The sequence below is a fragment of the Pseudomonas sp. FG-3G genome (genome assembly GCF_901007645.1).
GTDB lineage: Bacteria > Pseudomonadota > Gammaproteobacteria > Pseudomonadales > Pseudomonadaceae > Aquipseudomonas > Aquipseudomonas rhizophila.
This window is the reverse complement of the sequence record NZ_CAAKGZ010000021.1, coordinates 333,916-759,269: the sequence shown is the minus strand read 5'-3', so window position 1 is coordinate 759,269 and position 425,354 is coordinate 333,916. Positions and strand designations below refer to the sequence as shown.

Genomic DNA, 425,354 nt, shown 5'->3' with positions numbered 1-425,354 from the left:
AGAGCGGCCATCGTCAGAGCGCAGGATTGGCAGCACCGGCATCCATTCGCCCACTTTCAGCTCAGTTTTCGACACCTTGGCCTTGAGTGCGACACCCAGGCGACCGAAGTCATCGGCCGGACGGCCATCGTCATGCACCGGCAACAAGGCGGTATTGGCAGTGCCGCGACCACCGTCGAGCTTGAGCGAGTACATGCCCAGCACGTCTACACCGAAACCGACTGTGCCCTGGGTGAAGCCGGACTTGGCGTCGAGAATGAAACTCTGGGTCCATTCCTCGGCTTTGCCTTGGGCGTTAGCCGGGTTGGTGAAGTTGCGGTTGATGTAGAAGTTGCGCAGGTTGAGATTGACCTTGGCGTCATCGACGAAGCCTTCGGCGCTGGCGGTCATTGGCAGGAACGCGGCAAGGCTGCTGCAACCGAGAAGGACCAGGGCGGGGCTGGCGTTGAGAAAGGTACGGCGGTTTTGACGGGGGTTGGGCGAAAAACGGACACGTGTGCTCACTATGACGCTCCCTACTTTTTTGTTGTTTTTATTTGTCATACGTCGTCGTACAACATGAGGTGGATTATTTGGAAGCTGCTCCTCGTTGTCAACTGGCCATTATCGGAATTGTCCAACTCGGGTGTGCTCAAAATGAGACGTTTCAATGGCTGGCGCTGGCCGAGGGCAAGATTGCAGGCCGTGGCGCCGTGTCGAAGCGTGGTTTGAGAGTAGCGGGGAGGGTGCTTGGTTGTGCGATGACTGGTCTAAGACATTAGTCGAATGCGCACGATCCAACGGACGGTGAAGTCCCTTGTGGCGAGGGGATAAATCCCCTCGCCACAAGGGTGTGTTGTTTAACCCTATGCCGGGTCCAAACGGGTTTGTGTTTATCCAGATGTAGGATCGTTCGGGGTCGGGCTACGTTGTCTTGCGCCGTTGCCTACAACTGCGCCAGAATCCGCCGGCTTGTGCGTCTGGGGGGCAGGGCTCTATCGTTTCCGGGTCGCTGATTGAATCAGTGATCGGGTTTGGTAGCCCGGCTTTTGACTTGACGCATAGCCCCTGTCATACAGTCCGTTTTGGTATCTGTTTTATGGCGGTCATGCGCAGGGCGTTTTCGGACGCGCCGGTTCTCCAAGTCACCGGTCTACCAACCCGCGTATGGCCGCCACCCTTCGTTTGGTAGCGAGAGTGATGGCTCCATTTTTCGATTTGGAGATTCACCTATGTTCAAAGTAACCCCCAACCCACCCGGTACAGATCCATCCAATTCCAAGGCGTTCGACAAAGCCGCCGACCGCATCCTCGACCACTACCTCAAGCCCAAACCCAGCAAATCCGAGGCCGATCCCGGCCAACTGTTCACCGTCGCCAATGGCGTCGACACCGAAACCCTGCTCGCCAACCTCAGCGAAAACCTGGCCTCGGCCAATGCCATGGTCAGTGACTTGGCCTTCGACCTGGAAGGTCCCAGGCGCCACATCGCCCTGGGCATCCAGCAATTGATCGAATTGAGCGGATTGCTGGCGAACCGGGTGCTGGATAACGTCGAAGCGCACTAGCTGACTCACCCCTTGAAACTGGCCTTTGAAGAACACCCCCAGAGGCCAACCCGAACCTGCTTTTGTGGCCAGGGAGCTTGCTCCCGCTGGGCTGCGCAGCAGCCCCAAAATGAACTGGCGCGGTTTTCCAGGGATACCGCGCCAGCCGGTTTTACGACTGCTGCGCAGCCGAGCAGGAGCAAGCTCTCTCGCCACAGAAGCTTTCCCACAAGCAGCGCCGGTGTTTTCAGAAGTGGGTGAATGCTAGTCTTGACCAACGCTGTCGTCAGGGAGCCCTCATGGGCAATCACAAGATCGAGATTCGTCGCAGTAACGTCGAGAAAATCCTGCTGGCCGCCGAAAAGGTCTTTGCCGAAAAGGGCTTCGGCGGCACCGCCATGGCCGACATCGCCGCCGAGGTGCAACTGCCCCGATCCAACCTGCATTATTACTTCAGCACCAAGAGCGAGCTGTACAGCGCCGTGCTGTTCGATCTGCTGGAGGTCTGGAAGCAGGATGCCTTATGCTTCGAGATGTTCGATGACCCGCGGGTGGTGCTCAGCAGTTACATCCGCGCCAAGATGAACCACTCCCGTAGCCGGCCCTACGGCTCGAAGGTCTGGGCCAACGAAATCATCCACGGCGCCCCGACCCTGGGCCAGGCGCTGGATGCCAGCCTCTATGACTGGGCCAAGATGAAAGAGGCAAAAATCCGCCAGTGGGTGGAGGACAAACGCATCCTCCCCGTGGAGCCGTCAAGCCTGCTCTACATGATCTGGGCCTCGACCCAGCACTACGCCGACTTCGATCACCAGATCAACATCCTCAATGATCACCAGCCACTGTCCGACATGCAGTTTGAGCGGGCAGTGCAGACGGTGACCAGTGTGATCTTGCGGGGGATCGGGTTGGAGCCTTGAGAGGTATGTTGGGGCTGATGGCCCTATCGCGAGCAAGCTCGCTCCCACACTGGATCTCTGGCGTACACAACATCTGTGAACGACACGATCCTCTGTGGGAGCGAGCTTGCTCGCGATGGCGCCCGGCCAGACACCGCAAATTTCAAACCGCTACATGGTAGGGATTACGCGGATCATGGTTCCAATCCAGGAACGGCTTGCCCGTTTCCACCGTCACCATCTCGATGCAGTCCTGCACCGGGCAGGTGATCTGGCAGAGGTTGCAGCCCACGCACTCTTCATCGATCACTTCATATTTGTGCGTCCCGTCCGCTTGCTTGAGGCTGGCGATGGCCTGGTGGGACGTGTCTTCACAGGCGATGTGGCAGCGACCGCAGCCGATGCAGGCCGCTTGGTCGATCTTCGCGATGACTTGATAGTTGATGTCCAGGTACTTCCAGTCGGTGGTGTTGCCCACCGCGCGACCGGAAAATGCCTGCAGGTTGGCGTGGCCGTGATCGTCCATCCAGCGTGACAGACCGTCCTTCATCTCTTCGACAATACGAAAACCGTGGAGCATCGCCGCCGTGCACACTTGCACGGCGCCACTGCCCAGGGCGATGAATTCCGCCGCGTCGCGCCAACTGCCGATGCCACCGATGCCGCAAATCGGCAAGCCCTGGGTCTGCGGGTCGCGGGCGATTTCCGCGACCATGTTCAGCGCGATCGGCTTGACCGCCGAGCCGCAGTAGCCGCCGTGGGTGCTCTGACTGCCGACGATGGGCAGGGCGACCATGCGGTCCAGGTCGACGCTGGTGATGGAGTTGATGGTGTTGATCAACGACACTGCATCGGCGCCGCCCCGATGGGCCGCCCGGGCAGCGACGCGGATGTCGGTGATGTTCGGCGTCAGCTTGACGATCACTGGCAGCGAGCAATAGGTCTTGCACCAGCGCGTGACTTGCTCGACGTACTCCGGCACCTGGCCGACGGCCGCGCCCATGCCCCGCTCGGGCATGCCGTGGGGGCAGCCGAAGTTCAGCTCGATACCGTCGGCACCCGTGGCTTCAACCAGGGGCAGGATGCGTTTCCAGGATTCTTCCACGCACGGCACCATCAACGACACGATCAGCGCCCGGTCCGGCCAGTCCTTTTTCACCTGGGTGATTTCCCGCAGGTTGATCTCCAGCGAACGGTCGGTGATCAGCTCAATATTATTGATGCCCAGCACCTCGCGATTGGCGCCGAAGTGGGCCGAGTAACGCGACGACACGTTCACGGCCGCCGGATCCTCTCCAAGGGTTTTCCAGACCACGCCACCCCAACCGGCCTCGAAGGCACGTACCACGTTGTAGGCCTTGTCGGTCGGCGGCGCGGAGGCCAGCCAGAACGGATTGGGGGCTTTGATGCCGGCGAAGACAATCGACAGATCGGCCATTTACGCAGCCTCCACGTTGAGCATGAGTTGAGCGTTGATCGCCTCGGCGGCAAGCTTGCCGTGCTGCACGGCCTGCACCGTCAGGTCCTGGTCCAGGCTGGTGCAGTCACCGCCGGCATACACGCCGGCGATGCTGGTGCGCAAATGCTCGTCTACCAGGATCCGTCCATCCTGGCGTTTGAGTTCACGGGCCAGCGGGTCCGCCAGCGCGTGGTCATCGAAGGCCTGGCCAATGGCTTTGAAAATCCCGTCAGCGGGCAGGTCGAAGGTGTCGGCGCCGGTGACCAACCGACCGTTCTCCAGGTGGGTGCGGGAGAAACGCATGCCCCGCACATTCCCGGCCTCGTCCAGCAGCACTTGTTGCGGTTGGGCCCAGGTCAGCAGACGCACCTGATTGGCCTTGGCGATGTCTTGCTCATGGACGGTGGCGCCCATGTCCTCAAGGCCGCGCCGGTACACCAGGCTGACGTCCCGAGCACCGAGACGGGCCATCTGCACGGCCATGTCGATGGCGGTGTTGCCGGCACCGAGGACGATGCAGCGGTCGGCCAGCGGCAACTGGCTAAGGTCGTTAGCCTGGCGCAGTTCGCGGATGTACTCGGTGGCGGCCAGCAGCCCCGGCGCCTGTTCATCGCTCAGGCCCAGTTGTTTGCTGGCGGCCAGGCCGAGGCCGAGGAACACAGCGTCGAATTGCTGATGCAAGTCGCTCAAGCTGAGGTTCTCGCCCAGCTTTTGCCCATGGCGGATTTCGATGCCGCCGATGCCCAGCAGAAAGTCCAGTTCGCGCTGGGCATAATCGTCCACCAGCTTGTATTTGGCGATTCCGTATTCGTTGAGGCCGCCGGCCTTTTCCCGGGCTTCGAACACCACCACATCGTGGCCGTGCATCGCACTGCGGTGAGCGCAGGACAACCCCGCAGGACCCGCGCCGACCACGGCAATGCGCTTGCCGGTGGCGGCGGCACGTTTGAACGGGTGCTCGCTGAAGTGGGCGTTGTCCACGGCGTAGCGTTGCAACAGGCCGATCAGTACCGGCGCGCACTCTTGAGCGTTGTTGCGCACGCAGGCTTGCTGACAAAGGATCTCCGTGGGGCAGACCCGGGCACAACTGCCGCCGAGGATATTGGCCGAGAGAATCTTCTGCGCCGCGCCCTGAACGTTGTCCTGATGGATGTTGCGGATGAACGAAGGGATGTCGATCTCGCTCGGACAGGCGTTCACGCACGGCGCGTCGTAGCAGTACAGGCAACGGGATGCTTCCAGGTGCGCCTGTCGTGGGTTGAGCGGCGGCGCCAGGTCGCTGAAACGCGCGGCCAGGGTGGTCGGGTCTTCCTGGGAATGGGGGAGGTGACTCAAGGGCTGGATCATGGAATTGGCCTCACGGTGTTTGAGGTGCTGCCTCTGGTGGGCAGTGTTTTTTGTGTCCGGACTGGCCTCATCGCGAGCAGGCTCGCTCCCACAGGGATCTGCGGTGCACACAGATTTTGTATCCATTCAAAATCCAGTGTGGGAGCGAGCCTGCTCGCGATAGGCCGTAGGCCGCTATCAGCGTTTCACTGCAACCGGCCGGTGCAACTCCGCCCGCTTGCTCAACAAATCGAACACCGCCGGGTAAGCCGGTCGTTCGATGTAGCGTCCCGCTCCGCGTTCGGCCCGCAGGTCGCCATCGACCCAGACCAGCCGGCCCTGGCTGATGGTGTGGCTGGGCACGCCGCGCACGGTTTTGCCTTCGAAGATGTTGAAGTCCACCTGTTGATGGTGGGTCTTGGCCGAAATCGTGCGGCTGCCTTGCGGGTCCCAGAGCACCAGGTCGGCGTCGGCGCCGACGCGAATGGCGCCTTTGCGCGGGTAAAGGTTGAAGATCTTCGCCGTGTTGGTGGAGGTGAGGGCGACGAAATCATGCATCGACAATTTGCCGCTGTTGACCCCTTCATCCCACAGCACCGCCATACGGTCTTCGATACCAGCGGTGCCGTTGGGAATCTTGCTGAAGTCTTCGCGGCCGGCGGCTTTCTGTTCGGCGCAGAAACAGCAATGGTCGGTGGCGGTGGTGTGCAGGTTGCCTGATTGCAAGCCATGCCAGAGCGCTTCCTGATGCCCGCGAGGGCGGAAGGGCGGGCTCATCACGTAACCGGCGGCGGTCTGCCAGTCGGGGTGGCGATAAACGCTATCGTCGAGCAGCAGATGCCCGGCCAGTACTTCACCGTAGACCGGCTGACCCTGGCTGCGGGCATAGGTGATTTCATCCAGGGCTTCCTTGGTCGACACATGCACCAGGTACAGCGGCGTGCCCAGGGTCTGGGCAATACGGATGGCCCGACTCGCGGCTTCACCTTCCACTTGCGAGGGCCGCGACAGCGGATGGGCTTCGGGGCCGGTAATGCCCTGGGCCAGCAACTTGCGCTGCAGGTGATCAACCAGCTCGCCGTTCTCGGCATGCACCGTGGGCACGGCGCCCAGTTCCAGGCAGCGCTCGAAGCTTGCCACCAAGGTGTCGTCGGCCGCCATGATCGCGTTCTTGTAGGCCATGAAGTGCTTGAAGCTGTTCACCCCGTGATGGCTGACGAGCTCGGCCATCTCTTCACGAACCTGTTCACTCCACCAGGTGATCGCCACGTGAAAACCGTAATCACTGGCGCTTTTTTCCGCCCAGCCGCGCCACTGGTGGAAGGCTTCCATCAGCGATTGCTGGGGATTGGGAATGACAAAGTCGATGATCGAGGTCGTGCCTCCCGCCAGGCCTGCTGCCGTGCCACTGAAAAAATCTTCGCTGGCGACGGTGCCCATGAACGGCAACTGCATATGGGTATGCGGGTCGATGCCGCCCGGCATCAGGTATTGGCCGCTGCCATCGAGTACCTCGACATCGGCGGGCACATCCAGGTTTTCACCAATGGCCTTGATCACGCCCTCGGCACATAGCACATCGGCGCAATAGCGTTCGTCATGGGTTATTACGGTGGCGCCACGGATCAACAAAGACATTCCGAGTTCCTCGCAGGCATGACCGACTGATGCCGGTTCTTTATGTTGTATAGATCATGATGGGGAAGTGATGAAGTCGTGCAGAGTTCTAATCCTGTCACGGCTGTCAGGATTAGAAGCTAGCTGGAGTTTTACGAATCGGCAAGATTATTTTTAATGGGTTGTTTGAATGTATAACCAATTGAAAAATATCAATTTAATCTATAAATCACCAAAATGGTGAGCCGCCTCACCATTTTGACGCACTTGACAGGATCATTATTTGAGCGAGATTTATCATGCTAAATCAGCAGCTTGAAAGGCGTTAAAGTGCGGTTTAGACGCTTCGCAATATTGTGGGGTGCACCACTTTGAATCTCGGGCTCGACAGAACGTGCAGGTCATCTAGCCTCAAGGGCACTGGCGCGCAGTGCGAGCGGACAATGAAATTAAATTAAAGCGTTAAATATCATAAAGTTGTCGTTGTTATATCGTTCAACCGGTCAACCCGGCGAGGCAATCGGCACAGTTATTGAGTGCTGTCGCTGCCAGGCAGGGCCGCCGGTAGAACGCGCGCTTTACATGCAAGTACTCCGGCCATCGCCAGTCGATGAGCAAAAATAATGAAAACAGTGGAGCGGACATGACCAGATCAACAGTGACCGAGCGCGACGGGTTATTCGAGCTTGAAGCCGGCAGCGACGTTCTCGACAGCCCTCGTTACAACCATGACATCGCGCCAACCCAGGTGCATGAGCGAACCTGGAATAAATGGCACATCACCGCGTTATGGGTCGGCATGTCGATCTGTGTGCCGACCTACACCCTGGGCGGCGTGCTCACGGCCTATTTCGGGTTGTCGGTGGGTGAAGCGTTGCTGGCCATCCTGTTCGCCAACATCATCGTGCTGATTCCCCTGACCCTGAACGCCTTTGCCGGGACCAAATACGGCATTCCGTTCCCGGTGCTGTTGCGCTCGTCCTTCGGCGTCATCGGCTCCAACGTTCCCTGCCTGATCCGCGCACTGGTGGCGTGTGGCTGGTTCGGAATCCAGACGATGTTCGGTGGGTTGGCGATTCACCTGTTTCTCGGCGCGGTGTTCGAGGGCTGGAAGAGCCTGGGTGGCACCGGCGAAGTGATTGGTTTCATGGTGTTCTGGGTCCTGAACCTGTGGGTGGTGCTGCGCGGTGCCGAGTCGATCAAATGGCTGGAAACCCTGTCCGCGCCGCTGCTGGTGCTGGTGGGGGTCGGCCTGCTGATGTGGGCGTTGCCCAACGTCTCCCTGACCGAGCTGATGGCGCAGCCGGCCAAACGGCCCGAAGGTGCCGGCGTGACCAGTTATTTCCTGGCAGGGCTCACAGCGATGGTGGGTTTCTGGGCCACGCTGTCGCTGAACATTCCTGACTTCAGTCGTTATGCCAAGAGCCAGAAAGACCAGATCGTGGGGCAGATCATCGGCCTGCCGCTGACCATGTTCCTGTTCGCCGCCCTCGGCGTGGTGATGACGGCGGCCTCGGCGAAACTGGTGGGCGTGACCGTCTCTGACCCGGTGACCCTGATCGGACACATTCAGAGCCCGCTGTGGGTGGCCCTGGCCATGGTGCTGATCATCATCGCCACGCTCTCGACCAACACCGCCGCCAACATCGTCTCACCCACCAACGACTTCCAGAACCTGGCGCCAAAACTGATCGGCCGTACCAAGGCGGTGATGCTGACCGGGCTGGTAGGACTGGCGCTGATGGCCCACGAACTGCTGAAGAAACTCGGTCTGATCGTTTCCGAGGTCAGCCTTGAGTCGGTCTATTCCAACTGGCTGCTGGGCTATTCGAGCCTGCTGGGGCCGATTGCCGGAATCATGGTGGTGGACTATTTCCTGATCAAGAAACAACAACTGGACCTGGCCGGGCTGTACCGCGACGACGTCTACCCGGCCTGGAACTGGAACGGCTTCATCGCCTTTGGCGTGCCCGTGGTGCTGACGCTGCTGTCGCTGGGCAGCGACGCATTCAGCTGGTTCTACAGCTACGGCTGGTTCACCGGCTCGGCACTGGGCGGGGTGATTTATTACGGGTTGTGCAGTATGCGGGCTAGCCCGTCCATCGCTAAAACTGCGGTGTAAAGGAGGGCCTCATCGCGAGCAGGCTCGCTCCCACACTGGATTGGGGGGAATGCAAGCCTGTGTGCACAGCAGATCCCCTGTGGGAGCGAGCCTGCTCGCGATAGCGGCCTCAAGTACAACGAGAAAATGCCTGAAAAAACTGGAGATCCCCCATGAACGCAGCCGTCGACGTTCTACAGTCCACCCAGCAGCACATCAACCGCGACCGCTTGTGGCAGTCGCTCATGGACTTGGCGCAGCTCGGTGCCACGGTCAAGGGTGGGGTGTGCAGGCTGGCCCTGACCGATCTGGACCGCCAGGCCCGGGACTTGTTCGTGCAATGGACCGAGGCAGCCGGCTGCACCGTCAGCATTGACGCGGTGGGCAATATTTTCGCCCGTCGCCCGGGGCGCAATCCGAACCTGCCACCGGTGATGACCGGCAGCCACATCGACACCCAGCCGACCGGTGGCAAGTTCGACGGATGCTTCGGTGTGCTGTCCGGCCTGGAAGTGCTGCGCACCCTCAATGACTTGAAAATAGAGACCGAAGCACCGCTGGAGGTGGTGGTCTGGACCAACGAAGAAGGCTCGCGCTTCGCCCCGTGCATGATGGGTTCCGGCGTATTCGCCGAGAAGTTCACCCTCGAAGAAACCCTGGCCAAGACCGACGCCGAGGGCATTACCGTCGGCCAGGCACTCAATGCCATCGGCTACGCCGGGCCACGCCCGGTCAGCGGGCATCCGGTGGGGGCGTATTTCGAGGCGCATATCGAGCAGGGGCCGATCCTGGAGGACGAACGCAAGACCATCGGTGTGGTGATGGGGGCACTGGGGCAGAAGTGGTTCGATCTGACCTTGCGGGGCGTCGAAGCCCACGCCGGCCCGACCCCGATGCACCTGCGCAAGGACGCTTTGGTCGGTGCTTCGATCATCGTCGGTGCCGTCAACCGCGCGGCTCTCGGCCATCAACCCCATGCCTGCGGCACGGTTGGCTGCCTGCAAGCCTATCCCGGTTCGCGCAATGTCATCCCCGGCGAAGTGCGCATGACCCTGGATTTTCGTCACCTGGAGCCGGCACGCCTGGATTCGATGATCGCCGAGGTCAGGCAAGTCATTGATGACACCTGTCAGCAACACCGCCTGACGTATGAACTGACCCCTACGGCTGACTTTCCGCCACTGTACTTCGACAAGGGTTGTGTCGAAGCTGTGCGCGGTGCTGCCCAAGGGCTGGGCCTGTCCCATATGGACATCGTCAGCGGCGCAGGCCACGACGCGATCTTCCTCGCCGAACTGGGGCCGGCCGGGATGATCTTCGTGCCGTGCGAAGGCGGCATCAGCCACAACGAAATCGAAAACGCCGCCCCGGATGATCTGGCCGCCGGGTGTGCGGTGCTGCTGCGAGCGATGCTCGCCGCCTCACAGGCAATTGCCGAGGGACGCATGGCGGCTTGAAGCAGCTTGAGGATTAAAAGATCGCAGCCTCGTTGCACTCGACAGTTCCTATAGGGGAACGTGTCATCGCCGCGAATGGTCGTAATCTCCATGCTCCTCTGACCACATGGAGACCCGATGAGCCAGGATGTCCCGACTACCGATACCAATCGTCGTCAACTGCTGCAAATCATCGCCGGGCTGTCTGACGGGGTGATGCTGATCGAAGTCGATCAGACCATTGCCTGGGCCAACGAAGCGGCGTTGACCATGCACGGGGTCACTGACCTCAAGGAACTGGGGGCCAACGCCGAGGAATACGCCCAGCGGTTCAATTTGCGTTATCGCAACAACCACCCGCTGACCGCGGACAACTACCCCATTGCCCGGGTCGCCCGTGGCGATGAGTTCAGCGACGTATTGGTGGAGGTCACGCCCGAGGCCGATCCGGACCGCACCTGGGTTCATCGGATTCGCAGCATGGTGCTGACCGACCGTAGCGGCCAGGCGGAATTGCTGGTGCTGATTCTCAGCGATGCCACCGAGTGGGCCAGCGCCGAACAGCGTTTCGAGAGAACCTTCGCGGCCAACCCGGCGCCAGCGGTAATCTGCCGCCTCAGTGACTTGCGCTATATCAAGGTCAACCAGGGCTTTCTGGAAATGACCGGCTACAGCCGCGAGCAGGTGATCGGGCGTTCGGTGTATGAGCTGGACGTGCTCGAGGCCGCCGAGAAACGTGACTTGGCCATTGAGCGCCTGGGGCAGGGCGCGACCATTCCGCAAATGCAGGCTGAGTTGAAACTGCCAGGGGGCGGCAGCAAGCAAGTGATTGTCGCGGGCCAGCCGCTGGATGACCTGCATGACGAAGACTGCATGCTGTTTTCCTTCATGGACATGGAGCCGCGCCGCAAGGCCGAAACGGCGTTGCGCCAGAGTGAAGAGCGCTTTGCCAAATCTTTCCGTCTCACGCCCGTGCCAACCCTGGTGTGCAGCGCCGAACAGCAATTGCTGGAGATCAACGAAGCCTTTCTCCAGACCAGCGGTTACGCCAGTGAAGAACTGCTGGGTAAAACCGTGGAGGAAATCGGCTTTCTCGACCCGGATGCCTGCGCCGCACTGTTTGCCACGCTGGAAAAAACCGCAACCGTGTCCAGCGTCGACGTCAAGGTTCACAAAAAAGGTGGGGAGCAGATCGACTGCGAGATGGCAGCCGATACTGTCGTCATTCAGGACAAGCCGTGTTATTTGCTGGTGTTGATGAACATCACCGAACGCAAACGCTCGGAGCTGGAGCTGGTGGCGGCCATCGAAGAGGTGATGAAAGATGCCTCCTGGTTCAGTCGGACCCTGATCGAAAAACTGGCCAATGTGAAGAGCATCAACGCCCAGTTGCCCAGCACTTCATTTACCGAGCTCACAGCCCGGGAGCGTGATGTGCTGGGGCTGATCTGCCAGGGCCTGGCCGACAAGGAAATCGCCGCGCGCTTGAAGCTGGCCCCCAATACCGTGCGCAATCACGTGGCGACGCTGTACTCCAAACTCGATGTTCACAGCCGCAGCGAGGCAATCGTCTGGGCGCGCGAACGCGGCCTGTTCGCCAACGAGTGGCGAATGAAGGCACCATGATGGCCAGTGCAAATGCACCGGGCGTGCTGGTGCAAATTCGGGTTTTGCCCGCGCCGTTGGCTCCTTAGGCTGTGAGGGTGCGGCATTCTCTGCGCAATGCCGCGTCCCCCACGAAACAGTCAAGGAACACGCCACAATGAGCAGTGAACGAATCAATCGTGCAATCGCCAGGACGCTTGCCGGGCCTATGAGCCCGCAGTTGCCCGCCGGTCGCTCACGGCTACAGCGCTGAGGAGCAACGGATGACCCTACTGGCCCCCCTGCGCGCCCGACTCGAAGAAAGCTTCAAGCCACTGGCCTGCGAATGCAGCCTCAACGGCGACGGAACCCTTACCGTACGCCTGTATCACCGCGAAAGCGGGGAGGTGGATCTGGTGGTGAGCGGCATGAGCGTCGACAGCGTCCGCTCGGAAGAAAGCCTGGCAAAGCTGATCGATGAGTTGCGGTATGAGCTTGAAAACACCCCGCTGTATCGAAGTGACCCCGCCTGAATGATCCGCTGAACTTTTCCGCTGAACTTGGTAGCCGCCACCTACAGCAGCGTCGCCCGGCAATCGAGCGCCAACCGAGCGCCGCCTTGCTCGCTGCTGCCCACTTCCAGCGTGAACCCGTGCAAGTTGACAATCGCCGCGACGATCGACAGTCCCAGGCCAAAGCCGCTCTGCTGGCTGCTGCCCTCGGCGCGGTAGAAGCGGCGAAACACAGCCTTGCGCTCCGCCTCGGGGATTCCGGGCCCGGAGTCGAGTACTTCGATGCGGCTGCTGTCGCCCTGATCAACGCCACGCAGGATCACCTCACCGCCCGGCGGGGTGAATTTGATCGAGTTGCTCAGCAGGTTGGACACCGCCTCGAACAGCAATGCCCGGTCGCCGTTGAGCAAGGGCAGGGCATCGGGCACTTCGAGGGTGAAGGTCAGTTCCCGCTCCTCGGCCAACGGTAGATAAAAATCGTGCAGTTCCTGCAACAACTGCAACGGATCGAGGCGCACGAACCCTGAGCGTCGTTGCTGGTCTTCCAGCTCGGAAATCCGCAACAAGCCCCGAAACCTCGCCATCAGGGTGTCAGTCTCGGCAATCACCTGATCCATCTGCAACGCCTCGGACGAGCCGTCCGGGGCTTGCTGCTGGATGCGATAAAGCTGGGCGCGCAGGCGAGTCAGCGGGGTGCGCAGGTCATGGGCAATGTTGTCGCACACGCCCTTGACCTCGTTCATCAAGCGTTCGATACGATCGAGCATGGCGTTGACGATTGCCGCCAGCATGTCCAGCTCATCGCGACGGCTCGACAGCGGCAGGCGATGGGTCAGGTCACCGGCCACGATGGCCTCGGCACTGGCCTGCAGTTTGCGGATGCGTTGCAACGGTCGCCGACGCAACAGATGCCAGCCGGCAATGCCCGGCAAAATGGTCAGGGACACGCCCCAGAACAACGCGTGCAGAATGATGCGCGTGACAGCGAACAGCGAGCCGTTGTCCCGCGCCAGGACCAACCAGCGGCCGTCCTGGGTCCTGGTCGCCACCGCGTCGCAACTGTCGGAAGGAATACCTGGATCCCTGGAATCGACGCAGCCGCCGAGCATATGAATATTGCCGTCCAGCGGCAGATCGGGGGGGACGTGCCGGATCGGTCCGCTCAAGTGGCGCAATTGCGGATCGAACAGGCCGTAGGCGTCGACGCCGCGTTCATCCAGGGTCAGGCTGGCCATGAGAGCATCTTCCAACTGATCGCCATGAATACGTGCGAACAGGTGCTGACGCTGCATCAGGGAGTGCTTGGCAAGGCTGTCGAGGTAACCGAACACTTCGTAATACATCACCCCCATCAGGACCGCGCTCCAGAGCACGAACAGCGAACTGTACAGCGCCAGCAGGCGACTGCTGGAGGAGCGCCAGCCCTTAGCGGGGTTCAGCAATGACATAGCCGGAACCTCGTACCGTGCGAATCAGCGGTTCCAGGCCCGGCGGATCGATTTTCTTGCGCAGGCGGCCGATATGGACGTCGATCAGGTTGGTGCCGGGATCGAAGTGATAGCCCCAGACCTCTTCGAAAATCATCATGCGCGAGAGGATCTGGCCGCTGTTGCGCATCAGGAACTCCAGCAGCTTGTATTCGGTGGGCAGCAGGCTGAGCAGTTGCCCGTTGCGGCTGGCTTCGCGGCTGATCAGGTTGAGTTCCAGGTCGGCCACCCGCAGTGCGGTTTCCGGCTCGCGGGCACCGTTGTTGCGTCGTAGCAGGACTTCGACCCGGGCGGCCATTTCGTCGGTGGCGAACGGCTTGGTCAGATAATCGTCGCCACCGGCCCGCAGGCCGCGCACCCGCTCGTCCACATCGGAGAGGGCGCTGATCATCAGGATCGGCGTGGCCACGCCCATGGTGCGCAACGTCGTCACGATCACCAGCCCGTCGAGTTCGGGCAGCATGCGGTCCAGGGTGATCAGGTCGTAATCGCCGCTCACCGCCCGTTCCAGGCCCTCGCGGCCGTTGTCGACCCAGTCGACATCCAGGCCATTGCGGGTCAGTTCGGCGACGATTTCACGGGCGGTCACGGCGTCGTCTTCGATGGTCAAAATGCGGTTCATGGGCGGTACCGGGTGAGAAATTGAAGCCATTGCGCAGCATTCTGCCAAAAAATACCTGTCGGCTTTCTGAAAAAATGTTCATGGACGCCGACAGCGGTATTCACTGGCCTGGATCAACACTTGGTCACAAATAATCCCTAACATAAATTTAGTGCGCACCATCATGCTGCGTCCGTTGCCCTGCTTTGGCGCGCTGTCGCTGATGGGCACTGACACGAACCGGTGATGGTGTGCCGCAAGGAGCCGAGACCTCACTGAACCTTCAAGGAAGAGCAACATGATGCAACCTCAAGACCTTCTACGCCGAAAATTTGATATCCAGCCGCTGCGGCAAGCCGACATGACGGTGCACCTGGACGGGCAGTCCGTCAGCGCGGCCCAAGGTGAAACCGTCCTCAGCGTCATTCAGGCCCTGGGCCAGCGCCAGGTAGCACGCAACGATCACGACCAACTCAGTGGCGCATACTGTGGCATGGGCGTGTGCCAATGTTGCCTGGTCAAGATCGACGGCCGCCACAAGCGCCGCGCCTGCCAGACCCAAGTGCGTCCCGGCATGCAAATCGAAACCCGGGCCAATCGCATCGCCGAAAGGGAGGCACCATGAACCTCCATCCGGTGATTGTCGGCGGCGGGCCGGCGGGTATGGCCGCGGCCATCGAGCTGGCCACCCACGGGGTGCATTGCACCCTGCTCGAAGAAGCGCCGCGCCTGGGTGGCGTGGTCTACCGCGGGCCGCTGCGCGACGGGGTGAGCCTGGATTACCTCGGGCCGCGCTACAGCGAAGCCCTGAACAAACTCCACGGTGAGTTCCAGCGCTACGCCGGGCTGATCGATGTGCAACTCAACCACCGCGTCATCGGCGCCGAAGGGTTCAAGGCGCTGATGCTGCTGAACGCCGATGAACAACTGCGCGAGGTCAGCTATTCCCACCTGGTGCTGGCGGCCGGTTGTCACGAGCGCAGCGTGCCGTTCCCTGGCTGGACACTGCCGGGGGTGATGCTGCTCGGTGGTCTGCAATTGCAGATCAAGAGCGGAGCGGTCAAGCCGCCGGGGCCGGTGGTGATCGCCGGTACAGGCCCGTTGCTGCCGCTGGTGGCCTGTCAACTTCACGCTTCGGGCGTGGCCGTGGCGGGCGTCTATGAGGCTTGTGCCTTCGGCAAGATCGCCAGGGAAAGCCTGGCATTGCTGAACAAACCACAATTGTTCCTCGACGGCCTGAGCATGCTGGCTTATCTCAAACTGCATCGCATCCCCGTGCGTTATGGCTGGGGAGTGGTGCAGGCCAACGGCGAGGGCGAGCTGGACATCGTCACCGTCGCACCGTATTCCAGTACCTGGGAGCCCGACCTCGAACGAGCCGAACAGGTCCCGGCCCAGACGCTGGCGGTCGGCTATGGTTTCATCCCGCGCACCCAATTGAGCCAGCAGATGGGCCTGGAGCATGGCTTCAGCGATGACGGTTATTTGCGGGCGGTGTCCGATGCCTGGCAACAAAGCAGCGAGGCGCACATTCACCTGGCCGGCGACGTGGGCGGGATTCGCGGTGGTGAAGCCGCCATGTTGAGCGGGCGCATCGCCGCACTGTCGATCCTGATGCAGGCCGACCTGCTGGACTCGTCCACTGCCCTGGAGTACCGCGACCGGTATAGGGCGCAACTGGAGCGGATCATTCGCTTTCGCGCCGCCGTGGACCGCTACACGCAACGCGGCGCCGGACAAACCGCGTTGCCGACCGCCGACACGGTCATTTGTCGCTGCGAACACGCGACCCGCGCCGACATCGACCGCGCCCTGGAGCAGGGTGTGCAAGACATGGCCAGCCTGAAAATGCGCACCCGCGTGAGCATGGGTGACTGTCAGGGACGGATGTGCGTGGGCTATTGCAGTGATCGCCTGCGCCAGGCCACCGGGCGTGCCGACGTTGGCTGGCTGCGGCCGCGTTTCCCCATCGACCCGATTCCCTTTTCAGCCTTTCAGAGCGTCGGCACGGAGGCCCTCCGGCATGACTGAGCATTCAGACCTCAAGCACTATGATGTCGTTATCGTCGGCGGGGGCGTGATCGGTGCGTCCTGTGCCTATCAACTGTCCAAACGCAAGCATTTGAAGATCGCCTTGATCGACGCCAAGCGCCCCGGCAACGCCACCCGCGCTTCGGCCGGCGGCCTGTGGGCCATCGGTGAATCCGTGGGCCTGGGCTGCGGGGTGATTTTCTTTCGGATGATGTCGGCCAACCGCAAGCGCCAGGCCCAGGGTGCCGCCGTGGCGGTTGATGCCAGCACGCCGCACATCCTGCCCCAGTCGTTCTTCGATTTCGCCTTGCAGTCCAACGCGATGTATCCCCGACTGCACCGCGAGCTGATGGACAATCACGGCATGGACTTCAAGTTCGAGGAGACCGGACTCAAGTTCGTGATCTACGACGACGAAGACCGTTTGTACGCCGAGCACATCGTCGCTTGCATTCCCCACCTGGCCGATCAGGTACGCTGGCTCGACCAGGCCGCCCTGCGCGAGGCCGAGCCGAATGTCAGCCATGAGGCCCGGGGCGCGCTGGAGTTTCTGTGCGACCATCAGGTCAGCCCGTTCCGGCTGGCCGACGCCTACACCGAGGGTGCCCGGCAGAACGGCGTCGATATGTTCTTCAACACCAACGTGGCGCAGGTACTTCGAGACGGGACGCGGGTAACGGGGGTGAGAACCGCCGAAGCCGGGACGTTCAACTGCCGGACGCTGATCAACGCCGCCGGTGCCTGGGCGGCGGACCTGAGCGAGCAGGCCACCGGTGTGCGGATCCCGGTCAAGCCGGTCAAGGGGCAAATCCTGCTGACCGAGCGCATGCCGAAGATCCTCAACGGGTGCCTGACCACCAGCGACTGCTATGTCGCGCAAAAGGACAACGGCGAGATCCTCATCGGCAGTACCACCGAGGACAAGGGTTTCGACGTGACCACCACCTACCCGGAAATCGAGGGGCTGGTGCAGGGCGCGATGCGCTGCATACCGCAGTTGGCCGACATCAACCTGAAACGCACCTGGGCCGGTTTGCGCCCCGGCTCACCTGATGAGTTGCCCATCCTGGGCCCGATGCGCGGCGTGGAAGGGTACCTAAATGCCTGTGGGCACTTTCGCACCGGCATCCTGACCTCCGCCATCACCGGAGTGTTGCTGGACAAACTGGTGAACAACGAGCCCTTGCCGCTGGACATCACGCCGTTCCTGGCGGATCGCTTCGAGGTGGCGCCGGTGGTAAAGCCAAAGGAAATGGAGCTGACTTGAAGCAACTCTTTGTGCCGAACACAAATTTTGCAGTCCCCCGGCCCCAAACTGTGGGAGCGAGCCTGCTCGCGATGGCGTCGGATCAGTGCCATTGATGTTGATTGACCCACCGCTATCGCGAGCAGGCTCGCTCCCACATAGATCTGGGGGGGCCTCATCCGATGGTCACTCAGGAACCAACTGTGGGAGCGAGCCTGCTCGCGATAGCGGTCTATCTGAGACGATGATGTTGAGTCTGCCACCGTCTTCGCGAGCAAGCCCGCTCCCACACAAGCCGCGCTCGTCCGCTATACCATCGGCGTGCTGACAAACGCCTCCAACCCTTCGGCATAGGCGGTAAACGCGCTGATCGACGGAAATGACTTGCCCTGCACCTGATCCGGCACCACCAGGTTGGTGAAGCTCCAGGCCACTGCCACGGTGATGCCCGCCTGATCGAGGGTGCCATCGGTGGTCAGGGGCTGTTTCACCAGTTCCTGTTCGAGCATGTCATAGGCCGCCGCCAGTTGGCCTTCCACGCGTTCGACCCAGGGGGCGTGTTGGATTTCTGTCGGCCGAAGGTTGCGTTCGTAGTAGATCTGCACCGACTTCTCGCACGCCGCCAGGGCCAGGCCAATCACGCGCAATGCGCGCAGCCGTTGCCCACTGTCGACCGGCATCAGGCTTTTGCCCGGCGCGGCCAAGGCTTCGAGGTAGTCGATGATCAACGTGGAATCCATCAGCACGTTGCCATCGTTGAGCACCAGGGTCGGTGCCTTGACCACCGGGTTGATGCGCTGGAACTGTTCGAAATGCCTGAACACCGAAACGGACTCGTGTTCCAGGGCAACCCCCAGGCACTTGGCGGAAATGGCGACGCGTCGCACGTAGGGCGAGTCCAGCATGCCGATCAGTTTCATGACGTCTCCTTCAGAAGAATCTTGCGGGGTTAATCCTCGAACCCGACCTGTTCATGGATTTCATCGACCTTGAGTTCCAGTCGGTAAGCCACGGCGATGAACAACGCCTGGCACAGGCACAACGTGGCACTCAACGAGCGGAAGGCGAAAGAGCTGCCTTCGTTCACCAACAGTACCGCATTGGCCCGTTTGGCCAGGGGCGACAGGTTGCTGTCGGTGATGATCAGCGTCTTGGCCTGATGATGCTGGGCAATGCGCAGGCAGTGCTGGGTTTCCTTGCCGTAGGGCGTAAAGCTGATCGCGATCACCAGGTCGTTGGCCCGCACGCTGCGCATTTGCTCGCGATAACTGCCCCCCAGGCCGGACACCAGATGGATGCGCTTGTTGGTGTGTTGCAGGTTATAGACCAGGTAATCGGCCACCGCGAACGAGCGTCGCACGCCGACCACATAGATGTTGTCGGCGTTGACCACCAGGTCTACGGCTTTGTCGAAGGCTTGATCGTCCAGCTCCAGGCCCAGACGCTCGATGCCCGAGAGGGTGGCGTTGACGCATTCGCGCGCCAGGTCGCCGCCGCTGGCTTTCTGCGACTTGTTGGCGATCATGCTGCGGATGCGCTGCTGGTAGTTCTGCACCGGCGTGGTCTTGTGGGTATAGGCCTCGCGAAACAAGGCCTGCATTTCGCTGAACCCGCTGAAGCCGAAGCGCTGGGAAAACCGCACGATGGCCGAGGGATGCACTTCGCATTCGCGCGCAATGTCGCTGATGCGATCGACCATGATCCGGTCGCTTTGCTGGCTCATGTAGCTGGCGATGCGTTTGAGCTGTCGCGGCAGGCTTTCATACTCGTCGGTAATCAGTTGCAGCAGGCGCTCGGCATTGATCGGTGGGCTTGAAAGGGCGGGTTCGGACGCGCTCTCGGACGGCGCCGGCAGATCGGGGCGGGTCATAGAAAATCCTTCTGGCTTGTTCTTATAGGGCGGCCCGGGAAAAGGGCCTGCCCTCGACAATAGGTTGGCTGATCGCAGTCTACAGCGTAGGCGCGGGGAAAATCATGAGCAGACAACGTTGCGACACCTGCTGAAACGATGCACCGCGTCTGGCGCGCTTCAGTGATAGCGTATTGGAAAAAATATTCCACGTAAAAAATTTATAGAATAATTATTGATTATTGGCCGCTGCTCGTTTTAGTCTGCATCCACCAAGAGCGTTGGCGCCGGTTTCGGTGGCAAGCGCGGGCTGATAAAAATAACAGGAGCCAGCATGGGCCAGACTCGTTTTGCCAGTGGGCGTCAATTGGATGTGATCTGCCTGGGACGCCTGGGCGTCGACCTCTACGCGCAGCAAGTCGGAGCGCGCCTGGAAGATGTCGCAAGCTTCGCCAAATACCTGGGTGGCTCGTCGGCCAACATCGCCTTCGGCACCGCGCGGTTAGGGCTCAGGTCGGCGATGCTGAGCCGGGTAGGGGACGATCATATGGGCCGTTTCCTGGTGGAGTCCCTGGCCCGCGAAGGCTGCGACGTCAGCGGCATCAAGGTCGACCCTGAACGCCTGACGGCCATGGTCCTGCTGGGTATCAAGGACCGGGAAACCTTTCCCCTGGTGTTCTACCGGGAAAACTGCGCCGACATGGCGCTGCGCGCCGTGGACATCAATGAAACGTTCATTGCCTCCAGCAAGGCGCTGCTGATCACCGGCACGCATTTCTCTACCGAAAGTGTCTACAAGGCCAGCACCCAGGCGTTGGATTACGCCGAGAGACACAACGTCAAACGCGTCTTGGACATCGATTATCGCCCGGTGCTCTGGGGCCTGGCGGGCAAGGCCGATGGGGAAACCCGTTTCGTCGCCGACCAGAAAGTCAGCCAGCATGTGCAAAGCATCCTGCCGCGTTTCGACCTGATCGTCGGCACCGAAGAAGAATTCCTGATCGCCGGCGGCAGCGAAGATCTGCTGAGCGCGTTGCGTACCGTGCGCTCGCTGACGGCGGCGACCTTGGTGGTCAAGCTCGGCCCGCAAGGTTGCACGGTGATTCATGGCGCCATCCCGGCCCGGCTTGAAGACGGCGCGATTTATCCTGGTGTACGGGTCGAGGTCCTGAATGTATTGGGCGCAGGTGATGCGTTCATGTCGGGCTTTCTCGCCGGTTGGCTGGAGGACGCCAGTGATGAACGCTGCTGCCAGCTGGCCAATGCCTGCGGTGGCCTGGTGGTGTCGCGACATGCCTGTGCCCCAGCGATGCCGACCCGGGCTGAACTCGACTATCTGTTCAATAGCCCGGTGCCGATTACCCGGCCGGATCGAGACGCGGCATTGCAACGTCTGCATCAGGTCAGTGTGCCGCGCAAACAGTGGAAGCAACTGTTCATCTTTGCCTTCGATCATCGCTGGCAACTGGTGGAACTGGCCCATAAAGGCGGGCGTGAGCTGGGCGCTATCAGCGAACTCAAGCAACTGTTCATCCAGGCCGTGGAACGGGTCGAAGCCGACCTGAAACGTCAGGGCATCGAGGCCGATGTCGGTCTGCTGGCCGACCAACGTTTCGGCCAGGACTCGCTGAACGCCGCCACTGGACGTGACTGGTGGGTTGCCCGGCCAGTGGAGGTGCAGGGTTCACGGCCGCTGGCGTTCGAACATGGGCGCTCTATCGGCAGCAACCTGATCGCCTGGCCACAGGAACAGATCATCAAGTGCCTGGTGCAATTTCACCCCGACGACGAACCGCTGCTGCGCCTGGAACAGGAGGCGCAACTCATGGCGCTGTATCAGGCGTCCCAGGTCAGCGGCCATGAACTGCTGCTGGAAGTCATTCCACCCAAGGATCATCCGTCGCCGCACCCGGACGTGCTGTATCGCGCCCTCAAACGCCTCTACAACCTGGGCATCTTCCCGGCCTGGTGGAAAATCGAAGCCCAGACGGCAGACGAATGGAAGCAACTTGATGAGCTGATTCAACAGCGTGATCCCTATTGCCGAGGTGTGGTACTGCTGGGCCTCAACGCCCCGGCCGCCGTGCTGGCCGAGGGTTTCCGCCAGGCCAGCCAGAGCACAACCTGCCGTGGATTTGCCGTCGGACGGACGATCTTCCAGGAACCGAGTCGTGCCTGGCTGGCCGGGGAAGTCGACGATGAAACGTTGATCCGGCAGGTGCAGGGTAGGTTTGTGGAGTTGATCGAGGCGTGGCGTGCTGCGCGAAGTTAGACGCTGTGAACACTGATCCTGTGGGAGCGAGCCTGCTCGCGATAGCGGACTGATAGTCAACATTAAGTCGCCTGACACACCGCTATCGCGAGCAGGCTCGCTCCCACAGGGTTCATCGCCGCCTTCAATGGTTAGGTAAAAACAATAAAAGGTGCAGCCATGCCCGCAATTCGAATTGGCATCAACCCGATTTCCTGGAGCAACGACGATCTGCCATCGTTGGGTGGCGAGACGCCGTTGAGTACGGCGCTGAGCGAAGGCAAGGAAATCGGTTACGAAGGTTTCGAGCTCAACGGCAAATTTCCCAAGGATGCCAAGGGCGTTGGCGATGTGCTGCGGCCCTATGACCTGGCGCTGGTCTCCGGCTGGTATTCCAGCCGTCTGGCCCGGCGCTCGGCGGCCGAAGAAATCGATGCCATCGCCAGCCATGTCGAATTGCTGGCGCAAAACGGTGCGACGGTGCTGGTGTACGGCGAGGTGGCCGATTCCATTCAAGGCCAGCGCATCCCACTGATCGAGCGACCGCGTTTTCACACGGACGAGGCCTGGCAAGACTATGCCGAAAAACTCACCGAACTGGCGCGCTTCACCCTGTCCCGGGGTGTGCGCCTGGCGTATCACCATCATATGGGCGCCTATGTCGAATCGCCTTCGGACATCGACAAACTGATGGCCCTGACCGGCAGTGAGGTTGGCCTGCTGTTTGACTCGGGCCACTGTTACATGGGCGGCGGCGAACCCTTGCAGGTGTTACGCAAGCACATCGAGCGCATTTGCCATGTGCATTTCAAGGACGTGCGCAAGCCTGTGGTGCAACTGGCGCGCAACAACCTCTGGAGTTTCCCCGACTGCATCGTCAACGGCACCTTCACCGTACCGGGTGATGGTGACATCGACTTTGCCGCGTTGCTGGACGTGCTGCTGGCCGCCGACTATCACGGCTGGCTGGTGGTCGAAGCCGAACAGGACCCGGCCGTGGCACCGAGTTATGCCTACGCCAAGAAAGGCTACGACACCCTGCGCGCCTTGCTGCAAGAGAGGACTGCGTCATGAGCCTGTTGATCAAAAGCCAGCCAAGCGGCCAGACCATGGTCCAGCTACCCGCCGGCGAACTGGAGTATGTCGGGTTTGCCGCCTACCGCTTGAGCCTTGGTGAAAAGCTCCCGGTGGCTGCCGCCGACAAGGAACTGTGCCTGGTCTTGCTCAGCGGGCGCATCAGTCTCAAGGGTGAAGCACCGGGGCAGGGTGCCTTCGATTGGGACAACCTCGGTGATCGCCAGTCGGTGTTCGAGGATAAATCGCCCTACGCCGCGTACCTGCCCCCCGGCAGCCAGGCCCAGGTCACCGCCCTGAGCGATGTACAGATTGCCGTGTGTGCTGCGCCGGGTTCTGCGCAAAACAGTTACGGTCCACGGCTGATCCGCCCGGACAGCATGAAGCGCAGCGTGCGCGGCAAGGGCGCCAACACCCGCTATGTCTGTGACATCCTGCCCGACAGTGAGCCGGCCCACTCGCTGCTGGTGGTGGAAGTGCGCACGCCGTCGGGGCATTCGTCGAGCTACCCACCCCACAAGCACGACACCGACGACCTGCCGCACCAGAGCTTCCTGGAAGAAACCTATTACCACCAGGTCAACCCGTCCCAGGGCTTCGTGTTCCAGCGGGTCTATACCGACGACCGCAGCATCGACCAGGCCATGGCCGTGGAAAACAGCGACCTGGTGGTGGTGCCCAAGGGTTACCACCCGGTCAGCGTGCCCTACGGGTACGAGTCGTATTACCTGAACGTCATGGCCGGCCCGAAGCGGGTCTGGCAGTTCCATAACGATCCGCAGCACAGTTGGCTGCTTGATCTCTGATTTCCACCCTTTGCACGGAGAACAAGAACAATGAGCGATGCCCCGGTAGTAGGCCATTACATCAACGGTCGAGTGCAGGACAGCGACACGGTGCGGTTCAGCAACGTCTTCAACCCGGCCACCGGCGCGATACAGGCCCGGGTGGCGCTGGCCGAACCGGGCACCGTCGAGGCCGCGGTGACCTCGGCGCTGGCGGCATTCCCGGGCTGGTCCGAGCAATCGTCATTGCGCCGTTCGCGGGTGATGTTCAAGTTCAAGGAATTGCTCGACCGCCATCACGACGAACTGGCGCAGATCATCAGTCGCGAGCACGGCAAGGTGCTGTCCGACGCCCACGGCGAAGTCACCCGCGGCATCGAGATCGTCGAGTACGCCTGCGGCGCGCCGAACCTGCTCAAGACCGATTTCAGTGACAACATCGGCGGCGGCATCGACAACTGGAACCTGCGCCAGCCCTTGGGTGTGTGTGCCGGAGTCACGCCGTTCAATTTTCCGGTGATGGTGCCGCTGTGGATGATTCCCCTGGCACTGGTCGCCGGTAACTGTTTCATCCTCAAGCCTTCGGAGCGTGACCCGTCCGCCAGTTTGCTGATGGCTCGGCTGTTGACGGAGGCCGGGTTGCCGGACGGTGTGTTCAACGTGGTCCAGGGCGACAAAGTGGCGGTAGATGCGCTGTTGCAGCACCCGCACATCGAGGCGATTTCTTTCGTCGGCTCCACGCCGATTGCCGAGTACATCCACCAGCAGGGCACGGCGAACGGTAAGCGCGTGCAGGCGCTTGGCGGGGCGAAAAATCACATGATCGTCATGCCCGACGCCGACCTCGACCAGGCGGCGGACGCATTGATCGGCGCGGCCTACGGCTCGGCCGGTGAACGCTGCATGGCGATTTCCATTGCCGTGGCGGTGGGGGACGTGGGCGATGAATTGATTGCCAAACTGTTGCCGCGCATCGATCAGTTGAAGATCGGCAACGGCCAGCAACCCGGCACCGACATGGGGCCGCTGGTGACCGCCGAGCACAAGGCCAAGGTCGAAGGCTTCATCGACGCCGGGGTCGCCGAGGGCGCGCGCCTGATCGTCGACGGCCGTGGTTTCAAGGTGCCGGGGGCCGAGCAGGGGTTCTTTGTCGGCGCGACGCTGTTCGACCAGGTCAGCGCCCAGATGAGCATCTACCAGCAAGAGATCTTTGGCCCGGTGCTGGGCATCGTACGCGTGGCGGATTTCGCCAGCGCCGTGGCCTTGATCAATGCTCACGAGTTCGGCAACGGCGTGTCCTGCTTCACCCGTGACGGCGGCATTGCCCGGGCGTTTGCCCGCAGCATCAAGGTCGGTATGGTGGGCATCAACGTGCCGATTCCGGTGCCCATGGCCTGGCATTCCTTTGGCGGCTGGAAGCGCTCGCTGTTTGGCGATCACCATGCCTACGGTGAAGAAGGTTTGCGCTTCTACAGCCGCTACAAAAGCGTGATGCAGCGCTGGCCCGACAGCATCGCCAAGGGCCCCGAGTTCAGCATGCCGACTGCCCAATAACCGTTTATGAATGCCGGAGGGATAACAACAATGAACAAGCCCCTGCGTTTTGCCTTGAACCGAATGGTTGCTCCGCGCCTGTCACTGCCCGATTTCATTGACCTGGCGCTGGCGCTGAAAACCGATGCCATCGAGATCCGCAACGATCTGAAGGGCGTCGAGATCGAAAACGGCATGCCACCGACACAGGTGCGTGAGTTGTGCGAGGAGCGGGGCATCAAGGTGTTGTCGATCAACGCGTTGTATCCCTTCGACGTATGGAACGAGGAGCGCCGTGCCCAAGCCGTGCGGCTGGCCGACTATGCCCGCGAATGCGGCGCCGAGGGGCTGGTGATGTGCCCGCTCAACGAGCGCGACGACCCGCGCGGCGGGGCCGAACGCGCGGCGGGGCTGCGCACGGCCCTCAGTGAACTGGCGCCGATCCTGCGGGCTTTCGGCATCTACGGTTTCATCGAGCCGTTGGGGTTTGAAGAGTGTTCGCTGCGACGCAAGCGCACGGCAGTGGAAGCGATCAAGGCCATTGGCGGGCTGGATGTGTTCCGTCTGGTGCATGACACCTTTCATCATCACCTGGCCGGTGAGCAGGAATTTTTCCCCGAGCTGACCGGGCTGGTGCACATCTCCGGTGTCGAGGATGCCCAGGCTCCCTTGACGACCATCCGCGACGGCCACCGCGTGCTGGTGGGCGAGGCCGACATTCTCGGCAATGCCGCGCAGATCGAGGCGTTGCGGGCCGGTGGTTACGAGGGCTACCTGTCCTTCGAACCGTTTGCCGAGAGCGTCCATGAACTGGCCGACATTCGCCAGGCATTGGGGGCGAGCATGAACCATCTGCAAAGCTCCCAGGCCTGACCCGACTTTCAAGAATGACGAAGCCCCCCTGTGGGAGCGAGCCTGCTCGCGATGGCGGCAGCACATTCAACAGATAAGTCGCCTGAAATACTGTTATCGCGAGCAAGCTCGCTCCCACAGTGGACTGAGCCAGCCGCCAAATTTGCATTCCAGACAAGGTGCAAGCATGACCACAACACGACTGACCATGGCCCAGGCCCTGGTGAAATTCCTCGATAACCAGTACGTCGAAGTCGATGGCGTCCAGAGCAAATTCGTCGCCGGGGTCTTTACGATTTTTGGCCACGGCAATGTGCTGGGCCTGGGTCAGGCGCTGGAGCAGGACAGCGGTGACCTGGTGGTCCATCAGGGTCGCAACGAGCAGGGCATGGCCCATGCTGCCATCGGTTTCGCCAAGCAGCATCTGCGCCGCAAAATCTACGCCTGTACTTCCTCGGTCGGCCCCGGCGCGGCGAACATGCTGACCGCCGCCGCCACCGCGACGGCCAATCGCATCCCGTTGCTGCTGTTGCCTGGTGATGTCTACGCCAGTCGCCAGCCGGACCCGGTGCTGCAGCAGATCGAACAGTTCCATGACCTGAGCATCAGCACCAACGATGCGTTCAAGGCCGTGAGCAAATATTGGGATCGCATCAACCGCCCCGAGCAACTGATGAGCGCCGCGATCCACGCCATGCGCGTGCTCACCGACCCGGCCGAAACCGGCGCGGTGACCCTGGCGTTGCCCCAGGACGTGCAGGCCGAAGCCTACGATTACCCCGATTACTTTCTGCAAAAGCGCGTTCACCGCATCGACCGTCGCCCGGCCACCGAAGCCATGCTCGGCGATGCCCAGGCGCTGCTCAAGGGCAAGCGCAAGCCGCTGATCATCTGCGGCGGCGGGGTGAAATACGCCGGGGCCAACGCAGCGTTGCAGGCTTTTGCCGAGCGCTTCGAAATCCCCTTTGCCGAGACCCAGGCCGGCAAGAGCGCGGTGGTGTCCAGTCATCCACTGAACGTCGGAGGCGTCGGTGAAACCGGTTGCCTGGCGGCGAACCTGCTGGCCAAGGAAGCGGACCTGATCATTGGTATCGGCACCCGCTACAGCGATTTCACCACCGGGTCCAAATGGCTGTTCCAGTATCCGGATGTGCAGTTTCTCAACCTCAACATCAGCCCTTGCGATGCCTTGAAGCTTGACGGTGTGCAACTGCTGGCCGACGCGCGCTCGGGCCTGGAGGCTTTGTCCGCCGCGATGGGTGACTATCGTGCCGAATGGGGCGGGCAGATCGCCGATGCCAAAGCCCAACTGGATGCCGAAGTGGACCGGATCTATCAGGCTGACTTCCAGACCCAGGACTTCGTCCCAGAGATCAACGATCACCTGGACCCGGCGGTGTTTCGCGAATTCATCGAACTCACCGGTTCCTGCCTGACTCAGAGCCGCGTGCTGGGCACCCTCAACCAAACCCTGGCCGATGAGGCGATCATCGTTGCCGCCGCCGGCAGCCTGCCCGGCGACTTGCAGCGCAGCTGGCGCAGCAAGGGGGTCAACACCTATCACGTCGAATACGGCTATTCATGCATGGGCTATGAGGTAAACGCGGCGCTGGGCGTGAAGCTGGCCGAGCCCGACAAAGAGGTCTATGCCCTGGTGGGTGATGGCTCCTACATGATGCTGCATTCGGAGCTGGCGACCTCGATCCAGGAGCGTCGCAAGATCAATGTGGTGCTGCTGGACAACATGACGTTCGGTTGCATCAACAATTTACAGATGGGCAACGGCATGGACAGCTTCGGCACCGAGTTCCGCTTCCGCAACCCGGACACCGGCAAGCTCGATGGCGGCTTCGTGCCGGTGGACTTCGCCATGAGCGCGGCGGCCTACGGCTGCAAGACCTACAAGGTCAAGACCCTCGACGAACTCCACGCGGCCCTGGCCGATGCGCGGCTGCAAACGGTCTCGACGCTCATCGATATCAAGGTCTTGCCCAAGACCATGATCCACAGCTACCTGTCTTGGTGGCGGGTCGGCGTGGCGCAAGTCTCCACCAGCGCGCGCACCGATGCGGCCGCCAAAACCCTCAATGAACGACTGGCCGAGGCTCGCCAGTATTAACAGCCCCAACCCTACGAAAGGAGTTTTTCATGTCTTTGAAGCTGGGCGTCATCGGCACCGGGGCCATCGGCCAGGACCATATCCGTCGTTGCAGCCAGACCTTGCTCAACAGCCAGGTGGTGGCGGTGACCGACATCAACCTCGTCCAGGCGGCGAAGGTGCTGGCCGACTTGAAACTGACCGCCGAGGTGTATCCCGACGGCCATGCCTTGATCAATGCGCCGGACGTTGAGGCGGTCCTGGTCACTTCCTGGGGGCCGAGCCACGAAGAGTTCGTGCTGGCGGCAATCGCGGCGGGTAAACCGGTGTTCTGTGAAAAGCCCCTGGCGGTCACGGCCGAAGGCTGTCGCAAGATCGTCGAAGCCGAAGTCGCCCATGGCAAGCGGCTGGTTCAGGTCGGTTTCATGCGCCCTTACGATGAAGGCTATCGAGCGCTCAAGGCGGTGATCGACAGCGGTCAGATCGGCGAACCGCTGATGCTGCACTGCGCGCATCGCAATCCGAGTGTGGGGGAGAACTACAAGACCGACATGGCGATCACCGACACACTGATCCATGAGCTGGATGTGCTGCGCTGGCTGCTGGCCGATGACTACGTTTCGGTGCAGGTGGTATTCCCGCGCAAGACCAGCAAGGCGCTGGCGCACCTGCGCGATCCGCAGATCGTGTTACTGGAAACCGCCAAGGGCACGCGCATTGATGTGGAGGTTTTCGTCAATTGCCAATATGGCTACGACATCCAGTGCGAAGTGGTGGGGGAGACGGGCATCGCCAAACTCCCAGAGCCGTCCCAGGTGCAACTGCGCAGTGGCGCCAAGCTGTCCAATGCGATCCTGATGGATTGGAAGGATCGTTTCATCGCGGCCTATGACGTCGAATTGCAGGCTTTCATCGACGGCGTGCGCGCCGGACAGGTGGGCGGGCCGTCGGCCTGGGACGGGTTCGCCGCGGCAGTGGCGGCGGATGCCTGTGTTCAAGCGCAGCAGAGTGGGCAGATCGTCAAGGTCGAACTGCCCGAACGCCCGCGTTTCTACGGCTAACCACAATCCGCTGTGGGAGCGGATTGACCTGAAGGTACTCCCACAAGGATTCGGTGGCGGACGCCGAATCTGTGAGCAGCCAAGAGCGCCTGTGGGAGCCGAGCTTGCTCGCGATGACGGCGGCACACTCAGCATCAATGCAAGCTGATCCACCGCCATCGCGAGCAAGCTCAGCTCCCACAGGGGTTGCATTCATTCAGTGATTAACCAGGAGCTTTCATGCGAATCGGACTAGTAGGCTACGGCAAGGGCGGACGGTTTTTCCATGCGCCGCTGATCAGCAGTCTGCCCGGGGCTACGTTTGTCGGCGTGGTGACGCGGTCCGCTGAGCGGCGCCAGCAACTGGCGAACGAGCACCCCCACGCCCAAGCCTTCGATACCCTCGAACAGTTGGTGGCCGCAGGCGTCGATGCGGTGGTGGTGTCCACGCCGCTGGACGGTCGCCCGGCCGTGGTCATGCAGGCCATTGAACTGGGTATTGCAGTGGTCAGCGACAAACCTTTCGCCCTTGATGCCGCACAGGCCGAGGCGATGGTGCTGGCCGCCGAGCAGCACAACGTGCCGCTGACCGTGTATCAGAACCGCCGCTGGGATTCGGACTACCTGACTTTGCGCAAACTGCTGGAGTCCGGTGCGCTGGGGCAGGTCATTCGCTTTGAGTCCAGCGTCGAGCGTTATTCGCCAACATCGGTCGGCAAAGGTAGCGGCGGCGGGTTTCTGCGGGACCTGGGTAGCCATCTGGTGGACCAGGCGCTGCAACTGTTCGGCCCGGTGACCAGGGTTTACGCCGAGTTGGATTACCGGCAACCCGGGCAGGTGTTCGACAACGGCTTTTTTATCTCCCTGACCCATGCCAGCGGCGTGCTTTCCCACCTGAGCGGCAGTTGCCTGCAAAACGCACCGCGCCCGCGCTTTCGGGTCAGCGGCACCGGAGGCTGCTACACCGTCGAGGGCCTGGACGGCCAGGAGGCCCAGGCGCTGGCCGGGTTGAGCCCGGCGACCGAGGGTGAGCGCTGGGGGAGCGAAGAGCATCGGCGCTGGGGCTGGTTCGAGCAAGGCAGCGAGCGCGAGCGTGTGGCGTCGGAGCGCGGCTGCTGGATGGCGTTCTACCAGCGCCTGCAAACCGCGTTGCAAGGCGTTGGTCCTTTGCCGGTGGAGGCTCGTGATGCCCTGGCCACCACTCGCATCCTCGACGCTGCAAGGCTGAGCGCCGAGCAGGGCGAAGTGGTGGTTTTGGCCACGTCTGTCGGCCATGGAATAAAAAACGAATAAAATTCTAAAATGAGTTGATATGGAAAATATTTTCCAATAAAGTCGATTCCAGGTTACCGACACCCCTGTTCGTCTTTTGCCAAGTCAGCCTTGAGCAAATGACGGACAAAACAAAAACAAGAAACACAGCCAGGTACCGTCGATGAAAACCTTCAGCCGTTCTGCGTTTCACCTGCCAAGCTCGCTGCGCCTGTGCGCAATCCTTCCCCTGTTCGAATCCCTGTGCATTCAGCGCAACGGCACCGTGGTGTGTTGCATGCCCGGTGCGCCCATCGTGCGTTTGCCCCGTTCCTGAGATCCATCACGCCTTATCCATAAAACCAACAAAAAAGTGGAGAAAGACCGTTCATGAAGACCAAGACCCGTATCGCCTCGCTGGCCCTGTCGTTGATGCTCACCAGCGGCGCCGCCCTGGCGGACCTGAAGATCGGCGTCAGCATGTCCCAGTTCGATGACACCTGGCTGACGTACCTGCGTGAGTCGATGGACAGCAAAGCCAAGTCCCTGCCGGATGGCGTCACCTTGCAGTTCGAAGACGCACGCAGTGATGTGGTCAAGCAACTGAGCCAGGTGGAAAGCTTTATCAGCCAGAAGGTCGACGCAATCATCGTCAACCCGGTGGACACTGCCGCCACCCAGCGCATTACCAAGGCCGCGGTCGCCGCCGGGATCCCGTTGGTGTACGTCAATCGCCGTCCCGACGACCTGAAACTGCCCGCAGGCGTGGTGACCGTGGCGTCCGACGATCTGGAAGCCGGCCGGATGCAAATGCAATACCTGGCCGACAAAATGTCGGGCAAGGGCAACATCGTGATTCTGCTGGGTGACCTGGCGAACAACTCCACCACCAACCGCACCAAGGGTGTCAAGGAAGTGCTGGCCAAGTACCCCGACATCAAGATCGAACAAGAGCAGACCGGTATCTGGTCGCGGGATAAAGGCATGACACTGGTGAACGACTGGCTGACTCAGGGCCGCGAGTTCAATGCCGTGGTCTCCAACAATGACGAAATGGCCATCGGCGCGGCCATGGCACTCAAGGGTGTCGGCAAGGAGAAAGGCAGCGTACTGATCGCCGGGGTCGATGGCACGCCGGACGGCCTGAACGCCGTGAAGAAAGGCGAGATGGCGGTCTCGGTGTTCCAGGACGCCAAGGGCCAGGCCGACGGTTCGATCGACACGGCGGTGAAAATGGTCAAGAAACAGCCGGTCGAGCAGGCCGTATGGGTGCCGTATCGCCTGATCACGCCGGAAAACGTCGATCAGTTCAAGTGACGTTTAACGTACTGCTACCACAACAATAAACAGGCGAGGTCGCCCACTGACCTTGCCGAGGGAGTACCTGATCATGTTCGCTTCAGCGACTGCTTCGAGCGCCCCGGCGATGACTTTCCGGCCGGACGTAATGCCTGATGAACCGTATCTGCTGGAAGTCGTCAACGTCAGCAAAGGCTTTCCCGGCGTGGTGGCCCTGTCGGATGTGCAATTGCGGGTGCGCCCCGGTTCCGTGCTGGCTTTGATGGGCGAGAACGGTGCGGGCAAATCCACCCTGATGAAAATCGTGGCCGGCATCTACCAGCCGGACGCCGGTGAACTGCGCCTGCGGGGCAAGCCGGTGAAGTTCGACACACCTCTGGCAGCCCTGCAGGCCGGCATCGCGATGATCCACCAGGAACTGAACCTGATGCCCCACATGAGCATCGCTGAAAACATCTGGATCGGCCGCGAGCAGCTCAACGGCCTGCATATGGTCGATCACGGGGAAATGCACCGCTGCACCGCCAAGTTGCTGGAGCGCCTGCGTATCAACCTCGATCCTGAAGAGCAGGTGGGCAACCTGAGCATTGCCGAGCGGCAGATGGTCGAGATCGCCAAGGCGGTGTCCTACGACTCTGACATTCTGATCATGGACGAGCCGACCTCGGCCATCACCGAGACGGAGGTCGCCCATCTGTTTTCGATCATCGCCGACCTCAAGTCTCAGGGTAAGGGCATCATCTACATCACCCATAAAATGAACGAAGTGTTCGCCATCGCCGATGAAGTCGCGGTGTTTCGCGACGGCGCCTACATCGGCCTGCAACGGGCCGACAGCATGGACGGCGACAGCCTGATATCAATGATGGTCGGGCGCGAACTGAGCCAGTTGTTCCCGGAACGGGACAAACCCATCGGCGATCTGGTGCTGTCGGTGCGTGATTTGAGCCTGGAGGGCATTTTCAAGAATGTGTCCTTCGACTTGCATGCCGGAGAAATCCTGGGCATTGCCGGGCTGATGGGCTCGGGCCGGACCAACGTGGCCGAGGCGATCTTCGGCGTGACGCCCAGCACAGGCGGCGAGATCCTGCTCGACGGGCAACCGGTGCGCATCAGCGACCCGCACATGGCCATCGAGAAGGGGTTCGCGCTGTTGACCGAGGATCGCAAGCTCAGTGGCCTGTTCCCGTGCCTGTCGGTGCTGGAAAACATGGAAATGGCCGTGTTGCCCCATTACGTCGGCAACGGCTTCATCCAGCAGAAAGCCTTGCGCGCGTTGTGCGAAGACATGTGCAAGAAGTTGCGGGTCAAGACTCCGTCCCTGGAACAGTGCATCGACACCTTGTCCGGCGGCAACCAACAGAAGGCCCTGCTGGCCCGATGGCTGATGACCAACCCACGCATCCTGATCCTCGACGAGCCGACCCGTGGCATCGACGTTGGCGCCAAGGCCGAGATCTACCGGCTCATTTCCTACCTCGCCAGCGAAGGCATGGCGGTGATCATGATTTCTTCGGAGCTGCCGGAAGTACTGGGCATGAGCGACCGGGTGATGGTGATGCATGAAGGTGACCTGATGGGCACGCTGGACCGTAGCGAGGCGACCCAGGAGCGGGTGATGCAGTTGGCTTCTGGCCTGTCCTGATAATTGAGGGCGCAAGCTCGCCACAGAGAAAAAGGTGAATGCTATGAACGCGATACTGGAAAACAAACCCGCGGCCGCACCGGCCAGGACGCGTCGGCGGCTGCCGACGGAACTGAGTATCTTCTTGGTGCTGATCGGCATCGGCCTGGTGTTCGAAGTGTTTGGTTGGATCATGCGCGACCAGAGTTTCCTGATGAACTCCCAGCGCCTGGTGCTGATGATCCTGCAAGTGTCGATCATCGGTCTGCTGGCCATCGGTGTGACCCAGGTGATCATCACCACCGGTATCGACCTGTCGTCCGGCTCGGTGCTGGCGTTGTCGGCCATGATCGCCGCCAGCCTGGCCCAAACCTCGGATTTCACCCGGGCGGTGTTTCCTTCCCTGACTGACTTACCGGTGTGGATACCGGTGGTGGCGGGGTTGGGCGTTGGGCTGTTGGCCGGAGCGATCAACGGCAGCATCATCGCCATCACGGGTATCCCGCCCTTTATTGCCACCCTCGGCATGATGGTCTCGGCCCGCGGTCTGGCGCGTTACTACACCGAAGGCCAGCCGGTGAGCATGTTGTCCGATTCCTATACCGCCATCGGCCATGGCGCCATGCCGGTGATCATTTTCCTGGTGGTGGCGGTGATCTTCCATATTGCCCTGCGCTACACCAAGTACGGTAAGTACACCTACGCCATCGGCGGCAACATGCAGGCGGCACGCACCTCGGGCATTAACGTCAAACGCCATCTGGTGATCGTCTACAGCATCGCCGGGCTGCTAGCGGGGCTGGCCGGGGTGGTGGCCTCGGCGCGGGCCGCCACCGGGCAGGCCGGCATGGGCATGTCCTATGAGCTGGACGCGATTGCTGCGGCCGTGATCGGCGGCACTAGCCTGGCCGGTGGGGTGGGGCGCATCACCGGAACGGTGATCGGCGCGCTGATCCTCGGGGTCATGGCCAGTGGCTTCACGTTCGTCGGCGTGGATGCCTACATTCAGGACATCATCAAGGGCTTGATCATTGTGGTGGCGGTGGTCATCGACCAGTACCGCAATAAGCGCAAACTCAAACGCTGAAGGTCCCTACGCTGCGACAAAGCGCCACGCCTGACCCGCGTGGCGTTGCCATTTGTCTTCTTGATACAGCTATTGAATCGAATTTCTTGTTATAAACGCACTCCGATGACTGCCAAAAGCTTGTCAGAGAACATTTAGAAGGGTTGTCGGACATTTTCCCTATGTTTTCAGTTGCTGAGGCTTCGACTCGGCCTTAGACTGCCGCCCCTCGTAAATTGAGTGCCGGGTGGCGCTTGGAATAGACGGCGCCTTCCCGATGAGCGTGGCAGCGCGCTGCGGGACGCTTCATAATTCGCCTTAATGCACGTTTTTTTATAGAGAAATCAATGACAAAGGAAAAGTTGCTGGCCATGCCGGCGGATGACTACATGAATGCCGAGCAGCTGGCTTTCTTCACCAAGCTGTTGCAGAACATGAAAGTGGAAACCCACGAGCGCATCGAACAGAACCGAATCGCCATTGAGAGCCTGGATACCCCGGCTGACCCGGCGGACGCTGCTTCCGTAGAAGAAGAGCGGACCTGGTTGGTCAACGCCATCGATCGCGACCAGCGCATGCTGCCTCAGCTGGAGCAGGCCCTGGACCGTATCAACGACGACAGCTTCGGCTGGTGTGATGACAGCGGCGAGCCGATCGGCCTCAAGCGCCTGCTGATCAGCCCGACCACCAAGTACTGCATCGAAGCGCAGGAACGTCACGAGCAGATCGACAAGCACCAGCGTCAGGCCTGATCCGCGTTTCAGAAAAGATCGCAGCTTTCTTCGGGAAGCTGCGATCTTTTGCTTTTGTCTGCGCCTGTTCGTCTACTTCCGTTGACCCCCCGCAAGAACGCGACTAATGGACCATGGATAATGGCTCCGTAGTGGCGTTTAATGCAGGCATAACAACGAGAAATGTGGGTGATCAACATGGCGACAGACGGTTCCGTGGCGAATGCGGCGCAGGTGCAGGTGCCTGTAACCAACAGCATGGCGCGCTGGTTGACGCCGACCTTGCAGAGTCTGGCGCTGACATTGCTGCTGTGCGGCATGACGTTGGGCGGCTGGTCGTTGTATCTGGGCCTGCCCCTGGCGATGCTCATCGTCTGGCTGCCGCGCCTGCGCTCGCGCCTGGCCGCTGCGCCTGAGCCGGTAGCCGCGGACAAGTTGGCCGAGCTGACCCGTGATCTGTCCTACACCACCAGCCATAACGCGTTGTCGGCGGCCGGCGTCGCCTATTCGGTCAAACAACTGGCTGGCAAGGTCCAGTCGCAGCTCGACGCGGCGGCGCAGATCGTCGGTAATGCCGAATCGATGATCACCACTGAACAGGCCACCTCGCAACTCAGCCAGCAGGCCCTGAGTGCCGCCAGTGAGGCCCATCGCAGCAGCGTTGCCGGGCGCAGCGAACTGGTGGAGTCCATCAGCCGGATGCATCAGCTCAGCCAGCGCGCGAACGACAGCCGCGAGTTGATCGAGGCGCTGAGCGTGCGCAGCGATGAAATCCAGCGGGTCAGCCTGGTGATTCAGTCGATCGCCAGCCAGACCAACCTCCTGGCGCTCAACGCGGCCATCGAAGCTGCACGGGCCGGTGAGCACGGTCGCGGCTTCGCGGTGGTGGCGGACGAGGTCCGTGGACTGGCCGGGCGTACGGCCGCGGCCACCGGCGAGGTCGGGGTCATGGTTGCGGATATCCAGCAGCGCACCGCCCAGGTGGTGGAGCAGATCCGGCAACTGGCCAGCGACCTGGACAGTGGCGTGCAGCAGGTCGAGCACACCGGTCAGCACCTGGAAAACATAGCCCGGCTGGCGGCCGGCGTTGAAACCCAGGTCAGTGCCATCGCCCAAGGCACTGACACCAATCGCGAACAACTCGACAGCCTGTTTCACGCCATCGAACAGATGCGCAGTGACCTGTCCATCAGCGACCAGCAGACCCAGCGCCTGGCCCAAGCGGCAGTGCAAATGGAGGGCCAGGCCGAAACCATCAGCGAACGCCTGGCTGAGGTTGGCCTGGACGATTATCACCAACGGGTCTACGACCTGGCGCGGGAAGGGGCGAGCCAGATCGCGGCCCAGTTCGAGGCAGACATTGACCAGGGCCGTGTCAGCCTGGAGGACCTGTTCGACCGCAGCTACCAGCCCATCCCCAATACCCAGCCCGCCAAGTTCCAGACCCGTTTCGACCGCTACACCGATCAGGTCCTGCCAGCTATCCAGGAACCTTTGCTCGCCCGGCACGAAGGCCTGGTATTCGCCATTGCCTGTACCCAGGAAGGTTATGTACCGACCCACAACAAGGTCTTCAGCCAACCCCTGACCGGTGATCCGCAAGTGGATACGGTGAACAATCGCACTAAACGCAAGTTCTCCGACCGCACCGGGATTCGTTGCGGTAGCCACCAGCAGCCTGTGCTGTTGCAGACCTACACTCGAGACACGGGTGAGCTGATGCATGACCTTTCCGTGCCGATCATGCTCAAGGGGCGTCATTGGGGTGGTTTGCGGCTGGGTTATAAGCCCGAGAAGCCGCGCTAGGCTGGCCAGCGCTGGGGGGCCTGGGCACGGCTGCTGCGCAGCCGAGCGGAAGCAAGCTCCCTTGTCACAGGGGTTAAAGGGTTGAGGGTTATTTACCGTCGTGCAAGCGGACATTCAATTGATCCACCAGCACTGCCTCCTCGCCGTCAGCGAGCAGCCATTCGCGCAGTAGATCCTTCTGTTGCTCCGACCAGAAGCCGGCCTCCACCAGTTTGATCTCCGGCTCCAGCGGATGGGCCATGATGAAGTCATCAATGGCTTTGTCATCCGAAGGCAGGCCGAGTTGATCGAACAAGGTACTCAGTTCGTGCGAGGGCTGTTCCATGGGGTTCTCCTTTGGGCGGGCGCCGTCATGGCGCCTCGGTTGCTTCCCTTTATCTGAGGCAAACGCCCGTCAGGAGTTCGATCGGGTTCAGGCTTTCAACGCGCCTTCATCCACCGCGAGTTTCAGGGCTTTTGCCGCTGCCCGCGCAGCCTCGGCGGCGAGTTCGGGGGTTTTGAACCAGCGATCCTTTTCCACCTGATGATAACGGGTGGTGGTCAAGGGGGGCTTGGCGCGCATCACGATGACGGCCTGGAATTCGCCTTCGACCTCTCTGGCCTCACCCCGGATGAAAAACTCGCCAATATCAAATTCCGTCACGTCGCGCCTTTCCTTCACAAGTCATAGTATGGGTGCGCGATCGTCAATGGGGGACGGTCTTCGCTGGGCAGGCAGTATGGCAGCAGTTGCCTGTCGTGGCTGAGTTAAGTGATGGGCGTGTGGTATCTCAGGTCAAACGCTTCGTTCCAGACGCCTGGCCAGGTAACAGGCCTCGTTATGATCGGTACGGAAACCTCTTACACGGCCAGTCGAGGTTTCTTCAATATGGAAAAAGCACTTGCCGGCCAGAACCACCCGATAACGCGGTTGAAACAAAGAAACCGGCAGGTAATGGACTTGGTCAAACCCGTCAGGCTTGTCAGCGATGCAAGGGGTGAGGGGTTGGGTCAGGGTTGTGAAAGTGGCCATGTGAATTCCTTTTCTATGGTTTACCGACGAATTACCGAGTGTTTTGAGTAGTCTCCACGCCTGCGGCTGCTCTAGAATCGGCAGCACCGTGTGGATGGCTGTGCCTATCTAAAGCAATTTTTTTTGCCCTCGATGTCAGAAAAATGCTTTTCTAAGTGAGAAATTTCCCTAAAGTTAGTAGTCCCACCTTTTCCGATGCTCAGAGTGGCGTTTTCCTTCAGCCTCTGACGACCCCGCGGGAAAGACGGCGAGAGTGGCAATCCTTTAGTCTTCTCTCGCCCCGGGGCAGGGCACGCCGTTCACTTCGAATTTTCAGTTACAGGTCCACTGCGACACACACAGTCGGCACGGGTTCTCGTGGTCCGTCCTTTTCAGAGGGCGGGCCGTTTACAAAGATGGGGATGTTTCCTTGGCAGTAAGTAATCTCGACATGCATGCGTTATTCGTACTTGGTGATCTGCGGGCAAAGCTGGTCAAGCAGTTCCAGTCGCGCTTCGTCTACATCACCGAGCAAACCGCCGAAGGTATTTATGTTGCCGAAATCGATACTGAATCGGCCCTGGTGGTCGATGACAAACCCAGGCTTGAACTCAAAGTCGGTGATCATTTTCGTGCAGCGGTATTGCCCAGCCGTGAAGGTGGCAAGTTTGAAATCCGCTTTCGCGATATCAAGCTGACGGTCTATGGCCTTGGGGATTACGCCTTCGTGGCCACCCCCGGTGGCCACGCGATCCTGTTCAAGGAAGGGCACAGCGTGCTGACTGTTTTCGCCGCCAACGAGCAGTTGCACGAGGGCCTGACCAAGACCCTCAAGGCCGTGACCGCCAAAGCCGCCAAGTGGCGCAAAGGTGAACTCGTCACCTTCAAGGCCAGCGAGTGATGTGCACCTCGTCTGCCCGATGGATGTGATAGGCGGGCTGACACAGCGTTCGGGTTTTGCGCCCTGCTAACGGTTTTCGCAAGGTCTGCGTGGAACCTCGGCTACAGTGAGTTGACTGAACTAATCAGAGGCTTGCGTCCGGTTACGCAGGACCGTTGAGCTATCGCTGTGTCTGGTACGAGGTGCAACGCATGAAACGAGTTAGACAGTGGCTGGCTGCCTGGGCCACCTGTGCGGTGTTGGTTTCGTCACTTCCGGCATCGGCCGCGCAGGCGCCGATCCATTTTGCCGACCTGAATTGGGAAAGCGGCAGTCTGATCACCGATATCCTGCGGGTCATCGTCGAAAAGGGTTATGGGCTGCCGACCGACACATTGCCGGGCACCACCATTACCCTGGAAACGGCGCTGGCCAACAACGACATCCAGGTGATCGGGGAAGAATGGGCCGGTCGCAGCCCGGTGTGGGTCAAGGCCGAGGCCGAAGGCAAGGTGATCGCCTTGGGCGATACCGTCAAGGGTGCGACCGAAGGCTGGTGGGTCCCGGAGTATGTGATCAAGGGCGACCCGGCCCGGGGCATCAAGCCTCTGGCGCCGGATTTGCGCAGCGTCGAAGACCTGGCGCGCTACAAGCATGTCTTCAAAGACCCGGAAAGCCCCAGCAAGGGTCGCTTCCTCAACAGCCCCATCGGCTGGACCTCCGAAGTGGTCAACAAGCAGAAGCTCAAGGCCTATGGGTTGTCCGACAGCTATGTGAATTTCCGAAGTGGTTCGGGGGCGGCGCTGGATGCGGAGATCAGCTCGTCGATCCGCCGGGGCAAGCCGATCCTGTTTTACTACTGGTCGCCTACACCGCTGCTGGGACGTTTCAAGTTGGTGCAGTTGCAAGAGCCTGCGTTCGATGCCGAGGCCTGGAAAACCCTGACCGATGCCGACAACCCCAACCCCAAGCCAACCCGCTCCCTGGCCTCGAAGCTGTCGATTGGCGTATCCGCGCCGTTTCAGAAGCAACACCCGGACATTGCCGAGTTCTTCAGTAAAGTCGACCTGCCGATCGAGCCGTTGAACAAGGCCCTGGCCGACATGAGCGAAAAGCACACACCGCCGCGTGAAGCCGCCGAGGCGTTCCTCAAGGCCCATCCACAGGTCTGGCAGGCCTGGGTGCCCAAGGAGGTTGCCGACAAAGTCGCCGACGGTCTGTAGCGCGTCAGGTTGAACTCTTGATCTTGAGCAATGCGTCATTCGCCGAAAACCGGCAGTCTGCGCCCGTGCGGCGAAATGCCGAATTCGAGCTAGGATGATTGTTCAACCTTTCAAGGAGGCTGGCGAATGACGCTTTTAGTGGCTCGGTCGCTGGTCGCAGTATTTGCGACCATCAGCTTGATTCATTTGTATTGGGCCCTGGGCGGGCGATGGGCGGCCCTGGCGGTCGTGCCTCAGGTTCCGGTGAGGCAAGGAGAGTCGCTGCGTCCGGCGTTCAACCCATCGGGATGGCTGACGCTGCTGGTGGCCCTCGCGTTGCTGCTGATTGCAGTTCTGGTGTGCCTGCGGGTCGGCTTGCTGGCACCGCCCGTCACCCATCGGGCGTTGCAATGGCTGATCAGCGCGATCGCCTTGCTGATGTTCGCCCGCGCCATTGGCGAATCGAACCTGGTGGGTTTCTTCAAGGAGGTCAAGGGCTCGACGTTCGCCAAGCTCGACACCTGGGTCTATTCACCGTTATGTGTCGTGCTTGGCGCCGGCCTGTTGACGGTTGCCTGGGCCTGAGCGCAGGGCGCTTGTCGTGTCGATCAGGTCCCGGATCGAAGAGCCGTCCAGTGTTCCATCTCCTGGGCGATGAAGTGATTCACCAGGTCACTGTACATTTTCTCGATCGCATCCGGGCTAAGGCCCTCGGCCTCGGCCCACTGGCGCCGGGTCGCCAGCATGGCCTGGAAGCGCTCCGGCGCACGCACCGCCGTGGCTGAGGTCTTGAACTTCGACGCTGCCAGTACGTACTGAAAGCGTTGGCCCAGCAGTTTGATAACGGCCTGGTCAAGGGCATCGATCTCGCGTCGGATGTCTTCCATATTCGCGCAATCGCAGGGTTGTAGCTGAGTGTGGACTTCCATGCAGTCACTCCTTGTTGAAGTAGGAACGGCCCAATCCGAGCCGATCTTCGATAAGACAGGAAACACCTTGCGCAAGCAAGGTCCCGTCGCCACAGAGGTAAATTCCTACGAGATTTTCGGATCACCTCTTGCCGCACCGCTGTGAGTGCACGGCTTTCTGTGGGAGCAAAGCTTGCTCGCGATGCAGGCCCCTCGGCCCCCCGGAAGACCGCGTCATCTTCATCGCGGGCAAGCCTTGCTCCCACAGAAGGCTTGCGCTGAGATTTTTCGGAGTTTTTCTAGCGACAGCTGCGAAAACACAACTGTTCGTTTAGCCTTCGAGCCCGCGCTGTTCGATCACACCAAACACATCCGCCACGTCCTGTACCAGAATCCGGGCGACGTTGGTGAGGGTGTTGATGTCGCTCGTCGCTGAATCGCGCAGGCTGGAGCAGGCCACCAGCGTCAGATAGTCGAGCGTGGCGTGCAGGCGTTCGCTGGCGCAGGCATGGAGTTCGGGTAGTGGAGCGTGGGTGTCGATCAGCAGGACGGGGTGAGAGGTGGCGGTTTGGGTGAGTGGGGTGAAGCGTTGATCGTGTTTGCTCATGGCTTTAGTTACTCATCTTCGTATCAAAGAAAAAGCTACTACGATCCGCTGCGAAACGGTTGGGTGGTAGCTGCGCGCGGGTTCGCAGACCGAGGATACGAAGGAACCCGGCAGACCAGAAGGTCTCCCACGCACAGCCACCATAAAAATGACGTCGAACGCCAACGGCGCACATTGTTACTTTTATGATGCTTGGTTGCTACCGTATCCGTAGGGCTGCGAAACCCAACCACTGACCAAAGCCAGCGACGAGCCCAACTATAGGAGGCGATTCCGGCAGCAACAACCACCCTGTAGGACGCACATGACCCCTGTGGCGAGGGAGCTTGCTCCCGCTCGGCTGCGCAGCAGCCGCAAAACCGCTGCCTGCGGTGTACCTGGCGAAACGAGGTGGCCAGTTTGGGGCCGCTTCGCAGCCCTGCGGGGATAAATCCCCTCGCCACAGAGGTAAATTCCTACGAGATTTTCGGAAGGCCAGGTCACCGACACAGCGTTCCCAGAAAGCACTCTACATTCCCTCGCGACACATATCTGGCCGTTATCTGGAAACCGCCATCCAACTGGCACAACCGGTGATCAGGCCCGCCGATGTTCGATTCAAACGCCGCATGGCGCTGGGCGACTGAATGGCGCCCTTGATCCTGATGCCAGTGAACACATAGCCCAACTGAATGATCAGGTCGATCGCGATGCCCAGGGCGGTAATCATCAATGCTTGCCCTAGAGTAAGCGACGCCAGGTCGAAAGCATGTGGCAGCACCGCGCCAAAGAAGATAACCGCCTTCGGATTGCTGAGAGTCAGCAGCGCACCGGCAAGTAACCCGCGACTGGCTGAGCGTTCGGCTGGAGCTTCGATAGCATGGCCACTCGCCGACCACAATTTCCAGGCGATGAATAGCAGATAAGCCACGCCGGCCCATTTCACGGCGATAAAAACGTGCTCGTATCTCAGCGCCAGCGCCGACAGGCCAGTGGTCGCCAACAACAGCCACAAGGCATTGCCGCCCACCATGCCGGCCACGAACGGCAGGCAACTCCTGCCCCCACGCGAGACGACCTGACCAATAAGCGCACCCTGCGCCGGGCCAGGAATCGCAGCGGCGATGGCGAAAGGGATGATAAACAACCAGATTGAAGACATGGCAGACATGGTTCGGACGCTCCCGATTAGAATCGGATCAATATGGCATCAAGCCTATGGATGGTCGAGTCTGCATCGCCTTTGGTCCGTGCCCGGTCAACGCCGCCCAGTCCGCGTACTCACATTCACCCTTACCGCCAGCACCAGAAGGTGAGCGTTACCTGGCATCTACAAATGACATGACATGGGTCGCCGTATCATCCTCGACCTGCTGGAATCCGCAGCGCAGGTAAAATTCGGCACCCTGCGGTGTATCCGTGGACAGGCGCACGACTTGGAAATTCAGCGCCGCATAGGCCAGAAGGTGCTGTACCAGTGCCTTCCCTGCGTGCTGGCCTCTGGCGGCGGGCATGATGTATACCCTGCGCAGCCGGCCGATTTCCGCTCCGGCGTAAGGATCATAAGAAAGACCGCCGATGCCGATCAGTTGCCCATTACGGAAGGCGCCAAAAAGGCCTTCACCGGGTTGATTGAATCGGTTGTAACCGTTCTTCCATTCTTCAACCAAGCGCGTAAGAAACCTGAAGCCTTCTGTTATTGCCTGGGCTTCGAGCACCTGGATTTCCTGGGGGAGCGCTGAGATTTGGCGTATCGCCAGTTCGTCCGTTGAATCAATCACTGGGTCTCCTTGGGGCTGAGCCCTTCGGCCGAAAATCGGTCCGGCAGCATCAAGGGCAGGTATCCGTTTCTGGCGTCAGAGCCGTCGCATCCTGCCGGATATGAGAGAGCATCCAATCGACGAAAATCTGCGTTTCGGCCATGGCCTGCGGGGAGACGCCGTAATAGTAGCGGGTCAACGGCAGGCGCAAGGATGGCAGTGGACAGGCCAGGCGCCCGGTCAACAAGTCTTTACCCAGCAGCGACGCCGGACACAAGGCCACGCCCAGGCCATCGACGGCGGCTTGCAGCACCAGATGCATGTGATCGAACTGCAGGGTTGGCGGGTTGCCAAATCGTTTGATGCCGACGTGCTTTGCCCACGTCTGCCAGTCGCTGCTGCGGGTTCTTCCTGACAACAGCGTGTGCCGGGCCAGATCGTGGACGTTGTCCAGCGACACGCCTTGCAGCAGCGACGGAGCGGCGACCAGCAGCAGGTCATCCTCCAGCAATACCTGGGGTTGGACGGTGGCCGGCCAGCCGGAATGTCCGCGGCGGATGACCACATCAAACGTTTCTCCCGATTGATCCGGCGGCTGCGTGCGGGTGAGCACTTGGGGCTTGTTGTCCGGATGGAGCGTCATGAACTCAGGCAACCGCGGAATCAGCCAGCGCACCGCAAAGGATGGACGCACGTTAATGGTGACCTTGCGCAGGGCAGCACTGCGGCTCAGGGTTGTGGCGGCGTTGGCAATCTGTGTCAGTGCCACGTTGACCTGTTCGTAAAAGCTCTGGCCCGCCGGCGTGAGCACAGACTGCCGGGTTCGACGCTCGAACAGCAGCACGCCCAGGCGTTCTTCAAGCAGCTTGATGTGCCGGCTGACGGCACTGTGACTGACGTGCAGTTCTTCGGCTGCGCGACTGAAACTCTGGTGGCGAGCGGCAGCGGCGAAGGCACGGACGGCATTCAACGGGGGGAGGTCGGCAATCATGCGTCTAATTTAGTCACATCAGCGGTGCAATTAAAGCGTTTGTCAGCGTCGCATCGCCAAGCCAATCTGCAGGCCGGTTCAATGCGCCTTTCAACGTGGAGTGATTAATGGCCAGTTACGGGGTTTTTCTGATTCTGGCGACCCTGACCGTGCTCAGCCCAGGTCCGGGCGTGGTGTTGACGATTTCCAATGCCTTGCGCCATGGCTGGAGCGGTTCGCTGCCGGGTATCGTCGGGATCGCCTCCGGCGCTTTTATCGTGGCGGGCATTTGCGCCAGTAGCCTGGGGTTGATCCTGGCTGCCTCGGCGACAGCCTTCACGGTGCTCAAATACATCGGCGCGCTGTACTTGTTGTACCTGGGCATCAAGATGTGGCGTACCCAGCGTTTTATTCCCGAACTCAACGCCACGTCGCCACGTCCTTGGCGGCGTTTTATCGAAGCGTTGTCAATCCAGTTGCTCAACCCCAAGGCGGGTTTCTTTTTCCTGGCTGTATTTCCCCAATTCATCAAGCCGGCGGGTGACTACTACAGCCAGTTCTTCTTGCTGGTGTCGTCTTACAGTTTACTGGTTGTAGTGGTGCATTGCGGGTATGCCCTGATGGCCCAGGCCGCAAGAGGCTGGCTCTCCACAAACAAGGGCGCCAGGCTTGTCGGCAAGCTGTCGGGCGTCACTTTCCTGGGCTTTGGCGTGCTGATGGCTTCCGCCAGCAAGTGACGCATACAGGTCAACGCCGCCCCGTGCGTGTACTCACATCCACCCACACCGCCAGCACCAGAATGCTGCCCTTGACGATCATCTGCCAATAACTGTCGACGTCGAGCATGGACATGCCATTGTCCAGGCTGGTGATCACCAGCGCGCCGAGCAGGGCGCCGTAGACGGTGCCGGAGCCGCCGCGCATGGAGGTGCCGCCGATGAAGCAGGCGGCGATGGCGTCGAGTTCGCCCATGCTGCCGGCCGAGGGTGAGCCCGCGGCCAGGCGCGCGGTGTTGACCACGCCGGCGAGGGCGCACATCACGCCCATGATGCCGAAGATCCACAGCTTCACCGCCTGTACATTGATGCCGGACAGGCGCGTGGCTTCCATGTTGCTGCCCACCGAGTAGACCCGCCGTCCGAACACGGTCTGGCTGGTGACGTAGCTGAACACGCCGAGCAGCATCAGCAGAAGCAGCACGGGAACCGGAATACCGTCGTAGCTGTTGAGGGTATAGACGAACCCGGTCAGCACCGCGCCGATCAGCACCACGCGTAATACGTCACGCATCAGTGAGTGGGCCGCCAGGCCATGCAGGGCACGATTGCGCCGCTGTTTCCAGGTCAGGAACAGGGTCAAGGCAAACAGCAGCACGCCCAGGCCCGTGCCGACGGAGTGCGGCAAATAACCCTGGCCGATGTAGACCAGCTCCGGTGACACCGGGGCGATGGTGGTGCCGTCGGTAATCCCCAGCAGAATGCCGCGAAAGGCGAGCATGCCGCCCAGGCCGACAATGAACGACGGGATGCGCAGGTAGGCGGTCATGTAGCCGTTACCCAGGCCAATCACCAGGCCGCACAAGGCGACCAGGCTCAGGTTCGCCAGCAGCGGGATGTGATAGATCACGTCGAGAATCGCCGCCAGGCCACCGAGCAATCCAAGCAGTGAACCCACCGACAGATCGATCTCGCCGCTGATGATCACCAGCACCATGCCGCAGGCCAGAATCCCGGTGATGGACATCTGCCGCAGCAGGTTGGAGAGGTTGCGCGGGGTCAGGAACCCGCCCTCGGTCTGCCAACTGAAAAACAGCCAGATCACCGTCACGGCGATCACCAGCGCGAGCATTTTGTAGCGGCTGAAGAGTTGCTTGACCTGATTCATCTACGCGGACTTCCGATCATTATTGTTATGGTCTTCGGGGTGGCTGAGGGCGGCGGCGAGCACCTGTTCCTGGGTGAGTTCGTGGTTGATGAAATCGCCGCGCAATTGGCCTTCGCCGATCACTAGCACGCGGTCGGACACCCCCAGCACTTCGGCCAGTTCCGAGGACACCATGATGATCGACACGCCTTCGGCGGCCAGCGCGCCCATCAGCTTGTAGATCTCGTACTTGGCGCCGACATCCACGCCCCGGGTCGGCTCATCGAGAATCAGCACGCGCGGTTGGGTCAGCAGCATCTTGGCCAGCACGGCTTTTTGCTGGTTGCCGCCGGAGAGGCTGGTGATTGGCAGGAACGGGCTCGCGGTCTTAAGGTGCATGCGCGAGATTTCCCGGTCGATGCTGCCCAACTCCGCTTCGGTGTCGATACGGGTGATTTTCGAGTAGTTGTCCAGCACCGCCAGGGTGATGTTCTGGCCCACCCCCAGGTCGGGAATGATGCCCTGGCGCTTGCGGTCTTCAGGCACCATGCACAGGCCTGCGCGGATTGACTTGAGGGGCGTGCGCGTGTCGATCGGTTGGCCGTCGAGCCAGACTTCGCCTTCATGGCGGCCGGGGTAGGCGCCGAACAGTGCCGACACCAGTTCCGTGCGACCGGCGCCGACCAGCCCGGCGATGCCGAGTATTTCCCCACGCTTGAGGACGAACGAAATGTCGTCGACCCGTTTGCGTTTGGGGTTGTCGACGTCGTAGCAGGTGATATGGCGCGCCTCGAAAATCACCTCGCCGATGTCATGGGGTTCGGTGGGGTAGAGGTTGCTCATTTCTCGTCCGACCATCTGGGTGATGATCTTCGGGATGTCCATGTCGGTCATGGCGGTGGTGGCGATGTGTTTGCCGTCGCGGATCACCGAAATGGTGTCGCATACGGCGGCCACTTCATCGAGCTTGTGGGAGATATACACGCAGGCGACGCCCTTGGCCTTGAGGTCGCGGATAATGTCCAGCAGCACCTCGATTTCCGAGCGGGTCAGGGCCGAGGAGGGTTCATCGAGAATCAGCAGGCGCGCCTGTTTGTTCAGCGCCTTGGCGATTTCCACCAGTTGCTGGTAACCCCCGCCGTATTGTGAAACCGGCAGCGAGACGTTCATGTCCGGCACCTTGAGTTCACGCATCAGGGCTTCGGCACGGTGGATCATTGCCGGGTAGTTCATGCGTCCGCCGGGCAGCGTCAGCTCATGGCCCATGAAGATGTTTTCGGCCACCGACAGGTCGGGGACCAGGGTCAGTTCCTGATGAATGATGACGATCCCGGCGGCTTCGGTTTCGCTGATGGACTGCGCCTTGAGTGGCTGTCCGTCCCAGACAATTTCACCGTCCCAGGTGCCGTACGGGTAGACCGCCGACAGGACTTTCATCAGCGTGGATTTACCGGCGCCGTTCTCACCGCACAGGCCGACGCATTCACCCGGCCTGACCTTGATGTCGATGCCATTGAGGGCTTTGACACCGCCGAAGCTTTTGACGATGCCGTTCATTTGCAGCAGGTAGTCGGACATGGCGAGGGCTCATATGAAAAGGGCTCACACATAGGCAGAGGTGGTGACAGCCCTGGGGCCAGGCATCTCAGATGCAGCTAGCCAAGCAAAGCCCCTGTGGGAGCGAGCCTGCTCGCGATGGCGGCAGCACATACAACATCGATGCAAACTGAACACCGCTATCGCGAGCAGGCTCGCTCCCACAGGTCTCATCCAACCCAGGGTTGTCCCAGGATCACTGCCCAGCGATCTGCGCCTTGGTATAGAACCCATCTTTTTCCAGCAGGTCGATGTTGTCCTTGGTCAACGGGGTCGGGGTGAGCAGGATGGTGTCGACTTTCTTGCTGCCATTGTCGTATTGCGAGGTGTAGGTGGGTTTCTCGTTACGCGCCAGTTGCACCGAGAGCTTGGCCGCTTCGGTGGCGATCAGTTTCAGCGGCTTGTAGACGGTCATGGTCTGGGTGCCGTCGATCACTCGCTTGACCGCTGCCAGGTCGGCGTCCTGGCCCGAGATCGGCACCTTGCCGGCCATTTTCTGCGCGGCCAGTGCCTGGATGGCACCACCTGCGGTGGCGTCGTTGGAGGCGACGATGCCATCGATCTTGTTGTCGTTCCGGGTCAGGGCGTTTTCAACGATGCTCAAGGCTTCGGTGGGGTTCCATTCCTTGACCCACTGTTGCCCGACAATCTTGATATCGCCCTTGTCGATGGCCGGTTGCAGCACTTTCATCTGGCCTTCGCGCAGGACCTTGGCGTTGTTGTCCGTGGGCGCGCCGCCGAGCAAGAAGTAGTTGCCCTTGGGCGCGGCTTTCAACACGCCGCTGGCCTGCATCTCGCCGACTTTTTCGTTATCGAAGGAAATGTAGGCGTCGATGTCGGCATTGAGGATCAGTCGGTCATAGGACACCACCTTGATCCCGGCTTTCTTTGCTTCGGCCACGGCATTGGTCAACACGGTGGCGTTGAACGGCACGATGACGATCACATCGACGCCACGGGAGATGAGGTTTTCGATCTGGGAAATCTGTTTCTGCTCGTTGGCATCGGCCGACTGGACGAAGACTTTGGCGTCCATTTTTTCCGCCGCCGCGACGAAATAGTCACGGTCCCGCGACCAGCGTTCCAGGCGCAGATCATCGATGGAGAAACCGATTTTCGGGTTGGTGGCGTCGGCCATGACCGGAAGCGAGAGCAGGGCGAGGGCGCCGGCGAGCAGCGTGAGTTTCAGTTTTTTCATGGTGGTGCGTCCTTTTATTGTTGTTCGAAAGACACTGCCTGACGATGAACGTGATGCGGGTAGAACTGTAGAGACTCCCGGCGTGCCGCGAGCAGAGATTTGTCGCGAGAATGTAACAACCTCTGCGCAGCGAACGGGGCCTGGTGTCAGGGGTAGATGAACCGGTTGACCACGTTTTCGAGCATCTCTTGCCGACCACTCACAGCCTGTGGATTGAGCTCGTTGTCGAAGGCGTGTTCGGCCAGTGAAGCGAGGCTGAACTCACCCGCCAGCACCGCCTGACCGAACGGTTGCTGCCAGCCGGCGTAGCGTTGGTCCTTGAACTGCTGGAGGCGGTCGTTCTGCACCATCGCCGCTGCACGTTCCAGGGCCAGGGCGAGGACGTCCATGGCCGCGACGTGGCCGTGGAACAGGTCAATCTCGTCCAGGCTCTGACGACGGACCTTGGAGTCGAAGTTGAAGCCGCCATTGCTGAACCCGCCGGCCTTGAGGATTTCATAGGTGGCCAGGGTCATCTCTTCGACGCTGTTGGGGAACTGGTCAGTGTCCCAGCCGTTCTGCGGATCGCCACGGTTGGCGTCGATGCTGCCGAAGATCCCCAGGGAGACGGCTGTGGCGATCTCATGATGGAAACTGTGCCCGGCCAGGGTCGCGTGGTTGGCCTCGATGTTGACCTTGATCTCCTTTTCCAGGCCGAACTGTTGCAGGAAGCCGAACACCGTGGCGCTGTCGTAATCGTATTGGTGCTTGGTCGGTTCCTGCGGCTTGGGTTCGATCAGCAGATCGCCCTTGAAACCGATCTTGTGCTTGTGCTCGACCACCATGCCCATGAAGCGGCCCAGTTGCTCGCGCTCACGTTTCAGATCGGTATTGAGCAGGGTCTCGTAACCTTCACGACCGCCCCACAACACGTAGTTGGCCCCCTTGAGACGCAGGGTGGCGTTCATCGCGCTGAACACTTGGGCGGCGGCGCAGGCGAACACTTGCGGGTCCGGGTTGCTGGCGGCGCCTGCGGCAAAGCGCGGGTTGCTGAAGCAGTTGGCGGTGCCCCACAGCAGCTTGATCCCGGTTTGTTCCTGGTGACGCTCCAGGTGGTCGACCATCTGCGCGAAGTGGTTGCGATACTCCTTCAGCGAGTGGCCTTCCGGGGCGACATCGGTGTCATGAAAGCAGTAGTAGTCGATGCCCAGTTTGGAGAAGAACTCGAAGGCCGCTTCGGCCTTGCCGATGGCCAGTTCCATCGGGTCGCCGGCATGCTGCCACGGGCGTTGGAAGGTGCCGGCGCCGAACACATCGGATCCCGGCCAGACAAAGGTATGCCAGTAGCACACCGCCATGCGCAGGTGCTCGCGCATGGGCTTGCCGAGCACGAGTTTGTCGGCGTCGTAGTGGCGGAAGGCAAGAGGCGAGTCGCTGGCGGGGCCTTCGTAGCGAACCTTGTCGATGGCGGGAAAGTACGACATGGGCGATTTCCTTATTGTTCTTGGCGGTGTATCGATACTAACGCCGGCCCGGTGGCCGCTGATTATGAAAATCACCAAGGCACAGTGCGATTTTGAGTATTGAGATCCGACGGTCACGCGCCTAGTCTGTGGTCATCGGCCCAGGGTAAAAACCATGAAAACCGTCCCGCCCGTTCACCGCATTGCGTTGTTGTTCAACGGCAGCAAGATCTACGACCGAGGCATCATCAGCGGCATCGGCAACTACCTGAGCAGCACCCGCGCGTCCTGGGACCTGTTCCTTGAGGAAGATTTTCTCTGTCGGTTGAAAGGCATCGAACGCTGGCAGGGCGACGGGATCATTGCCGACTTCGATGACCCGCTGATCGGCGAAGCGCTGACCGGGATCGGCTTGCCGGTGGTGGCGGTGGGCGGCTCTTACCAGGATGAGCGCGCTTATCCGAAGGGCATTCCCTATGTCGCCACCGACAATGAGGCCTTGATGAAGCTGGCGTACGAGCACTTGATCGAGGCCGGGTTGACGCGCTTTGCCTGCTTCAGCTTGCCGCAAGCACAAGCCAATCGCTGGGCCCAGGAACGGGAAAACGCCTTTCGCCGGCTGCTGCAACGCGATGGTCTGCACGCCGAGGTCTATCGCGGCATGGGCACCAGCGCGCCGCTCTGGGACAGCGCCGTCGAACAACAGATCGCCTGGCTGCAAAGCCTGCCCAAACCCATCGGTATCATCGCCGTCAGTGACGCCCGTGCCCGGCAACTGCTGCAGGCCTGCCTGACCGCCGGAATCGCCGTGCCGGAGCAGGTGGCACTGATCGGCATCGACAACGACCCCCTGACCCGCACCCTGACGCGGGTGCCGCTGAGTTCGGTGATCCAGGGCACCGAAACCATGGGTCGGACCGCCGCGCGCCTGCTCCATCAGATGCTGCACGGCATGCCGTCCACGGGTACGCAGGTGCTGATACCCCCGGATGCGATCAACGTCCAGGCCTCGAGTCTGCACCAACCGTTAGGCAACCCTTACGTCATGCAAGCGCTGCTGTTCATTCGCCAATATGCCTGCCAGGGCATCAAGACCGCTCAGGTGGCGGCCTATGTGGGCGTGTCGCGTTCCTCCCTGGAAGCGCACTTTCGCAAGGCGCGGGGCTGCAGCGTGCACGACGAGATCCTGCGCTTCAAACTGGCCGCCGCCGCCCAGGGCTTGGAAAACACCGACTCGGCGATTGCCGACATCGCCCAGAACTGCGGCTTCAAATCGGCGCAGTACCTGCACACGGTGTTTCGTCGAGAGTTTGGCTGTACGCCCCGCGAATATCAGCAGGGGGGCGGCACAGGCCACTGAACCGGTCTTCACCGCCCGCAACTATTGCTGGAAGCAATAGTGATCATTACGAAACACAAGTTCTGTTTTGTCGGCAATGCCTGGAAAATCCCCCCCATCGAACAGGTAACTCAAGCAGTTGGGCGATGAGGTTTCACTCATCTGACCGCCACACACCAGATGCACTTGGCAGTGGCGGCAACCCGTAACGCAGTTCCGTTGCCTGATGAACCAACCTTTTATTTTCAGGACCAGACCAATGCGCCTTTTATTTGCGTCTTCCATGGCGTTTGCCTCCTTGTTGCTCGCCGGTTGTGCCAGCGCGCCGAACGACCCGACCCTGACCTTGCAGACCAGCAAGACGCCGGCCCAGTACGCCGACTGTGTCGTGCCGAAATTGCAGGACCACGCGATGAGCCCGACCGTCTCCCAGTCCCAACGCAGCTACCGGATCGTGGTGCCAAGCAAGGTGTCGGCGGACAACGTGCTGGAAGCCTACAAGACCGGGAACGGTGGCAAGGTATTCATCTACGAGCGGCGTCTGTTGGCTTCCAGCTTCCTGCCTTCGAGTTTTGAACGTGCCGCACAGGACTGCATCTGAGGCCGGCCCGTACAGGTTTTTCACCGTGCTCCTTTGGTTGGCCGCAACCAACCATTTTTTTACCCCGCACCGCATTCGGTGGCGGGGTTTTTTTTGCCTGTGGGGAAGAGGGGGCAGATTCACTTGGGTCCGCTGCCCCGGCGTTGAGGTTTGACGAGAGGCTCTGCAATCGGCATATTTGCTCGTTAGTGATAATTAGTGCTCGTTTATGAAGGTTATAGATGCCATGACTTCAACTCACGAAGTGTTCCCCGGTGAACGCCAGCAACGGATCAGCGAGCGTCTGGCCCTGTATGGTCGGGTGATTGCGGCCGATCTGGCCAGCGAATTCAATGTCTCCGAGCACTCGATACGGCGCGATCTTGGCGTATTGGCGGCGGCGGGGTTATGCAAGCGCGTCTATGGCGGCGCGATCCTGTTGCCGGCCGTGGAACGGCCGATGGCCGTTCGAGTACGGCAGAACGTCGAGCGCAAGGACAGTCTCGGCCTGGCGGCGGCCTCGTTGCTGAGGGCGGGCCAGCATGTGTTCATCGATGCCGGCTCGACCAACCTGGCGATTGCCGGCGCCATCGATCCACGCCTTAAGTTGACGCTGAGCACCAATTCGCCGTTGATTGCCGTGCAATTGATGAAGCTGCCCTGCGCCGAGGTGATCCTGTTGGGCGGACGCGTGAACACGGCGTCGGGCGGAGTGATCGGGCTGGCGGCTGTGCAGCAACTGCGGCAGTTCAATGTTGACCTGTGTTTTCTCGGCGCTTGCGCCATCGACCCGGACAATGGCATCACAGCGTTCGGCCTGGATGACGCGGAGTTCAAGCGCGCGGTCGTCGCGGCGAGCGGTCAGGTGGTGGTGGCCGTGACCAATGAAAAACTCTCCAGCATTGCCCACTATCAGGTGGCGTCGTGTGAAGAAGTCACCGCCCTGGTGGTGGAGCACGACGCGCCGGGTGAACGCCTGGAGCCGTTCTTGGGCAGGATTGCCAACGTCATGAGCGCGCCCTGCGAACCTCGGCAGGCGTGAAGCGTGTGCTGTAGCGCCCACGACAATCAAGCGCATGTGTGGCGAGCCATTGTCGGCCACGCGATTTACCGCTAGTTTGCTGGCCCATCAAAAGTACAAAAATAATCAGGAGTCATCGATGCAACCGATTCGTCTCGGTCTGGTGGGCTACGGCAAGATTGCCCAGGATCAACACGTTCCCGCTATCCTCGCCAACCCTGCGTTCCAGTTGGTGTCTGTCGCCACCCAAGGGCAGCCCTGCGCCGGTGTGGAGAATTTCCGGTCCCTGGGCGAGCTGCTTGAAAACGGCCCGCAGGTCGATGCGATTGCGTTTTGCACACCGCCGCAAGGGCGATTCGCATTGGTGCAACAAGCGCTGGCCGCGGGCAAACACGTGCTGGTAGAAAAGCCGCCCTGCGCCACGCTGGGTGAAGCGATGGCGTTGGTGGATCAGGTACGCGAGCAAGGTGTCAGTGGTCTGTTCGCCTGGCATTCACGCTACGCGCCCGGCATCGAGGCGGCCCGTGACTGGCTCGCCAGCCGCACCCTGCAAAGCGTCAAGATCGACTGGAAGGAAGACGTACGCAAGTGGCACCCCGGCCAAGCCTGGATCTGGCAGCCTGGAGGCCTGGGTGTTTTCGATCCCGGCATCAACGCGTTTTCAATCGTGACCCATCTGCTGGCGCTGCCGCTGTTCGTTGAGTCCGCCGAACTGCGCGTGCCGAGTAACTGCCAATCGCCGATCGCCGCCAGCATCAAGATGTCCGATGCGCAACACCTGGATGTCCGCGCGGAGTTCGATTTCGACCACGGTCACGACGAACTCTGGAGCATCGAGATTCGCTGCACCGAAGGCCTCCTGCGTCTGGACAACGGTGGGGCAGTGCTGAGCATCGACGGCGTTCGCCAGACCGTTTCCCAGGAAGGTGAATACGCGGCGGTGTATCGGCATTTCCAGCAGTTGATTGCTGACCAGGCCAGCGACCTGGACCTGCAGCCGTTGCGTCTGGTGGCGGACAGCTTTTTTCTTGGCAGTCGGACCTTGGTTGAGCCGTTTTACGACTAGCCACTGAGGGGGGAGGCGATTCTGGCCGTGCATACCCCATCCGGATCAGATCCCTCTGCCGCAAGTCATCCGAGCAAAATTCCGGCCGCTTCGCACCCGGCAGTCCCAGCTATCATTCACCGATACGAATACTCGGTGTGACCGACATGCCTACCCGCAGTTTTGCCGCAGCGCTCTGGTCGGGATCGATGCGGATGCGCACCGGCAAGCGTTGGACGATCTTGGTGAAGTTGCCCGTGGCATTGTGCGGTGCCACGGTCGAGTAGCTGACGCCGCTGGCCGGTCCCAGGCTTTGTACGGTGCCTTGCAGCGCCTCGCCCGGTAACGCATCCACCTCGATTTCCACGGTTTGACCTGTCTTGACGCGGGCCAGTTGTGTCTCGCGAAAGTTCGCGCTGATGTACACGGCCTCCAGCGGAACGATTGCCAGCAAAGGTTTTCCCGCGTTGACGAAAGCCCCGATGCGCACCGATTTTTGCCCGATCGTGCCGCTGATCGGTGCGGTGATTCGGGTATAGGACAGCTTCAGTCTCGCGAGGTCCAGCGCAGCCTGCGCGTGGGCGAGGGTTGCCTTGGCTTTTTCCAGGTCGGCCTTGAGAACGTCTACCTGCTGGCGAGCCGCCCGAAGACCCGCCTGGCTTTTATCCCGACTGGCCAGTTGCACGCTCAATTGCGCTTCGGCCTGTTGCTGCGCTTGCACGGTTCCCGAGCCGTCGGTGGCCAGGTTGCGATAACGGGCATGATTGACCTTGGCCAACTTGAGCGCAGCCTTGTCCGCGGCGACCGCTGCCTGTGCCTGGCGTATGACGGTGTCCTGTTGGATCAGGTGTGCTTGCAAGCTGGCGACTCCGGCACGGGCGCTGGCGAGCTGGGCTTTGGCGGCGTTCACGGCGGCAACGAAATCACGGTCATCGAGGGTTGCCAGCAGGTCGCCTTTGTTGACCGGCTGATTGTCTTCGACCAGCACCGTCTCAACCGTGCCCGATACCTGTGGCGCGACCGTGGTGAAGTCCGCGTGGACGTACGCATCGTCCGTGGACTGGATCGATGCACTGGATTCGGGACGATTGAAATACAGCACGCCGCCGATTGCCCCGACGAGCAACACGGCACTGATGATCTGGGCTTTCTTTGGTAAGGCCATGGTGGGTTACCCGTGTGAGGAGGAAGGTGACGGGGCTACTTGCGTGACAGGCGGGGGGATGCAGGTCAGCCGCAGCACGAGAGGAATCAGCAACAGCGCGAGCAAACCCAGTACGCGATAGGCGTCGGCGATCGACAGCACCAGCGCCTGCTGGCTGATGATGCCCATCAGCTGTGCCGGCTCAGGCGCAACCGCAGAGATGTTGCTGACCAGGGCGGTTTGGTCCAGCAACATTTCCCCATGGAAACGACTGCGCACGGTGATCAGTTGGGTGACCGCCGCCGCGCCGATCAGCGAGCCGAAGGCGCGTAGCGTATTGATGGTGCCGGACACATAAGGTCCTTCGGAGGGCTGTACCACGCTGGTGATCAGGAACAGCATCGACACCACCGCCATCGGTTGCCCAAGGGCTTGCAGTGTTTGCGCCAGGACGAACTGGTCGCGATTCCATTCGCTGGTCAACTGCGCGCCACACAGACACGCCAGCGCGATCAGCAGCAGCCCCAACGCGAATACCACGCGGGCATCAACCCACTTCTGGTACAGCAGCATTGCCACCAACGGCCCAAGGATCAGTTGTGGCAGCGCGACGATCAGGCCGATGGACGCCATCTGCAACGGTCGATACTGCTGAAGCGGGGTGAGATAGCTTGCCGGTAACAGTGAACTGGACATCAACACTACCAGCAGGGAAACGAACAGTGTGCAGCCCAGTCCCAGGTTGCGGCGTCCCAGGATTTGCAACTTGATGAACGGTGAAGGGTGATACCACTCGCTCACCAGGTAGATAGCCAACAGGGCCAGGCCAGCCACTAGCGATGAGATGATCAACGGCGAATGAAACCAGTCCAGCCGTACACCTTGATCCAGGGCGATGGCAATCAGGCCGAGCGCCGGTACACCGCAAGCCATGCCGAACCAGTTGGCCTGTGGAAAACGGTGCTGCTGGATGGATTCCTTCGGCAGGCCCCAGGCGATCAGGCATCCCGCGATGAGCGCCAGGGGAATGATTTGCCAATACACCCACCGCCAATCATTCAGACCATCGGTCCAGTGTCCGGTCAACCAGATGGACAGATTGGGCGCGAAGGTCGCGGTCATCGCATACAGCGCCAAACCATATAGGCGGATGGGCGGTGGCAGGAATTTCAGGGCCGCCATCATCAGCAACGGAATCGTCGTGCCGCTGGCAATGCCTTGCACAAAACGCAAGGCCAGCAGCAGGTCCAGGTTATGGATCAAGGGCAGGATTGCCGCCAGCAGTGCACAGATGCCGAGCATCCACAGTTCCAGGCGTCGTACTGAAAGGGTAATGGCGAACCAGGCTGAAAAGGGCATGGCAATCAACTCCCCGGCACTGTACGCCGTGGTTAACCACGAGCCGTCGTCGAAGCCCAGGCCCATGGCCCCCCTGATGTCAGCCAACGCCAATGCGCCGACCCGGATATTCAACCCAGCCATCATCGCGGCGATGAAAATCCCCAGCAGACCCACCAGCGGACGTTTTGAAGGCGTGGCCTGGGGGGCTATGCTGGCCGTGACGGTTGCTGGCAACAATGTGGCGCTATTCATGGGGCGGCCCTTGAGCGAGCTGAGCGAGGCGAGACACGGACCAGCGGGTCATCCGATGAAGACGCGGGCGACTCATCGATGCTCGCTTGCGGCGTGCTCTGCAGTGTCGCCGCCTCCCAACCACCCCCCAGCGACTTGTAGAGATTGACCACGGTGAGGGTGGCGTCGGTTGCGCTGGCATTGAGGCGGGTCTGACTGGCAAGCAGGTTGAGTTGCGCGGTCAGCACGCTCAGATAGTCGGCTGCACCTTGTTCATAGCCTCGTTCGGCGGCACGTAATGCCTGCCGGTTCTGTTCATAGGAAACCAGCAAATCCTCGTGCTGGCGCTGTTGGGCAGCCCAGGCATCCAGGGCATTGTCCACCTCGTGCCAGGCTCGCAATACGGTTTGCCGATAGGTGATCGCCGCCGTTCTTTGCCGTGATTCGTTCAAGGCCAGGCGTTGCGTCAATCGTCCGCCCTGGAAGATCGGCAAGTAGACCGTCGGGCCGATGGAAAAAACACGGGAGTCCCAACTGGAGAGATCACCGCTTTCGAAGGCTTCCACGCCGATTCGACCTTTGAGCCCGATACGCGGGTAAAAGTCAGCCTTGGCGACACCGATGGCTGCGGTAGCGGCATGCAGCTGCGCTTCGGCGCGCTGGATGTCGGGGCGTCGGTGAGCCAATTCGGAAGAGACGCCAACCGGAACGTGGGTTGGAAGCGACGGCAAGGGCATGGCTTGACGCAGTTGTACATCCAGTGCGCGGGGCTGCTCTCCCAGCAGCAACGCCAGTGCGTTCATCTGTGCATTGCGGTGTTGGGTCAGTTCGGGAACCGTGGCCTTGATTGTCGCCAATTGCGCGCGAGCGGACGAGGTTTCGAAGCGCGTGGCAACACCATTGCGCTCACGGCTTTCGGCAAGCCCCAGCGTGCGCTCGGCAATCGTCAGGTTTTGCTGGGCGATGTCCAGTTGCGCCTGGGTTCCGCGCAATTGCAAATAAGTTCTGGCCACTTCGGCGGACAAGGCTACCTGTGCGGCTTCGCGATCATGGATGGTGGCTTGCAGGGTCGCCGCAGCGCCCTCGCGCCCGCGTTGCGCTCGGCCCCAAAGGTCGATTTCCCAACTGGCATCGAAGCCTAGTTGCCAGAAATTGCCGGGGCCCACAGGCGCACCCAGCGCGGCGAACTTGCCATGTTCGCTGAGCCTCTCACGGGCGTAGCTGGCGTTGGCATCCACGCTGGGTAACAGGCGCGAAGAGGCGATGCCCAGTTGCGCTCGGCTTTGTTCAATGCGTTCGCCGGCTATCTGTAAATCAAGATTGCCCGCTTGGGCACGCGATTGCAGTTGGGCGAGTAACGTGTCGTTGAACAGCAACCACCATTGGGAGGGCACTGCCGCATCGGACATGGGGGCGACAATCGCGTGTTCTGGCCGCGGTGCCAGCTCTACGGCCCTCAGCCCGCTTTCCGGTTTCATGAAGTCGGGGCCTGCCGTACAACCGGCCAGGGACAACACGCCAAGCGTTGCGATTGCGCTCGTGAACTTCAGGATGCGTGGGGGTGACTCTCTGAAAGCCGACATTGCCTGTTCCTGAAAGGTTGCAGCGTTGCCCGGCGAGCGTGCGCCATGGCGTCGATAAATCTTCGGCAGCGACATGCTCGCTGTGAATTCATGTTATTGACGCGGGCGTGCAGGCGCACTTCTACATGGGTTCAGCAAAGCCATACCTCAGTGGCGGGGAGATATACGAAGGTATGGTGAGGCGAGGGGCTTACTGGGATCAGTGCCGTTGCAGCACAGCAGTTTCGATGCAGCCTAACAATCGGCCGGCTTCACAGGGTTTGGGCAGGCAGGCAACCAGTCCCGGTGTGTCGGCACCCAGGTGCGGGTAAGCGGTAATGAATATGGTGGGGATCTGAAAACCCATCGCGTTCAGTTTTTCGTGCAACTGCACACCGCTCATTCCCGGCATCTGGATATCGGAAATCAGGCAGTGCGTCTCTGCGAGGGTGTTGGCGTCGAGGAACGCCAGGGCGTTGCGATAGGTTTGGACTTGATAGCCGCTGGAGCGCAACAAGCCTTCCAGAGCTGTCCGAACGGATTCGTCATCATCCACGACGGCTATCGTCGCGGTATTGCGTTTTGGGGTGTCGTGCATAGTGGGTCGCTCGTGACAGCGCCTGTCGTCATTACACGATACGCGGTCTCGAAGGGCGCAAAAGTATACCTACGTATAGCGTGTTAAGACTAAAGGCTCGACGTTGGCCTGATTCGTTCACTCACGGTCGGCGGCGCGTAACCCAGGGGATACTTGCACTGTACCCGGGTACAACTGACCTCGGCTGGTTGCCTGCGTAGACTGGCGCCCATCGCCGGGTGCAGATTCGCCACCGCCGGTCTGCGCGCATTGCCGATTAATCCGCTGTCGCTCAATGAAATCACTTGAAGGGCTTTGATGAGGCGCTAATCTAGGCTTTGACAACACGACCCGTTCTGGATCCCGGTACAGCCTCATCAACGGTCCTCCAGCCAAGCCACGGAAGCCGCCCCACGCGACGACATCGGCACTTGCGATATGACACAGGACGACAGCCCAACGGCAGCGTGCGGCCTATAACACAACTGATTGATCCGTGCCGATGGATAACCACATGCAAGTATTATGGGACGATGGCGAGCGAATTTTCTGTCGCGAATCACGACTGGGCGTAGAGGGCGATCGCAACGTCCTGATAGCGCGGCCTGCCGCCGAACAACCGCCTCCCGGCTGTATTGACCGTCTGGCTCATGAGTTTAGTCTCAAGGATGAACTGAACAGTAGCTGGTCGGTGCGGCCTCTGGAAATGGTGCGCGACGGCACCCGAATGCAGTTGGTGCTCGAGGATCCAGGGGGCGAACCGCTTGTGCAGTTGCTCAACGTCCCCATGGACACGGCAATCTTTTTACCCCTCGCCGTGAGCATCGCCTCGGCGCTGGGCAAGCTCCACCAGTGCGGCCTCGTCCATAAGGACATCAAGCCCAGCCATATCCTGGTGAACTGCACCGACGGGCAAGCCCGGCTTACCGGCTTTGGTCTTGCCTCGCGGCTGCCGCGGGAGCGGCAGGCGCCCGAGACCCTGGCCGGTACGCTCGCCTATATGGCACCGGAGCAGACCGGCAGGATGAATCGCTCGATCGATTCGCGCTGTGATCTCTATTCTTTCGGCGTCACGCTGTACCAGATGTTGACCGCCTCGTTGCCGTTCACGGCAGCCGATCCGATGGAGTGGGTACACTGCCATATCGCCAAAAAGCCCTTGTCACCCCGCGAACGGGTCGCCTCTGTTCCCCAAATGCTTTCTCGGATCGTCATGAAGCTGCTCGCCAAGACCGCCGAGGAACGTTACCAGACGGCCGCCAGTGTCGAGCATGATCTGCGACGGTGCCTGGCAGACTGGCAGCAGTTGTGCCAGATCAATGTCTTCGTCCTGGGCGAGCAGGGGGCATCCGAGCGGCTGCTGATTCCGGAAAAGCTCTACGGGCGTGAGCGTGAGGTCGCTACCCTGGTTGCGGCGTTCTCCCGGGTCGTTGAAAGCAGTGCACCGGAGCTGGTGCTGGTCACGGGTTACTCCGGTATTGGCAAGTCCTCGGTGGTCAATGAGCTGCACAAGGTGCTGGTGCCGCCACGAGGGCTTTTTGCCAGTGGCAAGTTCGATCAGTATCGGCGTGACGTTCCCTATTCAACGCTGGTGCAGGCTTTTCAGAGCCTGGTGCGCACGCTGTTGGGCAAGAACGACACGGAACTGGCGAGCTGGCGTGACGCTTTGCTGCAAGCGCTGGCTGCCAATGCGCGGCTGATGACCGATCTCATTCCCGAGCTCAAGCTGATCATCGGTGAGCCACCGCCGGTGCCGCCGCTTGATCCTCAACAGGAGCAACGCCGTTTTCTTCTGGTGTTCCGGCATTTTATTGGTGTATTTGCCTGCCAGGAGCATCCGCTGGCGCTGTTTCTCGACGATCTGCAATGGCTCGACGCTGCCACGCTCGATCTGCTGGCGGATCTGTTGACCAGTTCGGACGTGCGGCATTTGATGCTGGTAGGGGCATACCGCAGCAACGAGGTGGACGCCTCGCATCCGTTGACTGCCAAACTCGAGGCCATTCGCCGCGCAGGTGGCAAGATCGGTGAGATCTCGCTGGCGCCGCTGGGCAAAGTTCATGTCGAGCAACTGATCGGCGATGCGCTTCATGACGAACCTGAACGCATCGAGCCCTTGGCGCAGTTGGTTCTGGATAAAACCGCCGGCAACCCGTTCTTTGTGATCCAGTTTCTGCAAGCATTGGCCGATGAGCAACTGCTGACTTTCGATCATGAAACTCGGCAGTGGTGGTGGGACCCCGATCGTATTCATGCCAAGGGCTACACGGACAACATTGTGGACTTGATGGTTGGCAAACTGGTTCGCTTGCCGAGCGAAACGCAAGATGCGTTGCAGCAGCTTGCCTGCCTGGGCAGCGTCGCCGGGTTCAAGGCGCTGTCCACCGCTCTGGGCGTGCCCAAGGCTCAGGTCCGCGCGCTTTTTTGGGAGGCGACTCGCCAGGAACTGGTCGAGCGGCGCGACGGTGGTTATGGGTTTGTTCACGATCGTATTCACGAGGCCGCTTACACACTGATCCCCGCCGACTTGCGCGCCGCTGCTCACTTGCGTATCGGTCGGCTGCTGGTGGCGCAAACGTCCGCTCAGGAGCGCGAGGAAGCGATTTTCGAGATCGTCGGCCAGCTTAATCGCGGCGCTGCGTTGCTCACTGACCAGGACGAGCGAGAGCAACTGGCGGCGTTCAACCTGATGGCCGGTCAACGGGCCAAGGCGTCGACAGCCTTTGCTTCAGCGCTCAACTACCTCACCGCCGGGGCGCAGATGCTGGGCGACGATGCCTGGGGGGCTCGCCATGAGTTGATCTTCGCCCTGGAACTCAACAGGGCCGAGTGCGAGTTTCTCTCCGGGCAACTGAGTGTCGCGGACGAGCGCCTGAGTGCGCTGGCCAAGCGTGCTGTGACGGTGATCGAACGCGCCAGCGTCGCTTGTCTGCTAATGGACGTCTACCTGCTTCTGGATCGCAGTGACGGTGCGGTCGCTGTCTGTCTCGACTACCTGCGACATGTGGGGATCGTATGGTCGGCCCATCCGAGCGACGATGACGTGCGCCACGAGTATGATCGAATCGGGACTTTGCTGGGAGAACGGACCATTGAGGAGCTTATCGATTTGCCTCTGATGGAAGACGCGACCGCCCTGGCGACCCTCGACGCGCTGGGCAAGCTCTTCGCGCCAGCCTTGCAGAGCGAAGCGAACCTGGCGGACCTGTTGATCTGCAAGGCGGTCAACCTGAGTCTTGAGCATGGCAACTGCGATGCGTCCTGTGTGCTCTATGCCAATTTGTTCAGGGTCGCTGGTAGACGTTTCGGTGATTACCAAGTGGGTTTGCGGTTTGGTCAGCTGGGCTGCGAACTCGTCGAAAAGCGCGGTCTGACGCGATTCGAGGCCAGCACGTACTTGTGCTTTTCCTGCTTTGCCGTGCGCTGGATGAAGCCTGTGGAGCAGTGCCGAGACCTGTTGCGCCGCTCGTTTGTGGCGGCGAACCGGATCGGTGATCTGCCCTATGGCGCCTACGCGGGCAACAACCTCACCGCTGATCTGCTCTTCGCCGGTGAGCCGCTGGCCGGTGTACAGGACGAGGCCGAACGCGGCCTGGCCTATGCCAGGAAGGTGCGCTTCGGGCTGGTGACCGATTTCATCCTCACGCAACTGGCGTTGATCCGGATGCTGCGAGGGTTGACCCGCGGCTTCGGCCGCCTGGATGGCGGCCCGTCAAACGAAATCGACACCGAAGCCCACTTGTCCAGCAACCCGGATCTGGTATTGGCTGAGTGTCTGTACTGGGTCCGAAAACTGCAGGCCCGCTATCTGGCCGACGATCCTGTATCGGCCCTTGAGGCGGCCACCAAAGCGCAGCGTTTGCTCTGGGTTTGCCAGGCGTTCTTCGAGGAAGCCGAATATCATTTCTATGGCGCCCTGGCGCGGGCCGCCTGCTGTGACAGCGCCCCAATGGATGAGCAGAGGCAGTATCTGGTCGCGATGGCCGCCGATCACCGCCAGCTCCAGACCTGGGCGCAGCAGTGCCCGGAGAACTTCGCGAGTCGCGCCGCGCTGGTCGGCGCCGAAATTGCCCGGGTCGAAGGGCGCGTGATCGACGCCGAGCTACTCTACGAGCAGGCCATCGACGCCGCGCAGCAGAGCGGTTTCGTGCATATCGAGGCGCTGGCCAATGAACTGGCGTCGCGCTTCTACGCGGCGCGCGGCTTTGCCAAGATCGCTCGCGTCTATCTGCAGGACGCCCGTTACGGTTACCTGCGCTGGGGGGCCGAGGGCAAGGTGCGACATCTGGAGAGCAAGTACCCGTCGTTGAGCACTGAAGAACCTGCGCTTGGGCCGACGACGATGACGACTCTCGTCGACCACCTTGATCTGGCCACGGTTCTCAAGGTCTCCCAAGCCGTGTCGGGAGAAATCGTCCTGGAGAAGCTGATCGACAGGATCATGTTCACGGCGATTGAACAGGCTGGTGCCGAGCGTGGGCTGCTGATTCTCCCGGATGGCGGTGAGTACCGGGTAGCGGCGCAGGTCACCACCGGCGGCGACACCACACAATTGCACGACGTTGCGGTGAGCGCGACGCTGTTGCCAGAGTCGATCCTTTATCACGTCCTGCGCACCCAAGAGACCGTTTTTCTTGATGATGCGCTGGTTGCCGGGACGTTTGCCGAAGATCCTTACATCCGTCAGCAACAAGCTCGTTCTATTCTCTGTCTGCCCTTGATGAATCAGGCCAAGCTCGTCGGCGCGCTCTACCTGGAAAACAACCTTGCCGCCCGCGTGTTCAGCCCGACCCGGATCGCCGTGTTGAAACTGGTGGCTTCCCGGGCGGCAATCTCGTTGGAAAATGCCCGGCTTTACCGCGAGGTCGCCGAACGCGAAGCGAAGATCCGGCGCCTGGTGGACGCCAATATCATCGGGATTCTGTTCTGGAATGCCGAGGGCGACATCATTGAGGCCAATGATGCGTTCCTGCGCATGGTGGGCTATGCGCGAGAGGACCTCACCTCGGGCCGTCTGCGCTGGAGAGACCTGACCGTACCGGAGTTTCTCGAACTCAGCGAGCGCTCGTTGGCCCAGGCGCTGCTGACCGGGCAAGCCAGTCCCTATGAGAAGGAATATTTCAGGAAGGATGGCAGCCGCGTGCCGGTCATCGTCGGGCTGGTGACGTTCGAAGCCAGCAGCAGGGAAGGGGTCGCCTTCGTGCTGGACCTGACCGAGCGCAAGCTGGCGGAGGAAAAAATCCGTGAGAGCGAGCGTCGCTATCGCGAGGTGCAAACCGAACTGGCCCACGCGAACCGCGTCGCGACTATGGGGCAGTTGGTTGCCTCGATCGCCCACGAAGTCAATCAGCCGATCGCTGCGGCCATTCTCAACGCTGATGCCGCGCTGCGCTGGTTGAACGCCCAACCACCGGAGATCGAGGAGGTCCGGCAGGTCCTTGGTCGCCTGATCGTCGATGCCAATCGAGCGGCGGATGTGCTTGGCCGCATTCGCGGGCATATCCGCAAGGCGCCGCCGCAGAAGGGGTTGGTGGATATTAACGCTGCGATCAGCGAGATGATCGAATTTACCCGCAGTCAGATCATCAAGAGCGGTGCTTCAATACAGACGCAATTGATGGACGGTATGCCTTTTATCGAAGGCGACCGTGTCGAGCTGCAGCAGGTGTTGCTCAACCTGATCATGAATGCGTTGGAGGCGATGAGTGCTGTCGGCGAAGGTGAACGGCAGTTGCTGATCCGCGCGGCGCCGGGCGATGGTGGAAACGTGGTCGTGAGTGTGAGCGATTCAGGGCCAGGTTTCGCCTCGCAGAGTACCGATCTGGTTTTCACTTCGTTCTATACCACCAAGCCCACCGGTCTGGGGTTGGGATTGTCAATCTGTCGTTCGATCATCGAGGCCCACGGCGGTTGCCTGCGGGCGCACGCAAACCAGCCTCGGGGCGCCACTGTGCAATTCACGCTGCCCATCGCTCAGCAATGAAGGCCATACCCAGCTTTGTCAGCGCCAACATTGGGCTGACAACGGCCTGCCTAACAGGTTATTCATACTTAGGTTTAAAGACCGTATATAAAGAGGTCACTTAAACCAATCGCATGTACAAATGAAGCGCCGCCAGCCCCGCGATAGAGTACCGGTCAAGGGTTGCGGAGTATTCAACATGAATCATTTAACGCTCAACACCGTTGATAAGTTGTCCTCGCTACGCTCGTTAGTACTGATTGGCATGGCACTGTTAACGACGAGCGTTTTCTACCGCTTGAGTGTGCCGCTGCCTGAACGTCATCTGTGTTCCGCAGCCCGTTACGGCAGCAATCTGCCTGGGCGCATGGTAGATGTCCCGTTGAAGCTGGTCGATATCGAGAGGTCCGCAGACAGCATACCCGTCGGTGCGCATTTGATCAGTCCGCGCCGATTCTATATCCACCATGGAATTTATCTGGGCGGCGGAGAGGTGGCTCATTACTCGGGTTTCAGCAGCTCGTTTAGATCGGGTCCTATCGAAGTGACTGATCTGGAACACTTCGCTCTGGGCAAGCCGGTCTGGCGGTTTCAAGAGCAATGCAACTATTCCAGCCGTGAGATCGTTGATCGGGCGCGTTCAAGACTCGGTGAAAACCGCTATCGGGTGTTCTCCAATAACTGCGAACACTTTTGCAGTTGGTGCATCAGTGGAGAAAGTTACAGCGCCCAAGTCAGTGCTTACTTGCGTCGACCCCGAGATGTATTGGCGTTGATTGATGCATTGAAACCACACTTTATTGCATAGTTTATTGCTCTCCGAGCGCACCCGCCGGGGCGAACTCTGCAAGCAAAAACGCTGTGCTACACTTTTTTCGTCCCCTCCCAAGAGGATCGTGCATGAATGGCAATCCCTCGTCAGATGAGCCGGGCAGCCAGGGTTCTGTTGTGTTTGTGGTGGATGACGATGCCTCCATGCGTGAGGCGTTAAGTAATCTTTTGCGCTCCGTCGGCATCCGTGTCGAGACGTTCGCCTCCACGACGGAGTTTCTGCGTCAACCCAGGACAGCGGGCCCCAGTTGCCTGGTGCTGGATGTCCGGCTCCAAGGCAGCAGTGGCCTGGATTTCCAGAGCCAGTTGGCCGCCTCCAACGCCAGTATCCCCATCATTTTCATTACCGGTCACGGTGACATCGAAATGTCGGTCAAGGCCATGAAGGCCGGCGCCGTGGATTTCCTGGCCAAACCCTTTCGCGAACAGGATCTGCTGGACGCTGTAACTGCCGCGCTTGAGGCCGACGTTCGGCGGCGCGAGATCGAACAGCAGTTTGCGGACCTGCACAGTCGCTATGCAACGTTGACCACCCGCGAAAAAGAGGTGATGGCCCTGGCCGCCAAGGGCCTGATGAACAAGCAGATTGCCGGGCAGATGAACCTCAGCGAAATCACCGTGAAAATCCACCGCGCCCATGCCATGAAAAAAATGCAAGCCAAGTCTTTCGCCGACCTCGTTCGGATGGCCGAGTCTTTGGGTACCGCGCAAGGTCATTGACCTGCGCCAGCGCATCCCCCCCTTCGGTGCCGGTTCAAGATCACACGCCGTCTGTCTTGAATGCCCCATCTTGCCCGTATTGAGGTGAAAACACCGGCCCCCACGCTGGCACTAACCCGTGGTTACGTTGTCAGTACTTGGCGTCTGTAGCGGCGAGGATCGACCCAGATAGCTGCACGTCAGCGACATGACGCACTTTTTTTTGACGCCTTCGGGCAAATAACTCGCGATGGATTGCGCCGGGACCGACTATTCCTTTTCGGGTTGATTCTCTATGCGCTTTCTACTCGATCCGCGTCATGACATTGATGCTGCCTTATTAAGTTACCGCCGGGTGTTCTGGTCGCTGGCGCTGTTCAGCGGCGTGATCAATCTGTTGGTGCTGGTGCCATCGCTGTACATGATGCAGGTGTACGACCGGGTCCTGACCAGCCGCAACGAAACCACCCTGTTCATGCTGACCTTGATCGCCCTGGCGCTGTTTCTGTTCAGCGCCCTGATCGAGTGGGTTCGCGGCGAGGTGATGATTCGCATGAGTGCGGGGCTGGACGACGCCTTGGGTGAGCGAATTTTCGACGCCGCCTTCGCCCGCAGCCTGCGCGAGCACAACGCCAACCCGGCCCAGGTGCTCACTGATTTGGCGACGTTGCGCCAGTTGATCACCGGCCAGGGTCTGATCGCTTTGCTGGACGCGCCGTGGTTGCCGATCTTCCTGCTGGTGGCGTTTATTTTTCACCCTTGGTTCGGGGTGCTGACCCTGGTGCTCGCCCTGGTGCTGATCGGCCTGGCGTTGTGGGGTGAGCTGGCGACTCGCGCCCGGTTGGGGGAAGCCAATCGCCTGGGGGTGCAGTCGTCTGTCTATGTCAACAGCACGCTCCACAATGCCGAGGTCATTCAGGCGCTGGGCATGCTCGGGCCGTTGCGCCAGCGCTGGAGCCTGCTGCAACAACGCATCATTGCCGCGCAGGCCCACGCCAGTGACCGTGGTGCCCGTATCACTTCTGCAACCCGTTTCGTGCGCATATCGGGACAGTCGCTGGCCCTGGGCCTGGGGGCGTTGCTGGTGCTCGAGGGGCAGATGTCGGCAGGCATGATGATCGCCATGTCGCTGCTGCTGGGCCGCGCCTTGGCACCGGTGGAAATTGCCATCGGCTCCTGGAAACAGTTCAACGCCGGGCGTCAGAGCTATCAGCGTCTGAGCCAGCTGCTTACCCAGCACCCCCGCGAGCGCCTGCGCATGCCCTTGCCGCCGCCCACCGGCGCGGTGCGCCTGGAGCAACTGTATGTCGGCCCGCCCGGCGCCTCGCAACCGATTGTGCGCGGGATCAATTTCAGTCTGGCCAAGGGCGAAGTGCTTGCCGTAGTCGGTCCCAGCGCCAGTGGCAAGTCGACGCTGGCCAGGGCGCTGGTCGGGGTATGGCCGGCCATGGGCGGTTCGGTGCGCCTGGATGACGCCGAGATCAGCCAGTGGTCCCATGATGCCCTGGGCCCGTACCTGGGTTACTTGCCCCAGGACATCGAGCTGTTCGATGGCAGCGTTGCCGACAACATCGCCCGCTTCGGCGAGCAGGATGCCGACAAAATCATTGCTGCCGCTCGTCACGCCGGCATTCACGAGATGATCCTCAGATTCCCCAAAGGTTATGACACACCACTGGGCCCCGGTGGGCTGGGTTTGTCTGGCGGGCAGAAGCAACGCCTGGGCCTGGCCCGGGCACTTTACGGGCGCCCGTCGCTGATTGTGCTCGACGAGCCCAACTCCAACCTCGATGAAGCAGGTGAGCTGGCGCTGGTACAAGCGATCAATGCGCTCAAGGCCGCCGGCAGTACCGTGGTGCTGATCACCCATCGACCCAATGTGCTGGCGGTGGTCGATCACATCCTGGTACTCAAGGACGGCGCCCAACAAGCCTTCGGCCCACGGGACCGGGTGCTCAAGGCATTGATGCCGGGGCCCAGGCCCGCTGCGGTGAGGGAGGCTGGCGAAGATGCGTGATCTGACCCCGGCTGCATCGGCGCACAGCGAGCAGCAACTGAGCGTGCTCGACGCCAATACCCTGCCCAGCGCCAGTACTGATGCCAGAGGTGCTGCGCGGTATGGTGTGGGCTTCCTGGTCCTGACGCTGGGAGGCTTTTTGCTCTGGGCCTTCCTGGCACCCCTCGACCAGGGTGTCGTGGGCAGTGGCACCGTGGTGGTGGCGGGCGAGCGCAAGGCAGTGCAGTCGTTGGTCGGCGGGGTAGTGGACCAACTGCTGGTCAGCGATGGCGATCGAGTCAGCCAGGGGCAGTTGCTGGTGCAGCTCAATACCGTGCAGGCGCAGTCGCAACTGGACGTGACCCTGGGCAAGTTGCTCAATGATCGCAGCATTGAAGCGCGGTTGATTGCCGAGCGCCTGGGCAGCGCCGAGATCCAATGGCCGGCTGAACTGCTGGCGCGCGCCGACGAGCCGCGGGTCAAGGCCGCCATGGCCTTGCAAAACCAGTTGTTTCTGACCCGCCGCGCGGAGCTGGGCAGCCGTTTGCAGATCATCGAACACGAGGTCGCGGCGCTGCAGCAGCAATTGCAGGGCTATGAAGGCGTCAAGCGTAACTACGACGCGCAGATGCGCTTTCAGCAACAGGAGCTCGAAGGCCTGCGCGAGCTGGCCCGTGAGGGTTATGTTCCGCGCAACAAACTCTTCGAGGCCGAGCGCAACGCCGCTCAACTGGCCGGCCAGATTGCCTCCGGCGTGGGTGATGTCGGGCGGACCCGCCAGGCCATCAACGAAAGCAGGCTCAAGGCGTTGCAAGTGCAGCAGGAGTTTCGTCGCGATGCTGAAACCCAGCTCAGCGAGGTCTCCGCCGAGGCGGCCGGTTATGCCGATCAGATGCGTGCCTTGCAATTTGAAGTCGACAACGGCGCTATCCGTGCGCCAGTGGCCGGGCAGGTCATGGACGTGAGCCTGCATACCGTTGGCGGCGTGGCCCAGGCCGGACAAACCCTGATGCAGGTGGTACCGCTGGATGCGCCAATGGCGATTACCGCGCGTTTCGAGCCGTTGATGGCCAACAAGTTGCGTCCGGGGTTGCCGGTGCATGTGCATTTCACCGCGCTGCAACGGGTGGATACGCCGACGGTAACCGGCACCGTAAGTACGGTGTCGGCCGACCAGTTGATCGATGAACAGACGCACTTGCCGTACTTCTCCGCCAAGGTCGAGATTCCCGCCGACACGGTCGCCTCGTTGCAGGCCGCCGGGTTGTGGGTGCGTCCGGGCATGCTGGCCGATGTGACGGTGGTCACGGGGGAGCGCACCTTCATGAATTACCTGATGAAACCGTTGCGCGAACGCTTGCTGGCAGCCTTCAAAGAGGAATGAGCATGATCGACCGATGCCGTTACAGCGCTCGCGTGCTGCTGAGCCTGTGCTCCAGTTGGGCGATGCTCAATGTCGCCTGGGCCGCCGGCGGTGGCCTGAGCCTGACCGCGGCGTACGATGCCTCCCGCCTCAACGACCCAACTTTGCAGTCAGCCACCCATGCTTATGATGCCTCGCGGCAGGAAGAAGCGATTGGCCGTGGCGGCCTCTATCCGCAAGTGTCGCTGACTTCGCGTTATGGCCGCGGTGGGCGGACCGATGGCGGTGACGACAGCGGCTACGTCAACAGCAACGATTACCAGGCCAACAACGTCACCCTGGCGGCGCAGCAAGCGCTCTACGACAAGGCGCGCTGGGCGGCGTATCAGGAAGGCAAGGCACGAGGGCAACTGGGCAGCCAGCTTTTCGACGTCGCCGGCCAGACGCTGTTCGACCGGGTTGCCAAGGGCTACTTCGATGTCGCCCGGGCGGAAAACGAGATCAAGTTGATCGCCCAGCAAAAAGCCGCCATCCACGGGTTGGTCATCCAGAGCAAAAAACTCTTCGAGGGTGGCCAGGGCGCGATCACCGATATCGATGAAGCCCAGGCGCGGCTTGATCTGGTCGAGGCCCAGGAGGCCGAAGCCGAGGCTCGTCGCGTGGCCGCGCTGCGGGCGTTGTCCGGTCGTGCCAATGTGCCCATCGATGACATTGCGCCGATGCGCGAGGAGCTTGCCGCCGGCAGCCCGATCCCACCCGAGCAGGATCTGCCGTACTGGACGGCGATTGCCCGCGAGGCCAGCCCCGAGCTGGCGGCCCGGCTGGCGGCGGTGAAAGTGGCCGAGGCCCAGGCCGACAGCCAGCGCGCCGGGCATTATCCGACCTTGGCACTGACCACTCAGTTGACTCGCCGGGAAACCCGCCAGTACCAGGAACTTGACCCGCGCCAGGACACCTATTACGTGGGGCTGCAGTTGGATATTCCGTTGTATCGCGGTGGGGCGGTGCGAGCGTCGGTGGCCAAGGCCCAGGCGCAACTGGCCGGTGCGCAGTCGGACTATGACGTGCAACGCCAGCAGTTGGCCGAGACGATCGAAACCGATTACCTGGGCGTGGTGGCCGGCTTCGCCAAAAGCAAGGCGATGCAGCGCGCAGTGGAGTCCAACCAGCGGGCACTGGCTTCGACGGAAAAAGGCTTCCAGGGCGGTGTGCGCTCAACGGTGGACATCCTTGATGCGCAACAACGGTTATTCCAGGCCCGTCGGGACCTGCTCAACACCAAGCTGGACATGCTGCAAAGCTATGTGAGCCTGCATACCCACACCGGCCAGATGAACCGCGCAGTCCTGGAGCAGGTGCAAAGCCTGTTTTGAGGTGCGTAGGGGCTGCACTTTTAACGTTGCAACGCACTCCTGCGGCCAGGGAGCAAGTTCCCTGGCCACAAACAGGGGTTATCTGGGCAGCGGCGAGGGGCTGGCCGGGACCGGCGGTCTCTGGGGCTTGACCGAGGTGCCAAACGTATTACCCATGCGCACGCTGGTGGCCGCTGGGGTCGCCAGGCCGATGCTGTTCGGCGCGCGTTTATTCACGGGCACATTCAAGGCCTCTTGCGTGCGTTGCGCGGCCGCCGCGGCCTGCGGATCATTGCCCATTTGCCGGCTCAGGCAGTTGTAGTCCGCAGTCCTGTAGCCACCCACGGTCACCTCGATACACGCCGGTACCTCTTCGCCATGGGCCCAAGGCTGGGCCATGAGCAGGCCGAGGCCCGCCATCATTTTCATCCACTGTTTCATTGTCGACCTCCTGGCCCGCCCAGAAGGCGGTTCGCTGTCAGAGCACGAGTTTAGTGGGGTCCGAGGGATTTGTATCAGTTGTCATACGACATTCATAAACAGCCCTCAGGATGACGGTTTTCAACGGATACGTCAGTCGTGCAGCAAGGCAGAGCCGGGGGCGGACGCAGGCGTGGATTGGCCAGGTCACCCTTGGGGGGGCTGATGGCGTTGTTGTGGTTGCTGGCCGCGCCGATCCAGGCGAACAGCCTGGTGGAGCTGGACATCGCCCCGCAGGAACTGACCACGGCGCTGGAGCAATTCAGTCGGGCGACGGGTATGGCGGTGCTGGTGGATCAGCAACTATCCAGCCAGCGCCATACGCTGGGCGTCCAGGGACTGTTCACCGCTTCTCAAGGGCTCAATGTGTTGCTTCGCGGCACCGGGCTCGCGGCGCATTACGCCCGAGCGGATGCGTTCACGTTGCAACCGGTGCGGGTCCGCGAGGTACCGCTGCCTTCCGGTGCGGCCCCGGGCTTGAGCGACAGCAACTATGCGGCGGCGATCCAAACGGTCATCCAGCGCAACTTGTGCCGTTCACCACTCACCCGCCCGGGAAGTTTTCGGGCGGTGCTGCAAGTGTGGATCGGCCGGGACGGCGTGGTTCAGCATAGCCGCCTGGTCAGTTCCACGGGCGATCCGATGCGTGACAAGGCCTTGGTCAACAGTTTGCAAAACCTCAGGATCGACCGCCCGGCGCCCAGTTCATTGCGCCAACCGGTAACCCTGCTTTTATTACCCGACTCATCAGGAACAAGCATGGAGTGCACAGCAGGGGAAGGGGTTTTGGGGCGATGAAACACTCTGGTCGCAGCCCGTTGGTCAAGTTGTTCCTCACCTCTTATGAGGATTTCAAGGTGCGCCTGCGCAAGCGCCTGGGCTCCGAGGAACTGGCCAACGATGTGCTGCATGAAACCTACTTGCGGGTCGATCGCATGGTCGAGACGCCGGACATCGCCCAGCCCAGTGCCTATCTCTATCGCATGGCGCTGAACATTGCCGCCGACCGTCGGCAGGCCGATGCTCGCCTGCTCACCGGCAGCGAAATCGAGGACTTGCTGCAGATTTCCGATGAAGCGCTGGATCCGGCCCGGGTGGTGGGGGGGCAGAAGGAATTGCAGACCCTGCTCAAGGCCCTGTATGAACTACCGGCGCGGCGTCGCAGGATTTTCATTGCCGCGCGTCTGGAGGAAGCGCCGCACCTGGAAATATCCCAACGTTTCGGCATCTCCACGCGCATGGTAGAGAAGGAAATCAAGGCCGCGCTGGGGCATTGCGCCCTGCGCCTGGAAAGAAAAGTGATTCAGCGGTTCGGTCCCGGCGCGGGAAAACAGTCTTGAGAGTAGAGACCAGACCAATTCGTGAGTATGTGTGCGCTTGAACATCTTCAGCATTGCTTCCCCTGATGCCACGCCTCAGGCCCGACTGGCCAGCGAGGCCCAAGACTGGTTGGTCCTGCTGACCTCGGGCCGCGCCACCGTGGCCGATGCCCGGGCCCTGCGCCAATGGTGCGGGCAAAGCCCCGAACACGCTCAGGCGTTCGAGCAAGCCAAGGCGCTGTGGCACGGGCTGCAACCGGCTGCCGAGGCGTTGCAGGCGCCGCGACATTTCGGACGACGGGCGTTGCTCGGCGGCGCGATCGCGGCGTCGGCAGGTTTTCTGTTGATCCGCGCCACGGTGCCCGGTGGGGTTTCCGGACTCGCTGCCGACTACGTCACCGAGGTTGGCGAACAGCGCCGGGTGGAACTGGCCAAGGGTGTCAGTCTTGAGCTGAATACCCAAACCCGCTTAAGCCGCCGTCAGTTGGCCGATGGAGGGGAAGGATTGGAGTTGCTCGGTGGCGAAGTTGAAGTGCTGGGAAGCAGTGCTTCGACGGTCAGCGTCCAGGCCGGCGCTGGCTGGATCAGCGCCGCTCGGGCTCGGTTCAATATCCGCTACATCGACCAGAGTGTCTGCGCGACCTGTCTGGAAGGTCTGGTGCAGGTCCAGGTGCGCGGCCAGAGTTTTCACCTGGAGTCGGGCATGCAACTGACCTACGACAGCGGCCGGGTGGGCACTCCAAAGAACGCAGATGTGTCGGCGGCCACTGCCTGGCGCGAGCAGGTGCTGGTGTTCAACGACGCGACCCTGGCCAGCGTCATCGACGAAATCAACCGCTACCGTCCTGGCATGTTGCTGTTACTCAATCGCGAATTGGGCCAGCGCAAGGTCCAGGCGCGGTTCCGTCTTGATCAACTGGCTGGCGTGGCGCTGTTGATCCGCGATGCCTATGGCGCCAAATGCACCGAATTGCCGGGCGGGGTGGTGGTGCTGAGCTGATTCAGCGCTATCCGGATGAGCCTCATCGCGAGCAGGCTCGCGGCCACACTGGGTTTGCTCTCACTCCAGCGGCCCCAACACCTGTCGATACTTTTCCATTCCTTGTGGCGTCTGCCGTGTCAGGCTGATTTCGATGCCCAGCGGGTTTTCCTGGCGATTGCCGCTGAGCTTGCGCCAACCTTTTTCCCTGTCCCAGTAACGCAGTCCGGCGTTGCTGACTTCGCTGAGCACCGTCACGCCCGCGCCGGGTGCCGGCAATGGGTAGCGGCTGCGGGCCTGGCCTTGGGCTCGGTAAAGCGTGTCACCCTCGAGCCACCAGCGCACCCTTTGCAGCGTGCCTTCTTGAGCGGCGGCCACCCGGATCACATCCAGGCGAAAACCCCGACCTTCGGTGCTGCGTACGGTGAGGGCGGGTGGCGCGGTCCAGGGCTGGTCATCGACTCCAGGGTTTAACGGTTCGCTCAACTCGATGCTGGCGCGTAATGCTACGTCGCGTTCCAGCTGATTCAACACTCGCAGCAAGGCTTCGGTCTGTTCGGTGCTGGCCTGCAAATGGCTGTCGGCCCGGGTGACGCTGTCCAGTCCGCGCCAGGCAATCAGGCTGACCACCGCCATCAGCAGAATCGCCACCATGACTTCAAGCAGGGTGAAGCCCGTCTCCCGGCCGTTCATTGAATCTGCACCCTGCCAGCGGCGCTGCGCTGGACGTTTATGCTGCTCTGGCCGTCCGACAAACGAATGTTCAGCGGGGCGCCGATCCACTCGGCGCTCAACACGACCCGCTGCCTGGGCTCCACATGAACCTCCATGGACGGGCTCTGCCACCGGCGTGGGTGCAATTGTGGATCCTCCTTGAAGCGATCCAGCCCTGGCCCTTGATCCTGCCGACGGCTGAAACCGAACCCCTTGGCATCCCAGCGCCAGCTAATCGGCCGGCCATCGACGCGGGCTTCGGTTTGGGCGAGCTGTAGCAGTTGCGCCAGCCGCTCGGCATCCTGGCGCAGCAACTTCAGCGGGTCGGGTTTGATGCTCAAACCTACCGCGGCACTGGCGATGCCGATGATCACCAGTACCACCATCAATTCGATCAGGGTGAAACCGCGTTGCTTGCCAAGGTTCATTCGCGCTCCTTTGCGTCGGTATTCATCCTGCACGGTGAAGATGATAAGGATGTGAAATAAAACGGAGAGAATCGAGGCGTACGCTGGAGACCGGATAAAAAAAGGAGAGCCAGACCATGGTGTTCATCGACCGAGTTTCCCCAGCGCAACTCCTCCAGGCACTCGGTCTGTTGGCGGCATTGGCCGGGGTGGCGACCTGGTCTTCGCTGCTACTGACATCGGCTGAATCCCGCACGCCGGATGTTGCCCCGCAACGATTGGCCGAGCGTTCCGATAATCCTGCACGGCAATGGTTCTCCAGCCAGCCGGCGCCGGTGGATATCAAGGTCAGCGGTGTGCTGGCCGGCGCTCGCGGGGCTGTGGCGATCCTCAGTCTCAACGACGGCCCACCTCGTAGTTTCCTGGCTGGAGAGCGGGTGGCTCATGGGGTGCGGCTGGTGTCGATCGAGGCGCAAGCGGTGGTGATCGAGCGGGGCAATCAGCAAACGCGGCTGGCCTTGGCCCGATTGCCGGATTCGGTGGCTTTACCCTCACTCACCCGTCCTTGAGATCACGACGAACCCTTGCGGCGAGGGAACAAGCTCCCTCGACAAAAGGGACCGTGTATAGCCGCTATTTTCCCCGGCTGACCAACGTCTCCAACCGCGCTAACGGCGGTGCTTCGTGGCTGCGATCCGACACGGTCAGTTCAACCCGCAACATCCGGCCATTTTCCGCCGGGCGCAGGTTTTGTTCGCAACGCAGCAGCAACCGTCCCTGATCGCATTCGATGACTTTTGAACCCTGCACAAAACGCCCCTCCAAGCGCAGTTGCGCCAGTTGGCTGCGGGCCGCCAGCAGTGCGATGGACTTGTCTCGCAGCAACCCATTGCTTTGGGTCATTACCGCAACCACGCGCACCGCCGCCGACATGGCCACGGCGATGATCGCCAGGGCGACCAGCACTTCGATCAGGGTGAAGCCGGCTTGTGGGGCGGGACGTGGCATCGCGCGAGCTCTATGGGCGGAGGCAGCCCCCGAGCTTAACCGCCATTGTTGACCGATTGACGACGTAAGCTCCTGAGCATTTTCAATATCACTGACATATTTTCTTGCAACACTGCGCCACGAATTGAATCCAGCGAAGGACCGTCGAGATGCAGATCGCCCGTTACAACGCCCGTCTCCAAGGCCCTCGCGGGCAGCAGGGTTTCACCCTGATCGAAATCATGGTTGTGGTGGTCATTCTTGGCATTCTGGCGGCGATGGTGGTGCCCAAGGTCCTCGACCGGCCGGACCAGGCTCGGGCGACGGCGGCGAAACAGGACATTGGCGGTTTGATGCAGGCGTTGAAACTCTATCGCCTGGACCACGGCAGCTATCCGAGCATGAACCAGGGGCTCAAGGTGCTGGTGGAACGGCCCGCTGACGCAAAAAACAGCACATGGCGTTCCTACCTGGAGCGCCTGCCCAACGATCCATGGGGCCGTCCCTACAACTACCTCAACCCGGGCGCCAATGGTGAAGTCGATATCTTTTCCCTGGGGGCCGACGGCCAGCCTGACGGCGATGGTGTAAATGCCGACATCGGCTCCTGGCAGTTATAAGGGCCGTGATGCGAACGGATTCGCCCTTCGCGGCGAAGCAGCGGGGCATGGCGGTCATCAGTGCCTTGCTGATCGCCGCCGTGGTGGCGGTCATCGCCGGGGGCATGCTCACCCGCCAAACCCTGTTTACCCGCAGCCTGGAGGCCGAGCAGTTGCGTATCCAGGGCACGGCGCGGTTGCAGGGTGGCCTGCAATTGAGCCGCCAATTGTTGTGGGATGCACGTCAGCGCGATCCGCTCACGCGCTTCGGTCAGGCTTGGGCCAACCCTTTCGTGATGGCCGGTTCCAGCCTGGCTGACATCCCCTTCGAAGGGCGACTGGAAGATGAGCAAGGCAAATTCAACCTGCGCAATCTGGTCGCCAATGAACGTGTGGATCAGGAACAGGTGCGCACCTTCGAACGGTTGTGCGAGCAACTGGGTATCGCCGCGACGGTACGTGCGCGCATCGTCGCGCGGGTGATTGCCGCGTACCCACGGCTGTTGAACCCAGAGTTGGCGGACAAGGCCGCGGTGAGCAGTACGTTCGACAGCGGTCGCAGCACCTCGCCGGATGCTTCCGGTACGCCGTTGGCGCCGACACGCCCCATGCTGCGCACGTTGCAGGATTTGCGCAGCATCAAGGGTGTCACCCCGCAAGTGCTAGAAACACTGGCGCCTTATGTGACGATTCTGCCGGCCAATACCTGGCTTAACGGCAACACCGCCAGCGCCCCGGTGCTGGCTGCTTACGTGCCGGGGTTGTCGCTGCAACGGGCCCAGGCGCTGATCGCTGAGCGAGACGGTGGCCACTGGTTTATCAACCGTGGGGATTTCGTCAATCGCCTGCGCATGCCTGAGCTGGAAATGGCCTCCGTCAAGGTCGGCATCACCAGCGACTGGTTCCGCCTGCGGGGTCAGGCGCGCAGTGGGCAGCGGCGGGTCGTGCTGGATGCTTTGCTGCAACGCAGCCAGGACCGGATGCCTCAGGTGATCTGGTCACGGGTGGGCGTATGACGCGCTTGCGCATAGCGTTGATGCCACTGGGCAGCTTGAGCCTCGACAGCCCGGTGGCATTCGCCTGGCTCGATCGCCAGGGCCAGGTCCGCGACCAGGGGCACAGCAACCTCCGGGACCTCGGCCAGGGTGCAAAGAAGCAGCGGGTCGAATGTTTTCTCCATCCGCGCGACAGCTTGCTCACCCGTCTGGAACTGCCGCAGTTGCCGGCAGCGAAAATCACCGCCGCGGTGAACTGCGCCGCCCAGGCGCTGATGCTCGGTGCCAGCGAGCGCATGCAGGTGGCTCACAGCGCGCGCGGTGCCGACGGGCAGGTGCACATTGCCTGGCTCGACCGAGAGTCACTCGATGCCCTGGGCCGGATGCTGCACCAGGCCGGCCTGCACCTGCACGGGCTGTACCCGGCGGCCTACGCCCTGCCAGTGTTGTCCGGGCCGGTGGCCTGCGTCGACGACGGCCACCTGCTGGTGCGTTACAGCGTGCAGCACGCGGTGGTGCAGCCGCTGCTGGAAGAGGCGTTGGATGAATGGTTATTGGAGGCAGGGGCCGGGCTGCAGTGGGTGGGCGATTCGCCGCCGCAGGTTTCGATCAAAACCTTGCCCGCCCCCCAGCGCTGGACTGGTGCCGCGCCGGGCTGGGGCTTGCATGCTGGCCTGACGCATGGCCCGGCCGAGCGTGGCGGTTGGGGCAGGGCGGCGACGCTTTGCGCGGTGGCGCTGGCGGTGTGGGTGGTCGGCCTCAATCTCTACGCCACCCGTGAGGCCACCCAGGGCCAACGACTCAAGGCGCAGATGAGCCAGCGGGTAAAGCAGGCGTTTCCCGAACTGCCGGTGATTCTCAACCCCTTGCAACAAGCCCGACAGCAAATCGCCGCGCGCCAAAGCGGCACAGCGGCGGACCCGGCGCAACGCTTCGCCAGCCTGGTGCAACAGGCGGGCAGCGCCATGCCGTTCATGAGCGGCAACGTGCAGGAACTGGTGTTTGAAAACGGTGAGTTACGCCTGACGCTCGTGGCCGAGGCACAAAAAGCATCCGCCGCAGACGACTGGAAAATCCCCCTGACCGAGGCCGGCATCGACGTTGCGGCCAATGACCAGGGCTGGACCTTGCGTGCTGCTTTGCCCGGACAGGGCGCGCAGGACACCTCCGAACACCCCCCGGAAGCCGACGATGAATAAGCAATTCCCGGCACGGCTATGGGCGCAGTGGCAAACCCTGCGCGCGCGTGGCCGGACGTCCTGGCAGGGCCTGGCGGTGCGCGAGCAGCGCGCCGTGTCGCTGGCGGCGCTGGTACTCGGCGGGCTGCTGGTCTGGTTGCTGTTGATCCAGCCACCGCTCCAAACCCTTGCGTATTGGCAGGTCGAAACGCCGAAGTTGCGCGCGCAGAACCAGGCCCTCGAAGTGTTGTTGCGGGACGTCGGCGGCCCGGCGCCAGGCCAGCCTCTGGAAGCGGCTCTGCGCCAGGCCCTGGATGCCGGCGGCTTGAGCGAGCACTACCAGTTGCAGGCCGTGGACGCGGCTTGGCAACTCACTTTCAACGACGCGCCGGCCGATGAGGTGATGGGCTGGCTGTTGAGCAGTCCACGGCAACTTTCCCTGCAAGTGCTTGAAGCCCGTTTGCGGCGCACGGCCCCGGCCAATACCGACAACGCCGACAACGCCGACAACATCGAAAACACTGAAAACACCGCCGGCACCCTGTCCGGAACCGTTCGCATGGATCAGGCGCAAGGCGCTAAGGAAGCTTCATGAAGGGGTCCCGATACCCGCGTCATTGGCGCAAGAGCGTGCCGTTTCTGTTGCTGGCATTGAGCGCCTGCAACAGCACACCGCCAGCGTCGCAGCCACCGTTGCTGGTGGACAGTGAACTGGGCATTCCGCTGGGCAGTACTCAGCGCAGCGGCGATGCGCTGCTGGACCGTCAGCGGGCCCAGACCTTGCGTGAACAGAAACCGCCAGTGCGACACCCGGTCGATCTCACCGCCCGCGCCCGCGAGCCCCGCAGCAGTACGCTGGCACGCAGCCCGCTGGGTGACCAACCGGTGACCCTGAACTTTGTCGAGGCCGACATTCAGGCGGTGGTGCGGGCCTTGTCCCGTTCCACCGGCCAACAGTTTCTGGTGGACCCGCGGGTCAAGGGCAACCTGACGCTGGTGTCCGAAGGTCAGGTGCCGGCGCACCAGGCCTATGACATGCTGCTGGCCGCGCTGCGCATGCAGGGCTTTAGCGTGGTGGATGTCGGCGGCGTGGCCCAGGTGGTGCCAGAGGCCGACGCCAAGCTGCTGGGCGGGCCGATCTACAGCGCCGACAGACCGGCCGGCAACGGCATGTTGACCCGCACCTTTCGCCTGCAATACGAAAACGCGGTGAACCTGATCCCGGTGTTACGCCCGATCGTGTCGCCGAACAACCCGATCAATGCCTACCCCGGCAACAACACCATCGTCATCACCGATTACGCCGAGAACCTGTCGCGGGTGGCGCAGCTCATCGAAGGCATCGATACCCCCAGTGCCATCGACACCGATGTGGTGCCGATACACAACGGCATCGCCGTGGACATCGCGCAGATGGTCTCCGAGTTGCTGGAAACCCAGGGCAGCGACCAGACCCAGAAGATCAACGTGATCGGCGACCCGCGCTCCAACGCCATCATCATCCGCGCCGGCAGCCCCGAGCGCACCGAGCTGGCGCGTAACCTGATCTACAAGCTCGACAACGCCCAGAACAACCCGAGCAACCTGCACGTGGTGTACCTGCGCAATGCCCAGGCCGGCAAACTGGCCCAATCCCTGCGCGGCTTGCTCACCGGGGAAAGCGAAGGTGAGGGCAGTGATAACTCGCGTTCGGTGCTCAGCAGCATGGGCGCCAGCACCAACGGCCAGAGCAGCGGCGATGGCGCCAGCACCAGCGGGACCACGGGCGGTAGCGCTTCGACCTCTGGCAATGGTTATGCCCAAGGCAGTAGCGGACAAAGCTCGGCTTCGCCGCAGGACGATCAGAGCACCGCCTTCAGTGCCGGCGGCGTGACCATCCAGGCCGACGCCACCACCAATACCCTGTTGATTTCCGCGCCGGACCCGCTGTACCGCAACCTGCGGGAGGTCATCGACTTGCTGGACCAGCGCCGCGCCCAGGTGGTGATCGAAAGCCTGATCGTCGAGGTCGGCGAGGACGATGCCAGCGAGTTCGGCGTGCAATGGCAGACCGGCAACCTGGGCGGCAGCGGCGTGATCGGCGGCGTCAACCTCGGCGGCACCGGGCTCAACCTCAACGGCAAGACCAGCATCGACGTGTTGCCCCAGGGCTTGAACCTGGGCCTGGTCAACGGCACGGTGGACATTCCCGGCATCGGCAAGATCCTCGACCTCAAGGTCCTGGCCCGGGCGTTGAAGAGCAAGGGCGGCACCAACGTGTTGTCGACGCCGAACCTGCTGACCCTGGACAACGAAGCGGCGAGCATTTTCGTCGGCCAGACCATTCCGTTTGTCAGCGGCAGTTACGTCACCGGCGGCGGTGGCACCAGCAACAACCCGTTCCAGACCGTGACCCGTGAAGAGGTGGGTCTGAAGCTCAACGTCCGCCCGCAGATTTCCGAAGGCGGGACGGTCAAGCTCGACATCTATCAAGAGGTCAGCAGCGTCGACAACCGCGCTTCGAGCGCCAGCGGGATTGTCACCAACAAGCGTGCCATCGACACCAGCATCCTGCTGGACGACGGGCAGATCATGGTCCTTGGCGGGTTGTTGCAGGACGGCTACAGCCAGAGCAACGACGCGGTGCCGTGGCTGTCGACCATCCCCGGTATTGGTGCGCTGTTTCGCAACGAGCGGCGGCAGATCACCAAGACCAACCTGATGGTGTTCCTGCGCCCCTACATCATCCGCGACACGGCGGCGGGGCGCGGCATCACCCTCAACCGCTACGACTTCATGCGCCGCGCCCAGGGCCTGCTGCAACCGGAACGCAGCTGGGCGCTGCCGGACATGCAAGCCCCGCAACTGCCGGCCTCGGCCAAGGCCATTCCGCAGGCCACCCCCGCCGGGCTGCAAACGCCCAGGGCGGTGATCAAGGCGGTTCCGGTTGAAGGAGGCACTCGCTGATGAACACCCAACCTATGGGAGTTCGCGGTATGCACAATACTGAGGCCACCCCAAGACACTGTGGGAGCGAGCTTGCTCGCGATGACGGCAGTTCGCTCAACATCATTGCAACTGACCCACCGCTATCGCGAGCAAGCTCGCTCCCACAGGGGACATGTGTGTTTCTTGGGTCTGAGGTGTCAGCATGAACACCCTCCCATACGCCTGGGCCAAGGCCCAGCGCCTGGTGCTGCGTGAGTCGGATGAAGGCGCGGTATTGATGGTCTGTCCCTCCACGCCAGGCTGGTCCATCAGTGAAGTGCGCCGCCAGTTCGGCGAGGTGCGGCTGGAGCGGGTGCGTGACGAGGAACTCGACGGGTTGCTCAACAGTGCCTACGCCGACACCGGCAGCGCCGCCGCCGTGGTGGGCGCGGCAGAGAACGAGGTGGACCTCGACCGACTGATGCAGGACATTCCCGAGATCACCGACCTGCTGGACACCCAGGACGGCGCGCCGGTGATCCGCATGATCAACGCCTTGCTGACCCAGGCCGCGCGGGATGAGGCCAGCGACATCCACATCGAGCCTTACGAAAGCCATTCGGTGGTGCGCTACCGGGTCGACGGCACCCTGCGTGACGTGGTTTCGCCACGCAAGGCCCTGCATGGCGCGCTGGTGTCGCGGATCAAGATCATGGCCCAGCTCGACATCGCCGAAAAACGCCTGCCCCAGGACGGCCGCATTGCCCTGCGCGTGGCCGGGCGCCCGATTGACATCCGGGTTTCGACGGTGCCCACCGGCCATGGCGAACGGGTGGTGATGCGCCTGCTGGATAAACAGGCCGGGCGCCTGCAACTGGAAACCCTGGGCATGGACCCGGACGTGCTGGGCAAACTCGATCACCTGATCCGCCAGCCCCACGGCATTGTGCTGGTCACCGGCCCCACCGGCAGCGGCAAGACCACCAGCCTCTACGCCGCCCTGGCTCGGCTCGACGCCAGCACCAGCAACATCCTCACCGTCGAAGACCCGGTGGAATACGACCTGCCGGGCATCAGCCAGATTCAGGTCAACGCCAAGATCGACATGACCTTCGCCCTAGCCCTGCGAGCGATTCTGCGCCAGGACCCGGACATCATCATGATCGGCGAAATCCGCGACCTGGAAACCGCACAAATTGCCGTGCAGGCGTCCCTCACCGGTCACCTGGTGCTGGCGACCCTGCACACCAACGACTCTGTGTCGGCCATCAACCGCCTGATCGACATGGGCGTCGAGCCGTTCCTGCTGGCCTCGTCGATGCTCGGCGTGCTCGCCCAGCGTCTGGTGCGCAGGCTCTGCCCGCAGTGCAAACAAGCTGACCCGGCAACCCCCGGCACCTGGCGCCCGGTGGGCTGCCCGAGCTGTAACCAGACCGGTTACAGCGGTCGCACCGGCATCCATGAATTGTTCTGCATCGACGATGATATCCGCACGCTCATTCACCAAGGGGCAGGGGAGCAGGCACTGCGCGCCGCCGCCCGCCAGGCCGGGATGTTCAGCATGCGCGAGGACGGTGAGCGCTGGGTCCGCAGTGGCGCCACCGCCCCTGAAGAAATCCTGCGCGTGACACGGGACGCCTGATGAATCGCTACCGTTATGAAGCCGCCGACGCCAACGGCAAAATCGAGGTCGGGCATCTGGAAGCCGACAGCCAGAGTGGCGCCTTCAACCTGCTGCGCAGTCGCGGGCTGACGGCGTTGCAGGTGCAGGTCGAGCGCAACACAACGCAAGCCCATGGCGGCGGCCTGTTCAGCGCCAAACTCTCGGACAACGACCTGGCCTGGGCCACCCGGCAACTGGCGAGCCTGCTGGGAGCCAGCCTGCCATTGGAGGCCGCATTGAGCGCCACGGTGGAACAGGCCGAGCGCAAACACATCGCTCAGACCCTCAGCGCAGTGCGCGCCGATGTGCGCAGCGGCATGCGCCTGGCCGAAGCCCTGGCGGCGCGACCCCGGGACTTTCCGGACATCTACCGGGCACTGATCGCCGCCGGTGAAGAGTCCGGCGACCTCGCCCAGGTGATGGAGCGGCTGGCGGACTACATCGAGGAGCGCAACAACCTGCGGGGCAAGATCCTCACCGCGTTTATCTATCCAGGTGTGGTGGGGCTGGTGTCGATCGCCATCGTGATTTTCCTCCTCAGCTATGTGGTACCCCAAGTGGTCAGCGCATTTTCCCAGGCCCGCCAGGACCTGCCTGGGCTGACCGTGGCAATGCTGACCGCCAGTGACTTCATCCGCGCCTGGGGTTGGTTGTGTTTTGGTATTTTGGCCGGTGGGTTCTGGGGCTGGCGGATGTACTTGCGCAACCCGGCCGCGCGGTTGAACTGGCATGCGCGGGTGTTGCGCCTGCCGCTGATCGGGCGTTTCGTGTTGGGCCTCAACACCGCGCGTTTTGCCTCGACCCTGGCGATTCTCGGCGGCGCCGGGGTGCCCTTGCTGCGAGCCCTGGAGGCGGCGCGCCAGACGCTCTCCAATGATCGCCTGAGCCTGAGCGTCAGCGATGCCACGGCCAAGGTCCGCGAAGGGGTCAACCTGGCGGCGGCGTTGCGGGTGGAAAAAGTCTTCCCGCCGGTGCTGATCCACCTGATCGCCAGCGGCGAAAAAACCGGCTGCCTGCCGCCGATGCTCGAACGCGCCGCGCAAACCCTGTCGCGCGACATCGAACGCCGGGCCATGGGCATGACCGCGCTGCTGGAACCGCTGATGATCGTGATCATGGGCGGCGTGGTGCTGGTGATCGTCATGGCGGTGTTGTTGCCGATTATCGAGATCAATCAGTTGGTTCAATAAACTGCTGGTGAATACCCACCTTGTGGCTAGCACGGCCCCTGTGGCGAGGGAGCTTGCTCCCGCTGGGTTGCGCAGCAGCCCCAAACCCTGCCACCTCGGTGTATCAGGCGGATCGCGTTCGACCTTTTGGGGTCGCTTCCCAACCCAGCGGGAGCAAGCTCCCTCGCCACATAGAGCAAGCATTTATTTTTGCAACGCCGCAACACCTCCCGACCCTCGCCAACGCCAAACTCGGGTTCCTCGTTCTGTCATCTTCCATCGTCAGACAACCACCCGTCGCCATCTCCACGCCCACCCTGCGCAGCACCGTCACAAAACCCGTTTGAAACCCCAACCCTGAGCCCTCGAACACCCGAGGAAAAACCCCAAAAAACAGCCTCCAGCTCCCGAGGTTTTTTCCTTTATCTGTCACCGGAAACTGCGAGTTTCTAACCCATGGCCTCACCCCATCGCCATCGGCACAGGACCGAGCGCCATGACGGCAAGCACGCGTCACCCAACCTACGTACGAACACGATGAAAGGAGATTCTTCATGTTTAAGCGCAACGTTCTCGCGGTATCCCTGACCCTCGCCGGCCTCTGCGCCGCTCAGGCCGCCATGGCTGATGTCAACGGTGGTGGCGCTACCTTGCCTCAGCCGCTGTACCAGACCCCCGGTGTATTGACTGCCGGCTTCGCCCCTTACCTCGGTGTGGGCAGCGGTAACGGCAAGTCTGCTTTCCTGACCAACGACTACACCAAGATCAAGCCGGGTGACACTAGCAACCCACCAAAGAACGTGCACTGGGCCGGTAGCGATTCGAAGCTCACCCAGGCTGAGTTGGACGCCTACGTCACCAACCACGGCACCGCCTGGGGTCCATTGATCCAGGCGCCTTCGGTCGCCACTTCGGTTGCCATTCCGTTCAACAAGACCGGCACTGCCAACGTCGATCTGAGCGTCAACCAGCTGTGCGGCGTGTTCTCTGGTCGTCTGACTGACTGGAGCCAGATCACCGGTTCTGGCCGTACTGGTGCGATCACTGTGGTTTACCGCAGCGACCTCAGTGGCACCACAGAATTGTTCACTCGCTTCTTGAACGCCAAGTGCGCTGAAACCGGCACCTTTGCCATCACCACCAACTTCGCTAACAGCTACAGCGGTGGCGTACCGGCCGGCGCCGTTTTCGCCTCCGGCAGTGCGAACGTCATGACTGCGCTCAACGCAGCCCAAGGCCGTATCACCTACATGAGCCCGGATTACGCGGCAACTACTCTGGCAGGTCTGGACGACGCCACCAAGGTTGCCCGCGTCGCCGGTGTTTCCCCTGCTCCAGCCAACGTGTCGGCCGCGATTGCAGCTGTTGCCGTGCCTGCTGCTGCCAACCGTGCCAACCCGAATGCCTGGGTACCGGTGTTCGCCGCTACCACCAACCCGAACGACCCAAGTGTCGTGGCTTACCCAACCAGCGGCTATCCAATCCTGGGCTTCACCAACGTGATCTTCAGCCAGTGCTACGCCAACGCCGCGCAGAGCACCCAGGTACGTGATTTCTTCACCCGTCACTACGGCGCTGTCGCTGCCAACAACAACGACGCGGCTATCACCGCCAACCGCTTCGTGCCGCTGCCAACGACCTGGAAAAATGCCATTCGTGGCAGCTTCCTGACCACTTCCAGCGCTCAAAGCATCGGCAACACCAACGTCTGCAACGGCATCGGTCGTCCGCTGTAACACCGCGCCTGAGCGACACGCAGCACCGATCAGCAACGGCGAAAGCCGTTGCTGATTTTTTGCTTTGATGCCGCGACGAACACAGCCACATGAAATTTTCATGACAACCGTTCGGTCCCGTCCCCCTGTAACCGCCTAACCCCTATAACCAACGCTGGCAGCTTGATACCACCGCGTTGCGACCCTTAAGAAGCGAACCCGAAAGGATGAGTAGGATGCTGCGCAGCAAACCCCAGACGAACCTGAATGCTCCACGTCGCGATGGCGAGTTGTCGATGTTGCGGCTCAAGCCGCTGGCCCAGGCCATTGCCCTGCTGATGGTTGCCGGCAATGCCCACGCGGCGACGGCGTTCAGTTCGGCCTGGTTTGCCGCCAAGGGCGCGTCTCAGGCCGGTGGCGCGGGGCGGCCCGCGACGGCGCAGCCAGGCATGCCGCCACCCTTAGCGCAACAGCAACGGGCCAATGCGCAGTTGCAGCGTTCGTTGACCAACCTCAACAATACTGTGGCCGCCATCGCGGCCCAGCAGGCGGCCCAGGCCGCGGGGCGGCAAGCCGCGTTCGGGCAGGTGCAGACCGTGCCCGACGGTTTGGGCGAGGGCGGGCTCAAGGTCGATAACAGCCTGACCCAGGGCTGGCTCAACGCCAAGGGACCGCAGCAGACCCAGGCCGGCGGCAAGACCACGGTGAAGATCGAGCAGACTGCCGACAAGGCGATTCTCAACTGGGAAACCTTCAACGTCGGCCGCAACACCACGGTGGATTTCCAGCAGCAATCGGACTGGGCCGTGCTCAACCGGGTCAATGATCCCCAGGCGCGACCGAGCCAGATCCAGGGCCAGATCAAGGGCAATGGCACGGTTATGCTGGTCAACCGCAACGGCATCATTTTCAGCGGCAGCAGCCAGGTCAACGTGCGCAACCTGGCGGCGGTGGCGGCCAACATCAGCGATGAGCAATTCGACAAGCGCGGCTTGTACGTCGATGCCACTGGCACCCAGCCGACCTTCACTGACGCCGCCGGCAAGATCGAAGTGCAGCGCGGTGCGCGGATCGAGACCCACCGCGCCGCCACCTCCACCGCCGGGGGCGGCTATGCCTTGCTGCTGGGTAGCGAAGTGGAGAACGCCGGTTCCATCATCACCGCCAAGGGCCAGACCACCCTGGCAGCGGGCGACAGTTTTTATATTCGCCGGGGTCAGGGCACCAGCGGCAACCCGCGTTCCACCACCCGTGGCAACGAGGTCGCGACGTCCCTCAAGCCGGGCAGCAGCGCCGGCACGGTGATCAACAGCGGCCTGATCCAGGCCAGCACCGGCGACATCACCCTTACCGGGCACAATGTGCAGCAGAACGGCGTGGCCGTGGCCAGCAGTTCGGTGGACACCCGCGGCACCGTGCACCTGCTCAACGCCTTCAGCGACAGCACCGGCAGCGTCACCCTGGGACAGGGCAGTGCCACGGCGGTGCTGCTTGACGCCGCGGGCGGCAGCGCCCTGGACAGCCAGCGCGATGCCGGACCCGCCGGCCTGGACGGTACGCCGAACAACCTGATCACCGGTCGGTTCAACAACCTCAGCAGTGTGGTCGACCGCACCGACCAGTCGCGGGTCGAGATCGTCAGTGGCGGCAGCGTCGACTTCCAGAACGGCTCCATCACCCTGGCCACCGGCGGTCAGGTCGCGGTCAGCGCCGCCGGTCGCAGTCTGGTGCGCGATGGTGCGGTGATCGACGTGTCCGGCGCCATCGGCGTCAAGGTGGCAATGGAATCCAATTCCATCAAGGTCAACGTGCAGGGCAACGAACAGCGTGATGCACCGGTCAACCGCGGGGGCGGCAAGCTGACCAACAACGATGTCTGGGTGGACGTGCGTGATTTGATCTACGTGCCGGCGGGCACCAACGGTTATGCCACCGACCGTTGGTACACGGCGGGTGGGCTGCTGGAAGTCGGCGGCTACCTGGGCACACGGGGCCACAGCATGGGTGAGTGGGCCGCCCAGGGCGGCACGCTGACGTTCACCGGCAACGATGTGGTGACCCAGCAGGCGGCGCAGCTGAATCTGTCCGGTGGCACCCTGGATGTGCAGAGCGGCTACCTGCGCCAGTCCTGGCTCAGGGGCCCCAATGGGCGCTTGTATGAATTGTCCAAGGCGCCGGGGGACATCCTCTACAGCGGCATTTACAAGGGTTACGAAGACCACAGCCAACGCTGGGGCCAGACCGATTACTACTACAACCCACTGATCGCCCCCCGCGAGCGCTTTGAGGCTGGCTACACCGTCGGTCGTGATGCCGGCAAGCTGGTGGTGTCGACCCGCAACGCGGTGCTGGAAGGCCAGATCGTTGGTGAGGTCTATCAGGGCGAACGCCAGACCCAGGCCCCCAATCTCAATCTCGACGGCTACCAGCAATCGCAAAACGCCGTGGCCCGACGGGCGCAATTGTGGGTGGGCAGCTACACGCCGATCTATGACAAGACCAGCGGTGTGATCAACAGCGCCTTGAACCCCACGCTTGATCAGGTCACCGTCGGCAAGGTGACCGAGAAAATTGCTGCGGGGCTGGACCTGACCTCGGTGGTTGGCACTGATCGGCAAGGCAAGCTGGTGCTGGATAACGAACTGATCAATGGGTTCCAGCTCGGTGCGGTCAAGGTGGCGGCGCTTGACGGCATCAAGGTCGATGGTGCGCTCAAGATGGCCGACGGCGGCGACATCACGCTTTATGCGCCGAAGGTGGAAGTGAACGCCAACCTGACGGCCCGCAGCGGTCGCATTGCCTTGGGTAACGTGCTTAAACAGATCAGAACCGATAATTTCCAGATGGGCGATGTCGTGCTTTCGCCTGCCACCGGTCAGCGTGCCGAGGTCACATTGGGCGAGGGCGTGACGTTGAACGCCGCTGGCCGCTGGAGCAATCTGTTGCTTGACGGCAACGACCGTCAGAACCTGCCGTTTATCAACGGCGGTGCCGTGGTCGTGCGCAGCGACAATATCGATGTACGCCAGGGCAGCCTGATCGACGTCAGCTCCGGCGCCGCGGTCATGGCCGATGGCAAGACCCGCGGCGCTAAGGGCGGGGACCTGACCCTGACGGCGGCTATCAATACGTCGTCAAGCAGCGGTGACTTGAACCTGGACGGTGAACTGCGCGGCACCGGGGTGAGCGGTGGCGGGACCTTGAAGCTGGCGGCCAATAAAGTGCTGATCGGCAACAGCAGCGCGCCCCTCGAGCCCGGCACCCTGCAACTGGGCGGCGATTTCTTCGACAAGGGCTTCTCGGCCTATGACATCACCGGCAACGAAGGCCTGACGGTGGCCGACGGGACCCGGGTCGATGTGACGATGCCGGTGTACCGTTTCGGCGAGCAGGCGTTGAGTACGGGCAGTGGCGCAGAGCCGGCGGACGCTTTGCAGCGCTGGACGCCGCAGCTGTACCAGGAAGATGCGATCAAAGGCGTCCTCACCCAGCGTCGCGGCGCGAGCCTGAGCCTCACTGCCGGTACCGCGAACTCCAGCGCCGCCGACATGGCGAGCACGGTGTTGAACCTGGGCAAGGGTAGCGTGATCAGCGTCGATCCGGGGCAGGGCATCGATGTGCGCAGCATTGGTCAACTGACTGCCAACGGCACCCTTAATGCGTGGGGTGGGCGGGTCAGTCTCACCGAGTTGAGCGTCACGGGTGCGGACGGCGAAGGGGTCAATGCCCAGGGCCACGGTCGTTCCATTTGGCTCGGCGAACAGGCGCTGATCGACGTCTCCAGTCGCGCCGTGACTGCCCAGGATATGCGCGGCCAGACCTACGGCCTGGTGCGCGACGGCGGCCAGATTGTCATCGGCGGCCAGATCGATGCCGCGAAAGGTTCTGCTTCCGCATCCGAACTGTTTGTGGTGGTGCGTGACGGCGCACGTCTGCAAGCGGATGGCAGCCAGGCGGTGCTGGATATCCCCGGCCAGGGACGCACGTCGGTGGCGAGTAATGGAGGCAGTATTTCCCTGGCATCGGCCAATGGTTTGTACCTGGACGGCGACTTCAGCGCTCGTTCGGGTGGCGCAGGGGCGGCAGGCGGCAGTTTGTCAGTAGCCCTGGAAACGCCCTATTACCGCAACGATGCGGTCAGTGATCGGGTCTTGCAAGTGCGTGAGCTGGTGCTGGGGCAAAACGCCCAGGCGACCCTACTGGGCGACTCAGCCGAAACCTCGGCGGATTCACTGGTCTACGGTCACGGTCGCTTAGGCGTGGATCAGGTGCAGTCGGGCGGCTTCCACAGCCTTGCCTTGTTGAGCAATGGCCTGTTGAGCGCCGATGGCGACGTGTCACTGTCTCTCGGCCAAAGCCTGAGTCTGTATGCCCGCAGCTTTGGGCCGAGTGCAAATGCGCCAGCCAATACCCGGGTCCAACTCAATGCCTCCCATGTGCTGCTGTCCGGGCCTGCGGCCGCGCGACCGAATATGGACGGGTATACTCGGCCCGCAGTCGAGGGCGGCGGTGTGTCGCTGTTGGCAAACAAGACAGTGTTTTCCGTTAACGCAGACCTGCTGGATGTACAGGGTAGTGTGATATTTAGCGGCAAAGGCACGCTGAGGCAGGCCGACGGTACTACCGTCGAGCTGGAGCGCGCCGGTTTCGACCGGGTCCAGCTAAGCAGTCGGGGTGATTTACGATTCCTGGCCGGGTTCTCTGGCGGCGGTATGCCTGAAGGCTTCACTACCCAATTGCTGACCCCTTCGGACATGATCTTGCAAGCGGCGCAGTTGTATCCCGCGACCGGGGTCGGCGCACGGATATTGGCAGGATATGGCTGGGGCACTGAACCCGGTAGCGGCATGATTCTCTATGATCCGGCGCGTAGCCTGGTCATCGGACGCACCACACAGGTAGCACCTCAAGTGCCTTATTCGGTGTTCGGTCGCTTGCAACTGGGTAGCGCCAAGATCGAACAAGGTGGTGTTGTCCGTGCACCTTTGGGGTTGCTTGAAATCGGTACAAACAACAGCTTGGCGGGTGTATCGGCTCGAGTAGACTTGTTGCCGGGCAGCCTGACCTCGGTCAGCGGCCTGGGGTTGGTGCTGCCTTATGGTGGCACTGTCGATGGGCAGAGCTATCAGTACGCTGGAAAGAAGGTTGTGTTGCTAGGGCAAGGAGCGGTGCCCTCCAACAACGGCGACCTCAACATCGGCGTGATTCTCGGCGGCAAGTCTGTGGAGGGCCAGGAAGGCTCGGTGCTCGATCTTTCGGGTGGTGGTGAATTGCTCGGCGCCGGTTTTATCTCTGGCCGAGGCGGTTCCACCGATGCGCGTTTCAACCCGCTGGTACAAATCGGTGCGAACGGCGGTTTCACCTTGCCGGGATTGTCCAGCAACCCGGTCTACGCCATCGTGCCGGGCAATCAGAGCCAATACGCGCCGGTCGCCGCCGAAGGTGGCGCGGTCGATCCGAGGGTAGGTCAGCAGATCACCATCGGTGCCGGTGTGCCCGGGCTGGTTGCCGGCACCTACACCCTGATGCCATCCACCTACGCCTTGTTGCCGGGGGCGTTCCGAGTCGAGGTCAATGGCTTGGCGGGGCAAGGTGTCACAACGGGCGCGCAACAGATGCGCAACGGTTCCTGGACCACTGCCGGCGTGCTGTCGGTGGCCAATACCGGGCAGCGCAACAGTTTGTCCAGCCAAGTCATCCTGACCTCGGGCGATGTGCTGCGTCGCTACTCGCAATACAACGAAACCAGCTACGCCCAGTTCGCCGTGGCCGACGCCGCGCGTTTGGGCGTTCCCAGGGCTTTGTTGCCGGTAGATGCCAAGACGTTGAAGTTGAACCTGGCCAAGGGCGCCGCAGATCAGGCATTCTCTTTCAAGGGGATCGGCAAGTTCGCGCCTCAGACCGGGGGGTTCGGCGGCACCGTCGCGGTGGTTGCCAGCAATGGCACTGCGCTCGAAGTGGTCGCCGAAGGACGGGGGGCTACGGCTGGCTTCGAAGGTGTGACCCTCAATGCCGAAAGCCTCAATGCTCTAAATGCCTCACGCCAAGTGATCGGCGGCCAGTTTTCAGTGCTCTATGGCCAGGGCGGTAACTACATCACGCCGCAACGCGTGTCCCGCAGTGTCGCGCTGCGTGAAGGTGCGACCCTGTCGGCGCCTGAGGTATTCCTCCTGGCCGACGGCGGCGAGCTCTTGGTGGAACAAGGTGCCGCCATCAACACCATTGGACGGGGCAAGGCCGCTTATGATGCCCGTGATGGTTTTATCTATAACCTCAATGTGACGTTCCAAAACTACAGCTTGCTGGCCGCCTCCAATGGCTTGCTCAATGTATTGGCCCCTGTGTCAGGCACCAGCGGCACGGTCAACATTGGCGGATGTAGCCTGACGCCGTGCAGCGGCGTGACCCGGATCCACTCCGAAGGCAGCATCGTTGCTGCCTCCGGCAGCAGCCTGGAGTTGGGCGACCAGGTGCGTTACGGCACCCGTCACCTGACCCTGGCCCTGAGTAACATCAACGTCGGTACCGCCCAGGCCCTGAGCAACGCGGCGACGCGCCAGGTCCTGCCAGCCGGTCTGACCCTGAGCCAGACCGTGCTCGATCGCCTGTTGCGCGGGGACACCGAATACGGTGCTCCGGCCCTGGAAACCCTCGAACTGTCGGCCAGTCAGGCGCTGAATTTCTACGGCACCGTCAGCCTGGACACCTATGACCCGACAACAGGCAAGTCGCGCCTGAATAACCTGATGCTCAGCACCCCGGCCATTTATGGCGCCGGCAGCGTCAACGACGTGGCGACCATCCGCACCGCCAACCTGATCTGGAACGGCGCCGTTGGCGCGCCGGGTTCGGTGATTGCCGGTGGGGCCGGCACCGGTGCCGGTCGCCTGGACATCCAGGCTCAGCGCATCGAATTCGGCTATGGCGATTTCGCCCAACCGAGCTCGATCACTACCCTGGACCGTCTTGCACTGGGCTTCGCCAACGTCAACCTTAGCGCCAGCGAACGCCTGACCGCCAACCACAAAGGCAGCCTGGCGGTGTATCAACGCCAGGGCGCCTATGACGCGAAAACGGGCTACGCCTACAGCGGCGGCAACCTGAATATCCTCACCCCGTTGCTGACCGGTGAAGCCGGCTCGGTCAACCGCATCACCGCAGGCGGCGCGGTCAACGTAGCGGGTACAAGCGCTAAGCCGGGCACTGTCTCCGGGCTTGGGGGCGAGTTGTCCATCAAAGGCGCGAGCCTAAACCTTGCCAGCGCGGTGATGCTGCCCAGCGGCAAGCTGACCCTGAGCGCAACGGATGACCTGACCCTGGCCGATGGGGCACTGATCGACGTGGCGGGCCGCACCTTCACCTTCAACGATGTGACACGCTACAGCGCCGGAGGCGAGGTGATCCTGCAAAGCCGCAACGGCAACATCCGCCAGGCTGATGGTTCAAGCATCGACCTCTCGGCCCGCAACAACCAGGCCGGTCGGCTCAGTGCGGTGGCTCTGGACGAGGCGGCCGGGATCGTTGATTTGCAGGGGCGGATTCTCGGCAGCAGCACAGGCGAATATGACGCCGGTGGCACCGCCATGCCGTACCTGGCCGGCGGCGTGGAGATTCAGGCCCAGCGCCTGGGCGGCAGCGGCAACCTCAGTGAACAGTTCGCGGCGTTGAACCAACGGTTGAACGACGGGCAGGTATTCGGCTCTCGCAGCTTCCAGCTCAAGCAAGGCGACCTGGTGATCGGCAATGAACTCAAAGCCTCGTCCATTAGCGTTTCCTTGGACAATGGCAGCCTGTTGGTCAACGGTAAGGTGGACGCTAGTGGTGAGCGGGTCGGCAGCATCCGGCTCGCGGCCGGGCGTTCCCTGACCCTGGGCAGTAATGCGGTGCTTGACGCTCACGGTAACCGTCTTCGCGTGGACAGTTACGGCAAGATCATCGACTCACCGAACCGCGCCATCGTCGACCTGACTTCCCGCGCCGGTGTGCTGACGCTGGCCGACGGTGCTCGCATCGATTTGCGCCATGGCACTGCGGCGCCTGCCGGGCAGCACGACGGTCGTGTCCGTGGCACGTTGGAACTCAATGCACACCGTGCCGGCTCGGATCCGACCCAGGGCGACATTGCCATTGATGCACGCGGTGGTCTGGATATCCAGGGCGCCCGGTCCATCGCGGTCAACGGTATGTGGCAGTACAACGATGCAACCTTTGGCAGCGATCCGGCGGCCAGCGGTCGTCCTTATCAGGTGATCGACCAGGCGTACCTGGATGGCAAAGATAGGGACAGCACTGCCTTCATCAAGGCGGCGCTGAACAACAGCGACCTGATGCAACGCAAGCTCGCCGGGCTCAATAACGCTCGTTATGCCGATGCCTTTCACCTGCGGCCCGGTGTGGAGATCGTCAGCGCCACCGCCGACGGTGATCTGGTGGTGCAGGGCGACTTGGACTTGTCCGGTTATCGCTACGCCAGTGTGAACCCGCACACGCAGAAAACCGACGTGTACGGTTCCGGCGAGGCCGGTGCGCTGACCCTGCGCGCCGGTGGCGACCTGAGCATCTACGGCAGCATCAACGACGGATTTGCTCCACCGCCCCCTACCCAAGACGACAAAGGCTGGGTGCTGCTGCCTGGCATCGACTTCACCGGTGGCGACATCGTTGTGCCCGGTGCCGGCGTGACCCTGGCCGACGGCACAGCGTTCCCGGCGGGAACCACCTTGAACTACGACTTGCCGATCAAGGGCGTGACCCTGGCGGCGGGTACTCGACTGCCAGTGGCCGCAGTCCTTGACCAACCGTTGCAACTGCCGGCCGGCATGGTGTTGGCAGCTGCGGTGCACGATGCGTCCGGCAACCTGTTGTTTGCCGCAGGTACCTTGCTGAGCCAGGCCCAGACACTGCAGGCTGGCTCGCAGTTGGGTGCCGGCAGCGTGTTGAGCGGCGCCACCGCACTGCGTGGCTTCACCTGGCCCAAGGGCGTTGCGCTGCCGAACGTGGCAAACGCGGGCAATGCGCAGACCAATATCCTCAAGCTCGAAGGCAGCCTGGTCTTGAACCGCGGTTCGCTGCTTCCGTCCGGCACCGACGTGAAGTTACCGGATGGCGTCGAATCGGTGCAGTTGCGTCCAGAGATTGCGGGCAGCGATGGCCGCATGTGGGCCATCGCCCCCATGCTCGCCGAGGGTTCTCAATCCTGGTCGTTGAGATTGGTGGCCGGGGCCGACACGACGGCTGCGGACAGCCGGATCGTCCAGCCTGAACCGGTCCATGGCGACTTGCGTCTCGCCGACAGCCACTACGGCATGTTCGGTGTGCTCGTACCCGGAAAGGGCAGCCTCATATGGACCGAGGCGGGCGTAGAGGACATGTTGAACAACGGGATCACGGTCGAACTGGGCCAGCCTGTCGACGAAACCATCTTTCGCGATATTTTCGGTTACGAATCGGCCGAAGCTTTTTGTGCTGATTTTGGTGGCAATTGCACGCTCCAGGCTTCTTACAAATGGACCAAGTCAGCAGAGGAACAGCTGGCAAACTCAGGCTTCGAGGTCAAGGCCGGTGAGCTGATCAGCCAGGCCGCGGCGCAATTTTTCAAATTCGATTCAGTCCAGTCGTTTTGCGACGCAGTACCGGAAATTTGTACACCCGCTGACGGGGAATACAATCCGGTTGCCGGCAGTGTCCGTCCAAGTGTCCTCCGTACCGGCACCGGCGACCTGGAACTGCTGAGCGGTGGCAGCCTGCGCATGGATTCGTTGTTCGGGATCTATACCGCCGGCACCTCGTCGGCGCCGACGTTCCCAGGCGATCCCTACAACCAGCCCAAGGCCTTGGGCGGCAACGACACGGTGCTCAACGACGAGGATGGCAACAATGAAAGGCTGGTCGATGGCGGCACTGAAAGTCTCTATCGCGCCTGGTATCCGGACGCGGGCGGTAACCTGTTGCTTAAGGTCGGCGGTGACCTCAGTGGTAATCTGACCGCGCCTGTCAACTCTAACGGGCGACCGAACCCTACCGACATGGGCCAGGATTCGGCCAATGTGGGCAATTGGCTTTGGCGCCAGGGCAATGGTGATTCAGCGAACAGCCAGCCGACCGCTTGGTGGATCAACTTCGGTAGCTATACCGCGTCGACGGTGTCGGGTGGCGCTGATCAAATGGCCGCTTTCACCGGATTCGGGACCTTGGGCGGCGGTGATCTGGATGTACAGGTGAAGGGTGACGCGGGCGTGTTGAACCGACTCGCCGGTAGCGACTTCAATTCAAACATCAACGCTCGTAGCCAGGGGCTGCTGCTGGCTGTGGGCAGCACCGGGCGCGTAGGCGCCGATGGCAGCCTGCAACTGACCGGTGGCGGTGATCTCAATCTGCGAGTGGGTGGCGCTTTGAATCCCGAGAGCCTGTTCGTGAACGGACATCTCAACGGCGCGGTCATCAACCTGCGGGGGCACGCGCAGATCGATAGCGGCGCCATCGGTCGAATCGACCTTCAATATGGCAATGCTGTCTCAGCACAGTCCCCTGGAGAAACGCGGGCCTACGATTCCTTTAAGTCCACACGAGGATCTGCAACGGGTGGGCTGACCCTCATGCCGGGCGACGCTACCTTTGATTTGACAACTTTGGGCGACCTTGTCGTGATGGACGTCGCCGACCCGGGCCGGGCGCCGATGATGAGTGTGTCGCCCTTCAAAAATGGTGCGACTAACGGATCGGGTGTGAGCTGGTTCACGCTGTGGACGGCCAATACCGCGATCGACTTGTGGTCGTCGGGAGGTAACCTGACACCTTTCACCTTCAGTACCGCAACGGATTTGGCGGTGGTCTACCCATCGATCCTGAGAGCTGTGGCGGCCAGTGGCAGCCTTTACTATGGGGAGTCCTCGGCATTGTATGGAACAGCCTACAACGGCAACAATCGCCCAGCCCTGCTGCTCGCTCCCGGCATCAACAGTGAGTTGCAATTCATGGCCGGCGACTCCATCTACGGCGGCGACATGTCGGTCAGTCGCTCCGGTGCTGCCTCCGTGGCCCTGGCCACACCGTTACGGCCAGCCTTTGTCGGTATCGTCGATGGTTTCGTCCTAAAGGCCAGCAACCTTTCAGCCGACGGCAATTTCGCACGTCCTGATGCGAACATATTGCCGCTGCTTGCCTTCGACACCAGCAGCGCCTCCAGTGAGTGGGCTCTCAATGTCGATCCTGCTCGCTTCTATGCGCTTGAAGGTGACTTGCTGGCAGTCACCACTGGACGGTCGATGACATCAGCCTCTACAGGCAGATGGCCGGGGCGAATCGCATACGAAGGCGCCGGGCCTGTACGGATGATGGCTGGGCGAGACATTGTCAGCAGCGGCATACCGCTGGGCGGGTCTCTGAATGAGAACCCCTACGCGGGTAACTACACCAGCAACGGCAACCTCTTCATCCACAACAACCCCACCGACATCTCCATTGTCTCGGCCGGTCGCGACATCCTTTACAGTAACTTCAACGTCGCCGGCCCCGGCCTGCTGGAGATCACCGCCGGGCGCAATCTGCTGATGGACGACAAGGTCAGCATCAACAGTATCGGCGCTGTGGTGCCGGGGGATTCGCGCCCTGGCGCGAGCCTGGTGCTGCAAGCCGGCGCGGGCCTCAACGGCGCGGATTACCAGCGCTTCGTCAAGGCGTACCTGGACCCGGCGAACCAGGCTTTGGCCGGTGTGCCCTTGGCAAATCAGGACGGTAAAGTTGCCAAGACCTACGAGGCGGAACTGGTGGACTGGCTGGAGAAACGCTTTGGCTTCAGCGGCGACACCGAGCAGGCCCGCAGCTACTTCGCGGCGCTACCGGCCGAGCAGCAGCGGGTGTTTGCCCGCGACGTGTACTTCGCCGAGCTCAAGGCCGGTGGTCGTGAGTACAACGAAGTGGGCGGCGTGCGCCAGGGCAGCTACCTGCGCGGGCGGGAGGCTATCGACTTGTTGTTCCCAAGCAAGGATGTGGCGGGTAACGCGATCACCTACAAGGGCGATATCACGATGTTCGGCGGGGCGGGGGTGCACACCGATTTTGGCGGCAGCATCCAGATGCTCACGCCGGGCGGCGGGCAGACGTTCGGCATCGAGGGCAACGCGCCGCCGTCCACCGCCGGGGTCATTACCCAGGGCGAGGGCGATATCCAGTTGTATGCGCAGAACAGCATTCTGCTGGGGCAGAGCCGGATCATGACCACCTTTGGCGGTTCGATTCTCGGCTGGTCGGCCCAGGGCGACATCAACGCCGGTCGCGGTTCGAAGACCACCGTGGTCTACACACCGCCCAAGCGCTTGTACGATACCTGGGGCAACGTGACCCTGTCGCCGTCGGTGCCGAGCACCGGCGCCGGTATCGCCACGCTCAACCCGATTGCCGAAGTGGCGCCGGGCGACATCGACCTGATCGCGCCATTGGGCACCATCGATGCGGGCGAGGCGGGGATCCGGGTGTCGGGCAACGTCAACATCGCGGCATTGACCGTGGTGAACGCGGCCAACATCCAGACCCAGGGCAAATCCTCTGGTGTGCCACTGGCGGCCACGGTGAACACCGGGGCCATCACCTCGGCCAGTTCGGCGGCGTCCTCGGCGACACAAGCGGCGGAAGACGTGGCCCGCCAGCAGCAGAACGCGGCGCGACAAAACCAGGCGTCGGTGTTCACCGTGCAGGTGGTGAGCTTCGGCTCCGAGCAACTGGCCCCGTCCCGCGACGGTGCCAGCCGCGACGCGCCACGGGCCTACGACCCGGCCAGCCCGGTGCAAGTGCTGGGCGCCGGCCCCCTGGATGAACAGACCCGGCAGCGCTTGACCGAGGAAGAGCGGGGGCGGTTGAGCTTGTAGCGATCGGCTGGCACCGAGTCGCCGGCATCGCGAGCAGGCTCGCTCCCACAGGGTTGCTGGACACCCAGTACCCGTGGCGAGGGAGCTTGCTCCCGCTGGGCTGCGCAGCAGCCCCAAGCCAATCACCGCGGTGTGTCAGATACTCCCCAGCAGCCTTTTTGGGGCCGCTTCGCAGCCCAGCGGAAGCAAGCTCCCTCGCCACGGGACCCGCGCTCAAGTTCCCATCGACGTCCATCCAAATGAAGCTTTCATGACAAAAGTTCGGTAGCACATCGCCATTCCCGTCAAGCCTGTGTGACGTGTTCGAGGGGACCTGCAAGGTCGTTTGGAACCGGGGCAGGCAGCCGGGAGTGAGGCGATGGGAACTATGGAACGTTATTCGAAAGTGGGCATGCAGGAGCTTGACCAGCGGTTGTCGAAGATCGTCGAGGCGGCGCGCAAGCAGCCGGTCTCGGTGTATCGCTACGGCGCACCGTGGGTCTGGATCGTTTCCCAGGATGACTGGCAGGGCGCACTCAAGGAAGTGTCCAGCTACATCCCGCAAGGCCATTCACTGGTGTTGCTGCGTCCGCAAATCGACGACCTGCTGGACGACCACCGCGACGTGCTGCAAGGCCTCACCGCAAGCGCCGAGATGCTGATCGCACCGCAGACCGTCATGCACATCCTTTTACTGCAACTGCTCTATTCGGTGCCCAGCGAGCAGCAACTCTACGAACAACTCAATTACAACCTGCTGTTCCGTTGGTTCGTCGGCCTGGACCTGAACCAGAAGGTCTGGCGCTTCGACGTTTTGAGCAAAGACCTCGCCACGCTGCTGGGCGATGCGCGGGCGGTGAGGCTCATCCAGAAAATAATCGGTGAAGTGTTCTGCGGTGCCTTGCTGCAAATGCCGGAGTTCTCCTTGAATTTCGCGCTGTTGCACACCTGGCTGGCGCGGCACGCCACGACATCGACTGCAAGCAATTGAGCGGTACTTTGAATTCAGGGGGTGGTGTGGAGCATTTCTTCAAATCGCGGCCAGCGCTGTGGGGCTGGTTGGTGTTGACGGTCGGGGGGCCGTCGGCGTTCGCCGCGCAAGCGCAGCAGGAGGCCGAATCGGCCCCGGCCCGCCTGGTGGACGTGAACGAGTATTTCGTGCGTGGCAACACCGTGCTCGATGCCCGGGCCATCGAGGAGGCGGTGTACCCGTTCCTCGGCCCGCAAAAGGCCTTGAGCGATATCGAGGGGGCCCGGGAGGCGCTGCAGAAGGCCTATCAGGCGCGCGGTTATCAATCGGTGTTCGTCGAGTTGCCGGAGCAGAAAGTCGAAGACGGCATCGTCTACCTGCAGGTCAGCGAGACCAAGGTCGGCCGAGTCCGTGTGGTGGGTGCCAAGCATTATTCGCCCGTGGAGATCCGCGAGGACGTGCCAGCGCTCAAGGAAGGCGAGGTGCCCGATTTCGCCCAGGTCCAGACCGAGTTGGCGCAGTTGAACAAGACCCCGGGGCGCCAGGTCATGCCGTTGGTACGCGAGGGCCAGCGGCCCGGCACCATGGATGTGGACTTGCAGGTCGAGGATCAGAACCCGTGGCAAGCCAGCCTGGGGCTCAATAACGATTACAGCGCCGACACCGAGAAGCTGCGCAGCGTCGCCAGCCTGGGCTACAACAACCTTTGGCAATTGGGTCACAGCCTCTCGCTGACCTTCTTCACCGCCCCCCAGGACACCGAAAACGCCAAGGTCTGGTCGGGCTCCTATACCGCACCGCTGGACGAGCACTGGAGTGTGCAGTTCTCCGGCTACCAGTCCGACAGCAACGTGGCGACCATCGGCGGCAGCAACGTCTTGGGCAGGGGCCATTCGTACGGTGTCTCGGCGATCTACACCTTGGCGTCCAGCGCCGCTTGGGCCAATACGTTTTCCGTTGGCGTGGATTTCAAAGACTTTGAGGAAGAGCTGAATCTGGGCGGCGCCAGCGACAAAGTGCCGCTCAAGTACGCGCCGTTCACCTTCGCCTACAACGGCTTTCGCTACAGCGAAAACAGCCAGTTGGGCCTTGGCCTGAGCCTGGTGGCGGGCACCCGCAGCCTGTTGGGCTATGGCAGTTCCGACGAAGACTTCGACTACAAGCGCTACCGCGCCAGCCCCAGTTTTGCGGTGCTCAAGGGTGACGGCAATTACACCTTCACCTTCGCCAACGACTGGCAGACCGCGTCCAAAGCCGCGTTCCAGCTGGCGTCCGGGCCGCTGGTTTCCAACGAGCAATTCTCTGCCGGTGGCGCGACATCGGTTCGCGGTTATCTGGCCGCCGAGCGTACCGGGGATGACGGCTACCTGCTGTCCCAGGAGTTGCGTACACCTTCCATTGCCAAGTTCCTCGGCAGTTATGTCCAGGAGTGGCGCTTCTACGCCTTCGCCGAAGGAGCGCAGTTGTACTTGCGCGACGAACTGCCCGATCAGGACGCGGATTACAGCCTGGCCAGTGTCGGCCTCGGCACTCGCGCGAGCCTGAGCAAATGGTTGTCCGGCAGCCTCGATTGGGGCTACCCGCTGCTCGAAGGGCCGAACACCTCGAAACAGGAATCGCGCCTGCATTTCAACCTGCAAGCGACGTTTTGAACCTAGGAGTCATGTCCATGCAACGCTTATTGTTATCCCTGTTTATCTGCCTGGGGCTGGTGCTTCCAGCCACGGCCAATGCTTGGTGGCAGGACGACTGGCACTACCGCAAACAGATTTCCGTGGACACCACGCCCCAAGGCGCGGCGATCAGCCAGGCCCTGGGCCGCACCGCATTGCTGGTACGCCTGCACACCGGCAATTTCACCTTCGATGGTGTCAAGGATGATGGCTCGGACCTGCGCTTTGTCAGTGCCGATGACAAGACCGTGCTCAATCACCAGATCGAAAGCTTCGACCCGTTGATGGGGATGGCCTTGATCTGGGTCGATGTACCGAACGTGGAGGGTGGCCAGCGTCAGGATCTGTGGATGTACTACGGCAACCAGAAGGCGCCGGCCACCGGCAGCGGCCAATTGACCTTCGACCCGGATTACACCGCTCTTTACCACTTCGATGGCACCACCGGTGTACCGCCCCGGGATGCCACGGCGTATGGCAACAATGCCCAGGGTGCCGCTGGAACCAGCATCGATGGCGTGATCGGTCGTGCCTTGCAATTAAACGGTCAGCCGCTGCTGTTGCCGGCCAGCCCTTCATTGCAGCACAGCGCCGGCGCGGCGTTCACATTCAGCGCCTGGCTGCGCCAGGATCAGGCCAGCGGTGAGCAGGTGATCCTGGCCCGCCGTGAGGCCGCCGCCAGCCTGTTGGTGGGGGTGAACCAGGGTGTGCCATTCCTGGACATTGACGGTCAGCGTGCTGTCTCGACTCAACCGTTGAACCCCGGCCAATGGCAACACCTGGCGTTGACCGCCTCGGGCGACCGGGTCGTGCTGTACGTCAACGGTCGTGAAACCGCGAGCCTGGCGGTGGCGATGCCGGCGTTCAATTCGCCGATCGCCCTGGGGGCCGATCTTTCTGCGGGGCTTGCCTCCGACCCTTCAACTGATCTCCCCACCGAGACTTTCGTGCCGTTCAGCGGGGCCATGGACGAGGTGCGTCTGTCCAAGGTCGCCCGTGCGGCGCCGCTGCTGTTGGCTGATGCCAATGCCCAGGGCGCCGAATCAAAACTGGTGGCCTACGGGGTCGATGAAGAGCAGTCCGGTTTCGGTTTCGGCAGCCTGGGTTTCCTGCTCAACGCCGTGCCGCTGGACGCCTGGGTGATCATCGCGGTGCTGGTGCTGATGATGTTCCAGTCGTGGGTCATCATGATCCGCAAGAACCGCATGGTCAGCCGCCTCAGTGCCGCCAACGAAGCCTTCCGTGAGCAGTTCGCCACGATCGGCACGCGCCTGGAAATGTTCGCCGACGACCAAGACCTCGCCCAGCGCCTGCAACATTCGTCCCTGTGGCGCTTGTACCTGGTGGCGGTCAAGGAGATCCGCACCCGTCGCGAGCAGGGCGCCGATACCTCGTCGGTGTCGGCCGCCACCATCGAAGCGATCCGCTGCTCCATGGACGGTGTGCGCACCCGGGAAAACCAGCAACTGAGCTCGAAACTCTCGACCCTCTCCAACGCCATCGCCGGCGGGCCGTACATCGGCCTGCTCGGCACGGTGCTGGGGATCATGGTGGTGTTCCTCGGCACGGCCATGGCCGGTGACGTGAACATCAACGCCATTGCCCCGGGCATGGCCGCGGCCTTGCTCGCCACTGCCATGGGCTTGTTCGTCGCGATCCCTGCGCTGTTTGGCTACAACCGGCTGATCACCCGCAACAAGGAAGTCAGCGCCGACATGCGGGTGTTCGTCGACGAGTTCATCACGCGCCTGGCGGAGATGCACGGCGAAGGTCAGTCCGGTGAAGCGGCGCATCGCCGTGACCATCACGTTCAATCGCCCGTACCGGCCTGAGGAGCGCAGTCATGGCTAGCGTAAACGCTTCACACGATGACGACGATGACGCCGCGGTGGACAGCATCAACGTCACTCCGTTGGTGGACGTGCTCATGGTGGTTTTGGTGATGTTCATCCTCACCGCTACGGCACAGGTGTCGGGTATTCAGATCAACCTGCCCAAGGCCAGCGCCTCGGTGTCGCTGTCCGAAGCCAAGACCAAGGCCATTTCGGTGAATGACGGCGGGCAGGTGTTCCTTGATGCCTACCCGGTGACCCTGGGCGAGCTGGAGGAGCGTCTGCGTATCGAAAAAGCCCAGAGCCCGGATTTTCCGGTGATCGTGCGCGGCGACGCCACGGTGCAGTACCAGAAAGTCATCGAAGTGCTGGATCTGTTGCGGCGCCTGGAACTGTCACAGGTCGGTCTCGTGACCGGCAAACCGAGCCAGGGCTGACCATGACCGCCAAACTTCCCATCAACCCGCCCCCGGTGAAGAACGCGCCGCTGCGCCTGCTCAAGTGGGCCGCCGCCCTGGTGCTGGGTGGCGTGGCGGCCTGGTTGCTGTGGCAATGGGCCAACGACATGAGTGGCGTGCGCCGTGAAGCGCCGAAGGTGCCAACCATTATTCCGCTGCCGCCGCCGCCCCCGCCGCCGCCGGAAAAACCCAAGGAACCGGAGCCCCAGGTCGAGGAGAAAGTGCTCGAGCCAGAACCGACCCCGGAGCCCGAGGAGATCAAGCCCGAAGAAGAAGCGCCGCCGTCACCGGTGGATGACCTGGAGAACCCCATGCAAATGGACGGTGATGCCCAGGCCGGCAACGACGCGTTCAACATCGGTGCGGGCAAGGGCGGTGGCATGGCCGGGGCTGGAGGGGGACGCCTGGGTAACGGCACCTACAGCCAGTTCCTGGCGTTCACCTTCCAGCGCCTGCTTCGGGAAAACCCCGAACTGCGCAGCCTGGCCTTCTCACTGCAGGCCGACGTCTGGCTGAGCGCCGTGGGCGAGATCACCCGGGTCGAGCTGGTCAAGTCCAGCGGCAACGGGCAAGTGGATGAACAAGTCATCACCGCCTTGCGCACCGCTCCCCCTCTGAGTGAACGGCCACCGGCCTCCCTGACTTTGCCCGTGCGCCTGTCCTTGCAGGGACGGCGTCCGGGTTAACCGAATATTTGAAAGTTTGCCAACAGGAGTTGTGTGCAGATGATTTCCAATGTGAATCGATTGTCTTGGGCAATCGGCCTGGTTGTATTGAGCCTGGCCGGGCACGCGGCGGCCGCCCCGGCGCCGTCGGAAAACGCCACGATCAATCTGATCCGCCTGCTGGTACAGCAGGGCGTCTTGAAACAGGACCAGGCCGATGGCTTGATCGCCCAGGCCGAACGGGAAGCCGTGCAGGCCCGCCAGGCGGCCACGGCGGTTGCCGCAGCGCCGACAGGTGCACCGGGGGATGTGCGGGTGCAATACGTGCCAAACATCGTGCGCGAGCAGATTCGCGATCAGGTCAAGGCTGAAGTGATGGCCACCGCCAAGCAGGAAAACTGGGCCCAGCCCAACACCTTTCCGGATTGGGTCTCGCGGATCAGTTTTGATGGCGACATTCGTCTGCGCGATGAGTCGCGCTACTACTCGGGTACCAACAGCAACGAAATCGTCGACTTCGCTCGGCTCAATGACCGAGGACCGTACGACGTCAACCCCAACAGCAGCTCCAGTCTGCCGCCGTTGCTCAATACGCGCGAAGACCGGGAAAACCTGTTCCGCCTGCGCGCACGCCTGGGCATGAAGGCGGTGATCGCTGCGCAATGGACCGCCGGCATTCGCATTGGTACCGGCTCGGACAACAACCCGGTGTCCACCACCCAGACCCTGGGCGGCGGTTTCGGCAAGAAGGACATCTGGCTCGACCAGGGTTACCTGACCTGGAAACCCTCGGACGAATTGACCCTGACCGGCGGGCGAATCGCCAATCCGTTTTACGCCACCGACCTGTTGTATTCCGGTGACCTGAACTTCGATGGCGTGGCGGCGATTTTCAACCGCAAGCTCAATCAGGACTGGGGCCTGTTCGGCACCGTCGGTGCGTTCCCAGTGGAGTACACCAACGACACCAGCACCAGCAACGGTTCCGACAAAGAGGAGAGCGACAACAAGTGGTTGTACGGGGCGCAGCTGGGGGCCAATTGGGCGATCAACGACAGCAACCGCGTCAAGGGCGCGCTGGCCTATTACCGCTTCGACGATATCGAAGGCCAGCGCTCCTCGCCATGCGAGCCGTGGGCCGGTGACCCGGGTTGCGACAGCGATGGCTCGCGCGTGGCGTTCATGCAGAAGGGCAACACGGTGTTCCTGCTGCGGGACATCACACCCAATCCTCTCAACCCGTCCACCACGCCACAGCCGCAGTATGTCGGCCTGGCCTCGGAGTTCAACCTGCTGGACCTGAATCTGCAGTGGGACACCGATCTGCCGCAAGACCTGAAACTGCGCAGCCAGGCCAACTACGTGCATAACCTGGGCTACGACGAAGGCGAGATGCGCAAGCGCTCCGAAGGGCAGTTCGCCAACAACCTGGACGAAAACGGTGAGGTGGAAAGCGGCGCCAACGCCTGGATGCTCCAGTTCACCTTGGGCAACTCACTGGAACTCAAGCGCCAGGGCGACTGGAACCTGTTCGCCGGCTACAAGTACATCCAGCCGGATGCCTTGCCGGACGGTTTCAACGATTCGTCGTTTCACCTGGGTGGCACCAATGCCAAAGGTTACTTCCTGGGCGGCAACTACGGTCTGGCGAGCAACGTCTTCGCCACCGGTCGCTGGCTGAGTTCCGAAGCGGTGTACGGCGCGCCGTATGACATCGATGTCTTGCAGCTTGAAATCAACACGCGCTTCTAAGCGCAGGGAGGCCTCATGAAAAGGCGAGCCATGAACCATTGTCCGGTAGCGTTGCTGGTGCTGGGCCTGCTGTTAAGCGGCACGGCCCACGGCGAAGGAATGGAAGAACGCCTGCGGGCGCAATTGCGCAGCACCACCGCGCAGTTGCAAACCTTGCAGAGTGAACAGGCCCAGGCCAGCGCCGCCCGGCAGGCGGCGCAAGACCAGGCCCGGCAAGCCCAGGAGCAGATCAAGCAATTGACCGCGCAGTTGAGCAAGGCCCAGGCTCTGAACGAGCAATTGGCCGGGCACGAGCAGAGCCTGCGCAGCCAGGCCCAGGCCCAGGTGGCGGCCAGCAACGACCAGATCGGCAAGTTCAAGAAAGCCTATGACGAATTGCTGGTCCTGGCCCGTGGCAAGGAAGCCGAACGTGCTCGTCTGGAAGCTCAACTGAGTGAGCGTGACACACAAGTGCAGCAATGTTCGGTCAAGAATCAGCAGATGTACGAAGTCGCCAAGACGCTGCTCCACGCCTACGAAACCATTGACGTCACCGACGTCATGAAAATCCGCCAGCCCTTCGCCGCCAAGACCCGGGTGCGTTTCGAAGAGCTGGCCCAGGGCTTTGGCGATGACCTCTACAAGAACCGTTTCGATGCGCCCCAGGCCTCGATCACCCATTGATAGCGCAAGGAAGAGTCGACCATGACTTCATTGATTGAACACGTCAGCCCAACGTCCCTGACCGAGCTGTTGCAAGCCGCCGGGTACCGGGTCAACGAAACGGAACAGAACGGCATCGTGCAACTGCTTAGCGCCAGCCAGGGCATCGGTTATGCGGTGCGCTTCGGCAACCTGTCGGCCGCGCCTGATCAGTATCTGGACTTCACCTTCAGTTGCGCCTTGCGGGTACAGGGTGAGTTGCCGGCCGGTCTGGCCGAGCTATGGAACGCTTCGCGGCGTTTTGCAAGGTTGTCGGTGCAGGGCGAGTTTCTGGTGATGGAAATGGATGTCGTGGTCGCCGCAGGTGTCAGCGCAGATCACTTGCGCAGCAACCTGGAATTGTGGGATCGCCTGTTGCAGGAGTTCATCGTTTATCTGCGCGAGTACAGCCAGAACGCGGCACGGATGCAGCCCCAGGTTGAACCCGCCGAGCCGCCGTTGGAGGAGGCCACCGCATCGTGAAAAAACCGACCTTTGTTATCAGCGCCGCCGCGTTGGGCCTGGTCGCCGTGGCTGTTGTGCTTGGCCTGAGGCCGGGCAGCGATCCGGTAGCGGCGGTGCAGACCGTCAGCGTTGCCTCGGCCGATTCGCCGAGTCTGGCCCGCTTGGGCAACCAGCAAGTCAGCCCGCAAGAGCTCAAAGTGTTGCTGTCAGCGCTGGCGCCGGAAGTTCGTCAGCAGATGCTCGGTAACCGAGCGGTCCTGGAGGGTTGGATCCGTACGCGGCTGGCGGAAAAAGCCGTGCTGGAACAGGCCGATGCCCAGGGCTGGCGTCAGCGCCCGGAGGTGGAACGCCAGACCCGGGCGGCGGCCGAGCAGATTGTGTTTCGTGATTACTTGCAGTCGGTTAGTCAGGTGCCGGCCGAGTATCCCAGTGAGGAGGAATTGCAGCAGGCTTACGAGGCAGGGAAAGCCAACTTGGCAGTGCCGGCGCTGTACCGGGTCAGCCAGATATTCCTGGCCGCGACCGAGCCGCAAACAGTGGAGGCGGCGCGCCGCAGAGCCGTCGAGTTGAGCCAGAAAGCCCAGGCGTCGCCGGCAGAGTTCGCCGCCCTGGCGACCCGGTTTTCCCAGGATCGCACCAGTGCCGAGCGCGGTGGCGACAGTGGCCTGCAACCGTTGCAGCAACTGGTGCCGCCAGTGCGTGAGGCTGTGGCGCGTTTGAAACTCGGTGCCGTATCGGACCCGGTGCAGAGCGCGGCGGGCTTCCATGTGATCAAACTCACTGAACAACAGCCGCCCCGGGAAGCAACCCTGGAGGAAGTACGCGAGCGCCTGACCCAGGCCTTGCGTGCCCAGCGCCAGGAACAGATTGCCAAGGCTTACCTGGACGGCATGCTTGACACCGCGACCCTGAGCATTGATGGCGCGCAGTTGAGCAAGGTGCTGGAGGAGGCGCGTTAACCAAGCCCGCACCGAGCTTTTGTGGCGAGGGAGCTTGCTCCCGCTGGGCTGCGAAGCGGCCCCAAAAAGCTATATCCAGATTCCCGCTGGAGGACCGCGGCAACCTCATTGGGGCTGCTGCGCAGCCCAGCGGGAGCAAGCTCCCTCGCCACGGGAATTATGCTTGGCTGGAATGTGCATCAACGCTTATCCCGTACAACCGACAGGGAGTCACCTATGTCATTCATCGAGCCCGCAGGACGCCAGGCTGTCACCGAGTATCGCTCACCGTCGCGCATCGCTGAGCCCTGGCTGGTCCAGGCATCCGGCATTTCGCCTCAGGTGGCGCAGTGTTTTCTGGTCAGTGCCCGTTGCGGCTGTTTCATGCAGGCGGCTCGCAGCCTGAACGTCAAAGCGACCTGGCTGCGCAAGCAGTTGGCGCAGCTGGAGGCGACGCTGCAACGCTCGTTGTTCAGTTTCCAGGGCAGCGCCTTGACCCTCAGTCGCGAGGGCCGGCAGCTGCAGGCGCGATTGATTGCACAGGTCCACGAAAGCTCAGTGCCGCACAATGATCAACCACGGGTCCGCCTGGCCGTGGCCGAGTCGATTCTGCACGACATCCTGGGCCGTGACCTGATCTCTTTGCTGCGGCGCAACGCCAGTGTGCGGTTGCAGATTATCACCCTGGACAGTGAGCTGGCGCTGCAAGCCATCAGTGCCGACCTGGTGCTGTGGTTGAGTGATTCGCACGCGTTGGGATCGGGGCCGAGTTTTCCCACGCAATCACCCGAACGACTGGCACGGCTGGACTATGTGCCACACATCGCCAAGCGCTACTCACGCCCGGCTACCCGCCCCGAGTGCCTGGACGACCTGAGCGACTACATGCTTGTGCAATGGCAGCCAGACGGTCAGGTGGACAGCTTCGCGCCGTGGAACGCTCTGATGGAGCAACGCCGCGCGGGCGTGGTGCAGGTGCAATCCTACGCGTTGATGCTGGAAATGATTCGTTGCAGCGCCTGCATCGGTCTGTTGCCTCAGTACATGAGTCGCTTGGACCGTGGCCTGATCGCGTTGCCGAGGGTATTCGAACACCCGATGCAGCGTCAGTTATGGATGGCCGTGGGCAGTCACGCCCTGGACATGCCGCAAGTGCAGATGCTTGTCGAATTGATTCGGCACACGCTGGATGAGCGCAAAGAGTGGTTTCAAGTCATCCAGAACGATGCCCTATAACCACCGGGGTGTTGTAAAGAACGAGGCCATTTCCGAGCGGGCCAGGGCCGAGCCGAAGTAGGGGCCTTGTACGTGGTCGCAGGCCACGCTGCGCAATTGGCTGAATTGCCGGGCGTTTTCGATGCCTTCGGCGGTGACCATGAGACCTACGCTGCGGCTGAGTCGGATCATCGCCAGCACGCCTTCGCGATCATGTTCCAGGCCCAGCTGCGACAGGATGTTGCGATCAAAGCGTATGCCATCGAACGGTTGGTTCAGTACTTCGCGAAGGGAGGCGATGCTGGTGCCGAACTTGTCGATATTGATGCGCACGCCCAGGTCCTTGAGCGCATGAAGGGTACTGGCGACCGCTTTGTGGTCGATCAGCAGAACCCCTTCGGCCACTTCCAGGGTCAGGCGCTGGGGGACCAGGCCACTTGTCTCAAGGGCCGTTCGCACCTGATTGAGCAAGAAGCTGCTGCTGAACCACTTGGGCGAAACCGCGACGGAAACGTTGACAGCGGTGGGCCAGGTCACTGCTTCTTCGCAGACGTTGATCAACATCCAGGTTCCCAGCTCTTCCAGTTGGCCAGACGCTTCGGCGATCGGGATGAAGTCCGCTCCACCCAGTTCACCTTTCTCGGGATGGTGCCAGAAAGTCTGGGCCTCGAAGCCGTGCAGTTGTTCGGCGCACACATCGAAGCGAGGCAAGTAACGCAGCTCCAGTTGTTCGCGTTGCATGGCGTCGCGCAGTTGCTGCTCATAGCGCCGACGGTCGCGGGCCATGTTGCCCATGGCCTCCTCATAGACCCGCCAGGTATTGCGGCCCGCCGCCTTGGCCGCATACAAAGCGATGTCCGCGTGACGCAACAATTCAGTGGCGCGCTCGTCACCGGGTTGCGACCAGGCCACACCGATGCTCACGCCCAGGTACAAGGTGTTGCCGTCCAGGTGCATGGGGCGCTGCATGCAATCGATCAGGCGCTCACAGAGTTGTTCCAGGTCCCGGGGACTGCCGGGATCGGGCATGACGATGACAAACTCATCACCGCCCAGACGGGCCACCAGGTCGGAACTGCGCACGTTCTGCTGAAGGATATGGGCCACTTCCCGCAGCACTTTGTCGCCTACGGCATGCCCCAGGGAATCGTTGACCGGCTTGAACCGGTCCATGTCCAGGTTCAGCACCGCCAGCGGTGCCCCGTCGGCCGGGTCCAGGTGTTCGCTGAGGCAATCGAACAACCGGTTTCGATTGGCCAGCCCGGTCAGCGGGTCGTGCAGCGAGAGGTGCTTGATCTGGGCCAGCGCCCGCAGCTCCTCGGTAATGTCGGTGGCGGTGCCCCGAAAGCCCAAGGTGCCGGCTTCGATGGCGCGGACCGAAAGTTTGCACGTGCGGATACGCTGATTGCGCGCGGTGTACTCGCATAACAACGGGGCCGACGAATCGCTGTTGGCCCCGCCGAGCAGCCATTGGGCAATCGAAATCGAGCCACCGTGGGGATGGAGCAACCGATGCAGGGGCTTGCCCAGCCATTGTGTGGGGTTGAAGCCGGTCACTTGTTCAAAACGTTCCGACAGGTAGGTCAGCGTCCCGGTCGAATCCACTTCCCATAACCAGTCGGAGGACACTTCGGCAATATCCCGAAAACGTTCTTCGCTACGTTCCAGTGCCTTGCGGTGGGCCAACAGGCTGGCGTATTGACGTTCCTGGGCGCGAAGCATGACCAGGGCATGGCGCAGCACCGCCAGCGCGAGGATGGCCAACACCAGCAGCGCCAGGACCAGCAAGGGCAGCAGGGCCTTGCGCAGGTCGTTGCCAGGGGTCTCCGGACGCCACGTCAAAGCCTCGCCGGTCTGGCCGTCAAGGGATATCCGGGCCGTGTCCATCTGCTCCGGCGCATGGGTGATGTGGGCATCCGGCAGGGCAAAGTCTCGCGCCAGGTTTTGCAAAGAGGCGGCATCAAGGACTTTCACGAACAGCAGCAAACTGGGCGGCCCCGGGATTTCGGGCACGCTGTCGTCGGTGCCGACAGTGAGGGCCGAGGCGGCGACGAACGCAGGTGCGCCGTCGTGATGCAGCAGCTCGACGATGACTTCATCGCGGTTCTGCGGGTCGCTGGCTTTCTTCGCCAGCCCTTGCAGGTCACCGGCCAGCCACGTGTCGGCGTCGACCTCACTCATATCGCCATTGATCACCGAATAGACGGTTTTGCCTGTCGGGGAAATGACAAACACCGCCTGGTAGCCGTAGAGCCCGAAAACGCTGCTGCCGACGTTTTCCTGGTCATAGGCCCAGTCTTTGTCCATTTCGACATGCAGATGCCGGTAGGCGTCGCTCCACTTGGAATAGTCACTCAGGTCCCGCCCGATGCCGGCGCGGATACCGTCGATGGCGCGCTGGGCGAAAAACAGGCTCTGTTCACGGGCGCGCCTATCCTGGGCCCCGGTAATGCTGAGCAACAATGCGATAGCCAGTGCTGACATGACGAACAGCAAAAGCATGATGGCCGGGAAGGTGCGACGGGTGAAGCTCTGGCTGGGCAGGCCTGGGGGCGAAACGGTGGAGTCGTTGCCAGCATCTTCAGTCATAAACAAGCCATCAGCTAAACGCGAAATATCCCGCACGTCCCTGTATCGGCTGTCGGCTCAATTAACTTAACCGTTCCGACAGTTGACACGGCGCAGAGGCGCTTGGCTATTGGCCTTCAGGCAAAACGGTCGTCGCAGAGGCCTGGCTCATTCCTTGTCCTGGCGATTCCCCGGCAGCTGTTTGGCGATCTGCACAACGATGCCGCGCTCGTTCGGATCGGCCGGCCGCGCGCGAATGGGCGTGTATCCCAGTGTGTAGCAGGGCGGCCTGGATACATTTGCTTGTTTTCACCTCGGCTGGCGACACAGCCCGGATACACATCGACGGTTAACTACGCCTGCCAGCCGACACCGATCCCCGGTGCTGGTGACTGGCGTATTTGATCTTTCGAGGAACACCCCATGCTCAACTTCTCCAGCAGTTCGTCTCTTGCACTCGGTCTGGCCCTGGTCGGCGGCCTTGGCCTTTCCACCGCAGCCTCGGCCCTGACCATGAACGATCTGGCCCAGGGCTACACCCTGGCGGCGGCCGATACGGTGAAGAAACCCGCTGAGGGCAAGTGCGGCGAAGATAAATTCGCCAAGACCGATACCAACCACGACGGCAAGGTTTCACGCGAGGAGTTCATTGCGGCGGCGCCGGAGCGCGCGGCTGAATACGACAAGATCGACGCCAACCATGATGGCGGCATCTCGTTGCCTGAGGCCGAGAAATACCTGGCGGGCCAGGCCAAGAGCGCCGAAGGCAAATGCGGCGAGGGCAAGTGCGGGGCGGCTATCGAGTCCTGACTTTCACCGGTGGGAAGCCTGACGGGGCAGGCGCCAGTGATGCCCTGTCGAGCGAACAACTGTGGCCAGGGAGCCGCTCCCTGGCCACAGGGTTTGGTTTTTACAGACTGATTGGCAATCGCCCTTCATGGCTTCCCATCTCTTACCCCAAGGAGATGTGCCATGCCTCAACATTCAGGCCTGAAAGGCCCCGCCGTACAGGTCACCCCCTCAATTACCAAACCCTCAGTAGGCCTGGGTCTGCGCCGCGCCTTGCTCGATGAACTGCGCGAGGCGCCCGCTGGGGATTTCGACTTTCTCGAAGTGGCCCCGGAGAACTGGATCGGCATTGGCGGCGCTCACGGCGCCGCTTTGCATGGGCTGGCCGAACTCTATCCGTTGTCGTGTCATGGCCTGTCGCTGTCTTTGGGCGGACCGGCGCCGCTGGACCTGGCGTTTCTGGCGCAGGTGCGCGACTTCCTGGAGCGCTTCAATGTACCGATGTACAGCGAGCACCTGAGTTACTGCGGCGATGAAGGGCACTTGTATGACTTGCTGCCGTTGCCCTTTACCGAGGAAGCGGTGCATCACGTAGCGGCACGGATCCGGCAGGCCCAGGACGTACTGGGGCGCCGCCTGGCCGTGGAGAACGTTTCCTATTACGCCGCCCCGCAACAAGACATGACGGAGCTGGAATTCACCCGCGCGGTATTGCACGAAGCCGATTGCGACCTGCTGCTGGACGTCAACAATGTCTACGTCAACTCGGTCAATCACGGCTTCGATCCCCAGGCATTCCTGACTGGCCTTGCGCCTGAGCGGGTGGTGGGCATGCACGTGGCCGGGCACTACGACGAGTCCGACACCTTGAAAATCGACAGCCATGGCGCGCCGGTCAAACCGCTGGTCTGGGCCTTGCTGGCCCAGGCCTACGCGCGTTTCGGCGTCCAGCCGACCTTGCTCGAGCGGGACTTCAATTTCCCGCCCTACGCCGTGCTGGCCGCCGAACTGCAGACTATTCGCCGATTGCAGGATCAGGCCGAGCCGGGGCAGGCGGTGGCCCATGGCTGAAATCATGCAGACACTGCAGCAACAGCAACAGGCGTTGACCCGCTACCTGCGCGATCCTGATCACTGCCCGATTCCGCCGGGCATGGACGTGGCTCGGGCGCAGGTGTATCGGGACCTGATTTTCGAAAACATGCGTGCGTTGCTCAGCGGCACATTCCCGGTACTGGTGAGCGTGCTGGGGCAGGAGGCGTGGCGGGCCTGCGTACGCCGTTTCTTGCGTGAGCATCGTTGCGTAGCCCCCCGCTTTGCAGACATTGCCGGAGAGTTCGTGGGCTATCTCGCGGCCCGGCAGTCGCCTGACGAACCGGCGTTCGTGGCCGAGCTGGCTCACTACGAGTGGGTCGAAATGGCACTGCTGCAAGCGCAAGCCGAGTCGCTGCCGGCCAGTGACGAGGCAGCATTGCTCGATCAGCCTTTGCGTGTTTCACCTTTGGCCTGGCCGCTGGCGTACCTTTGGCCGGTGCATCGCTTGGCGCCGGGCTACCAACCCACGACGCCACCGCCGCAACCGACGCTGCTGCTGGTGCGGCGAACGCCTGGGTTTGCGGTGCGCTTTTCCGAGCTCAGTCCGTTGGCCTGGCGGCTGTTGCAGCGTATCGAGCAGTTTCCCGGGTTGGCTGGGCGCGACCAGTTGTTTGCGCTGGCGCGGGAGGCGGGGGTGGATTCAAACGAATTCATGGATAACGCGGTGATGTTGTTGCGCCAGATGCACAGGGAAGGGGTGGTCGGCGTGCAAGCGCAATCCGGCGGTTAAGCGCAGAACCTCCTTGTGGGAGCGAGCCTGCTCGCGATAGCGGTATTCCAGCCAACTTCGATGTGACTGGTCCACCTCTATCGCGAGCAAGCTCGCTCCCACAGGAGTAGGGATCAGGCGATGTTATCGGCGGTATCCCCGAGTGAGCAGCGCATCGACACTCAACTTCCCGGCCCCCTGCAACAGCAGCGGCAACAACGCCACCAGATAGATCAACGGCAGTTTGAAGTTGCCGTGGCCTTTGTTGGTGATGGCGTACCCCTGGGCCAGTTCACTCAAGGTTGACCAATCCGCCGGCCAATGCACGGCGGCGGTGGCGACGACCGTGACGACCATCAACACCAGCGCCGAAAGGCGAGTGCCCAGGCCCATCAGCAGGGCGAGGGCGCAGAGCAGTTCGGCCCACATCGACAGTTCCCAGTTCCAACTGGCCGGCAAGTGGTTGAAGGGGAAGGGGAACGCGGCCTGGATTTGGGCAAACCAGTTGTCGCCCTGCCATTTCTCCCAACCGGATTCGAAAAACTCCCAGGCCAGGAACAGGCGCAGGCCCAATGGCCCGAGCCACGTTCCGGTCTGATCGAGTGTTGTGCGCAGGCCTTTCAAAACATCTGCAGACATGATCGATCTCCCAGGGGCTCAATTCGAGTGGTCAGTGGCAACCAGAGGGGCGGCTGCGCGGCCCGACGGCGATGAACTCCTTCGGCGCGCGTTGGCTTGGGCGAGCTTGCCCACCAGACGAATCGCGATGGCTGCGCAGGTCAGGCCGAAGGGCAGCACGTACCAGGCACTCATGGGAATGCGCTTGAAGTTGGAGTAGGCAAAGATCGCCACCAGCACCCACATGCCGCTGACGTGCAAGCGTTTCCAGGCTTTGCCGCCAATCAGGCGCGCGGTGCTTTTGAAGGAGGTCAGGGCCAGCAGCAGGATGAATACGTATCCGACGGAGCCGGGGATATTGCCAACGGTGGTGCGACCCGGCCAGAACTCGGGGTTGAGCTGCCCATAGCTGTAGATCAGCACGGCGTGCACCAGATGGGAAAACGCGAAGGCCAATCCGATGAAACGTCGCTCGCGGACCAGGGACCGGCTCAGGTGCGACGGCACCAGTACGGCAAACGCCGAGGCGGTAAAGGCCAGCAGAAACAAGGCGAAGGATGAGCGGGCTGTGGCGCGGATGGCGCTGCGCACGCCCTCGGTCAGGTCCGGGTTGAGCGCCAGGGTCAGTGCGGTCATCAACAGCACCAGGGCGGCAAGCAGGCTGAACAGCGACCAGCCCTGGAAACGAAACGTGGAAGCAGGCATGAGAAGGCTCCTTGGGTGTGGGGCCCGGTCGTGAATAGCGACCGGGAACACGAGGGAGTTTTTCAAACGGGTGTAAGTGGGGTGTGTCTGGAATTCGGGCGTTTGCATGCCTGTGTAACCGTGCCTGTGGCGGACACATTGGCATACAAAGCCCGAGTACATTAAAGCCTGGGCTGACCTTTGTGGGAGCGAGCCTGCTCGCGATAGCAGTGGTGCAGCTTGCAGAGATGTTGGCTATACCGACGCCATCGCGAGCAGGCTCGCTCCCACAGGTGGATCGGGGTTAAATTTCCCGGCTGAGCCGCAACTCGGCACACAACCCGCCGCCGTCACGATTGCTCAAGGTCAGCGAACCTCCCATGGCGATCGCCAGTTGCTGGGCGATGGCCAGCCCTAACCCGGTGCCACCGGTTTCCCGGTTGCGCGAGCTTTCCACCCGGTAGAACGGTTTGAGCACCTCGGCCAGCTCCTGCTCATTGATGCCGGGGCCACGGTCCAGCACTTGAATCGCCAGTTGTCCGCTGTCAGTGCGCTGCACCTGGATCTGCGCCGCGCCGCCGAACTTCAAGGCGTTGTCCACCAGATTGACCAGCACCCGGCGCAGGGCATGGGGCCGGGTGTCGATGACCGCGGCGTTTTTCCCGGATAGTTGCACGTCCTGGCCGATGTCCTGATAGTCGAACACCAGGCTGTCGAGAAACGCATCCAGGTTGATGCGACAGCTGGCTTCGGTGGCGCCATGGATGCTGCGGGCATAGGCCACACCTTCGCGTACCAGATGCTCCATTTCACTCAGGTCGTTCCACAGCTTGTCCTTTTCGATGCCGTCGTCCATGAGTTCGGCGCGCAGCTTCATGCGCGTGATGGGGGTTTGCAAGTCATGGGAAATCGCCGCCAGCAACTGCATGCGCTCCTTGAGGTAGGCGGCGATACGGTCCTGCATGGCATTGAACGCCTTGGCGGCATGCACCACTTCGGTCGGGCCTTTTTCGTCGAGGCGGACGCTGTGGGCATTCGGGTCCAGGGTTTCCACCGCCTGGGCCAGTCGGGTCAGCGGGCCGACGGCGATGCGCACGGCCAGCCAGGTGCAGCCGATCAACAGCGCCAGTTGCCCCAGCAACACCACCGGGAGCCAGGGGGAGAGGGGCATCATCGCCGGGCGCACGTCGATGGTCAGCGGGCTGCCGTCGGCCAGGCGCAGGTGCGCCTGGTAGTGCTGCTTGGGTCCGGGAATGTCGGTGAACGTCAGGGCGTAGGCCTGACCGATCGCCTCCTGGATTGAAGTCACCGACACCGGGGCGTTGTCAGGAAGCATTCGCTGGCCTGGCTGACCTTCATCGAGCAGGTAGCCATAGTTGCGTCGGGCGAGTTTCGGCAGCCAGGCCTGGCGCTCGGCAGCCGGCAGGCGGTCGAGAATGGCGACCGAGGTCGAGACGTCGGTTTCCAGGTTGCCGAGCATGGTGGTCTTGGCACTCTGGTAGCGCTCGTAGTACTGGGCGCCGAACGACAGGCCCTGGGCCAGGATCAGGCCGATCAGGAAGATCAGCGACAGGCGCGAGGCGAGGGTGCGCGGCCAGCGCAGCGGCAGGGTCATACCGACGCCTCAAGGATCTCCACCGGCAACGAGAACACATAGCCTTCGCTGCGCACGGTCTTGATGTAGGCCGGCTCCCGGGCATCATCCAGCAACCGTTGACGCAGGCGGCTGACCAGCAGATCGATGGAACGATCGAACAGATCGGCGTCCCGGCCCTGGGTCAGGTTCAGCAACTGATCGCGATTGAGCACCCGCTGCGGGTGGTCGAGGAACACCCGCAACAGGCGATATTCGGCGCCGCTCAAGGCGACCATGGTGCCGTCAGTGTCCAGCAGGTGCCGTGCAGTGGTGTCCAGGCGCCAGCGGCCGAACGCCAGCAGGCGACCGCTTTCGGTGACCACCAGGTTGGGCGGCAGCATGCGGGTACGCCGTAGCACCGCGTTGATCCGCGCCAGTAACTCCCGGGCGGCGAAGGGTTTGACCAGGTAATCGTCGGCGCCCATTTCCAGGCCGATGATGCGGTCGGTTTCATCGTTGCGGGCGGTGAGCATCAGCACCGGTGTGGCCTTGTGTTTGCCTGCGCGCAGTTCCCGGCACAGCACCAGGCCATCATCGCCCGGCATCATGATGTCCAGCACGATCAGGTCCACCGGGGTCGTTTCCAGAAAGGCACGCATCTGCCGGCCATCGGCAACCACGGTGGTACGCAGGCCGTTCTTTTTCAGGTAGTTGCCCACCAGTTCTCTGATTTCGCGATCGTCATCCACGATCAACACATGATCGACGTGATCCATGGTGTTCTGCCCCTTGGCGTTTCGTTGTGATCAGTCTACAGGCGCCGACCAGCCCGGCTCGCGGCGGTTTGTATTGCAGTGTATCTGGCGCGCGGCGGATACACAGGGATTCAAAAAGCCGCGTTGCCCGATACAGACGCGATACCTCACGGGCATTCAATGGCATCCATCGAGGCGGCACAACACGCCCCGGCCGAAAAACACACCCATTGAATGCATCGAGGATACCGCCATGAACACCAAAGCCGTCTACGCCGCCTGCCTTTTCGCCGCGCTGAACATCTGCACCTTGTCGGCTCGGGCCGAGAGTCACGTCCAGGCTCAGACCTACGCCTATGGCACCCACCTGGATATCCAGAAGGTCCTGTCCCTCAGCGAAGATCCGACCCCGGCCTGCGGCGTGGTGAATGCCCGCATGACCTACCTCGACTCAGCGGGCCACAAGCAGGCGCTGGACTATCGCAAGCTGGCTGACAACTGCAGCAACCAGAACTGACTCGCCGTGGCAGCCAACCTGTGGCAGTAAATCTGTGGGAGCAAAGCTTGCTCGCGATGCAGGCGCCTCGATTCCTGGCAATACCGCGTCATCGTTTATCGCGAGCAAGCTTTGCTCCCACAGAGGCGCCGCCCGATTTGGTGTGTTCAGTCTATCTACCTACCGTTGAGGTGTTGCCATGCTTTTGATCGCTTTTCTGGGCGGGATCCTGACGATCCTCAGTCCCTGCATCCTTCCGGTGGTGCCGTTTCTGTTTGCCCGGGCCAATCGCTCGCGGGGCTCGGTACTGCTGACGCTGGCCGGCATGGTGCTGACGTTTGCCCTGGTTTCGAGTCTGGCGGTGGTCAGCAGCGAGTGGGTGGTGCGAGCCAGCAGCGTTGGCCGGCAAATCGCTCTGTGGGTGATGGTGCTGTTCGCCTTGTCGCTGATGTTCAGCCGCGTCGGTATATGGCTGGCACGGCCGCTGGTGAGCCTGGGCAACCGTATCGATAACGGCGCCGGACGGATGGCCGGGCCTGTGGGCTCGGTGCTGATCGGGGTCGCCACCGGGCTGCTCTGGGCGCCGTGTGCCGGGCCGATACTCGGGGTGATTCTGACCGGGGCCATGTTGCAAGGCGCGAGCGCTGAAACCAGTCTGCTGCTGCTCGCTTACGGGCTGGGCAGTGCCTTGTCGCTGGGTGTGCTGATCCTGGCCGGGCGCGGATTGGCCGACCGCCTCAAGCTGTCGTTGCCGATCACCACCTGGCTGCGCCGGGGTACCGGTGTCGTGGTATTGCTGGCAGCCGTGGCGATTGGCACGGGTGCCGATGATCGCCTGTTGGCCAGTACCTCCTCCCAAGGGGCTGCGACCCTGGAGCAGGGGGTACTGAAGAATGTGCCCAAGGCCATCGATTACCTGGTCGAAAAGGCGAGCGCGGCCTCCCTGGAATCGCTTCAGCCTCAGGGCGAGATGCCGTCCCTGGAGGGCGCCGTGCAATGGTTGAACTCGCCAGCCTTGAGCAGCGAGTCACTGCGGGGCAAAGTGGTGCTGGTGGATTTCTGGACTTATGACTGCATCAACTGCCAGCGCACGCTGCCCTATGTGAACGATTGGGCGCGCAAGTACGAGAAGGAGGGGTTGGTGGTCATCGGCGTGCACACACCTGAGTACGGCTACGAGAAAATCATCGACAACGTGCGTGAGCAGGTTCGCAAGCTGGGGATCAACTACCCGGTGGCCATCGATAACCAATATGCAATCTGGCGCGCCTTCAACAATCAGTACTGGCCAGCCCACTACTTCATCGATGCCAAGGGGCAGGTGCGCTACAGCCACTTTGGCGAAGGGCGGTATGCCGAGCAGGAACGGGTGATTGGGCAATTGTTGGAGGAAGCCAAGGCCAGCCAGTAACCCGTGGCAAGGGAGCTTGCTTGAGGCGAAGGGATCTGTGGGAGCAAGGCTTGCCCGCGATGAACGATAACGCGGTTCAGTTGTTCGACCGCGGTGCGGCTATCGCGGGCAAGCCTTGTTCCCACAGATGAATCCCTCTCTACAAGGAATTGCGTAGCCGTGCTGGCCCCTTGCTCTTTCCAAGGTTGTCAAACTTCTTTTATTTCAGAAAGTTGGGCGACAAACCTATGCGGATTTCTATGTGGGTTGTGGTGACGTTTCTCCTGGTCGTTTCGCTTGAGGCTCAGGCAAAGGCCCTGACGAAAAACCAGCAGTCGGTGTGCCGTTGGGGTTCGGACATTGCCGCCGGCGCCCAGGCGTCGAAGCTTTCCGGGATCACCTTGTACGGCGCGCGCAAAAGGTTGCAGGTGCGCAAGTTTCCCCGGCCGTGGATGCGCATGACCGCCCTGGGCATCACCGAACAGACCTATAACAGCGCTTCACGTCTCAAGCCCGCGGCCATCAAGCAGACCTACTATGAACAGTGCGTGCGGCATGCGCTGGCGCGAAGATAAGCGTTGGTTCACGCCGGGCTTCTGCCGGGCATTTCGATGCCATGCAGGTGAACCCTTCGATACAGGGTCGCTCGGGAAATGCCCAGCGCCCGTGCAGCGGCGGTGGGCTTCCAGCGATGCCGCACCAGCGCATCGAGCAGCATCTGACGCTCCGGGCTGGCGCTGGGTTGTGGTGCGTCGACAGGCGCTTGTGTGCAGTGCAATGACTCGGGCAGGTGACTGAGCTGGATCACACTCGCCTCGCTCACCGCGCAGGCGTAGCGCAGCACATGACGCAACTGACGGATATTGCCCGGCCAGTGATAACCGAGCAGGCATTCCAGGGCTGCGCCGCTCAATTGCGCCATCCCCCCGCACTGCGCCGATTCCTCATCCAGAATGCGGTTGATCAACGCCAGCCGATCACTGCGCTCACGCAGCGGCGGCAGTTGGAAGCGGGCGCCGCCGAGGCGAAAGTACAGATCCTCGCGAAACCCGCCGGCGGCAACCAATGTCTCCAGGTCGCGGTGGGTGGCGCAGATCACCTGAATGTCCACGGCCCTGCGCCGTGACGCCCCCAGTGGCGCCACTTCACCTTCGGCCAATACCCGTAGCAGGCGCGTCTGCAAAGCCAGCGGCATGTCACCGATTTCATCCAGAAACAGTGTGCCGCCATCGGCTTGTTGCAGCAGGCCCTGCATACCTTTCGCCGAGGCCCCGGTGAAGGCCCCGGCAACGTAGCCGAACAACTCGCTTTCGATCAGGCTTTCGGGAATCGCCGCGCAGTTCAATGCCACGAACGGCCGGTCACGGCGCTGGCTGGCCTGATGCAGTTGGCGGGCAAATACCTCCTTGCCAGAGCCGGTTTCGCCTTGGATCAGCACCGGCAAGTTGCGATCCTTGACCCGTACCGCCAGACGCAGGCTGTCGGCCAATCGAGGATCCAGCTCCACCGGGGCCATGGCAACCCGGGGGCGCGGATTGGCCCGCTGTCGCGGCGCGCTCAAGCGACCATGCAAAGGCGACTCGATGCCGGGACTGGACAGCGGATACAGACGCTCGTCGCGGGCACGGTGCAGCAGTTGCTGGTCGAACACCTGGCTGATGTGCTGCGGCAGTTGGCCGTAGTGTTGCAGCAGGTACTGGCGGGCTGCGGGGTTCAGGGCTTGCAGGCAACCGTGGTCGTCCCAGGCGAACAGCAAGTCCGGCTGGCTGTCGACGTAGCCGGCGTTGCGATGGGCCCGCAGTACCCAGTAGCCCTGGGCGCTGCTCATGAAAAACGCCTGTTCGATTTCCCGAGCGCTCTGGACCACCATCTGCCGGATCAGGTGCTGTGAGCGTCGATCATCCGGTGAACGCACCGCCGAGACATCCAGAACCCCGAGCAACTGCCCTTGCGGGTCGAAAACCGGCGCGGCGGAGCAGGTCAGGCCGATGAACGCCGCCCGGAAATGATCGCGCTTGTGCACCGTCACCGGGGCTTTGGCCGTGAGCACCGCCGCCACGCCGCAGGTGCCTTCTTCCCCCTCCGACCAGCAGGTGCCCAAGTACAGCCCGGCCTTGCGGCAGTCATTGCGAATGGTGGTTTCCACCCGGTAATCGATGGTCTGGCCCTGGGCATCGGTGAGCAGCACGCAGTAGTCGGCATCCCGCACCCGACCATGCAGCCGGGCGACTTCTTCGCTGGCGATATTAAGGAACAGTTCCGAGCGCTCGCGGCATTGCTTGAGCACGTCCTGGGACAGGATGCGCGGGCCCTGCAGCGAACCGGGGTCCAGATGATGTTGCTCCATGGAGCGACGCCAGGAGTCGAGGATCAGGTCCGGGACGGGCAGCTGTGGCAGTTGCGCCGCGTTTTTCAGTACGCGGCTGACGCAATCCACATGCGCCCGGGAGTGAGCGGAAAGCATACGGGCCTCCGTTTCAGCTTCTTATCGTTGTGCGCTCATTAAGCGCCGTTCGTTGTGCGCAGACAAGCTCGGCGAGCCGCACCGGCAAGTGTGAGACGCCACGTCTCACGGTCTCGCCAGAACCTCGTGCAGGCTGACATGTCGCGTCTCACAGCGCGTGGGTGGATTCCCTCGGAGGAGGCGCTGCGAGGGCTCTGTTCCGGGCCTTTCGCCGGTTCTATCGGTATCTGGCACCGCCCTTGCTCTAGCGTCTGCAGCCGACCCGTTCGGACTGCCAATAATAAAAAATGAGGTGTCCCATGTCTCTGCACCGAGGGTTTTGCTGCCCAGGTCGTCCATCTACTCAACTGCCGGTGGCGCCATGAGTCGCCGTCCACTGACCGTGGGCATCATTGCCAACCCGGCGTCGGGGCGCGATGTGCGACGCCTGACCGCCAACGCCGGGTTGTTTTCCAGCACCGACAAGGTTTCGGTGATCCAGCGGCTGCTGGCCGCCTTTGGTGCCACCGGTATCGAGCAGGTCCTGATGCCGACCGACATGACCGGCATTGCCGCCGCCGTGCTGAAGAACAGCCACAGCCGCCAGGCGCGCAGCAGCCATTGGCCGGCCTTGGAGTTTCTCGACCTGACGCTGCGCCAGACCGTCGAAGATACGCGTCAGGCTGCGCGCCTGATGGCAGAACGCGAGGTGAGCCTGATCGCCGTGCTGGGCGGCGACGGCACCCACAAGGCCGTGGCCGCCGAAGTCGGTGATATCCCGCTGCTGACCCTCTCCACGGGCACCAATAACGCCTTCCCCGAACTGCGCGAAGCCACCAGTGCCGGATTGGCCGGTGGGTTGTACGCCAGCGGCCGGATACCTGCGCAGATCGGCCTGCGTCGCAACAAACGCCTGTTGGTCTGCGATGCCGGACGCGGTTTGCGCGAAGTCGCCCTGGTGGACGTCGCCGTGTCGCCGCTGCGCTTTGTCGGCGCCCGGGCCATCAGTCGGGCGCAGGACCTGGCCGAGGTGTTCGTGACCTTCGCCGAGCCGCAATCCATCGGCCTGTCGGCGCTGTGCGGCTTGTGGTTCCCGGTGTCACGCCAGGCAGCGGGTGGTGCCTGGATGCGCCTGGACCCGCAATCGCCCGAAGCGTTGCTGGTGCCGCTGGCCCCTGGTCTGTTGCAAGGCTGTGGCGTGCTCGCCGCCGGGCCCCTGGAGCCTGGCATCGCCCATGGCCTGTCGCTCTCCAGAGGCACCCTGGCCCTGGACGGCGAACGGGAAATCGAATTCAACGCGCAGGACCGGCCCACGGTCACCCTCGATGCCGGCGGCCCGCTGAGCATCGATGTCAACGCGGTGCTGGCCTACGCCGCGCAACAGCGTTTGCTGGCCATCGGCCGCGAACACCCGCAACACCCTCTGAATCTTCAAGAAGACACCCCAGGAGAATAAAAATGTCGACACCGCTCACCCACGATCAACTGCTGCACGCCTATCAGGTGATGCGCACCATCCGCGCCTTTGAAGAGCGCCTGCACGTGGAATTCGCCACTGGCGAGATTCCCGGTTTCGTCCACCTGTATGCCGGCGAAGAGGCGTCGGCCGCCGGCGTCATGGCCCATTTGGGCGATGACGATTGCATCGCCTCCAACCACCGTGGCCACGGTCATTGCATCGCCAAGGGCGTGGACGTGTACGGGATGATGGCCGAGATCTACGGCAAGAAGACCGGCGTCTGCCAAGGCAAGGGCGGCTCCATGCACATTGCCGATTTCGAGAAAGGCATGCTCGGCGCCAATGGCATTGTCGGGGCGGGCGCGCCCCTGGTGGTGGGCGCCGCGCTGGCCGCCCGGCTCAAGGGCACCGACAGCGTCGCCGTGGTGTTTTTCGGTGATGGTGGCTCCAACGAAGGCGCGGTATTCGAAGCCATGAACATGGCCTCGGTGTGGAACCTGCCGTGCCTGTTCATCGCTGAAAACAATGGCTACGCCGAAGCCACCGCGTCCAATTGGTCGGTGGCCTGCGATCACATTGCCGACCGTGCCGCCGGTTTCGGCATGCCCGGGGTGACGGTGGATGGCTTTGACTTCTTTGCCGTGCATGAAGCCGCCGGGGCCGCCGTCGAACGCGCCCGTGCCGGGGAGGGGCCTTCGCTGATCGAGGTCAAGCTGACCCGTTACTACGGCCACTTCGAGGGCGATGCCCAGACTTATCGGGCACCCGACGAGGTCAAGCATTTTCGCGAGAACCAGGATTGCCTGATGCAGTTTCGCGAGCGCACCACGCGGGCCGGATTGCTCACCGTCGAGCAGTTGGACCAGATCGACAAGGAGATCGAGTTGCTGATCGAAAACGCCGTGTACAAAGCCAAGTCCGATCCCAAGCCCACCGCGGCGGACCTGCTGACCGACGTCTACGTCTCCTATCCCTGAACGCTCTTCATAAAACAAGAACAGAGAATCCCATCATGGCGAGAAAAATCAGCTATCAGCAGGCAATCAACGAAGCCCTGGCCCAGGAAATGCGCCGCGATTCCAGCGTCTTCATCATGGGCGAGGACGTCGCCGGCGGTGCCGGCGCGCCCGGTGAAAACGACGCCTGGGGCGGTGTGCTCGGTGTCACCAAGGGGCTTTACGACCAGTTTCCCGGGCGTGTGCTGGATACGCCGCTGTCGGAAATCGGTTACGTCGGCGCGGCGGTCGGGGCGGCGACCTGTGGCGTGCGCCCGGTGTGCGAACTGATGTTCGTCGACTTCGCCGGGTGCTGCCTGGACCAGATCCTCAACCAGGCGGCGAAGTTTCGCTACATGTTCGGCGGCAAGGCCTCCACGCCGCTGGTGATCCGCACCATGGTCGGCGCCGGCTTGCGTGCCGCCGCCCAGCATTCCCAAATGCTCACCTCCTTGTGGACGCACATTCCGGGGCTGAAAGTGGTGTGTCCGTCATCGCCTTACGACGCCAAGGGCCTGCTGATCCAGGCGATCCGCGACAACGACCCGGTGATCTTCTGCGAGCACAAATTGCTCTACAGCATGCAGGGCGAGGTGCCGGAAGAGCTCTACACCATTCCCTTCGGCGAGGCCAATTTCCTACGCGACGGCAAAGACGTGACCCTGGTGTCGTACGGGCGCATGGTCAATACCGCCATGGACGCGGCCCGCAGCCTGGCCGGGCGCGGCATCGACTGCGAGGTCATCGACCTGCGCACCACCAGCCCGATGGACGAGGACAGCATCCTGGAAAGCGTCGAGAAAACCGGGCGCCTGGTGGTCATCGATGAGGCCAACCCACGCTGCTCAATGGCCACCGACATTTCCGCGCTGGTGGCGCAAAAAGCCTTTGGCGCGCTCAAGGCGCCGATTGAAATGGTCACCGCGCCCCATACCCCGGTGCCGTTCTCCGATGCCCTGGAAGACCTGTACATCCCTGACGCGGCGAAGATCGAACAAGCCGTGCTCAACGTGATCGAGTGGAGCAAGCGCTGATGAGCCAGATTCATACCCTGACCATGCCCAAGTGGGGCCTGTCGATGACCGAAGGCCGGGTCGATGCCTGGCTCAAGGAGGAGGGCCAGGCCATCACCAAGGGTGATGAAGTGATGGACGTGGAAACCGACAAGATTTCCAGCAGCGTCGAAGCGCCGTTCTCCGGGATCTTGCGGCGGCAGGTTGCCCGACAGGACGAAACCCTGGCGGTCGGCGCCTTGCTCGGGATTGTCGTCGACGGTGAAGCGAGCGATGCCGAGATCGATGCGGTCATCGAGCAGTTCCAGTCGTCCTTTGTGCCCGGCGACGCTGCCGACGAAGACAGCGGCCCGAAACCGCAGAAAGTCGAACTGGATGGCCGGGTGATCCGCTTTTTCGAGCGTGGCGAAGGCGGCACGCCGCTGCTGCTGGTGCATGGTTTCGGCGGCGACCTGAACAATTGGCTGTTCAACCACGAAGCACTGGCGGCCGGGCGTCGGGTCATCGCCCTGGACCTGCCGGGCCATGGCGAATCCGCCAAGACACTGCAACGCGGTGACCTGGACGAACTGAGCGGCGTGGTGCTGGCCTTGCTCGATCACCTGGACATCAACGCTGTGCATCTGGTGGGGCATTCCATGGGTGGGGCGGTGTCGCTGAACGCCGCGCGCCTGATGCCCCAGCGAGTGCGGTCGCTGACCTTGATCGGCAGTGCCGGGCTGGGCGCGCAGATCAATGGCAGCTACCTCAAAGGTTTTGTCGAAGCGGCCAACCGCAACGCCCTCAAGCCGCAACTGGTGCAACTGTTCTCCAATGCCGAGCTGGTCAATCGGCAGATGCTCGATGACATGCTCAAGTACAAGCGCCTGGAGGGCGTGGACGCTGCGCTGTTGCAACTGTCAGCGACGCTGTTCGCCGACGGCCGCCAGCAGGTGGATTTACGCGAAGTGGTGCAGGCCGGCCACGTGCCGACGCTGGTGATCTGGGGCAGCGACGACGCGATCATCCCGGCCACCCACAGCGATGGGCTGAGTGCCCAGGTCGAGGTGCTGCCCGGCCAGGGACACATGGTGCAAATGGAAGCGGCCGAGCAGGTCAACCGGTTGATCCTCGGGTTCATTGAGCAGCACTGATCAAGCGGGCGGCGCGGTGATTCGTCGCCCCTACAAAATTCTGGAGGCAACGCTATGAACGTTTCAATCAAGCCTACCCGCAGCATGCGCGCCGCTGTCTGGCATGGCCGCAACGACATCCGCGTCGAAGACGTGCCGCTGCCCGTAGCGCCGCCCGCCGGCTGGGTGCAGATCCGCGTGCAGTGGTGCGGCATCTGTGGCTCTGACCTGCATGAATATGTGGCCGGGCCGGTGTTCATTCCGGTGGACGCGCCGCATCCGCTGACCGGCATCAAGGGCCAGTGCATCCTCGGCCATGAGTTCTGCGGTGAAATCGTCGAATTGGGGGCTGGTGTCGAGGGCTTCAGCGTCGGCGAGCCGGTGGCGGCCGATGCCTGTCAGCACTGTGGCACCTGCTATTACTGCACCCACGGGCTCTACAACATCTGCGAAAACCTGGCGTTCACCGGGCTGATGAACAACGGTGCGTTCGCGGAGCTGGTCAATGTGCCGGCCAATCTGCTTTACAAACTGCCTGCCGATTTTCCCGCCGAAGCCGGCGCGCTGATCGAGCCGTTGGCGGTGGGCATGCATGCGGTGAAAAAGGCCGGCAGCCTGCTGGGCCAGAACGTAGTGGTGGTCGGCGCCGGTACGATCGGCCTGTGCACCATCATGTGCGCCAAGGCCGCCGGCGCGGCGCAGGTGATCGCCCTGGAAATGTCCGGTGCGCGCAAGGCCAAGGCCCTGGAAGTCGGGGCCAGTCATGTGATCGATCCGAACGAGTGCGACGCCCTGGCCGAAGTCCGTCGTTTGACCGCTGGTCTGGGGGCCGACGTCAGTTTCGAGTGCATCGGCAACAAGCACACCGCCAAACTCGCCATCGACCTGATCCGCAAGGCGGGCAAATGTGTGCTGGTGGGGATTTTCGAGGAACCGAGCGAGTTCAACTTCTTTGAACTGGTCTCCACCGAGAAGCAGGTACTTGGCGCGCTGGCCTACAACGGTGAATTCGCCGACGTGATTGCCTTCATCGCCGATGGGCGCCTGGACATCTCGCCGCTGGTGACCGGGCGCATCCAGCTGGAGCAGATCGTTGGCCAGGGGTTCGAGGAACTGGTCAACAACAAGGAGCACAACGTGAAAATCATCGTGTCACCCGCACGGATCTGAGCGCGCCTGAGGTGGGCGATTGGCGATGGCCGGCAAGGCCATCGCACTTTTTATCTCAGGTATAGGCCAGCAAGCGCCCACACAACACCACCGTGAACCATATCGCCACGGACAGCACCGCCTGCGCTTTTGCCAGTCCTGGTGCCGCGCTGGCGGTGTTCCATTGGCTGACCGTGCGATAAATCCCGAGGTGAAACGCCAGGGCGTTGAGGCCCGCCGCCGCAATCAGGCACAGCTTGAGGATAAACACGCCATTGCCGGCGAAGTCATGGGGATGGGCGCTGAACATCATCAAACCGGCGGGTACGATCAACAGCAGGGCCGCAAGGGCCCAGGGCAGTAGGTGGCGGGCCAGCGCCGTCACGGCAATGTCCTTGGACACCCCAAGCACCCGCAAATCGAACATCACCACCGCGCCCACCAACAGCGAAAACCCGATGATGTGCACCACCTCCACCAACGGGTAGAGCCACAGTTCGCCGCGCATGGCCAGCGCCAGGGACGAACCTTCCAGTTGGTCCAGCCAGCCCTGCGGGTCGTTGCCTGCCTCGATGGCCTGCATCAGCGCAACTCGACGGTCTTGTTGTCGACGGTGATGCGTTCTGCGCGCAACTCATCGGGTTTGTTGCGGTTTGCATAGCCGCCCACGCCCACCTGGTTGCCAGGCTTGAGCATGTCCTTGCTCAGGCCTCGGTTCTCCATGCGTGACGGCGGGGCGAGGACCACGGTCCAGGTTTTGTCCGCCGTTTTCAGGCGCACGAAGCCATGGGGATGCGAATAGCCGGATTCTTCTATCGTTCCGTTGAGTTGCAGGGTGTTGTCAGTGTCGTACTCGCTCCAGCCGTGATGGGCCAGGGCTGTCGTTGCCACCAGCATCAACGATAAGCCGATGCAACCGAGTATGTGTTTCATGGCAGGTCTCCTGTTGGATCATCGGTTCAGCCCGGCAGGTAGTTGCGCCAGACGCGGTCTTCGCCGAGCTGCAGTGACTGCTCGTCTTCTTCGCGAAACCTGCGGTCGCAGTCGAGGAAGAACTCATCGAGTTGCGGCGGCTTGACGTGGGTGGCACTGAGCATGGTGTGGACCTGTCCGCGATGATGGATCTGATGTTCGAACAGGTGCAACAGCAGTCGGTCGATTCGTTCGCGCACCACCTCGTCGACACGCACCAGATCGACGGAGCGGGCGAGGTCGGTTTCCCGCAGGGCTTCGCAGAATGCCACCAGTCGCTGGTCGGTTTGAGTCTGGTTGTGCAGCAATTGGGCAAAGGCCAGGGTCTCGGAAAAATCCTTTATCTGGCCGTCACGGTCGCCTTCCAGGGCGGTGAGGTAATAGCGGTCCACTTCCAGGATGTGGCAAAGCGTGGCCTGGATGGACGGGAAGAACCCCGTGCGCGGTGCCTGGTATTGGGCCTCGCTCAACGGCGCGCAGGCAGTGAGTAGTCGGTGATTGGCCCACTGATTGTTCAGGGCCTGGGCCAGGAAATAGTTCATGGGGCACCTTGTGTGCGAGCTGGCTCACGATGAGGGCGGCACATCCAGCATAGTCGATTCAGGCAGACCGCTATCGCGAGCAGGCTCGCTCCCACAGGGATTTGTGGTGAATGTGGGAGCGAGCCTGCTCGCGATGGCGGCGGCGCTATCACCGCCGGTCAGCGCCATGTCCTGCGGTCAAAGCCCCACATCCGGCAACACCGGCCGATTGGCCAGGGCCTTGGCCATGATCTGCTCGACGTACACGCGATCCTCCTCCGGCAGCGCCAGGCGTGGTGGGCGGGTGAGGGCGCTGCCGCGACCGGCGATGGCTTCGCACAGTTTGATGCACTGCACCAGGTCGGCGCGGGCGTCCAGGTGCAGGATCGGCATCAGCCATTCATAGATCGGCATCGCTTCGGCAAAACGTCCGGCGCGGGCCAGGCGGAAAATGGTTTCGCCTTCTTGGGGGAACACGTTGGACATCCCCGAGACCCAGCCTTCGGCACCCACGGCCAGGCTTTCCAGCACCACGTCGTCCAGGCCTGCAAACAACACAAAGCGGTCGCCCACTTCATTGCGCACGTCGATGAAGCGCCGGGTGTCGCCGGACGAATCCTTGAAGCACACCACGTTGTCGCAATCGGCCAGGGAAATCAGGATGTCCGGGGTCACGTCATTCTTGTAGATCGGCGGGTTGTTGTAGACCATCAACGGCACGTCGGCATGCCGGGCCACGTAGCGGAAATGCTCGGCGGTCTCGAACGGCTTGGAGCCATAGACCAGCGCTGGCATCAGCATCACGCCGTCGACGCCGACCCGGCGCACTGCGTTGGCGACCTTGGCCGCCTGCACGCTGGTGAACTCGGCCACGCCGCAGATCACCGGCACCCGGCCCCGGGCAGCATCCACCGCCACTTCGGTCACGGCAATTTTCTCCTCGGCGCTCAGGGAGGTGTTTTCCCCCACCGAGCCGCAGACCACCAGGCCTGACACGCCATCGCGGATGACGTTGGAAATCACTTGATGGGTTTTTTCCAGGTTGATGGAAAAGTCATCGTTGAACTGCGTGGTGACGGCGGGGAATACGCCGCTCCAGTTGATGCGTTTGCTCATGGTTGTCTCCGGTTATGGTGTTTCGTATGCGCAAAAATTTAATTCACTACAAATCCCCTGTGGCGAGGGAGCTTGCTCCCGCTGGGGCGCGAAGCGGCCCCAACAATGACCTGACAACTCGATGTGTCAGGCAATCCAAGAGGGCTGCTGCGCAGCCCAGCGGGAGCAAGCTCCCTCGCCACAGGGAGATGTGCAAAGTTCGAAAGTCATGCGCCAGGCCAGGTATCCGAAAGCCGATACCCCTGTGGCCAGGGATCTGCCGGGTCGAGCAGCAACTGATGCGTGCCGGTGATCCACGCGCGCCCAGCGATGCACGGATAAATTGCCGGGCGTCCGGCCACTTCGGTCAATGAATCGATACGACAGTGGAACTCGGAGCCGATGATCGAGCGGCCGATGAAGCGCTCTCCCACTTGCATCAACCCCTTGGCGTGCAACACCGCCATGCGCGCCGAGCAACCGGTGCCGGTGGGGGAGCGATCGATCTTGCCGGGCTGGATCACCACGGCGTTGGCACCGCTGGCGATGCCGTTCTCCAGGACGATGGGCGCGGCGATCTGGCAAAACGAGATATGCGACCAGTCCGGGTTCAACGGATGCACAAAGCCCAGTTGCTCGTTGGCGGCCCGGGTGATTTTCAACCCCACGGCCACCAATTCTGCCGCTTCATCAGGACGGATAGCAAAACCCAGGCGCTGGGCGTCGACGATGACGAAACTGTCGCCGCCGTAGGCAGTGTCCACCTGCAGCGACCCCAGCCCCTCGACTTCGATCCAGGCATCGAGGCGGTCGGCGAAGGAGGGCACGTTCTTGATTTCCACCCGTTGGACTTTGCCGTCGCGGCAGTCGGCCACCGCTTCGATCAGCCCGCCGGGCGCTTCGAGGACCAAGCGCGTCTGGGGCTCGGTCATGGGCAGGATGCCGCTATCGAGCAACACAGTGGCGACGCACAACGAGTTGGAACCGGACATTGGCGGTGTGTCGGCTGGTTCCATGATGATCCAGGCCATCTGCGCCCGCGGGTCCTTGGCCGGCACCAGCAGGTTGACGTGACGGAACACGCCGCCACGGGGCTCGTTGAGGACGAAGTTGCGCAGGGTCTGGTCCTGGGCGATCCAGCGTGACTGTTCCCATACGGTGGCGCCGGGCGGTGGTGCGACGCCGCCGACGATCACATCGCCGACTTCGCCTTCGGCGTGGCAGCTGACGACATGGATGATTTTTGATGAGCGCATTGGCTGCTCCTTGGGTTGTCTGGTCGGGCCTCATCGCGAGCAGGCTCGCTCCCACACTGTTTTGCGTACGCCACAGAACCTGTGGGAGCGAGCCTGCTCGCGAAAGGGCCGTCCGCTATTTCACCGACTTGAGAAACGCCGCCGTCTCCGGCTGCACAGGGTTGCCAATCACCTGATCCGGCGGCCCGATCTCATGGACCCGCCCGTCGCAGAAAAACGCCACGCGGTCGGACACGTCCCGGGCGAAGCGGATCTCGTGGGTCACCAGCACCATGGTCATGCCGTCTTCGGCGAGCATGCGCATGGTGTCCAGCACTTCGCCCACCAATTGCGGGTCCAGGGCCGAGGTGGCTTCGTCGAAGAGCATGTAGTCCGGCGACATCGCCAGGGCCCGGGCGATCGCCATGCGCTGTTGTTGACCACCGGAAAGCTTGCCGGGGAAGGCCTTGAGCTTGTCTCCCAGGCCCACATGTTCCAGCTGTCGCAGCGCCAGCGCTTCGGCCTCCTGCTTGCTTTTTCCCAGCACTTTGCGAGGCGCCAGCATCACGTTTTCCAGCACGGTCAGATGGGGGAAAGCGTTCCATTGCTGGAACACGATGCCGATCTTTTGCCGCAAGCGGTTGAGGTCGGTGGCGCGGTCGTGAACCTCGATGCCGTCCACGCGGATGCTGCCTTTGTGGATCGGCTCAAGGCCGTTGATGCACATCAGCAGGGTCGATTTGCCGGAGCCGGAGCCGCCGATGATCGACACCACTTCCCCTTTGTCCACCGTCAGGCTCACGCCCTTGACCACTTCCAGCTCGCCAAAGGATTTGTGTACGTTCTCGATCTCAATCATTTTCCTGCCACCTTCTTTCCAGACGTGCGCCAAGGCGGGCGACCACCAGGCTCATGACGTAGTAAATGAGGCCCGCAATGCACAGCACCAGCAGCGGTTCCTGGATGCGGGTGACGATGGTTTGCGAGGCGCGCAGCAGTTCGACGATGCCGATCCACATCACCAGCGCGGTGTCTTTCATCACGCCCAACACCAGGTTCAGCCAGCCAGGGAATGCGACCCGCGTGGCAATCGGCAGGACGATGTAGCGCAGATCCTGCAGGTAACTCAGGCCCAGGGAGCGACTGGCGCGCCGGGTACTCAACGGCACCGCCAGCACGCCACCGCGCACGATCTCGGTGAAGTAGGCGGCGGCGTAGACGCCGAGCACGATGCAACCGACCGCGAAGGCGCTCAGGTTCAGGCCGACGATGCTCTTGAGGGCGTTGAACAGCACGAACTGGATCAGCAGCGGAACGCTGCGAAACACGTCCAGTACCCACGCCAGTGGCAGGCTGGCCCGCGGCAGCAATGCCCGCAGCAGGCCGAACAGCAAGCCGGCCAGGGAGCCCAGCAGGATCGACCACGCGGTCAGTTGCAGCGTGACCCAGGCCCCGTCGAGCAAGAACAGCAGATCGTTAAGGGTGAGGCTGGTTTCAAACATGACGAGCCCTCAATAACGAAACACTCAATAACGGAATAGGCGCCAGGACAACAGCCGGGCCAGCCCGACGATCAGCTTGGCGATCAGGTAATACAGCACCGCCGCGAGGGCGAAGTATTCGAAGGTGCGGAAGGTCTTGACGTTGTATTCCTGGGTGACGCCGGTCAGGTCGTTGTTCAGGCCCACGACCACACCCAGGGAGGTCATCAGCACCGCCCAGACCATCTGGTTGGTCAGCGGGTAGAACACGATGCGCAGCAGTTGCGGCACGATGATCATCCGGTAGGCCTGCCAGGCGCTCATGCCCAGGGAGCGGGCGGCGCGCATCTGGGTACTCGGCACGGCCTTGAGGCCGCCGCGAAAGTTTTCCGCCAGGTAACCGGCGTTGTTGAAGGTGATACCGGCCAGCAACGCCAGCCAGGAACTGACGTGCAGCCCGAGAGAGCCGAGGCCGAAGTAAAGGATGTAGATCTGGAACAGCGAGGGCGTGTTGCGGGCGATCGACACCCAGCCATTGCCCACGCCGCGCAGCAGCGGATGGCGGGCCTGGCGCATCACCGTCAGCACCAGGGCGATCAGCACGCCGAAGATCATCGACAGCGCCGCGGTCTCGAAGGTGACCCAGGCCCCGGCGAGCATGTCGGGCAGGGCACGCAAGGCCGGGCGCCACTGGAAACTGTAGTCAAACATCGGTTAGGCCCCCCGTATGGACAGTCGGTTGCAGCCACGTCGGCGGTTGACCGCTGGCCGTTGCGCTGCACGCGGCTTCAACGCACTGCGCAAGGCTGGCGAAGTGCACGCCGCGACCGACCAGACCCGGTGCGTAATGGGCGTATTTGCCGGAGTTGGTCATCAGGGTGGTGGCCTCGGGCGGAATGACCGGCTCGCCCAACATGCACCAGCAGGTGTCGGTGACCAGGAGCGCGCCGAAGGCTTCGATAGCCTGCAGATGGCCCGCTTCGCGAGCCTGTTCCAGTACCGCTCGGCCACAGGTGATCGCCAGCACCACCTCCGGATGCTTGTGGCGGCCGGCGCACAGGGCCGCCAGGGCAGCGAATTCGCTGAGGGAAAAATGCGGGTTGCCCAGGGAGACCACGTCCACCTGGCGGTGCCGGGCGCTGTTGAGTTCGCGCCAACTGGCGAGCAGGCCGGCAGCGCTGACAGTGTCCTGCGGCAAACTGACTCCCGGTTCCAGGACATCGACCGGGTCGAGGGCCTCGGGCGTCACCCCGGCGATGTGGAACAGCGGCGCGGCGCTGGTGGTGGCGAACGCGGCGCCGAAGGCTTTCAAGTCATCCCGCGTCGGGGCGGCGTGCTCCAGGCCGCGGATCAGTGGGATGCGACGGCCCGTCAGGCTGCCGATGTGATAACCCAGCAGCGGATAGAAGCTGTCGTCCACGGACCCCAACGGCGGCACATCGATAATCAGCGCGGCTTTGCGCTGCGCGTCAAGATGGCAGCCGGTCAATGGCGCGCGGCCGCAGAGGGCGATGCAGATGTCCAGGAAGTCCGGGTACTTCTGCGTGCGGGCACCGAGCACGCTGTTGGCGTAGACCACGGCGTTGGATTCGGCCCAGACGATCTGCTCGCCAGGCTTGGGCGCGCTGTCGAGCAGGTAGGGGGCACAAGTGAAACTCAACTGCGCACCCATTGCCATGTAGGCATCCCCCAAGGCGCTGGCCGGCTCACCCAGGGCGGGATCGACGCCCAGTTCCCGCCAGCGCCGCTGGTCCACGGAGATCGAATTGAGCGTGGTGGGCACGCGCACCTTCGCGCCCCACTGCACCAGTTGTTCGGCAAAACGCAGGCTGGCCGGGCCGGTATAGATGCAGCCATCGATGTGGGCCTGGGTCACATCCAGCAGTTGTGTAGCGCCCTGGATCTGGGCCATGCGCAATACAATCTGCATTGCGACCTGGGCCGCCTTGCCGTGGCTGCCGTCCAGCAGCGCCTGGTCCTGTTGGCTGAGGCTGATGGTTGAACCGCTGAGCGCGGGGGTTGGAAAGTCCAGCCCATGCCAGCCATCGTTGGGGCGCTGACCTGACAAGGTCAGGCAAGCGCCTTCAATGCGCACAAAACCCTGGCCGCGCAACCGCTTGAAGGCCTCGTGCCCGACACACACCACCGGCAGGGAGCGCTGGAAAATCACCTGCGCCACCAGCACGCCCAGGGTCAGGATTTCATCGGCCTCGGCCAGCACCAGGGCCGCAGGGGCGTGGCCGTTGCTGATCAGCTCCATCAGCACGCTGCTGCCGGTGCAGGAGCCACGCCCGCTGGGAATCGCCAGCACGCGCCCGGCCAGGCGTTCGCCGCTCAACGGATGATGGCGGTCAATCACCTCGCCGCTGGCCGGGTCGACCCCGCCCCAGAAACTCAGGCCCACATCGGCGTACAGCAGGGCGCCCTGGGCGGCACCCTCCACCAGACTTCGGCCCGTCACACGGGTAGGCGTGCTTGGCATGCTCCAATCCTCAGTAGTAGACCTGCGGCACCACCAGGTCGGCCGGCGGGATATCGGTGCCCACCCATTTGACGAACAGCTCCTTGTAACGGCCAGTGCGTACCTGCTGGTTGACGAAGAGGTTGAGGTAGTTGATCAACCCGTACTCGTTGCGCTTGGCACCCAGGGACACGTAGTCGATGACATAGGGCGCGTTGCCCGCGATTTTCAGGTTCTTGTACTTGCCCGACTTGATGGTCGCGGCCGCCACGGTGTTGGTCACCACGGTCGCATCGATGTGGCCCTGGGCGACGGCCAGCAGCGTGTCGTTCTGCGACTGGTAGGCGCGGAAACTGCCGCTGCCCCAACTCTTCTGGTCTTTTTCCAGGGCGATGGCTTCGTAGGTGCCGCTGGTGTTACCCAGAGGTTTGCCCTTGAGGTCGTCGTAGCTGTTGATACCGGTATCGTCGCGGGTCAGCACCACCATCTGAAACGCGAAGTAGGGCACGGTCAGGCCCACGGTCTTGGCCCGTTCCAGGGTGTCGGAGGTGGAGGCAACGATCACGTCCGCACGGCCGGAAACCAGCGCCGGGATCCGGTCCGGGAACGGTGTTTCCACCACTTCGGGTTCCACGCCGAGGACTTTCGCCAGGTCGTGGCAATAGTCCACGTCAAAACCAGCGGGTTTATTGCCAGCGTCACGAAAACCCATGGGCGGGAAGTCCAGGGTCACGGCGCAGCGCAGTTTGCCGGAGCCGATGATGTCGTCGAGTTTGTCGGCGTGAGCGGGGGCGATGAAAAGGGGCGTGAGGGCAACGCTCAGGGCTACAGCCAATGCAGGGTTTTTCATAAATGCCTCGCTGTCGAATAAATGCGGATGAAATATCGTATTGAGGATTTCGTATACGATATTAAATAAAGCAAGCAGCGTGCCGGTTTGAGGTTAAGTCAGTGGTCATTGGTAAGGCTTTGATGTGCATGCATTAAAAGACGTGGAGCTGCGTCAGACGCCGAACAACGCTTGCTTGCGGTGTTACAGATAGGAGCAATCGCAGTCCCCATGCCCCACCAGGGAACACCGGTCAGCGCTGATTTTCGCGATACTGGCTGGGCGAAAGGCTGGTCAAGGCGCGGAACTGCCGGCTGAACGCGCTGTGATCGGTGTAGCCGCAGCGCAGGGCGATTTCGGTGATGGGCAGGTCGTGGTCCAGTAACAACCGCGAGGCTTCTTCCAGCCGTGCCTTGTGAATCATCTGCCGCGGCGTGAGCTGGAAGATGCGTTTGCAGTGGCGCTCCAACTGCGCCACCGACAACCCGGCGATGGCGGTCAGGTCGGCAAGGCTGATGGGGTGGGCGAAGTGCTGCTTGATATGGGCATCCACCGCCGCCAGTTTGTGGAACGCAGGGTGACTCGACTGCGGCAGTTGCAAGTCCCGGGAAATCCCGGCCAGGCCGACGATCTGGCCGTTGGGCGCATGCAGGGCGAGTTTATGGGTCAGGCACCACACCGGCTGGTTGCCGTAGTACAGGTGCAGTTCGAGCTGGTCGGCCAGTTCCCGGCCGCTGGCCAGCACCCGTCGGTCCTGCTCGGTGTACAGCGGGCCGAAACGCTCGGGAAAAACCTGCTCGGCAGTGAGGCCCAGCAGGTCAGCGCTTTGTTTGAAGCCGCAACGCCGGGCCAGGGTCTGGTTGACGAAGGCATAGCGGGCTTGCCTGTCCTTGATGAAAAACACCACGTCCGACAGGGTGTCGAGCAACGGCGCGATGGCTTGCAGGCTTTTGAGCAGGGTCGGCAAATCGCAGGGGGCGAAGGAAGTGAGCGAGGGGTACATGGCGTCAGGTTTCTGAGGGGACGCAGGGATCATAGGTGCAAAGTCATCGAGGCAGGAAGTCCAGGCCTGACGCGGTCCACTGTGGGAGCGAGCTTGCTCGCGAAAGCGGTGGGTCAGCTTGCATCGATGCTGGATGTGCCGACGCATTCGCGAGCAAGCTCGCTCCCACAGAAGGATCTGGTGTGGTCTCAGGTTGTCGGGGTTTCTTCCAGGTGCAGCAAAGTCTCGATCCGCGCCGGGCTAAAGGGCGGGCGCGGCGTGGGTGAGGGCCAGCCGAACAGATGTTCCAGCGCGGCAGCGCAGACCCGCCCCTGGCAGGCCCCCATGCCGCACCGGCTCGCCAGTTTCGCTGCGCGCCAGTCCGGCTGGCCGACCAGCTCGCCATACGGCACGTCTTCGCAGCGGCACACCAGGGTGTCGTCCCGAGCGAGGGTCTTGAGTCGCGCGTCCAAGGCGAAGGCCTTGTTCAACGCCCGGGCGAAACCTTGCCAGCGTGCCCGGCGAGGCCACAAACGTTGCGCGGCGACACTATTGCCGACGGCGCTGTGGCCGGCGATGGCGCCTTCCACCAGCGCCAGTTCGCTGCCACCGAAACCGGTGCATTCACCGGCGGCGTAATGGTCGTGGCGGGTGGTCGCTTGCCAGGCGTCAACAGCTAGCGCCTGGCCTTCAAGACCACAGCCCAAGGCCTGGCCGAGCTGAGTATTGGGAATGAGCCCGAACCCACAGGCAAGACGGTCGCAGGCCAGTTCAAGTGTCTTGCCCTGTTGCAGCAAGCGCACGCCCTCAAGCCGCTCGCGACCCAGGGCCTCCAGCACATGCGTGCCGGTGCGGTAGTGGGGATCGAAAAGGCTGAACGACTGCAAAAACTTGCCCGGCCAGCGCGGCAACTGCGCGGCGAAACCAGCGACGGCGCCACGACTGGCCTGCTCGGCGATCCGCAGTACCTGCGCCCCTTGATGTTTGGCGGTGGCGGCGCTGGCCAGCAGCAACGGACCGCTGCCGGCGATCACCAGCCGTTCGCCGCGCACTGGCAGGCCACTCTTGATCAATGCTTGTAAACCACCGACGGCGGTCACCCCCGGCAGCGTCCAGCCGGGGAAGGGCAGCAGCAGTTCGCGCGCGCCGGTGCACAGGATCAAGCGCTGGTAGGTGATCTGCCAGCCCCGCTCGGCATCTTCCACCAGCAGGGTTTTATCGGCGGCGCAGGCGATGACGCGGGTGCCGGCGTGGCAGCGCACATTGGCGCAGGCCTGTAATGAGTTGCGCAGACGTCGGGCCTCGGCGGGGAGGTGAGCTTGGGGGCCGTCGCGCCAGATCTGCCCGCCCGGCAATGGATTATCGTCCAGCAGCACAATGCGCATGCCGCTGCTTGCCGCGGCCAGGGCGGCGGCCATGCCGGCGGGGCCGGCGCCGATGATCAGCAGGTCGGTGGTTTCGTTCATGGTCGTGTTTGCACCTGCATGCCATCGCGGCATAGCGTCTGGCAGGCCAGGCGTCGATGGCCATCGATCATCACCCGGCATTCCTGGCAAATGCCCATGCCGCACAGAGGCGCGCGGCGCTGGCCGCTGACCGAAGTGCGGCTGCAACCGTCGGCTCCCAGGGCAAGGGCGGCGGCGACGCTGGTGCCGCTGACGACCGTGAGCGGGCGACCATCGAGAAACAGATCAGGCATGGGCCGGTTCTCCCAGAAAACGCTGTGGCAGGTACGGTTGTGCCGCCAGCGGTGAGGTTTCGTTGAACAGTTGCGCGGCCAACAGATCGGCCGTTGCGGGTGCCGTCGTCACGCCCAGGCCTTCGTGACCCACCGCCAGCCACAGGCCCGGGCGTTGCGGATGTTGCCCGACCAGCGGCAGGCCGTCGGGACTGGCGGCGCGAAAACCGGTCCAGGCGCGGATGCCGTTGAGGTGTGCCAAGCCTGGCATGTAGTCGACAGCACGCTTGAGCATCTTTGCCAGCATCCAGCCTTCCACCTGCGGGTCGACGGTGCCGAACTGTCGCGAGGCACCGATGAACAGCTGCCCGGTCGGACGCGGCTGGATATTGCACGCCACCGATGGACCGCTGGCGTTGTGAGCGCTAGTGACATACCCCAGCTCCACCAGGGTGTGGCAGACGGTGGCGGGGTAACGATCGGTGATCAACAAATGGCCCTTCTTGGCTTCGATCGGCAACTCCGGGCACAGCTCGGTGGCCTGGATGCCATTGGCGAGAATCACCGCTTCTGCGTTCAACCAGCGACCGTCCTCAAGACGCACTCGATGGCCGTCCACTTCAATGACCTGGGCGCGTTGCTGAGCAATATTGGCCTCGTCCAGCATCCAGCGCGCGGCAGCCGGGGCGTACAGGATCCCGTCGCCCTTGATCAGCAGGCCGCCCTCCAGGCCTTCGCGCAGTTGCGGCTCACGCTGCTGCAGGGCCGCACGCCCGATCAGCTCGCAGTCTTCGCCATGAGCCAGCAGGTTCAGGTACTTGCTATGGGCAACGGCCATTTCCTCGGCATTGGCCGCCAGCCACAGGGTGCCGTTGTTGCGCCACGCGCAGGCGTCGGGCAGGGCCGGGGCCAACTGGCGCCAGCGCTGCAGGGAATACTGACTGAGGGCCAGTTCCGCCGGGTTGTCGTCCAGCACCAGCAAGTGGCCCATGCCGGCGGCTGTGGCGCCGTGCCAACCGGCATCGAGTACCAGGACCTTCAAGCCTCGCCGGGCCAACGTTCGGGCGCAGGCGGCGCCGATGATGCCGGCACCGATGATGATCACATCGGCGACGTGGCCGGCGTTCACGGGACGATGCCCCAGGCGAACGGATCATCCGGCTCAATGACCAGCGTGGTTTCGGCGCTGATGTAGGCGCGGCCGCGAATGGTCGGCACGATGCGCTCGCCGTCGAACTCATAGGAGCCTTCGAATTCACTGCCAATGACACTGGCCTGGCGCCAGATCTGCCCGGGTTGCAGTTTTCCGTCAGCGGCCAGGCACGCCAGTTTGGCGCTGGTGCCGGTGCCGCATGGGGAGCGGTCATACGCCTTGCCGGGGCAGAGCACGAAGTTGCGGCTGTCGGCGTGCGGGTCATCGGCGAACAGTTCGATGTGATCGATCAGGCCACCGTCCTCACCCCGCAGACCTTGCCGTTCCAAGGCCTGCTGCACGGCGTAGGTATAGGCGGTCAGCGCGTCGAGGTTGTCGCCCGCCACGCGCTGGCCATGGTCAGCGATCAGGAAAAACCAGTTGCCGCCCCAGGCCACATCGCCCACCACCGGGCCGATACCGGGCACCTCCAGGCTCAGGGCCTTGCGGTAACGGTAGGCCGGCACATTGCGTACGCTGACCGAACGGTCCTCATGCAAGGTCGATTGCACCGTGCCCACCGGGGTTTCGACGGTGTGCACGCCAGGGCCGATCTTGCCCAGGTGTGCCAGTGACGTCACCAGGCCGATGGTGCCGTGGCCGCACATGCCCAGGTAGCCGCTGTTGTTGAAGAAGATCACCCCGGCACAGGCGCTCGGGTCCTGCGGCTCACAGAGCAGCGCCCCCACCAGCACATCGCTGCCCCGTGGTTCCAGCACGCAGGCGGTGCGCCAGGCGTCATGCTGTGTCGCTAGACGCTGGCGGCGCTCGGCCATGCTGCCTTGGCCCAGGTCGGGAAAACCGTCGGTGACCAGACGGGTCGGTTCGCCGCCGGTATGGGAATCGATCACGGTGATGCGTTTCATGGGGGGCCACGTCCGTTCAGATGAGTGACGGCAAGCGTGGCCCGCGCTGGGGGGTGACGGCTTGATGGATTTATCTGTCACTCATGACGAAATCGGCACAGCAGCGACGCATCAATGGCTGGAAGGCAGGAACTCGAACAGCGTCTTGCAAACGCCGGCGATGTGTTCGTCCAGTAACTTCACCGCCCGCTCCACATCACCGGCGCGGCAGGCCGCAAGAATTTCCCGGTGCTCGTGGTCGGCGCGTTCCTTGCCGGCCGAAAGGCTCATCTGCATGCGCAGGTAGCGCTCCAGCTTGTCGTGCACCGAGCGGATCAAACCCACCAGAAAGGGGCGCTGCGCCGGCTCGTAGAGACAGGCATGCAATTGCCAGTTCAGTTCAGCCCAACGACCCACGTCGTCTTCACCGATGAACTCACGGCAGATGCTCTCGGCGCGGGCGAAGGTCTCTTCAGTCATGTTGGGAATCGCCAGGCGCAGCACTTTGTCTTCCAGCAGCATCCGCACCTCGAACATCTGCGCCAGTTCCGCCTCGGAAATGCGCGTGACCATCGCCCCGCGATTGCGCTGGAACATCACCAGCCCCTCGGCTTCCAGGCGCTTGAGGGCTTCGCGCACGGGAATCTTGCTGACGTTGAACTGCCGGGCGATGTCGTCCTGGCGAATGGGCTCGTCCTCGGCAAAATGCCCGGCCACGATGGCTTCGCGCAGATGACGGGTGATGATTTCCGAAGTGGAAGGGGTGTTGCCCAGATCAGGCAGATTGAACTTGGATAAGGTCACGGCGGCGGTCGTTTGGCTTGGTTGGGGATATGGTATACGACTTTGCCAGCAGTCGCGTTGTGCAGTTGGCACGTGCCAGGAAGGGGCATTTTGCTGGGTTGTGAATGGGAATTTGTGTCAAACAATAATGAGTTGCTGTATCTTTCGCGACACATTCTTGTCGGCCTCTGGGGGGCTGACGTATTTTCGTTAGGATTGTGCATCGATGCGTCGGATTCTCGTTTCACTGTGTGTGCTCCAGGCTTATTCCGTATCCACGTGGGCAGACGAGCCCATGGCCGCAACCTCCGCACCGTTGGAACTGCAAGCCACGGACATCGTGGGTCTTTCGGAGATCGAGTCCGCGCAAGGGCCCGTCAAGGGATACCACGCGACCCGTTCGGCCAGCGCGACACGTACCGACACCGCGATTCATGAAACCCCACAGTCGATTTCCGTGGTTTCGCGCGACGTGGTGGAAGACCTCAGCGCCACCCGGCTGCAAGACGCGCTCGATTACGCCGGCGGGGTCGGCAGGGCGAACAACTTCGGTGGCCAGGGCCTGACCACGTTCACGGTCCGCGGCTTTACCACGGGCGAGTTCTACCGCAACGGTTTCCCGATCAACCGCGGTTACCCGAACATGCCAGATGCCAACACCATCGAGCGCCTGGAAGTGCTGCGCGGCCCGGCGACGATGTTGTACGGTCGCGGCGATCCAGGCGGCACCTTCAACGTGGTGTCCAAGCAGCCATTGGCCGAACGCACGGTGACCCTGGGCAGCCAGGTCAGCGACCAGGGCATGCGTCGCGGGACCCTGGATGCCTCGGGCCCGCTGGACGAAGAAGGGCGCCTGGCGTATCGCCTGAACGTGATCGGCGAGGGCGGCGATACGTTCCGCGACCACGTCGAGACCGAACGCTACGGCATTGCGCCGGTGGTGACCTGGCAGGTCAACGACACCACGCGCCTGACCTTCGAAGGCGACTTCATGCGCAACAATGCGCCGCTGGACCGTGGCTTGACCCATTACGCCGGCCAGCGCGGCACCGCCTCGCGCGATACGTTCTTCGGCGAGAAAGACGCCGGCAAGTTGCACAACGACAACAACATGCTGCAGGTGCGTTTCGAGCACATGCTCAACGACGACTGGACTTTGGCCGGCGGCACCCAATGGCTGGACGGCACCCTGCAGGGCAACGCGGTGGAAGGCAACGGCATCGCCGCCGACGGGCGTACCCTGGGGCGCAATTTCAACTATCGCAAGCTGGAGTGGACTGACCGGGACACCCAACTCAACCTCACCGGGCATTTTTCCACTGGCGGGTTCGAGCACACGCTGTTGACCGGCATCGAGTATGAAGACTACGACTACCAGTCCATCATCAAACGTTCCGCCGCGGGGAGCAGTGCTTATCCGATCGATATCTTCGATCCGGTGTATGGCCAGCCACGCCCGGCGCTGACACGCACGCCCACCGATGATCAGGAAAACCTCAAGACGTTTGGCGTATTCGTGCAGGATCAGGTGGCGCTGACTGAGCGCTTGAAGCTGTTGGCCGGGGCACGTTTTGAGCGGTTCGAGCATCAGTACGAGAGTTTCGTCCCTCAGACCCCGCCTGGTAGTCGGAACTGGGACGTCACCGACAGCGCGGTCACCCCGCGCCTGGGTGTGATCTACGATTTGACCGACACCTTGGCTGTCTATGCCAATACCGCGCGCTCGTTCAAACCCAACAACGGTGCCAGTCGCGAAGGCGGCGGGTTCAAGCCGGAAGAGGGCAAGTCTTATGAGATGGGGATCAAGTGGGAAGCCTTGGATCGTCAGTTGAGTGTCGATGCGGCGGTGTACCAGATCGAAAAACGTAACGTGCTCACCACTGACCCAGTGGATTCCACCTTCAGCGTGGCCGCTGGCGAAGTGCGCAGCCGTGGTTTTGACCTGAACGTGGCGGGCAATTTGACGCCGGAGTGGCGTGTGATTGGTGGTTACGCGTATGTGGATGCCGAAGTGACCAAGGACATCAATATCCCGTCCGGCACCCGCTTGCTCAACGTGCCCAAAAACACCTTCAGCCTGTTGAACGTCTATGAGTTCCAGGATGGCGGCCTCAAAGGGCTGGGCCTGGGACTAGGCGCCAAGTATGTGGATGAACGGGCCGGCCAGACGGCGGCGACTGCGTTCTCCATGGACAGCTACACGGTGGTGGACCTGCTCGGCTACTACAAGGTCAACGAGCGGATCCGCCTCAACCTGGACCTGAAGAACCTGTTCGACGCCGACTACGAAGAAGGCGCTTTCGGTAACGTCTATGCCTACCCAGGCGCACCGCGAACCGTGCAGGCCGGCATCTCCTATACGCTCTGAACTCCAGGCGTCATGAAAACCCCGGAGGTTGTGCCTGCGGGGTTTTTCTTTTTACCACTTGCCCGTGCTCATCCCGCCGTCTACCGGCAGTATCGCGCCGGTCGTGAAATCAGCGCCCGCCAGGTACAACACGGCCTCGGCAATTTCCTCGATGGTACCGACGCGACCGGACGGGGCCAGGTTGTTGAGGAAGTCGCGGTGCGCCGGGTCATGCATGGGCGTGTCGATGATGCCGGGGGCGACCGCGTTGACCTTGATGTTGTGCGGCGAAAGCTCCAGCGCCAGGGCACGGGTCATCTGGTTGACCCCGCCTTTGATCAACACCGGCAGCGCCGCCGGCACCTGGATGTTCGGTTGCAGGGCCACGGCGGCGGAGATGTTGATGATGAAACCCTGCTGACGACCGATCATGTGTGCGGCAGCCGCCTGGCTGGCGTAGACCAGACCCTTGAGGTTGGTGTCCAGCAGCGCTTCCAGGTCCTGGGGGCTGTATTCGATGAAAGGTTTTGGCAGGAAGAAGCCGGCGTTGTTCACCAGCCCGTCCACGGCCCCGAAGGTTTCGATGGCTTTGTTGATGAGACGGGTTGAAGTCGCCGGGTCAGCGATATCACCGGCCACGCCAATGAAGTTCGCCGGATGGCCGAGCTGTTGCGCCGCGCTGTCCAGGCCGGACTGGGAGCGGGCATTGCCCACCACGTTATAACCCCGATCCAGGAACGCCTGGACCAGACCCAGGCCGATGCCACTGGAGGCGCCGGTGATGATGACGGTTTTGTTGAGGCTCATGATTGAACTCCTGATCAATTGAATTGAAACCGTTGCGCCGATGTTGGCGGTGGTTGAGATCAGGGTATTGATGCGCTTGGGTTTGATAAATACGGGGGCTGGTACTTGAGTTGATACGTCATGTAACCAATTCAATGTGGGAGCGAGCCTGCTCGCGATGACGGTATTCCAGCCAACATCAATGTGACGGGTCCATCGCCATCGCGAGCAGGCTCGCTCCCACAGGGTTAATCACCAGGCACAAAAAAGCCCGGTCAGTTGGACCGGGCTCGGGAAGGTAGAACCGTCACTCTTTGGGCAAGCTTCGGTATTGCGTCGTCGTCATACCCGCGTAACCCCAGTTATCGGTGTCGACTTCCTCGATCACGATGTGGGTCAAGTGCGGGTCCTTGCCCAGCACCCGCTGCAGGGTTTCGGTGATCTCGGAAATGACCTGGGCTTTCTGTTCGCGAGTGACGCCGTCGCGGGTTATACGCACATTGACGAAAGGCATGATGCACTCCTGCTGATGAGAAATGAGCGCAGGAGGTTCCCGCGCCACGGGGGCCACTATATTTATACGCCTGCGGCTGATAAACAGGTGGCTGGAACTTTCAGTTGATACGCGGTGTAACGAATCATGAAGCGTCATTTCGAAGACTTGCAGTTGGGCAGCATAGAACTGTTCTGCCTGGCGGCGGAGGCAGGGAGTTTCACCGCGGCGGCCCAGCTTGCCGGTGTGACTCCGGCGGCGGTGAGTCGCTCGATTTTCCGTCTGGAGGAGCGCCTGGGTTCGCGTCTTTTCGTGCGCACCACACGCAGCATTCGGCTGACGGAAGCCGGCAGGACCTATTTCGAGCAATGCCGGCAAGCGCTGACGCAACTGGTGGAGGCGCAACAGGAAATGATGGGCGCGCAATCGGTGCCGTCCGGGCAACTGCGCATCAGCCTGCCCACCACCTACGGTCATCACCGCATCCTGCCCTTGCTGCCGGCCTTTCGGGCGCTATACCCGCAAGTGACGGTGGACCTGCACCTGAGCAATCGAAACATCGATTTCGTTGCCGAAGGTTATGACCTCGCCATCCGGGTGCGAGCGCAACCCGACTCATCGATGATCGCTCGGCTGCTGGAAGACGCGAAACTGGTGGTGGTTGCGTCCCCGGATTACTTGCGCAAGGCCGGCACGCCGCAGGTCCTTGAAGACTTGGACGATCACGAGTGCATCCAGTTCGAGCTGCCCAGCAGCGGGCGGCGGATTTCCTGGTTGTTCAATGTCGACGGCAAGGAAAAGGAGGTGTTCGGCGAAGGGGGTTATTGCTGTTCGGACGATGTGCTCGGCGGCGTGACGCTGGCCAAACATGGCGCCGGCTTGTTCCAGACCTACAAATTCATCGTGGAGCAGGAGCTGGCCAACGGGCAATTGGTGGAGGTACTTGCGCCTTTCGCGGGGCGCTCACGTCCGTTCACCTTGCTGTATCCCCACGGTCGGTACGTGCCGCAGCGGGTGCGCGCCTTTGTCGATTTCCTGCTGCAGTACCGGGAGCAGTGGGCGGCGGATTGAAGTAACGGTGACCTGTGGCGAGGGGATAAATCCCCTCGCCACATTGAATCCCTGCCGCTTCAAGTTAACTAACGGCGCCCACGGAGATTTTTAGCTCAGAACCGAAACGCCTGCCGCCCAATCAGCAGCCACTTGCCATTCTTCTGCTTCTGCCAGATCTGAAAGTTCTCAATTTCCGTCGGAACCACTTCGGTGCCTTTGAGCGCTTGCGCGGAGAAGTGGTGACGCACCAGGGCCACATCGCCTGACAGGGTGATTTTCTGATCCTTCATCTCCAGGGTCTTGAACGCGCTCTTGCCGGTTTCGATGTCGGCAATGAAGGCTTTCTTGTCCTGAATCTTCCCGCTGGAGTGCCCGTAGGTCAGGTTTTCGGCGGCCAGTGCCTGGAGTTGTGGGATGTCTTTGTGCAGCATGGCTTGGGTCAGATGGTCGACGGCCTGGGCCACTTCCTGCTCGGCCGATGAAGAGGCAGCCGCGACGTAGCCGCTGAACAGGCACAGAAAGCTGATGACCAATGTGGCTTTTTTCATGGGTATTTCCTTATTTTTGTAGGTATCGGAGCGGATTAGCGTTTTCGGCTGATCTCGTCTGTCATCGTACAACTTGTTTGGGGTGACGGGAATAGGTCGTCAAGTTTGGTCACTGCGGAGGGCGACATCGGTGGGCTTCAGATTCAGAGACCCTCGCGAACCGCCCCGCGAATGCCCTCCAGCAACATGGCAAACGCCGGGTTGTCATTGTCCTGGCGCCATACCAGGTGCAACTCGCTTTGTACCCCTTCACCCAGATCGATTTCACGAAACACCACCTGCCTGAACACCACGCTGGTGGCACACCGGGGCACCAGTGCCAGACCCATGCCGGCGTTGACCAGCGCCAGGATCGTCAGTGAGGAACCCAGCCATTGCACGAACTGCGGTGCAACGCGGGCCGAGCGCAGCATGCCGGTGAGCAGTTCGTTGAAAGGTGGGTAGGCGGAGTGGGAGTACATCAGGAAGGGTTCACCGTCGAGATCTTCGACGCCCACCGAATCGGCACTGGCCAGCGGATGCCCGACGGGCACGGCCAGGACGAACGGTTCGCGCACCAGGCACTCGGTGGCGTAGCCGGTTTCCAGCAGTGGCGAGCGGACGATCCCCAGGTCGATGCGGCGAGCGCGCAGGGCCTCGTGTTGCTGGTAGGTGTTCATCTCCGACAGAACGATTTTTACCTGGGGTTGCTTCAAGCGGGCTTCGGCGATGACTTTGGGTAGAAACTCATACACCGCGCTGCCGACGAAGCTGATGGTGACTGAACCGATGTCGCCCTGGGCAAACCGCTTGGCGGCCACGGCGGCTTGTTGCGCCTGCTCCAGCAGGTTCTGCGCTTCGATGAAAAACGCCCGTCCGGCGGCGGTGAGCGCCACGCTGCGAGTGCTGCGGGTGAACAGTTCGACACCCAGGTGATGTTCCAGCAACTGGATCTGCCGACTCAGCGGAGGCTGGGTCATGTTCAGACGTTCGGCGGCGCGACGGAAGTTGAGTTCGGTCGCCACCGTGGTGAAGCAGCGTAGCTGGGCCAGTTCAAACATTGATTCAATCCAGGTATCAATCAAGTGCCAAGTTAGATTAGACGGGAACAATACCCTCCGTCCATCATCGACCCGTCCTCTACAAAAACAATGATCGGAGCCGCTGCATGAAGATCACCCGCGTCACCGTCACACCCATCGCCTTTCGCGATCCGCCGTTGCTCAACGCCAGCGGCATTCATGAGCCCTACGCGTTGCGTTCGATCATCGAGATCGAGAGCGACAACGGTTACATCGGCCTGGGAGAGAGTTACGGCGATGCGCCGGCCCTGGCGATCCAGCAGCAACTGCAAAGCCAGTTGATCGGGCTCGACCCGTTCAACCTCAACCAGTTGCGGGCCATCGTCCAGGCCACCGTGGCCGCCCACCGGCCCGCCAGCGTTGCCGGTGCGGAGCTGGCGCCGGGTTCCCATGCGAGCAAGGCGGTGAGCAATGCTTACTCAGCGTTTGAAGTGGCCTGCCTGGACCTGCAAGCCCATTACCTGAACGTGCCGCTGGTGGATCTGCTGGGCGGGGCGATTCGGGATGAGATCCCGTTCAGCGCCTATCTGTTTTTCAAGTACGCCGAGCACGTCGATTCGCCGTATCCGCCGGACAGCTGGGGCGAGGCGCTCAACGAACAGCAGATCGTCGCCCAGGCCCGGCGCATGATCCAGGACTACGGCTTCAAGAGTATCAAGCTCAAGGCTGGCACCCTGGAGCCGGAGCACGAGGTTTCCTGCATCAAGGCGTTGAAGCAGGCGTTTCCCGGCTACCCGCTGCGCATCGATCCCAATGGCAACTGGTCGCTGGAAACTTCCATTCGCATGGCCGAGCTGCTGGGCGATGACCTGCAATATTACGAAGACCCTACACCAGGGCTCGAAGGCATGGCCGAACTGCACAAGCGCACGGGCCTGCCGCTGGCGACCAATATGGTGGTCACCGATTTCGACGAGTTCCGTCGCAGCGTGGCGCTCAACAGTGTGCAGATCGTCTTGGCCGACCATCATTACTGGGGCGGGCTGCGAGACACCCAGGCGCTGGCGAAAATGTGCGACACCTTTGGCCTGGGCGTGTCGATGCATTCGAACTCCCACCTGGGCATCAGCCTGATGGCCATGGCCCACGTCGCGGCTTCGGTGCCGAACCTGGATTACGCCTGTGACACCCATTACCCGTGGCAGGAACCGGATGAAGAGGTGATCAAGGGCGGCAAGCTGCCGATTGTCGATGGTTGCGTGAAAATCACCCGTGCGCCGGGGCTTGGACTGGAGCTGGACCGCGATCAACTGGGCAAGCTGCATGAGCAGTTCCTCAGTTGCGGCATCCGCCAGCGCGACGATGTGCGGCAGATGCAGCGCTACAAGCCGGACTGGAAAACCGTCAAACCGAGGTTCTGAGCCAAGGATCCTGTGGGAGCGAGCCTGCTCGCGATGGCGTTGGGTCAGCAGCATTTAGGGTGGCTGACACACCGCCATCGCGAGCAGGCTCGCTCCCACCTTAGTTTCAGGGTTAGGCCCTAAGTATTGCCCCTCCGTCACATCGCAGTCTTACACCCAAACTGCCGCGCCGGGCCGGCGCCTCCAAAGCATCCGCCAATTGCCTCCAAGGCAGCGTATGACGCGGCCTGTCGCCTTTCGATAATCGCCTCCGACATCCCGTCTCATGTTGCGGAGCGCGCCATGCACAACAATAAAAATACTCGCCACCGTTTTTTGCCTGCGGTCATCGCCGGCCTTTCGAGCCTTGGCCTGACGTCGTGGGCCCAGGCTGAAATCATGCTGTACGACAAGGACCAGACCACCTTTTCCACCGACGGCTATATCAATGCCTTTTACGTCAATAGCGATGTTGACCGGGCAGGGGAGCAGTTCGACCGTCGGCAGGCGCGGGTCAAGATGGGCTTCTTGCCCAACTACCTGGGCTTCAACATGGGCAAGCAGGTCGATGACCTCAAGCTTGGCGCCCGTGCCTCGTTCTGGGTGACCATCAACGACAGCGAAACCAACGGCACCGACACCGCCATCGACGTGCGGCAGTTCTACGGCACCGTCGCCAACCCGCAGTGGGGTGAAGTGCTGGTCGGCAAGGACTTCGGTCTGTTCGCTCGTTCCAACATTCTGCTGGACGAGTTACTGGCCGGTTACGGGCAGGTCAGCGACACCCTTGGGTTGGTGGACGGCGGCGGGGTGTCGTTCGGCAACATCGGCAGCGGCTACCCATATCCGTTCCCGACTTCGCAGATCACTTACCGCACGCCGGTGATGGATGGGCTTCGGGTGGCGGTGGGCATCATGGACCCGGTGGACACCAACGACAGCAGCGCCACCGGCAAGGCCTACCAGGAAAATCCGCGTACTGAAAGTGAGGTGACCTACCAGTTCGACCTGGGTGGGGCGAAGATCTACAGCTGGCTCAACGGCAGCTACCAGACCTCGGACAACACCGACACCACGGTCGATTCAGTGACCTCCAAAGGCCTGGGCTATGGCGTACAGGCGAAGATGGGCGGCCTGTCGCTCACCGGTTCCGGGTTCCAGGCCAAGGGTATCAACCCGTTCTTCACCAACAACGCTGGCGAAGCGACGTTGCGCAATGTCGACAGCACCGGCTACCTGTTGCAGGGCTCCTACAAACTGGGCAAGAACCGTCTGGCGCTGTCCTACGGCAAGACCGAGGACGACGGCAATGGCGTGGTGGGCAGCGGCGCCGACTATGAAACCCGCGGCATCGCACTGTTCCATGACGTCAACGACAACCTCAAGCTCGTGGCCGAATACAACCAGTTCGAAATCAACGGCCACGACACCAGCGCCCAGAACGAAGACACCGACACCTTTGCGGTGGGGGCGGTGTTGACCTGGTAAAGAGGATCCATCGGGAGCAATGCACAACCCTGTGGTGAGGGGATAAATCCCCTCACCACAGGAGCATTCCAGCCGAAGCCCGGGGTTTTTTGTGGTGGTCCCTGCCGTGCGCATCGCGGCAGGGGCCGCCATTGTTCTCCTCCCATGGAAGCGTCTACCCGCTACCCAAGTAGCATTCGTGAGTCGGGCGCCGCTTCGTACACTCAAGGTTCCTGTCACGCACCCGTCGGAGGCGAAGATGCTAAAGGCCCAGAGCGAAGGTGTGATAAGCGCCATGTCCCAGGCAACGAACGTCCAGCAGGTTGCCCAGGAGCTGGCGCGGCAGTTGCTGCACCCGCACTTGGGTTTCGTGCTGTTTTTCTGCTCCGCCGAATACGACTTGCCGGCTCTTGGCCAGGCACTCTCCCAGAGCTTCGGCGGGATTCGCCTGGTGGGCTGCACCAGCGCCGGAGAAATCACCAGTCAAGGCTATGGCCGCAACTGCGTCACAGCGGTGGGTTTCGATCATCGGCATTTTTCCATCGCTGCCGAGCTGATCGGGGAAATGGAGCACTTCAGCCTGATCGACGCCCAGCAAATGGTCGAACGACTGGCCAGCGGTTGCCGCAGCAATGCGCTGGCGCCGATCAAGGGCCACAGCTTTGCCCTGACCTTGCTCGATGGGTTGTCCAGTCGCGAGGAGATGGTGCTGGCGGCGTTGAGCGCGGCGCTGGGGGACATTCCGCATTTCGGCGGTTCGGCCGGCGACGACAACTACCTGACTCACACCCACGTGTACTACGAAGGTCAGTTCCACAGCGGCGCGGCCGTGGTGGTGCTGATCAACACTTGGCTGGATTTCGAGGTGTTCACCACCCATCACATCCTGCCTCGGGAGGAGAAGTTGGTCGTGACCGGGGCCGACAGCACCTCGCGGCGTGTCTACGAGCTCAATGCCGAGCCCGCCGCCGAGGAATATGCCCGGCACATCGGTGTGCCGGTGAACGCGTTGAACTACCGGGTCTTCGCCGCCCATCCGCTGGCGGTGCGTATCAACGACCAGTATTACGTGCGGGCGATCCAGCAGGTGCACCCGGACCTGAGCCTGAGTTTTTACTGCGCGGTGGAGAACGGCATCGTGCTCACGGCGATGACCCCGGGCCCTTTGCTGCACAACCTGCAAGAACTGTTCAGCGGCTTGCAGGGGCGTCTGGGTGACTTGCTGCTGACCATCGGCTGTGACTGTTTTCTCAGGCGCATGGAACTGGAAGATCGCGGTGGCCTGGAGCAGATCGGCCAGTTCCTGCGCGACCATCGCGTGATGGGCTTCAACACCTACGGAGAGCAGTTCAATGGCATGCACATCAACCAGACCTTCACCGGAGTTGCCATTGCCCGCCATCGCGTCCCCGGCCACCGCTGACCTGCAGGCGCAGATCGCCAGCCTGCAGCACGAAAACCGCAAACTGCGGCGGATCAACGACGCACTGATCGAACGGGTGGAGTCCGGCGTGACCCGGGGCAACGACCCGTATGCGGCGTTCCAGCATTCAGTGGTGCTGGCCGAGCAGGTTCGCGAGCGCACCGACGCCCTGAACCAGGCCATGGCCGAGCTCAAGGCCGGCAATCACCTGCTGGGCGAAGCGCGGCTGCGTGCGGAAACCGCCCACCGGCACCTGATCGATGCCATTGAGAGCATTTCCGATGCATTTGTGCTGTTCGACGAACAACAGCGCATCGTCCTGTTCAACAGCCGCTTCAAGGCGTTTTGGGCCCACAGCCGCGTGCGTATCATCGCCGGGATGCGCATTTCCGAGGTCAAGCGACTGATGACCGCCAACGGGTTGTTCAGCGAAGAACCGCGTGGCCAGGCCGACGAGCATGTGCTTTACCGCTTGCAGAACGGGCGCTGGCTGCAAGTCAGCGAACGACCAACCCAGGAAGGCGGTCGAGTGATTCTGTTTACCGACATCACCGACGTCAAACTCAGTGAAACCGTGCGTCGCGAACAGGCCATCGCGCAGAAATCGCACTTGTTGCAACGGGCCGTGGACAACCTTTCCCAGGGTGTGGCCATGGTCAATGCCCAGGGTGTGCTGGAGTTGTGGAACCGTCGCTTCCTGGAACTCAGCGGTCTGGCGCCAGTGGCGGCCCATCGGCCGTTTTCCGAGGTGATCGCCGACAGTGAACTGCAACTGCTGACCCCGGCCAGTCGCGACAGCAATGGCCGGCTCATCCACGAATGCGAGCAGCGCCTGTCGGATGGCCGGGTCCTGGAGATTCGGACCCATCCGCTACCCACCGGCGGCTACGTCAACACCTTCACCGACATCACCGAGCGCTACCAGCACGCCGAGGCCCTGAGTGAAAGCGAACGCTGGATCCGCCTGATCACCGACCATGTGCCGGCGCTGATCGCCTACCTCAATGCCGACTTGGTCTACGAATTTACCAACAAAGTCTACGAGCAATGGTATTGCTGGCCCCGTGGCGTGATGCTCGGCCAGAGCCTGCGCGAGGCCCACAGCGAACAGCATTACCAGCGCCTGGAGGCCTACGTGGCCCGGGCCTTGGCCGGTGAGAGTGTGACGTTCGAGTTTGCCGAGACCAATATCAACAACCAGGAACGCTATATGCTGCGTTCCTACGTGCCCAATCGGCTGGCCAATGGTGAAGTGGTGGGAATCTTCGTGCTGATCCGCGACATCACCGAGCGGCGTCGCACCGCCGAGGCGCTGCACCAGGCCTACCAGAACCTGGAACAGCGCGTCCAGGAACGCACCGCCGAACTGACCACCCTCAATGACCAGCTATTGCGCGAAATCGACGAGCGCAGCCGGGTGGAGTTGCGCTTGCGCGAGGCCAAGCGCGAGGCCGAGCAGGCCAACCTGTCGAAAACCAAATTCCTCGCGGCGGTCAGCCATGACCTGCTGCAACCGCTCAACGCCGCGCGGCTGTTCACCAGCGCTTTGCTCGAGCGCCGTGAGCCGGTAGCGAATGCGCAACTGGTGCGCAACGTCAGCCACTCGCTGCAGGACGTGGAAAACCTGTTGGGCACGCTGGTGGACATTTCCAAGCTCGATGCCGGGGTGATCAAGGCCGATATCGCGCCGTTCGCCCTCAGCGAGTTGCTCGACAACCTGGCCGCCGAATACGTCCAGGTGGCGCGCAGTGAGGGGCTGGAATTGCACTTTGTGCCGTGTTCGGCCCTGGTGCGCAGCGACATGCAGTTGCTGGCGCGGATCCTGCGCAATCTGCTGAGCAATGCCATTCGCTATACCCCCAGCGGGCGGGTGGTGCTGGGCTGTCGCCGGCACCGTCAGCGCTTGTCCATCCAGGTCTGGGACAGCGGCATCGGCATTGCCGAAAACCGCCTTGAAGAGATCTTCCAGGAGTTCAAGCGCGGCGATGTGCAGCGCCCGGATCAGGATCGAGGGTTGGGCCTGGGGCTGGCGATCGTCGAGAAAATCGCCGGGATCCTCGGGCACCGGATCCAGGTGCGTTCATGGCCGGGCAAGGGCTCGGTGTTCTCCATCGACGTGCCCCTGAGCGCCACCGCGCCCAAGCCGTTGCCGAGCCTGGAGATGAGCGAGCCGATGCTTGAGCGCTTGCGCGGGGCCCGGGTCTGGGTGCTGGATAACGACGCAGCCATCTGCGCCGGCATGCGTACGTTGCTCGAAGGTTGGGGGTGTCGGGTGGTGACTGCGCTGTCGGAGCAGGACCTGGCGCGTCAGGTGGACAATTACCATGCCGAGGCCGACCTGCTGATTGCCGACTATCACCTGGACAACGAGCAGAACGGCGTCGACGCCGTGGCCCGGATCAACGCCCGCCGGGCCTCGGCGATCCCGGCCATGATGATCACCGCCAACTACAGCAACGAACTCAAGCAGCAGATCCGCGAACGCGGCCACACCCTGATGCACAAGCCGGTGCGGCCAATGAAACTGAAGATTGCGATGAGTCATTTGTTGAGTGGGCCCAAGAGTCATTGAGTCGAACCGCCTCTGTGGCGAGGGAGCTTGCTCCCGCTGGGCTGCGAAGCAGCCCCATCCAGCTTACTGAGTAAGCCTGACTCACCGAGGTGCCTGGGTTTGGGGGCGCTTCGCGCCCCAGCGGGAGCAAGCTCCCTCGCCACAGGGATGTGTGTCAGCGGTTCAACGGCGCAGATAAGCCCCGAAATCAATATCCCCGGCACTGAGAATCGCCTGCACCCGATTGTGCACATTGAGCTTGCGCAGGATGGCCGAAACGTGAGCCTTGACCGTGGTTTCGGCGATCTCCAGCGTGTAGGCGATCTGTTTGTTCGACTCGCCCTTGGTCATGCGTTCCAGCACCAGCAATTGTTTACGGGTCAGTGCCTGCAGCAGTTCGGGCGCAAAGGCCGGGGTTTCGTTCAGGCGGCGGCCCATCGGGCTTTTCTGCGTGCGGATGATGTCCGGTGGCAGGTACACGTTGCCGTTGAGAATCTGCTCGATGGCGTCGGTCATCTGCGAGCGCGGCGAGGACTTGGTGATGAACCCCACCGCGCCGTAGGTAATGGCTTGCAACACCACTTGTTTGTCCTGTTCGGCGGAGACGATCACCACGGGGATGGTCGGCGCCTCGTTACGCAGGTTGATCAGACCATTGAGGCCGTGCATGCCGGGCATGTTCAGATCCAGCAGGATCAGGTCAAGGTCGTCGTGCTCGCGGGTCAACGCCAGGGCGCTGTCCAGGTCGGCGGTTTCCATCACCTCGCTGCCAGGAAAACCGTCGCTGATGACGTTGTGGATGGCTTCGCGAAACAGTGGGTGATCGTCGGCTATCAGGATCTTATACATGGCCATTCACCTCGTTATTGTCGTGTGGGTGGAGCGGGGGCACGCACTCATTGAAATCAGGGAAAGGGTTCGGGCCGGGCCGCTTGCAAGGGCAGGCGGGCCGCCTCCCAGGCGTCGAGGCCGTCGCGGTACCAATACAACTGTTTATAGCCCATGGCGGCGGCGCGTTTTACCGCGTTCCAGCTCAACCAGCAATCAGATCGGCAATAAAAGACCAGCGGTTGATCCGCTCGCCCGCCCGTGGCTTTCCCCAGGTGATGGTTGAAGTAATCCTGCCAGGTCGGGTCGAGTTCGCCGTCGCCGGTATTGGCCAGCCACAGGCTGCCGGGGAGGTTGGCGTGGGGCTCGTTGTCGATGAAGCGTCCCTGGAGCCAGGGGCGGCGATAGACGTCGATCAGGATCGCAGATGGCGTTTGCATCATCAGCTGTTGCAGTGCCTGGGTATCAAGCGTCTTGGCGCCATCGACGGTGGTGGGCGTCGGGCTGCGGTACTGGGCAATGCGATAGCCCTGCGCGGAGAACAGCGCAGTGTCAGCCTGGGCGACATTCAGCCACAGGCCCAGCAAGACGATCACCAGCAAACGGGGCATGGGAATTTATCCTTTTTGTTATGCGCCCATTACATGCCAGGGTCGAGGTCTTGTGAATGCGACCATAGACAGGAAAACCGGTACTAAAGTAGTAATTTCGGGCTCAAAGACAAGTGTCAAACCTAGGTCATGCTCTATCCCCTGTGGGAGCGAGCCTGCTCGCGATAGCGGTGCGTCAGTCACGTCTCTGCCAACTGAACCATCGCTATCGCGAGCAGGCTCGCTCCCACAAGGGTTATTCGTCGTGCAATCAGCCTGCTTTGCGCAACGCCGCATGCTGCGGATTGAAGGTCCACACCGCCAGTAGCGCGAACACCAGAGTCAAGCCCGCGCACACCACCATCGCCAGCAGATTGAACCGTTCATACAACGCATAACGCACCAGCTCCACCCCATGGGTGAACGGACTCACCGCGCACAGCCAGTACAGCCAAGGGCTGGCCTCCAGCATTTTCCACAACGGATACAGCGCCGAGGACAGGAAGAACATCGGGAAGATCACGAAATTCATCACCCCGGCAAAGTTCTCCAGTTGCCGGATGGCATTGGACAGCAGCAAGCCCAGGGCGCTGAGCATCAGGGCCACCAGCAGCAGCGCCGGAAACGCCAGCAGCAGGCCCATGGCCGGTGGCTGGATGCCGTACAGCCAGGCAATGGCGAGAAATGCGTAGACCTGCAACAACGAGATCAACGAGGTTGCCAGCAACTTGCTCGCCAGCAGGAAGGCCCGCGGCAGAGGGCTGGTGAGCAGCACGCGCATGCTGCCCATTTCCCGGTCATAGACCATCGACAGTGAACCCTGCATGCCATTGAACAACAGAATCATGCAGGCAAGCCCAGGCACGATGTACACCTCATAAGGGATGTAGGTGTCATAGGGGGCAATGATGGCGATGCCCAGTGCCGCACGAAAGCCGGCGGCGAACACCAGCAGCCACAGCAGCGGCCGCACCAGGGCACTGAGAAAGCGCGTGCGTTGCAGCACGAAACGCAGCCATTCACGCACCACGATGCCGCTGAAGCATTGCCAATACGCGTTCATGGGTGAACTCCCGCTGCGGTCAGGTGGGTGAAGGCCGAACCGAGGGTGCCGCCATGTGCCTGACTGACGGCGTCGGCGCGTGCGCTGGCGACGAGGCGGCCTTGATGCAGGATCAGCAGATCGTCGCTGGGCTGTACCTCGTCCAGCAGGTGCGTGGTCCACAGCACGCTGATGCCCTCGTGGCACAACTGGCGAACGTGTTGGTTCAGGGCCAGCCGGCTGGCCGGGTCAAGGCCAACGCTGGGTTCATCGAGCAGTAACAGGCGCGGTTCATGCAGCAGCGCCCGGGCGATTTCCACCCGGCGACGATGGCCGCCATTCAGGGCGCGCACCCGTTCGTGGCGCCGCTCGGTCAACTGCTGGCGGGCCAGTTCGGCGTCAATGCGCACACTGCCCTGGCGCCGCGACAGGCCATGCAGCGCGACGTGGTAACGCAGGTTCTGCTCGACACTCAGGTCCAGGTCCAGGGTGCTCTGTTGGAACACCACGCCCAACTGGCGCAAGGCCGGCCGCGGCGAGGTCTGCAACGAATGGCCGCCGACCCGGACCTCACCGCGCTGTACGTCGTACAGGCGCGTGAGCAAAGCAATCAGCGTCGATTTGCCGGCGCCATTGGGGCCCAGCAACGCGGCGAAGCGCCCGGCTGCGATGCTGAAACTCACCTGTCTGAGGGCTTCGCGCGCGCCGTAGGCGAAGCTCAGGTCGCTGACTTCCAGGGCGTTCATGGCGTCACCACTACACCCCAGGGGTAACGCCCGACTTTCACCGACTTGAGCACTTTGCGGCTCTGCACGTCGATCACCGACACATCGCCGCTGACGCCATTGGTTGCCAGCAGTTGGCGTTGATCGGGGGTGAATGCCAGTTGCCAGACGCGCCGCCCCACCAGCAGGTAATCCAGCACTTCGAAGGTCTTGGCATCGATGACGGCGACGTGATTGGCCGGGCCCAGGGCGACGAAGGCGAGTTTGCCGTCGGCGCTGAGCTTGATGCCCACCGGTTGTACCTTGTCGGGGTGAACGCCCTTGATCTGGAACGTCAGCGTCTTGAGCACCTGGCGACTGGCGACATCGAGAATCGTCAGCGTGCCGCCGATTTCCGCCGAGGCCCAGAGCTGCGAACCGTCACGACTGAACTCGACGAAACGCGGCCGTTGGTCCACCAGTGTGTTGTCGGCCAAGGTCTGGGTGCTGGTGTCGATCCAGTGCAGCATGTTGGTGGTTTCACTGGTGTTGACCGCCCATTTGCCATCGGGGCTGACGGCCATGCCTTCGGGCTCGACGCCGACGCCGATCTGTCCCAGCACCTCGGAAGTCTGGGTGTCGATCACGGTCACCAGGGCATCGTCTTCGTTGGACACGTAGAGCCAGCGGTCATTGGGGTGCAAGGCGAACTGTTCCGGGTCCTTGCCGGAGGGCAACTCCTTGATGATCTTGCGGGTGGCGACGTCCATCACCTGTACCCGGTCCGAATCGCTGGCGCAGATGTACAGCAGGCGGTTGTCGTGGGACAGCAACAGGCCTCGGGGGCGTTGGCCCACCGGCAGGGTCTCGATGACCTCCAGGCTCTGCATGTCGATCAGGCTCAGGCTGTTGTCTTTCTCATTGGAAACCCAGGCGATGCTGGCGGCGGCGGGGCCGGCGACCAACAACGCCGCCGCCAGGGTGAGGGTCTGGCAAAGCAGGGCAGGTTGGAACCGGGTCGGGTCAAGCAGGGGGCGGCGCATGGCGGTTTCCTTATTGTTGTTCTTGAAGGGATCAGGGGTAGCGGCAGCTCACTTCGGGCCGGTCGTAGCCCAGGCTGTCCATTTCGTTGGTAGGGTGCAGAAAACCGTCCTGGGGCGAGGTGCTCACCAGCGCCCGCGGCTGAACCAGGGGAATCGGCTGGCGCAGTTGCCCGTTCCACGGCCGGTAACTGAGCTTGCGCCCCTTGAAACCGTCCAGCGGCAATTGCTCGCTCAGCGCCAGTTGGCGGATGGCCAATGGATCGTCCTGGCGCAGTTTGCTCACGGCACTGGCGATGCTGCGCACGGCGATCCAGGCGGCGAAATCACGATCATTCATCCAGCGCCCGGCCAGGGCTTCGAAGCGTTTTTGCAGCTGTGCCGCACCGTAGGTTTCCACGGTCTTGTGCCAGGCGGTGGGGGTCAGGCCTTGCGTGCCGGCCACCGGACGCGGGTACCAGGTCTGGTAGGGCACGTATTCGCCGAAGTCGCCGCGCTCGTCGGCCACCAGCACCACGTCGTATTCGGCGGTCTGGGTGAACAAAGGCATGTCGGCCTGGGCGCTGCGGCGCTGGTCGTTGTCGAACTGCCAGTCTTTTTGCGCGACGACCTTCATGCCGAAACGCTTCATGGCTCGTCGTAGCGCGGCAGCATAGGCCTGGTCCTCGGCGGTCTGGCCGACGATCAGTAATGCCCGCTGCCATTTGCGTACGACGCTGAACTGCACCAAGGCATCGGCGAGCATCGCCCGGTCGGGCAGGCTGTGGAGCACGTTGCCCAGGCAATCGGTGGTGCGCAGGCTGTCGTCGGCGCTGCCGGCATTGAACAGCAGGCTGTCGGGCAGGGCGGCACTGAGTTGGCGCAGGCTGGCGGATGGTGCGTTGACCACAAACAACCGCAGACCCTGGTCATGCTGCGCTTGGGCGGCCTGGAGCAAGGCTTCGGGGCTGTCGACGCTGGCGCTTTGCAGCTGGTAATCGTGCTTGAGAAAACGCCCGGTACTGTTGCTGTCGACAATCGCCAACTGCGCCCCGCGCAGCCCGGCATCGGCGGGCTCTTCAATGACGTTGGACAGCAGCGGGCCCGGGTCGGGGCGGTAACCCAGGTAGCCGATGCGCACTTGCAGCGGCGCGCCGTCGCCAGCCTGGGCGGCGACCGGCAACCCGGCGCTGGCCGCTGCGAGCAAAGGGATCAAGGCGTAACTGACGAGCCGGCGCATAACACCTCCATTTGCGGGTAGCGCCAGCATAGGAAGCCTGTGTCCAGGGGGAAATATGCAGAAAGTACCGCCGGGCCAGTACCAAGGTAGTAACCCGCTGCCGACGCCGGGGTTTTAGGATGCCAGTCATCGTCATTCATCAGGAGCGGACAGACCGTGCGGATTCTCAAAGCCCTGCTGCTGCCGTTGTTGCTGATCTTGAGTCTGATTGGCGTGGATCGGTTGTCTGGCAAACCAAAGAGCTGCCGCGAACACAAAACCTGCGAGCACACAGGTCCCCCTGTGGGAGTGAGCCTGCTCGCGATAGCGGTGGTTCAGTCGACAGCGCTGTTGAATGTGCCGATCTCATCGCGAGCAGGCTCGCTCCCACAGGAGTACTGTGCCGGCCAGGGGTTGGGCCGCTAACCATGTCGGCCCTCTGGCGAATCAACCTCTGGGTGACGGCGTTTTTCGCCGTGGTCACCCTGGCTTGTGCGGTCCTGTTGCTGCATCAAGCCACGGCCGATGTGAAACGCGAGCTGCAATCGGCCGAGTCCGTGGTGCATTACCTGAGTGAAACCGCCGAGCGCAACCCGGCCAGTCTCCAGTCGCGGCTGACCGGCAGTCTGCGTCATGTGCGGGTGCACTGGTTGGCGGAGGGGCAGGTGCAGCCGGGGAACAGCGAGGGCGGGGTAACCGCCTGGCTTGGTCGCTGGTTACTGGGCGACGCTCCGGCTGCCGCGGTGGTGGATTTGCGCGACGGTCGCCGGGCCTGGATCGCGGTCGATCCTCGGGACGAAATCGAAGAAGTCCTCGATTCCCTGGTGCAACTGCTCGGCGTCTGTGCGCTGGCGCTGTTGGTCAGCCTGCTGGTGATCCGCTGGGCGGTGCGCCGGGGTATGGGATTGCTCGATGAATTGCTGCGGGCCTTGCGTCAGGTCTGCGCCGGCGATCTGCAGGTGCGGCTGGCCGCTGATGCTATCCCGGAGGCCCGGCAATTGGCGGTGCATTTCAATCGCATGACCGCTGCCCTGACTCAGGCGCAGGCCGATAACACCCGGCTTACTCAAGCCCTGCTGGCTGTGCAGGAGCAGGAACGCACGCAGCTGGCTCGGACCCTGCACGATGACCTGGGCCAATACGTGGCAGGGATCCGCGCCCGGGCATGCTTGCTGCGGCTGGTGATCGATCAGCCGCCGATGCTGGAGCAGACCGTCAGCCAGCTCGAGGGTCATTGCGAGCATCTGCAACAGGGATTCCGTGCGCTGGTGCAAGACCTGTATCCGGTGGTGCTTCAGCACCTGCCGCTGTCCGAGGCCATCGAGCTGCTGGTGGCTCAGTGGCAACAAAACCAGGGCATCGCCTGTCAGCTGCGGATCAACGCGCCGTTGCCGCCGTTGTCGGGCTCGAACAAGACCCACCTGTATCGCCTGTTGCAGGAAGCGCTGACCAATGTCGTCCGGCATGCCGGCGCCACGCAGGTGCGGATTCGCCTGCAGCATCGGGCCGGGCGTTTGCGAGTGCTGGTGCGTGACAACGGCCGGGGAGCGACCGGGCCCCATCGAGCGGGCGTTGGCCTGCACTCGATGTCCGAGCGCGCCCGCAGCCTGGGTGGCGAACTGCGCATCATCAGCCAGCCCGGTGCCGGTTGGGCGCTGGCCTTGAATATTCCCCTGGAGGCGTGATGAACATCTTGTTGGTCGACGATCATGCGGTGGTTCGGCAGGGCTATGCCAGCCTATTGCGGGCGCTGATGCCGGAGCTGCAAGTGCGCGAAGCCGCCACCGGTGAAGAGGCGTTGAGCCAAGTGCTGGAGCAGGTGCCTCATCTGGTGATCATGGACTTCGGCCTGCCCGGTATCAGCGGGCTGGAAACCACCCGGCGCCTGCGCCAGCGCCTGCCGCAACTGCGGGTGCTGTTCTTCAGCATGCACGATGAACTGCCATTGGTCCGTCAGGCGCTGGACGCCGGTGCTGCGGGCTACCTGACCAAGAATTCGGCACCTCAGATACTGGTGGAGGCCGTGCGCCGGGTGCTGGCCGGCCATGCCTACATCGAACAAGCCCTGGCCACCCAGTTGGCCTGCGCCAGTACCCGACACGACACCGACCCGCGCTTGCAATGCATGACCCAGCGCGAGCTGGAGATCTTCGTCATGCTCGCCAGGGGCACCCCGGCGCGCACCATTGCCGAACAGCTGTGCATCAGCGCCAAGACCGTGTCCAATCACTTGACGCTGCTCAAGAGCAAGCTGCAGGTCAGCTCCCATGCCGAACTGGTGCACCTGGGGATCGACATGGGCGTGGTGCGGGTGGCGGGGTGAATCCCATCCTTGAAAGCAATACACAACTGTGGCGAGGGAGCTTGCTCCCGCTGGGCTGCGAAGCAGCCCCAATACCAATCGCTTCGGTGCATCAGGAAGATTGAGTTGTCTGGATGGGGGCTGCTGCGCAGCCCAGCGGGAGCAAGCTCCCTCGCCACGGGATCTGTGTCGGTCCTTGAATGGGTACTAATCCCAAGTCGTCGGGCAACCCGTACACCCTTGCATATTCGCATCCTGAAAATTCCCGTAATGCTGGCGTGAACCACTCATGTTGGCGTCTTCCAGGTTGCTTTCGCCAAGCTTGGCTTCCTGCAGGTTGGCGTCGCGCAGGTCGGCGCCCTTGAGGTCTGCCTTGCTCAGCCAGGCCATTTCCAGGTCGGCGGCTTGCAGGTTGGTTTCGTGCATTCGGGCGCCGGACAGCCGGGCGAATTGAAGATACGCGGCGCTCAGGTCGGCTTTCTGGAACTGCGCGCCCTGGGCAAACAGGCCCCAGCCCTGGATAGCCTTGAGCGTGGCCCCACTGAAATCCGCCAGACGCAGGTTGCTTTGCTGCAAGCTGGCACGGGTCAGGTTGGCGCCTTGCAGACGGGCTTTTTCCAGATTGGCCAGGTCCAGCCGCGCATGGCGCAGATCGGCGCCCCGCAGGTCGGCACCGCTGAGGTTCATTTTGCGCAGGTCCTGGTTGGCCAGCCGGGCCCCGCGAAGGTCGGCGCCGGGGCATTGGCTGGACTCGGCGATGATGCAGCCGTTGATGGTCAGGGGCATGTCGGGGTCGGCGGCGCTGGCATTTGCGGCGAACACGATCAATAAAACCAGTGGATAGTTCATGGCAGGAACTCGAGTTAACTGTGGGAGCGAGCCTGCTCGCGATTGCGGCGGTACATTCAACATCACTGCCATCTGAACCACCGCCATCGCGAGCAGGCTCGCTCCCACAAGGGATCTTTGCTAGACACAGAATCTGTGTCCAATGAGATCAAGAGTGGGAGCGGGCTTGCTCGCGAAGCCGTCGGTACATTCAACATCACTGCCAACTGAACCACCGCTATCGCGAGCAGGCTCGCTCCCGCAAGGGTTATTGGCGGGCCACCTTGGTATCCCAACTCGGAATCTTGAACACCCAGAACGACCCGCCCTGGGCCACCGGCTTGGTCAGCTCGGCCATGTCGCCGCCCCACAACGGCACGGCGCCGCCGTAGCCGACGGTCACGCCGATGTACTGTTCGCCGTCCTGTTCCCAGGTGATGGGCGGGGAGACGATGCCGCTGCCGGTCTGGAACTTCCACAATTCCTGGCCGGTCTTGGCGTCGAAGGCCTTGAAGAAGCCGTCGCCGGTGCCGGTGAACACCAGATTGCCCTTGGTGGCGAGCACCCCGGCCCACAGCGGCAAGGCTTCCTTGTGTTCCCAGACCACCTTGCCGGTGGTGGGGTTCATCGCCCGCAGGCTGCCGACGTGATCGTCATACATGCGCTTGATGCGAAAGCCCATGCCCAGGTAGGCCGAGCCTTTCTTGTAGTTAACCTCTTCGGTCCAGTATTCCTCCTTCCACTGGTTGCCCGGCACGTAGAACAGCCCGGTGTCCTGGCTGTAGGCCATGGGATTCCAGTTCTTGCCACCCAGGAAAGGCGGTGAGACTTCCACCGGTTTGCCCTTGGTTTCACCCGGCAGTGGCTTGGCCGGACGCTGACCTGGATTTTCCACCGGGCGGCCGGTCTTCAGGTCGATGTGGCTGGCCCAGGTGATGTTGTCGACGAAAGGGAAGGCGTTCTGCAGCTTGCCGTTGTTGCGGTCCACGACGTAGAAAAAACCGTTGCGGTCGGCGTGAGCGGTGGCCTTGACCAGCTTGCCGTCCTTGTCTTTGTAGTCGAACAGCACCAGCTCGTTGTTGCCGGAGAAATCCCAGGCATCGTTGGGTGTGTGTTGGTAGAACCACTTCACCTCGCCGGTACTCGGGTCGACGCCCACCTGGCCGGAGGTGTAGAGGCTGTCGTAATCCTGCGGGTTGCCATCCTTGGCCGTGCGCGCCCAGGTGTTCCATGGCCCCGGGTTGCCGGCGCCGACGATGATGGTGTTGGTTTCGGGGTCGAAACTGGCGCTCTGCCAAGGTGCGCCGCCGCCGTGGCTCCAGGCCTCGACCTTGCCGGTTTCGGTGGTTTTGTCGTCGGGCCAGGACGGTGCTTTCACATCGCCGGTCGGCGTGCTGTCCTTGCCGTTGAGACGGCCCATGTGGCCTTCGACGAAAGGCCGCATCCAGACTTCTTCACCGGTGTCCGGGTCCCGGGCGAACAGTTGCCCGACCACGCCGAACTCATCCCCGGAACTGCCATGGATCAACAGCACCTTGCCGCTGGTCTTGTCCTTGATCAGTACCGGGGCTCCGGTCATGGTGTAGCCGGCCGCGTGATCGCCGAACTTCTTGTTCCACACCACTTTGCCGGTGTTCTTATTCAGGGCGACCACCCGCGCATCCAGCGTGCCGAAGTAGATCTTGTCGCCGTAAATGGCCGCGCCCCGATTGACCACGTCGCAGCACGGGCGAATGTTGTCCGGCAGCCGATGGCTGTAGGTCCACAGGCGTTTGCCGGTCTTGGCGTCGAGGGCGAATACCCGCGAGTAAGAGCCGGTGACGTACACCACGCCGTCGCTGACGATGGCCTGGGATTCCTGGCCGCGCTGCTTTTCGTCGCCGAATGAATAAGACCAGGCCGGCGTGAGCTTGAACACGTTCTTGTCATTGACCTGGGCCAGCGGGCTCCAGCGCTGGGCGTTGGTGCCCATGCCGTATTGCAATACGTCGCGGGTGGTCAGGTGGTCGTTGGCGATGTCTTCCCAGGTGACTGCGGCGTTCGCCTGCGGAGTCAGGGACAGGCTGCCGGCCAGCAGCAAGGCAACGGTCAGGGAAGAGAGGGCGGGGAGCGTTTTTATTGTCATGGTGGGCATTCCCAGTGAGGTTTTGGCCTGACTAGGTTGGGTCGCGTCAGGGCTCTACCGATACGGAAAAAGTCCCGCCCTTGCCGGGAAGACTTCCCGAACCGGCTGTCTTTGCGAACCGCGCCGGATGACCCGCTACCAAGGAACTAGAGTGCGGCCACCAAAGCAGCATTCGGCTGGGGTGCAGGCGTTCCTAAGATGACGGCACGGCCTCTGTAGAGAGGTCTTGCGTGCAAATTCGAGGGCATAACAATGACAACAAAACGCAACGCCATCATCGCTACCGCATTGCTGATAGGGCTGACCGGCGCAGGCTCCGTGTGGGCCCATGGCAACGTAGTGCCCCAGGCAGTGGAAACCAAAGGGCTGACCCCGATCAAGGACACTGGCCTGCCAACAGATGGCGATGGTTGGCTCGCGCAAAACCCTTACCGCAGCTCTCCCGAGCGGGATAAGGCGGTGGAAATCGGCGCCTCGGCCTACAACCAGAACTGCGCCGCGTGCCACGGCCTGGAAGCCAAGTCCGGCGGGATCGCGCCGGATCTGCGCATGCTGGATGCCGCCGAAGCCGGAGATGAGTGGTTTGTCGAGCGCGTGCGTCACGGCGCGGTGCGCGACGGCCGGGTCTACATGCCGAAAATGGCGGACTATTTGAGCCAGGAAGCCTTGTGGGCGGTGCGCACCTATCTCGACAGCGTGCACGTCGAGGAGTGATCGCCATGCGCCTGTTCGCGTGGATATTCTGCAGCCTGTTGCTGTGTGGCCAGACGGTTCAGGCACAGGTGCGCAACTACGACGAAATGATCGCCGCCGGCGAGCTGAAAGTGGCGGTGTACAAGGATTTTGCCCCCTATAGCTTCGAAGACCACGGCCAGCCTCGGGGCGTGGATGTGGAGCTGGCCCAGGCCCTCGCCAAAGCCCTTGGCGTGCGCCTGCGATTGATCTGGGCGCCGCCCGGCGAAAAGCTCGATGACGACCTGCGCGATTACATCTGGCGCAGCAGCGCCCTGCATGGTCGGCAACTGGCCGACCTGATGATGCGCGTGCCTTACGATCGCGACTACGTGCAAAAGCGCAACGACATCGGTGAACTGGAAAACGCCCAGGTCGCCATGTTCGGGCCTTATCAGCAGGAGTGCTGGCAAGTGGCGTACGACCTCCGCCGGCTTGAAAGTGTAGGCAGTGTCGCGGTATTCCAGCAGCACCCCATTGGCGTTGAAGTCGACAGCGTGCCGTCGTTCTACCTGACCTCGGTGTTCAACGGCATGCTCAGCGCCAGGACCCATCACTTCCCCGGCGTAGGCCAGGCGTTCAAGGCCATGCGGGCCGGGCAGGTCGACGCGGTCATGGCCATGCGCGGGGAGATCGACTGGCAACTGCATGAGGCGGCCGATCCGCAACTGGCATTGGCCGAAAATGCTTACCCGAACATGGGCAAGCAACGGTGGGAAATCGGTATGGCGGTGCATGAGAGCAACCGGCAGCTGGCTTATGCGGTAGAAGAAGCGCTGGAAGGGTTGATCCGCGACGGCAGTCTCAAAACCATCTATGCCCATTACGGCCTGCGTTACGAAGTGCCCGAGATGTATCAATAGGAGCGCAGGGATGAACTGGCGAGCGTGGGGTCTGCTGTTGTGCTGCCTGCCGTTGACGGCGACGGCGCTCGAGACCGGGAAGGACCCGGTGCCCTCGGTGATGTGGGCCTTCTATCACAAACAATTGCTGGGTGAGGCGCCGTTCGTGTTCGACGACCGGGTCCGGTTGCTGGCGCCGCCTTTTGCCGAAGACGCGCGCCAGGTGCCATTGCAGATCGATGCCCGCGCATTCACCGGCGACGTGGTGCGCATGCTGGTTTGGGCCGAACTGAACCCGCTGCCCAAGATCGTCGATTTCCAGCCGGGGGAGCGGGTGCTGCCCTGGCTGTCGATCCGCATTCGTATCGAGCAGGCCACGCCGTTGCGCGCTGCCGTGCAGACCCGTGACGGCCTGTGGCACGTCGGCTCGACGTTGATCGACGCGGCCGGTGGCGGCTGCACCGCGCCAAGCGTGGTGCGGACCCAGCCGGGCTGGGAAGAACACTTGGGCGAAGTGCTGGGAGCTCGTTACCCCCGAGGTGAAGACAGCCGCCTGCGCCTGCAAGTCGCCCACCCAATGGACAATGGGCTGGTGAGCGGCATCCCGGAGTTTTACCTCAACCAGGCGCAGTTGCTGGACGCCGACGGCCAGGTGCTGGCGCGCCTGGAGCTGTTCCCGGCCGTCAGCGAAAACCCCAACCTGAGCTTCGACATTCAAGGCCCCGGGCAGACCCGCCTGTTGTTGCGTGACAACAGCGGCAATGAATTCGAGGCTACGGTCCCCTGACCACAAGGAGCGCGCCATGCGTTGGTTGTTGCTGATCTGGCTGGGCCTGTGCCTGCCGACATGGGCCGCAGCGGACTATTCACTCAAGCCCTGGCAGATCGCCGAAGGCACCTGGCTGCTGGAAGGCAGCACGGACAATTTTGCCAAGGCCAACGGCGGCAACATCGTCAACACCGCTTTTATTGTCACCGAGGCCGGCGTGGTGGTCATCGACAGCGGCCCGTCCCGGCGCTACGGGCAGGCCTTGCGGCAGGCGATTGCCGCGATCACCGATAAGCCGGTAGTCCAGGTGTTGCTGACCCATCATCACCCCGACCATGTCTTGGGCAACCAGGCCTTCAGCGACGTCTCCATCGGCGCGCTGGCGGGGACCACGGATCTGTTGCGCCAGCAGGGCGATGCCATGGCCGAGAACATGTACCGGCTGGTCGGTGACTGGATGCGTGGCACCGAAGTGGTGTTGCCAAACCAAGTGCTGGTTCCCGGTCCGCTGAAGGTCGGCAACCATTCGTTGCGTCTGCTGGCATTGGCCGGGCACACCGGGGCGGACCTGGCGATCCTCGATGAAACCACCGGCGTGTTGTTTGCCGGCGATCTGGTGTTCTACGAACGAGCCCTGACCACCCCGAACAGCCCCGGTTTGGAGGTCTGGCTCAAGGACCTGGACACCCTGCAAAGCCTGCCGTGGAAGCAGATCGTACCCGGCCATGGTCCAGTGGCGAGCGATGCCCGGCCTTTCTTGCAAATGCGCGACTACCTCAGCTGGCTCGACCAACTGATGCGCGCCGGCGCGGCCCGGGGCGATGACATGGCCGAGATGATCCGCAGCCCCATCCCCGAGCGTTTTGCCGGGATCAGCTTGAGTCGGTATGAGCTGATTCGCAGTGTCAGTCATCTTTATCCGCGTTATGAGCGGGTAGGGATGAAGCGAGTAGATGCCAAGATTGAGTAGTCCCGGCAAATCCCCCGGCTAGCGCCAAAAATGAAAAAAGGCGGGCCTTGGTCTAAGGTCATTGTTAAGGACACAGCAGGGGTGTGGTGCCTGAAAAAATAGCCGAAGTCGCGGAACCGAAGATGTCATGGCCGCAGAGTGCTTTCTACGCAAGGCAGAACTCTGGAGCAGCGATGAAATGACCATCACAAAAATCCTCCACGACAAAATCCACGCCAATGGCATCGAAATGCACTATCGGTTTACCGGGCAAGGGGCACCGATCGTCCTTCTCCACGGCTGGCCACAACACTCTCTGATGTGGAATCGGGTCATGGCGGAACTCGCCGACCAGTATCTAATCATTGCCCCGGATCTGCGCGGAGCCGGAGGATCGTCGATTACGCCCGGGGGCTACGACAAGCGGACCATGGCGCGCGATCTACGAGCCCTCATCGAGAAGCTCAACCTGGGGCCGGTCTTCCTTGTGGGCTACGATCACGGTGTTGGCGTTGCTTACCAATATGCCGGCGCGCACCCCAACGACGTTCGACGGCTGGCCCTCGCCGAATATGCGCTGCCGGGTTTCGGCTACGAGGCCAAGCTGACGCCATCTCGAGACTGGGACGTCGCCAGCAGCTGGCAACTCAGCTTCTTCACCCAACCCGATGTTGCGGAACTGTTCATTCGCGGAAAGGAGCGCGAGCTGCTCTCCTGGTTCTTCTGGAAGATGTCCGCCAACCCTGAGGGCGTGAGCGGCGAGGACTTCGAGGAATATGTCCGGCAGATCATCAAACCAGGCGCGCTGCGAGCGGGCCTCAATTACTACGCTGCGGTCTGGCAGGACATGGACGATCATTCCGAAACCGCTCGGCGGGGTAAGCTGCAGATGCCCGTGCTCGGCATTGGTGGTCGATGGGGGTTCGCCGAGAAGACCAGCCTGCTCCTCGAACCGGTGGCGCAGCACCTGAGTGGGACCGTCATTGAAGGTGCCGGACACTGGCCGGCCGACGAACGTCCCGACGAGTTTGCCCGAATCTTGCGCGATTTTTTCCAAGCCGACTCGCCCTGAAGCCGGCATGCCGTTCACGTAAGGCTGGCGCCACCTTATCGGCGTCCTGAGTGCACAGCGTTGTAACGGTCCAATCCGGTCTTCACATGTACCAAGGAACTAGAAAACTCAACACAGCGGGCAATTGTTGACGACGGCCCCAAGGCCAAGAATCTGCGGCAGACCGGGAAAATTTCCCGGGTATAACAATAACCGCAGAGGTAGCCGTCATGACTCATCCCGCACGTCGCCAGCCCTTCGCCGTGAGCCTGCTGCTCAGTGCCATGCTGCTGTCCGGTTCGGCCTTGGCCGCCGTGACCGATCAGGAAATTCTCCAGGACCCGAAAAACCCGCAGCAGGTCGTGACCAACGGCCTCGGCGTGCAAGGCCAGCGCTATAGCCCGCTCGACACGCTGAACGTGAATAACGTCAAGGATCTGCGTCCGGTCTGGGCGTTCTCCTTCGGTGGCGAAAAGCAGCGCGGCCAGCAGGCCCAGCCGATGATCAAGGATGGGGTGATGTACCTCACCGGTTCCTACTCGCGGGTGTTCGCGGTGGATGCACGCACCGGCAAGAAACTCTGGCAGTACGACGCGCGCCTGCCCGATGACATCCGCCCTTGCTGCGACGTGATCAACCGTGGCGTGGCGCTGTATGGCGACCTGGTGTATTTCGGCACCCTGGACGCCAAGCTGGTGGCGTTGAACAAAGACACCGGCAAAGTGGTGTGGAGCAAGAAAGTCGCTGACCACAAGGAAGGTTATTCCATCAGTGCCGCGCCCATGGTCATCAACGGCAAGTTGATCACCGGCGTGGCGGGCGGCGAGTTTGGCGTGGTGGGCAAGATCAGCGCCTACGACCCGAAAAACGGCGAGCTGCTGTGGACCCGTCCGACCGTGGAAGGGCACATGGGTTATGTCTACAAGGACGGCAAGGCTATCGAGAATGGTATTTCCGGTGGCGAAGCCGGCAAGACCTGGCCGGGGGATCTCTGGAAGACCGGTGGTGCGGCGCCCTGGCTGGGCGGCTACTACGATCCGGAAACCAATCTGCTGCTGTTTGGCACCGGTAACCCGGCACCGTGGAACTCCCATCTGCGCCCCGGCGACAACCTCTATTCCTCGTCGCGCCTGGCCCTTAACCCGGACGACGGCAGCATCAAATGGCACTTCCAGAGCACCCCTCACGACGGCTGGGACTATGACGGCGTCAACGAACTGATCTCCTTCAACTACAAGGAAGGGGGCAAGGACATCAAGGCTGCGGCCACCGCCGACCGCAACGGCTTCTTCTACGTGCTCGATCGCACCAACGGCAAGTTCATCCGCGGCTTCCCGTTTGTCGACAAGATCACCTGGGCCAGCGGCCTGGACAAGGAAGGGCGGCCGATCTACAACGAGGCCGGCCGTCCGGGCGCGCCGGGCAGCGAAGCCAAGGGCAGCTCGGTGTTTGTCGCGCCGGCGTTCCTCGGGGCGAAGAACTGGATGCCGATGGCCTACAACCAGGACACCGGGTTGTTCTACGTGCCGTCCAACGAATGGGGCATGGACATCTGGAACGAAGGCATCGCCTACAAGAAGGGCGCGGCGTTCCTGGGGGCCGGTTTCACCATCAAGCCGCTGAACGAGGACTACATCGGTGTGCTGCGGGCCATCGACCCCAAGACTGGCAAGGAGGTCTGGCGTCACAAGAACTTCGCGCCGCTGTGGGGCGGAGTGCTTACCACCAAGGGCAACCTGGTGTTCACCGGCACGCCTGAAGGATTCCTGCAGGCCTTCAATGCCAAGACCGGGGAAAAGGTCTGGGAATTCCAGACCGGCTCCGGTGTGCTCGGTTCGCCCATCACTTGGGAAATGGATGGCGAGCAATACGTCTCCGTGCTCTCGGGCTGGGGTGGCGCGGTGCCGTTGTGGGGCGGCGAAGTGGCCAAGCGCGTGAAGGACTTCAACCAGGGCGGCATGCTCTGGACCTTCAAGTTGCCGAAAGAGTTGGTGGCCAAGCGCTGAGCCAACCTTGGCAAATGTAGAACCTGTGGGAGCGAGCTTGCTCGCGATGGGGCCAGAACATCTTGCATCGATGGTGACTGATCCGCCGCCATCGCGAGCAAGCTCGCTCCCACATAAAAGCTCCGATTCATCCTCGGATCGCGGCAAAACCTACGACCAAATAACGAGAGCCCCCCTGCCAATGACGCATTCGTCCAGCATGCGGGTCTCTCTACCATCGGCCTATCGCCTGTCCCGCGACAGGCATCGACCAGGCAGAGGCCCATTATGATCTATGCACAACCCGGAACCCCAGGCGCCGTCGTTACCTTCAAGCCGCGCTATGGCAATTTCATCGGCGGCGAATTCGTCGCGCCGGTTAACGGCGAGTATTTCACCAACACGTCCCCGGTCAACGGCGAGGTCATTGCCGAGTTCCCACGCTCCAACGCCGCTGACATTGACAAGGCCCTGGACGCAGCCCACGCCGCTGCCGATGCCTGGGGCAAGACTTCGGTGCAGGATCGCTCCCTGGTGCTGTTGAAAATCGCCGACCGCATCGAACAGAACCTGGAACGCCTGGCTGTCAGCGAGACTTGGGACAACGGCAAAGCCGTGCGCGAAACCCTCAATGCCGACGTACCGCTGTCGGCCGACCATTTCCGTTATTTTGCCGGCTGCATCCGCGCCCAAGAGGGTGGGGCCGCCGAGATCAATGAACTGACCACCGCCTATCATTTCCACGAACCGCTGGGCGTGGTCGGACAGATCATCCCGTGGAACTTCCCGCTGCTGATGGCCGCCTGGAAACTCGCCCCGGCCCTGGCCGCGGGTAACTGCATCGTGCTCAAGCCAGCGGAGCAGACGCCGTTGTCGATCACCGTGTTCGTCGAGCTGATCGCCGACCTGCTGCCGCCCGGTGTGTTGAACATCGTCCATGGCTTTGGCCGCGAAGCCGGTGAAGCCCTGGCCACCAGCAAGCGCATCGCCAAGATCGCCTTCACCGGCTCGACCCCGGTGGGCTCGCACATCATGAAATGCGCCGCCGAGAACATCATCCCGTCCACCGTGGAGCTGGGCGGCAAGTCGCCGAACATCTTCTTCGAAGACATCATGCAGGCCGAGCCGGCGTTCATCGAAAAGGCCGCCGAAGGCCTGGTGCTGGCGTTCTTCAACCAGGGCGAAGTCTGCACCTGCCCATCACGGGCGCTGGTGCAGGAGTCGATCTACGCGCCGTTCATGGCCGAGGTCATGAAGAAGATCGCCAAGATCAAGCGCGGCAATCCGCTGGATACCGAAACCATGGTCGGCGCCCAGGCGTCCCAGCAGCAGTACGACAAGATTCTTTCGTACCTGGACATCGCCCGGGAGGAGGGCGCCGAGCTGCTCACGGGCGGCGCGGCGGAACATCTTGAAGGGGATTTGTCGAGCGGCTATTACATCCAGCCGACCCTGCTCAAGGGCCACAACAAGATGCGCGTGTTCCAGGAAGAGATCTTCGGCCCGGTGGTGGGCGTGACCACGTTCAAGGATGAAGCCGAAGCCCTGGCGATCGCCAACGACACCGAGTTCGGTCTCGGCGCCGGTCTCTGGACCCGCGACATCAACCGCGCCTACCGCATGGGCCGGGCAATCAAGGCCGGGCGTGTCTGGACCAACTGCTACCACCTGTACCCGGCCCACGCCGCGTTCGGTGGCTACAAGAAGTCCGGCGTGGGTCGTGAAACCCACAAGATGATGCTCGACCATTACCAGCAGACCAAGAACCTGCTGGTGAGCTACGACGTTAATCCGTTGGGCTTCTTCTAACCCAGAAACACCCCCCTGTGGGAGCGAGCTTGCTCGCGATAGCGGTAGATCATTCAACCTCTATGTTGAATGTTCCGACGTCATCGCGAGCAGGCTCGCTCCCACATTTGGATTTGTGTGATTGCAGCATTGCTACCAACGCACCCCACCCACCGCTTCGAAAGTAGCATTCGAACGCCGGGTACAGCGTGCATTAATGACGTTGCCGGAATGGCCCGGTACAAGAAGAGGAAAGACCCATGTGGACTAAACCCGCGTACACCGACCTGCGTATAGGCTTTGAAGTGACGATGTACTTCGCCAACCGATGAGCGTTGGCCCGGCCTGAGATGTTCAGGCCGGGCTACCCATTTGGTCTGATTGCAATCACGGTGGGATGCTTTAGGCTCAGGGTATTCCCGGAACAATAAGAACAGGCTTACCGATGAGCCAGAGTCTCAGCCCGCTGCGCAAGTTCGTTTCACCTGAAATCATGTTTGGCGCCGGTTGCCGGCACAATGTCGGCAATTACGCCAAGACGTTCGGCGCACGCAAGGTGCTGATCGTCACCGATCCCGGCGTGATCGCCGCAGGATGGGTCGCCGATGTCGAGGCCAGTCTCCAGGCCCAGGCCATCGATTACTGCATCTACAGTGCCGTCTCGCCCAATCCCCGGGTCGAAGAAGTCATGCTCGGGGCCGAGCTGTACCGGGAAAACCACTGCGATGTCATCGTCGCGGTCGGTGGCGGCAGCCCCATGGATTGCGGTAAAGGCATCGGCATCGTCGTTGCCCATGGTCGCAATATCCTGGAATTCGAAGGCGTGGACACCTTGCACGTGCCCAGCCCACCGTTGATCCTGATTCCCACCACCGCCGGCACCTCGGCGGACGTGTCGCAGTTCGTGATCATTTCCAACCAGCAAGAGCGCATGAAGTTTTCCATTGTCAGCAAGGCCGCGGTGCCGGACGTGTCGCTGATCGACCCGGAAACGACCCTGAGCATGGACCCGTTTTTGTCCGCCTGCACCGGCATCGATGCGCTGGTGCATGCCATCGAGGCGTTTGTATCCACCGGCCACGGCCCGCTCACCGACCCCCATGCGCTGGAGGCCATGCGCCTGATCAACAGCAACCTGGTGCAGATGATCGCCAACCCGGCGGATGTCGCCCTGCGGGAAAAGATCATGCTGGGCAGCATGCAGGCCGGCCTGGCGTTCTCCAACGCGATTCTCGGTGCGGTGCACGCGATGTCCCACAGCCTGGGCGGGTTCCTGGATTTGCCCCATGGCTTGTGCAACGCGGTGCTGGTGGAGCATGTGGTGGCGTTCAACTACAACTCGGCGCCCGAACGTTTCAAGGTGATTGCCCAGACGCTGGGTATCGATTGCCGGGGCCTCAATCACCGGCAGATCCGCACCCGGCTGGTGGAACACCTGATTGCCCTCAAACGCACCATCGGCTTTCACGAAACCCTGGGGCTGCACGGGGTGAGCACTTCGGATATTCCGTTCCTGTCGCAACATGCGATGCATGATCCGTGCATTCTCACCAACCCTCGGGAGTCGAGCCAGCGGGATGTCGAGGTCGTCTATGGCGAAGCCCTCTGACGAACAGCAAAAAGCCCTGGCCGGGCTGCTGGGACTGGGCAATCACTCCACGCGCAAGAGCCACTATCCGGAACTGGCCGCGCGCCTCGATGAGCTGGAACAGGCTCGGCAACACCTGCAACAGCTCAACGATCAGTTGGAACAGCGGGTGGCCGAACGTACCGACGCACTGCTGGAGGCCAACCGCAACCTGCAACAACAGATCATCCAACGCGAGCTGATCGAACAACAACTGCGCGACGCTCGGGACGCTGCGCAGGCGGCCAACCGCAGCAAGGACAAATACCTGGCCGCCGCCAGCCATGACCTGCTGCAACCGCTCAACGCCGCACGCCTACTGATCGCCACATTACGCGAACGCTCGCTGCCCACCTCCGAACACGTGCTGGTGGAGCGTACCCACCAGGCGCTCGAAGGGGCGGAAGACCTGCTCACCGACCTGCTGGACATCTCCCGGCTGGACCAGGCTGCAGTCAGGCCGGACCTGGCGCCGTATCGGCTGGATGAGTTGCTCGCGCCGCTGGCTTCGGAGTTTCAATCGGTGGCTGGCGCTGCCGGCTTGGAGCTACGGGTACGTTTCGGCGACGAAACAGTGATGACCGACCTGCGGCTGATGACCCGGATCTTGCGCAACCTGCTCAGCAATGCCTGTCGCTACACCGCTCAGGGCGGCATCCTGTTGGCCGCGCGGCGTCGGGGCGAGCGGTTGAGCCTGGAGGTCTGGGACACGGGGCGCGGTATTGCTGCCGACTGCCTGGAGTCGATCTTCCTGGAGTTCAACCAGCTGGACGTAGGTCGCGCTGCTGATCGCAAGGGTGTCGGCCTGGGTTTGGCGATTGTCGAGCGTATCGCCCACATTCTCGGTTATCGGGTCCAGGTACGTTCCCGCCCGGGGCGCGGTTCGGTATTCAGCATCGAGGTGCCGTTGTCTGCTGAAAGACTGCTGCCCATGGCCCAGATGCCCGCCCAGGCCGTCGCCGGTAACCCGCTGCCTGGCCGCCGTCTGCTGGTCATCGACAATGAGCTGAGCATTTTGCAAAGCATGGCCGCGCTGCTGGGGCAGTGGGGGTGTGACGTGTTGACCGCCACGGACGAGGCGGGTGCCTTTGACGTGCTGCAAGGCCGCGCGCCGGAACTGATCCTGGCGGATTTCCACCTGGATCATGGCGTCGTCGGGTGCGAAGTGGTCAAGCACTTGCGCGAGCATTTCCAACAGACGATCCCGGCGGTGATCATCACCGCCGATCGCAGCGACCAGTGCCGCCGCGCCTTGCGCAAACTCAATGCGCCACTGCTCAACAAACCGGTCAAGCCCGGCAAATTGCGGGCGGTGTTGAGTCAGTTGCTCGGGTAGCGGGTGGAGAGGTGACGCCAGATTTCACCAACAATCCCTTGTGGGAGCGAGCCTGCTCGCGATAGCACTGGGTCAGCTTGCATCACTGTCTAATGCGCCACCGCCATCGCGAGCAGGCTCGTTCCCACATTTTTCAGCCAGTGCGCCATCAAAACGCCGTCATTTGGTCGGTGTTTATGCCTTGAATGAAAAAAGAGGCTTCGGTCTGTTTAGTTCATTCTGTAAACTCCCCCCGCTGCGACAATCGGGCGCGGCCATGTCTGGCCCGATTACAAGCGTTTTGCAGTGTCCCTCACCCAGCTGAAGCCAAGACCTACAAGAAGTCAGCGCCGGAGAGACATAAAAGCGAGGCCGACGATTCTCGGCCCCTGTAGGTCCATCCTCCAGTCTCGTCTCGACCCCAGTCATGCCGTATGCCGGCCATGGCGTGGTCTATCATTGCCGGACTGGTGGGCGGAATGGCGTTCTACCCTAGGGATACACACATGTTGAAGAAAACACACACGGCGCTGCTGGGCCTGGCGATGGCGATGGGTCTTGCGACCACGCACGCCGCCGAGGCAAAAAAAGTGGATGTCCTGCTCATTGGTGGCGGCATCATGAGCTCGACACTCGGCGTTTGGCTCAATGAGCTGGAACCGGACTGGACCATGGAAATGGTCGAGCGCCTGGACGGTGTTGCCCAAGAGAGCTCCAACGGCTGGAACAACGCCGGTACCGGTCACTCCGCGCTGGCCGAGCTGAACTACACGCCCGAAGACAAGAATGGCAAGGTCGAAATCGCTAAGGCCATCGAGATCAACGAAGCGTTCCAGGTTTCCCGTCAGTTCTGGGCCTGGCAGGTCAAGAACGGCGTGCTGAAGAACCCGCGCTCGTTCATCAACTCCACCCCGCACATGAGCTTTGTCTGGGGCGAGGACAACATCGCGTTCCTGAAGAAGCGCTACGAAGCCCTTCAGGCCAGCCCGTTGTTCGCCGGCATGCAGTACTCCGAAGATCGCGAGCAGATCAACAAGTGGGTACCGCTGATGATGCAAGGGCGTGATCCGAGCCAGAAAGTCGCGGCCACCTGGAGTCCCTTGGGCACCGACGTGAATTTCGGCGAAATCACCCGTCAGTTTGCTGCTCACCTGCAAACCAAACCGAACTTCTCCCTCAAGCTGTCCAGCGAAGTGCAGGACATCACCCGCAACGAAGATGGCACCTGGCGCGTTGCGTACAAGAACCTGAAGGACGGTAGCGAAACCGAGACCGACGCCAAGTTCGTGTTCATCGGCGCTGGCGGCGGTGCCTTGCACCTGCTGCAGGAAGCCGACATCCCCGAAGCCCGTGAATACGCCGGCTTCCCGGTAGGCGGCTCGTTCCTGGTGACCGAGAACCCGACTGTCGCCCAGATGCACCTGGCCAAGGCCTACGGTAAGGCTTCGGTTGGCGCACCGCCGATGTCGGTTCCGCACCTGGACACCCGCGTGCTCGACGGCAAGCGTGTGATTCTGTTTGGCCCGTTCGCCACTTTTTCCACCAAGTTCCTGAAGAACGGTTCGTACTTTGACCTGCTGACCAGCACCACCACCCACAACGTGTGGCCGATGACCAAGGTGGGTATCGAACAGTACCCGCTGGTCGAATACCTGGCCGGCCAGTTGATGCAGTCGGACGAAGATCGCTTCAACGCCCTGAAGGAATACTTCCCGGACGCCAAGCAAGAAGACTGGCGCCTGTGGCAGGCCGGCCAGCGCGTGCAGATCATCAAGCGTGATGAAGAGAAGGGCGGCGTCCTGAAACTGGGTACTGAAGTGGTCGCCTCCCAGGACGGCAGCATCGCCGCTCTGCTGGGTGCTTCGCCAGGTGCCTCGACCGCTGCGCCGATCATGCTGACGGTGCTTGAGAAGGTCTTCAAGGACAAGGTCGCCACCCCGGCCTGGCAGGAAAAACTGCATCAGATCGTGCCAAGCTACGGTACCAAGCTCAACGAGAGCCCTGAGCGTGTGGCTCAGGAGTGGGCTTACACCAGCGAAGTCCTGCAGCTGGACACGCCACCGACGATCGGCCAGCAGGGCACCGCGCCTGCACCGACTGCGCCGGCCGCTGCCCCGCAAAGCAACCCGGCGGCCGACATGGCGCTGTAAACCGGACGCTGTCTGGTGAATAAAAAACGCCGCTCATCGAGCGGCGTTTTTTTTCGTCTATGATTTTTCGATCCCCGAAGAGGATCAAACCATGACTCGCCTGACCGCCAAGGACTTTGCCCCCGAACTGCTCGAGCTTTACGATTTTTACGCCCACGGCCAGATATCCCGACGGATCTTCCTGGAGCGGGCCAGTCAATTCGCGGTGGGCGGGCTGACGGCCGGCGCACTGCTGGCGTCGTTGAGCCCCAACTATGCCCAGGCGATGCAGGTGAACTTCACCGACCCGGATATCGTGGCGCAGTACATCACTTATCCCTCTCCCAACGGTCACGGTCAGGTGCGCGGCTATCTGGTCCGGCCAGCCAAGGCCAGCGGCCCGGTGCCCGGTGTGGTGGTCGCCCATGAGAACCGTGGCTTGAACCCCTACATCGAAGACGTCGCCCGGCGTGTGGCCAAGGCCGGTTTCGTGGCGCTGGCGCCGGACGGCCTGACCTCGGTGGGCGGGTATCCGGGTAACGATGACAAGGGGCGCGAGCTTCAGCAGCAGGTTGATCCCGAGAAGCTGATGAACGATTTTTTCGCTGCTGTTGAGTTTCTGATGAAACACGACGCCATTGGCGGCAAGAAAGTCGGCATCACCGGTTTCTGCTACGGCGGCGGGGTGGCCAATGCCGCCGCCGTGGCGTATCCCGAGCTTGGCGCGGCGGTGCCATTCTACGGGCGCGGGCCCAAACCTGAGGACGTGCCGCGAATCAAAGCACCGTTGCTGATCCACTACGCCGAACTCGACACCCGCATCAACGAAGGCTGGCCGGCCTATGAAGCAGCGCTCAAGGCCGGGAAGAAGACCTATCAGGCCTATATCTATCCGGGCGTCAACCATGGCTTCCACAACGACTCGACCCCGCGCTATGACGAAGCGGCTGCCGAACTGGCGTGGGGGCGCACCCTTGAGTGGTTCAAGCGTTACCTGGGGTGAGCGCCACGTCGCGGCTCAGTAGCGAATCATCACGGACTTGAGTTCCGTGTAGTCGTCGATGAAGGCGCTGCCGAACTCCCGGCCCATCCCCGAAGACTTGCTGCCGCCAAAGGGCACGGCCGGGTCGAGCAGGGTGTGCATGTTCACCCATACGGTGCCAGCTTCGATGGCGGGCACCATGCGCAGGGCCTTGCCCAGGTCATTGGTCCAGAGGCTGGCACTCAGGCCGAACGGCGTGTCGTTCATCAACTCCAGCAGCTCTTCTTCACTGTCGTAAGGCAAGAACGTGGCGATCGGGCCGAAGGTCTCTTCGTGAAGCAAGGTATCGCTGCGACTGTTGGCAAGGATGATGGTCGGCTCGACATAACAGCCCGGTCCGTCGATCAACTTGCCGCCGTGAATGATGGTGTTGTCTTGCGCCCGGGCCTTGGCAAAGAACTCACCGAGTTTGCGCTGATGCTGGCGGTTGGTGACCGGGCCGAACTCGGTGGCTTCGTCCAGGGGCGAGCCGATATTGAGTTTGCTCAGGCGCTGGGCCAGTTTGTCCATGATCGGTTCAAGCTGCGAACGATGGACAAAGAACCGCTCGGCCGCCGCGCAGATTTGCCCTGAGTGCAGAAAACCCGCTTCGATGATGCCGTTGACCGCCACGTCCGCCGTCACGTCCGGCAGAAAACCCGCCGCATTCTTGCCGCCCAGTTCCAGTGTGGCACGGGTCAGCCCGGCGCCCATGGCGCTCTGGCCGACGGCGAGGCCGGTTGGCACGGAACCGGTGAACGAAACCTTGTTTGTGCCAGGGTGCTCGATCAACCCTTTGCCTACTTGACCACCGCCGGTCACCACGTTGAGGGCACCCGGTGGCAGGCCCGCGTCCATGGCCAGTTCGGCGATGCGCAGGATGGTCAGCGGCGTGAACTCGCTGGGTTTGATGATGATGCTGCAGCCGGTCACCAGTGCCGAGGCGAGTTTCCAGATGGCAATCATGGTGGAGAAGTTCCACGGCACGATGCCGACCACCACGCCCACCGGTTCGCGTAGCGTGAACGCGGTGTAGCGTTCACCGGCGAAGGAGGGCAGCGACGGGGTGATGGTCTGGCCGCTGATCTTGGTGGCCCAGCCGGCGTAATAACGCAAAAAATGCGCGGCCTGGTCGACCTCGAAAGCGCGGGATATCTGGATGATCTTGCCCGACTGGCAGGTTTCGATCTGCGCCAGTTCTTCGCGATGGCGCTCCAGTAGGTCCGCCAGCTTGAGCAGCACGTGACCGCGCACGGCCGGTGCCGCCGCAGACCACTGTTTGAATCCGCGCCGCGCCGACTCCACCGCCGCATCGATATCGCCTGGCGAGGCTTCGCTGACCTGTGCGATGACCTGGCCGGTGGCGGGGTTGACGACGTCCAGCGTCTGCGCGCTTTGGCTTTGGACATAACGACCGTCGATGAACAGCGCGTGGTGTCGGGCGAGAAAAGCTTCGACCTGAGGCAGCAGGGCAATATCGCTCATGAGGGTTTCCTGATCGCGGGCAAGGGAAAGTCTGGAGGTTAATCCCTGGGGGCCGATGCGGCTTGACTGTGCCTGCCGCGGGGTATGTCTGTGGCTGCCAGTTTCCGGGAGGGGCTGGCAGCCAGGAGCAAAAGCCATTGCAGCCATGTACAAGCCAGCGCGACCGGTTTGCGTTCAGATCAGTGTTTCGACTGACGGGCAAAGGGGCGGGCGATGTTTCTCCAGACCAACAAACAGAAGCTGGCGTTGATTGCGCAAATACAACGCGCATTGGCCGGAGAGGGCGGCGACGCCCCGATGCTGGAGGTGTATCCGTCACTGCGGGACTGTCTTGAGCAACACGCACGGCAGATGACGCAGGCAAGCGAAGACCTGCACAATGCCCAGGCACAGGTGAGCGAGCAGAGCGCGCGAGGCCGGCAACGTGAGCATGAACTTGAGGTGGCTCGCCAGCAGTTGGAACAGGCCCTGGAACGCGAGCATCGGCTTGAAGCACGCCTGGATGAACACCGCCAGCAGTTGCAGCAACTCCAGCAGCAAGCGCACATCTGGGAGCTGCTGCAATCGACCCTGACCGAAGGCTGCTGGGACATCACGGTGGTCAATGGCGATCTGCAACACCCCGCCAGCGCCATGCGTTTTTCCAGTCAGTTTCGCTCGCTGCTGGGCTACACCGCCGATGAGTTACCCGATGGCTGGGATGCCCAGGTCAGCATCACCCACCCTGACGACCTGCCAAAGATCATGGCGATTTTCGAGCGGGAAATCCTTGGCTCCCAGGGCAGCGGCGAGTACGTATTCGAATACCGGATGCGCCATAAGAGCCGGGATTACATCTGGTGTCGCGAGCGTGGTCGGGCGTTACGGGATTCGCACGCACGCCTGGTTCGGGTCATCGGTGCGGTGCGCGATATCAGCGATGAACGCTCGGCCCAATCCACCCACCAGCGCATGCTGGAGCAGAACCAAGTGACCTACGCCCAGATTGCCACCGTGGTGGGGGTGATCAAGGGCATCGCCGAGCAGACCAATCTGCTGGCCTTGAACGCCGCCATTGAAGCGGCCAGGGCGGGCGAGGTCGGGCGCGGTTTTTCCGTGGTGGCCGATGAGGTGCGCAAACTGGCAGAAAGCACTCGCCAGGCGACCCATCAGATCCAGACCATGTTGCATCAGCACAAACAATAATCCGCCCGGGAGCTGCCTTCGGGGCAGCTCCCGGTTGCTTCAGAATGGAACCGCTACCACCAGTTGGCTGTAGACATTGGTGCCGTTGCCACTCACTTGATTGCCGCCGTTGCTCGCGTCCTTTTCCGGCTTGTACAGACCCACCAGTGGCGTGACGATCAGGTGTTCGTTCACGGCCCATTCCACATACAGGTCCAGCTCCCGTCCATCGAGATTCAGCGCGTCGCGGGTGTGCAGGGTCTTGTAGTCGAAGAATAGCGCGCCGATAGTCACTGCCTCTGTTGGCTTGAGCTTGAGCCCCAGGTGCTGGACAGCGGTGTTGCTGTTGAACGGCCCGGAATAGTTGCCGGTGACTTCGCCCTGGAACCAGGTGCCATAGCCGCGACTCGTGCCGTTGAACATCGAGTCCCAGTCCTTGGAGTAGCGGCTGTAGCGATAGGTCAGGTCCGGGGACCAGGGCAGCTCAGCGAAGGTGTAGCCGGCTTCGGTGTACCAGGCTTTCTCCGGGCCGGCGTCCTTGTCCTGCCAGGCATATTCGAAGGCAAAGTGGGCATTGTCGATGCCGGCATTCCCCGCGCCCCGCAGGCTGTAGATGTCCATGCCTTCGCGCTGCTTCTGGAACTCGCTGGCGTAGCGATCATCGACGTCGATGCCATGGATGTAGGTCAGCCCCAGTGTGCCTGGTGCTGCGCTGTATTGCAGGGTACCGGCGGCCATTTCGGTATTGGCCTGGGCGCGGTTGTCGGACTTGATCCACATCAGGCTGCCGTGTACGCCTTCCTGGCCGCCCAGGCGCAGCACGGCGGTCTTGTCGAAGGCATGACGGGCCGCCAGGTAATAGGCGCCGCCGCGGTTGAACTCACCGTCGGCCACGCCTTTGCCCAGGTTCAGACCGTCGTCATTGATGATGAAACCATCGCCGAGGGTAATGACCTGGCGACCGTAGGACAGGTCGACGCCGTCCTTGCCCAGCGCCGGGAACAGATCCCCTGAACGCCAGCCGGCAAACGCTTCATCGAACTTGGTGGTGCGTTCGGATCCGTCGCTCAGGCCCGCGGCATCGCCGTCGCCCCAGGTGCCGGAGCTGACCAGATTGGCCGTCCCGTAGACGCTGCCCATGGCGCCGAGTGTCTGGTCGATACTCAGGCCATACTTGATAAAACCCTCACGCCAACTTGAGCCGCCGCGGGTGCCGTCATAGTTCTTGCGACTATTGAACATCCCGTAGACCGCCAGGAAGTTGCCGGTAACCGTGGTGTCGTCGTCGGTGTAAAGCTCATAGGCCTGGGCCGACGAGTCAGCCACCAGCAGGGCGATTCCAAGGCCGATGGCGTTGCGCAGCAAAGGTGTATTGCGGGTGTGCTCCATGGTGTTTTCCCCAGTGTGATAGGACATCAGAGCGCCCATTAAGGGGAGACCGGGGCAGGGAAGTCTTTTACCTGCCTGCCAGATAATTGATCCAGCCCGCCAAGGCGCGAGCGCTGGCAGGCAGCAACAAAACCGGCGGCAGACACGGGCAAGACGCTCGGGCCGAGGGCGGCGCACAGTGATCCTGCACGCGACGCCGTTTCGATCAGGGACTGGCTGGGGAAGGCTTGAGCGCCGGCTCCTGGACGGCAGTGGCATCCATACTAAAAATCCGCTTTCGAGGATCTTCACGATGTCGATCAATGACAGGCTCACCGAGCACTTGAACCGGGGTACGGTGGGCTTTCCCACCGCGTTGGCCAGCACCATTGGCCTGATCATGGCAAGCCCGGTGATTCTCACCGCCACCATGGGCTTCGGTATTGGCGGCAGCGCCTTTGCCGTGGCGATGTTGATCGCCGTGGTCATGATGCTGGCCCAGGCGACCACCTTCGCCGAAGCCGCCTCGATCCTGCCCACCACCGGCTCGGTCTACGACTACATCAACTGTGGCATGGGACGCTTTTTTGCAATCACCGGTACGCTGTCGGCCTACCTGATTGTCCATGTGTTCGCCGGGACTGCGGAAACGATCCTGGCCGGGGTCATGGCCCTGGTGAATTTCGAGCACCTCAACACCCTGGCCGAATCGGCGGGTGGCTCCTGGCTGTTGGGCGTAGGGTTCGTCGTGGTCTTCGGCGTGCTGAACGCGTTTGGTGTCAGCGCCTTCGGCCGGGCCGAGATCATCCTCACGTTCGGCATGTGGACGACCCTGATGGTGTTCGGCGTATTGGGCTTGATCGCCGCTCCGGCGGTGGAGCTGGAGGGGTGGTTTGGCGCATCCGTGGTGGGCACCGATCTGGTGACGGTGCTGTCGCTGGTGGGCATGGCCATGTTCATGTTTGTCGGTTGCGAGTTCGTCACGCCACTGGCGCCAGACCTGCGGCGCTCGGCCACGACCATGCCGCGGGCCATGATGCTGGGGTTGTTCGGCGTTGCCACGTGCATGTTCATTTATGGCGCGGCGATGAAGCGCCAGGTCGAAAACGTGCTGCTCGATGCCACCAGCGGCGTGCACTTGCTGGACACGCCCATGGCGATTCCGCGATTCGCCGAGCAGGTCATGGGCGATATCGGTCCGATGTGGCTGGGGATCGGCTTCCTGTTTGCCGGAGCAGCGACCATCAACACCCTGATGGCCGGTGTGCCGCGGATTCTGTATGGCATGGCGGTGGATGGTGCGCTGCCGCGGTTTTTCACCTATCTGCACCCGCGTTTCAAGACCCCCGTGCTGTGCATCCTTGTGGCGATGCTGATTCCCTGTCTGCACGCGTTGTGGCTCGGCGGCAATACCGACAACATCATGCACCTGGTGCTGGCTGCAGTGTGTGCCTGGAGTTTTGCCTACCTGTTGGTGACCGTGTCGGTGATCAGCCTGCGGATCCGTCGTCCGGATCTGCCACGGGCCTATCGCTCACCGTTTTTCCCGCTGCCTCAGATCCTGTCCAGTGTCGGCATCGTCATCGGCATGTGGTTCATCACTCCACCAGGCATGAATCCGGCAGACATTTACGTTCCATTCGCGGTGATGCTCGGTGGCACTGCGGCCTACGCCTTGTTCTGGACCCTGGTGGTGCAGAAGGTCAATCCATTCAAGCCCGCGTCGGTGGAAGACGTGCTGGCCAAGGAGTTTTCCCATGAGCCAGGGCAACCTGTCAGCGAGTTTGACGAACGTGCTGCGAAGACTGTCTGAGCTGTTCAGTGCCCACCGTGCCCCGGTCGGTTATCGTCCCGGGGTGACGCTGGAACACTTGCGGCGCAACCTCGGGCTGGCGCGATTCGAGATGTCCGGCCCGGTGACGGCGATGGCCGTCACCGATGATGGTTGCTTGCAGGTGGAGATCGTCGAGCGCACCGAGTCGCAGTTGTTGATGCACCTGGTGATGACCGAGTTCGTGCTGCGCGTGCCTGCGTCGAGAGAGGGCACGGCACGCGTGGAACTGCACCATGGCGGGGCCGTGCGTCGCCAGGGTATTCGTTGTCGGCTCAGGGAAGGGGACAATCAGCTGTCGGCTCGTTTGAAGACGGCGATAGAGGGCGATCCGGCGCTGTACCAAGCCCTCATGCCGCTGGACTTCAAACGCCTGCGCATCGATCTGCAAGACCACCAGTGGTGCGTGCGGCTGGAGCACATGGGCGGCAGTGAGGTGGTGAATCGGATGCCGGCCTTTCGGCGCTACATTGCTTTGAGCCGCGAGCAACGGATTGCCTTGTGGGCGGTCTTGAGCGGCTTGCAAAGGGTGCTGGGAACACTCTGATTTGTGGGCTTTGCCCTGGCATCAATTGTGCTACTGCTCTGGCGATCAGGTACTTGTTGCGTGCATATAGATAACATGTTAACTATTGCCGTACAAAAACAATAAGCCACTGCGGAGAGCGCCATGAGCATGCATCAGGTTGGGCAAGACGGGCTGGAGACCTGGAACCGGGATCTGCGCGCGACTTGCGGCCATTTCGAGACGGAACTGGCCTTTAATCGCGCGCTGTTTATCGGTGAGGTGTCGAATTTCTTCCGTGGCGGTCTTTCCCTCGCCAACTTGCGTACCAACGCTGGCTGTATCAAGCGTCACTCGCCAAATCCCGACCACGATGACGACCAGGATTGCTTCCTGGTCAGTCAGCGCAGTGGATATTCGCGCATTACTCAGAACGGCCTGAGCATCCAGCTGGCGCCCGGCGAACTGCTATTGATGGATTCGGTGGGCTCGCTCGAGATCAGCCCGTTCGGCCTGATTGAACACGCGGTGTTGTCTCTGTCCCGCCAGGATGTGTCCAGGAAACTGGGCGGGGAAACCCGGACTTTCGGCAAGATATCCTCGCGCAAGGCTTGTGGGCGCATGTTGCACGTCTTGATGGATCAGCTGTGCAAGGATACTCCCGACGGTGAGGGCGCCACAGGAGAAGGCGAAGCCTTGCAGAATGCGTTTGTTTCGCTGCTCGGTTCGGCCCTGGAGCAGGGCACCGGATCGGAGGATGACGGCGTTGCGTTGCAAGGCAGTCACTTGCGCAGTTATGTGCAGAAAGTCATCGACGAGTCCCTGGCCCAGCCCGGCTTGAGCCCGGTGGGCCTGGCCAACCGTCTGAACATTTCGGTGCGACATCTGTACCGTTTATTCGAAGAACAGGATGACAGCGTCTGCCGCTACATCCAGCGGGCCCGGCTCAAGCGCAGCGCCGATGACCTGACCAATCCGTTCCTGCGGGACGAATCCATCACTTCGATCGCCTACAAATGGGGCTTCACCGATTCGGCCCATTTCAGCCGTTCGTTCAAGAAACAGTTCGAGCTATCGCCCAAGGAATTTCGTGCCAGCCATCTGCAACAGGTACAGGGGGTGGTTTGAGTGGTGGGCGCATTCAGGGTCGGCTCAAGCTGACCCACGGCTATCGCGAGCAGGCTCGCTCCCACAGTGGATGGGTGGTGGATGGGGGCTGTGGGAGCAGGGCTGCCGGTGATGACGGCTGCGTCGACATCATCGCCAGCCGACGCACCGCTCCCACACGCTCAAACCTCGGGCAAGGTCGAGCCGCCGTCCACCACCAGGGTTTGTCCGGTCACATACGCGGCCAGGTCCGATGCCAGAAAGAGCATGGCGCCGGCAATGTCGGACGGGGTGCCCAGGTGTCCCAGCGGTACCCGACGGGCGATGTCTTGATTGACCGCATCATCCCCCAGGTTCGCCATGGCCGGTGTCGCGATCATCCCGGGTTCGACGCCGTTGACCCGGATATGCTCACTCGCCAGTTCCAGTGCCGCATTGCGGATGAACCCGTTGACTCCGGCTTTGGACGCCGCATAGTGACTGAGCCCTGGATAAGCCACCCGCGGGCCGGTGACCGAGGAGGTCACCAGCACGCAGCCCTGGCCCTGCCGACGGAACATCGGCAATGCTCCCTGAGTCAGCCAGAACAGCGCCGAAAGGTTGACTGCCAGCGTGCGCTCAAGCATCGCTGGTGTGATCCCGGCAAAGGGTGTCAGGGGAAAGTACCCGGCGTTGTGCACCAGAACATCCAGCCTCCCCAGACGCTGCTCCAGATCAGCCATCAGCGTACTGATCGCCGTTGCATCGGCCAGGTCCACGCCCACGGCCTGTACCTGACAACCTGCAGCGGTCAACTCGCTCGCCACCACCTCGGCCTGTGCCAGGTCCAGGTCAGCGATCACCACACGGCCCCCACGCCAGGCGAAGGCTTCGACGATGGCCCGGCCTATACCCTGGGCACCGCCTGTGACCAGCACCGTTTTTGCGCTGAAATCCAGATCATCAGGCATCCGTGACCTCCATCCGGCTGAAGGCCAGGGTTGGTACGTCTACGATGCTGGAGCCACCGTCGGCCACCAGTGCCGCGCCAGTGATGATCGAGGCTTGATTCGAGGCCAGGAAGCGACACACATGGGCAATCTCCAGCGCGCTGGCGGGCCTGCGCAATGGCACGTCCGCGCAGACCCTGTCGTAGGCCTGCTGCAGCGTTTCGCCGTGAAACTGCATCAAGACCTGCATTTCCTCATCAGCCATCGGCGTGCGCACCCAGCCCGGGCAGACGGCGTTGACCCGCACCCCGCGCGGGCCGTAATCGCGCGCCAGGGAGCGGTTCAGCCCCAGCAGCGCGTGCTTGGCGGTGGTATAGCCGCAGACTTGCGGACCTGCCGCCAACGACGCGATGGATGCGATCAGCACAATGTTGCCAGCGCTTTCCTGCAGCAGCGGCAGGCACGCCCGGGCGCTGTAGAAGGCGCTGTCGAGATTGCTGCGCATGGCCGCTTCCCAGGTCTGCGGGCTGGTCTGGGTGGCGCTGCCCAGGCCCATGCCGCCAGCGCAGGCCAGCAGCACATCGAGCCGGCCATAACGCTCGCGGATCTGTGCGACGAAGCCGTCCCAGGTCGTCGGGCATGCGGCATCGCCCAGCAGCACCAGGCCGCCTATTTCCTCGGCCAGTTGCGCCAGAGGTTCGCGGCGTCGGCCGATCAGCACCAGGTTGGCGCCCTCAGCGGCATACAACCGGGCGCAGGCGGCACCGATGCCAGTGCCCGCGCCCGTGATCACGATGGTGCGCAATTCAGGCATCGGGATATTCCGTCCGGTTGAGAACCTGGCAGTAGGAACTGACGGGGAAATTGGAAAACTCATCGAAAGACGCGCCGGCATAACCGAAAATCTTGCCGTCGCTGCGGTGCTGCTGCATGTCGATCAGCACCAGGCCCAGGGTCGGGATGATCTTTTCCCGCCAGACGAACAGGTACAACTGATCGGCGATCTTGTAGGTGTCACACCGGTCGGTATCGCACAGGCCCTGTTCGACACCCTTGAGGCACTGCCAGGAATAGAACTGGTCGTTGAGATAGATGTGTTCGTAGACTTCGCTGGGGCTGTAGCGATACAGGTTGCGCAGGCCCACCAGTTCGGTGGTCGGTGCATGTGGGCACAGGCCCTGCTGCCAGGGGCGGTCGAGACTGCCGTGAAGGAACTCCACATTCACGCCCGTCAGTGGCTGGCCGGCCAGCGCGCGGCTGTACAGACCTTCGCGAGTTTGTTCTTGCCCGGGCATGCTGCCGATCACTGCGGTGAACGCCGCGTGAGCGGTATCAAGTACCAGGCTGACCGACCAGGCTTGTGCGCCTTCGTGCTTGACGAAATCCACCAGGTAGAGGCCTGGCCGCACCGACGTGGCCCGATAAGGCGCGGTGCCGCTGGAATGACCATCGGCTGCGTTCCATGACAGGGTTTGCTGTTCGAAGCGGTGTTCGATCTGCCAGCCATTGGCGAAATTCAGCGTGAAGGTCTTACCGTTCAGGTCGGCCAGGTTCGGCAGGATGAACGCTTCAGGGGCAAAGCCGTCGGCCAGGGCGCCGACGGTGATCCAGTCTGTAGGTGTGGTCATTGCAAGACTCCGGTTGGATGAGATAGCCACCCGGATCATGGCGCCTTGCGCGGGGCTGGCCCATCAACCGAATGGTTGAACCGGCACAGGCAATGGCTTAGAGGAACAGGCTGCTGACCAGCTCGGTTCGATTGCTCACGCCGGTCTTGCGAAACAGGTTGATCAGATGCGTCTTGACCGTGGGCAGGCCGACGTCCAGCTCTCGGGCCAACTCTTTGTTACTGACGCCCTGGCGCAGCAGCAACGCTATCTGGCGTTCCTTGGGGGTCAGGCTACTGAACGAGTCGTCCTGCGGCGGCAGGTTGGCGACGGCCAGTTGCAGTAACGCTTGCAGCGCTGCGAGCTGCGTCAGTTGCTCGCTGGTGAAGGCGCCTTGCTCGGCGGTGCGCAACAAGGAAATAGCCGCTTGAGGCCGACTGCCCCGATGGGCGAAGACTTCCACCACATCCACCACGTCGTAGCGCTGTAAAAAATGGCGGTAGCGATGGCTGTCACGGATTGGCTGGCGGGCCATGGCCAGGCCAAGAGGCACCACGGCCAGGTCGCTGGAAACGTAGTTGCGCGGCTGCAACGGGTCGAACTGGCGATAGTTGTCCAGATAGTCGCGATGCATCTCGCCGCTCATGCCATGCAGGCTGAAGTCATGGGCTTGCAACTGTCGGTCGACGCAATAGAAGGCCGCTCGACTGGCGGGAACGAGCTGGGTGAACGCGTGCAGGCAATGGCCGGCGATGTCCTGGGAGGGGATGACGTACATGCTCGCAACCTTCGCCAAGAGGGCTGCCGGTGAATCCGGCAGCCGCGTCCGGTCAGACTACCGCGAAGTAGTGTTTGACAAAACTTTCGCTGACCACTTCCCACAATATCGGCGTACCTTTGGTCACGAACCAGCTGTCGCCGGCCTTGTAGCGGGTGCTCTGGCCGCTGGTTTCATCGGTCAGCACCACTTCGCCAGTGACCACGGTGGCCTGTTCGGCGAACGGATAAACCATTCGGAACTTGCCCTTGGTCGTGCCGAAGTAGGCGCTGCTGACCGCATCGGTGGGGGCGCCGAAGGTCATTTTGCCGAAGGCTTTGACTTCGCCTTCGAGAATCTGCGAACCGAGATCGGCGACGGTGCCCCAGGCGTCCAGGTCGGACAGCTGGATGTCTTTCTTGAGGTTGATAAGGGGCATGGCAGTGACTCCTGATGAGTGAAAAAAACAGCGGATATGTATGTCTAGTACCGGTCAGTGAAGGCGCTGAATCTGTGGGAGCGGGCTTGCTCCCACAGGGGTTTCGCTTAACTGACGGGCATCATGGCCATCAGCGACGGCCATTCCAGTAACCCGAGAGCTGGTGCCAGGACTTGCCGGCGGTCAGCAGCAGTGGACGGATGGCGTCCTTGCCGATGATGGTCGGGCGCCTGACGGAGCTGACCAGGTCGTAGCGCGCTGAGCCTTCGCTCATGCCTTCGGCCAGCACCTTGCAGATGATGTGGCTGGGGGTAACGCCAAAGCCTGAATAGCCCTGGACGAAAAACGCATTGCTGCGGCCGGGCAGGGTGCCGATCTGCGGAAACAGGTTTGGGCTGCACGCCATCGGGCCGCCCCAGGCCAGGTCGATCTTCACGTCCTTGAGGTACGGGAAAATCTTCAGCATCAGGCGCCGATTCCAGGCCTTGAGGTCCTGGGGGATGTGTTCTATCAACGGCGTCGCCGCACCGAACAGCAGGCGGTTTTCATTGGTGACGCGGTAGTAGTCGATCACCGGGCGAATATCGCTGTAGGCGCCGCGAATCGGGCTGATGCGCTGGATCAGCTCCTCCGACAATGGCTCGGTCATCATCTGGAAGGCATAGGTATTGATGGTCGAGCGATGCAGCTCCGGCTCCAGTTTGTTGAGGAAGCTGTCGCAGGCCCACAACAGCTTGCTGGCCTTGACCGAGCCACGCCCGGTGCGCACGGTGATGCGCTCGCCGTAGCTGACTTCCAGGGCCGGACTGTTCTCGAAAATCCGCACGCCGTGGCTGACCAGTGCCTTGGCTTCACCCAGCAACAGGTTCAGCGAATGCACGTGCCCGCCGCCCATGTGCAGCAGTGCACTGCTGTAGGCCTTGGACCCGATGATTTGCTGCACGTCGGAACCGCCGAGAAAGCGGATCTCATGCTTGCTGTTGATCGACTTGAAGTCTTTTTCCCAGGCCCGCAGGGTTTTTTCCTGGCGAGCGTTGAAGCCCATGTAGCCGTAGCCATGGCAGAAGTCGGCATCGATGTCGTACTTGGCGATGCGGTCCTTGATGATGTCCGCGCCCAGATCGCTGATCTCGAAGACCTGCCGCAGCCCGTCTTCTCCCACATCCTTCTTGATTTTTTCCAGGTCATGGCCGATGCCGGCCATGATCTGCCCGCCATTGCGCCCGGTGCCGCCGAACCCCAGGTAACGCGCCTCCAGCACCACGATATTGGTAATGCCTTTTTCAGCGAGTTCCAGCGCGGTATTGATGCCGGAGAAACCGCCGCCAATCACCACGACGTCGGCTTCCACGTCCTGTTCCAGGGTTGGGAAACTGAGGTTGTATTTCTTGGTAGCGGTGTAATAGGTGGGCGTTTCGATATTGATCATGACGCAACCTGACAAAGTGAAAAGAAACGCCGTGACAAGCGCCTTCGCAAGACACTGCACGCGATGGCCCTATTAAGAGCCCTGGTGCTGGCGCCTGTCTTGATCATCCGTGCCGGCGGATTTGATCGAGCGCGCCAAGGCAGTGAAGGTCGCACCGTGGAAAGTACAATCTTGGGTCTGGAAGGTGCATTTTTCAGTTGCCCCGGATTACCCATACTGAACGGGCCTTAATCACTGATTCCGCCATTTCTGCACCACCGGGTTGCCGGGCAAAGGCGGGATCGGCAGATGCCAATAATAAAAGAGCCCGTCCATGAAAAAGCCAAATCCGTTGCTCGAAGATCTCAAGCCTATCCTGCCGGTCATTGCCGCCAATGCCTTCCAGGCAGAGAAGGACCGTAGCGTTCCTGTCGAAAATATAGCCTTGCTCAAAGGTATCGGCATGCACCGGGCTTTCCAGCCGAAAAAGTACGGCGGCATGGAAATATCGCTACCGCAGTTCGCCGACTGCATCGCGTTGCTGGCCGGCTCCTGCGCCAGCACCGCCTGGGCCATGAGCCTGTTGTGCACCCACAGCCATCAATTGGCAATGTTCCCGGCCAAAACCCAGGAAGAAGTCTGGGGTGACGATCCCGATGCGACTGCCAGTAGCAGCATTGCACCTTTCGGTCGCACCGAGGAGGTCGAGGGCGGTGTGATGTTCAGCGGCGAAATGGGCTGGAGCAGCGGCTGTGACCATGCCGAGTGGGCGATCGTGGGATTTCGCCGCAAAAATGCCGAAGGAACCCAGGACTATTGCTTCGCGGTGCTGCCTCGCAGCGATTATGAAATCCGCGATGACTGGTACGCGGTAGGCATGCGCGGCAGTGGCAGCAAGACCTTGATCATCGACAACGCGTTTGTGCCGGAACACCGGATTCAGAAAGCCAAGGACATGATGGAAGGCAAATCCGCCGGGTTTGGCCTGTACCCCGACAGCAAGATTTTCTACTCGCCGTATCGCCCGTATTTCGCCAGCGGTTTCTCCACCGTGAGCCTGGGTGTGGCGGAACGCATGCTGGAGGTTTTTCGCGAGAAAACCCGAACCCGCGTGCGCGCCTACACCGGCGCGGCGGTCGGCGCCGCCACTCCAGCGCTGATGCGCCTGGCCGAGTCCACTCATCAGGTGGCGGCGGCCCGGGCGTTTCTGGAGAAAACCTGGCAAGAGCATGCCGAGCACAGTGAGCGCCACCAATACCCCAGCCGCGAAACCCTGGCGTTCTGGCGGACCAACCAGGGGTACGCCACCAAAATGTGCATTCAGGCAGTGGATCGCCTGATGGAAGCAGCCGGGGGTGGCGCCTGGTTCGAGACCAATGAACTGCAACGACTGTTCCGCGATGCCCATTTGACCGGTGCTCACGCCTACACCGACTACGACGTCTGCGCGCAGATTCTGGGCCGTGAACTGATGGGCCTGGAGCCCGACCCCACCATGGTTTGACCGCCTGCTCGCTGAGCCTGGCTCATATAAAAACAATTGAGGCCGTCGACTGAGGCGGCCGGGAGTCTTGTATGTCTGATGTGTGCGATAGCGCTTTCGACACCCGTGCGTTTCGCCGGGCCCTGGGTAACTTTGCCACTGGCGTGACCGTGGTCACCGCGGCCGCCGAAGATGGTCGCAAGGTCGGTGTGACGGCCAACAGTTTCAACTCGGTGTCCCTGGATCCGCCGCTGATTCTCTGGAGCATCGACAAGCGCTCCAGCAGTCACGGTGTGTTCGAGGCCGCCAGCCATTTTGCGGTGAACGTGCTGGCCGCCGATCAGATCGACCTGTCGAACAACTTCGCTCGGCCCAAGGAGGATCGGTTCGCCGAGATCCAGTTCGAGGCCGGGGAGGGAGGCGCTCCGGTGTTTGTCGATTGCTCGGCGCGTTTTCACTGTGAAAAATTCCAACAGGTCGATGGCGGTGATCACTGGATCATGATCGGTAAAGTCGTGGCGTTTGATGATTACGGCCGCTCACCGTTGCTCTATCACCAGGGCGCCTACTCGATGATCTTGCCCCACACCCGCATGACCAAACGGGAGGAGGGACAGTCCCCCAGCAGTCACTTCCAGGGCCGTTTGAGCCACAATCTGTATTACCTGATGACCCAGGCGCTGCGGGCCTATCAGGCCAGTTACCAGCCGCGCCAGCTGTCCACCGGGCTGCGCACCAGCGAAGCACGGATGTTGATGGTGCTGGAAAACGATGCAGGGCTGAACCTGTGCGACCTGCAACGGGAAGTGGCGATGCCGGCGCGTGAGATCGAAGAGGCCGTGGCTAACCTCAAGCGCAAGGGCCTGGTCACCGATGAGGGCGAGCGAGTGCGTCTGACCGTCAAGGGCGTGGACGAAACCGAAGGACTCTGGGCAATTGCCAAGGAGCAGCAGGACAAGGTATTCGGCCAGTTCAGCGAGCAACAGGTGGAGCATTTCAAGGCCGTGCTCAAAGGCGTCATCAAAGGCGCTTGAGTTGTTACAGGGGTTCAAGCGCGACACTCAGCCTTGTGGCGAGGAGAGAAATCCCTTCGCCCCAAGGTAACTTGGCGCCGAAGCTGTTAAGATTTAGTTAACTCATTAACTAAATTTCCTCGCGAACACACCTATGCCCAAACCGCGCCAATCCTTGACCCTCACCCTTCTACAGGCCCGTGAAGCGGCCATGGGTTTTTTCCGTCCCTCCCTCAACCAGCACGGTTTGACCGAACAGCAATGGCGAGTCATCCGTATCCTCAGCCAGCACGACGAGCTGGAGATCAATCGCCTCGCTGAACTGGCCTGCATTCTCAAACCGAGCATGACCGGCGTGCTGACGCGCATGGAAGCGGCGGGCATGGTGGAACGGCGCAAGGCCGAACAGGATCAGCGGCGGGTGCTGGTGCGCCTGGCGCCGCAGGGGCAGGCGAGCTTCGATTCGATGAGCCAGAGCATGGAAGAGAATTACCAGCGTTTGCAGGGCAAGTTGGGGGAGCAGAAGTTGCAGACGTTACTGGAGTTGCTCAATGACCTGAAAGCGATCAGGCGTTGAGATCCCGGGTTGGTTAACTTCTGTGGGAGCAAGGCTTGCCCGCGATGAAGGCACTGCGGTCTCTCAGAAACCGAGGTGCCGGTTTCGCGAGCAAGCTTTGCTCCCACAGGCCCCCTCGCCACAGAGGTTTGTGTTGCTATCAGTACACACCGCTAGCCGCAGGTTTTGGTGTGTCTTTGAACGTCGCCGCAAGGCTTTGCAAACCGCGCATCAACACGGTTGTATCCACCCCCACCGCGACAAACCCAGCGCCCAGCTCGATATAACGCCGGGCGAGCTTTTCATCGGCGCTGAGAATCCCGGCCGCTTTGCCGGCCTGGCGGATGCGGGCGATGGCGTCCTCGATGGCGGCTTGCACGGTCGGATGCCCGGGATTGCCACGAAAACCCATGGACGCGCTCAGGTCCGCCGGACCAATGAAGACCCCGTCAACACCTTCCACTGCGGCGATGGCATCCAGGTTGGCCAGGCCCTCGCGGCTTTCGATCTGCACCAGCAGGCACATCTGTTCGTCGGCCTTATCGAGGTAACCGGCAATACTGTTCCAGCGTGATGCACGGGCCAGCGCACTGCCGACGCCTCGGACGCCTTGGGGCGGGTAATGAATGGCGCGCACCAGTTCGCGAGCCTGGCCGGCGCTTTCGACCATCGGCACCAGCAAGGTTTGCACACCGATGTCGAGCACCTGCTTGATCAATGCGGTGTCGCCGACCACCGGGCGGATCACCGGTTGGCTGGGGTAGGGGGCCACGGCCTGGAGCTGGCCGAGCATCCCGCGCACATCATTGGGCGCGTGTTCGCCGTCGATCAGCAACCAGTCGAAGCCGGCGTTGGCCGCCAGTTCCGCACAGTAGGCGTCGGCCAGGCCCAGCCACAGGCCAATCTGCGCCTCACCGCTGCGCAGCCGTTGCTTGAAGGTATTGATGGGCATGTCCATGAGTCAGTCTCCGATCAGACGAAACGGCAAGCGATGGAACCGAGCATGTCGTAGTCGACATGGAAGGTATCCCCCGGGTTGGCCGCCACGGGACGGGTGAAGGAGCCACCTAGAATGATTTGCCCCGGCTGCAGGGTGACGTCGTAGGCCGCCAGTTTGTTCGCCAGCCAGGCCACGCCTTTGGCCGGGTGATTGAGCACCGCTGCCGAGACGCCGGATTCCTCGATCACGCCGTTGCGGTAGAGCACCGCAGGCACCTTGCGCAGGTCGATTTCAGTGGGGCGCACCGCGCGCCCGCCCATGACCACGCCGGCGTTGGCGGCATTGTCGGAGATGGTGTCGAAGACTTTGCGGGTGGCCTTGCTTTGTGGATCGATCTGCTGGATGCGGGCATCAATGATTTCCAGTGCCGGGATCACCCATTCGGTGGCGTCCAGCACGTCGAATACCGTCACGTTCGGACCTTTCAACGGCTTGCCGAGGATGAACGCCAGTTCCACTTCTACCCGGGGCACGATGAAGCGCTCGAACGGGATGTCGGTGCCCTCGTCGAAGAACATGTCATCGAGCAGGGCACCATAGTCCGGCTCAGTGATGTTCGACGAGACCTGCATGGCCCGGGAGGTCAGGCCGATCTTGTGGCCGACCAGCTTGCGACCGTCCTTGATCTTTTGCGCAACCCAGGCGCGCTGGATGGCGTAAGCGTCGTCCAGGGTGATATGCGGATGGTCGAGGGAAAACTGCCGAACCTGTTCGCGCGAACGTTCTGCGTGGTCGAGGCGGGCGGCGGCCTGCTGGATGAGGTTTTGATCGAGCATGAAGAGCATCTCTTATTGAGGGTTGACGATGGCGGCCTGGGTGCGAAGCACCAGCAGGCCCCCCACGGCGATGAGCAGCGCCAGCACATAAAGGGCCAGGCTGGCGCTCTGGGTGGTGTCGCGCATCCAGCCGATCAGATAGGGCGCCAGGAATGAGGCAATGCTGCCGAAGGAGCTGATCAGTGCGATGCCGGCGGCCTGGGTGCTGTTGGACAGGAAGGCCGGCGGCAGTTGCCAGAACATCGGCAACGCTGCACTGGCACCCATACCCGCGATGATCAGGCCACCCAGTACCAGGGTTGGGCTGGTGGGTGAGAGACCGGCGATGGCAATGCCTGCCGCCGCCATCAGCAGCGGTACGCAGAGGTGCCAGCGCCGTTCGCGATGGCGGTCTGACGAACGGCCGCAGCCGATCATGAAAAAGCAGCCGGCCAGATACGGCACGGCGCTGAGCAATCCAACCTGACCGTCGCTGCCGATTCCGGCGCCGTGAATCAACGTGGGCATCCAGAAAGCCAGGGTGTTCACCGCCAGCATCACGGCGAAATACACCGCCACCAGCAACCAGACCTGCGGGTTGTTGAGAATCGCCGAGAACGAGGTGATGGATTTGCGTTGTTCTTCGACGCTCAGTTGCGCGCGCAATTGCTGTTTGGCTTGCGGTGTCAGCCAGTTGACCGTCTCGAAACTGTCCGGCAGGCACTTGAGCACCACCAGGCCGAGCAGAATCACCGGCAGCCCTTCGATGACGAACATCCACTGCCAGCCGCGCAGGCCACCGAAGTCATGGAAGTGTTCAAGGATGCCGCCCGACAAGGGCCCGCCAATCACGCCGGCCATCGGCACGGCAATGGCAAACAGCGCGGTCACCTGGGCGCGGCGTCGTGCCGGGTACCAACGGTTGAGAAAGACCAGAATGCCCGGGAAGAACCCGGCTTCGGCCACCCCCAGCAGAAAGCGCAACACGTAGAACCCGGCGGCGCTTTCGATCAGGAACATGCCGGTGGACAAAGCCCCCCAGACCACCATCAGCGTGGCGATCCAGCGGCGCGGGCCGACCCGGTCCAGGGCGATGTTGCTCGGTACGCCGAACAGCGCGTAGGCGATGAAGAACAGGCCCGCGCCGAAGCCATAGACCGTGTCGCTGAACTGCAGGTCGGCGCTCATCTGCATCTTGGCAAAGCCAATGTTGATGCGGTCCAGGTGGGCGAAAAGGTAGCAGACCAACAGCAATGGCATCAGTCGCCAGGTGACGGTGGCATGGGTGCGGTCGTGGGCGATTGTGCCGGCAGTGTCGGCGGTATTGGCTGTGCTCATGATTTTGTACTTTTTGTCAGAGAGGCCGAAGGGCGAACGGGCAGGCGGGTTTAATGGGCCTGGGTGTTGAGGAAGGCGTGAACGTTGTTGGCCTTGAAGTTGAGCTGTTCGTGCAGCTCGATCATCTCGAACGACAGCGCCAGCAAGCGTTGGGCCTGGAGTTCGGCGAAGTGCGCGGTGATCACTTCAAAGAGCTTTTGCGCCACTTTCTGGCGGGTAACCAGGTCACGGCCATGGCCGACCTTCAAGGTCATGTGGACGAAGGCATAGTCGTGCTTGCCGTCGGCCATGCGCCAGGTATCCAGGCGCACACCACGGCTGCGGATACCACCCAGGGGAAACACACCGCTGTCACCCAGCAGGGTGTGAACCTTTTCAAACAGGCCGGGCAGATCGGCCTGTTGTTCGATGTTGTCGGTGTATTCGGCAATGAAGTGGGGCATGGAGGCCTCCTGCGTCGGCAGCTGTGAGTGGCAAGCTTCAAGCGGCAAGTCGAGGGTGGTCGGCTGCCGCTGTGGCTCAAACTGGAAAAATGGCGTTGATCTGGCCCGTACCGGAACTGCCGAAAGGTTCGGTGATGATTTCGGCGGGTTTGGCATAGTCCGGCCCACCGAGCAGCCCCAGAAGCATGGCGGTGTCATGCATCTTGCCCTCACCGAAACAGTGCTCGGCGTAATCGGGCAGCATGGCGCAGAACTCTTTCCAGCGACCCTGGCGCCACAGCTCCACGACATGCAGGTCGACCTGTTTGTCGAACTCGCGCGTCCAGTTGTGGATGTTGGCTTCGGCATTGCGATCATCGGAAAAGCGGTGCGACAGCGAGCCGGAAGCCAGCACCAGCACCTTGCGATCACTTTTTTCGATGGCCCGGCGCACGGCGGCACCGAAGGTGAAGCTGTCTTGCAGACGGTGCCAGGCGCACCAGGCGGCAACCGACACCACGTTGAATTTCTGGTCTTGCGGAACATCCATGTGCATGTAGCGCATGGGCACCAGCGTGCCGTATTCCAGCTCCAGGCTCGGGATGTTGTGGGCCAGGGTGCGCACGTCGGCGGCATTGGCCTCGGCGGCGATCAATTCGCCCAGTTCCGGAGCGCCGGAGTATTCGTACTCCATGTTCTTGATGAAGTGCGGCAACTCGTTGCTGGTGTAGATGCCTTTGAAGTGCGCGCCACTGTTGACGTGGTAGGCGCTGTTGACCAGCCAGTGCACGTCAAACACCACGGCGGTGTCGGCGCCCAGTTCACGGGCGCGGCGACCGATTTCCTTATGGCCGGCAATGGCCGCTGCGCGGCAGCCGTGGTGTTTGCCCGGCAGCTCCGACAGGTACATCGAGGGAACGTGGCAGATTTTCGCAGCCAGGACGACTTCGCCCATGATGATTCTCCTGAAAAATTGTTCTTGTTGAATCTCGGATAACGGGTGAATCGGGTCTTGATGCTCTGGGTGGATCACTGCACTTGTGGCGAGGGGATTTATCCCCGCTGGGGCGCGGAGCGGCCCCTCAATAGGCCTGACACACCGAGTCGTCGGGTGTAGGGCTGCTGCGCAGCCCAGCGGGGATAAAACCCCTCGCCACAAGGTTAATTACCCGATTTGTCTGTGATCATGCCCCCCAGCGCGGAATGTGATGCCCGCCCATGGAGATGCAGACGTTCTTGATCTCGGCGAAGACTTCAAAGCTGTACTGTCCACCTTCGCGGCCGGTTCCGGAACCCTTCACGCCGCCGAAAGGCTGGCGCAGGTCGCGCACGTTCTGGCTGTTGATGAACACCATGCCGGCCTCGATGCCATGGGCCAGGCGATGGGCCTTGCCGATGTCCTGGGTCCAGATGTACGAGGCCAGCCCATAGTCAGTCTCGTTGGCCAGTTGCAAGGCTTGTGCTTCGTCCTTGAACGGGATCAGGCACACCACTGGGCCGAAGATTTCTTCCTGGGCGATGCGCATGTTGTTGTCCACGTCGGCGAACACTGTCGGCTGGATGAACTGGCCGCGACTCAAGTGCGCCGGCAGGTTGGCCGGGCGCTCCAGACCGCCGGCCAGGAGCGTGGCGCCTTCTTCGAGGCCGATCTTGATGTAGCCGGTGACCTTGTCGTAGTGGGCCTGGGTGATCATCGAGCCGACCTGGGTTTTCGGGTCTTGCGGATCACCGACAATCAGGCGTTTGGCCCGGGCGGCGAACTCGGCCACGAACTGTGGGTAGACGCTTTCCTGGATGAAGATCCGGCTGCCGGCGGTGCAACGTTCGCCATTGAGCGAGAAGATGGTGAACAGCGCTGCGTCGAGGGCCCGTTCAAGGTCGGCGTCTTCGAAAATCAGTACCGGCGACTTGCCGCCCAGTTCCATCGAATACTTTTTCAGCCCGGCGGTCTGCATGATCTTCTTGCCGGTGGCGGTGCCGCCTGTGAAGGAAATCGCCCGCACATCCGGATGCCGCACCAATGCGTCGCCGGCCGTGGCACCGTAACCCTGGATCACGTTCAACACGCCGTTGGGAATGCCGGCTTCCACCGCCAGGCGCCCCAGCTCGTTCGCGGTCAGCGGCGACAGCTCGGACATTTTCAGCACGGCGGTGTTGCCCAGCGCCAGGCACGGCGCGGTCTTCCAGGTTGCGGTCATGAACGGCACGTTCCAGGGCGAGACCAATGCACAGACACCCACCGGTTGGTACAGGGTGTAGTTAAGCATCTGGTCGTCGACCGGATAGGTGTGGCCGTCCATCCGCGTGCAGACTTCGGCGAAAAAGTCGAAGTTGTGGGAGGCGCGCGGGATCAGCACGTTCTTGGTCTGATGAATCGGCAAGCCAGTGTCGAGGGTTTCCAGTTCGGCCAGTTTCGGCACGTTCTGCTCGATCAGTTCACCGAGCTTGCGCATCAGTCGGGCGCGCTCCTTGGCCGGCGTGTTGGCCCACTTCGGGAAAGCGTCCTTGGCCGCAGCCACGGCCTGGGCAACTTCTTCGGCGCCGCCGCTGGCAACTTCGCCAATGGCTTCACCGGTGGCCGGGTTGTAGTTGACGAACACATCTTTGCTTTCGACCTCACGGCCGTTGATCCAGTGCTTGATCATGCTGCTCACGCCTCTTTACGGGATGCGAAGAACTCGGCTTCGCTGACAATTCGATTGACCAGACGGCCGACGCCTTCCACTTCCACCACTACTTCATCACCGGGCACTACGTCCGCCAGGCCTTCGGGCGTGCCGGTGGCGATCATGTCGCCGGGTTGCAGGGTCATGAAGCTGGACAGGTATTCGATCAGGTAGGGGATGTCGAAAATCATGTCGCGGGTCGAGCCTTCCTGGCGCAGTTCGCCGTTGATCCAGGTACGCAATTTCAGGTTGCCGGGGTCCGGTACATCGGCCACATCGACCATCCACGGGCCGACAGGTGTGGTGGCATCACGGTTTTTCACCCACAGGTTGGGGCGGTAGTAGTTTTCCAGGTAGTCGCGGATCGCATAGTCGTTGCACACGGTGTAACCGGCCAGGTAACCCAGCGCGTCCTCGCGCTTGACGTTGCGCGCGGCTTTGCCGATGACCGCCACCAGCTCGCACTCGTAGTGCATGTAGGCGACGTTGTCGGGGCGCCAGGTCATCTGGTTGTGGCCGGTGTAGGTGCCCGGGGATTTGATGAACGCCAACGGTTCGGTTGGCGGCTTGAACGCCAGTTCGGCGGCGTGATCGGCGTAGTTCAGGCCCAGGGCGAACATGCTGCCGGTGGCCGGCGGCAACCACTGGACCTGATCCTCGGCCAGCAGCCTACCGTCGGCCAGGCGAACGGCGTTGTGAGCTTCAACGGTGACCGTGTGGACCTGGCCTTCAAAACCAATGCGCGCGTGTTTCATGAACGTGCTCCTGTGTGCTCGGCCACAACGCTATTGACGAGGCGGCCCAGGCCGCTGATCTCCACTTCGACGCGATCGCCAGGCACGACATCAACCCGGCCCTCGGGCGTGCCAGTGATCAGAACGTCGCCGGCATGCAACGTCATGAACTCGCTGATCTCGGCGATCAATTGGGGAATGTTGCGAACGAAATTGGCCGTGTTGTTGTGCTGGCGCACCTCGCCGTTGACGTACAGCCTGATTGTCAGGCTATGGGGGTCGGCAACGTTGGCCGTGGGCACCAGTTCAGGCCCGATGGCACAGAAGCCGTCCCGGCACTTGGCCTTGACGGCGGGGCGGTAATAGCTGTCTTCCGGCAGGCTGAATTCATTGACCACGGTATAGCCGGCCACATAGTCCAGTGCTTCGGCGGCGCTGACACGGCTGGCCGACTTGCCCATCACCACGCCAAGCGCGGGCCCCGGTTGCAGCCGCTGGCCGTGACCTGGATGAACCACGTCGGCGTCGTGCCGGTTGCGGGTGTTGGGTGTCTTGATGAACAACACCGGTTTGACCGGCGGCTTCTGGTAAGGCGGTTGCTCGAACTCGGCGAGGCGCTGTTTCAGCAGCCCCTGATAGTTCAGTGCAACCCCAAACAGGGTGCCGGTCGCGACGTCATGCAGGGCACGGCTCATGCTTGTCTCCTGGCAGCGGCAGAGATGAGGGCTCTGCAGATATTGTTAATGTATTAACAGTTATAATTAAGATGTTAACTATCGTCAAGCGTGGCAGAATCACCGGACACTGGTTGCCCTCGGGAAATCGGCGCAGGATGAATCCAAGCCGCTGCCTGAATCAGAATAAAAAACGAGAAATGCGTGATGACTGACCGTCAGCCAATCCCCAACATCAACATTGGCCAGGTGTACGACCAGCGTTACAGCGATGCCGAGGTTCACTACGATCGGCTTGCCAACCTGGCGGGTTTCTTCGGTCGCAATATGCCGGTGCATCGGCATGACCGTTTCTTTCAGGTTCACTACGTGAAAAGCGGCGCCGTGCGGGTGTATCTGGACGACCAGCAATACGTCGAATCCGGGCCTATGTTTTTCCTTACGCCACCCACCATTCCCCATTCTTTTGTGACCGAAGCCGACAGTGACGGGCATGTGTTGACCGTTCGTCAGCAATTGGTGTGGCAGTTGATCGACGCTGATCCGAGCCTGGCGCCGGCGGGTGTGCAAATGCCTGCGGCCTGCGTTGCGTTGGCGCAGTTGGGGCCGGAACAGGCGGGGGAGGTGCGGCGACTGGAGTACCTGTTCGAGGAGCTGAGCGAGGAGGTCTGTGCCGAGCGGCCGGGGCGCAGCGCGGCGCTGGACGGTTTGACGCGGCTGATCATGATCAGTCTGCTGCGTCTGTGTTCCAATTCTCTGCAGGCACGACCGGCCCGGCATGAGGACCTGAAGATTTTTCACCGCTTCAATGAGCTGATCGAAGCTCACTATCTGCAACATTGGCCGTTGTCGCGCTACGCCGAGGGCATCGGCGTCACCGAGGCGCGGCTCAACGATGTGTGCCGACGGATCGCCGACCTGCCTTCCAAGCAACTGATCATGGAACGGCTGATGCAGGAGGCCAAGCGGTTGCTGTTGTTTACCGGCAGTTCAGCCAATGAAATCTGCTACCAGCTCGGGTTCAAGGACCCGGCGTATTTCAGTCGCTTCTTCCAGCGCTACGCCCGGCTCACACCAGGGGAGTATCGCCAGCGGCAATCGGGGTTGCGTTGAGCGTTGTTGCTGGTGGAGCACTCGCCACCGGCGTCATGCAGCCGTCCAGTGCGCGGCGTTGTTTCTTGCAGCCGCTTGTCCGCAACACTAAGCTGCCAGCTCGTCCATCCAAACAGTCCGAACATGGCCAACCCCAGACCTTCATTGACACTGACCCTGTTGCAAGCGCGCGAAGCGGCCATGGCTTTTTTCCGCCCGGCGCTGAACCAGCATGACCTTACGGAACAACAATGGCGGGTGATCCGTATCCTGCATCAGCAAGGAGAGCTGGAGAGCCACCAGCTCGCTCATCAGGCCTGCATCCTCAAACCGAGCATGACCGGTGTGCTCAGCCGTCTGGAGCGTGATGGGCTGGTGCGTCGGCAGAAGTCGAGCCAGGATCAGCGTCGGGTTTTCGTAGGGCTGACCGAGCGTGGGCAGCAGTGCTTCGTGTCGATGAGTGAGGGGATGGAAAGCAACTATCGCCGCATCGAAGAACAGTTTGGTGAAGAAAAGATGCAGCAACTGTTGGCGCTGCTCAACGAGCTGAAGAACATCAAGCCGTGAGTCAGGCAAACATTCGGGGTGAGAGGGCAAGCTCCCTCACCCCGAATAATCCATTGCGCTGAGACTTCGATCCAAACTCGGCACGGCTATCGGCAACTCTTAAGCGTTGCGTTCGCGCAGTTCCTGAAGACGATCAGCGCCACCTTCAGCCACGCGGTTTTGAAGCAGACGATCGGAGCCACCTTCAGCCACGCGGTTCTGAAGCAGGCGATCGGAGCCTCCTTCGGCTACGCGGTTCTGGCTCAGACGATCGGAGCCGCCTTCAACCAACAACTGTGCAGCCTGACCCTTCGTCGCTGCACTCATGGCCGTGGCCGAAGCGACGTTCGACAGGCCAAGCCCGCCCATCATTGTCAGGGCGATTGCCAGGGACGAAACTTTCGAGAAAGTGAACATGGTGATTCTCCTTGCGCTTGATTGAGTGGGCCGGTGGCAGCGGGTGTGCTGCTGTCCGGTGATCACAGTTAAACGCGAAGGTGTATCGACGTTGTGTGTCGGCAAGGCTCGAAGTCAGCGATTTCGTATCAACTCGCCGTTCATATACACAGCGATACAAATCTATGGGGCCAGGCCAGGATGAAGGCCTCGAGCCATGATCACGGCTTGGCCAAGGATTGCTCCAGCTGCTCCACCAACTCAGGCGTCAGATAATGGGGGCCGTCGAACAGGTACAGCGGATAGCCGGCATAGGCGGCCAGTTGGGGTGTGAGTTCGGCAACCGTGGCCGAGCGAAAGCCGCCGCCGAACTTGGGGCGGAAGGCTTCGACGATGATCCGCACGCGATCCTTCCCGAGCCGGTCACGCAGGGTGTCGGCGTAGTCCCGGGCCACCGGGGCGGTGCGGGCGTAGACGCCGACGCCATCCTGGAAGAACACGCCAATATCGTCCGGCAACCATTGCTTGAGCCAGTCGGCAGTGGCGGCGGGGCCGATGTTGGCGCCGTCGTAGACGCTGATCCACAACGGGCGCGGCAGCTTGGCCAGCAAAGCGGGCAGTTCCTTGGCGCGAGACCAACTGGGATCGACCTCGGCCGGAAAGTACCACCCGGTCACGTGCAGTGGCGTCGGCAGTTGCGCAATGCGCTCCGACACCGTGGCCAGTTGCTCGATGTTGTCCCTGGAGCGGTTTTCACTGAAATGGCCGGCCAGCCCGAGGATGACATCCTGGGCCCAGGGCGCCTTGGCGATGCGCGCCCAGTCAGGCAGTAGCGGCACGCTGGGCAGGCCGGTGCCGGGCACGAAGGCCTGGTCATCCACCACCGTCCATTGCACCAGCAGCTCGCGCACCCCCAGCTTTTCCCAGTCGCCTTTGATGCCCACGGTCTGGTTGTCTGGCTGCCAGACGATGCCAACGATGTCCGGTGCAACCTCCTGGTTCATCATGTAATACGTCCCTGTGCCTGCGCCGAGGGCCGTGGCCAGCGAGAGCGCCGCCACAGCCGTGCGACTGATGATATGGCCGAAGATTTTCAAGCGAGCGTCGTCCTGCAATTGCACATCACATCAACGGCCTCAATAGGAGTAGGTCAAGCGAGCGAACACGCCTTTGGCGCGTTCCTCGCCAAATACCCTGGCCCTGTACTGCAGGGAAAAATCCACATAGGAGCGCGGGGCGTTGTAGGCGTCTTCGCGGAACCAGTAGCGTACGTTGTTGCCCACGCCGATCCCGCCGGCGTTGCCTGACGAGAAGTCACCGTCGGCGCCGCTGTTCATCTTGGAATCGTAGTCGACCGCCGCCACGACATGGGGGAAGGTCACCCAGCGCGAGCCGGTACCGCCGATGGCATAGCTGCGTCCCACTTGCCATTCGCTGTTGAAATAATTGCGTTCGTCGTTGATGTATCGACCGACTTCGGCGTACAGCTGCGAAGTCCACCAACTGGGCGCATCGACCCGCAGGTCGGTGCCGATACTCGAACCGTAGCCCAGGCGCGCGAGCCAGTCGCCCTCGACGTTCGAGGAGCCCAGGGGAAAGGTGCGTTCAAAGGCGGCCATGATGTTGATGGAGCTGAAGGGTTTGATCCGTACCCCCAGCGCCCCTTGCAAGGCATCCGCACCGGTGTCCGAGTCGCTGTTCTTGCTCCACAGGGTGTCGGTGACGCGCCCGTAGAGTTCGACGAAACGTGCATTGCGATACCCGAGCGGCCGCCAGGACAGCTCAGTGCTGTTCTGCAGTTGATCATTGCTTTGGCTGCCGCTGTTGCTGGTGCCCGGAGCAGCGCTCAGGCCACTGGAACTGTTGCCGCGATAGCTGGTGGTGCTGGTCAAGCCCATGGTGCGTGAAATGTCGCCCACGGCACGACGGGTATCGAACAGCTGTTGTGCAGACATGGGCGACTCAGCGGTTGCCTGGGCATCGATGACGCGCTTGAAATACGCCACCGCTTCGTCGTCTTCATGAACGCGCATGGCGTTGTAAGCTGCATCCTGAGCCGCTGCCGGGGCGAGCCGGGTGCTGGCATCGGCCCTGCGGAACGCGGCGTGGGCCGCCTCGTCGTCACCGGCCCGGACTGAATCATAGGCCAGCTGCAAATCACTGACCGGTGCCTGTCCTTCGGTATTCTCCGGCCGGGTGGCGCACGTCAGGCCGAAGGTACTTTCCTGGCACTCGAGAATCGGTGCGTCGCGATCCTCGGCCGTCAGCAGCGCGCTGTTGAGCAATTGTTGGTTGGCGGCGATTTCCGGAGCCCAAGCCACGGCTTGGCGAGCCTTGTCCACGGCCAGCACCGCATCGCCTTGCTGCAAGGCACGGTAGCCCTGGACCGCCAGCGGCGCCGCCAGTTGGCGACGAATCGCCGTTCGACGCATCAGGAGCGCGTCATCGTTGGCGAAGACCCTGAGCGCTTCGCCCACAGCCTGGTCGGCTTCGACCAGAAGATGCTGGCGCTGCAAGGCGTCGATCAGCAATAGCCGGTACTCCCGGCGACGGGGAGCCTGGGCAATCGCCTCGCGAGCCGATTGCGCAGCCAGACCGAACCGTTCGCGATCATAGGCCCTGTACCCTTGGGTGGCGGCCATGAAGCCCGGTGCCGCGGCCACGGCGGACGAAGCGGCGGTCCGGGGCTGGTCGCGCCGTTTCTTGTCACGTTCGGCCATGGCGATCAGGGTGTGCAGACGCGTCACGTCGGCGCGCAGTCGCAGGGCCTCGCGCGCCTTGGCGATGGCCAGGTCGTAGTCCTTGCGCTCGTAGGCGCTGTAGGCTTGGTTGGCGGCGGTGTAGGCCGGGCCGGACAACGGCAATGGCAAGGTTTCGGCAGCAGCCACGGCCGGTATCAGGCTCAGCCCCGTGGCCAAGAGGGTCAGAAGGGCGCGGTTCATGCCGGAAGCTCCATGGGGTAGACGCTGTGCTGACGCGCCACCACCTGTTCGATAGTGGCCCGGGGCAGCACACCGCTGTCGACCAGGTAATCGCCGATCCGACCGTGGTGCTGCGGTCGATACTGCAACATGGCGCGGCTGAACTGATCGCGATCGAGCAGGCCCATTTCGATCAGCAAGTCACCCAGTAGCGGTGCACTGGCATTCGGTACGGCGTGGCCGTTGCGTTCCGGCAATTGGCGCAACAGCGCGAGAATCTCACTTTCCCTGGCAATCAGTTGCACCGGCTCGCTGCCCAGTTCGGCGGCGATCTGTTGCAGGCCTTCGTCGGACAGGGGGTTGGCAACAGCGATCTGTTCGCAGCCGTCAGCGTTACGGCCCAGGGGAATGACCCGCCAGCGCAGGGCAAACTCGCCGGTCAATGACGAGGTGGAGGCGGCGGCTTTTTGCGCCACGTCGAAGACCCGGGGCAGGTCATTCTGGAACGCGATGGCTTCGGCCAGGGTTTCGTCATCCAGCCAGCCGTTGTTGAGCAAAATGCGCCCCAGGGGCATGTTGCGTGATTGTTGCTGGTCCAGGGCACTCTGCAGGTGGGTGTCGGTAATGGCCTGCCAGGACAGCAACACGCTGCCCAGGCGGCGGGGCGCGATGGCCACCAGGTCGGTGGAAGGGAAGTCGTGCATGGTCTTGTCCCAGACCAGTTTGCGATTCATCACCTTGCCCACCAGGAACATCCGCCAGGCTCTGGACGCGGCCATGAAGTTGACGAAGTTACCCACCAGCATGCGCGGGATCGACAGCAAGCCATGCTGCCAGCCGTACAGCACGGTGGTGAAATAACAACGGTGCAGGATCCGCCAGAGCAGGGCAATGCCATTGGCCACCAGCAGGTATTTGATCAGGTCGTTGGTTTCAAAGGGCGTCGGGAAGGTGACGTCCCACCAGCCGCTGTTGCGCAGAATGATCAAGCCCAGCAGCTGCACCAGAATCACGTAGGCGATGATGCTGACGAACGCCGTCACCACACCCTTGCGGTCGCGAAACAGCAGGTAGCGGTTGGCCAACGAGCCGCTCCAGCCCATCTGTTCCCAGCCTTGCAGGCCGATGCCCAGGGTCCAGCGGGCTTTTTGTCGGAACGCCGTGCGGAAGGTGTCCGGAAAGAACTCGCGCACGCACAGTGGCATTGTCAGGGTCGATTCGTAGGGCTTGCGGAACCAGGATTTGCGCAGCACCCGAAACTGCACCGGGAAACGCACGAAGATGGCGTTCATGCCGACCTTGGCCAGTCGCGCGCCGACGTCGTAGTCCTCGGTGAGGCTGTCGGTGTTGAACGGCTGGTTTTCGGTTTCGCCGGCCAGTACCCGCAACGCGCGATGGGAGAAACAGGTGCCGACGCCGGCCGAGGGCACGGTGTCGGTCATGCTTTCACGCACCACCAGGTCCTTGCCGTGCCATTCGGCGAACTCGTCCATGTAGACCCCGGCCACCCATTCGTACCAGTTGCGCTCCAGCGACACCACCGGCAACTGGATCATGTCCTTGCGCGGCAGCAGGTAGTTGAACAGCCGCAATTCCAATGGATGCAGCACGTCTTCGCTGTCGTGCAGCACCACCCCGGCGAAGGTCATGCCATGGGTTTTCTCGTGCAGGAAGATCGCCTGGATCACCCAGTTCAGGCAGTCGGCCTTGCAGGTCGGTCCGGCATGGGGCACTTCCACGCGGTGCAGTTGCTTGTAGCGCCGACGCATCCGCTCGACTTCGTCGATGGTGCGCTGGTCGTTGACATAGGTGCCGACGAAGACCACGTAGTTCTGGTAATCGAGCGTCGAGACCATGTTCTCGATCATCGGTGCGATGACGTCGTATTCCAGCCAGGCCGGCACCATGATCGCCAGGGGCTGTTCGTCCCGGGCCAGCAGTTGGTCGACGGTCAGCGACCGGTATTTGCGGTCCGCGGTGAGCTTGCGGTACAGGCGGCGAGACCAGTACCACAGGTCAATGATCAGGTCGTCCAGGCTGGAGATCAGGATCACCACCGCGACGACGATGGTCGCCGCTTCCAGGTAGTTGTAGTAGTGGGCCAGCCAATAGGGCCAATAAAGCGACGTCATCGAAGGGTACCGTTACTGGCGATTGCGACGGGCGCTACGGCCAGCCAGCAACAGGAGAAGGAACAACACAATGGCGCCAGGGATCAGCCAGAGCAGCGAGGGTTTACGCCAGGCATCCAGCCCTTTGGGTTCTTCACGGCCGAGCAACCGACTGCCGCTGGGGTCCTTGCTGTCGATGATCGTCACCGCGCCGCTGTCGCCGAGAATCGCCACATCGCCACGGGTCAGCACAATCGGCTGGGCGAAGTCGGGCGCTTGGCTGCCCAGGGTCCGATACACCAGGCCATGCTGTCCCGAGGCTTGCACCACTTGTAGCGAAGCCAGTTGGTTGAGGGGCTGCACATCCAGCAGCAAGTGATCTTCATGGTTGATGCGCAGACGTCCCTGTTCATCGACCAGGACCGATTCCTTGCTGTCCTCAAGCGGCAACTCGAACGCCAGGAAGGCTTTGTCCGGGCTGACCACGGCTTTGGGATCGGAGCTGACGTTCAACTGCGCGCGCAACGGTGAAACACCGGCGGCATCGGCCACCGAGATCACCCGGGCCAGACTGGCGGCCGGTCGGTCGAGGTATGCCTGGGGAACGAGGATCTGGGTCGCCACGGCGAAGCGCGCGGCCATGCCGGAGAAACCGTCGCCCAAGGCAATTTTGTCCAGCACGATATGGCTGCTCGGCAGCACCGCTACCGGGAAGGCCTGGGGTGTTTCCAGGCAGCGATCGCTGACAGGCTGGCGCTGGAACGAGACGCGCAATACGTTTTTTGAACCCAGGGCATAGCTGGGGATATGGGCCTGGATGCGTTGTGACTGACCATCGGTGGTCAACTGCTGGGCCCCGATCAGGAAATCGTTAAAAAACAGCGAGGCCACGGGCGGGGTGTGTGAAGCCCCCGGTGCTGCGGACAGGTCCACCACGGCTGTCACCGGCAAGCGACCGTCATACGCCACGCTGCCCAAGGGGAACGAAGTGCTCCAGTCGAATCGGGAGGCCACGTCATAGGTGCCAGGTGCGCCGCCCAGTCGCGACAGGGCCACGCGGCCATCGTTGCTCAAAGGCGTTTGCGCTTGGCTGATGGTCAACTGACGGCTGCGCGCCAGTTTGTTCCACGCTGAACCAAGCAGCGACAGGGCTTTGCCGGTGGCGTGCGGGGCGATCATCAGGACCGGGCGAGTACCCAGCAGCGCCAGGCGCACATCGTCCGGACCGGCGCCTGCCGTGGCTGCGTTGACGTGTTGTGCGCGCCATTGGGTCAATGCACTGGCCGCCGTTGGGTCGACGCTTTGGACCTGACTCTGCAACGCATCCAGGGACTGATTGATGGCCTGGAGCAATTGCGGGTCGTTGATGGCCAGATCGGCCTGTACATTCGGGGTTTGCCCCAGCATCAGCAGCGCGCCGATCTCAGCCGGGTTGGCCAGGCTGTGCTGACCCTTCGCGTTGAGGCTGGCGAAGGCGGGGAGGCTCAACAGTTCGGCCGGGATGCGCAGAGCGCTCAAATCCACACTGTCTTGTACGGCAGGGAACGGCAGGATGCGGCTGTGCTTGCCCATTCGCTCCAGGGCCACGCCCAATCGCCAGGCCGCGTCATAGCTGTCGGCGGACAACGAACCCGGTGCAACCAGGATCCCGGGTTGAGCAGGCAATGCCGTCCAGGCGGCACCGACATCCTGCAGTTGGCTGGCGTCGTAGCTGTAGTTCAGGCGTGTGTCGGGCTGGATGCGCAGCACGTTGCCGATGACCCGGTCGTCTTCGCACAACGGCCGGGAGACCACCGAAGACCAGGCAATGCCCAGCCGCACCAGACCGTTGTCGCGCGCAGCCTTGTCGACGCCCAGTGTGGCGCTGGCACTGCCTTGCGGCTCGCTGAGTCCTTCGGCGCGCACTGGGTAGCCATCGAGCGACAGCAGCAGGGTGTTGCGGCCCCCTTCGCCATTGAGATAGCTGGCGTCCAGTTGCAGGGTCGCCTCATTGAGGGCAACCCCGGCCGGCACGGGTAGGTACAGTTCCCGTCGGGAATCGCTGGCGCCCAGCAGGATCGGCGCACTGATGCCCAGGTCGCTCAAGCGGACTTCGCGCTCCTGGCGGGTATCGGCGTTGAGCCGATGGATTGCCTGGGTAAGCGGGCTATCGGCAGCCAAGGCAAAGGTTGGCATGAGCGCAAGCAGGCTCAGGCCACAGGCAAGGGCGCTGAGCGCACCCGTAGAGATGGCAACGGAAGGCTTCATTCAGGTAAATCTCGATTCTGATAAGGGGGAGCAGCGATTAGGAGGCGAGCAACTGGCGTGGCGCGTACATCGGTGGGTGAGCCCAGCCTTGGGGCAATTGCGACTGGCCCACGAGAAATTCGTCCATCGGGCGCCCCATCAGGGTATCGACGATGCGCTGGCTGGCCTTGCCATCACCATAGGGGTTGGCTGCCTGAGACGCGCGGCGCCACAAGGCCTTGTCGTCGAACAGTGCGTCCACGCCGGCAATGATCGAGGCCGGGGAGGTGCCGACCAGACGCACCGTGCCCGCCGCTACGGCTTCGGGGCGTTCGGTGACGTCGCGCATCACCAGCACCGGTTTGCCCAGGGACGGCGCTTCTTCCTGCACACCACCGGAGTCCGTGAGGATGACGTGGGCGTGTTGCATCAGGCGCACGAACGCCAGGTAATCCAGGGGCTTGATCAGGTGAACGTTGAGCAGGTCACCCAGTTGTTCCGTCACCGGGCCCAGTACGCTGGGATTGAGATGCACCGGGTATACGATCTGGATGTCGGGACGCTGGGCCAAGTGACGCAAGGCCTTGCAGATGTCCAGGAAGCCTTCGCCAAAGTTCTCCCGGCGGTGGCCGGTGACCAGCAGCAGCTTGCGTCCGGTTTGCAGGAACGGGAACTGTTGGTCCAGTGTTTGTCGCAGTTGTGCATCCTGCTCGATGCGCCGGGCGGTCATCTGCAACGCATCGATGACGGTATTGCCGGTCACCAGGCAGCGGCCCTGCAGACGTTCGTCCAGCAGGTTATCGCGAGATTGTGCGGTGGGGGCAAACAGCAGGTCGGCACTGAGGTCGATGCAACGACGGTTCATTTCTTCCGGCCATGGGCTGTAGATATCGCCGGTGCGCAGCCCGGCTTCCACATGGCCCACGGGAATGCGTCGATGAAAGGAGGCCATCGAAGCCACCATGGCAGAGGTGGTGTCGCCATGGACCAGCACCCGATCCGGCCGGGTCTGTTCCAGCACCGGGTCGATCGCGCCGTACAACGCAGCCGTCAGCGAGTTGAGCGTCTGGTGCGGCGTCATCACGTTGAGGGTGAAATGCGCCTTGAGATCGAACAGGTCCAGCACCTGCTCAAGCATGCTCTGATGCTGGCCGGTGACACAGATCAGCGACTCAATGCCCGGTTCGGCGGCGAGGGCCTTGACCAAAGGTGCCATCTTGATGGCTTCCGGACGGGTACCGAAGATCGAAAGAATCCTGATCCGTGACTGATGAGTAGCGATGACGCCCTTCCTCGCGCAGTTTGCTGCGCTGCACAGCCGTTCGCCCAAGCGCGATCATGCGTTTGAGTAAACAAGCAAGTTGAATTAAGTGGGATCCAATATCAGGCAGGCGCGTTACGCACGCGGAAAGTTGCGTAATGGCCTATTGCAGTTTGGAGCGGCGAAGTAATAACACCAAAGAACACGGGCGCAAAGTTTTATTTGAAAGGTATTTTGTTGTTTTGATTAAGAAGGGTTGAGGGGAGGTTGGAAAGTTGCGCTCTTATTCTCAAATAAAAATCGTGTAAGATTTTGAATCATAAGGTTTTTTCGTGATTTATTGAGTGCTGGAAAAGGCGTCTTGATCACGCCAAGTCCATCGAGGTCTTATTTCTGGCGCCGCTTTATATAAAGGTGCCTGGATGTTTGTCATTGAAATGACGCCTGTTTGTTGTCGAGCTTGGAAGTATTATCGAGTTGGCGGGTTGCCGGTGAAGTGCGGAAGTTAAATAAGGTTCAATTTTATTATTGGATTTTCAGATCGGCGGAGTTGAACAGTTTTGTGTGGCGCTAGTTCATAAATAAAGTTGTCTGTTGATAAATAAAAAAACGCACTCGGGCACGGGGTCGAACAGGAAAAAGACCGGATAAGCCGGCCCACACGCTTATCCGATAATCGCACGCTTTGTGTGGGCCTCCCGCCAAGGTGATTGACCGAACTAACCGGTTGGTACATTTTAGGCGCAACACCTCTTGCTCAGCTTGACCAAGACCATAATAAAAAATTGAGGAACCCCCATGCGTACCCGTCTGCAAGCGCTCAGCCCCTATCCCTCGCTTCGTTGCTCCGGACCCGGAACAACGCTCAGTCGCTGTGTCCTGACCCGATAGCTCCCCGCCCATCGTTGCGGTCCTATCGCGCCGGTTGCGAGATGCCGGTGCTCGACAAGTCCGGGAGGTCTTCAAGATGACAAAGGTCGTCGATCTGTATTTCAAACTGCTCAAACTGCTGATTGTGCTGTGCATGGTCGCAATGATCGTGCTGGTGTTCGGCAATGTGGTGCTGCGTTATGCCTTCAACTCAGGCATCAGCGTCTCGGAGGAACTGTCGCGCTGGTTCTTCGTCTGGATGATTTTTCTCGGCGCCTTGGTGGCGCTCAAGGACCGTGCCCATCTGGGGCTCGACAGTCTGGTCAAACGCCTGCCTCCGGCCGGCAAGCGCCTCTGCCTGGTCATCGGGCACCTGATGATGTTGTACATCTGCTGGCTGATCTTCAGCGGCAGCTGGCAGCAGGCGGTCATCAACCTGGATGTGGTCGCGCCAGCCTCGGGTATGTCGATGGCAGTGTTCTACGCTGCCGGCCTGGTGTTCGGCGCCAGCGCCGCCGCCATCCTGGTCTATGAGCTCTACCTGGCGCTGTTCGGCAAGCTCAGGGATGACGAAATGGTCATGGTCAAGGACAACGACGCCGCCGAAGTGATCGCCCATAACCCCATCAAGAGTACCCGCCCATGACACTGGTTATTTTCCTCGGGTCATTGATAGGCAGCATGGCGCTGGGCATTCCCATTGCCTTTGCCTTGCTGGTGGTCAGTGTGGCGTTGATGTTTTATCTGGATCTGTTTGACGCACAAATCATCGCCCAGAACCTGCTTAACGGTGCCGACAGTTTTCCGTTGATGGCTGTGCCGTTCTTCATGCTGGCCGGCGAAGTGATGAACTCCGGCGGCCTGTCCAAACGCATCGTCAACATCGCCATGGCGCTGGTTGGACACAAGCGTGGCGGCCTGGGTTACGTGGCGATCATCGCGTCCTGCCTGTTGGCATCGCTTTCGGGGTCGGCGGTGGCCGACGCGGCGGCGCTGGCGGCCTTGCTGGTGCCGATGATGGTGCTGGCGGGACACAACCGGGCGCGTTCGGCCGGCTTGATTGCCGCCGGAGGCATCATTGCCCCGGTCATTCCGCCGAGCATTGGCTTCATTGTGTTTGGCGTGGCGTCCGGGGTATCGATTTCCAAGCTGTTTTTGGCCGGGATCGTGCCGGGTCTGATGCTCGGTGTCGCCCTGGCCATCGCCTGGTGGTTCATCTCCCGCAGCGAGCATGTGCAGACACCACCCAAGCGCTCGCGGGCCGAAGTGATGCGGGCCCTGGTCGAGGGCAGTTGGGCCATGGGCCTGCCGCTGATCATCATCCTGGGTCTCAAGTTCGGCATTTTCACCCCGACGGAAGCAGCGGTGGTGGCAGCGGTCTATTCGTTGTTTGTGTCCTTGGTCATCTACCGGGAAATGAAAGTCAGCCAGCTGTACGAAGTGATCCTGTCCTCGGCCAAGACCACCTCGGTGGTGATGCTCCTGGTGGCGGCGGCCATGGTGTCCTCGTGGCTGGTGACCATTGCCGACTTGCCGGGCCAGTTGGCGGCAGTGCTCGAACCGTTCATGGACAGTCCGACCTTGCTCCTGGTGGTGATCATGCTGTTGATCATCATGGTCGGTACGGTCATGGACATGACGCCCACCATCCTCATCCTCACCCCGGTGCTGATGCCAGCGGTGACCCAGGCGGGTATCGATCCGGTTTATTTCGGCGTGCTGTTTCTCATCAACACTGCCATCGGCCTGATTACGCCACCGGTGGGTACCGTGCTCAATGTGGTGAGCGGGGTTTCGAAACTCAATATCGAAGAGATCGTTCGTGGCGTGTGGCCGTTCCTGCTCGCGCAACTGGCGGTGCTGTTCCTTCTGGTCCTGTTTCCGCAACTGGTTCTGGGACCTTTGAAATTCTTCACCGGTTGACGCCGGTGCAAGCGGTAGTAGCTCGACTTCTAAAACAATAATGATCGGAGAGTGACATGGGACAACTGATGAAAACCTTGTTGGCCGGGGCATGTGCAACGGGGCTGCTGCTGGGCAGCGTGGTCAGCCACGCGGACGAGATCCGCGAGCGTACCCTGCGATTTGCGTTCCAGAACGTCAAGGAGCACCCCCAAGGGCAAGGCGCACAGAAGTTCGCCGACCTGCTGAGCGAGAAGAGCGGCGGCAAGCTCAAGGTCCGTCTGTTCCCCGGCGGAACCCTGGGTGGTGACGTGCAGACGGTCTCGGCCCTGCAGGGCGGTACGCTGGACATCACCGTGCTCAACTCCGGCATCCTGGCCGCCCAGGCAGCGGATTTCGCGATGCTCGATTTCCCCTTCCTGTTCAACAACGCCGAAGAAGCCCACGCGGTGATCGACGGGCCGGTCGGCCAGAAGCTGGCGGCGCAATTGGACAGCAAAGGGCTGGTTGGCCTGGGCTACTGGGACCTGGGTTTCCGCAACCTGACCAACAGCAAGCATCCAGTGGCCAAGCTTGAAGACATGCAGGGCTTGAAGATTCGCGTGATCCAGTCACCGATCTACCTGGAAACCTTTACCGCCCTGGGCGCTAACCCGGTGCCGATGGCGTTTCCCGAGGTCTACACTGGCCTTGAGCAGCACACCATCGACGGCCAGGAGAACCCCTTCACGGTGATTGAGGGCAACAAGTTCTTCGAGGTGCAGAAGTACCTGTCGGTGACCGGCCACATCTTCAATCCCCAGTCGCTGATCATCAGTCAGAAAACCTGGAGCCGTCTGAATGAGGATGAAAAAAACCTGATCCGCCAGGCCGCCGCCGAGGCGCAGAAGTACCAGCGGGAAGTCACCGCTGCGAGCATGGACAAGGCCAAAGCAACACTGGCCGGTGCGATGACCGTGAACGAGATCACCCCGGCCGAGAAAGATCGCTTTCGCGAGCGTGTGCAACCGGTGATCGACAAGTTCGCCAAGTCCCTGGATGCCAATCTGGTGAAGATGATGTACGACGAAATTGCCAAGGTACGCGCCGCGCAGTGAGCTGAGCGACACACAGGCTGATCAAAGGGCGCCGGGGCAATCCCGGCGCCTTTTTTTTCTTTGCGATTCAGGCTTTTCCCAGCCGTGATGCCGGTCCCCTGAGGGCTCGCGCACGGGCCATTTTCCCAGCCGGGGAACGCTTGAACGGCTGCAATGTCCCAGACTGGCTCATAAGCTTGTTAAGATACATGCGCACACATCTCGTTTTTACCATAGGAACAGCGGGGCTTATCAGACCATGCGCGCCCAAGCGCGCGGATAACAAAAGGAGGTTCTCGTGGGAAAAAACCCTGTAGACGATCTATCAGGACAACCCCAGTCAACCGGCACAGAGGGGATACCAGCCCCCAGCGGCAAAGCCAATCTCATCGACACCGACTACGTGATCGGGCAAGACAATATCCGAGGTCAGTTCTCTTTCTCTCTGGATATCCACGGCAAAGTTTTCATCATCTCCGCGGCGACCATTCTGCTGTTCGTCATCGTGACACTTGCACTGCAGAATGAAGTCGAACCGCTTTTCAGCGCCATGCGCAGTTGGTTGACCAAGCATCTGGCCTGGTTCTTCATGAGCGTGGCCAACATCTTCGTAGTGCTGTGTCTGGCGCTGATCGTCTCGCCCTTGGGCAAGGTTCGGTTGGGCGGCCAGGATGCCACGCCGGACCACACCTATGTGGGCTGGTTCTCCATGTTGTTCGCCGCCGGGATGGGCATCGGCCTGATGTTCTACGGTGTGGCAGAACCCATGTCCCATTACGCTGCCTCTATGGGGGGTGTCACACTCGACGCCAGCGGGGCACGTACCGACTGGGCGCCTTTGGGTGGTGCGGCGGGCGATGTGAAAGCCTCCGCCGACCTGGCCATGGCCGCGACCATTTTCCACTGGGGTCTGCACCCTTGGGCCATCTACGCCATCGTCGCGTTGTCCCTGGCCCTGTTCTCCTTCAACAAAGGCTTGCCGCTGTCGATACGCTCGATCTTCTACCCGCTGCTGGGTGAGCGCGTTTGGGGATGGCCGGGCCATATCATCGACATCCTGGCGGTATTCGCCACGCTGTTCGGGCTGGCGACGTCGCTGGGCATCGGTGCCGAGCAGGCCGCTGCGGGGATTGAACACCTGTTTGGCATTCAATCGACCAGCGTGAGCAAAGTCGTGCTGATCATCGGCATCACCCTGATTGCCCTGTGGTCGGTGCTCGCCGGGTTGGAGAAGGGCGTCAAGCTGCTCTCCGAAATCAACATGGGCCTGGCCCTGTTGTTGCTTGTGTTCATTATCGTGGTGGGGCCAACCCTGGCGATCCTTACCGGCTTCTTCAAGAACCTGGTGACCTACGCCGAGTACCTGCCGGCGTTGTCCAACCCCTTCGGTCGCACAGACACTGAATTCACCCAAGGCTGGACGGCGTTCTACTGGGCCTGGTGGATCAGCTGGTCGCCGTTTGTGGGGATGTTCATTGCCCGCGTCAGTCGCGGCCGTACCGTTCGCGAGTTCCTGATCTCGGTGCTGTTGGTGCCTTCGCTGGTGTCGGTATTGTGGATGACCACCTTTGGCGGGACAGCCATCGACCAGGCCACCCTCCAGGGGCTGAGTGGGGTCAAGGATGCGGTGTTGGAGCTCAAGCTGTTTGCCATGCTCGAAGGGCTTCCGCTCAAGGAGATCACGTCACTGCTCGGTATCGTGCTGGTGATCGTGTTTTTCATCACCTCTTCGGATTCCGGTTCGCTGGTCATCGACACCATCACCGCTGGCGGCAAGGTCGATGCGCCCGTTCCACAGCGGGTGTTCTGGGCCATCATCGAAGGTGTGATCGCTATTGCGCTGTTGTTGGGCGGCGGTTTGATCGCGTTGCAAGCCATGGCGGTTTCCACCGGCTTACCGTTTGCCATTGTCCTGCTGCTGGGCTGTATTTCCCTGGTCAAGGGATTGATGTCGGAACCGCGCACCTGACCTTTTAATCCCACAGCTGGCCGATAGGGACGGACGGGCTGTAGTGAGTGGCTATTTGCGCTTGCAACAGCTCGGCCGTCGCCAGGGCATCGGTCAAGGCATGATGGGCGTGATAGGGCGGCAGGTGGTAGCGCAAGCGACTGTCCGCTAACCGGATGGACTCGGGTGGACGGCGTAACAGCCGGTCCAGCCAACGCCGCTGACCGCGCACCTGCCGCGCTTCCAGCTGCATCGTGTCAATCACCGGAAATTGCAGGCCCTCCCCAAGGTGATTGCGTAACGCCTGATCCAGGAAGTTGCGTTCGATGGCCCGGTAATGCACCACCATGATCTTCCCCGCCATGGCTTCCAGCACTTTCTCCATGACGTCCGGCAATCGGGGAGCATGACGGATGTCGGAGTGCGTGATGTGGTGAAACGTCACCGACTCATGACTGAGTTGCGAGGGCTTGATCACCCAGTACAGGGCTTCACCGCAGCGTATGCGCCTGAGGGTGAACGGCAGCAGGCCGATGCTGACGATACTGTCGGTGCGCGCGTTCAGACCGGTGGTTTCAAGGTCCATGGCCAGCAGTTCCACCTGCTCCAGCGCAGTCCCGGCGTCGATGACACCCTGTTGGTAGAAGCGTTGCAGCAGCGGGTGCCGGGCTTGCTGTTCCAGACGTTTGAAACGTGCCGCCCAATCCAGCGTTTCTTGCCCCTTCGGATTGTTCATCGGGATGGCCGAGCGTGACCGGGGTAGCGGAATCGCAGGAATTTCTGCGCATTGCTCAATACCTGAAACGCTTCCTTGAGGTTGTGCCGCTCAGTGGTGGAAAAGCGCTCCGGTTCGATGTAGTTATCCGGTTTCTGGCCCTGTTCGATGGCATCGACCTGGTGTCGGATGCGCACCATCGACAGGAACTCCAAGGCGTAGCGTAGATGCTCAATGGCCTGCGGTTGCACGAGCTGTGTGGTGCTGATGGCTTCGAGACGATCAAAGGAATTCTGCGCCGTGGTCCCGCAGGCCAGGGCGTGGATACGGATCAGATCGGTCAATGGCGCCGTGCCACGGCCCTTGAGGTTGATGATCTGTTTTTGCTTGCCGTCGGTTTCCATTACGAAGGTGCGAAAGAAACCCAAGGGGGGCGTGCGGTTCAAGGCATTCCGGGCCATCGCCGCCAGGAAGGCGGGGGTCACCCTGGATTTTTCAGCGCAGAGCACCTTGAGTTCGTTGACCATTTCCAGTTGCCCATAGACCCCGTCCAGGTCAAAGAAGATGCAACTGTTGAGCAGGGTGGCGGCATTGGGCTTCTCGATCCACTGGCTGAAATACTCGCGCCATACTCGCAACGGCTGCCGCCATTGCGCGTTGGTGGCCATGATGCCGCCCTTGCAGTAGCTGTAGCCGCACTCTGCCAGGCCGTCGCTGACGAAGGTGGCCAGGCTTTTGAAGTATTCGTCGTGCAGGGCCGGGTCGAAACGATCATCCAGCACCAGGGCGTTGTCCTGGTCGGTTACCAGCAGTTGTTCGTCCCGCGCCATCGATCCCAGCACCATGAAGCAGTACGGAACCGGCGGCGGCCCCAGTTCCCGCTCGGCCAATTCGAGCAACCGCTGGGTGAAGGCGCGGCCAATGCCCGAGATTGCGCTGCCGATCATGTGAGCCGTCGCACCGTCGCGCACCATGCGAATGTAGGTGCCGCGCAGATCTCGCAACAATGAGCGCAAGCCCTCGACAGAGGTCTGGTTGGAGATGCTGTTGACCAGGTACAGGCTGCTCTGGGACTCGTGCCGGATGATGTCCGACAGGTTGATCAACCCCAGCGTGCGTCCCTTGTGCACCACCGGTAGGTGGTGGATGTTGCTGCGAAGCATGCACAACATGGCTTCGAACAACGAGTCATCGGCCTGGATGACCACCGGATCGGTCGACATCACTTCACCGATGCAGGTATCGCCGCTGCGGTTGGCGGCCACTACCCGAGTGCGCAGGTCGCGGTCGGTGACGATGCCGAGCATTTTTTCCGGGTGATGCCCGGCAGGTTCCAGGACGACGACGCAGGAAACGCTTTCCTGGGACATCAACCGTGCCGCTTCGTGAACGCTGGTGTGCGGGGTGACCCAGACCAGGTCCCGGGAAATCAGCGCGCGGGATTTCAATTGGATCAGTTCGCTGGCGCGGCCCTGGGCCTCGACGGCGGATTTGAGCCTGGAGTGTCCTTCGGCCTCGACAAAGTCGGCGAAGCTGTCATGTTGCTCGCACAGCTGGGCAAACACATCCGCCGGGATGAAGTAGATCAGGCTGTCTTCAAGGGCCCGCGCCGGAAAACGCACTTTGTTGCTGCGCAGCAGGCTGGCCTGACCAAAGATGTCGCCTTCCACCAGCCGGTTGTACAACTGGCCGTTGCGCCGGTAGATCTCGACTGCGCCACTGCGCACATAATGCAGGTCGTGGACGATGGAGCCTGCCTCGAGAATATCGCTGCCGGCCTTGAAGTAGCTGACTTCGACGCGCTGGGCTATGGCCTCCAGGGTTTGCTGGGGCAGGGCATCGAAAGGGGGAAAACGATGCAGGTGCTCGCTGATTTCCAGTAACTCGATCTGCATGGAACCTCGTGGCTGATCAATTGAGAGACCAACATGCCAGTTCCAGGGGCCGCACACAAACCCTGGGTGAGTGAGTCGTGTGCGGCGCAGGCGTTGTCACTGTTGCTGGGGCACCGCCAGCCACTGGCCGATGACCTTCTGGTAGCTGCCATTTGCCTTGCTCAGGTGCAGCCACTGATCGACGTACATTTTCCAGGTGATGTCGTCCCGTGGCAGCAGGTAGGCCTTCTCGCCATACTGCAAGTAGCGGCTGGGGTTGACGGCGCAAAGACCGGGCTTGAGTTTCTGCTGGTAGAGCGCTTCCGAGGCATCGGTGATCATCACGTCTGCCCGCTTGTCCAGCAGTTCCTGGAAGATGGTCACGTTGTCGTGGAACTTGAGTTGCCCTTTGGGCAGGAACGCCCGGACGAAAGCTTCGTTGGTGCCGCCGGCCGGTTCCACCAGGCGCACCGAAGGCTGGTTGAGCTGCTCGATGGTCTGGTAGCGCGCCTGGTCCTCGCAACGCACCAGCGGGATTTTGCCATCCACATCCAGGGTGGTGCTGAAGTTGGCTTTTTTCTGACGCTCCAGGGTCACGGAAATCCCACCCATGCCGATATCGCATTTACCGGCGACCATGTCCGGCATCAGGGTTTTCCAGCTGGTCTGCACCCATTGAACCTTGACCCCTAGGCTGGCGGCCAGCGAACGGGCCATGTCAATGTCGATCCCCTCGTATTCACCTGTTTCGGCTTTGTAGGTGTAAGGCTTGTAGTCGCCCGTCGTACACACTTTCAGCTCGCCGCGTTGCAGGACCTGATCAAGGTGCGAAGGGGCTGGCTCGGCAAGGGCGCTGCCGCAGAACGCCAGCAGGCCACAGAACGTCATTGTGTTTGTTATGTTTTTCATAGGGATTGCACGTCTCGCAAGGGAGGGGACAAGACGGGCAGTGTAGTGAAAAGGTTGGCGGGCTGTCATTGGCGCCTCAAACTTCGCAGGTGTGCTGCCTTCGCCTCTGTCATCATGGGCGATGGCAGACTTGGGTCAGGGGAGAAACACGTTTCGGATGGACGCATCAGTCGTCAGAATTACGCTTATGTTGATGGTCCCAGGGATCCTGTCGGTCTTTGGGGTTGCGTTCGTCTGCGCCTGGTTTATCGACAAAAAACGCGACTATCTGCTGCTCCTGGCTGGTGGCTGTGGCCTGTTCGCGTGTGGCGCCACGTCGCAGCTTTTCGGCTGGCCTCCCGGGGTCGGGCCCAATGCCATTGTGTCCGGCGCGCTGTATACCTCGGCGGTCCTGGCGGTGGCCGAAGGCGTTTTGCTGCGCTCGCAAAAACGCCTCGGCTGGCGGCTGGACGTGGCCGTGGTATGCGTCATTTCCCTGGCACTGGCCTGGTTCTTTTATATCGACCGCAACCTGCTTGCGCGCATCTACATCCAGAACTTCGGCTATGGTGCGATTTTGCTTGTGGCGGCGGTCAAGCTCAGATCGCTGTTACGCGGGCGACTCGTTGACAAGGCGCTGTTCTGGGTGTTGCTGGTCTTCGCGTTGCATTTCTTTCCGCGGACCCTGTTGACTGTCGGGCTGTCGGTGCCGCTGGACCGGGTCGCTTTCGCCAACTCGGTGTTCTGGCAGGCGCTCCAATTGTCCCTGGCGGTGCTCGGTATCGGACTTGCCTTTGTGATTCTCGCCGCGGCCATTGCTGACGTGATCGATGACCTGCGTCGCGAACGCGATTTTGACCCGTTGACCGGTGTCTTGAACCGGCGCGGCTTCGAAGAACGGGTGTCGATGCTGCTGATGAAGAGCCAGGGCGGCACGACAGCGCTGGCACTGTGCGATATCGACAACTTCAAGAACATCAACGATAGCCATGGCCATGACGTGGGCGATAACGTCTTGCGCGAAGTTGGCCAACTGCTGCGTACTTCGGCGCGCAAACGGGATATCGTCGGGCGCCTCGGTGGTGAAGAGTTCGCTGTGCTCCTGCCGGATACCGATGCCCGGGAAGCTTACGAATGTGCCGAGCGCTTGCGGGCGGCTATCGAGAACGGTACGCCTGTCACGCGCGATACGGTCGGGCCGGTCACGGCGAGCTTCGGTGTCGGCAGTCTAGACGCCAGGGAGACCTGGCAGGATCTCTACAAGCGTGTAGATATCTTGCTTTACCAGGCGAAGCGAACCGGGCGCAATCGCACGGTGGCCGATGAAGTTCCGGGTCGGATCGATAGGCCCGCCGAGGTCCAGTCATAGGCGGCGAGCGCGAGCCGGGGTTGCTAGCGTGAAATGATCCCGTGATCGATGGCGTATTTCACCAGGGCCGCGGGTTTGTCGATGTTGAGCTTGCGGCGGATGCTCAGGCGATGGGTTTCGACGGTGCGCACGCTGATGTCCAGTTCCCGGGCCATTTCCTTGTTGTTCAGCCCCTGGACCATTTTGTACAACACCTGACTCTCGCGCGGCGTCAGCTCGTTGTCGGTGGTTGGGTCGGTGGCCAGCCGTTGGGCGATCTCGGCACTGTAGAAGGTGCCACCGCTGATGATGGCTTCAATGGCCGCAATGATTTCCCGCGAAGGGGCATTCTTGAGCACGTAGCCACTGGCGCCGCAGCGCACGGACTCACTCACATACTCATAATTGTCGTACATGCTCAGGATGAGGATCTTGAGGTTGGGGTATTGCTTGCCCAGCAGGCGGGTCAGTTCAAGCCCGTTCATGTCCTTGAGGCTGATGTCCATCAGCAACAGGTCCGGTTGGCAGCGCCCGACCATCTCGATGGCCTGTGCACCATTCTCGGCTTCGCCCACCACGTCCAGTTGGGGCATGACGGACAACAGGGCCCTGATGCCGTCGCGGACCAGGGAATGATCATCGACCAGCGCGACGCGGATCACAGAGGGCAGGTTCATCGGCAGGTGCTCTTTTCAGGTTGGGCGCGCATCAGCTTTGTGTCGCCAGCATGTTCATGGGCAGCAGGATATCCAGCTCGCTTCGTCCCGGCACCGAGGTCATTTCCAGCCGTCCGCCGAAATGCTCGACCCGCTCGCGGATATTGCGCAGGCCGATGCCGGCGTGGCCACGTTCGACCTGCGGTACGTTGAAACCCATCCCGTCGTCCACCACCGTCAGGCGCAAGGACTGGCCGGACCCGAACAGGGTGATGCCGACACTTTTCGCCCCGGCGTGACGCTCGATATTGGTCAAGGCTTCCTGAGCAATGCGAAACAGCGAAACCGGTGCTCCATTTTCCAGGCGGCAATCGAATTCGTTGCTTTTGTACGACACTTCAAGCCCGCTGCGTTGCTGGAATTCGGCCGCGAGCTGGCCGATGGCGGCGGACAGGCCCAGGGTGTCGAGCAGGGAGGAGCGCAAGTCGTGGGAGATGTTGCGGATCTCGCCAATGGCTTCCCCCAGCCGGTCTGTCGCGTTCTTCAGGATGCCCAGGCCGTTTTCCTGCCCCTTTTCGAGGACATGACTGGCCAGTTCAAACTGGAATTTTATCGACACCAGTAATTGGCTGATGCCGTCGTGCAGCTCGCGTGAAACTCGCGCGCGTTCCTCTTCCTGCAAGCTGACGATGCGCTGGTTCAGTCGTTGCAGCTTTTTGTCGGCCAAGCGATGTTCGCTGACGTTGAGGGTCATGCCGCCGGCAAACACCAGCAGGACCGCCACCAGCGCAATGGCGGCGATGGCCTGCATGGTGGTGTGGATGCCCTGGGCCACTTCAGCGCGGGCTTGCTGGGTGGCGCGCTCGACATCCTCCAGGTAAATCCCGGTCCCGAGCATCCAACCCCAGCGATCCAGCATCACCACATAGGCCAGCTTGTCGGTCACCTGGCCGGAGGAGGGCTTGTTCCAGGCGTAGCGCTGGAAACCTTCGCCGGATTCGGCGCTCTTGAGCAGTGCCTGGATCACCGGCAGCCCCTGGGGATCTTTCATGTCCCAGAGGTATTGGCCCACCAGTTCGGACTGTCGGGCATGCATCAGGCTGCGGCCCTGGCGGTCGTAGACGAAGAAATAGCCATTGATGCCGAAACTGAGCTTGCGCAGCTCCTCCAGCACCTGCTGCTGCGCGCGTGCGTCGCCCTGGCCGTTGTTATACAGCGGGGCGATCAGGCTTTGCGCCATTTCGACGTAGTTTTTCAGCTCCGCGCGCTTGCTGGCCAGGATGCTGTCTTCGATCAGTTGCGCCTGTTGATCACCCAACTGGCGATTAAGCGAGATCACCAAGGCGCAGATGACGGCAATCGCCAGGACCAGGGGCAGAATTCCCAAGGCGACGATTTTGTGTTTGAGCAGCATGTGTACTCCTGTCCGGACTCAACGGGGGGAGGCGAATGGTCAGCATCATAACGCTGTGGGAGCAAAGCTTGCTCGCGATCGCGACGGATCAGCCAGGACTGTTGCCAACAGACCCAGCGTTATCGCGAGCAAGCTTTGCTCCCACAGTCGTTAGCCTGCATTGGCTTTGCATGGGCTCACACAGAGGGATTCCACGAGAATCTACGTAGAACTACGTAGATGGCCCGTACGTAGTACTGCGGATTTATTTATTGACGGCTTCCACGGATATTGGGCCGGCTCCGAATAGTCGGGGCACACTATAAAAACAATCGCCGCAATCCACTGGATATCGGCAGGAGACACGCAATGACAACCCGTCTGGTTAAACACCTTGCCTGGTTTGCCGTGGCTGTTCTGGGAGCTTGTGCGTTGAGTGTCGTGGCCTTGCGCCGCGGCGAACCGATCAACGCCCTCTGGATCGTCGTCGCAGCCGTGGCCATCTACCTGGTCGCCTACCGCTACTACAGCCTGTTCATCGCCAATAACGTGATGCAACTCGATGCGCGCCGGGCTACCCCCGCCGTGCTCAACAACGATGGCCTGGACTATGTCCCGACCAACAAACACATCCTGTTCGGCCACCACTTCGCGGCCATTGCCGGTGCGGGGCCGCTGGTCGGGCCGGTACTGGCGGCGCAGATGGGCTACCTGCCCGGTACGCTCTGGCTGATCGCCGGGGTGGTGCTGGCCGGTGCCGTGCAGGACTTCATGGTCCTGTTCCTGTCCACTCGTCGCAACGGTCGCTCCCTGGGCGACATGGTCCGCGAAGAGATGGGCCGCGTTCCCGGCACCATCGCGCTGTTCGGCTGCTTCCTGATCATGATCATCATCCTCGCGGTGCTGGCGCTGATCGTGGTCAAGGCCCTGGCCGAGAGCCCGTGGGGGATCTTCACGGTGATGGCGACCATCCCGATCGCGATGTTCATGGGCATCTACATGCGCTACATCCGCCCGGGCCGCATTGGTGAAATCTCCCTCATCGGCGTGCTGTTGCTGCTGGGTTCGATCTGGCTCGGCGGGCAAGTGGCCGCAGACCCGGTCTGGGCCGAGGCCTTCACCTTCACCGGCGTGCAAATCACCTGGATGCTGATCGGCTACGGTTTTGTTGCCGCGGTGTTGCCGATCTGGCTGATCCTGGCGCCGCGCGACTACCTGTCCACCTTCTTGAAGATTGGCACCATCGTCGCCCTGGCGATCGGCATCCTGGTCACCATGCCCGAGCTGAAAATGCCGGCACTGACCCAGTTCACCGACGGCACGGGCCCGGTGTGGAAGGGCGGATTGTTCCCGTTCCTGTTCATCACCATCGCCTGTGGCGCGGTCTCGGGTTTCCACGCGCTGATCTCTTCGGGCACCACGCCGAAGATGCTCGATAACGAAGTCAACGCCCGCTACATCGGTTACGGCGGCATGCTGATGGAGTCGTTCGTGGCCATCATGGCAATGGTCGCCGCTTCGGTGATCGAGCCGGGTGTGTACTTCGCCATGAACAGCCCGGCGGCGATCGTCGGCGGTGATGTGGTGAGCGTGGCGCAGACTGTCAGCAGTTGGGGCTTTGCAATCACCCCCGAAGCGCTGCAGGCGGTGGCCAATGACATCGGCGAGACCACCATCCTGGCCCGTGCCGGCGGTGCGCCGACGCTGGCGGTGGGGATCGCGCAGATCCTGCACTCGGTGTTGCCGGGTGAGAACACCATGGCGTTCTGGTACCACTTCGCAATCCTGTTCGAGGCGCTGTTCATCCTCACGGCGGTAGACGCCGGCACCCGTGCCGGGCGCTTCATGCTGCAGGACCTGCTGGGCTCGTTCGTCCCGGCCCTCAAGCGGACCGAATCCTGGGTCGCCAACCTGATCGCCACCGCCGGCTGTGTGGCGCTGTGGGGCTACCTGTTGTACCAGGGCGTGATCGATCCGCTGGGCGGCATCAACACCTTGTGGCCGCTGTTCGGCATCTCCAACCAGATGCTGGCCGGTATCGCCCTGATGCTCGGCACCGTGGTACTGATCAAGATGAAGCGCCAGCGCTACGTCTGGGTGACCATGCTGCCGGCGGTCTGGCTGCTGATCTGCACCACCACGGCGGGCCTGATCAAGCTGTTCGACGCCAACCCGGCGATCGGCTTCCTGGCCCTGGCGCGCAAATACAACGATGCCCTGGCCGCCGGCCAGATCCTGGCCCCGGCCAAGAGCATCGAGCAGATGCAGCACGTGGTGTACAACGCTTACACCAACGCAACGCTGACGGTGTTGTTCCTGCTGGTGGTCTTCAGCATCCTGTTCTACGCGCTCAAGGTCGGCATCGCTGCCTGGGGTCACAAGGAACGCACGGATAAAGAAGCCCCCTTCCAGGCCGTGCCGGACGCCTGAATCGAGGATTGCAACGATGTTCAATGACTTGAGTCGCCTCGGTAAATACCTCGGTCAGGCCGCCCGCCTGATGGTCGGCATGCCCGACTACGACAACTACGTCGAGCACATGCAAAGCAAACACCCGGACAAACCGTTGATGGACTACGAGGCGTTCTTCCGCGAACGCCAGGAAGCCCGATACGGTGGCAAGGCGGGACCCAAGTGCTGTTGATCAACTGATTTCAGGTTGATGAGGTAACCCTGTGGGAGCGGGCTTGTTCGCGAAGGCGTAGGGTCAGTTACGATGATGTTGACTGACCCACCGCCATCGCGAGCAAGCTCGCTCGCACAGTTGTTTTGGGGTGGCCTTGGGTTCGCATACACCACAGACCCCTTGTGGGAGCGAGCCTGCTCGCGATGGCATCAGGTCAGCAGCATTGATGTTTGCTGATCCACCGCTTTCGCGAGCAGGCTCGCTCCCACAGTTGTTTTGGGGCGGCCTCGGGATTTGCATACACCACCGATCCCCTTGTGGGAGCGAGCCTGCTCGCGATGGCATCAGGTCAGCAGCATTGATGTTTGCTGATCCACCGCTTTCGCGAGCAAGCCCGCTCCCACAGTTATTTTGGGGCAGCCTCGGGATTTGCATACACCACCGCTCCCACAGTTGTTTTGGGGCGGCCTCGGGATTTGCATCACCACAGAACCCTTGTGGGAGCGAGCCTGCTCGCGATGGCGTCAGGTCAGCAGCATGTATGTTTGCTGACCCACCGCTTTCGCGAGCAGGCTTGCTCCCACCGTTGTTTTGGGGTGGTCTCGGGATGTGCATCAGCACCGAGCCAGGTGCAATGCATCACTCTGCCAACAGCACCGCTGCATCGAACCCGACCCGCAAATTGCCCCAATGGCGGCCGCCGAAGAAGAACGGTACGTCGATCTCGGTCATGATTTCCCCGGTATCGCGCAGGTAGGTCTGGAGCAGGAAGCGTTGGGTGTTGCCCGCCGCACGCAGGCCGATCGGGTCGTTGAAGATGCGCTTGTTGCGGCACACCGGCAGGTCGACGGTGCGGTCACCGGTCGGTTGTTTCGAAACCCAGCTGTTGTTCACTGGGCAATAACCCTTGGTGTCGACGATGAATGAGACTTTGCCGCCCGGGGTGCTGCGGGTGAGTTTGTCGCATTCTTCCTGGCAGACTTGGGCAAAACGCTCGGTGTAGCTGGTCATGTATTGCTTGGGATCGGTGCCGGGGATCAGTTGGTAGTTCTGATCGAACAGGTTGAGGCCATCCTGCTGCAGCGCCTCCAATTGGACCTGGAGGTTGTCGCGGCACTGGCTGGCCCGGGTGATGGCGGCATCCAGCTTGCCATGGCCGAGCACGAACCGGCCCAACAATGCCTGGACCTTTTCAGCGACACCGGACAAGTCACGGGTAGCCGTTGCCGAATGCTGCATGCGCTGATCAATCGACTGGCTGTCGGCATGGATCTGCGTAACCCGTTCGTTGATACCCGTGTTGGATTCGGCGAAAAGCTGGATATGGGACGCGATATCGGCCAACTTGCCATTGGTGGATTCGAAGTCGCCGATCATGCTTTCGAAATGGCCCGAGGCACGCTCCACGACTTTCTGGGTTTCCCGGGCGCTGTGGCTGATCTGGTTGGTCTGTTCATGTGTGGAACTGACTTCTTCGAGCATGGCGTCGATGTTTCGTGAGATGTCGTCGGTAGCCCGGCTGACATTCTGCGCCAAGGTGCGCACCTCATCGGCCACCACGGCAAACCCCCGACCGCTTTCACCGGCCCGGGCGGCTTCGATGGCCGCGTTGAGGGCCAGCAGGTTGGTTTGGGCAGAGATCTGCTGGATCAGCCCAACGATGGACTTGATGCTCGAAGAACGTTGGTTCAGGGCGCCTACCAGCGTGGCGAATTCATTGAGGCTGCTGGAGATTTCACTGATGTTGCCCGTCACTTCCAGCAGTTCTGCATAGGAGTCGCGGGCCATGCTCAGGTTCTGCGCAGTGGTGCTGGAAATGCCCTGAGTCTGGCGCGAGACTTCTTCGATGCGACCTACGGCGGTGTTGCTCTGGTCCATCACTTCCTTGGCGAAGCGTGCCTGGTGAGTAGCGCTGTCGCTGGAGTCGCTGATGTTTTTCAACGAACGCGCCGATTCGACCGCAATGTGCACGGTCAGCGCCTGGACATTACTGATGATCTCCCGCTGCTTGGCCAGGAAGCGGTTGCAAGTGTCGGCCAGCACGCGGATTTCGTCGTGGGTCACCAGAGGCAGGTCTTTGGACAGGTCGCCTTCGCCGCTGGCGATCTCCTCGAGCGCCTTGGTCATGGCCGTGACGGGGCGCACGATGAGGTGGCGAAAGTACCAGACCATGAAGCTGATCATGCACAGCGTCAGCAGCGCGCCGAAGAGCAGGGCATGGGTGAGGCTGTCGAGCCGGCCTTCGACTTGCCCCAGCAGCGCGGGGTCCAGTTGCGCAGTGTGCAACTGCAGCACAATGTCGGCGCGGGCACTGACTGCCACCCAGTAAAGCAAGCCACTGACCACGACCAGCAGGAAAAGGCTCGACAGCTTTTTGGTGAGCGTATCGAAAAACTGCATCTCGATAGACTCGTACAAGGCCTTTAGCGTCTGCATCCGTTGCTCCCGGGTAAAAAATCACTTTGATTGCATACATTCGACCGCGCACGGCAAAGCTTTAGGGAAATGGGCGATTTGATATCACTGCGGCGGTTTCCGCGATCTTTAACCCGTCCCAGTAGGTGAGGGAACGCGGATGTCAATATCCAGAGTGGCGAAGGTAGACGAAAGTCGTACTAGCGCTCTGCCCAGCGACTGCTACGGTTTGAGTGGAAAACAATAAAAACAACGGGAGTTGATTTCCATGTCCACTCAAAAGCAACAGGCTGCGCGTGCCTACTGGACGGAGAACCTGCGCTGGATGCTGGTATTGCTGGCAATCTGGTTCTTGGTGTCGTTCGGCTTTGGCATTTTGCTGGTTGACCAGCTCAACACCATCAGCTTCTTCGGTACGCCCCTGGGATTCTGGTTTGCCCAGCAGGGGTCCATCTATGTCTTTGTGCTCGAGATCTTCTTCTATGTCTGGAAGATGAATCAGCTCGATCGCAAATATGACGTCCACGAAGACTGAGGCCGACGAGCATGGATACCCAAACCCTGATCTACCTGTTCGTCGGTGCGTCCTTTGCGCTCTATATCGCCATTGCCATCTGGACGCGCGCCGGCTCCACCAGCGAGTACTACGTCGCCAGCAAAGGCGTGCACCCGGTACTCAACGGCATGGCCACCGGGGCCGACTGGATGTCGGCCGCCTCGTTCATCTCCATGGCCGGGATCATCGCCTTCGCCGGCTATGACGGCTCGGTCTACCTGATGGGCTGGACCGGCGGCTATGTGCTGCTGGCGATGTGTCTGGCGCCGTATCTGCGCAAGTTCGGCAAGTTCACCGTCCCAGAGTTCGTCGGCGCGCGTTACTACTCGCAGACGGCGCGGGTGGTGGCGGTGATCTGCGTGATCTTCATTTCCTTCACGTATGTGGCAGGGCAGATGCGCGGTGTGGGCATCGTGTTCTCCCGTTACCTGGAAGTGGATATCAATACCGGCGTGATGATCGGTATGGCCATCGTGTTCTTCTATTCCGTACTGGGCGGCATGAAGGGCATCACCTACACGCAGGTGGCGCAGTACTGCGTGATGATTTTTGCCTACATGGTGCCGGCGATCTACATCTCGATCATGATCACCGGTAATCCGATCCCGCAACTGGGCTTCATCAGCGAGGTCACCGGCTCCGGCCAGAGTGTGATCGAGCGGCTCAACGGGCTGGGTGCGGAACTCGGTTTCACGGCCTATACCGACGGCACCAAATCGACCACCGACGTGTTTTTCATCACCATGGCGCTGATGGTCGGTACTGCGGGCCTGCCTCATGTGATCGTGCGTTTCTTCACCACCCCGACAGTGCGTGATGCGCGCAAGTCAGCAGGTTACGCACTGCTGTTCATCGCCATCCTCTACACCACCGCACCGGCCGTGGCGGCTTTCGCGCGCACCAACCTGCTGACCTCGATCCCCAACGTCAGCTACGCCACCGCGCCAGCCTGGTTCAAGACCTGGGAAAATTCGGGGCTGATCGCCTGGGCGGACAAAAACAATGACGGCATCATCCAGTATGGCCCGGGGGCAGCCCTGGTCGGCGCGCCGAGCTTCACGGGTGAACGCGGAGCGAACGAGCAGCGGCTGCTGAGCAACCAGGTTTCACCAGTGGCCAACGAACTGTATGTCGACAACGACATCATGGTTCTGGCCAACCCGGAGATTGCCGGGTTGCCAGGCTGGGTCATCGCCCTGATTGCCGCCGGTGGCCTGGCGGCGGCGCTGTCGACGGCAGCGGGGTTGCTGCTGGTGATTTCCACATCGGTCTCCCATGACCTGCTCAAAAGCAACATCATGCCCAGGATTACTGAAAAGCAAGAGTTGCTGGCCGCCCGGATCGCCGCTGGCGTGGCGGTACTGATCGCCGGGTTGTTCGGCATCTACCCGCCGGCATTCGTGGCCCAGGTGGTGGCGTTCGCCTTTGGACTGGCGGCGTCCTCGTTCTTCCCGGTGATTGTCATGGGGATCTTCTCCAAACGCATGAACCGCGAAGGCGCGATCGCCGGGATGATTGTGGGGCTGACGTTTACATTCACCTACATCGTCTACTTCAAATTCATCAATCCGGCGATGAACACTGCCGAGCACTGGTGGCTGGGCGTATCGCCGGAAGGCATCGGCACCCTGGGGATGCTCTTCAACTTTGCGGCCGCGGTAGTGGTGTCACGCTTTACCGCGCCGCCGCCGGAGCACATTCAGCACCTGGTGGAAGATATCCGGGTTCCAAGGGGGGCGGGTGCGGCCATCGATCATTGATGTGCGGTAAGCCCTGATAACAGGGGTGGGAAACGAACAAAGGCGCCGGAGTGATCCGGCGTCTTTTTTTTGCGCGGGTCAAGCGGGAAAGCGTTAGAAATATTTACTGGGAATCATTCTCAAAGTATATTCTCTCTCATTAACATCCCTCTGTGAGTGCTGCGTCTTGAATCGTTCCACCCCTCTCGCTACCCGCAACGCCTTTTTCAAAGGCGTGTTGCCAACGCTGTCCTGCTGTTTCATCGCAAGCCCTTTGTGGGCGCAGGACATTCTCGAACTGCCAACCACGGACATCCAGGGCAGTCGCATCACTCAGGACGAAGGGTACACGGCGTCGCAAGCCAGCACCGCGAGCAAAAGCGATGTACCGATCAAGGAAGAGGCGCAGTCGATCAACGTGGTGACCCGGCAGACCCTGGCGGACTATCAGGTGCGCTCGCTGGGCGATGCGATGAAATTTGTCAGCGGCGTCAGCCAGGGCAATACCCTGGGCGGTTCGCGGGATTCGCTGGTCAAGCGCGGTTTCGGCACCAACGATGACGGCTCGATCCTGCGCGATGGTGTGCGTTCGAACCTGGGACGTAACTTCAGCGCCACCACCGAGCGGGTCGAAGTGCTCAAGGGCCCGGCCTCGATGTTATACGGCGCGCTGGAGCCCGGCGGCCTGGTCAACATCATCAGCAAGAAACCCGAATACACCCAGAGCACCACACTGAGCGGCTCGGCCTACAGCGAAGGTGGCGGCACCATGGCCCTGGATACCACCGGGCCGTTGGGCGATACCGGCCTGGCGTATCGGTTGATTGCCGAGCGTGGGCATGAGGATTATTGGCGCAACTATGGCGTCAACGAGAGCACGCTGGTGGCGCCGTCCCTGGCCTGGACGGGTGAGCGGGCCTCGTTGAACCTCAGTTATGAGTACAACGAATATTCCAATCCCTTCGACCGCGGCACTGTATTCACCGACGGGCATCCGGCCGACATTGACTACAACAAGCGCCTTGATGAGCCTTGGGCCAAAAGCGTGGGGATTCGCGAAACGGCGACAGCGCGGTTTGAGTATGAGCTGAGTGAAGCGTGGAAGACCCGCGTGACCTATGGCTGGAACAATGATCGGTATAGTCTTTCGATTGCGCAGCCGCGGCTGCCGAACGGAGTTTTCCAGCGTGCCGCCAACGGCGCGCACTATGACGATGAAACCCGCTACGCCAGTTGGGATTTCATGGGCAAGCAGGAACTGTTCGGCCAGCGTCATGACCTGTTGATCGGTGTCGACAATCAGGTGTCCGATCAATTCCGTGGCAAAACCTATCGCGGAGCTTATCAATCAGGCTTTGACCCTGCGGCACCGGTGTACGGTGGTCTGGGGGAGCCAAGCACGGTAAATGCGCCGCAAAGCAACTTGAGCAACAAGCTGACTTCCAGTTCGGTGTATCTCAAGGACAACTGGCATCTGGATGACCGCTGGATCCTGGTCTTTGGGGGCCGTTACCAGCATTACGATCAATACGCCGACCAAGGCATGCTCACGCGCGTCCACGTTCGTGACGATAACGGCGATGCCTTTGTCCCATTCCTGGGCCTCGTCTATAAAGCCACCGAGGAACTGTCGCTTTATGGCAACTACAGCCGGTCGTTCAAGCCTAACGATACCGTCGATAAAAACCTTGCCACCTTCAAACCGGAAGAGGGCCGCAGCTATGAAATCGGCGCCAAGTACGATCCATTGCCAGGCTTGAACATCAACCTCGCCCTGTTCGACATCGTTAAAAAGAACGTGGTGACCACTGTTGACGACGTCTCCGAAGCCGCCGGCAAAGTTGGCTCCCAAGGCCTGGAGTTGGACATCACCGGTCGCCTGGCCGACCGTTGGGACTTGATAGGCACTTACGCCTACACCCATACCGAGATATTGGATGACCCGAAAAACGAAGGTCATCGCCTGCCCGACGCACCCAAGCACACCGCCAGCCTGTACCTGACCCACCATCTGAACGTGCCCGCTGAATTCGGCGCGTGGCACGCCGGCGCCGGTGCGCGTTATGTTGGAGAGCGCGCCGCGAATGCCGCCAACGGTTTCTGGCTCAGCAGCTACACCGTGGCCGACGCCTTCCTGCGCTGGGAGTCACCGGTATTGGGGCACAAGACCTCGTTGCAGGTGAACGTGGACAACCTGTTCGATAAACACTACTACCCGTCTTCCACCGGCAGCGAAGTGCAGGTCAATGTCGGCGAACCGCGTACCGCCCGCCTGAGTGCCAGCGTGACGTTCTGAGTGCGCTGTTCTGAAAACAAAAAATGCCCGGAAACTAATCCGGGCATTTTTTTATTCGGGGTCAGCGGCTACGCCGGTGTGCGGCCCACGGGTATCTGTGCGATCTCACGTTTAGCGCCCGCCCTCAACGCGTGGCGCAGCTTCAGCGCCGGTCGCTCAACGCAGTAATACGACAAGCCACTCAATGCCAGCGACAACACCAGCACCAGTGTAATCATCAGGGCGCTGTACTCAACCGGCCAGAACGCCCGCAACACGTACATCACCACAAAATGGTTGAGGAACACGCCATAGCTGATATTCCCCAGAAACTCATCCATCCAGTGATGCTTGAGCCTGCTGAGCACATGCACCGCCGGCACACCCAAGACTATGCCCAAGGTTACTTCTGCGTTGAAGGGGCGGCGGGGAATGAACCCGACAACAATGGCCAGGAACATTATCGCTGCCACGACCGTGGTGATGGAGGCGACCCATAGTCCTTTGGGCTGGGCGTGGTACAGGTAGCTGCCGCACAGGAAGATGAACAACACGCCCGGCAGTAGACGGTAGCCGTAGATGTCGGTGTTGACGTAGCCCAGCGAGGCGACCAGGAAAACCGTTACGGACACCGCGAACGCAATGCCTCGGGCCTTATAAAGGATCAGAAACGGGATCAGCAGGTAAAAGCACATCTCCAGCCCCAGAGACCAGCCAGGTGGCAGGATCTCCGGCACAGTGATGCCGAACATATAGAAACCCAGCGGCACGATGGGCAGGCTGGTGGCGATGTTTTCGATTGTCAGCGCCGCCGCCTGTGGCGTGCCCGGCAGCAGGAAATGAATCACCGCGCAGGAGAGGACGAAATACAGAAGGAACTGCGGGTAAAGTCTCAACAATCGGTCAAGGTAGAACAGGCCGATTTTCCCTGGGACGTTGTAGCTCCTGTCGATCAAGGGCGTCATCACAAAACCGCTGATAATCAGAAACGACACCACGGCAACAACGCCGGGGTTGAAGCCTACGAACATCACGCCCATGTGGGAAATCGCCACGAGCATGGCCAGCAGCAACCGATAACTCCCCACGCCCATCATCCTTAATCAGAGTTGATCCGTTGAACGATTAAGTTATTGGGGTTTATCGGCGCTGAACAGAGGTTTGCGGGGCGGCGGCGGGGAAGTGGGGAAATTTGGCAGATATGACATCGTTGTCTCAGTCAGACCCCATCGCGAGCAGGCTCGCTCCCACATTGGCCGCGGGTGTTCACTCATTATGTGAACGCCATAGCGCCCCTGTGGGAGCGAGCCTGCTCGCGATGGCGGTGGAACTGACCCCGTGGGTTCCAGGGTTGGATATCAATTGAAGGCCGGCACCACCTGCTGGATAAACAGCTCCAGGGACTTCTTCTTCTCGGCATGGGACAGGCTGTTGTCGCACCAGAAGCTGAACTCATCCACGCCCAGATCCTGGTAATACTTGATCCGTTCGATGATCTGCTGCGGGGTGCCGATCATGGTGTTCTTGCGAATGTTCTCCAACTGGAACTCCGGACGCTCGGCGAATTTTTCTTCCGGGCTTGGTGCCAGAAAGCCGTTGACCGGAACTTGCTTGTTGCCGAACCAGGCATCGAAGGTGCGGTAGAACTTGGAGATTGCCTGGGCGCCGATTTTCCAGCCTTCGGGATCGTCGGCGGCATGCACGTGGGTGTGACGCAGCACCATCAGTTGTGGACGCGGCACGTCAGGGTTGTTGTCCAGGGCAGCCTGGAACTTGTTCTTCAGGTCCAGGACTTCTTCATCACCCTTCATCAGCGGCGTAACCATGACGTTGCAGCCATTGGCGACGGCAAAGTTGTGGGAATCCGGGTCGCGGGCGGCGATCCACATCGGTGGGTGGGGTTTGCGAATCGGCTTGGGCACGCTGGTGGAGGTGGGGAATTTCCAGATTTCGCCGTCATGGGCGTAGTCGCCTTGCCACAGGGCACGCACCACCGGGACCATTTCCCGCAGAGCCTGACCGCCGGAGGAGGCGGGCATGCCGCCCGCCATGCGGTCGAATTCCACTTGATAGGCGCCCCGGGCCAGACCGACTTCCATGCGGCCATTGCTGATCACATCCAGCAGCGCACATTCGCCGGCCACCCGCAGCGGGTGCCAGAACGGCGCGATGATGGTGCCTGCGCCCAGGTGAATCGTGGTGGTCTTGCCGGCCAGGTATGCCAGCAATGGCATCGGGCTTGGCGAGATGGTGTACTCCATGGCGTGGTGCTCGCCGATCCACACGGTGCTGAAACCGCCGGCCTCGGCCATCAGGGTCAGCTCGCTCAGGTTTTCGAACAACTGGCGATGGCTGACGCTTTCGTCCCAGCGCTCCATGTGTACGAACAGGGAAAATTTCATGGCGCTTTCTCTTATGGTTGGCGATCGGTTCAGGCGAGGACGGGCAGGGCGCCCATCTTGCCGTGGCAGTAAACCAGCGGCCCCGGTGTGTGTTGCGGCACGATCAGGTTCTTCACGGCCCCGACCATAATGGCGTGGTCGCCGCCTTCGTATTCGCGCCACAGTTCACATTCAATGATGGCGGTGGCGTTGCTCAGCAGCGGGTTACCCAACTCGCTCAGGGTCCATTCGATGCCTTCGGCTTTGTCCTTGCCTTTGCGGGCGAATGCGTAGGCTTCGTTCTGTTGTCCGCCGGAGAGCAGGTGAATGGCGAAGCGCTTGTTCTTGATCAGCACCGGATAGGAATCGGAGCTGTAGTTGGGGCAAAACAGCACCAGGGCCGGCTCCATCGACAATGAGCTGAAGGCGCTGGCGGTGAGGCCCACGATGTGCCCGTCGTCATCGAGTGTGGTGATCACCGTCACACCGGACGGAAACGAGCCCATGACTTGTTTGTAAACGCTGGCATCGATCATTTAGCAGTCCTCGTACGCAATTCGGTTATGACGCGGTTCCTCAATGAGCCCCGGCGGCCTTGTTGAGGTCGCTTTCGGCCCATTGGGTGTAGACGCATGCATCGGCCGTGGCCCAGCGCACGCGCACCGGGTCCCCGGCCTTGAGGGGCATGCCGGCGGCGGAAAGCGCTTTGACCGTCATGGTAGTGCCGCCCGAAGTCACCACGCTGCAGGTCTGGCTCTCACCGAGAAACAGCACCTCGACGACCTTGGCCGAGACCTCATTCCAGCCGGCCGCCAAAGGCTCCTGGGTGGCTTGTTCGACGCTCAGGGCCAAGGCTTTTTCCGGGCGCACCATCAGCAATACAGCCTGATCGCTTTGCAGACCGGCGGTCAGTCGAATGGACAAGGACTGGTCTTCAAACGTCGCCACCGCGTTGCCCTGGGCCTTGAGCTTGAGAAAGTTGGAATTGCCTAGAAACGAGGCGACAAAGGCATTCGGCGGGTTCTGATAGAGGTCGTAGCCGCTGCCCAGGCCGACGATCTTGCCGTGGCTGAAGATGGCAATGCGTTGGGACAGGCGCATGGCTTCTTCCTGGTCGTGCGTGACGTAGACGATGGTGATGCCCAGGCGACGATGCAACTGACGCAGTTCATCCTGCAGGTCTTCGCGAAGCTTTTTGTCCAAGGCGCCGAGAGGCTCGTCCATCAACAAAATGCGTGGTTCGTAGACCAGCGCCCGGGCAATCGCCACGCGCTGCTGCTGGCCGCCGGACAGTTGCGAAGGGCGGCGGTGGGCAAATTGCTCAAGCTGCACCAGCTTGAGCATGGCGTCGACGCGACGATCACGTTCAGCAGCGGCCAGTTTGCGGATCGCCAGCGGGAAGGCAATGTTGTCACGCACCGACAAATGCGGGAACAGCGAATACCGTTGGAACACCATGCCGATGTCGCGTTTGTGGGGTGGAACGTTTACCAGGGATTTGCCGTCCACCAGGATCTCGCCACTGCTGGGGGTCTCGAACCCGGCCAGCATCGACAGCGTGGTACTTTTGCCCGAGCCGCTGGAGCCCAGAAAAGTCAGGAATTCACCCTCCTGGATGTCCAGGGAGATGTCGTCCACGGCAGCAAAGTCGCCGTAGTGCTTGTTCAGGTTGCGCAGGCTGACCAGAGTCTTGTTGTTCTGTTGTGCGGGGTCTTTGACGGCACTCATCGTGTTCTCCTAGGCGCTCAGGCGCTGATTTCATTGCGCCGGCGCAGGGCGGCGGCGATCACCATCACCAAAACCGAGAGGCCGATCAGCAGCGTCGAAGCGACGGCGATCACAGGCGTCAGGTCCTGGCGCAGGGTGGTCCACATCTTTACTGGCAGGGTTTGCAAGGTCGGGCTGGCCATCATGACGCTCAGCACCACCTCGTCCCACGACACCAGGAACGCGAACAGGGCACCGGCGACCATGCCTGGGCGGATCGCCGGGAAGGTCACCTTGAACACCGCTTGCAGGCGTGAGGCGCCGCAGATCACCGCAGCGTCCTCAATGGACTGGTCGAACAGCTTCAACGAATTGATGATCGAAATGATGGTGAACGGCAGCGCGACGATGACGTGGCTGACCACGAACGCGAACATCGTGCCGGTGTAGCCGAGTTTGAGAAACAGCGCGTACACCGCCACTGCGATGATCACCAGTGGCACGATCATCGGCAGGGTGAACAGGCCGTAGAGCATTTCCCGGCCGGGGAAGCGTCCACGTACAAGGGCAAATGCGGTCGGCAGGCCCAGGGCGACAGCGCAGACGGTGGTCAGTACCGCGACCTTGAGGCTGGTCAATGCCGCGCTCATCCAGTCGGGATTGGAGAAAAACTGGCCGTACCATTTCAATGTCCAGCCCGGTGGCGGGAAGACCAGCCACTGGGACGAACCGAACGACAGCAGCACGATGAACACGATCGGCAACAGCAGGAACAGCGCAATCAGGCCAGTGGTGAAGTACAGACCGAACCGCATGCGCCGGCTCATGGCATTGGGGGTCAGGAGCATGACGGCTTACCTCGCGTTGCTGGCACCCACCGGGGATTCCGGCTGGAGCTTCAGGTAGAAGTAGAACAACACCAGGGTGATCACCACCAACAAGGCAGCGCCGGCACTGGCCAGGCCCCAGTTGAGGAACGACTGCACCTGCTGGATGATGAATTCGGGCAGCATCATGTTCTGCGCACCGCCCAGCAACGCCGGGGTCACGTAGTAACCGAGCGACATCACGAACACCATCAACCCGCCGGAGAACAGACCCGGCCGGCACAGCGGCAGGAACACCCGGAAGAAGTTGGTCCACGGGCTAGCGCCGCAGATGGAGCCGGCTTGCAGGATCATCGGGTCGATGGCCTGCATGGTCGCCTGCAACGGCAGGACAATGAATGGGATCATGATGTAGCTCATGCCGATGACCACGCCGGTGAGGTTGTGCACCATCTCCAGCGGTTGGTCGATGATGCCCAGCGCCATCAGCGTCTTGTTGATCACCCCGGAGGCTTGCAGCAGCACCAGCCAGGAATAAGTACGGGCCAGCAGGCTGGTCCACATCGACAGCAAGACAATGTTCAGCATCCAGCGGCCCCAGCCTCGAGGCACCAGGGTGATGGCCCAGGCCAGGGGGAAGCCCAGCAACAGGCTGAACAGCGTCACCAGCCCGGCTACCGAAAAGGTGTTGAACAACACCCTTGCATAGGCCGAATTGGCGAACAATTGCTCGTAGTTGCCCAGCCCGGGTACCGGTTCCAGCACGCCACGCAGCAGCAACCCAATCAACGGCGCCAGGAAGAACAGGCCCAGGAACAGCAGGGCGGGGAGCAGATTGCCGGCCCCGCGCCAGCGCTGTGCCAGCGACGGCGTTTGCGCGACCATCGCTGCCTTGGCAGTTGCCGCACCGGCAGCGCCAGGAGCGCTCCCGGTGCGAGGGGTTGCCGTTGCCGAAATTTTCATTTCACCAGCCATTCGTTCCACCGTGTCGCGATGTCCTGACCGTTCTTGGCCCAGTACGCGTAATCAAGTGTGATCTGATCCTTGGCGTGGGCGGTCGGCAAGTTGGGAGCGAGCACCGAATCCAGGCGTGCGATGCTGTCGACGTTGACCGGCGCATAAGCAGTCAGGTTGGAAAAATCCGCCTGGCCCTTGGCGCTGCTGGCGTTGGCCAGGAACTTCATGGCTGCGGCCTTGTTTTTCGAGCCTTTTGGAATGACCAGGATGTCGGCCATGACCAGGTTTTGTTTCCAGCTTACGCCGACGGGGGCGTCGTCCTGCTGCAGCGCATAGATACGGCCGTTCCAGAACTGCCCGATGCTGGCTTCGCCGGAGGCAAGCAGTTGCTGGGACTGGGCACCGCCGCCCCACCAGACGATGTCTTTTTTGATGGTGTCGAGTTTTTTGAAGGCGCGGTGCAAGTCCAGCGGGTAAAGCTTGTCCGCTGCAACGCCGTCGGCCAGCAGAGCCAGTTCAAGCACGCCAGGGCTTGGCCACTTGTACAGGGCGCGTTTGCCAGGGTAGGTCTTGGTGTCGAACAGCGCGGACCAGTCCTCAGGTTTACCGGAACCGAGCTTGTCTTCGTTGTAGCCGAGGACGAACGAGAAGTAGAACGAGCCGACGCCGTGATCGGACACGAAGCGTGGATCGATCTTGTCGCGTTCGATGACCGAGAAGTCCAGGGGTTCGAGCAAACCCTCAGCGGCGGCGCGCAAGGCGAAGTCAGCTTCGACATCTACCACGTCCCACTGCACGTTACCGCTTTCGACCATGGCCTTGAGTTTGCCGTAGTCGGTCGGACCATCCTGGACCACGGTGATGCCGCTGGCCTTGCTGAACGGGGCGGCCCACGCCTGCTTCTGGGCGTCCTGGGTGCTGCCGCCCCAACTGACGAAGTTGATGCTTTCGGCCGCCATCGATGCCTGGCTGGTAACGCTCAGCAGACCTGCAAAAAAAATTGCGGCTGCACTTTTCTTCAACACCATTTTCACGCCCTCATTGTTGTGTTTATTGAGCGGGCTTGTGTTTACCCGCTTATCGGGAGCTTCAGGTCCATCTGGCCTTGCAGGCGACCGGGCCAAGGGCTGGTTTCGCGTGCTTGCCCGGTTGGGTGCACTTAGCTGGAGTGGCCGGTCTATGGAATATCATATTATGGTATTCCAAACTTTCTGCAAGCATTTTGCCGTACCGGCTATCTGTCTTGCCGGGATTTTTTGCACTCTCTGTGGGAGCGAGCCTGCTCGCGATAGCGGTGTGTCAGTCAACATTTGAGACCGATAGGTCTACCGCTATCGCGAGCAGGCTCGCTCCCACAGAGGACGGTGGTGCCTCATGCTTATCCGGTAAAGGGAATACTCTCCACCACCTCCAGGTCATACCCCGTCAACCCCGCGTATTTGAGCGGCGGCCCCAGGTGCCGCAACTTGCCGACGCCCAGGTCCTGGAGAATCTGCGCACCGGTGCCTACTTCAGAATAGATGCGTGATTGCGACCGGCTGAACTGGCGTGGCGGCTGGGTCAGCTGCGGTACGCGCTCGAGCAACGCCTGGGACGATTCGTGATTGGCCAGTACGACCACCACGCCGCAGCCTTCTTCGGCGACCCGTTGCAGGGCCGCCCACAGCGTCCAATTGGAAGGCCCGTTGTATTCGGCACCCACCAGGTCCCGCAGCGGGTCGATCACGTGCACTCGCACCAAGGTCGGTTCTTCCCGGCGAATATCGCCCATCACCATCGCCATGTGCACGCCGCCTTCGATGCGGTCTTCGAAGGTGAATAAGCGAAAGGTACCGTGCACCGTGGGCAATTCGCGTTCACCGATGCGCACCACGGTGTGCTCGGTGCTCAAGCGGTAGTGGATCAGGTCGGCGATGGTGCCGATCTTGATCCCGTGCCTGTGGGCAAAAATCTCAAGGTCAGGACGGCGGGCCATGGTGCCGTCGTCGTTCATCACTTCGACGATCACCGACGCCGGTGTGAAGCCTGCCAGGCGCGCCAGGTCGCAACCGGCTTCGGTGTGACCGGCGCGGGTCAGCACGCCACCTTCCTTGGCGCGCAACGGAAAGATATGGCCCGGCTGCACCAGGTCTGTGGGACCGGCGCCGACAGCGACCGCCGCGGCAACGGTGCGCGCGCGGTCGGCAGCAGATATGCCGGTAGTCACGCCAACGGCCGCCTCGATGGATATGGTGAAGGCGGTGCTGAAGACACTGCCATTGCTGGGCACCATTTGCTCCAGGCCCAAGCGCTGACAGTGTTCGTCGGTCAAGGTCAGGCAGATCAATCCGCGCGCTTCGCGAGCCATGAAGCTGATGGCTTCGGCGCTGCAGCGGTCGGCGGCCAGCAACAGGTCGCCTTCGTTCTCCCGATCCTCGTCGTCAACCAGGAGCACCATCTTGCCTTGTCGGTAGTCTTCGATGATTTCTTCGATGCTGTTGAAGGCCATGCTGGAATTCTCGGTGTCAGGTTAAAATACCTGGTATACCATAATACAAAATAAACCGAGAGGTCACTATGAAGGCGTACTGGATTGCTCATGTAGATGTCACCGACCCCGATCAATACAGCCAATACACCCAGCGGGCGCCAGCGGCGTTTGCTCTGTATGGCGGACGGATGCTGGCCCGGGGCGGGCGCAGCGAGGCGCTGGAGGGCAGGGCCACGCCGCAACGCAGCGTGGTGATCGAGTTCGATTCTTACGAGCAGGCGCTGGCCTGTTATCACTCGCAGCAGTATCAGGCGGCCAAGCGCTATCGCCTGGACGTAGCCAAGGCTGAGGTGATCATCGTCGAGGGTATTGCGCCCTGAGGCCTGTCAGCGGATGAAATGAATCTTGCCGCTGTCGTCGTTGCCAATGTAGATGCCGTAGACCCCGGCCTGGCGTTCCTCGATGTAGCGTTCGAGGATCTGGCGGATGGCCGGGTAGTAAATACTGTCCCACGGAATATCTTCAGGGGCGAAGAACTGGCAAGCGAGGGTTTCCGGGCCGAACTGGCCAGTGATCTCCAGCGCGATGGCGCGAAAGATGATGTACACCTCGCTGATTTTCGGCACGCTGAAGATCGAGTAGGGCGAGAGAATGTCCGCGCGAACGCCGGTCTCTTCCCAGACTTCGCGCAGTGCCGCCTGCTCGGTGGTCTCACCGCCCTCCATGAAGCCCGCCGGCAGCGTCCAGGTGCCGGGGCGCGGAGGAATTGCGCGCTGGCACAGCAGGTACTTGCCGTCCTGCTCGATGATGCAGCCGGCAATGATCTTCGGATTCACATAATGGATATAGCCACAGCCACCGCACATCAGGCGTTCGTGGGTATCGCCCGCTGGCAGGCGGTGACTCAAGTCGCTGCCGCCGCACCTTGGACAAAAGCTGGGGCTGAACATGATCAGCGACCTATGCGAGGTTCTTTCAGGGCGATGGGCGCCGTGATTTCAGGGATGTCGCCGGTTTCTTCCTGCTGGCGCTTGAGGTACTCCAGGGCGACCTTGGCGGCGGCGCGCACATGGTCGACACAAGCCTGGTGGGCGGCCAGCGGATCGCCACTCTTGATTGCCTCGACCATGCGTTCCATTTCCTGGTTGCTGCTACCGCGACGGTTCTGCTGGGACACCGAGGTCGCCCGCAGATAGCTGATCCGGGCCTGCAACTGGCGCAACTGAGTGGCGGCAACATGGTTGCCGGAGCCTTCCAGCAGCACATCGTAGAAACCCTGTACTGAATCGATGACCTGTTGCAGTTCGCCGTCCTTGAGGGCCTTGCGGTTCTCCTCCAGGGCTTTTTCCAGCGCTTTGATGTCCTTGGCCTTGGCCCGCAGGGTGAACAGCTGAACGATCAAACCCTCGAGTACACAGCGCAGTTCATAGATGTCGCCGGCATCGGCCAACGTGATGATCGCGACTCGTGGGCCCTTGGCATCGGCGAATTCCACCAGCCCTTCGGATTCGAGGTGACGCAAGGCTTCGCGCACCGACGTGCGGCTCACGCCCAGGCGATCGCACAGATCGCGTTCGACCAGACGATCTCCCGGCAGAAGCTGGAAATTCATGATGGCGCTTCGCAGTTTATCCAGCACGATTTCGCGCAGGGTAACGGGGTTGCGATTGACCTTGAAGCTGTCGTCGAGTGGCAGGCGTTTCATCGGGTCCGCTCTGTAATGTGGCTGTCCATGCAGAAGGGGCAAGAGGCTTGCCCGCTCAGATCAAACAGCCGAGGGTTAACTGGAGGCCTCGGCATCGGCTTCGGCGAAGGCTTCACGGGCGAGCCGGAAACTGTCTACGGCAGCAGGGACGCCGCAATAGATGCCGACCTGAAGCAGAATTTCGCGTATTTGCTCACGACTCAGGCCGTTACGCAAGGCGCCACGCACATGCAGCTTGAGTTCGTGCGGACGATTGAGCGCCGAGATCATGGCCAGATTAATCATGCTGCGTTCCTTGAGCGATAAACCCTCACGGCCCCAGACATGGCCCCAGCAGTATTCGGTGACCATTTCCTGCAAGGGGCGAGTGAAATCGTCGGCGTTCTCGATGGAGCGGTTGACGTAGTCCTCGCCCAGCACTTGGGTGCGGATCTTCAGGCCTTGTTCATATTTGTCGTTGCTCATCGTGGTGTGCTCTCAACATCGTCGATAGAGGTTGGTTGTGCAGTTGCACGTCTGCTTGGCTCATGCCGGCTCCTGAGAAAATGGGGCGCTCCCACATTGGATCTGCGCCCGGAAGACTCAGGCCAGCACCGGCAGTGGGCCGAGCTTGCCTTTGTGGTAGATCATCGGCGTCACCGGCTGCTCGGGCAGGATCAGGTTTTTCACCGCGCCGACGATGATCGCGTGGTCACCACCATCGTATTCGCGCCACAGTTCACATTCGATGATGGCGGTGGCGTTGCTCAGCAGCGGGTTACCGCGCTCGCTCAGGTGCCAGTCGATACCCTTGGCCTTGTCCTTGCCTTTTCCGGCGAAGGCATAGGCTTCGGCGGTCTGGTCGGCGGACAGCAGGTGGATCGCGAACTGTTTGCTGTCACGCAGGATCGGGTAGGTGTCGGAGGCGTAGTTGGGGCAAAACAGCACCAGCGCCGGGTCGATCGACAGCGCGCTGAAGGCGCTGGCGGTGATGCCGACGATGTTGCCGTCTGGGTCCAGGGTGGTCACCACCGTGACGCCGGATGGGAACGAACTCATGACTTCTTTGTAAATGCCGGGCTCGATCATTTCTCAGGACTCCTAGCGCATCACGAACGGGTCAGGCATGGGCGCCTGAGAGAGATTGATCCACACCGTTTTGAGTTCGGTATAAGCGAGCACCGAATCGATGCCGCTCTCGCGTCCGTAGCCGCTGTTCTTGAAGCCGCCAATGGGCGCCATGGCCGAGACCGCGCGGTAAGTGTTGACCCAAATGATCCCCGAACGCACGTCCCGGGCCAGGCGATGGGCGCGGCCCAGGTCGCGGGTCCAGATACCGGCGGCGAGGCCGAACTGCGAGTCGTTGGCAATCGCCAATGCCTCGGCTTCATCCTTGAAACGAATGACCGACGCCACCGGGCCGAACACTTCTTCCTGCATGATCTTCATGGAGTTGCGGTCGCATTCGAACAGGGTCGGCTCGTAGAACCAGCCTTCGCCCAGGTTCGCTGGGCGCTTGCCGCCCAAGCGAAGACGAGCGCCCTCAGCGATAGCGTCGGCCACCAGACCTTCGACCACTGCCAGTTGCTGCGCGGTGGCCATCGGGCCCATCTCACTGGCATCTTCCTGAGGGTTGCCGATGCGGATGCGCTGGGCCCGCTCTACCAGGCGCGAGACGAACTCATCGTAGATTTCATCCTGCACCAGCAGTCGCGAACCAGAGACGCAACTCTGTCCCGATGCGGCGTAGATCCCGGCTATCGCGCCATTGATGGCGCTGTCCAGGTCGGCGTCGGCGAAGATGATATTGGGTGATTTTCCGCCCAGCTCCAGCGACAGCTTGGCGAAGTTTTCAGCACTGCTGCGCACCACATGCCGGGCCGTGGCGGCGCCGCCGGTGAAGGCGATCTTGCGCACCAGCGGATGACGGGTGAGGGCGGCGCCGGTGCTCGGGCCGTAGCCGGTGACGACATTGACCACCCCCGGTGGAATCCCGGCTTCCAGGGCCAGGCGAGCCAGTTCCAGAACGGTGGCCGAAGCGTGTTCGGAGGGTTTGATCACAATGGTGTTGCCGGCCGCCAGCGCCGGGGCTAGCTTGATCGCGGTCAGGTACAGCGGACTGTTCCAGGGAATGATCGCTGCAACGACGCCCATCGCTTCGTGCACGGTGTAGGCAAACAGGTCCGGTTTGTCGAGGGGCAGGGTGCCGCCCTCAAGTTTGTCGGCCAGACCCGCGGTGTAATGGAAAAACTCCGGCAGGTAACCGACCTGCCCGCGGGTTTCACGGATCAGCTTGCCGTTGTCGCGGCTTTCCAGTTGGGCCAGTTGTTCTTTGTTTTCAGCGATCAGGTCGCCCAGACGCCGCAGCAGTTTGCCGCGAGCGGTGGCGGTCAAGCCACGCCAGGCAGGACTTTCGAACGCCGTCTGTGCAGCCTGCACGGCGCGCTCGACATCGGCTTCGTCGGCATCGGGCAACTCGGCCCAGGGCTTGGCCAGGGCCGGGTTCAGGCTTTCGAAAGTCTTGCCGGACAGGGCATCGACCCATTCACCGCCGATGCACATCGAAAAGCGTGCGAGTGTCATGCAACGATCCCCTTTATTGGATTTTGTCGGGTATTTGCGCTGTCGAGAAATTCCAGCAGCAACTGGTTGACCAGGCGCGGCGATTCTACCGGCATCATATGCCGCTGCTCGTCAAGCACGGCAACCGTTGCACCGGGAATTCGCTCGGCCAGTTCACGGGCCATTTCCGGCGTCGAGCCCGGGTCCAGTTCGCCGGTGGCAATCAACGTTGGCACCGTGATGCTGCCCAGGTCGTCGGCGCGGTACATATCCTGGGTGGCAAACAGTTCATAGGTGGTCAGGTAACCCTGAGGATCATTTCCTGCCAGGGTCTGGCGCAGGGCGGCAATCTGCGCCGGGTTGGCGGCCTGATACTCGCGGCTGAACCAGCGTGACAGCGCGGCCTCGGCGTTAGCGTCCGGGCCATGTTCGGCGGCCTGGGCGGTGCGGGCGATGACCCCGGCACGCTGCTCGGCGCTGCGGTTGAATACGCTGTTAAGGACCACCAGGCCTTGCAGGCGTTGCGGATAATGCAAGGCAAACGCACGGGCCACCAGGCCGCCCATGGAGAAACCGATCACTGTCGACTGGGGCACTTGCAGGTGGTCGAGCAGCTCCACTAACTGGTCGGCGTAACCCAGCAGGCCGGTGCCGCTTTCGGGACGCGGACTGGCCCCGTGACCAAGCATGTCATAGGCAATCACGCGGTATTTTGTGGCCAGGCCAACGATCTGGCCGCCCCACATTTCTTTGTTCAGGCCCACGCCGTGGATCAAGACCACGGGCTGGCCTTGGCCGGTCGCCAGATAACTGGTGCCGGCCGGGGTGAGTTCAGCGGTGAGCCGAATCATGGAGCGCTCCTGCATGCCTTTTTTATAGTGGTTGCCCAGGCTGGATCACTGCGCCTTCTCGGCGGCCAGTTCTTCCAGATCGATGTAGCGATTGCCGATGCGCGGGTGCAGGCGACCGCCATCGGCGCAACCCAGCACCACAACAATTTCGTCGGCGCGTGGTGCATCCTCGATCTGCATTTCCAGGGTGATGTAGTGCGAGCGCAGACCTTCGTCGTCCTTGTGCATCATCGGGATCTGGATCGAGGTGCCGGGGCCGCCACGTTTATTGGTGAAGCTCAGGTAGCTCTTGGCTTTCACCGCTTCACGGTAATGGTTGCCAAAGCGCAGGGTGTGGATCACGGCGGAGGCGTGCTCGATTTCACCGTCGGCACCCACCACCGCGGCCTTGCCATAGGCTTCGATTTTTTCCGCGCCACCGATGATGCCCACCAGACGCTCGACCATCAGCGCACCGAGGTCGGAGCAGTTGGCGCGGATTTCCGGTTTCAGGTCTTCAACGAAGCCACGGCCCAGCCAAGGGTTTTTCATCACCACCGCCAACCCGACCATGGTCACCGGCTTGTCGGTGGCCTTGCCGCCTTCGATAAAGGTTTCTTCGACATAGCTGACGATCTTGCGAATTTCGAAACTCATGAGCTGCTCCGTAGGAGGGTGGAATTGGTCTGTGCGTATGATGGTATACCATAATACTACTGGCGCAAGTGTCTGCTTTGAGTTTGTTCGCAGGGAGGCGACAAATGGCCGAGCCGGATAGTGAGGGGCGTGGGGGGGGCTGTGATCGCTGAGCGCTCTGCCTGATGAGTGCTTTAATCCTGAGTGCGGGATAAGTCTCTTGCTTAAAAAGGAGAGTCGCTTTTGAGCGCTCTGAAGGGCGGTGAGTATAAATTTCCCTCTTTCGGGGCATTACCGACCTGTTACCTGACTTATTGCACCGATTCGACTCGTTCGGGCGCATGTAGGAAAAAGCTGAAATAAACGTTTCAGCGTATAAAGGAGCGTATGTCGCAAAAATGAAACTAAATATCGCGGGGGCGTACATCTACGACGGTTTCTCCAGCAATGTCCTGGTGCACCGGGCTTAGGCACAGCCTTTGCTAGAGCTCAAGAAAGTAGGCCACTACAGCGCGGGGTTATCAGAGGAGCATTCACGGCGCAGATTTAATCAGGGGGCGCACGTCATCCAGACGCAAAGGCCAGATCAGAGACCGGTGCAATCGAGGTACTCAGAAAAACAGGGCTCATTAAAACAAAGCAAGGCCGGACCATTGGAATGACGAAGTGATAAAAAATGCCGTGTAGAACGCGGCTGGGAGTTGGCTATGCCCCAAGCTTTTTTTAATGAAATGTATGATGCAAAGGGTGACTGCCGCCCGCACTATCAAGCCTTCTCACGCTGGCTGGCGGATACGCCGCTGGAGCTGCTGGAACAGCGTCGTCGCGAAGCCGATCTGCTGTTTCATCGAGCCGGTATCACCTTCACCCTTTACGGTGACGAGCAGGGTACCGAACGATTGATTCCGTTCGACATCATTCCTCGCAGCATCAAGGCCAGCGAATGGAGGATGGTCGAGCGTGGCTGCATTCAGCGGGTCCAGGCCCTGAACATGTTTCTGGCCGACATTTACCATGAGCAGCGGATCCTCAAGGAAAAAATCATTCCGGCCGAGCAGGTGCTCGCCAATGAGGGTTATCAAATCGCGATGCAAGGCCTGGACTTGCACCGAGGCATTTATGCCCACATCGCCGGTGTCGACCTGGTTCGCGACGGTGATGGCAGTTATTACGTGCTGGAGGACAACCTGCGTACGCCCAGCGGCGTGAGCTACATGCTCGAAGACCGCAAGATGATGATGCGCCTGTTCCCCGAGCTCTTCGCCGCCCAGCGCGTGGCGCCCATTGATCACTACCCGAATCTGTTGCTCGACACCCTCAAGAGTTCAAGCCCCCTGGACAACCCGACCGCCGTGGTGCTGACCCCCGGTCGTTTCAACAGTGCCTATTTCGAACATGCGTTCCTGGCCCGTGAAATGGGGGTGGAGCTGGTGGAGGGCGCCGATCTGTTCGTGCGCGACGACCATGTCTACATGCGCACCACCGCAGGCCCCCAGCAGGTGGATGTGATCTATCGCCGCCTTGACGATGATTACCTCGATCCGCTGTCGTTCAACCCCGACTCCATGTTGGGCGTCCCCGGACTGATCGCCGTTTACCGGTCAGGCAACGTGGTGCTGGCGAATGCGGTGGGCACGGGCGTGGCCGATGACAAATCGATCTACCCTTACGTCGACGAGATGATCCGCTTTTACCTCACCGAAGAGCCGATTCTGAAGAACGTGCCGACCTGGCAGTGCCGCAAGCCCCAGGATCTGTCCCACGTGCTGGCCAACCTGCCTGACCTGGTGGTCAAGGAAACCCAGGGTTCCGGCGGTTACGGCATGCTGGTAGGGCCGGCAGCTACAGCGGCGCAGATCGAAGACTTCCGCGCACGCCTCAAGGCCCGCCCCGAAGCCTACATCGCCCAACCGACGTTGAGCCTTTCCACCTGCCCGACCTTCGTCGAGAGCGGTATCGCCCCGCGCCACATCGATCTGCGTCCGTTCGTGTTGTCGGGCAAGGAAACCCGTCTGGTGCCCGGCGGGCTGACCCGCGTGGCACTTCGCGACGGCTCGCTGGTGGTCAATTCGTCCCAGGGTGGCGGCACCAAAGACACTTGGGTAGTGGAGGACTAAGACATGCTTTCAAGAACCGCTTCGGACCTCTACTGGATGTCCCGCTACCTGGAGCGCGCCGAGAACCTGGCGCGCATGCTCGAAGTCAGTTACTCGCTGTCGCTCATGCCCCAGGCCGGGCGCAGCGACGGGCATGCCGAGCTGGCGATGTCGTTGCTGGCGGCCGGCACGCTGGAGGATTACAACGCCCGTTATGACGCGCTGAACACCGAACGCATGTTGCATTTTTTCGCACTGGACGAAACCAACCCCGGAAGCATCTACAGCTGTCTGCGGGCGGCGCGGACCAATGCCCATGCGGTGCGTGGACGCATCACCGCCGATATGTGGGAGAACATCAACGCCACCTGGCTGGAGATGCGCAACATTGCCAGCAATGGTCTGGGCCGCTACGGCATCAGCCACTTCTGTGAATGGGTCAAGGAGCGCTCGCACCTGTTCCGTGGCGCGACGTCGGGCACCATCATGCGCAACGATGCCTATAGATTCATTCGTCTGGGAACCTTTATCGAGCGGGCGGACAACACCCTGCGTCTGCTGGACGCCCGCTACGAAATGTTTGGTGAGGAGTCGGAAGAGGTCAGCGACAACTCGGCACGCGGTTATTACCAGTGGAGCGCCTTGCTGCGGGCGTTGTCTTCGTTTGAAGCGTTCAACGAGATCTACCGCAATGCGCCCAACGCCGAGCAGGTCTCGGAAATGTTGCTGCTGCGCGCCGACGTTCCGCGCTCGTTGCATGCCTGTATCGAGGAGCTGGACCAGATCCTCTCCAGCCTGCCGGGCAACAATGGCCGCCCGGCCCAACGCCTGGCCGCTGAACTGAACGCGCGGCTGCGTTACTCCGGCATCGACGAGATCCTGGCATCGGGCCTGCATCAATGGCTGACCGACCTCATTGGCCAGATTCGCCACCTGGGCCAGACCGTTCACGAGTCTTATCTGGAGGTGGTATGAAACTTTCCATACGCCACGACACGACCTATAGCTATGCCGATGAAGTGTGCACCAGCATCCAGTTCCTGCGCTTGACTCCCAAGGACACTCAGCGCCAACGCATCCTGCAATGGCATCTGGAATTGCCACGTCTGGTGCGCAGCCAGCTCGACCCCTACGGCAACATCCTGCATGTGATGACCATGGACGAGCCCCATGGCGCTCTGGTGCTCACGGCTTATGGCGAGGTGGAAATCCATCAGGCGGTGCAGATGGAGCCGGACAGCCAGTCACCGCTGCCATTTCTGCGCCCCAGCCGCCTCACCCAGGCCGATGATGCTCTCGCGGCCTTTGCTGTGGAGCAATGCGCAGCCCGACGTGATCGCTCGGCGCTGACCGATTTGATGAACGGCCTGGCTGCCCGCATGCCCTACAGCCCGGGCACGACCGAGGTCAGCAGTACCGCCGCCGAAGCCTTCGCCGGGGGCGTGGGGGTTTGTCAGGATCATACCCACGCATTTCTGGCCTGCGCGCGTAGCCTGGGGGTTCCGGCGCGCTATGTCTCCGGTTACCTGTGCACCGAAGATGAAAGTCATCTGGCGAGCCACGCCTGGGCTGAAGCCTGGCTGGAGGACGGCTGGTACAGCTTCGACGTGACCAATCGCCTGACCTGTCCGGATCGGCATTTGAAACTGGCGGTCGGCCTGGACTACCTCGACGCCTGTCCGGTACGCGGCATGCGCCGCGGTGGCGGGGCAGAGCAGATGCACGCGCGGGTGCAGGTGAACTCAATGGTTCAGGTACAACACCAATAAAGGCACAGGCCTCATCGCCAACACCCGATCCCACACTGGAATGGGTGGTGGACACAAACCTTGTATCCACCCGAGAGCCCCTGTGGGAGCGGGCTTGCTCGCGAAGACGGTCGCCCAGCCGACGTCACCACCAACCGGCCCACCGCCATCGCGAGCAAGCTCGCTCCCACAGGTTCCCCTATAACCTGACGCGGCTTATAGTAGTCGGCCTTGTCGTGCCTCCAGGAAGGAGCCCCCATGGCCGAGTCTTCGATCACCCTCGCACGCTTCACTGAAGCCCACATCGCCGGTGTCACCGCGCTCTACAACGACCCGGCGGTCGCCCGTCAGATGTTGCAGATGCCTTTCCAGTCCCCTGAAGTCTGGCGCAAGCGTCTGGGTGGGGATGACGAGCGCCAGGTAAAACTGGTGGCGCTGCATCAAGACCAAGTCATCGGGCATCTGGGGCTGGAGCAGTACTCGCGCATCCGTCGGGCCCATTGCGGCAGCCTCGGTATGGGCGTGGCTGTCGCCTGGCAGGGCAAAGGCGTGGGGTCGATGCTGCTGGCCGCCGCGCTGGACGTCGCCGACAACTGGATGAACCTGCGCCGGGTCGAGCTGACGGTGTACGCCGACAATGAAGCGGCCATCGGCCTGTACCGCAAGTTCGGTTTCGAAACCGAAGGCCTGCTGCGCGACTACGCCGTGCGTGACGGGCGATGGGTGGATACCCAGGCCATGGCGCGGCTGCGCTGAAGGATCCGTCTGCTCAGGCATGTTGGCATTTGCGTACGCCCGGGTCTTTAACCTGTCATCATCGTGCTTTGCAGCATCCCTTATACAGAGGAACAGCGCATGGACGATGTACAGCAGCTAGGCGAGATGCTTCGTCATTACGCAGACAGCGAAGCGCACAAGAAGCAACAGCACGAGGCGCAATCGGCGGTGTGGGCCGCGCAGATCGAGGCGTTGTACGGGCAGATCGAGCAATGGCTGGCGCCGGTCCTGGCCCCCGGCCTTCTGACGCTGACCCGTGAGGCGTATGTGGCCCACGGGCCGAGTGTTCCGGCAGAAACCTCCGGCTTCAAGACAGAAAAGCTGACACTGTCCATCACTGGCAAGCCGGTGGAATTCATACCCGATGTAATGGGGGCCGGCGGGCAGATTTCCCTGGCGATCATGGGGCTGACTGCAACGCGTTACGGCAGCATCTCGCTGGTTTGCCTGCCGCCTTCGTTGCAGTGGCAATGGCGTCGAACCAACGGGTTGAAGGATCCGGATACTTTTACCTTCGACGCGGACTTTCTCGCGCAGCAATTGCAGAGCCTGATACCCCGCGAGCGCGGCTGAAGGCGGTGGCGAGCAAAGGGCTTGCCCAGTGACTTCTTCCTGTCGGAGCAGGCAAAACCGCGCCCATTGGCTATACCTGTAATTCCCGGCCCCGTTTCGTGTGGCTTACAGGAGTGACAGCATGAAGTTTGCGTCAATGATTGGCACCGTGTGCATGGCCTCGCTTGCCCTGGCGGGTTGCTCCAGCAATATCACCCAACCGGATGAGTACTCCGGCTTTCTGGGTGATTACAGCCGGCTCAAGGAGGAGAAATCGCCGTCGGGGGCCGAAGTGATGCGCTGGGTTGATCCCACGGCAGACCTGAGCAAATACACCAGCCTTTACGTCGAGCCGACACAGCTTTACCCCAAGCCGCAGCCGACCGTGAAGATCCCCCAGGCCACCTTGTCCGGCATTACCGGTTACTACGATCAGGCGCTCAAGCGGGAAGCGGGCAAATCCCTGCCCCTGGCGACCGGCCCTGGGCCCGGAGTACTGGTGATGCGCGCGGCCATCACCGCCGTAAGCAGCAAGACCGAGGGCCTGAAGCCTTATGAAGTGATTCCGATCGCGCTGGTGGCGGCCGCGGTCAGTACCGCCAGCGGTATTCGCGACCAGGAAACCACCTTGGGTACTGAAGCGGTATTCCTCGACGGTGGCAACAATGCAGTGGTCGCCCAGGTGGTGCGCAAGGGCACGGGTAAGCCGTTGTCCAACGAAGCCCAGGTGATGAAGCCCGATGATGTCAAAGGTGTGATCGATGGTTGGGCAGCGGACTTGCATCAGTCGTTTCTGAAGCTCAAGGCTAAATAGCCCACAGGCGTCGCTGTAGGCGCTGGCGAAGCCTGCGATCTTTCGCTCTAGACTCAATTAGCAGGGCAAAGATCGCAGACTCGTTGCACTCGATAGCTCCTACACCGCCAAGCCATGACTTTTTATGTCCAACCATAGGTCGCAGAACCATTTCATGGTTAACTCCGGCCTCACCATTTTCAAACCTGTCAGAAGGAATCCGTTCATGGCTCAAGTCACCCTCAAAGGCAACCCGGTTCAAGTCAACGGCCAGTTGCCACAAGCCGGTTCCAAGGCGCCAGCCTTTTCCCTGGTAGCCGGCAATCTGTCCGACGTTTCCCTGAAGGATTTCGCCGGCAAGCGCAAAGTGCTGAACATTTTCCCAAGCGTCGATACCCCGACCTGCGCCACCTCCGTGCGCAAGTTCAACGCCCAGGCCAACGAACTGAGCAACACCGTGGTGCTGTGCATCTCGGCTGACCTGCCGTTCGCCCAGGCGCGTTTCTGCGGTGCCGAAGGCCTGGAAAATGTCCAGAACCTGTCCACCCTGCGCGGCAGTGAGTTCATCGAGAATTATGGCGTGGCGATTGCTGATGGCCCGCTCAAAGGCTTGACCGCCCGTGCGGTGGTGGTGCTCGACGAAAACGACAACGTGCTGCACAGCGAGCTGGTCAAGGAAATCGCTGAAGAGCCCAACTACGACGCTGCTCTAGCTGTACTGAAATAAAGTATTTATTACAATTGTTAACGGCCTGGCCTTGTCCAGGCCGTTTTCATTTGTGCTTCAAGACCTTAGCCAACTACGCGATAGGTAAGCCCAAGGTAAATTGCCGGTAAAGGCGCTTTGCTAAATACCCGCCAGTGCTTATCGTTCAGCCTCCCGTAAAAGAAGCCCACGCGCCCAATGGTTGATCATTCCATGCAATCCTCTGTTTCCCACAAATCCCGTCGCTGGCTGTTTGGCCTGGTCGTCGTATTGATCGTCGCGGCGCTGGCCTGGAAGTTCTGGCCCGTCGGCACGGACCAAAAGCCCGGAGCAGGGCAAAAAGCGCCTGCTGAACAGGCGGGGCGGTCGGGCGGGATGCGGCCAGGGTTTGGGGGGGCGACAGGGCCGGTACCGGTTCGGGTAGCGCCGGCTGTCACCGGTGATTTTCCGCTTTACTACAAGGCGTTGGGCACCGTCACGGCCCTCAATACCATCAACGTGCGCAGCCGGGTGGGTGGCGAGCTGGTCAAGATCGCCTTTGAAGAAGGGCAAATGGTCAAGGCTGGAGACCTGCTGGCTGAAATCGACCCGCGTCCATACCAGAACGCCTTGCTCCAGGCCGAAGGCACGCTGCTGCAGAATCAGGCCCAACTGAAAAATGCCCAGGTAGACCTCGAGCGTTATCGTGGCCTGTATGCCGAGGACAGCATCGCCAAACAGACCCTCGATACCGCCGCCGCTTTGGTGGGCCAGTACCAGGGCACGGTCAAGACCAACCAGGCGGCAGTCAACGACGCCAAGCTCAATCTGGAGTTCACCAGGATCCGGGCGCCGATCTCCGGCCGGGTCGGTTTGCGGCAACTGGATGTTGGCAATCTGGTGGCCGCCAACGACACTACCGCGCTGGCGGTCATCACCCAGACGCAACCCATCAGCGTCGTGTTTACGCTGCCGGAAACCAACCTTGATACCGTGCTTGCCCGCTATCGCAGCGGGGCGAAGCTGCCAGTGGAAGCCTGGGACCGTAGTGACCTGAAGCTGCAGGCCAGCGGTGTACTGCAAAGCCTGGACAACCAGATCGACATCACCACCGGCACCCTGAAGTTCAAGGCTCGTTACGATAACCGCGACCAGTCGCTGTTCCCCAACCAGTTCGTCAATGTGCATCTGTTGGCCGACACCCTCAAAAATGTAGTCCTGGCGCCGACCGCTGCGATTCAGTTCGGCACCAACGGCACCTTCGTCTACGCCCTGGATGGCGATAAAAAAGTCACCATCAGAAAGCTGAAGATCGGCGCCAGCGACGGCGAACACACCGTAGTCACCGAAGGCCTGGCCGCAGGTGATCGAGTAGTGCTAGAAGGCACCGATCGCCTGAAGGAAGGCAGTGAGGTGGATGTGGTCAACGACAGCCAGGACGTGCCCACCACGCCGACCGAACACCTGCAGGGCAAAACGGCGGCGGCCCCGGCTGAACCGGCCGTGGCCGACAAGGCGAAAAAGGGCGGCGCATGAACCTCTCGCGTCTGTTCATCCTTCGCCCGGTCGCCACCACCCTGAGCATGCTGGCCATCGTGCTGGCCGGTCTGATCGCCTATCGGTTGCTGCCGGTGTCGGCATTGCCCCAGGTCGATTATCCGACCATCCGCGTGATGACCCTGTACCCGGGCGCCAGTCCCGACGTGATGACCAGCGCCGTGACCGCCCCTCTGGAACGGCAGTTCGGGCAGATGCCGGGCCTGACGCAAATGGCGTCCACCAGCTCCGGCGGCGCGTCGGTGATTACCCTGCGTTTCAGCCTCGACATCAACATGGATGTCGCCGAGCAACAGGTGCAGGCGGCGATCAATGCGGCCACCAACCTGCTGCCCAACGATCTGCCGGCCCCGCCGGTGTACAACAAGGTCAACCCGGCCGACACCCCGGTGCTGACCCTGGCGATCACCTCCAAGACCATGTTGCTGCCCAAGCTCAATGACCTAGTGGACACCCGCATGGCGCAGAAAATCGCCCAGATCAGCGGGGTCGGCATGGTTTCGATCGCCGGCGGTCAGCGCCAGGCTGTGCGGATCAAGGTCAATCCCGAGGCCCTGGCAGCCGCAGGTCTGAACCTGGCGGACGTGCGCACCCTGGTCGGCGCCTCCAACGTCAACCAGCCCAAGGGCAACTTCGACGGACCGACCCGGGTCTCGATGCTCGATGCCAACGATCAGTTGACCTCACCCAAGGACTACGCCGAGCTGATCCTCGCCTATGCCAACGGCGCTCCGTTGCGCCTCAAGGATGTCGCGCAGATCGTCGATGGCGCCGAGAATGAACGCCTTGCCGCCTGGGCCAACGAAAATCAGGCCGTGTTATTGAACATCCAGCGCCAGCCGGGGGCCAACGTCATCGAGGTGGTAGACCGGATCAAGGCCTTGCTGCCGAGCATTACCGACAACCTGCCGGCCGGCCTGGACGTTACGGTGCTGACTGACCGCACCCAGACCATTCGCGCTTCGGTCACCGACGTACAGCATGAACTGCTGATCGCCATCGCCCTGGTGGTCATGGTGACGTTCCTGTTCCTGCGTCGGGTCAGTGCCACGATCATTCCGTCGGTGGCTGTACCGTTGTCGCTGATCGGCACGTTCGGCGTGATGTACCTGGCCGGTTTTTCCATCAACAACCTGACGCTGATGGCCCTGACCATTGCCACCGGTTTTGTGGTGGACGATGCCATCGTCATGCTGGAAAACATTGCCCGCTACATCGAGGAGGGCGAAAGCCCCATGCAGGCCGCGCTCAAGGGCGCGAAGCAGATTGGCTTCACTTTGATTTCGCTGACGCTTTCGCTGATCGCGGTGCTGATCCCGTTGCTGTTCATGGCCGACGTGGTTGGGCGCTTGTTCCGCGAGTTCGCCATCACCCTGGCGGTGGCGATCCTGATCTCTCTTGTGGTGTCGCTGACCCTGACGCCGATGATGTGTGCCCGGTTGCTCAAGCGCGAACCCAAAGAGCAGGAGCAGGGGCGTTTCTACCGCGCCAGCGGCGCCTGGATCGACTGGATGATCGCCGCCTACGGTCGCAAGTTGCAGTGGGTGCTCAAGCATCAGCCGCTGACCCTGCTGGTTGCCGTGGGCAGCCTGGTACTGACGGTGGTGTTGTACCTGGCCGTGCCCAAGGGGTTTTTCCCGGTGCAGGACACCGGGGTGATCCAGGGTATTTCCCAGGCGCCACAGTCGATTTCCTTCGCCGCCATGAGCGAGCGCCAACAGCAGCTGGCCAAGGTGATCCTGGCCGACCCTGCGGTGCAGAGCCTGTCTTCCTACATCGGCGTGGACGGTGACAACGCCACGCTCAACAGTGGTCGCTTGCTGATCAATCTCAAGCCCCACAGCGAACGGGATGACAGCGCCACCGAAATCATCGCTCGTTTGCAGCCACAACTGGATCGGCTGGTGGGCATCCGCCTGTTCATGCAACCGGTGCAGGACCTGACCATCGAAGACCGGGTCAGCCGCACCCAGTACCAGTTCAGCCTGTCTTCGCCGGATGCCGAGTTGCTTAGCCTCTGGAGCGATCGCCTTGTCGAAGCCTTGGCCCGGCAGCCGGAGTTGACCGACGTCGCCAGCGACTTGCAGGACAAAGGTCTGCAGGTCTACCTGGTGATCGACCGCGACGCCGCGTCTCGCCTGGGCGTGTCGGTGGCGGACATCACTGATGCACTGTATGACGCTTTCGGCCAGCGGCAGATTTCCACCATCTACACCCAGGCCAGCCAGTATCGGGTGGTGTTGCAGGCCCAGGCCGGGGAGCGCATCGGGCCGCAGGCGCTGGATCAGATTCACGTCAAGACCACCGATGGTGGCCAGGTGCGGCTGTCGAGTCTGGCCCGCGTCGAGGAGCGTCAGGCCCAGTTGGCCATTGCTCACATCGGCCAGTTCCCGGCGGTGATGATGTCGTTCAACCTGGCGCCCGATGTAGCCCTCGGGCACGCGGTGGACGTGATCGAGAAGGTCCAGCAGGACATTGGCATGCCGGTCGGGGTGCAGACCCAATTCCAGGGCGCGGCCCAGGCGTTCCAGGCCTCGCTGTCGAGTACCTTGCTGCTGATCCTGGCGGCGGTGGTGACCATGTACATAGTGCTCGGCGTTCTGTACGAGAGCTACATCCACCCGATCACGATTCTCTCCACATTGCCCTCGGCGGCCATCGGCGCCTTGCTGGCGCTGATCATCAGCGGCAATGACCTGGGCATGATCGCGATCATCGGCATCATCCTGCTGATCGGCATCGTCAAGAAAAACGCGATCATGATGATCGACTTCGCCCTCGACGCCGAACGCAACCAGGGCATGGACCCGCAGACGGCCATCTACCAGGCCGCGCTGCTGCGTTTCAGGCCGATCCTGATGACCACACTGGCGGCCCTGTTCGGTGCGGTGCCATTGATGCTCGCCACGGGCTCCGGCGCCGAACTGCGCCAGCCTTTGGGGCTGGTGATGGTGGGTGGGTTGTTGGTGAGCCAGGTGCTGACGTTGTTCACCACGCCGGTGATTTACCTGTATTTCGACCGCCTGGGGCGCCGCTTTGCCAAGCCTGATGGGGAAGAGGTGCGGGTATGACGGTATCTAGCGGCAAGCTAAAGCCTGTGCACGACTTGCTTTTCTCTTGCAGCTTGCAGCTTGAAGCTTGGAGCTGTCACCCATGAACCTCTCCGGCCCTTTCATCCGTCGCCCCGTAGCGACCATGCTGCTGAGCTTTGCAATCATGCTGCTCGGTGGCGTGAGCTTTGGCTTGCTGCCGGTTGCACCGTTGCCGCAGATGGATTTTCCGGTGATCGTGGTCCAGGCCAACTTGCCGGGGGCCAGCCCCGAGGTGATGGCGTCGACGGTGGCAACGCCGCTTGAGCGTTCCTTTGGCGCCATCGCCGGGGTCAACACCATGAGCAGCCGCTCCAGCCAGGGCTCTACCCGGGTGATCCTGCAATTCGACCTGGACCGCGACATCAACGGCGCGGCGCGGGAAGTGCAGGCGGCCATCAATGCCTCGCGCAACCTGTTGCCCAGCGGCATGCGCAGCATGCCCACGTACAAGAAGGTCAACCCGTCCCAGGCGCCGATCATGGTGCTGTCGCTGACTTCGGATGTGCTGGAGAAGGGCCAGCTCTACGACCTGGCTTCAACCATCCTGTCCCAGAGCCTGTCCCAAGTGTCGGGCGTGGGCGAGGTGCAGATTGGCGGCAGTTCCTTGCCGGCGGTGCGCATCGAACTGGAGCCGCAACTGCTCAACCAGTACGGCGTAGCCCTGGATGATGTGCGCAGCGCCATTGCCGACAGCAACGTGCGCCGGCCCAAGGGTTCGGTCGAGGACGCACAGCGCATGTGGCAAATCCAGGCCAACGATCAGTTGGAGAAGGCCAAGGACTACGAAACGCTGATCATCCGTTACCAGGACGGCTCGGTGCTGCGCCTCAAGGACGTAGCAAAAGTCACCGACGGCGTCGAAGACCGCTACAACAGCGGTTTCTTCAACGATGACGCAGCCGTGCTGCTGGTGATCAACCGTCAGGCTGGCGCCAACATCATCGAGACGGTCAATGAGATCAAGAACCAGCTGCCGGCGTTGCAGGCCGTGCTGCCGGCCAGCGTCAAGCTGAACCTGGCCATGGACCGCTCACCGGTGATCAAGGCCACGCTGCACGAGGCGGAAATGACCCTGCTGATTGCCGTGGCCCTGGTGGTGCTGGTGGTGTTCCTGTTCCTGGGCAATTTTCGCGCCTCACTGATCCCGACCCTGGCGGTGCCGGTGTCCCTGGTGGGCACGTTTGCGGTGATGTACCTCTATGGCTTCTCCCTGAACAACCTGTCGTTGATGGCGTTGATCCTCGCCACCGGCCTGGTGGTGGACGACGCCATCGTGGTGCTGGAGAACATTTCCCGGCACATCGACGAAGGCGTACCGCCCATGAAGGCGGCCTACCTGGGCGCCGAAGAGGTGGGCTTTACGCTGCTGTCGATGAACGTCTCACTGGTGGCGGTGTTTCTCTCGATCCTGTTCATGGGCGGGATTATCGAGAGCCTGTTTCGCGAGTTCTCCATCACCCTGGCGGCGGCCATCGTGGTCTCGCTGGTGGTGTCGCTGACCCTCACGCCGATGCTCTGCGCTCGCTGGCTCAAGCCCCACGTGCCGGGGCAGGAGAATCGCTTGCAGCGCTGGAGCCGGCGCCTCAACGAGCGGATGGTCCGTGGTTACGCGCGCAGCCTGGACTGGGTGCTGCGCCATCGGCGCCTGACCTTGCTGAGCCTGCTGGTGACCATAGGGGTGAACATCGCACTCTACGTGGTGGTGCCGAAAACCTTCATGCCTCAGCAGGACACCGGCCAGTTGATCGGTTTCGTGCGCGGCGACGACGGACTCTCGTTCAACGTCATGCAGCCGAAGATGGAAATCTTTCGTCGCGCCGTGCTGAAGGATGAAGCCGTAGAAAGCGTGGCGGGGTTCATCGGCGGCAACAACGGCACCAACAATGCCTTCATGCTGGTACGCCTCAAACCGATCAACGAGCGTGGTATCTCCGCGCAGAAAGTCATCGAGCGCTTGCGCAAGGAGATGCCCCTGGTGCCGGGTGGCCGCTTGATGCTGATGGCCGACCAGGATCTGCAGTTTGGTGGTGGACGTGAGCAGACCACCTCGCAGTATTCCTACATCCTGCAGAGCGGTGACCTGGCGTCGCTACGCCAGTGGTACCCCAAAGTCGCGGCGGCCTTCAGGGCCTTGCCGGAGCTGACCGCTATCGACGCTCGCGACGGCGGCGGCGCCCAGCAGATCACGCTGGTGGTGGACCGTGACCAGGCCAAGCGCCTGGGCATCGACATGGATATGGTCACCTCGGTGTTGAACAACGCCTACAGCCAGCGGCAGATATCCACCATCTATGACAGCCTCAACCAGTATCAGGTGGTGATGGAGGTCAACCCCAAGTACGCCCAGGACCCGAGCACCCTCGAGCAGGTCCAGGTCATTACCGCTGACGGCGCGCGGGTGCCCCTGTCGACCATCGCGCATTATGAGAGCAGCCTGGAGGATGATCGGGTCAGCCATGAGGGTCAGTTCGCCTCCGAGGACATATCGTTCGATTTGGCCGAGGGTGTGACGGTGGAGCAGGGCACGGCCGCCATCGAGCGGGCAATTGCCAGGCTCGGGATGCCCGAAGACATCATCGCAAAAATGGCCGGCACCGCCGATGCGTTCGCGGCAACCCAGAAGAGCCAGCCGTTCATGATCCTGGGTGCATTGCTGGCGGTGTACCTGGTGCTGGGTGTGTTGTACGAGAGCTACATTCATCCGCTGACCATCCTGTCCACCTTGCCGTCGGCCGGTGTCGGCGCACTGCTGTCGATTTATTTGTTGGGCGGCGAGTTCAGCCTGATTTCGTTGTTGGGGTTGTTCCTGCTGATTGGCGTGGTGAAGAAAAACGCGATCCTGATGATCGACCTGGCGTTGCAACTGGAGCGCGGCGGGCAGTCGCCGCAGGACTCGATCCGCAACGCCTGCCTGCTGCGCTTGCGGCCGATTCTGATGACTACGCTGGCGGCGATCCTCGGTGCCTTGCCGCTATTGCTTGGCGGTGCCGAAGGCTCGGAGATGCGCCAGCCGCTGGGCCTGACCATCATCGGCGGACTGGTGTTCAGCCAGATCCTGACCCTCTACACCACGCCTGTGGTTTACCTTTATCTCGACAAGCTGCGCCATCGCTTCAACCGCTGGCGCGGCGTGCGCACTGATGCTGCCCTGGAAACTCCGCTATGACCGACCGTTCGCTTTTCAATCTTGTCGCACCGCTGGCGACCGCCCGTGGCTCGCGGCTGCTGAGCCTGACGCTGTGCGTGGCGATGCTCAGCGCCTGCGCCATCGGCCCGGATTACCAGCGCCCGGTGGCCGCGGCGCCCGTGCAGTACAAGGAGGCTGAGGGTTGGCGCCAGGCCAATCCTAGCGACGCCCTGGCTCGGGGTGCCTGGTGGGAGTTGTACGGCGATGCCCGGCTCAATGGCCTGGTGGAGAAACTCAACACCTCCAACCAGACCGTGGCCCAGGCCGAAGCCCAGTACCGTCAGGCCCAGGCCTTGGTTCGCAGTGCCCGGGGCGCGTTCTTCCCCTCCGTTGACCTGACCGTCGGCAAGAACCGCTCCAGCCAGGGCACCGGCAGCAGTAATTCGAGCCTGAGCAGTTCGGCCAGTGGCATCCGCGACACCTACAGCGCCCAGGCCGGTGTCAGTTGGGAGGCGGACGTCTGGGGCAAGTTGCGTCGCACTCTGCAAGCCAATGAAGCCAGCGCCGAAGCCAGCTTCGCCGATCTGGCCGCCATGCGCCTGAGCCAGCAATCGGAACTGGTGCAAAACTACCTGCAATTGCGGGTGATCGACGAGCAGAAACGCTTGTTGCAGACCACCGTGGACAACTATCAGCGTTCGTTGAAGATGACCGAAAACCAATACCGCGCGGGCGTATCCGGCAGGGATGCGGTGGCTCAGGCGCAAACTCAGCTCAAGACCACCCAGGCCGAGTTGATCGACCTGATCTGGCAACGCGCTCAATTTGAAAACGCCATCGCCGTGCTGATCGGCTTGCCGCCGGCCGAATTCAGCCTGGCAGAAACCCAGGACATCCCGACCCTTCCGCAAATCCCCGTGGCGCTGCCCTCGCAGTTGCTTGAGCGCCGGCCGGACATTGCCTCGGCGGAGCGTTCGGTGATGGCCGCCAACGCCAACATCGGCGTGGCCAAGGCCGCCTATTACCCGGACCTGACCCTGAGCTTGAGCGGCGGTTACAGCAGCAGTACCTACGATAACTGGGTGAGTGTGCCGAATCGCTTCTGGTCGGTGGGACCGCAGCTGGCGATGACGCTGTTCGATGGCGGCCAGCGTTCGGCGGAAGTCGACCGCACCGTTGCGGCCTACGACCAGACGGTCGCCACCTATCGCCAGACGGTGCTCGACGGTTTTCGCGAAGTGGAAAACTACATGATCCAGCTCAAAGTCCTGGAAGACGAAGCCCGCGTGCGCCAGGAGGCCCTGGATGCCGCCCGCGAATCCTTGCGCCTGACCCAGAACCAGTACAGGGCAGGGCTGATCGCCTACCTGGATGTCGTCACGGTCCAGGCCACCGCGCTGAGTAATGAACGCAGTGTGCTGACCTTGCAGCAGAGCCGGTTGATCGCGAGTGTGCAACTGATCGCCGCATTGGGTGGTGGGTGGGATGGGCAGATGCAGGTGAGTGAGAACCCCGATTGAGTCGGCAACGCTGTCTTTTTAAGGGACAAAGATGAATGTGTGGCGAGGGAGCTTGCTCCCGCTTGAGTGCGAAGCACTCATAAAAATGGGGCCGCTACGCAGCCCAGCGGGAGCAAGCTCCCTCGCCACAGGGTGGATTTTCATTGCAGGCAGCCAGGTCCCGCTTTTGGCCGATGCACTGTCTACGACCCGGTGCGTTGACTTGTTATAGTTCAGGCCTCTTTTTCAGCCGGTAAAGGATCACTGCCATGTCGCAATACCAAGCGTTCACCGTCGAACTTGCAGACAATATCGCCCATGTGCAGATCAATCGACCGGACAAGATCAATGCAATGAACGCCGCGTTCTGGAGCGAGATCGTCGAAATCTTCCAATGGATCGACGACACCGACGAAGCGCGCGTGGTGGTATTGAGCGGGGCCGGCAAACACTTCTCCTCGGGCATCGACCTGATGATGCTGGCCGCCGTGGCCAATGAGCTGGGCAAGGACGTGGGCCGCAACGCACGCCTGTTGCGCCGCAAGATCCTGCAACTGCAAGCCTCGTTCAACGCCGTGGACAACTGTCGCAAACCGGTGCTTGCAGCGATCCAGGGTTATTGCCTGGGCGGCGCCATCGACCTGATTTCAGCCTGCGACATGCGATATGCCGCCGAGGATGCGCAGTTCTCCATCAAGGAAATCGATATCGGCATGGCGGCCGATGTTGGCACATTGCAACGCTTGCCCCGGATCATCGGGGACGGCATGCTGCGTGAACTCGCTTATACGGGGCGTACCTTTGGTGCCGACGAAGCGCGCAGCATCGGCCTGGTCAATCGTGTCTACAGTGATACCGCCAGCCTGCTTGACGGTGTCATGGGCATCGCTCGAGAAATCGCCGCCAAGTCGCCGATCGCCGTGACCGGTACCAAGGAAATGATCAGCTACATGCGCGACCACCGCATCGACGACGGGCTGGAATACGTCGCCACCTGGAACGCCGCCATGCTGCAATCGACCGACCTGCGCGTGGCCATGGCCGCCCATATGAGCAAACAGAAACCTGAATTTCAGGATTGATTGATCATGATTTCACGCTGGACCACCGCAGTACTCGATACCGATCTCCCGGGGGGCTGGGCCGTGGCCCGCAGCCCGGAAGGCTTTCTGTTCGATGACAACGGCGCGCTGTTTCCCCGCGACTGGCTCAAGCGCCAGGACCTGTCGATCCTCGCCGAGCATGGCATTGGCCACCTGGATGGCGAGCCGGTCTATCTGCTGGAACTGCACAGCTCACAGGACATCCCCGGCTGTAACTGGAAGGGGCTGCGGGCGTTCATGCTCGAGGATGACCACACCCTGTACAAGGTCCTGGGCTATGCCGCGCAGATCGGCACCTGGGCTCGGGAGTGCCGTTTCTGTGGCAGCTGCGGCAAGCGCATGGGCCAGATTGCCCGGGAACGGGCGATGTATTGCGATGCCTGCGACTTGCGGCATTACCCGCGAATCTCACCAAGCATGATCGTGCTGATCACCCGTGGCGATGAAGTCCTGCTGGCCCGTTCGCCTCGCTTCGTCACGGGTGTCTACAGCACGCTGGCCGGGTTCGCCGAGCCAGGTGAGTCCGCCGAGGATTGCCTGGTTCGTGAGGTGCGCGAAGAAGTCAGCATCGAGGTGAAGAACATTCAGTATGTCGGCAGTCAATGCTGGCCGTTTCCCCATTCGATGATGCTCGGCTTCCACGCCGAATATGCCGGTGGCGACATCGTCAGGCAGGAAGATGAAATCGAAGATGCCCAGTGGTTCAACGTGCACAACCTGCCGCCGCTGCCGGCCTCGCGTTCCATCGCCCGCTACCTGATCGACCTCTATGTGGCGCGGCGCTTAGGCCACGCTGAACCAGTGCTGCCAGGCTAGACGCACGGTCAAGCCCAGTACCACGGTGATAAATACAGGTCGGATGAATTTCGCGCCGCCGGTGATGGCGGTGCGCGCGCCGAAGAATGCCCCTACCATCACCGACAGCCCCATGCTCAGGCCGATGATCCACTCCACTTGCCCCGAAAAAATGAACACCGACAGCGCCGCGATGTTGCTGACGAAATTCATGCTGCGGGCCACACCACTGGCCTTGACCAGATCGATGGGATAGAGCAGCAGGCTGCTGACAGTCCAGAATGCACCCGTCCCAGGACCGGCCACGCCGTCGTAGAAGCCCAGGCTGAACCCCTGGGGCGCTTGCCAGGTCTTCTTGATCGGCGCATCGCTGTCCAGCGGCGCCTTGGGCGTGCCACCGAACAACAGGTACAGGCCACAGGCGAAGACGATCACCGGCAGCATCTTGTTCAGCCACTCGGCGGGCAGGTAATGGGCGACGATGGCGCCGGCCAAGGCACCGACCAGCGTGCCGACGAGGGCATGGGTCCACTGCCTTGGATGGAACAGCTTGCGCTTGTAGAACGTGAAACTGGCCGTGGCCGAACCAAAGGTCGAGCTGAGTTTGTTGGTGCCCAGGACCAGATGGGGAGGCAAGCCGGCGGTCAGCAGGGCCGGGGTGGTCAACAGGCCACCTCCGCCGGCAATGGCATCGATGAAACCGGCAATGAATGCGACGACGATCAGGATAGCGAGGGTGGTAAGGTCAACGCTGAGTTCGAAAGGCATGAAATGGGCTTATTTGGCAGGGCGCAGGTGACTGCGGGGAAGGCCGGTATGTTACCCATAAATGGGGCAGGGCTGCGACTGCCTCCATGGGTCCCTGAAGTCTCCGTGGCGAGGGAGCTGGCTCCGCTGGGTTGCGACGCAGGCCCAGAAGCCTTCGCACACCTATGTGGTTGTCGGGCGGAAGCTGGCCTTTGGACGAATTTTTTTTGAAATCAAGGGGTTGTCAGCCTAGGCAAATGAGTACATAATTGCGCCCATCGAACGCACTGGGACGTAAAAAATCTCAATGTTTTCAAGGAGATAGAGCTTCGTAAGCGTCTTGTTTCCTGATCAGGTTTGTACGCGGTTGATGTAGCTTTCTTGCATCAAACGTCTTGAGGCCGAATAGCAAAATGGTTATGCAGTGGATTGCAAATCCACCTACGCCGGTTCGATTCCGACTTCGGCCTCCACTTTAAAACAGCTCCGTAGATCCATGATTTACGGAGCTTTTTTATTTTCGGAGCAGCGACAGGTTTTGTCTTGAAAAGGACAGAAGCTACCTTGCTTCGCCGGGAAGGGATGTATATATTCCCCCCTCTTGCTGCACCAGCCTCGACTGGCATATCTGCTCCACGCTGATGTCCATAAGGTTGACCGCGCTACCGCCCGAATGGCGAAACTGGTAGACGCATGGGACTTAAAATCCCCCGCTCGTAAGGGCGTGCCGGTTCGATTCCGGCTTCGGGCACCATGAATATCAAGGGCTTGCATGACATACCTCATGCAAGCCCTTTTTTTTCCGAACATACTGCCTCCAATCAGGGCCGCTCCTACAATGGCGCCCATAAAATCGCTTCTTCCCAGGCTCATGCCGGTTCCCTATCGATTCACATTGAAGTGCGCACAGGGCGCGCGAACATAGCATTGAAAATACGCTGACCATAGAGGCCGACGGCCAGGCCGAGTACGATCAGGACCACCGCCAGTACTTTGCTCACCGGCACACTTTCGTTGAACACCACTACCGAGCCGAGCATGCCGAAGATCGGCACCAGCAGAGAGAGCGGCGCCACTGTGGAGACCGGATAGGTTTTGAGCAGCGAGTTCCAGATCCAGTAAGCGAACAGCGTATTGGGATAGACCTGGAACAGGATCGACAACACGGCAGTCGTGTTCACCTGACTGACAAGCGCGGTGTAGCCGGCGCTGCCGTTCACCGCGTAATCGAGGGCGAACAGCGGAATCGGTGCAAACGCACTGGACCAGACCAGAAAGCCGAAGACATCCTTGGTGCTGGCCTTCTTGTTGATGATGTTGGCAACGCTCCAAGACGCCGCGCCCACCAGCACCAGCAATACGCCGGTCAGGCTCACCGAACCGTCACTGATCTTGATAATGCACAACAGCCCTGCGAGGGCGATCAACATGCCCAGCACCTGGAAGCGGGTCAGCGCTTCCTTGAACACCCAACCGCCGAGCAGGATGGTGAAGAACGCGCTGAATTGCAGCACCAGCGACGCGATGCCCGCCGACAGCCCGGCCTTGATACCCAGATTGACCACGCCCCACAGACCAATGCCGAACACCAGGCCATAGCCGATGATGTAGCGCCACGGCACTTCGGGTTTACGGATGAAGAAAATCGCCGGTAACGCACAGAGACTGAAGCGGATGCCCGCCAGGATGAACGGGTCGACGGTGGCCAGTCCCAGTTTGATCACCGAGAAATTCACACCCCAGATTGCCGTTATCAATACAGCCAACACTACGTGCAGTGGTTTCATGGATTATTTGCCTTGATGAAGGAGGTCGGTGTCACGCCGCGGAGGTTCAATTCGTACGTCGCCAACGTCAGCCTGTCATTAACCATGGTGCGGATTTCGCCCTGTTCGATCACGTCGAGCGTCATGTCCTCGGGTACGCCGAACATCACCGTGGCGGCGCTGCAGGTTGCCGGTGACAGCTCCTGTGGCACCGACGCGCGGAACGCCGAATCGTTGGAAAGTTACTTGGAAGTCAGTCCCAGGTAGAACCAGTACAGCAGGGCGACTGCGCTGATAGCGGCACCCAATATACAAACGGCGACCCAGCCAAAGTGTGCATAAGTATAAGTAGCGGCTATTGCACCCAGACCACTGCCCACCGAATAGAAGCACATGTAAGCGGCCACCAGTCGGCTTTGTGCATCGGGTCGTGCGGCAAAGATCAGGCTCTGATTGGTGACATGGACGGCTTGCACGGCGAAATCCAATAGCACCACACCTACCGCCATGGCGAACAATGAGTGTTCAACGAACGCCGTAGGCAGCCAGGACAAGGTCAACAGTGCCAACGCGACGCCCGTGGTGCGATTGCCGAGCCCTTGGTCGGCGAGCCGTCCGGCCCGTGCCGCTGCCAGCGCACCGGCCACACCGGCGAGTCCGAACAAACCAATCTGCGTGTGTGTCAGCGACAACGGCGGCGCGCTGAGTGGCAGTACCATCGACGTCCACAACACACTGAACGCGGCGAAGATCAGCAGGGCGAAGGTGCCCCGGACACGCAATGTGCGTTCGGTCAGGTACAACTGGAACACCGATCGCAGTAATTGCCAGTAGCCGCCTTTCGCCGGTGGCGTGGTGGAGGCAGGCATGGTGCGCATCAGCACCAGTGCCATGCCGATCATCAGGGCGGCTGAGACAAAATAAACACCGCGCCAGCCGGCCAGATCAGCCACTGCACCGGAGACGAAACGGGCCAGCAGAATTCCCAGCACCACGCCACTGGTCACGGTGCCGACGGCTTCGCCACGCTGCTCGGGACTCGCCAGCGAAGCGGCGTAGGCAACCACCACTTGCACCACGACCGCCATCATGCCCACCAGCACCATCGCGCCGAGCAACATGCCCCAATCCTGCGACACGCCAACTGCGCATAGGGCCAGAGCCGACAGCAGCATTTGTGTAAGGATAAGTTTCTTGCGATTGAGCAAATCACCCAGCGGAACGATGAACAACAATCCGACAGCATAACCGGCTTGTGTCGCGGTCACTACGACACCAATCGTGCCCGACGAAACCGACAGGCTGGCAGCCATCGACTCCAGCAAAGGCTGGGCGAAGTAGACGTTTGCGACCGCCATGGCGCAGGTAATTGCAAAAAGAAAAGTCTGATAGCGACTGAGCTTGGAGGTGTCCCGGGTTTGGGGTGCTCGCGTGTGCCCACCGCTGTATTTTTCGGCTTCGATGTCCATCTTTACCGGGGCATGAGACTTGAGCGGCATCACTCCTTCCTTGGAATATGTGGTTTCGAAAGGAAACCGATTCGTTGATTTTTATCAAATGAAGTTGTTAAATGCAACCAAATGTATAAAACATTTTCGTCTGACGTTAGAAACTTTCCCCCCTTCCTACTGACTCGCCTCCAGGAGACCCATGGCCAGACAGGAATTACTGGCGCAGAGCGAATGCCCGGTCGCTCGCACGCTTGAAGCGATCGGAGATCGCTGGGTATTAATGATTATTCGCGACGCGTTCGACGACGTTCGCCGCTTCAGTGAGTTTCAGAAACGTCTTGGTCTCGCCAAGAACATCCTCACGGTCAAGCTCAAAATGCTCGTCGAGTTGGGCGTATTCAACATCCAGCCGGCATCCGACGGCAGTGCCTACAAAGAATATGTACTGACTGAAATGGGGCGCGCGGTGTTTCCCATCGTCGTCAGCATGCGCCAGTGGGGGGAGCGCTACTTGTTCAACACAGGGGAGAGCTATTCGGTGCTGCTCGACAATGAATTGTCAGAGCCGGTAGAAACCATCGCCGTACGTTCCAAGGCGGGCAAAGTGTTGACCCCGGCCGATTGTCATCGGCGGGTCGTCAAGCGCTGGGGTTGACGCGAGTCGAAACGACTGGTCGACAGCAACGGATTGCCGATCAAGTGGTCCGAGGCGCCGAAGAGTTGGCTGAATCGAACGAAGACCTGACCGACCATCTAAAACCAAGGGTTTGCGAGCGAAAGCTAATGCAAACCCTTGTTTGTTTCTGCTCCGTGAAACCATCTTATCCAAGCTGCGCTCACAACCTGCGCCGAAATGCCTCGAGAATCTCCCGCGTGCCCTTTTTCATTTGCAGTTGCGCGATAGCGTCCAGCGGATGCCAGAGGCAGTCGCTGATTTCATTCTGTGGCCGGGCGGTCTTTGAATCGGTGACCGCGGCTTCGAACACGTGGTGTTCGGTTTCACCGTCGCTGATGCGCATCAGATAAAGCAGGTTGTGCGCGTCCAGCCCGGTCTCTTCTGCCAACTCGCGTAGTGCCGCCCCAGCATGGGTTTCGCCGCGCTCAACGGTTCCACCAGGCAATGTCCAGCGGCTGTTTGCCTTGCGCACGAGCAAGATGTGGCGATCTTCCTCGCAGATGACGGTCGCTCGAATTTTCATGGCCTTGCTCAATCCGTGACTGTCATTAAATTGAAATATAAATGCAATATTTGAGCCCGATGTCATACGGACTGTCCACTACAGTTTTTACCGGGGCCTCTCTGTACGACCGCGCCAATCGTCGAAAGACTGAACTTCATTTCATCCCCGCACTCGCTATGTGTCTGGACTGGGCATTGGACCGATCATCGCCTCGACTGAATCAGCTTGGAAAAAACGTATCCATGTTGGGTGGATAGCCAACCTCGGGTAGAGGGGAAGTGAGCAGACATGACCACGGTTGAAGACTTCAAAATCAAATCCCACGAGCTTCTCGTGGAACTGGACGCGGCCACTTCAGAAATGATGGCGCTCGTCGACGCACATCAAACGAGCGGGGTGATTTGGGAGCAGGCCGTCCAGCGCCAGCATGACGCTTATGAACGGTGGGTCGCCTATCTGAATGAGCGTGGATAGACGCAAGTTCGGGCGGGGGGACGCGATGGCAGATTCTTTGAACGGACCGTCAGGGGGTGTGCCTAAACCATAGACCTTAAGAGGATTGGACCATGTCTGAACTAGCCAGCTATTTCTGGATCGGCGTTGTGGTGCTTTTGCTGCTTGTGGATCTGTGGGCGATCATCAGTGTCTTTCGCAGTGACAAGACTGTCGGGACCAAGGCGGGATGGGCGCTGTTGTTGATCATCTTGCCTGTGGTGGGCCTGGTCATCTGGGGCGTTGCCGGCCCTCGCGGTGTGAAGGAAGGCCCGTCGTCGCCAGAGCACAGCAAAGGTTAGGGACCCTTCATTGGTTTTTCCAGCGCCCACCGGTGGTTTCGCAATCTTTCTGTGCTTGCGCCAGTTGCTCGGTGTTGTAGTAGTACCGGGTGACTTGCGCATCGTCAGGGATGTTGGCTGACTCGCCGCCACGGTCCTTGCTGGTTGAGTGCGGATTGGCCAGGGATTCCTGAGTCAGCCGGGCCTGGCACGTCGCTACATAGCCTTGGGCGCAACGTTCGACCTGGTTCTTTTCAGTGCTCAGTGCACCTTTGCTTTCGTTGCTGCACGACCAGCCAATCGCCTCGGCTGGCACGCCTTTGTATTCGTAACAACTATGGGTTTCGATCTTCGGTATCGCTTGGCTCTGGGACCGAGTGATTACATCGCAGCCTTGCGCCATGGCGACGGCAGGGCAGGCACAGGCGATCAACAGCAGGATTCTGGCGTACATGGTGTTCTCCCTCTAGCGGCTTTGCTCCGATACATATCCATATCGAGGCGCAAAGAACGCCAGCGTTCCATCGGTTTTCCAACCGGTAGAGCTTGGGGAAGAGCCTGTGCAGCGCAATGCGTTAGCGGAACTTGGGCAATGGTCGCTCGGCGGGCTTGAGGGACGTCAGCGCGCTCTGGATAGAGGGGGCGTCTTTTTCGATGTCATTGAGACGATCCCGGATGCGCACGGCGGTAGGGTGCCCGCCCTGATGGTCGACCCAGTCAGCGATTTCTTTGCAGGCTGCCGCCAATCGCGCCTGACGCGATTCCAGCAAGGTGAGCACGGTGGTGATGGACTCTTTTTCAGACATGTCGCACCTCCATTGAGTGTGTATAGGGCAGCACAAAACCCGCCAGCAGCGGGTTGTACCGATAATTAAGCGTAGTTGAGTTATTTCGGGTCTGGCGAAGAAAACGGCGCACGGCCGGACGGCCGGTGCGCCAAAGAGGGGTTGCGGACTCAGCCTGACTCTTTTACCCAGGCCGGCGCGACACTGGCTCGCCAGCGCACGTCGGTAATACCGTATTTTTCTGCCAGTGGTTTTGACACCCGCTTGACCTTTTCCCTCCCGAATTTGGGGATGCGCCCGACACCCGCGTCGCAACTGGCCCAATGCCAGGCTTCGGAATTGTTCATCACTTCTGCACGAATGATGAATGACTTGGGCTCGCCATGGAGCATGTAGTCGATGATGTAAAGCGATGGCCCGCCCATAAATCCTCCCTAATTAGTTCTATACGGATGGATGCAGAGGCGGGCGGAAAATTCCATCGGATCTCCAGACGGTCAAAATCGGGGGCGCGGCGAGGCTCGCGGCCGGGAACCAAACCCGGTTAACCTTCTCCAAGCTGGGCTTGGGCACCAAGGGCCATGGATCGAAGGCGAGTCAGTGCGATCACCATAAAAGGCACACAATGAAAATCTTCGCCAGGGTGTTGTCTCTCGTAGCCCTTGCCAGCGCTTTGCTGGGGTGCATTGGCGCTCCCATCGAGCTGACTGCGCAGACCGAACAACGCCTTCGCACGCAACCGCCGATCCGCTTTCTGCTGACGTTCGATGACGGGCCCAGCGCATCATCTTTCTGGAACCCGAGCATGGGCGTGCTCGATGCCCTGGCGCAAAACCCGGTGCAGCCGGGGATCAAGGCGGTATTTTTTGTGCAGACTCGAGCGTCGCGGGCCGGTGGCAGTGATATCGGGCGTTCGGTGATGCGTCGTGAACAGCAGGAAGGGCATGTGCTGGGCTTTCATACCGCGACCTCCGGGCACAGCAACCACCGGTTCCTCAGCCCAGATGAACTGGAACAGTCGCTGCTCAATGGGAGCGCCGACATTGCCGCCATCACGGGGGCAGCTCCCAGCCTGGTGAGGCCGCCGTTCTGGAGCTTCGACACCCGCACCTTCGCGGCCTACCGGCGCCATGGCCTGCACATGTTGCTCACTGATCTGAGTGCCAACGACGGCAAAGTCTGGGGCATCACGGCGAGTCCGAGACGGCGAATCAACCTAATACGTCAGCTCAGCGAAGTGCGTGAACGTATCGCCGGCGGGCAGATACCTGCCGTTGACGGGGTCATTCCGGTGGTAGTGACCTTTCATGATCTCAATCGCTACACCGCACGACACGCCCGGGAGTACCTGCAGATTCTGATCGACGCTGCCCAGGCGACTGGGGTGAAGACCGACACCAAGCCATTTTATGACGACCGTCAGGCGCTCGAGCGAGCAGCGCTGGCTCGCACCGTCAAAGACGGCACCGAGCCGGTGCAATTGCCTGGGTTGTGGAACAGGTTGTGGGGTTCTGGCTCACCCTGACGGGCATGTCGCACCCGGGAAATTGCGACGCCCGGTTGATGCCCTGATGCCAACTGAGTGTAAGGTAAGGGGCGTACCTTAGGTTTATCTAGCAGGAGGTAACTATGAGTGCTGCGATGCTAACGAAACTGCACATCAACGGTTATGACGTACTCAGTGTGAACAGCGGCCCATGGCGGGTCTGCACCCAAGTGGACCGGCTTGGCTCCTTTGCTTCCCGTGAGGAAGCGCTGGCTTACGCGGCGGCGTTGCCGGTACGCAGAAACCGAAGCGAGCGATCGGCTAACACTAAATAGCAGCGCTAGAAGGTCGTGTTCGCAGGTCAGAGTTGGCTGCACGCGCGCAACCCCGAAGGATGCTGCGCACGCAGCCAACTCGCCCCAGTGGTTCAGGTATTGGCCAGTTCCAGCGGGATCTCCAGAGTGAACAAGGCCCCTTGACCAGGCCCATCGCTCTGGGCGTAGAGACGACCATTCATTTCAACCGCGGCCAGAGCACAGCTGTGCAAGCCAAATCCATGGCCGTCCTTGCGGGTCGTGAACCCGTGGTTAAAGATTCGAGCCTGGTTCTGCGGCGCAATACCCTCACCTCGATCCTTGACGCTGAGGCGTAATGTACTCTCAGCGACGATCTGGATCCCTAGCGTTATTTCCCGCGGATGCCCGGAAACATTCGACATTGCGAATTTGGCGTTGCTGATCAGGTTGATCAGGATCAACAGCAACCTGTGCTTGTCTCCCAGGATGGTGGGGATGTCCTGAAAATCCTTGATGACCGTGACATGGTGGCGGCTCAGCGCGCCTGCGTTCATGCGTAACGCATCTTCAAACAGATCCCTGACATTGAGCGGCTCGATCAATCTCGCGGCGCCAGCGTAGGTTTGTTGGGTGGCGACGATTTCCTTGATGTGGTCAATGCTCTTGGTCAGTTGTGCCAGCTCGTCAATGAGCAGTCCCTGTTCGGCATTGATGGACTCGACCAGCTCATTGAAATAACGAGGCAACAATTTGCCTTTTTCATCCAGGGTAATGAAACGGCCCAAATCCTCGGCATGCTCATTCATCATTTTTACCGCTTTGCCCAGACCGAGCGTCTTGCTGTTTTTCAACTTGCGGGTCACCAGGTCCGCCGAAATATTCACGCTGTTGAGAACGTTCCCCACGTTATGCAACACGTTGGTCGCGATCTCGGCCATTCCCGCCATTCGCGCCGCCTCCACCAGCTCACGTTCGGCCTGTATCAGCTCGCGAGTGCGATCTTCCACCCGTTCTTCCAGCCGTTCGTTGGAGAATTGCAGTTCCTGGTTGATCTGAGTGATGAGCGCGGAACTGCGAACCAACCGCGCAGCAAGGTAGATCATCAAAATGGCCATGAGGCCGGCGCATACAGCCAGATAGATGTGATATTGGCGTTCGGTCTCGGCGGTCCTGCGTTGGGTTTCGTTCAACAGCTCGTTAATACTGTCGAGCTCTTGGGCGACCGGGATAACACTGATGCGGTCAATGAGGTCATTGACGATCGGTTGTTCCTGGATAATGGATTCGACATGTTGTGTCAGCGTGCTAAAGGACGGCTGGTAGGACGGGGGCAGTTGGGCGATGTATTGCTCCAGCGCATTGAGCTGGCTCCTTACTTCTTCGGCCTTGTCCGAGGTGACATACAGGGCGTACTCAAGCGTTGTCAGAGTCAGGTCAAGGACACTGGAGGCAATCTCTAGGCGGTTTATCGGAGTGTCGGCATCCATCTCCCTGAGCCGTGTCTGGATGTCGTCCTCGGCAAGTGGCAGCGCATCCAGAGCGGTGCGTAAGCGGGTGTTGTGTTGCTGGAACTGCTCCACCAGCAGGCTTTTGTTCTTCACCGCCTCCACATAACCCTGGCGCCTGGACGCCCAAAGGGCCGCCAAAGGGCCAGAATTGTTGAGCTGCTCCAATTGCTCCCATCGACTGGCCGCTTCAGGTGGCGGGGTCAGCGACAGGTTGTTATTGATGCCGATCTTCTTTCGCAGGATTTTGACGTTCCAGTTGGCGTCGGATTGTTTGAGTTGGCGGATGAAGTCCCGGGATTCGAAATAGGTGGAGGCGTCGTAGGTGTAGGATTTGACTAAAAAGAATATCAAGGCCGAAAACACAGCAAGCGCGACAGCCAACAAGGCGGGCCATTTATATTTTTTGATGAGAGTGGTCACACGGTCCTCCCGTCAAGGCTCTTGATCGGGCAGATCGGTGAGTTGCCAAGACAAGGCAGGATTGCGGCGCTTGGGACGATGGGTGGAGTGTTTGTTTGGTGTTGTATAGGTGGCGTGGGTCTGCTTTTGCCTGGGTGCACGTTGAGCTCCCTGCTAACGGTGGCGTGGTACGTCAATGACGTGAGTGTAGCGCTAAGGAGGCGGGGCGATGGGGGAGGCTGGCGGCGGGCGCAGATTAAGTCGGCCGCCACAATGGCGGCCGACTTTTGGCTTGGTCTATTACAACGGTCACAGCTCAGGAATGAACCGGATAATCCACATATCCACGCTGGTCGCCACCAAAGAATGTGCTCGGATCCGGCGCATTGAGTGACAACCCTTCGCGAATTCGCCGTGGCAGATCAGGATTGGCCAGAAACGGCCTGCCGAACGCGATGATGTCCGCGCGGCCGTCGATCAGCGCCTGTTCTGCCGTCTTTGGATCGTAGCCGCCGGCGATCATCAGTACGCCGTCCCAGGCTGCACGCAACTGACCGATAATGGCATCCCAGCGCGGATCGAAGTTCTCATCTTTTACAGTGCCGACGACGGCGGGCTCGACGAGGTGCAGGTAGGCCAAGTTCCAGTGGTTCAACGAACGCACGATATGGCCGAATGTAGCCTCAGGGGTTTCATCACCCATGCCCATGAAGCGCCCCATGGGTGTCAGACGCACGCCCACGCGTTCTGGACCGACCTCATCGACTACGGCAGCCACCACTTCCAGTAACAGGCGAGCACGATTTTCCAGGCTGCCGCCGTAACGGTCAGTGCGCTGGTTACTGTTACTGTTGATAAATTGATCCAGCAGATAACCATTGCCCGCGTGAATTTCCACACCATCCATTCCGGCGTTCATCGCATTGCGTGCAGCCTTGCGGTAGTCGCTGATAATGCCGGCGAGCTCCGAGGTTTGCAGCGCTCGTGGCACCGGCACATCACCCCAGACGCCGTGACCATCGGTATCGACAATGAACGTCTTGCCAGGTACGGGTAATGCACTCGGGGCAACCGGCAGCGCGTTGTCGGGCTGAAAACTGGGGTGCGATACGCGGCCCACATGCCAAAGCTGCATGAAGATCAAACCACCCGCCTCATGCACGGCGTCGCTGACTTCGCCCCAGGCCTGCACCTGTTCATCGCTGTAGATGCCCGGCGTCCAGGCATAACCCTGGCCCTGTCGGGATATTTGCGTCGCTTCGGTGATGATCAAGGCGGCGCTTGCACGTTGGCGGTAGTACTCGGCATTCATCGCTGTCGGAGTGTCGCCCGGTTGCCCGGCGCGAGAGCGTGTCAGCGGTGCCATCGCCACACGGTGGGCAAGTGTGTACGGACCTAATGCGATGGGACGAAACAGATGTGGCGTCATGGTGTTCTCCAATAATCGAAAAGTGCAGGCAGGGTGGCGTCTGACCTGGGCCAGGCACTGGCTGTACTTAAGTTAAACGGCGCGATGACGCCTGATAATCCACACACTTCGCCACGCTGCATTGCGTGATTTGCAATGCAGCGTGGGTTCATGACGGCTGCTGCGAGCGAGTCAGGGGAAGGTTCAACCAGCGCCGCCCTGTGGCATTCGCGATGGCATTGCCAATGGCCGCAGCCATTGGTCCCTGGACGATCTCGGCGGCGCCGAGAAACGGTTGTCCCGGTTGATCGAGCAGATGGACGTCGACCTTTTTGGGCACTTGCGAAAAGCGCAGGATCGGGTAACCACTCCAGTCGTAGCTGCGAATGCCTCCGGGGTCATAGGCGACTTTTTCATACAGCGTCCAACTGGTTGACTGGACGACCCCCCCTTGCACTTGGTTGCGCAAGCCGTCGGGATTGACGATCTGCCCAACGTCCACGGCTGTGACGACGTGATCGATCTGCACTTCGCCAGTCTGAGGGTGCACCTGAAGGCGCACCGCGATGGCGCAATACCCCATGATGTTTTTGTAGCGGGCGAACGCGAAACCTATGCCCGCGCCAGGAGCGCTGCTTCTTTGCGGCCAGGCAATGGCGTCGCGAACTCGCTCCACCACGGCTCGCGCCCTGGGATCGGTCAGATGGGCAAGGCGCAAGGCAACTGGATCGACTTCGGCCTTGATGGCCAGCTCATCCATGCAGGCCTCGATTGCGAAAATGTTGATGTGCGCGCCGAGTGAACGCATGGCCGATGTGCGAAATGGCATCTCGGTAACGAAGTTCATGTCGATGCGCGTCGAGCCCAATGTGTACAGGGGCACCGCGTTGCGATCGCCGTCGCCTTCGGGTTGTGCGATAGGCACCGAAGGCGCAGAGATGAAAGGGCGGGCCAGCAGCCGCGCCGGCAGCAAGCGTCCGGCATTGACGATGCGTTCGTTATGAGGCGTGGTCCATAGCTCGCAGTTCCAGTCCTGCAGTCGACCCTGCGCATCAAGGTTGGCCTGGACCTCGGTAATCATCGCCGAGCTGTAGGGCTCCCAGAGATTTTCCTGTTCGCGCATCCACTGCACCCGAACCGGGGTGCCCGGTAGTCGCATGGCAATCAGCGCCGCGTCGGCCGCTGCATCGTCCGCGCCGTTGTGACCATAGCAACCCGAGCCTTCGGTGTGGATACAACGAACGCGCTCGGGTGGCAGTCCTGTCATTTCGGCAATCCCGGCGCGCAGGGGGTACACACCCTGTGTGTGGGTCCAGACCGTGAGGGTGCCGTCCTTGAGCCAGGCCACGGCGCATGACGGGCCGATGGAGCCGTGCATCAAATACTGTTTGGTTACGCGCGCGCGGTAGCTATGGTGGGGCACGTCTTGCGGGGTACCTTCATGACTGATTGGATAACGGCGTGAGGGGAGCCGTTCGAGCAAGGTATGGATCGATCCAGACTCGGGGATTGCCTGACCACCACTCCAATAGGCCGACTCGTATCCGCTGCGCATGGCCTTGATCGCTTGCCATTCATCAAGCGCCACCACGGCCAGATAATTACCATCACGAATCACTTGCACGACCCCGGGCAGCATCTTGATCGATTTCGCATCGAAGACCTCCAGCCTGCTGCCGGGACGCGGCGGGCGGATGACTCGCGCATGCACCATGCCTGGCAGACGAATGTCTTGAACGAACGCGGCACCGCCGCTGACTTTGGCCGCAATATCCAGCCTTTGCAGCGAATGGCCGATCAGCTTGAATTGCGTCGCCGGCATGACCGGCGATTCGGCCTTGGCGTAGAGGTGCAGATCGACATTCTTGACGGCGTCGGCATAGCTCATTCGCTGCCCGGTGGGGCCGAGAATGATGCCTTGCTCGGTGCTCAGCAGTGCCGGCAATACCTCCCAGCTACGCCCGGCCGACTCCAGCAGTAACTCACGTACCTGCGCCGCCGCGTTGTACAGCGCGGTCCCACTGTCGAAAATACTGTGGCTACCGGCGGTGTAGCCTTCGTTAGGTGTCAGAGCCGTATCGGCGGTAAGCAAATTGATCGCCGCCGGGGAGACTTCCAGGCGTTCCGCGGCTATTTGCAATAGGGCTGTCTTGACGCCGGTGCCCAACTCAACCTTGCCGGTGTAGACGGTGATGCCATCTGCGCCGACCCGGATCCAGGCATCGAGATAGGGGTTGGTGCGCAGGCTGCCGGGCAGGTCCGGCGCCCGCACTACCGTGCCAAGCGTATCAACTTCGGTGTCTGCCCATGCGCGTCGGGTCATCGGCGCGAGGGTGAATGCCATCAACAAGGCGCCGCCCTTCAAGAAGGCGCGGCGACTGTGAGTCATCTCTTTAACCTGCGTCATAGCGAACTCCGGTTTTGCCTGGCTACAAGGCTGATCGCGTCGATAATTCGCAGGTGGGTTCCGCACCGACACAGGTTGCCTGCCATGTACTGGCGTATGGTCTGTTCGTCCGGGGACGGATTGCTTTCCAGCAATGCCTGGGCGCGCATCAACATACCGGCGATGCAGTAGCCGCACTGGGCCGCCTGTTTATCGATGAAGGCCTTCTGTAAAGGGCCGGGGCGCTCGACGGTGCCGAGGCTTTCAACCGTTCTAACCTGTTTGCCGTCAAGGCCCGCGCAGGGTGTCACGCAGGAAAACACAGGCTTGTCATCGACAATGACGGTACAGGCACCGCATTGGCCCAAGCCGCACCCGTATTTGGCGCCATTGAGCCCCAGGTGATTGCGCAGCGCGTAGAGCAGCGGCATGTCAGGTTCCAGCTCCAGTGTCTGGGGCGAGCCGTTGACATTGAGAGTGACTTGGGTCATTTCGTCTCCTGGCGTATCGCTTCAAGGGTGGCAGAAAGGTCAGTCCAGGGTTGGTCGGGACTGGCCTGGTGGCGCAGGTATGACGCCAGGGCTGAGAGTTGGGCGTTGTCGAGGCTGGCGGCAAACGGCGGCATCACCGGACCCGGCACGCCCGGGATGGCCGGGATGCCATCGAGTACGGTTTTCAGGAAGTTGCGCGCGCTTGAGGCTTGTAATGCTGACGTACGATTCAACGCCGGACGCCCGTCGATTTCGCGCATCGGTGCCGCCGCGCCATGGCAACCGGCACAGGCGCTGGCGAAGAGCATGGCGCCACTGGCTTGGGCGGCGGGCTCGGCGCTGGCAGCATCGGGATGGATTTCCCTGATCACAGCCCTGCCGGGCAGACTCAGCAAGTACTCGGCAATCGCCTCTGCATCGGCCACCGGCATGCGTGCCAGGCCAAGACTGACCGCACGCATCGGTCCAGCCGCGGTGCCATGCCCCTCCACGATTTCCGCGCGAAGGTAGCGCACCAATTGCTCAGTGCTCCATGCGTTTGCACCACGGGCCATGCCGAGTAGCGAAGGCGCTTGCCAACCCTCCACGGAACCGCCCGCCAGGCTTTCGCCGCTCTTCTGGGCACCGAGTAAGTTCAGAGGTGAATGACACCCTGCGCAGTGGCCGGGCCCTTGGACCAGATAACGCCCGCGATTCCAGGCTTCAGATTGTCGTGCTACTGGCGTGAGTGGCTTGGCGTGCAGGAACAGCAGATTCCAGAATGAGACTAGCGGGCGGATGTTCATCGGGAAGTTCATGTCGTTTTGCATGGCCGGTGAGTCCACGGCAGGGCCGCTCATCAAGTACGCATAGGCGTCAGCGATGTCGTCTGTGGTCATGCGCCGGTAATGTACGTATGGAAAGGCCGGGTAAAGGAAGTGACCATCGCGTGAGATCCCTTCGCGCATCGCCCGCTCGAATGCCGGCAGCGACCATTGGCCAATTCCGGTCTGCGGATCCGCAGTGATATTGGTGCTGTAGAGCGTGCCAAACGGCGTTCTTAGCGGCAGGCCCCCCGCCATGTATTGGCCCCCGGGTCGTGTATGGCACACCGCACAATCGCCCGCCTCGACAACGCGAGCACCGCGTTGCAATTGTGCGGAATCGAAGGTTCGCGGACGCTCGATGGGAGCTATCGCCGGACGCCACATCAGCATCACGGCCCCGATCGCGCCTACCGAAGCCAGGACCACGGCGCTGATCCATAACGGCTTGGCTCTGATGAAACTGCCCTTCATGAAAATGCCCGGTGCCGCAGACGCGCGGTCGCAAGTGATGATGAGTTGGGGGTCATGAACAGCTCCTCGGTCAGCCTGGGAAGGGCGCCGGAGGAGAGACCTCTGCGCCAAGTGCCGAAGGTAAGGAAGGTGTGGCTGTTGGAGTATCCGCGGATCGCGCAATAGCCTGTTGCGCCAAGCGCAAGGCGAGTGCGCGTTGCATATGGCGCATCACTCAATTGCTCATGGGGTGGATTCTGCGGATCGACCGCTGCCTTTAGCCTTGACGCCACTTTCTCGAACTCAACGAGGTGTCATCATGCTCACGGGTAACCCGGCGGCAACGGCCAAGGCCGAACAATCTGCTTCACTCTCTGGCCTGATGGTCGCGTTCCTGGCGTTTTGCTGCGGCGCGGTCGTTGCCAACCTTTATTACGCTCAGCCAATTGTCGAACTGATCGCGCCGCAGATCGGCCTGTCCAGCGCCAATGCCAGTCTGATTGTTTCGCTCACACAGTTTGGTTATGCGTTGGGCCTGCTGTTGCTGGTGCCACTGGCCGACCTGATGGAAAACCGACGCCTTGTCGTGGGTTTTACCCTCGCTGCGAGCGTGACCCTGTTGTGTGCCGGTCTGACGCATTCGCCGTCGATGTTCCTCATATTGTCCTTGCTGATCGGTCTTACCTCAGTGGCGGTGCAGATTCTTGTGCCGCTGGCGGCGCATCTGGCGCCGGAAGCAACGCGTGGGCGCGTTGTTGGCAACATCATGAGCGGGCTGTTGCTGGGCATTCTGCTGTCACGTCCGCTGTCGAGCCTGCTGGTGGAAGTGTTCGGCTGGCGCGGGGTGTTTTTCAGCGCCGCGGCACTGATGGCCGTCATCGCCGTGATTATGGCGACTGCGCTGCCGCGGCGTGTGCCGACTCATCAGGCCACGTACCCGGCGTTGATCGGTTCGGTGTTTGCGCTTGCCCGTCGCCACCCGGTTCTGCGGCAACGTTCGTTGTATCAGGGCTTATTGTTCGCCAGCTTCAGCCTCTTCTGGACCCTCGCGCCCATCGAGCTGATACGTAACCACGCGTTCAGTCAGGCGCAGGTTGCGATTTTTGCGCTGGTCGGAGCCGTCGGTGCAGTGGCAGCACCGATTGCCGGGCGCTTGGCCGATGCTGGGCATGGCCGCCGCGGGACGCTGGCTGCACTGCTGTTGGCACCCGTCTCGCTATTGATCGCGGCGCTGCCTGGCAGCAGTTACCTCTGGCTGGTGGTGTGTGCAGCGCTGCTGGATTTCGCCGTGCAACTGAACATGGTGCTGGGCCAACGAGAGGTGTATGCCATCGACCCGCACAGTCGCGCGCGCCTGAATGCGGTTTACATGACCAGCATCTTCGTGGGGGGTGCCTTGGGCTCGTTGGTGGCGAGCCCACTGTATGAACATTTCGGCTGGAACCTGTCTGCCGTGACGGTGGCATTGTTGCCTGCTCTGGCTTTGCTAATGTTTCTGGGACGTAAGGCAGAGGCCTGAGCGCCAGGCGTCGGTGAAAGGTGTGAGGTGCGTTCGTACAAGACGGCGCGAGACGAGTGATGCACAATCGTCTGCGTTCCTTTTCGACCGGATTGCACCTATGGACAAGCTGCTGGCATTGAAGATGTTTGTTGAAACCGTGCGTTGTGGTGGTTATTCCGCCGCGGCACGCAAACTCGGCATCTCGACATCTTCGGTGACACGCCAGGTGGCAGGACTCGAAAATGAGTTGGGCGCCAGTCTTCTTAACCGTACGACTCGCAACACCAGCGTTACCGTCGCTGGGCAAACCTATTTCGAGAAGGCCGTCGCCATTCTCGATGCCATTGATCAAGCCGATGCCGTAGTCGCCGACCGTGGCATCGAGGCCCAGGGACGCCTACGGATCAGCGTCCCGGTGGAGTTTGGTCGACGAATCATCGCGCCGCATCTGGGTCGATTGCTTGCTCGTCATCCAGGACTCGAAATCAGCGTGTCGTTGAGCGATCAGGTCAGCGACCTGCTGAGCGAACAGATCGATGTGTCGGTGCGTCTCGGATCGTCGGTGGTCAGTGAGGATATCGTCAGCAAACGGGTAGGGGCCTTCCAGCGCTGGGTGGTGGCCAGCCCGGACTATCTGAGTCGTCACGCGGTGCCGTCTCATCCCCGTGACTTGCTGGAGCTACAATGCCTGCGCTTCGATTACGGTGGTTCGCACCACCACTGGACGTTCCAGGGCGAGGACGAAAGCATCCAGCTCAACGTCCACGGTCGCCTGCAAAGCAACAACGCCGATATCCTGCGTGAAGCGGCGATCGCCAGCGGCGGGGTGGCCTTGCTGGCCGACTGGCTGGTACGTGACGACGTCGCCGCCGGCCGGCTGGCACGGTTGCTGGAGCATTATGAAGTCAATCCCGGCAGCGCGAGCAGTTGTATCAATGCCCTGTATTTACCCAATCACCGGGGCTCCAGCCGGATCAATGTGTTCATTGATTTTCTTGAGGAGATCCTCGCGCCTGATCGATTGGATAACCGCTAGCGCCAACTCAGGTGCGTAGTTTTCTGTCGGGAGAACCGGGGTGGCACAACAGAAAACGCATGCGCCAGAAACGACAAAGCCCTGATTAATCAGGGCTTTGTCGTATAAAGATGGCGGAGGCGATGGGATTCGAACTCATGGACCTGTTACAGTCGACGGTTTTCAAGACCGTTGCCTTAAACCACTCGGCCACACCTCCGTATTGCGTTGCGGGCGCCATAATACCCGAATGAAACACACTGTCAAACTCTCTACGTAGCTTGTTACAGAGCGTCTGTTATCATCCTTGCCACTGAATGTTTCAAAACCGGAGGAGTGTCGCCATGCGCGAACAGGATTACGCAGTGAACAACAGCGTGCAGGCTGAGCAGCTAGAGGTTAGCCGCGTCCTGCGCAACACTTATGGCCTGCTGGCACTCACGCTCGCTTTCAGCGGTGTGATGGCCTTCGTTGCACAACAGATGCGCGTCGGCTACCCGAACATCTTCGTGGTGCTGATCGGTTTCTACGGCCTTTTCTTCCTCACCAACAAGCTCCGCGATTCGGCCTGGGGCCTGGTTTCGGCCTTCGCCCTGACCGGCTTCATGGGCTTTCTGCTCGGCCCGATCCTCAACCGTTACCTGGGAATGCAGGGTGGCGCCGAAGTGGTCAGCTCGGCATTCGCCATGACCGCGCTGGTGTTCGGTGGTCTGTCGGCCTACGTGCTGATCTCCCGCAAGGACATGAGCTTCCTGAGCGGTTTCATCACCGCAGGCTTCTTCGTGTTGCTCGGTGCGGTAGTTGCCAGCTTCTTCTTCCAGATCAGCGGCCTGCAACTGGCAATCAGCGCCGGCTTCGTGCTGTTCTCGTCGGTCTGCATCCTGTATCAGACCAGCGCCATCATCCACGGCGGCGAGCGCAACTACATCATGGCGACCATCAGCCTGTATGTATCGATCTACAACCTGTTCGTCAGCCTGTTGCAGCTGTTCGGCCTGATGGGTCGCGACGACTGATTGCATGCGTGATATGAAAAGCCCGCTTCGGCGGGCTTTTTTTCGTCCCCGATTTTTCGTTATGGCCAATTGCCCGCAAAAAAGCCGAATCGTGATGGCGCCTTTGAATAATTGATCTACAACTATGACAAGGGATTGCATTGCCAGGGGCGGCATGAGGTAAACCGGTCAACCACCGCGCGAAATCTTCGCCATGTTCCCCCCCGATATCGTTCGCATTCGGCTATCCGAGCCAGGTCTGATTGCGCCCGTTTTTCAGGCGCCAAGGAGGTGTACGCACGTCACTGAGCGTTAACCGTGAGCCGGCGGGGGCAACGCGCCCTGGCCCAATAACAAAGGAAGCCCTGCGCATCAATCAGGAGATCGATGATTTGGCAGGCGTTGCCCCTATAAGGAGATACCGATGATTAAGTCCCACGCAAAGATCCTTGTACTCATGACCTTGGCCGGCGGGTCGTCCATGGCCAATGCCGGCACCTTCCCTGATTTCGGCTTCGCCCCTCCCAAGAGTGAATATTCCGGCCCTGCGTTCCAGCTCAGCCAGAACTATCCCACCACTGCCCCTGGCGCCGCGTCGATGCCAGCGTTCTTCAAGATTCTGCCAACAACACGCAGCAATGATTTTGAAACCTGGCGAGCCTATATGGAGGGCGTCAAGCAATACTGTCTGGAGGGCAACGCCGAGACCAACTGGAATGTGCAGAAAAACGCCGTCCGCCAGTGGTATCACATGCCCTGGCAGCATTACGGGCCGAGCGGGCGTGAAGGCATCCACGGGCTGACTCGAGAGGCGCCTATTCAGCCTAAACAGCTCGCTCACACACAGTTGGAGTCCGGTCAGACTTATGCGGTGGGGATCTATAACGATATCGGTGCCTTTACCATCGGCCAGGTCTGGAAAGATCCGCAGAACCCTGACCCGAGCTTCACTTCAAAGCCCAAGAGCTTCCCCAACGGCACCGTGGTGTGTAAGGCGTTGTATGCCGACATCGATGTCAATTCGGTGCCGTCATTGGCCAATCCCTTGCTGCTGGATGCCTACACCGCCGTCACGTTTACATCCACTGATCGCGTCGTGAAAAAAGTCGCATTGATCCAGATGGACATTGCCGTGCGTGACTCGCGTGTCAGCGAGACCGGATGGCTCTTCGGGACCTTTCAGTACAACGGCATCGATAAAAGCAAAGGCGACTGGGAAAACCTGGTGCCGGTCGGAATCATGTGGGGTAACGACCCTGAAGTGACCAGCAGCGAGTTCACCAATCCGACCCCGACAGAAACCAAAATCAACCCTGCGTTGAAGCAGACCGCAATCAATGCCAATACCAAAGAACTGCCGCCGACCCACCTGGGTTGGAACGGACGCCTCAATGGGCCGGTGGACAACCCGCAGGCTTCATGCCTGAGCTGTCACATGACCGCTGAATACCAGCAACTGGCGATCATGAACCCGACTTTCCAGGCCAACCCACCAGCGCCGGGTACTGAAGAGTGGATGAAATGGTTCCAGAACATCCCCGCCGGCCAACCCTTTACGCCGGGCACCCAAAGCACGGACTACAGCCTGCAATTGTCCGCGGCCTTGGCCAACTTCTATGACTGGAAATGTAATCACAGTGGCGTCTATGCCGATGGCAAGAATGCTTGCGAAAAAATCGTGCCGCTAAAATTGATGAAAGCAAGCAATGCGCCTCAGGATGAGGTGCAAAAAGTGCAGCGCAGTCCTGAGCTGGAAGACCTCGAGTAACATAAATCCCGGCCTCGGATGACACCGAGGCCGGGTCAGGTTCATGCCATGGGTGGCAGTCGCCGCTTGACCGGAGTCTTCTTGACGATGGCGGTGTTGGTTTCTGCCAGAACATTGAGCTTGTCCAGCAAGGTGTCCAGTTGCTCCATCGAACGCACATGCAGCCGAGCGATGAAGCAGTCATCGCCGGTGACCTTGTCACATTCGGTAAATTCAGCGATGGCCTGGATCTGCCGTTCCACTTCTTGCAACTGCCCCGGTAACGGGCGAATACGCACAATCGCCTGGAGCTGGTAGCCGAAGCACTTGGGGTCCACTTCAACGGTGTACGCCCTGAGCACGCCACGCTCTTCGAGCCTTCGAAGGCGCTCGGCGACGCTGGGGGAAGACAGGCCGCTCAAGTTTGCCAAGGCCTTGAGGGAGCGTCGGGAGTCTTCCATCAGCGCGCTGATGAGGATCTGGTCGATGTCGTCAGTCATTTTTCACTCCGTTAGGCCAATGCTCGAAGTTGCCTTGATAAAAAAGGTCGAAAGCCAGTTTAGCCTTTCTCGTGCCATGGAGGAGCGCCCCTTTGGCTCGGCATACTGTGCCCACTTGCTGAAGGAGCCTGAAGATGGACAAGACCTTACGTCGCGGTTCGCTGGAAATGACCGCCGCTATGTTGATTTCCGGAACCATCGGCTGGTTCGTGCTGGTTTCCGGTGTGCCGGTGCTGGACGTGGTGTTCTGGCGCTGCGTGTTCGGTGCTGCGACCTTGCTGCTGATTTGCGCCGGTTTCGGATTCTTGCGTCCGGGTCTCCTGACGCGTACCACCTTCTTGCTGGCGGTGCTCAGTGGCGTGGCGATCGTGGGCAACTGGGTGCTGCTGTTTGCTTCGTACTCCCGCGCGTCGATTGCCATCGGTACCGCGGTGTACAACGTTCAGCCGTTCATGCTGGTGGGATTGGCGGCGTTGTTGCTGGGGGAAAAAATCACCGCCCAAAAGCTGTTCTGGCTGGCGGTGTCGTTTCTCGGCATGTTGGCCATCGTCAGCGCCCACGGTGAGCAAGGGCAGGGTGGCGGCGACTATCTGACGGGTATCGCCCTGGCGTTGGGCGCTGCCTTGCTGTACGCCATTGCGGCGTTGATCATCAAGCATCTGACCGGGACACCGCCGCACTTGATCGCGCTGATTCAGGTCAGCACCGGTGTGTTGCTGTTGGCACCCTGGGCGAACTTTTCAGCGTTGCCGCAGCAGCCCGAGGCCTGGGCTAGCCTGGTAACCCTGGGCATGGTTCATACCGGCGTGATGTACGTGTTGTTATACAGCGCGATTCAACGGCTACCCACCGCAGTGACCGGCGCGTTGTCGTTCATCTATCCGATCGCGGCGATTTTCGTCGACTGGTTCGCCTTCGGTCATCGCCTCGAGTTGCTGCAGTGGCTGGGTGTGGCAGCGATCCTGCTGGCGGCCGCCGGAATGCAGCAGGGCTGGGGCATCAAGGTGCGCCGTCCAGCCCTGCCATAACCCATCGTTCGGCGCGGGTCAGAAGATGTAGTCGGTGGTCAGGAAGTTAGAGTCCCGCCCGCGGATGATGTCGCTGATCAGCGCCTTGTTGTTGTCCTGGAACTTGGTCGCCACCAACGTGCGGATCGAAAAGGTGCGCAGCGCATCGTGGACCGACAACGTGCCCTCGGCCGAGTTTTTCCGGCCGTTGAACGGGAACGTGTCCGGGCCACGCTGACATTGGGCGTTGATGTTGATGCGTCCGACCTGGTTGGCGAAGATGTCCACCAGTTTGCCGACTTCGGCCGGGTTGTTGCCGAAGATGCTCAACTGTTGGCCGAAATCGGACTCGAGAACGTAATCGACCACGGTATTGAGGTCGCGGTACGGCACGATGGGGACGACCGGGCCAAACTGTTCTTCGTGGTAGACCCGCATTGCAGTGTTCACCGGATAGAGCACGGCCGGATAGAAGAACGAACCGCGGGATTCGCCACCGTGTTCATTCGTCACCTGCGCACCTTTGGCGGCGGCATCGGCCACCAGCGCCTGCAGATAATCGACCTTGCCCGCTTCGGGCAACGGTGTCAGTGCCACGCCATCTTCCCACGGCATGCCAGGTTTCAGGGCGGCCAGCCCGGCGTTGAATTTCTCGATGAATGCCGGTGCCAGGTCTTCGTGGACAAACAGGATCTTCAATGCCGTGCAGCGCTGGCCATTGAAAGACAGCGAGCCGGTCAGCGCCTCGCTGACGGCGTTGTCCAGATCCACATCCGGCAGCACCAGGCCCGGGTTCTTTGCGTCCAGGCCCAGGGCGGCACGCAAACGGTGCGGGCGCGGATGGAGTTTTTTCAGATCGCTTGCAGCTTTGTTGGTGCCGATGAAGGCAAAGATGTCGATCTTGCCGCTGGCCATCAGCGCGCTGACGGTTTCCCGGCCGCTGCCGTAGATCACATTGATCACACCGGCCGGGAAGCTGTCGCGAAATGCTTCCAGCAGCGGCCGCACCAGCAGTACGCCGAGTTTGGCCGGCTTGAACACCACGGTATTGCCCATGATCAATGCCGGAATCAACGTGGTGAAGGTTTCGTTCAGCGGATAGTTGTAGGGGCCCATGCACAAGGCCACGCCCAGCGGCACGCGGCGGATCTGCCCGAGCGTATCTTGTTCCAGCTCGAAACGGCTGGAGCGGCGGTCCAGTTCCTTGAGGGCGTTGATGGTGTCAACGATGTAATCGCAGGTGCGGTCGAATTCTTTTTGGGAGTCCTTGAGATTCTTGCCGATTTCCCACATCAGCAACTTGACCACCGCCTCGCGTTGTTCGCGCATGCGCGCCAGGAACGCCTCCACATGGCGGATGCGTTCTGCAACACGCATCGTTGGCCACTGGCCCTGGCCGCGGTCATACGCGCGGACGGCTGCGTCCAGGGCGGTGAGCGCGGTCTGTGCATCCAGCAGCGGCGTGCTGCCCAGTATCACTTGTTCGTCCCCCTGCGGGCCTGCCAGGTACACCGGGCTGCGAACAACTGCCAGTGGCCCTTGCCAGGTTTGCAGCACGCCATCGATCAGGTATTCGCGCTGCTCGATCTGTCCCTCGAGGCGGTAGGCCTGCGGAATATCGGCAGCGCTGGGAAACAGGTTGGCGAAGAGGTTGGCTTGGGTCATGTCGTTACTCCATCAATGAAATGAGCCATGGGCTGACGGCTTTCAGGCGTAAATCGCTTTTAGGGTTATACGCCCAAATGGCGGTGCGTTTTAAGTGCCGGGGGGCGAGGGACAGGATTTTATCGGCGTCAGGCAGGTGTGGAGGCGGGCAGGCTGGACTCATTGTCGGTTGGCATGGCGAGTCGCCAACACATGGCTGCGACCCGCCCTGAAGCGCTGGTTTACCAACGCATCCGTACCCCCAGGCTGCCGATCAGCCCGTTGAGGTCGTTGTCGTCGACGTCGCTGCTGTAGTCAGCGCTGATGTAGAGGCTCACCACCGGTGTAACCCGCGCCACCAACCCCAGCCCTACCTCGACGGTGGAAGATTTGCGGCTGCTGCTGATCTTGTCGACTTTGTCCAGGGTCAAGGTGTCGGCACTCTGGACCGTGTGCCAAAGGTTGGTGCGCACGTAGGGTTCCACGCCCAGGCCGTTGACCTGATACGTCCCTTTGAGGCGTGCTCCGACGCGCCCGCTCCAGGTGCTCAGTTCGTTGCCGGAGCCGTTCTCGGCATTGGGGTTGTCAAGGGTGATGCGCTGGTTGATCAGTTGCGCCTGGGGTTCAACCACCCAATGGTCGCTGATACCGATGGGAAAACCGCCTTCGACCGACAACGTGACGGCATTGCCTTCAGCGGCCTGACGCTGGCCTTGCTCGGTGCGGCTGTAACCGTTGACGCGCCCGCCGCTGGCACTCAGGTCCACATGCCAGCCTGCCGGCCCGGTCAGGCTCCAGTACGCCCCCAGATGGGTGCCTTGCAGGTTCAGTGCTTCTTTGCCGGGCTCGGCCATGGCCGGTGTCACTAGCGTGCCATTGACGCGGGTGATGACCTGGTTCTGTCCACTGATCAGGCCCACGCGTTGGGTATGGCCGCTGTCGTTTCGCAAGGTGAAGAGGGCGGGGCTCTTGCTGGAGGTGGGGTCAGTGTTTATGGATGCGGTGCCCTGGCTGTCGGACTGTGTTCGGTCATACCAGAGTTGCGACGTCTGCTCGGCGGGCCAGGCCCATACCTCCATGGACGAACACAGTAACAACGAAGTCGAGATTGTGTAGAAAGTGGTAGTGATCTCTTGTGGACGGAGGGAAGTTTTCATGGGGGCCTGCCTTGCAATCGCATGCGTTTCTCGCTTATGGCGTCTCTCCTACCCCGAACGAGGGGCGACCGAATGGATTGAGGCAAACCTCGGGCCGTCCGCTGTAGCGGGGTTCCGAGGCTTGCCCCTGACTGTATTTCCGGGGGTAGTACGTTGTAGTCAAGAAGACCGGTGCCGTCGCGTCAAGAAAATGAACGATGAATGGCAAACTGAAATCAGAGCCAATAAATAACTGATTTTTTTCGGTTATCCAGATCAGTGAATTGACGTCAATCAACCGTTTCAACCCCTCTGGTTCACCGACTCACCATTTGATTCGAACGCCGATGTTGCCCGACACACTGCGTTGTTGCGTGCTGTCGAGGTCATGGCTGTAGTCCGTCGCCGCATAGATGCTGACCGTGGATGCCAGGCTCACGATGACGCCGACGCCCAGGTCGCCGGTGGAGGCGCGCTGCTGGGTCTCGATCCGATGGGCATCGTCGAATGTCACCGTATCGGTGCCGGAAAAGGTGTGCCAGACATTGGCCCGCAGATAGGGCTCCACCGGCGTGCCGCTGACCAGGTAGCGACCCTTGAGCCGGGCGCCGAGGCGACCGGTCCAGGCACTATCGGCATCGAACTCGACCCTTGAGACCCCGTCGTCCTGCGTATCCAGAGAGATCTTCTGATGGATGACTTGGACCTGGGGTTCCAGGACCCAGTCAGCAGTGACAGCGAATGGATAACCGGCCTCTGCCGACAAGGTCAGGGCGTGCCCGCGATTATCGATTTTGAGACCGCGTTCGGAGCGGTTGTCGCCGTTGAACCGTGTGCCCATCACCACCGCGTCGACATAGCCGCCGCTGGGGTCGGTGAGTGTCCAGTACAACCCGTAGCTGTCGCCGTCGAGCTCTATCTTGCCGGCGTGTCGGCCCTCAAAGCCCAGGTTGAAACCGTCGACCTTGCCATTGAGTTCGGTATGGCCGACGAAGAAACCGATGCGCTGGGTTTGGCCGCCGGACATCGGCGCGCTGTACAAATCGTTGCCCACCTGAAAACCCTTGATGGACCCGTCCAGCCGCGGGGTCACCGTGCCGGCCCAGGTCTGGTCCAGATCCTTGCCATAGACCCGGCCCCAACCTGCTCCAAACGCACCGGTTTCGGTAAGCAGGCGCTGGTCGCCCTGACGATCATGGAACGTGCCCAAGGCCATCAGGGTCAGTTGCGCCGCGGCGGGAGGCAGCACCGACCAGTTGGGCACTTCCGGGCGGTACAACGGGATGGGCGCGGCACCGGGCACTGCCGCTGGCAAGGCCGGCAACGTCGAGCTGGGCGCCGCTATCGGTCCGGCGACCAAGTCTGAGCGCAGGTACCAGCTGTTTTCATTGCCGGCCACGCCGCCTTTGAACAAACGATAATCGAAGGCGCCGGCCGAGACCGATTGCGCCAGCGAGAAGGCACCGATGTCGCTGACCGCGCCACCCTGAGCCTGGACCAGCTCGATGCCGTTCTGGGTGGTTTGTGCGCCCATGCCGCCCAGGTTCGTGACCGTAATGGACGTGCTGCCTGTGAGTGTTCCGCCATCGACCACCAGTTTGTCGCTGGAAGAGTCGTCGGCGCCGACCACCGTCTGCAGGCGCAACTGGCCGTTCGTACCGACATAGTTGCCTTGCACGGTGAGGGTGTCGTCGGTGCGGGTGTTCTCGCGGGTGAGGTCAATGATCCCGTTGTTGTTAAGGGTTGCCAGTTGGCCGGCGGTAAACGGCGCGACGCTGCCCTGGGTCGACGTCAGGGTGCTGCTGTCATCGATCGTCAGGGTCCCGGTGCCAGTGGCGCTGTCACCTAGCACCAGCGCGTCATCCAGATCCAGGCGTGAGTCCCGGATCAGATTGATCGTTTCCCAGTTGGCATAACGGGCTCCCGTGCCGGAGGTGCTGCTCTCAAAGGTCAGTAGGTCCTGGCCCAACCCGCCATCCACACTGGGCGTGGTGGCGAGCCGTGTTTCGTCGAGGGCGCGCAATACCGCCGTGTCGCTGCCTTCACCCATCAGAACAGCCGAGTGAATGAGGCCACCGCTCCACTGCAATCGGTCATCGCCGGCACTGGCCCGGACTTCGCCGATGATTTCGCCACCGCTCACGGTGATACGGTCGTTGCCACCGCTGACGCTGACGTTGCCGCCGATACGGCCTGCGGACAGGATGATGGTGTCGTGGCCGAAACCGGCCACCAGGTTGCCGATGATCTGCCCGCCCGACATGTCGAACACATTGTCATCGAGTTTCATATCGACCCGGCCGATGCTGCCGCCGGACATTCGCGCAATGTCGCCGTCTTCGAACGCATCGACGATGGTGCCGCCGGTCATCGTGAACTGATCGAGGCCATCGCCTTGGGAGATGGAGAGAATCCTGCCGCCATTCATCACGAACTCATCGCCCTCCGAACCTTGCTCGACGTCGCCGTCAATCACGCCGTTGGCATTGATCTCGATGCGGTCGATCCCGGCGTCGAAAATGACGTCGCCCTGAATGATACCGCTGCCATTGGCCGGCATTGTCAGGCTGTTATTGCCAGAAAGGTCCGTCAGTCCAGGGCTGGTGCCGCTGTCACAGACATAAACGTCATCGCCCGCCGTTGGCGTCAATGTGCAAGCCGCCATGGCAGATTGAGCGGATAACAGGAAAGGGGCCGATACGCATACCGCGTGGAACAGCCGATTGAAACCTTGATCGCGCAAGCTCATGTGCTATCCCTCTGCATCGGCACCCGTGTTATGCCGGTTTCAGCATCGGTTGCACTACAGAAGGCACGCAGGGCCTGGCAACGCTCGCTGTATGGAAGGACCCTAACAACGAATAACGAGCGTCGCTACTGTCAGAACTTACAGGTATTGCAGGTAAAGAGCAGTGTTTGGCCTCACAAATGCACTTCCACGCAAAGCGGCAGGTGATCGCTCAGGTGTGTCCAGGGTTTGCTGCCCAGGATCTGCGGGGCATGGCTGGTGGCGTTGCGCAGGTAAATACGGTCCAGACGCAGCAGGGGGAAGCGGGCCGGGTAGGTCCTCGCCGGACGACCGTGATGGTGCTCGAAGGCTTCGTGCAGGTATTGGCGACGGGCGAGGGCGGTATTGCCGCGCAACTGCCAGTCGTTGAAATCACCGGCGATGATCACCGGGGCGTCTTCGGGTAACGAATCCAGCAATTGGCAGAGCAATTTGAGCTGCAACTGGCGATGGCTTTCCAGAAGGCTCAGGTGCACGCAGATTCCGTGGACCTCGGCATGACCGGGTACGTCCAGCACGCAATGCAGCAGTCCGCGCCGCTCGGGACCGGTAATGGAAACGTCGAGGTTTCGAAACTCACGGATCGGGTATTTGGAGAGCAATGCATTGCCATGATGGCCATCGGGATACACCGCGTTACGACCGTAGGCAAAATCGCTCCACATGCTGTCGGCGAGGAACTCGTACTGGGACATTGGCGGCCAGTTCTCGTAGCGCGAAGCGTGGCGGTCGTGTTCCCCCAGCACTTCCTGCAGGAACACCAGGTCGGCACCGGTGCTGCGTACCGCTTCACGCAGCTCGGGCAATATGAAACGACGGTTGAGGGCGGTAAAACCCTTGTGGGTATTGACCGTCAGAACCCGTAGCCGATGGACCGCCGCGGGCGTGTCCAAAGGCGTTGATTCGGCGGCTTGCCGGTTGGGATCGCCAGTCACGTTCACTCCTGAATCAGACGTACCTGTTCATGCGACTTATAGTGGCTGCCGCAGTTCCGGATTTTTCCCCGTTGCCAGGTCAATCAGGTCACCCGCTGAGCCACCGTTATCGTGAGCAGGCTCGCTCCCACAGGGTAGGGAGCATCGCTTTTGTGACATCCCTCACACTGGATTGGCGGTGGTCAGATGAACACAATTTCATAGGGCAAACCCATGCGATCAAGAATGACCCGTGGCACCAACGGTGCGATGCCGCTGGCGGGCTCGCCGTTGAGTTGGCTGGCGTAGGCGTGCATGGCGTGCCGTTTGCGGGCGGTGGTCCAGATATCCAGGCGCAGCTTGCGGGCCCGGTGCCAAGGGATCTTGTTTTGCTCACGGACCGGCCAGTGCCAGGCCCACACCGGCAGCTCAATGAACACCGCCTCGATGCTTTCGGCGGCCAGGGCCCCGGCGCGGCCAACGGCATCATGGTCGCTGTCACCATCCTTGCGCCAGGTACTGAACACAACGTCGCCCGGCTTCAAGTACCGAGCGATGAAAGCGCTCAGTTGGGCCTCATGGTCGGCGAGGGTTTTTTCCGGGAAACCACCGCGCACCCACTGCATGCCACGGGCCGGTACCCCCAGGCGATGCAGGGCGTCCACGCTTTCCTGGGGATGGGGGCGGTAGGCATGCTGGCGCTCATCGGTCCACAGCGGTGAGCCGGGATGACTGATGCTGCCGTCGGTGACCGAGATCAGCAAGATGGGATGACCCAGATTGCTCAGCAACTGGAGCAGACCGCCACAGGCGCCGACCTCATCACCCGGATGCGGAGCAAGGATCACGGCGCGTGCGCCAGCGGGAATGAGGGTCTGGGTACTGATGATGGGAATGTCGGCCAGCTGGGGGGCGCTGTTCCATATTTGCGGATGCTGTCGACCTGGCAAGCGAGAAGCGAGTTTCATGAGAGACGTCCCTGTTTGTATTCAATCTTTCAGCCATGCACCGGGCCGATTGCCCGGTGGTGCCCACCAGGGCCTGACTGCGAGCGGCGATGTTCCGATCCTGGAATCTACCGCTCGCCAAGTATTGATCATGTTGGGCGATTCGTCGCGCCCCATGTTGTTGCGAATGCTGTTTTTCTGCGCGGGGACTTGAGCGGGTGAACAAACCGCGTCCCTGCGGTTGTGTTTTTTCACCCGTTTATCGAAGGTTTATTCCTCCTCCTCACGTTGCAACTCGAACAACAACAGCGAGCGGCCGGTGACGGAGTATTCGTAGTCAAAATCGAAACGCTCCTGGCCACGCACCTTCGGCTGGTTAGTGTCGACCATGCATGTCCAGAAACTGCCTTCGGGCACTTCCGGCAGGCGGAAGTTGACGATGTCGTGATGGGCATTGACCACCAGAAGCAGGGTCGCGTTGCCACCCTTGCGACGAATACCGGTTTCCTGGGCGCGCCCGTCCATCAGCATGCCCAGGCACCGACCGTGGCCGTCATGCCATTGCTCGGTGGTCATCTCGCTGCCATCGGGGGCCAGCCAGGTGACATCCTTGACGCCCAGGTCTTCGTTGTAATTGCCCACCAGGAACCGCCCGCGCCGCAGGATCGGGTAGGTCAGGCGCAGTTTGATCAGGCGCTTGACGAACTTGAGCAGCGCCTCGCCATCCTCACTGAGGTCCCAATTGACCCAGCCGATCTCGCTGTCCTGGCAATAGGCGTTGTTGTTGCCGTGCTGGGTCCGAGCGAACTCATCGCCAGCGACGATCATCGGCGTGCCCTGGGCCAGCAGCAAGGTCGCAAAGAAGTTGCGCATCTGCCGCTGACGCAGTTCATTGATCTCAGGATCGTCTGTCGGGCCTTCGACGCCATGGTTCCAGGACAGGTTGTTGTTGCTGCCGTCCTGATTGTTTTCGTCGTTGGCTTCATTGTGTTTGTCGTTGTACGACACCAGGTCGTGCAGGGTAAAACCGTCGTGGGCGGTTACGAAGTTCACCGAGGCGTATGGGCGACGACCGCGCTGGTTGAACATCTCGCCTGAGGCGGTCATGCGGCTGGCAAAGTCGGCGAGTTGGCCGTCGTCGCCTTTCCAGAATGCGCGGACCGTGTCGCGGAATTTGTCGTTCCACTCCACCCAGCCTGGCGGGAACCCACCCACCTGATAACCACCAGGGCCGCAATCCCACGGCTCGGCGATCATTTTCACCTGGCGCAACACCGGGTCCTGGCGACAGGCGACGAGGAAACTGTGGCGCTCGTCGAAGCCATCGTGGTATCGACCCAGAATAGTCGCCAGGTCGAAACGGAAGCCATCGACGTGCATTTCCGTGGCCCAGTAGCGCAGGGAGTCGGTGACCATCTGCAGCACGCACGGGTGACTCAGGTCCAGGGTGTTGCCGGTGCCGGAATCGTTGATGTAGTAGCGTTTGTCATCCGGCATCAGCCGGTAGTACGAGGCATTGTCGATGCCGCGCATGGACAGGGTAGGGCCTTGCTCGTTGCCTTCAGCGGTGTGGTTGTAGACCACGTCGAGGATGACTTCCAGGTTGGCCTCGTGCAGGTGCGCAACCATCTCCTTGAATTCGGCGATTTTGCCGCTGGCCAGGTAACGCGGGTCCGGGGCGAAGAAGGCAATGCTGTTGTAGCCCCAGTAGTTGGTCATGCCCTTGTGCAGCAGGTGCTGGTCATTGACGAACGCGTGGACGGGCAGCAGCTCCACCGATGAAACACCCAGCTTGCGGATGTGCTCGAGCACATCGTCCACCATCAATCCGGCGAAGGTGCCTCGCAGGTTTTCCGGTACCGAGGGGTGACGCATGCTGATACCGCGAACATGGGTTTCATACAGGATGGTCTTGTCCCACGGCACACTGACACGCTGGTCGTTGCCCCAGGTGTGGGCCGGGTCGATGACTTTGCATTTGGGTACGAAGGGCGCGCTGTCGCGTTCATCGAAACTCAGGTCGCCGTCCGGGTGGCCGATGGTGTAGCCAAACAGTGCCTCGGACCACTTCAGCTCGCCGACCAATTGCTTGGCGTAGGGGTCGATCAGCAGTTTGTTGGGGTTGAAGCGGTGGCCATTCTCCGGGTCGTAAGCGCCATAGACCCGGTAGCCATAGATCATCCCCGGATGGGCGTCAGGCAGATAGCCGTGGTAAATCTCGTCGGTGTACTCCGGCAGCTCGATACGCTCGAGCTCGACTTCGCCGGTATCATCGAAAATGCACAGTTCAACCTTGGTGGCGTTCGCTGAGAACAGCGCGAAATTGACCCCCAGGCCATCCCACGTCGCACCCAGCGGGAAAGGTAGCCCTTCACGAATCCGCGAAGCCTCGATAACGGGCGGCGGCGTAGTGTTTTTTGGATGGGTCATAGTTGCTCCTGCAAAAGACAGACAGATACGGCAATGCTGTTCACTTAAAATCTATTCTTTTCACTGTGGCGAGGCAGCTTGCTCCCGCTGTGCCGCCTAGCGGCACCATTGATCGACACCGCGCATCCAGGCGTCGGCCTGGTGTGGCGTCAGCACGCGCCCTTGTCAGCACGGGGGCGCATGCCCTTGAGGCGGATGTCAGGTATGGATCAGTTAGCCGGCGGCTTGCGCGGCGCTCGTGGCTTTTTCTCCACAGGTTTTTCCACCGCGGTGCTGACAGCGGCAGGTTTAGCTGCAGGCTTGGCCTTGGGCGTAGTGCTTTTCGTGGCAGGCTTGGCTGCGGTGCTCTTGGTCGCGGCAGGCTTGCTCGCCGCTGGTTTACCGGCGGCCTTGGCGGGTTTGCTCGGTGCCAGGGCTTCGGCCTCGGCAAGTTTGCGAGCCATCTCCCAGTGGCGTTTTTCCTGCCCGGCAGGCTTACCCTCGGATTCCCAGATCTGATAGGCGAATTCACGAATGCGTTTATCGTCGGTACTCATCGCAGTGCTCCTGACTGAACTCAAGATTGGATAAAGACATTGACCGGGAAATCCCCCAGCGCGTCGCTGACCATCAGCTCCCTTTGGGGTGTGACTGCCGCGCTGGAAAAAAGTCCCTTCAGTTTTTCATCCCCACGGGCAAACGGTAGTGATACGCGGGTGTCGCCCCAGTCCGATGCAGCCACCAGCGGCACGGCACCGTTTTCCAGCAGGCGAGCTGCATGGATCGGTACCACTATGATTGCCCGTTGTTGCTCATGCTCACGCATAAAGGCCAGGACCCGTTCGGCCTGCGCGCCAACCACTTGCAATGGCTGATAGCGGCCTTGCTGGAACAGTTGCAAGTGTTCGGTGCGTACGGCCAGTGTCCTGGTGATCAACGCTTGCTTGACCCTGCCATCGCGCCAGGTGCTTACCAGTTGCGCTGGGGTGCCTGGTGCTTGCATCGCCTCGCGGCGCGCCAGGAAATCCACCGGGCGGCGGTTGTCCGGATCCACCAGGCTGAAATCCCAGAACTCATTACCCTGGTACAGGTCCGGCACACCAGGCACAGTCATGCGCAGCAAGGTTTGCGCCAAACTGTTGAGGGCGCCCGCCGGGGCGATGACCTGGACCGCCTCGGCGATGGCGTTGCGCAGAGGCAGCCCCTCATCACCGAGCAACAGCCGCTCCAGGAACAGTTGGGTCGCCTGCTCATAAGCGTCGTTGACGGCCGACCAACTGCTTTGCAACTTGGCTTCGCGCAAAGCCTTGCGTTGCCATTGCCACATGCGCTCGTTGTAGTCGGCCAGTGCCGTGTGGTCGTGCACATCCAGGTCTAGCGGCCAACTTCCCAGTAGCGCCTGGTACAGAATCAATTCATCACCGGCTGAAGGAGCGGCGGGGTCGCTGTGCAGCGATGGCGCAAGAATGCGCCACTGGTCCACGCACGCCATGTACCAATCAGCTCGTTCGCTGATGACCGCCAGCCGCGCCCTGGTGTCTTCGCCGCGCTTATGGTCATGGGTGGCGGTGGTCATCAGGTTGTCAGGGAAATGCTCCAGCCGTTCGAGGCAGGCGTCATGAAACGCTTGCGGCGGGGCGCTGAACCGTTCGGTGTTGTAGCCCACGTCATTGCGCGACAACAGCACTGCCGAACGATAAAGCGCCGTGTCTTCCACGGCCTTGGCGGCGGCTGGCGAGGTCAGTTGCTGGAAGCGCACGCAAGCATGGCGCAGCCGTTTGCGCTGACCGCCCCGAGGGCGATCCCGCCAGGGCATGCCGCCGAGCCAGTCGGCCAGGTAGTCGAGCACCGGCCAGTCGGCTTCGCTGAGGGTCTGTCGGGCGCCTTCCAGGGCCTGACGGAAAAACACATCGTCTTCGTTGGAGCGGCCGAGCGGGTTGATGTAGGTGCGGTACACCGGGAAGTGCACGATCAGTTCCTGCAACGCGCGGCGAATGGCGCCGAGGGTCAGGTCACGGGTCATCACGTCGTCCCGCGCGACTTGCAACAGGGCCTGGGCGACGCTTTCGAAGTCTCCGGCCAGGGAACCATTGAGAATCTGTTGACGGGCCAGACGCGCTTCTTCGATGAAGTGCGCCGGTCGCTCGCTGTGGCGACTCCAGAACTCGGCAAGGGGTTCGGCACCGGCCGGGTCATGCTGCAGCAACGAGATCTGGTTCATGAACTCGTAACCGGTACTGCCGTCGATGTTCCAGTCCCGACGCAGGCTCTCGCCATCGCCGAGGATTTTCTCAATGAAAATGGGCAGGTGCCGCGAGGGCGAAAGCGAATCAAGACGCCTGCGCAATTTGCGGCAGTAGCCGCGAGGATCGGCAAGACCGTCGATGTGGTCGATCCGCAAGCCGTCCACCAATCCTTCGGATATCAATTCGAAAATTTTGGCGTGGGTGGCTTCGAACACCGCGGGGCGCTCGACCCGCAGGCCACCCAGCTCATTAACGTCGAAAAAGCGCCGCCAGTTGATGTCGTCCGCCGCCGTACGCCAACTGGCGAGCCGGTAACTCTGGCGCTCCAGCAATTGATGCAGACGCTCGAACCCCTCGGGTTGCCGGGAGTCGTAGGCGCGCAAGTTCTCTTCGATGGTGGCCTGGATACCTGGCTGGCTGGCCAGCTCTTGCAATTGCTGCTGCAGCGGTCGGGCCAGGGTATGGGCGTCGGTCTGGTAGTTCAGCGTGGTAAAACGCTCGGCCAACGCCTTGAGGGATTCGGCCTGTTCGGATGGCAGCGTTTCGGCAGGTTTGAGTAATTCGCCGTACTGCATGGGGCAAATAGGGAAGTGATGCTCGTAATGCTCGGCCAGGAAGCTGCCTTGCGTGGCATCGAAGCGTAACTTCAGCGTGCCTTCCTGCAAGGCCACTCCGTAGTCGCTGCCTAAAAACGGCAGCAACAGTTGGCCCTCCATCAAGGGGTCGGGAGAATGCCACTGGATATCGAAAAACTCGCCGAAGGGGCTCAAACGTCCCCATTCCAGCAGGTCCTGCCACCAGGGATTGTCATTGCCGCCGACGGCCATGTGGTTGGACACGACATCGAGGATCAACCCCATCCGGTGCTCACGCAGGCTGGCGACCAGGCGTCGAAGCGCCGCTTCGCCGCCCAGTTCCGGGTTCACCTGGGTCGGATCGACCACATCGTAGCCATGCATGGAGCCGGCGCGGGCTTTGAGCAGTGGCGAGGCGTAAATATGGCTGATGCCCAACGATGCGAAGTACGGCACCTGGGGGATGGCATCGTCCAAGGTGAAGCCTTTATGAAATTGCAGGCGAAGGGTCGCCCGCAATGGTTGGATCAACGTCTGATTCATCGGTCACGCTCGTTCGCCTGAAGCCTTGCGCAGGCGAGGATTTCCAGACGCCGGGCGGCGCCCGGGTCATCCAGCAGCACCTGGCTGTCACACGCCAGGCGACGCCGCCAGTTGGGGTGGGTATCGGTAGTGCCAGGCAGGTTGGCCTGCTCGTCGATGCCCAGGGCGTCTTCGAGGGGCAGCAACACCAGCGGCGCACGGGTATGGCCGAGAAAACGCACACTGGCGTCGAGTATCTCGTCGGTATCCTGGTGTTCTTCACGAAAGTTCTGCGGGTCCTGATTCAACACATTGCTCAGGCCTTCACGTTCACGCTCGCGGTGTCTGCGCCAGTCCATCTCGGTGTGGGAATCGATCAGGTCCAGCCGGGCATTCCAGTCGATATCGTGGCCGTGCCACCAGCCATTGAGGGTCGGCAAGTCATGGGTACTGGTCGTGGCCAGGGCATTGTCCGGCCAGTCGAGGATGGGTTTGAAGTGGGTGTTGTCCTGTTCGAACAACAGCACGCGCATGCCGAGGATCGACCGGGCGCTGAGCTTCTCGCGAAGGCCCTCGGGCACGGTGCCGAGGTCTTCGCCCAGGACGATGGCTTGATGGCGATGGGATTCAAGGGCCAGCAGACGCAGCAGGTCGTCCACCGGATAATAAAGGTAGGCGCCATCGCTGGGCGGGGCGTCGTTGGGGATCACCCACAGGCGCTGCAAGCCCATCACATGATCGATGCGCAAGCCGCCGGCGTGGGCGAAGTTGGCCCGTAGCATCTCAATGAACGCGCGAAAACCATTGCGTACCAACCCCTCTGGCGAGAATGCCGAGATGCCCCAGCCTTGGCCGGAGCGGTTGAGGATGTCCGGCGGTGCGCCCACGGTCAACGAGGCGAGCAGTTCATCCTGCCGACTCCAGGCCTGGCTGCCTCCACCATCGGCGCCTACTGCCAGGTCAGCGATCAGGCCAATGCCCATGCCGCTGGATTTAGCCGCGCTCTGGACGCGCTCCAGGCACCGGGTAATCAGCCACTGGCAAAACGCGTAGAAGCCGATTTCGTCGGCGTTCTCCTCGGCAAAGTGCGCCAGCGTCGAACTACGCGGGTTGCGCCATTCTTCGGGCCAATGGCGCCAGTCCAGGCTCTCTCCCCGAGCCGCACGTTCGGCCTGCAGGGCTTCGAAGCGGCAATGATTCTCCAGGGGTTCGCCGCTGGTGTGGCGGAAACTGCTGAAATCCTCATGCAATGGATGCTCGCCCTGGCTGAAGCCGTCGTACAGGGCGCGCAGGACTTTCTGCTTGGCCTGGGCCGCCACGGGCCAATCCACCAGCGGTTGTTCTTCCAGATTGCGCAGTTGGTTGGTCAAACCGGTGGCGTCAATGGCCGCGCGCAGCGCGCGTTCGCCGAGAACGGTGCCCGGCGCGGCATAGAGACTGTTGAGGAAGAGCCGGCTGGACGGTGAATAGGGGCTGTAACGGCCGGTGTCGCTGCTGAACATCGCGTGCATCGGGCTGATCGCCAGGGCGTCGGCACCGCGCTCGCCGGCGACCCGTACCAACTCCTCCAGGGCCTGGGTGTCACCGAAACCTCCGTCGCCGGGGCGGCGCAGCGCATATAACTGCGCGCTCAGGCCCCAGGCGCGGGGCGTCGGATTATCCACCGCATCGGCCACGCTATAGCAATGTGCTGGCGCGACCGCCAGGGTGAAATGCTGGTCCTGGATGCTGACGTGCTGGTAACCCACCGGGACCATCCCCGGCAACCTGGCGTCGGCGTCGAGTTTCAGGTTCAGTGTGGCACCATCCTCGAGCTGGATTTCGCAGGGCGTGGCGGCTTCGAAGTAGCGGCTCAGATCCACGCTGGCGCCGACATCGGCGGTGATCAGCGGTGGCAATTGATGATTCTGTTGGTCCTGCTGCAATTGCAGCAGGCTGGCGTCGATTTCCTGGGCGGTCCCGGCTGGATGGCCCAGACCGATGAGGACTGAACGCAAGACGGCGGGCGAGACTTTCTGCGCCCGGCCGTTGGCGTCGATCCAGTCCACCGCCAGGCCCGCTCGGCCGGCGAGAATTTCCAGTTGCGCATCGCTCATAGGCGCTCTCCAGTGATGTTGGGCAAGTTTGCCGCGTGCGTCAGACTGACCAGCGCGCTGTAGGGCGCCAGGGCCCCTTGCTGCAACAGACCCATGGCGTGCTGCGGATGTTCGAAAAGAATCTCGGCCTCTTCTTGAGCGGTATGCTTGACTGGCTGATCGCTGAGGTTCAGGTCAATGCGCAACACGCTGCCGTCGCCCATGCGCCAGCGTGCGCTGACTGCGCCATGGCCCAGCACTTCGGCGTCCAAGGCCTGGGCTCCGGGCAAGCGCGGGACGATCACTTCACGGCGGATTTTCAGCAGTCGTCGATAGAGTGTTTCACTGGCTAGTTGCTCAGCGTGCTGCGCCTCCAGCTCAGGCCTCGACACCTCGAAGGTATCAGCCGCGTTAGGATCCGGGATGCGCTCACGCTTTTCGGGATCGGCAAAGGCACTGAACGCCTTGAACTCGTTGCGCCGACCCTCACGAACCAGCTCCGCCAGCTCGCCATGATGGCTGGTGAAAAACAGGAAGGGTTGCCGGGCGGCTACTTCATCGCCCATGAACAGAAGCGGAATCATCGGTGACAACAGCAACAAGACCGTCGCCGCTTGCACGGCCTGAGGCGGGGCCAGTTGGTGCAGGCGTTCACCCAGTGCCCGGTTGCCGATCTGGTCGTGATTCTGCAGAAACAGCACGAAGGCGCTGGGGGGCAGGTGTCCGCTGGGTTCGCCCCGGGGCTCGCCGTGGCGGTTGATATGGCCCTGGAAGACAAACCCCTGGCTGAGGCAGCGTGCCAATTGTTCCGTCGGCTCTTGGGCATAGTCAGCATAATAGGCGTCGGTTTCGCCGGTCAGCAGCACGTGCAGGGCGTTGTGCCCGTCATCGTTCCACTGGGCGTCATAGCCGTGCTCCAGCAGGCTGGCCTGGTTGTGTTCGTTTTCCACGGTCAACCAGACATGCCGAACCGGATCTACCTGTTCGCGCACCCTGGCGGCCAGTTCCTGGAGAAAATCCGGATCTTCGATCGCATGCACGGCGTCCAGGCGCAGTCCGTCGAAACGGTATTCCAGCAGCCACATCAGCGCATTGTCGATAAAGAAGTCCCGCACCTCGCGGCGCCGGAAGTCAATTGCCGCGCCCCAGGGGGTGTGCTTGTCTTCGCGGAAAAAACCTTTTGCGTAACGGTGCAGATAATTGCCGTCGGGGCCGAAATGGTTGTAAACCACGTCCACAATCACCGCCAGCCCGTGGCCGTGGGCGCTGTCGATCAAGTGCTTGAGCTGTTCCGGCGTGCCGTAGGAGGCCTGGGGAGCGTAGGGCAGGACGCCGTCGTAGCCCCAGTTACGGTCACCGGGAAACTGCGACAGCGGCATCAGTTCGATGGCGGTTACCCCTAATCCAGCCAGGCGCGCCAGGTGCTGTTCGACGCCTTGGAAACCACCGAGGGCGCCGACGTGCAACTCATAGATCACAGCTTCATGCCAGGGGCGCCCGGACCATTGGGTATGGCGCCATCGGTAAGCATGAGGGTCGACCACCACGCTGTGGCGGTCAATGTCACCGGCCTGGGCGCGGGACGCCGGGTCGGGAACCTCCAGTTCGCCGTCGATGTTGTAGCGATAACGAGTGCCGGCGGGGCAGCGGGTCTGGATCATGAACCAGCCATCGGCCTGGGGCAGTAGCGGTATTGAATCTCCAGTGTCGAGCTCGACACTCACAAAAAAAGCATCCGGGGCCCAGAGGGCGAAGCGGGTGTGCTCGGCATCGAGCATGACCGCGCCATGGGTCCAGGTTTCAGGCGTCCTTGACGGCATTGTTACCTCATTGTCTGGCCGATTTACCCAGTGACTTGGCCACTAGCTGTTCATAGAGTTCGGCGTAGGGTTCCACGGCCTTGCACCAGTTGAATGGCGCTGACATAGCCCGGCAGCGCATCGCGTTGAGCAGGTCAGGGAACTCGAAGACCTTGAAGGCCCGGCTCAATGCCTGTTTGTAGCTTTCGGCGGTGGACTCATCGAACAGGAAGCCGGTGATGCCGTCTTCGATGGTGTCCGCCAGCCCGCCGGTATTGCGTGCCACCGGCAGCGAGCCGAAGCGCTGGGCGTACATCTGGCTCAAGCCGCAGGGCTCGTAGCGTGAAGGCATCAGCAGAAAGTCGCTGCCGGCGAACATCCGCCGCGCGTCGGTTTCGTTGAAACCGATGCGTACACCGATGCGTCCGGGAAAACGCAGCGCCAGTTCACGCATGGCTTGCTCTTCCTCCGGTTCGCCGCGACCAATGATCGCGATCTGGCCCCCGGATTCGACGATGAACTCGGCGACGGCTTCGGTCAGGTCCAGGCCTTTCTGGTACACCAGGCGCGATACCACGGCGAACAGCGGGCCGCTGGAGTCGTCGAGACCGAACAGATCGCGTACATGAGCCGCGTTCACGGCTTTGCCTTCCCAGTCACCCATGGCGAACTGGCGGAACAAGTGCGTATCGGTGGCCGCGTCCCAACTCTCGTCGATGCCATTGGGAATGCCGCTGAGCAGGCCTTGTTGTGTTTTAGCCGCAAGAAAACCGTCGAGCCCGCAACCGAATGCCGGGGTAGTGATTTCCTGGGCGTAGGTGGCGCTGACCGTGGTGATATGACTGGAGTAGGCCATGCCGGCCTTGAGAAACGACAACTTGCCGTAGAACTCCATGCCTTCCTGCTGCAGCGCGTGCTCCGGGATACCCAGCTCCGGGCAGGAGGCCAGGCTCACTACGCCCTGGTATGCCAGGTTGTGAATGGTGAACAGGGTAGGCGTGCGTTGTCCACGCCAGTGCATGTAGGCCGGCGCCAGACCGGCCGGCCAGTCATGGGCGTGGACCAGATCGGGGCACCAGTGGATTTGGGCGAGGTTGGCGGCGATATCAGCTGCGGCCAGGCCCAGCCGGGCGAAGCGAATGTGGTTGTCGGGCCAGTCGCGACCGTTGTTGGCCCCGTAGGGTGAGCCTTCACGGGCAAAGAGTTCCGGACAGATCAGTACGTAGATCACCAGGCCGTCGGCCATGTCCATGCGCCCGATCTTGCAGGGCGGCAGCGCGGCGTGGCCGCCCAGTTCACCGATGATGTGGATCGGGTTGCCGCTGTTCATCACCTGCGGGTAACCGGGGATCAGCACCCGCACGTCATGCAGGCCGGCCATGGCCCGGGGCAGGGCGGAAGAAACATCGCCCAGGCCGCCGGTTTTGACCAGGTCGGCAATTTCCGAGGTTACGAACAATACCTTCTTGCGATTGGGATTCTGCCTGACGACCGGGAGCAGTGCCTTGCCGCCGGTGGCCAGCACCGGTGCCGTCGGCGAGTCAGTCGCCAGCGGAAGTTGAGAACGGACTTGCTGTGGTTCCAAGGCAGCACTGATCATAACTTTCTCCCATTTTCTCGATCTGTTTCCGGCAAGCGCCAGAGCTGTTGTTTCATTGGCCGAATCCTGCGGCCAGGCGCACAAGCGCTACGCAAGGTAAGCAAAGCGCTGCCCAATGCGGTTAAGCGAATCAGGTGAAGGGGCTGCTTCAAGGACTTGCAAGGACTGCACCAGCCGTTGTTGCCCTACCTCTAACCTGACCCGTCGCCGTTGCGAAAAGTTTCCACTTTTTTTCGTCTGGACGACCGGTCGGTTTTCTCCCCGGTTTGGCAGTCTAGGTCAGAACCTAGAGCGGTGCGGCGCGCTTCGTCGAATTGTCCGACAATCAGCTTTGTTGGCGGCAATGTCTTACACGACAAAGCGGGATACGCACCGACGAAGTGCAGTTTCTGGAAACGTAATGGGTGTATGGGGAATGGGGGTGTTTCATCGGCGTGCGCGATGCAATGGCGCGATGCACCATCAGGGGGCGGGTGAAATAGAGGCATTTTAGTGGCCATTGTTGGCCCGGAAATACGCTGTTTCTGTGGGAGCAGGCTTGCTCCCACTTAAAACGTGTTCAGTCGCCAGTGGGGGTCAACAGGCGGATCGGTTTGCCGGCCGCCCAGGCTTGCAGGTCTTCGATCATCAAGGAATAGAACTTCTGATAATTGTTCCGGGTGACGTAACCCACGTGCGGTGTGGCCAGTAGATTTTCCAGGGATCGGAACGGGTGGTCGGATGGCAGGGGTTCCTCGGCGAAGACGTCCAGGGCGGCACCGGCCAGGCGTTTGTCGCGCAGGGCGTCGATCAGGGCGGCTTCATCGACGATTGGACCGCGTGCGGTATTGACCAACAGCGCGTGGGGTTTCATCCAGCCCAGCGCCTGGGCGTCCACCAAACCGCGGGAGCGCTCGCTGAGTACCAGATGCACCGAGAGAATGTCAGCCTGTTCGAACAGTTCCTGTTTACTCACGTAGGTCACACCCACTTCTGCGGCCCGTTCAGCGGTGAGGTTCTGGCTCCAGGCAATCACCCGCATGCCGAAGACCTGGCCGAACTGAGCTACCCGTGTGCCGATGCTGCCCAGGCCGAGGATCGCCAGGGTCTTGCCATGCAGGTCGCCGCCCAAGCCTTGCTGCCATAGCCCGGCGCGCAAGGCATTGGCCTCCTGCACCAGGTTGCGGGTCAGGGCCATGATCAGCGCCCAGGTCAGCTCGGGGGCGGCGTGCTTGTAGCTTTCGGTGCCGCATACCTGGATACCCAGTTCTGCGGCTGTCTTGAGGTCCAGAGCGGCATTGCGCATGCCGCCGGTGAGCAACAGCTTGAGGTTGGGCAGGCGGCGCAGCAGGCCTTCGTCGAATGGCGTGCGTTCACGCATCACGCAGATCACTTCGAAGCGGTGCAGGCGCGCGGCGAGGGTGTCGCGCTCGGCAGGGTACTCATGAATAAATGTCACCTGGCCGATGCTATCGAGCACCGACCAGTCCACCACGTCCCGCGCTACGTCCTGCCAATCATCGATGACTGCTATTTGCACCGCCATGGAACACCTCGTCAGGGAATGGGTTTGTTCAGCCAGCCCAGCAAGGCCTGGTGGAACCGGTCCGGCTCTTCCATCTGTGGGGCATGCCCCAGATGGGCGAACTCCACCAGGGTCGACTGGGGAATCAATTGAGCCACCTGCTTGCCCAGCACTTCATACCGGCCCAGTTTGGCTTTCACGGCCGGCGGCGCGATGTCGCTGCCGATGGCGGTGGTGTCGGAGGTGCCGATCAGCAGCAGCGTCGGTACTTTCAGGTCCTTGAATTCGTAGTAGACCGGCTGGGTGAAGATCATGTCGTAGATCAGCGCCGAATTCCACGCGACTTGCGTGTGCCCCGGCCCCTTGTTCAGCCCGGCCAGCATGTCCACCCAGCGCTCGAACTCCGGTTTCCAGCGGCCACCATAGTAGGTCTTGCGCTCGTAGTTGCGGATACCGTCGGCGCTGAGTTTCAGTTCGCGCTCGTACCACTGGTCCACTGTACGGTAGGGCACGCCGAGGGCTTTCCAGTCCTCCAGGCCGATGGGGTTGACCATCGCCAGCCGCTCGACCTGATCGGGAAACTGCAAGGCATAACGGGTGGCGAGCATGCCACCGGTGGAGTGGCCGAGCACAATGCTTTTCTGCACCCCGAGAGCCTTGAGCAGGGCCTGGGTGTTGGTTGCCAGTTGGTGGAAGCTGTACTGGTAATGAGCGGGCTTGCTGGACGTACAGAAACCGATCTGATCCGGGGCGATGACCCGGTAACCAGCCTCGCTGAGGGTCTTGATCGAGTCGCCCCAGGTGGCGGCGCAAAAGTTCTTGCCGTGCATCAGCACCACGGTGCGGCCATTGACCTCGCCTTGGGCCGGCACGTCCATGTAGCCCATTTGCAACGATTGGCCCTGGGACTGAAGGGGGAAGTGCTTGAGTGTGTAGGGGTATTCGAAGCCTTGGAGTTCCGGGCCATAGGCCGGGCCTTCAGGCGGGTTTTCGGCCTGGGCGAACAGCGGCAGGGCGGCCGTCAGAAACAGGCTGGGTAACCAGCGAGCAGTGGAACGCGACATGGGCAATCTCCTTTGGGCATCCGGCCGATCCTGGCGTGGCCCGATTATGGCGACATTAACCACAGGCAACCCAAAGTCGCGAACGTTCAACCCATCCAGCCCAGGGTCGCGAGGGCGAGTGCGCCATAACGCAACCCTTTGGCCAGGGTCACGATCAACACAAAGCGCCGCCACGGCTCGCCCATCACGCCCGCCACCAAGGTCAGTGGATCGCCGATGATGGGCATCCAACTGAGCAGCAGCGACCAACGCCCATAACGCTGATAGTGCACGCGGGCCTTGTCCAGATGGGCCGGACTGACCGGAAACCAGCGCCGATCCTTGAACTGCTCCAGGCGTGTGCCCAGCCACCAGTTCACCAGCGAGCCCAGTACGTTGCCCAGGGTGGCGACTCCCAGCAACAGCCAGGTTTCATAGCGTTCGCTGAGCAACAGCCCAACCAACAGCGCTTCGGATTGCAGCGGTAACAAGGTGGCGGCACCGAATGCCGCCAGGAACAAGCCGATGTAAGCCTCGCCCATCAGTGGGCCGGGTAATCCGCCACCACGGTTTGCGTCCCGTCGCTTTTCAGACCGATCACCTGATACGCATCACTCATGCCGTCCGTTTCCATACCGGGCGAACCCATGGGCATGCCAGGCGCGGCCACACCGAGCAGGTCGTTCCGTTTGCTCAACGCCAGGACCTGGTCGGCCGGGACATGCCCCTCAACGAATTTGCCACTGATCTGGGCGGTGTGGCAGGAGCGCAGGTTGGGCGCGACACCCAGGCGTTGTTTGACTGAACTCATGTCGGTTTCAACATGGTCGTTGACCTTGAAGCCGTTTTCTTGCAGATGTGAAATCCATTTTTTACAGCAACCGCAATTGGCATCGCGGTGTACGTCAATGGTGATCGGTTCGGCGGCCTGGGCCAGGGTGGTGACAAAAAACGCGCTCAGGGCGAGCAGGTGCAGGGGATTGGCCATGGGGACAGTCTCGTGTCGAACAGTTTGGGAGGAGGATAACAGAGTAGCGAGCGTGAGCTGACAGTGGGCTGAGGGGCGGATTACAGAGTTGTCAGGTTGGGGGCGATGCTGATTCGAAGTTCGGCGCAAACCCGCAGAACCCTGCGGGAGCGAGCCTGCTCGCGATCGCGGTGGGTCAGCTTGGCCAGTGTCGACCTTGCCGCCGTCATTGCGAGCAGGCTCGCTCCCTCAGGTTCATATGCAAACAGCCTGGGGCGTTTTAGCGCACCTTGAACCGCCCCATGATCGCATTCACCCGGCTGTTGGCTTCCAGCAACTGGCGGGTGTTGTTCTCGCTGGCCAGGCCACTTTCCACCAACTCTTCCACCATATGGCGGATCTGCACCATGCTGCGATTGATTTCCTCGGTCACGGCGCTCTGCTGTTCGGCAGCGGTGGCGATCTGAGTGCTCAGGCTGTTGATCTGGCTGACGGAACCGGCCATTTCATCCAGTCCTGAATTGACCCTGGACGTGGCGTCGGCGGCCGACTGGCAGCTGGCCTGGGTGTTTTCCATGGCCGAAACCGATGAACTCACGCCCTGGGTCAAGCGCGTCAGCATTTCGTTGATTTCCGAGGTGCTGGCCTGGGTGCGGGCGGCGAGGGCGCGTACCTCGTCCGCCACCACTGCGAAGCCTCGACCCTGCTCACCGGCCCGGGCGGCTTCGATGGCGGCGTTAAGGGCCAGCAAGTTGGTCTGCCCGGCAATGGCGCCGATTACGCCGAGAATCTCGGTGATGCGTTGAGCGTCCTGCTGCATGCTTTCGACTTTGCGGGTAGCACTGGCGACTTCATCGATCAAGGCCACCACACTGTTGGACGCCTCTGCGACAACCACCCGAGAATGGTCGGCATGTTCATTGGCGCGTTGGGTGAACGCAGCGGTTTCGGCGGCGTTCTGCGCGACGCTTTCGGCGGTGGAACTCATCTCGGTGATGGCCGTGACGGTCTGATCGGTTTCCGAGGCGTGGCGCATCAGGATTTCGCTGGTGTGGGCTGAGGTCCGTTGCAGGTTGTCCAGGCTTGTCGCCATGGCGCCGGTCGCCTGGGTGACTTCGCCGATCATATTTTGCAGGTAAACGATGAAGCCGTTGACCGAATGACCGATCGCCCCCAGTTCATCCTCGGCGCGGATGGTGATGCGCCGGGTCAGGTCGGCATCGCCGGTGGACAGCGCATCGATGTTGCTCTTGAGTGTCTTCATGCGGTTGGTCAACTGACGGATCGCGTACAACTGCATCAACACCAGCAGGATCACCATCGGGATCTGCAGCAGGCTTAACGTGCTCAGTACATCGTCGCGCTGGGCGGTGATCAGGCGGGTTGGCAAGGCGGTAGCCAGGAACCACGGCGAACCTTCGATAGGCCGCATGAAAAAGGTACTGGCCTCACCCTTGTTATCAAATTCGACCCGCTGCAACGGCTGGCCTCGTTGGGCCAGGCCGGCCTTGACCTGTGCGGCGAAGGGCGAGGTTGCCGCCAGTTCGCTGATGTTCTTCAGCACGATGGGGCCGCTGATGCGCGAACTGTTGCTGATGATCTTGCCATCGCCTTCCACGATCAGCATCTCGGCGCTCAGCTCGGCTTCCTTGCGTGCCACCAGCTCATTGAAGAAGCCCAGGGTCACGTCGATGGTGGAAACGCCATAAGGCGCGCCGTTCTTCTGGATGGACATGGCGCAGTTGGTCCGCGGCTCAGCGCTGGCGTCGTCTTTATAGGCGGCGGCCCAGGCGCACTTGCCGGCGGGTGTGGCCATGCCGCCCTTGTGCCAGGGTTGATCGTAATAATTCGGCGCCGCGTCGCTGTTCCAGAAGGTATTGACCACCAGTTTGCCCGACGCGTCGCGGTGCCAGAACGTGCTGAATTTGCTACGCCCTTCGGCCCGCTGATTAGGCAGCGGCCAGATCCCGCCACCAAAGACTTTCAGCTCGCCGTACTGATCCACCAAGCCAGGCAGGACCCTGTCTATGGCATCGCTGTCGAGCAGCGGGATGGTCTGGGTGATGCTGCGTTGCTGCGCCTGAACCTTGTTCAATTCCCCCTGGATCTGCTCGGCCACTTCGCTGATGCGATTAAGCGCCACTTGCTCTTCGGTGTGGCGCAGTTTGGGCGCGACGAGATAGCTGATACCCACGACGGTCAGGATGGACAACAACAGGATGAATGAAATCAGGAACAGCGTGTAGCGCGCCTGAATGGTGCGAAATGCGGGCATGTGGGAATCCTTGCTCGAAGGCGTCTTTCGGGAGCTGGCACAATGGCCTGACTTATTTTTATCGGCCCGTCGCTGGACAGCTTGAGGGGTGCCCACATAGCAAACATTACCGCTGATCGGGAAAGATCGCAGCGTGAACGCCGCGATCTTCCAGCATTTCAGCGCGACTTTTTTGCGTGGCCACAGCGCCGAATACTCCGTTTTACGCCGCCGAACCTGCCTGGGCGCTCCTCCAGATGTGCCCTTGGGCTTGCACTTGTTCGTGGAGCCGTTGCATCGGCTCCGAATGCAAGGTGAGCGGGCGATCCAGGGCGCCACGGTGAAACAGCGCCTGCCAGCCGGGGTCGCCTTCAGCAGGCATGATCCCGGTGAAGATGAATCCGGCGTCCATCAATCGTTGGTAATCGTCGGCAAATTGCTGACGCAGTCCGAGTCGCACTGAAAGTGACCAATGGGCCGGCAAGCGCAGCAGTTGCCCGGCCAGGCGAAGGCCTATGTACCCGGCCACAATGTCGATTCTTCCGGGCAGCTGTCGGATTTGAAAAGGCTGTACCGAAGGCGATGGCGCCTCGAGCGAGGTACCAAACAGCGATGCCAAGGGTTGCGTCAGCCATTGGCATGCCGCGGGCCATTTAAGGTGCGGCAGCGGGCGGCGATGGCCGCTGACCACCTGGCTGCCGACCACGATGGTTTCGGCGTGGACCGTGGCGAAAGGTGAGGGCACATGGTCAGGCAGCAGCCCGGTGTCATGGAACCCCAGGCGTTGTGCCAGACGCTGGCTGTAGCAATGGCTGGTGACTTGCTTGATCGACAGCCTGGCAAGTCCGAGGTCCTGGCAGCTGTCGAGTAATTTCTGCCCCAGACGCGTCGCAATCTGGCCGCCCTGCACCGCGGGATCCACCGCGATCAGGGCCAGTTCCGCGTCTTCACCATCGGCCGTCTGCCGACACAGTGCGGCATGGCCGACCACGCGGTCATCCTCCACGGCGACCATGGAGTGCCAACGGTTCAGCAGGTTGTGCAGGCCAATCATGTGTGGCAGGTAGACGTCTGGTGAGACGTAGTGATCGCCGTAAACCCGGCGGAACAATTCGCTGGTTCCGACGCCATCCGTGGGCCTGAACGCTCGGATGACCACGCTGCTCATCCGGCGTGCCTCGCTGTCAACGGAGCGTAGGTGCGGCGGTCGATGATCGACAGGTGCTTGCCAGAGCGTGGATGGCGTTCCAACGCTTGCAGCCCGCAGGCCTGGACGTGCAGGTCGAGTTGGTCGATACCCGGATACTGTTTGGTCAAGGCAGCTTTCAATGTGTTGGAGAGTGACTGGCAAGCCTGGGTTTGCCCTCCAGGCACCCATTTGAGCAACACGCGGTCGTTGTTCTGTGCGTGCTCGATGATCAATTGCCACTGAAGGTCACCGCCAATGCTGCGGATGATGTCGCTGATTTCCTGCGAAAACAGTGAGAAAACGCCTACCCGCACTCGCTGGCTTTTCGCGCTGCGGCCCTGAAGCGCGAACTTGCGTCGCGGGGTGCCAACCGGCTCGCGCCAGCACGCTCGGTCGCCCACCGGATACCGCACGATGGGCATCAGGGTCCGGGTGAGGTTGGTCACCACCAGATTGCCTGGCCGATCGCACGCCTGGATGACCTCACCGCTCAGTTCATCGATGATCTCTACCCGTATCTGTTCGCCGAACACGCGGTGCTCGCCCAGGTTGCAGTCCGGTGCGCTGGCGCCCACCAGCCCGGCGTCGACGCTGGCATAGCCGATGGAGGCGAAGCGTGCCTGTGGGAAGGCGCGCTGCAACGCGGGCAACTGGCTGTCGAACAGGTTTTCTCCGCCGAACAGCACGGTGGTGATGCCGGGCAGCGTTCGTCCCTGTTGATCCAAATGGTCGGCAAACGCCAGCAGGTGCGCAGGCACACCGGCCAGCACATTGATGCGGTGGCCGGTCACCGCCTCGGTCAGCACGTCGAGATCCACCGCCCCGGTGAACGGGAATTCGGTGATGGCTACATCGACTTTGCCAAGAGCGCCATGAATGAACAGGAAACTGGCGTACAGGTCTCCGGAAAAGAACAGGTTGGCGATTCGATCACCAGCCCTCAATTGCGCTGACAGGCTCTGACCGAAGCAGTTGAGCATCCGCTGCCATTCAGCGCGGGTGTACACCGACAGTTTCCCCTGACTGGTCGTGCCGCCGGTTTTGTAGATCAGCGCGTCTTCGACTTTGCCGGTCAGTACGTCCCAATGGTCCAGGTCATGACTGCCGGCCCAATAGTCGGCGACGTCGACAATGGGGAAATCCTCCAGAGCGCAATTCTGCGCGGGTAAATGCCGTAAAGACTTGCGGTAGAACGTTGAATGCGTACGAATATGGGCGAGCCATTGTTCGAATGGTAAAGAGGTGCTCATCAGGGTTCTCTCGGACTCTAACGTCCGCTTATTCAATTACACGGGAAAACAATCAAGCGGTGATTCTGCGATCAATCACCAGCGGTACTTTGCCGCTGTGTTTGTTATGTTCGAAACTTGTCGCCGGACAGGATTGCACGTCCAGTACGAGCATTTCGGACTCCACCAGCGTGGACAGCAGTTCGAGGCCCATGACCTGGCTCCGGACTGTTTGTGCATCGCCATCGGCGCGAATCAACAGGCGTTCGCAGCCGCTGCTGTGGTAATCGAGTACGATCTGAATGGCCGTTTGTGCCTGCTCAGCCAGCTCGTGGGTATTGATCAGGTACGTCACGATGCGTATCAGGGCGCCGTGGCGCTGGCGCAACTCGAACCGGGGTGACTCCAGGCCACACGGGCAGGGAGCGGTGAGCCAGCGCCCGCAATCACCAACTTCGTAGCGGTGAAGGGGCTGCGCTTGGCGTCTGCGCGAAGTGAACAGCAGCCGTCCGGTTTCCCCCGACGCGACCGGAGCGTCCAGTTCCAGCTGGACGATCTCCAGGTGTTGAATGTCCTCCATGAGGTGGAATACACCCTCGCCGCTGGCAGTGCAGGCATGGCCAAGGGGACCCGCGTCGACGCTGCCATAGATGGCTGAGCGAATACTTGTCACGCCGCAGTCCTCAAGCAACTGACGGCAGCCTGGCCCCAGGTGCTCGCCGCCCAGCATGACTTTGCGCACGCCGCCGTAGCCTTGAAGGGTTTCTCGCTGGCTGGAAAACAGGCGCTGCAAGGTACTTGGCATGCCAACCAGGGTATTGACCTTGTGAGCGACGATCATCCGTGCGATCTCTTCAAAGTCCGCATCTGACGTCGCACCCATGGGGTAATGCACGGCGTTCATGTGCTCCAGTATTTTCGAGAAGCTGAAGAAGCCACCGTAGAGGTTGCCGCCATAAAACAGATTCATCACCCGATCCTTCGCCGGATCCAGGCCGGCCGCGCGCAGTCCGTCGGCGGCGGCCCGCATGTGGTGATCAAAATCGCGGTAGCTGTAGGGCGACAGCACCGGTGCGCCGCTGCTACCACCTGAGCGGAAGAACAACTGGGCCTCGGGTGCGGCAGGCAGCGCCAGGAATGCCGCTTTGTCCATGATCGGCGTCGAGGGTGAAATGGGTGTCGTGGTCGGCGGGGCGTCCAGTGTCACACGATGACTGGCGACCTCAGGTTCAAGACCGACCGATACCCGACGACTCAATCGTTGCAGCGCGTAGACGCCGTCGTGAGGCTCGCCCTCGTAGCCTTGCTGGATGTCTGCGGTTGCCGAGATGCGGGTCACGCCGGCGGCTAAGACGCGACGTGACAGTTCAGGCGCCCGTTGCGGTTCACAGATCAGCGCGCAGCTCTGCAACACGTTTCGCCAGGGCAGCAGGGTTTCGGTGATCAGCCCGTGGGGCACCGGTCGTAACAAAAGCGTGCGAAACAGTGGCGATGGCAACAGGTCGCGGTGATGCTCCCAAATAATGCGCCAGCCGTGGCCTTCCCAAATCTGGCCGGTTTGTCCTGCAAAGCTGTGGTCGAGTCGGGCAAGTGCCGTGCGGGTGGTGATCTCGCACGCTTCGGCTGCACTGGTTTCCAACGCTGGCCATTGTCCGGCGCGTCGTTCAAATGCGTCAGCCAGGGCCTCACCCAGTGCCAGCATCTGAGCCGGCTCGTCGCTGTCCACCAACAGCCACTGGGGGCTGGAACAGGCTTGCTGATCGAGGCGGCAGACCTCATCCACCAGACTGTCCAGCGCCTGCTCGTTGGCGGCTTGCGGCGTGACATAGGCGAAGCTGATGCGATGTCCCCAATCGATCCAGCGGCAGCCGCTTGGAAGCTGGTCACGCATGGCTTTGAGTGCGGTCTCGCCACCCCAGGCGCTGACGCCCTGGGCCAGCGCGAAGAGACGCCGGCACTCGTGGTAGGGCACTGGCAGCACCGCAACGTAATCGCGCAACTGGCCGCTTGGGTCGCAATCGAGGAACGTCGCCAGCACCCGCGCCGTCAGGTCTGCATCGCGCGTGCTGGGCCGCAGCCAGTTGACGTTGCCCGCCAGCAGGCTTTCCAGTGCCGCGAAGAACCCCAGCAGCGGAGCATTGCCGGGGGTGACATGCACCACCAGCCCCAGGGGTTGCCAGCTTTCGAAAGGGCCATCGCTATAGTCGATTCGGCGCAGCGAGCGCGCATCTTCGCCCAGCTCCCGTTCGAGTTTGCGGCTCAAATGCTTGCGTTCGCAGAAGGCGATCAGTGCCTGGCGCTGGTCGTCGTCCAGGAACGGAGTTTGTTCTGGGGCCCGCAGCATTTGTGCGAACACCTGCGCACAATCGAGCACGCTATCGCTGGGGGGCGGTGCGTCCAGAAGAGCAGGCAGTTGCGTCTGCAGGCGTTCAAGGGCTGTATCGAGGGGCAGATCAGCGTGCAGTTGGCCATTGATGAGATACATATCAATTCTCCTTGATCAATTCGGAAGCGGCCATGGCGCAGCTTCGGCTGGCACTGGTGCCGGCCCGACCGTGCAGCTCGAACCATTGGGTGTTCAGGCCGCACTCACAATTGGCCGGATGCAGGGTCGCCAGGTCGCTCATCACCACGGCATGGGCGGGACTGGAAGAGATGTAAGGCGAGACGAACGACAACAATCCCGCCTCGCCGAAGGGCTGGACGCTGAAGTTCGAGGGGTGACGTATGAAAGCTTTCGAATAGATCGGCACATGAAACCTGTGGTGCGCACATTCGATGTACGGCACTGCGTGCTCGACGGCACCGTAACCGTCGCGGCAGCGGTGCGCCTCAATGCCCAGTTGCCGGGTGATGTGTTCATAGACCTCGTGGCGGGGGATCTCCTGGGCTGCCTGTTTTTTCCAGCCGCCTCCCAGAAATACCAGGGAGTCGGGGGCAAGTTTGAGGTTCGGCGTCGCGGTTTCACGCATGCGCTCAAGCGCATGACACAGCAGCGCCGGGAAGCCAAAGATCCGCACCGGCAGGCCCTCTTCGGCGAACTCCTGAAGGGCCCGGATCGCACCAAAGACATCGAACTCATGACCTTTTCCGGTGCGCCGCAGCGCATGAAAAATCCGATTGGCCGGCGCGAAGCTGCGCAAGAACTGGTCTGTATGAGCGGTGCCGACGTGATTGACCTTCTCCGGTTCGTGACTGAACAACAGGTAGTTGCAGGGCGAATCCGGCGTGAACCAGCCGTAATGTTCAAAGATACGCGCCACCATGCCCTGGGCCGCGGCCATGCTGCGCTCGTCGTAGCGCATGCGGCTTTTCTGACCGCTGGTGCCGGAGGATGTCAGCTCTAGCGCGTTCTCGCCGGTGGGGCTGAGCAACAAGCGCTGTTTGAAGTAATTGGCGTAGATGGGCGGCAAGCGCGACCAGTCAGTCAAATGCTCCAGATCCTCTACCGCCAGGCCGTTGGCGTTGAGCCAGTGTTCGTAGCCGGGGGTGTGGTGGCAATGGAACAGGCTGATTTGGGCCATGGCCCGATCAAACAGACCAGCAGGTACCGAATCGGGATCGTAAGGCTGCGCCAATGCACACAGCGCATCGGCGTGGGGAAAATGAATCATGGGTAACGTTCCTCAGGGAGGGGATTTTCAGACGTGAGCGGCCGGTTGCGACAGGAACAGACGCAGCGCCACAAGGCAGCTGAGCCCGGCAATGCCGACCATCAAGGCAAAGGCGTTCAGGCTTGTTCCGGCGCCCAGCAGCGCGAGCAGTGAGCCGGCGGTGCTCATCACTGCGATGGAAATCATCCCGACCATGGCCGAGACCAGCCCTTTACTGTCGTCGCTGGCGAACAGCGCCAATCGATACAAGGCCGCGTTGCCCATGCCCAGCCCCAGGGCGTAGAGCGCCAGGCCGCTGACCAGCGCGGGTACGCCAAGGTTGAACGGGCTGGCGATCACCAGTGCGATGAGGCCGGTAGAAAAGGGCCACAGGCTGTAGCGCAATACCCCGCGCACGCCCACCCGCTCCACCAGGTGATTGAGCAGGAGATTGCCAAGGATCACGCCCGAGAACACCGGGATTTGCCACAGGCCATACACCAGGGGCGACAGGCCCTGGTCCTGGATCAGCAACAGGGGGGACAGACCGATCCAGGCAATCAGCGGCAGGCTCATCAACCCCAGCGCCACGCACGCGGCCATGAAGCCGGAGTGACCCAGCAGCGCGCCATAGCGCCTGATGAGTGTGTGCAGTTCGAACGGCTCCAGGGCCGGTTGCCGGGGGCAGGAGTGCGCCAGACCGGGGCTTCGGGGCATGAATGTCCATAAGGCCAGCCAGCTCACTGCCCCCAGGCCTGCCAGCAACATGAACAGCTCGCGCCAGGACAGCCATTGCAGCAGCAAGCCACCCAGCAGCGGCCCCAGCAAGGGCGAGAGGAGGGCGAGATTGCCCAGCAACGCCATGACCTTCACAGCGTCCGACTCGTTGAATACTTCCTGTATGGCCGGGTAGCTGACCGCGATCACGAAACCCAGCCCCATACCCTGGATCAAACGAAGCCCGTTGAATCCCTGCATGTGGGTGACCAGGGTGATCGCCGCGCAAGCCAGGACAAAACCGGCACAACCGACGAGCATGAATGCACGACGCCCATAGCGATCGGATAACGGACCGATCAGCCACGGCAGCAGAACACCGCCCAATAGATACAGATTGAAGGCGTAGGGGATTTGATCCGCGGGCGCATCCAGTTCCCGGGTCACCGCGAGCATGGCCGGCATGACCAGGTCGCTGGCCAGATAAGTCAATAGTTCGAAAAGAGCGATAGCCAGGCAAAAACCTGTCAATCGTATTGGCGAAAGAGTTGCCAGCAAGTTTTGCATGATTTCCAACGTTGATTTTCGGTAAGGAGGTAAGCGCCTCTTATTCGAGAATACGTTGGGGGAATTCAGGGCCGAAAGAAGTCTTCCCCTTTGTTTGTGGCAGAAATATGAGTTAATTCTGTAAGACAAAAGTCCGCCAGGGGCGGACTTCTGTCGTGATGCAGGTAATTAATCTGATGGGCTTCGGTTGCGTGAGTACGCCCGTTCGGCTGTACCATGAGACCCCGTCTGCTGCCCGCCATTTCCAAAACACGGTATGGGGCTGGCAAGCACGGGGATACAGAGCGGATACATTCAGGAAATTGGCAATGACTCAATCGCAACGTTTGAAATACTCGATTCTGGTGGTCCTCGTGGTTCTGGCGATCATGCTGGGACTGACCTGGATGCAGAACAACGGCATGATCAGCGAGCAGCTGTTTCAATACATCGCGATTGCCGTCGCGGTCATCGTGGTCGTGATCAACGGCGTGATGCGACGCAAGGTCAAGCCCTGAGCGCCGGCGTCACTCCCCGCCCTGGAGCACGTGCATGGCCTTGCGGTGCAAACTGTAGGTCTTATCGGGGTTAAGGGTGACGACACCCTCGCTGCACAGGCGCTTCAACACCTCGCGCACGCTGAGGAAGGACAATGGAATGTCCAGCCCCAGCAGTTGACTGTGTACGCCCCGCACACCCAGGCTGCGGTTTTCATCGGCGGCCTTGAGCAATGCATCGATGACCTTGAGGCGAATCAGGCTGGTTCTGAGGCCGAAGCTCTTGAGCAAAAGCCTGATGTGTTCATTGCTACCTCGTTCTGCCGGCCTGTCGAACAGGTTGTGAGTGGCTGTCGCCGGAACGCCGGTCGACCTGGGCTTGCCCTCCATGGGCTGACGCGCGTCATGCATGCAAAAACTCCTTACCAGCCTGTTCAGAAAAGGTCACGGATACTCTCCTGTAATAGGACGAACGAACGCGGCCAATCATGAAGGCAAAAAGCTGAAAAATTTGTCTGGAGGCGATCAAACGCCCGTAGTCAGGCGGTGCCAGGCCATTAATTTTTTTTCATCCCATTCGTTTTCAAGGGAGGCACATTCCGGCCAGGCACGCGGTATGTGAATTCCCAGGCAGCCGTCCTGGTTTTAGAAAGTATTGGATCAGGAGTGAATGTGAGAATGTCCGGGCAGTTATCGAGGTTTGGTCTCGCAGGTGTGTTTTTCGCAGTGAGCCTGGGGTTCAGCTGCGTCGCCAGCGCTCAAAGTGATAAAGAACAGGCCAGTGCCGAGATCCGTCGCACCAGTTTTGGCGTGCCACATATCCGGGCTCAGGATGAGCGCGGGTTGGGCTACGGCATCGGGTATGCGTACGCTGAGGATAATTTATGCCTGCTGGCCAATGAGATCGTCACGGTCAATGGTCAACGCTCGCGCTACTTCGGCCCGGAGCAGGTCACGCTCGAACAGCGGGAGAACCGCGTCAGCGATGTATTTTTCAACTGGCTCAACACGCCGCAAGCCGTTTCCGGTTTCTGGCAAGCCCAGACGCCTCAAGTACAGCAACTGGTCGAAGGCTATGTGGCGGGCTACAACCGCGCCTTGGCCGAACGCAAGGCCATCGGCCTGCCCGAGCAATGTGCCAGTGAGTGGGTGCGGCCGATCACCGCGCTGGACCTGGTCAAACTGACCCGGCGCCTGTTGGTGGAAGGTGGCGTCGGCCAGTTCGCCGAAGCCCTGGCGGGCGCTCAGCCGCCACAAGCGACGGCGGACGCTGGCGAGCCGAGGGCAGGTTTCGCAGGCGCAGCGACCCGGCAGCAGCGTTTCGCCCTGGAGCGTGGTAGTAACGCGGTCGCCATCGGCAGTGAGCGCTCCTTCAACGGGCGTGGGATGTTGCTGGCGAACCCGCACTTCCCATGGCTGGGGGGCATGCGTTTTTACCAGATGCACCTGACCATTCCTGGCAAACTGGACGTCATGGGCGCGGCCCTGCCAGGCTTGCCGGTGATCAACATCGGTTTCAGCCAGCACCTGGCCTGGACCCACACCGTCGACACCTCCAAACATTTCACGCTGTACCGTCTGCAACTCGACCCGAAAGACCCGACCCGCTACCTGCTCGATGGTCAATCCGTACCGATGAGCCAACAGACGGTGACGGTGGACATCAAACAACCCGATGGCCAGGTGCAGAGCGTTTCGCGGGTGGTCTACGGCTCGCAGTTCGGTCCGATCGTGCAATGGCCCGGCCGGCTGGACTGGGATGACAAGTTCGCCTACAGCCTGCGCGATGCGAACCGGGAAAATGATCGGGTGCTCGCCCAGTGGTACGCCATGAACAAGGCCGTCACGCTCAAGGACTTGCAGAGTGCGGTCCATGAGATCCACGGTATTCCATGGGTCAACACCCTGGCGGTGGACGATCAGGGGCAAAGTCTCTACATGAACGTGTCGGTGGTACCGAACGTCGATGCCGACAAGTTGGCCCGCTGCAGCGACCCGCGGGCAGGGCTGCAACTCATCGTACTGGACGGCTCGCGCGGCGAATGCGCCTGGGATATCGATCCCGAGGCCGTGCAGAAAGGCATTTACGCCGCCGACAAGCTACCGCAGTTGTTGCGCCGCGATTATGTGCAAAATTCCAACGATTCGGCCTGGATGGTCAACCCTTCACAACCCTTGTCCGGTTATTCGCCCTTGATCAGCCAGCAAGACCAACCGCTGGGCCTGCGTGCGCGTTTTGCGCTGCAGCGGCTGGGTCAACTGGCCAAGGATGGGCCGGTGAAGGTCGATGACTTGCAGCGTATGGTCATGGACGACCAGGTCTACCTTGCTGATCAGGTGATGCCCGACCTGCTGGGCTTTTGCGCCGGTGACCTGGGGGCCGATGCCGTGACGTTGACCCAGGTGTGCAACGATCTCAGGGTCTGGGATCGAACCGCTGGCCTGGACAGCGGATTGGGCTTCATTCATTTCCAGCGCATCATGGCGCAGTTGCAGAGGGTGCCTGATTCATGGCGTGTCCCGTTCGATCCGCAAGACCCGCGACATACTCCAAACGGCCTGGCGATTGAGCGTGCCCCGGTGCACAAGGCTGTGCGTCAAGCCATGCTGGCCTCGCAGGCCTCTGTGAAGGCCGCCGGATTGCCCAAGGATAGCCGCTGGCAGGACATCCAGGTTGCCAGCAGTGGCAGCCGGCAGACGCCAATCCACGGCGGCCCCGGTGAGCTGGGGATCTATAACGCGATTCAGAGCGTGCCAGGGGCCAACGGCAAACGGGAAGTGGTCAGCGGCACCAGCTATCTGCAAGTGGTGAGTTTTGATGGCAAAGGACCTCGGGCTGAAGGTCTGTTGGCATTTTCCATTTCCAGCGACCCGGCATCGCCGTATTCGGCCGACCAGACCCAGGCATTCTCGAAGAAGCAATGGAGTGCGCTACCGTTCACCGAACAGCAGATCAAAGCCGATCCGCACTATCAGGCGGTGATCATCCGTGAGCGTGATGAGGCGGGCAGGGTGGCCGCGCACTGATCGCTGTTGTTTTACACAAAAGCCGCGACCTGATCAGGTCGCGGCTTTTTCAGTTGGACGGCCGTTGACCGATGGAGTTGAGGACTGGATTGCCGTCCTTGTTCTGCGTCAGGTAAACCGGCAGGACTTTGGGCAACGAAGGCACCAGGTTCTTCACTTCGTTGAGGTTGTAGATACCACCGATACGCAGGGCGCCCGTGCTGTTGTCGGCCAGCATGACGGGATGATCGAGATAACGATTGATCAGCGGGAGTGCATCGCTGAGGGCAAGGTTGTCCAGCACCAGCTTGCCGTTGCGCCACGCCAGCGAGCTGTCGTTGGCATCGACTTCACGGATTTGCGGTTGGTAGTCGCCGGCTTTGTAGCTGGCCTGCATGCCCGGCGACAGTTGTGAGCCGTTACTGGCAAGTGCCTGGTTGCTGGTCACCCATACCGAGCCCTCCACCAGCGTCACCCGGACCTGATCCTGATACATCCATACATTGAAGCGAGTGCCGGTCACGCGCACCTGGCCCTGGCCGGCCCGTACAACGAACGGGTGTTGTGTGTCATGGCTGACGTCGAAAAACGCCTCGCCCTTTTTCAGCGTCACACGACGCTCATTCTTGTAATTGGCAAATACCAGTTCACTGCCCAGGTTCAGTTCTACCTGGCTGCCGTCACCCAGGGTGATGTGACGCACGCTTGTATCCGCTTCGAATCGTTCGTAGGAGTTGGCAACCCAGCCCAGGTTCCAGCCCGTGTAGGCGGCCAGGGGCACGCCCAGCACAAGCACCGCGGCTGCGACAGCCATCCGACTCCAGCGGGACCGAGGTCGCGGTATTGGCGCGGGAGATGGTGCCGCTTCGACACGCGGAAGATGATCGGCCACGGCCCAGATCTCCAGCATGGCTTGGTATTCGAAAGCGTGCAGGGGATCGGCATCGTGCCATTGTTTGAATGCCAGCCGTTCGGCGTCGGTGCAGTCGACGGCGTGCAAACGCATGCACCAATGCGCGGCCGCATCGGTAATGGCGTCGTATTCGGCTTCCGAGAGTGTATGTTCGGTCATTGACTCTTCCTGGTTTGCCGCATTCTAACCTTCGGCATGACCTGTCGAGAACCGCCATCATGGCGTTTGCACATCAAAATGAGCCTGTTTTTTCCGGTCAAAGGCTCGAACACCGATATGTCGTGGTTATAGCGTGGCATACATCTCGTGAAAAAAAGATCAAGACCCGTCCGCGCGCAGCGTTCGCAGAGGCCGTTTAAAACGTGGCAGCGGGACTCAAGGGTGGGGAGTCCAGCTGTCGACCCAGCTCACAGATGAGTAGCGTCATGGAGTCGGCGTTTCGCAAGATCACGTCGATGCGTGCTGTCGGTGAACCTGGATCCAGAAAGATACTGCGCGCCTCGCTCATGCTCCTGGCGCCGGTCATCTTCAGGATTTCCCGGGCCATATCCCGATGCTCGGGGAAAAGCTCCAGGCTCTTGAGCCCGCCGGCTGCACTGTCCCAGCCCATGAACAGTTTGGATCGTGGCGTGGTCAACGACAGCCCGTTGCGTTGCTGGTCCTTTTGATAATTGTATTTTGAATGTCCGAACTGAGTGGCATTGGAAATCAGGTCCAGAAACGGCAGTGCCGCGTCCAGATAGACGATATCGAGCGTGTCGAAAAGCTGATGAGAAACTTCGTGGATAAGCACCGCGGCCTGGGCGTGGGCATCGACATTGAAGGAATCCGGGACCGCGTCCTTGTACCAATCCAATCCGACCTCGAAGAAATACTGGGTCAGATAGATTCTTCCTGCCGTTTCCGGTTCGAGCACGAATGCAGTGGCTCTATCGTCCATGTATTTCAAACGGCCGATTACAAGGCGCTTGGCGTTGCGGGTTTCCCAGGACGGGTCGGCCAATGCTTGGCACAGCGGCGAGACGGCGGTGTGTATTTTCTTGATCAGGCTGGCGTCGACTGTCCTCACCCCAAAAAACGTCTTCAGGAAGGTATCCAGCCGAGAGCCCGGCGGGACCTGATGTTTGATCTGATCCAGATTATGCAGGGCGTTGAATGAGTAATACCTGGCCACCTCCAGGGCCTGCTCGATCATGTTTGCGTAAGCCGGGTATTTGCGGCGTATTTGCGCCATGCCCCGAGCCTCAATGTTGAGCGACGTTGAAGCCTTGTAGTCGCTGTAGGAATTGGCCAGCGTTGACATCACTTTGCCGTAGCGAATGGTCTGCCGTTGTGGGTCTACGGTCCACTGCTGGTTATCAGGCGACTGCCTCAGTATTGGGCCCTCTCCCTGTTCATGGACCACGCGCCAGACCTGATTGGCTTTGGCCACCTGAAAAACCATGCCGGCAACAGGTGCGTAAAGCTTGTCGGACCCTGGGGCCCTGTAGGTTCCGTCGATCCGGTTCTTCTGCAGGTTGTGCAGGCTCACATCCGTGGCTTCGAAGGCCCGCAGGTTGGTGCGCGTCGGGGCGGTGGAGGCGATGTCTTTCCAACGGGGCGGGGTCGCCATGGAGGCGTTCTGCGTGCCGGGACTTATCGGGTCGAGCAGGCCGAAGGTGTCGTCGCGATTCAGGAAGCCAAGTGAGACCATCTCTGCCGCGCCGGCGATGAAGTCGTGCAAGCCTGCTTTCCAGTCATGCTGCTGCAGGGATTCAGAAGAGGCCTTGAAGTCTTGGTAACTTTCCCAAAGCGTTTCGATAAACGTCAGTTTGCCTTGCAACTGCCGCCCCACCAGTTTGACGCCGGCGCTGAACAAATGCAGGGCCGTTTCCCAGTCAAACTGGCGGTTTTTTTCTGTTTGTGCGCTCAGCATGTCCGATAACAGGGTTGTATTGTCGTTGAACAATGCATCGAACAGGTTGGTCTTGATCGGATTGGAAGCCAGGGTGATTTCCGATAGAGAACCGACCGTGGCGGCGAACAGGTTCTTGAACGTGGCTTGCTGGCTTTCGGGAAGTCGACGAATCAGCAGGTCTTGCAACGCGCCCGGCGTGTTGAAGGCGGCAATGAGGCTGGTCTGGTCCTTGAACTCGGTGAAGTTGTGGCCCGCATGGTAGGGGGAATACAGCACATGGGGGGCAGTATCATCGGTGCTTGATCCGATCAGGTAGAGCCCCACTGCCTTGATCGCCGCAGCTCCCCGGGTTTTGATCAGCTCCAGTGGACGAATCAACGCGCTGGCGCCGTCCACTGCCTGGCGTGCGATGGCATCCGGCATGTCCAGTACCTGGCGAATCAAGTCAAACCCTGTGGGCGAAAGGTGCTGTTGTAGATGCAGTGCGTGGGCATGTTGCAACAGTTGCCAGGGCAACTGCCGGCGAAATCGCTGCTTTCTTTTCTGGCCATCGGTTGAGGTAGTGGAGAGTTCGTCCAGTACGATCTTTTTATAGGCGGTGGGGATGTCCAACGACAGCAGCATTTGCCTGACAGCCGTCTCGTTCAGGCTGTCGGGCAACGCGCGCCCGGAGGTCGAGGATACCCTGAAGCCTGTCTTTTGAGTGAAGTCGGCATGATTGAGGGCGAACTCGGTCAAGCTGCTGGCGGGCCCCGCCAACGCATGGTTCGGGGTGATCAACAGGGTGGCGGGATCCAGGTCTTTTACGGCGAAACGCGCATCCAGGAGCGCTTTGAGCTTTTTGCTCACATAGGTGTGCAGGGGCTCGATACCGTCCAGATAATCCTCGTCATCGTCGACACTGCTTCTGTATTGCTCAAGCAGGTCAATCTGTAGGCGCTGTTCTTCAAGTGGTGCGGCGCCAAGCCAGGCGGGGAGTTTCTGTTGCAAGCGGATCGCCTGGGCGATACGTGTGGCGTGTGTCAGATTGGTAGGCGCGGCCTTTTCAAGCAATGTGCCCAGGCTTTTTACCCGTTCAGGCCCTGTCAGTTGCCAGTCCCCGCTCTTTAGCGTGCTCAGATACCTGTATTGGGCCTCGAACAGTGCGTTGAACGACTTCATCCGATTGAGCAGCACGTTGTCTTCGATCAGCTCAAACACATCCAGTTGATAGCGTCCATGGGGCTTGCGTTGGGCGGGCCAGAGGTTGGCGAGCAGACCAGAGCGCTTTCGTGAGTCGAGCAGGTGGCGATTCAATTGCTGGGTGGCAAGTTCGACTGAGGCAAACACTTGTAAACCGTCGGCCGGTGTCCAGAGAATTGCCAGGCCGGAATGAGGCGTATCCAGCCCGCCGCGTTCGGTCAGCAGGAAACAATTGGCCAGCGGCAAGGAGACGGTTTTGCCGTCCTCGGTACATGCCAGCCTCAGCGAATAGACATCGGGCCGGAAGCCCTTTACCCCGATGCGTTGAGTGCGGTCCGGATATTCGGCATCAAAGGCAAAGACCGCGGCGATAAGGTCGCGCGCGGCGGGAGACAGGGTTGCGTTGAGTTCTCTGAGTTCGGCTTCTGCACGTATTCCCAGGGAAAAGACGTTGGTCAGTTTAGGAAGAAGGCCTTTCAATGCGTGACGCAGCGAGGTGTCGCTGGAGAGTGGCAATCGGCTCAGTTCGGCATTCAAGGCCTCTTCGACACTGGCGTAGCTCTTGATCTTCCTCTCCAGTTGATCAGCCATGAAATTGGACGGGCGCAGGTCCCCGTAAAAAACCGGCTGCGTGCCCCAGTGTCCAGCGGTTTTTTGCGTCAGCAGGTTTTTGCCGATCAGGCTGCGTATGTCCAGGGCCTTGTCAACGAGCGCGTGGACGTCCACGTCCCCCTGGCGGGACATCTCCATTGCGAAATGAAGGTTTTTCGACTGTTTGCCGATGATCGCATCAGCCAGAGACTCGAATACCGGCCACGTCACCGCCTTACCTGACACCTGGGGATCGTCAAAGCGCAGGAAGCGGTTGCGCTCCTCCAGGCTGAGCAGACTGTAGAGTTCTTCCTTTCGCCCCGCGCCGGTGGGAGCATTGAGCAGCGCATCCCTGAAGCCCAGGTAGTTGTCGACTTTCTCAAGGCCGTGGCTGGGGGTATAGAGATAGTGTCCCTTGGCGCTGATCATCAAAGAACCCGCCAGCTCTACGTAGAGCGGCTCATATTCCCAAAGACGCAGGGTTTCGATAAACAGTAGCGGTTCGTCCGGGCGAGATGGCCTGTACAGCCGCAGCAGTTCCTGGGCGTGTGCCTCGGTGAGTTGTCTTTTCTCCCGCTTGATCAGAATCGTGGCTTGTAGCGCATCGCTGAGAACTTGGGAAAGAAAGCGCCGGCGCGAGGTATTGAACGGGCCGGTGGCGTTCCAATAAGCGTCGATACAGTGGGCAAGGCTGGGGATCAGGTTGCTGGCGGTCACCTTCAACACGCTCTCCCATTGACGCTTGTTTTGCGGTGATACGGTGATGCCTGGATGAATGAAGTCAACGTCTTGCCCGGCGGGCCGACCCTGGCTGTGGAAGTAGGCCAGGACCGCCTCGCTGAGCGTCATGCTTCTGGTCAACTGGCTCGCCTTCTGACTCCCCACGCTACTCCACGTGCTCATGGTTACGCGGGTCTGTCGATGATCAAAGTTGGACAGCACCTCATTCAAGATCGCGTCAAGCATCGCGCTGAGGGAGGGTAGCTTGATCAGTTCATCCACCATTGTTCGGGCGTTGAGGCTTTGAGCGAACTCGATGGACTCGACCAGGGTGTTGAAGACGTCACCGTCGATACGTTGCCGGGTCGTCCTGATCGCGGAGGTGCTGTTGAGTTCGGCGCGCTGGGAAATCGATAACAGCCGAAAAAGATCGTCACGCTCGGCTGGACTGTCCAGCATTGCTTCCATCTTCTCTTCGAGAGCTTCGGGGCTGTCGAATTTCCTGATTCCGCCGTAGGGCGTGTAGAGGAACGCAGGCTGGGTCTGCGCTGCGTCTGCGTCTGTCAGCGCTTTGAGCACAAGGCAGCCGGCCAGCGGGATCGGCGCGTTTGCGTCGACCTGCAAGCGAATCGTTTCGGCAGACATGGGGGGCGTCTGCGCGGCGCGCAGCGTATGGTTGGACAGGGACACGTGGTGCAGCCAGTCGAGGTCGGCCTGGGTCAATCCGTGGGGGGCGTCCAAGTCCTCCAGGTTATTGGCGGCCAATACCTCGGGAAATAATAACGGCGTAGTTGCAGTGGTCATCGTTGCTTCTCGCTCAAGGCGCCGCGAGGCGGCACGTTTGGTGGATGAGCGGCCAGACTAGGCAACGATCAATGAGCCAAGGTGGTACATAGTTACCGCACGCAAGCGCGGTGATCAGCGTAATCCGGCACGAGCAAGCTTTGCTCCGACAGTGAAGCGGTGTTTAATCAGCCGGCTGGTTCCCCTTACGCTGTTGCTACCTCCAACAATCACTCTGGAGCTTCAGATGTCTGCGCTATCCGATCATGCCGGTTCAAGCACCCTGTCTTTTTCCGCTTTGGTGAGCTTGCTGGAGAAAATATTCCTGCGACACGGCACGTCGGCCGAGGTCGCCAGGGCCCTGGCCGAAAACTGCGCCGGAGCCGAACGTGATGGCGCCCACAGTCATGGGGTGTTTCGCATTCCCGGTTATGTCTCGACGCTGAAAAGTGGTTGGGTCAATGGTCAGGCAGTACCCACGGTCGAAGATGTGGCATCAGGGTTTGTACGGGTGGACGCTGGTAACGGCTTCGCCCAGCCGGCCCTGGCCGCCGCACGTCCGTTGCTGGTGGCCAAGGCCCGCAGCGCCGGGATTGCAGTGTTGGCGATCCGCAACTCCCATCACTTCGCTGCCCTGTGGCCGGATGTCGAGCCGTTTGCCTATGAAGGTCTCGTGGCATTGAGCGTGGTCAACAGCATGACGTGCGTGGTGCCTCACGGTGCTGACCGTCCACTCTTTGGTACCAATCCCATTGCCTTCGCCGCGCCACGGGCCGATGGTGAGCCGATTGTCTTCGACCTGGCCACCAGCGCGATTGCCCACGGTGATGTGCAGATTGCTGCACGCAAGGGCGAATCGTTACCGCCAGGAATGGGGGTGGACAGCCTCGGTCAGCCGACCTGCGATCCGAAGGCGATTCTCGAAGGTGGGGCGCTCCTGCCTTTTGGCGGACACAAGGGCTCGGCGTTGTCGATGATGGTCGAGTTGCTGGCGGCCGCCCTGACCGGTGGCAACTTTTCCTTCGAGTTCGATTGGCACAACCATCCTGGGGCCAAGACACCCTGGACCGGTCAGTTGTTGATCGTGATCGACCCGAGCAAGGCCGCCGGGCAGAACTTCGCCGAGCGCAGCCAGGAGCTGGTCAGACAGATGCATGGTGTCGGGTTGCGACGGCTGCCGGGTGATCGTCGACACAACGAGCGCAGCAAATCCAATGAGCGGGGGATCGCACTGGACGAGCAGACATTGGCGCAGTTGCGGGAGTTGGCGGGTTTGTAAAGCCGGCTTCGGATGAGGCTCTGGCGGTTCACGCATCAGTGGCGAGGAAATAAATCTCCTCGCCACACTATCAGTGATCATTCAAACAGGTTTTTGCCAAGGGCTTAACGGCGTCCGAGCAACAACCCCACCACCAGGCCGAAGCCTGCGGAAATGGCCACGGTCTGCCATGGATGTCCGCCGATATAGACTTCGGTGGCATCGACCATCGGCCGGGTCCGCTCCCGTGCGCTGGCAACCGAATCCAGGGCTTGTTGCAGCTTCTGCGAGATCTGGTCGCGCAGGTTTTCAGCGTCTTCGCCGACCAGTGAGGCGCTGCTTTTGAGCAGCTTTTCCGATTCCTCAATCAAAGCCTTCAGTTCACTGAAGGCTTGATCCTTGATTTGCTCTCCATTCCCTTGCAGCGTGCTTTTGCGAGCCATTGAGGTACTCCTTGCTGATGATGGCAGTGAACAATGGAGTGCTGCCCTTGAGCAAAAGTTGCAGCGTCTGGCAGCGGCAGCACTGTGGATCATAAAACGTGGTTAAGACGCGCCTCTTCAAGGTGTAAGATGGCGCATATTTACGCAACAGGTAATTCCCATGAGTTTCAATCTGGCTGACAAGCCCCTGGCCGAGCGCGCGGCACTGGAAGACGAAAAGTCCCGACTCTTTGAACTGTGGCAAAACAATCTGGGCAAGGCCAAGGGCGACGCGGCCCGGTTGTTCGGCGAGCGTTCCAAGCGCAAGGGCAAGTGGTCCGAATGGGTGCGTGCCGAACTGGACGGCATGTCGCCGCCTGAGTACGCCAACATGGTGCGCAGTGAAGTCAATCGTCTGATGGCTGCCAACAAATAAACCTCAGGCAAAGGTCGCGATGATGGCCTCGCGCACCTTGACCACGGCCGGGTCCATCTGCGTATGGGTTCGCCAGCCCAGTTCGATCGGGTAGCGGGGCAGGTCCAACGGGCAGGGCAGCAACGCCAGGCCACTGAGGGAGGCGATCGCCGCGGCGGCATGCAGCGGAATGGTCGCCACGGCCTGGCTGCCCTTGAGCAGGAACGGCAGGGCGGCAAAGTGGGTGGTCGAGGCACACACCCGCCGGCTCAGGCCAAGGCCGGCCAACCCTTCGTCGGTGATGCCGATGAACCCACCGGAAGACACGAGCAAATGCTCGCGGGCCACGAACGCCTCCAGGGTCAGCGTCTGCGGGTCCTGCGTCAGGCTGGCCGGGTCGACGAGACAGGCGTAGTCGCCTTCGCCCAGTACCTGACGGCTGAGCAAGCGTTCGGTAAACCCTCCCGCCGTGATCGCCAGATCGAAACTGCGCTCCATCAGCGCCCGGCCGACGATCTGGCTATGGGTCTGGCGAAAAATCAATCGCAGCCCCGGCGCGCGTCGTGCCACGTCCTCGATCAAGCGCCGGCCATGGGCAATTTCGAAATCATCGGACAGCCCGACGATGACCGAACGCCCTTCGTAATGACTGGCACCGGGGTCAACCATCGCCAGGCTCTGGCGACATTTATTCAGTGCGTCGCTGATCACCGGTTTGAGCTGATTGGCCCGTAAGGTCGGCGCCAGGCCGCGGCCAGTGCGCACAAACAATTGATCGTCATACAGGTTTCGAAGCCTGCGCAGCGCCGCGCTGATGGCCGACTGGGTCACGCCCAGGCGCAGCGCGGCGCGGCTGGCGCTGGATTCATCGTGCAGGGCTTCGAAGGTCTTGAGCAGATTAAGGTCGACATCCACGATATTCATAACACTCATATCATTTAGCAGCGTATGGGGCTTTATTCATGATCGTCTGGCACCTGAAAATCAGCAACCCCAGATGATCGAGGAGTTGAAAACCATGCCCAAATCCATTGTGGCTGCCCTGCAGATCGGCTCGTTGCCCGGAGGCAAAGCTGACACCCTGGCGCAGATCCTTTCCTATGAAGATGCCGTACGCCAGGCCGGAGCACGCTTGGTGGTGATGCCCGAAGCGCTGCTGGGTGGGTATCCGAAGGGAGAAAGCTTCGGTACACAGTTGGGGTACCGGTTGCCCGAGGGGCGCGAGGCCTTTGCTCGTTATTTTGCCAACGCCATCGACGTGCCGGGCAGTGAAACCGAGGCCTTGGCCGGGTTTTCGGCGCGCACGGGGGCAAGTCTGGTAGTGGGTGTCATTGAGCGTGACGGCAGTACCTTGTACTGCACCGCCCTGTATTTCGAGCCCGATGCCGGCCTGGTGGCCAAGCATCGCAAGCTGATGCCCACTGGCACTGAGCGTCTGATTTGGGGTAAGGGCGACGGCTCGACTTTACCGGTGATCGACAGCCAGGTCGGTCGTGTAGGCGCTGCGGTGTGTTGGGAGAACATGATGCCGCTGTTGCGCACCGCGATGTACGCCAAAGGGGTGCAGGTCTGGTGTGCGCCGACGGTGGATGAGCGGGAGATGTGGCAGGTGACCATGCGTCATATCGCCCACGAAGGTCGTTGCTTCGTGGTCAGCGCCTGTCAGGTTCAGGCCTCGCCTCAGGCGCTAGGCATTGAAGTGGCGAACTGGCCCGCCGAGCGTCCCTTGATTGCCGGCGGCAGTGTAATTGTCGGCCCCATGGGGGACGTCCTGGCCGGTCCGCTTAAAGGCACAAGCGGGTTGTTGACCGCCGAAATCGATACCGATGAACTGGTACCAGCGCGCTATGACTATGACGTGGTCGGCCATTACGCCAGGCCAGATGTGTTCGAACTGGTGGTGGACGAGCGGGCCAAACCCGGCGTGCGTTTCACTCGCTGATTTACCAAGTGGCCGCGGTACCCGGCAAGTCCAGGGTGCCGCGATCCACGAAGCGCAGGGTGCCGAACAGTCCACCGGCCAGTTTGCCTTTGAGTACGTAAGGCAGGTTGTCCAGGCTTTGGGTCTGGCTCAGGCCCAGCGTCTGGCGTAGCACGGAGAAAGCCGAGATGCTCACTGGCACGCTCAGTACCGCCTCGGAGAACCGTGGGATGGATCCGGTCTGATCGCTGACCCCCGATGCCAGTGTCCGGCCATTAACCTCGAGGTCGAGCGCGACACCGTTGTAATCGATGGCGGTTTCGTTAGGGTTCTGCAATCGCAGTTTCACGGCAAAGCGCATCTCCAGCTCCTGGCTGGGCAACGGTTCGATGCCCACCACGGTGATGTTCAGCGGATCGCGGTGCGGGAAGAGGGCGCAGGCGCTCAGGCTGAGCAACATCAGGAAAAGGGACACACCGAGGGCTCTGCGCATGGATAAACTCTCACGATAATAGGTAGGGCAAACGGGCGAGCTGTTGAGCACGATAACCCACATTTCTCTCAAACCACCGCACATCACGCGGTTTCCCGTCCAGTTCAATCCAGACAGGGCTCATGGCTCCTGACAGTTTCTGACAGCAGGCTCTGCTAATCTGCGTCAATCTTTTTTCCGGATCGCCCATCGTGTCGCGTACCACTCGACTGCTCACATTATTGCAAGTCTTGCGAGGCAAGCGCTGCCCGGTTACCGCTGCGACATTGGCGGCCGAGTTGAAAGTGTCCGAGCGCACGCTCTACCGCGATATCGCCGAACTCTCGGCCCTGGGGGCGCCGATCCAGGGCGAGGCGGGCATTGGCTATGTGTTGCGCAGCGGCCTGTTCCTGCCGCCATTGATGTTCACGGCTGATGAAATCGAAGCCATTGTGCTGGGGCTGCGCTACGTTGATCAGCGTGGCGACGAGGTGCTGGGCAAGGCTGCTGCCGACGCTTTGGCCAAGGTGGCCGCAGTGCTGGCGCCTGACGTCCGGGATGCCCTGCGCAACCCCACGGTGTTGCCCGGGCCCCCTGGCTATGGCTATCCACAGAATACGGTGGAGCTGAATGTGTACCGCCAGGCCATTCGCGCTCAAGCCAAGCTGCATATCGACTACGCCGACGTGAACAAAAACCCCAGCCAGCGCCTGATCTGGCCGTTGGCCCTGGGTTTTTTCAATGAGGCGCGGGTAGTGGTTGCCTGGTGTGAACTACGCGGCGCCTATCGGACCTTTCGCACTGACCGGATTGCTTCTGCCACCGAGCAGGGCGAGCGCTATCCTGGCCGGCGCAGCGACTTGTTGCGCGCCTGGTTCAAACTGATGGAACTGGACGAAATGGGGCGTTTCACTCCTGACAAAAACTGACACAAGGCTGTTCTAGCATGGTGTCAGATCGATAAAACAAGGAGCCCTACCATGTCCAATCCCGTCTCTTCCCTGGCCCCGGCCATCGCCGGCTATATTGCGGCCGCCAATGCCCGTGACAGTTCGGCGGTGACGCGTTTTTTCGCCGAGGATGCCAATGTGTTCGATGAAGGCCAGCACCGCGCCGGCACCCAGGCCATCGCTCAATGGATGGAAGACACCGCCCGGCGTTTACAGCCTCGGGTCGAGGTGCTCAATGTGCAGCAACGCACCGGTAAGGTGCTGGTGCATAACCTGATCTCCGGAACTTTCCCCGGCAGCCCGCTGGAGTTGCGCTACACCTTCAGGCTCGACGAGCAGGGGAAGATCAGTCGGCTGGATATCTCGATCTAGATGTTTGCACGTTGGTTCGTCAGCATTTGTGGCGAGGAGATAAATCGCCTCGCCACAGGGTTTTGTTTGGGTTCACAGACAGGTGAGGTCACTCACTCAAAGCCGCCGGCATGGCATACTCCCCGACCTCGTTTTCCGGATCCGGGCCGTATGACTTTCGACTCCCCCTTGAGCGCCTGGCAGCATGCCATCGAACACCATGGCTTTGTCCAGGATGAAGCCCAGGAACTGGCCATCATGGCTCTGCAAGAGTGCCACCAGGCACTGCACGAGGGGCGCAAGTCGATCCAGGGGGTTTATCTCTGGGGGCCGGTCGGCCGCGGCAAGACCTGGCTGATGGACCGTTTCTACGAAAGCCTGAGGGTGCCGGCCCGTCGTCAGCATTTCCATCATTTCATGGCCTGGGTGCATCAGCGCTCGTTCCAGCTTACGGGCACGCCGGACCCTTTGCAGGCATTGGCTGCAGAACTGAGCCAAGAGGTCAGGGTGTTGTGTTTCGACGAGTTGTTCGTCACCGACATTGGCGATGCCATCATTCTGAGCCGTCTGTTTCAGGTCATGTTCGAGCGGGGCATGGTGGTGGTCAGCACCTCCAACCTGCCGCCCGAGGAGCTTTATGCCAACGGCCACAACCGCGAGCGATTCCTGCCCACCATCACGGCGATCAAGCAGCACATGCAGGTTGTGCCGGTGAACGGATGGCAAGATCATCGCCAGCATCCGGGAGCATTGCAGCAGCGCTACTGGCTACGCGACGGCGGACAACCCGATCCGTTGGAGGCTGTTTTTGCCCAGTTGACCGCAGGACAGGCGTCCAACAGTTTGCCGATTGAAGTTGGCCATCGTCTGCTTCAGCCCGTGCGGGCCAGCGATACGGTGCTCTGGAGTCGTTACGCGGATATGTGCGAACAGCCGTTCTCAGCCATGGATTTCATGGCACTGTGCGACCGTTTCAAGGCCATCCTGATCAGCGACGTACCGAGTCTGAGCGCCGAGCAGCGCGAGGGACGCATTGCCCGTGGAACCGAAGACGGGGTTGAAAGGGTAGAGGCTGGTGATCGTGAGTTGCCGCAGTTGTCCATCCATGATGACGGTGTGCGGCGTTTCATCGCCCTGGTCGATGAATGCTACGACCGCAAGGTGCCGTTGTACCTTTCAGCACAGGTGCCGATGGACCGGTTGTACACCGAGGGCTATCTGCAATTCCCGTTTCGTCGTACGCTCAGTCGCCTGCAGGAAATGCAAATGCAGCGTTTTGGTCAGTCCGCATGACCGTATCCCGCCGACGGCACCGGAGCCGCCGGTACTACCGAAGTGAGATGGAACGCCGTGGAAGAAACCAGGGACATTCTTGTATTGCAAGCCAGCTATACCAATGCAGTCCACGCCGAAGCAATCTGTTATGTGCTCAACGGCTATGCCGAAGATCCAATGGGCGGTGGCCAGTCGCTGCCGCCGGAAGTGCTGCTGCATCTACCCGAGGAACTGGCCAAGCGCCCCCATGCTTTCAGCGTACTGGCTTTCGTCAACGGCGAACCAGCGGGCCTGGTCAATTGCTTCGAAGGTTTTTCGACCTTCGCCTGCAGACCTCTGGTCAATGTCCACGATGTTGTGGTGATGAAGCCGTTCCGCGGGTTGGGGTTGAGCCAGAAGATGCTGCAGAAGGTCGAGGATATCGCCCGCCAGCGTGGTTGCTGCAAAATCACCCTGGAAGTGCTTGAAGGCAATGCCATCGCCCAGGCCAGCTATACCAGGTTTGGCTTTGCCCCAGGCATGTTCGACCCGGCCCATGGCCGTATGCTGTTCTGGACAAAGCCCCTGTAGAGGCCGCCCCTGTGGTAGCGGGCGAGGGCGGTGGTTATTTTTGCACGACCCGCACCGCAGGCGCCTTGGGCTGCATCAGGCTGAAGTCGATCAAGGCCTTGCGCTGGTGTTCATAAGGGTTGCCGATCAACAGCGGGCGGGCCTTGAAGTCATCGCTCACCAGGCTTTTGCTGCGGTCCAGCTCATCAAAACTCAAACCGGCCAGGTCTGCCCAGGTGTGGATCAAGTGAGAGCTGCTGTAGGGGCGTGACAGGTCACCGCTGAAGTTCCAGTCATGAGTTTCACGCCACTTGGGCGAGGCCCAGGCGATGAACGGAATGGTGTACATCGGCGCGGTCGGCTTGCCTTCGTTGCGGCCAAGCGTGCTATGGCCCGGCGAATCGAACACGTCTTCACCATGGTCCGACAGGTACAGCAAAAAGCCGTTGGGGTCGGTTTTGGCGTAGTCCTTGATCAGGCTGGACACTACAAAGTCGTTGTACAGCACCGCGTTGTCGTAACTGTTGTAGGTCGGGACCTGGTCGTCACGCACCCCCGCCGGTACGCCCTGGCGGTCGGTGAACTTCTTGAAGGTGGGCGGATACCGGTACTGATAGCTCATGTGGGTGCCGAGCAGGTGCACCACGATCAGTTTGCGCGCAGCGCTGTCTGCCAGGGCCTGGTTGAACGGGGCGATCACATCGCCGTCGTATTGCGCCGCGTTCTGGTTGCGGTTGTTGTTCAGGTATACCTGCGCATCGGCCTGTTGAGAGAAGGTCGTGAGCATGGTGTTGCGCTTGGTCATGGTCTGCTGGTTAGTGATCCAGAAGGTCTTGTAACCGGCCTGCTTCATCATGCTCACCAGGGACGGTGTGCTCAGGTAAAGGTCTGGGTTCTGTTCATCGGCGAACGTCAGCACCTGCTGCAGCGCTTCGATGGTGTAGGGGCGCGGGGTGATGACATTGTCGAAAACCGAGAGCTGGTCCTTGAGCTTGTCCAGTTCCGGGGTGGTTTTCCTTGGGTAACCGTACAGGCTCATGCGCTGGCGGTTGGTGGACTCGCCGATGACCAGCACCAGAGTGGCGGGCTGGTCGGCCATGGCGTCCTTCAGGTGGCCCAGGGGGGCGATCTTGCTGGCGCTGTGAAGCATGCCCTGCATGTTTTCCAGTTGCTCGCCATAGCGCCGGTAAGCAACCAGCATCTGCCACGGCACGGCCGGCTCGATGCGACTTTCGAATTTCTCCAGGCCACCGGCAAGCGTGCCGGCACGCAGGGTGTGCTTGACTAGCGGATAGCCGACCACCGCCACCACAATCGCAGTCGCCGCGACCATGGCTTGGCCGCGGGGCAGGTACACCGGGCGCAGACGTGTCCAGAGCCAATATCCGACGGCGGTATGGGCCAGGAAGGCCGCCACCATCCACCAGGCAAAATACTGCGTCATGTACTCGCCGGCTTCGGACACGTTCGATTCGAACATGATGAAGATGACGCTCTGGGAAAACTCCTGCTGATAGATGAAGAAGTAGCCCAGGCTGGCCATGGAGCAAGCCCACAGGACCACGCCGATCAGCGCGGCAAGTAGGCGGGTCCGGGCAGGAAAGAGCAGCATGGGCGCCAGCCACAGCCCACTCATCACGAATGCCTGGCGAAACCCGGTGAACCCAGAGGTGTCGGTCACCAGTATGAGCAGTTGGGTAATGCCCGAGAAATACCAGAAAAACAGAAATAACCAGCCAAACCCGGCCCAGTCGAAACTTTTCGCAGTCGTTGTGCTGCGTTTGAACAAACTCATCAAGCGCTCCAGCCTTCCTGTCGACGAAGCCGCTGGCACCCATTGGATGCCCATAGGCATGCGCCGAACTATCCTAAAAGGCCAGGAGTATCGCGATGGAGGTGTGAAAAATTTGTGAGATATTTGGTTACAAGACGAATGTCGGGGGCTGTGGCGAAGGCGTTTCTTGTGGCGAGGAAATTTATTTCGGTGGTCGCGTTGCCACCTCACGCACTGAAACCCGCGCACTCAGGGGTGGGACCGCTACGCGCTGCGGCAGGGACACATGCCCTTGGCACGGATGGGTATGCATGGAAATGACACCGGTTTGTCCAGTGCCACTTCCGGCGCCGCGCCTCTGCTCGGGGGTTACCGAGCCAGGGCCTGGCTCTGATGGGACAGCTGGGAGTGTTGCAACTGCATGCGCAATTGCGTCACCTCATCAAGCAGCAGATCACGCTCTTCTTTGAGCAGGCGTAATTCGTCGCGACGAATGGTCACGTAAAGGGTTTGGGGAGGACGTGCGGTAACTACGGAGTCCATTGCTCACCTCGCAAATGGCGTACATCAACTATAGAGATGTCGCCAGTATTTGGTCGACACCTCTACTATCGGCGCCGATTCTGATTTCTTTTGCTTGTGATTGGAACTTTTTTATTTTTCATGGTCGCTGTGTCTTTGGCCGGATCTGGAGCGTTATCCCTTGTGATCGCTCGAATTACCCGGAAACTATGCAGCAATGCTCTGGACTAACCTCCACTCGTCGATTGAGCTAAACCTTTGACACACCTTTATTTGTAGTAGGGAGCATCAGCACATGCAACTCGGGATCATTGGACTGGGCCGCATGGGCGGCAATATTGCGCGGCGCCTGATGCTCAATGGGCATACCACCGTCGTCTACGATCGCAATGCCGCCTTTGTTGAAAACCTGAGCCAGGAGGGCGCAACGGGCGTCGCGGATCTGCCGCAACTGGTGGCCGGTCTGGAAAAACCACGGGCTGTCTGGGTCATGTTGCCTGCCGGCGCACCCACCGAAGACACGATTAACGTTCTCAGCGAGTTGCTGGAGCCGGGCGACGTCATCATTGATGGCGGTAACACGTACTACAAGGATGACATCCGTCGCGCGCAGGCCTTGTCGGTCAAGGGCCTGAATTATATCGACGTCGGCACTTCCGGCGGCGTTTGGGGCCTGGAACGCGGTTATTGCATGATGATTGGGGGTGACGCCGAAGTGGTGAAGCGCCTGGACCCCTTGTTTGACAGCCTGGCACCAGGGATGGGCGATATCCCGCGCACCCGCGACCGCAAGTCCGACGATGATCGCGCTGAACGCGGCTACATCCACGCGGGCCCGGCCGGTTCGGGGCATTTCGTGAAGATGATCCACAACGGCATTGAATACGGAATGATGCAGGCCTTCGCCGAGGGCTTTGACATCCTCAAGACCAAATCCAGCGAAAGCCTGCCACCTGAGCAGCGATTTGACTTGAACGTGGCCGATATCGCCGAAGTCTGGCGTCGCGGCAGTGTGGTGTCGTCCTGGCTGCTGGATTTGACCGCCGACGCCTTGGCCAGCGATCCGAAGTTGGACGGCTTCTCCGGTGAGGTTGCCGACAGTGGTGAAGGACGCTGGACCATCGAAGCGGCCATTGAGCAAGCGGTGCCGGTGCCGGTGCTCTCCAGTTCATTGTTCGCCCGTTTCCGCTCGCGCCAGCAGAGCACCTACGGTGACAAGATGCTCTCGGCCATGCGCTTTGGCTTCGGTGGTCACGTGGAGACGCCGAAAAAATGACCTCGATCGGCAGGAAATCCAAGGCAGAACCCGCGCCGCCGACCACGCTGTTTCTGTTCGGCGCCCATGGTGATCTGGTCAAGCGTCTGCTGATGCCGGCGCTGTACCACCTCAGTCGCGACGGGCTGCTGGGGGATGGCCTGCAGATCATTGGCGTCGACCACAACGCTATCAGTGATGTGGACTTCGCCCGGAAACTCGAGGATTTCATCCGTCACCAGGCGGCGAGCAAGGGCGGCGATGCCGACCGGGCGCTCGACCCGGTGCTGTGGGCCAGTCTGGCTCGGGGCATCAGTTACGTTCAGGGTGACTTCCTCGATGACAGCACCTACCAAGCACTGGCGGCGAAGATCGCCGCCAGTGGCACCGGCAACGCGGTTTTCTATCTGGCGACCGCGCCGCGCTTTTTCAGTGAAGTGGTCCGCCGCCTCGGCGCGGCCGGGCTGCTTCAAGAGCAGGATGATGCCTTCCGGCGTGTGGTGATCGAGAAACCGTTCGGTTCCGACCTGCAAACCGCCGAAGCGCTCAATGCCTGCCTGCTCAAAGTCATGAGCGAAAAACAGATCTACCGGATCGACCATTACCTAGGCAAGGAAACGGTGCAGAACATTCTGGTCAGCCGTTTTTCCAACAGCCTGTTCGAGGCCTTCTGGAACAATCACTACATCGACCATGTACAAATCACCGCCGCGGAAACCGTTGGCGTGGAAACCCGTGGCAGTTTCTATGAACACACCGGCGCCCTGCGGGACATGGTGCCCAACCACTTGTTCCAGTTGCTGGCGATGGTGGCCATGGAACCGCCGGCCGCCTTTGGCGCCGATGCGGTGCGTGGTGAGAAGGCCAAGGTGGTCGGGGCCATTCGCCCCTGGTCGGTGGAGCAGGCCCGCGCCAACTCGGTGCGTGGCCAGTACACCGCAGGCCACGTCGACGACAGACCGGTCAATGGTTACCGCGAGGAAGCCAATGTCGCGCCCGACAGCAATACCGAAACCTACGTCGCCCTCAAGGTGATGATCGATAACTGGCGTTGGGTCGGGGTGCCGTTTTACCTGCGCACAGGCAAACGCATGAGTGTGCGGGACACGGAAATTGTCATCTGCTTCAAACCGGCGCCTTACGCGCAGTTTCGCGATACCGAAGTCGATGAACTGCAACCTACGTACTTGAGAATCCAGATCCAGCCCAATGAAGGCATGTGGTTCGACCTGCTGGCCAAGCGGCCGGGGCCGACCCTCGACATGGCGAATATTGAACTGGGATTTGCCTACAAGGACTTCTTCGAAATGCAACCGTCCACGGGCTACGAAACCTTGATCTACGACTGCCTGACCGGCGATCAGACCTTGTTCCAGCGTGCCGACAACATTGAAAACGGCTGGCGTGTGGTCCAGCCGTTCCTCGATGCCTGGCAACAGGACGCGACGGTCCAGTTCTACAAGGCCGGCGAAGATGGTCCGTCGGCCGCAGATGACCTGCTGACACGCGATGGCCGCGTTTGGCATGCGCTCGATGAGTGATCAGGTGAAACACCCCATCCGGTTTTTACTCAGTGACATGGACGGCACGCTGTTGCTGCCCGACCACAGTCTCAACCAGCGCACTATCGAGGCCGTTCGCTCGCTGCGCGAGGCGGGCGTGATGTTCAGCCTCGCCACCGGGCGGCCGCCCCGGGCGATGTTGCAGCAGATCGAAGCCTTGGGCGTGGACCTGCCTACCGCCGCGTTCAATGGCGGTACGCTGGTCCACCCGGACGGCAGTTTCCTCGCCGTGCACTACCTGCCAGATGAGGCGGCTTTGGCGACGCTGGCCTTGTACGCCGACCAGCCTGATATCGAGGTCTGGGTGTTTGCCGACGGTGACTGGCTGGTGCGCGACGCCAACGGTCCGATGGTGCCGGTGGAGACGCGTGGGCTTGGCTATCCGCCGGTGCAAGTCGAGAGTTTCGAGCCTTACCTGGAACGTATCGACAAGATCGTCGCCACCAGCGCCAATACGCAGCTACTGGTTGAGCTGGAGGCGCGCTTGCATCCGCTGCTCAAGGGCCAGGCTCAGGTCTCGCGTTCGCAACCGATCTATCTGGATGTGACGGCGATGCGGGCAAACAAGGGTGAAGCGCTGGCGACCCTGGCAGCGTTCTTGGGGGTGCCGTTGGAACAGACTGCCGCCATGGGCGACGGTGGCAACGATCCGGCGATGTTTCACCGTGCGGGGTTGTCGATTGCCATGGGGCAGGCGGAGGCGGCGATTCAGCGTCAGGCCGATGTCATCACCGCAGCCAACACCGAAGACGGTGCGGCACTGGCAATCGAGCGATTCATTCTGGCTCGATGAACCACGCAAATCATCAGGGCCGGTACCGCACCACCACCGCCCGATACGTGCCATGCAGAGAGCAGCCGCCCACCAGGATCTTTCCGTCTGCCTGCAGCGCCAGGGATGTGGCGGTGTCGAGGCTGTAGCCCAGCCGAGTGCGGACCCAACCGCTGCCCTCGCCGAAATCCGGGTCGAGGCTGGCGTCCGGCAAGTGCCGGGCCAGAACGAAGTCCGTTTCGATACCGCCGATGGTGGCCCCAGCGGTCACTAGCTTTGCGTCCGCTTGAAGCTGGGCCGCCGTCCACTGACTGGCGCTGTTGCCAAATTTCAGGAACTGACACTGTCCTTGATTGCAGCGAGGGTCCGGTTTGCCGTCCCTGCCCACTCTTAGCGACAGGCAATGCATCGGGTCGCGGCTGCTGCCCAGTGCTTGCAGATCACCGTCTGGAAGTTGGACGATCTGGCTGACCATCACGCTGTGCTGCTGGGTCGTGATGGACAGGAAACCGTCCTCGCCAAAGCTGTCATCCAGTGTGCCGCTGGGATCATAGCGGGCCATCAAACCTTGTTGGGGCAAGTCAATCACTCCGCCGACCACGATGCTGCCGTCGGCCTGAAGCGCCACACAACCCAGCCAAGTGTTTTTCAACAGATGCCGGACCATCACAAAGCCGCGGTTGTTGAACGAAGTGTCCAATGCGCCGTCCGGCAGGAGCCGGATCAGGATGCCGACATGGTCAGATAATTGGTAATGATGGTTGGCGAGGATGAGGATCCGGCCATCGGTCTGCACCCGCATGTCACAGGCTTCAAGACCTGGTACGCCGGGTGGGAGCCAGGTGTCGCGCAGACCTTGGGAGAGGTTGCCGCACAGCCGTATGACCTGCCGCCCGGCGCTGCCGAAGCTTTGAACGGCGCGGCCCTGCTGATCGAACAGCGCGATGGCGGGCAGGGTGCGGTCGCTGTTTTCGTAGTGCAGACCGGACAGCAGGATACGGCCGTCGGGTAATTCCATCACCTTGCCTGCCGTGGCTTCGAAGCCGCGCTCAAAAGAGCCGATCACATAGCCATGGTGTCCGAAGTTCGCGTCAGCCGAACCGTCGTGGTTGAGCCGTGCAAGCCCGAACCGGCTGCCTTCGGTCGTTTCGATCCGGGCTGCCACCAGGATCCTTCCGGCATGATCGACCGTCAGGCCCGTGGTCAGGCTCCCGAGGCTACCGGTGAAATGCAACCAGGCTTTACCGTTATCGGCAAAGCCTGGGTCGAGATGGCCGGCACAGGTCGCGGCCGTCGGCATTGCAAACGCGGATTGATCGAGCATGCATGCCTCTCCTTGCGTGTCGATAAGCCCGGAGGGGCGACGACTGCATGAGGGCAACATTCAATCCCTGAATGTGACAATGCACAACTATCAGACTCTGCAGAAACAGCAGCGAATCGTGCCAGAACACTGGCTTTTCGATCCAGTGCAAAGCCTGCAATCCATCATCAGGTTTACCGCTAAGGATTTACTCAGGCATGGACCAGGATTGCAGGGTGTAGCCTTCCTGGCTCAACTCGGCACGGGCCTGTTTCAAGCAGTCAGCCAGTTGGGCCGGGTCGGTGTAGGCACTGCTTGGAATCTGAGTGCGGCCAATATGAGTATTGGTGCGGTCAATGACGGTCAGGCTCAGTTCACCATTACCGTCTTGTGGAGCCCAGGCCACGCATTGAAAAGGACGAAAGGCGCGGTCGGCAATCAAAAGAGCTTCGTTGATACGGAGCGGGGCGTTCATGGCGTTATCTCTTAAGTATGCCCAATCAAATGATGTGCCGTCGGTTGGGCGTACCGGGCGGCTGGTTACTTGTACTGATGTCTTGTAAGGGGGGGCAGGTCACACATTCCTTAAATAAATTTCGATTTTCTTTCAGACCCGGCTTTTGGACTTTTGTTTGAAAGCTTGATGAAAGATTCCAGCGGGCGACAACTAACGAAACGCGCGCTTATAACCACTTTAAAGCGAACTCGATAATCAATTGATACAAGCAGGTGTCAACTTCTTGCTACTGTTACATGCAGGTTCGCCAAACGACTGTTTTTCCTCATATTCCTTATTTTGGCGCCAAGGATCAGTCATGATCGAAGCCAGTACGTCGCGTCGTCTGCTCGTGGTTGATCCCTGCGATGATTGCCATCGCCTGTTGCCCGGATTACGCACCATTGGCTGGGACGTGGAGAGTTGTTCCCTGGAACATGCGGGCGATCGAACGTGCGATGTGGGCCTGTTGCGACTTCAACCTTTTCATCTGGAACGGCCGGAGGCGGTCAAGGAGTTGATCAGTCGCAGCGGCACCGAGTGGATCGCCGTGCTGAATCAGGAAGTGTTGCGTCTGAAGAATGTGGGGGATTTTGTCTGCGAGTGGTTTTTTGATTTTCATACCTTGCCATTCGACGTGTCCCGGGTTCAGGTGACTCTGGGCCGCGCCTTTGGCATGGCGCGTTTGCGCGGACAGGGCTCGATTCACATCAATGAGCCCGAACATGAATTACTGGGCGACAGCAAACCCATTCGGGAGCTGCGCAAATTGTTGAGCAAGCTGGCACCTGCCGAATCGCCAGTGTTGATTCGCGGTGAAAGCGGCACCGGCAAGGAGTTGGTGGCGCGCACGCTGCATCGCCAATCCCATCGGCGCAACAAACCGTTCATTGCCATCAATTGTGGCGCGATACCGGAGCACTTGATCCAGTCGGAATTGTTCGGGCACGAGAAAGGCGCTTTCACGGGTGCCCATCAGCGCAAGATCGGGCGGATCGAAGCGGCTCACGGCGGCACCCTGTTTCTGGATGAAATTGGCGACCTGCCGTTGGAGCTACAGGCCAATCTGTTGCGTTTCCTGCAGGAGAAACACATCGAGCGGGTCGGAGGCAGCCAGCCGATCGCCGTCGATGTGCGGATTTTGGCCGCCACCCATGTGGATCTGGAGGCCGCCATCGAGCACAAGCTGTTTCGTGAAGACCTGTATTATCGCTTGAACGTGCTGCAGGTGCTGATGGCGCCGTTGCGTGAACGCCATGGCGATTTGTCGATGCTGGCCAGCCACTTCTCGCATTTCTACAGTCAGGAAACCGGTCGCCGGCCTCGCAGTTTCAGTGAAGACGCGTTGGTGGCCATGGGCAAGCATGACTGGCCGGGCAATGTGCGTGAGCTGGCCAACCGGGTACGTCGCGGCCTGGTGTTGGCCGAGGGGCGGCAGATCGAAGCGATGGACCTTGGCCTGACAGGTCATCAAGGGCCGGTGGCGCCGATGGGCACCCTTGAAGACTACAAGACCCGTGCTGAGCGCCAGGCGCTGAGCGATGTGCTTAACCGGCACAGTGACAACCTGAGTGTTGCTGCCCGCGTGCTGGGCATATCGCGGCCGACGTTCTACCGGCTTCTGCACAAGCATCAAATCCGCTGAATCAACCCTTGCACTACTCGATGTGAGAGCGAGCCTGCTCGCGGTAGCGGTGTGTCAGTCACCAACAGGTCACTGATCTACCACTACCGCGAGCAGGCTCGCTCCCACAGGGCACTGCGTTAGAAGTAATACGGGAATTTCAGGCTAAAGGTGAAGTCCGGTGCATCGTCGGTCAGACCGATGGACAGGTTGGGGACGATGGTCAGGTTGTCGCTGGCGGCTACGGTCATGCCGATGTTGAAGTAGCCGGCATTGGCGTCGCTGGAAACCACCGATTCCCAATCCCCGCCGTCCTGTTTGAGCTTGCTTTTCTTTTGTATGAGGTCGGAAACCGAGAACGACATACTCATCTTCTCGTTCAGCGCGAAGGCAATGCCCGCGCCGATCTGGAAGCTGTCGCCGATCCGCACCTTGCCCGGTATCCTCTGGTTGACGGTGGAGCTTATGTCGTCGAAGGACTCTTCGAAGTTATGGGTGTAGGAAAGGCTGCCGAACAGCACTGCCGGATCGAAGGTCTTGACCAGCGAGATCCCGGGTGTGATCGACCATACGCCGTTGCCGGTGGGCAGGTCTTCAGGCACGAACAGGTTGGTGTTGGCCTGGGACTGGCGCAGCTTGATGCCGAACGGCTCCTCGCCGGTTGGTGCCTTGACGCGCAGAGTGAGCACCGCGTCCGGGCTGTTGATCGATTCGTCCATGAACTTGTAGGCGATGCCGAAGTTGACGTCACCGATGGTGGGATCGCGGGTAACGGTTTCTTCGCTGGTCACCCCGGCTGCCCCTTGGTTGGCACCGCCGGACTGATAGGTGGATTCGCGGTAGACCACCGGTACGTTGAGGTCGAACTGCCAGCGATTGTCGAAGTTGTAACGGCCGGTGAGGTCCAAGGTCCAGGTGTCGGCCTTGATCCTGTCCAGGTTGATGTTGCCCAGGAAAATCGAGTCCAGGGCCAGGAAGCCGTTCAGAATCAATTGTCGTGTGTCGTAGCGCGAATAGGTCACGCCGGTTTCGAAGCTGAACTTGCCACCGCCAAAAAAGCCGCTGGCCTCGTCATAGAGGTTGGAGACACTCTGGGCGGGCTGCGAATCATCGGCCAGAGACTGCCCGTAACCGCTGCCACCGGCCGCTGCGCCGCCAGCCGCAGTCTGGTTGCCTTTCATGTCGGCTGGGGATTTGGCCAGGCGCTTGGGCGGGGGAGCAGCGGGTTGATCCTCGACCTGGCGGACTCGCTGTTCGAGTACCGCCAGGGCTCTTTGCTGGACCTCGTATCGTTGTCTGAGCTCGAGAAGCTCCTGCTTCAGTGCTTGAATGTCGGCGTCAGGTGCTGCTTGCAGCAGGGGCGCCGGTAAAAGAGTGCTTACGCACATCACAGCGCGCAACGATACGGATCGATACATGAAATATGCCGTCCCTATTTGCCCAGTGGTCGCAAGGCAGCGTAGTTCAATATCCGAGATTGCGCAGTCCGCGCAGCTGGGTCAGGTTGCAGTCCAAAGCCCCGGCGCTGAGGCCGTTGTTGTTCAACACCACGTTGAGTTGCGTCATGTTGTTGACCAGGTTGCTGTTACCCAGCAAGCGAGTGTTTTGCAGCAAGCCGCCCTGGGCGACTTGTTGCAGAGAACTACCCTGGTTGTGGTTGGCCTGGATCGCCATCTGCACGCCGCTGCCGGTGGCGGTAACCGCGACACTGCCGGCGGCGTTGCTGCCGCTGATGGTTTGGCCTTTGCTCAGCAGTTGGCCTTGAGCAGGCACCAATGCGGGTGCCTGGTTGCTTTCCCTGACGTTGATGCTGACGCTGTTGTAGGCGGAATTGCCATCGCCCGCGGCGCGCACGCTCTGGGTCACGCCCTGGCCACCGGCCAGGCCCGCGCCACCGACAATGTTGCCGCTGCCCTGTTGCGGGGCCTGGCCATTGCCGGTCTGCTTGATCGTTGAGACATAGAACTGGGGTTTGACGGTGGCCGCCTGGATTTGCATGGAACTGCTCGCACCAATCAGGTCGCCACTGGCGTTGCGCCAGGTGCTGCTCATGACGATGCCGAAGCTGATGACCCGTCCGGGCATGACATAGCGTCCACGCAGTTCGGCAAGCTCCTGATCCTTGACTTCGATGGGTTTGAATCCGGCGTGGGCATGGCCCGACACAGCCGCGGCAAGGCTGGCAAACACCAGCCAGCGTGAAGTTTTCATGTGCTGCTCCCGGAGCTTCCTGCTCCTTTTGTACTTATGGTTGGCGATTGGTCGGCGATTAGAAAAAGTCGCTCTGTATGAAACCAAAATCCATCAGCTCTGCATCTTTGACCGGATTGAACCCGTCCAGTTTGTTACGCGCCGTCAGCGGTTGCGGAGGGGTACGCAGTGCGTTGGTCTTGTCGTAACCCGGGCCGACGATGGCAAACACGATACCGTTCCAGCCTTTGACGAAATCATCATGGGCGTAGCGCTTGTGCCCCAGTACGGGGTCGGCGATATAGACCCATTGCCGGTCGGCTCGCTGCAATACCACGAAGTGCTTGTAGCCACGGATGTCCATCAGGACCACCACCGGAATTGTCACTGCCTCGAGCTTTTCTGGCGGTATCCGGTAGCCCCGGGCGCGCATGCCGATGCTTTCCACGTAGCGCTTCATATCGAGCATGGAAAATCCCTGGGTGCGGACCAGGTCATGGTCGGCTTTGACCAGCATGCCCTTGATGACGTGCTCTTCATCCACGTCAAGCCAATAGGCCTGGCGCAGTACCGTGGCCAGCGCGGCGGCGCCGCAACTGAAATCGGTTTTCTGTTCGACGATGTCACTGAACTTGCGCTCGCGCACACTCTGTACTGGCTTGTAGACCAACATGCCGCCGGGTAGGGCAGCGACCGGCATTTGCGCAGCTTCAGCCACGCCGGCCAGACAAAGGAGCAGAGAAAGGGCTGCCGCTCGCATGATCGATACGCCTTATGCACACCTGGGAAAGAAGCCCCGTTTCCGGGGCTTCGTTTCGATCGCGCTTACATGCAAGCCCTGCAACCGGCCGAAATGGACAGCGAGTTGCTTTGCTGGTTGCCCACGCCCGCCGACACGTTGGCGCCGCCGTTACCGGAGAAGCCGTTCATGGAGTTGGTCATGGTCGCGTTGTTGATGACAGGGTTTTTCCAGCCATCGCGGGTCAGCACTTGTTGAGTGTTGCTGCCGGCCAGTTCGAAAGTGCCCACGGCGGAGAACTTGAACTTGTCGTCATCGTGACCGCCGCCGTATCCGCCTCTGTTGCCCCAGCCACCATGGTCGTCGTCTTCGACGGTGCCGGTGCCTTTGGCCTTGAAGGTGCCGGAAGCGGCATAGGTGCTGGTGAGGGTGTCGGTCTTGTAGGTCCGTACGCCCTTGTTGTCGACCACAAGGCCGGTGGAAGACTGATCAGCCGAGGCTGCGGCCTCTGCGACACGTCCGCCCGATACAGCGATGGCCAGGTTGTTTTTCTGTTGGTTGAAGTTGCCGGCCGTCACGTTGATGCCGATGTTGCCGGAGCCATTGTTGCCCGCATTGGTGAGCGAGGCGTTGTTTCGGGTCGAGTTGTTTTTGACGTAGTTATTGTTATTGACCTGCATGGCGCTGGAGGTCGCGACCGCCGAGCCGAAGATGAATGCTTCGTCAGCGGTGGCAATGGCGGCGGCGTTGTCCTGCTGGTTGCCATCGCCGGCGGCGATGTTGGCGCCCATATTGCCGTTGCTGCCATTGAGCGAGTCAGCGGCTTCAGCCGTGTTGCGGGTGGCCTGGTTGGTCACCACGTTGCCGTCGCTGTTCTGCTCATCCATCACGGTCGCGCTAGCCCCGGCGGTGATCGAAAGCAGTTGTTCAAACGACGGACCTTGCGGACCGTGATTGCCATGCCCGTTGCCACGTCCGTTTCCATCAGCCTGTGCAGCCATTGCCATGACAGCGGCGAGAGCGAAAACCAATGGTTTAAGTGCCATTGTTGGTTTCATGGTGTTTCTCCTTGCGTGTCGTTGGTTAAGTGTCAGTACTTTCTTATGCCCACGGTTTTCGGGTCAGTCAGCGACCCGGATGCTCAGGGTGTTAGCCATGCGGTTCCCCACCCCGGCACTCTGGTTCACCTGGATAACCCCTCGGCTGCCGGTGAAGGCCTGGTCGCTGGTGACGACCTGGCGACTGCCGGTTGGGGTGCCAGTTGCTCCTGAGTTTGGTAACAACGCCACGTTCTGTTGAGAAAGGGCGCTATCGTCGATGCTCTGCGGCCGGGCACTGATGCCCACCCGCATGACATTGGCCATCTGGTTGTTGGCCCCGGCGGACTGGTTCACGCCCAGTACTCCGTTGCCGTTGCTAAATGAGCTGCCGCCGATGCGGGCCGTTGCGTTCATCGACGGGTCGGCCGCGGTGTCCAGTCGTTGACGCACGACAGTGGTGGCCTGGGCGTGAGTGCCGATGGCGATCGCCCGGGTGTTGGTCTGCTGGGTCTGATCGCCAGCGGCCTGGTTGACGTTGAAGTTGCCGGTATAGCGGCTGCCGGAATCCTGCAGATTGGCATTGCTGATCACCGCCGCGCCCGGATCGGCGAACGCGGTGGACGAGCCGAGCAGGGCAAGCAGAAACAGGGTTGGCTTCATGTCACTGACCTCCGGCCAGCCGGCCCAGCGGGGCCAGCCCTGAACTCAGCGAGCGGTTGATCGTGCCGGAGATGGCACCACCGTTGCCGCCACCGTGACCGGCGCGCATGCCCGGCAAGCCGTTGGGGTTGGTCACGATGTTCAGACCTTGTACGCCGGTGTTGTTCGGGTTCACGGCGTTGCGGATCGACGAGCCGCTGGCGACGCTGGCGAATTCGCCGTCGCTCAGCTCAATGCTGGCGGTCGCTTGATTGACTCGATCAGATGGGTTGGCGTTGACGGTGCTCGGGTAGGGGTCTTTGCCACCGTTGCGACCGATATGAACGGGCTGTACGTCACGGGTGAGCACAATGACGCCGTTGCCCTCGGCCTGCACGGGGAGGCTGAACGTCGCGCCAGCGGCGCAGCCGATCAACAGCATGCAGGTCAAGCTTCTATTGAAAGTCCCCACGGCATCGATTCCTTCTTCGGTGGGCTGGCCTTGGTCCAGCGTTGCGAAGGAGGAAGAGCAGGTGTTGTGCCGGTTATAAAAAATCTATCAAATTCAATGGGTTGGTATATTTCAGAGGAATTTCGCCCAGCACCTGTTTCATCCGTGAGACAGGCCGATAGAAGGCTAATGGCCGGGCGCTATCGCTTGGCTCTGGTTCAAGGCTTCGCAGCAGGTGTTTCAAGAACCTGACAAAGGCACTGGAAAAACCATCGAAGTGCTCTGGAGCCGGGTTTGCCAAGACTGGGGTGTTTCAAGAGTGGTACAAACAGAGGGGTAAATCAGGCTTGGAGCAGTCGAGTCACGGTTGCAAACACCCGTTCCCGACGTTGCGCCCAATCGCCTTCAATAACCTGGAAGGGTTGCTGATGCCGAACCAGCCATTGCTCGATAGCCTCGAAAAACCTCATTCGGTCTTCCAGTTCGGGTTGGCAGCGCAGGCCGTCGCCCGTCCATTCGACCTGTTGCGGGCTCAGCAGCAGGTGCAAGTCGTAATGGCGGGCCAGCAAGGCCGGCTCCAGCCAGCTTGGGCAGTCACCGAACAGGGTTTGGCTCCAGAGGATGTTGCTCAACAGGTGGGTGTCGAGGATCAACAACGGTGGTTTACCGGCGCGGGCTGCGTCTTCCCAGGCCAACTGTCCTGCGGCGATATCGGTGATGTCTGACAGGCGGGTCTCACGCGGATTCTGCTCCATGAAGTGGCGAACGTATTCGTCCACCCGCAAGCCGCCGAAGTGCTCCTGCAACTGCGCCGCCAGCCAGCTCTTGCCGCTGGACTCCGGGCCGGTGAGCACCATCACCTTCATGTGCGCAGGACCGGGTCGGCGCGCCATTCGCGCCAGCCTTGTACGGCCAACAGCGTGAACAAAGCGTAGAGCGCGGCGGTCAGGTACAGGTCCTTGTAGATGAACAAGCCCACGAAGATGATGTCCAGGGCGATCCACAACGGCCAGCATTGCACGCGTTTTTGCGCCATCCACCACTGCGCCACGAGACTGAAACCGGTGAGTGCAGCGTCGAGCCAGGGCTGGGCGGCGTCGGTCCAGTGCGCCATGGCAGCACCCAGCATCAGGCTGCCTGCCGCGCCGACCGCCAGGCCACGCAATACTGAAGGCGCGCCCAGACGGGTGATTTGTCGCCCCTCATGATGCTGCCCCGCACGAGTCCATTGGTACCAGCCATAGAGTTGCAGTACGGCGTAGACACACTGCAGCAACATGTCCGAGTACAGCTTCACTTCGAAGAAGATCCAGCTATAGAGCAGCACCATGACCAGGCCGATCGGCCAGCACCAGGGGTTCTGCTTGACGGTCAACCAGACAGCAATCACGCCGAGGGCTGCGGCAAACAGTTCAAGCCCGGACATGGCGATTCCTTGGGTAGTAGGAGAAGGCGGCGATTGTAAACGCTGGCGCCCGTTTTTCTATGCCTGGTAAACCTTCTTGAGCAGGCGCAGCAATTCTTCGCGCTCGGCACCGTCAAGCGTTGAGGTGGAGTCCAGGTCGCTCTGTGCGGCGATTTGCTTGAGTTCCTTGAGCAGGGTTTCGCCGGTTTTGCTCAGGAATATCCCGTAGGAGCGTTTGTCGGGCTTGCACCGCACCCGCACGGCCAGTGCCCGGCTTTCCAGCTTGTTCAACAGGGGCACGACTTGCGGCGGTTCGATCGACAGGGCCTTGGCCAGATCGGTCTGCATCAGGCCGGGGTTCTGGTCGATGATCGCCAGGGCCGAAAATTGGGCGGGCCGCAGATCGTGGATGGCGAGTCGACCGATCAGGTTCTGGAACAGTTTCAACTGGGCGCGACGCAGGGCGTAACCGATCAGATCATCCAGCGCGGAGTCCAGCGGGGCCTGTGCGTCGGTACCGCTGGCCTGGGGCTCGGCGGGTTCGGCAAGCTTGGAAGACTTGGCCATCGGAGGGAGCATCCTCAAGGTGAGTGATTAACAAGGCTATCCATTTTGCCGAGGTTGAAGCGCGATGGCTATGGTGGATATCGAAATCGTGATTTGTCGCTTTGTCCTGTCCGTTGGGAAAAATACAGATAAATGGATTAATAGTTAATTGACATAACTAGTTTTCGAGTTTAATTTTTGCTCATCTTCAGCCAAGAACAAGAGAGCACGCCCGCCATGAGCAATTACGAAGGTCGCTGGAAAACGGTCAAGGTCGATATCGAGGAAGGCATTGCCTGGGTCACCCTCAATCGTCCGGAAAAACGCAACGCCATGAGTCCGACGCTCAATCGCGAGATGATCGACGTGCTGGAAACCCTGGAGCAGGACCCGGCCGCCGGTGTACTGGTGCTGACCGGGGCCGGTGATGCCTGGACGGCCGGCATGGATCTCAAGGAGTATTTCCGCGAAGTGGATGCCGGGCCTGAAATCCTGCAAGAAAAAATCCGTCGCGAAGCCTCCCAGTGGCAATGGAAACTGCTGCGCATGTACGCCAAGCCGACCATTGCCATGGTCAATGGCTGGTGCTTCGGTGGCGGCTTCAGCCCGCTGGTGGCGTGTGACCTGGCGATCTGCGCTGACGAGGCGACCTTCGGCCTTTCGGAAATCAACTGGGGCATCCCGCCCGGTAATCTGGTCAGCAAGGCCATGGCTGATACCGTGGGCCATCGCCAGTCGCTGTACTACATCATGACCGGCAAAACCTTTGGCGGGCAGAAAGCCGCCGAGATGGGACTGGTCAACGAAAGCGTGCCCCTGGCGCAACTGCGCGAAGTCACCGTTGAGCTGGCGCGTAACCTGCTGGAGAAAAACCCGGTGGTGTTGCGAGCAGCCAAGCACGGGTTCAAACGCTGCCGCGAACTGACGTGGGAGCAGAATGAGGATTACCTGTATGCCAAGCTCGATCAGTCGCGCCTGCTCGACACCGAGGGTGGTCGCGAGCAGGGGATGAAGCAGTTCCTCGACGACAAGAGCATCAAGCCGGGGTTGCAGACCTACAAGCGCTGAGACGACGGCGCGGCGGGTGTCTATCCTGCGCCCGCAGGCTGTTGTTCAAAAGCCCTTGGCGCTACTGTGAATGTGTTCCCTATAAAGACAATAAAGAGGAATCACCATGCTGGACGTGCCCCTGTTGATCGGCGGCCAGTCGTGCCCCGCCCGTGACGGTCGGACTTTCGAGCGTTGCAATCCGGTAACCGGTGAAGTGGTCTCCCGTGTGGCGGCTGCCACGTTGGAGGATGCCGACGCCGCCGTGGCCGCCGCGCAAGCTGCGTTTCCCGCCTGGGCAGCGCTGGCGCCCAATGAGCGACGCACGCGTCTGCTGCGTGCCGCCGAGCAATTGCAGGCGCGCACTGGCGAGTTCATCGCCGCCGCCGGCGAGACGGGCGCCATGGCCAACTGGTACGGTTTCAACGTGCATCTGGCGGCGAATATGCTGCGCGAAGCCGCGTCCATGACCACCCAGATCAACGGCGAAATCATTCCTTCGGATGTGCCCGGCAGTTTTGCCATGGCCCTGCGTCAGCCTTGCGGCGTGGTGCTGGGTATCGCGCCGTGGAATGCCCCGGTGATTCTCGCCACCCGCGCCATCGCCATGCCGCTGGCCTGCGGCAACACCGTGGTGCTCAAGGCTTCTGAAATCAGCCCGGCGGTGCACCGCTTGATTGGCCAGGTATTGCAGGACGCCGGACTGGGCGATGGCGTGGTCAATGTCATCTGCAATGCCCCGGCAGATGCGCCGGCCATTGTCGCGCGGCTGATCGCCAACCCGGCGGTACGCCGGGTCAATTTCACCGGCTCGACCCATGTCGGGCGCATCGTTGGCGAACTATCGGCGCGCCACCTCAAGCCGGCATTACTGGAACTGGGCGGCAAGGCGCCGTTGCTGGTGCTGGATGACGCTGACTTGGATGCAGCGGTAGAAGCAGCCGCCTTCGGGGCGTACTTCAATCAGGGGCAGATTTGCATGTCCACCGAGCGGCTGATCGTCGATGCCAGCGTGGCCGATGCCTTTGTTTCCCGGCTGAGCGCCAAGATCGCCACCTTGCGTGCCGGTGATCCTGCGGCCGGTGATTCGGTATTGGGTTCGCTGGTAGACGTCAGTGCCGGCCAGCGTATCAAGGGGTTGATCGACGATGCCTTGGCCAAAGGCGCGACGCTGGTGGCGGGAGGGCAACTGGACGGCAGCATTCTGCAGCCGACCTTGCTCGACGGCGTCACTCCAGACATGCGCCTGTACCGCGAAGAGTCTTTCGGTCCGGTGGCCGTGTTGCTGCGTGGTGAAGGCGACGAAGCCTTGTTGCGCCTGGCCAACGACTCCGAGTTCGGCCTTTCGGCAGCCATTTTCAGCCGCGATACCACTCGGGCGTTGGCTTTGGCCCAACGGGTCGAGTCGGGCATCTGCCACATCAATGGTCCGACCGTGCACGACGAGGCGCAGATGCCCTTCGGTGGGGTCAAGTCCAGCGGTTACGGCAGTTTTGGCGGCAAGGCGTCCATCGAGCATTTCACCCAGTTGCGCTGGGTGACGATGCAGAACGGCGCCCGGCATTACCCGATCTGATATCTGTCGCATTGCGGGCGGCGGCGCGTGGACATCGCCGGCCCGATGCAGGCCAGACATAACAATAACAAGGCCGCAGCCAGATGCTGCCACGCTCCGCTCGCTTCGCGCGGGTTCGGCGTGCCTTGATGGAGGAAATGTACGTGAGTGTTGAGTTCAGATCGTCCTCCCGAGCCGGCCCCGGGCGCTATCGCCAGGTGTCGATTGGTCATCCAGCCGTTGAAGTCAGAGAAGAACAGGGCATCCTGCACATGCGCTCCCTGGAGCCGTTGGCTGCGTTGCCGACGCGCTTGCTCGATCGCCTGGTGCATTGGGCCGAGGTGCGCCCGCAACAGACCTTTATTGCAGCCCGCCAGGCGGGTGGGGACTGGCGGCGAGTCAGCTATGCTCAGATGCTCGACAGCGTGCGGGCCATCGCTCAAGGTTTGTTGAGCTATGGCCTGTCAGCCGAAAAGCCCCTGGCGCTGCTATCGGGTAATGACATCGAGCACCTGCAAATGGCCCTTGGCGCGATGTACGCCGGGATCCCTTATTGCCCGGTGTCGCCGGCCTATTCGTTGCTGTCCCAGGATTTCGCCAAGCTGCGACACGTTTGCGATTTGTTGCAGCCGGGGCTGGTGTTTGTCAGCGAGGCCGCGCCGTTTGAGCGGGCGATCAATGCGGTGTTGCCGGCGGACATTCCCTTGATCACGGTACGTGGGGAAATGGCCGCAAGGTCCAGGGCAAGCTTTGCCAGCCTGCTGGCGCAACCCGGTGGTATTGAGGCCGAGCGGGCCTTTGCCGCCACCGGACCGGACAGCATTGCCAAGTTTCTCTTCACCTCGGGCTCCACCAAGCTGCCCAAGGCTGTGATCACGACCCAACGCATGCTCTGCGCCAATCAGCAAATGCTGTTGCAGACCTTTCCGGTGTTCGGTGAAGCGCCGCCGGTATTGGTGGATTGGTTGCCGTGGAACCACACATTCGGTGGCAGTCACAACGTCGGCATCGTGTTGTACAACGGCGGCACCTTTTACCTGGACGACGGCAAGCCCACCGCCCAGGGCTTCGCCGAAACCTTGCGCAACCTCAAGGAGATTTCTCCCACTGCGTACCTGACCGTGCCCAAAGGTTGGGAAGAGTTGGTCAGTGCCCTGGAGCAGGACGGCGAGTTGCGCGAGCGGTTCTTCGAGCGCATCAGTCTGTTCTTTTTTGCGGCAGCGGGTCTGTCCCAAAGTACTTGGGACCGGCTCGACAAGGTCGCCGAACAGCATTGCGGCGAACGCATTCGCATGATGGCCGGGCTGGGCATGACGGAGGCGTCGCCGTCCTGCACTTTTACCACCGGGCCGTTGTCCATGGCCGGTTACATCGGCTTGCCGGCACCCGGCTGCGAGGTGCGGCTGGTGCCGGTGGACGGCAAGTTCGAAGGGCGCTTCCGCGGACCGCACATCATGCCCGGCTACTGGCGCTCGCCGCAGCAGACCGCTGAGGTGTTCGACGAAGACGGTTTTTACTGTTCCGGCGATGCGATCAAGTTGGCCGATCCCCATGACCCGCAATTGGGCCTGATGTTTGACGGACGGATAGCCGAGGACTTCAAGCTGTCCTCTGGGGTGTTTGTCAGTGTCGGGCCGCTGCGTAACCGGGCGGTGCTGGAGGGGACCCCGTATGTCCAGGACCTGGTGGTGACCGCGCCGGATCGCGAGTGCCTGGGCGCGCTGGTGTTCCCACGGCTGGCTGAATGCCGGCGCTTGTCAGGCCTGTCCCCGAGCGCCAGCGATGCCGAGGTCTTGGCCAGCCGACCGGTACGCCAGTGGTTTGCCGATTGGCTGCAACGTCTTAACCGCGAGGCGAGCGGCAACGCCAGCCGCGTAGAGTGGATTGCCTTGCTCGATGAGCCGCCCTCCATCGATCGTGGTGAAATCACCGATAAGGGCTCGATCAACCAACGGGCGGTGTTGCAATGGCGCGCGGCGAAAGTCGAGGCGCTGTATTGCGGCGAAGATCTGTCGATCCTGCGGGCGAACTAGTCGGTCCAGACCCAAAATCCGTGACAGCAAGGCTTGCCATCAATGTTGTCTGGTCTGCCGCCATCGCGAGCAGGCTCGCTCCGACAAGGATCTATGGCGGACCCATTGTGGGAGCGAGCCTGCTCGCGATGGCGGTCTGCCTGCCCCGCTGATTTTCCTGCGCTCGATTGCTCTTGCGTTCGCTCCATACCCCCGCCGTGACACACCGTCCCAAGCCTTCTACTATGGCGACTCTGTTTTCTCTGGAAGAACCTGGATGAGTAAGCCCGGCCAAACGGTGCTGGTCGCATTGCGCAGGATGATCGCCTCAGGCGAGCTGGCGGGCGGTGAGCGCTTGATGGAAATTCCCACGGCTGAGTTGTTCGGTGTTTCGCGAATGCCGGTGCGCATGGCGTTTCGTACCCTGGAGCAGGAAGGGCTGCTGGTGCGCTTCGGTGGTCGCGGATTCCAGGTGCGCTCGGTCAGTGCCGAGGAAATCGCCGGGGCCGTGGAAGTGCGTGGTGTGCTCGAAGGCCTGGCCGCGCGGCAAACGGCCGAGCGTGGCTTATCCGAAGAGGGGCGAGCGGCACTTGAACAATGCCTGGTGCAGGGCGACGAACTGTTTGCCAAGGGCTATGTGACCGAGGATGACCTTGAGGTCTATCACGACTTGAACATGCGCTTTCATCAGGTGATCGTCGAGGGCAGCCATAACCCGGCGATTGCCGATGCCCTGGCTCGCAACGATCACCTGCCATTTGCCTCAGTCACCGCCCTGGCGGTGGATCGTCAGAACATGGCCGGCGAATTTCGCCGCTTCAACTACGCCCACATGCAGCACCACTCGGTGTTCGATGCGCTGATCCATCGCCAGGGAGCCCGCGCCGAGGCAATCATGCGCGAACATGCCAATGCGACTTTGCGTTATGCCGAGGTGTTCGGCTCGACGTTGGCTGATGAGCGGATGAAGGTGATTGTTCGGTCGCAGTGAGCGCGCATACGGCTGGGGGAGCTAAGCTTGCTTGCGATAGCCGTCTGTCAGCCGATAGCAATGCTGACTGAGTCGCCGCCATCGCGAGCAAGCTTTGCTCCCACAAAGCTCTTCCCTCAGGGTATTGGGTCAGATATCCAACACCAAAAGTGGCGTCTTCGAGCGGGAGCAGCACGGCGTGAACTGGTCGTTGCAAGCCTGTTCAGCCTCGGTCAAAAACATATCCCGGTGCTCCGGCACACCTTCCAGCACACGCGTCAGGCAGGTGCCGCACACGCCCTGTTCGCAGGAGATCGGAATCTCGATGCCATGGCTTTCCAGCACCTGGACCACGCTTCGGTCGGCGGGTACTTCGAAGACCTGACCGCTGCTGGCGACTTTCACCGAGAAGCTGCCGTCCGCGCGGGTGTCGGTGGGCGCAGCGGCAAAGTACTCGCGGTGCACACAGCTTTCCCGCCAGCCCTGAACCTTGGCGGTGTCGAGGACATGCTGCATGAAGCCACCGGGACCGCACACATAGAGGTGCAGATCCTCACTGGGGGCGGCCAGGACCCTGGCAGCGTCCAGCATGGTTGCAGGCTCTTCATCGAAGTGCAGAAACACCCGGTCGGCATAAGGCGATTGGCGCAAGCGTTCGATAAAGGCTGCACGCTCCCTGGACCTGGCACAGTAATGCAGTTCGAACGCCGCACCGCTCTGGGCCAGGTGTTCGGCCATGCACAGGATCGGCGTAATACCGATACCGCCGGCAAACAGCAGGCTACTTCGAGCCTCGGGGGCAAGGGGGAACAGGTTGCGCGGTTCGCTGATCAGCAAGCGCGCGCCTGGCAGAATCTGTTCATGCAAACTGCGCGAACCGCCTCGGGACGCGGCATCCTTGAGCACCCCGATGAGGTAGCGATGCCGTTCCTCGGGATGATTGCACAGCGAATACTGACGAATCATGCCGTTGGGCAGGTGTACGTCGATATGGGCACCGGCGGTGAACGCCGGTAAAGGCTGGCCGTCGACACTCGTCAGCTCGTAGCTGCAAATGTCCTGGGCTTCGTTGTGTCGGGCCGTGACCTGGACTTCAATCATGCTCGCTGCTCTCCCTGATGGGTGCTGGCAATCAATCCCGCTTGTGGCTCGCGCTCACGGGCAATCCAACGATCCAGCACTCGACGCGACTGCACGCCGCCGGCATCGATATTGAGCTTGAGCAGGCTGCGTTGCGGGTGATCCAGCAGGTTGCGCTGCTGGCGTTCGAGCATCTCCAGGTCTTCGCTGAAAATCTTGCCCTGGCCTTCGCGAATGCTGGCGGTCAGTGCTTCGTCCTGGGGCTGGAAGTGCCGGGCCATGCCCCAGAAGTACCAGATGGATGTCTCGGTTTCCGGGGTGATGAAGTCCACCACGATGCTGGACGCCTTGCACTGCGGCGCGGCGTGATACCCGCCGTTGCCGGCATGGGCCACGCCGACTTCGATCAGGACGTGGCTGGGCGGGGTGAAACGGCAGATCTGCCAGCGGTCCACCGGCACGTCGTCGGCCAGGTTGTTGCCGCGCAAGGCCATGCGCCAGAAGGGCGGGGCCATGATGTTTTCCATGTGCCGGGCGGTGACCACTTCGTCACCTTCGACCGTGGTCACCGGCGGCGCCTCGTCGATTTCCTTCTGGCCGATGCTGGAGGCGTGCACGTAGGTTTCGTGGGTCAGGTCCATCAGGTTGTCGATCATCAGGCGGTAATCGCACTGGATATGGAACAGGCCGCCGCCGTAAGCCCACTCGTCACTTTCGGCCCATTCAAGATGATGGATCAGCGTCGGGTCAGCCAAGGCCTGGTCACCGGGCCAGACCCAGATAAACCCATGACGCTCCTGCACCGCAAACGTCTTGTTGCAAGGGAATCCCCGGACCCGTTGCCCGGGCATTTCGACGGTCTTGCCGTCGCACCCCATCACCAGCCCGTGATAGCCGCACACCAGGTTACCGTTTTCGACATAACCCAAAGAGAGCGGGGCGCCGCGATGGGGGCAGAAGTCCTCGACAGCCGCGACCTTGCCTTCATGCCCACGGTAGAAAACCATCTTCTCGCCGCAGATCTGGCGGCCCAGAGGTTTGTCAGCGATTTCATCGGGGGTGCAGGCAACGTACCAGGTGTTCTTGGGATACATGACGGATCTCCGGGCGGATGTTGTTGTGCTTATGGATCCATTAACTCTCTTAACTATTTCGGTTGTCAATATTTTTGGTGTCCTGGTAGACGGTTGGCAGTCTTTAATGGATCCATTTGCTTCGTTTTCGACGAAAACAAAACTGCACAAATTTTCCAGACACCCTCGCCGCCAGGGGTTAACCTGCTTGTGCTGATACACAAAACGAGACTGCCCATGACAACGCGCAACTGGATCGATCTCAAGCAGGACGCCACGTCCGGCATCGAGACCGTGCGCGCGCATTTCGAGGGGCATGCCTACGATCCCCATTGGCACGACGCCTATCTGGTGGGCGTGACCGAACAGGGCGTGCAGCAGTTCCATTGTCGCCGCCAGCAGCACAACAGCACGCCGGGCAAGGTGTTTCTGCTCGAGCCTGGGGAGTTGCATGACGGCAACGCGCCCCACGCCAGCGGTTTCACCTATCGCACGTTGTACCTCGAGCCACAGTGGCTGGAGCGCGAACTGCGGTCGTTGTTCGACGTGGCTCCGGATAATGCACAGCTGGGATTTGCCGCCACCCTGGCCGACGATGCGCGGCTGGCGAGCGCCACGGCCATGGCGTTCCAGAGTTTGCATCAGCAGGAGATGCGCATCGTGCGCCAGACGGCCCTCGACACCTTGCTGGCCAACCTGACCCAGCACCTGCACTGGCGTGCGCGGATCAATCCCGATCCGCGCCTGCCATTGGTGGCGCAGCAGGCCCGTGATTATCTGCACAGTCATCTGAGTGAAGACATCGGGCTGGATGACCTGGCACGGGTCACCGGGGTGGACCGTTTTCGCCTGACCCGGGCGTTCAAGGCCGCGTTCGGTCTCGCCCCCCATGCCTATCTGATCCAGTTACGCCTGGCCCGGGCCCGGCGCTTGCTGGCCCGTGGCGAAAGCGCGGTGGCGGTGGCGGCGAAACTCGGGTTTGCCGACCAGAGTCATTTGGGTCGCTGGTTCCAGCGCGCCTATCGCCTGAGCCCGGCGGACTACCGCAAGCGTTGCTCAAACGTTCCAGACTGAGCGCGGTTGGGTGGGGATGATCAGGCTACGATCATTCACCGAGATGTTGCTCCATGGACCAGTTGCTGCCGTTCGCCTTGTTCGCCTTTGTTGCCTCCATCACCCCGGGCCCGACCAATATCCTGGTGCTGAGCCACAGCTCGCGCTTTGGCCTGGCGACCACCTTGCCAATCATCCTCGGCGCCTGCGCCGCCGCAGCCTTGTTGGTGCTGTTGGTGGGCACCGGATTGGGCGATGTGCTGGCCCGTCATGCAACGCTCCAGACTTTGCTGTCATGGGCCGGAATTGCCTGGTTGAGCTGGATGGCCTGGCAAATATTCAGCACGCCAGTCCAGGCCATCGACCCTGAACGACCCATTGAGGGTCCGCGTCTTGGCTTGGCGGGGGCGGCCGGTTTGCAGTTGGTCAATCCCAAGACCTGGATGATGGCATTGGCGGTGGTCAGCGTCTTCGCCGGCACCGAGGCCGACCGCACCGTGCGGGTGCTCTGGCTGTCCCTGGCGTTCTTCGCGATTTCGATCCCATGCATGACCGCCTGGGCGTATCTGGGCCTCGGCGCCGCCAGATTCTGCCGATCCACCGTGGCCATGGGGCGGTTCAATCGGATCATGGCGGTGTTGTTGCTGATGTCGGCGTGGTTGACGTTGGTGGTGTGATCCTGATCAGGCGCAAGCATTTGATGCAGACCTGTCAGCGACTGGCCATGGAACCTGCAACCCCTTGCAACGGTTGGGCGGTTTAAAAACAAGCTCATTTTGGAGAGGATCGCCCACGCCCCGGCTTAGCGTATTTCAAAATTTCAGATGCTTAATCGACCCCAAGGAAGGAGGTCCATCATGTCCACTGTCGATTCCCATATCGATTTCATCCAGGCCAGGCTACCGGCCTGGTTGAAACAAGCTTCGCGCCACCGCCAAGAGCGTTTCAAGGTCCTTGCCCAGCAATTGCAGCGCGACAGCGATGCGCTGAACGCACGGCTTATCGACCTGCCAGCGCCGGAACCCTTCACACTCGATTTGCTACAGGCTCAGCCGCCCATGCAGGCCTGGCGCCCGATCAATGGCCGCGGCAGTGTTTGCGACGCAGTACGGCGGGCAAGGGTCAGGCGCGAGCACTTCGGCCCCTCTCTGTCGGTGGTGGAGGCCGCCATGCGCAACTTTCCTCCTGCTGATGCGGCCACCGGCAGTTCTTTCGATAAAACCGGCGAGCTTTTCATCAAGGGCAAGCCTGGAGAGTTTTACCGTTGGGGCGCGCCGTCAGACACCACGGCATTGCCCACGACCCCTGCCAGTTTTGCCCGAGTCTGTCGGCAGGTGGATGTGGGCGGTGCCTACCAGCGTCTGCTCAAGCAACGCCTGCCGCCTATCGGCGACGAGGTTCCTGTCGTGGCTGACGCCTATATGGCCTACGCGCGCAGTCTGCTCGCCTATGACGCGTACGAGGCGAAGCTGGATGGACGCCTGGACGAGACCGGCGAGCGACTGTTGGCCTATGTCGGGGTGCGCCTCGAAGATCGTCCGGTGGCTTCCCTGGCGTGTGAGGTCAAGGGCCTGGAGGTGCTGTCTGCGCCGTTGTTCGGCGCACGGGTGTATTGGGGGTTGAAAGGGGACGCAAAAGGCGTTCGCCCGGTCGTCTTGCACCTGCCCTATGACGTGGTGGCCCCGATCAGGCAATTTCCCAGCCTGCAGGCCATGGCCGCAAAGCTGACCGAACTGGTGCGCAAACGCAGTTACCGCCAGAGCCTGATGCGTTACCTGCCGGTACGCTTGCAGGCCCGCTTAGGTGAGGCCCTGCATGACCAAGTGGAGTGGGAGATAAAAGACAACCTCAACCTTTTCCAGGAAATCCACGCGCGTATTGTGGGTTGGCGCGAAGGCGAGCTTGGCGAGGAGGGTAATCCCCGGCGCATTCGGGTGCCTGTTCCCCATGTCCCCTGGACCCTTAGCGATGTTCGCGAGGATCACTGGAATGATCGCTATCACGAATGGCGCACCCATACCCTGAGCAATGCCTCGGCGCTGATGATCTCGACCCGGGACCAGGACTGGCAGGCATTGCTGGCACGCCTGGAGTATTGGGAAGGCCTTGCCGAGCGTTCATTGATGCTGGCTGTCAGCTTCATTCCGTTCTGCGCTCCCATGGGGATGGCTGCGGCGGCGGTGGGCGGGGTGCGCCTGGTGTATGAGTTCTTTGAAGGTATCCAGGCGCTCAACGAAGGCCACGCGCAAGAAGGCATCAATCACATCTTCAACGTGCTGTTCGGGGTCGCCCAAGGTGCCTATCTGGGTTTCATCGGCGGGGCCGTTGAACCCATGCCCGTGCATGACGGCACGACGCGGCTGTGGAATGGCGATGTCACGCCCTTCCAGGCGCGACGCTTGCCGCCTGTGGAGGCCGAGCAGGACGCCTGGGGTGTCTGGCGTACGCCAGACGAGGCATGGGTGCGGATCGATGGTCGTTATTTCGAGGTGCAAGGCACCGGCGAGGCCCTGGGTCTGCGTCTGCCTGCCGGTCACCGAGGCGTGACCCCGCCTCTGGAGTGGAGCCGCGCGCGTGGCTGGCAATGGGCGCACCGCAATCCCTTGCAGCGAAGCAATCTGGAGTTGCTGCGCAACTTTGTCGAGACGCCCGCCGAACTGGACGAAGCTATGCTCCTGGCCGTACAGCAGCAGGTCGGTATCAGCGAGGCGCATCTGCGCTACCTGCAAGTTGGCGGGCAGCCAATGCCGGCCATATTCGCCGATGCCCTCGCTGAGGCACGCAACTGGCAATGGGTGCAGCAGACCGTTGGACGCTTGCGCGCGGGTGAAGCACCCGGGAGCGCGCACATTCAGGTCACCCAAACCCTTGTGGATTTGCCCGGTTGGCCTGCGGACATGACGCTGCGCGTGCACGATGGCGAGCAGGTTCACTCCGTGGGCGACAGGGCCACCACGCGTTTTCTCGATCTGGACAAAGCGGACCTGGAGCATCATGCCTGGGCGGAGCGTATCCTGGCCGGTCTTCGCGCGGACGAACAGCGCGTGCTGCTGGGGCAGAGTTCTATAGGCCTGCGCCCGGTCGAAAGCAGTCGGTTGTTGGCCAGCCGCTGGGCCGATTATCTTGAGCGCAATGCTACGCAGGTGACTGCTGGCATGGCCTCGTCCACCCGGCTCGATCCGTTGGCCGCGCCGATAGTTCGGGCTTTTTCCGGGCTGCCTGAATCCATCGCCAACGAGCTTGCCCGGCAGTCTCAGGGCCAGGACCGGGTGCGGCTGCAAGCAGGCCGGGTGACGGGACGCCTGGGTAAACAATGCGTAGAAGCTCTGACTGAGCTGCGCCTGACTCGAGCCTTGCGCAACCTTGAGCGGGGTGAAAGCAGCGTGGACCGGGACCGCATTGTCATGGGCCTGCTTGGCAATACGCCGCAACTGCACGGCCGGTTGCACCTGCGGCTGTTGTCGGACAAGTTGTTGGATCCGCTCGAGGTGGGAGAGAACGGCCCCTTGAAAGTCATCCGCCAGGACGGCGGGAAATACCATCCCTTCGACGAAAGGGGAAATGAGCTGGCTGGGGATTCGAGCCTCGAAGAGGCGCTGCTCAGAGCCATGCCGGATGAGGCCCGCAACGCGCTCGGCTTGAACATCTGGGCGTCGACCAACCTTCGCAAGGTGCTGGTGGAGCAAGCCCTTGGCGATCGCCAGAGGCTGCGTACGTACCTGTCGCTCAAACGCACGGGCAACGACGCAGCTGCCCTGCAATGGCAGAACGGACGCCTGGGTTATCCGCTCAGTGGGCGCGGGAAACTTCCTTTGCAGGGCTGGCGCCACCGTGTGGAAGGGCGTCTTGAACGCCTGTTTCCCTACTATGCCGGGGAATCGCTGGCCAGGCTTCAGCGTAGCCTGGCCGATCAGGCCAGGCGCGAAGGCATCAGCCTGGACACCCTGGTGACGCGGTTGAGCAACGATTGGGCAACGCTGGACGAAGGCTTGCGTCAGTGGGAGGTCCATGAGGGGGTTCATCACCCCGTCGAGAGCGAATATACCCGTGCAGATACCATCGCCATGCGCAGGGAGGTGGCGCAGGAGATCCGTCGCGCCTGGCGCCGTGAGCCGGATCCGCTCAGGGAGGATAGCGAGCTGACTCTACGTCTGTCGGGGTTGAACATCGGCCGGCTTCCTCCCATCAGTGCACGTTTCGAGCATATTGAAGAGCTGACGTTGGCTCATCTGGGGCTGAGCGAAGACCCTTCGAATTTCCTGAGGTTGTTTCCCAATATCGATACGCTGCGCCTGCATGGCAATGAGCTCACCGCCGTGCCGGTAGCGGCGGGTGAGTTTCGCTCTCTGGAGGAGCTGTCATTGGGCAGAAATCCGCTCAATATGAATGCGGACACCTTTGCCCCCTTGATCGGCGCCGACCGTGCTACTGGTTTGCGAGAACTGCAGCTATCCGAGGTGAGCAGTGGCTCGGACCCCGTGGTCAGTGCCAATATGGTCGCGGCCATCGGCCGCCTGGCTGAGTTGCCGTCCCTGCGTGAACTCGTCTGGTCCGACAACTTGCATTTCACCCCCCAGGAGCTGGAGGCCATCACCGCTTTACCAGGATTGCAAGCGCTGGACCTGGTTCGTTGTGGCCTTCGTCTGGATGAACAGGGCAGTGCATTCTTGCGTGCCGCCACGGCCCTTGAGGACCTGCGCTTGAGCGGTAACAACTGCCGGGAATTACCCGATCTGCCGGAGCTTGCGCACCTCAAGGAGCTGGAGCTGGCCAACGCGGGGCTCGATCGGGTACCTGCATTAGCGCTGGCACTGTTGGCCAGGCCTTCATCCGATCCGATCTTCCTCGACCTCAAGGGCAATCGCATCAGCAACATCCAGGATGATCTGATTCCTGCCCTTGGCAACATGCCGAAGACGAACACCCTTGGGCTCTGGCTCGAAGATAATCCACTGCCCAGCGCCCAGATCCGCGCCCTTCGCGCATTGGACCCCGAGGCCTTTCGCTACACCGTCGATGACTGGCTCCGTGACTTCCCCGACCTCAAGAGTGCATTGGAAGTGGCTCGCGACGATGCCGGAGGGCGACGCTTCATCGATTGGTTCTGCGGCGCCATCCGTGACGCAGACGCCGATCAACCAGGCGGCCTGGCCCTGGGAGATCGTCAGAGGGCTGCCGGTATCCTGCAGTACTACACTGGCTACCCCGACCTTTATACCGAGCTGTCGGGGCGTATCGCAGATTTCGACCAGCAATTGGCCCAACTGCGTACCCGCTTGCAAGCGCGGGTTCTGGACAGGCAAACACCAGACGTTGCCGAGTTGGAGCTGCATTTCCTCATGTTCGGTTCGGTTCAGCGTGCCCGCCTCGAACCCCAGGGCATACACTTTGCGAGGTTTCTGACCAACCATTATGACTATTGGGGCCAGGTGTTAAGCGGCCGATATCCCGAGCTTGTGCAACGCCGGGCCGCGATGACCCGTGAGGGTTTCATCAACTGGCTCAGTGACGCACAGGACACATTCAACAGCAATGATCAAACGCCCCGCGTAGGGGAACAGGCCTGGCGCCCGTATCTGGGGTTGATGTCTCGCGATTGGCTCGACGGCCTGGCCATCTGGGACACGGTGGAGGAAAACCTGGTGGATGCCTTCAGCGAGCCGGTGGATCCCTCCCATTGGCCGCAGGTATTGCTGGATAACCTGGCGCAACCGGACGCCGACCTGCCCAGCGCCCTGGAGTCAATCACCCAGCCCACCGGGACGATGTGGTATCGGGTGAGGCTCGAGGCCGTAGCGGATGTGAACTGGGCCGCAGGCGAGCCGGTGACGCTCACCGAAGACCAGTTGCGGCGCACCATGGCGATCTACCGTTCGGTCAAGAGCCGGGAAGTCGAGGCCATGGTGCATCGGATAACCACTGGCCTGGTCACCCCTTGGTGGTCGCTGCGACCGCAATAACCTGTGCCGGCACACCTGCCGCGAAGCTGTGGCGAGGGCGTAAATCCCCTCGCCACAGCGCCCTTGCAAAGGGGCGCATCAGGCATCGTTACACGGCGCAGCCATCGTCGCGGGTGAACACCAATGCCTTCAAGCCGCACTCCATATCCGCGTCGGGAAACTCCGGGGGATTGGCCAGGCGTTCCACGAACTTCAGGCCAGGCGCTTCGCGGGTGACGCCGTCGATGAGGAAGTCCGGGCCGGTGGCCGGGTCGTTGCTGCAGGCCAGGACCGTGCCAGTGGCGCACAACAGTTCCGGCAAGCGCCGCAGGACTCGCTGATAGTCCTTGGTCAGCAGGAAGCTGCCTTTCTGAAAGGTGGGGGGATCGATGATGACCAGGTCATAAGGGCCGCTGTTGATCACCTTGCCCCATGACTTGAACAAGTCGTGGCCAAGAAAACTCACCTGGCTCAGGTCATGGCCGTTCAGGCGATGGTTGTCGCGGCCACGACTCAAGGCCGCGCGCGACATGTCCAGGTTGACCACATGCTGTGCACCGCCGGCGATGGCTGCCACGGAAAAACCGCAGGTGTAGGCGAACAGATTCAACACTCGCTTGCCGCTGGCGTTGGCGCGAACCCAGTCGCGGCCGTAGCGCATGTCGAGGAAAAGACCGTTGTTCTGTTTCTTGCCCAGGTCGATCCGATAGCGCAAGCCGCCTTCGACCAAGGTCCATTCGTCCAGAGCCTCACCCACCAGCCACTGGGTAAGGCTGTCGGGAAGGTAACGGTGTTGCACGGCCAGCGTATGGGCCTTGCTCTGTTGCCAGGCCGGGGTAACGGTGAGGGCGAGCAGCATGGACATCAGATCGTCCAACTGCGTCGGCTCAGGCTGCTTGAACAACGAAACCAGCATCACCCCTTGCAGCCAGTCGACGGTGATCTGCTCCAACCCCGGCCAGCAGCGACCGCGGCCATGGAACAGGCGCCGGGTTTCTTCCGGCACCGAGGTCAGGGCCGTCAGTAAATGGGTCTGCAGGGTTTGAAGGGCTTCAGGGTTCATCGGACAAGGCCAGCAATGCGAAAGGCCGGCATTTTAACCAGCCTTTCAGCAGGTGCAATCTGTGGCGAGGGGATTTATCCCCGCTGGCTGCAAAGCAGCCCTGCCTGCCAACTCGGTGTGCCAGGAAGATGGAGTCTGCTGCATTGGGGCTGCTTCGCAGCCCAGCGGGGATAAATCCCCTCGCCACAAAGGTGCTACCTAACTGCCGCTAGTAGCCAAAATGCTCGCAACCTGTTGCGGCTGGCAGTTGAGGTAGGCCGAACGCTTGAGCCAGCTCGGGTCCGGGTACCAGGAAAACATGAATTGCCCGTCTTTAAGTTTGTCGATCACCTTGCGCGCCACCTGCGGGCGGACGGCAGGGCAGCCCAGGCTGCGGCCGATGCGCCCCTGACGCACGCTCCACAACGGGTTCACATAATCGGCGGCGTGGATCACGATCGCGCGGTCGCGGGCCAGGTCATTGAAGCCCGGCTCCAGACCGTCCATGCGCAACGAGTATCCATGGGCGCCCTGATAACTTTCCTGAGTGCGAAACAGTCCCAGGCTCGACTGGAAACTGCCCAGGCGATTGGAGAACTGCGTGGCGAAGTTTTCCCCGGATTTTTGCCCGTGGGCCACCAGGTCGCGCAATACCAGCTTCTTCTGGCGCAGGTCGAAGATCCACAGGCGACGGGCCGTGGAAGGTTGCGAGTAGTCGATGACCGCCAGGTGGCGGGCTGGGCGAGCGCCGTTGGCGACAGCGCATTGCATGGCGCTCAAGGCACTTTTGAGCGCTTGGGGATTGAGTTCCGGCGCCGCGTGGGTGAGGCTGTTGTAAAGCGGCTGAGAATTTCCTTTGTCGGCCAGCGCCGGGCTGCACATCACGCCAAGGCCGGTGATGACCAGGCAGAGTCGGCGCAAGAGGCTTGCTGAAGATGGAAAATTCCCACGGTGGTGTTTGTTTGCGGCATCCCGTCCGATTTGGTTTGTTTGCATGATGGCGGGTCGTACCTGTCGCAAAGTTGACCGTCAACGAGACGGCCATGGATTGGAGTAAAGCAGTTGTTCAAAAAGTCCGCATGTTACCTGAGCCTTTTATTGCTCACTGCGCCATTGGTCGCAACAGCCGAGCAAAGCGATCCGGCATTGGTGCAAACCACCTTGGCCCAGCTGTCGGTCAACTGTCCCGAGCTGGCCGCAGGCGTCGACTTTCCGACGATGATGAGTTTGCAGGCGTTCTACGAGCAAAACGCAGGCCAGGACGTCTGGTCGGACGATGAGCGGCGGATGGCGTTGCAGGCACAGTTGCAGCAACTGGCCGACGACGGACTGGACCCGGCACGCTACAGCTTGCCCGCAGAAGAAACCGCCCAAGACCCCCATTGTGTAGACATCGCCATCAGTCAGCGCTATTTGCAAGCTCTGTATGAGCTGCGTTTCGGCTACCTGCCTCAGGACCGCCTGGAGCCGGTGTGGAAGGCCGACCCGCTGCCGCAGGATCGTCAGGCCGAGGTGTTGGCCATTGCCGCGTCGGGCCTGCACGACTTGGACGAGGCCTTTGAACAGGCCCGGCCGAGCCTGGCGCTGTATCGCAACTTGCGTGAACTTTACGCCCGGCAACGGCAACAGCCCTTGCCCGAATGGCAACCGGTGCCCGGCGGCCCGTTGTTGCACCCGGACAAGCGGGACGCCCGCGTACCGGCCCTGGCCCAGCGATTGTTCAGCGAAGGCTATTTCAGCGCGCCCCCCGTGATTATCGACGATCACTACAACCCCGACCTGGTGGCAGCGATGAAAAGCTTCCAGCTTCATCATTCGTTGCAAGCCGATGGGGTAGTGGGGCCATGGACGGTGACGGAGCTGAACATCAGCCCGTTCATGCGGCGCGAGCAGTTGCGCGTCAATCTGGAGCGCATGCGCTGGCTGGCCCGGGACCTGGAGCCGGACAGCGTACTGGTCAATGTGGCGGCGGCCCGGTTGACGGTCTACCAGGACGGCGCAGCGGTCTGGCAAACCCGCACCCAAGTGGGCCGCGCGGACCGGGAAACACCATTGCTCAAGTCCCGAGTGACACGACTGACACTTAACCCGACCTGGACCATCCCCCCGACTATCATGCGTGAAGACAAACTGCCTGAGATTCGTCGCGACCCAGAGTTCTTGAGTCGACACAACCTGAGGGTGATCGATCGCGATGGCTTGCCGTTACTGGCCCAGGACATCGATTGGGAGCATCCCGGCGGCCTCATGCTGCGTCAGGACCCCGGTCCGCAAAATCCACTGGGTAAAATGGCGATCCGCTTCCCCAACCCGTTTTCCGTGTACCTGCATGACACGCCCAGCCAGTCACTGTTCAGCAAGGAACCGCGGGCGTTCAGTTCGGGGTGTGTGCGAGTCGAACAGGCCATGCAGTTGCGCGACTGGTTGGTGAGCCCGGCGGAACGTCTGCGCACCGACACGCTGCTGGCCAGCGGGCTGACTCATGAGTTCAGGCTGGCCAGGCCGGTGCCGATTCTGTTGGGCTACTGGACAGTGCAAGCCGACAGCCAGGGGCAGGCGGTGTACATCCCGGATATCTACAAGCGTGATCAAGTCCTCTCCGCGGCCAAGGGCAGCGTGCTCTGATGGCGGTCAGGCGCACTCGCTGCTGGCTTGAACCTGTGCAGTCTTCTCGCACTGCGGGAACAGCCGCCGGCCCAGGTCATAGGCAGTGTCCAGGTGAAGCGCCGGTTCGAGGGTTTCCGAGTCGAGCAAACGTTGGGAACTGACCACCCGGGCGCCGCAGTAATCAAAGATGCCGTGGTCGATTTGCGCGGTCATCGCCTGGCCATAGCCGTGGCGCAGGAACGTACCCTCATCAGCCCCGCCCAGGGCCACCAGATGCACCTGCAAACGCTGCAGTTTTTTGATAAAGGGTTTATCGAGGCTGAAATCGAACGCCCAGCCGTTGGAAAACACCCGGTCGATCCACCCTTTGAGCAATGCTGGCATCGACCACCAGTAGATGGGATACACCAGCACCAGCGCATCTGCGCGGTCGATTCTGGCTTGTTCGGCCAAAACGTCCATGGGCGGTGAGGCCTCGCGGTGGTGTACCGCGTGATCGGCGAAACTGAACCGCGGATCAAAGCCTTCGGCGGCCAGGTCGGCGATCTCGAACGTATCGGCGGGATTGGCCTGGGTCAGGCCTTGGGCGATTTTTTTCGCGAGGCCGTGGGTAAGGGAATGGGGATCGTGATGAGCGACAACGATGAGTGCGTGCATGGCAAAACTCCTCATGGCAATGACCGGTATCAAGCAGGTATGCTTGGTTAAGTTACCTTTAGTAAGTTACGGTTGGTAAAGTTAGCATGTCAAGCCTTGATGAAAATTCGCGATCTTCTGCTGCTCCCCGTCGACGCTTGTCTCGCGAGGATCGGCAACGGCAGCTGTTGGATGTCGCCTGGCGGCTGGTGCGAGAGGAGGGCAGCGAAGCGCTGACCCTGGCCCGCCTCGCCGAACAGGCGGGGGTAACCAAACCCATCGTGTATGACCACTTCAGCACTCGGTCCGGGCTGTTGGCGGCGCTCTATCAGGATTTCGATGCCCGTCAGACGGCGCTCATGGACGCCGCCCTGGAAGCGAGCGAACCGACACTGCAAAGCCGCGCCGAGGTGATTGCTGCTTCGTTTGTCGAATGCGTCCTGCTGCAAGGCCGGGAGATCCCGGGGGTGATTGCGGCGCTGACCAGTTCGCCAGAACTGGAGCGCATCAAGCGCGAATATGAGGCGATTTTCCTGGACAAGTGCCGAACCGTCCTGGAACCGTTCGCCGGTACACGGGCCATCACCCAGGCGAGTCTGCGGGCGATGCTGGGTGCGGCAGAAGCCCTGTCCAATGCCGCTGCCACCGGGGAAGTCAGCGCCGCCGAGGCCAAGCAAGAGCTCTTTGTGACCATCGTGGCGATGGTGGATAGAGCCGCCCGCACTGGCGCAACCTGAACCTTCCCCATCGCAAATGGCCCGAGCCCCCTGTGGGAGCGAGCCTGCTCGCGATAGCGTCAGCCCAGTCACTGCACTTTTATGAAGCCGCAGGCGATGGATCGCACCATGGCAAGGCAATCGTCCGCGCATGGAAGCGTCAGGCGAGCGCCTGTAAGCATGAGGTGACTGGACGGCCTTTTTCACGGGAAAGCCCGCTCCCACAGGGATTTTCGAGGGTTGCAAGCAGCGTTAGGTCTATGACTTCAGGGCGGCAGACAAAGGCTTGGCACGCTCGCTGCAAGAGGCTGTTCAGGCCCACTGTAAATACATTCAAGTGGGCAACCCCGTCGGTCAACGAAGATCGAGAGCCAGCAGGCCGGGGATAACGGTAGATCGGGGCGCAGTCGCCGGATCGATACCGCACAGAACAGGCAAAGACGCCTGGAACCGCAAGGTTTCAGGCGTCTTTTTTTTTGCTTTCAAAACCGTGATGGGCTTTTGTCGGGTGCTTTTATGAATTCCAACGTTGCTTCCCTGAACAAGCTGCAAACACTGATCGTGATCGGCAATGGCATGGTCGGCCATCACTGCGTCGAGCAACTGATCGAGCGCGGTGCCCTCAATCATTACCACCTGCATGTGTTCAGCGAAGAACCGATGCGCGCCTATGATCGCGTGCATCTGTCGGAGTATTTCTCTGGCCGTGACGCCGAGTCCCTGGCGCTTGGGCAAGCCTCGTTGTACCAGACCCCTGGCGTCACGCTGCACCTGGGCGTGCCGGTGCTGGAAATTGATCGCGAGGCGCGCCAGGTGGTCACTGCCCAGGCTCGCATCAGCTACGACAAACTGGTGCTCGCTACCGGCTCTTACCCGTTCGTGCCACCGATCCAGGGCGCCGAAGGCGATTCCTGCCTGGTCTATCGCACCCTGCAAGACCTGGACGCCATTCGTGCCGCCGCAAGCAACGCCCGCCGGGGTGTGGTGGTCGGTGGTGGTCTGCTGGGCCTGGAAGCGGCCAATGCCCTCAAGACCCTCGGCCTGGAAGCTCATGTGGTGGAATTCGCCCCGCGATTGATGCCGGTACAACTGGATGAGCAGGGCGGTCTGGCCCTCAAGGCGCGCATCGAGAAACTGGGCGTCGGCGTGCATCTGTCCAAGGGCACTCAGTCCATCAGCGCCGGTGAGCAGTACCGTTATCGGATGAATTTCGGCGATGACGATTTCCTGGAAACCGACCTGATCGTATTTTCTGCCGGCATTCGCGCCCAGGATGCCCTCGCTCGCCAGTGCGCTCTGCAGATCGGCCCGCGCGGTGGCGTGGTGATCGATGACCATTGCCTGAGCAGTGACCCGGACATCTACGCCATCGGCGAATGCGCAGCCTGGAACGGCAGCATCTTCGGCCTGGTCGCTCCGGGTTACCAGATGGCCCGCAACGTCGCGGCTCGCCTGTGCGGTGAAAGCGCCGAGCCGTTCACTGGCGCGGACATGTCCACCAAGCTCAAGTTGCTGGGGGTGGACGTAGGTTCCATCGGCGACGCCCACGGCAATACACCGGGGGCGCGCAGCTTCCAGTTCATCGATCAAACCAGCGCCAGCTACCGGAGACTGGTGGTGGACGCCGATGGCAAACGAGTGATCGGCGCGGTCCTGGTGGGCGACAACAGCTACTACGACACCCTGCTGCAATACATGCAGAACGGCATCGCGTTGCCCAAGGAGGCTGCCGGCCTGATCCTGCCGAGTTCCGAAGGTGCACCCACGTTGGGCCCGGCTGCGCTGCCCGCGGCGGCGACCATCTGCTCGTGCCACAACGTCACCAAAGGCTCGATCTGTGCGGCCATCGACAGCGGCTGCACCGACCTTGGGCAACTGAAATGCGATACCAAGGCTGGCACCGGTTGCGGGGGTTGCGCCGCCCTGGTCAAGCAGGTGTTCGAGCACGAACTGATTGCTCGCGGCGTCAGTGTCGACAAGAGCCTGTGCGAACACTTCGCCTATACCCGCCAGGAGCTTTATGCCTTGGTGCGGGTTGAAGGCATCATCAGCTTCGACGAGCTACTGGCCAAGCACGGCCGCGGGCACACCGGTTGCGACTTGTGCAAACCGGCAGTGGGCTCGATCCTGGCGTCGTGCTGGAACCAGCCGATCATGGACCCGTCCCTGGTGCCGTTGCAGGACACCAACGACACCTTCATGGCCAACATGCAGAAAAACGGCACCTATTCGGTGGTGCCACGCATCGCCGGGGGCGAAATCACTGCCGACAAGCTGATTGCCATCGGCGTGGTCGCCAAAAAATACGACCTCTATACCAAGATCACCGGCGGCCAGCGCATCGACCTGTTCGGCGCCCAGTTGCACCAGTTGCCGGATATCTGGGCCGAACTGATCGAAGCGGGTTTCGAAACCGGGCACGCCTACGGCAAGTCGACCCGCACGGTGAAGTCCTGCGTGGGCAGCACCTGGTGCCGCTACGGCGTGCAGGACAGCGTGCAAATGGCTCTGACCATTGAAGATCGCTACAAGGGTTTGCGCTCGCCCCACAAGCTCAAGTTCGCGGTGTCCGGTTGCACCCGCGAGTGCGCCGAGGCCCAGAGCAAGGACGTCGGCGTGATCGCCACCGAGAAGGGCTGGAACCTCTACGTGGCCGGTAACGGCGGCATGCGCCCGCGTCACGCCGAGCTGTTCGCCACCGACCTGGATGACGCGACCCTGATCCGCTACATCGACCGCTTCCTGATGTTCTACATCCGCACCGCCGACAAGTTGCAGCGTACGTCGGTCTGGCGCGAAAGCCTGGAAGGCGGCCTGGACTACCTCAAGGACGTCATCATCGAAGACAGCCTGGGCCTGGGGGCCGAACTCGAAGCCCAGATGCAACTGGTGGTCGATCGTTATGAATGCGAGTGGGCCAACGCCCTCAAAGACCCGGACAAGCTCAAGCGCTTCCGCACCTTCGTCAACGACGGTCGCGGTGATCCGGATGTTCATTTCGTCAGGGAACGCGGCCAGCGCCGGCCGGTTCACGCCCACGAGCTTCACCTGATTCCCGTTACCGAGGAGGTGCTCTGATGAGCCAGTCAAACGTCGTTCGTATCCCCACCCGCAACGCGGCCCAAAATCCCGTGCAATGGCGTGCCCTGTGCAGCCGCGAGGATCTGGTGCCCAACTCCGGCGTGGTCGCCTGGCACGACGGCAGCCAGGTGGCGCTGTTGTACCTGCCCGAACAGCAGGACAAACCGCTGTACGCCATCGACAACCGCGACCCCAAGTCCGGGGCGAACGTGATCGGTCGGGGGCTGTTGGGCAGCATCAAGGGTGAACTGGTGATCGCATCACCCCTCTACAAACAGCATTTCCGCCTGGAAGACGGCCATTGCCTGGAATACCCGGAGCAGCGTCTGCGGGTGTGGCCGGTGCGCCTGAATGGTGATGTGGTGGAGATTGGCGAAGACTGATCCGCCTCTGACCGGGGCGCCACAATGAATCAGGCAATTTAAGTGCATTGGCTTGCCTTTAACTGAAGTTGGGAATCAACAATGAAAACAGCCGCTCAACTGGTAAGACTCAAGAGTGTGCAGAACCAGCAGGTTCACAGCATCGCGCCGGAGCAGACCGTGCTCGAAGCGCTGCAGATCATGGCCGAGAAAAACGTCGGCGCGTTGCCGGTGATCGAACACGGTCAGGTGGTTGGCGTGTTCAGCGAGCGCGACTATGCGCGCAAGCTGGTGTTGCAAGGACGCTCCTCGGTGGGCACTTCGGTACGCACCGTCATGAGTGCTCCCGTGGTCACCGCCGATAGCCAGCAGAGCATCGACCGCTGCATGGAAGTCATGACCGATAGCCACCTGCGGCACTTGCCGGTGCTGGATAACGGCCAGTTGATGGGGTTGTTGTCCATTGGCGATCTGGTGAAGGAGGCGATTGTCGAGCAGGCGGATTTGATCCGGCAGCTGGAGCATTACATTCGCGGGCACTGAACCCACACGGAACTTATCTGTGGGAGCAAACCTTGCTCCCACAATGGTGCGAAGTTTCGCTAAATTTCCTCACCCCAACATCAGCAACTGCCGGATCAGATTCGGCGTACTGCCGGTCCAGCGCTTGAACGAGCGGCGAAAATTCGCCGTGTCGTTGAAGTTCAGGTACTGCGCCACTTCCTCGTTGCTGAACCCCTTGACCTGGTACAAGTACAACGCCACATGGGTGTGCACCCGGTCCACCTGTTGCTGGAACCCGGTATGGTGCTTGTGCAGCTTGCGCTTGAGCGTCGCCGGGCTCATGGCGAAAGCCTGGGCGATCTGTTCCAGGCTGGGCGTCTGCTGCACATGGCTGTGCAGGTAGTCGTAGACGCAGTCCAGAAAGCTTGCCGTGAAACCCAGTTGATCGAGTTGGTCTCTGGCTTCGATCCGCGCCACCTGGCCGGCGGTGGACGACACGTTGGGCCAGGGCTGGGCCAGGCAGTGGCGAGGCAGGCGCATCAGGTCCAGCGGTCGATTGAATTGCGTCTGTTCACTCAGGTGCACCCAGTACTGTTCGACGTAACGCGGCTCCTCATGGCGAAAGCTGCATTGCCAGGGCAGGCGTTCGCCGCTCAGCCATGCACTCATGGCAACCATCGAAGTCATGCTGGCTTCCAGTATGAAGCGCCATTGTTCATCCGCACCGCAACTGTCCAGCCAATGGATGTAGGCATAGTGCTCGTCCAACAACAGGCGCGGCGCGGCCAGGGGGCTGAGCAGTGCTTGCTGGTCAATCAGGGTTTCCAGGGCCTGATGCAGATTCTGCGCGTGGCGTAGCGCATGGCTGGCTGGCCCGTAATGCCCCGGCAGCAGCCGCTGGCCAAACAGGAAACTGCTGTCACTGGCATCGAGCAGGCGTCGGCTGTTGTCGATCAGGCCAAGAAACTGTTGCGGGCTGATGCGGCTCTGGCCAGCGAGGATATCGTCGTGGAACAGCCCTGTGCCACGCAGCAGGCGGTGGCTGTCGATGTCACGCGACAGTGCCAGATCGATCAGCGCGGCAGGCTGATAGTGCCCCGGAATGAAGCGGCTGTCGGTTTCATACCAGCAGGTCTTGAGGGTCATGGGCCGGCCTCAGGCGCTTTTCAACGTGGAACGGGATCGGGCCAGCGTCAGGTTGAGACGTTTGAGCAAAGCCTCCGGCGACTCGTCAAATGCCATCACCACGGCGGTGCTGGCGGCCAGTTGCAAGCGCTCGCCGTGTTGCCGGGTCTTGTGGGCCAGGCTGCCAACCGCGTGGGCCAGTTCTGCGGCCAGATACCGGGCCTGGCTCTCGCCAGTGTCGGGCAGCAGGACCACAAAGCGGTCACCGGCCAGGCGACAAAGCAGATCCTGACGGCGCAGGTTCAGCACCAGCAACTGGCTGACGGCTTGCAGCACCGCATCGCCCTCGCCGTGACCGAAGCGCTGATTGATGGCGGTGAAGTTGTCCAGGTCCAGGGCCAGCAATGACAAGGGCTGCTGGCGGCGTCGGCTGTCCTCCAGGCTGCTCGTCAGTTCATGTCTGAAAAAGTCCGCGCCTCCCAGCGGCGTGAGTTTGTCGAACAGGCGGTGCTCGCGGAACAACCGTTCACGCTTCTCCATTTGTCCGTTGATCGCCAGTTGTTCCCGGTGCCAGTGATAGATGCCGAGGGTCAGCAGAATCATGCCCACCGGCATCGGCCCGGACTCCAGCCAGTGGTCCCAGGTGATGCTGTCGGGCAAACGGATGAACTCGTCGAGGCTGTCGATCCACCAGGAAAAAAAGATGCAACCCAGGCCCCATACGAGGTAGTTGGTCACCCGACCGGCCGGGCGACTCTTGAGCACCAGGCCGAGCCAGACCAGCGCCAGCAAGGCCGAGCCGCCTTCGCCAAGGATATCCAGCCAGACCCACTCACTCAGCGGTTTGAGCTCACCGTTGGCCAGGTGGAGCATCAGCCCGAGGTTGGCCGCCAGCAGAAGCAGGACGAGTTTGAGGCGGTGCGGGCGCAGCACGGAGAACATGGCCGGAATCCTTTGCCAGAAGCGGAATGCGGCTCAGCACAGCAGATGGATGTGACAGTGCGGTGACGGTGGGTGAATGGGTGGGGGAGGTCGAATCAGCTCATTGGTTGTCCGGATTTTTATTCATGAGATCGCCCTTATCTCATTGTGGCGAGGGGATTTTGTGGGAGCCAAGCTTGCTCGCGACGAAGACGACGCGGTTTTTCAGGGGATCGAGGCGCCTGCATCGCGAGCAAGCTTTGCTCCCACAGCGGTGTGGAGCGACGTTTCGCAAAAAGTGATCGGCTGCTGAAGGCCTGTGCGGCTCGGAAACAGGTCATTTCAGCTCATTCTGGTCCGCCAACCCCCTCACATCAGTGTGTTTTAGGCCCTGCGGGCAAACGCTGTCACAGAACCGTCACCCCCCACCCCTAGCGTGCCCTCCCAGTTGCCGGGCCGTTGCCTGGCGGATTTTCGGATTCCTGGGGGAGATCACCATGCATCACCGCACAAGCACTGCCGGGCTCGTCGGTTTTACGTTCACCGCGTTGGCGATGGCCATTGCCAGTGAACGGCTGAGCGCTGCCGAGCAGATGACCACTGAACACGTCCAAGTGGTTGGTCAGGCGGCCAGCATCGATCAGGCCCTGAAGGAGCAGCGCAGCGCCGATAGCATCAAGAGCGTGGTGCATGCCGACGGCGTGGCGCAGTTGCCGGATGAAAACGTCGCCGAAGCCGTGCAGCGCCTGCCGGGCATCAGCGTCGAACGTGACCAGGGCGAAGGTCGTTTTGTCAGCGTGCGGGGCCTGGGGCCAGACCTCAACAGCGTGACCATCAACGGCACGCTGGTGCCGGCACCGGAAAGCGAGCGCCGGGCCGTTGCCCTGGACGTGCTACCCGCGGAGCTGGTGCAGTCGCTGTCGGTGATCAAGACCCTGACGCCGGATATGGACGCCAACTCACTGGGCGGCACGGTCGACGTGAAAAGCCTCTCGGCGTTCGACCACAAGGGCTTGTTCTACACCGGCAGCAGCGAAGCCAGCTACGACAAGAATACCGGCCAGACGAGTCCGAAATTCTCTGGCGCTATCAGCGACCGTTTCAGCCTGGGCGACGGCATCGATAACTTCGGCGTTGCAGCAGCGCTGAGCTGGCAGAAGCGCGATTTTGGCTCGGACAACGTTGAAACCGGCGGCGCCTGGGATTTCGAGCAAGGCTCACGACTGGAAGAGTTCGAACAACGCGACTATGACATCCGTCGGGAGCGCGCCGGCGGCGGGCTGAACTTCGACTACAAGCCTGATGATCTGAGCAGCTACTACCTACGCACGCTTTACAGTCGTTACAAAGACAGTGAAACCCGCAATGCCGCCAGCCTGGCTTTCGAGGATCCACAAGCGGCCGGCGAGCTGGGTGCCGCAGAAGGCGAGCGCAAGATCAAGCAGCGCGAAGAAACCCAGGAGATCCAATCCTATGTACTGGGCGGGGAGCGCATGTTCGGTCTCTGGACTCTCAGCGGCCAGGGCGGCTACAGCAAGTCCAGCGAGGACAGCCCCGGTCATATCGCCGGTGCCACATTCGAAGGCATCGACAGTTTCGAGGGGGGCTTCTACGGCAACGACAAGCCGCGGCCAATCATTGGTTCGGGGTTCTATGATCCGGCCAACTTCAGCCTGGACAAGGTGGACTGGGAACAGCAGAACACCACCGACACCGAGAAAAACCTGCGCCTGGACCTGGCCAGAGACTATGACGTCAGTGGCTACGCCTCCCAGGTCAAATTCGGCGGCAAAGTCAGCCGCCGCGACAAGGACAACGATCTCGACGCCTGGGTCTATGAGGATTTCGACGATCTGGGGTTCACCGACGAGCAGTTGAACCTCGGACAATTCCAGAAGGGCAACGTGGATTACAGTCTCGGCCGTTACGGTCCAGGCATCAGTGCCGGAGCCATCGAACAATTGTTGGGTGGTCTGGACCGCGACGCCTTCTTTGATGCGCAAGAGTCGCGGGTCAATGACTTCCAGATGAGCGAAGACATCAACGCCGCTTACCTGATGAACACCGTGGACATCGACGATTGGCGCTTGATCGCCGGCATGCGTTATGAAGGCACGGAGTTCGAAGCCAAAGGCAGCGGCGTTACCGACGGCGTGTTCACCGACACCCAAACCCGGCGCAAATATCACCACTGGCTGCCGGGCCTGCACGCGCGTTATCAGCTGGACAAGAACACCCAGGTGCGTGCGGCCTGGACCAAGTCCGTGGTGCGTCCGACCTTCGGGCAACTGGCCCCGGGTTTTGTCATTGACGATGACGAGGCGACCTTCGGCAACCCGGACCTCAAACCCCTGGAGTCGAGCAACCTGGACCTGGGCATTGAACATTTCATGGGTCGGGCCGGCACTGTGTCGGCTTTCGTGTTCTACAAAGACATCAAGAACTTCGTCTACAACACCGACCTGGCGGGCACGGGCGCCTGGGCCGACTTCTCCGAAGCCCATAGCTTTGCCAATGGTGACAGCGCCAAGCTCTATGGCCTGGAACTGGCCTACTCACAAAAATTCGACTGGCTGCCAGCCCCCTGGAATGGATTGCTTCTGGGGGCCAACACCACCTTCAGTCGCTCGGACGCCGAGATCGAAGGGTTCGATCAGGCCAGCGGAACACAACGCAAGCGCAGCATCGACCTGCCGAACCAGTCGGACACCGTGGGTAACCTGATGCTGGGTTGGGAAAACGACAAGCTGAGCCTGCGTCTGTCGGCCAATTACAAGTCGGCCTACCTGTATGAGCTGGCGTCCATCAGCGACCGCGACCATGACCTGCACGTTGACGCCCAGACCTTTGTCGACTTCAGCGCCCGCTACTCCCTGACCAAAAACCTGCAAGTGAGCCTGGAAGCCCAGAACCTCACCGACGAGTCGTATTTCGTCTACACCGGCCACCGCGCCTACAACGGTCAATACGAAGAATACGGCCCGACCTACAAGCTGGGGCTGACCTTCACCCATTTCTAGATCGCAACGCCGATCCGTCAGGGCGAGGGGAAAAATCCCCTCGCCCTGCAGGTGGACAAAAGACCCGTTTGAACCCGGCTCAATGACAAGGATTTTTCCGTTGAACACAGCTTTGTTTTTACCCAAGCAGTACCTGTTGGCAATGCTCATCAGCCTGGCAACTGTTCCAGCGTTGGCGGCTTCCCCAACCCTGAAGCTGCAACCCTGGCCTCAGGCACAGGAACGCTCGATCAATGCCCTGGGATTCGTGCCCGGCCATTGGACCAGCGAACGACTGGCCAGCGCCCGTGAAGGCTTGCTGTTGCTGGATGCCCAAGGCCGCGAACTGTCACGCCTGGAGGGCTCCTTCGAAGGTCTCGACAGCCGTGCCCTCGGGGCGAACGTTCTGGTGGCCAGCCTCGACAGCACTCGTCAGCAAGCACTGTTGGTCAGCCTCGATCCGGATAAACGTCAGTGGGGGACGCCGCTGTACCTTCCTGCGCGAGATTTCCCGGTGAATGGGCTGTGCCTGTACCGCGATGAAGCGAGCAACCTGTTTGTGTTTCTGGTGGGTGAAGAAGGCAAGGGGGAGCAATGGCTGGTGGGCAACGGCGAGCACCTGAGCGCCAGCGCACAGCGCGTACGCGGCTTGCCACTGCCGCCCGATGCCCAGACCTGTCAGGTGCAAGACAGCGCCAATCAACTGTTCGTCAACGAGGAACAAGTCGGCTGGTGGGCCTACCCGGCATCCTCCGAGGCCGATGCCGTGCGTGTACCCGTGGCGATGCGCACGCCGTTCGGTGACATCCAGCAGGCCGCTGGGGACCTGGCGGCGTTACCAGGCGGGTTGCTGGGCCTGGACCCACAAGCGCGACAGCTGCATCTGTATCAGCAAGACGGCCAGGGCTGGACCTCGACAGCCCGTCTGGCGCTGCCGGGCCTGAACGAGCCGGAAAATCTGGCGGTACGGGCGACGAAAAACGGCCTTGAACTGTTGTTGCGCGACGATGACAGCGCACGCCTGTATCAGGGCCAAATCAATTGGCAACCCACCCCTGTGTCCCTGCCGCCGGTGCTGCCTACAGTGGCTGCCATTGGCCAGAGCGAGCCGGTGGCGCGCCAGGGCGACGCGGCGGATGATCCGGCGATCTGGGTTCATCCCACGACGCCAGCCTTGAGCCGGGTGCTGGGCACTAACAAGAAGCAAGGCCTGCTGACGTATGACCTGCACGGCAAGCTGCTGCAGGAGCTGGCGGTGGGCCGCCTCAACAACGTCGATGTGCGCGGCAACTTCAAGTTGGGTACGCAAACCGTCGATCTGGCAGTCGCCAGCAACCGCGACCGCAACAGTCTCAGCCTGTTCAGCATCGACCGGGTCAGCGGCGAACTGCGCGAGGCCGGCGAGATCCCTACGCCACTCAAGGAAATCTACGGCATCTGCCTGTTCCAGCCGGTTGAGGGCGAACTGTATGCCTTCGCCAATGGCAAGGACGGGCGCTATTTGCAGTACCGCCTCAGCGCTCCGGACGGTGTGGTGAAAGGTGAGTTGGTGCGCCAGTTCAGCGTCGACAGCCAGCCTGAAGGGTGCGTCGCCGATGACCGGCGCCAGCGGCTGTTTCTCGGTGAAGAAGACGTCGGAGTCTGGGCGGTGGATGCCCGGGCCGACCGACCGGCGACATTGGACAACGTGATCAAGGTCGGACCTCAGTTGCATGCCGACGTCGAGGGCATCGCCCTGTACCAAGGCGCCGGCCACGATTACCTGGTGATCTCAAGCCAGGGCAACGACAGCTATGTGCTACTTGATGCCGAACCGCCTTATGCCGTGCGCGGTGCGTTCCGTGTCGGCTTGAACGGCGCCGCGGGCATCGACGGCGCCTCGGAAACCGATGGCCTGGAAGTCACTTCGGCCAACCTTGGCGGTCCCTGGAGCGACGGCATGCTGGTGGTCCAGGACGGCCGCAAACGGATGCCCGAGCAGACCCAGAACTTCAAGTTCGTGCCCTGGAACGAAGTCGCGAAAGCCTTGCGCCTGCCTTGAGCGGCGCTGTCATCAACCGGTCATGAACATTTCATCGAATAGCAGCCAGACAGGAGCTCTACCCATGCAAGCCACGCTGGAACATATGACAATCTGGGGCCTGATCAGCGATGCGAGTCTTCTGGTCAAGGCCGTTATGCTCACACTGCTGCTGGCCTCGCTGCTGAGCTGGTACCTGATCATCCAGCGCAGCGCCGTGCTGCGCCGCACCGAGCGCCAGTTCAAGGGTTTCATGCAGCGTTTTCGCAGCACCAGCGATTTGCCAGCGCTGTTGCGCGAGACCGCCCAGGTGCGCGAGGAAGAGGGCGGCGTGGAGCCGATCTTTCACGCCGGCTTCCAGGCTTTCACCCAGCTCAACGTGCCCTCCGGCAGCCCACAGGTGGTGCTTGAAGGGGTGGAGCGTTCGCTGCAAGTGGCAATCAGCGAGCAGGAGGTGCAGTTGGAGAAAGGCTTGCAGTTTCTCGCCACGGTCGGTTCGGTCAGCCCTTACATCGGTTTGTTCGGCACGGTCTGGGGGATCATGAATGCCTTCCTGGGGTTGTCCCAGGTGCAACAGGCCAGCCTCTCCACCGTGGCGCCGGGCATCGCCGAGGCGTTGATCGCCACCGCCATCGGCCTGTTCGCGGCGATTCCCGCGGTGATCGCCTACAACCGCTTTTCCGCCCGCGGCCAGACCTTGCTGACACGCTACTACGCGTTCGGCAACGAGCTGCAGGCACGCCTGCATCGCAAGCTTCACGGCGCTCCGGTGAACCTGGCCGCGGCCGCTTGAGAGGAGAGGGCAGATGCTAGTCAAGCCGCAACGCAAGCACGGGCCCAAGGCCGAAATGAACGTGGTGCCTTACATCGATGTGATGCTGGTGCTGCTGGTGATCTTCATGGTCACGGCACCCATGCTGACCCAAGGCGTGAAAATCGAGCTGCCCAAGGTCGCCAGCCAGGCATTGGCCAACGATAGCCGCCAACAGATCCTGACCCTGTCTGTTAAGGCCGAGGGCGGTTACTACTGGAACCTGGGTGCTGAACTGGACACCCAAAGCCAGACCGACAGCGCCGTGGACCTGGATCAGATGCGCGCCAAAGTGGCCCAGGTTGTCGCCGAGCGCAGCGATACCCAGGTGTATATCCGTGCCGACGACCACGCCGACTACGGTCGTGTCGTGGCCGCCATGGCCGCCTTGCAGCAGGGCGGAGTGAGCAACCTTGGCCTGGTGACCGAGGCACCCCGATGACGGCGATGATCATGCACAGTCCATCCTTGGGTTTACCCACGGTGTCCGGCAGTGGTTTCTGGAGGAACAGCCTGGCAGCGGGACTCGCCGTGGCCTTGCACGCGGTTGTCGCGGCATTGCTGGTGCTGGGCTGGACCGTAGAGAAACCGACCGTCGAAGCGCCCCGGGTGCTGCGCACGCAATTGGTGATGTTGCCACCGCTGCCGGTGCCTGAAGCGCCTGCGCCGACCGCCGTGGCAGAGGTCGCCCCAGAACCGGTCGAAGCCACGCCGGCTCCCGTGCAAGCGCCACGCCCGGCGCCGAGCAAACCTGCGGTTGATCCAAGGCTCCAAGCGCAGAAACTGGAGCAGGCAACCCTGGCGCGCAAACGGGTCGAGGAGCAAAAGCGCGAGCAGCAGGCCGAGCGACAGGCCCAGCAGCAGCGCGAGCGTCAGGAGAACCAGCGACGTCAGCAGGAAGCCGAGCAACAGGCCGCCGAACGACAGCGCCAAGCGGCTCAACAGGCCCAGGCGCTCGCCCGGCAACGCCAAGCCGAACAGGCGCGTCTGGCCTCCGCCGACAGTCGCCACTATCAACCCCTGAGCAAAGAGGCTCCGGATTATCCGCAACGGGCTTTGGACAAAGGGCTGGAAGGCGATTGCACGGTGGAGTACAGCGTCAAGCCGGACGGGCGAATCGACAACCCCAAGGTGCTGGACGGCTGCCATCCGTTATTCATCCGACCCTCGCTGACTGCGGCCCAGACCTTCCGTTATCAGCCGCGGATCGTCGACGGCCAGGCCGTGACAGTGCCGGCGGTGCGCAATACCTTTCACTACCGCATCGAATAGAACCCGAGCCTGTTGCGGCCCGGCGTAATCGGACTAAACCGCGCCGGCGGCCGGCCGGTGCTGGCGCAACAGTTCGATCTGCTGCGATGGAACCAGCTCGCGCAACGCCTTATAAAGCGCCCGTGTTTCCAGCAGATTCCAGATGCGTAGCATGGTTTCCAGCGCATCCAGGGGTTTGCTGATGAAGTCCCGGGCGCCCAGCGCCAGGGCGCGCAGGCGGGTGTCGCGGGTGGCGTCGGCGGTCAGCACCAGGATCGGCAGGTAGTCGTTTGCCGGGATGCGCCGGTTGAGCTGCTCCAGCACGGCGAAGCCATCGAATGCCGGCATGTGCAGGTCCAGGATCACCAGGTCAGGCTCAAAACTGTTGAACAGGTCGAGGGTGCGCAAAGGCTCGGTGCTGCTCAGTACGTTGTGCAGCCCTTCGCGAGCCAGCAACTGCTCCATCAGGTCCAGGTTGGGGCGCTGATCGTCAACGATCAGGATGCGCAAATCGCGATTCATGCGGGCTCCGGTAAATAGCGTTCAAGGTGGCCGAGAAAGGCCTGGATATGAATGGGTTTGGTCAGGATCGCTGTGGCCCCGGCTTCGTGCAGTGCACGGTGGGTCAGGTCGCTGGCATCGGCGGTGATCATCAGTACCGGTGTGGACGCCGTAGCCGCCGATTGCCGCAAGCGGCGCAGCACCTCCAGGCCTGTCAGGTCCGGCAGGGTCACGTCCAGCAGGATCAACTGCGGGGCGTGCTGGCGAGCCAGGTCCAGGCCCAACTGGCCTTGCATGCTCGACAGCAGTTGAATACCCGGACGTCGCTGCATCAGGGTCTCGATCAGCGCCAGGCTCGACAGGTTGTCTTCGATGCACAGTATCTTGCCGTGATATTCGACTGACGGACGCGGTGCCTTCAGCGCGACGATGGGGGGCAAGCGGGCGTGTTCCACCCGGGCACCGGGCAATTGCAGGGTAAAACAACAACCTTGCCCCGGCTCGCTGTGGACCTGCAGGCTGCCTTGCATCATTTCCAGCAGGCTCTTGCTCAAGGACAGCCCAAGACCGGTGCCCTCGACCTGTGGATCGGCACCCAGGCGCTCGAACGGCTTGAACAACCGGTCAAGCTGCTCAGGGGCAATGCCATGCCCGGTGTCGCTGACGGCAATGCTGACTCGCGGCCCCTGGGCCGTCACTTCAATGCGCACTTCACCGCCGGGCCGGTTGTACTTGATGGCGTTGGACAACAGATTTAGCAGCACCTGCACCAGGCGTTGACGGTCGGCCAGCACACCGCTGCTGTCGGGTAGCGGCGCCAGCTCGGCCAACTGAATCCCGGCGTCGGCCGCCATGGGTGAAACCAGCGTCAGGGCTTCATGCAACACCGTCGTCAAGGCAATCGGCTCAATGTTCAGCGGCAGACGACCGGCCTCGATCCGGGCAATGTCCAGCACCTCGTTGATCAATGCCAGCAGATGCTGACCGGCGCGCAGGATGTGACTGACCTGTGGGCGCTGGCCGGCGCTGGAGTCCATGTCCAGCAGTTGCGCGAAGCCGAGTATGGCGTTCAGGGGTGTGCGCAGTTCGTGGCTCATGCGCGAAAGAAATTCGCTCTTGGCGCGGCTGGCGCTTTCGGCTTCTTCACGGGCGGTGCGCAGGGCGATCTCGGCGGCGCGGCGGTCAGTGATGTCGCGGGTAATCTTGGAAAACCCGCGCAGGGTGCCGGTACTGTCGTACTGGGCAGTGATGACCACACTGGCCCAGAAGCGGCTGCCGTCCTTGCGACAGCGCCAGCCTTCTTCCATGTAATGACCGTCACGGGCGGCTTCGTGCAGCGCCATGTCCGGGTGCGCCGGGCATTCTTCGCTCAGATAGAACAACGAAAAATGCCGGCCGAGGATTTCCTGTTCGGTGTAACCCTTGATCCGTTCGGCGCCGGCGTTCCAGGTAATGACATGGCCTTGGGCGTCCAGCGCAAAGATGCCGTAGTCCTTCACCCCATCGATGATCAGTCGCAAGCGTTCTTCGTTATCCCGCAGAGCCCGCTCGCGTTCGGCAAGCAACTGCCCGGCCTCTACCAGACGGGTGCCCAACTGGCCGATTTCGTCCTGCTCCGGCGGTTGCGGCAACAACGGTTGACCCAAGGCCAGGCGCTGAGCGTTGCCTTGCACCTGTTGCACGCGGGCGACAATGCCCTTGGACAGGAACAGCACCGCCACGATGGCGCCAAGCAGCCCGCACAGCGCCGCCAGTAGCGTGGCGAACAACAGGCGCATGCGCGTGGCCGAGGCGGCGGCACTGCGGTCGGCGAGCAGGGCGTCCTCACGTATACGCATGGCGTTGATCTGCTCGCGCAGCACGTCCAGGACGTGTTTGTTTTCGATCAGAATCGTCGTGATGGCCGCTGTGTCATCGGCCTTGCCGTTGCGCAAGGCATCCAGCCCATCGAGTTTTTCTGCGATCAGTGGGGTGATGGTCTTGAGGCGCTCGCGCATCCGGGCGTCGCGGATGTTGTGGTCCAACCGTTGCAACGCGGCCTTGATCAGCGGCGTGGCCTGTTCGTAGCTGGGCAGGAAGTCTTCGCGCCGGGTCAGCAGGTAACCGCGCACGCTGGCTGCGGCTTCGGCCAGCAGGGTATGCACCGTCTGGATATCGCCCTGGACCAGCAGCACCCGGCGCACGTCTTCTTCGGCCCGGGCGGTCTGGCGTTCGGTGATGTAGATCAGCACCAGCGACAGCAACAGCACCACCAGGGGCAGGGAAATGACCACCAATGCCTTGCCCCGCAATGGCAGGTTGGCCCAGCGGCGGGCGGCGAGGAATCTCATGGCCATTGCCCGCTGGGTTGTGCCACCAACCCCAGGGCAACACCGCGCACGGCGGCCTGGGTTCGATCGGCGGCTCCCAACTTGCCGATGACGCGCTCCACGTGGGCCTTGGCGGTGCCGGGGGCGATGCCGAGTTTTTCGCCGATTTCACGGTTGCTGAAGCCGCCGGCCACCAGCCCCAGCACCTGGCGCTCGCGGGCTGTCAGGGCCTGGACCGGGGTAGCGCCACTGGCACCGCGCTCGGCCATGCGCCGCAGCAGGCGCGCACTGACCGAACTGTTCAGGGCCTCTTCGCCCTGGGCGACCCGTTTGAGGGCGTCCAGCACTTCATCGCGGCTGGCATCCTTGAGCAGATAACCGACCGCGCCCGCGCCGATGGCGGCTTCAAGGTGATCAGGGCTGTCGTCCATGGTGAAGATCACCACTTTGATCCCCGGCTGGCGCTGCTGCAGGATACGCGCCGCCCCCAGACCATTGAGCACCGGCATGCGAATGTCGAGAATGGCGATGTCCGGTTGCAGCCGCTCGCACAGATCGAGGGCTTCCTGGCCGTCGCTGGCCTGGCCGACGACTTCGAACCCCGGGCTGCCGGCCAGCATGCTGATAAAACCGGTGCGGGTCACTTCGTGATCATCGGCCAAAAGCAGGCGTAAAGGGGACGTCATGAGTGTGTTCCGTGGGTGGGTAGGGGGACGCTGGCCAGCAAACGGGTGCCGCCATCGGGCTGGCTGAAACAGCTCAGGTGGCCGCCCAGCAGGCTGGCTCGTTCCTGCATGGCCGCCAGGCCCAGATGGCAGGTGCCATTGGTCTCGATGGGTTGTTCCAGAGCAAAACCACGGCCATTGTCTTCGACCCGCAGCGAGGCCCGGTCGTCGCTCACCATCAATCCCAGGCGTACATGGCTGGCCCGGGCGTGCTTGAGAATGTTGTTGATGCCTTCCTGGGCAATGCGGAACAAGGCGATTTCGGTGTTGCCCGGCAGGCGAGCGGCGCTGTGCTCGGCCCAGTCCACCGACAGGCCTGCATCCCGCAGGCGGTCGGCTTCCTTGTCGACGGCTTTGTACAGACCGAAGTCATCCAGCGCATGGGGACGCAGACCGCCGATCAACTGCCGGCCTTCGCCGACACAACCCCGGGCGAGATCGAGGATGGCCTGCAAGTCGTTCGCCAGGGCCGGCGGCAGAGGCGGGCAGCGACCGGCGAACCCCTGCAGGCGCTGATGCAGGCCGGCCAGGTTCTGTGCCAGACCATCATGCAGGTCGTAGGCCACACGCTTGCGTTCGTCTTCCTGGGCGCTGAACAATCGATGGACCAGCTCGGACATGGTGCGTTCGCGGGCCTGCAACGCTTCGAGCAGACGACTGTTTTCTAGATGGGCAGCCAGCAGGGTCGCCAGCAATTGCAGTGACTCAATATCCTCGTTGTCCGGCGTGCCCAGGGCTACGCCGTTGCCCAGCAATAAAGCCCCGAACACCACACCGTCGGAACCACGCAACGGAACGCGCAAGACCTGGGGCAGGGCGCTGCCAGGGTACTCCAGCCATTGTGGCTCGGCTGACGGCGGCTGAGCCAGGTTGGCAAGCAGATCGAGCCGTTCTTGGCTGCCATGGCTGGCGATGGTGCGAAACGTGGTGTCCGCTGCCCACTCCAGCAGCAGGCCATGATCCATGGCCATGAATGCGCACGCTCGTTGCACTGCGCGCTGGCGCATCGCCGACAGGGGCAATTGCGTCAGTTCATGGCCGGTGCCCAACAGCAGGCGCAGGCGTGCGGCACGACTTTGCGACTGGCGATATTGGGTTCGGATGGCCAGGGCACTGCCGGGGTCATGGGGTGGGCTTTGCATGATAGGGCTCCAGCGTGGATGGGACCGGTCGGCGTGGCGGTATTAGAGCGTGTCATCAGCACCGGGCCTATCTGCCGAACGGCATAGGCAATCGGCACCGGTTGGCCGATGGCGAAGGCCGCCAGGCCCGGCAAAGTCGGCTCATTGAAACCCACAGGAACGTTACGATGAAACTGAAAACCTTCGCCGCTGCCGCTTTTTTCATGCTGACCACACCCTTGGCCCTGGCACTTGAAACAACGCCATACGTTTATCGCACCGTAGCCGAGCAGCCACAGAATCAGAATGACCGTGAAATCGCCGCATTGTTCGACCGCTGGAACGCGGCCCTCAAAACCGGCAACGCTGCTGCAGTAACCAGCCTGTATGCGCCGGATGCGATATTGCAGCCCACCGTATCCAACCAGGTGCGCAACACGGCGGCACTGATTCAGGATTACTTTGAACACTTCCTGGCCGGCAAGCCGGTGGGGCAGATCAACTACCGGGAAATCCGTCACCTGGGACCTGACGCGGCGATGGACAGTGGTGTCTATACCTTTGCCCTGACTAACGCCGACGGCTCCAAGCGCGAGGTTCAGGCGCGCTACACCTTTATCTATGAACGCATTGACGGTCAGTGGAAGATCCTTAACCACCACTCCTCGGCCATGCCGCAAGTCCAGAAGCAACTGCATGCCAGCCACTGAGGCCGTTTGAACAAATGAGTTCGTCCCTGGCTGCGTTGGGGGGGGGCGAACCACCCGTTTGGCAGGCTGGCAAAAAACGATAGGCCAGTGTCATTAACAGAGCGGTTCGATAAAGAAGTTGGATTCGTGCGGGAACATTAATTAGAATCACTCTCATTTAATGTATTCCTTGCACAAGGCTTCTTGACATGTCTGATGCAGCTACGCCAACGGAGCGTTCCTTGCACGCGCTGTACCGAGACCACGGTGGCTGGCTGGAAGGCTGGTTGAGACGACGCATGGGCAATGCCTGGGATGCCGCGGACCTGCGCCAGGACACGTTCCTGCGGGTACTGTCCAGCGCTCAGCCATTGGCCGATCTGCACGAACCCCGCGCTTATCTGCTGACAGTCGGCAAGCGTCTGTTGAGCAACTTTTACGCGCGCCGCAACTTGGAGCAGGCTTACCTCGACGCCTTGGCGAGCTTGCCGCCAGCGTGCGTACCGTCCCCGGAGCAGCGCTGGCTGCTGCTGGAAACGTTGCAAGCCCTGGATGAGTTGCTCGATGGCCTGCCGGCTCTGGTGCGGCGGGCTTTTTTGTGGAGCCAGCTCGAAGGCCTGGGCTACCGTGAAATCGCCGAGCGCATGCAGGTGTCGGAGCGCACCATCAAGCGCTACATGGCTCAGGCTTATGAGCATTGCCTGTTGGTGGACTTTTGATGCGCCAGGCCCCTTCGCCTGAAGCTCGCGAAGTCGCCCGGGCGGCGGCTCGCTGGCTGGCCATGATGGAGTCTGGCGGGGATGACTTCGATTGCACTGCGCTGCAACGCTGGCGCGACAGCAGCGCCCATCACGAGGCAGCCTGGCAAAAAGCCCAGCGATTGCGCCAGCGTTTCGCCGGGGTGCCGCCTTCATTGGGTATGGCGACCCTGGATCGCCCGGCATTGCCCCGTCGGGCGGTGCTCAAGCGTGCGCTCGGCGTCGCCGCCTTGGTGCCCACGGCCTGGTGGCTGGGGCGAGAGCTGCCGCTGGAGGTCTGGCGCGCCGACCTGCACACGGCCACGGGCGAACAGCGGCGCTGGTCGCTGGCCGACGGCAGCGCCTTGCAGTTGAATACCGACAGCGCCCTGGACCTGGACCTCAAGGCTCGACGCCTGGTGCTGGTGCAAGGGGAGATGGCCCTCAATGTCCAGGGGCCTGCGCCATTGGCCATTCAGGCACCGTTCGGCCTGATCTCCGTCAGCCGTAGCGAGGTCTGCGTACGCCTGAATGAGCGCAGTTGCCGGGTGTCGGTCCTCAGTGGTTCGGTGCAACTGCAACCGTTGCGCGGGCCAATGCTGACACTGAAGGAAGGCGAGCAGGTCAACCTCTTGGCCTCGGGCGCCGGACCGGTGGGGGCGTTCGACGTAGCGCAGTTGGGTTGGCGTGACGGTGTACTTGTGGCGCAGAACCAGCCGTTGGGGGATTTTCTCCGTGAACTGGGCCGTTATCGCTCAGGTTTTTTGCGTTGGGACCCCGCCCTGGAGTCGCTGCGGGTGACCGGCAGCTTCCGTCTGGAAAACACCGATCGAATCCTCGCGTTGCTCTCGGCCAGCCTGCCGGTGCACGTGCAAACGCGCACCCGATACTGGGTCACATTGACGCTGCGCAAAAATACTGTCTGACGCCTGTCCCCTTTTTTTGTCTCGCTTGTCATTCAAGGCAACTGAACAAAAACGAGAGCTCCCCCCAATGTCCGCAGTAGTACCTTTGCGTTTTCGCCCGGCCCTTGCCGGCTGGCGTCCGCTGTTGAGCCTGAGCCTCGTGCTCAGCCTGAGCGCCAGCCCATTGTTCATGTCCTCCAGCCAAGCCGAAGAAGCTGCCCGACGCAGCTATCAGGTGCCGGCCGGCAGCCTCAGCGCCGCGCTCACCCGGTTCGCCGGCCTGGCGGGGGTCAACCTGTCGGTCGACCCGGCCCTGGTGAGCGGGCATAACAGCCCCGGTCTGTCGGGGGAGTATGCCGTGGAGGAGGGCTTTGCCCGACTGTTGCAGGGCTCGGGTCTGCAACTGCAGCCGGTGGGCGAGCATGCTTACATCCTGACCCCGGCGCCGGAAGGCAGCAGCTTGCAACTGGCTCCCACCTCGATCATGGGGGCCACGAGCCTGGCGCAGGGCGAGCCCTATGCCGGTGGCCAGGTCGCGCGCCGCGGCTCGCAAGGTTTGCTCGGGTCGCGGGACTTCATGGAAACCCCGTTCAGCATGACCACCTATACCAGCGAAGTGGTCAAGAACCAGCAGGCTCGGACCCTGGGCGACTTGATTGCCAGCGATCCTTCGGTTCGCGCCACCAATCCGGCAGGCGGGCGTTTCGAGCAGTTCACCATTCGCGGTTTCAGCCTGTTCAACAGTGATGTCGCCTACAACGGTCTCTACGGCATCCTGCCGACCTATTCGATCGACATGGAGATGGCCGACCGCGTCGACATCATCAAGGGTCCGACCCAGCTCATCAACGGCGTCTCGCCACGTGGCAGCGTGGGTGGCGGGATCAATGTGGTGCCCAAGCGGGCCACCGACAAACCCATCACTTCGTTCACGGGCAGCTACGCCTCCAACAACCAGCTCGGCGGCGCCGTGGATGTCGCCCGGCGTTTTGGTGAAGACAACCAGTTCGGCGTTCGTTTCAACGGCGTGAAGCAGTCCGGCGACACTGAATGGGATCACCAGAGTGTCGACCGCGACATGGCCGTACTGGGCCTGGATTTTCGTGGCGAGCGTCTACGCCTCTCGACGGATATCGGGCGCACCGAGCGCGATACCGACGCGCCGCAGGAGCGCGTGCTGGTAGGGGCCAACGCACAGGTCCCGCACGCCAGCGATGTGCGCCGCAACTACGCTCAGCGCTGGAGCAAGGCGCGCACCAAGGACACTTTCGGCGCGGTGAACGCGCAATACGATGTCAACGATTCCGTGATGTTGTACGGCAGTGCAGGGGCGCGCAAAAGTGATCATGACTTCCTGCGGCACAACGTTTCGGTCAGCAACGACGCTGGCGATTTCAGCGTTCAACCCCGCGACTTTACCCGCGATGAAAATGTCCGCACGGCCACGGCCGGGGTGCGCAACTGGTTCCATACCGGCCCGGTGAGCCATGAGATCAACCTGGCCGCCAGCTACTTCTACATGGATTTCACCAACGGCGGCGCTCGTTATGCTTCGTCCCCGAGCAACCTGTATGACCCGGTGCAAACGCCGACTCCGAGCGACCCCACGCGCCAGGACAGCAAGGTCTATACCGAAAACCGCTCCACCGGCGTGGCGCTGTCCGACACTCTGGGTTTCTTCGATGATCGACTGCTGCTGACCCTCGGCACCCGCTGGCAGCGGATCAAGGTTGACGACTGGACGGATAACGTCAAAGGCGCCACCGCGTACGACGAGGAAAAGATGTCGCCGTCGGGCGGAATCCTGTTCAAGGCAACCGATAAGCTGTCGTTGTATGCCAACTACATGGAAGGTTTGAGCCAGGGCAAGATCGCGCCATCGACCTCGATCAACGAGGACGAAATATTCCCGCCGTTCATCAGTCGTCAGGTCGAGGTGGGAGCCAAATATGACGCGGGTGCGCTCGCCGTCACCGCCGCCGTCTTCCGGATCAAGCAGCCTGCCTACGCCACCGATGCCACGACCCGTGTCTTCGGCCCGAACGGCAAACGCGAGAACACCGGGGTTGAGTTGAGCGTGTTCGGTGAGCCGCTCAAGGGTTTGCGTTTGCTCGGCGGGGTCATGTATATCGACAGCGAGTTGACCGATACCACCGATGGTGCCTTTGATGGTAATCGGGCGCCGGCCACGCCCAAATACAATGTCAACCTGGGCGCCGAGTGGGATGTGCCGACCGTGCAGGGCCTGACCCTGACCAGCCGCGCCATCCATTCCAGCTCGCAGTACCTGGACCAGTCCAACACCAAGGAAATCGATTCCTGGGAGCGTGTGGATGTAGGCGCGCGCTACGCGTTCAAGGTGGACCAGAAGAACATCACCCTGCGTGCCAATGTCGAGAACGTCGCGGACAAGCGCTACTGGAGTTCAGCCGGCGCCTCGGATGACAGCGAGGCAGGCTTGACCCTGGCAACGCCGCGCACTTACCTGCTTTCGGCCACCGTGGACTTCTAGACCGATGTGCAGCTTCAGGGATGAAGCTGTTTCTCAGGCGTCACGGAACAGGTCGTGGGCATCCAGCAAGCGCCAAGCGATTTCGGGACGTTTTTCCAACCCGCGTCGAATGGCGGTGGGGATCGACTGGCGAATCTTGCGGCACAGGCCGGGCTGCTCCTGGAACTCGATGGCGATGCCGCGCATGGTGCGTACTTCGTTGTAGCCGGGTTCGACGCTCAGGCGGATTCCGAGGTTCTCGTACATACGCTGCTGCAACCGTTGGAGTTCGTCCAGGCTCTGGATATTTTCCAGCCGTTCGAGCAGGCGTTTTTCTTCCTGACGGTTCAAGCAAAGAATGCGCAGGTCACTGCCCGGGGTTTGCAGCAACGCATCACGCCCGCAGTCACAGACACCAGGCGGGCAGGGGGGGCGGATCGGAATCGACGCGGTCATGGGCTCCACAGGTCAGCAACGAGCAAATCGCCTCTGAGTGTATCGGCGGTCCAGGCAATGTGATGCCTGGCGGCATGCCGGTCAACCCTGGTGAGTGGCCGCTTGTCTAGCGCCGTTGCGAGCGGGAGCTGGGCCGAGCCCGCAGCAGCAATGTGGGAGCGGGCTTGCTCGCGAAGACGGTTGCTCGTCCAGCATTGCTACCCGCTGACGCACCGCCTTCGCGAGCAAGCCCGCTCCCACAAGGTTTCTGTTGCTTATACAAATGCCGTGCGCCTACAGCCCCAAGTCAGACAGCCCCGGATGATCATCCGGCCGGCGACCCAGCGGCCAATGGAATTTGCGTTCGCTTTCCTGGATCGGCATGTCGTTGATGCAGGCGTAGCGGTTGGACATCAACCCTTGCTCGTCAAACTCCCAGTTTTCATTGCCGTAGGAACGGAACCAGTTGCCCGAATCGTCGTGCCATTCGTAGGCGTAGCGAACGGCGATACGGTTACCGGTGAAGGCCCACAGTTCTTTGATCAGCCGGTAGTCCAGTTCCTTGGCCCATTTACGGGTCAGGAAGGCCTTGGCCTCTTCGCGGTTATGGGCGAATTCGGCACGGTTGCGCCATTGAGTGTCCAGCGTATAGGCCAGGGACACCCGTTGTGGGTCGCGGGAGTTCCAGCCGTCTTCGGCCAGGCGGACTTTTTCAATGGCCGATTCACGGGTGAAAGGCGGCAGCGGCGGACGAACTTCAGCAGTGGATGACATGGCAGATCTCCAGTGAGTGATCGAGCAAGTGGCACAGCGGTTTACGGGAACGGGTTATTCAGTTTCAGCCAATAAGGACTTCAGTATGTTTTGGGCCTGGTCAGCGGCGCTGTGATCGCCCATGACCAGTGCGACGGTAATGGCGCCATCGATCAGGATCAGTAACTGCCGGGCCAAGGCATCCGGGCTCTCGACGCCTTGTTCTGTGCATAGCCGGGTTACATAGTCGAGCAACTTCTGTTTATGCAGTTTGGCGACCTGGCGGACCGGGTTCTGTGGATCGCCGGTTTCGCCACTGGTGTTGATGAACGCACAGCCACGGAAACCTTCGCTGTCGAACCAGGTTTTGAGCACGGTAAACAGGTTGAGCAGCCGGGCGCGCGGGGTAGGGGCCTTGTCGACCTCACTGCTGAACCAGTGCATCCAGCGTTCGTCGCGCCGCTGGAGTGCGGCCACGATCAGATCGTCCTTGTTGGCAAAGTAGCGATAAATGCTCTTTCTGGAGACGCCGGCGGTTTTCACCAGCAGATCCATGCCGGTGGCCGCGATGCCACTTTTATAGATCAACTTTTCGGCGACATCGAGAATAATGTTTCGGGTCTCATTGCTATTGATTTCGTTCATGGCGCTAACAGTAGAACGATCGTTCTCCTTGGTCAAGTTGTTTTTTCATGACGCCCTGAAGACCCGAACCCATCGATGGTGTAAGCTCAACCACTCTTCGGATTCGACCTTTTGCGAGCCCTATGCCGTCGCTTTTCAAACGCCCCTTGCTGCCTAAGCTGCGCAGCTTTGCACTGACCGCCGATGCCGTGACCATCCTCGATGGCGCCGCCGAGTTCCGCCGTTGCCTGCTGGAGCAAATCGCCCAGGCCACCCAGCGCATCTACATCGTCGCCCTGTACCTGCAAGAGGACGAGGCCGGGCAGGAAATCCTCGATGCCTTGCACGCCGCCAAGGCCAAGCGTCCGGAACTGGACGTGGTCGTGGTGGTGGACTGGCTGCGGGCCCAGCGCGGGCTGATCGGCGCCAAGAAGCAGCCGGGCAATTCGGCGTGGTATCAGGAACAGACCCGCACTCACGCCAGCGAAGTGCCGATCTACGGCGTGCCGGTGCAGACTCGCGAGTTGTTCGGCGTGCTGCACCTCAAAGGCTTCGTGATCGACGACTGTGTGCTTTACAGCGGCGCCAGCCTCAATAACGTCTATCTGCACAAGTTCGACAAATACCGCTACGACCGCTACCACCTGTTGCGCAACGAGGCACTGGCCGACTCGATGCAGCACCTGATACAGCATGGCTTGATTGCCTCCAGCGCCGTGCATCGTCTGGATTTGCCGAACCTGCCCAGCACTCGCAGCCTGCGCAAGGACATCGGCGATCTGCGCAGCCGGCTCAAGTACGCCGCGTATGACACGCAGGCCGGCAACCTCGACAAGAGCGGCCTGTCGGTGAGCCCGTTGCTGGGCGTGGGCAAGAACAATCCGTTGAGCCGGGTAATTGGCGAGTTGATTGCCAGCAGTCGCCGGCAACTGACCATCTGCACGCCGTATTTCAATCTGCCCCTGGGGGTGACCCGGGAAATCAATCGCGCGCTGGCTCGCGGGGTCAGGATCGACATTATCGTCGGCGACAAAACCGCCAACGACTTCTACATGCCGCCCAGCGAGCCGTTCAAGATCATCGCCGCGCTGCCCTATCTCTACGAAATCAGCCTGCGCCGCTTCGCCAAGCGGCATCAGCGGTACATCGACAGCGGCCAGTTGAACCTGCACCTGTGGCGTGACGGTGACAATACCTATCACCTCAAGGGCATGTGGATCGACGAGCGCTACACCTTGCTGACCGGCAATAACCTCAATCCACGGGCGTTTCGCCTGGACCTGGAAAACGCTTTGTTGCTGGATGACCCCAAGGGCGAACTGCTGGGGCCGCGTCAGGCCGAGCTTGAGCAGATTTACCAGCACACCCGGCGCATCGATCGATATCTGGACCTGGAAACCCTGCCGGACTATCCCGCCGCAGTCGCCAGGTTTCTGAAACGGGTCAGCCGGGTGCGGATCGAGCGGCTGCTTTACCGGATCCTGTGAAAGCTCGTGCTATGTCGGAAAAAGACACCATCTCCATCCAGTTGGTACGTGAGGCGCTGCTGCAAAGCTGCGCTCCCGGAGCGGCCACCGATGAGGTTCTGAGCAAGGTCGGCATAGACCCTGCGTTGCTCGACGACTCCCAGGCGCGGGTCCCGGCCCATGCTTATGCGCGGCTCTGGCGTTTGCTCGCCCGACGCCTGGATGACGAGTTTTTTGGCATGGACCCGCGCAAGCTCAAGTCGGGTAGCCTGGCGTTTCTCTGCCAGTGCGCCATGGCCCAACCCACGCTGGCGAGCGGCCTGACGGCGGGGCTGGGGTTCCTCTCGCTGATGTTCGAACAGTTGCCGGCCCAATGGGTCCGTCAGCAGAGCCTGGCGGAAATCGTCCTGCTGGAGGACGATCAGGATCCGCGACGGGCCTTCACCTATTTCACCTACTGGATGATTGTTCATGGCGTGGCCTGTTGGCTGGCCGGGCGGCGTATTCCGATTCTTTCCATCGAGTTGCGTTGCCCGGAACCGGATTTCTGCGACGACTATCGTGTGATGTTCTCCCGGAACCTGCGCTTTGACCGGCCCCGCACCCGGATGATCTTCTCCGCCGAATGCCTGGACCTGCCCATCCGACGTAGCGCCGAGGAACTCAACCGCTTTCTGGCCCAGGCACCGGCCAACATCCTGGTCAAATATCGCGACCCGCAAAGCCTCGCCAGCCGCATCAGACACGACCTGCGCCAATTGCCACCCGAGCAGTGGCCGGAGACCGAGGCTCTGGCCCAGCAGTTGTGCGTTTCGGCCTCGACCCTGCGCCGCCGCTTGGCGGAGGAGGGCCAGACGTATCAAGGGCTCAAGGACAGTGTGCGCAAAGAGTTGGCCATCAACTGGCTGGCCGAACCTTCCATCAGTTTCGTGGAAATCGCCGCACGCCTGGGGTTTGCCGATGCCAGCTCCTTCTACAAGGCGTTTCGCAAGTGGTCCGGGTCCAATCCGGGACATTATCGCAGCCTGATTCTCAACGATCCTGGCTGATCCGGGATGTGGGTTGAGTGGGCTTGCGCTATCGCGGGCAAGCCTTGCTCCCACATAAGGTTCGCATTGCCCCGGTGGGAGCGAGCCTGCTCGCGATAACGGCCTCCCAGACGCCACATCACCCAACCATGGCCAAACCAGTCAAGCAACTTGATGGCTTTGACCATTGCCGCCCAAGCCCTTCGGCGCGAGTATTTCCCTGCTGTTTACGGTTCCCCCAACCAATAAAAAGTACAGAGGGATTCTGGTCATGCGCGATTACTCGTCCGCCACGTCACAGTTCGATTACCTGCACACCGTCAACACCGCACTGCACGGCTCGCTCAAGGCATTGAACGCCTGTGTCGAGTGTTGCGACCGGCATGCGTTGCCGGGGCGTATTGCCTTGTTCTGGGAGGGTCGCGACGGCAGCGACGCGACCTGGACTTACCGTGACCTGCAGGACAACGCCGCACGTTTTGCCAATTTCCTCCTGGCCCAAGGCGTGGGCAAGGGTGACAAGGTGGCCGGCCTGCTGCCACGTACCGCTGAATTGCTGATCGTGGTACTCGCCACGTGGCGCATCGGCGCGGTGTATCAGCCGTTGTTCACCGCGTTCGGCCCCAAGGCCATCGAACACCGTCTGGGCAGCTCCGGTGCGCGTGTTGTGGTCACCGACGCGGTCAATCGCCCCAAACTCAACGATGTAGCCGGTTGCCCCACAGTGGTCACGGTCGGCGGCGCAAAAGGCCAGGGCATCGTTCGCGGCGATTACAGTTTCTGGGCAGAAGTGGCGAACCATGCAAACCAGTGCGAACCGGTGATGCTCAGTGGCGAAGACCCGTTCCTGTTGATGTTTACCTCCGGCACCACTGGGCCGGCCAAGGCGCTGTCGGTGCCGCTCAAGGCCATCGTCGCATTCCAGAGCTACATGCGTGACGCCGTGGACCTGCGTCCCGAAGACGCCTTCTGGAACGTCGCTGATCCGGGCTGGGCCTACGGCATCTACTTCGGTGTGACCGGGCCTCTGGCCATGGGGCATCCCATCACGTTCTACGATGGGCCGTTCACCCTGGAAAGCACTTGCCGAGTCATCAACAAGTACGGCATCACCAACCTCGCCGGTTCACCCACTGCCTATCGTTTGTTGATCGCCGGGGGCGATCAGCTCGCCCGCTCGATCAAGGGCACGCTGCGCGCGGTCAGCAGCGCCGGAGAGCCGCTGAACCCGGAGGTCATCCGCTGGTTTGCCGACAACCTGAACGTGGTGATCCACGATCACTACGGCCAGACCGAACTGGGCATGGTGCTGTGCAATCACCACGCTCTGGAACATCCGGTGCACATGGGCGCGGCTGGTTTCGCCTCGCCGGGCCACCGGATCGTGGTGCTGGATGAAAATAACCGTGAATTGGGCGTGGGCCAGCCGGGCATTCTCGCTGTCGACCGCAGCCAGTCACCGATGTGCTGGTTCGCCGGTTACGAGGGCGGGCCAACCAAGGCTTTCGTCGGCGATTATTACCTGAGCGGCGACACCGTTGAGTTCAACCCCGATGGCAGCATCAGCTTCGTCGGCCGCAGCGACGACGTGATTACCACCTCCGGCTATCGCGTCGGCCCGTTCGACGTGGAAAGCGCACTGATCGAACACCCCGCCGTCGTCGAGGCTGCGGTGGTCGGCAAGCCCGATCCCGAACGCACCGAACTGGTGAAAGCCTTCGTGGTGCTCAGCGCCCAATACCGCGCCGCGCCAGAGTTGGCCGAAGAGTTGCGCCAGCACGTGCGTAAGCGCCTGGCGGCCCATGCCTATCCCCGTGAAATCGAATTTGTCAGCGACTTGCCGAAAACCCCAAGCGGCAAGTTGCAGCGCTTTATCTTGCGCAACCAGGAGATCGCCAAGGCTCAAGAGGCCGCGGCGCCTAACGTTTCAGCTTGAATCCAAGGAAACCATGATGCAGATCGACAACAAGATTTTCCTCGTCAGCGGCGGCGCGTCCGGCCTCGGCGCGGCCACCGGCGAGATGCTGGTCAAGGCCGGTGCCAAGGTGATGCTGGTGGACCTCAACGCCGAAGCCGTGGCTGCCCAGGCGCAGATGCTGGGCTGCCAGAGTGTGGTGGCGGACATCAGCAACGAAGCGGCGGCAGACGCGGCGGTCAAGGCCACCGTGGCGGCGTTCGGTGGCCTCAATGGCCTGGTGAACTGCGCCGGCATCGTGCGCGGCGAGAAGATCCTCGGCAAGAACGGCACGCACGCGCTGGCCAGCTTCAGCCAGGTGATCAACGTCAACTTGATCGGTAGCTTCAATCTGTTGCGTCTGGCCGCCGCTGCCATCAGTGAAACCGAGGCCGATGCCGAGGGTGAGCGTGGCGTGATCATCAATACCGCTTCGGTGGCGGCTTTCGACGGCCAGATCGGCCAGGCAGCCTACGCGGCCTCCAAAGGCGCCATCGCCAGCCTGACCCTGCCGGCCGCCCGGGAACTGGCGCGCTTCGGCATCCGTGTGATGACCATCGCCCCGGGCATTTTCGAAACGCCGATGATGGCCGGCATGACACCCGAAGTACGCGACTCCCTGGCCGCTGGCGTGCCTTTTCCACCGCGCCTGGGCAAACCGGCCGAGTACGCGGCGCTGGTCAGGCATATCATTGAAAACACCATGCTCAACGGTGAGGTGATCCGTCTCGACGGCGCCTTGCGTATGGCTGCCAAGTAGGAGCAATTGTCATGTCCAACGATCCGATTGTTATCGTCAGCGCCGTCCGCACCCCCATGGGCGGCTTTCAAGGTGAACTGAAAAGCCTCAGCGCTCCGCAACTGGGAGCCGCCGCCATTAAAGCTGCCGTGGAGCGGGCCGGCATTGCCCCTGATGCGGTTGAAGAAGTGCTGTTTGGCTGTGTGCTCGCGGCAGGCCAGGGCCAGGCTCCGGCGCGCCAGGCCGCACTGGGGGCCGGGCTCGATAAATCGACCCGCTGCACCACGCTCAACAAGATGTGTGGTTCGGGCATGGAGGCGGCAATTCTTGCCCATGACATGCTGATCGCCGGCAGCGCCGAGGTGGTGGTGGCTGGCGGCATGGAAAGCATGTCCAACGCCCCGTATCTGCTCGACCGCGCCCGCAGCGGTTTGCGCATGGGCCACGGCAAGGTGCTCGACCACATGTTCCTCGATGGCCTGGAAGATGCCTACGACAAGGGCCGCCTGATGGGCACCTTTGCCGAAGATTGCGCTGAAGCCAATGGTTTCAGCCGCGAAGCCCAGGATGCTTTCGCCATCGCTTCCACCACCCGTGCCCAACAGGCGATCAAGGACGGCAGTTTCGACGCCGAGATCGTGCCGTTGCAGGTCATGGTCGGCAAGGAACAGGTCACCGTGCGCCACGATGAGCAGCCGCCCAAGGCCCGCCTGGACAAGATCGCCTCGCTCAAACCGGCGTTCCGTGAGGGCGGAACGGTCACTGCAGCCAATGCCAGCTCCATCTCTGACGGTGCCGCAGCGCTGGTGTTGATGCGCCAGAGCCAGGCCCGGGAGCGAGGCCTGAAGCCGTTGGCGGTGATTCACGGCCACGCCGCGTTTGCCGACACGCCGAGCCTGTTCCCCACCGCCCCCATCGGCGCGGTGAAGAAACTGATGGACAAAACCGGTTGGTCGCTCGACGACGTGGAGCTGTTTGAAATCAACGAGGCTTTCGCAGTGGTGGCGTTGGCGACCATGGGCGCGCTGGAGATCCCCCACGACAAGGTCAACGTCCATGGCGGCGCCTGCGCGTTGGGCCACCCCATCGGTGCGTCGGGCGCGCGGATCCTGGTGACGCTGCTTTCGGCCCTGCGCCAGAAAGGCCTCAAGCGTGGCGTCGCGGCCATCTGCATCGGTGGCGGCGAAGCCACGGCCATGGCCGTTGAATGCCTGTATTAAGGAATCACCATGCTCCCGACTGAAGAACAGACTCAAATCAGCGACGTGGCCCGGCAGTTCGCTCAGGAGCGCTTGAAACCGTTCGCCGCTGAGTGGGACCGCGAGCACCGTTTCCCTAAGGAAGCCATTGCTGCAATGGCCGAACTGGGTTTCTTCGGCATGCTCGTGCCGGAGCAGTGGGGCGGTTGCGACACCGGCTACCTGACTTATGCCATGGCCCTGGAAGAGATCGCCGCCGGCGATGGGGCGTGCTCGACCATCATGAGCGTGCACAACTCGGTGGGCTGCGTGCCGATCCTCAAGTTCGGGAGCGATGAACAGAAGGCCAAATTCCTCACCCCCCTGGCCAGCGGTGCGATGCTCGGTGCCTTTGCATTGACCGAGCCCCAGGCCGGTTCGGACGCCAGTAGCCTCAAGACCCGGGCACGGTTTGAGGGCGATCACTACGTGCTCAATGGTTGCAAGCAGTTCATCACCTCCGGGCAGAACGCCGGGGTGGTGATTGTGTTTGCGGTGACCGATCCGAGCGCCGGCAAGCGTGGCATCAGTGCGTTCATCGTGCCCACCGATTCGCCGGGCTACAGCGTGGCGCGGGTCGAAGACAAACTGGGCCAGCACGCCTCCGACACTTGCCAGATCCTGTTCGAGGATGTCCGTGTGCCGGTGGGCAACCGTTTGGGGGAGGAGGGCGAGGGCTACAAGATCGCCCTGGCGAACCTGGAAGGCGGACGGGTCGGTATCGCCGCGCAGTCCGTGGGCATGGCCCGCGCGGCGTTCGAAGCGGCCCGCGACTATGCTCGCGAGCGGCAAAGTTTCGGCAAGCCGATTATCGAACACCAAGCCGTGGCGTTCCGTCTGGCGGACATGGCCACCCAGATCGCCGTGGCGCGGCAAATGGTCCATTACGCCGCTGCTTTGCGCGACAACGGCCAGCCGGCGTTGGTGCAAGCGTCCATGGCCAAGCTGTTCGCCTCGGAAATGGCCGAAAAAGTCTGCTCCATGGCGTTGCAAACACTGGGCGGTTACGGTTACCTCAACGATTTCCCGCTGGAGCGCATCTACCGCGACGTGCGCGTCTGCCAGATCTACGAAGGCACCAGCGACATTCAGCGCATGGTCATTTCGCGCAATCTTTGAACAGGAGTCCTGCATGAGCTACGAAACGATTTTATTGGAGATCAAGGACCGCGTTGGCCTGATCACCCTCAACCGTCCCCAGGCGTTGAACGCCTTGAACGCGCAGATCGTCAGCGAGCTGAACCAGGCGCTGGATGCATTGGAGGCTGATCCAAAGATTGGCTGCATCGTACTGACCGGCTCGAAAAAAGCCTTTGCCGCTGGTGCCGACATCAAGGAAATGGCCGAGCTGACCTACCCGCAGATCTACCTCGATGACTTGTTCAGCGACAGCGACCGCGTGGCTAACCGGCGTAAGCCGATCATCGCGGCAGTGAACGGGTTTGCCTTGGGCGGTGGTTGCGAACTGGCGTTGATGTGCGACTTTATCCTGGCCGGTGACAATGCCAAGTTCGGTCAGCCGGAGATCAACCTGGGCGTACTGCCGGGCATGGGCGGCACCCAGCGGCTGACTCGCGCAGTGGGCAAGGCCAAGGCCATGGAAATGTGCCTGACCGGCCGTTTCATCGATGCAGTGGAAGCGGAGCGTTGCGGCATCGTTGCGCGCATCGTGCCGGCTGATGAATTGCTCGACGACGCACTGAAAACCGCCGCTCTGATCGCCTCCAAGTCAGTGCCCATCAGCATGATGGTCAAGGAAAGCGTCAACCGCGCCTTTGAAGTCAGCCTGTCCGAAGGTGTGCGTTTCGAGCGCCGGGTCTTCCATGCGGCATTTGCCACGCAGGATCAGAAGGAAGGCATGGCGGCATTCGTGGCCAAGCGGGCGGCGGAGTTTCAGGACAAGTAATGCGGCGTCCTGACTGACGCCATCGCGAGCAGGCTCGCTCCCACATGGGATCTTTGGTGTACGCAATCTCTGTGTACACCTCCGAACCCTGTGGGAGCGAGCCTGCTCGCGATGCTTTTTCAGCCATCACACCAGGTAGTTCTTTAACTCCCGGGCAATCACCATCCGCTGTATCTCGCTCGACCCTTCATAGATCTGGGTAATCCGCGCATCGCGGTAGTAGCGCTCCACCGGATAATCCTCGAGATACCCATACCCGCCATGAATCTGCATGGCCGAGGAGCAGACTTTTTCGGCCATTTCCGAGGCGAACAGCTTGGCCTGGGACGCTTCCGACAGGCATGGCTTGCCGGCGCTGCGCAGGCGGGCGGCGTGGAGGATCAGCAGGCGGGCGGCGTTCAGGCGGGTGTGCATGTCGGCCAGCAGGTTGGCGATGCTCTGGTGTTCGATGATCGGCTTGTCGAACTGCACCCGGTCCCGCGCGTAAGCCAGGGCCGCTTCAAACGCCGCACGGGCGATGCCCAGGGCCTGTGCCGCGATGCCGATGCGACCACCCTCTAGGTTGGAGAGGGCAATCGCCAGGCCTTTGCCGCGAGCCCCCAACAGGTTGGCTTCGGGGATGGTGCAGTTGTTCAAGGTCACGGCGCAGGTATCCGAAGCGCGGATGCCCATCTTGTGTTCCGTGCGATCGACGATGAAGCCCGGCGTGTCGGTCGGCACCAGAAACGCCGAAATGCCTTTCTTGCCCAGCTCAGGATCCGTCACCGCAAAAACAATCGCCAGTTTCGCCCGCTTACCGTTGCTGACGAATTGCTTGGCGCCATTGATCACCCAATGGCCGTCCCGCAGTTCGGCGCGGGTGCGCAGGTTGTGGGCTTCGGAGCCGGCCTGGGGTTCGGTGAGGCAGAAGCAGCCAATGGCCTGGCCGCTGGCCAGATCGGCCAGCCAGGTCTGTTTCTGTTCGTCGGTGCCGAAATTGAGGACCGGCCCGCAACCCACCGAGTTGTGAATGCTCATCAGCGCCCCGGTGGCGCCATCGCCTGCGGAGATTTCTTCCACCGCGAGGGCATAGGCCACGTAATCGACGTAGGTACCGCCCCATTCCTCGGGCACCACCATGCCCAGCAGGCCCAGCTCACCCATCTTCGCCACCAGGGCGTCGTCGATCCAGCCGGCTTTTTCCCAGGCCTGGGCATGAGGGGCGATCTCGCCGCGGGCAAAATCCCGGGCCATGTCGCGGATCATCACTTGCTCTTCGGTCAGCTCAAGGTCGTGCATGGTTCAGTTCCCGTGGTCGTCGAAGCCGTCGAAGAAACTCGCCACGTGGCGCTTGTCCAGCGCCCCCAGGGTCGGCGGGTTCCACTGCGGGTTCTTGTCTTTGTCGATGAGCAAGGCGCGCACGCCTTCGATCAGGTCGCCGCGCTCGAACCATTGACGGTCCAGGTGCAGTTCCAGGGCAAAACAGTCTTCCAGGCTCAAATGCCGGCCGCGACGCAGCATTTCCAGGGTTACGGCCATGGCCAGGGGCGAGCGGGTCTCCAGCAGGTCGGCGGTTTTCAGCGCCCACTCATGGCTGTTGGCGACGGTGACCTGACGCAACTGCTCCACCATGCTTGGCACGTCCGCAAGGGCAAAGAAGTGATCGATGGCCGGGCGCAGGTCGGCCAGAGGCGGGGCAGGCAACTGCTGCATGCCGAGTTTCGCCAGCAGGCCTTGCAGGTCCTTGAGGGGCGTGTCGTGCCATTCCAGGCGGTCGAGACGTTCATCGAGCCGATCGAGCTTGTCGCTGTCCAGATACCAGTCGGCCAGCCCGCAATACAGCGCGTCGGCAGCACGGATCTGTACGCCACTGACTCCCAGGTAGATGCCCAGTTCGCCAGAAATGCGCGGCAGGAAATAGCTGCCCCCGACGTCGGGGAAATAACCGATGGCGACTTCCGGCATGCCCAGGCGGCTGCGTTCGGTCACCACCCGCAGGTCGGCACCTTGCGCCAAGCCCATGCCGCCGCCCAGGACGAAACCGTCCATCAAGGCGAGGATGGGTTTGCGGTAGTGATGAATCGTCAGGTCGAGGGCGTATTCCTCGACGAAAAAGTCTTGGTGCAGGTTGTCGCCCTGGTTGTGGCTGTCGTACAGCGAGCGGATATCGCCGCCGGCGCAAAACGCCTTGTCACCGGCACCGCGCAGTACCACGGCGCGGATCTGTGGGTCCAGAGCCCAGGTATCGAGCTGTTGCTGCAAGCTGCGCACCATGTCCAGCGTCAGGGCATTGAGGCCGGCGGGGCGGTTCAGGGTCAAGTGGCCGATATGGTTGCGTACTTCGACCAGCACTTCATGAGCCACGGCTCCGATGGGTCCCGAGGCTTGTGATGAAACCTGAGCTGTCATCGCTAACTCCCTGCTTTTATTGTTCTTTATGAATTGTGTCGCGCGTACCCGGTCAGGATCGTACCAGTGCAAATTTGCCTTGCACAACCGGGATACGTGCAGGTCCTGTCTGCATATTTATAGCAGCCTCAGGCTCAGCCGCGACCCGAGAGGACTTCCGTGATGCTGCGACGCCTGGCATTGCGTTCGCTGGCGTGGATCAATTGCTCGAGATCTTCGGGAGTTACGTCAAAGAATGCTTCCATTTGCTCAAGAGCGAGCTTCAAGTCCTCAGCCGTAATGGCCTGACGGTCGATGGGTGAATGGTCGGCGGGAATGACCGGCGTCGGCTCGCTGGCGCGCTTGGGATAGCGCACGCGCGTCAGGTTGTTATAGGCCAATGCACTCAAGAGCAGGGTGGAACCGGCCAGCATCGCGGCACCGACAGCTTGCCAGTCCAGGGCGATGATCGACGGGTCGGCCAATACCATCGTCGCCGCCAGGGCACCCGCCGGAGGGTGCAGGCAACGCAGCCAGCACATCAACACCAGCGCCATGCCGGCCGCCAGACAGGCGCTCCCCAGGGTACGGCCCAGGACATGGGCCACCAGCAATGCCACGACCGAGGCGCACAAGTAACCGCCGAAGATCGACCAGGGCTGGGCGAGGGCGCCTGAGGAGACGGCAAACAACAGCACGGCCGAGGCGCCGAGCGGGCCAATCAAGTGTTGCGCCACCTCAAGGCCAAACACCTGGCCGCACAGCCAGACACTGAACATCGTACCCAGGGCCATACCGATGGCGGCCCGGCTCCATTCGGTGGGGCGGGTATTGATAGCAGCGGGGAACCAGCGAGAAAGCATTAAGCGAAAATCCAAAAAACGAACAAAAAAAGGGGCTTACGGGAGAATCCCTGAAAGCCCTTTAAGTGTTCCAACAGTTGGGGGAGGAACGATGCACAGTGTGCCGTTCGCGGCCCTTGCTTACAAATTCATATTAATGCTGTTTGAGTGCACTTATTTTGAGGTAAAGAAGATCATGCGCTTCTGGACGCTTGAAACCAGGTTTGCTGAGCGATAGGCAGGTTGCACGATTGCCCGCGCCCTATGGGGAAATAGGTAAAGCCCTTGTCTGCCATGCGGTCCGGGTCATACAGGTTGCGGCCATCGAAAATCACCGCAGCCTTGAGCCGTTGCTGGATCAGGTCGAAATCCGGCGCCTTGAACGGTTGCCATTCAGTGCAGATCACCAGTGCATCGGCCCCCGGCAAAACCGATTCCGGCGTGCCCATCAACATCAGCTTCGATTCGTCGGGATACAGCTGCTGGGTCTGCTGCATGGCCTCGGGGTCAAAGGCGCGGACACTGGCACCGGCACCCCACAACGCCTCCAGCAGGGTACGACTCGGTGCGTCGCGCATGTCGTCGGTGTTGGGCTTGAAGGCCAAGCCCCACACCGCGAAGGTTCTACCGCGCAAATCGCCTTTGTAGAACGCCTGGATGCGTTCGAACAGCTTGTGCTTCTGCCGCTGGTTGATGGTTTCCACCGCTTGCAACAGATCGCTGGAGCAGTGGGCTTGCTCGGCCGTGTGGATCAGCGCGCGCATGTCTTTGGGAAAACACGAGCCACCGTAGCCGCAGCCCGGGTAAATGAAGTGATAACCGATGCGCGAGTCCGCGCCGATGCCCAGGCGCACGGCTTCGATGTCAGCGCCCAGGTGTTCCGCCAGCTCCGCGATCTGGTTGATGAAGCTGATCTTCGTCGCCAGCATGCCGTTGGCTGCGTACTTGGTCAGCTCGGCGCTGCGCAGATCCATGAACAGGATCCGGTCATGGTTGCGATTGAAGGGCGCGTACAAGTCGCGCATGGTGTCGCGCACTTCATTGCTTTCGCAGCCGATCACGATGCGATCCGGACGGCGACAATCAGCCACCGCCGAGCCTTCCTTGAGAAACTCGGGGTTGGACACGATATCGAACTGCAACAAACGGCCGGCCTTGAGCAGGCATTTGTCGATGTGCGCCCGCAGGGCGTCGCCGGTGCCCACCGGTACAGTGGATTTCTCCACGACAAGGACTGGTTGTTCGCGGTAACGAGCCACCGCCTCACCGACGGCCAGGACCTGACTCAAATCGGCCGAGCCATCTTCCCTGGAAGGCGTACCCACGGCGATGAACAGCACCTGGCCGTGCTGCACCGCGAGCTTTTCATCGTGGGTGAAATGCAGACGTCCGGCTTCCAATCCCTCACGCACCAGCGCGGCCAGACCGGGTTCGAAGATACTCACCTGGCCTTGGCGCAGGCTTTCGACTTTCTGTTCGTCTATGTCCATGCACACCACGTCATGGCCCACCTCGGCCAACACCGCCGCTTGCACCAATCCCACGTAACCACTACCGAATACACTGATTTTCATGGCGGACTCCCTGGATGACTTCCGAACGGGCAGGCACATACAACCCGCACATCGCCGCAATGCGCGCATCAGCAGAATAAGTCGGGGATATTTCAGTTCGCTGACAGGCTGCAGCGGTTGCGGTCAACCCGTGGGCAAGGGAGGGGAGCCACCCTGGTCTGAACGTGTGGTGTCAAACTCGCCGCTACGCGGCAGCGCTCAGGCCTTGACCCAGCGTTGACGACTCCAACTGCTCAGCGAGTCGACCGCGAGGACCAGCAGCAGCATCGCCAGAATCACCGTGCTGGCCTGCGCCTCCTGGAACAGGCTGAGGCTGACATAGAGCATTTGCCCCAATCCGCCGGCGCCGACGAAGCCCAGCACGCTGGCCATGCGAATGTTGTTTTCCCAGCGGTACAGGATGTAGGCCAACAGCTGCGGCATCAGGTTGGGCAGGGTGCCGTAACAGAACGCCCACACGGCATTGCCGCCTTGCAGGCGAATGGCTTCGGCCGGTTCGGGTGGGGTGTTTTCCAGCGCTTCGGCGAACAGCCGGCCGAGCACGCCGGTGGTGTGCAGCGCCAATGCCAGGGTGCCGGCATTGGGGCCCAGCCCAGCAGCCAAGACCATCAGCGCCGCCCACACCAGTTCAGGAACCGCGCGCAAGGCGTTGAGTACCAGGCGCGAGGTGCTTTGCATCGGCCAACCGAAGCGCCCGGCGGCGGGGAGGGCCAGGACCAGGCCGAACACCGCGGCGAGCAGGGTGCCAAGGGCGGACATGGCGATGGTTTCCAGGGCACCGTGGCCGATTGCTTTCAGATGGCTGGGGCTCAGGTCCGGGCTGAGAAAACGCTGGGCATAAGCGCCCATCCGGTTCAGGTTGTCGCCGTCGCCAAGCTGGCCGAGGTCGATGCCCAGATAGGCGAACGAGGCGACGACGGCTGCACCGATGCACAGGAGCAATATCGCGTTGAACAGGCGGTTCATGCCAGCCTCCAGCGCAGCAGGCGACTGAGTTGATCGGCCAGCAGGACCAGGACGAGGAACGTCAACAGCATGCTGGCCACTTCACCGCCGGCGAACATGCGCAACGACAGGTCCATTTGTTGGCCCAGGCCACCGGCACCGACGAAGCCCATCACCACCGAGGCGCGGATGGCGCACTCCCAGCGATACACCGTGTAGGACAGCAGCTCCGCCGCGACATTGGGCAGGATCCCGTAGCAGAAGGCTGTCAGTCGGCCGCTGCCAGCCTGCAACAGCGCATGTGCCGGACGCTGGTCGACCGACTCGTAGATTTCCGCGTAGACCTTGCCCAACATGCCGCTGTAGGTAATGGCGATGGCCAATACCCCAGCAGTCGGACCAAGGCCGACGGCGCGGACGAAGAGCAGGGCCCAGACGATTTCCGGCACGCTGCGCAGGAAGATCAGCAGACCGCGTACCGGCCAGCGCAGCAGTTGCCCCCAATAGCCCGGTTGGCCACCCCGGGAGGCCGCAGACAGCGAAAGCGCACGGCTGGCCAGCAGGCTGGCGGGAACGGCGAACAGCAATGCCAAAGCCATACCCGCCGTGGCAATGGCCAAGGTCTGCAAGGTGGCTTGCAATAGCAGCTCAATGAACGCTTCGCCATGGGCCGGTGGCCAGAAGGCCGAGACAAACCGGCCCATCTCGCTTTGACTGTCGCTCGTCACCAGCACGCCAAGGTCCAGCTCGCTGAAGTGGATGCCCGGCCACAGCAGGACAAGCGCCAACAGGCAGAGCAGCAGGCGAGGGCCGCTGGCGGGGTCTCGGGTATCGCGTGTCAGCATCGCGGGATTTGCACACTCAAGGGGGAGGGCGGTGGAGGCGAGGGTATCAACTGCTCATTGGCGTAGAGTTTGTCGAGCCGCTCACGGTCGACGGCATCGGTCGGCAGATCGAACAGGATCTGTCCGTCACGCAGGCCGATGATCCGCGAAAAGTGCGCCAGGGCCAGGTCCACCGCATGCAGGCTGGCGACCAGGGTGACGTTGTGCTCCCGGGCATGGCGACAGAGCACTGAAAGGGTGTGCTCGGCCAGCACCGGATCCATGGCCGAAACAGGTTCATCGGCCAACAACACCTCGGGTGCCTGATACAGCACCCGGGCAATGCCAACGCGTTGTAATTGGCCGCCGGAGAGTTGCTGGCATTGCGCGAACAGCTTGTCGCTCAGATCCAGCCTGGCCAATGCCGCCCGTGCGCCGGGAACATCCAGCGGATGCAGCAGGTTCAGCAGGCTCTTGCCCATGCCCCACTGACCCAGTTTGCCGGCCAGCACCGCAGTGATCACGCGCTGGCGCGGTGGCAGGGGCGGCGCTTGGTGGATCAAGCCGATGCGCGCGCGCAGGCGCTGTCGTTGGCGGGCAGATAACTGCCAGGCCGTTTCACCGAGCACCTGCATTTCGCCCTGACCCGGTCGCAGGGCCGTGCCCAGCAGATTGAGCAGGCTCGATTTACCCGCACCGGACGGACCGATGATGGCGACCTGTTCGCCGGCACCGATGTGCAGCTCCACGCCACGTAGCGCCTGGACACCGTTGGCGTGGGTAAGGCTGACCTGGGTCAGATGTAATGTCATTTGAGCAATTCGGCGGCGCGTGCGGCTTCCTCGATGCCCTTGTAGTTCTCAGGCTTGGTTTCGATGAAGCGGCTGGCAGCCTGCAGATCGAGGATTTCCTTGTCCTTCGGATTTGCCGGGTCGAGTGCGAGGAAGGCTGCCTTGATCTTGGCTGCCAGCGCCGGATCGAGCGTTCCGCGCACCGTCCAGTTGTAGTCGAAGTAGGCCGGGGTGGTGGCAAACACCTTGACCTTGGCGGTGTCGACCTTGCCGGCGGCGACCAGTTTTTCCCAGACGCTGGCGTTCAGTACCCCAGCGTCCACTTTGCCGGCCTGGACCCAGGCGACGGTGGCGTCATGGGCGCCCGAGTAACCTACGCGGCTGAAGTAGCTTTCCGGCTTGATGCCGTCCTGGAGCATGAAATATCGCGGCATCAGGCTGCCAGAGGTGGAAGACACTGAACCGAATGCAAAGGTCTTGCCCTTGAGGTCGGCGAGGGATTTAACCGCAGGGTCGGCGGTGATGAATTTACTGGTGAATTGGGCGTCCTGCTCGCGCTGCACCAGCGGGATCGCATTACCGGTTTTCAAGCGTGCTTGCACGAACGTGAAACCACCCAGCCAGGCCAGGTCGATGCGGTCGGTCGCCAGCGCCTCGACCACCGCGGGGTAGTCGCTTACGGGAATGAACTCGACTTTCATGCCGGTCTGTTGTTCCAGATAAGCGCCCAAGGGCTTGAACTTGCGCAGCAATTCGGTAGGGGCTTCATCGGGAATCGCGCTGACTTTCAGGGTGTCGGCGGCCTGGGCCAGCAAGGCGCTGAAAGACAGGGTCAAGCCGACGGCCAATGCCAGGGAACGCTTGAGCATGGAAAATCTCCGGTACGTTAACGCAGGAATATTGAAGCACCAGGCACTCGCGAACAACCGCATGGCGCTTTGTGAGGGTAGACGAATGAGTGTGATAACGGTCGTTTTTGGCCCTGGTGAATCTCGGCCATCCAGTCACAATGCGCGGATCCTACAAGCTCAAACGCGCGATGCAAACAGTTCTTGGCTGTTACCGCCTCCCTAGGGATGGATTGTCCCGAGCGTTTACGATTTTTTCCATAGTCTGAATGATGTAGCCTCGCAGCGGCTATATGTCAGTTCGCTATCAGAGGTTTGCTGTGTCCAGGATGATCGAGCCCCGAGTGCGCTATGGATGCCTGCTTCATGTTGTATGTTGGTTCTATCTGAGTGGGGCCCAGGCCGATGATCAGGATCCTGGTGCTGAACAGGCGGAGCCTGGCCGGCCTTCGGTCTTGGTACTCGACGAGGTGAAGGTCACTGCCCGCCACCGCGAGGAGCGCGTGCAGGCCGTGCCGATTGCCATGAACGTGCTCAATGGCGAGCAATTGAACGATGCCGGCATCTACCGTACCGAGGACCTGCAGCAGCGCGTACCGAGTCTGTTGGTAGCCGTGCCCAGTGCGCGTTACGCCAGCTACGGTATTCGCGGACTCGGTTCGAGCTCCTACAACGATGGTCTGGACGGCAGTGTCGGGGTGTTTCTCGATGGGGTTTACCTCGGGCGCCAGGGCATGTCGCTGGTCGACCTGGTCGATATCGAGCGGGTCGAGGTGTTGCGGGGGCCGCAGGGCACCTTATATGGCAAGAACACCACGGCGGGTGCGATCAACATCAGCAGCCGCGCGCCCACCTTCGAGCCGCAAGGCAATGGCGAGGTGTCGGTCGGCAGTGATGGCCTGCGTCAGTATCGCGGTACGGTTTCAGGCGCGCTGATCGATGGGGTGTTGGCAGGGCGCCTGACCGGCTACGACGTAGAGCGCGACGGGCTCATAGAGAACACTTACGACGGCAGCCACCTGGGTGACCAGAACCGCCAGGGCCTGCGGGGACAGTTGCTGTGGACGCCGAGCGAAACATTCAGCGCGCGACTGATCGGTGAATATGGTTGGCAGGACGAGCAGGGCAATGTCTTTGCGGCCAGCAACTACAGCCAGACGAGCATCGATCGAGCCGCCTTCGTTGGCTACCGCCAACTGCCGATAGATCCTTATGCGCGTCGCGTGCAGCAAGACGAACCCAACACGGTGAAGACGCTGCAGACCGGCACTACGTTGGAGTTGAACTGGCTGCTCGACAGCGGCGCCACGCTGACCAGCATCAGCGGTTACCGCGACTGGACCTATGATGCGGACCAGGACGGCGATGGTATGCCGCTGTCGGTGGCCGAAAACGCCGCCGTGAAGCTCGATCACCATCAATTCAGCCAGGAGTTGCGCCTGGCCGATTCGCCCAACGAACACTTCGACTACGTGGTGGGCCTTTATTATTTGCGGCAGAAGTTGAACCGCGAGGTGGGCGTGCGTTTCGGCGAGGACGCGGCCGCTTATTTTCTGGGGGATCGCCCGGAAATCGACTGGCTGGGCATTACGCCCGGAATGATTGCCCCGTCATTGCTCGATGGCGCGCAGCAGGACTTCGACGGTCAGCAGCGCACCGACAGCCGCGCTGTGTTCGGTCAACTCACCTGGCATGCCACGGACCGCTTGGCGATCACACCAGGGCTGCGTTACACCCGCGAGCGCAAACAGGGCTGGCTGTCGCGCAGCGTTTCGGGGTTGGCGCCACTGGGCCCTGACCTGATCTCGCAGTTGGCGGGCCCGTTGCTGCGCAGCGTCGCACTCGGCGGCGAGTACTACCGACGTGATGCGATCGAGGAGAGCAATCTTTCCGGACAATTGACGTTCAGCTACCAGTTTGCCGATGACCTGCTCGGCTATGCCAGTTGGTCACGCGGTTATAAGGCCGGTGGAATCAATCTCGACGTAATCGGCCCCAATGTCTCATCGACATTCGATGCGGAGCGGGTCACTTCGGTCGAGGTGGGTCTCAAGCGCAGCTTCTGGAACGAACGAGGCGTGCTCGATCTGGCTGTGTACCAGGCCGATGTCGACGACTACCAGGCATTGACCAACCGTGCGCCGGTGAACCAGTTCTCGCCGCCGATCCGCGACAACCTGATCAATGTCGGCAAAGTGCGCCTGCGCGGGATCGAACTGGACGCGCAGCTACGTGCCAGCGAACGGGTTGACCTGAGGCTGGGGATCGCCTGGAGTGACGCACGCTACCGGGATTTCCCCAACGCACCGTGCTCGCCAACCAGCGCTCAGTGGTCGTGCGATTTGGGAGGTCAACGCGTGTTCAACGCTCCAGAGTGGAACGCCAACGCCGGAATCGACTATCGCTACCCACTGGAGCATGGCCTGGAGCTGTTCAGCGCCCTGGACTACAAATTCCGCAGCGGTTACTACGGCACGCTCGAAGGTGGCCACGGCAGCTACCAGCCATCCTATGGACTGACCAACCTGCGTCTTGGACTGCGCCGCAGCAACAGGCGTTGGGAAGCCGAACTGTGGGCGCGCAATCTGTTCGACAAGAACTACATCACTGCCGTTTACCCCCGGCTTGGCGCAGGTGATTACGGAGTGCTTACCGGCGACCCGCGCAGCATGGGCATGACGTTGCGCACGCGCTGGTAGTTTGGTGGCTGCCGTGATGATGCTCGCCAAAGGATTGGTGCGCGGTGAATTGGTTTTCAGTGATGCTTGTGGGTGATGGTGAGGGGAAGCGTCTGGTGGAAAATCTGCTGGATAGTCCGGCTGGTAGCAACATACGTTGTTACGTGTAATGTATATTATGTTAAACACGATGTATAAAGGTGTTTACTCATAGTGTCACCTGCACCCTAAAACAGGACTTTGCCACGAATTACCAGAATCCTCCGAAATCAACGATCTATGCTCCCTGCCTCCAGAGCCTTCGAGCTTGCCGCCGGCTTCGGCCACCGGTCCCTCAGACTTGAAACCAGAATCTCTTTCCACCACATAGTCTGTGTCTCCCACTGCACTAGCAACTTCACGAAGATTGTCCAGCGCCTGCCTGTGCGCATTCGCATCGATCCCGATCAGCCTGCTGCAGCCGCACACCGAGGCGCTCTTCCAATGGATTCATTGTCACGACTAGGTTGACAGTTAGACGCTTTATAGCTGCTTTTTCCTTTTTGGGCCCCCTATTAATCTGTATTCACGGTGCTGCCAAACCTTGATTCAAGGGAGCGCGCGCTACCCACCTTTTTTTACCCGGAGATCACATGCCCATTGTCTACGGTTATCCCTTGTCGTGGAGTGCCCTGCTGCTGGTGATCGATGCGCTGATCTGGCATCTCGCGCCGTTCAAGCACCGCGTCACCCGGATCGGGTTGCGTCTGGGCCTGTTCCTGATCTTCAGTGCAATCATCATCAATGCCGACGTCAGCCCGCTGCAGGCTCCCGTGTTTGCCGGTGATCGCGCTGTGCAACTGGGGGCAACGGCCCTTGGGATTCTCTGGTGGCTATATGCCGCGCGGGTGCTCACGGAAATCATCGGTCTGGTGCTGATACGACGCATTGGCCACAGTGGGCGGTTGCTGCAGGATGTCATAGGTGCGCTGGTATTTTTGATCGCGATTGTTGCCGCGGCTGGTTATGTGCTGGAGCTGCCAGTCAAAGGCTTGCTGGCGACCTCCGGAGTCGTGGCGATCGTCGTCGGGCTGGCGTTGCAAAGCACGTTGAGCGACGTGTTTTCCGGCATTGTGCTCAACACCACCAAACCCTATCAGGTGGATGACTGGATCATGATCGACGGCACCGAAGGCAAGGTGCTGGACATCGACTGGCGTGCCACCCACCTGCTCACCAGCGCCGGCAGTACTGCGGTGGTACCGAACTCGGTGGCGGCCAAGGCGAAGATCGTCAACCTGAGCCGACCGAGCAACATGCATGGCGTATCCATTAGCATTCAGGTGCCCAACCACATCCGTCCGCGTCGGGTGTTAGACGCACTGGATCGCACCCTGCAAGGTAGCAGCAGCCTGCTCCTCTCCCCTGCACCTAAAGCTCTGCTCAAGGAGGCCGGTGAAAACATGTCCGAATACGTGGCCAGCGGTTTTATCGCCGAGCTGGGCAGAAAAAGTGAAGTGCGCAATCAGTTGTTCGACCTGGCCCATCGGCACTTGGAAGCGGCTGGTATTTCCCGGCAACTCGATGGTGCGGTTGAACCCACTACCCGAGCGCGAGCGTTGCTGGACGAGGTAAAAATCTTCCGCTCCCTGGGCGAGGACGAACGCGATCGGTTGGCTCTGGCCATGACTCCGCAGCAATACGCGGCGGGACAAGTGGTGCTGGAACTGGGTGAAGTGCCTGACAATCTGTTCGTGATTGCCACCGGAGTGGTCAGCGCCACAGTGCCCGACGACACCCAGCAAACTGAAGTAGGTCGCATGGGGCCGAGCGAAGTCATGGGCGAACAGAGCATCCTCGCCGACACACCGTCCCAGGCCACTTTCACCACACTGACGTCCTGCATCATTTACCGCATCGACAAGTCTCTGACACGCAGTTGCATGGAGCAACGCAGCGAAGTCGGCCAGGCATTGAACAAGCTGCAAGCGGTGCGACAACAGAACAGCCAACTGACGTTGATGGCCAAACCAGCGCCGATCAAAAAAGGAGGTTTGCTTGGGTGGTTGCAGAAGCGTTGAACTGCGCACCGGCCTCGGCACTGCTGACTGCTCCCGAGAGGGTGTCTATCGCCTTAGGTGAGTGGAATTAACAACATTTAACTCGCAAGCCACGGCCCTGCAACCAAGAATGAAACCCTCTGCGCATACCTGTTTATCCAAAGGAGGTGGTGCTGACCCTTCGTGTAATGCGCTGGTGCATTCCCATTGTTTCAAGGACATTGTTATGGCCCACGTTCAGCACAAGTACACCATGAAGAACACGGTGCTTTGCTGCTGCCTGTTGTGTGTTGGAAAGGTTATGGCAGCAGACTCGACAGAGCCCAGAACCTCGGACTTTCTAGGGGATGCAACGCTCAACGTTATCAGCCGAAATTTCTTCTTGAACAATGATAACCGCTCTGAAAACGCCACGAAAAATTACCAGCGAGAATGGGCACAGGGCTTCATCACGACGTTTGAGTCAGGCTTCACGCCCGGAACATTTGGTTTTGGTGTGGATGTGCATGCTTTTGTCGGGCAAAAACTCGATGGCGGTAAGGGACACTCAGGAACCGGGCTTTTACCTGTCGACAGTGATGGAGAGTCCGCACAAAACTTCAGCGACGGCGGCGTGATCAAGACTCGCCTCTCACAGACCTCTATCAAGTTCGGCGAGATGGAAGTAGAAACCCCAGTCTTCGACACCTCCGACAAACGTCTGCAACCCGAATACGCAACGGGATGGCTCTTAGAAAGTGACGAGCTTACTGGCATACACTTGGTCGGTGGCAAATTCACGGCATTCAAAAACCAGGACTCCTCCTCTTCTAAAGGGGATTTTTCCGGGTATGGCGTTAACACCGATATGGGCTCAATCAGCTTCGTTGGGGCTGACTTCACATCCAACAAGAACCTAGGCGCCAGGCTGTACTCATCCCAGCTAACAGACACTTGGAGACAGTATTACGCGAACGCGTATGTCCGTCGCTGGGATACGTTTGTAGATTTCAACATCTACCATACGATTGACTACGGGCGCTCAGTTGCGGGAGGCATCAACACAACAGCTTATAGCCTTTCTGCCAAACACAATATTGGCAACCAAGCCTTTACCCTGGCGGTCCAAAAAAATCGTGGTGACACGCCTTTCGATTTCGTAGGGGGTGACTCCATATACCTAGCCAACTCCATCAAGTTCGCCGATTTCAATGGCCCCCATGAGCGTTCCTACCAAGCCCGCTACGACCTGGATTTCGCATCCATGGGATTGCCTGGGCTCAAGTTCATGTCACGGTATGTGACTGGACGTGATATCGACGGTACTCATGCGCCGCAAGGAGGGGCTTACTTCCCTTTTGATCCTGGCGAACAGGAGTATGTCCCTCAGCAAGGCAAAGGCGGGAAGCACTGGGAGCGCGACATCGATCTAAGCTACACCGTCCAGTCCGGGCCGGCGAAAGATCTTTTAGTGCATTTCACCCACGTTTCTCATCGGGCGAACGAAGCACAAGGCGGGCCGGACATCGACCGCATTTACTTTGTCCTTGAGTACAACTTCAAACTGCTGTGATTCCTCAGCCGTTGCAGAAACGACGGATCTCAACAGACATGCGATCCGCTTGGAACAGCCTTGCCCAGACTCAATTTTCAGCCCTGCGTATTTGTCGCTATCAGTGGATCGCCACGGGGTTGAGGTTGTCCTGGGTCGAGCCCTTGTAAAGTGGTTGACCGAGGACAAACTACTGCAGAGCGCGTTTACTCGCATCCCTGTCAGCCACCCGTCACCCTGACGTCAGCTCCCCCCACCTAAAGTAACTCTTCCGGGTTTTGTGCACTGCGACCCACGTGGTACATCTATCGCTCTCGATAGGACATCAACATGAACATATGGAAACCCCAATGAAAGCACTCTACGCGCTCTTGATGATCGGCCTTGCCGGCTGCGCGCGCGCTCCGGTTGAGGTCGCCCAGCCGGCGCCGGTCAGCTTCGGCGACTACCGCCTGCAGACCCTGGCGCAGATTGAGCGTAATCGGCAGTTTCAGAATCCCGACCACACCTTGGAGCTGGCCTGGAACGCACCCCGTGAATGGGTACCCGCGCAGCCCAATGGTAGAGGCGTTCTTCTGGTTCACGGCCTTGGCGATTCGCCCGGCTCATTCGTAGATGTCGCGACACAGCTGGCCAGCCAGGGATATCGGGTACGCACCGTGCTGCTGCCCGGCCACGGCACTCGGCCGGCCGATATGCTCGACGTTGACATCAATGATTGGCGTCGAACCGTGGAACAACAGGTGGCGCTGCTACGCAAGGATGTCGGCCACGTTTACCTGGGTGGTTTCTCCACCGGTGCCAACCTGGTTGTGGCGTACGCCATGGACGATCAGTCGATCGCTGGGCTGCTGCTGTTTTCCCCGGCGTTCAAGTCCAATGTTGGGTTTGATTGGGTGCTGCCGTGGCTGGCGAAGGTCAAACCGTGGCTACGGCAGCCGACCAGCGCGGCCCCGCAGCAGACGTCGCTGCGCTACCAGAACGTGCCAACCAATGGCTTCGCCCAGTTTTACCTGAGCAGTACCGCCGTGCGCAGCAAGCTGGCATCGCAGGCGTTCGACCGTCCGGTGCTGGTGGTCAGCGCGGCCCATGACTCGGTGGTGGATGTGGAGTTTGTACGGGACGCCTTCAATCGACGTTTCCCCAACCCGAGCTCGCGGATGATCTGGTACGGCAACCTCGCCAACGAATTGCAAAGTCCGCGCCTGTTGGTGCGCAGCGACCAGTTGCCGGCCGAGCAGATCAGTCAGTTTTCCCATATGGGCGTGCTGTTCTCCCCCGATAATCCGCAATATGGTCGCCAGGGTAACCAGCGTCTGTGCTGGAACGGCCAGAGCGACACGGCTTACCAACAATGCCAGGCAGGTGGCCCTGTCTGGTATTCGGACTGGGGTTATCGTGAGCCCGGCAAAGTCCATGCACGGTTGACCTACAACCCGTACTTCGCCTGGCAATCCGAGGTGATGGTGCAGGTGCTGGAGGCCGGGGCTCAAGAACATTCCACTGTGGCAAACACACGATAATCGCCCGCCCCTTGCCGTCGGGCCCCTCCTCCTGTCTGGAGCCTAGTTGCTGGTGCTCATCACTGTTGGTGCGGTTCTAGAATAAAACTATAACCAAATAACCTAAGTCAGCGA

359 protein-coding genes, 3 tRNA genes and 1 pseudogene are annotated in these 425,354 nt (G+C 61.3%); 181 read left to right on the top strand and 182 right to left on the bottom strand.

Translation table 11 applies throughout. From position 1 onward, the window contains the following. Positions 1-504: OprD family outer membrane porin (locus tag PSEUDOMOFG3G_RS15675; RefSeq protein ID WP_139050531.1), on the bottom strand; the 504-nt coding region annotated here is incomplete at its 3' end. Positions 505-1,211: 707 nt separating this feature from the next. On the opposite strand from PSEUDOMOFG3G_RS15675, the gene PSEUDOMOFG3G_RS15670 reads away from it, so the two are divergent. Together PSEUDOMOFG3G_RS15670 and PSEUDOMOFG3G_RS15665 are read left to right on the top strand one after the other, a co-directional pair. Next, the gene (locus PSEUDOMOFG3G_RS15670; RefSeq protein ID WP_076385286.1) at positions 1,212-1,547 is read left to right on the top strand and encodes a DUF6124 family protein; all 336 of its coding nucleotides are present in this window, start codon (positions 1,212-1,214) and stop codon (positions 1,545-1,547) included. A 278-nt stretch (positions 1,548-1,825) separates the two neighbouring features. After that, on the top strand, positions 1,826-2,446 hold the full coding sequence (locus tag PSEUDOMOFG3G_RS15665) for a TetR/AcrR family transcriptional regulator (protein WP_047230182.1): 621 nt from the start codon (positions 1,826-1,828) through the stop codon (positions 2,444-2,446). A 142-nt stretch (positions 2,447-2,588) separates the two neighbouring features. Here PSEUDOMOFG3G_RS15665 and preA read toward each other — a convergent pair whose 3' ends face one another. From preA to hydA, 3 genes are all read right to left on the bottom strand, one after another. Next, complete coding sequence (gene preA, locus PSEUDOMOFG3G_RS15660; protein ID WP_047230183.1) at positions 2,589-3,863, bottom strand: NAD-dependent dihydropyrimidine dehydrogenase subunit PreA; 1,275 nt, start codon at positions 3,861-3,863, stop codon at positions 2,589-2,591. Continuing rightward, positions 3,864-5,231: an NAD(P)-dependent oxidoreductase gene (locus tag PSEUDOMOFG3G_RS15655; RefSeq protein WP_139050530.1), complete on the bottom strand. Its 1,368-nt coding sequence runs from the start codon at positions 5,229-5,231 to the stop codon at positions 3,864-3,866. It abuts the gene before it with no gap. Between the two features lie 177 nt (positions 5,232-5,408). Beyond that, complete coding sequence (gene hydA, locus PSEUDOMOFG3G_RS15650) at positions 5,409-6,848, bottom strand: dihydropyrimidinase (protein WP_139050529.1); 1,440 nt, start codon at positions 6,846-6,848, stop codon at positions 5,409-5,411. A gap of 622 nt (positions 6,849-7,470) precedes the next feature. Between hydA and PSEUDOMOFG3G_RS15645 the strand changes: the two genes are divergently transcribed. From PSEUDOMOFG3G_RS15645 to PSEUDOMOFG3G_RS15630, 4 genes are all read left to right on the top strand, one after another. Further along, positions 7,471-8,949: an NCS1 family nucleobase:cation symporter-1 gene (locus PSEUDOMOFG3G_RS15645; protein ID WP_139050528.1), complete on the top strand. Its 1,479-nt coding sequence runs from the start codon at positions 7,471-7,473 to the stop codon at positions 8,947-8,949. A gap of 152 nt (positions 8,950-9,101) precedes the next feature. After that, positions 9,102-10,385: a Zn-dependent hydrolase gene (locus PSEUDOMOFG3G_RS15640; RefSeq protein WP_139050527.1), complete on the top strand. Its 1,284-nt coding sequence runs from the start codon at positions 9,102-9,104 to the stop codon at positions 10,383-10,385. Between the two features lie 117 nt (positions 10,386-10,502). Then, complete coding sequence (locus PSEUDOMOFG3G_RS15635; protein WP_139050526.1) at positions 10,503-11,990, top strand: helix-turn-helix transcriptional regulator; 1,488 nt, start codon at positions 10,503-10,505, stop codon at positions 11,988-11,990. A 242-nt stretch (positions 11,991-12,232) separates the two neighbouring features. Then, positions 12,233-12,481: a DUF1652 domain-containing protein gene (locus tag PSEUDOMOFG3G_RS15630; RefSeq protein ID WP_047230189.1), complete on the top strand. Its 249-nt coding sequence runs from the start codon at positions 12,233-12,235 to the stop codon at positions 12,479-12,481. A gap of 41 nt (positions 12,482-12,522) precedes the next feature. On the opposite strand, the gene PSEUDOMOFG3G_RS15625 is transcribed toward PSEUDOMOFG3G_RS15630, so the two are convergent. Continuing rightward, positions 12,523-13,908 carry a HAMP domain-containing sensor histidine kinase gene (locus tag PSEUDOMOFG3G_RS15625; RefSeq protein WP_139050525.1) on the bottom strand — a complete coding sequence of 462 codons (1,386 nt, stop codon included), beginning with the start codon at positions 13,906-13,908 and terminating at the stop codon, positions 12,523-12,525. Beyond that, entirely contained in the window at positions 13,886-14,569 is a 684-nt protein-coding gene (locus PSEUDOMOFG3G_RS15620) for a response regulator transcription factor (protein ID WP_047230191.1), read from the bottom strand. Before PSEUDOMOFG3G_RS15620 ends, PSEUDOMOFG3G_RS15625 begins: the two co-directional genes overlap by 23 nt. 280 nt (positions 14,570-14,849) lie before the next feature. Between PSEUDOMOFG3G_RS15620 and hcnA the strand changes: the two genes are divergently transcribed. From hcnA to hcnC, 3 genes are read left to right on the top strand one after another with little or no spacing between them, the layout of a single operon-like run. After that, positions 14,850-15,173, top strand: a complete 324-nt coding sequence (gene hcnA / locus PSEUDOMOFG3G_RS15615) for a cyanide-forming glycine dehydrogenase subunit HcnA (RefSeq protein WP_047230214.1) — start codon at positions 14,850-14,852, stop codon at positions 15,171-15,173. Continuing rightward, entirely contained in the window at positions 15,170-16,579 is a 1,410-nt protein-coding gene (hcnB, locus tag PSEUDOMOFG3G_RS15610) for a cyanide-forming glycine dehydrogenase subunit HcnB (protein WP_139050524.1), read from the top strand. Before hcnA ends, hcnB begins: the two co-directional genes overlap by 4 nt. Then, a complete protein-coding gene (gene hcnC / locus PSEUDOMOFG3G_RS15605) occupies positions 16,572-17,846 on the top strand; it encodes a cyanide-forming glycine dehydrogenase subunit HcnC (protein ID WP_139050523.1) in 1,275 nt (424 codons plus the stop codon). The genes hcnB and hcnC overlap by 8 nt, the downstream gene beginning before the upstream one ends. Before the next feature lie 287 nt (positions 17,847-18,133). Here hcnC and PSEUDOMOFG3G_RS15600 read toward each other — a convergent pair whose 3' ends face one another. Beyond that, positions 18,134-18,745, bottom strand: a complete 612-nt coding sequence (locus PSEUDOMOFG3G_RS15600) for a glutathione S-transferase (protein ID WP_139050522.1) — start codon at positions 18,743-18,745, stop codon at positions 18,134-18,136. A gap of 29 nt (positions 18,746-18,774) precedes the next feature. After that, complete coding sequence (locus PSEUDOMOFG3G_RS15595) at positions 18,775-19,695, bottom strand: MurR/RpiR family transcriptional regulator (protein WP_047230196.1); 921 nt, start codon at positions 19,693-19,695, stop codon at positions 18,775-18,777. Positions 19,696-20,008: 313 nt separating this feature from the next. Here PSEUDOMOFG3G_RS15595 and iolC point away from each other — a divergent pair, with 313 nt between their 5' ends. From iolC to PSEUDOMOFG3G_RS15525, 14 genes are all read left to right on the top strand, one after another. After that, on the top strand, positions 20,009-21,946 hold the full coding sequence (gene iolC, locus PSEUDOMOFG3G_RS15590) for a 5-dehydro-2-deoxygluconokinase (protein WP_139050521.1): 1,938 nt from the start codon (positions 20,009-20,011) through the stop codon (positions 21,944-21,946). A gap of 159 nt (positions 21,947-22,105) precedes the next feature. Beyond that, entirely contained in the window at positions 22,106-22,999 is an 894-nt protein-coding gene (iolE, locus tag PSEUDOMOFG3G_RS15585; protein ID WP_047230198.1) for a myo-inosose-2 dehydratase, read from the top strand. Next, entirely contained in the window at positions 22,996-23,805 is an 810-nt protein-coding gene (iolB, locus tag PSEUDOMOFG3G_RS15580; protein WP_139050520.1) for a 5-deoxy-glucuronate isomerase, read from the top strand. The genes iolE and iolB overlap by 4 nt, the downstream gene beginning before the upstream one ends. 30 nt (positions 23,806-23,835) lie before the next feature. Further along, positions 23,836-25,338, top strand: coding sequence for a CoA-acylating methylmalonate-semialdehyde dehydrogenase (locus PSEUDOMOFG3G_RS15575; protein WP_076385268.1), 1,503 nt, complete (start codon positions 23,836-23,838; stop codon positions 25,336-25,338). Between the two features lie 30 nt (positions 25,339-25,368). Continuing rightward, positions 25,369-26,190: a TIM barrel protein gene (locus PSEUDOMOFG3G_RS15570; protein ID WP_139050519.1), complete on the top strand. Its 822-nt coding sequence runs from the start codon at positions 25,369-25,371 to the stop codon at positions 26,188-26,190. 166 nt (positions 26,191-26,356) lie between these two features. Beyond that, positions 26,357-28,288: a 3D-(3,5/4)-trihydroxycyclohexane-1,2-dione acylhydrolase (decyclizing) gene (iolD, locus tag PSEUDOMOFG3G_RS15565; protein ID WP_139050518.1), complete on the top strand. Its 1,932-nt coding sequence runs from the start codon at positions 26,357-26,359 to the stop codon at positions 28,286-28,288. 29 nt (positions 28,289-28,317) lie between these two features. Then, complete coding sequence (locus tag PSEUDOMOFG3G_RS15560; protein WP_139050517.1) at positions 28,318-29,328, top strand: Gfo/Idh/MocA family protein; 1,011 nt, start codon at positions 28,318-28,320, stop codon at positions 29,326-29,328. Positions 29,329-29,547: 219 nt separating this feature from the next. Further along, the gene (locus tag PSEUDOMOFG3G_RS15555; RefSeq protein WP_076385260.1) at positions 29,548-30,600 is read left to right on the top strand and encodes a Gfo/Idh/MocA family oxidoreductase; all 1,053 of its coding nucleotides are present in this window, start codon (positions 29,548-29,550) and stop codon (positions 30,598-30,600) included. 142 nt (positions 30,601-30,742) lie between these two features. Continuing rightward, positions 30,743-30,895, top strand: a complete 153-nt coding sequence (locus PSEUDOMOFG3G_RS15550) for a hypothetical protein (RefSeq protein WP_171061383.1) — start codon at positions 30,743-30,745, stop codon at positions 30,893-30,895. 53 nt (positions 30,896-30,948) lie between these two features. Next, positions 30,949-31,875, top strand: a complete 927-nt coding sequence (locus PSEUDOMOFG3G_RS15545) for a sugar ABC transporter substrate-binding protein (protein WP_139050516.1) — start codon at positions 30,949-30,951, stop codon at positions 31,873-31,875. Between the two features lie 73 nt (positions 31,876-31,948). Then, a complete protein-coding gene (locus PSEUDOMOFG3G_RS15540) occupies positions 31,949-33,502 on the top strand; it encodes a sugar ABC transporter ATP-binding protein (protein WP_047230206.1) in 1,554 nt (517 codons plus the stop codon). Positions 33,503-33,545: 43 nt separating this feature from the next. Continuing rightward, complete coding sequence (locus tag PSEUDOMOFG3G_RS15535) at positions 33,546-34,568, top strand: ABC transporter permease (protein ID WP_047230207.1); 1,023 nt, start codon at positions 33,546-33,548, stop codon at positions 34,566-34,568. A gap of 326 nt (positions 34,569-34,894) precedes the next feature. Further along, positions 34,895-35,299, top strand: a complete 405-nt coding sequence (locus tag PSEUDOMOFG3G_RS15530; protein WP_003202859.1) for a TraR/DksA C4-type zinc finger protein — start codon at positions 34,895-34,897, stop codon at positions 35,297-35,299. Positions 35,300-35,461: 162 nt separating this feature from the next. Further along, entirely contained in the window at positions 35,462-37,084 is a 1,623-nt protein-coding gene (locus tag PSEUDOMOFG3G_RS15525; RefSeq protein ID WP_373685082.1) for a methyl-accepting chemotaxis protein, read from the top strand. A gap of 88 nt (positions 37,085-37,172) precedes the next feature. Here PSEUDOMOFG3G_RS15525 and PSEUDOMOFG3G_RS15520 read toward each other — a convergent pair whose 3' ends face one another. The 3 genes from PSEUDOMOFG3G_RS15520 to PSEUDOMOFG3G_RS15510 all read right to left on the bottom strand — a co-directional run bounded on the left by PSEUDOMOFG3G_RS15520 (position 37,173) and on the right by PSEUDOMOFG3G_RS15510 (position 38,096). Next, positions 37,173-37,409, bottom strand: coding sequence for a DUF2789 family protein (locus PSEUDOMOFG3G_RS15520; RefSeq protein WP_139050515.1), 237 nt, complete (start codon positions 37,407-37,409; stop codon positions 37,173-37,175). A gap of 87 nt (positions 37,410-37,496) precedes the next feature. Continuing rightward, positions 37,497-37,727 (bottom strand): hypothetical protein, encoded by a 231-nt coding sequence (locus PSEUDOMOFG3G_RS15515; protein ID WP_047230209.1) that lies wholly within the window; start codon positions 37,725-37,727, stop codon positions 37,497-37,499. A 132-nt stretch (positions 37,728-37,859) separates the two neighbouring features. Further along, the gene (locus PSEUDOMOFG3G_RS15510; RefSeq protein WP_139050514.1) at positions 37,860-38,096 is read right to left on the bottom strand and encodes a hypothetical protein; all 237 of its coding nucleotides are present in this window, start codon (positions 38,094-38,096) and stop codon (positions 37,860-37,862) included. Between the two features lie 430 nt (positions 38,097-38,526). Between PSEUDOMOFG3G_RS15510 and PSEUDOMOFG3G_RS15505 the strand changes: the two genes are divergently transcribed. From PSEUDOMOFG3G_RS15505 to PSEUDOMOFG3G_RS15495, 3 genes are all read left to right on the top strand, one after another. Beyond that, positions 38,527-38,976: a hypothetical protein gene (locus tag PSEUDOMOFG3G_RS15505; RefSeq protein ID WP_047230210.1), complete on the top strand. Its 450-nt coding sequence runs from the start codon at positions 38,527-38,529 to the stop codon at positions 38,974-38,976. Positions 38,977-39,167: 191 nt separating this feature from the next. Then, positions 39,168-40,178, top strand: a complete 1,011-nt coding sequence (locus tag PSEUDOMOFG3G_RS15500) for an ABC transporter substrate-binding protein (RefSeq protein WP_139050513.1) — start codon at positions 39,168-39,170, stop codon at positions 40,176-40,178. Between the two features lie 126 nt (positions 40,179-40,304). Beyond that, positions 40,305-40,742 carry a DUF3995 domain-containing protein gene (locus tag PSEUDOMOFG3G_RS15495; RefSeq protein WP_047230212.1) on the top strand — a complete coding sequence of 146 codons (438 nt, stop codon included), beginning with the start codon at positions 40,305-40,307 and terminating at the stop codon, positions 40,740-40,742. Between the two features lie 23 nt (positions 40,743-40,765). Here PSEUDOMOFG3G_RS15495 and PSEUDOMOFG3G_RS15490 read toward each other — a convergent pair whose 3' ends face one another. The 5 genes from PSEUDOMOFG3G_RS15490 to PSEUDOMOFG3G_RS15470 all read right to left on the bottom strand — a co-directional run bounded on the left by PSEUDOMOFG3G_RS15490 (position 40,766) and on the right by PSEUDOMOFG3G_RS15470 (position 44,402). Continuing rightward, on the bottom strand, positions 40,766-41,086 hold the full coding sequence (locus tag PSEUDOMOFG3G_RS15490; RefSeq protein WP_139050512.1) for an isochorismate lyase: 321 nt from the start codon (positions 41,084-41,086) through the stop codon (positions 40,766-40,768). A 310-nt stretch (positions 41,087-41,396) separates the two neighbouring features. Beyond that, a complete protein-coding gene (locus tag PSEUDOMOFG3G_RS15485) occupies positions 41,397-41,672 on the bottom strand; it encodes a fructose-bisphosphate aldolase (protein WP_139050511.1) in 276 nt (91 codons plus the stop codon). Positions 41,673-42,210: 538 nt separating this feature from the next. Further along, on the bottom strand, positions 42,211-42,822 hold the full coding sequence (locus PSEUDOMOFG3G_RS15480; RefSeq protein WP_047228911.1) for a LysE family translocator: 612 nt from the start codon (positions 42,820-42,822) through the stop codon (positions 42,211-42,213). Between the two features lie 148 nt (positions 42,823-42,970). Then, positions 42,971-43,432, bottom strand: a complete 462-nt coding sequence (locus PSEUDOMOFG3G_RS15475; RefSeq protein WP_047228912.1) for a GNAT family N-acetyltransferase — start codon at positions 43,430-43,432, stop codon at positions 42,971-42,973. 49 nt (positions 43,433-43,481) lie between these two features. After that, positions 43,482-44,402, bottom strand: coding sequence for a LysR substrate-binding domain-containing protein (locus PSEUDOMOFG3G_RS15470; RefSeq protein WP_139050510.1), 921 nt, complete (start codon positions 44,400-44,402; stop codon positions 43,482-43,484). Between the two features lie 107 nt (positions 44,403-44,509). On the opposite strand from PSEUDOMOFG3G_RS15470, the gene PSEUDOMOFG3G_RS15465 reads away from it, so the two are divergent. Continuing rightward, complete coding sequence (locus PSEUDOMOFG3G_RS15465) at positions 44,510-45,118, top strand: LysE family translocator (RefSeq protein ID WP_047228914.1); 609 nt, start codon at positions 44,510-44,512, stop codon at positions 45,116-45,118. 10 nt (positions 45,119-45,128) lie between these two features. On the opposite strand, the gene PSEUDOMOFG3G_RS15460 is transcribed toward PSEUDOMOFG3G_RS15465, so the two are convergent. From PSEUDOMOFG3G_RS15460 to xylA, 4 genes are all read right to left on the bottom strand, one after another. Then, positions 45,129-46,265, bottom strand: a complete 1,137-nt coding sequence (locus tag PSEUDOMOFG3G_RS15460; protein ID WP_139050509.1) for a sugar ABC transporter permease — start codon at positions 46,263-46,265, stop codon at positions 45,129-45,131. Next, complete coding sequence (xylG, locus tag PSEUDOMOFG3G_RS15455; RefSeq protein ID WP_139050508.1) at positions 46,266-47,822, bottom strand: D-xylose ABC transporter ATP-binding protein; 1,557 nt, start codon at positions 47,820-47,822, stop codon at positions 46,266-46,268. It abuts the gene before it with no gap. A gap of 214 nt (positions 47,823-48,036) precedes the next feature. Beyond that, the gene (gene xylF / locus PSEUDOMOFG3G_RS15450) at positions 48,037-49,038 is read right to left on the bottom strand and encodes a D-xylose ABC transporter substrate-binding protein (RefSeq protein WP_047228917.1); all 1,002 of its coding nucleotides are present in this window, start codon (positions 49,036-49,038) and stop codon (positions 48,037-48,039) included. Between the two features lie 146 nt (positions 49,039-49,184). Beyond that, complete coding sequence (xylA, locus tag PSEUDOMOFG3G_RS15445) at positions 49,185-50,501, bottom strand: xylose isomerase (RefSeq protein WP_047228918.1); 1,317 nt, start codon at positions 50,499-50,501, stop codon at positions 49,185-49,187. A gap of 154 nt (positions 50,502-50,655) precedes the next feature. Between xylA and PSEUDOMOFG3G_RS15440 the strand changes: the two genes are divergently transcribed. The 4 genes from PSEUDOMOFG3G_RS15440 (at position 50,656) to PSEUDOMOFG3G_RS15425 (ending at position 54,486) form a co-directional block, all read left to right on the top strand. Further along, the gene (locus PSEUDOMOFG3G_RS15440; RefSeq protein ID WP_047228919.1) at positions 50,656-51,840 is read left to right on the top strand and encodes a XylR family transcriptional regulator; all 1,185 of its coding nucleotides are present in this window, start codon (positions 50,656-50,658) and stop codon (positions 51,838-51,840) included. Between the two features lie 238 nt (positions 51,841-52,078). After that, positions 52,079-52,420, top strand: a complete 342-nt coding sequence (locus tag PSEUDOMOFG3G_RS15435; RefSeq protein WP_139050507.1) for a hypothetical protein — start codon at positions 52,079-52,081, stop codon at positions 52,418-52,420. 226 nt (positions 52,421-52,646) lie between these two features. Then, positions 52,647-53,441 (top strand): DeoR/GlpR family DNA-binding transcription regulator, encoded by a 795-nt coding sequence (locus PSEUDOMOFG3G_RS15430; protein ID WP_076385256.1) that lies wholly within the window; start codon positions 52,647-52,649, stop codon positions 53,439-53,441. A 118-nt stretch (positions 53,442-53,559) separates the two neighbouring features. Next, positions 53,560-54,486, top strand: coding sequence for a Gfo/Idh/MocA family protein (locus PSEUDOMOFG3G_RS15425; RefSeq protein WP_047228922.1), 927 nt, complete (start codon positions 53,560-53,562; stop codon positions 54,484-54,486). A 112-nt stretch (positions 54,487-54,598) separates the two neighbouring features. On the opposite strand, the gene PSEUDOMOFG3G_RS15420 is transcribed toward PSEUDOMOFG3G_RS15425, so the two are convergent. From PSEUDOMOFG3G_RS15420 to PSEUDOMOFG3G_RS15405, 4 genes are all read right to left on the bottom strand, one after another. Continuing rightward, on the bottom strand, positions 54,599-55,630 hold the full coding sequence (locus PSEUDOMOFG3G_RS15420) for an HlyD family secretion protein (RefSeq protein ID WP_139050506.1): 1,032 nt from the start codon (positions 55,628-55,630) through the stop codon (positions 54,599-54,601). 6 nt (positions 55,631-55,636) lie between these two features. Further along, positions 55,637-57,202: an MFS transporter gene (locus PSEUDOMOFG3G_RS15415; RefSeq protein ID WP_139050505.1), complete on the bottom strand. Its 1,566-nt coding sequence runs from the start codon at positions 57,200-57,202 to the stop codon at positions 55,637-55,639. After that, entirely contained in the window at positions 57,199-58,764 is a 1,566-nt protein-coding gene (locus tag PSEUDOMOFG3G_RS15410; protein ID WP_139050504.1) for an efflux transporter outer membrane subunit, read from the bottom strand. The genes PSEUDOMOFG3G_RS15415 and PSEUDOMOFG3G_RS15410 overlap by 4 nt, the downstream gene beginning before the upstream one ends. 199 nt (positions 58,765-58,963) lie before the next feature. Continuing rightward, positions 58,964-59,341: a response regulator transcription factor gene (locus PSEUDOMOFG3G_RS15405; RefSeq protein WP_107321664.1), complete on the bottom strand. Its 378-nt coding sequence runs from the start codon at positions 59,339-59,341 to the stop codon at positions 58,964-58,966. Between the two features lie 493 nt (positions 59,342-59,834). On the opposite strand from PSEUDOMOFG3G_RS15405, the gene PSEUDOMOFG3G_RS15400 reads away from it, so the two are divergent. The 6 genes from PSEUDOMOFG3G_RS15400 to PSEUDOMOFG3G_RS15375 all read left to right on the top strand — a co-directional run bounded on the left by PSEUDOMOFG3G_RS15400 (position 59,835) and on the right by PSEUDOMOFG3G_RS15375 (position 71,544). Further along, positions 59,835-65,303 (top strand): AAA family ATPase, encoded by a 5,469-nt coding sequence (locus tag PSEUDOMOFG3G_RS15400; RefSeq protein WP_139050503.1) that lies wholly within the window; start codon positions 59,835-59,837, stop codon positions 65,301-65,303. A 178-nt stretch (positions 65,304-65,481) separates the two neighbouring features. Continuing rightward, positions 65,482-66,090, top strand: a complete 609-nt coding sequence (locus PSEUDOMOFG3G_RS15395; RefSeq protein WP_139050502.1) for a lecithin retinol acyltransferase family protein — start codon at positions 65,482-65,484, stop codon at positions 66,088-66,090. Positions 66,091-66,182: 92 nt separating this feature from the next. Then, entirely contained in the window at positions 66,183-66,833 is a 651-nt protein-coding gene (locus tag PSEUDOMOFG3G_RS15390; protein ID WP_139050501.1) for a response regulator transcription factor, read from the top strand. A gap of 274 nt (positions 66,834-67,107) precedes the next feature. Then, the gene (locus PSEUDOMOFG3G_RS15385; protein ID WP_139050500.1) at positions 67,108-68,829 is read left to right on the top strand and encodes a type I secretion system permease/ATPase; all 1,722 of its coding nucleotides are present in this window, start codon (positions 67,108-67,110) and stop codon (positions 68,827-68,829) included. Beyond that, entirely contained in the window at positions 68,822-70,192 is a 1,371-nt protein-coding gene (locus PSEUDOMOFG3G_RS15380; RefSeq protein ID WP_139050499.1) for an HlyD family type I secretion periplasmic adaptor subunit, read from the top strand. Before PSEUDOMOFG3G_RS15385 ends, PSEUDOMOFG3G_RS15380 begins: the two co-directional genes overlap by 8 nt. A 2-nt stretch (positions 70,193-70,194) precedes the next feature. Further along, a complete protein-coding gene (locus PSEUDOMOFG3G_RS15375) occupies positions 70,195-71,544 on the top strand; it encodes a TolC family outer membrane protein (protein WP_139050498.1) in 1,350 nt (449 codons plus the stop codon). 78 nt (positions 71,545-71,622) lie between these two features. Here PSEUDOMOFG3G_RS15375 and PSEUDOMOFG3G_RS15370 read toward each other — a convergent pair whose 3' ends face one another. Beyond that, a complete protein-coding gene (locus PSEUDOMOFG3G_RS15370; RefSeq protein WP_047228926.1) occupies positions 71,623-71,964 on the bottom strand; it encodes a hypothetical protein in 342 nt (113 codons plus the stop codon). Positions 71,965-72,168: 204 nt separating this feature from the next. Here PSEUDOMOFG3G_RS15370 and PSEUDOMOFG3G_RS15365 point away from each other — a divergent pair, with 204 nt between their 5' ends. Genes PSEUDOMOFG3G_RS15365 through PSEUDOMOFG3G_RS15355 form a run of 3 tightly spaced genes read left to right on the top strand, consistent with a single transcriptional unit; the run spans position 72,169 to position 74,322 of the window. Next, a complete protein-coding gene (locus tag PSEUDOMOFG3G_RS15365) occupies positions 72,169-72,801 on the top strand; it encodes a TonB C-terminal domain-containing protein (protein WP_139050497.1) in 633 nt (210 codons plus the stop codon). Beyond that, on the top strand, positions 72,798-73,343 hold the full coding sequence (locus PSEUDOMOFG3G_RS15360; RefSeq protein WP_047228928.1) for a sigma-70 family RNA polymerase sigma factor: 546 nt from the start codon (positions 72,798-72,800) through the stop codon (positions 73,341-73,343). Before PSEUDOMOFG3G_RS15365 ends, PSEUDOMOFG3G_RS15360 begins: the two co-directional genes overlap by 4 nt. Before the next feature lie 37 nt (positions 73,344-73,380). Next, positions 73,381-74,322 (top strand): DUF4880 domain-containing protein, encoded by a 942-nt coding sequence (locus tag PSEUDOMOFG3G_RS15355; RefSeq protein ID WP_139050556.1) that lies wholly within the window; start codon positions 73,381-73,383, stop codon positions 74,320-74,322. A 60-nt stretch (positions 74,323-74,382) separates the two neighbouring features. Here the strand turns inward: PSEUDOMOFG3G_RS15355 and PSEUDOMOFG3G_RS15350 are convergent, their stop codons facing one another. Together PSEUDOMOFG3G_RS15350 and gspH are read right to left on the bottom strand one after the other, a co-directional pair. After that, the gene (locus tag PSEUDOMOFG3G_RS15350) at positions 74,383-74,994 is read right to left on the bottom strand and encodes a type II secretion system protein GspJ (RefSeq protein ID WP_139050496.1); all 612 of its coding nucleotides are present in this window, start codon (positions 74,992-74,994) and stop codon (positions 74,383-74,385) included. Further along, positions 74,991-75,443 carry a type II secretion system minor pseudopilin GspH gene (gene gspH, locus PSEUDOMOFG3G_RS15345; RefSeq protein WP_139050495.1) on the bottom strand — a complete coding sequence of 151 codons (453 nt, stop codon included), beginning with the start codon at positions 75,441-75,443 and terminating at the stop codon, positions 74,991-74,993. Before gspH ends, PSEUDOMOFG3G_RS15350 begins: the two co-directional genes overlap by 4 nt. Positions 75,444-75,559: 116 nt before the next feature. Between gspH and PSEUDOMOFG3G_RS15340 the strand changes: the two genes are divergently transcribed. Continuing rightward, positions 75,560-75,991 carry a type II secretion system protein N gene (locus tag PSEUDOMOFG3G_RS15340; RefSeq protein ID WP_076385246.1) on the top strand — a complete coding sequence of 144 codons (432 nt, stop codon included), beginning with the start codon at positions 75,560-75,562 and terminating at the stop codon, positions 75,989-75,991. A 64-nt stretch (positions 75,992-76,055) separates the two neighbouring features. Here PSEUDOMOFG3G_RS15340 and gspI read toward each other — a convergent pair whose 3' ends face one another. Continuing rightward, positions 76,056-76,430: a type II secretion system minor pseudopilin GspI gene (gspI, locus tag PSEUDOMOFG3G_RS15335; RefSeq protein WP_139050494.1), complete on the bottom strand. Its 375-nt coding sequence runs from the start codon at positions 76,428-76,430 to the stop codon at positions 76,056-76,058. A gap of 149 nt (positions 76,431-76,579) precedes the next feature. Here gspI and gspG point away from each other — a divergent pair, with 149 nt between their 5' ends. The 19 genes from gspG to PSEUDOMOFG3G_RS15240 all read left to right on the top strand — a co-directional run bounded on the left by gspG (position 76,580) and on the right by PSEUDOMOFG3G_RS15240 (position 110,147). Then, the gene (gene gspG, locus PSEUDOMOFG3G_RS15330) at positions 76,580-77,029 is read left to right on the top strand and encodes a type II secretion system major pseudopilin GspG (RefSeq protein WP_076385242.1); all 450 of its coding nucleotides are present in this window, start codon (positions 76,580-76,582) and stop codon (positions 77,027-77,029) included. A gap of 8 nt (positions 77,030-77,037) precedes the next feature. After that, on the top strand, positions 77,038-78,024 hold the full coding sequence (gene gspK, locus PSEUDOMOFG3G_RS15325; protein WP_076385240.1) for a type II secretion system minor pseudopilin GspK: 987 nt from the start codon (positions 77,038-77,040) through the stop codon (positions 78,022-78,024). Next, positions 78,021-79,202: a type II secretion system protein GspL gene (gene gspL / locus PSEUDOMOFG3G_RS15320; RefSeq protein WP_139050493.1), complete on the top strand. Its 1,182-nt coding sequence runs from the start codon at positions 78,021-78,023 to the stop codon at positions 79,200-79,202. The genes gspK and gspL overlap by 4 nt, the downstream gene beginning before the upstream one ends. Continuing rightward, complete coding sequence (gene gspM, locus PSEUDOMOFG3G_RS15315; RefSeq protein WP_139050492.1) at positions 79,195-79,776, top strand: type II secretion system protein GspM; 582 nt, start codon at positions 79,195-79,197, stop codon at positions 79,774-79,776. Before gspL ends, gspM begins: the two co-directional genes overlap by 8 nt. Beyond that, positions 79,773-82,127, top strand: a complete 2,355-nt coding sequence (gene gspD, locus PSEUDOMOFG3G_RS15310) for a type II secretion system secretin GspD (protein WP_139050491.1) — start codon at positions 79,773-79,775, stop codon at positions 82,125-82,127. Before gspM ends, gspD begins: the two co-directional genes overlap by 4 nt. Before the next feature lie 184 nt (positions 82,128-82,311). Then, positions 82,312-83,730, top strand: a complete 1,419-nt coding sequence (gspE, locus tag PSEUDOMOFG3G_RS15305) for a type II secretion system ATPase GspE (RefSeq protein WP_139050490.1) — start codon at positions 82,312-82,314, stop codon at positions 83,728-83,730. Further along, complete coding sequence (gspF, locus tag PSEUDOMOFG3G_RS15300) at positions 83,730-84,941, top strand: type II secretion system inner membrane protein GspF (RefSeq protein ID WP_139050489.1); 1,212 nt, start codon at positions 83,730-83,732, stop codon at positions 84,939-84,941. Before gspE ends, gspF begins: the two co-directional genes overlap by 1 nt. A gap of 533 nt (positions 84,942-85,474) precedes the next feature. Then, positions 85,475-86,656 carry a substrate-binding domain-containing protein gene (locus PSEUDOMOFG3G_RS15295; protein WP_139050488.1) on the top strand — a complete coding sequence of 394 codons (1,182 nt, stop codon included), beginning with the start codon at positions 85,475-85,477 and terminating at the stop codon, positions 86,654-86,656. A gap of 215 nt (positions 86,657-86,871) precedes the next feature. Next, positions 86,872-99,498 carry a filamentous hemagglutinin family protein gene (locus PSEUDOMOFG3G_RS15290; protein ID WP_139050487.1) on the top strand — a complete coding sequence of 4,209 codons (12,627 nt, stop codon included), beginning with the start codon at positions 86,872-86,874 and terminating at the stop codon, positions 99,496-99,498. 367 nt (positions 99,499-99,865) lie between these two features. Further along, complete coding sequence (locus PSEUDOMOFG3G_RS15285; protein WP_047228943.1) at positions 99,866-100,468, top strand: transposase; 603 nt, start codon at positions 99,866-99,868, stop codon at positions 100,466-100,468. A gap of 71 nt (positions 100,469-100,539) precedes the next feature. Then, positions 100,540-102,099: a ShlB/FhaC/HecB family hemolysin secretion/activation protein gene (locus PSEUDOMOFG3G_RS15280; protein WP_373685085.1), complete on the top strand. Its 1,560-nt coding sequence runs from the start codon at positions 100,540-100,542 to the stop codon at positions 102,097-102,099. A 17-nt stretch (positions 102,100-102,116) separates the two neighbouring features. Beyond that, positions 102,117-103,952 carry a DUF2341 domain-containing protein gene (locus PSEUDOMOFG3G_RS15275; RefSeq protein ID WP_139050485.1) on the top strand — a complete coding sequence of 612 codons (1,836 nt, stop codon included), beginning with the start codon at positions 102,117-102,119 and terminating at the stop codon, positions 103,950-103,952. Between the two features lie 11 nt (positions 103,953-103,963). Further along, a complete protein-coding gene (locus tag PSEUDOMOFG3G_RS15270; RefSeq protein WP_092455456.1) occupies positions 103,964-104,389 on the top strand; it encodes a biopolymer transporter ExbD in 426 nt (141 codons plus the stop codon). A 2-nt stretch (positions 104,390-104,391) separates the two neighbouring features. Next, positions 104,392-105,096 (top strand): energy transducer TonB, encoded by a 705-nt coding sequence (locus tag PSEUDOMOFG3G_RS15265; protein WP_047228947.1) that lies wholly within the window; start codon positions 104,392-104,394, stop codon positions 105,094-105,096. Between the two features lie 39 nt (positions 105,097-105,135). Further along, positions 105,136-106,827, top strand: a complete 1,692-nt coding sequence (locus tag PSEUDOMOFG3G_RS15260; protein ID WP_139050484.1) for a putative porin — start codon at positions 105,136-105,138, stop codon at positions 106,825-106,827. Between the two features lie 15 nt (positions 106,828-106,842). Continuing rightward, entirely contained in the window at positions 106,843-107,490 is a 648-nt protein-coding gene (locus tag PSEUDOMOFG3G_RS15255) for a hypothetical protein (protein ID WP_047228949.1), read from the top strand. Between the two features lie 21 nt (positions 107,491-107,511). Then, positions 107,512-107,991, top strand: coding sequence for a YbjN domain-containing protein (locus tag PSEUDOMOFG3G_RS15250; RefSeq protein WP_076385216.1), 480 nt, complete (start codon positions 107,512-107,514; stop codon positions 107,989-107,991). After that, positions 107,988-108,932, top strand: a complete 945-nt coding sequence (locus PSEUDOMOFG3G_RS15245; protein ID WP_139050483.1) for a peptidylprolyl isomerase — start codon at positions 107,988-107,990, stop codon at positions 108,930-108,932. Before PSEUDOMOFG3G_RS15250 ends, PSEUDOMOFG3G_RS15245 begins: the two co-directional genes overlap by 4 nt. Before the next feature lie 216 nt (positions 108,933-109,148). Beyond that, a complete protein-coding gene (locus PSEUDOMOFG3G_RS15240; RefSeq protein WP_139050482.1) occupies positions 109,149-110,147 on the top strand; it encodes a LysR family transcriptional regulator in 999 nt (332 codons plus the stop codon). Here PSEUDOMOFG3G_RS15240 and PSEUDOMOFG3G_RS15235 read toward each other — a convergent pair. Continuing rightward, a complete protein-coding gene (locus PSEUDOMOFG3G_RS15235; protein WP_139050481.1) occupies positions 110,142-112,715 on the bottom strand; it encodes an EAL domain-containing protein in 2,574 nt (857 codons plus the stop codon). The genes PSEUDOMOFG3G_RS15240 and PSEUDOMOFG3G_RS15235 overlap by 6 nt on opposite strands. 402 nt (positions 112,716-113,117) lie before the next feature. On the opposite strand from PSEUDOMOFG3G_RS15235, the gene PSEUDOMOFG3G_RS15230 reads away from it, so the two are divergent. The 3 genes from PSEUDOMOFG3G_RS15230 (at position 113,118) to PSEUDOMOFG3G_RS15220 (ending at position 115,308) form a co-directional block, all read left to right on the top strand. After that, a complete protein-coding gene (locus tag PSEUDOMOFG3G_RS15230) occupies positions 113,118-113,504 on the top strand; it encodes an EF-hand domain-containing protein (RefSeq protein WP_047228954.1) in 387 nt (128 codons plus the stop codon). 162 nt (positions 113,505-113,666) lie between these two features. After that, a complete protein-coding gene (locus tag PSEUDOMOFG3G_RS15225; RefSeq protein ID WP_139050480.1) occupies positions 113,667-114,554 on the top strand; it encodes a DUF692 domain-containing protein in 888 nt (295 codons plus the stop codon). After that, positions 114,547-115,308, top strand: a complete 762-nt coding sequence (locus PSEUDOMOFG3G_RS15220; protein WP_107321683.1) for a DUF2063 domain-containing protein — start codon at positions 114,547-114,549, stop codon at positions 115,306-115,308. The genes PSEUDOMOFG3G_RS15225 and PSEUDOMOFG3G_RS15220 overlap by 8 nt, the downstream gene beginning before the upstream one ends. A 123-nt stretch (positions 115,309-115,431) precedes the next feature. Here PSEUDOMOFG3G_RS15220 and PSEUDOMOFG3G_RS15215 read toward each other — a convergent pair whose 3' ends face one another. The 4 genes from PSEUDOMOFG3G_RS15215 to PSEUDOMOFG3G_RS15200 form a co-directional block, all read right to left on the bottom strand. Then, positions 115,432-115,926, bottom strand: a complete 495-nt coding sequence (locus PSEUDOMOFG3G_RS15215) for a DoxX family protein (RefSeq protein ID WP_047228956.1) — start codon at positions 115,924-115,926, stop codon at positions 115,432-115,434. An 18-nt stretch (positions 115,927-115,944) separates the two neighbouring features. Next, the gene (locus PSEUDOMOFG3G_RS15210; RefSeq protein WP_139050479.1) at positions 115,945-116,610 is read right to left on the bottom strand and encodes a ferric reductase-like transmembrane domain-containing protein; all 666 of its coding nucleotides are present in this window, start codon (positions 116,608-116,610) and stop codon (positions 115,945-115,947) included. 283 nt (positions 116,611-116,893) lie between these two features. After that, entirely contained in the window at positions 116,894-118,204 is a 1,311-nt protein-coding gene (locus PSEUDOMOFG3G_RS15205; protein WP_139050478.1) for an ATP-binding protein, read from the bottom strand. Then, positions 118,201-118,941 carry a response regulator gene (locus PSEUDOMOFG3G_RS15200; RefSeq protein ID WP_003202589.1) on the bottom strand — a complete coding sequence of 247 codons (741 nt, stop codon included), beginning with the start codon at positions 118,939-118,941 and terminating at the stop codon, positions 118,201-118,203. The genes PSEUDOMOFG3G_RS15205 and PSEUDOMOFG3G_RS15200 overlap by 4 nt, the downstream gene beginning before the upstream one ends. Positions 118,942-119,173: 232 nt before the next feature. Between PSEUDOMOFG3G_RS15200 and PSEUDOMOFG3G_RS15195 the strand changes: the two genes are divergently transcribed. From PSEUDOMOFG3G_RS15195 to PSEUDOMOFG3G_RS15185, 3 genes are all read left to right on the top strand, one after another. Continuing rightward, positions 119,174-119,437, top strand: a complete 264-nt coding sequence (locus tag PSEUDOMOFG3G_RS15195) for a DUF2790 domain-containing protein (protein ID WP_047228959.1) — start codon at positions 119,174-119,176, stop codon at positions 119,435-119,437. A gap of 178 nt (positions 119,438-119,615) precedes the next feature. Next, the gene (locus PSEUDOMOFG3G_RS15190) at positions 119,616-120,827 is read left to right on the top strand and encodes a cytochrome c biogenesis protein DipZ (RefSeq protein ID WP_139050477.1); all 1,212 of its coding nucleotides are present in this window, start codon (positions 119,616-119,618) and stop codon (positions 120,825-120,827) included. Between the two features lie 239 nt (positions 120,828-121,066). After that, a complete protein-coding gene (locus PSEUDOMOFG3G_RS15185; protein WP_373685084.1) occupies positions 121,067-121,381 on the top strand; it encodes a hypothetical protein in 315 nt (104 codons plus the stop codon). Between the two features lie 8 nt (positions 121,382-121,389). On the opposite strand, the gene PSEUDOMOFG3G_RS15180 is transcribed toward PSEUDOMOFG3G_RS15185, so the two are convergent. Next, positions 121,390-123,270 carry a sigma-54-dependent Fis family transcriptional regulator gene (locus PSEUDOMOFG3G_RS15180; protein ID WP_139050475.1) on the bottom strand — a complete coding sequence of 627 codons (1,881 nt, stop codon included), beginning with the start codon at positions 123,268-123,270 and terminating at the stop codon, positions 121,390-121,392. 361 nt (positions 123,271-123,631) lie between these two features. Between PSEUDOMOFG3G_RS15180 and PSEUDOMOFG3G_RS15175 the strand changes: the two genes are divergently transcribed. The 5 genes from PSEUDOMOFG3G_RS15175 to PSEUDOMOFG3G_RS15155 all read left to right on the top strand — a co-directional run bounded on the left by PSEUDOMOFG3G_RS15175 (position 123,632) and on the right by PSEUDOMOFG3G_RS15155 (position 128,998). Next, a complete protein-coding gene (locus tag PSEUDOMOFG3G_RS15175) occupies positions 123,632-124,705 on the top strand; it encodes an ATP-NAD kinase family protein (RefSeq protein ID WP_139050474.1) in 1,074 nt (357 codons plus the stop codon). 2 nt (positions 124,706-124,707) lie between these two features. After that, positions 124,708-125,685, top strand: coding sequence for a thiamine pyrophosphate-dependent dehydrogenase E1 component subunit alpha (locus PSEUDOMOFG3G_RS15170; protein WP_047228963.1), 978 nt, complete (start codon positions 124,708-124,710; stop codon positions 125,683-125,685). 35 nt (positions 125,686-125,720) lie between these two features. Then, positions 125,721-126,737 (top strand): alpha-ketoacid dehydrogenase subunit beta, encoded by a 1,017-nt coding sequence (locus PSEUDOMOFG3G_RS15165; protein ID WP_047228964.1) that lies wholly within the window; start codon positions 125,721-125,723, stop codon positions 126,735-126,737. Beyond that, positions 126,737-127,849 (top strand): acetoin dehydrogenase dihydrolipoyllysine-residue acetyltransferase subunit, encoded by a 1,113-nt coding sequence (locus PSEUDOMOFG3G_RS15160; RefSeq protein ID WP_139050473.1) that lies wholly within the window; start codon positions 126,737-126,739, stop codon positions 127,847-127,849. The genes PSEUDOMOFG3G_RS15165 and PSEUDOMOFG3G_RS15160 overlap by 1 nt, the downstream gene beginning before the upstream one ends. A gap of 84 nt (positions 127,850-127,933) precedes the next feature. Continuing rightward, on the top strand, positions 127,934-128,998 hold the full coding sequence (locus tag PSEUDOMOFG3G_RS15155) for a 2,3-butanediol dehydrogenase (protein WP_230682633.1): 1,065 nt from the start codon (positions 127,934-127,936) through the stop codon (positions 128,996-128,998). 55 nt (positions 128,999-129,053) lie between these two features. Here PSEUDOMOFG3G_RS15155 and PSEUDOMOFG3G_RS15150 read toward each other — a convergent pair whose 3' ends face one another. The 16 genes from PSEUDOMOFG3G_RS15150 to PSEUDOMOFG3G_RS15075 form a co-directional block, all read right to left on the bottom strand. Next, complete coding sequence (locus tag PSEUDOMOFG3G_RS15150) at positions 129,054-129,560, bottom strand: DUF6644 family protein (protein ID WP_047228967.1); 507 nt, start codon at positions 129,558-129,560, stop codon at positions 129,054-129,056. Continuing rightward, positions 129,560-129,910: a DUF6152 family protein gene (locus tag PSEUDOMOFG3G_RS15145; protein WP_139050472.1), complete on the bottom strand. Its 351-nt coding sequence runs from the start codon at positions 129,908-129,910 to the stop codon at positions 129,560-129,562. Before PSEUDOMOFG3G_RS15145 ends, PSEUDOMOFG3G_RS15150 begins: the two co-directional genes overlap by 1 nt. Positions 129,911-129,936: 26 nt before the next feature. Continuing rightward, positions 129,937-130,491 (bottom strand): DinB family protein, encoded by a 555-nt coding sequence (locus PSEUDOMOFG3G_RS15140; RefSeq protein ID WP_139050471.1) that lies wholly within the window; start codon positions 130,489-130,491, stop codon positions 129,937-129,939. 177 nt (positions 130,492-130,668) lie between these two features. After that, positions 130,669-131,586, bottom strand: a complete 918-nt coding sequence (locus PSEUDOMOFG3G_RS15135; RefSeq protein WP_047228970.1) for a dihydrodipicolinate synthase family protein — start codon at positions 131,584-131,586, stop codon at positions 130,669-130,671. A 206-nt stretch (positions 131,587-131,792) separates the two neighbouring features. Then, positions 131,793-132,821, bottom strand: coding sequence for a proline racemase family protein (locus PSEUDOMOFG3G_RS15130; RefSeq protein WP_139050470.1), 1,029 nt, complete (start codon positions 132,819-132,821; stop codon positions 131,793-131,795). A 115-nt stretch (positions 132,822-132,936) separates the two neighbouring features. Beyond that, positions 132,937-133,659, bottom strand: a complete 723-nt coding sequence (locus tag PSEUDOMOFG3G_RS15125) for an amino acid ABC transporter ATP-binding protein (RefSeq protein ID WP_139050469.1) — start codon at positions 133,657-133,659, stop codon at positions 132,937-132,939. After that, the gene (locus tag PSEUDOMOFG3G_RS15120; protein ID WP_139050468.1) at positions 133,652-134,302 is read right to left on the bottom strand and encodes an amino acid ABC transporter permease; all 651 of its coding nucleotides are present in this window, start codon (positions 134,300-134,302) and stop codon (positions 133,652-133,654) included. Before PSEUDOMOFG3G_RS15120 ends, PSEUDOMOFG3G_RS15125 begins: the two co-directional genes overlap by 8 nt. A 24-nt stretch (positions 134,303-134,326) precedes the next feature. Further along, the gene (locus PSEUDOMOFG3G_RS15115) at positions 134,327-134,992 is read right to left on the bottom strand and encodes an amino acid ABC transporter permease (protein ID WP_047228974.1); all 666 of its coding nucleotides are present in this window, start codon (positions 134,990-134,992) and stop codon (positions 134,327-134,329) included. Beyond that, positions 134,985-136,763, bottom strand: a complete 1,779-nt coding sequence (locus tag PSEUDOMOFG3G_RS15110; protein ID WP_139050467.1) for an aconitase X — start codon at positions 136,761-136,763, stop codon at positions 134,985-134,987. Before PSEUDOMOFG3G_RS15110 ends, PSEUDOMOFG3G_RS15115 begins: the two co-directional genes overlap by 8 nt. Positions 136,764-136,773: 10 nt before the next feature. Then, positions 136,774-137,592, bottom strand: coding sequence for a transporter substrate-binding domain-containing protein (locus PSEUDOMOFG3G_RS15105; RefSeq protein WP_047228976.1), 819 nt, complete (start codon positions 137,590-137,592; stop codon positions 136,774-136,776). A 232-nt stretch (positions 137,593-137,824) separates the two neighbouring features. Continuing rightward, positions 137,825-138,574, bottom strand: coding sequence for an AraC family transcriptional regulator (locus tag PSEUDOMOFG3G_RS15100; RefSeq protein ID WP_139050466.1), 750 nt, complete (start codon positions 138,572-138,574; stop codon positions 137,825-137,827). Between the two features lie 188 nt (positions 138,575-138,762). Continuing rightward, positions 138,763-140,019: an FAD/NAD(P)-binding oxidoreductase gene (locus tag PSEUDOMOFG3G_RS15095; protein ID WP_139050465.1), complete on the bottom strand. Its 1,257-nt coding sequence runs from the start codon at positions 140,017-140,019 to the stop codon at positions 138,763-138,765. Beyond that, positions 140,016-140,252 (bottom strand): 2Fe-2S iron-sulfur cluster-binding protein, encoded by a 237-nt coding sequence (locus PSEUDOMOFG3G_RS15090; protein ID WP_047228979.1) that lies wholly within the window; start codon positions 140,250-140,252, stop codon positions 140,016-140,018. Before PSEUDOMOFG3G_RS15090 ends, PSEUDOMOFG3G_RS15095 begins: the two co-directional genes overlap by 4 nt. After that, positions 140,245-141,360 carry an FAD-binding oxidoreductase gene (locus PSEUDOMOFG3G_RS15085; protein ID WP_139050464.1) on the bottom strand — a complete coding sequence of 372 codons (1,116 nt, stop codon included), beginning with the start codon at positions 141,358-141,360 and terminating at the stop codon, positions 140,245-140,247. The genes PSEUDOMOFG3G_RS15090 and PSEUDOMOFG3G_RS15085 overlap by 8 nt, the downstream gene beginning before the upstream one ends. Next, positions 141,357-142,289, bottom strand: a complete 933-nt coding sequence (locus PSEUDOMOFG3G_RS15080) for a 4-hydroxyproline epimerase (RefSeq protein ID WP_139050463.1) — start codon at positions 142,287-142,289, stop codon at positions 141,357-141,359. Before PSEUDOMOFG3G_RS15080 ends, PSEUDOMOFG3G_RS15085 begins: the two co-directional genes overlap by 4 nt. A gap of 111 nt (positions 142,290-142,400) precedes the next feature. Then, complete coding sequence (locus tag PSEUDOMOFG3G_RS15075) at positions 142,401-143,072, bottom strand: GntR family transcriptional regulator (RefSeq protein ID WP_076385185.1); 672 nt, start codon at positions 143,070-143,072, stop codon at positions 142,401-142,403. Between the two features lie 205 nt (positions 143,073-143,277). On the opposite strand from PSEUDOMOFG3G_RS15075, the gene PSEUDOMOFG3G_RS15070 reads away from it, so the two are divergent. Then, the gene (locus tag PSEUDOMOFG3G_RS15070; RefSeq protein WP_139050462.1) at positions 143,278-145,419 is read left to right on the top strand and encodes a TonB-dependent siderophore receptor; all 2,142 of its coding nucleotides are present in this window, start codon (positions 143,278-143,280) and stop codon (positions 145,417-145,419) included. 51 nt (positions 145,420-145,470) lie between these two features. Here the strand turns inward: PSEUDOMOFG3G_RS15070 and PSEUDOMOFG3G_RS15065 are convergent, their stop codons facing one another. Both PSEUDOMOFG3G_RS15065 and PSEUDOMOFG3G_RS15060 read right to left on the bottom strand, forming a co-directional pair. Continuing rightward, positions 145,471-146,205: an SDR family NAD(P)-dependent oxidoreductase gene (locus tag PSEUDOMOFG3G_RS15065; protein WP_139050461.1), complete on the bottom strand. Its 735-nt coding sequence runs from the start codon at positions 146,203-146,205 to the stop codon at positions 145,471-145,473. A 286-nt stretch (positions 146,206-146,491) separates the two neighbouring features. Continuing rightward, a complete protein-coding gene (locus PSEUDOMOFG3G_RS15060) occupies positions 146,492-146,698 on the bottom strand; it encodes a 4-oxalocrotonate tautomerase family protein (RefSeq protein ID WP_003202537.1) in 207 nt (68 codons plus the stop codon). Positions 146,699-146,824: 126 nt separating this feature from the next. On the opposite strand from PSEUDOMOFG3G_RS15060, the gene PSEUDOMOFG3G_RS15055 reads away from it, so the two are divergent. Then, the gene (locus PSEUDOMOFG3G_RS15055; protein ID WP_076385181.1) at positions 146,825-147,748 is read left to right on the top strand and encodes a LysR family transcriptional regulator; all 924 of its coding nucleotides are present in this window, start codon (positions 146,825-146,827) and stop codon (positions 147,746-147,748) included. A gap of 95 nt (positions 147,749-147,843) precedes the next feature. Here PSEUDOMOFG3G_RS15055 and PSEUDOMOFG3G_RS15050 read toward each other — a convergent pair whose 3' ends face one another. Together PSEUDOMOFG3G_RS15050 and PSEUDOMOFG3G_RS15045 are read right to left on the bottom strand one after the other, a co-directional pair. Then, complete coding sequence (locus tag PSEUDOMOFG3G_RS15050) at positions 147,844-148,278, bottom strand: nuclear transport factor 2 family protein (protein WP_047228987.1); 435 nt, start codon at positions 148,276-148,278, stop codon at positions 147,844-147,846. Between the two features lie 143 nt (positions 148,279-148,421). Further along, complete coding sequence (locus PSEUDOMOFG3G_RS15045; RefSeq protein WP_047228988.1) at positions 148,422-149,318, bottom strand: LysR substrate-binding domain-containing protein; 897 nt, start codon at positions 149,316-149,318, stop codon at positions 148,422-148,424. Positions 149,319-149,425: 107 nt separating this feature from the next. Between PSEUDOMOFG3G_RS15045 and PSEUDOMOFG3G_RS15040 the strand changes: the two genes are divergently transcribed. From PSEUDOMOFG3G_RS15040 to nahK, 4 genes are all read left to right on the top strand, one after another. Further along, on the top strand, positions 149,426-150,700 hold the full coding sequence (locus tag PSEUDOMOFG3G_RS15040) for a glucarate dehydratase family protein (protein WP_047228989.1): 1,275 nt from the start codon (positions 149,426-149,428) through the stop codon (positions 150,698-150,700). 282 nt (positions 150,701-150,982) lie between these two features. Then, the gene (locus PSEUDOMOFG3G_RS15035; RefSeq protein WP_076385177.1) at positions 150,983-152,167 is read left to right on the top strand and encodes a porin; all 1,185 of its coding nucleotides are present in this window, start codon (positions 150,983-150,985) and stop codon (positions 152,165-152,167) included. A gap of 238 nt (positions 152,168-152,405) precedes the next feature. After that, positions 152,406-153,569 (top strand): nitric oxide-sensing protein NosP, encoded by a 1,164-nt coding sequence (nosP, locus tag PSEUDOMOFG3G_RS15030; protein WP_047228991.1) that lies wholly within the window; start codon positions 152,406-152,408, stop codon positions 153,567-153,569. Continuing rightward, the gene (nahK, locus tag PSEUDOMOFG3G_RS15025; RefSeq protein ID WP_139050460.1) at positions 153,499-156,141 is read left to right on the top strand and encodes a hybrid sensor histidine kinase/response regulator NahK/ErcS'; all 2,643 of its coding nucleotides are present in this window, start codon (positions 153,499-153,501) and stop codon (positions 156,139-156,141) included. The genes nosP and nahK overlap by 71 nt, the downstream gene beginning before the upstream one ends. A gap of 162 nt (positions 156,142-156,303) precedes the next feature. Here the strand turns inward: nahK and PSEUDOMOFG3G_RS15020 are convergent, their stop codons facing one another. From PSEUDOMOFG3G_RS15020 to PSEUDOMOFG3G_RS14995, 6 genes are all read right to left on the bottom strand, one after another. Beyond that, on the bottom strand, positions 156,304-156,969 hold the full coding sequence (locus tag PSEUDOMOFG3G_RS15020; RefSeq protein ID WP_047229013.1) for a response regulator transcription factor: 666 nt from the start codon (positions 156,967-156,969) through the stop codon (positions 156,304-156,306). 56 nt (positions 156,970-157,025) lie between these two features. Further along, positions 157,026-157,559 (bottom strand): PQQ-dependent catabolism-associated CXXCW motif protein, encoded by a 534-nt coding sequence (locus PSEUDOMOFG3G_RS15015; protein WP_139050458.1) that lies wholly within the window; start codon positions 157,557-157,559, stop codon positions 157,026-157,028. A gap of 250 nt (positions 157,560-157,809) precedes the next feature. Then, positions 157,810-158,601 (bottom strand): ABC transporter permease, encoded by a 792-nt coding sequence (locus tag PSEUDOMOFG3G_RS15010; protein WP_076385171.1) that lies wholly within the window; start codon positions 158,599-158,601, stop codon positions 157,810-157,812. After that, complete coding sequence (locus tag PSEUDOMOFG3G_RS15005; RefSeq protein WP_139050457.1) at positions 158,598-159,326, bottom strand: ABC transporter ATP-binding protein; 729 nt, start codon at positions 159,324-159,326, stop codon at positions 158,598-158,600. Before PSEUDOMOFG3G_RS15005 ends, PSEUDOMOFG3G_RS15010 begins: the two co-directional genes overlap by 4 nt. After that, positions 159,323-160,327: a YVTN family beta-propeller repeat protein gene (locus PSEUDOMOFG3G_RS15000; RefSeq protein WP_047228996.1), complete on the bottom strand. Its 1,005-nt coding sequence runs from the start codon at positions 160,325-160,327 to the stop codon at positions 159,323-159,325. The genes PSEUDOMOFG3G_RS15005 and PSEUDOMOFG3G_RS15000 overlap by 4 nt, the downstream gene beginning before the upstream one ends. 31 nt (positions 160,328-160,358) lie before the next feature. Continuing rightward, on the bottom strand, positions 160,359-161,543 hold the full coding sequence (locus tag PSEUDOMOFG3G_RS14995; protein ID WP_047228997.1) for an ABC transporter substrate-binding protein: 1,185 nt from the start codon (positions 161,541-161,543) through the stop codon (positions 160,359-160,361). Positions 161,544-161,950: 407 nt separating this feature from the next. Here PSEUDOMOFG3G_RS14995 and PSEUDOMOFG3G_RS14990 point away from each other — a divergent pair, with 407 nt between their 5' ends. Continuing rightward, positions 161,951-163,207: a sensor histidine kinase gene (locus PSEUDOMOFG3G_RS14990; RefSeq protein WP_139050455.1), complete on the top strand. Its 1,257-nt coding sequence runs from the start codon at positions 161,951-161,953 to the stop codon at positions 163,205-163,207. Further along, positions 163,207-163,845, top strand: a complete 639-nt coding sequence (locus PSEUDOMOFG3G_RS14985; protein ID WP_139050454.1) for a response regulator transcription factor — start codon at positions 163,207-163,209, stop codon at positions 163,843-163,845. Before PSEUDOMOFG3G_RS14990 ends, PSEUDOMOFG3G_RS14985 begins: the two co-directional genes overlap by 1 nt. Positions 163,846-164,031: 186 nt before the next feature. On the opposite strand, the gene PSEUDOMOFG3G_RS14980 is transcribed toward PSEUDOMOFG3G_RS14985, so the two are convergent. Both PSEUDOMOFG3G_RS14980 and exaA read right to left on the bottom strand, forming a co-directional pair. Continuing rightward, positions 164,032-164,673, bottom strand: coding sequence for a pentapeptide repeat-containing protein (locus PSEUDOMOFG3G_RS14980; RefSeq protein ID WP_139050453.1), 642 nt, complete (start codon positions 164,671-164,673; stop codon positions 164,032-164,034). Positions 164,674-164,920: 247 nt separating this feature from the next. Further along, positions 164,921-166,777: a quinoprotein ethanol dehydrogenase gene (exaA, locus tag PSEUDOMOFG3G_RS14975; RefSeq protein WP_139050452.1), complete on the bottom strand. Its 1,857-nt coding sequence runs from the start codon at positions 166,775-166,777 to the stop codon at positions 164,921-164,923. A 252-nt stretch (positions 166,778-167,029) separates the two neighbouring features. Here exaA and pedF point away from each other — a divergent pair, with 252 nt between their 5' ends. The 12 genes from pedF to yghX all read left to right on the top strand — a co-directional run bounded on the left by pedF (position 167,030) and on the right by yghX (position 180,967). Next, positions 167,030-167,491: a cytochrome c-550 PedF gene (gene pedF, locus PSEUDOMOFG3G_RS14970; RefSeq protein WP_076385155.1), complete on the top strand. Its 462-nt coding sequence runs from the start codon at positions 167,030-167,032 to the stop codon at positions 167,489-167,491. 5 nt (positions 167,492-167,496) lie between these two features. Then, entirely contained in the window at positions 167,497-168,372 is an 876-nt protein-coding gene (locus PSEUDOMOFG3G_RS14965) for an ABC transporter substrate-binding protein (RefSeq protein WP_139050451.1), read from the top strand. Between the two features lie 10 nt (positions 168,373-168,382). Beyond that, positions 168,383-169,138, top strand: a complete 756-nt coding sequence (locus PSEUDOMOFG3G_RS14960; RefSeq protein ID WP_139050450.1) for a quinoprotein dehydrogenase-associated SoxYZ-like carrier — start codon at positions 168,383-168,385, stop codon at positions 169,136-169,138. 16 nt (positions 169,139-169,154) lie between these two features. Further along, a complete protein-coding gene (locus PSEUDOMOFG3G_RS14955) occupies positions 169,155-170,090 on the top strand; it encodes a quinoprotein relay system zinc metallohydrolase 1 (protein WP_139050449.1) in 936 nt (311 codons plus the stop codon). Positions 170,091-170,268: 178 nt separating this feature from the next. After that, complete coding sequence (locus PSEUDOMOFG3G_RS14950) at positions 170,269-171,141, top strand: alpha/beta fold hydrolase (RefSeq protein ID WP_171061382.1); 873 nt, start codon at positions 170,269-170,271, stop codon at positions 171,139-171,141. Positions 171,142-171,350: 209 nt separating this feature from the next. Then, the gene (locus tag PSEUDOMOFG3G_RS14945; protein ID WP_139050447.1) at positions 171,351-173,126 is read left to right on the top strand and encodes a PQQ-dependent methanol/ethanol family dehydrogenase; all 1,776 of its coding nucleotides are present in this window, start codon (positions 171,351-171,353) and stop codon (positions 173,124-173,126) included. Between the two features lie 267 nt (positions 173,127-173,393). Then, on the top strand, positions 173,394-174,914 hold the full coding sequence (locus PSEUDOMOFG3G_RS14940; RefSeq protein WP_076385147.1) for an aldehyde dehydrogenase family protein: 1,521 nt from the start codon (positions 173,394-173,396) through the stop codon (positions 174,912-174,914). Between the two features lie 239 nt (positions 174,915-175,153). Further along, positions 175,154-175,225 carry a pyrroloquinoline quinone precursor peptide PqqA gene (pqqA, locus tag PSEUDOMOFG3G_RS14935; RefSeq protein WP_003243383.1) on the top strand — a complete coding sequence of 24 codons (72 nt, stop codon included), beginning with the start codon at positions 175,154-175,156 and terminating at the stop codon, positions 175,223-175,225. 113 nt (positions 175,226-175,338) lie between these two features. Beyond that, the gene (gene ercA, locus PSEUDOMOFG3G_RS14930; RefSeq protein ID WP_076385145.1) at positions 175,339-176,502 is read left to right on the top strand and encodes an alcohol dehydrogenase-like regulatory protein ErcA; all 1,164 of its coding nucleotides are present in this window, start codon (positions 175,339-175,341) and stop codon (positions 176,500-176,502) included. Then, the gene (locus tag PSEUDOMOFG3G_RS14925) at positions 176,486-177,856 is read left to right on the top strand and encodes a hybrid sensor histidine kinase/response regulator (protein WP_139050446.1); all 1,371 of its coding nucleotides are present in this window, start codon (positions 176,486-176,488) and stop codon (positions 177,854-177,856) included. The genes ercA and PSEUDOMOFG3G_RS14925 overlap by 17 nt, the downstream gene beginning before the upstream one ends. Positions 177,857-178,341: 485 nt before the next feature. Beyond that, on the top strand, positions 178,342-179,985 hold the full coding sequence (mqo, locus tag PSEUDOMOFG3G_RS14920) for a malate dehydrogenase (quinone) (protein WP_139050445.1): 1,644 nt from the start codon (positions 178,342-178,344) through the stop codon (positions 179,983-179,985). Between the two features lie 91 nt (positions 179,986-180,076). Then, positions 180,077-180,967 carry a YghX family hydrolase gene (yghX, locus tag PSEUDOMOFG3G_RS14915; RefSeq protein WP_107321704.1) on the top strand — a complete coding sequence of 297 codons (891 nt, stop codon included), beginning with the start codon at positions 180,077-180,079 and terminating at the stop codon, positions 180,965-180,967. A gap of 15 nt (positions 180,968-180,982) precedes the next feature. Here the strand turns inward: yghX and PSEUDOMOFG3G_RS14910 are convergent, their stop codons facing one another. Continuing rightward, entirely contained in the window at positions 180,983-182,470 is a 1,488-nt protein-coding gene (locus tag PSEUDOMOFG3G_RS14910) for an aldehyde dehydrogenase family protein (RefSeq protein ID WP_139050444.1), read from the bottom strand. Between the two features lie 213 nt (positions 182,471-182,683). Here PSEUDOMOFG3G_RS14910 and PSEUDOMOFG3G_RS28245 point away from each other — a divergent pair, with 213 nt between their 5' ends. Continuing rightward, a complete protein-coding gene (locus PSEUDOMOFG3G_RS28245) occupies positions 182,684-183,655 on the top strand; it encodes a methyl-accepting chemotaxis protein (protein ID WP_139050443.1) in 972 nt (323 codons plus the stop codon). Positions 183,656-183,694: 39 nt separating this feature from the next. On the opposite strand, the gene PSEUDOMOFG3G_RS14900 is transcribed toward PSEUDOMOFG3G_RS28245, so the two are convergent. Further along, positions 183,695-185,023, bottom strand: a complete 1,329-nt coding sequence (locus tag PSEUDOMOFG3G_RS14900) for an alginate export family protein (RefSeq protein WP_139050555.1) — start codon at positions 185,021-185,023, stop codon at positions 183,695-183,697. A gap of 292 nt (positions 185,024-185,315) precedes the next feature. Between PSEUDOMOFG3G_RS14900 and PSEUDOMOFG3G_RS14895 the strand changes: the two genes are divergently transcribed. The 3 genes from PSEUDOMOFG3G_RS14895 (at position 185,316) to feaR (ending at position 188,466) form a co-directional block, all read left to right on the top strand. After that, complete coding sequence (locus PSEUDOMOFG3G_RS14895) at positions 185,316-186,815, top strand: APC family permease (RefSeq protein WP_139050442.1); 1,500 nt, start codon at positions 185,316-185,318, stop codon at positions 186,813-186,815. Then, positions 186,760-187,380: a DUF3156 family protein gene (locus PSEUDOMOFG3G_RS14890; protein WP_139050441.1), complete on the top strand. Its 621-nt coding sequence runs from the start codon at positions 186,760-186,762 to the stop codon at positions 187,378-187,380. Before PSEUDOMOFG3G_RS14895 ends, PSEUDOMOFG3G_RS14890 begins: the two co-directional genes overlap by 56 nt. 123 nt (positions 187,381-187,503) lie before the next feature. Further along, positions 187,504-188,466 carry a transcriptional regulator FeaR gene (gene feaR, locus PSEUDOMOFG3G_RS14885; RefSeq protein ID WP_139050440.1) on the top strand — a complete coding sequence of 321 codons (963 nt, stop codon included), beginning with the start codon at positions 187,504-187,506 and terminating at the stop codon, positions 188,464-188,466. Between the two features lie 161 nt (positions 188,467-188,627). On the opposite strand, the gene PSEUDOMOFG3G_RS14880 is transcribed toward feaR, so the two are convergent. The 6 genes from PSEUDOMOFG3G_RS14880 to PSEUDOMOFG3G_RS14855 form a co-directional block, all read right to left on the bottom strand. Then, the gene (locus PSEUDOMOFG3G_RS14880; RefSeq protein WP_139050439.1) at positions 188,628-189,395 is read right to left on the bottom strand and encodes an SDR family oxidoreductase; all 768 of its coding nucleotides are present in this window, start codon (positions 189,393-189,395) and stop codon (positions 188,628-188,630) included. Beyond that, on the bottom strand, positions 189,388-190,188 hold the full coding sequence (locus tag PSEUDOMOFG3G_RS14875) for an SDR family NAD(P)-dependent oxidoreductase (RefSeq protein ID WP_139050437.1): 801 nt from the start codon (positions 190,186-190,188) through the stop codon (positions 189,388-189,390). Before PSEUDOMOFG3G_RS14875 ends, PSEUDOMOFG3G_RS14880 begins: the two co-directional genes overlap by 8 nt. Then, the gene (locus PSEUDOMOFG3G_RS14870; protein WP_139050435.1) at positions 190,181-191,002 is read right to left on the bottom strand and encodes a molybdenum cofactor biosynthesis F family protein; all 822 of its coding nucleotides are present in this window, start codon (positions 191,000-191,002) and stop codon (positions 190,181-190,183) included. The genes PSEUDOMOFG3G_RS14875 and PSEUDOMOFG3G_RS14870 overlap by 8 nt, the downstream gene beginning before the upstream one ends. A 97-nt stretch (positions 191,003-191,099) precedes the next feature. Then, positions 191,100-191,759, bottom strand: coding sequence for a helix-turn-helix transcriptional regulator (locus PSEUDOMOFG3G_RS14865; RefSeq protein WP_139050433.1), 660 nt, complete (start codon positions 191,757-191,759; stop codon positions 191,100-191,102). Between the two features lie 52 nt (positions 191,760-191,811). Further along, complete coding sequence (locus tag PSEUDOMOFG3G_RS14860; RefSeq protein ID WP_139050431.1) at positions 191,812-192,177, bottom strand: cupin domain-containing protein; 366 nt, start codon at positions 192,175-192,177, stop codon at positions 191,812-191,814. Between the two features lie 130 nt (positions 192,178-192,307). Beyond that, entirely contained in the window at positions 192,308-193,606 is a 1,299-nt protein-coding gene (locus PSEUDOMOFG3G_RS14855) for an FAD-binding oxidoreductase (protein ID WP_047229911.1), read from the bottom strand. A gap of 313 nt (positions 193,607-193,919) precedes the next feature. Here PSEUDOMOFG3G_RS14855 and PSEUDOMOFG3G_RS14850 point away from each other — a divergent pair, with 313 nt between their 5' ends. The 3 genes from PSEUDOMOFG3G_RS14850 (at position 193,920) to hpaR (PSEUDOMOFG3G_RS14840) (ending at position 196,658) form a co-directional block, all read left to right on the top strand. Continuing rightward, on the top strand, positions 193,920-195,089 hold the full coding sequence (locus tag PSEUDOMOFG3G_RS14850) for a p-hydroxyphenylacetate 3-hydroxylase oxygenase component (protein ID WP_047229910.1): 1,170 nt from the start codon (positions 193,920-193,922) through the stop codon (positions 195,087-195,089). A 71-nt stretch (positions 195,090-195,160) separates the two neighbouring features. Further along, positions 195,161-196,102: a p-hydroxyphenylacetate 3-hydroxylase reductase component gene (locus tag PSEUDOMOFG3G_RS14845; RefSeq protein ID WP_047229909.1), complete on the top strand. Its 942-nt coding sequence runs from the start codon at positions 195,161-195,163 to the stop codon at positions 196,100-196,102. A gap of 133 nt (positions 196,103-196,235) precedes the next feature. Next, positions 196,236-196,658 carry a homoprotocatechuate degradation operon regulator HpaR gene (gene hpaR / locus PSEUDOMOFG3G_RS14840; protein ID WP_047229908.1) on the top strand — a complete coding sequence of 141 codons (423 nt, stop codon included), beginning with the start codon at positions 196,236-196,238 and terminating at the stop codon, positions 196,656-196,658. 139 nt (positions 196,659-196,797) lie between these two features. Here the strand turns inward: hpaR (PSEUDOMOFG3G_RS14840) and hpaI are convergent, their stop codons facing one another. The 8 genes from hpaI to PSEUDOMOFG3G_RS14800 form a co-directional block, all read right to left on the bottom strand. After that, the gene (gene hpaI / locus PSEUDOMOFG3G_RS14835) at positions 196,798-197,595 is read right to left on the bottom strand and encodes a 4-hydroxy-2-oxoheptanedioate aldolase (protein ID WP_076385127.1); all 798 of its coding nucleotides are present in this window, start codon (positions 197,593-197,595) and stop codon (positions 196,798-196,800) included. Positions 197,596-197,609: 14 nt separating this feature from the next. Continuing rightward, positions 197,610-198,413, bottom strand: coding sequence for a 2-oxo-hept-4-ene-1,7-dioate hydratase (gene hpaH, locus PSEUDOMOFG3G_RS14830; protein WP_047229906.1), 804 nt, complete (start codon positions 198,411-198,413; stop codon positions 197,610-197,612). Positions 198,414-198,425: 12 nt separating this feature from the next. Then, complete coding sequence (locus PSEUDOMOFG3G_RS14825; RefSeq protein ID WP_047229905.1) at positions 198,426-199,730, bottom strand: MFS transporter; 1,305 nt, start codon at positions 199,728-199,730, stop codon at positions 198,426-198,428. A gap of 50 nt (positions 199,731-199,780) precedes the next feature. After that, positions 199,781-200,173: a 5-carboxymethyl-2-hydroxymuconate Delta-isomerase gene (locus PSEUDOMOFG3G_RS14820; RefSeq protein ID WP_139050429.1), complete on the bottom strand. Its 393-nt coding sequence runs from the start codon at positions 200,171-200,173 to the stop codon at positions 199,781-199,783. Positions 200,174-200,249: 76 nt separating this feature from the next. Next, positions 200,250-201,107: a 3,4-dihydroxyphenylacetate 2,3-dioxygenase gene (hpaD, locus tag PSEUDOMOFG3G_RS14815; RefSeq protein WP_107321714.1), complete on the bottom strand. Its 858-nt coding sequence runs from the start codon at positions 201,105-201,107 to the stop codon at positions 200,250-200,252. 229 nt (positions 201,108-201,336) lie between these two features. Then, the gene (hpaE, locus tag PSEUDOMOFG3G_RS14810) at positions 201,337-202,797 is read right to left on the bottom strand and encodes a 5-carboxymethyl-2-hydroxymuconate semialdehyde dehydrogenase (protein ID WP_047229902.1); all 1,461 of its coding nucleotides are present in this window, start codon (positions 202,795-202,797) and stop codon (positions 201,337-201,339) included. Positions 202,798-202,802: 5 nt separating this feature from the next. Beyond that, the gene (locus PSEUDOMOFG3G_RS14805; protein ID WP_139050427.1) at positions 202,803-203,573 is read right to left on the bottom strand and encodes a fumarylacetoacetate hydrolase family protein; all 771 of its coding nucleotides are present in this window, start codon (positions 203,571-203,573) and stop codon (positions 202,803-202,805) included. Further along, the gene (locus tag PSEUDOMOFG3G_RS14800) at positions 203,570-204,247 is read right to left on the bottom strand and encodes a fumarylacetoacetate hydrolase family protein (RefSeq protein ID WP_047229900.1); all 678 of its coding nucleotides are present in this window, start codon (positions 204,245-204,247) and stop codon (positions 203,570-203,572) included. The genes PSEUDOMOFG3G_RS14805 and PSEUDOMOFG3G_RS14800 overlap by 4 nt, the downstream gene beginning before the upstream one ends. A gap of 186 nt (positions 204,248-204,433) precedes the next feature. On the opposite strand from PSEUDOMOFG3G_RS14800, the gene hpaA reads away from it, so the two are divergent. Both hpaA and hpaR (PSEUDOMOFG3G_RS14790) read left to right on the top strand, forming a co-directional pair. Next, positions 204,434-205,339, top strand: a complete 906-nt coding sequence (gene hpaA / locus PSEUDOMOFG3G_RS14795) for a 4-hydroxyphenylacetate catabolism regulatory protein HpaA (protein WP_076385117.1) — start codon at positions 204,434-204,436, stop codon at positions 205,337-205,339. A gap of 123 nt (positions 205,340-205,462) precedes the next feature. Further along, on the top strand, positions 205,463-205,885 hold the full coding sequence (hpaR, locus tag PSEUDOMOFG3G_RS14790; RefSeq protein WP_003201625.1) for a homoprotocatechuate degradation operon regulator HpaR: 423 nt from the start codon (positions 205,463-205,465) through the stop codon (positions 205,883-205,885). Positions 205,886-205,984: 99 nt separating this feature from the next. Here the strand turns inward: hpaR (PSEUDOMOFG3G_RS14790) and PSEUDOMOFG3G_RS14785 are convergent, their stop codons facing one another. From PSEUDOMOFG3G_RS14785 to wecB, 6 genes are all read right to left on the bottom strand, one after another. Then, positions 205,985-206,281 carry a phage infection protein gene (locus tag PSEUDOMOFG3G_RS14785; protein ID WP_139050425.1) on the bottom strand — a complete coding sequence of 99 codons (297 nt, stop codon included), beginning with the start codon at positions 206,279-206,281 and terminating at the stop codon, positions 205,985-205,987. Between the two features lie 200 nt (positions 206,282-206,481). Next, entirely contained in the window at positions 206,482-207,357 is an 876-nt protein-coding gene (locus PSEUDOMOFG3G_RS14780; protein ID WP_139050554.1) for a hypothetical protein, read from the bottom strand. Between the two features lie 39 nt (positions 207,358-207,396). Beyond that, complete coding sequence (locus tag PSEUDOMOFG3G_RS14775) at positions 207,397-209,202, bottom strand: bacteriophage N4 adsorption protein A (RefSeq protein WP_139050424.1); 1,806 nt, start codon at positions 209,200-209,202, stop codon at positions 207,397-207,399. Next, the gene (locus PSEUDOMOFG3G_RS14770; protein WP_139050423.1) at positions 209,199-211,313 is read right to left on the bottom strand and encodes a glycosyl transferase family protein; all 2,115 of its coding nucleotides are present in this window, start codon (positions 211,311-211,313) and stop codon (positions 209,199-209,201) included. The genes PSEUDOMOFG3G_RS14775 and PSEUDOMOFG3G_RS14770 overlap by 4 nt, the downstream gene beginning before the upstream one ends. Positions 211,314-211,325: 12 nt before the next feature. After that, the gene (locus PSEUDOMOFG3G_RS14765) at positions 211,326-213,539 is read right to left on the bottom strand and encodes a hypothetical protein (protein WP_076385111.1); all 2,214 of its coding nucleotides are present in this window, start codon (positions 213,537-213,539) and stop codon (positions 211,326-211,328) included. A 37-nt stretch (positions 213,540-213,576) separates the two neighbouring features. Next, entirely contained in the window at positions 213,577-214,734 is a 1,158-nt protein-coding gene (gene wecB, locus PSEUDOMOFG3G_RS14760) for a non-hydrolyzing UDP-N-acetylglucosamine 2-epimerase (protein WP_047229892.1), read from the bottom strand. A gap of 1,012 nt (positions 214,735-215,746) precedes the next feature. Between wecB and PSEUDOMOFG3G_RS14755 the strand changes: the two genes are divergently transcribed. The 4 genes from PSEUDOMOFG3G_RS14755 (at position 215,747) to PSEUDOMOFG3G_RS14740 (ending at position 220,596) form a co-directional block, all read left to right on the top strand. Continuing rightward, positions 215,747-216,295 carry a TRAP transporter small permease gene (locus PSEUDOMOFG3G_RS14755; RefSeq protein WP_076385109.1) on the top strand — a complete coding sequence of 183 codons (549 nt, stop codon included), beginning with the start codon at positions 215,747-215,749 and terminating at the stop codon, positions 216,293-216,295. Next, complete coding sequence (locus PSEUDOMOFG3G_RS14750; RefSeq protein ID WP_047229890.1) at positions 216,292-217,572, top strand: TRAP transporter large permease subunit; 1,281 nt, start codon at positions 216,292-216,294, stop codon at positions 217,570-217,572. The genes PSEUDOMOFG3G_RS14755 and PSEUDOMOFG3G_RS14750 overlap by 4 nt, the downstream gene beginning before the upstream one ends. Before the next feature lie 56 nt (positions 217,573-217,628). Then, on the top strand, positions 217,629-218,648 hold the full coding sequence (locus tag PSEUDOMOFG3G_RS14745) for a TRAP transporter substrate-binding protein (protein ID WP_047229889.1): 1,020 nt from the start codon (positions 217,629-217,631) through the stop codon (positions 218,646-218,648). A gap of 277 nt (positions 218,649-218,925) precedes the next feature. After that, complete coding sequence (locus PSEUDOMOFG3G_RS14740) at positions 218,926-220,596, top strand: BCCT family transporter (RefSeq protein WP_139050422.1); 1,671 nt, start codon at positions 218,926-218,928, stop codon at positions 220,594-220,596. Positions 220,597-220,600: 4 nt separating this feature from the next. Here PSEUDOMOFG3G_RS14740 and PSEUDOMOFG3G_RS14735 read toward each other — a convergent pair whose 3' ends face one another. The 3 genes from PSEUDOMOFG3G_RS14735 to PSEUDOMOFG3G_RS14725 all read right to left on the bottom strand — a co-directional run bounded on the left by PSEUDOMOFG3G_RS14735 (position 220,601) and on the right by PSEUDOMOFG3G_RS14725 (position 224,073). Next, complete coding sequence (locus tag PSEUDOMOFG3G_RS14735; RefSeq protein ID WP_076385105.1) at positions 220,601-221,311, bottom strand: 3'-5' exonuclease; 711 nt, start codon at positions 221,309-221,311, stop codon at positions 220,601-220,603. Next, entirely contained in the window at positions 221,308-223,185 is a 1,878-nt protein-coding gene (locus PSEUDOMOFG3G_RS14730; protein ID WP_076385103.1) for a DUF294 nucleotidyltransferase-like domain-containing protein, read from the bottom strand. Before PSEUDOMOFG3G_RS14730 ends, PSEUDOMOFG3G_RS14735 begins: the two co-directional genes overlap by 4 nt. Before the next feature lie 96 nt (positions 223,186-223,281). Then, positions 223,282-224,073 (bottom strand): transporter substrate-binding domain-containing protein, encoded by a 792-nt coding sequence (locus PSEUDOMOFG3G_RS14725; RefSeq protein WP_076385101.1) that lies wholly within the window; start codon positions 224,071-224,073, stop codon positions 223,282-223,284. A 187-nt stretch (positions 224,074-224,260) separates the two neighbouring features. Between PSEUDOMOFG3G_RS14725 and PSEUDOMOFG3G_RS14720 the strand changes: the two genes are divergently transcribed. Then, positions 224,261-225,421, top strand: a complete 1,161-nt coding sequence (locus PSEUDOMOFG3G_RS14720) for a GGDEF domain-containing protein (protein ID WP_218939014.1) — start codon at positions 224,261-224,263, stop codon at positions 225,419-225,421. Between the two features lie 23 nt (positions 225,422-225,444). On the opposite strand, the gene PSEUDOMOFG3G_RS14715 is transcribed toward PSEUDOMOFG3G_RS14720, so the two are convergent. Then, complete coding sequence (locus tag PSEUDOMOFG3G_RS14715; protein WP_047229883.1) at positions 225,445-226,077, bottom strand: response regulator transcription factor; 633 nt, start codon at positions 226,075-226,077, stop codon at positions 225,445-225,447. 31 nt (positions 226,078-226,108) lie between these two features. Beyond that, a complete protein-coding gene (locus PSEUDOMOFG3G_RS14710; protein WP_047229882.1) occupies positions 226,109-227,470 on the bottom strand; it encodes a cache domain-containing protein in 1,362 nt (453 codons plus the stop codon). 348 nt (positions 227,471-227,818) lie between these two features. Between PSEUDOMOFG3G_RS14710 and PSEUDOMOFG3G_RS14705 the strand changes: the two genes are divergently transcribed. Together PSEUDOMOFG3G_RS14705 and PSEUDOMOFG3G_RS14700 are read left to right on the top strand one after the other, a co-directional pair. Then, a complete protein-coding gene (locus tag PSEUDOMOFG3G_RS14705; protein WP_076385097.1) occupies positions 227,819-229,879 on the top strand; it encodes a carbon starvation CstA family protein in 2,061 nt (686 codons plus the stop codon). 16 nt (positions 229,880-229,895) lie between these two features. Beyond that, entirely contained in the window at positions 229,896-230,093 is a 198-nt protein-coding gene (locus PSEUDOMOFG3G_RS14700; protein WP_047230563.1) for a YbdD/YjiX family protein, read from the top strand. A gap of 621 nt (positions 230,094-230,714) precedes the next feature. On the opposite strand, the gene PSEUDOMOFG3G_RS14695 is transcribed toward PSEUDOMOFG3G_RS14700, so the two are convergent. Next, positions 230,715-232,511: a methyl-accepting chemotaxis protein gene (locus PSEUDOMOFG3G_RS14695; RefSeq protein ID WP_139050407.1), complete on the bottom strand. Its 1,797-nt coding sequence runs from the start codon at positions 232,509-232,511 to the stop codon at positions 230,715-230,717. A 247-nt stretch (positions 232,512-232,758) separates the two neighbouring features. Here PSEUDOMOFG3G_RS14695 and PSEUDOMOFG3G_RS14690 point away from each other — a divergent pair, with 247 nt between their 5' ends. The 3 genes from PSEUDOMOFG3G_RS14690 to PSEUDOMOFG3G_RS14680 all read left to right on the top strand — a co-directional run bounded on the left by PSEUDOMOFG3G_RS14690 (position 232,759) and on the right by PSEUDOMOFG3G_RS14680 (position 237,081). Continuing rightward, positions 232,759-233,025 carry a DUF4212 domain-containing protein gene (locus tag PSEUDOMOFG3G_RS14690; protein WP_047230535.1) on the top strand — a complete coding sequence of 89 codons (267 nt, stop codon included), beginning with the start codon at positions 232,759-232,761 and terminating at the stop codon, positions 233,023-233,025. 11 nt (positions 233,026-233,036) lie between these two features. Beyond that, positions 233,037-234,806, top strand: coding sequence for a sodium:solute symporter family protein (locus PSEUDOMOFG3G_RS14685; protein WP_139050406.1), 1,770 nt, complete (start codon positions 233,037-233,039; stop codon positions 234,804-234,806). 166 nt (positions 234,807-234,972) lie between these two features. After that, the gene (locus PSEUDOMOFG3G_RS14680) at positions 234,973-237,081 is read left to right on the top strand and encodes a TonB-dependent siderophore receptor (RefSeq protein ID WP_139050405.1); all 2,109 of its coding nucleotides are present in this window, start codon (positions 234,973-234,975) and stop codon (positions 237,079-237,081) included. A gap of 68 nt (positions 237,082-237,149) precedes the next feature. On the opposite strand, the gene PSEUDOMOFG3G_RS14675 is transcribed toward PSEUDOMOFG3G_RS14680, so the two are convergent. The 8 genes from PSEUDOMOFG3G_RS14675 to ribBA form a co-directional block, all read right to left on the bottom strand. Further along, on the bottom strand, positions 237,150-238,157 hold the full coding sequence (locus tag PSEUDOMOFG3G_RS14675) for an acyltransferase (protein ID WP_171061381.1): 1,008 nt from the start codon (positions 238,155-238,157) through the stop codon (positions 237,150-237,152). Between the two features lie 261 nt (positions 238,158-238,418). Continuing rightward, positions 238,419-239,462 carry an LLM class flavin-dependent oxidoreductase gene (locus PSEUDOMOFG3G_RS14670; protein ID WP_047226626.1) on the bottom strand — a complete coding sequence of 348 codons (1,044 nt, stop codon included), beginning with the start codon at positions 239,460-239,462 and terminating at the stop codon, positions 238,419-238,421. A gap of 29 nt (positions 239,463-239,491) precedes the next feature. Then, positions 239,492-239,977: a flavin reductase family protein gene (locus PSEUDOMOFG3G_RS14665; RefSeq protein ID WP_076385087.1), complete on the bottom strand. Its 486-nt coding sequence runs from the start codon at positions 239,975-239,977 to the stop codon at positions 239,492-239,494. 40 nt (positions 239,978-240,017) lie between these two features. Next, positions 240,018-241,169, bottom strand: coding sequence for an ABC transporter ATP-binding protein (locus PSEUDOMOFG3G_RS14660; protein ID WP_139050404.1), 1,152 nt, complete (start codon positions 241,167-241,169; stop codon positions 240,018-240,020). Between the two features lie 17 nt (positions 241,170-241,186). Then, a complete protein-coding gene (locus PSEUDOMOFG3G_RS14655) occupies positions 241,187-241,996 on the bottom strand; it encodes an ABC transporter permease (protein ID WP_053125546.1) in 810 nt (269 codons plus the stop codon). Between the two features lie 6 nt (positions 241,997-242,002). Then, a complete protein-coding gene (locus PSEUDOMOFG3G_RS14650; protein WP_047226622.1) occupies positions 242,003-242,938 on the bottom strand; it encodes an ABC transporter permease in 936 nt (311 codons plus the stop codon). Beyond that, positions 242,935-243,960, bottom strand: coding sequence for an ABC transporter substrate-binding protein (locus tag PSEUDOMOFG3G_RS14645; RefSeq protein WP_139050402.1), 1,026 nt, complete (start codon positions 243,958-243,960; stop codon positions 242,935-242,937). The genes PSEUDOMOFG3G_RS14650 and PSEUDOMOFG3G_RS14645 overlap by 4 nt, the downstream gene beginning before the upstream one ends. Before the next feature lie 350 nt (positions 243,961-244,310). Beyond that, a complete protein-coding gene (gene ribBA, locus PSEUDOMOFG3G_RS14640) occupies positions 244,311-245,420 on the bottom strand; it encodes a bifunctional 3,4-dihydroxy-2-butanone-4-phosphate synthase/GTP cyclohydrolase II (RefSeq protein WP_076385081.1) in 1,110 nt (369 codons plus the stop codon). Positions 245,421-245,488: 68 nt separating this feature from the next. Here ribBA and PSEUDOMOFG3G_RS14635 point away from each other — a divergent pair, with 68 nt between their 5' ends. Next, on the top strand, positions 245,489-245,782 hold the full coding sequence (locus PSEUDOMOFG3G_RS14635; RefSeq protein ID WP_139050400.1) for a DUF1330 domain-containing protein: 294 nt from the start codon (positions 245,489-245,491) through the stop codon (positions 245,780-245,782). Between the two features lie 6 nt (positions 245,783-245,788). Here the strand turns inward: PSEUDOMOFG3G_RS14635 and PSEUDOMOFG3G_RS14630 are convergent, their stop codons facing one another. The 7 genes from PSEUDOMOFG3G_RS14630 to PSEUDOMOFG3G_RS14600 all read right to left on the bottom strand — a co-directional run bounded on the left by PSEUDOMOFG3G_RS14630 (position 245,789) and on the right by PSEUDOMOFG3G_RS14600 (position 251,135). Next, the gene (locus PSEUDOMOFG3G_RS14630; RefSeq protein ID WP_047226618.1) at positions 245,789-246,352 is read right to left on the bottom strand and encodes an NUDIX hydrolase; all 564 of its coding nucleotides are present in this window, start codon (positions 246,350-246,352) and stop codon (positions 245,789-245,791) included. Between the two features lie 2 nt (positions 246,353-246,354). Further along, the gene (locus PSEUDOMOFG3G_RS14625; RefSeq protein ID WP_047226617.1) at positions 246,355-247,107 is read right to left on the bottom strand and encodes a GntR family transcriptional regulator; all 753 of its coding nucleotides are present in this window, start codon (positions 247,105-247,107) and stop codon (positions 246,355-246,357) included. Between the two features lie 75 nt (positions 247,108-247,182). After that, positions 247,183-247,572, bottom strand: coding sequence for a carboxymuconolactone decarboxylase family protein (locus tag PSEUDOMOFG3G_RS14620; protein ID WP_047226643.1), 390 nt, complete (start codon positions 247,570-247,572; stop codon positions 247,183-247,185). A 117-nt stretch (positions 247,573-247,689) separates the two neighbouring features. Continuing rightward, positions 247,690-248,175, bottom strand: a complete 486-nt coding sequence (locus tag PSEUDOMOFG3G_RS14615) for a flavin reductase family protein (protein ID WP_139050398.1) — start codon at positions 248,173-248,175, stop codon at positions 247,690-247,692. A 12-nt stretch (positions 248,176-248,187) separates the two neighbouring features. Beyond that, positions 248,188-249,669 (bottom strand): aldehyde dehydrogenase, encoded by a 1,482-nt coding sequence (locus PSEUDOMOFG3G_RS14610; protein WP_139050397.1) that lies wholly within the window; start codon positions 249,667-249,669, stop codon positions 248,188-248,190. After that, positions 249,666-250,499 (bottom strand): alpha/beta fold hydrolase, encoded by an 834-nt coding sequence (locus PSEUDOMOFG3G_RS14605; protein ID WP_107322612.1) that lies wholly within the window; start codon positions 250,497-250,499, stop codon positions 249,666-249,668. The genes PSEUDOMOFG3G_RS14610 and PSEUDOMOFG3G_RS14605 overlap by 4 nt, the downstream gene beginning before the upstream one ends. Positions 250,500-250,544: 45 nt before the next feature. Continuing rightward, positions 250,545-251,135, bottom strand: a complete 591-nt coding sequence (locus tag PSEUDOMOFG3G_RS14600; RefSeq protein ID WP_047226613.1) for an amino acid synthesis family protein — start codon at positions 251,133-251,135, stop codon at positions 250,545-250,547. 686 nt (positions 251,136-251,821) lie between these two features. On the opposite strand from PSEUDOMOFG3G_RS14600, the gene PSEUDOMOFG3G_RS14595 reads away from it, so the two are divergent. The 13 genes from PSEUDOMOFG3G_RS14595 to nudC all read left to right on the top strand — a co-directional run bounded on the left by PSEUDOMOFG3G_RS14595 (position 251,822) and on the right by nudC (position 268,959). Continuing rightward, complete coding sequence (locus PSEUDOMOFG3G_RS14595) at positions 251,822-253,231, top strand: circularly permuted type 2 ATP-grasp protein (protein ID WP_139050395.1); 1,410 nt, start codon at positions 251,822-251,824, stop codon at positions 253,229-253,231. Between the two features lie 3 nt (positions 253,232-253,234). Next, positions 253,235-254,185, top strand: coding sequence for an alpha-E domain-containing protein (locus tag PSEUDOMOFG3G_RS14590; RefSeq protein WP_139050393.1), 951 nt, complete (start codon positions 253,235-253,237; stop codon positions 254,183-254,185). Beyond that, positions 254,182-254,979 (top strand): transglutaminase family protein, encoded by a 798-nt coding sequence (locus tag PSEUDOMOFG3G_RS14585; RefSeq protein ID WP_047226610.1) that lies wholly within the window; start codon positions 254,182-254,184, stop codon positions 254,977-254,979. Before PSEUDOMOFG3G_RS14590 ends, PSEUDOMOFG3G_RS14585 begins: the two co-directional genes overlap by 4 nt. A 237-nt stretch (positions 254,980-255,216) precedes the next feature. Continuing rightward, positions 255,217-255,714, top strand: a complete 498-nt coding sequence (locus PSEUDOMOFG3G_RS14580) for a GNAT family N-acetyltransferase (protein ID WP_139050391.1) — start codon at positions 255,217-255,219, stop codon at positions 255,712-255,714. Positions 255,715-255,813: 99 nt separating this feature from the next. Continuing rightward, positions 255,814-256,308, top strand: a complete 495-nt coding sequence (locus tag PSEUDOMOFG3G_RS14575) for a hypothetical protein (protein ID WP_139050390.1) — start codon at positions 255,814-255,816, stop codon at positions 256,306-256,308. 121 nt (positions 256,309-256,429) lie between these two features. Further along, entirely contained in the window at positions 256,430-257,101 is a 672-nt protein-coding gene (locus PSEUDOMOFG3G_RS14570; protein ID WP_139050389.1) for a DUF3313 domain-containing protein, read from the top strand. A 205-nt stretch (positions 257,102-257,306) separates the two neighbouring features. Further along, on the top strand, positions 257,307-257,807 hold the full coding sequence (gene tpx / locus PSEUDOMOFG3G_RS14565) for a thiol peroxidase (RefSeq protein WP_047226605.1): 501 nt from the start codon (positions 257,307-257,309) through the stop codon (positions 257,805-257,807). Between the two features lie 177 nt (positions 257,808-257,984). Continuing rightward, entirely contained in the window at positions 257,985-259,301 is a 1,317-nt protein-coding gene (locus tag PSEUDOMOFG3G_RS14560; RefSeq protein WP_139050388.1) for an MdtA/MuxA family multidrug efflux RND transporter periplasmic adaptor subunit, read from the top strand. Then, positions 259,298-262,393 carry an MdtB/MuxB family multidrug efflux RND transporter permease subunit gene (locus PSEUDOMOFG3G_RS14555; RefSeq protein ID WP_139050387.1) on the top strand — a complete coding sequence of 1,032 codons (3,096 nt, stop codon included), beginning with the start codon at positions 259,298-259,300 and terminating at the stop codon, positions 262,391-262,393. Before PSEUDOMOFG3G_RS14560 ends, PSEUDOMOFG3G_RS14555 begins: the two co-directional genes overlap by 4 nt. An 82-nt stretch (positions 262,394-262,475) precedes the next feature. After that, positions 262,476-265,580: an efflux RND transporter permease subunit gene (locus PSEUDOMOFG3G_RS14550; protein WP_107322609.1), complete on the top strand. Its 3,105-nt coding sequence runs from the start codon at positions 262,476-262,478 to the stop codon at positions 265,578-265,580. Then, positions 265,577-267,061 (top strand): efflux transporter outer membrane subunit, encoded by a 1,485-nt coding sequence (locus PSEUDOMOFG3G_RS14545; protein ID WP_047226601.1) that lies wholly within the window; start codon positions 265,577-265,579, stop codon positions 267,059-267,061. The genes PSEUDOMOFG3G_RS14550 and PSEUDOMOFG3G_RS14545 overlap by 4 nt, the downstream gene beginning before the upstream one ends. 248 nt (positions 267,062-267,309) lie before the next feature. Continuing rightward, on the top strand, positions 267,310-268,122 hold the full coding sequence (locus PSEUDOMOFG3G_RS14540) for a crotonase/enoyl-CoA hydratase family protein (protein ID WP_047226600.1): 813 nt from the start codon (positions 267,310-267,312) through the stop codon (positions 268,120-268,122). Between the two features lie 6 nt (positions 268,123-268,128). Next, positions 268,129-268,959 carry an NAD(+) diphosphatase gene (gene nudC, locus PSEUDOMOFG3G_RS14535; RefSeq protein WP_139050386.1) on the top strand — a complete coding sequence of 277 codons (831 nt, stop codon included), beginning with the start codon at positions 268,129-268,131 and terminating at the stop codon, positions 268,957-268,959. On the opposite strand, the gene PSEUDOMOFG3G_RS14530 is transcribed toward nudC, so the two are convergent. Continuing rightward, entirely contained in the window at positions 268,927-269,706 is a 780-nt protein-coding gene (locus PSEUDOMOFG3G_RS14530) for a TSUP family transporter (protein WP_139050385.1), read from the bottom strand. The two genes, nudC and PSEUDOMOFG3G_RS14530, sit on opposite strands and share 33 nt — an antisense overlap. Positions 269,707-270,084: 378 nt before the next feature. On the opposite strand from PSEUDOMOFG3G_RS14530, the gene PSEUDOMOFG3G_RS14525 reads away from it, so the two are divergent. Both PSEUDOMOFG3G_RS14525 and PSEUDOMOFG3G_RS14520 read left to right on the top strand, forming a co-directional pair. Further along, positions 270,085-270,158: transfer RNA gene (locus PSEUDOMOFG3G_RS14525), tRNA-Cys, on the top strand. Between the two features lie 194 nt (positions 270,159-270,352). Beyond that, positions 270,353-270,439: transfer RNA gene (locus tag PSEUDOMOFG3G_RS14520), tRNA-Leu, on the top strand. Between the two features lie 136 nt (positions 270,440-270,575). Here the strand turns inward: PSEUDOMOFG3G_RS14520 and PSEUDOMOFG3G_RS14515 are convergent. Genes PSEUDOMOFG3G_RS14515 through PSEUDOMOFG3G_RS14505 form a run of 3 tightly spaced genes read right to left on the bottom strand, consistent with a single transcriptional unit; the run spans position 270,576 to position 272,950 of the window. Then, entirely contained in the window at positions 270,576-271,472 is an 897-nt protein-coding gene (locus tag PSEUDOMOFG3G_RS14515; protein WP_139050384.1) for an EamA family transporter, read from the bottom strand. Beyond that, positions 271,469-271,663: a hypothetical protein gene (locus PSEUDOMOFG3G_RS14510; RefSeq protein ID WP_257220788.1), complete on the bottom strand. Its 195-nt coding sequence runs from the start codon at positions 271,661-271,663 to the stop codon at positions 271,469-271,471. The genes PSEUDOMOFG3G_RS14515 and PSEUDOMOFG3G_RS14510 overlap by 4 nt, the downstream gene beginning before the upstream one ends. A 30-nt stretch (positions 271,664-271,693) precedes the next feature. Beyond that, positions 271,694-272,950, bottom strand: a complete 1,257-nt coding sequence (locus PSEUDOMOFG3G_RS14505; RefSeq protein ID WP_139050383.1) for an MFS transporter — start codon at positions 272,948-272,950, stop codon at positions 271,694-271,696. A 151-nt stretch (positions 272,951-273,101) separates the two neighbouring features. Here PSEUDOMOFG3G_RS14505 and PSEUDOMOFG3G_RS14500 point away from each other — a divergent pair, with 151 nt between their 5' ends. Then, complete coding sequence (locus PSEUDOMOFG3G_RS14500) at positions 273,102-273,557, top strand: helix-turn-helix domain-containing protein (RefSeq protein WP_139050382.1); 456 nt, start codon at positions 273,102-273,104, stop codon at positions 273,555-273,557. Positions 273,558-273,738: 181 nt separating this feature from the next. On the opposite strand, the gene PSEUDOMOFG3G_RS14495 is transcribed toward PSEUDOMOFG3G_RS14500, so the two are convergent. Next, positions 273,739-274,101, bottom strand: coding sequence for an NUDIX hydrolase (locus PSEUDOMOFG3G_RS14495; RefSeq protein WP_047226597.1), 363 nt, complete (start codon positions 274,099-274,101; stop codon positions 273,739-273,741). A 270-nt stretch (positions 274,102-274,371) separates the two neighbouring features. Here PSEUDOMOFG3G_RS14495 and PSEUDOMOFG3G_RS14490 point away from each other — a divergent pair, with 270 nt between their 5' ends. Together PSEUDOMOFG3G_RS14490 and PSEUDOMOFG3G_RS14485 are read left to right on the top strand one after the other, a co-directional pair. Next, positions 274,372-274,557, top strand: a complete 186-nt coding sequence (locus tag PSEUDOMOFG3G_RS14490; protein WP_047226596.1) for a hypothetical protein — start codon at positions 274,372-274,374, stop codon at positions 274,555-274,557. 92 nt (positions 274,558-274,649) lie between these two features. Continuing rightward, positions 274,650-274,877 carry a PLD nuclease N-terminal domain-containing protein gene (locus PSEUDOMOFG3G_RS14485; RefSeq protein ID WP_092397840.1) on the top strand — a complete coding sequence of 76 codons (228 nt, stop codon included), beginning with the start codon at positions 274,650-274,652 and terminating at the stop codon, positions 274,875-274,877. Positions 274,878-274,884: 7 nt separating this feature from the next. On the opposite strand, the gene PSEUDOMOFG3G_RS14480 is transcribed toward PSEUDOMOFG3G_RS14485, so the two are convergent. The 3 genes from PSEUDOMOFG3G_RS14480 to PSEUDOMOFG3G_RS14470 all read right to left on the bottom strand — a co-directional run bounded on the left by PSEUDOMOFG3G_RS14480 (position 274,885) and on the right by PSEUDOMOFG3G_RS14470 (position 276,066). Continuing rightward, the gene (locus tag PSEUDOMOFG3G_RS14480) at positions 274,885-275,310 is read right to left on the bottom strand and encodes a hypothetical protein (protein ID WP_047226594.1); all 426 of its coding nucleotides are present in this window, start codon (positions 275,308-275,310) and stop codon (positions 274,885-274,887) included. Between the two features lie 121 nt (positions 275,311-275,431). Continuing rightward, positions 275,432-275,662, bottom strand: coding sequence for a hypothetical protein (locus tag PSEUDOMOFG3G_RS14475; protein ID WP_047226593.1), 231 nt, complete (start codon positions 275,660-275,662; stop codon positions 275,432-275,434). Positions 275,663-275,811: 149 nt separating this feature from the next. Continuing rightward, positions 275,812-276,066, bottom strand: a complete 255-nt coding sequence (locus tag PSEUDOMOFG3G_RS14470) for a DUF6555 family protein (RefSeq protein ID WP_047226592.1) — start codon at positions 276,064-276,066, stop codon at positions 275,812-275,814. Positions 276,067-276,266: 200 nt separating this feature from the next. Between PSEUDOMOFG3G_RS14470 and PSEUDOMOFG3G_RS14465 the strand changes: the two genes are divergently transcribed. Then, positions 276,267-277,166, top strand: a complete 900-nt coding sequence (locus tag PSEUDOMOFG3G_RS14465; protein ID WP_139050381.1) for a polysaccharide deacetylase family protein — start codon at positions 276,267-276,269, stop codon at positions 277,164-277,166. Between the two features lie 388 nt (positions 277,167-277,554). Here PSEUDOMOFG3G_RS14465 and PSEUDOMOFG3G_RS14460 read toward each other — a convergent pair whose 3' ends face one another. The 5 genes from PSEUDOMOFG3G_RS14460 to PSEUDOMOFG3G_RS14440 form a co-directional block, all read right to left on the bottom strand. Then, a complete protein-coding gene (locus PSEUDOMOFG3G_RS14460; protein WP_139050379.1) occupies positions 277,555-279,351 on the bottom strand; it encodes a DAHL domain-containing protein in 1,797 nt (598 codons plus the stop codon). A gap of 295 nt (positions 279,352-279,646) precedes the next feature. Next, a complete protein-coding gene (locus tag PSEUDOMOFG3G_RS14455) occupies positions 279,647-280,759 on the bottom strand; it encodes an alkene reductase (protein ID WP_047226588.1) in 1,113 nt (370 codons plus the stop codon). Between the two features lie 148 nt (positions 280,760-280,907). Next, entirely contained in the window at positions 280,908-283,145 is a 2,238-nt protein-coding gene (locus PSEUDOMOFG3G_RS14450) for a molybdopterin cofactor-binding domain-containing protein (RefSeq protein ID WP_047226587.1), read from the bottom strand. Then, on the bottom strand, positions 283,142-283,615 hold the full coding sequence (locus tag PSEUDOMOFG3G_RS14445) for a (2Fe-2S)-binding protein (RefSeq protein WP_047226586.1): 474 nt from the start codon (positions 283,613-283,615) through the stop codon (positions 283,142-283,144). Before PSEUDOMOFG3G_RS14445 ends, PSEUDOMOFG3G_RS14450 begins: the two co-directional genes overlap by 4 nt. Continuing rightward, positions 283,612-284,892, bottom strand: coding sequence for a cytochrome c (locus tag PSEUDOMOFG3G_RS14440; RefSeq protein ID WP_080962871.1), 1,281 nt, complete (start codon positions 284,890-284,892; stop codon positions 283,612-283,614). The genes PSEUDOMOFG3G_RS14445 and PSEUDOMOFG3G_RS14440 overlap by 4 nt, the downstream gene beginning before the upstream one ends. 298 nt (positions 284,893-285,190) lie before the next feature. On the opposite strand from PSEUDOMOFG3G_RS14440, the gene PSEUDOMOFG3G_RS14435 reads away from it, so the two are divergent. Continuing rightward, positions 285,191-286,390, top strand: a complete 1,200-nt coding sequence (locus PSEUDOMOFG3G_RS14435; RefSeq protein WP_139050378.1) for an MFS transporter — start codon at positions 285,191-285,193, stop codon at positions 286,388-286,390. Positions 286,391-286,490: 100 nt separating this feature from the next. Next, complete coding sequence (locus tag PSEUDOMOFG3G_RS14430; RefSeq protein ID WP_107322533.1) at positions 286,491-287,408, top strand: LysR family transcriptional regulator; 918 nt, start codon at positions 286,491-286,493, stop codon at positions 287,406-287,408. Positions 287,409-287,519: 111 nt separating this feature from the next. Here the strand turns inward: PSEUDOMOFG3G_RS14430 and PSEUDOMOFG3G_RS14425 are convergent. Continuing rightward, positions 287,520-287,607: transfer RNA gene (locus tag PSEUDOMOFG3G_RS14425), tRNA-Ser, on the bottom strand. 124 nt (positions 287,608-287,731) lie between these two features. On the opposite strand from PSEUDOMOFG3G_RS14425, the gene PSEUDOMOFG3G_RS14420 reads away from it, so the two are divergent. After that, on the top strand, positions 287,732-288,403 hold the full coding sequence (locus PSEUDOMOFG3G_RS14420) for a Bax inhibitor-1/YccA family protein (protein WP_039588756.1): 672 nt from the start codon (positions 287,732-287,734) through the stop codon (positions 288,401-288,403). 403 nt (positions 288,404-288,806) lie between these two features. Next, complete coding sequence (locus PSEUDOMOFG3G_RS14415) at positions 288,807-290,150, top strand: hypothetical protein (RefSeq protein ID WP_047226584.1); 1,344 nt, start codon at positions 288,807-288,809, stop codon at positions 290,148-290,150. Between the two features lie 41 nt (positions 290,151-290,191). On the opposite strand, the gene PSEUDOMOFG3G_RS14410 is transcribed toward PSEUDOMOFG3G_RS14415, so the two are convergent. Next, complete coding sequence (locus tag PSEUDOMOFG3G_RS14410) at positions 290,192-290,629, bottom strand: Lrp/AsnC family transcriptional regulator (RefSeq protein WP_047226583.1); 438 nt, start codon at positions 290,627-290,629, stop codon at positions 290,192-290,194. A 134-nt stretch (positions 290,630-290,763) separates the two neighbouring features. Here PSEUDOMOFG3G_RS14410 and PSEUDOMOFG3G_RS14405 point away from each other — a divergent pair, with 134 nt between their 5' ends. Further along, positions 290,764-291,657, top strand: a complete 894-nt coding sequence (locus PSEUDOMOFG3G_RS14405; protein WP_107322532.1) for a DMT family transporter — start codon at positions 290,764-290,766, stop codon at positions 291,655-291,657. A gap of 18 nt (positions 291,658-291,675) precedes the next feature. Here PSEUDOMOFG3G_RS14405 and PSEUDOMOFG3G_RS14400 read toward each other — a convergent pair whose 3' ends face one another. The 21 genes from PSEUDOMOFG3G_RS14400 to PSEUDOMOFG3G_RS14300 all read right to left on the bottom strand — a co-directional run bounded on the left by PSEUDOMOFG3G_RS14400 (position 291,676) and on the right by PSEUDOMOFG3G_RS14300 (position 323,354). Continuing rightward, positions 291,676-293,301, bottom strand: a complete 1,626-nt coding sequence (locus PSEUDOMOFG3G_RS14400; protein WP_107322531.1) for an NADP-dependent glyceraldehyde-3-phosphate dehydrogenase — start codon at positions 293,299-293,301, stop codon at positions 291,676-291,678. A gap of 221 nt (positions 293,302-293,522) precedes the next feature. Beyond that, positions 293,523-294,437: an autotransporter outer membrane beta-barrel domain-containing protein gene (locus PSEUDOMOFG3G_RS14395; protein ID WP_139050377.1), complete on the bottom strand. Its 915-nt coding sequence runs from the start codon at positions 294,435-294,437 to the stop codon at positions 293,523-293,525. A 304-nt stretch (positions 294,438-294,741) separates the two neighbouring features. Next, positions 294,742-297,165 (bottom strand): autotransporter outer membrane beta-barrel domain-containing protein, encoded by a 2,424-nt coding sequence (locus PSEUDOMOFG3G_RS14390; RefSeq protein WP_139050376.1) that lies wholly within the window; start codon positions 297,163-297,165, stop codon positions 294,742-294,744. A 173-nt stretch (positions 297,166-297,338) separates the two neighbouring features. Continuing rightward, complete coding sequence (locus PSEUDOMOFG3G_RS14385; protein WP_047226579.1) at positions 297,339-298,139, bottom strand: endonuclease/exonuclease/phosphatase family protein; 801 nt, start codon at positions 298,137-298,139, stop codon at positions 297,339-297,341. A gap of 182 nt (positions 298,140-298,321) precedes the next feature. Then, entirely contained in the window at positions 298,322-299,086 is a 765-nt protein-coding gene (locus tag PSEUDOMOFG3G_RS14380) for a PIG-L deacetylase family protein (RefSeq protein WP_047226578.1), read from the bottom strand. Between the two features lie 249 nt (positions 299,087-299,335). After that, positions 299,336-301,495 (bottom strand): glycogen debranching protein GlgX, encoded by a 2,160-nt coding sequence (gene glgX / locus PSEUDOMOFG3G_RS14375; RefSeq protein WP_047226577.1) that lies wholly within the window; start codon positions 301,493-301,495, stop codon positions 299,336-299,338. A gap of 209 nt (positions 301,496-301,704) precedes the next feature. Then, a complete protein-coding gene (locus PSEUDOMOFG3G_RS14370; RefSeq protein WP_047226576.1) occupies positions 301,705-302,031 on the bottom strand; it encodes a DUF2934 domain-containing protein in 327 nt (108 codons plus the stop codon). A gap of 20 nt (positions 302,032-302,051) precedes the next feature. Then, positions 302,052-304,838: a malto-oligosyltrehalose synthase gene (locus tag PSEUDOMOFG3G_RS14365; RefSeq protein WP_139050375.1), complete on the bottom strand. Its 2,787-nt coding sequence runs from the start codon at positions 304,836-304,838 to the stop codon at positions 302,052-302,054. Further along, positions 304,835-306,913, bottom strand: coding sequence for a 4-alpha-glucanotransferase (gene malQ, locus PSEUDOMOFG3G_RS14360; protein ID WP_139050374.1), 2,079 nt, complete (start codon positions 306,911-306,913; stop codon positions 304,835-304,837). Before malQ ends, PSEUDOMOFG3G_RS14365 begins: the two co-directional genes overlap by 4 nt. Further along, positions 306,910-308,712 (bottom strand): malto-oligosyltrehalose trehalohydrolase, encoded by a 1,803-nt coding sequence (treZ, locus tag PSEUDOMOFG3G_RS14355; protein WP_139050373.1) that lies wholly within the window; start codon positions 308,710-308,712, stop codon positions 306,910-306,912. Before treZ ends, malQ begins: the two co-directional genes overlap by 4 nt. A 7-nt stretch (positions 308,713-308,719) precedes the next feature. Beyond that, on the bottom strand, positions 308,720-310,291 hold the full coding sequence (glgA, locus tag PSEUDOMOFG3G_RS14350; protein ID WP_047226572.1) for a glycogen synthase GlgA: 1,572 nt from the start codon (positions 310,289-310,291) through the stop codon (positions 308,720-308,722). 559 nt (positions 310,292-310,850) lie between these two features. Then, positions 310,851-311,816 carry a D-2-hydroxyacid dehydrogenase family protein gene (locus tag PSEUDOMOFG3G_RS14345; protein ID WP_139050372.1) on the bottom strand — a complete coding sequence of 322 codons (966 nt, stop codon included), beginning with the start codon at positions 311,814-311,816 and terminating at the stop codon, positions 310,851-310,853. Between the two features lie 11 nt (positions 311,817-311,827). Then, positions 311,828-312,859 (bottom strand): alpha/beta fold hydrolase, encoded by a 1,032-nt coding sequence (locus PSEUDOMOFG3G_RS14340; protein WP_047226570.1) that lies wholly within the window; start codon positions 312,857-312,859, stop codon positions 311,828-311,830. Positions 312,860-312,945: 86 nt separating this feature from the next. Then, positions 312,946-313,380, bottom strand: a complete 435-nt coding sequence (locus PSEUDOMOFG3G_RS14335) for a YqaA family protein (protein WP_047226569.1) — start codon at positions 313,378-313,380, stop codon at positions 312,946-312,948. Then, positions 313,380-313,826 carry a DUF411 domain-containing protein gene (locus PSEUDOMOFG3G_RS14330; protein ID WP_139050371.1) on the bottom strand — a complete coding sequence of 149 codons (447 nt, stop codon included), beginning with the start codon at positions 313,824-313,826 and terminating at the stop codon, positions 313,380-313,382. Before PSEUDOMOFG3G_RS14330 ends, PSEUDOMOFG3G_RS14335 begins: the two co-directional genes overlap by 1 nt. Positions 313,827-314,085: 259 nt before the next feature. Then, positions 314,086-316,080: a methyl-accepting chemotaxis protein gene (locus PSEUDOMOFG3G_RS14325; RefSeq protein ID WP_139050370.1), complete on the bottom strand. Its 1,995-nt coding sequence runs from the start codon at positions 316,078-316,080 to the stop codon at positions 314,086-314,088. Between the two features lie 202 nt (positions 316,081-316,282). Then, positions 316,283-317,227 carry a GNAT family N-acetyltransferase gene (locus PSEUDOMOFG3G_RS14320; RefSeq protein ID WP_139050369.1) on the bottom strand — a complete coding sequence of 315 codons (945 nt, stop codon included), beginning with the start codon at positions 317,225-317,227 and terminating at the stop codon, positions 316,283-316,285. Beyond that, positions 317,224-318,498, bottom strand: a complete 1,275-nt coding sequence (locus PSEUDOMOFG3G_RS14315) for a phenylacetate--CoA ligase family protein (RefSeq protein ID WP_139050368.1) — start codon at positions 318,496-318,498, stop codon at positions 317,224-317,226. The genes PSEUDOMOFG3G_RS14320 and PSEUDOMOFG3G_RS14315 overlap by 4 nt, the downstream gene beginning before the upstream one ends. 52 nt (positions 318,499-318,550) lie before the next feature. Then, on the bottom strand, positions 318,551-320,962 hold the full coding sequence (locus tag PSEUDOMOFG3G_RS14310) for an acyl-CoA reductase (protein ID WP_139050367.1): 2,412 nt from the start codon (positions 320,960-320,962) through the stop codon (positions 318,551-318,553). A 1-nt stretch (position 320,963) separates the two neighbouring features. Further along, positions 320,964-322,091 carry an acyl-protein synthase gene (locus PSEUDOMOFG3G_RS14305; protein WP_139050366.1) on the bottom strand — a complete coding sequence of 376 codons (1,128 nt, stop codon included), beginning with the start codon at positions 322,089-322,091 and terminating at the stop codon, positions 320,964-320,966. A gap of 27 nt (positions 322,092-322,118) precedes the next feature. Next, complete coding sequence (locus PSEUDOMOFG3G_RS14300) at positions 322,119-323,354, bottom strand: MFS transporter (protein WP_139050365.1); 1,236 nt, start codon at positions 323,352-323,354, stop codon at positions 322,119-322,121. 308 nt (positions 323,355-323,662) lie between these two features. Between PSEUDOMOFG3G_RS14300 and PSEUDOMOFG3G_RS14295 the strand changes: the two genes are divergently transcribed. After that, entirely contained in the window at positions 323,663-323,851 is a 189-nt protein-coding gene (locus tag PSEUDOMOFG3G_RS14295) for a hypothetical protein (RefSeq protein WP_047226561.1), read from the top strand. 9 nt (positions 323,852-323,860) lie between these two features. On the opposite strand, the gene PSEUDOMOFG3G_RS14290 is transcribed toward PSEUDOMOFG3G_RS14295, so the two are convergent. Next, positions 323,861-324,241 (bottom strand): fe2+ zn2+ uptake regulation protein, encoded by a 381-nt coding sequence (locus PSEUDOMOFG3G_RS14290; RefSeq protein ID WP_047226560.1) that lies wholly within the window; start codon positions 324,239-324,241, stop codon positions 323,861-323,863. Positions 324,242-324,508: 267 nt separating this feature from the next. Here PSEUDOMOFG3G_RS14290 and PSEUDOMOFG3G_RS14285 point away from each other — a divergent pair, with 267 nt between their 5' ends. Further along, positions 324,509-326,857: an acylase gene (locus tag PSEUDOMOFG3G_RS14285; RefSeq protein WP_139050364.1), complete on the top strand. Its 2,349-nt coding sequence runs from the start codon at positions 324,509-324,511 to the stop codon at positions 326,855-326,857. Positions 326,858-326,906: 49 nt separating this feature from the next. On the opposite strand, the gene PSEUDOMOFG3G_RS14280 is transcribed toward PSEUDOMOFG3G_RS14285, so the two are convergent. Continuing rightward, positions 326,907-327,908: a FecR family protein gene (locus PSEUDOMOFG3G_RS14280; RefSeq protein WP_139050363.1), complete on the bottom strand. Its 1,002-nt coding sequence runs from the start codon at positions 327,906-327,908 to the stop codon at positions 326,907-326,909. Positions 327,909-328,104: 196 nt separating this feature from the next. Further along, the gene (locus PSEUDOMOFG3G_RS14275; RefSeq protein WP_257220779.1) at positions 328,105-332,862 is read right to left on the bottom strand and encodes a dermonecrotic toxin domain-containing protein; all 4,758 of its coding nucleotides are present in this window, start codon (positions 332,860-332,862) and stop codon (positions 328,105-328,107) included. Positions 332,863-333,169: 307 nt separating this feature from the next. Here PSEUDOMOFG3G_RS14275 and PSEUDOMOFG3G_RS14270 point away from each other — a divergent pair, with 307 nt between their 5' ends. Continuing rightward, on the top strand, positions 333,170-334,201 hold the full coding sequence (locus PSEUDOMOFG3G_RS14270; protein ID WP_047226557.1) for an Ldh family oxidoreductase: 1,032 nt from the start codon (positions 333,170-333,172) through the stop codon (positions 334,199-334,201). Positions 334,202-334,305: 104 nt separating this feature from the next. Here the strand turns inward: PSEUDOMOFG3G_RS14270 and PSEUDOMOFG3G_RS14265 are convergent, their stop codons facing one another. Next, positions 334,306-334,623 (bottom strand): YqjD family protein, encoded by a 318-nt coding sequence (locus PSEUDOMOFG3G_RS14265; RefSeq protein WP_047226556.1) that lies wholly within the window; start codon positions 334,621-334,623, stop codon positions 334,306-334,308. Between the two features lie 160 nt (positions 334,624-334,783). Here PSEUDOMOFG3G_RS14265 and PSEUDOMOFG3G_RS14260 point away from each other — a divergent pair, with 160 nt between their 5' ends. Beyond that, positions 334,784-335,038: a hypothetical protein gene (locus PSEUDOMOFG3G_RS14260; RefSeq protein ID WP_076384979.1), complete on the top strand. Its 255-nt coding sequence runs from the start codon at positions 334,784-334,786 to the stop codon at positions 335,036-335,038. Positions 335,039-335,041: 3 nt separating this feature from the next. On the opposite strand, the gene PSEUDOMOFG3G_RS14255 is transcribed toward PSEUDOMOFG3G_RS14260, so the two are convergent. Next, positions 335,042-335,941 (bottom strand): LysR family transcriptional regulator, encoded by a 900-nt coding sequence (locus PSEUDOMOFG3G_RS14255; protein WP_171061380.1) that lies wholly within the window; start codon positions 335,939-335,941, stop codon positions 335,042-335,044. 94 nt (positions 335,942-336,035) lie between these two features. Between PSEUDOMOFG3G_RS14255 and PSEUDOMOFG3G_RS14250 the strand changes: the two genes are divergently transcribed. Further along, the gene (locus PSEUDOMOFG3G_RS14250) at positions 336,036-336,959 is read left to right on the top strand and encodes a carbon-nitrogen hydrolase family protein (RefSeq protein WP_047226639.1); all 924 of its coding nucleotides are present in this window, start codon (positions 336,036-336,038) and stop codon (positions 336,957-336,959) included. A gap of 1 nt (position 336,960) precedes the next feature. Here PSEUDOMOFG3G_RS14250 and PSEUDOMOFG3G_RS14245 read toward each other — a convergent pair whose 3' ends face one another. Continuing rightward, positions 336,961-337,431: an LEA type 2 family protein gene (locus PSEUDOMOFG3G_RS14245; RefSeq protein ID WP_047226553.1), complete on the bottom strand. Its 471-nt coding sequence runs from the start codon at positions 337,429-337,431 to the stop codon at positions 336,961-336,963. A 191-nt stretch (positions 337,432-337,622) separates the two neighbouring features. Between PSEUDOMOFG3G_RS14245 and PSEUDOMOFG3G_RS14240 the strand changes: the two genes are divergently transcribed. From PSEUDOMOFG3G_RS14240 to PSEUDOMOFG3G_RS14225, 4 genes are all read left to right on the top strand, one after another. Beyond that, a complete protein-coding gene (locus tag PSEUDOMOFG3G_RS14240; protein WP_139050360.1) occupies positions 337,623-338,339 on the top strand; it encodes a YafY family protein in 717 nt (238 codons plus the stop codon). 51 nt (positions 338,340-338,390) lie between these two features. After that, complete coding sequence (locus PSEUDOMOFG3G_RS14235) at positions 338,391-338,732, top strand: nuclear transport factor 2 family protein (RefSeq protein WP_047226551.1); 342 nt, start codon at positions 338,391-338,393, stop codon at positions 338,730-338,732. Positions 338,733-338,882: 150 nt separating this feature from the next. Beyond that, positions 338,883-340,004, top strand: a complete 1,122-nt coding sequence (gene zapE / locus PSEUDOMOFG3G_RS14230; protein ID WP_139050359.1) for a cell division protein ZapE — start codon at positions 338,883-338,885, stop codon at positions 340,002-340,004. A 57-nt stretch (positions 340,005-340,061) separates the two neighbouring features. Next, positions 340,062-340,556 carry a GNAT family N-acetyltransferase gene (locus PSEUDOMOFG3G_RS14225; RefSeq protein WP_047226549.1) on the top strand — a complete coding sequence of 165 codons (495 nt, stop codon included), beginning with the start codon at positions 340,062-340,064 and terminating at the stop codon, positions 340,554-340,556. A 34-nt stretch (positions 340,557-340,590) separates the two neighbouring features. Here the strand turns inward: PSEUDOMOFG3G_RS14225 and PSEUDOMOFG3G_RS14220 are convergent, their stop codons facing one another. Both PSEUDOMOFG3G_RS14220 and PSEUDOMOFG3G_RS14215 read right to left on the bottom strand, forming a co-directional pair. Then, a complete protein-coding gene (locus PSEUDOMOFG3G_RS14220; protein WP_047226548.1) occupies positions 340,591-342,330 on the bottom strand; it encodes a phosphoethanolamine transferase CptA in 1,740 nt (579 codons plus the stop codon). Between the two features lie 348 nt (positions 342,331-342,678). Next, a complete protein-coding gene (locus PSEUDOMOFG3G_RS14215) occupies positions 342,679-342,852 on the bottom strand; it encodes a DUF6026 family protein (RefSeq protein ID WP_171061379.1) in 174 nt (57 codons plus the stop codon). Between the two features lie 250 nt (positions 342,853-343,102). Between PSEUDOMOFG3G_RS14215 and gnd the strand changes: the two genes are divergently transcribed. The 3 genes from gnd to PSEUDOMOFG3G_RS14200 are packed head-to-tail and all read left to right on the top strand — an operon-like array spanning position 343,103 to position 346,441. Further along, positions 343,103-344,107 (top strand): phosphogluconate dehydrogenase (NAD(+)-dependent, decarboxylating), encoded by a 1,005-nt coding sequence (gnd, locus tag PSEUDOMOFG3G_RS14210; RefSeq protein ID WP_256244141.1) that lies wholly within the window; start codon positions 343,103-343,105, stop codon positions 344,105-344,107. After that, positions 344,104-345,627 (top strand): glucose-6-phosphate dehydrogenase, encoded by a 1,524-nt coding sequence (gene zwf, locus PSEUDOMOFG3G_RS14205; RefSeq protein WP_139050358.1) that lies wholly within the window; start codon positions 344,104-344,106, stop codon positions 345,625-345,627. The genes gnd and zwf overlap by 4 nt, the downstream gene beginning before the upstream one ends. Further along, positions 345,620-346,441: an HAD family hydrolase gene (locus PSEUDOMOFG3G_RS14200; protein WP_139050357.1), complete on the top strand. Its 822-nt coding sequence runs from the start codon at positions 345,620-345,622 to the stop codon at positions 346,439-346,441. The genes zwf and PSEUDOMOFG3G_RS14200 overlap by 8 nt, the downstream gene beginning before the upstream one ends. A gap of 13 nt (positions 346,442-346,454) precedes the next feature. Here PSEUDOMOFG3G_RS14200 and PSEUDOMOFG3G_RS14195 read toward each other — a convergent pair whose 3' ends face one another. Together PSEUDOMOFG3G_RS14195 and PSEUDOMOFG3G_RS14190 are read right to left on the bottom strand one after the other, a co-directional pair. Continuing rightward, complete coding sequence (locus PSEUDOMOFG3G_RS14195; RefSeq protein WP_139050356.1) at positions 346,455-347,744, bottom strand: hypothetical protein; 1,290 nt, start codon at positions 347,742-347,744, stop codon at positions 346,455-346,457. Positions 347,745-347,931: 187 nt separating this feature from the next. Beyond that, complete coding sequence (locus tag PSEUDOMOFG3G_RS14190; protein WP_047226544.1) at positions 347,932-348,198, bottom strand: hypothetical protein; 267 nt, start codon at positions 348,196-348,198, stop codon at positions 347,932-347,934. 340 nt (positions 348,199-348,538) lie between these two features. On the opposite strand from PSEUDOMOFG3G_RS14190, the gene PSEUDOMOFG3G_RS14185 reads away from it, so the two are divergent. Then, positions 348,539-349,864 (top strand): sigma-54 dependent transcriptional regulator, encoded by a 1,326-nt coding sequence (locus tag PSEUDOMOFG3G_RS14185; RefSeq protein WP_047226543.1) that lies wholly within the window; start codon positions 348,539-348,541, stop codon positions 349,862-349,864. Positions 349,865-349,983: 119 nt separating this feature from the next. On the opposite strand, the gene PSEUDOMOFG3G_RS14180 is transcribed toward PSEUDOMOFG3G_RS14185, so the two are convergent. The 9 genes from PSEUDOMOFG3G_RS14180 to PSEUDOMOFG3G_RS14140 all read right to left on the bottom strand — a co-directional run bounded on the left by PSEUDOMOFG3G_RS14180 (position 349,984) and on the right by PSEUDOMOFG3G_RS14140 (position 356,874). Then, positions 349,984-351,261 carry a transporter gene (locus tag PSEUDOMOFG3G_RS14180; protein ID WP_139050355.1) on the bottom strand — a complete coding sequence of 426 codons (1,278 nt, stop codon included), beginning with the start codon at positions 351,259-351,261 and terminating at the stop codon, positions 349,984-349,986. Positions 351,262-351,307: 46 nt separating this feature from the next. After that, on the bottom strand, positions 351,308-352,054 hold the full coding sequence (locus PSEUDOMOFG3G_RS14175; protein ID WP_139050354.1) for a hypothetical protein: 747 nt from the start codon (positions 352,052-352,054) through the stop codon (positions 351,308-351,310). 58 nt (positions 352,055-352,112) lie between these two features. Beyond that, positions 352,113-352,793: a C39 family peptidase gene (locus PSEUDOMOFG3G_RS14170; protein ID WP_139050353.1), complete on the bottom strand. Its 681-nt coding sequence runs from the start codon at positions 352,791-352,793 to the stop codon at positions 352,113-352,115. Positions 352,794-352,858: 65 nt separating this feature from the next. Continuing rightward, complete coding sequence (locus PSEUDOMOFG3G_RS14165) at positions 352,859-353,830, bottom strand: hypothetical protein (protein WP_047226539.1); 972 nt, start codon at positions 353,828-353,830, stop codon at positions 352,859-352,861. 63 nt (positions 353,831-353,893) lie between these two features. Then, positions 353,894-354,472, bottom strand: a complete 579-nt coding sequence (locus PSEUDOMOFG3G_RS14160; protein WP_139050352.1) for an adhesin — start codon at positions 354,470-354,472, stop codon at positions 353,894-353,896. Position 354,473: 1 nt separating this feature from the next. Continuing rightward, positions 354,474-354,923: a hypothetical protein gene (locus PSEUDOMOFG3G_RS14155; RefSeq protein WP_047226537.1), complete on the bottom strand. Its 450-nt coding sequence runs from the start codon at positions 354,921-354,923 to the stop codon at positions 354,474-354,476. Positions 354,924-355,243: 320 nt separating this feature from the next. Then, on the bottom strand, positions 355,244-355,768 hold the full coding sequence (locus tag PSEUDOMOFG3G_RS14150; protein ID WP_047226536.1) for an AAA family ATPase: 525 nt from the start codon (positions 355,766-355,768) through the stop codon (positions 355,244-355,246). After that, entirely contained in the window at positions 355,765-356,328 is a 564-nt protein-coding gene (gene pnuC, locus PSEUDOMOFG3G_RS14145) for a nicotinamide riboside transporter PnuC (protein WP_047226535.1), read from the bottom strand. The genes PSEUDOMOFG3G_RS14150 and pnuC overlap by 4 nt, the downstream gene beginning before the upstream one ends. A 57-nt stretch (positions 356,329-356,385) precedes the next feature. Next, positions 356,386-356,874: a MarR family winged helix-turn-helix transcriptional regulator gene (locus PSEUDOMOFG3G_RS14140; protein ID WP_047226534.1), complete on the bottom strand. Its 489-nt coding sequence runs from the start codon at positions 356,872-356,874 to the stop codon at positions 356,386-356,388. A gap of 216 nt (positions 356,875-357,090) precedes the next feature. Between PSEUDOMOFG3G_RS14140 and PSEUDOMOFG3G_RS14135 the strand changes: the two genes are divergently transcribed. The 4 genes from PSEUDOMOFG3G_RS14135 (at position 357,091) to PSEUDOMOFG3G_RS14120 (ending at position 362,458) form a co-directional block, all read left to right on the top strand. Beyond that, positions 357,091-357,921, top strand: coding sequence for a p-hydroxycinnamoyl CoA hydratase/lyase (locus PSEUDOMOFG3G_RS14135; RefSeq protein WP_003202420.1), 831 nt, complete (start codon positions 357,091-357,093; stop codon positions 357,919-357,921). A gap of 106 nt (positions 357,922-358,027) precedes the next feature. Continuing rightward, positions 358,028-359,476: an aldehyde dehydrogenase gene (locus PSEUDOMOFG3G_RS14130; RefSeq protein ID WP_076384959.1), complete on the top strand. Its 1,449-nt coding sequence runs from the start codon at positions 358,028-358,030 to the stop codon at positions 359,474-359,476. Positions 359,477-359,619: 143 nt separating this feature from the next. Beyond that, positions 359,620-361,488, top strand: a complete 1,869-nt coding sequence (locus tag PSEUDOMOFG3G_RS14125; RefSeq protein ID WP_139050351.1) for a feruloyl-CoA synthase — start codon at positions 359,620-359,622, stop codon at positions 361,486-361,488. A 256-nt stretch (positions 361,489-361,744) separates the two neighbouring features. Beyond that, positions 361,745-362,458: a GntR family transcriptional regulator gene (locus tag PSEUDOMOFG3G_RS14120; RefSeq protein ID WP_047226532.1), complete on the top strand. Its 714-nt coding sequence runs from the start codon at positions 361,745-361,747 to the stop codon at positions 362,456-362,458. A gap of 129 nt (positions 362,459-362,587) precedes the next feature. Here PSEUDOMOFG3G_RS14120 and PSEUDOMOFG3G_RS14115 read toward each other — a convergent pair whose 3' ends face one another. Together PSEUDOMOFG3G_RS14115 and PSEUDOMOFG3G_RS14110 are read right to left on the bottom strand one after the other, a co-directional pair. Next, positions 362,588-363,538 carry a PDR/VanB family oxidoreductase gene (locus tag PSEUDOMOFG3G_RS14115; protein WP_139050350.1) on the bottom strand — a complete coding sequence of 317 codons (951 nt, stop codon included), beginning with the start codon at positions 363,536-363,538 and terminating at the stop codon, positions 362,588-362,590. After that, positions 363,535-364,611: an aromatic ring-hydroxylating dioxygenase subunit alpha gene (locus PSEUDOMOFG3G_RS14110; RefSeq protein WP_139050349.1), complete on the bottom strand. Its 1,077-nt coding sequence runs from the start codon at positions 364,609-364,611 to the stop codon at positions 363,535-363,537. Before PSEUDOMOFG3G_RS14110 ends, PSEUDOMOFG3G_RS14115 begins: the two co-directional genes overlap by 4 nt. Before the next feature lie 216 nt (positions 364,612-364,827). Here PSEUDOMOFG3G_RS14110 and PSEUDOMOFG3G_RS14105 point away from each other — a divergent pair, with 216 nt between their 5' ends. The 3 genes from PSEUDOMOFG3G_RS14105 to PSEUDOMOFG3G_RS14095 all read left to right on the top strand — a co-directional run bounded on the left by PSEUDOMOFG3G_RS14105 (position 364,828) and on the right by PSEUDOMOFG3G_RS14095 (position 371,603). Next, positions 364,828-365,664 carry an AraC family transcriptional regulator gene (locus tag PSEUDOMOFG3G_RS14105; RefSeq protein ID WP_139050348.1) on the top strand — a complete coding sequence of 279 codons (837 nt, stop codon included), beginning with the start codon at positions 364,828-364,830 and terminating at the stop codon, positions 365,662-365,664. A 53-nt stretch (positions 365,665-365,717) separates the two neighbouring features. Then, entirely contained in the window at positions 365,718-366,320 is a 603-nt protein-coding gene (locus PSEUDOMOFG3G_RS14100; RefSeq protein ID WP_139050347.1) for a LysE family translocator, read from the top strand. 180 nt (positions 366,321-366,500) lie between these two features. Then, on the top strand, positions 366,501-371,603 hold the full coding sequence (locus tag PSEUDOMOFG3G_RS14095) for a dermonecrotic toxin domain-containing protein (protein ID WP_139050346.1): 5,103 nt from the start codon (positions 366,501-366,503) through the stop codon (positions 371,601-371,603). Positions 371,604-371,691: 88 nt separating this feature from the next. Here the strand turns inward: PSEUDOMOFG3G_RS14095 and PSEUDOMOFG3G_RS14090 are convergent, their stop codons facing one another. Together PSEUDOMOFG3G_RS14090 and PSEUDOMOFG3G_RS14085 are read right to left on the bottom strand one after the other, a co-directional pair. Continuing rightward, a complete protein-coding gene (locus tag PSEUDOMOFG3G_RS14090) occupies positions 371,692-372,645 on the bottom strand; it encodes a class I SAM-dependent methyltransferase (RefSeq protein WP_139050345.1) in 954 nt (317 codons plus the stop codon). Positions 372,646-372,843: 198 nt separating this feature from the next. Continuing rightward, positions 372,844-373,506 (bottom strand): murein L,D-transpeptidase catalytic domain family protein, encoded by a 663-nt coding sequence (locus tag PSEUDOMOFG3G_RS14085; RefSeq protein ID WP_047226636.1) that lies wholly within the window; start codon positions 373,504-373,506, stop codon positions 372,844-372,846. A 180-nt stretch (positions 373,507-373,686) separates the two neighbouring features. On the opposite strand from PSEUDOMOFG3G_RS14085, the gene PSEUDOMOFG3G_RS14080 reads away from it, so the two are divergent. Further along, positions 373,687-375,249, top strand: coding sequence for a murein L,D-transpeptidase (locus PSEUDOMOFG3G_RS14080; protein ID WP_139050344.1), 1,563 nt, complete (start codon positions 373,687-373,689; stop codon positions 375,247-375,249). A gap of 6 nt (positions 375,250-375,255) precedes the next feature. On the opposite strand, the gene PSEUDOMOFG3G_RS14075 is transcribed toward PSEUDOMOFG3G_RS14080, so the two are convergent. Beyond that, a complete protein-coding gene (locus tag PSEUDOMOFG3G_RS14075; RefSeq protein ID WP_139050343.1) occupies positions 375,256-375,888 on the bottom strand; it encodes an NAD(P)H-dependent oxidoreductase in 633 nt (210 codons plus the stop codon). A gap of 86 nt (positions 375,889-375,974) precedes the next feature. On the opposite strand from PSEUDOMOFG3G_RS14075, the gene PSEUDOMOFG3G_RS14070 reads away from it, so the two are divergent. The 4 genes from PSEUDOMOFG3G_RS14070 to PSEUDOMOFG3G_RS14055 all read left to right on the top strand — a co-directional run bounded on the left by PSEUDOMOFG3G_RS14070 (position 375,975) and on the right by PSEUDOMOFG3G_RS14055 (position 380,569). Next, complete coding sequence (locus tag PSEUDOMOFG3G_RS14070) at positions 375,975-376,604, top strand: TetR/AcrR family transcriptional regulator (protein WP_139050342.1); 630 nt, start codon at positions 375,975-375,977, stop codon at positions 376,602-376,604. A 495-nt stretch (positions 376,605-377,099) separates the two neighbouring features. Then, positions 377,100-379,661, top strand: coding sequence for a nitrite reductase large subunit NirB (gene nirB / locus PSEUDOMOFG3G_RS14065; RefSeq protein ID WP_139050341.1), 2,562 nt, complete (start codon positions 377,100-377,102; stop codon positions 379,659-379,661). Beyond that, a complete protein-coding gene (gene nirD, locus PSEUDOMOFG3G_RS14060; RefSeq protein WP_076384938.1) occupies positions 379,661-380,047 on the top strand; it encodes a nitrite reductase small subunit NirD in 387 nt (128 codons plus the stop codon). Before nirB ends, nirD begins: the two co-directional genes overlap by 1 nt. 81 nt (positions 380,048-380,128) lie before the next feature. After that, positions 380,129-380,569: a CBS domain-containing protein gene (locus tag PSEUDOMOFG3G_RS14055; RefSeq protein WP_047226520.1), complete on the top strand. Its 441-nt coding sequence runs from the start codon at positions 380,129-380,131 to the stop codon at positions 380,567-380,569. A gap of 69 nt (positions 380,570-380,638) precedes the next feature. On the opposite strand, the gene PSEUDOMOFG3G_RS14050 is transcribed toward PSEUDOMOFG3G_RS14055, so the two are convergent. Then, positions 380,639-381,676: an AraC family transcriptional regulator gene (locus PSEUDOMOFG3G_RS14050; RefSeq protein WP_139050340.1), complete on the bottom strand. Its 1,038-nt coding sequence runs from the start codon at positions 381,674-381,676 to the stop codon at positions 380,639-380,641. A 9-nt stretch (positions 381,677-381,685) separates the two neighbouring features. After that, positions 381,686-382,597 carry a GGDEF domain-containing protein gene (locus PSEUDOMOFG3G_RS14045; protein WP_139050339.1) on the bottom strand — a complete coding sequence of 304 codons (912 nt, stop codon included), beginning with the start codon at positions 382,595-382,597 and terminating at the stop codon, positions 381,686-381,688. A 476-nt stretch (positions 382,598-383,073) separates the two neighbouring features. Between PSEUDOMOFG3G_RS14045 and PSEUDOMOFG3G_RS14040 the strand changes: the two genes are divergently transcribed. The 5 genes from PSEUDOMOFG3G_RS14040 (at position 383,074) to PSEUDOMOFG3G_RS14020 (ending at position 389,678) form a co-directional block, all read left to right on the top strand. Next, positions 383,074-385,596 carry a TonB-dependent receptor gene (locus PSEUDOMOFG3G_RS14040; RefSeq protein ID WP_139050338.1) on the top strand — a complete coding sequence of 841 codons (2,523 nt, stop codon included), beginning with the start codon at positions 383,074-383,076 and terminating at the stop codon, positions 385,594-385,596. A 142-nt stretch (positions 385,597-385,738) separates the two neighbouring features. Further along, complete coding sequence (locus tag PSEUDOMOFG3G_RS14035; RefSeq protein WP_171061388.1) at positions 385,739-387,616, top strand: phytase; 1,878 nt, start codon at positions 385,739-385,741, stop codon at positions 387,614-387,616. A gap of 64 nt (positions 387,617-387,680) precedes the next feature. Further along, complete coding sequence (tolQ, locus tag PSEUDOMOFG3G_RS14030; RefSeq protein WP_047226514.1) at positions 387,681-388,388, top strand: protein TolQ; 708 nt, start codon at positions 387,681-387,683, stop codon at positions 388,386-388,388. Positions 388,389-388,401: 13 nt separating this feature from the next. Continuing rightward, positions 388,402-388,848 carry a protein TolR gene (tolR, locus tag PSEUDOMOFG3G_RS14025; RefSeq protein ID WP_047226513.1) on the top strand — a complete coding sequence of 149 codons (447 nt, stop codon included), beginning with the start codon at positions 388,402-388,404 and terminating at the stop codon, positions 388,846-388,848. Continuing rightward, positions 388,845-389,678 carry an energy transducer TonB gene (locus PSEUDOMOFG3G_RS14020; RefSeq protein ID WP_139050336.1) on the top strand — a complete coding sequence of 278 codons (834 nt, stop codon included), beginning with the start codon at positions 388,845-388,847 and terminating at the stop codon, positions 389,676-389,678. The genes tolR and PSEUDOMOFG3G_RS14020 overlap by 4 nt, the downstream gene beginning before the upstream one ends. A 33-nt stretch (positions 389,679-389,711) precedes the next feature. Here PSEUDOMOFG3G_RS14020 and PSEUDOMOFG3G_RS14015 read toward each other — a convergent pair whose 3' ends face one another. From PSEUDOMOFG3G_RS14015 to PSEUDOMOFG3G_RS14000, 4 genes are read right to left on the bottom strand one after another with little or no spacing between them, the layout of a single operon-like run. Beyond that, positions 389,712-390,179 (bottom strand): response regulator, encoded by a 468-nt coding sequence (locus PSEUDOMOFG3G_RS14015; RefSeq protein WP_047226511.1) that lies wholly within the window; start codon positions 390,177-390,179, stop codon positions 389,712-389,714. Further along, positions 390,176-392,488, bottom strand: coding sequence for an ATP-binding protein (locus PSEUDOMOFG3G_RS14010; RefSeq protein ID WP_076384926.1), 2,313 nt, complete (start codon positions 392,486-392,488; stop codon positions 390,176-390,178). The genes PSEUDOMOFG3G_RS14015 and PSEUDOMOFG3G_RS14010 overlap by 4 nt, the downstream gene beginning before the upstream one ends. Beyond that, on the bottom strand, positions 392,485-393,153 hold the full coding sequence (locus tag PSEUDOMOFG3G_RS14005; RefSeq protein WP_047226509.1) for a response regulator transcription factor: 669 nt from the start codon (positions 393,151-393,153) through the stop codon (positions 392,485-392,487). The genes PSEUDOMOFG3G_RS14010 and PSEUDOMOFG3G_RS14005 overlap by 4 nt, the downstream gene beginning before the upstream one ends. Continuing rightward, positions 393,150-394,334 (bottom strand): sensor histidine kinase, encoded by a 1,185-nt coding sequence (locus PSEUDOMOFG3G_RS14000; RefSeq protein WP_047226508.1) that lies wholly within the window; start codon positions 394,332-394,334, stop codon positions 393,150-393,152. The genes PSEUDOMOFG3G_RS14005 and PSEUDOMOFG3G_RS14000 overlap by 4 nt, the downstream gene beginning before the upstream one ends. Positions 394,335-394,501: 167 nt before the next feature. Between PSEUDOMOFG3G_RS14000 and PSEUDOMOFG3G_RS13995 the strand changes: the two genes are divergently transcribed. From PSEUDOMOFG3G_RS13995 to PSEUDOMOFG3G_RS13980, 4 genes are all read left to right on the top strand, one after another. Further along, the gene (locus PSEUDOMOFG3G_RS13995; RefSeq protein ID WP_047226507.1) at positions 394,502-395,023 is read left to right on the top strand and encodes an SgcJ/EcaC family oxidoreductase; all 522 of its coding nucleotides are present in this window, start codon (positions 394,502-394,504) and stop codon (positions 395,021-395,023) included. 188 nt (positions 395,024-395,211) lie between these two features. Further along, the gene (locus tag PSEUDOMOFG3G_RS13990) at positions 395,212-395,721 is read left to right on the top strand and encodes a sigma-70 family RNA polymerase sigma factor (RefSeq protein ID WP_047226506.1); all 510 of its coding nucleotides are present in this window, start codon (positions 395,212-395,214) and stop codon (positions 395,719-395,721) included. Beyond that, positions 395,721-396,665, top strand: coding sequence for a FecR domain-containing protein (locus PSEUDOMOFG3G_RS13985; protein WP_139050335.1), 945 nt, complete (start codon positions 395,721-395,723; stop codon positions 396,663-396,665). The genes PSEUDOMOFG3G_RS13990 and PSEUDOMOFG3G_RS13985 overlap by 1 nt, the downstream gene beginning before the upstream one ends. Before the next feature lie 67 nt (positions 396,666-396,732). Beyond that, complete coding sequence (locus PSEUDOMOFG3G_RS13980; protein WP_139050334.1) at positions 396,733-399,156, top strand: TonB-dependent receptor; 2,424 nt, start codon at positions 396,733-396,735, stop codon at positions 399,154-399,156. Between the two features lie 33 nt (positions 399,157-399,189). Here PSEUDOMOFG3G_RS13980 and PSEUDOMOFG3G_RS13975 read toward each other — a convergent pair whose 3' ends face one another. The 3 genes from PSEUDOMOFG3G_RS13975 to PSEUDOMOFG3G_RS13965 form a co-directional block, all read right to left on the bottom strand. Continuing rightward, the gene (locus PSEUDOMOFG3G_RS13975) at positions 399,190-399,591 is read right to left on the bottom strand and encodes a hypothetical protein (protein WP_047226503.1); all 402 of its coding nucleotides are present in this window, start codon (positions 399,589-399,591) and stop codon (positions 399,190-399,192) included. Positions 399,592-399,864: 273 nt separating this feature from the next. After that, positions 399,865-400,344, bottom strand: coding sequence for a nuclear transport factor 2 family protein (locus PSEUDOMOFG3G_RS13970; protein ID WP_047226502.1), 480 nt, complete (start codon positions 400,342-400,344; stop codon positions 399,865-399,867). 54 nt (positions 400,345-400,398) lie between these two features. Next, positions 400,399-400,968 (bottom strand): TetR/AcrR family transcriptional regulator, encoded by a 570-nt coding sequence (locus tag PSEUDOMOFG3G_RS13965; protein WP_107322496.1) that lies wholly within the window; start codon positions 400,966-400,968, stop codon positions 400,399-400,401. Between the two features lie 122 nt (positions 400,969-401,090). Between PSEUDOMOFG3G_RS13965 and pssA the strand changes: the two genes are divergently transcribed. From pssA to PSEUDOMOFG3G_RS13930, 7 genes are all read left to right on the top strand, one after another. After that, positions 401,091-402,434 carry a CDP-diacylglycerol--serine O-phosphatidyltransferase gene (gene pssA, locus PSEUDOMOFG3G_RS13960; RefSeq protein ID WP_139050333.1) on the top strand — a complete coding sequence of 448 codons (1,344 nt, stop codon included), beginning with the start codon at positions 401,091-401,093 and terminating at the stop codon, positions 402,432-402,434. 11 nt (positions 402,435-402,445) lie between these two features. Beyond that, positions 402,446-403,462: an AraC family transcriptional regulator gene (locus tag PSEUDOMOFG3G_RS13955; protein ID WP_047226499.1), complete on the top strand. Its 1,017-nt coding sequence runs from the start codon at positions 402,446-402,448 to the stop codon at positions 403,460-403,462. A gap of 250 nt (positions 403,463-403,712) precedes the next feature. After that, on the top strand, positions 403,713-405,377 hold the full coding sequence (locus PSEUDOMOFG3G_RS13950; protein WP_139050332.1) for an AMP-binding protein: 1,665 nt from the start codon (positions 403,713-403,715) through the stop codon (positions 405,375-405,377). Positions 405,378-405,393: 16 nt separating this feature from the next. After that, positions 405,394-406,155, top strand: a complete 762-nt coding sequence (locus PSEUDOMOFG3G_RS13945) for an SDR family NAD(P)-dependent oxidoreductase (protein ID WP_139050331.1) — start codon at positions 405,394-405,396, stop codon at positions 406,153-406,155. Positions 406,156-406,166: 11 nt separating this feature from the next. Next, positions 406,167-407,354 carry an acetyl-CoA C-acyltransferase gene (locus PSEUDOMOFG3G_RS13940; RefSeq protein WP_160892687.1) on the top strand — a complete coding sequence of 396 codons (1,188 nt, stop codon included), beginning with the start codon at positions 406,167-406,169 and terminating at the stop codon, positions 407,352-407,354. Positions 407,355-407,363: 9 nt separating this feature from the next. Further along, on the top strand, positions 407,364-408,491 hold the full coding sequence (locus PSEUDOMOFG3G_RS13935; protein ID WP_139050330.1) for an acyl-CoA dehydrogenase: 1,128 nt from the start codon (positions 407,364-407,366) through the stop codon (positions 408,489-408,491). 13 nt (positions 408,492-408,504) lie between these two features. Next, complete coding sequence (locus PSEUDOMOFG3G_RS13930) at positions 408,505-409,278, top strand: enoyl-CoA hydratase (protein ID WP_047226494.1); 774 nt, start codon at positions 408,505-408,507, stop codon at positions 409,276-409,278. A 126-nt stretch (positions 409,279-409,404) separates the two neighbouring features. On the opposite strand, the gene PSEUDOMOFG3G_RS13925 is transcribed toward PSEUDOMOFG3G_RS13930, so the two are convergent. The 8 genes from PSEUDOMOFG3G_RS13925 to PSEUDOMOFG3G_RS13890 all read right to left on the bottom strand — a co-directional run bounded on the left by PSEUDOMOFG3G_RS13925 (position 409,405) and on the right by PSEUDOMOFG3G_RS13890 (position 417,490). Next, on the bottom strand, positions 409,405-410,556 hold the full coding sequence (locus PSEUDOMOFG3G_RS13925; RefSeq protein WP_047226493.1) for an acyl-CoA dehydrogenase family protein: 1,152 nt from the start codon (positions 410,554-410,556) through the stop codon (positions 409,405-409,407). Positions 410,557-410,559: 3 nt separating this feature from the next. Then, a complete protein-coding gene (locus PSEUDOMOFG3G_RS13920; RefSeq protein ID WP_139050329.1) occupies positions 410,560-411,666 on the bottom strand; it encodes an enoyl-CoA hydratase/isomerase family protein in 1,107 nt (368 codons plus the stop codon). A gap of 134 nt (positions 411,667-411,800) precedes the next feature. Then, positions 411,801-412,508, bottom strand: coding sequence for an HPP family protein (locus PSEUDOMOFG3G_RS13915; protein WP_076384904.1), 708 nt, complete (start codon positions 412,506-412,508; stop codon positions 411,801-411,803). A 173-nt stretch (positions 412,509-412,681) separates the two neighbouring features. Continuing rightward, entirely contained in the window at positions 412,682-414,061 is a 1,380-nt protein-coding gene (locus tag PSEUDOMOFG3G_RS13910; RefSeq protein WP_139050328.1) for a UDP-glucose/GDP-mannose dehydrogenase family protein, read from the bottom strand. Positions 414,062-414,259: 198 nt separating this feature from the next. After that, positions 414,260-415,027: a phosphonate ABC transporter, permease protein PhnE gene (phnE, locus tag PSEUDOMOFG3G_RS13905; RefSeq protein WP_047226489.1), complete on the bottom strand. Its 768-nt coding sequence runs from the start codon at positions 415,025-415,027 to the stop codon at positions 414,260-414,262. Continuing rightward, the gene (locus PSEUDOMOFG3G_RS13900) at positions 415,024-415,851 is read right to left on the bottom strand and encodes an ABC transporter permease (RefSeq protein WP_047226488.1); all 828 of its coding nucleotides are present in this window, start codon (positions 415,849-415,851) and stop codon (positions 415,024-415,026) included. Before PSEUDOMOFG3G_RS13900 ends, phnE begins: the two co-directional genes overlap by 4 nt. Further along, positions 415,845-416,642 carry a phosphonate ABC transporter ATP-binding protein gene (locus tag PSEUDOMOFG3G_RS13895; protein ID WP_047226487.1) on the bottom strand — a complete coding sequence of 266 codons (798 nt, stop codon included), beginning with the start codon at positions 416,640-416,642 and terminating at the stop codon, positions 415,845-415,847. The genes PSEUDOMOFG3G_RS13900 and PSEUDOMOFG3G_RS13895 overlap by 7 nt, the downstream gene beginning before the upstream one ends. After that, the gene (locus tag PSEUDOMOFG3G_RS13890; protein WP_107322490.1) at positions 416,639-417,490 is read right to left on the bottom strand and encodes a putative selenate ABC transporter substrate-binding protein; all 852 of its coding nucleotides are present in this window, start codon (positions 417,488-417,490) and stop codon (positions 416,639-416,641) included. The genes PSEUDOMOFG3G_RS13895 and PSEUDOMOFG3G_RS13890 overlap by 4 nt, the downstream gene beginning before the upstream one ends. A gap of 434 nt (positions 417,491-417,924) precedes the next feature. Between PSEUDOMOFG3G_RS13890 and PSEUDOMOFG3G_RS13885 the strand changes: the two genes are divergently transcribed. From PSEUDOMOFG3G_RS13885 to PSEUDOMOFG3G_RS13870, 5 genes and pseudogenes are all read left to right on the top strand, one after another. Continuing rightward, positions 417,925-420,168, top strand: coding sequence for a TonB-dependent receptor (locus PSEUDOMOFG3G_RS13885; RefSeq protein ID WP_257220773.1), 2,244 nt, complete (start codon positions 417,925-417,927; stop codon positions 420,166-420,168). Positions 420,169-420,534: 366 nt separating this feature from the next. Then, positions 420,535-420,657, top strand: a pseudogene (locus PSEUDOMOFG3G_RS28095) (HlyD family secretion protein); the annotation flags it as partial. A 122-nt stretch (positions 420,658-420,779) separates the two neighbouring features. Then, a complete protein-coding gene (locus PSEUDOMOFG3G_RS13880; protein WP_139050326.1) occupies positions 420,780-422,207 on the top strand; it encodes a mechanosensitive ion channel family protein in 1,428 nt (475 codons plus the stop codon). Positions 422,208-422,412: 205 nt separating this feature from the next. Continuing rightward, positions 422,413-423,738, top strand: coding sequence for an OprD family porin (locus PSEUDOMOFG3G_RS13875; RefSeq protein WP_139050325.1), 1,326 nt, complete (start codon positions 422,413-422,415; stop codon positions 423,736-423,738). 353 nt (positions 423,739-424,091) lie between these two features. Beyond that, on the top strand, positions 424,092-425,240 hold the full coding sequence (locus PSEUDOMOFG3G_RS13870; RefSeq protein ID WP_306670306.1) for a carboxylesterase: 1,149 nt from the start codon (positions 424,092-424,094) through the stop codon (positions 425,238-425,240). The last annotated feature ends 114 nt before the right edge of the window (positions 425,241-425,354 follow it).

Excerpts from the sequence above, each read along its gene's own strand:
- PSEUDOMOFG3G_RS15670 (WP_076385286.1), top strand. The coding sequence starts at position 1,212 with ATGTTCAAAGTAACCCCCAACCCACCCGGTACAGATCCATCCAATTCC.
- PSEUDOMOFG3G_RS15665 (WP_047230182.1), top strand. The coding sequence starts at position 1,826 with ATGGGCAATCACAAGATCGAGATTCGTCGCAGTAACGTCGAGAAAATC.
- preA (WP_047230183.1), bottom strand. The coding sequence starts at position 3,863 with ATGGCCGATCTGTCGATTGTCTTCGCCGGCATCAAAGCCCCCAATCCG.
- PSEUDOMOFG3G_RS15655 (WP_139050530.1), bottom strand. The coding sequence starts at position 5,231 with ATGATCCAGCCCTTGAGTCACCTCCCCCATTCCCAGGAAGACCCGACC.
- hydA (WP_139050529.1), bottom strand. The coding sequence starts at position 6,848 with ATGTCTTTGTTGATCCGTGGCGCCACCGTAATAACCCATGACGAACGC.
- PSEUDOMOFG3G_RS15645 (WP_139050528.1), top strand. The coding sequence starts at position 7,471 with ATGACCAGATCAACAGTGACCGAGCGCGACGGGTTATTCGAGCTTGAA.
- PSEUDOMOFG3G_RS15640 (WP_139050527.1), top strand. The coding sequence starts at position 9,102 with ATGAACGCAGCCGTCGACGTTCTACAGTCCACCCAGCAGCACATCAAC.
- PSEUDOMOFG3G_RS15635 (WP_139050526.1), top strand. The coding sequence starts at position 10,503 with ATGAGCCAGGATGTCCCGACTACCGATACCAATCGTCGTCAACTGCTG.
- PSEUDOMOFG3G_RS15630 (WP_047230189.1), top strand. The coding sequence starts at position 12,233 with ATGACCCTACTGGCCCCCCTGCGCGCCCGACTCGAAGAAAGCTTCAAG.
- PSEUDOMOFG3G_RS15625 (WP_139050525.1), bottom strand. The coding sequence starts at position 13,908 with ATGTCATTGCTGAACCCCGCTAAGGGCTGGCGCTCCTCCAGCAGTCGC.
- PSEUDOMOFG3G_RS15620 (WP_047230191.1), bottom strand. The coding sequence starts at position 14,569 with ATGAACCGCATTTTGACCATCGAAGACGACGCCGTGACCGCCCGTGAA.
- hcnA (WP_047230214.1), top strand. The coding sequence starts at position 14,850 with ATGCAACCTCAAGACCTTCTACGCCGAAAATTTGATATCCAGCCGCTG.
- hcnB (WP_139050524.1), top strand. The coding sequence starts at position 15,170 with ATGAACCTCCATCCGGTGATTGTCGGCGGCGGGCCGGCGGGTATGGCC.
- hcnC (WP_139050523.1), top strand. The coding sequence starts at position 16,572 with ATGACTGAGCATTCAGACCTCAAGCACTATGATGTCGTTATCGTCGGC.
- PSEUDOMOFG3G_RS15600 (WP_139050522.1), bottom strand. The coding sequence starts at position 18,745 with ATGAAACTGATCGGCATGCTGGACTCGCCCTACGTGCGACGCGTCGCC.
- PSEUDOMOFG3G_RS15595 (WP_047230196.1), bottom strand. The coding sequence starts at position 19,695 with ATGACCCGCCCCGATCTGCCGGCGCCGTCCGAGAGCGCGTCCGAACCC.
- iolC (WP_139050521.1), top strand. The coding sequence starts at position 20,009 with ATGGGCCAGACTCGTTTTGCCAGTGGGCGTCAATTGGATGTGATCTGC.
- iolE (WP_047230198.1), top strand. The coding sequence starts at position 22,106 with ATGCCCGCAATTCGAATTGGCATCAACCCGATTTCCTGGAGCAACGAC.
- iolB (WP_139050520.1), top strand. The coding sequence starts at position 22,996 with ATGAGCCTGTTGATCAAAAGCCAGCCAAGCGGCCAGACCATGGTCCAG.
- PSEUDOMOFG3G_RS15575 (WP_076385268.1), top strand. The coding sequence starts at position 23,836 with ATGAGCGATGCCCCGGTAGTAGGCCATTACATCAACGGTCGAGTGCAG.
- PSEUDOMOFG3G_RS15570 (WP_139050519.1), top strand. The coding sequence starts at position 25,369 with ATGAACAAGCCCCTGCGTTTTGCCTTGAACCGAATGGTTGCTCCGCGC.
- iolD (WP_139050518.1), top strand. The coding sequence starts at position 26,357 with ATGACCACAACACGACTGACCATGGCCCAGGCCCTGGTGAAATTCCTC.
- PSEUDOMOFG3G_RS15560 (WP_139050517.1), top strand. The coding sequence starts at position 28,318 with ATGTCTTTGAAGCTGGGCGTCATCGGCACCGGGGCCATCGGCCAGGAC.
- PSEUDOMOFG3G_RS15555 (WP_076385260.1), top strand. The coding sequence starts at position 29,548 with ATGCGAATCGGACTAGTAGGCTACGGCAAGGGCGGACGGTTTTTCCAT.
- PSEUDOMOFG3G_RS15550 (WP_171061383.1), top strand. The coding sequence starts at position 30,743 with ATGAAAACCTTCAGCCGTTCTGCGTTTCACCTGCCAAGCTCGCTGCGC.
- PSEUDOMOFG3G_RS15545 (WP_139050516.1), top strand. The coding sequence starts at position 30,949 with ATGAAGACCAAGACCCGTATCGCCTCGCTGGCCCTGTCGTTGATGCTC.
- PSEUDOMOFG3G_RS15540 (WP_047230206.1), top strand. The coding sequence starts at position 31,949 with ATGTTCGCTTCAGCGACTGCTTCGAGCGCCCCGGCGATGACTTTCCGG.
- PSEUDOMOFG3G_RS15535 (WP_047230207.1), top strand. The coding sequence starts at position 33,546 with ATGAACGCGATACTGGAAAACAAACCCGCGGCCGCACCGGCCAGGACG.
- PSEUDOMOFG3G_RS15530 (WP_003202859.1), top strand. The coding sequence starts at position 34,895 with ATGACAAAGGAAAAGTTGCTGGCCATGCCGGCGGATGACTACATGAAT.
- PSEUDOMOFG3G_RS15525 (WP_373685082.1), top strand. The coding sequence starts at position 35,462 with ATGTGGGTGATCAACATGGCGACAGACGGTTCCGTGGCGAATGCGGCG.
- PSEUDOMOFG3G_RS15520 (WP_139050515.1), bottom strand. The coding sequence starts at position 37,409 with ATGGAACAGCCCTCGCACGAACTGAGTACCTTGTTCGATCAACTCGGC.
- PSEUDOMOFG3G_RS15510 (WP_139050514.1), bottom strand. The coding sequence starts at position 38,096 with ATGGCCACTTTCACAACCCTGACCCAACCCCTCACCCCTTGCATCGCT.
- PSEUDOMOFG3G_RS15505 (WP_047230210.1), top strand. The coding sequence starts at position 38,527 with ATGCATGCGTTATTCGTACTTGGTGATCTGCGGGCAAAGCTGGTCAAG.
- PSEUDOMOFG3G_RS15500 (WP_139050513.1), top strand. The coding sequence starts at position 39,168 with ATGAAACGAGTTAGACAGTGGCTGGCTGCCTGGGCCACCTGTGCGGTG.
- PSEUDOMOFG3G_RS15495 (WP_047230212.1), top strand. The coding sequence starts at position 40,305 with ATGACGCTTTTAGTGGCTCGGTCGCTGGTCGCAGTATTTGCGACCATC.
- PSEUDOMOFG3G_RS15490 (WP_139050512.1), bottom strand. The coding sequence starts at position 41,086 with ATGGAAGTCCACACTCAGCTACAACCCTGCGATTGCGCGAATATGGAA.
- PSEUDOMOFG3G_RS15485 (WP_139050511.1), bottom strand. The coding sequence starts at position 41,672 with ATGAGCAAACACGATCAACGCTTCACCCCACTCACCCAAACCGCCACC.
- PSEUDOMOFG3G_RS15480 (WP_047228911.1), bottom strand. The coding sequence starts at position 42,822 with ATGTCTGCCATGTCTTCAATCTGGTTGTTTATCATCCCTTTCGCCATC.
- PSEUDOMOFG3G_RS15470 (WP_139050510.1), bottom strand. The coding sequence starts at position 44,402 with ATGATTGCCGACCTCCCCCCGTTGAATGCCGTCCGTGCCTTCGCCGCT.
- PSEUDOMOFG3G_RS15465 (WP_047228914.1), top strand. The coding sequence starts at position 44,510 with ATGGCCAGTTACGGGGTTTTTCTGATTCTGGCGACCCTGACCGTGCTC.
- PSEUDOMOFG3G_RS15460 (WP_139050509.1), bottom strand. The coding sequence starts at position 46,265 with ATGAATCAGGTCAAGCAACTCTTCAGCCGCTACAAAATGCTCGCGCTG.
- xylG (WP_139050508.1), bottom strand. The coding sequence starts at position 47,822 with ATGTCCGACTACCTGCTGCAAATGAACGGCATCGTCAAAAGCTTCGGC.
- xylF (WP_047228917.1), bottom strand. The coding sequence starts at position 49,038 with ATGAAAAAACTGAAACTCACGCTGCTCGCCGGCGCCCTCGCCCTGCTC.
- xylA (WP_047228918.1), bottom strand. The coding sequence starts at position 50,501 with ATGTCGTACTTTCCCGCCATCGACAAGGTTCGCTACGAAGGCCCCGCC.
- PSEUDOMOFG3G_RS15440 (WP_047228919.1), top strand. The coding sequence starts at position 50,656 with ATGAAAACCGTCCCGCCCGTTCACCGCATTGCGTTGTTGTTCAACGGC.
- PSEUDOMOFG3G_RS15435 (WP_139050507.1), top strand. The coding sequence starts at position 52,079 with ATGCGCCTTTTATTTGCGTCTTCCATGGCGTTTGCCTCCTTGTTGCTC.
- PSEUDOMOFG3G_RS15430 (WP_076385256.1), top strand. The coding sequence starts at position 52,647 with ATGACTTCAACTCACGAAGTGTTCCCCGGTGAACGCCAGCAACGGATC.
- PSEUDOMOFG3G_RS15425 (WP_047228922.1), top strand. The coding sequence starts at position 53,560 with ATGCAACCGATTCGTCTCGGTCTGGTGGGCTACGGCAAGATTGCCCAG.
- PSEUDOMOFG3G_RS15420 (WP_139050506.1), bottom strand. The coding sequence starts at position 55,630 with ATGGCCTTACCAAAGAAAGCCCAGATCATCAGTGCCGTGTTGCTCGTC.
- PSEUDOMOFG3G_RS15415 (WP_139050505.1), bottom strand. The coding sequence starts at position 57,202 with ATGAATAGCGCCACATTGTTGCCAGCAACCGTCACGGCCAGCATAGCC.
- PSEUDOMOFG3G_RS15410 (WP_139050504.1), bottom strand. The coding sequence starts at position 58,764 with ATGTCGGCTTTCAGAGAGTCACCCCCACGCATCCTGAAGTTCACGAGC.
- PSEUDOMOFG3G_RS15405 (WP_107321664.1), bottom strand. The coding sequence starts at position 59,341 with ATGCACGACACCCCAAAACGCAATACCGCGACGATAGCCGTCGTGGAT.
- PSEUDOMOFG3G_RS15400 (WP_139050503.1), top strand. The coding sequence starts at position 59,835 with ATGCAAGTATTATGGGACGATGGCGAGCGAATTTTCTGTCGCGAATCA.
- PSEUDOMOFG3G_RS15395 (WP_139050502.1), top strand. The coding sequence starts at position 65,482 with ATGAATCATTTAACGCTCAACACCGTTGATAAGTTGTCCTCGCTACGC.
- PSEUDOMOFG3G_RS15390 (WP_139050501.1), top strand. The coding sequence starts at position 66,183 with ATGAATGGCAATCCCTCGTCAGATGAGCCGGGCAGCCAGGGTTCTGTT.
- PSEUDOMOFG3G_RS15385 (WP_139050500.1), top strand. The coding sequence starts at position 67,108 with ATGCGCTTTCTACTCGATCCGCGTCATGACATTGATGCTGCCTTATTA.
- PSEUDOMOFG3G_RS15380 (WP_139050499.1), top strand. The coding sequence starts at position 68,822 with ATGCGTGATCTGACCCCGGCTGCATCGGCGCACAGCGAGCAGCAACTG.
- PSEUDOMOFG3G_RS15375 (WP_139050498.1), top strand. The coding sequence starts at position 70,195 with ATGATCGACCGATGCCGTTACAGCGCTCGCGTGCTGCTGAGCCTGTGC.
- PSEUDOMOFG3G_RS15370 (WP_047228926.1), bottom strand. The coding sequence starts at position 71,964 with ATGAAACAGTGGATGAAAATGATGGCGGGCCTCGGCCTGCTCATGGCC.
- PSEUDOMOFG3G_RS15365 (WP_139050497.1), top strand. The coding sequence starts at position 72,169 with ATGGCGTTGTTGTGGTTGCTGGCCGCGCCGATCCAGGCGAACAGCCTG.
- PSEUDOMOFG3G_RS15360 (WP_047228928.1), top strand. The coding sequence starts at position 72,798 with ATGAAACACTCTGGTCGCAGCCCGTTGGTCAAGTTGTTCCTCACCTCT.
- PSEUDOMOFG3G_RS15350 (WP_139050496.1), bottom strand. The coding sequence starts at position 74,994 with ATGAACGGCCGGGAGACGGGCTTCACCCTGCTTGAAGTCATGGTGGCG.
- gspH (WP_139050495.1), bottom strand. The coding sequence starts at position 75,443 with ATGAACCTTGGCAAGCAACGCGGTTTCACCCTGATCGAATTGATGGTG.
- PSEUDOMOFG3G_RS15340 (WP_076385246.1), top strand. The coding sequence starts at position 75,560 with ATGGTGTTCATCGACCGAGTTTCCCCAGCGCAACTCCTCCAGGCACTC.
- gspI (WP_139050494.1), bottom strand. The coding sequence starts at position 76,430 with ATGCCACGTCCCGCCCCACAAGCCGGCTTCACCCTGATCGAAGTGCTG.
- gspG (WP_076385242.1), top strand. The coding sequence starts at position 76,580 with ATGCAGATCGCCCGTTACAACGCCCGTCTCCAAGGCCCTCGCGGGCAG.
- gspK (WP_076385240.1), top strand. The coding sequence starts at position 77,038 with ATGCGAACGGATTCGCCCTTCGCGGCGAAGCAGCGGGGCATGGCGGTC.
- gspL (WP_139050493.1), top strand. The coding sequence starts at position 78,021 with ATGACGCGCTTGCGCATAGCGTTGATGCCACTGGGCAGCTTGAGCCTC.
- gspM (WP_139050492.1), top strand. The coding sequence starts at position 79,195 with ATGAATAAGCAATTCCCGGCACGGCTATGGGCGCAGTGGCAAACCCTG.
- gspD (WP_139050491.1), top strand. The coding sequence starts at position 79,773 with ATGAAGGGGTCCCGATACCCGCGTCATTGGCGCAAGAGCGTGCCGTTT.
- gspE (WP_139050490.1), top strand. The coding sequence starts at position 82,312 with ATGAACACCCTCCCATACGCCTGGGCCAAGGCCCAGCGCCTGGTGCTG.
- gspF (WP_139050489.1), top strand. The coding sequence starts at position 83,730 with ATGAATCGCTACCGTTATGAAGCCGCCGACGCCAACGGCAAAATCGAG.
- PSEUDOMOFG3G_RS15295 (WP_139050488.1), top strand. The coding sequence starts at position 85,475 with ATGTTTAAGCGCAACGTTCTCGCGGTATCCCTGACCCTCGCCGGCCTC.
- PSEUDOMOFG3G_RS15290 (WP_139050487.1), top strand. The coding sequence starts at position 86,872 with ATGCTGCGCAGCAAACCCCAGACGAACCTGAATGCTCCACGTCGCGAT.
- PSEUDOMOFG3G_RS15285 (WP_047228943.1), top strand. The coding sequence starts at position 99,866 with ATGGAACGTTATTCGAAAGTGGGCATGCAGGAGCTTGACCAGCGGTTG.
- PSEUDOMOFG3G_RS15275 (WP_139050485.1), top strand. The coding sequence starts at position 102,117 with ATGCAACGCTTATTGTTATCCCTGTTTATCTGCCTGGGGCTGGTGCTT.
- PSEUDOMOFG3G_RS15270 (WP_092455456.1), top strand. The coding sequence starts at position 103,964 with ATGGCTAGCGTAAACGCTTCACACGATGACGACGATGACGCCGCGGTG.
- PSEUDOMOFG3G_RS15265 (WP_047228947.1), top strand. The coding sequence starts at position 104,392 with ATGACCGCCAAACTTCCCATCAACCCGCCCCCGGTGAAGAACGCGCCG.
- PSEUDOMOFG3G_RS15260 (WP_139050484.1), top strand. The coding sequence starts at position 105,136 with ATGATTTCCAATGTGAATCGATTGTCTTGGGCAATCGGCCTGGTTGTA.
- PSEUDOMOFG3G_RS15255 (WP_047228949.1), top strand. The coding sequence starts at position 106,843 with ATGAAAAGGCGAGCCATGAACCATTGTCCGGTAGCGTTGCTGGTGCTG.
- PSEUDOMOFG3G_RS15250 (WP_076385216.1), top strand. The coding sequence starts at position 107,512 with ATGACTTCATTGATTGAACACGTCAGCCCAACGTCCCTGACCGAGCTG.
- PSEUDOMOFG3G_RS15240 (WP_139050482.1), top strand. The coding sequence starts at position 109,149 with ATGTCATTCATCGAGCCCGCAGGACGCCAGGCTGTCACCGAGTATCGC.
- PSEUDOMOFG3G_RS15235 (WP_139050481.1), bottom strand. The coding sequence starts at position 112,715 with ATGACTGAAGATGCTGGCAACGACTCCACCGTTTCGCCCCCAGGCCTG.
- PSEUDOMOFG3G_RS15230 (WP_047228954.1), top strand. The coding sequence starts at position 113,118 with ATGCTCAACTTCTCCAGCAGTTCGTCTCTTGCACTCGGTCTGGCCCTG.
- PSEUDOMOFG3G_RS15225 (WP_139050480.1), top strand. The coding sequence starts at position 113,667 with ATGCCTCAACATTCAGGCCTGAAAGGCCCCGCCGTACAGGTCACCCCC.
- PSEUDOMOFG3G_RS15220 (WP_107321683.1), top strand. The coding sequence starts at position 114,547 with ATGGCTGAAATCATGCAGACACTGCAGCAACAGCAACAGGCGTTGACC.
- PSEUDOMOFG3G_RS15215 (WP_047228956.1), bottom strand. The coding sequence starts at position 115,926 with ATGTCTGCAGATGTTTTGAAAGGCCTGCGCACAACACTCGATCAGACC.
- PSEUDOMOFG3G_RS15210 (WP_139050479.1), bottom strand. The coding sequence starts at position 116,610 with ATGCCTGCTTCCACGTTTCGTTTCCAGGGCTGGTCGCTGTTCAGCCTG.
- PSEUDOMOFG3G_RS15205 (WP_139050478.1), bottom strand. The coding sequence starts at position 118,204 with ATGACCCTGCCGCTGCGCTGGCCGCGCACCCTCGCCTCGCGCCTGTCG.
- PSEUDOMOFG3G_RS15200 (WP_003202589.1), bottom strand. The coding sequence starts at position 118,941 with ATGGATCACGTCGATCATGTGTTGATCGTGGATGACGATCGCGAAATC.
- PSEUDOMOFG3G_RS15195 (WP_047228959.1), top strand. The coding sequence starts at position 119,174 with ATGAACACCAAAGCCGTCTACGCCGCCTGCCTTTTCGCCGCGCTGAAC.
- PSEUDOMOFG3G_RS15190 (WP_139050477.1), top strand. The coding sequence starts at position 119,616 with ATGCTTTTGATCGCTTTTCTGGGCGGGATCCTGACGATCCTCAGTCCC.
- PSEUDOMOFG3G_RS15185 (WP_373685084.1), top strand. The coding sequence starts at position 121,067 with ATGTGGGTTGTGGTGACGTTTCTCCTGGTCGTTTCGCTTGAGGCTCAG.
- PSEUDOMOFG3G_RS15180 (WP_139050475.1), bottom strand. The coding sequence starts at position 123,270 with ATGCTTTCCGCTCACTCCCGGGCGCATGTGGATTGCGTCAGCCGCGTA.
- PSEUDOMOFG3G_RS15175 (WP_139050474.1), top strand. The coding sequence starts at position 123,632 with ATGAGTCGCCGTCCACTGACCGTGGGCATCATTGCCAACCCGGCGTCG.
- PSEUDOMOFG3G_RS15170 (WP_047228963.1), top strand. The coding sequence starts at position 124,708 with ATGTCGACACCGCTCACCCACGATCAACTGCTGCACGCCTATCAGGTG.
- PSEUDOMOFG3G_RS15165 (WP_047228964.1), top strand. The coding sequence starts at position 125,721 with ATGGCGAGAAAAATCAGCTATCAGCAGGCAATCAACGAAGCCCTGGCC.
- PSEUDOMOFG3G_RS15160 (WP_139050473.1), top strand. The coding sequence starts at position 126,737 with ATGAGCCAGATTCATACCCTGACCATGCCCAAGTGGGGCCTGTCGATG.
- PSEUDOMOFG3G_RS15155 (WP_230682633.1), top strand. The coding sequence starts at position 127,934 with ATGCGCGCCGCTGTCTGGCATGGCCGCAACGACATCCGCGTCGAAGAC.
- PSEUDOMOFG3G_RS15150 (WP_047228967.1), bottom strand. The coding sequence starts at position 129,560 with ATGCAGGCCATCGAGGCAGGCAACGACCCGCAGGGCTGGCTGGACCAA.
- PSEUDOMOFG3G_RS15145 (WP_139050472.1), bottom strand. The coding sequence starts at position 129,910 with ATGAAACACATACTCGGTTGCATCGGCTTATCGTTGATGCTGGTGGCA.
- PSEUDOMOFG3G_RS15140 (WP_139050471.1), bottom strand. The coding sequence starts at position 130,491 with ATGAACTATTTCCTGGCCCAGGCCCTGAACAATCAGTGGGCCAATCAC.
- PSEUDOMOFG3G_RS15135 (WP_047228970.1), bottom strand. The coding sequence starts at position 131,586 with ATGAGCAAACGCATCAACTGGAGCGGCGTATTCCCCGCCGTCACCACG.
- PSEUDOMOFG3G_RS15130 (WP_139050470.1), bottom strand. The coding sequence starts at position 132,821 with ATGCGCTCATCAAAAATCATCCATGTCGTCAGCTGCCACGCCGAAGGC.
- PSEUDOMOFG3G_RS15125 (WP_139050469.1), bottom strand. The coding sequence starts at position 133,659 with ATGATTGAGATCGAGAACGTACACAAATCCTTTGGCGAGCTGGAAGTG.
- PSEUDOMOFG3G_RS15120 (WP_139050468.1), bottom strand. The coding sequence starts at position 134,302 with ATGTTTGAAACCAGCCTCACCCTTAACGATCTGCTGTTCTTGCTCGAC.
- PSEUDOMOFG3G_RS15115 (WP_047228974.1), bottom strand. The coding sequence starts at position 134,992 with ATGTTTGACTACAGTTTCCAGTGGCGCCCGGCCTTGCGTGCCCTGCCC.
- PSEUDOMOFG3G_RS15110 (WP_139050467.1), bottom strand. The coding sequence starts at position 136,763 with ATGCCAAGCACGCCTACCCGTGTGACGGGCCGAAGTCTGGTGGAGGGT.
- PSEUDOMOFG3G_RS15105 (WP_047228976.1), bottom strand. The coding sequence starts at position 137,592 with ATGAAAAACCCTGCATTGGCTGTAGCCCTGAGCGTTGCCCTCACGCCC.
- PSEUDOMOFG3G_RS15100 (WP_139050466.1), bottom strand. The coding sequence starts at position 138,574 with ATGTACCCCTCGCTCACTTCCTTCGCCCCCTGCGATTTGCCGACCCTG.
- PSEUDOMOFG3G_RS15095 (WP_139050465.1), bottom strand. The coding sequence starts at position 140,019 with ATGAACGAAACCACCGACCTGCTGATCATCGGCGCCGGCCCCGCCGGC.
- PSEUDOMOFG3G_RS15090 (WP_047228979.1), bottom strand. The coding sequence starts at position 140,252 with ATGCCTGATCTGTTTCTCGATGGTCGCCCGCTCACGGTCGTCAGCGGC.
- PSEUDOMOFG3G_RS15080 (WP_139050463.1), bottom strand. The coding sequence starts at position 142,289 with ATGAAACGCATCACCGTGATCGATTCCCATACCGGCGGCGAACCGACC.
- PSEUDOMOFG3G_RS15070 (WP_139050462.1), top strand. The coding sequence starts at position 143,278 with ATGCGTCGGATTCTCGTTTCACTGTGTGTGCTCCAGGCTTATTCCGTA.
- PSEUDOMOFG3G_RS15065 (WP_139050461.1), bottom strand. The coding sequence starts at position 146,205 with ATGAGCCTCAACAAAACCGTCATCATCACCGGCGCCTCCAGTGGCATC.
- PSEUDOMOFG3G_RS15060 (WP_003202537.1), bottom strand. The coding sequence starts at position 146,698 with ATGCCTTTCGTCAATGTGCGTATAACCCGCGACGGCGTCACTCGCGAA.
- PSEUDOMOFG3G_RS15055 (WP_076385181.1), top strand. The coding sequence starts at position 146,825 with ATGAAGCGTCATTTCGAAGACTTGCAGTTGGGCAGCATAGAACTGTTC.
- PSEUDOMOFG3G_RS15050 (WP_047228987.1), bottom strand. The coding sequence starts at position 148,278 with ATGAAAAAAGCCACATTGGTCATCAGCTTTCTGTGCCTGTTCAGCGGC.
- PSEUDOMOFG3G_RS15045 (WP_047228988.1), bottom strand. The coding sequence starts at position 149,318 with ATGTTTGAACTGGCCCAGCTACGCTGCTTCACCACGGTGGCGACCGAA.
- PSEUDOMOFG3G_RS15040 (WP_047228989.1), top strand. The coding sequence starts at position 149,426 with ATGAAGATCACCCGCGTCACCGTCACACCCATCGCCTTTCGCGATCCG.
- PSEUDOMOFG3G_RS15035 (WP_076385177.1), top strand. The coding sequence starts at position 150,983 with ATGCACAACAATAAAAATACTCGCCACCGTTTTTTGCCTGCGGTCATC.
- nosP (WP_047228991.1), top strand. The coding sequence starts at position 152,406 with ATGCTAAAGGCCCAGAGCGAAGGTGTGATAAGCGCCATGTCCCAGGCA.
- nahK (WP_139050460.1), top strand. The coding sequence starts at position 153,499 with ATGGCATGCACATCAACCAGACCTTCACCGGAGTTGCCATTGCCCGCC.
- PSEUDOMOFG3G_RS15020 (WP_047229013.1), bottom strand. The coding sequence starts at position 156,969 with ATGTATAAGATCCTGATAGCCGACGATCACCCACTGTTTCGCGAAGCC.
- PSEUDOMOFG3G_RS15015 (WP_139050458.1), bottom strand. The coding sequence starts at position 157,559 with ATGCCCCGTTTGCTGGTGATCGTCTTGCTGGGCCTGTGGCTGAATGTC.
- PSEUDOMOFG3G_RS15010 (WP_076385171.1), bottom strand. The coding sequence starts at position 158,601 with ATGAACGCGTATTGGCAATGCTTCAGCGGCATCGTGGTGCGTGAATGG.
- PSEUDOMOFG3G_RS15005 (WP_139050457.1), bottom strand. The coding sequence starts at position 159,326 with ATGAACGCCCTGGAAGTCAGCGACCTGAGCTTCGCCTACGGCGCGCGC.
- PSEUDOMOFG3G_RS15000 (WP_047228996.1), bottom strand. The coding sequence starts at position 160,327 with ATGCGCCGCCCCCTGCTTGACCCGACCCGGTTCCAACCTGCCCTGCTT.
- PSEUDOMOFG3G_RS14995 (WP_047228997.1), bottom strand. The coding sequence starts at position 161,543 with ATGCGCCGGCTCGTCAGTTACGCCTTGATCCCTTTGCTCGCAGCGGCC.
- PSEUDOMOFG3G_RS14990 (WP_139050455.1), top strand. The coding sequence starts at position 161,951 with ATGTCGGCCCTCTGGCGAATCAACCTCTGGGTGACGGCGTTTTTCGCC.
- PSEUDOMOFG3G_RS14985 (WP_139050454.1), top strand. The coding sequence starts at position 163,207 with ATGAACATCTTGTTGGTCGACGATCATGCGGTGGTTCGGCAGGGCTAT.
- PSEUDOMOFG3G_RS14980 (WP_139050453.1), bottom strand. The coding sequence starts at position 164,673 with ATGAACTATCCACTGGTTTTATTGATCGTGTTCGCCGCAAATGCCAGC.
- exaA (WP_139050452.1), bottom strand. The coding sequence starts at position 166,777 with ATGACAATAAAAACGCTCCCCGCCCTCTCTTCCCTGACCGTTGCCTTG.
- pedF (WP_076385155.1), top strand. The coding sequence starts at position 167,030 with ATGACAACAAAACGCAACGCCATCATCGCTACCGCATTGCTGATAGGG.
- PSEUDOMOFG3G_RS14965 (WP_139050451.1), top strand. The coding sequence starts at position 167,497 with ATGCGCCTGTTCGCGTGGATATTCTGCAGCCTGTTGCTGTGTGGCCAG.
- PSEUDOMOFG3G_RS14960 (WP_139050450.1), top strand. The coding sequence starts at position 168,383 with ATGAACTGGCGAGCGTGGGGTCTGCTGTTGTGCTGCCTGCCGTTGACG.
- PSEUDOMOFG3G_RS14955 (WP_139050449.1), top strand. The coding sequence starts at position 169,155 with ATGCGTTGGTTGTTGCTGATCTGGCTGGGCCTGTGCCTGCCGACATGG.
- PSEUDOMOFG3G_RS14950 (WP_171061382.1), top strand. The coding sequence starts at position 170,269 with ATGACCATCACAAAAATCCTCCACGACAAAATCCACGCCAATGGCATC.
- PSEUDOMOFG3G_RS14945 (WP_139050447.1), top strand. The coding sequence starts at position 171,351 with ATGACTCATCCCGCACGTCGCCAGCCCTTCGCCGTGAGCCTGCTGCTC.
- PSEUDOMOFG3G_RS14940 (WP_076385147.1), top strand. The coding sequence starts at position 173,394 with ATGATCTATGCACAACCCGGAACCCCAGGCGCCGTCGTTACCTTCAAG.
- ercA (WP_076385145.1), top strand. The coding sequence starts at position 175,339 with ATGAGCCAGAGTCTCAGCCCGCTGCGCAAGTTCGTTTCACCTGAAATC.
- PSEUDOMOFG3G_RS14925 (WP_139050446.1), top strand. The coding sequence starts at position 176,486 with ATGGCGAAGCCCTCTGACGAACAGCAAAAAGCCCTGGCCGGGCTGCTG.
- mqo (WP_139050445.1), top strand. The coding sequence starts at position 178,342 with ATGTTGAAGAAAACACACACGGCGCTGCTGGGCCTGGCGATGGCGATG.
- yghX (WP_107321704.1), top strand. The coding sequence starts at position 180,077 with ATGACTCGCCTGACCGCCAAGGACTTTGCCCCCGAACTGCTCGAGCTT.
- PSEUDOMOFG3G_RS14910 (WP_139050444.1), bottom strand. The coding sequence starts at position 182,470 with ATGAGCGATATTGCCCTGCTGCCTCAGGTCGAAGCTTTTCTCGCCCGA.
- PSEUDOMOFG3G_RS28245 (WP_139050443.1), top strand. The coding sequence starts at position 182,684 with ATGTTTCTCCAGACCAACAAACAGAAGCTGGCGTTGATTGCGCAAATA.
- PSEUDOMOFG3G_RS14900 (WP_139050555.1), bottom strand. The coding sequence starts at position 185,023 with ATGGAGCACACCCGCAATACACCTTTGCTGCGCAACGCCATCGGCCTT.
- PSEUDOMOFG3G_RS14895 (WP_139050442.1), top strand. The coding sequence starts at position 185,316 with ATGTCGATCAATGACAGGCTCACCGAGCACTTGAACCGGGGTACGGTG.
- PSEUDOMOFG3G_RS14890 (WP_139050441.1), top strand. The coding sequence starts at position 186,760 with ATGAGCCAGGGCAACCTGTCAGCGAGTTTGACGAACGTGCTGCGAAGA.
- feaR (WP_139050440.1), top strand. The coding sequence starts at position 187,504 with ATGAGCATGCATCAGGTTGGGCAAGACGGGCTGGAGACCTGGAACCGG.
- PSEUDOMOFG3G_RS14880 (WP_139050439.1), bottom strand. The coding sequence starts at position 189,395 with ATGCCTGATGATCTGGATTTCAGCGCAAAAACGGTGCTGGTCACAGGC.
- PSEUDOMOFG3G_RS14875 (WP_139050437.1), bottom strand. The coding sequence starts at position 190,188 with ATGCCTGAATTGCGCACCATCGTGATCACGGGCGCGGGCACTGGCATC.
- PSEUDOMOFG3G_RS14870 (WP_139050435.1), bottom strand. The coding sequence starts at position 191,002 with ATGACCACACCTACAGACTGGATCACCGTCGGCGCCCTGGCCGACGGC.
- PSEUDOMOFG3G_RS14865 (WP_139050433.1), bottom strand. The coding sequence starts at position 191,759 with ATGTACGTCATCCCCTCCCAGGACATCGCCGGCCATTGCCTGCACGCG.
- PSEUDOMOFG3G_RS14860 (WP_139050431.1), bottom strand. The coding sequence starts at position 192,177 with ATGCCCCTTATCAACCTCAAGAAAGACATCCAGCTGTCCGACCTGGAC.
- PSEUDOMOFG3G_RS14855 (WP_047229911.1), bottom strand. The coding sequence starts at position 193,606 with ATGATCAATATCGAAACGCCCACCTATTACACCGCTACCAAGAAATAC.
- PSEUDOMOFG3G_RS14850 (WP_047229910.1), top strand. The coding sequence starts at position 193,920 with ATGAAAAAGCCAAATCCGTTGCTCGAAGATCTCAAGCCTATCCTGCCG.
- PSEUDOMOFG3G_RS14845 (WP_047229909.1), top strand. The coding sequence starts at position 195,161 with ATGTCTGATGTGTGCGATAGCGCTTTCGACACCCGTGCGTTTCGCCGG.
- hpaR (WP_047229908.1), top strand. The coding sequence starts at position 196,236 with ATGCCCAAACCGCGCCAATCCTTGACCCTCACCCTTCTACAGGCCCGT.
- hpaI (WP_076385127.1), bottom strand. The coding sequence starts at position 197,595 with ATGGACATGCCCATCAATACCTTCAAGCAACGGCTGCGCAGCGGTGAG.
- hpaH (WP_047229906.1), bottom strand. The coding sequence starts at position 198,413 with ATGCTCGATCAAAACCTCATCCAGCAGGCCGCCGCCCGCCTCGACCAC.
- PSEUDOMOFG3G_RS14825 (WP_047229905.1), bottom strand. The coding sequence starts at position 199,730 with ATGAGCACAGCCAATACCGCCGACACTGCCGGCACAATCGCCCACGAC.
- PSEUDOMOFG3G_RS14820 (WP_139050429.1), bottom strand. The coding sequence starts at position 200,173 with ATGCCCCACTTCATTGCCGAATACACCGACAACATCGAACAACAGGCC.
- hpaD (WP_107321714.1), bottom strand. The coding sequence starts at position 201,107 with ATGGGCGAAGTCGTCCTGGCTGCGAAAATCTGCCACGTTCCCTCGATG.
- hpaE (WP_047229902.1), bottom strand. The coding sequence starts at position 202,797 with ATGATCAAGCACTGGATCAACGGCCGTGAGGTCGAAAGCAAAGATGTG.
- PSEUDOMOFG3G_RS14805 (WP_139050427.1), bottom strand. The coding sequence starts at position 203,573 with ATGAAACACGCGCGCATTGGTTTTGAAGGCCAGGTCCACACGGTCACC.
- PSEUDOMOFG3G_RS14800 (WP_047229900.1), bottom strand. The coding sequence starts at position 204,247 with ATGAGCCGTGCCCTGCATGACGTCGCGACCGGCACCCTGTTTGGGGTT.
- hpaA (WP_076385117.1), top strand. The coding sequence starts at position 204,434 with ATGACTGACCGTCAGCCAATCCCCAACATCAACATTGGCCAGGTGTAC.
- hpaR (WP_003201625.1), top strand. The coding sequence starts at position 205,463 with ATGGCCAACCCCAGACCTTCATTGACACTGACCCTGTTGCAAGCGCGC.
- PSEUDOMOFG3G_RS14785 (WP_139050425.1), bottom strand. The coding sequence starts at position 206,281 with ATGTTCACTTTCTCGAAAGTTTCGTCCCTGGCAATCGCCCTGACAATG.
- PSEUDOMOFG3G_RS14775 (WP_139050424.1), bottom strand. The coding sequence starts at position 209,202 with ATGAACCGCGCCCTTCTGACCCTCTTGGCCACGGGGCTGAGCCTGATA.
- PSEUDOMOFG3G_RS14770 (WP_139050423.1), bottom strand. The coding sequence starts at position 211,313 with ATGACGTCGCTTTATTGGCCCTATTGGCTGGCCCACTACTACAACTAC.
- PSEUDOMOFG3G_RS14765 (WP_076385111.1), bottom strand. The coding sequence starts at position 213,539 with ATGAAGCCTTCCGTTGCCATCTCTACGGGTGCGCTCAGCGCCCTTGCC.
- wecB (WP_047229892.1), bottom strand. The coding sequence starts at position 214,734 with ATGGCACCTTTGGTCAAGGCCCTCGCCGCCGAACCGGGCATTGAGTCG.
- PSEUDOMOFG3G_RS14755 (WP_076385109.1), top strand. The coding sequence starts at position 215,747 with ATGACAAAGGTCGTCGATCTGTATTTCAAACTGCTCAAACTGCTGATT.
- PSEUDOMOFG3G_RS14750 (WP_047229890.1), top strand. The coding sequence starts at position 216,292 with ATGACACTGGTTATTTTCCTCGGGTCATTGATAGGCAGCATGGCGCTG.
- PSEUDOMOFG3G_RS14745 (WP_047229889.1), top strand. The coding sequence starts at position 217,629 with ATGGGACAACTGATGAAAACCTTGTTGGCCGGGGCATGTGCAACGGGG.
- PSEUDOMOFG3G_RS14735 (WP_076385105.1), bottom strand. The coding sequence starts at position 221,311 with ATGAACAATCCGAAGGGGCAAGAAACGCTGGATTGGGCGGCACGTTTC.
- PSEUDOMOFG3G_RS14730 (WP_076385103.1), bottom strand. The coding sequence starts at position 223,185 with ATGCAGATCGAGTTACTGGAAATCAGCGAGCACCTGCATCGTTTTCCC.
- PSEUDOMOFG3G_RS14725 (WP_076385101.1), bottom strand. The coding sequence starts at position 224,073 with ATGAAAAACATAACAAACACAATGACGTTCTGTGGCCTGCTGGCGTTC.
- PSEUDOMOFG3G_RS14720 (WP_218939014.1), top strand. The coding sequence starts at position 224,261 with ATGTTGATGGTCCCAGGGATCCTGTCGGTCTTTGGGGTTGCGTTCGTC.
- PSEUDOMOFG3G_RS14715 (WP_047229883.1), bottom strand. The coding sequence starts at position 226,077 with ATGAACCTGCCCTCTGTGATCCGCGTCGCGCTGGTCGATGATCATTCC.
- PSEUDOMOFG3G_RS14710 (WP_047229882.1), bottom strand. The coding sequence starts at position 227,470 with ATGCTGCTCAAACACAAAATCGTCGCCTTGGGAATTCTGCCCCTGGTC.
- PSEUDOMOFG3G_RS14705 (WP_076385097.1), top strand. The coding sequence starts at position 227,819 with ATGACAACCCGTCTGGTTAAACACCTTGCCTGGTTTGCCGTGGCTGTT.
- PSEUDOMOFG3G_RS14700 (WP_047230563.1), top strand. The coding sequence starts at position 229,896 with ATGTTCAATGACTTGAGTCGCCTCGGTAAATACCTCGGTCAGGCCGCC.
- PSEUDOMOFG3G_RS14695 (WP_139050407.1), bottom strand. The coding sequence starts at position 232,511 with ATGCAGACGCTAAAGGCCTTGTACGAGTCTATCGAGATGCAGTTTTTC.
- PSEUDOMOFG3G_RS14690 (WP_047230535.1), top strand. The coding sequence starts at position 232,759 with ATGTCCACTCAAAAGCAACAGGCTGCGCGTGCCTACTGGACGGAGAAC.
- PSEUDOMOFG3G_RS14685 (WP_139050406.1), top strand. The coding sequence starts at position 233,037 with ATGGATACCCAAACCCTGATCTACCTGTTCGTCGGTGCGTCCTTTGCG.
- PSEUDOMOFG3G_RS14675 (WP_171061381.1), bottom strand. The coding sequence starts at position 238,157 with ATGATGGGCGTGGGGAGTTATCGGTTGCTGCTGGCCATGCTCGTGGCG.
- PSEUDOMOFG3G_RS14670 (WP_047226626.1), bottom strand. The coding sequence starts at position 239,462 with ATGAAATTTTCCCTGTTCGTACACATGGAGCGCTGGGACGAAAGCGTC.
- PSEUDOMOFG3G_RS14665 (WP_076385087.1), bottom strand. The coding sequence starts at position 239,977 with ATGATCGATGCCAGCGTTTACAAACAAGTCATGGGCTCGTTTCCGTCC.
- PSEUDOMOFG3G_RS14660 (WP_139050404.1), bottom strand. The coding sequence starts at position 241,169 with ATGAGTGCCGTCAAAGACCCCGCACAACAGAACAACAAGACTCTGGTC.
- PSEUDOMOFG3G_RS14655 (WP_053125546.1), bottom strand. The coding sequence starts at position 241,996 with ATGCTCCTGACCCCCAATGCCATGAGCCGGCGCATGCGGTTCGGTCTG.
- PSEUDOMOFG3G_RS14650 (WP_047226622.1), bottom strand. The coding sequence starts at position 242,938 with ATGAAAATTTCGGCAACGGCAACCCCTCGCACCGGGAGCGCTCCTGGC.
- PSEUDOMOFG3G_RS14645 (WP_139050402.1), bottom strand. The coding sequence starts at position 243,960 with ATGGTGTTGAAGAAAAGTGCAGCCGCAATTTTTTTTGCAGGTCTGCTG.
- ribBA (WP_076385081.1), bottom strand. The coding sequence starts at position 245,420 with ATGGCCTTCAACAGCATCGAAGAAATCATCGAAGACTACCGACAAGGC.
- PSEUDOMOFG3G_RS14635 (WP_139050400.1), top strand. The coding sequence starts at position 245,489 with ATGAAGGCGTACTGGATTGCTCATGTAGATGTCACCGACCCCGATCAA.
- PSEUDOMOFG3G_RS14630 (WP_047226618.1), bottom strand. The coding sequence starts at position 246,352 with ATGTTCAGCCCCAGCTTTTGTCCAAGGTGCGGCGGCAGCGACTTGAGT.
- PSEUDOMOFG3G_RS14625 (WP_047226617.1), bottom strand. The coding sequence starts at position 247,107 with ATGAAACGCCTGCCACTCGACGACAGCTTCAAGGTCAATCGCAACCCC.
- PSEUDOMOFG3G_RS14620 (WP_047226643.1), bottom strand. The coding sequence starts at position 247,572 with ATGAGCAACGACAAATATGAACAAGGCCTGAAGATCCGCACCCAAGTG.
- PSEUDOMOFG3G_RS14615 (WP_139050398.1), bottom strand. The coding sequence starts at position 248,175 with ATGATCGAGCCCGGCATTTACAAAGAAGTCATGAGTTCGTTCCCATCC.
- PSEUDOMOFG3G_RS14610 (WP_139050397.1), bottom strand. The coding sequence starts at position 249,669 with ATGACACTCGCACGCTTTTCGATGTGCATCGGCGGTGAATGGGTCGAT.
- PSEUDOMOFG3G_RS14605 (WP_107322612.1), bottom strand. The coding sequence starts at position 250,499 with ATGATTCGGCTCACCGCTGAACTCACCCCGGCCGGCACCAGTTATCTG.
- PSEUDOMOFG3G_RS14600 (WP_047226613.1), bottom strand. The coding sequence starts at position 251,135 with ATGAGTTTCGAAATTCGCAAGATCGTCAGCTATGTCGAAGAAACCTTT.
- PSEUDOMOFG3G_RS14595 (WP_139050395.1), top strand. The coding sequence starts at position 251,822 with ATGCCCCAAGCTTTTTTTAATGAAATGTATGATGCAAAGGGTGACTGC.
- PSEUDOMOFG3G_RS14590 (WP_139050393.1), top strand. The coding sequence starts at position 253,235 with ATGCTTTCAAGAACCGCTTCGGACCTCTACTGGATGTCCCGCTACCTG.
- PSEUDOMOFG3G_RS14585 (WP_047226610.1), top strand. The coding sequence starts at position 254,182 with ATGAAACTTTCCATACGCCACGACACGACCTATAGCTATGCCGATGAA.
- PSEUDOMOFG3G_RS14580 (WP_139050391.1), top strand. The coding sequence starts at position 255,217 with ATGGCCGAGTCTTCGATCACCCTCGCACGCTTCACTGAAGCCCACATC.
- PSEUDOMOFG3G_RS14575 (WP_139050390.1), top strand. The coding sequence starts at position 255,814 with ATGGACGATGTACAGCAGCTAGGCGAGATGCTTCGTCATTACGCAGAC.
- PSEUDOMOFG3G_RS14570 (WP_139050389.1), top strand. The coding sequence starts at position 256,430 with ATGAAGTTTGCGTCAATGATTGGCACCGTGTGCATGGCCTCGCTTGCC.
- tpx (WP_047226605.1), top strand. The coding sequence starts at position 257,307 with ATGGCTCAAGTCACCCTCAAAGGCAACCCGGTTCAAGTCAACGGCCAG.
- PSEUDOMOFG3G_RS14560 (WP_139050388.1), top strand. The coding sequence starts at position 257,985 with ATGGTTGATCATTCCATGCAATCCTCTGTTTCCCACAAATCCCGTCGC.
- PSEUDOMOFG3G_RS14555 (WP_139050387.1), top strand. The coding sequence starts at position 259,298 with ATGAACCTCTCGCGTCTGTTCATCCTTCGCCCGGTCGCCACCACCCTG.
- PSEUDOMOFG3G_RS14550 (WP_107322609.1), top strand. The coding sequence starts at position 262,476 with ATGAACCTCTCCGGCCCTTTCATCCGTCGCCCCGTAGCGACCATGCTG.
- PSEUDOMOFG3G_RS14545 (WP_047226601.1), top strand. The coding sequence starts at position 265,577 with ATGACCGACCGTTCGCTTTTCAATCTTGTCGCACCGCTGGCGACCGCC.
- PSEUDOMOFG3G_RS14540 (WP_047226600.1), top strand. The coding sequence starts at position 267,310 with ATGTCGCAATACCAAGCGTTCACCGTCGAACTTGCAGACAATATCGCC.
- nudC (WP_139050386.1), top strand. The coding sequence starts at position 268,129 with ATGATTTCACGCTGGACCACCGCAGTACTCGATACCGATCTCCCGGGG.
- PSEUDOMOFG3G_RS14530 (WP_139050385.1), bottom strand. The coding sequence starts at position 269,706 with ATGCCTTTCGAACTCAGCGTTGACCTTACCACCCTCGCTATCCTGATC.
- PSEUDOMOFG3G_RS14515 (WP_139050384.1), bottom strand. The coding sequence starts at position 271,472 with ATGAAACCACTGCACGTAGTGTTGGCTGTATTGATAACGGCAATCTGG.
- PSEUDOMOFG3G_RS14505 (WP_139050383.1), bottom strand. The coding sequence starts at position 272,950 with ATGCCGCTCAAGTCTCATGCCCCGGTAAAGATGGACATCGAAGCCGAA.
- PSEUDOMOFG3G_RS14500 (WP_139050382.1), top strand. The coding sequence starts at position 273,102 with ATGGCCAGACAGGAATTACTGGCGCAGAGCGAATGCCCGGTCGCTCGC.
- PSEUDOMOFG3G_RS14495 (WP_047226597.1), bottom strand. The coding sequence starts at position 274,101 with ATGAAAATTCGAGCGACCGTCATCTGCGAGGAAGATCGCCACATCTTG.
- PSEUDOMOFG3G_RS14490 (WP_047226596.1), top strand. The coding sequence starts at position 274,372 with ATGACCACGGTTGAAGACTTCAAAATCAAATCCCACGAGCTTCTCGTG.
- PSEUDOMOFG3G_RS14485 (WP_092397840.1), top strand. The coding sequence starts at position 274,650 with ATGTCTGAACTAGCCAGCTATTTCTGGATCGGCGTTGTGGTGCTTTTG.
- PSEUDOMOFG3G_RS14480 (WP_047226594.1), bottom strand. The coding sequence starts at position 275,310 with ATGTACGCCAGAATCCTGCTGTTGATCGCCTGTGCCTGCCCTGCCGTC.
- PSEUDOMOFG3G_RS14475 (WP_047226593.1), bottom strand. The coding sequence starts at position 275,662 with ATGTCTGAAAAAGAGTCCATCACCACCGTGCTCACCTTGCTGGAATCG.
- PSEUDOMOFG3G_RS14470 (WP_047226592.1), bottom strand. The coding sequence starts at position 276,066 with ATGGGCGGGCCATCGCTTTACATCATCGACTACATGCTCCATGGCGAG.
- PSEUDOMOFG3G_RS14465 (WP_139050381.1), top strand. The coding sequence starts at position 276,267 with ATGAAAATCTTCGCCAGGGTGTTGTCTCTCGTAGCCCTTGCCAGCGCT.
- PSEUDOMOFG3G_RS14455 (WP_047226588.1), bottom strand. The coding sequence starts at position 280,759 with ATGACGCCACATCTGTTTCGTCCCATCGCATTAGGTCCGTACACACTT.
- PSEUDOMOFG3G_RS14450 (WP_047226587.1), bottom strand. The coding sequence starts at position 283,145 with ATGACGCAGGTTAAAGAGATGACTCACAGTCGCCGCGCCTTCTTGAAG.
- PSEUDOMOFG3G_RS14445 (WP_047226586.1), bottom strand. The coding sequence starts at position 283,615 with ATGACCCAAGTCACTCTCAATGTCAACGGCTCGCCCCAGACACTGGAG.
- PSEUDOMOFG3G_RS14440 (WP_080962871.1), bottom strand. The coding sequence starts at position 284,892 with ATGAAGGGCAGTTTCATCAGAGCCAAGCCGTTATGGATCAGCGCCGTG.
- PSEUDOMOFG3G_RS14435 (WP_139050378.1), top strand. The coding sequence starts at position 285,191 with ATGCTCACGGGTAACCCGGCGGCAACGGCCAAGGCCGAACAATCTGCT.
- PSEUDOMOFG3G_RS14430 (WP_107322533.1), top strand. The coding sequence starts at position 286,491 with ATGGACAAGCTGCTGGCATTGAAGATGTTTGTTGAAACCGTGCGTTGT.
- PSEUDOMOFG3G_RS14420 (WP_039588756.1), top strand. The coding sequence starts at position 287,732 with ATGCGCGAACAGGATTACGCAGTGAACAACAGCGTGCAGGCTGAGCAG.
- PSEUDOMOFG3G_RS14415 (WP_047226584.1), top strand. The coding sequence starts at position 288,807 with ATGATTAAGTCCCACGCAAAGATCCTTGTACTCATGACCTTGGCCGGC.
- PSEUDOMOFG3G_RS14410 (WP_047226583.1), bottom strand. The coding sequence starts at position 290,629 with ATGACTGACGACATCGACCAGATCCTCATCAGCGCGCTGATGGAAGAC.
- PSEUDOMOFG3G_RS14405 (WP_107322532.1), top strand. The coding sequence starts at position 290,764 with ATGGACAAGACCTTACGTCGCGGTTCGCTGGAAATGACCGCCGCTATG.
- PSEUDOMOFG3G_RS14400 (WP_107322531.1), bottom strand. The coding sequence starts at position 293,301 with ATGACCCAAGCCAACCTCTTCGCCAACCTGTTTCCCAGCGCTGCCGAT.
- PSEUDOMOFG3G_RS14395 (WP_139050377.1), bottom strand. The coding sequence starts at position 294,437 with ATGAAAACTTCCCTCCGTCCACAAGAGATCACTACCACTTTCTACACA.
- PSEUDOMOFG3G_RS14390 (WP_139050376.1), bottom strand. The coding sequence starts at position 297,165 with ATGAGCTTGCGCGATCAAGGTTTCAATCGGCTGTTCCACGCGGTATGC.
- PSEUDOMOFG3G_RS14380 (WP_047226578.1), bottom strand. The coding sequence starts at position 299,086 with ATGAAACTCGCTTCTCGCTTGCCAGGTCGACAGCATCCGCAAATATGG.
- glgX (WP_047226577.1), bottom strand. The coding sequence starts at position 301,495 with ATGACCCATCCAAAAAACACTACGCCGCCGCCCGTTATCGAGGCTTCG.
- PSEUDOMOFG3G_RS14370 (WP_047226576.1), bottom strand. The coding sequence starts at position 302,031 with ATGAGTACCGACGATAAACGCATTCGTGAATTCGCCTATCAGATCTGG.
- PSEUDOMOFG3G_RS14365 (WP_139050375.1), bottom strand. The coding sequence starts at position 304,838 with ATGAATCAGACGTTGATCCAACCATTGCGGGCGACCCTTCGCCTGCAA.
- malQ (WP_139050374.1), bottom strand. The coding sequence starts at position 306,913 with ATGAGCGATGCGCAACTGGAAATTCTCGCCGGCCGAGCGGGCCTGGCG.
- treZ (WP_139050373.1), bottom strand. The coding sequence starts at position 308,712 with ATGCCGTCAAGGACGCCTGAAACCTGGACCCATGGCGCGGTCATGCTC.
- glgA (WP_047226572.1), bottom strand. The coding sequence starts at position 310,291 with ATGATCAGTGCTGCCTTGGAACCACAGCAAGTCCGTTCTCAACTTCCG.
- PSEUDOMOFG3G_RS14345 (WP_139050372.1), bottom strand. The coding sequence starts at position 311,816 with ATGGCGGTGCAAATAGCAGTCATCGATGATTGGCAGGACGTAGCGCGG.
- PSEUDOMOFG3G_RS14340 (WP_047226570.1), bottom strand. The coding sequence starts at position 312,859 with ATGTCGCGTTCCACTGCTCGCTGGTTACCCAGCCTGTTTCTGACGGCC.
- PSEUDOMOFG3G_RS14335 (WP_047226569.1), bottom strand. The coding sequence starts at position 313,380 with ATGGGCGAGGCTTACATCGGCTTGTTCCTGGCGGCATTCGGTGCCGCC.
- PSEUDOMOFG3G_RS14330 (WP_139050371.1), bottom strand. The coding sequence starts at position 313,826 with ATGGCCAATCCCCTGCACCTGCTCGCCCTGAGCGCGTTTTTTGTCACC.
- PSEUDOMOFG3G_RS14325 (WP_139050370.1), bottom strand. The coding sequence starts at position 316,080 with ATGCCCGCATTTCGCACCATTCAGGCGCGCTACACGCTGTTCCTGATT.
- PSEUDOMOFG3G_RS14320 (WP_139050369.1), bottom strand. The coding sequence starts at position 317,227 with ATGAGCAGCGTGGTCATCCGAGCGTTCAGGCCCACGGATGGCGTCGGA.
- PSEUDOMOFG3G_RS14315 (WP_139050368.1), bottom strand. The coding sequence starts at position 318,498 with ATGAGCACCTCTTTACCATTCGAACAATGGCTCGCCCATATTCGTACG.
- PSEUDOMOFG3G_RS14310 (WP_139050367.1), bottom strand. The coding sequence starts at position 320,962 with ATGTATCTCATCAATGGCCAACTGCACGCTGATCTGCCCCTCGATACA.
- PSEUDOMOFG3G_RS14305 (WP_139050366.1), bottom strand. The coding sequence starts at position 322,091 with ATGATTCATTTTCCCCACGCCGATGCGCTGTGTGCATTGGCGCAGCCT.
- PSEUDOMOFG3G_RS14300 (WP_139050365.1), bottom strand. The coding sequence starts at position 323,354 with ATGCAAAACTTGCTGGCAACTCTTTCGCCAATACGATTGACAGGTTTT.
- PSEUDOMOFG3G_RS14295 (WP_047226561.1), top strand. The coding sequence starts at position 323,663 with ATGACTCAATCGCAACGTTTGAAATACTCGATTCTGGTGGTCCTCGTG.
- PSEUDOMOFG3G_RS14290 (WP_047226560.1), bottom strand. The coding sequence starts at position 324,241 with ATGCATGACGCGCGTCAGCCCATGGAGGGCAAGCCCAGGTCGACCGGC.
- PSEUDOMOFG3G_RS14285 (WP_139050364.1), top strand. The coding sequence starts at position 324,509 with ATGTCCGGGCAGTTATCGAGGTTTGGTCTCGCAGGTGTGTTTTTCGCA.
- PSEUDOMOFG3G_RS14280 (WP_139050363.1), bottom strand. The coding sequence starts at position 327,908 with ATGACCGAACATACACTCTCGGAAGCCGAATACGACGCCATTACCGAT.
- PSEUDOMOFG3G_RS14270 (WP_047226557.1), top strand. The coding sequence starts at position 333,170 with ATGTCTGCGCTATCCGATCATGCCGGTTCAAGCACCCTGTCTTTTTCC.
- PSEUDOMOFG3G_RS14265 (WP_047226556.1), bottom strand. The coding sequence starts at position 334,623 with ATGGCTCGCAAAAGCACGCTGCAAGGGAATGGAGAGCAAATCAAGGAT.
- PSEUDOMOFG3G_RS14260 (WP_076384979.1), top strand. The coding sequence starts at position 334,784 with ATGAGTTTCAATCTGGCTGACAAGCCCCTGGCCGAGCGCGCGGCACTG.
- PSEUDOMOFG3G_RS14255 (WP_171061380.1), bottom strand. The coding sequence starts at position 335,941 with ATGAATATCGTGGATGTCGACCTTAATCTGCTCAAGACCTTCGAAGCC.
- PSEUDOMOFG3G_RS14250 (WP_047226639.1), top strand. The coding sequence starts at position 336,036 with ATGCCCAAATCCATTGTGGCTGCCCTGCAGATCGGCTCGTTGCCCGGA.
- PSEUDOMOFG3G_RS14245 (WP_047226553.1), bottom strand. The coding sequence starts at position 337,431 with ATGCGCAGAGCCCTCGGTGTGTCCCTTTTCCTGATGTTGCTCAGCCTG.
- PSEUDOMOFG3G_RS14235 (WP_047226551.1), top strand. The coding sequence starts at position 338,391 with ATGTCCAATCCCGTCTCTTCCCTGGCCCCGGCCATCGCCGGCTATATT.
- zapE (WP_139050359.1), top strand. The coding sequence starts at position 338,883 with ATGACTTTCGACTCCCCCTTGAGCGCCTGGCAGCATGCCATCGAACAC.
- PSEUDOMOFG3G_RS14220 (WP_047226548.1), bottom strand. The coding sequence starts at position 342,330 with ATGAGTTTGTTCAAACGCAGCACAACGACTGCGAAAAGTTTCGACTGG.
- PSEUDOMOFG3G_RS14215 (WP_171061379.1), bottom strand. The coding sequence starts at position 342,852 with ATGGACTCCGTAGTTACCGCACGTCCTCCCCAAACCCTTTACGTGACC.
- zwf (WP_139050358.1), top strand. The coding sequence starts at position 344,104 with ATGACCTCGATCGGCAGGAAATCCAAGGCAGAACCCGCGCCGCCGACC.
- PSEUDOMOFG3G_RS14200 (WP_139050357.1), top strand. The coding sequence starts at position 345,620 with ATGAGTGATCAGGTGAAACACCCCATCCGGTTTTTACTCAGTGACATG.
- PSEUDOMOFG3G_RS14195 (WP_139050356.1), bottom strand. The coding sequence starts at position 347,744 with ATGCTCGATCAATCCGCGTTTGCAATGCCGACGGCCGCGACCTGTGCC.
- PSEUDOMOFG3G_RS14190 (WP_047226544.1), bottom strand. The coding sequence starts at position 348,198 with ATGAACGCCCCGCTCCGTATCAACGAAGCTCTTTTGATTGCCGACCGC.
- PSEUDOMOFG3G_RS14185 (WP_047226543.1), top strand. The coding sequence starts at position 348,539 with ATGATCGAAGCCAGTACGTCGCGTCGTCTGCTCGTGGTTGATCCCTGC.
- PSEUDOMOFG3G_RS14180 (WP_139050355.1), bottom strand. The coding sequence starts at position 351,261 with ATGTATCGATCCGTATCGTTGCGCGCTGTGATGTGCGTAAGCACTCTT.
- PSEUDOMOFG3G_RS14175 (WP_139050354.1), bottom strand. The coding sequence starts at position 352,054 with ATGAAAACTTCACGCTGGCTGGTGTTTGCCAGCCTTGCCGCGGCTGTG.
- PSEUDOMOFG3G_RS14170 (WP_139050353.1), bottom strand. The coding sequence starts at position 352,793 with ATGCGAGCGGCAGCCCTTTCTCTGCTCCTTTGTCTGGCCGGCGTGGCT.
- PSEUDOMOFG3G_RS14165 (WP_047226539.1), bottom strand. The coding sequence starts at position 353,830 with ATGAAACCAACAATGGCACTTAAACCATTGGTTTTCGCTCTCGCCGCT.
- PSEUDOMOFG3G_RS14160 (WP_139050352.1), bottom strand. The coding sequence starts at position 354,472 with ATGAAGCCAACCCTGTTTCTGCTTGCCCTGCTCGGCTCGTCCACCGCG.
- PSEUDOMOFG3G_RS14150 (WP_047226536.1), bottom strand. The coding sequence starts at position 355,768 with ATGAAGGTGATGGTGCTCACCGGCCCGGAGTCCAGCGGCAAGAGCTGG.
- pnuC (WP_047226535.1), bottom strand. The coding sequence starts at position 356,328 with ATGTCCGGGCTTGAACTGTTTGCCGCAGCCCTCGGCGTGATTGCTGTC.
- PSEUDOMOFG3G_RS14140 (WP_047226534.1), bottom strand. The coding sequence starts at position 356,874 with ATGGCCAAGTCTTCCAAGCTTGCCGAACCCGCCGAGCCCCAGGCCAGC.
- PSEUDOMOFG3G_RS14135 (WP_003202420.1), top strand. The coding sequence starts at position 357,091 with ATGAGCAATTACGAAGGTCGCTGGAAAACGGTCAAGGTCGATATCGAG.
- PSEUDOMOFG3G_RS14130 (WP_076384959.1), top strand. The coding sequence starts at position 358,028 with ATGCTGGACGTGCCCCTGTTGATCGGCGGCCAGTCGTGCCCCGCCCGT.
- PSEUDOMOFG3G_RS14120 (WP_047226532.1), top strand. The coding sequence starts at position 361,745 with ATGAGTAAGCCCGGCCAAACGGTGCTGGTCGCATTGCGCAGGATGATC.
- PSEUDOMOFG3G_RS14115 (WP_139050350.1), bottom strand. The coding sequence starts at position 363,538 with ATGATTGAAGTCCAGGTCACGGCCCGACACAACGAAGCCCAGGACATT.
- PSEUDOMOFG3G_RS14110 (WP_139050349.1), bottom strand. The coding sequence starts at position 364,611 with ATGTATCCCAAGAACACCTGGTACGTTGCCTGCACCCCCGATGAAATC.
- PSEUDOMOFG3G_RS14105 (WP_139050348.1), top strand. The coding sequence starts at position 364,828 with ATGACAACGCGCAACTGGATCGATCTCAAGCAGGACGCCACGTCCGGC.
- PSEUDOMOFG3G_RS14100 (WP_139050347.1), top strand. The coding sequence starts at position 365,718 with ATGGACCAGTTGCTGCCGTTCGCCTTGTTCGCCTTTGTTGCCTCCATC.
- PSEUDOMOFG3G_RS14095 (WP_139050346.1), top strand. The coding sequence starts at position 366,501 with ATGTCCACTGTCGATTCCCATATCGATTTCATCCAGGCCAGGCTACCG.
- PSEUDOMOFG3G_RS14090 (WP_139050345.1), bottom strand. The coding sequence starts at position 372,645 with ATGAACCCTGAAGCCCTTCAAACCCTGCAGACCCATTTACTGACGGCC.
- PSEUDOMOFG3G_RS14085 (WP_047226636.1), bottom strand. The coding sequence starts at position 373,506 with ATGTGCAGCCCGGCGCTGGCCGACAAAGGAAATTCTCAGCCGCTTTAC.
- PSEUDOMOFG3G_RS14075 (WP_139050343.1), bottom strand. The coding sequence starts at position 375,888 with ATGCACGCACTCATCGTTGTCGCTCATCACGATCCCCATTCCCTTACC.
- PSEUDOMOFG3G_RS14070 (WP_139050342.1), top strand. The coding sequence starts at position 375,975 with ATGTCAAGCCTTGATGAAAATTCGCGATCTTCTGCTGCTCCCCGTCGA.
- nirB (WP_139050341.1), top strand. The coding sequence starts at position 377,100 with ATGAATTCCAACGTTGCTTCCCTGAACAAGCTGCAAACACTGATCGTG.
- nirD (WP_076384938.1), top strand. The coding sequence starts at position 379,661 with ATGAGCCAGTCAAACGTCGTTCGTATCCCCACCCGCAACGCGGCCCAA.
- PSEUDOMOFG3G_RS14055 (WP_047226520.1), top strand. The coding sequence starts at position 380,129 with ATGAAAACAGCCGCTCAACTGGTAAGACTCAAGAGTGTGCAGAACCAG.
- PSEUDOMOFG3G_RS14050 (WP_139050340.1), bottom strand. The coding sequence starts at position 381,676 with ATGACCCTCAAGACCTGCTGGTATGAAACCGACAGCCGCTTCATTCCG.
- PSEUDOMOFG3G_RS14045 (WP_139050339.1), bottom strand. The coding sequence starts at position 382,597 with ATGTTCTCCGTGCTGCGCCCGCACCGCCTCAAACTCGTCCTGCTTCTG.
- PSEUDOMOFG3G_RS14040 (WP_139050338.1), top strand. The coding sequence starts at position 383,074 with ATGCATCACCGCACAAGCACTGCCGGGCTCGTCGGTTTTACGTTCACC.
- PSEUDOMOFG3G_RS14035 (WP_171061388.1), top strand. The coding sequence starts at position 385,739 with ATGCTCATCAGCCTGGCAACTGTTCCAGCGTTGGCGGCTTCCCCAACC.
- tolQ (WP_047226514.1), top strand. The coding sequence starts at position 387,681 with ATGCAAGCCACGCTGGAACATATGACAATCTGGGGCCTGATCAGCGAT.
- tolR (WP_047226513.1), top strand. The coding sequence starts at position 388,402 with ATGCTAGTCAAGCCGCAACGCAAGCACGGGCCCAAGGCCGAAATGAAC.
- PSEUDOMOFG3G_RS14020 (WP_139050336.1), top strand. The coding sequence starts at position 388,845 with ATGACGGCGATGATCATGCACAGTCCATCCTTGGGTTTACCCACGGTG.
- PSEUDOMOFG3G_RS14015 (WP_047226511.1), bottom strand. The coding sequence starts at position 390,179 with ATGAATCGCGATTTGCGCATCCTGATCGTTGACGATCAGCGCCCCAAC.
- PSEUDOMOFG3G_RS14010 (WP_076384926.1), bottom strand. The coding sequence starts at position 392,488 with ATGAGATTCCTCGCCGCCCGCCGCTGGGCCAACCTGCCATTGCGGGGC.
- PSEUDOMOFG3G_RS14005 (WP_047226509.1), bottom strand. The coding sequence starts at position 393,153 with ATGACGTCCCCTTTACGCCTGCTTTTGGCCGATGATCACGAAGTGACC.
- PSEUDOMOFG3G_RS14000 (WP_047226508.1), bottom strand. The coding sequence starts at position 394,334 with ATGCAAAGCCCACCCCATGACCCCGGCAGTGCCCTGGCCATCCGAACC.
- PSEUDOMOFG3G_RS13995 (WP_047226507.1), top strand. The coding sequence starts at position 394,502 with ATGAAACTGAAAACCTTCGCCGCTGCCGCTTTTTTCATGCTGACCACA.
- PSEUDOMOFG3G_RS13990 (WP_047226506.1), top strand. The coding sequence starts at position 395,212 with ATGTCTGATGCAGCTACGCCAACGGAGCGTTCCTTGCACGCGCTGTAC.
- PSEUDOMOFG3G_RS13985 (WP_139050335.1), top strand. The coding sequence starts at position 395,721 with ATGCGCCAGGCCCCTTCGCCTGAAGCTCGCGAAGTCGCCCGGGCGGCG.
- PSEUDOMOFG3G_RS13980 (WP_139050334.1), top strand. The coding sequence starts at position 396,733 with ATGTCCGCAGTAGTACCTTTGCGTTTTCGCCCGGCCCTTGCCGGCTGG.
- PSEUDOMOFG3G_RS13975 (WP_047226503.1), bottom strand. The coding sequence starts at position 399,591 with ATGACCGCGTCGATTCCGATCCGCCCCCCCTGCCCGCCTGGTGTCTGT.
- PSEUDOMOFG3G_RS13970 (WP_047226502.1), bottom strand. The coding sequence starts at position 400,344 with ATGTCATCCACTGCTGAAGTTCGTCCGCCGCTGCCGCCTTTCACCCGT.
- PSEUDOMOFG3G_RS13965 (WP_107322496.1), bottom strand. The coding sequence starts at position 400,968 with ATGAACGAAATCAATAGCAATGAGACCCGAAACATTATTCTCGATGTC.
- pssA (WP_139050333.1), top strand. The coding sequence starts at position 401,091 with ATGCCGTCGCTTTTCAAACGCCCCTTGCTGCCTAAGCTGCGCAGCTTT.
- PSEUDOMOFG3G_RS13955 (WP_047226499.1), top strand. The coding sequence starts at position 402,446 with ATGTCGGAAAAAGACACCATCTCCATCCAGTTGGTACGTGAGGCGCTG.
- PSEUDOMOFG3G_RS13950 (WP_139050332.1), top strand. The coding sequence starts at position 403,713 with ATGCGCGATTACTCGTCCGCCACGTCACAGTTCGATTACCTGCACACC.
- PSEUDOMOFG3G_RS13945 (WP_139050331.1), top strand. The coding sequence starts at position 405,394 with ATGCAGATCGACAACAAGATTTTCCTCGTCAGCGGCGGCGCGTCCGGC.
- PSEUDOMOFG3G_RS13940 (WP_160892687.1), top strand. The coding sequence starts at position 406,167 with ATGTCCAACGATCCGATTGTTATCGTCAGCGCCGTCCGCACCCCCATG.
- PSEUDOMOFG3G_RS13935 (WP_139050330.1), top strand. The coding sequence starts at position 407,364 with ATGCTCCCGACTGAAGAACAGACTCAAATCAGCGACGTGGCCCGGCAG.
- PSEUDOMOFG3G_RS13930 (WP_047226494.1), top strand. The coding sequence starts at position 408,505 with ATGAGCTACGAAACGATTTTATTGGAGATCAAGGACCGCGTTGGCCTG.
- PSEUDOMOFG3G_RS13925 (WP_047226493.1), bottom strand. The coding sequence starts at position 410,556 with ATGCACGACCTTGAGCTGACCGAAGAGCAAGTGATGATCCGCGACATG.
- PSEUDOMOFG3G_RS13920 (WP_139050329.1), bottom strand. The coding sequence starts at position 411,666 with ATGACAGCTCAGGTTTCATCACAAGCCTCGGGACCCATCGGAGCCGTG.
- PSEUDOMOFG3G_RS13915 (WP_076384904.1), bottom strand. The coding sequence starts at position 412,508 with ATGCTTTCTCGCTGGTTCCCCGCTGCTATCAATACCCGCCCCACCGAA.
- PSEUDOMOFG3G_RS13910 (WP_139050328.1), bottom strand. The coding sequence starts at position 414,061 with ATGAAAATCAGTGTATTCGGTAGTGGTTACGTGGGATTGGTGCAAGCG.
- phnE (WP_047226489.1), bottom strand. The coding sequence starts at position 415,027 with ATGAACCGCCTGTTCAACGCGATATTGCTCCTGTGCATCGGTGCAGCC.
- PSEUDOMOFG3G_RS13900 (WP_047226488.1), bottom strand. The coding sequence starts at position 415,851 with ATGCTGACACGCGATACCCGAGACCCCGCCAGCGGCCCTCGCCTGCTG.
- PSEUDOMOFG3G_RS13895 (WP_047226487.1), bottom strand. The coding sequence starts at position 416,642 with ATGACATTACATCTGACCCAGGTCAGCCTTACCCACGCCAACGGTGTC.
- PSEUDOMOFG3G_RS13890 (WP_107322490.1), bottom strand. The coding sequence starts at position 417,490 with ATGCTCAAGCGTTCCCTGGCATTGGCCGTCGGCTTGACCCTGTCTTTC.
- PSEUDOMOFG3G_RS13880 (WP_139050326.1), top strand. The coding sequence starts at position 420,780 with ATGCCCATTGTCTACGGTTATCCCTTGTCGTGGAGTGCCCTGCTGCTG.
- PSEUDOMOFG3G_RS13875 (WP_139050325.1), top strand. The coding sequence starts at position 422,413 with ATGGCCCACGTTCAGCACAAGTACACCATGAAGAACACGGTGCTTTGC.
- PSEUDOMOFG3G_RS13870 (WP_306670306.1), top strand. The coding sequence starts at position 424,092 with ATGATCGGCCTTGCCGGCTGCGCGCGCGCTCCGGTTGAGGTCGCCCAG.